This is a genomic window from Klebsiella sp. 2680 (genome assembly GCF_900198535.1).
Taxonomy (GTDB): domain Bacteria; phylum Pseudomonadota; class Gammaproteobacteria; order Enterobacterales; family Enterobacteriaceae; genus Klebsiella; species Klebsiella indica.
In genome coordinates this window covers 1-406,804 of record NZ_FZNJ01000004.1, presented here as the reverse complement: position 1 = coordinate 406,804, position 406,804 = coordinate 1, and the positions used below count along the sequence as shown (strand labels likewise).

359 protein-coding genes, 5 tRNA genes and 11 pseudogenes are annotated in these 406,804 nt (G+C 52.2%); 191 read left to right on the top strand and 184 right to left on the bottom strand.

All coding sequences use genetic code 11. From position 1 onward, the window contains the following. Positions 1 to 569 precede the first annotated feature (569 nt). Both FN037_RS19080 and FN037_RS19075 read left to right on the top strand, forming a co-directional pair. Positions 570 to 986 (top strand): secondary thiamine-phosphate synthase enzyme YjbQ, encoded by a 417-nt coding sequence (locus FN037_RS19080; RefSeq protein ID WP_138363128.1) that lies wholly within the window; start codon positions 570 to 572, stop codon positions 984 to 986. Positions 987 to 988: 2 nt separating this feature from the next. Further along, entirely contained in the window at positions 989 to 1,342 is a 354-nt protein-coding gene (locus FN037_RS19075) for an MmcQ/YjbR family DNA-binding protein (RefSeq protein ID WP_138363129.1), read from the top strand. Positions 1,343 to 1,474: 132 nt separating this feature from the next. Here FN037_RS19075 and uvrA read toward each other — a convergent pair whose 3' ends face one another. Beyond that, positions 1,475 to 4,300, bottom strand: a complete 2,826-nt coding sequence (gene uvrA, locus FN037_RS19070; RefSeq protein ID WP_142502964.1) for an excinuclease ABC subunit UvrA — start codon at positions 4,298 to 4,300, stop codon at positions 1,475 to 1,477. Positions 4,301 to 4,548: 248 nt separating this feature from the next. On the opposite strand from uvrA, the gene ssb1 reads away from it, so the two are divergent. The 7 genes from ssb1 to FN037_RS19035 all read left to right on the top strand — a co-directional run bounded on the left by ssb1 (position 4,549) and on the right by FN037_RS19035 (position 13,649). After that, entirely contained in the window at positions 4,549 to 5,076 is a 528-nt protein-coding gene (gene ssb1, locus FN037_RS19065) for a single-stranded DNA-binding protein SSB1 (RefSeq protein WP_138363131.1), read from the top strand. Between the two features lie 143 nt (positions 5,077 to 5,219). Beyond that, positions 5,220 to 6,467: a tyrosine-type recombinase/integrase gene (locus FN037_RS19060; RefSeq protein WP_057992044.1), complete on the top strand. Its 1,248-nt coding sequence runs from the start codon at positions 5,220 to 5,222 to the stop codon at positions 6,465 to 6,467. After that, complete coding sequence (locus tag FN037_RS19055) at positions 6,460 to 8,004, top strand: site-specific integrase (protein WP_142502963.1); 1,545 nt, start codon at positions 6,460 to 6,462, stop codon at positions 8,002 to 8,004. The genes FN037_RS19060 and FN037_RS19055 overlap by 8 nt, the downstream gene beginning before the upstream one ends. Continuing rightward, entirely contained in the window at positions 8,004 to 10,028 is a 2,025-nt protein-coding gene (locus tag FN037_RS19050) for an integrase (RefSeq protein ID WP_044650468.1), read from the top strand. The genes FN037_RS19055 and FN037_RS19050 overlap by 1 nt, the downstream gene beginning before the upstream one ends. Beyond that, on the top strand, positions 10,021 to 10,425 hold the full coding sequence (locus FN037_RS19045; protein ID WP_142502962.1) for a hypothetical protein: 405 nt from the start codon (positions 10,021 to 10,023) through the stop codon (positions 10,423 to 10,425). Before FN037_RS19050 ends, FN037_RS19045 begins: the two co-directional genes overlap by 8 nt. Before the next feature lie 186 nt (positions 10,426 to 10,611). Beyond that, positions 10,612 to 13,014 carry an AAA family ATPase gene (locus tag FN037_RS19040; RefSeq protein WP_064388572.1) on the top strand — a complete coding sequence of 801 codons (2,403 nt, stop codon included), beginning with the start codon at positions 10,612 to 10,614 and terminating at the stop codon, positions 13,012 to 13,014. Between the two features lie 452 nt (positions 13,015 to 13,466). Then, positions 13,467 to 13,649 carry a hypothetical protein gene (locus FN037_RS19035; protein ID WP_235897013.1) on the top strand — a complete coding sequence of 61 codons (183 nt, stop codon included), beginning with the start codon at positions 13,467 to 13,469 and terminating at the stop codon, positions 13,647 to 13,649. A gap of 281 nt (positions 13,650 to 13,930) precedes the next feature. On the opposite strand, the gene FN037_RS19030 is transcribed toward FN037_RS19035, so the two are convergent. Then, the gene (locus FN037_RS19030) at positions 13,931 to 14,536 is read right to left on the bottom strand and encodes a hypothetical protein (protein ID WP_142502961.1); all 606 of its coding nucleotides are present in this window, start codon (positions 14,534 to 14,536) and stop codon (positions 13,931 to 13,933) included. 360 nt (positions 14,537 to 14,896) lie between these two features. Here FN037_RS19030 and FN037_RS19025 point away from each other — a divergent pair, with 360 nt between their 5' ends. From FN037_RS19025 to FN037_RS19010, 4 genes are read left to right on the top strand one after another with little or no spacing between them, the layout of a single operon-like run. Beyond that, positions 14,897 to 15,229, top strand: coding sequence for a hypothetical protein (locus tag FN037_RS19025; RefSeq protein ID WP_044650496.1), 333 nt, complete (start codon positions 14,897 to 14,899; stop codon positions 15,227 to 15,229). Next, positions 15,226 to 16,467: a PfkB family carbohydrate kinase gene (locus tag FN037_RS19020; protein ID WP_077257501.1), complete on the top strand. Its 1,242-nt coding sequence runs from the start codon at positions 15,226 to 15,228 to the stop codon at positions 16,465 to 16,467. Before FN037_RS19025 ends, FN037_RS19020 begins: the two co-directional genes overlap by 4 nt. After that, positions 16,464 to 17,069, top strand: a complete 606-nt coding sequence (locus FN037_RS19015; RefSeq protein WP_046877730.1) for a 7-cyano-7-deazaguanine synthase — start codon at positions 16,464 to 16,466, stop codon at positions 17,067 to 17,069. The genes FN037_RS19020 and FN037_RS19015 overlap by 4 nt, the downstream gene beginning before the upstream one ends. Continuing rightward, the gene (locus tag FN037_RS19010) at positions 17,047 to 17,721 is read left to right on the top strand and encodes a dehydrogenase (RefSeq protein ID WP_223371151.1); all 675 of its coding nucleotides are present in this window, start codon (positions 17,047 to 17,049) and stop codon (positions 17,719 to 17,721) included. Before FN037_RS19015 ends, FN037_RS19010 begins: the two co-directional genes overlap by 23 nt. On the opposite strand, the gene FN037_RS19005 is transcribed toward FN037_RS19010, so the two are convergent. Continuing rightward, positions 17,665 to 18,510, bottom strand: coding sequence for an 8-oxoguanine DNA glycosylase (locus tag FN037_RS19005; RefSeq protein ID WP_044650562.1), 846 nt, complete (start codon positions 18,508 to 18,510; stop codon positions 17,665 to 17,667). The genes FN037_RS19010 and FN037_RS19005 overlap by 57 nt on opposite strands. Then, on the bottom strand, positions 18,507 to 19,073 hold the full coding sequence (locus FN037_RS19000; RefSeq protein ID WP_001514831.1) for a DNA adenine methylase: 567 nt from the start codon (positions 19,071 to 19,073) through the stop codon (positions 18,507 to 18,509). The genes FN037_RS19005 and FN037_RS19000 overlap by 4 nt, the downstream gene beginning before the upstream one ends. 526 nt (positions 19,074 to 19,599) lie before the next feature. On the opposite strand from FN037_RS19000, the gene FN037_RS18990 reads away from it, so the two are divergent. Further along, positions 19,600 to 20,964, top strand: a complete 1,365-nt coding sequence (locus tag FN037_RS18990) for an anti-phage deoxyguanosine triphosphatase (RefSeq protein WP_106939559.1) — start codon at positions 19,600 to 19,602, stop codon at positions 20,962 to 20,964. 650 nt (positions 20,965 to 21,614) lie between these two features. Next, complete coding sequence (locus FN037_RS18985) at positions 21,615 to 21,860, top strand: hypothetical protein (protein ID WP_001548021.1); 246 nt, start codon at positions 21,615 to 21,617, stop codon at positions 21,858 to 21,860. A 601-nt stretch (positions 21,861 to 22,461) separates the two neighbouring features. On the opposite strand, the gene FN037_RS18980 is transcribed toward FN037_RS18985, so the two are convergent. Genes FN037_RS18980 through FN037_RS18970 form a run of 3 tightly spaced genes read right to left on the bottom strand, consistent with a single transcriptional unit; the run spans position 22,462 to position 25,409 of the window. Beyond that, entirely contained in the window at positions 22,462 to 23,802 is a 1,341-nt protein-coding gene (locus tag FN037_RS18980) for an aspartate aminotransferase family protein (protein ID WP_138358338.1), read from the bottom strand. 33 nt (positions 23,803 to 23,835) lie between these two features. Further along, on the bottom strand, positions 23,836 to 25,200 hold the full coding sequence (eat, locus tag FN037_RS18975; protein ID WP_142502960.1) for an ethanolamine permease: 1,365 nt from the start codon (positions 25,198 to 25,200) through the stop codon (positions 23,836 to 23,838). Further along, positions 25,200 to 25,409: a hypothetical protein gene (locus tag FN037_RS18970; RefSeq protein ID WP_142502959.1), complete on the bottom strand. Its 210-nt coding sequence runs from the start codon at positions 25,407 to 25,409 to the stop codon at positions 25,200 to 25,202. Before FN037_RS18970 ends, eat begins: the two co-directional genes overlap by 1 nt. Positions 25,410 to 25,444: 35 nt before the next feature. On the opposite strand from FN037_RS18970, the gene FN037_RS18965 reads away from it, so the two are divergent. From FN037_RS18965 to FN037_RS18955, 3 genes are all read left to right on the top strand, one after another. Then, a complete protein-coding gene (locus tag FN037_RS18965; protein ID WP_138358342.1) occupies positions 25,445 to 26,449 on the top strand; it encodes a phosphotransferase enzyme family protein in 1,005 nt (334 codons plus the stop codon). Between the two features lie 140 nt (positions 26,450 to 26,589). Further along, a complete protein-coding gene (locus tag FN037_RS18960; RefSeq protein WP_138358344.1) occupies positions 26,590 to 27,642 on the top strand; it encodes an AraC family transcriptional regulator in 1,053 nt (350 codons plus the stop codon). A 715-nt stretch (positions 27,643 to 28,357) separates the two neighbouring features. Next, positions 28,358 to 30,622, top strand: coding sequence for a TonB-dependent siderophore receptor (locus FN037_RS18955; protein WP_138358346.1), 2,265 nt, complete (start codon positions 28,358 to 28,360; stop codon positions 30,620 to 30,622). 634 nt (positions 30,623 to 31,256) lie between these two features. Here FN037_RS18955 and FN037_RS18950 read toward each other — a convergent pair. Together FN037_RS18950 and FN037_RS18945 are read right to left on the bottom strand one after the other, a co-directional pair. Next, entirely contained in the window at positions 31,257 to 32,288 is a 1,032-nt protein-coding gene (locus FN037_RS18950; protein WP_142502958.1) for a LacI family DNA-binding transcriptional regulator, read from the bottom strand. Continuing rightward, positions 32,285 to 33,040, bottom strand: coding sequence for an MBL fold metallo-hydrolase (locus tag FN037_RS18945; RefSeq protein WP_142502957.1), 756 nt, complete (start codon positions 33,038 to 33,040; stop codon positions 32,285 to 32,287). The genes FN037_RS18950 and FN037_RS18945 overlap by 4 nt, the downstream gene beginning before the upstream one ends. Positions 33,041 to 33,204: 164 nt before the next feature. On the opposite strand from FN037_RS18945, the gene FN037_RS18940 reads away from it, so the two are divergent. The 4 genes from FN037_RS18940 (at position 33,205) to FN037_RS18925 (ending at position 37,183) form a co-directional block, all read left to right on the top strand. Further along, positions 33,205 to 34,254: an ABC transporter ATP-binding protein gene (locus tag FN037_RS18940; protein ID WP_142502956.1), complete on the top strand. Its 1,050-nt coding sequence runs from the start codon at positions 33,205 to 33,207 to the stop codon at positions 34,252 to 34,254. A gap of 30 nt (positions 34,255 to 34,284) precedes the next feature. After that, positions 34,285 to 35,424, top strand: a complete 1,140-nt coding sequence (locus FN037_RS18935; protein WP_142502955.1) for an extracellular solute-binding protein — start codon at positions 34,285 to 34,287, stop codon at positions 35,422 to 35,424. Positions 35,425 to 35,495: 71 nt separating this feature from the next. Continuing rightward, entirely contained in the window at positions 35,496 to 36,326 is an 831-nt protein-coding gene (locus tag FN037_RS18930) for an ABC transporter permease (protein ID WP_142502954.1), read from the top strand. Further along, positions 36,326 to 37,183 carry an ABC transporter permease gene (locus tag FN037_RS18925; protein WP_185929286.1) on the top strand — a complete coding sequence of 286 codons (858 nt, stop codon included), beginning with the start codon at positions 36,326 to 36,328 and terminating at the stop codon, positions 37,181 to 37,183. The genes FN037_RS18930 and FN037_RS18925 overlap by 1 nt, the downstream gene beginning before the upstream one ends. Before the next feature lie 211 nt (positions 37,184 to 37,394). Here FN037_RS18925 and FN037_RS18920 read toward each other — a convergent pair whose 3' ends face one another. Beyond that, positions 37,395 to 37,676 carry a YjcB family protein gene (locus FN037_RS18920; protein WP_138358348.1) on the bottom strand — a complete coding sequence of 94 codons (282 nt, stop codon included), beginning with the start codon at positions 37,674 to 37,676 and terminating at the stop codon, positions 37,395 to 37,397. 310 nt (positions 37,677 to 37,986) lie between these two features. Beyond that, on the bottom strand, positions 37,987 to 38,316 hold the full coding sequence (gene soxS, locus FN037_RS18915) for a superoxide response transcriptional regulator SoxS (RefSeq protein ID WP_138358350.1): 330 nt from the start codon (positions 38,314 to 38,316) through the stop codon (positions 37,987 to 37,989). 85 nt (positions 38,317 to 38,401) lie between these two features. Here soxS and soxR point away from each other — a divergent pair, with 85 nt between their 5' ends. The 3 genes from soxR to FN037_RS18895 all read left to right on the top strand — a co-directional run bounded on the left by soxR (position 38,402) and on the right by FN037_RS18895 (position 42,672). Beyond that, positions 38,402 to 38,884: a redox-sensitive transcriptional activator SoxR gene (gene soxR / locus FN037_RS18910; RefSeq protein ID WP_138358352.1), complete on the top strand. Its 483-nt coding sequence runs from the start codon at positions 38,402 to 38,404 to the stop codon at positions 38,882 to 38,884. Between the two features lie 643 nt (positions 38,885 to 39,527). Further along, positions 39,528 to 40,877, top strand: coding sequence for an NCS2 family permease (locus FN037_RS18900; protein WP_138358354.1), 1,350 nt, complete (start codon positions 39,528 to 39,530; stop codon positions 40,875 to 40,877). 148 nt (positions 40,878 to 41,025) lie between these two features. After that, positions 41,026 to 42,672 carry a Na+/H+ antiporter gene (locus tag FN037_RS18895; RefSeq protein ID WP_138358356.1) on the top strand — a complete coding sequence of 549 codons (1,647 nt, stop codon included), beginning with the start codon at positions 41,026 to 41,028 and terminating at the stop codon, positions 42,670 to 42,672. A 70-nt stretch (positions 42,673 to 42,742) separates the two neighbouring features. Here the strand turns inward: FN037_RS18895 and actP are convergent, their stop codons facing one another. The 3 genes from actP to acs all read right to left on the bottom strand — a co-directional run bounded on the left by actP (position 42,743) and on the right by acs (position 46,840). Then, positions 42,743 to 44,392 (bottom strand): cation/acetate symporter ActP, encoded by a 1,650-nt coding sequence (gene actP / locus FN037_RS18890; RefSeq protein WP_142502953.1) that lies wholly within the window; start codon positions 44,390 to 44,392, stop codon positions 42,743 to 42,745. Then, positions 44,389 to 44,703 carry a DUF485 domain-containing protein gene (locus FN037_RS18885; protein ID WP_142502974.1) on the bottom strand — a complete coding sequence of 105 codons (315 nt, stop codon included), beginning with the start codon at positions 44,701 to 44,703 and terminating at the stop codon, positions 44,389 to 44,391. The genes actP and FN037_RS18885 overlap by 4 nt, the downstream gene beginning before the upstream one ends. Before the next feature lie 178 nt (positions 44,704 to 44,881). Continuing rightward, positions 44,882 to 46,840, bottom strand: a complete 1,959-nt coding sequence (acs, locus tag FN037_RS18880; protein WP_142502952.1) for an acetate--CoA ligase — start codon at positions 46,838 to 46,840, stop codon at positions 44,882 to 44,884. A 411-nt stretch (positions 46,841 to 47,251) separates the two neighbouring features. Here acs and gltP point away from each other — a divergent pair, with 411 nt between their 5' ends. After that, the gene (gene gltP, locus FN037_RS18870) at positions 47,252 to 48,565 is read left to right on the top strand and encodes a glutamate/aspartate:proton symporter GltP (protein ID WP_138358362.1); all 1,314 of its coding nucleotides are present in this window, start codon (positions 47,252 to 47,254) and stop codon (positions 48,563 to 48,565) included. A 209-nt stretch (positions 48,566 to 48,774) separates the two neighbouring features. On the opposite strand, the gene fdhF is transcribed toward gltP, so the two are convergent. The 7 genes from fdhF to alsR all read right to left on the bottom strand — a co-directional run bounded on the left by fdhF (position 48,775) and on the right by alsR (position 57,305). Continuing rightward, positions 48,775 to 50,922 (bottom strand): formate dehydrogenase subunit alpha, encoded by a 2,148-nt coding sequence (gene fdhF / locus FN037_RS18865; RefSeq protein WP_138358364.1) that lies wholly within the window; start codon positions 50,920 to 50,922, stop codon positions 48,775 to 48,777. Positions 50,923 to 51,147: 225 nt separating this feature from the next. After that, the gene (gene alsK / locus FN037_RS18860) at positions 51,148 to 52,059 is read right to left on the bottom strand and encodes an allose kinase (RefSeq protein ID WP_138358366.1); all 912 of its coding nucleotides are present in this window, start codon (positions 52,057 to 52,059) and stop codon (positions 51,148 to 51,150) included. Next, complete coding sequence (gene alsE / locus FN037_RS18855) at positions 52,043 to 52,738, bottom strand: D-allulose 6-phosphate 3-epimerase (protein WP_142502951.1); 696 nt, start codon at positions 52,736 to 52,738, stop codon at positions 52,043 to 52,045. Before alsE ends, alsK begins: the two co-directional genes overlap by 17 nt. 10 nt (positions 52,739 to 52,748) lie before the next feature. Continuing rightward, entirely contained in the window at positions 52,749 to 53,729 is a 981-nt protein-coding gene (alsC, locus tag FN037_RS18850; protein WP_142502950.1) for a D-allose ABC transporter permease, read from the bottom strand. Then, complete coding sequence (gene alsA / locus FN037_RS18845; RefSeq protein WP_142502949.1) at positions 53,708 to 55,240, bottom strand: D-allose ABC transporter ATP-binding protein AlsA; 1,533 nt, start codon at positions 55,238 to 55,240, stop codon at positions 53,708 to 53,710. The genes alsC and alsA overlap by 22 nt, the downstream gene beginning before the upstream one ends. Before the next feature lie 65 nt (positions 55,241 to 55,305). Next, a complete protein-coding gene (gene alsB, locus FN037_RS18840; RefSeq protein ID WP_138358374.1) occupies positions 55,306 to 56,241 on the bottom strand; it encodes a D-allose transporter substrate-binding protein in 936 nt (311 codons plus the stop codon). A 176-nt stretch (positions 56,242 to 56,417) separates the two neighbouring features. Continuing rightward, on the bottom strand, positions 56,418 to 57,305 hold the full coding sequence (gene alsR, locus FN037_RS18835; RefSeq protein ID WP_138358376.1) for a D-allose utilization transcriptional regulator AlsR: 888 nt from the start codon (positions 57,303 to 57,305) through the stop codon (positions 56,418 to 56,420). A 362-nt stretch (positions 57,306 to 57,667) separates the two neighbouring features. Between alsR and rpiB the strand changes: the two genes are divergently transcribed. Beyond that, positions 57,668 to 58,117 (top strand): bifunctional allose-6-phosphate isomerase/ribose-5-phosphate isomerase RpiB, encoded by a 450-nt coding sequence (gene rpiB, locus FN037_RS18830; protein WP_138358378.1) that lies wholly within the window; start codon positions 57,668 to 57,670, stop codon positions 58,115 to 58,117. A gap of 127 nt (positions 58,118 to 58,244) precedes the next feature. Here rpiB and phnP read toward each other — a convergent pair whose 3' ends face one another. From phnP to FN037_RS18775, 11 genes are all read right to left on the bottom strand, one after another. Then, positions 58,245 to 59,003, bottom strand: a complete 759-nt coding sequence (phnP, locus tag FN037_RS18825; protein ID WP_142502948.1) for a phosphonate metabolism protein PhnP — start codon at positions 59,001 to 59,003, stop codon at positions 58,245 to 58,247. 28 nt (positions 59,004 to 59,031) lie between these two features. After that, positions 59,032 to 59,595: a ribose 1,5-bisphosphokinase gene (phnN, locus tag FN037_RS18820; RefSeq protein WP_138358382.1), complete on the bottom strand. Its 564-nt coding sequence runs from the start codon at positions 59,593 to 59,595 to the stop codon at positions 59,032 to 59,034. Next, complete coding sequence (phnM, locus tag FN037_RS18815; protein ID WP_142502947.1) at positions 59,595 to 60,731, bottom strand: alpha-D-ribose 1-methylphosphonate 5-triphosphate diphosphatase; 1,137 nt, start codon at positions 60,729 to 60,731, stop codon at positions 59,595 to 59,597. The genes phnN and phnM overlap by 1 nt, the downstream gene beginning before the upstream one ends. Continuing rightward, a complete protein-coding gene (gene phnL / locus FN037_RS18810) occupies positions 60,728 to 61,414 on the bottom strand; it encodes a phosphonate C-P lyase system protein PhnL (protein WP_142502946.1) in 687 nt (228 codons plus the stop codon). The genes phnM and phnL overlap by 4 nt, the downstream gene beginning before the upstream one ends. 42 nt (positions 61,415 to 61,456) lie before the next feature. After that, a complete protein-coding gene (phnK, locus tag FN037_RS18805; protein WP_138358388.1) occupies positions 61,457 to 62,215 on the bottom strand; it encodes a phosphonate C-P lyase system protein PhnK in 759 nt (252 codons plus the stop codon). Positions 62,216 to 62,220: 5 nt separating this feature from the next. Then, complete coding sequence (locus tag FN037_RS18800) at positions 62,221 to 63,060, bottom strand: alpha-D-ribose 1-methylphosphonate 5-phosphate C-P-lyase PhnJ (protein WP_142502945.1); 840 nt, start codon at positions 63,058 to 63,060, stop codon at positions 62,221 to 62,223. Beyond that, positions 63,053 to 64,117 (bottom strand): carbon-phosphorus lyase complex subunit PhnI, encoded by a 1,065-nt coding sequence (locus FN037_RS18795; protein WP_142502944.1) that lies wholly within the window; start codon positions 64,115 to 64,117, stop codon positions 63,053 to 63,055. The genes FN037_RS18800 and FN037_RS18795 overlap by 8 nt, the downstream gene beginning before the upstream one ends. After that, positions 64,117 to 64,701 carry a phosphonate C-P lyase system protein PhnH gene (phnH, locus tag FN037_RS18790; protein ID WP_138358394.1) on the bottom strand — a complete coding sequence of 195 codons (585 nt, stop codon included), beginning with the start codon at positions 64,699 to 64,701 and terminating at the stop codon, positions 64,117 to 64,119. The genes FN037_RS18795 and phnH overlap by 1 nt, the downstream gene beginning before the upstream one ends. Continuing rightward, a complete protein-coding gene (gene phnG, locus FN037_RS18785; RefSeq protein ID WP_138358396.1) occupies positions 64,698 to 65,150 on the bottom strand; it encodes a phosphonate C-P lyase system protein PhnG in 453 nt (150 codons plus the stop codon). The genes phnH and phnG overlap by 4 nt, the downstream gene beginning before the upstream one ends. Continuing rightward, complete coding sequence (gene phnF, locus FN037_RS18780; protein WP_142502943.1) at positions 65,151 to 65,876, bottom strand: phosphonate metabolism transcriptional regulator PhnF; 726 nt, start codon at positions 65,874 to 65,876, stop codon at positions 65,151 to 65,153. A 209-nt stretch (positions 65,877 to 66,085) separates the two neighbouring features. After that, complete coding sequence (locus FN037_RS18775; RefSeq protein WP_138358400.1) at positions 66,086 to 66,421, bottom strand: zinc ribbon domain-containing protein YjdM; 336 nt, start codon at positions 66,419 to 66,421, stop codon at positions 66,086 to 66,088. A 535-nt stretch (positions 66,422 to 66,956) separates the two neighbouring features. Between FN037_RS18775 and proP the strand changes: the two genes are divergently transcribed. Continuing rightward, positions 66,957 to 68,459 carry a glycine betaine/L-proline transporter ProP gene (gene proP / locus FN037_RS18770; protein WP_138358402.1) on the top strand — a complete coding sequence of 501 codons (1,503 nt, stop codon included), beginning with the start codon at positions 66,957 to 66,959 and terminating at the stop codon, positions 68,457 to 68,459. 50 nt (positions 68,460 to 68,509) lie between these two features. On the opposite strand, the gene melR is transcribed toward proP, so the two are convergent. Further along, complete coding sequence (gene melR / locus FN037_RS18765; RefSeq protein ID WP_171034803.1) at positions 68,510 to 69,448, bottom strand: transcriptional regulator MelR; 939 nt, start codon at positions 69,446 to 69,448, stop codon at positions 68,510 to 68,512. Positions 69,449 to 69,689: 241 nt separating this feature from the next. On the opposite strand from melR, the gene FN037_RS18760 reads away from it, so the two are divergent. Then, positions 69,690 to 71,042: an alpha-glucosidase/alpha-galactosidase gene (locus tag FN037_RS18760; RefSeq protein WP_142502942.1), complete on the top strand. Its 1,353-nt coding sequence runs from the start codon at positions 69,690 to 69,692 to the stop codon at positions 71,040 to 71,042. Between the two features lie 94 nt (positions 71,043 to 71,136). Beyond that, positions 71,137 to 72,570 (top strand): melibiose:sodium transporter MelB, encoded by a 1,434-nt coding sequence (melB, locus tag FN037_RS18755; protein ID WP_138358649.1) that lies wholly within the window; start codon positions 71,137 to 71,139, stop codon positions 72,568 to 72,570. Positions 72,571 to 72,771: 201 nt separating this feature from the next. Here the strand turns inward: melB and cbpM are convergent, their stop codons facing one another. From cbpM to FN037_RS18740, 3 genes are all read right to left on the bottom strand, one after another. Then, positions 72,772 to 73,077 carry a chaperone modulator CbpM gene (cbpM, locus tag FN037_RS18750; RefSeq protein ID WP_138358408.1) on the bottom strand — a complete coding sequence of 102 codons (306 nt, stop codon included), beginning with the start codon at positions 73,075 to 73,077 and terminating at the stop codon, positions 72,772 to 72,774. Continuing rightward, on the bottom strand, positions 73,077 to 73,997 hold the full coding sequence (cbpA, locus tag FN037_RS18745; RefSeq protein WP_138358410.1) for a curved DNA-binding protein: 921 nt from the start codon (positions 73,995 to 73,997) through the stop codon (positions 73,077 to 73,079). Before cbpA ends, cbpM begins: the two co-directional genes overlap by 1 nt. A 149-nt stretch (positions 73,998 to 74,146) precedes the next feature. Further along, complete coding sequence (locus FN037_RS18740; RefSeq protein ID WP_142502941.1) at positions 74,147 to 74,827, bottom strand: TerC family protein; 681 nt, start codon at positions 74,825 to 74,827, stop codon at positions 74,147 to 74,149. A gap of 222 nt (positions 74,828 to 75,049) precedes the next feature. Between FN037_RS18740 and FN037_RS18735 the strand changes: the two genes are divergently transcribed. After that, positions 75,050 to 75,838 (top strand): DsbA family protein, encoded by a 789-nt coding sequence (locus FN037_RS18735; RefSeq protein ID WP_142502940.1) that lies wholly within the window; start codon positions 75,050 to 75,052, stop codon positions 75,836 to 75,838. A 30-nt stretch (positions 75,839 to 75,868) separates the two neighbouring features. Here the strand turns inward: FN037_RS18735 and pgaD are convergent, their stop codons facing one another. From pgaD to pgaA, 4 genes are read right to left on the bottom strand one after another with little or no spacing between them, the layout of a single operon-like run. Further along, positions 75,869 to 76,303, bottom strand: a complete 435-nt coding sequence (pgaD, locus tag FN037_RS18730; RefSeq protein WP_138358416.1) for a poly-beta-1,6-N-acetyl-D-glucosamine biosynthesis protein PgaD — start codon at positions 76,301 to 76,303, stop codon at positions 75,869 to 75,871. Next, positions 76,303 to 77,631: a poly-beta-1,6-N-acetyl-D-glucosamine synthase gene (gene pgaC / locus FN037_RS18725; RefSeq protein WP_138358418.1), complete on the bottom strand. Its 1,329-nt coding sequence runs from the start codon at positions 77,629 to 77,631 to the stop codon at positions 76,303 to 76,305. Before pgaC ends, pgaD begins: the two co-directional genes overlap by 1 nt. Then, on the bottom strand, positions 77,624 to 79,639 hold the full coding sequence (gene pgaB, locus FN037_RS18720; protein WP_142502939.1) for a poly-beta-1,6-N-acetyl-D-glucosamine N-deacetylase PgaB: 2,016 nt from the start codon (positions 79,637 to 79,639) through the stop codon (positions 77,624 to 77,626). Before pgaB ends, pgaC begins: the two co-directional genes overlap by 8 nt. A gap of 8 nt (positions 79,640 to 79,647) precedes the next feature. Beyond that, on the bottom strand, positions 79,648 to 82,095 hold the full coding sequence (pgaA, locus tag FN037_RS18715) for a poly-beta-1,6 N-acetyl-D-glucosamine export porin PgaA (RefSeq protein WP_142502938.1): 2,448 nt from the start codon (positions 82,093 to 82,095) through the stop codon (positions 79,648 to 79,650). Between the two features lie 615 nt (positions 82,096 to 82,710). Between pgaA and FN037_RS18710 the strand changes: the two genes are divergently transcribed. Further along, entirely contained in the window at positions 82,711 to 83,295 is a 585-nt protein-coding gene (locus FN037_RS18710) for a LuxR C-terminal-related transcriptional regulator (RefSeq protein WP_138358651.1), read from the top strand. A 369-nt stretch (positions 83,296 to 83,664) separates the two neighbouring features. Here the strand turns inward: FN037_RS18710 and FN037_RS18705 are convergent, their stop codons facing one another. The 5 genes from FN037_RS18705 to FN037_RS18680 form a co-directional block, all read right to left on the bottom strand. Continuing rightward, entirely contained in the window at positions 83,665 to 84,642 is a 978-nt protein-coding gene (locus tag FN037_RS18705; RefSeq protein ID WP_185929288.1) for an iron ABC transporter permease, read from the bottom strand. A 32-nt stretch (positions 84,643 to 84,674) separates the two neighbouring features. After that, positions 84,675 to 85,424 carry a class I SAM-dependent methyltransferase gene (locus FN037_RS18700; protein ID WP_142502936.1) on the bottom strand — a complete coding sequence of 250 codons (750 nt, stop codon included), beginning with the start codon at positions 85,422 to 85,424 and terminating at the stop codon, positions 84,675 to 84,677. Next, a complete protein-coding gene (locus tag FN037_RS18695; RefSeq protein ID WP_142502935.1) occupies positions 85,354 to 86,367 on the bottom strand; it encodes an ABC transporter substrate-binding protein in 1,014 nt (337 codons plus the stop codon). Before FN037_RS18695 ends, FN037_RS18700 begins: the two co-directional genes overlap by 71 nt. Next, positions 86,367 to 88,436, bottom strand: a complete 2,070-nt coding sequence (locus FN037_RS18690; protein ID WP_260607924.1) for a TonB-dependent siderophore receptor — start codon at positions 88,434 to 88,436, stop codon at positions 86,367 to 86,369. Before FN037_RS18690 ends, FN037_RS18695 begins: the two co-directional genes overlap by 1 nt. A gap of 362 nt (positions 88,437 to 88,798) precedes the next feature. After that, on the bottom strand, positions 88,799 to 89,698 hold the full coding sequence (locus tag FN037_RS18680) for a LysR family transcriptional regulator (RefSeq protein ID WP_142502933.1): 900 nt from the start codon (positions 89,696 to 89,698) through the stop codon (positions 88,799 to 88,801). Positions 89,699 to 89,797: 99 nt separating this feature from the next. On the opposite strand from FN037_RS18680, the gene FN037_RS18675 reads away from it, so the two are divergent. Continuing rightward, positions 89,798 to 91,129: an aspartate aminotransferase family protein gene (locus FN037_RS18675; RefSeq protein WP_142502932.1), complete on the top strand. Its 1,332-nt coding sequence runs from the start codon at positions 89,798 to 89,800 to the stop codon at positions 91,127 to 91,129. On the opposite strand, the gene FN037_RS18670 is transcribed toward FN037_RS18675, so the two are convergent. Together FN037_RS18670 and FN037_RS18665 are read right to left on the bottom strand one after the other, a co-directional pair. Further along, entirely contained in the window at positions 91,126 to 91,431 is a 306-nt protein-coding gene (locus FN037_RS18670; RefSeq protein WP_185929285.1) for a hypothetical protein, read from the bottom strand. The genes FN037_RS18675 and FN037_RS18670 overlap by 4 nt on opposite strands. Positions 91,432 to 91,573: 142 nt before the next feature. Then, the gene (locus tag FN037_RS18665) at positions 91,574 to 92,416 is read right to left on the bottom strand and encodes a LysR family transcriptional regulator (protein ID WP_142502930.1); all 843 of its coding nucleotides are present in this window, start codon (positions 92,414 to 92,416) and stop codon (positions 91,574 to 91,576) included. A gap of 159 nt (positions 92,417 to 92,575) precedes the next feature. Here FN037_RS18665 and FN037_RS18660 point away from each other — a divergent pair, with 159 nt between their 5' ends. Genes FN037_RS18660 through FN037_RS18650 form a run of 3 tightly spaced genes read left to right on the top strand, consistent with a single transcriptional unit; the run spans position 92,576 to position 96,220 of the window. Continuing rightward, positions 92,576 to 93,769: a M20 family metallopeptidase gene (locus tag FN037_RS18660; protein ID WP_142502929.1), complete on the top strand. Its 1,194-nt coding sequence runs from the start codon at positions 92,576 to 92,578 to the stop codon at positions 93,767 to 93,769. A gap of 4 nt (positions 93,770 to 93,773) precedes the next feature. Next, positions 93,774 to 94,562, top strand: coding sequence for a transporter substrate-binding domain-containing protein (locus FN037_RS18655; RefSeq protein WP_138358440.1), 789 nt, complete (start codon positions 93,774 to 93,776; stop codon positions 94,560 to 94,562). Then, positions 94,559 to 96,220, top strand: coding sequence for a M28 family metallopeptidase (locus FN037_RS18650; protein ID WP_142502928.1), 1,662 nt, complete (start codon positions 94,559 to 94,561; stop codon positions 96,218 to 96,220). The genes FN037_RS18655 and FN037_RS18650 overlap by 4 nt, the downstream gene beginning before the upstream one ends. 329 nt (positions 96,221 to 96,549) lie before the next feature. Here the strand turns inward: FN037_RS18650 and FN037_RS18645 are convergent, their stop codons facing one another. After that, the gene (locus FN037_RS18645) at positions 96,550 to 97,434 is read right to left on the bottom strand and encodes a LysR family transcriptional regulator (RefSeq protein ID WP_142502927.1); all 885 of its coding nucleotides are present in this window, start codon (positions 97,432 to 97,434) and stop codon (positions 96,550 to 96,552) included. 107 nt (positions 97,435 to 97,541) lie between these two features. Between FN037_RS18645 and FN037_RS18640 the strand changes: the two genes are divergently transcribed. The 6 genes from FN037_RS18640 to FN037_RS18615 all read left to right on the top strand — a co-directional run bounded on the left by FN037_RS18640 (position 97,542) and on the right by FN037_RS18615 (position 102,155). Next, a complete protein-coding gene (locus tag FN037_RS18640) occupies positions 97,542 to 98,507 on the top strand; it encodes an agmatinase (protein WP_142502926.1) in 966 nt (321 codons plus the stop codon). A gap of 15 nt (positions 98,508 to 98,522) precedes the next feature. Continuing rightward, positions 98,523 to 99,263 carry a transporter substrate-binding domain-containing protein gene (locus tag FN037_RS18635; protein WP_142502925.1) on the top strand — a complete coding sequence of 247 codons (741 nt, stop codon included), beginning with the start codon at positions 98,523 to 98,525 and terminating at the stop codon, positions 99,261 to 99,263. 12 nt (positions 99,264 to 99,275) lie between these two features. Further along, positions 99,276 to 99,947 (top strand): amino acid ABC transporter permease, encoded by a 672-nt coding sequence (locus tag FN037_RS18630; protein WP_142502973.1) that lies wholly within the window; start codon positions 99,276 to 99,278, stop codon positions 99,945 to 99,947. Further along, positions 99,944 to 100,696, top strand: coding sequence for an amino acid ABC transporter ATP-binding protein (locus tag FN037_RS18625; protein ID WP_142502924.1), 753 nt, complete (start codon positions 99,944 to 99,946; stop codon positions 100,694 to 100,696). The genes FN037_RS18630 and FN037_RS18625 overlap by 4 nt, the downstream gene beginning before the upstream one ends. 11 nt (positions 100,697 to 100,707) lie before the next feature. Beyond that, positions 100,708 to 101,664: an agmatinase gene (locus FN037_RS18620; protein WP_142502923.1), complete on the top strand. Its 957-nt coding sequence runs from the start codon at positions 100,708 to 100,710 to the stop codon at positions 101,662 to 101,664. A 200-nt stretch (positions 101,665 to 101,864) separates the two neighbouring features. Then, positions 101,865 to 102,155, top strand: coding sequence for a hypothetical protein (locus FN037_RS18615; RefSeq protein ID WP_142502922.1), 291 nt, complete (start codon positions 101,865 to 101,867; stop codon positions 102,153 to 102,155). A gap of 52 nt (positions 102,156 to 102,207) precedes the next feature. Here FN037_RS18615 and FN037_RS18610 read toward each other — a convergent pair whose 3' ends face one another. The 4 genes from FN037_RS18610 to FN037_RS18595 form a co-directional block, all read right to left on the bottom strand. After that, on the bottom strand, positions 102,208 to 103,065 hold the full coding sequence (locus FN037_RS18610) for a sugar-binding transcriptional regulator (protein WP_142502921.1): 858 nt from the start codon (positions 103,063 to 103,065) through the stop codon (positions 102,208 to 102,210). A gap of 119 nt (positions 103,066 to 103,184) precedes the next feature. Continuing rightward, positions 103,185 to 104,198 carry a hypothetical protein gene (locus tag FN037_RS18605; RefSeq protein ID WP_221887632.1) on the bottom strand — a complete coding sequence of 338 codons (1,014 nt, stop codon included), beginning with the start codon at positions 104,196 to 104,198 and terminating at the stop codon, positions 103,185 to 103,187. 28 nt (positions 104,199 to 104,226) lie between these two features. After that, positions 104,227 to 105,711, bottom strand: coding sequence for an FGGY-family carbohydrate kinase (locus FN037_RS18600; RefSeq protein ID WP_142502920.1), 1,485 nt, complete (start codon positions 105,709 to 105,711; stop codon positions 104,227 to 104,229). 5 nt (positions 105,712 to 105,716) lie between these two features. Further along, a complete protein-coding gene (locus FN037_RS18595; protein ID WP_185929284.1) occupies positions 105,717 to 107,339 on the bottom strand; it encodes a glycerol-3-phosphate dehydrogenase/oxidase in 1,623 nt (540 codons plus the stop codon). A gap of 314 nt (positions 107,340 to 107,653) precedes the next feature. Between FN037_RS18595 and FN037_RS18590 the strand changes: the two genes are divergently transcribed. After that, positions 107,654 to 108,784, top strand: coding sequence for an MFS transporter (locus FN037_RS18590; protein WP_142502918.1), 1,131 nt, complete (start codon positions 107,654 to 107,656; stop codon positions 108,782 to 108,784). 600 nt (positions 108,785 to 109,384) lie between these two features. Further along, positions 109,385 to 110,431 carry a LacI family DNA-binding transcriptional regulator gene (locus FN037_RS18585; protein ID WP_185929283.1) on the top strand — a complete coding sequence of 349 codons (1,047 nt, stop codon included), beginning with the start codon at positions 109,385 to 109,387 and terminating at the stop codon, positions 110,429 to 110,431. Between the two features lie 32 nt (positions 110,432 to 110,463). Here FN037_RS18585 and FN037_RS18580 read toward each other — a convergent pair whose 3' ends face one another. The 7 genes from FN037_RS18580 to FN037_RS18550 all read right to left on the bottom strand — a co-directional run bounded on the left by FN037_RS18580 (position 110,464) and on the right by FN037_RS18550 (position 118,208). After that, positions 110,464 to 111,630 (bottom strand): AGE family epimerase/isomerase, encoded by a 1,167-nt coding sequence (locus FN037_RS18580; protein ID WP_142502916.1) that lies wholly within the window; start codon positions 111,628 to 111,630, stop codon positions 110,464 to 110,466. Positions 111,631 to 111,688: 58 nt separating this feature from the next. Further along, the gene (locus FN037_RS18575) at positions 111,689 to 112,969 is read right to left on the bottom strand and encodes an MFS transporter (protein ID WP_142502915.1); all 1,281 of its coding nucleotides are present in this window, start codon (positions 112,967 to 112,969) and stop codon (positions 111,689 to 111,691) included. 467 nt (positions 112,970 to 113,436) lie between these two features. Continuing rightward, a complete protein-coding gene (locus FN037_RS18570) occupies positions 113,437 to 114,249 on the bottom strand; it encodes a DeoR/GlpR family DNA-binding transcription regulator (RefSeq protein ID WP_142502914.1) in 813 nt (270 codons plus the stop codon). 149 nt (positions 114,250 to 114,398) lie between these two features. Next, positions 114,399 to 115,022: an HAD family phosphatase gene (locus FN037_RS18565; protein ID WP_142502913.1), complete on the bottom strand. Its 624-nt coding sequence runs from the start codon at positions 115,020 to 115,022 to the stop codon at positions 114,399 to 114,401. Beyond that, on the bottom strand, positions 115,019 to 116,530 hold the full coding sequence (locus FN037_RS18560; protein WP_142502912.1) for an FGGY-family carbohydrate kinase: 1,512 nt from the start codon (positions 116,528 to 116,530) through the stop codon (positions 115,019 to 115,021). The genes FN037_RS18565 and FN037_RS18560 overlap by 4 nt, the downstream gene beginning before the upstream one ends. Positions 116,531 to 116,557: 27 nt before the next feature. Further along, positions 116,558 to 117,358: a BtpA/SgcQ family protein gene (locus FN037_RS18555; RefSeq protein WP_142502911.1), complete on the bottom strand. Its 801-nt coding sequence runs from the start codon at positions 117,356 to 117,358 to the stop codon at positions 116,558 to 116,560. 43 nt (positions 117,359 to 117,401) lie between these two features. Continuing rightward, positions 117,402 to 118,208 (bottom strand): DeoR/GlpR family DNA-binding transcription regulator, encoded by an 807-nt coding sequence (locus FN037_RS18550; RefSeq protein ID WP_221887630.1) that lies wholly within the window; start codon positions 118,206 to 118,208, stop codon positions 117,402 to 117,404. A 195-nt stretch (positions 118,209 to 118,403) separates the two neighbouring features. Between FN037_RS18550 and FN037_RS18545 the strand changes: the two genes are divergently transcribed. From FN037_RS18545 to FN037_RS18525, 5 genes are all read left to right on the top strand, one after another. Beyond that, the gene (locus FN037_RS18545) at positions 118,404 to 119,204 is read left to right on the top strand and encodes an SDR family NAD(P)-dependent oxidoreductase (RefSeq protein ID WP_142502909.1); all 801 of its coding nucleotides are present in this window, start codon (positions 118,404 to 118,406) and stop codon (positions 119,202 to 119,204) included. A gap of 98 nt (positions 119,205 to 119,302) precedes the next feature. Continuing rightward, on the top strand, positions 119,303 to 120,439 hold the full coding sequence (locus tag FN037_RS18540) for an ABC transporter ATP-binding protein (RefSeq protein WP_142502908.1): 1,137 nt from the start codon (positions 119,303 to 119,305) through the stop codon (positions 120,437 to 120,439). A 9-nt stretch (positions 120,440 to 120,448) separates the two neighbouring features. After that, positions 120,449 to 121,249, top strand: a complete 801-nt coding sequence (locus tag FN037_RS18535; RefSeq protein WP_142502907.1) for a carbohydrate ABC transporter permease — start codon at positions 120,449 to 120,451, stop codon at positions 121,247 to 121,249. A gap of 65 nt (positions 121,250 to 121,314) precedes the next feature. Continuing rightward, entirely contained in the window at positions 121,315 to 122,589 is a 1,275-nt protein-coding gene (locus tag FN037_RS18530) for an extracellular solute-binding protein (RefSeq protein ID WP_142502906.1), read from the top strand. Between the two features lie 19 nt (positions 122,590 to 122,608). After that, positions 122,609 to 123,520 (top strand): carbohydrate ABC transporter permease, encoded by a 912-nt coding sequence (locus FN037_RS18525; protein WP_142502905.1) that lies wholly within the window; start codon positions 122,609 to 122,611, stop codon positions 123,518 to 123,520. A gap of 216 nt (positions 123,521 to 123,736) precedes the next feature. Here the strand turns inward: FN037_RS18525 and FN037_RS24670 are convergent. After that, a pseudogene (locus FN037_RS24670) lies at positions 123,737 to 123,847 on the bottom strand (Arm DNA-binding domain-containing protein); the annotation flags it as partial. A 65-nt stretch (positions 123,848 to 123,912) separates the two neighbouring features. On the opposite strand from FN037_RS24670, the pseudogene FN037_RS18515 reads away from it, so the two are divergent. Further along, positions 123,913 to 124,609 (top strand): annotated as a pseudogene (locus FN037_RS18515) (IS5 family transposase). Positions 124,610 to 124,877: 268 nt separating this feature from the next. Here FN037_RS18515 and FN037_RS18510 read toward each other — a convergent pair. The 7 genes from FN037_RS18510 to aspA form a co-directional block, all read right to left on the bottom strand. Beyond that, a tRNA-Phe gene (locus FN037_RS18510) sits at positions 124,878 to 124,953 on the bottom strand. A 115-nt stretch (positions 124,954 to 125,068) separates the two neighbouring features. Beyond that, positions 125,069 to 127,156 carry a DUF1176 domain-containing protein gene (locus FN037_RS18505; RefSeq protein WP_142502904.1) on the bottom strand — a complete coding sequence of 696 codons (2,088 nt, stop codon included), beginning with the start codon at positions 127,154 to 127,156 and terminating at the stop codon, positions 125,069 to 125,071. 68 nt (positions 127,157 to 127,224) lie between these two features. Next, the gene (locus tag FN037_RS18500) at positions 127,225 to 127,800 is read right to left on the bottom strand and encodes a transcriptional regulator (RefSeq protein ID WP_142502971.1); all 576 of its coding nucleotides are present in this window, start codon (positions 127,798 to 127,800) and stop codon (positions 127,225 to 127,227) included. Positions 127,801 to 127,835: 35 nt separating this feature from the next. After that, positions 127,836 to 129,605, bottom strand: a complete 1,770-nt coding sequence (locus tag FN037_RS18495; protein ID WP_142502903.1) for a protein-disulfide reductase DsbD — start codon at positions 129,603 to 129,605, stop codon at positions 127,836 to 127,838. Further along, positions 129,581 to 129,904, bottom strand: a complete 324-nt coding sequence (cutA, locus tag FN037_RS18490; RefSeq protein WP_138358464.1) for a divalent cation tolerance protein CutA — start codon at positions 129,902 to 129,904, stop codon at positions 129,581 to 129,583. Before cutA ends, FN037_RS18495 begins: the two co-directional genes overlap by 25 nt. 95 nt (positions 129,905 to 129,999) lie before the next feature. After that, positions 130,000 to 131,301 carry an anaerobic C4-dicarboxylate transporter gene (locus FN037_RS18485; protein ID WP_138358466.1) on the bottom strand — a complete coding sequence of 434 codons (1,302 nt, stop codon included), beginning with the start codon at positions 131,299 to 131,301 and terminating at the stop codon, positions 130,000 to 130,002. 117 nt (positions 131,302 to 131,418) lie between these two features. Further along, on the bottom strand, positions 131,419 to 132,855 hold the full coding sequence (aspA, locus tag FN037_RS18480; RefSeq protein WP_138358468.1) for an aspartate ammonia-lyase: 1,437 nt from the start codon (positions 132,853 to 132,855) through the stop codon (positions 131,419 to 131,421). 338 nt (positions 132,856 to 133,193) lie between these two features. Here aspA and FN037_RS18475 point away from each other — a divergent pair, with 338 nt between their 5' ends. Continuing rightward, positions 133,194 to 133,670, top strand: a complete 477-nt coding sequence (locus tag FN037_RS18475) for an FxsA family protein (protein ID WP_171034797.1) — start codon at positions 133,194 to 133,196, stop codon at positions 133,668 to 133,670. A gap of 36 nt (positions 133,671 to 133,706) precedes the next feature. On the opposite strand, the gene yjeH is transcribed toward FN037_RS18475, so the two are convergent. Further along, positions 133,707 to 134,957, bottom strand: a complete 1,251-nt coding sequence (gene yjeH / locus FN037_RS18470; protein ID WP_138358472.1) for an L-methionine/branched-chain amino acid transporter — start codon at positions 134,955 to 134,957, stop codon at positions 133,707 to 133,709. A 232-nt stretch (positions 134,958 to 135,189) separates the two neighbouring features. On the opposite strand from yjeH, the gene FN037_RS18465 reads away from it, so the two are divergent. The 3 genes from FN037_RS18465 to FN037_RS18455 all read left to right on the top strand — a co-directional run bounded on the left by FN037_RS18465 (position 135,190) and on the right by FN037_RS18455 (position 137,661). Next, positions 135,190 to 135,483 carry a co-chaperone GroES gene (locus tag FN037_RS18465; protein ID WP_138358474.1) on the top strand — a complete coding sequence of 98 codons (294 nt, stop codon included), beginning with the start codon at positions 135,190 to 135,192 and terminating at the stop codon, positions 135,481 to 135,483. A gap of 43 nt (positions 135,484 to 135,526) precedes the next feature. After that, the gene (gene groL / locus FN037_RS18460; protein ID WP_138358476.1) at positions 135,527 to 137,173 is read left to right on the top strand and encodes a chaperonin GroEL; all 1,647 of its coding nucleotides are present in this window, start codon (positions 135,527 to 135,529) and stop codon (positions 137,171 to 137,173) included. A 134-nt stretch (positions 137,174 to 137,307) separates the two neighbouring features. Next, positions 137,308 to 137,661: a DUF4156 domain-containing protein gene (locus tag FN037_RS18455; RefSeq protein ID WP_138358478.1), complete on the top strand. Its 354-nt coding sequence runs from the start codon at positions 137,308 to 137,310 to the stop codon at positions 137,659 to 137,661. A 97-nt stretch (positions 137,662 to 137,758) separates the two neighbouring features. Here the strand turns inward: FN037_RS18455 and epmB are convergent, their stop codons facing one another. After that, entirely contained in the window at positions 137,759 to 138,787 is a 1,029-nt protein-coding gene (gene epmB, locus FN037_RS18450) for an EF-P beta-lysylation protein EpmB (protein ID WP_138358480.1), read from the bottom strand. Positions 138,788 to 138,829: 42 nt separating this feature from the next. On the opposite strand from epmB, the gene efp reads away from it, so the two are divergent. From efp to sugE, 3 genes are all read left to right on the top strand, one after another. Then, positions 138,830 to 139,396, top strand: a complete 567-nt coding sequence (efp, locus tag FN037_RS18445) for an elongation factor P (protein WP_138358482.1) — start codon at positions 138,830 to 138,832, stop codon at positions 139,394 to 139,396. A 355-nt stretch (positions 139,397 to 139,751) separates the two neighbouring features. Further along, positions 139,752 to 139,898 (top strand): lipoprotein toxin entericidin B, encoded by a 147-nt coding sequence (gene ecnB / locus FN037_RS18440; protein ID WP_138358484.1) that lies wholly within the window; start codon positions 139,752 to 139,754, stop codon positions 139,896 to 139,898. 139 nt (positions 139,899 to 140,037) lie between these two features. Next, entirely contained in the window at positions 140,038 to 140,355 is a 318-nt protein-coding gene (sugE, locus tag FN037_RS18435; RefSeq protein ID WP_138358486.1) for a quaternary ammonium compound efflux SMR transporter SugE, read from the top strand. A 77-nt stretch (positions 140,356 to 140,432) separates the two neighbouring features. Here the strand turns inward: sugE and frdD are convergent, their stop codons facing one another. From frdD to frdA, 4 genes are read right to left on the bottom strand one after another with little or no spacing between them, the layout of a single operon-like run. Continuing rightward, positions 140,433 to 140,792: a fumarate reductase subunit FrdD gene (frdD, locus tag FN037_RS18430; protein ID WP_138358488.1), complete on the bottom strand. Its 360-nt coding sequence runs from the start codon at positions 140,790 to 140,792 to the stop codon at positions 140,433 to 140,435. Between the two features lie 10 nt (positions 140,793 to 140,802). Further along, complete coding sequence (gene frdC / locus FN037_RS18425) at positions 140,803 to 141,198, bottom strand: fumarate reductase subunit FrdC (RefSeq protein WP_138358490.1); 396 nt, start codon at positions 141,196 to 141,198, stop codon at positions 140,803 to 140,805. Positions 141,199 to 141,208: 10 nt separating this feature from the next. Then, positions 141,209 to 141,943 carry a succinate dehydrogenase/fumarate reductase iron-sulfur subunit gene (locus FN037_RS18420; RefSeq protein WP_138358492.1) on the bottom strand — a complete coding sequence of 245 codons (735 nt, stop codon included), beginning with the start codon at positions 141,941 to 141,943 and terminating at the stop codon, positions 141,209 to 141,211. Next, positions 141,936 to 143,726, bottom strand: a complete 1,791-nt coding sequence (gene frdA, locus FN037_RS18415) for a fumarate reductase (quinol) flavoprotein subunit (protein WP_138358494.1) — start codon at positions 143,724 to 143,726, stop codon at positions 141,936 to 141,938. The genes FN037_RS18420 and frdA overlap by 8 nt, the downstream gene beginning before the upstream one ends. Positions 143,727 to 144,002: 276 nt before the next feature. On the opposite strand from frdA, the gene epmA reads away from it, so the two are divergent. After that, on the top strand, positions 144,003 to 144,980 hold the full coding sequence (epmA, locus tag FN037_RS18410; protein ID WP_142502902.1) for an elongation factor P--(R)-beta-lysine ligase: 978 nt from the start codon (positions 144,003 to 144,005) through the stop codon (positions 144,978 to 144,980). 105 nt (positions 144,981 to 145,085) lie between these two features. On the opposite strand, the gene mscM is transcribed toward epmA, so the two are convergent. The 3 genes from mscM to rsgA form a co-directional block, all read right to left on the bottom strand. Further along, entirely contained in the window at positions 145,086 to 148,412 is a 3,327-nt protein-coding gene (mscM, locus tag FN037_RS18405) for a miniconductance mechanosensitive channel MscM (protein WP_142502901.1), read from the bottom strand. Between the two features lie 23 nt (positions 148,413 to 148,435). Then, positions 148,436 to 149,398 carry an archaetidylserine decarboxylase gene (asd, locus tag FN037_RS18400; protein ID WP_142502900.1) on the bottom strand — a complete coding sequence of 321 codons (963 nt, stop codon included), beginning with the start codon at positions 149,396 to 149,398 and terminating at the stop codon, positions 148,436 to 148,438. A 97-nt stretch (positions 149,399 to 149,495) separates the two neighbouring features. Next, the gene (rsgA, locus tag FN037_RS18395) at positions 149,496 to 150,557 is read right to left on the bottom strand and encodes a small ribosomal subunit biogenesis GTPase RsgA (RefSeq protein ID WP_138358502.1); all 1,062 of its coding nucleotides are present in this window, start codon (positions 150,555 to 150,557) and stop codon (positions 149,496 to 149,498) included. Positions 150,558 to 150,806: 249 nt separating this feature from the next. Between rsgA and orn the strand changes: the two genes are divergently transcribed. Further along, the gene (orn, locus tag FN037_RS18385) at positions 150,807 to 151,352 is read left to right on the top strand and encodes an oligoribonuclease (RefSeq protein WP_138358504.1); all 546 of its coding nucleotides are present in this window, start codon (positions 150,807 to 150,809) and stop codon (positions 151,350 to 151,352) included. A gap of 38 nt (positions 151,353 to 151,390) precedes the next feature. Here the strand turns inward: orn and FN037_RS18380 are convergent, their stop codons facing one another. Continuing rightward, positions 151,391 to 152,122, bottom strand: coding sequence for an arginine ABC transporter substrate-binding protein (locus tag FN037_RS18380; RefSeq protein ID WP_142502899.1), 732 nt, complete (start codon positions 152,120 to 152,122; stop codon positions 151,391 to 151,393). A gap of 273 nt (positions 152,123 to 152,395) precedes the next feature. Here FN037_RS18380 and FN037_RS18375 point away from each other — a divergent pair. From FN037_RS18375 to FN037_RS18365, 3 genes are all read left to right on the top strand, one after another. After that, positions 152,396 to 152,471, top strand: a tRNA-Gly gene (locus FN037_RS18375). 86 nt (positions 152,472 to 152,557) lie between these two features. Then, a tRNA-Gly gene (locus FN037_RS18370) sits at positions 152,558 to 152,633 on the top strand. A 627-nt stretch (positions 152,634 to 153,260) separates the two neighbouring features. Then, entirely contained in the window at positions 153,261 to 154,154 is an 894-nt protein-coding gene (locus tag FN037_RS18365; RefSeq protein WP_138358524.1) for a LysR substrate-binding domain-containing protein, read from the top strand. A gap of 149 nt (positions 154,155 to 154,303) precedes the next feature. Here the strand turns inward: FN037_RS18365 and FN037_RS18360 are convergent, their stop codons facing one another. Continuing rightward, on the bottom strand, positions 154,304 to 154,573 hold the full coding sequence (locus FN037_RS18360; protein ID WP_138358526.1) for a CBU_0592 family membrane protein: 270 nt from the start codon (positions 154,571 to 154,573) through the stop codon (positions 154,304 to 154,306). A 198-nt stretch (positions 154,574 to 154,771) separates the two neighbouring features. On the opposite strand from FN037_RS18360, the gene FN037_RS18355 reads away from it, so the two are divergent. From FN037_RS18355 to FN037_RS18335, 5 genes are read left to right on the top strand one after another with little or no spacing between them, the layout of a single operon-like run. Further along, positions 154,772 to 156,361, top strand: coding sequence for an ABC transporter substrate-binding protein (locus tag FN037_RS18355; RefSeq protein WP_142502898.1), 1,590 nt, complete (start codon positions 154,772 to 154,774; stop codon positions 156,359 to 156,361). Next, entirely contained in the window at positions 156,361 to 157,314 is a 954-nt protein-coding gene (locus FN037_RS18350) for an ABC transporter permease (RefSeq protein WP_138358530.1), read from the top strand. Before FN037_RS18355 ends, FN037_RS18350 begins: the two co-directional genes overlap by 1 nt. Further along, complete coding sequence (locus tag FN037_RS18345) at positions 157,311 to 158,141, top strand: ABC transporter permease (protein ID WP_138358532.1); 831 nt, start codon at positions 157,311 to 157,313, stop codon at positions 158,139 to 158,141. Before FN037_RS18350 ends, FN037_RS18345 begins: the two co-directional genes overlap by 4 nt. After that, the gene (locus tag FN037_RS18340) at positions 158,138 to 159,763 is read left to right on the top strand and encodes an ABC transporter ATP-binding protein (RefSeq protein WP_142502897.1); all 1,626 of its coding nucleotides are present in this window, start codon (positions 158,138 to 158,140) and stop codon (positions 159,761 to 159,763) included. The genes FN037_RS18345 and FN037_RS18340 overlap by 4 nt, the downstream gene beginning before the upstream one ends. Continuing rightward, positions 159,760 to 161,778 (top strand): CocE/NonD family hydrolase, encoded by a 2,019-nt coding sequence (locus tag FN037_RS18335; RefSeq protein ID WP_142502896.1) that lies wholly within the window; start codon positions 159,760 to 159,762, stop codon positions 161,776 to 161,778. Before FN037_RS18340 ends, FN037_RS18335 begins: the two co-directional genes overlap by 4 nt. Positions 161,779 to 162,039: 261 nt before the next feature. Here the strand turns inward: FN037_RS18335 and FN037_RS18330 are convergent, their stop codons facing one another. Beyond that, entirely contained in the window at positions 162,040 to 163,491 is a 1,452-nt protein-coding gene (locus tag FN037_RS18330) for a carotenoid oxygenase family protein (RefSeq protein WP_138358538.1), read from the bottom strand. Positions 163,492 to 163,534: 43 nt separating this feature from the next. Next, positions 163,535 to 165,001 (bottom strand): aldehyde dehydrogenase family protein, encoded by a 1,467-nt coding sequence (locus FN037_RS18325; RefSeq protein ID WP_142502895.1) that lies wholly within the window; start codon positions 164,999 to 165,001, stop codon positions 163,535 to 163,537. A 438-nt stretch (positions 165,002 to 165,439) separates the two neighbouring features. Here FN037_RS18325 and FN037_RS18320 point away from each other — a divergent pair, with 438 nt between their 5' ends. Then, positions 165,440 to 166,048 carry a TetR/AcrR family transcriptional regulator gene (locus FN037_RS18320; RefSeq protein ID WP_142502894.1) on the top strand — a complete coding sequence of 203 codons (609 nt, stop codon included), beginning with the start codon at positions 165,440 to 165,442 and terminating at the stop codon, positions 166,046 to 166,048. A gap of 140 nt (positions 166,049 to 166,188) precedes the next feature. Here FN037_RS18320 and FN037_RS18315 read toward each other — a convergent pair whose 3' ends face one another. Beyond that, complete coding sequence (locus FN037_RS18315) at positions 166,189 to 167,103, bottom strand: LysR family transcriptional regulator (protein ID WP_138358544.1); 915 nt, start codon at positions 167,101 to 167,103, stop codon at positions 166,189 to 166,191. A 3-nt stretch (positions 167,104 to 167,106) separates the two neighbouring features. After that, positions 167,107 to 168,171, bottom strand: a complete 1,065-nt coding sequence (locus FN037_RS18310; protein ID WP_142502893.1) for a dipeptidase — start codon at positions 168,169 to 168,171, stop codon at positions 167,107 to 167,109. A 198-nt stretch (positions 168,172 to 168,369) separates the two neighbouring features. Here FN037_RS18310 and FN037_RS18305 point away from each other — a divergent pair, with 198 nt between their 5' ends. From FN037_RS18305 to FN037_RS18280, 6 genes are all read left to right on the top strand, one after another. Beyond that, the gene (locus tag FN037_RS18305) at positions 168,370 to 169,965 is read left to right on the top strand and encodes an ABC transporter substrate-binding protein (RefSeq protein WP_142502892.1); all 1,596 of its coding nucleotides are present in this window, start codon (positions 168,370 to 168,372) and stop codon (positions 169,963 to 169,965) included. Beyond that, positions 169,965 to 170,975 (top strand): ABC transporter permease, encoded by a 1,011-nt coding sequence (locus FN037_RS18300; RefSeq protein WP_138358550.1) that lies wholly within the window; start codon positions 169,965 to 169,967, stop codon positions 170,973 to 170,975. The genes FN037_RS18305 and FN037_RS18300 overlap by 1 nt, the downstream gene beginning before the upstream one ends. Then, positions 170,972 to 171,871, top strand: coding sequence for an ABC transporter permease (locus tag FN037_RS18295; protein WP_138358552.1), 900 nt, complete (start codon positions 170,972 to 170,974; stop codon positions 171,869 to 171,871). Before FN037_RS18300 ends, FN037_RS18295 begins: the two co-directional genes overlap by 4 nt. Beyond that, positions 171,872 to 172,699: an ABC transporter ATP-binding protein gene (locus FN037_RS18290; protein WP_138358554.1), complete on the top strand. Its 828-nt coding sequence runs from the start codon at positions 171,872 to 171,874 to the stop codon at positions 172,697 to 172,699. It abuts the gene before it with no gap. 78 nt (positions 172,700 to 172,777) lie between these two features. Further along, on the top strand, positions 172,778 to 173,518 hold the full coding sequence (locus tag FN037_RS18285) for an ABC transporter ATP-binding protein (protein WP_138358556.1): 741 nt from the start codon (positions 172,778 to 172,780) through the stop codon (positions 173,516 to 173,518). Continuing rightward, the gene (locus tag FN037_RS18280; RefSeq protein ID WP_138358558.1) at positions 173,515 to 175,035 is read left to right on the top strand and encodes a serine hydrolase domain-containing protein; all 1,521 of its coding nucleotides are present in this window, start codon (positions 173,515 to 173,517) and stop codon (positions 175,033 to 175,035) included. Before FN037_RS18285 ends, FN037_RS18280 begins: the two co-directional genes overlap by 4 nt. A gap of 3 nt (positions 175,036 to 175,038) precedes the next feature. Here FN037_RS18280 and FN037_RS18275 read toward each other — a convergent pair whose 3' ends face one another. The 8 genes from FN037_RS18275 to dgcN all read right to left on the bottom strand — a co-directional run bounded on the left by FN037_RS18275 (position 175,039) and on the right by dgcN (position 184,329). Further along, entirely contained in the window at positions 175,039 to 175,860 is an 822-nt protein-coding gene (locus tag FN037_RS18275; RefSeq protein ID WP_138358560.1) for a M55 family metallopeptidase, read from the bottom strand. 117 nt (positions 175,861 to 175,977) lie between these two features. Next, a complete protein-coding gene (locus FN037_RS18270; protein ID WP_142502891.1) occupies positions 175,978 to 177,024 on the bottom strand; it encodes a P1 family peptidase in 1,047 nt (348 codons plus the stop codon). A gap of 2 nt (positions 177,025 to 177,026) precedes the next feature. Beyond that, positions 177,027 to 177,911, bottom strand: coding sequence for an ABC transporter permease subunit (locus tag FN037_RS18265; RefSeq protein WP_138358564.1), 885 nt, complete (start codon positions 177,909 to 177,911; stop codon positions 177,027 to 177,029). Further along, on the bottom strand, positions 177,911 to 178,840 hold the full coding sequence (locus tag FN037_RS18260; protein ID WP_138358566.1) for an ABC transporter permease: 930 nt from the start codon (positions 178,838 to 178,840) through the stop codon (positions 177,911 to 177,913). The genes FN037_RS18265 and FN037_RS18260 overlap by 1 nt, the downstream gene beginning before the upstream one ends. A 62-nt stretch (positions 178,841 to 178,902) precedes the next feature. Next, positions 178,903 to 180,444 carry a glutathione ABC transporter substrate-binding protein gene (locus tag FN037_RS18255; RefSeq protein ID WP_142502890.1) on the bottom strand — a complete coding sequence of 514 codons (1,542 nt, stop codon included), beginning with the start codon at positions 180,442 to 180,444 and terminating at the stop codon, positions 178,903 to 178,905. A 20-nt stretch (positions 180,445 to 180,464) separates the two neighbouring features. Beyond that, positions 180,465 to 182,336 carry an ABC transporter ATP-binding protein gene (locus FN037_RS18250; protein WP_142502889.1) on the bottom strand — a complete coding sequence of 624 codons (1,872 nt, stop codon included), beginning with the start codon at positions 182,334 to 182,336 and terminating at the stop codon, positions 180,465 to 180,467. Positions 182,337 to 182,354: 18 nt separating this feature from the next. Then, positions 182,355 to 183,320 (bottom strand): N-acetyl-D-Glu racemase DgcA, encoded by a 966-nt coding sequence (gene dgcA, locus FN037_RS18245; RefSeq protein WP_138358572.1) that lies wholly within the window; start codon positions 183,318 to 183,320, stop codon positions 182,355 to 182,357. 1 nt (position 183,321) lies between these two features. Then, a complete protein-coding gene (dgcN, locus tag FN037_RS18240) occupies positions 183,322 to 184,329 on the bottom strand; it encodes an N-acetyltransferase DgcN (protein ID WP_142502888.1) in 1,008 nt (335 codons plus the stop codon). A gap of 557 nt (positions 184,330 to 184,886) precedes the next feature. On the opposite strand from dgcN, the gene FN037_RS18235 reads away from it, so the two are divergent. Next, positions 184,887 to 184,962, top strand: a tRNA-Gly gene (locus tag FN037_RS18235). 272 nt (positions 184,963 to 185,234) lie between these two features. Here FN037_RS18235 and queG read toward each other — a convergent pair. Next, positions 185,235 to 186,374, bottom strand: coding sequence for a tRNA epoxyqueuosine(34) reductase QueG (gene queG, locus FN037_RS18230; RefSeq protein ID WP_142502887.1), 1,140 nt, complete (start codon positions 186,372 to 186,374; stop codon positions 185,235 to 185,237). A 13-nt stretch (positions 186,375 to 186,387) separates the two neighbouring features. On the opposite strand from queG, the gene nnr reads away from it, so the two are divergent. The 9 genes from nnr to hflC all read left to right on the top strand — a co-directional run bounded on the left by nnr (position 186,388) and on the right by hflC (position 196,619). After that, positions 186,388 to 187,899, top strand: a complete 1,512-nt coding sequence (gene nnr / locus FN037_RS18225) for a bifunctional ADP-dependent NAD(P)H-hydrate dehydratase/NAD(P)H-hydrate epimerase (RefSeq protein WP_185929281.1) — start codon at positions 186,388 to 186,390, stop codon at positions 187,897 to 187,899. Continuing rightward, the gene (gene tsaE / locus FN037_RS18220) at positions 187,892 to 188,353 is read left to right on the top strand and encodes a tRNA (adenosine(37)-N6)-threonylcarbamoyltransferase complex ATPase subunit type 1 TsaE (RefSeq protein WP_138358580.1); all 462 of its coding nucleotides are present in this window, start codon (positions 187,892 to 187,894) and stop codon (positions 188,351 to 188,353) included. Before nnr ends, tsaE begins: the two co-directional genes overlap by 8 nt. Before the next feature lie 16 nt (positions 188,354 to 188,369). Beyond that, entirely contained in the window at positions 188,370 to 189,689 is a 1,320-nt protein-coding gene (gene amiB / locus FN037_RS18215; RefSeq protein WP_142502885.1) for an N-acetylmuramoyl-L-alanine amidase AmiB, read from the top strand. A 10-nt stretch (positions 189,690 to 189,699) separates the two neighbouring features. Further along, on the top strand, positions 189,700 to 191,589 hold the full coding sequence (gene mutL, locus FN037_RS18210) for a DNA mismatch repair endonuclease MutL (RefSeq protein ID WP_142502884.1): 1,890 nt from the start codon (positions 189,700 to 189,702) through the stop codon (positions 191,587 to 191,589). Then, positions 191,582 to 192,532, top strand: coding sequence for a tRNA (adenosine(37)-N6)-dimethylallyltransferase MiaA (miaA, locus tag FN037_RS18205; RefSeq protein ID WP_138358586.1), 951 nt, complete (start codon positions 191,582 to 191,584; stop codon positions 192,530 to 192,532). Before mutL ends, miaA begins: the two co-directional genes overlap by 8 nt. Positions 192,533 to 192,622: 90 nt before the next feature. Continuing rightward, positions 192,623 to 192,931: an RNA chaperone Hfq gene (gene hfq / locus FN037_RS18200; protein ID WP_138358588.1), complete on the top strand. Its 309-nt coding sequence runs from the start codon at positions 192,623 to 192,625 to the stop codon at positions 192,929 to 192,931. Between the two features lie 75 nt (positions 192,932 to 193,006). Continuing rightward, positions 193,007 to 194,287, top strand: a complete 1,281-nt coding sequence (gene hflX, locus FN037_RS18195) for a ribosome rescue GTPase HflX (RefSeq protein WP_142502883.1) — start codon at positions 193,007 to 193,009, stop codon at positions 194,285 to 194,287. A gap of 65 nt (positions 194,288 to 194,352) precedes the next feature. Further along, entirely contained in the window at positions 194,353 to 195,609 is a 1,257-nt protein-coding gene (gene hflK / locus FN037_RS18190) for an FtsH protease activity modulator HflK (RefSeq protein WP_142502882.1), read from the top strand. A gap of 2 nt (positions 195,610 to 195,611) precedes the next feature. Then, positions 195,612 to 196,619 (top strand): protease modulator HflC, encoded by a 1,008-nt coding sequence (gene hflC, locus FN037_RS18185; RefSeq protein WP_138358594.1) that lies wholly within the window; start codon positions 195,612 to 195,614, stop codon positions 196,617 to 196,619. Between the two features lie 45 nt (positions 196,620 to 196,664). Here hflC and FN037_RS18180 read toward each other — a convergent pair whose 3' ends face one another. Further along, a complete protein-coding gene (locus tag FN037_RS18180) occupies positions 196,665 to 196,958 on the bottom strand; it encodes a hypothetical protein (RefSeq protein WP_142502881.1) in 294 nt (97 codons plus the stop codon). 209 nt (positions 196,959 to 197,167) lie between these two features. Between FN037_RS18180 and FN037_RS18175 the strand changes: the two genes are divergently transcribed. The 6 genes from FN037_RS18175 to FN037_RS18150 all read left to right on the top strand — a co-directional run bounded on the left by FN037_RS18175 (position 197,168) and on the right by FN037_RS18150 (position 204,406). After that, positions 197,168 to 197,365, top strand: a complete 198-nt coding sequence (locus FN037_RS18175; RefSeq protein ID WP_138358598.1) for a DUF2065 domain-containing protein — start codon at positions 197,168 to 197,170, stop codon at positions 197,363 to 197,365. Between the two features lie 102 nt (positions 197,366 to 197,467). Next, positions 197,468 to 198,766: an adenylosuccinate synthase gene (gene purA / locus FN037_RS18170; RefSeq protein WP_138358600.1), complete on the top strand. Its 1,299-nt coding sequence runs from the start codon at positions 197,468 to 197,470 to the stop codon at positions 198,764 to 198,766. 151 nt (positions 198,767 to 198,917) lie between these two features. Continuing rightward, complete coding sequence (gene nsrR, locus FN037_RS18165) at positions 198,918 to 199,343, top strand: nitric oxide-sensing transcriptional repressor NsrR (RefSeq protein WP_138358602.1); 426 nt, start codon at positions 198,918 to 198,920, stop codon at positions 199,341 to 199,343. Positions 199,344 to 199,380: 37 nt separating this feature from the next. Next, positions 199,381 to 201,828, top strand: a complete 2,448-nt coding sequence (gene rnr / locus FN037_RS18160) for a ribonuclease R (protein ID WP_142502880.1) — start codon at positions 199,381 to 199,383, stop codon at positions 201,826 to 201,828. Positions 201,829 to 201,907: 79 nt separating this feature from the next. Then, a complete protein-coding gene (rlmB, locus tag FN037_RS18155) occupies positions 201,908 to 202,639 on the top strand; it encodes a 23S rRNA (guanosine(2251)-2'-O)-methyltransferase RlmB (RefSeq protein WP_142502879.1) in 732 nt (243 codons plus the stop codon). Between the two features lie 129 nt (positions 202,640 to 202,768). Continuing rightward, entirely contained in the window at positions 202,769 to 204,406 is a 1,638-nt protein-coding gene (locus tag FN037_RS18150) for an isovaleryl-CoA dehydrogenase (protein ID WP_142502878.1), read from the top strand. Here the strand turns inward: FN037_RS18150 and FN037_RS18145 are convergent. Further along, a complete protein-coding gene (locus FN037_RS18145; RefSeq protein ID WP_171034802.1) occupies positions 204,397 to 204,672 on the bottom strand; it encodes a DUF1471 domain-containing protein in 276 nt (91 codons plus the stop codon). The two genes, FN037_RS18150 and FN037_RS18145, sit on opposite strands and share 10 nt — an antisense overlap. Positions 204,673 to 204,803: 131 nt before the next feature. Then, positions 204,804 to 205,139: a biofilm peroxide resistance protein BsmA gene (gene bsmA / locus FN037_RS18140; protein ID WP_138358612.1), complete on the bottom strand. Its 336-nt coding sequence runs from the start codon at positions 205,137 to 205,139 to the stop codon at positions 204,804 to 204,806. A 176-nt stretch (positions 205,140 to 205,315) separates the two neighbouring features. Between bsmA and yjfP the strand changes: the two genes are divergently transcribed. Beyond that, a complete protein-coding gene (gene yjfP, locus FN037_RS18135) occupies positions 205,316 to 206,032 on the top strand; it encodes an esterase (protein WP_142502877.1) in 717 nt (238 codons plus the stop codon). On the opposite strand, the gene ulaR is transcribed toward yjfP, so the two are convergent. Then, on the bottom strand, positions 206,029 to 206,784 hold the full coding sequence (ulaR, locus tag FN037_RS18130) for an HTH-type transcriptional regulator UlaR (RefSeq protein WP_138358616.1): 756 nt from the start codon (positions 206,782 to 206,784) through the stop codon (positions 206,029 to 206,031). The two genes, yjfP and ulaR, sit on opposite strands and share 4 nt — an antisense overlap. A 117-nt stretch (positions 206,785 to 206,901) precedes the next feature. Next, positions 206,902 to 207,966 (bottom strand): L-ascorbate 6-phosphate lactonase, encoded by a 1,065-nt coding sequence (gene ulaG, locus FN037_RS18125; protein WP_138358618.1) that lies wholly within the window; start codon positions 207,964 to 207,966, stop codon positions 206,902 to 206,904. Between the two features lie 365 nt (positions 207,967 to 208,331). Here ulaG and ulaA point away from each other — a divergent pair, with 365 nt between their 5' ends. From ulaA to FN037_RS18095, 6 genes are read left to right on the top strand one after another with little or no spacing between them, the layout of a single operon-like run. Continuing rightward, entirely contained in the window at positions 208,332 to 209,732 is a 1,401-nt protein-coding gene (gene ulaA, locus FN037_RS18120) for a PTS ascorbate transporter subunit IIC (RefSeq protein WP_142502876.1), read from the top strand. 12 nt (positions 209,733 to 209,744) lie between these two features. Beyond that, a complete protein-coding gene (gene ulaB, locus FN037_RS18115; RefSeq protein ID WP_138358622.1) occupies positions 209,745 to 210,050 on the top strand; it encodes a PTS ascorbate transporter subunit IIB in 306 nt (101 codons plus the stop codon). A 9-nt stretch (positions 210,051 to 210,059) separates the two neighbouring features. Continuing rightward, positions 210,060 to 210,527, top strand: a complete 468-nt coding sequence (ulaC, locus tag FN037_RS18110; protein WP_138358624.1) for a PTS ascorbate transporter subunit IIA — start codon at positions 210,060 to 210,062, stop codon at positions 210,525 to 210,527. A 12-nt stretch (positions 210,528 to 210,539) separates the two neighbouring features. Then, complete coding sequence (gene ulaD / locus FN037_RS18105) at positions 210,540 to 211,190, top strand: 3-keto-L-gulonate-6-phosphate decarboxylase UlaD (protein ID WP_142502875.1); 651 nt, start codon at positions 210,540 to 210,542, stop codon at positions 211,188 to 211,190. Between the two features lie 9 nt (positions 211,191 to 211,199). Further along, complete coding sequence (locus FN037_RS18100) at positions 211,200 to 212,054, top strand: L-ribulose-5-phosphate 3-epimerase (protein WP_142502874.1); 855 nt, start codon at positions 211,200 to 211,202, stop codon at positions 212,052 to 212,054. After that, positions 212,054 to 212,740 carry an L-ribulose-5-phosphate 4-epimerase gene (locus FN037_RS18095; protein WP_138358630.1) on the top strand — a complete coding sequence of 229 codons (687 nt, stop codon included), beginning with the start codon at positions 212,054 to 212,056 and terminating at the stop codon, positions 212,738 to 212,740. The genes FN037_RS18100 and FN037_RS18095 overlap by 1 nt, the downstream gene beginning before the upstream one ends. A gap of 73 nt (positions 212,741 to 212,813) precedes the next feature. Here the strand turns inward: FN037_RS18095 and FN037_RS18090 are convergent, their stop codons facing one another. Next, positions 212,814 to 213,089, bottom strand: coding sequence for a DUF1471 domain-containing protein (locus FN037_RS18090; RefSeq protein ID WP_138358657.1), 276 nt, complete (start codon positions 213,087 to 213,089; stop codon positions 212,814 to 212,816). A 338-nt stretch (positions 213,090 to 213,427) separates the two neighbouring features. Between FN037_RS18090 and rpsF the strand changes: the two genes are divergently transcribed. Genes rpsF through rplI form a run of 4 tightly spaced genes read left to right on the top strand, consistent with a single transcriptional unit; the run spans position 213,428 to position 214,866 of the window. After that, positions 213,428 to 213,823, top strand: coding sequence for a 30S ribosomal protein S6 (gene rpsF / locus FN037_RS18085; protein ID WP_138358632.1), 396 nt, complete (start codon positions 213,428 to 213,430; stop codon positions 213,821 to 213,823). Between the two features lie 5 nt (positions 213,824 to 213,828). Then, complete coding sequence (priB, locus tag FN037_RS18080; protein ID WP_138358634.1) at positions 213,829 to 214,143, top strand: primosomal replication protein N; 315 nt, start codon at positions 213,829 to 213,831, stop codon at positions 214,141 to 214,143. Between the two features lie 4 nt (positions 214,144 to 214,147). Continuing rightward, entirely contained in the window at positions 214,148 to 214,375 is a 228-nt protein-coding gene (gene rpsR / locus FN037_RS18075) for a 30S ribosomal protein S18 (protein WP_000135199.1), read from the top strand. 41 nt (positions 214,376 to 214,416) lie between these two features. Then, positions 214,417 to 214,866 (top strand): 50S ribosomal protein L9, encoded by a 450-nt coding sequence (gene rplI / locus FN037_RS18070; RefSeq protein WP_142502873.1) that lies wholly within the window; start codon positions 214,417 to 214,419, stop codon positions 214,864 to 214,866. A 172-nt stretch (positions 214,867 to 215,038) separates the two neighbouring features. Here the strand turns inward: rplI and FN037_RS18065 are convergent, their stop codons facing one another. After that, complete coding sequence (locus FN037_RS18065) at positions 215,039 to 215,701, bottom strand: LysM-like peptidoglycan-binding domain-containing protein (protein ID WP_142502872.1); 663 nt, start codon at positions 215,699 to 215,701, stop codon at positions 215,039 to 215,041. A 266-nt stretch (positions 215,702 to 215,967) separates the two neighbouring features. Between FN037_RS18065 and fklB the strand changes: the two genes are divergently transcribed. Next, the gene (gene fklB, locus FN037_RS18055; RefSeq protein ID WP_138358640.1) at positions 215,968 to 216,588 is read left to right on the top strand and encodes an FKBP-type peptidyl-prolyl cis-trans isomerase; all 621 of its coding nucleotides are present in this window, start codon (positions 215,968 to 215,970) and stop codon (positions 216,586 to 216,588) included. A 304-nt stretch (positions 216,589 to 216,892) separates the two neighbouring features. Continuing rightward, positions 216,893 to 218,296: a D-serine/D-alanine/glycine transporter gene (gene cycA / locus FN037_RS18050; RefSeq protein WP_138358642.1), complete on the top strand. Its 1,404-nt coding sequence runs from the start codon at positions 216,893 to 216,895 to the stop codon at positions 218,294 to 218,296. 658 nt (positions 218,297 to 218,954) lie between these two features. Here the strand turns inward: cycA and ytfE are convergent. From ytfE to FN037_RS18030, 4 genes are all read right to left on the bottom strand, one after another. After that, positions 218,955 to 219,617, bottom strand: coding sequence for an iron-sulfur cluster repair protein YtfE (gene ytfE, locus FN037_RS18045; protein WP_142502871.1), 663 nt, complete (start codon positions 219,615 to 219,617; stop codon positions 218,955 to 218,957). A gap of 82 nt (positions 219,618 to 219,699) precedes the next feature. Further along, positions 219,700 to 220,671, bottom strand: coding sequence for a DMT family transporter (locus FN037_RS18040; protein WP_171034895.1), 972 nt, complete (start codon positions 220,669 to 220,671; stop codon positions 219,700 to 219,702). Positions 220,672 to 220,746: 75 nt separating this feature from the next. Beyond that, on the bottom strand, positions 220,747 to 221,571 hold the full coding sequence (locus FN037_RS18035) for an AraC family transcriptional regulator (RefSeq protein WP_142502870.1): 825 nt from the start codon (positions 221,569 to 221,571) through the stop codon (positions 220,747 to 220,749). Between the two features lie 80 nt (positions 221,572 to 221,651). Further along, positions 221,652 to 222,500: an SDR family oxidoreductase gene (locus tag FN037_RS18030; RefSeq protein ID WP_142502869.1), complete on the bottom strand. Its 849-nt coding sequence runs from the start codon at positions 222,498 to 222,500 to the stop codon at positions 221,652 to 221,654. Between the two features lie 90 nt (positions 222,501 to 222,590). Here FN037_RS18030 and FN037_RS18025 point away from each other — a divergent pair, with 90 nt between their 5' ends. Then, the gene (locus FN037_RS18025; RefSeq protein ID WP_142502970.1) at positions 222,591 to 222,968 is read left to right on the top strand and encodes a winged helix-turn-helix transcriptional regulator; all 378 of its coding nucleotides are present in this window, start codon (positions 222,591 to 222,593) and stop codon (positions 222,966 to 222,968) included. Between the two features lie 79 nt (positions 222,969 to 223,047). On the opposite strand, the gene FN037_RS18020 is transcribed toward FN037_RS18025, so the two are convergent. After that, a complete protein-coding gene (locus FN037_RS18020; RefSeq protein ID WP_138361679.1) occupies positions 223,048 to 224,991 on the bottom strand; it encodes a bifunctional 2',3'-cyclic-nucleotide 2'-phosphodiesterase/3'-nucleotidase in 1,944 nt (647 codons plus the stop codon). 189 nt (positions 224,992 to 225,180) lie between these two features. Between FN037_RS18020 and cysQ the strand changes: the two genes are divergently transcribed. Continuing rightward, entirely contained in the window at positions 225,181 to 225,924 is a 744-nt protein-coding gene (gene cysQ / locus FN037_RS18015) for a 3'(2'),5'-bisphosphate nucleotidase CysQ (protein ID WP_142502868.1), read from the top strand. Positions 225,925 to 225,977: 53 nt separating this feature from the next. On the opposite strand, the gene FN037_RS18010 is transcribed toward cysQ, so the two are convergent. Together FN037_RS18010 and FN037_RS18005 are read right to left on the bottom strand one after the other, a co-directional pair. After that, positions 225,978 to 227,390: a sodium:solute symporter gene (locus tag FN037_RS18010; RefSeq protein ID WP_142502867.1), complete on the bottom strand. Its 1,413-nt coding sequence runs from the start codon at positions 227,388 to 227,390 to the stop codon at positions 225,978 to 225,980. A 235-nt stretch (positions 227,391 to 227,625) separates the two neighbouring features. After that, positions 227,626 to 228,183 carry a YtfJ family protein gene (locus FN037_RS18005; RefSeq protein WP_142502866.1) on the bottom strand — a complete coding sequence of 186 codons (558 nt, stop codon included), beginning with the start codon at positions 228,181 to 228,183 and terminating at the stop codon, positions 227,626 to 227,628. A 319-nt stretch (positions 228,184 to 228,502) separates the two neighbouring features. On the opposite strand from FN037_RS18005, the gene FN037_RS18000 reads away from it, so the two are divergent. Beyond that, the gene (locus FN037_RS18000) at positions 228,503 to 228,709 is read left to right on the top strand and encodes a DUF1107 domain-containing protein (protein ID WP_138361675.1); all 207 of its coding nucleotides are present in this window, start codon (positions 228,503 to 228,505) and stop codon (positions 228,707 to 228,709) included. A gap of 48 nt (positions 228,710 to 228,757) precedes the next feature. Here FN037_RS18000 and FN037_RS17995 read toward each other — a convergent pair whose 3' ends face one another. Both FN037_RS17995 and msrA read right to left on the bottom strand, forming a co-directional pair. Beyond that, entirely contained in the window at positions 228,758 to 230,101 is a 1,344-nt protein-coding gene (locus FN037_RS17995; protein ID WP_138361674.1) for a hemolysin family protein, read from the bottom strand. 169 nt (positions 230,102 to 230,270) lie between these two features. Next, positions 230,271 to 230,909 carry a peptide-methionine (S)-S-oxide reductase MsrA gene (msrA, locus tag FN037_RS17990; protein ID WP_138361673.1) on the bottom strand — a complete coding sequence of 213 codons (639 nt, stop codon included), beginning with the start codon at positions 230,907 to 230,909 and terminating at the stop codon, positions 230,271 to 230,273. Between the two features lie 209 nt (positions 230,910 to 231,118). Here msrA and tamA point away from each other — a divergent pair, with 209 nt between their 5' ends. Genes tamA through FN037_RS17975 form a run of 3 tightly spaced genes read left to right on the top strand, consistent with a single transcriptional unit; the run spans position 231,119 to position 236,975 of the window. Next, positions 231,119 to 232,852, top strand: a complete 1,734-nt coding sequence (gene tamA / locus FN037_RS17985; protein WP_138361672.1) for an autotransporter assembly complex protein TamA — start codon at positions 231,119 to 231,121, stop codon at positions 232,850 to 232,852. Next, positions 232,849 to 236,625 carry a translocation/assembly module TamB domain-containing protein gene (locus FN037_RS17980; RefSeq protein ID WP_142502865.1) on the top strand — a complete coding sequence of 1,259 codons (3,777 nt, stop codon included), beginning with the start codon at positions 232,849 to 232,851 and terminating at the stop codon, positions 236,623 to 236,625. The genes tamA and FN037_RS17980 overlap by 4 nt, the downstream gene beginning before the upstream one ends. Before the next feature lie 2 nt (positions 236,626 to 236,627). Next, positions 236,628 to 236,975, top strand: a complete 348-nt coding sequence (locus FN037_RS17975; protein ID WP_138361670.1) for a gamma-glutamylcyclotransferase — start codon at positions 236,628 to 236,630, stop codon at positions 236,973 to 236,975. Positions 236,976 to 237,061: 86 nt separating this feature from the next. Here the strand turns inward: FN037_RS17975 and ppa are convergent, their stop codons facing one another. Then, entirely contained in the window at positions 237,062 to 237,592 is a 531-nt protein-coding gene (gene ppa, locus FN037_RS17970; protein ID WP_138361669.1) for an inorganic diphosphatase, read from the bottom strand. Between the two features lie 403 nt (positions 237,593 to 237,995). Between ppa and ytfQ the strand changes: the two genes are divergently transcribed. From ytfQ to yjfF, 4 genes are all read left to right on the top strand, one after another. Then, positions 237,996 to 238,952 carry a galactofuranose ABC transporter, galactofuranose-binding protein YtfQ gene (ytfQ, locus tag FN037_RS17965; RefSeq protein WP_138361668.1) on the top strand — a complete coding sequence of 319 codons (957 nt, stop codon included), beginning with the start codon at positions 237,996 to 237,998 and terminating at the stop codon, positions 238,950 to 238,952. Between the two features lie 68 nt (positions 238,953 to 239,020). Then, positions 239,021 to 240,523 (top strand): galactofuranose ABC transporter, ATP-binding protein YtfR, encoded by a 1,503-nt coding sequence (gene ytfR, locus FN037_RS17960; RefSeq protein WP_142502864.1) that lies wholly within the window; start codon positions 239,021 to 239,023, stop codon positions 240,521 to 240,523. Between the two features lie 10 nt (positions 240,524 to 240,533). Further along, the gene (gene ytfT / locus FN037_RS17955) at positions 240,534 to 241,559 is read left to right on the top strand and encodes a galactofuranose ABC transporter, ATP-binding protein YtfT (RefSeq protein WP_142502863.1); all 1,026 of its coding nucleotides are present in this window, start codon (positions 240,534 to 240,536) and stop codon (positions 241,557 to 241,559) included. Next, positions 241,546 to 242,532, top strand: coding sequence for a galactofuranose ABC transporter, permease protein YjfF (yjfF, locus tag FN037_RS17950; protein WP_138361665.1), 987 nt, complete (start codon positions 241,546 to 241,548; stop codon positions 242,530 to 242,532). Before ytfT ends, yjfF begins: the two co-directional genes overlap by 14 nt. 40 nt (positions 242,533 to 242,572) lie before the next feature. On the opposite strand, the gene fbp is transcribed toward yjfF, so the two are convergent. Continuing rightward, positions 242,573 to 243,571 carry a class 1 fructose-bisphosphatase gene (gene fbp / locus FN037_RS17945; protein ID WP_138361664.1) on the bottom strand — a complete coding sequence of 333 codons (999 nt, stop codon included), beginning with the start codon at positions 243,569 to 243,571 and terminating at the stop codon, positions 242,573 to 242,575. A 175-nt stretch (positions 243,572 to 243,746) separates the two neighbouring features. Here fbp and mpl point away from each other — a divergent pair, with 175 nt between their 5' ends. Beyond that, on the top strand, positions 243,747 to 245,120 hold the full coding sequence (gene mpl, locus FN037_RS17940; RefSeq protein WP_138361663.1) for a UDP-N-acetylmuramate:L-alanyl-gamma-D-glutamyl-meso-diaminopimelate ligase: 1,374 nt from the start codon (positions 243,747 to 243,749) through the stop codon (positions 245,118 to 245,120). Positions 245,121 to 245,201: 81 nt separating this feature from the next. Here mpl and FN037_RS17935 read toward each other — a convergent pair whose 3' ends face one another. From FN037_RS17935 to yjgA, 5 genes are all read right to left on the bottom strand, one after another. Beyond that, positions 245,202 to 246,410 carry an aldose 1-epimerase family protein gene (locus FN037_RS17935; RefSeq protein WP_142502862.1) on the bottom strand — a complete coding sequence of 403 codons (1,209 nt, stop codon included), beginning with the start codon at positions 246,408 to 246,410 and terminating at the stop codon, positions 245,202 to 245,204. A gap of 318 nt (positions 246,411 to 246,728) precedes the next feature. Continuing rightward, positions 246,729 to 247,871, bottom strand: coding sequence for an iron-containing alcohol dehydrogenase (locus tag FN037_RS17930; RefSeq protein ID WP_138361661.1), 1,143 nt, complete (start codon positions 247,869 to 247,871; stop codon positions 246,729 to 246,731). Between the two features lie 225 nt (positions 247,872 to 248,096). Continuing rightward, entirely contained in the window at positions 248,097 to 249,608 is a 1,512-nt protein-coding gene (locus FN037_RS17925) for a CoA-acylating methylmalonate-semialdehyde dehydrogenase (protein ID WP_138361660.1), read from the bottom strand. Positions 249,609 to 249,739: 131 nt separating this feature from the next. Further along, positions 249,740 to 252,409, bottom strand: coding sequence for a bifunctional acetaldehyde-CoA/alcohol dehydrogenase (gene adhE, locus FN037_RS17920; protein ID WP_142502861.1), 2,670 nt, complete (start codon positions 252,407 to 252,409; stop codon positions 249,740 to 249,742). Between the two features lie 559 nt (positions 252,410 to 252,968). Then, entirely contained in the window at positions 252,969 to 253,520 is a 552-nt protein-coding gene (gene yjgA, locus FN037_RS17915; RefSeq protein WP_138361658.1) for a ribosome biogenesis factor YjgA, read from the bottom strand. Positions 253,521 to 253,614: 94 nt separating this feature from the next. Here yjgA and pmbA point away from each other — a divergent pair, with 94 nt between their 5' ends. The 12 genes from pmbA (at position 253,615) to FN037_RS17855 (ending at position 263,425) form a co-directional block, all read left to right on the top strand. Continuing rightward, positions 253,615 to 254,967 (top strand): metalloprotease PmbA, encoded by a 1,353-nt coding sequence (gene pmbA / locus FN037_RS17910; RefSeq protein WP_138361657.1) that lies wholly within the window; start codon positions 253,615 to 253,617, stop codon positions 254,965 to 254,967. A gap of 36 nt (positions 254,968 to 255,003) precedes the next feature. Beyond that, on the top strand, positions 255,004 to 255,390 hold the full coding sequence (cybC, locus tag FN037_RS17905; protein ID WP_138361656.1) for a cytochrome b562: 387 nt from the start codon (positions 255,004 to 255,006) through the stop codon (positions 255,388 to 255,390). 277 nt (positions 255,391 to 255,667) lie between these two features. Further along, positions 255,668 to 256,006: a glycine dehydrogenase gene (locus tag FN037_RS17900; RefSeq protein WP_142502860.1), complete on the top strand. Its 339-nt coding sequence runs from the start codon at positions 255,668 to 255,670 to the stop codon at positions 256,004 to 256,006. 9 nt (positions 256,007 to 256,015) lie between these two features. Then, positions 256,016 to 256,378 (top strand): SFCGS family glycine-rich protein, encoded by a 363-nt coding sequence (locus FN037_RS17895; protein WP_110276583.1) that lies wholly within the window; start codon positions 256,016 to 256,018, stop codon positions 256,376 to 256,378. 2 nt (positions 256,379 to 256,380) lie between these two features. Next, positions 256,381 to 256,680 carry a DUF4312 family protein gene (locus tag FN037_RS17890; protein WP_138361654.1) on the top strand — a complete coding sequence of 100 codons (300 nt, stop codon included), beginning with the start codon at positions 256,381 to 256,383 and terminating at the stop codon, positions 256,678 to 256,680. A 21-nt stretch (positions 256,681 to 256,701) separates the two neighbouring features. Next, the gene (locus FN037_RS17885) at positions 256,702 to 257,478 is read left to right on the top strand and encodes a DUF4311 domain-containing protein (RefSeq protein WP_138361653.1); all 777 of its coding nucleotides are present in this window, start codon (positions 256,702 to 256,704) and stop codon (positions 257,476 to 257,478) included. A 12-nt stretch (positions 257,479 to 257,490) separates the two neighbouring features. Beyond that, entirely contained in the window at positions 257,491 to 258,135 is a 645-nt protein-coding gene (locus tag FN037_RS17880) for a DUF4310 family protein (RefSeq protein WP_138361652.1), read from the top strand. A 115-nt stretch (positions 258,136 to 258,250) separates the two neighbouring features. Further along, complete coding sequence (locus FN037_RS17875) at positions 258,251 to 259,384, top strand: amidohydrolase/deacetylase family metallohydrolase (RefSeq protein ID WP_142502859.1); 1,134 nt, start codon at positions 258,251 to 258,253, stop codon at positions 259,382 to 259,384. After that, positions 259,368 to 260,486 carry a DgaE family pyridoxal phosphate-dependent ammonia lyase gene (locus tag FN037_RS17870; protein ID WP_142502858.1) on the top strand — a complete coding sequence of 373 codons (1,119 nt, stop codon included), beginning with the start codon at positions 259,368 to 259,370 and terminating at the stop codon, positions 260,484 to 260,486. Before FN037_RS17875 ends, FN037_RS17870 begins: the two co-directional genes overlap by 17 nt. Further along, positions 260,483 to 261,223 carry a 2-dehydro-3-deoxy-phosphogluconate aldolase gene (gene dagF, locus FN037_RS17865; RefSeq protein ID WP_142502857.1) on the top strand — a complete coding sequence of 247 codons (741 nt, stop codon included), beginning with the start codon at positions 260,483 to 260,485 and terminating at the stop codon, positions 261,221 to 261,223. The genes FN037_RS17870 and dagF overlap by 4 nt, the downstream gene beginning before the upstream one ends. Before the next feature lie 70 nt (positions 261,224 to 261,293). Next, positions 261,294 to 261,539 (top strand): hypothetical protein, encoded by a 246-nt coding sequence (locus FN037_RS24805; protein ID WP_138361648.1) that lies wholly within the window; start codon positions 261,294 to 261,296, stop codon positions 261,537 to 261,539. Then, a complete protein-coding gene (locus tag FN037_RS17855) occupies positions 261,515 to 263,425 on the top strand; it encodes a BglG family transcription antiterminator (protein ID WP_142502856.1) in 1,911 nt (636 codons plus the stop codon). The genes FN037_RS24805 and FN037_RS17855 overlap by 25 nt, the downstream gene beginning before the upstream one ends. Before the next feature lie 64 nt (positions 263,426 to 263,489). On the opposite strand, the gene nrdG is transcribed toward FN037_RS17855, so the two are convergent. The 5 genes from nrdG to treR all read right to left on the bottom strand — a co-directional run bounded on the left by nrdG (position 263,490) and on the right by treR (position 270,994). Continuing rightward, entirely contained in the window at positions 263,490 to 263,954 is a 465-nt protein-coding gene (gene nrdG / locus FN037_RS17850) for an anaerobic ribonucleoside-triphosphate reductase-activating protein (RefSeq protein WP_142502855.1), read from the bottom strand. 266 nt (positions 263,955 to 264,220) lie between these two features. Further along, complete coding sequence (gene nrdD, locus FN037_RS17845) at positions 264,221 to 266,359, bottom strand: anaerobic ribonucleoside-triphosphate reductase (RefSeq protein ID WP_138361645.1); 2,139 nt, start codon at positions 266,357 to 266,359, stop codon at positions 264,221 to 264,223. A gap of 432 nt (positions 266,360 to 266,791) precedes the next feature. Continuing rightward, positions 266,792 to 268,447, bottom strand: coding sequence for an alpha,alpha-phosphotrehalase (treC, locus tag FN037_RS17840; RefSeq protein WP_142502854.1), 1,656 nt, complete (start codon positions 268,445 to 268,447; stop codon positions 266,792 to 266,794). 51 nt (positions 268,448 to 268,498) lie between these two features. Further along, entirely contained in the window at positions 268,499 to 269,917 is a 1,419-nt protein-coding gene (treB, locus tag FN037_RS17835; RefSeq protein ID WP_138361643.1) for a PTS trehalose transporter subunit IIBC, read from the bottom strand. Positions 269,918 to 270,046: 129 nt separating this feature from the next. Further along, a complete protein-coding gene (gene treR / locus FN037_RS17830) occupies positions 270,047 to 270,994 on the bottom strand; it encodes a trehalose operon repressor TreR (RefSeq protein ID WP_142502853.1) in 948 nt (315 codons plus the stop codon). 327 nt (positions 270,995 to 271,321) lie between these two features. On the opposite strand from treR, the gene mgtL reads away from it, so the two are divergent. Together mgtL and mgtA are read left to right on the top strand one after the other, a co-directional pair. Further along, the gene (mgtL, locus tag FN037_RS24800) at positions 271,322 to 271,375 is read left to right on the top strand and encodes a mgtA regulatory leader peptide MgtL (protein WP_221887633.1); all 54 of its coding nucleotides are present in this window, start codon (positions 271,322 to 271,324) and stop codon (positions 271,373 to 271,375) included. 146 nt (positions 271,376 to 271,521) lie between these two features. Then, positions 271,522 to 274,230 (top strand): magnesium-translocating P-type ATPase, encoded by a 2,709-nt coding sequence (gene mgtA, locus FN037_RS17825; protein WP_142502852.1) that lies wholly within the window; start codon positions 271,522 to 271,524, stop codon positions 274,228 to 274,230. Positions 274,231 to 274,575: 345 nt separating this feature from the next. Here the strand turns inward: mgtA and ridA are convergent, their stop codons facing one another. The 4 genes from ridA to FN037_RS17805 all read right to left on the bottom strand — a co-directional run bounded on the left by ridA (position 274,576) and on the right by FN037_RS17805 (position 276,646). Then, the gene (gene ridA, locus FN037_RS17820; protein ID WP_138361640.1) at positions 274,576 to 274,962 is read right to left on the bottom strand and encodes a 2-iminobutanoate/2-iminopropanoate deaminase; all 387 of its coding nucleotides are present in this window, start codon (positions 274,960 to 274,962) and stop codon (positions 274,576 to 274,578) included. 133 nt (positions 274,963 to 275,095) lie between these two features. Further along, positions 275,096 to 275,557, bottom strand: coding sequence for an aspartate carbamoyltransferase regulatory subunit (gene pyrI / locus FN037_RS17815; RefSeq protein ID WP_138361639.1), 462 nt, complete (start codon positions 275,555 to 275,557; stop codon positions 275,096 to 275,098). Between the two features lie 13 nt (positions 275,558 to 275,570). Further along, complete coding sequence (gene pyrB, locus FN037_RS17810) at positions 275,571 to 276,506, bottom strand: aspartate carbamoyltransferase (protein WP_138361638.1); 936 nt, start codon at positions 276,504 to 276,506, stop codon at positions 275,571 to 275,573. 35 nt (positions 276,507 to 276,541) lie between these two features. Then, complete coding sequence (locus FN037_RS17805) at positions 276,542 to 276,646, bottom strand: pyrBI operon leader peptide (RefSeq protein WP_138361637.1); 105 nt, start codon at positions 276,644 to 276,646, stop codon at positions 276,542 to 276,544. On the opposite strand from FN037_RS17805, the pseudogene FN037_RS24660 reads away from it, so the two are divergent. Both FN037_RS24660 and FN037_RS17800 read left to right on the top strand, forming a co-directional pair. Next, a pseudogene (locus FN037_RS24660) lies at positions 276,626 to 276,700 on the top strand (hypothetical protein); the annotation flags it as partial. The gene FN037_RS17805 and the pseudogene FN037_RS24660 overlap by 21 nt on opposite strands. A gap of 141 nt (positions 276,701 to 276,841) precedes the next feature. Beyond that, entirely contained in the window at positions 276,842 to 277,294 is a 453-nt protein-coding gene (locus FN037_RS17800; RefSeq protein WP_138361636.1) for a YhcH/YjgK/YiaL family protein, read from the top strand. Positions 277,295 to 277,379: 85 nt separating this feature from the next. Here FN037_RS17800 and argF read toward each other — a convergent pair whose 3' ends face one another. Together argF and argL are read right to left on the bottom strand one after the other, a co-directional pair. Then, on the bottom strand, positions 277,380 to 278,384 hold the full coding sequence (gene argF, locus FN037_RS17795; protein ID WP_138361635.1) for an ornithine carbamoyltransferase: 1,005 nt from the start codon (positions 278,382 to 278,384) through the stop codon (positions 277,380 to 277,382). After that, the gene (gene argL, locus FN037_RS24795; RefSeq protein WP_374043487.1) at positions 278,354 to 278,449 is read right to left on the bottom strand and encodes a putative translational regulatory protein ArgL; all 96 of its coding nucleotides are present in this window, start codon (positions 278,447 to 278,449) and stop codon (positions 278,354 to 278,356) included. Before argL ends, argF begins: the two co-directional genes overlap by 31 nt. Positions 278,450 to 278,549: 100 nt before the next feature. Between argL and rraB the strand changes: the two genes are divergently transcribed. Together rraB and miaE are read left to right on the top strand one after the other, a co-directional pair. After that, complete coding sequence (gene rraB / locus FN037_RS17790; protein ID WP_138361634.1) at positions 278,550 to 278,972, top strand: ribonuclease E inhibitor RraB; 423 nt, start codon at positions 278,550 to 278,552, stop codon at positions 278,970 to 278,972. A 151-nt stretch (positions 278,973 to 279,123) separates the two neighbouring features. Next, positions 279,124 to 279,882 carry a tRNA isopentenyl-2-thiomethyl-A-37 hydroxylase MiaE gene (gene miaE, locus FN037_RS17785; RefSeq protein ID WP_138361633.1) on the top strand — a complete coding sequence of 253 codons (759 nt, stop codon included), beginning with the start codon at positions 279,124 to 279,126 and terminating at the stop codon, positions 279,880 to 279,882. 38 nt (positions 279,883 to 279,920) lie between these two features. On the opposite strand, the gene FN037_RS17780 is transcribed toward miaE, so the two are convergent. The 5 genes from FN037_RS17780 to pepA form a co-directional block, all read right to left on the bottom strand. Further along, positions 279,921 to 280,943 carry an alpha/beta hydrolase gene (locus FN037_RS17780; protein WP_138361632.1) on the bottom strand — a complete coding sequence of 341 codons (1,023 nt, stop codon included), beginning with the start codon at positions 280,941 to 280,943 and terminating at the stop codon, positions 279,921 to 279,923. 153 nt (positions 280,944 to 281,096) lie between these two features. Next, positions 281,097 to 281,600 carry a GNAT family N-acetyltransferase gene (locus FN037_RS17775; protein WP_138361631.1) on the bottom strand — a complete coding sequence of 168 codons (504 nt, stop codon included), beginning with the start codon at positions 281,598 to 281,600 and terminating at the stop codon, positions 281,097 to 281,099. A 200-nt stretch (positions 281,601 to 281,800) separates the two neighbouring features. Beyond that, a complete protein-coding gene (locus tag FN037_RS17770; protein WP_142502851.1) occupies positions 281,801 to 284,656 on the bottom strand; it encodes a valine--tRNA ligase in 2,856 nt (951 codons plus the stop codon). Further along, positions 284,656 to 285,099: a DNA polymerase III subunit chi gene (gene holC / locus FN037_RS17765; protein ID WP_142502850.1), complete on the bottom strand. Its 444-nt coding sequence runs from the start codon at positions 285,097 to 285,099 to the stop codon at positions 284,656 to 284,658. The genes FN037_RS17770 and holC overlap by 1 nt, the downstream gene beginning before the upstream one ends. Before the next feature lie 121 nt (positions 285,100 to 285,220). Next, positions 285,221 to 286,732 (bottom strand): leucyl aminopeptidase, encoded by a 1,512-nt coding sequence (pepA, locus tag FN037_RS17760; protein WP_142502849.1) that lies wholly within the window; start codon positions 286,730 to 286,732, stop codon positions 285,221 to 285,223. Positions 286,733 to 287,126: 394 nt separating this feature from the next. Between pepA and lptF the strand changes: the two genes are divergently transcribed. Then, the gene (lptF, locus tag FN037_RS17755) at positions 287,127 to 288,224 is read left to right on the top strand and encodes an LPS export ABC transporter permease LptF (protein WP_138361627.1); all 1,098 of its coding nucleotides are present in this window, start codon (positions 287,127 to 287,129) and stop codon (positions 288,222 to 288,224) included. Further along, the gene (gene lptG / locus FN037_RS17750; protein ID WP_138361626.1) at positions 288,224 to 289,306 is read left to right on the top strand and encodes an LPS export ABC transporter permease LptG; all 1,083 of its coding nucleotides are present in this window, start codon (positions 288,224 to 288,226) and stop codon (positions 289,304 to 289,306) included. The genes lptF and lptG overlap by 1 nt, the downstream gene beginning before the upstream one ends. A gap of 134 nt (positions 289,307 to 289,440) precedes the next feature. Here lptG and FN037_RS17745 read toward each other — a convergent pair whose 3' ends face one another. Beyond that, positions 289,441 to 290,262: a TIM barrel protein gene (locus FN037_RS17745; RefSeq protein WP_142502848.1), complete on the bottom strand. Its 822-nt coding sequence runs from the start codon at positions 290,260 to 290,262 to the stop codon at positions 289,441 to 289,443. Between the two features lie 361 nt (positions 290,263 to 290,623). Here FN037_RS17745 and FN037_RS17740 point away from each other — a divergent pair, with 361 nt between their 5' ends. Beyond that, positions 290,624 to 292,129: a CoA-acylating methylmalonate-semialdehyde dehydrogenase gene (locus FN037_RS17740; RefSeq protein WP_138361625.1), complete on the top strand. Its 1,506-nt coding sequence runs from the start codon at positions 290,624 to 290,626 to the stop codon at positions 292,127 to 292,129. An 18-nt stretch (positions 292,130 to 292,147) separates the two neighbouring features. Next, positions 292,148 to 292,960, top strand: a complete 813-nt coding sequence (iolB, locus tag FN037_RS17735; protein ID WP_138361624.1) for a 5-deoxy-glucuronate isomerase — start codon at positions 292,148 to 292,150, stop codon at positions 292,958 to 292,960. Between the two features lie 177 nt (positions 292,961 to 293,137). On the opposite strand, the gene FN037_RS17730 is transcribed toward iolB, so the two are convergent. Together FN037_RS17730 and iolC are read right to left on the bottom strand one after the other, a co-directional pair. Further along, positions 293,138 to 293,995: a MurR/RpiR family transcriptional regulator gene (locus FN037_RS17730; protein ID WP_138361623.1), complete on the bottom strand. Its 858-nt coding sequence runs from the start codon at positions 293,993 to 293,995 to the stop codon at positions 293,138 to 293,140. Positions 293,996 to 294,147: 152 nt separating this feature from the next. Then, positions 294,148 to 296,061: a bifunctional 5-dehydro-2-deoxygluconokinase/5-dehydro-2-deoxyphosphogluconate aldolase gene (gene iolC / locus FN037_RS17725; RefSeq protein WP_138361622.1), complete on the bottom strand. Its 1,914-nt coding sequence runs from the start codon at positions 296,059 to 296,061 to the stop codon at positions 294,148 to 294,150. A 954-nt stretch (positions 296,062 to 297,015) separates the two neighbouring features. Here iolC and iolD point away from each other — a divergent pair. The 8 genes from iolD (at position 297,016) to FN037_RS17685 (ending at position 308,452) form a co-directional block, all read left to right on the top strand. Next, positions 297,016 to 298,956, top strand: coding sequence for a 3D-(3,5/4)-trihydroxycyclohexane-1,2-dione acylhydrolase (decyclizing) (iolD, locus tag FN037_RS17720; protein ID WP_142502847.1), 1,941 nt, complete (start codon positions 297,016 to 297,018; stop codon positions 298,954 to 298,956). Positions 298,957 to 299,004: 48 nt separating this feature from the next. Next, positions 299,005 to 300,018, top strand: coding sequence for a Gfo/Idh/MocA family protein (locus FN037_RS17715; protein WP_142502846.1), 1,014 nt, complete (start codon positions 299,005 to 299,007; stop codon positions 300,016 to 300,018). A 40-nt stretch (positions 300,019 to 300,058) separates the two neighbouring features. Beyond that, on the top strand, positions 300,059 to 300,943 hold the full coding sequence (locus FN037_RS17710; protein WP_142502969.1) for a sugar phosphate isomerase/epimerase family protein: 885 nt from the start codon (positions 300,059 to 300,061) through the stop codon (positions 300,941 to 300,943). Between the two features lie 23 nt (positions 300,944 to 300,966). Beyond that, positions 300,967 to 301,866 (top strand): myo-inosose-2 dehydratase, encoded by a 900-nt coding sequence (gene iolE, locus FN037_RS17705; RefSeq protein WP_142502845.1) that lies wholly within the window; start codon positions 300,967 to 300,969, stop codon positions 301,864 to 301,866. Positions 301,867 to 302,196: 330 nt separating this feature from the next. Further along, entirely contained in the window at positions 302,197 to 303,105 is a 909-nt protein-coding gene (locus tag FN037_RS17700; protein ID WP_142502844.1) for a dihydrodipicolinate synthase family protein, read from the top strand. A 14-nt stretch (positions 303,106 to 303,119) separates the two neighbouring features. Continuing rightward, the gene (locus FN037_RS17695) at positions 303,120 to 305,087 is read left to right on the top strand and encodes a YjhG/YagF family D-xylonate dehydratase (RefSeq protein WP_138361617.1); all 1,968 of its coding nucleotides are present in this window, start codon (positions 303,120 to 303,122) and stop codon (positions 305,085 to 305,087) included. Between the two features lie 353 nt (positions 305,088 to 305,440). Then, a complete protein-coding gene (locus tag FN037_RS17690; RefSeq protein WP_138361616.1) occupies positions 305,441 to 306,820 on the top strand; it encodes a glycoside-pentoside-hexuronide (GPH):cation symporter in 1,380 nt (459 codons plus the stop codon). 12 nt (positions 306,821 to 306,832) lie between these two features. Then, positions 306,833 to 308,452, top strand: coding sequence for a glycoside hydrolase family 43 protein (locus FN037_RS17685; protein WP_138361615.1), 1,620 nt, complete (start codon positions 306,833 to 306,835; stop codon positions 308,450 to 308,452). A gap of 4 nt (positions 308,453 to 308,456) precedes the next feature. Here FN037_RS17685 and FN037_RS17680 read toward each other — a convergent pair whose 3' ends face one another. The 7 genes from FN037_RS17680 to FN037_RS17650 all read right to left on the bottom strand — a co-directional run bounded on the left by FN037_RS17680 (position 308,457) and on the right by FN037_RS17650 (position 315,659). Further along, a complete protein-coding gene (locus FN037_RS17680) occupies positions 308,457 to 309,215 on the bottom strand; it encodes an IclR family transcriptional regulator (protein ID WP_138361614.1) in 759 nt (252 codons plus the stop codon). A 233-nt stretch (positions 309,216 to 309,448) separates the two neighbouring features. Then, the gene (locus FN037_RS17675; RefSeq protein WP_142502843.1) at positions 309,449 to 310,759 is read right to left on the bottom strand and encodes an ABC transporter substrate-binding protein; all 1,311 of its coding nucleotides are present in this window, start codon (positions 310,757 to 310,759) and stop codon (positions 309,449 to 309,451) included. Positions 310,760 to 310,761: 2 nt separating this feature from the next. Beyond that, on the bottom strand, positions 310,762 to 311,847 hold the full coding sequence (locus FN037_RS17670) for an ABC transporter ATP-binding protein (protein ID WP_142502842.1): 1,086 nt from the start codon (positions 311,845 to 311,847) through the stop codon (positions 310,762 to 310,764). A gap of 5 nt (positions 311,848 to 311,852) precedes the next feature. Beyond that, positions 311,853 to 312,677, bottom strand: coding sequence for a phosphodiesterase (locus FN037_RS17665; RefSeq protein WP_138361611.1), 825 nt, complete (start codon positions 312,675 to 312,677; stop codon positions 311,853 to 311,855). A gap of 10 nt (positions 312,678 to 312,687) precedes the next feature. Further along, on the bottom strand, positions 312,688 to 313,575 hold the full coding sequence (locus tag FN037_RS17660; RefSeq protein WP_138361610.1) for a carbohydrate ABC transporter permease: 888 nt from the start codon (positions 313,573 to 313,575) through the stop codon (positions 312,688 to 312,690). Beyond that, complete coding sequence (locus FN037_RS17655; protein WP_142502841.1) at positions 313,565 to 314,437, bottom strand: carbohydrate ABC transporter permease; 873 nt, start codon at positions 314,435 to 314,437, stop codon at positions 313,565 to 313,567. Before FN037_RS17655 ends, FN037_RS17660 begins: the two co-directional genes overlap by 11 nt. Positions 314,438 to 314,639: 202 nt before the next feature. Beyond that, the gene (locus tag FN037_RS17650; protein ID WP_142502840.1) at positions 314,640 to 315,659 is read right to left on the bottom strand and encodes an NAD(P)-dependent alcohol dehydrogenase; all 1,020 of its coding nucleotides are present in this window, start codon (positions 315,657 to 315,659) and stop codon (positions 314,640 to 314,642) included. Positions 315,660 to 315,881: 222 nt separating this feature from the next. Here FN037_RS17650 and FN037_RS17645 point away from each other — a divergent pair. The 6 genes from FN037_RS17645 (at position 315,882) to FN037_RS17620 (ending at position 322,680) form a co-directional block, all read left to right on the top strand. After that, positions 315,882 to 315,966 (top strand) — tRNA-Leu (locus tag FN037_RS17645). 188 nt (positions 315,967 to 316,154) lie between these two features. Beyond that, complete coding sequence (locus FN037_RS17640; RefSeq protein WP_142502839.1) at positions 316,155 to 317,426, top strand: tyrosine-type recombinase/integrase; 1,272 nt, start codon at positions 316,155 to 316,157, stop codon at positions 317,424 to 317,426. A gap of 139 nt (positions 317,427 to 317,565) precedes the next feature. Further along, on the top strand, positions 317,566 to 318,864 hold the full coding sequence (locus FN037_RS17635; protein ID WP_000676850.1) for a DNA cytosine methyltransferase: 1,299 nt from the start codon (positions 317,566 to 317,568) through the stop codon (positions 318,862 to 318,864). Positions 318,865 to 318,894: 30 nt separating this feature from the next. Beyond that, a complete protein-coding gene (locus FN037_RS17630; protein ID WP_102351110.1) occupies positions 318,895 to 320,556 on the top strand; it encodes a DUF262 domain-containing protein in 1,662 nt (553 codons plus the stop codon). Continuing rightward, positions 320,553 to 321,707 (top strand): AAA family ATPase, encoded by a 1,155-nt coding sequence (locus FN037_RS17625; RefSeq protein WP_001760478.1) that lies wholly within the window; start codon positions 320,553 to 320,555, stop codon positions 321,705 to 321,707. The genes FN037_RS17630 and FN037_RS17625 overlap by 4 nt, the downstream gene beginning before the upstream one ends. A 16-nt stretch (positions 321,708 to 321,723) precedes the next feature. Continuing rightward, a complete protein-coding gene (locus FN037_RS17620; protein WP_242399258.1) occupies positions 321,724 to 322,680 on the top strand; it encodes a hypothetical protein in 957 nt (318 codons plus the stop codon). A gap of 129 nt (positions 322,681 to 322,809) precedes the next feature. Here the strand turns inward: FN037_RS17620 and FN037_RS17615 are convergent, their stop codons facing one another. Further along, the gene (locus tag FN037_RS17615) at positions 322,810 to 323,121 is read right to left on the bottom strand and encodes a conjugal transfer protein TraD (protein WP_086522801.1); all 312 of its coding nucleotides are present in this window, start codon (positions 323,119 to 323,121) and stop codon (positions 322,810 to 322,812) included. Between the two features lie 786 nt (positions 323,122 to 323,907). Between FN037_RS17615 and mobQ the strand changes: the two genes are divergently transcribed. Continuing rightward, a complete protein-coding gene (gene mobQ, locus FN037_RS17610) occupies positions 323,908 to 325,413 on the top strand; it encodes a MobQ family relaxase (protein ID WP_142502838.1) in 1,506 nt (501 codons plus the stop codon). A 386-nt stretch (positions 325,414 to 325,799) separates the two neighbouring features. Here mobQ and FN037_RS17605 read toward each other — a convergent pair whose 3' ends face one another. The 4 genes from FN037_RS17605 to FN037_RS17590 form a co-directional block, all read right to left on the bottom strand. After that, on the bottom strand, positions 325,800 to 326,405 hold the full coding sequence (locus FN037_RS17605; RefSeq protein WP_142502837.1) for a hypothetical protein: 606 nt from the start codon (positions 326,403 to 326,405) through the stop codon (positions 325,800 to 325,802). Positions 326,406 to 326,793: 388 nt separating this feature from the next. Continuing rightward, positions 326,794 to 327,069 (bottom strand): hypothetical protein, encoded by a 276-nt coding sequence (locus FN037_RS17600; RefSeq protein WP_142502836.1) that lies wholly within the window; start codon positions 327,067 to 327,069, stop codon positions 326,794 to 326,796. Between the two features lie 9 nt (positions 327,070 to 327,078). Continuing rightward, a complete protein-coding gene (locus FN037_RS17595; RefSeq protein WP_087638438.1) occupies positions 327,079 to 327,630 on the bottom strand; it encodes a DNA-directed RNA polymerase subunit beta in 552 nt (183 codons plus the stop codon). A gap of 5 nt (positions 327,631 to 327,635) precedes the next feature. After that, the gene (locus tag FN037_RS17590; protein WP_142502835.1) at positions 327,636 to 328,211 is read right to left on the bottom strand and encodes a hypothetical protein; all 576 of its coding nucleotides are present in this window, start codon (positions 328,209 to 328,211) and stop codon (positions 327,636 to 327,638) included. Between the two features lie 341 nt (positions 328,212 to 328,552). Between FN037_RS17590 and FN037_RS17585 the strand changes: the two genes are divergently transcribed. The 4 genes from FN037_RS17585 to FN037_RS17565 all read left to right on the top strand — a co-directional run bounded on the left by FN037_RS17585 (position 328,553) and on the right by FN037_RS17565 (position 331,192). Next, entirely contained in the window at positions 328,553 to 328,960 is a 408-nt protein-coding gene (locus FN037_RS17585; RefSeq protein WP_142502834.1) for a hypothetical protein, read from the top strand. Positions 328,961 to 329,085: 125 nt separating this feature from the next. After that, on the top strand, positions 329,086 to 329,556 hold the full coding sequence (locus FN037_RS17580) for a hypothetical protein (protein ID WP_115234144.1): 471 nt from the start codon (positions 329,086 to 329,088) through the stop codon (positions 329,554 to 329,556). Between the two features lie 107 nt (positions 329,557 to 329,663). Continuing rightward, positions 329,664 to 330,242 (top strand): hypothetical protein, encoded by a 579-nt coding sequence (locus FN037_RS17575; protein ID WP_142502833.1) that lies wholly within the window; start codon positions 329,664 to 329,666, stop codon positions 330,240 to 330,242. A gap of 542 nt (positions 330,243 to 330,784) precedes the next feature. Further along, on the top strand, positions 330,785 to 331,192 hold the full coding sequence (locus FN037_RS17565; protein WP_142502831.1) for an H-NS family nucleoid-associated regulatory protein: 408 nt from the start codon (positions 330,785 to 330,787) through the stop codon (positions 331,190 to 331,192). A gap of 62 nt (positions 331,193 to 331,254) precedes the next feature. Here the strand turns inward: FN037_RS17565 and FN037_RS17560 are convergent, their stop codons facing one another. From FN037_RS17560 to FN037_RS17545, 4 genes are all read right to left on the bottom strand, one after another. After that, positions 331,255 to 332,505: a hypothetical protein gene (locus tag FN037_RS17560; protein WP_142502830.1), complete on the bottom strand. Its 1,251-nt coding sequence runs from the start codon at positions 332,503 to 332,505 to the stop codon at positions 331,255 to 331,257. Positions 332,506 to 332,882: 377 nt separating this feature from the next. Beyond that, positions 332,883 to 335,534 (bottom strand): DotA/TraY family protein, encoded by a 2,652-nt coding sequence (locus FN037_RS17555; RefSeq protein ID WP_142502829.1) that lies wholly within the window; start codon positions 335,532 to 335,534, stop codon positions 332,883 to 332,885. 16 nt (positions 335,535 to 335,550) lie between these two features. Beyond that, positions 335,551 to 336,075, bottom strand: coding sequence for a hypothetical protein (locus FN037_RS17550; RefSeq protein ID WP_142502828.1), 525 nt, complete (start codon positions 336,073 to 336,075; stop codon positions 335,551 to 335,553). A 319-nt stretch (positions 336,076 to 336,394) separates the two neighbouring features. Next, a complete protein-coding gene (locus tag FN037_RS17545; RefSeq protein WP_142502827.1) occupies positions 336,395 to 337,159 on the bottom strand; it encodes a hypothetical protein in 765 nt (254 codons plus the stop codon). Between the two features lie 1,453 nt (positions 337,160 to 338,612). On the opposite strand from FN037_RS17545, the gene FN037_RS17535 reads away from it, so the two are divergent. Then, on the top strand, positions 338,613 to 339,278 hold the full coding sequence (locus FN037_RS17535; protein ID WP_021535609.1) for a hypothetical protein: 666 nt from the start codon (positions 338,613 to 338,615) through the stop codon (positions 339,276 to 339,278). Positions 339,279 to 339,490: 212 nt separating this feature from the next. Here the strand turns inward: FN037_RS17535 and FN037_RS17530 are convergent, their stop codons facing one another. The 9 genes and pseudogenes from FN037_RS17530 to FN037_RS24655 all read right to left on the bottom strand — a co-directional run bounded on the left by FN037_RS17530 (position 339,491) and on the right by FN037_RS24655 (position 342,894). After that, complete coding sequence (locus FN037_RS17530; RefSeq protein WP_260607921.1) at positions 339,491 to 339,781, bottom strand: hypothetical protein; 291 nt, start codon at positions 339,779 to 339,781, stop codon at positions 339,491 to 339,493. A gap of 46 nt (positions 339,782 to 339,827) precedes the next feature. Next, positions 339,828 to 340,178 carry a DUF6404 family protein gene (locus FN037_RS17525; protein ID WP_142502826.1) on the bottom strand — a complete coding sequence of 117 codons (351 nt, stop codon included), beginning with the start codon at positions 340,176 to 340,178 and terminating at the stop codon, positions 339,828 to 339,830. Between the two features lie 96 nt (positions 340,179 to 340,274). Beyond that, positions 340,275 to 340,517, bottom strand: a complete 243-nt coding sequence (locus FN037_RS17520) for a hypothetical protein (protein WP_001621683.1) — start codon at positions 340,515 to 340,517, stop codon at positions 340,275 to 340,277. Between the two features lie 69 nt (positions 340,518 to 340,586). Further along, a complete protein-coding gene (locus FN037_RS17515) occupies positions 340,587 to 340,937 on the bottom strand; it encodes a hypothetical protein (RefSeq protein ID WP_142502825.1) in 351 nt (116 codons plus the stop codon). A 39-nt stretch (positions 340,938 to 340,976) separates the two neighbouring features. Continuing rightward, positions 340,977 to 341,213, bottom strand: a complete 237-nt coding sequence (locus tag FN037_RS17510) for a hypothetical protein (RefSeq protein ID WP_142502824.1) — start codon at positions 341,211 to 341,213, stop codon at positions 340,977 to 340,979. A gap of 101 nt (positions 341,214 to 341,314) precedes the next feature. Beyond that, the gene (locus FN037_RS17505) at positions 341,315 to 341,563 is read right to left on the bottom strand and encodes a hypothetical protein (protein ID WP_142502823.1); all 249 of its coding nucleotides are present in this window, start codon (positions 341,561 to 341,563) and stop codon (positions 341,315 to 341,317) included. 77 nt (positions 341,564 to 341,640) lie between these two features. Further along, positions 341,641 to 341,955, bottom strand: coding sequence for a hypothetical protein (locus FN037_RS17500; protein WP_038435616.1), 315 nt, complete (start codon positions 341,953 to 341,955; stop codon positions 341,641 to 341,643). Between the two features lie 184 nt (positions 341,956 to 342,139). Next, positions 342,140 to 342,343 (bottom strand): helix-turn-helix transcriptional regulator, encoded by a 204-nt coding sequence (locus FN037_RS17495; protein ID WP_021535617.1) that lies wholly within the window; start codon positions 342,341 to 342,343, stop codon positions 342,140 to 342,142. 293 nt (positions 342,344 to 342,636) lie between these two features. After that, positions 342,637 to 342,894: pseudogene (locus FN037_RS24655) on the bottom strand (NIPSNAP family protein). A 421-nt stretch (positions 342,895 to 343,315) separates the two neighbouring features. Between FN037_RS24655 and FN037_RS17485 the strand changes: the two are divergent. Further along, positions 343,316 to 344,575, top strand: coding sequence for a tyrosine-type recombinase/integrase (locus tag FN037_RS17485; RefSeq protein WP_142502822.1), 1,260 nt, complete (start codon positions 343,316 to 343,318; stop codon positions 344,573 to 344,575). An 84-nt stretch (positions 344,576 to 344,659) separates the two neighbouring features. Here FN037_RS17485 and FN037_RS17480 read toward each other — a convergent pair whose 3' ends face one another. From FN037_RS17480 to FN037_RS17455, 5 genes are all read right to left on the bottom strand, one after another. Then, positions 344,660 to 345,940 (bottom strand): hypothetical protein, encoded by a 1,281-nt coding sequence (locus tag FN037_RS17480; protein WP_142502821.1) that lies wholly within the window; start codon positions 345,938 to 345,940, stop codon positions 344,660 to 344,662. A gap of 28 nt (positions 345,941 to 345,968) precedes the next feature. Beyond that, positions 345,969 to 346,673, bottom strand: coding sequence for a hypothetical protein (locus FN037_RS17475; protein WP_142502820.1), 705 nt, complete (start codon positions 346,671 to 346,673; stop codon positions 345,969 to 345,971). A gap of 659 nt (positions 346,674 to 347,332) precedes the next feature. Continuing rightward, positions 347,333 to 347,908 carry a phage polarity suppression protein gene (locus FN037_RS17465; RefSeq protein ID WP_142502818.1) on the bottom strand — a complete coding sequence of 192 codons (576 nt, stop codon included), beginning with the start codon at positions 347,906 to 347,908 and terminating at the stop codon, positions 347,333 to 347,335. Positions 347,909 to 347,951: 43 nt separating this feature from the next. After that, the gene (locus tag FN037_RS17460) at positions 347,952 to 348,152 is read right to left on the bottom strand and encodes an ogr/Delta-like zinc finger family protein (protein ID WP_096980945.1); all 201 of its coding nucleotides are present in this window, start codon (positions 348,150 to 348,152) and stop codon (positions 347,952 to 347,954) included. A 3-nt stretch (positions 348,153 to 348,155) separates the two neighbouring features. Then, entirely contained in the window at positions 348,156 to 348,905 is a 750-nt protein-coding gene (locus tag FN037_RS17455; RefSeq protein WP_185929287.1) for a capsid protein, read from the bottom strand. Positions 348,906 to 349,447: 542 nt separating this feature from the next. Between FN037_RS17455 and FN037_RS17445 the strand changes: the two genes are divergently transcribed. The 10 genes from FN037_RS17445 (at position 349,448) to FN037_RS17400 (ending at position 358,918) form a co-directional block, all read left to right on the top strand. Beyond that, positions 349,448 to 349,714: a helix-turn-helix transcriptional regulator gene (locus tag FN037_RS17445; protein ID WP_142502816.1), complete on the top strand. Its 267-nt coding sequence runs from the start codon at positions 349,448 to 349,450 to the stop codon at positions 349,712 to 349,714. After that, positions 349,711 to 349,929 (top strand): hypothetical protein, encoded by a 219-nt coding sequence (locus FN037_RS17440; protein WP_142502815.1) that lies wholly within the window; start codon positions 349,711 to 349,713, stop codon positions 349,927 to 349,929. The genes FN037_RS17445 and FN037_RS17440 overlap by 4 nt, the downstream gene beginning before the upstream one ends. Positions 349,930 to 349,938: 9 nt before the next feature. Then, positions 349,939 to 350,481: a host cell division inhibitor Icd-like protein gene (locus FN037_RS17435; protein WP_142502814.1), complete on the top strand. Its 543-nt coding sequence runs from the start codon at positions 349,939 to 349,941 to the stop codon at positions 350,479 to 350,481. Further along, positions 350,478 to 350,711, top strand: a complete 234-nt coding sequence (locus FN037_RS17430; protein ID WP_142502813.1) for a hypothetical protein — start codon at positions 350,478 to 350,480, stop codon at positions 350,709 to 350,711. The genes FN037_RS17435 and FN037_RS17430 overlap by 4 nt, the downstream gene beginning before the upstream one ends. Beyond that, entirely contained in the window at positions 350,708 to 351,028 is a 321-nt protein-coding gene (locus FN037_RS17425) for a DUF5375 domain-containing protein (RefSeq protein WP_110296021.1), read from the top strand. The genes FN037_RS17430 and FN037_RS17425 overlap by 4 nt, the downstream gene beginning before the upstream one ends. 10 nt (positions 351,029 to 351,038) lie before the next feature. Then, a complete protein-coding gene (locus FN037_RS17420; RefSeq protein ID WP_142502812.1) occupies positions 351,039 to 353,372 on the top strand; it encodes a primase-helicase zinc-binding domain-containing protein in 2,334 nt (777 codons plus the stop codon). A gap of 360 nt (positions 353,373 to 353,732) precedes the next feature. Then, on the top strand, positions 353,733 to 354,455 hold the full coding sequence (locus tag FN037_RS17415) for a hypothetical protein (protein WP_260607918.1): 723 nt from the start codon (positions 353,733 to 353,735) through the stop codon (positions 354,453 to 354,455). Positions 354,456 to 354,858: 403 nt separating this feature from the next. Continuing rightward, complete coding sequence (locus tag FN037_RS17410) at positions 354,859 to 356,118, top strand: tyrosine-type recombinase/integrase (RefSeq protein ID WP_142502811.1); 1,260 nt, start codon at positions 354,859 to 354,861, stop codon at positions 356,116 to 356,118. Positions 356,119 to 356,350: 232 nt separating this feature from the next. Beyond that, positions 356,351 to 357,283, top strand: coding sequence for a COG2958 family protein (locus FN037_RS17405; RefSeq protein WP_142502810.1), 933 nt, complete (start codon positions 356,351 to 356,353; stop codon positions 357,281 to 357,283). A 447-nt stretch (positions 357,284 to 357,730) separates the two neighbouring features. After that, positions 357,731 to 358,918 carry a triacylglycerol lipase gene (locus FN037_RS17400; RefSeq protein WP_142502809.1) on the top strand — a complete coding sequence of 396 codons (1,188 nt, stop codon included), beginning with the start codon at positions 357,731 to 357,733 and terminating at the stop codon, positions 358,916 to 358,918. Between the two features lie 486 nt (positions 358,919 to 359,404). On the opposite strand, the gene FN037_RS17395 is transcribed toward FN037_RS17400, so the two are convergent. The 4 genes from FN037_RS17395 to FN037_RS17380 are packed head-to-tail and all read right to left on the bottom strand — an operon-like array spanning position 359,405 to position 366,389. Continuing rightward, the gene (locus FN037_RS17395) at positions 359,405 to 362,524 is read right to left on the bottom strand and encodes an HsdR family type I site-specific deoxyribonuclease (RefSeq protein WP_142502808.1); all 3,120 of its coding nucleotides are present in this window, start codon (positions 362,522 to 362,524) and stop codon (positions 359,405 to 359,407) included. After that, positions 362,517 to 363,695, bottom strand: coding sequence for an AAA family ATPase (locus FN037_RS17390; RefSeq protein ID WP_004186760.1), 1,179 nt, complete (start codon positions 363,693 to 363,695; stop codon positions 362,517 to 362,519). Before FN037_RS17390 ends, FN037_RS17395 begins: the two co-directional genes overlap by 8 nt. Before the next feature lies 1 nt (position 363,696). Continuing rightward, positions 363,697 to 364,836 (bottom strand): restriction endonuclease subunit S, encoded by a 1,140-nt coding sequence (locus FN037_RS17385; RefSeq protein ID WP_142502807.1) that lies wholly within the window; start codon positions 364,834 to 364,836, stop codon positions 363,697 to 363,699. Continuing rightward, positions 364,833 to 366,389, bottom strand: a complete 1,557-nt coding sequence (locus tag FN037_RS17380) for a type I restriction-modification system subunit M (RefSeq protein ID WP_142502806.1) — start codon at positions 366,387 to 366,389, stop codon at positions 364,833 to 364,835. Before FN037_RS17380 ends, FN037_RS17385 begins: the two co-directional genes overlap by 4 nt. Before the next feature lie 214 nt (positions 366,390 to 366,603). On the opposite strand from FN037_RS17380, the pseudogene FN037_RS17375 reads away from it, so the two are divergent. From FN037_RS17375 to FN037_RS17355, 5 genes and pseudogenes are all read left to right on the top strand, one after another. Continuing rightward, positions 366,604 to 367,434: pseudogene (locus tag FN037_RS17375) on the top strand (tyrosine-type recombinase/integrase); the annotation flags it as partial. Between the two features lie 112 nt (positions 367,435 to 367,546). Continuing rightward, positions 367,547 to 367,774, top strand: a pseudogene (locus FN037_RS17370) (TA system toxin CbtA family protein); the annotation flags it as partial. A gap of 114 nt (positions 367,775 to 367,888) precedes the next feature. Next, positions 367,889 to 368,722: a DUF4942 domain-containing protein gene (locus tag FN037_RS17365; protein WP_142502805.1), complete on the top strand. Its 834-nt coding sequence runs from the start codon at positions 367,889 to 367,891 to the stop codon at positions 368,720 to 368,722. A gap of 70 nt (positions 368,723 to 368,792) precedes the next feature. Next, positions 368,793 to 369,188, top strand: a complete 396-nt coding sequence (locus FN037_RS17360) for a DUF6088 family protein (protein ID WP_142502804.1) — start codon at positions 368,793 to 368,795, stop codon at positions 369,186 to 369,188. Further along, entirely contained in the window at positions 369,181 to 370,131 is a 951-nt protein-coding gene (locus FN037_RS17355) for a nucleotidyl transferase AbiEii/AbiGii toxin family protein (RefSeq protein ID WP_142502803.1), read from the top strand. The genes FN037_RS17360 and FN037_RS17355 overlap by 8 nt, the downstream gene beginning before the upstream one ends. A 56-nt stretch (positions 370,132 to 370,187) precedes the next feature. On the opposite strand, the gene FN037_RS17350 is transcribed toward FN037_RS17355, so the two are convergent. Beyond that, on the bottom strand, positions 370,188 to 372,548 hold the full coding sequence (locus tag FN037_RS17350) for a TOTE conflict system archaeo-eukaryotic primase domain-containing protein (protein ID WP_142502802.1): 2,361 nt from the start codon (positions 372,546 to 372,548) through the stop codon (positions 370,188 to 370,190). 201 nt (positions 372,549 to 372,749) lie between these two features. On the opposite strand from FN037_RS17350, the pseudogene FN037_RS17345 reads away from it, so the two are divergent. The 3 genes and pseudogenes from FN037_RS17345 to tnpB form a co-directional block, all read left to right on the top strand. Continuing rightward, positions 372,750 to 372,980: pseudogene (locus FN037_RS17345) on the top strand (helix-turn-helix transcriptional regulator); the annotation flags it as partial. 78 nt (positions 372,981 to 373,058) lie between these two features. Then, on the top strand, positions 373,059 to 373,433 hold the full coding sequence (locus tag FN037_RS24790) for a transposase (protein WP_142502801.1): 375 nt from the start codon (positions 373,059 to 373,061) through the stop codon (positions 373,431 to 373,433). After that, complete coding sequence (tnpB, locus tag FN037_RS17335; RefSeq protein WP_142502800.1) at positions 373,430 to 373,756, top strand: IS66 family insertion sequence element accessory protein TnpB; 327 nt, start codon at positions 373,430 to 373,432, stop codon at positions 373,754 to 373,756. Before FN037_RS24790 ends, tnpB begins: the two co-directional genes overlap by 4 nt. A 594-nt stretch (positions 373,757 to 374,350) precedes the next feature. Here the strand turns inward: tnpB and FN037_RS17325 are convergent. The 4 genes and pseudogenes from FN037_RS17325 to FN037_RS17310 form a co-directional block, all read right to left on the bottom strand. Continuing rightward, positions 374,351 to 374,587 (bottom strand): annotated as a pseudogene (locus FN037_RS17325) (TraU family protein); the annotation flags it as partial. 98 nt (positions 374,588 to 374,685) lie between these two features. Next, the gene (locus FN037_RS17320) at positions 374,686 to 375,651 is read right to left on the bottom strand and encodes a nucleoside hydrolase (protein WP_142502798.1); all 966 of its coding nucleotides are present in this window, start codon (positions 375,649 to 375,651) and stop codon (positions 374,686 to 374,688) included. Then, positions 375,632 to 376,906, bottom strand: coding sequence for an MFS transporter (locus FN037_RS17315; RefSeq protein WP_142502797.1), 1,275 nt, complete (start codon positions 376,904 to 376,906; stop codon positions 375,632 to 375,634). Before FN037_RS17315 ends, FN037_RS17320 begins: the two co-directional genes overlap by 20 nt. 140 nt (positions 376,907 to 377,046) lie before the next feature. Beyond that, positions 377,047 to 377,343, bottom strand: a complete 297-nt coding sequence (locus tag FN037_RS17310) for a helix-turn-helix domain-containing protein (RefSeq protein ID WP_142502796.1) — start codon at positions 377,341 to 377,343, stop codon at positions 377,047 to 377,049. Positions 377,344 to 377,446: 103 nt separating this feature from the next. Between FN037_RS17310 and FN037_RS17305 the strand changes: the two genes are divergently transcribed. From FN037_RS17305 to FN037_RS17275, 7 genes and pseudogenes are all read left to right on the top strand, one after another. Then, positions 377,447 to 377,683, top strand: a complete 237-nt coding sequence (locus tag FN037_RS17305) for a helix-turn-helix domain-containing protein (protein WP_142502795.1) — start codon at positions 377,447 to 377,449, stop codon at positions 377,681 to 377,683. 107 nt (positions 377,684 to 377,790) lie between these two features. Beyond that, positions 377,791 to 377,985, top strand: coding sequence for a helix-turn-helix domain-containing protein (locus FN037_RS17300; RefSeq protein WP_142502794.1), 195 nt, complete (start codon positions 377,791 to 377,793; stop codon positions 377,983 to 377,985). A 24-nt stretch (positions 377,986 to 378,009) separates the two neighbouring features. Continuing rightward, positions 378,010 to 378,335: pseudogene (locus tag FN037_RS17295) on the top strand (transposase); the annotation flags it as partial. A 359-nt stretch (positions 378,336 to 378,694) separates the two neighbouring features. Further along, on the top strand, positions 378,695 to 379,720 hold the full coding sequence (locus FN037_RS17290) for an amino acid ABC transporter substrate-binding protein (RefSeq protein ID WP_138362959.1): 1,026 nt from the start codon (positions 378,695 to 378,697) through the stop codon (positions 379,718 to 379,720). A 65-nt stretch (positions 379,721 to 379,785) separates the two neighbouring features. Further along, positions 379,786 to 380,964 carry an amino acid ABC transporter permease gene (locus FN037_RS17285; protein WP_138362960.1) on the top strand — a complete coding sequence of 393 codons (1,179 nt, stop codon included), beginning with the start codon at positions 379,786 to 379,788 and terminating at the stop codon, positions 380,962 to 380,964. 15 nt (positions 380,965 to 380,979) lie between these two features. Continuing rightward, positions 380,980 to 382,080, top strand: a complete 1,101-nt coding sequence (locus tag FN037_RS17280; RefSeq protein WP_138362961.1) for an amino acid ABC transporter permease — start codon at positions 380,980 to 380,982, stop codon at positions 382,078 to 382,080. Between the two features lie 8 nt (positions 382,081 to 382,088). After that, entirely contained in the window at positions 382,089 to 382,850 is a 762-nt protein-coding gene (locus FN037_RS17275; protein WP_138362962.1) for an amino acid ABC transporter ATP-binding protein, read from the top strand. Between the two features lie 8 nt (positions 382,851 to 382,858). On the opposite strand, the gene FN037_RS17270 is transcribed toward FN037_RS17275, so the two are convergent. Continuing rightward, positions 382,859 to 383,119, bottom strand: a complete 261-nt coding sequence (locus FN037_RS17270) for a hypothetical protein (RefSeq protein WP_260607915.1) — start codon at positions 383,117 to 383,119, stop codon at positions 382,859 to 382,861. A gap of 130 nt (positions 383,120 to 383,249) precedes the next feature. On the opposite strand from FN037_RS17270, the gene FN037_RS17265 reads away from it, so the two are divergent. Further along, positions 383,250 to 384,461, top strand: a complete 1,212-nt coding sequence (locus tag FN037_RS17265; RefSeq protein ID WP_142502793.1) for an FAD-dependent oxidoreductase — start codon at positions 383,250 to 383,252, stop codon at positions 384,459 to 384,461. A gap of 201 nt (positions 384,462 to 384,662) precedes the next feature. Here the strand turns inward: FN037_RS17265 and FN037_RS17260 are convergent, their stop codons facing one another. From FN037_RS17260 to FN037_RS17235, 6 genes are all read right to left on the bottom strand, one after another. Next, positions 384,663 to 385,769: a M20 family metallopeptidase gene (locus FN037_RS17260; protein ID WP_142502792.1), complete on the bottom strand. Its 1,107-nt coding sequence runs from the start codon at positions 385,767 to 385,769 to the stop codon at positions 384,663 to 384,665. Next, entirely contained in the window at positions 385,766 to 386,524 is a 759-nt protein-coding gene (locus tag FN037_RS17255; RefSeq protein ID WP_138362974.1) for a glutamine amidotransferase, read from the bottom strand. Before FN037_RS17255 ends, FN037_RS17260 begins: the two co-directional genes overlap by 4 nt. Positions 386,525 to 386,535: 11 nt before the next feature. Further along, positions 386,536 to 387,615, bottom strand: coding sequence for a phosphotriesterase (locus FN037_RS17250; protein ID WP_142502967.1), 1,080 nt, complete (start codon positions 387,613 to 387,615; stop codon positions 386,536 to 386,538). An 8-nt stretch (positions 387,616 to 387,623) separates the two neighbouring features. Next, positions 387,624 to 388,625 (bottom strand): ABC transporter permease, encoded by a 1,002-nt coding sequence (locus tag FN037_RS17245; RefSeq protein WP_171034946.1) that lies wholly within the window; start codon positions 388,623 to 388,625, stop codon positions 387,624 to 387,626. 19 nt (positions 388,626 to 388,644) lie between these two features. Beyond that, positions 388,645 to 389,391, bottom strand: a complete 747-nt coding sequence (locus tag FN037_RS17240) for an ATP-binding cassette domain-containing protein (RefSeq protein WP_142502966.1) — start codon at positions 389,389 to 389,391, stop codon at positions 388,645 to 388,647. A 356-nt stretch (positions 389,392 to 389,747) separates the two neighbouring features. Then, positions 389,748 to 390,761: a LacI family DNA-binding transcriptional regulator gene (locus FN037_RS17235; RefSeq protein WP_142502791.1), complete on the bottom strand. Its 1,014-nt coding sequence runs from the start codon at positions 390,759 to 390,761 to the stop codon at positions 389,748 to 389,750. A 382-nt stretch (positions 390,762 to 391,143) separates the two neighbouring features. On the opposite strand from FN037_RS17235, the gene FN037_RS17230 reads away from it, so the two are divergent. Then, positions 391,144 to 392,088 carry a substrate-binding domain-containing protein gene (locus tag FN037_RS17230; RefSeq protein ID WP_142502965.1) on the top strand — a complete coding sequence of 315 codons (945 nt, stop codon included), beginning with the start codon at positions 391,144 to 391,146 and terminating at the stop codon, positions 392,086 to 392,088. A gap of 10 nt (positions 392,089 to 392,098) precedes the next feature. On the opposite strand, the gene FN037_RS17225 is transcribed toward FN037_RS17230, so the two are convergent. Further along, a complete protein-coding gene (locus tag FN037_RS17225) occupies positions 392,099 to 392,968 on the bottom strand; it encodes a PfkB family carbohydrate kinase (RefSeq protein WP_142502790.1) in 870 nt (289 codons plus the stop codon). A gap of 30 nt (positions 392,969 to 392,998) precedes the next feature. Here FN037_RS17225 and FN037_RS17220 point away from each other — a divergent pair, with 30 nt between their 5' ends. Both FN037_RS17220 and FN037_RS17215 read left to right on the top strand, forming a co-directional pair. Next, entirely contained in the window at positions 392,999 to 393,844 is an 846-nt protein-coding gene (locus tag FN037_RS17220) for a BtpA/SgcQ family protein (RefSeq protein WP_142502789.1), read from the top strand. Next, a complete protein-coding gene (locus FN037_RS17215) occupies positions 393,844 to 394,488 on the top strand; it encodes a TenA family protein (protein WP_142502788.1) in 645 nt (214 codons plus the stop codon). The genes FN037_RS17220 and FN037_RS17215 overlap by 1 nt, the downstream gene beginning before the upstream one ends. A gap of 50 nt (positions 394,489 to 394,538) precedes the next feature. Here FN037_RS17215 and FN037_RS17210 read toward each other — a convergent pair. Then, a pseudogene (locus tag FN037_RS17210) lies at positions 394,539 to 395,771 on the bottom strand (dipeptide ABC transporter ATP-binding protein); the annotation flags it as partial. 179 nt (positions 395,772 to 395,950) lie between these two features. Here FN037_RS17210 and FN037_RS17205 point away from each other — a divergent pair. The 4 genes and pseudogenes from FN037_RS17205 to FN037_RS17185 all read left to right on the top strand — a co-directional run bounded on the left by FN037_RS17205 (position 395,951) and on the right by FN037_RS17185 (position 401,322). After that, a pseudogene (locus FN037_RS17205) lies at positions 395,951 to 396,873 on the top strand (IS5 family transposase). 227 nt (positions 396,874 to 397,100) lie between these two features. Continuing rightward, positions 397,101 to 397,778 carry a molecular chaperone gene (locus FN037_RS17195; RefSeq protein WP_142502787.1) on the top strand — a complete coding sequence of 226 codons (678 nt, stop codon included), beginning with the start codon at positions 397,101 to 397,103 and terminating at the stop codon, positions 397,776 to 397,778. Positions 397,779 to 397,789: 11 nt separating this feature from the next. Next, a complete protein-coding gene (locus FN037_RS17190) occupies positions 397,790 to 400,291 on the top strand; it encodes a fimbria/pilus outer membrane usher protein (RefSeq protein WP_142502786.1) in 2,502 nt (833 codons plus the stop codon). Between the two features lie 17 nt (positions 400,292 to 400,308). Further along, entirely contained in the window at positions 400,309 to 401,322 is a 1,014-nt protein-coding gene (locus FN037_RS17185; protein WP_142502785.1) for a fimbrial protein, read from the top strand. Positions 401,323 to 401,445: 123 nt separating this feature from the next. On the opposite strand, the gene FN037_RS17180 is transcribed toward FN037_RS17185, so the two are convergent. After that, positions 401,446 to 402,789 (bottom strand): OprD family outer membrane porin, encoded by a 1,344-nt coding sequence (locus tag FN037_RS17180; RefSeq protein ID WP_142502784.1) that lies wholly within the window; start codon positions 402,787 to 402,789, stop codon positions 401,446 to 401,448. A gap of 84 nt (positions 402,790 to 402,873) precedes the next feature. Then, positions 402,874 to 403,653, bottom strand: coding sequence for a histidine phosphatase family protein (locus tag FN037_RS17175; protein ID WP_138362989.1), 780 nt, complete (start codon positions 403,651 to 403,653; stop codon positions 402,874 to 402,876). A gap of 494 nt (positions 403,654 to 404,147) precedes the next feature. Here FN037_RS17175 and surE point away from each other — a divergent pair, with 494 nt between their 5' ends. Further along, entirely contained in the window at positions 404,148 to 405,023 is an 876-nt protein-coding gene (gene surE / locus FN037_RS17170; RefSeq protein ID WP_138362990.1) for a 5'/3'-nucleotidase SurE, read from the top strand. A gap of 69 nt (positions 405,024 to 405,092) precedes the next feature. Here surE and FN037_RS17165 read toward each other — a convergent pair whose 3' ends face one another. Continuing rightward, complete coding sequence (locus tag FN037_RS17165) at positions 405,093 to 406,217, bottom strand: cupin domain-containing protein (protein ID WP_142502783.1); 1,125 nt, start codon at positions 406,215 to 406,217, stop codon at positions 405,093 to 405,095. Positions 406,218 to 406,804: the final 587 nt, after the last annotated feature.

The following is a 406,804-nucleotide window of genomic DNA, read 5'->3' as shown; positions in this document are numbered from 1 at the left end:
GTTCCGTTCACGATAAATACGCGGATATTCGTTATATCCACAGCGTGTGAACGGGCAGGGGGACGTTTCGCCCGTCCCCCTGCACCCCCGGCATTGCGCTGAAAACCTGCCGCTGCGCGGTCCGCTCCACTCCGGCTTCATCTGGCGGACCGGCTGAGACGCGGCATCCTTGCCGCGACTCAGCCTCTGGCCGCCGTCCTGGCGGCCAGTCCTGGATGTGCGCCTGCGTTCCCGCCAGGTTTCCTTGATGAGCCCAACCCCCATGCGGTGAGTCCGTTATTCGTCAGTGGCTTTTCAGAGGCTGAAAGTCATAAAGAAGTTATATCCTTTATATTTCAGCCCGTATCAGCTCAGTTAGTGAATCAACCGAATCAGATTTTCGTTTAAACCACCGATAATGCGTTTGCCACAGGCAAATAAAACAAAAGACAACACCGATGATTTGCTTAAGTGAACGGCATTGGTCACTTAAGCTGCCGTTTTTTTGTGCAAAATTAGCGTGCCAAAGGTTTTACCTTTTCACTTATTGCTGCACACTTAAGAAGATTTATTGCTAAAAGGAGTCGTTTATGTGGCATCAGCAAACCCTGATATTAGGCCCGAAAGCCAGGGGTTTTCACCTGGTAACTGATGAAATTGTGGGCCAAATTCGCCAACTGTCGCGGGTGAAAACGGGCCTGCTGCATTTGCTGCTCCAGCATACATCCGCTTCCCTGACGCTCAATGAAAACTGCGATCCGACCGTCCGCAACGATATGGAGCAACATTTTCTCCATGCCGTGCCGGATAACGCGCCGTATGAACACGATTATGAAGGTCCCGATGATATGCCCTCGCACATTAAGTCGTCGATGCTCGGCGTATCGCTGATGCTGCCTGTGCAGGATGGGCGCGTCAGTCTGGGAACCTGGCAGGGTATCTGGCTGGGGGAGCATCGTATTCACGGCGGATCGCGCCATATTATTGCGACGCTCATGGGGGAATAAAAATGACAATTTCGGAACTCTTGATGTACTGCATGGCAAAACCGGGCGCGGAGCAAAGCGTGCATAGCGACTGGAAAGCCACACAGATCAAAGTGGGGGATGTCCTGTTTGCAATGGTAAAAGAGGTTGAAGATAACCGGCCTGCGGTATCGTTAAAAGCCAGTCCGAAGCTGGCGGAACTTTTGCGGGAGCAGCATCGTGATGTCCGCCCCAGTAAACATCTGAATAAAGCTCACTGGAGTACGGTGTTTCTTGACGGTTCCCTGCCGGATTCGCAGATTTACTACCTGGTTGACGCTTCATACCAGCAGGCGCTCGATACGCTTCCCGAGAGTAAGCGCAGACTATTATCATAAAATTCCAGTCAGCAGCGCCATCTGGCGTATAGCCCTGATGCCGGATGTTGTCCGAGTGAAAATCACTCAATATCAGCGGCAAAAATAAGGTGAGATAACGCCTCTTCCCGAAGAGAGAAGAGGCTGGTGAAGTTACTTCAACATCGGCTTAAGGAAGCGAGCGGTATAGGAAGCTTCACACTCGGCAACCGTTTCTGGCGTACCGGCAACGAGGATTTCACCACCGCCGCTGCCGCCCTCCGGGCCGAGATCGACAATCCAGTCCGCCGTCTTAATGACATCCAGATTGTGCTCAATCACCACGATAGTGTTGCCCTGATCGCGCAACTGGTGCAGTACCTCCAGCAGTTGCTGAATATCGGCGAAGTGCAGCCCGGTAGTCGGCTCATCAAGAATATACAGCGTTTGCCCGGTACCGCGTTTCGACAATTCTCGCGCCAGCTTGACGCGCTGGGCCTCGCCGCCGGAGAGCGTGGTGGCCGACTGACCGAGACGAATATAGGTCAGCCCTACATCCATCAGCGTTTGCAGCTTACGCGCCAGCGCCGGAACCGCGTCGAAGAACTCACGTGCTTCTTCGATAGTCATATCCAGCACTTCATGGATCGTTTTGCCTTTGTACTTAATCTCCAGCGTTTCGCGGTTATAGCGTTTGCCTTTGCACTGATCGCAGGGCACGTAAATATCCGGCAGGAAGTGCATCTCGACTTTGATTACGCCATCGCCCTGGCAGGCTTCACAACGGCCGCCGCGCACGTTGAAGCTGAAACGGCCCGGCGTGTAGCCGCGTGAACGTGATTCCGGTACGCCTGCAAACAGTTCACGCACTGGCGTAAAGACGCCGGTGTAGGTGGCCGGATTGGAACGCGGCGTACGGCCGATAGGGCTCTGGTCAATGTCGATCACTTTGTCGAAATGTTCCAGCCCCTGAATATCACGATACGGCGCGGGTTCGGCAATGGTCGCGCCGTTAAGCTGGCGCTGGGCGATCGGGAACAGCGTATCGTTAATCAGCGTCGATTTACCTGAGCCGGATACGCCGGTAATGCAGGTAAAGAGGCCCACCGGCAGCGTCAGCGTGACGTCTTTCAGGTTGTTACCGCGTGCGCCGGTCAGCTTCAGCACTTTCTCCGGATTGGCGGGAACGCGCTGTTTTGGCACCTCAATTTTGCGTTTACCGCTCATGAACTGGCCGGTCAGGGATTCCGGCACAGCCATAATCTCTTCCAGTTTACCTTCAGCCACCACCTGACCGCCGTGGACACCTGCCCCAGGGCCGATGTCGATAACGTGGTCGGCGGCGCGAATCGCGTCTTCATCGTGCTCGACGACGATAACGGTGTTGCCGAGGTTACGCAGGTGGATCAACGTGCCGAGCAGGCGTTCGTTATCGCGCTGGTGCAGGCCGATAGAGGGCTCATCCAGCACGTACATCACGCCCACCAGGCCTGCGCCAATCTGGCTGGCGAGGCGGATACGCTGGGCCTCGCCGCCGGAGAGGGTTTCCGCCGAGCGGGAAAGGGTCAGATAGTTCAGGCCGACGTTGACGAGGAATTTCAGGCGATCGCCAATCTCTTTCAGCACTTTCTCGGCGATTTGCGCGCGCTGGCCGGAGAGCTTCAGATTGTTGAAAAACGCCATCGCGTGGCCAATGCTCATATCTGAGATGGTCGGCAACGGCGTATTTTCGACGAACACGTGCCGCGCTTCGCGACGCAGGCGAGTGCCGTCGCAGCTGGTGCATGGACGGTTGCTGATGAACTTCGCCAACTCTTCCCGTACCGCGCTGGATTCCGTCTCTTTATAGCGGCGCTCCATGTTGTGCAGCACGCCCTCGAACGGATGGCGGCGCACGGAGGTGTCGCCGCGATCGTTCATGTATTTGAATTCAATGTTTTCCTTACCTGAACCATACAGCACGACCTTCTGCACGCTGGCCTCCAGGGTTCCCCAGGGGGCTTCCACGTCGAACTTATAATGCTCCGCCAGCGATTTCAGCATCTGGAAATAGTAGAAATTCCGCCGATCCCAGCCGCGGATAGCCCCGCCAGCCAGCGAGAGTTCAGGATTTTGAATGACGCGTTCAGGGTCGAAATATTGCTGTACGCCCAGGCCATCGCAGGTCGGGCAAGCGCCAGCCGGGTTGTTGAAGGAGAACAGGCGCGGTTCCAGTTCACGCATGCTGTAGCCACAAATCGGGCAGGCGAAGTTGGCGGAGAACAGCAGCTCTTCCGCTTTTGGATCATCCATATTGGCGACGATCGCGGTGCCGCCGGAGAGCTCCAGCGCGGTTTCAAAAGACTCGGCCAGACGGGTGCTGAGATCTTCACGTACTTTAAAGCGGTCAATAACCACCTCGATCGTGTGTTTCTTCTGCAACTCCAGCTTTGGTGGATCGGAGAGATCGCACACTTCGCCGTCGATCCGCGCGCGGATGTAGCCCTGCCCGGCGAGGTTTTCCAGCGTTTTGCTGTGCTCGCCTTTGCGCTCTTTAATGATCGGCGCCAGCAGCATCAGACGCTGGCCTTCAGGCTGAGAAAGCACATTATCCACCATCTGGCTGACGGTCTGCGCCGCCAGCGGGACGTCGTGATCCGGGCAGCGGGGTTCGCCGACGCGTGCGTACAGCAGACGCAGGTAGTCGTGAATTTCGGTAATGGTACCTACCGTCGAACGCGGGTTGTGGGAGGTCGATTTCTGTTCAATGGAAATCGCCGGCGACAGCCCTTCGATATGGTCGACGTCCGGCTTTTCCATCAGCGACAGGAACTGCCGCGCGTAGGCGGAGAGCGATTCAACGTAACGACGCTGTCCTTCGGCGTACAACGTGTCGAAAGCCAGTGAGGATTTGCCTGAACCCGAAAGCCCGGTAACGACAATCAGTTTGTCGCGTGGGATGACGAGGTTGATATTTTTGAGATTGTGGGTGCGGGCGCCCCGAACTTCGATCTTATCCATTCACCTTTCCCGGTAGATACGCGGATTGCCTGGTTTGCTTGAAGGACAAACGGCGGAAACGGCTAATTATGACACAATTTAACCTGTTTGAATATACAGTGTTCGAATGCATTTTCCGGCAAGCTATGTAACAATGTCAGCCCGCGCGTGATATCCGGAACACACTTCCCAGCTATCAAATGACCCCCTGGAAATGATACACTCGCGCGTTTACACTTAATCAAGAATCGTATTCAGGAGACACAGACATGGCCAGCAGAGGCGTAAACAAGGTGATTCTCGTCGGTAATCTGGGCCAGGACCCGGAAGTTCGCTACATGCCGAGTGGTGGTGCGGTTGCCAACATTACGCTGGCTACTTCCGAATCCTGGCGTGATAAAGTGACCGGTGAGATGAAAGAGCAGACTGAATGGCACCGCGTTGTGCTGTTTGGCAAACTGGCGGAAGTAGCTGGTGAGTATCTGCGTAAAGGTTCTCAGGTTTATATTGAAGGCCAGTTGCGTACCCGCAAGTGGACAGACCAATCCGGGCAGGACAAATATACCACTGAGGTGGTGGTTAACGTTGGCGGCACGATGCAAATGCTCGGCGGTCGTCAGCAGGGCACCGGCGCGCCGGCAGGCGGTGGTCAGCAGCAGGGTGGTTGGGGCCAGCCTCAGCAGCCGCAGGGCGGCAACCAGTTTAGCGGTGGCGCGCAGTCTCGCCCGCAGCAACAGGCTCCGGCAGCACCATCCAACGAACCGCCAATGGACTTTGACGACGATATCCCATTCTAAAAAATACCATAGACCTTTTTGTAAAGTTTTAAACTGTAAGCCCCGTTAATCGGGGCTTTTCATTTTTTTTAGAAATGTAAAGTATGCTTGAGAACATTTTGGTTATCAGCTACGTTTAAAAAACGTAAAGAATGGTGGCCAATATGATTACATTAGTGACTAGGCATATTGTGAGTAAGACGGGAGAGAGGCTAAAGCTTCTTGTCGATGCTTCTTCAGGTATCCCGTTGTTTTACCCTAACTTATACTGCACGTCCCAAATACGTGGGGCCTCTAAATCTGTAGCTACCATTCAAAGTTACATAACTTCAATGAAAGTGCTTTATTCTTGGGCTGCTGAATATTCGGTCGATATTGAAGATCGATGGAAGAAAGCAGAATGGTTTAAGATTTGGGAAATTGATTCTTTAAGGGATTATTGTTCTTTGCCATTGAGACCTCCTTCGGAACGGAAAGAAAAAGTTGTAAATATAAGACAAGGTCGCCCAGTTATTTCTGCAGGTGTTAATTCATCAACCAAATACACTCGTATTACTTTCATTGCGGATTATCTGAGATGGCTTGCTAAAATTTTGAATAGAACTTCCAGCAAGAGCATAAATATTGAAATAGAGGCAATGTATCAAAATATTAAGTCTCATCGTCCCAAGATGAAAGGGAGATCAGTAACCCCTCGAGAAGATAAGGGGCTTGATTCTGACTTAATTAAGAAAGTAATTGAAGTATCTAAACCAGGGCATGATAGTAACCCTTATCAAGGTTATGCTTTACAAGTGCGCAATGCTGCAATCATAGCCCTGCTACATTATTTAGGCATTCGTAGAGGTGAGCTACTCAATCTGAGAGTTGATGATATAAACTTTGTCACCAATGAGCTGAGGATTGTTAGACGTGCTGATAACTCTATAGATTATCGTGTTTATCAGCCATTAGTAAAAACTGAAGAGCGAATCTTACCTATAAATAGCAGATTGGCTGAGATAATAAGTGAATACATTATAAAGTATCGTTCAACTTTTCCACACGCTCGTAAACATCCTTATTTATTTGTTACACATAAAAAAGGAGGCTATCAAGGTGAGCCTCTTTCAAATAGTGGATTTGGGAAGTTGATGTCAGCTTTACAGGGTATAGCTGAAAATTTTTCACCGATTCACGCGCATGCCTTTAGGCATAGTTGGAACTATAATTTTTCAAAAGTCTTAGATCAGGTGGAAAACAAGCATAGCCCTGAGAAAGAAGAACAAATGAGATCTTACCTTATGGGTTGGAAAGAAGCCTCGGGTACAGCGGCTACATATAATAGACGGCATATAAAAGAAAAAGCCAAAGAAGCAATTTTGGACTTTCAGCGTAGTATTAGAGGTTCAGGAGTAAGCTCTGATGATTAACTCTGAAAAAATTGATGTCAGCTACGGGGAAACAGCGTTTATTTCCTGGGATGGAAGAGCATTTAATATAAATGATGATTCGTGGAAATTAAATAAAAATGTCGTAGTTGTTGTTAAATGGATATCAAAGTTGAAGCCAATAGTAGCGTCTTCACTTAAAATTGTGCTGGCGCGCTTTGCTGAAGAATACGCAGCGGAAACAGTAAGAGGACTGAATGACCAGGCGAGACAGTATTTTAATCTCACAGGAGATTGTGAGTTTTTGGTTGACTCACTAATTTCGTATCGCTCATCTCTATCACGCGATGAGGAACAAAAACTATCTAAAATAAGAATGCTGGTGCGAAATTGGACTAAATGGGGATACCCAGGAGTATCACAAGAAGCTTTTGAATTTCTCGATAGTCTGCGTTTAAAAGGACTGGAAAAAGGAAAAGCAATAAAGAGGTTAGATCCTGAGGAAGGGCCATTAACTGAAATTGAAATGAGTGCTTTGATTGATGCAATGCTACAGGCGTATACTTCTAATAAGATAACTATTTCTGATTATACACTATCGGCAATTCTTGTTTATACCGGTAGGAGACCAATACAAATTACTAGTCTAAAGATAAAAGATATCTGCTCGCATAGGGTTGGTGAACTTGATGAATACTGGATAAATTTCCCAAGAGCTAAACAGAGATTTTCAAAATGGCGTACGGAGTTTAACTCTTACCCTATTACCCAAGATCTTTGGAGCCTCTTAAGTCAGCATATAACTAAAGTCTCAAACAAAATTCTTAAATTAATAAATTTCCAATTAACACCTGAAGTAATACAGGAATTTCCATTATTCCCAGACTTTTCCGAAATACGTAAATGCAGGGGTTATAAATCATTTATTGCTGCATTGGATAGCGATGCTCTACATATTGAACGGGATTTCTGTAATGAAGTAATGAAAAAGTTGAAGGGCGTTCTTAATGTTTATTCTGAGCGAACAGGAAAAAGGTTAAATCTTTCTACTCGGAGATTTAGATACACGCTCGGAAGTAATATTGCACGCGAGGGTAAAGGAGAGCTAATTATCGCTGAAGCTCTGGATCATTCTGATACACAGAATGTCGGTGTATATGTGAAGAATCTACCAGATGTAGTGGAGCGTATAGATAAGGCAGTTGCTTTACAGTTAGCACCACTCGCGCAGGCATTTCAGGGAACTTTGGTAGATTCAGAAGCTGATGCTGAACGTGGAGGGGATAAGAATAGTCGAATAGGGAATGCAGACGTAAATATAGGTAATTGTGGAAGCTACGGTTTCTGTGGGGCTATGGCACCAATAGCCTGTTATACATGTAAATATTTCCAGCCTTGGGTCGATGGGCCGCATGAAATAATTCTGGATGGATTGATCGAAAAACGTGACGAAGTATTGCGCAATACAAAAGATATAAAAATTGCCTCTTCTAATGACAGATTAATACTTGCCGTCGCACAAGTTATTCGAAGATGTAATGCTAAAAAACTTGAGCGTTCGCGTGTGGAGGGGGGCTAATGGGCGAGATATTTCATTTTGTGCCTAAGACTGGATGGGATGCTGAGGCGAATGTTAATGAATTTATAAGGCGATGCCGTGATGATTTAACTGTATTCGGGAAAAATATCAATTGGGATAGTTGGAACTGGAAAGGGGTTGTCAACTATACGAAAGTTGGTGCACCAAGTCGTGGTATAAGTTCTGAACACCTGCTGGATGATAAAATTCAGGATTTTGCGAAGGCTTATATTCGCTACCAGCAAGGACATAATCCGACAAAGAATATTCAAGAAATTAAAGCTATCCGCTGTATCGAACCTGCATTGCTCAAAGTTAAAGGTATTACAGATATTACCCAAATAGATGTGTTAGTGCTTGATGAGGCAGCAGTGGTCGCCAGAGAGCAGTATGGTAGTTCTGGTTATCATGCTGGAGCGCATTTGGAGAGGTTGGCGAAATTTATTTCTGACAAAGGAATGGTTGTATCTCCAATCAATTGGAAAAACCCAATCCAGAGGTATATGGACCGAAATCTAACTGGTGAAAAGGGTCAAGCTCTTAGGGAAAAGAAACTTCCGAAGGACCATCAGCTGGACTATATGGCTGAAATGTTTGCAAATGATTTTCTTGATCCGCGTGACCGTTTCACGACCTCTATGTTTGCATTAAGTATGTGCGCTCCTGGGAGAGTTTCAGAATTTCAGGACTTATCAATTGATTGTATTCATGAAGAAAATGATAGAAAAGGAGTGCCGAGGCTAGGGCTACGTTTCTACGCGGGGAAGGGTTATGGTGCGGATATAAAATGGGTCAGTACACCGTTTGTTTCGATTGCTAAAGAAGCAATTAGGCGACTTAAGGATCTTTCCATAGAAGGCCTGAAGATCGCCAAATGGTTGGAGACTAATCCTGATGAATTTTATCGACATCCGCAATGCCCAAATGTCGGTGAAGATGATCCATTAACGGCTGTTCAAATATGTCAGGCTATGGGATGGGTGGTCCAGGAAGGTAGGTCCGCTATGTCTGTAGCGTTCAATCCGAGTAAAAATGAAATATTATCAATTCGGCAGAGTAAGGGAGAAGTTACTCTTAGAGACCTTAACCAGATTGTGCATTCCAATCTACCTGCTGGTTGGCCTTGGAAAAATAAAGAACGTGGTGTGAAGTATTCTGAGGCATTGATTTGTTTAAGAAAGGATGAGCTTCATGGCAACAGAGGTGTTTCACCTGTAATGCTTTGGACACCAGACAATGCTACTTTTACTTATGACCTAGGCCCCAGAAAAGGCACAGATCAGAGAAGTATTTGGGAGCGTCATGGCTACAAAAATCCAGATAGTTCAGAGATAAAACTAACTTCGCATCAACTGAGGCATTTGTTAAACACAGTAGCCCAGCGTGGGGACCTCGGACAATTCGATATAGCGATGTGGTCTGGACGTACCAATATCCATCAGAACCGCACCTATAACCATATTTCTGAATATGAAGTATTGGATAAGGTGAAAGCTATTCCAAGTGTTGTGGCTATGATGGGCCCACTCGATAAGGTGAAAAGCCATATACCAGTGACCCTCAAGGATCTGGATGCTATTGGAGAGGGCATTGCCCATGTCACGGAATATGGGTTTTGTGTTCATGATTTTTCAATGATTCCTTGCCAGAAGCATCTTGACTGTATCAATTGCACTGAGCAAGTATGTGTAAAAGGCGATAGAGAAAAACTGAATCGTCTCATAATACAAAGAGATAAAACCATAACACAGTTAGCGAAAGCATCCACAGGAATGGCAAAAGGTTTTTATGGCGCTGGACGATGGTTTGAGCATCAAAAGCGAACTCTAGAACGAACGGTAGAATTGATTAGACTTCTTGAGTCAGATGATATCGAGGACGGTTCCGTGATTCGTTTACGCAATAAGAAAGAGTTTAGCTCGTTAAAGCGCGAGTTGGATGCACAAATTGCGCAGCAGAAATTAGAGTCTGAAGTGCAGATTAAAAATGAAATGAGAGCTCTTTTGGGAGGGGATTTTGGCTAAGCATTTAACCCAATTAGATATCGAGGCAATCCTTGGTGCCCTTGACGGTTGGCAAGGAAAACTGACATGGGACAGTCTTTGCGATGCTGTAGTTAAGCATATTGGCAAACGTCCAACGCGGCAGTCGCTCAATTCTAATAAACAGATTAAACTGGCATTTCAGAATAAGAAATCAAGGGTGAAAGGCGCCCCCGAGGACACAAAGATACCGCCTTCATTGGCTATCGCTGGTCAACGTATAAAGCGTCTTGAAGAAGAAAATTCTAGGTTGAGAACTGAGAATTTACGACTTCTTGAAAAATATATTATTTGGCAATATAACGCATATCGACATGGTTTACCTGAAGAAAAATTAAATATGCCCTTACCGGCGATAGATCGTGAGAGTTCCAAGTAATTTATCATCTTGTGATATTTATCATGGTTTGGCCGTCATCTTTAGATTCAAATATTACATGGCATAGTTAAAAAATTGATTCGAAAATGTTATTAATAATGGGAGTTGAGATAACAAGCAGGAGTTGGCGATATATCTTGAAATCCCAGTTAGGTCCTGAATAATAATATATAGTGAGGGAGTGAAATGCTAAAAAAATTCAACCACATTAAAAAAATGGGAGTGTTCGATAACTTCATTTGGGATACTCAGGTTTTAAGTAAAGGAGGTGCAGTTCAAAGCTTTGTTGATATTAATATAATATATGGTAGGAATTACTCGGGAAAAACAACACTTTCCCGCATTGTCCGTGCTTTAGAAAAGGGAGAGATTTCTAATAAATATGGCACGCCTTCATTTAATTTAAAATTTTCAGATAATGTTGAAGTTACTAATCTTAACTTATCCACACATGATAAAAAAATACGTGTTTTTAATGAGGACTTTATTCGAGATAACTTGCGATTCATCAGTAATCCTGAAGAGAGTATTGAGTCTTTCGCTATCCTTGGTGACGATAATAACAAAATAGAAATGGAAATATCGGAATTAAATTCTGAATTAGGAACAAATGAAGAAGGAAAAGAAACAGGTCTATATGCAAGAAAAAAAACGGCAACTGCAACCTATAATAATGCTTTCATGAAGCATAAAAGTGCTAGCGATAACTTGGATAAGCAGCTAACAAATAAGGCTACAGGAAAGGATATTGGAATAAAATACAAACCAGAGCGTTTTGGTGACCAGAATTACACTATAGTAAAGCTTAAAAATGAAATTGCGGAAGTTAATAAAAGTAGTTATAAGCCACTAACAGAAGAACAGTTGGGACAATACGATAAGTTGATTACAGAGCGAGTATTGCCAAATTTGCCTCAATTTAAACCTCCTACTCTTAATCTCAAATCATTTGAGATAGACGCTGAGAAACTAATTACAAAAATAATCAGTGCGTCTGATAAGATTGAGGAATTAGTTAAGGATGCAATCTTAAATAGATGGGTGAATGAAGGTAGAACACATCATAGAGATCACCATGATAAATGTGCATTTTGTGATAATATCATTTCGCAGGAACGATGGATAAAACTAGACAAACATTTTGATGAAGAGTCAGAACAACTGGAAAAAGATATTGATGTTCTGACCAAGAAAATTGCAGAAGAAAGAAAATCAATAAAAACGGTTTTGTCAGTCAATAAATCGTTCTTTTACTCTAGGTTTCATAATGAATTAGATGAATTAGTTTTAAATCTTGAAATTGCGGGTAAAAATTATGAGGTATCGCTGGATAGCCTTATTCAGCAACTTCATGATAGGAAGAAGGATACTTTAAATGCCAAAAAATTTGATACTCCTCTCGACTCTACACCTGAGTTGATCGATGCATGGGACAAGTATTTAGATATTTGCAGTAAGAATGATACATTTACTAGTTCCTTGAATTCTGAAAAAACTAAGGCGATGAAACTTCTTAGATATAGCGAGGTTTTTAATTATCTAATTACGATAGATTACCAAAATCTGACCAGTTCAATAGCTGAATTGAAAAATAAGTCCGATGAAGCAAGTAGTGAACTATCGCTCATTACCGGGATGATTTCCCAAAAGCAATCATTGATCATTGAAAAGAAACGTGAGTTAAATGATGAGGAAAAAGGAGCAAAAAAAGTCAATGAATATTTAAATAATTTTTTTGGTCATAAGTTTCTATCTCTTGAAGCCCAAAAAGGTCAGAACGATGATATGAACTCCACTAAAATTCGATTTGAAGTAATGAGAGATGGAAAGAAAGCTTACCATCTCAGTGAAGGTGAATGTAGTCTTCTGGCATTTTGTTATTTTCTTGCAAAATTGGACGATATTGAAACACGTGATTCCAAGCCAATTATTTGGATTGATGATCCAATTTCCTCACTTGATGGTAATCATATATTTTTTATTTATAGTTTGTTAAATGCTGGGATTGTATCTACTGGAATATTTAAACAGTTATTTATCTCGACCCATAATTTGGATTTTTTGAAATATTTGAAAAGGTTGAAAGATAGCTTTATTGATAATGTTGGCAGGAAAATTAGTTTCCAAAAATCTTACTTTGTTGTTATAAGGAGTGAAAAAACGTCTACCATTCAAGTTATGCCATCGTACTTGAAGGAATATGTTACAGAATTCAATTATCTTTTTCATCAAATATATAAATGCTCTACTATTGATGTCATTGATGATACTAATTACATTACGTTCTATAATTTTGCTAATAACGCTAGAAAGTTCTTTGAGATATATTTGTACTATAAGTACCCTGACCAGGGTATGAGCGAATCAACACTCAATTTATTTTTTGGGGAAGACAAAATTCCGGCCATTCTATCTGACAGAATTAATAACGAATACTCACATTTGTGTGGTGTATTTGAACGGGCTGCAACGCCTGTGGAAGTACCTGAGATGAAAACAGCAGCATGCCAAATAATCGAAAAGCTTAAGGAAGATGAAGGCCAGTACTCAGCACTGCTTAAAAGTGTTGGAGAGTATATAGAGCAATAGGAATAAATAAGTTCTATTTGATTATTTTAATATGACAATTTTATTTTTCGTTGCAGAGCCGAGAGGAAGAGAAATAGAGTGTCATTCCTATAATTTATTCTAAAAAGGAATGATACTCGTCTCAATTCTTTGATATCTATAATACACTGAAAACGCTACAGAAGCCGGTTATTCCTGATAGTGAATGGATCACATATGGGGAGTGGGTCATCCTCAGTTGACATAATCAGTATGCCGGAAGATCTCTAAAAGTGAATGGTTCGTTTTACCGGGATGCTTACATGCTCAAGAGGGATCCTATATGACTTTTAGTCCAGTGATTCAGCTCACTGCTACACTTGCAGAATTATCGAAACTCTGTATGCGGATACCCATGAGGGGGCTATAATGGTTCTTATTATTGAAAAATGGAGGAGCAGCCCGGTAGTTAGAGTCCCGGAGCGGAGTTTGGTATGAAAAAATTTGGCTTAGGTGCAAATGATGTTATTGATATTAAAGACCAATATGGTTTCATCATCATTGGCCATACGGAACTGAAAATATATTCCTTGGATACTCTCTTGAAGGGAATTTCCGCAGTTAATCTTCACCAAAAAATTAGCTTCGGTTTACCAACAGGTAAAGAGCAGCTCTGATTTTTTCACGCTGTTCCGAAAGATTTTTATGTTCTTCCAACTGCTGAAAATTTAGAAGGAAGGGCAGAGAATCCAGCGCTGAGTGTTGTCGGTAATTGTCATCATGCATTAATCATTTTATGTACAATAACATTGAACCGCGTTCATTCAGATGTTCGTATCGAAATCTTCGTTAAAGCTCTCAATATACATATTATGTGTTGGCTTACCGGTATGCTTACAATTTAATTAACTACTTTATCTGTAATGGTATTTTTATCTCAAGACTCAATATTTTCCTTCTAATCTACAGTGAAAGTTTCTTGAAATACCTTGGGGTACGCTGGTTCATTCGAGACCCATTCGCGCTCACCTCGCGTAATGAAATCTGCGATAGCAGATTCAATGATGTCATGGCTCAAAACATCAACATCAACGATAATCTGCAAACCAATACCATTTGCATAGCCGGGTAGGATACGATAACCACTGTGAACTATTGGTGGGTTTTCTCGGGCTATTTCCTGTTCTCGCTTCTCAAGATATTCCATCCATGTCAGCCCTGCGAATTGGGCGAGTGCTGGTTTATTGCACAAATCACAGAACCGTTCGCCATCATCCAGCATCGACCATGCTTCATTGAATGCGATTGATTCGACTCTATCACTAAATTCTACACTGGCCGTAATTATCTCCGCATTCCAGAAAATCGCAGAGTCTCTTCCCAAGAAAAGTATGTCGCTCCACTTCCAGTTTCCGCATGCAAATGCCTCATCTATATCGCACTCGTCATAGAATATACCACCACAGCGATGCCGTTCACGGTGGATAAGGTTTTTGATTTCTCGGGTTTTAGCGCGGCGTTTACGGCGCGAAAGGGAGGTGAATACCCTGTGTTTCCGCTTCATGTGTGCTAACTCCGCGTTTTTTCGCTGGAAAAAGCCCAGCCGGGTAGAATACATGTTTAATTAGGGTAACGGAAGTTTTATCCCGAAGAACGATTGTTTTATCTGTAATAGATAATTTATTCAATACGTTAATTGAGGTGGTGCCGTAATTATGGACACTTTCTGTCCTCACGACGAGGTCTGCTCGAAGGACCTTAGGCTGACGCTACCGAGATGACTATCAAGACAAATCATGACTAATGTTGTCTAAAAAAATAGCACCTGATACCTGCACATAAAGCAAACAATTTTTCTATACACCGACAAAATTTATTGATATACAAATATCAAATATATTAATAATTGTAACATGAGGTGTCTATGTCAGGCTCTGGTGGGGGTAGCTTTGGCGGCCAGTTCGGTCAGGATGATTTTGAAGTGACCTGTGAAAAACTTACGATTGATACTCAGTTAAGTTCGCCTGATCCGCATGTCGTAGCGCAGCTGTCAATCGGCGTGATTATGGGGATTATGCAAATCAATTCAAATGGGACTCTGCTAACGGTTGCTATGCACAACGGTATTCAGGCTGGGGGTATCGCTTCTCCCTACATCCAGCGCCTCCGTGACTGTATGAGTAATGGTACTACCTATGTTGCTAAAGTGACCGCCATTAACGGTGGTCAGGTCAGGGTCAGTGTGTACGCGATATGAGCAACAGCAAAACGGTCAGTACGGAGATCATCACTATTGCAGGCGGTACCTATCATGAAATTATCCTTTATCCAGGAAATCACCAGGTTTACGGTTCAGCGGGAAGGGCGGCATCAGCACTGGCAACGCTCGGTGTAAACGTTGATTTGTACACCTACGCTGATGAAGTAGTCGATTCGGTTCTTCGAGAACGCGCCTGTTTTGAAAACTTCACGCTTCATACGAATGAAGTACGTGAATCCGTCATATTCCATTATGAGCATGGGCTGGCGGAACCTCGAATTTTCAATTACCCGGACACCCCTTACCCGGCCATTACAGTGAAAGCGCCCTGTATTCTACGCTATGGAATGCTGGAGGGATCCGCTGTAATCGACGCGGAATACGCAGTATATGATCCCCAGAATGTGACCAATCCGGAGCCATTCACAGCAAACGGATCCAGAGCAAAGCACCTCGCATTGATCCTTAATCGCTATGAGGCGAAGACCCTTAGTGGCCAGAGTGAATTATCCGACAGAGAGCATGCAGAGTTTCTCTACGAAAGTGGTCATGCCGAAGTCATCATTATCAAGCAGGGCCCAGCCGGTGCACTCATCTGCGATAAAGGGAAAATATCCTATATCCCTGCCTATGAGACAAGTCGGGTCAACAAAATTGGATCTGGTGACGCATTCGTAGCCTATTTTTCCCGTGAGTGGATGCTGAACAAAAAAACAGCCCACGATGCTGCGAATTATGCCTCACTTGCCACCGCATGCTACTGCGAAAGCGGACTTTTTCCTTCAGCAGAAGGGCTGGCTGCTTTCAGTCCCAGCCCCATCAAGCTTTCTCAGGCGTTCATTGAGGGTGGCAACAGAAAAGTCTATCTGGCTGGCCCCTTCTTTACCTTGGCACAGCTCTGGCTTGTTGAGCAAGCGCGACGGAACCTGAGCGATCTTGGGCTGGACGTTTTTTCCCCCTACCACATGGTTGGACACGGACCCGCAGAAGAAGTAGTCGAAAAGGATCTTGATGCGATACGGCAGGCCGACATCGTTTTTGCAATAGGTGATGCACTCGACTCCGGCACCATCTATGAAGTCGGTTACGCACGGGCGCTAGGCACCCCGGTGGTGTTCTATGCCGAGAACGAATCGGAAGAGGATCAGAAAATGATGGAAGGATCAGGATGTATCTTGAGCAAAGATTACGTCACAGCAATTTATAAAACGCTCTGGGTGGCCGCTCAAAAATGAAAACCGCACTTTTACTTTCTGGCGGAATGGACTCCATTGCTATTGCCTGGTGGAAGCGCCCGGATATAGCACTGACACTCGACTACGGTCAGCAAGCCGCCAATGCCGAAATTAAAGCTGCCACTGCCACCTGTGAGGCCCTTGGAATTGAGCATCACATTATACGCATTGACTGCCGTTCGCTGGGATCAGGGGATATGGCTGGTACCACTATGGATCCGAATGCACCATCGAGCGATTGGTGGCCGTATCGTAACCAGATGCTCATCTCGCTGGCGGCCATGAAGGCAATAACGCTTGGCGTCACGCACCTGTGGATCGGCACAGTGAAGTCAGATGAAACGCATCTAGATGGTACCATAGGCTTTATCAGCAGAATCAGTGAGCTTATGTCGTTTCAGGAAGGAGGCATGGTTGTCGAAGCTCCGGCAATTACGTTATCAACCTCTGAGTTGATCAGAATTTCAGATGTTACGCCAGGTGGCCTCGCTTGGGCCCATAGCTGCCATAAGGCAAACATCCCATGCGGCAACTGCCGGGGGTGCAATAAGTATTTTCAGGTTCTGGATGATGTCGGATATGACTTGGACCGTTCCCGCTAGTCCTGTTCCTCGTGAACAGCCACTCAGCTATCAACCCGTTAACTGGCCCGCCGGAGATCCGTTTTTTCTGCCGCCTCCTTCGGAGAATGCAGTGCTTCCCGGATTGAATGATGTGATCGAAACCCGTAGAACACAGCGAAACTTCAGCCACGTCAGTCAGGCCCAGCTATCTCACTGGCTATGGCTAACCGGCAGAGTGATGGCTGTGGGACATTCAAGCTATGGCTTTCCACTAACTCAACGCCCCGTGCCCTCCGCTGGGGCCATACATCCTATTCACATTATTCTTTCCCTCCCTGAACGGGATGGGTGGCAGCTGTATCTGCCTGACATGCACGCGCTGGCACCGCTTCGGATCCCTGAGCAGACCCGATTCGAAATACGCGATGAGCTTTTGCCGGTAATTGATATCCAGAGCGGAATTATTGTCAGACTTATCGCTGAGCCGGGAAAAACGTCAGCAAAATATTCAGATGCTGATAGTCTTGTTTGGCGCGATTCTGGTGTTCTTGTTGGGCAGATGGCGCTTGTTGCCGAAGCGCTAGAATGCAATTTTTGCCCGCTGGGCATTACAGGCCATGACTGGTGCTCCGGATTAAAACTGGAAGGTCGTCTGGCTGGTACCGGACTGGCGGTTTTTGGCTCGCGATGAACGAGGGCGCAATTTCGCAAGAGGCTGGCCGCGCATGTTTTCGATGAGACTGAACACCGTACTGGAAGAGGCCTGCATTTCATACCAGATAAGCGCATCCAGCTCGGATGCTTTTACGCCCATAGCTTCACTGAACTCCAGAAATATTTGTTCCAGCTTCAGGTAGTCACGTTCAACAGTAAGGTCTCCCGGGAAAAAACCTGCAAGTAATCCCGCCCTAAGGATGTGAATGTCCAGAATAGCGACATCATCCGCACAGAGCCAGTTACGTGCTATCCATGATGCCGTTTTATGACCAATACCGGGAATGGAGGTCAGCCAGTCTCTGAGAGCACGGCCCGAATCCGTCGGCGGCATCTCTACATCCAGCCTGTTTAGTGCAACCGAGAGATAGCGCGATTTTTGCCGAGCAAAGCGGTAACGCACTGATTTGTTACCAGTTTTAATGGGCTCTGATAGCCATTCGTAAAGAGTGGCTTCAGATGGTGGCTGAGCATCAAACGCACCGCAATCCTTCAGCTTATTGAATGCGGCAAGGCCTATCGCAGCTGGTATGCCGTGTCCACCCAGCAGGCAGGCACCCACTTCCTCTTTGAGCGTTCGCCCAAGCTTGTAATTGACGGCATTGACTTCCAGACGACGGGCGAGTATTTGATAGGCCCAGTACGCTGGCGATGGGAACGCCTCAATTCTTCCCCACCGAACACCCGGCAGGATATCCTGTTCCGGAGCTGGAAAGTCAAGATTGATAATTGTCGGTCCAATGAAGACCGCTCCGCGCTGCGTCATACAGTCTCCAGACCATAAGTTGCGTTCAGCCAGTTGATCAGTTCGTTGCGCTCTGCAGGTTCCATTCGTTCTATGCGATCATAAAGCCGAGTGCGTCTGCGGGCCAGAGTCTGTCTTTCCCGATAACTGCTGCCCATGTATCGCGCGTCATGCAACCTGTCAGGAACATCAAAGTTCATCCATACGCATTCTTCACGCACGCTCGTATGAGTCTTGGCGTTAAATCGCTCGCAGCGCCATCCGCTGAGCATTTCGTCATAGATAGGATTTCCGTAACCGGATATCATGACCATGCAGGGCAACCTGGCAAGCACTTGCAGCAACCGGCGATGATCGTCATCTGAATATTCATGACGATAGATTTTGCTACGTTTACGCGTGCTATGAACATAGGGTGGGTCGGCGTAAACCAGTTCACTACCCTGATACGGAAACGTACTGAGATACGCTATAGCGTCATCCTGAATGAGTTCGCAGGGAATATCCCCGCCGCGCCATACATCAATAACCTGTTGGTCAATATCGATTCCAATATTACGGGCTGCTGGCCGTTTGTTGCGCATCACAGCTCCTCCACCAAGGTGGGTTTCAATATATGTCTCGTGCACTGGCATCAGGTTGATGAGTCTCTGATAGCACTTGCCTTTACCACCGGGATATCTCATGCGCTAATCATCGTCATTTCTGACGATGATGTCAATTACAATCGGTATTGGTGTACGCGCTCCTTTACTACAAAGTACATAATCAATAACTTGATAGTTCGTTTTTTGTAAACTCTATTGCATAGCTGTTCGCACTAACGCATAGCAACGTGATGATTTAAAAAATATATTGTCTCGTTACAGGAATAGATGCGATAGATAATTTATTCTGCTCAATGATGGATGCGACGGATGCATTTTCACTTCCAGGGTGCAGCACGGACGAGCACTCGCCCGGAACTCTTTAACGATGATAAAACCTGGGTAGTTTGCTGGCACAGAGGATTCATTCCGAATAACAGGGACGAATCTCAGCCCCGGGTTTACATTTCTCACGTCTGCGCTTAAGCAGGCTGATTGCTATATTCTGCCCACAGGAGCCTGTATGACACGCAGCAAAGAACAGCTCTGGTCTGAACGTCAGGGGAACAATACCCGTAGGCCAGATGAAATAAGGTCGGAATACGAACGTGATCTTTCCCGACTAATCCACTCTTCCGCCTTCAGGCGATTACAGTCGAAGACACAGGTGCTGGGGCTGGGCGAGAGCGACTTCTACCGCACACGGCTGACTCACTCTATGGAGGTAGCGCAGATTGGCAGCGGCATCCTGTCTCAGCTGAATATACGCTATCCCGTTGGGGTAGCGACTGAGGCGGAATTCCTGCCTCACCCAAGCCTTATGCAGGCTATCTGCCTTGCCCACGATATCGGCCATCCCCCCTTCGGTCATGGTGGTGAAGTTGCGCTTAACTACTGCATGAGAGCCTATGGAGGCTTTGAGGGTAACGGACAGACGCTGCGTATACTCACCCAATTGGATAAGTACACCGAGTCCAACGGGCTGGATCCGACGCGCAGGCTTATTCTAGGCGTGCTGAAATACCCGGCAAGCTACTCTGAGGTAGTCAACGAGAGCGCTTACGGCCAGCTACAGTCAGGAAGCCGTGAATGGCTGTTTAAATCCTCCGGCTTTAAGCCCCCGAAATGCTATCTGGACTCCGAAGCGGATACTGTCAGCTTCGCACTCCAACCTTTTGATCATGATGATGCGCTGTTATTCAGATCCGGAAGAAAGACCACCGAGCCGGTTGAGCACAGGAAAACGAAATATAAAGCGCTGGACACAACGATTATGGACTTAGCGGATGAGATATCCTACTCACTCCATGATCTTGAGGACGCGATCTCACTGAGAATGATCGACAAAAGCATGTGGATGGACTACTTCAGTGACAAGTCGCATCTGTTTGAAGCATGTCAACGTAGCTCGTTTGACCTGACCGCTGAAGACGTAGCCGATAAGCTGTTCGGCAGAAGCTACCTTCGCAAGGAATGCATCGGAACGCTGGTTCATCTGATGATCACAAGTGTCACGCTTCAGGTGCAGCATCCTGATTTCAAGTGCGGAATGCTTCGCTATAAAGTGGCACTACCTGCTGAAGTCGAAGCCTTACGTGAGGCCATTTTCAGTCTGGTTGAGGACAAGGTTATCCGGCACGAAAACGTGCAGCTACTGGAGTTCAAAGGCCAGAAGTTGATTGTAGAGCTGTTCAATGTGCTGGCAAGCGACCCCACACGTTTTCTCCCGGCAGAGACGTGCAAGAAGTATAGAGAAGCTGAAAAAGCTGACGATAAAAAAATGCGGGTCATTAGCGACTATGTTTCAGGTATGACGGACGAGTACGCGACCCGGATGTATGAGAAAATCTTTGTTCCGCGCAAAGGATCAATCTTTGACAGACTCTGATGTTCCCCCTGCACATGGCAAAACCGTGAGCATGATGAATTAGAAGTTGGCACTGGCCCTGTTTTCAGGGGGGCTCAATCCTTATCAGTATTGTCGGGTTCTATGGCTTTTTTTGGGATAGCATAAGCTCTATTGCTAACTCAGCATACTGCGCGTCACTGGGCCAGAAAGTCACGGTTACTGAATAAGTGTCAGTTACAAAAAAAGCGGGGGTAGCACCCCGCTTTGGTATTTTTGGTAAGTAGCAACCCGGAGGCGGGAAGCTTTGCTTATCCTAACCTCAACTGCGCTACGTATACAAATTTTTGAGCCTTTCTGTAAGTTTGTGTAAATTTTCATTTGTTAAATGGTGATCGAACAGGATGCAAGCCACTCCATTAAAAATCATTTTCCCACTACAGCACATCTGACTTTTTTCATCTTTTTTAACTTAAAATCATTTCTAATCAATTAGATACTATTTGATGCGGACGATGTGCTGTAGCGGGATGTATCAATTATCTATTAATAAAAGATAGTTGAATTATTTTTACTAATACTGATTAGTGCAATGATACTTACTAAATGGTTTGAAATAATGTAATGTAAGCTGTTGATATATAATCATAGTTATAGAAATGATGTATGATGGTACTAGCGGGGGAGCTCTAATGATCCAGATAATTATTGAAAAATGCGGAGATAGCCCGGTATTCAAAATACCAGAAGCAATTATGGAAAAAGTTGGCTTCAGTATCGGCGATGCTATTGATATTGAAGTCAAAAATGGCTGTATCATTATTGGCCCAGCGGAACTGGTTAAATATTCCCTTGAAAATCTTATTGAGGGCATTTCTGAGGTTAATCTTCACAACAGAGTTGACTTCAGGCTGCCAATAGGCAAAGAGTTGCTCTGATTCTCTTTTAGACTAATTCCAGAAAATTGGAATGATTGCGGTGAGCAACAACCAAGAGAGGAAAGTAAAGTTTTTAGTCGTAATAAAGGCTATTTTTTACTATAAACTTCACATAGTTAATAAAATATCATATAACAATATGAAATTATTATGTTTTTTGTTTTGTTTTCCACTATCAGGTAATTAGAACCATTCTGAGTTTGAAGTTTTTATATGTAAACAAAGTGTTAACTCATTTTTTTGAGTTAACGCTAGGTTGCTGAAGCGCCGGTTGCAAGCCTGACTTATCCTTACCCAGTAATGGGTTTGAACCTCGAAAGAGGGAGGGGGAGTGTAGCATGTCAGGAAAAGGCTGGTTGCGGGGAAATAACCTGCTTTGCGCCAGCCATTGCAGGTTTCATCGGGTTAAGCCTGATTGGTTGAATAATCGTTCATCGTGGGTTTCCGGATATCTATGGCTCAAGGTTATTCTGGAGCCTTACCAATATTTATACCCGCCATACTCCAGGTTGCAGGCGCGCCGTCTTCTGAGCGACGCGTCTCATCCATGAGACTCGTTCTTTCGGAAACGGCACAATCTGGTTCTATCACTCCCGGCAGATCAGGAACCTAATCTGGTCAGGCAACGGTCAAGCGCGCTCACCAGCCAGTCGATATCTTCGGCCTGGAAGCATAGCGGCGGGCGTAATTTAAGGACATTACCGTAAGGTCCGGCCACGGACGTCAGGACAAACTCTTCGCGCAGCGCTTCAATAAGATTAAGCGCCAGGGCCTTATTCGGCTGTTTACTTTCCCTGTCGGTGACCAGTTCGAAGCCAATAAATAGCCCGGCGCCGCGTACATCGCCGACGCATTCGTGCTTATCCTGCAAAGTGCGCAGCGCCGCCAGCAGTTGCTCGCCGATATGCAGGCTATGGGCCTGGAGCTCTTCCTGCTGGATAACGCTCAATACCGCCTGGGCCGCAGCCATAGCAACGGGGTTGCCGCCAAAGGTGTTAAAATAGGGAAGCGCGTCGCTGAAAGCCGCCAGCACTTCTCCTTTAGCCATCAGCCCTGAGACCGGGATGCCGTTGCCCATCGGTTTGCCGGTGGTCACGACATCAGGCACCACATCGTGGCGGGCAAATCCCCAGAATGCCTCGCCGGTACGGGCAAAACCGGGCTGTACTTCATCGGCGATAAAAATCCCGCCGTTTTTATGGACCACATCGATCGCCTGTTTCAGAAAACCGCGTGGGCCAGGTAAAACGCCGTCAGAAGAGAAAATGGAGTCAGCCAGGAAACCGGCGAATTTAATGCCGTGGGCCGCCATATCATCAATCTGCTTCTGAATTTCCGCTGCAAACCAGGCGCCTGGATCGGCGGTCTGGTTACGGTAAAAATCCGGTGGGGCCACCAGGCGCGTTTCAGGCGCCAGGGGCTGGCCGCTGCCCAGAGCAGGCGATACGCCAGAGGTTAACGCGCTGGTTCCGTGGTAGGCCTCGCGGGAGACAATAATGCCGGTGCCGCCGCTCCAGGCGCGGGCAATGCGAATCGCCAGGTCATTGGCCTCAGAGCCAGTACACATATACATCGCCCGATTAATTTCGCCGGGAAGCGTGGCGAGGAGTGACTCGCTGTAATCAAGAATATGTTCATGCAGATAGCGGGTATGGGTATTTAACTGCATCATCTGCTGGTGAACCGCTTCAATTACCGCCGGATGACAGTGGCCGATACTGGCAACATTGTTGTAAACATCCAGATATTTATTCCCCTGCTTATCCCACAAATACTGTCCCTGCCCGCGCACCAGATGAACTGGATTACGGTAAAACAGGCGGTAGGACTCGCCGAGGATCTTGCTGCGTTTATCGGTTAACTGGCGGATCTCCGGAGCCAGGCTGTCGGCATGTTCAGCGCGAAAGCTATTGGTGTCCATGATGGTTGATCGTACGGTCATAATCACTCCTTTTATTCAGGCTCTGAGGCAGACTTATTCGTTGGTCGCCGTGACCGGAGAGCTGGCAAGCGCGTTTCTCCGGGCGTGTGTTGTCAGAAAATAGAGGTAACCGGCTACCATAAAGGCCAGGAATAACGCGCCAATCTGCGGGTTAAACCACAGCATGGCAGCCAGGCAAACGACAGCGCAGAACAGGGCGATAGCGGGGATGAACGGGTAACCCGGCGCCTTGTAGCTGCGGAGTAACGTGGGTTCACTACGGCGCAGCTTAAACAGACTCAGCATGCTCATGATGTACATCACGATAGCGCCAAAAACGGCCATGGTGATCATCGCGGCGGTCAGGCTCATGCCCTGCAGGCTGATACCATCCGAGAAGATGGCGGCGATACCGATTACGCCGCCGGCAAGTATGGCCCGGTGCGGGGTCTGAAAGCGCGACAGTTTCGCCAGCGCAGGGGGCAGATAACCGGCGCGGGCAAGAGCATAGAACTGGCGGGAATAGCCCATAATAATGCCGTGGAAGCTGGCGATCAGGCCAAACAATCCGATCCAGACCAGCATGTGCATCCAGCGGGAATCGTTGCCGACCAGCATTTTCATCGCCTGAGGAAGCGGATCGTTAATATCAGAGAGAGTACGCCAGTCTCCGGCCCCACCAGCCAGTACCATCACGCCTACCGCGAGGACAACCAGCGTGATGATGCCGCCGATATAGGCCCTGGGGATTGTCCGGCGCGGGTCTTTGGCCTCTTCTGCCGCCATTGCCGCCCCCTCGATAGCGAGAAAAAACCAGATGGCGAAAGGGATAGCCGCAAAAATACCGGACACGGATGCCGCAGAGAAACTATCGCTGCCCGCCCAGCCGTGGGCGACAAAGTTAGCCAGACTGAAACCAGGTGCGACAACGCCCATAAAGACAAGTAATTCGATTACCGCCAGCAATGTGACCAGCAGTTCGAAGGTCGCGGCGATACTGACCCCGACAATATTCAGCCCCATAAAGATGAGATACGCGCAGACGGCGATCAGTTTTGGGTTAAGTTCCGGGAACTGGACATTAAGGTAAGCGCCAATCGCCATGGCAATGGCGGGCGGGGCGAAAACAAATTCAATCAACGTCGCGATACCGGCAATCAGGCCGCCGGTATCGCCAAATGCACGGCGACTATATGCGAATGGCCCACCGGCTTGCGGGATCGCGGTGGTCAGTTCGGTAAAACTAAAAATAAAGCAGGTATACATCAGGGCAATAAATAATGTGGTAACCAGAAAGCCCAGAGTGCCTGCCACTCCCCAGCCATAACTCCAGCCGAAATACTCTCCGGAAATCACCAGTCCGACAGCAATTCCCCACAACTGCAGGGCTCCGAGAGTAGGTTTAAGTTTGTTTTTCATCACTGCATTCCCCGTCTGTGCCATAGAAGAAATGTGACGCCGTTAACGCTGGCACATTGATAATGGCCCGCTAAACGGGGAAAAACTTGACCGTAAAAAACAGATGACTGCTGGCTAATGTCAACTCCAGGTGTGAACAGGGGGAAATGCAGGCTGCGGTCAACTTTCTCTGTCGCGTCGTCAAGCCAGTCAAAAAGGTTCAGCGCCATTCTGAAGTCACCTTCAGAGATAAATGGAGCAGGACATGAGCGCGAAACAGTACGACACCCTGAGTAACGAAATGATCCTCCGGTTGGCCCATCAGGCGCTGGCTAACTATCCGCAATACGCTGATGCCACGGTTCGGTTACTGTGCCGATCGGAAAATGCCACCCTGCAGGTGACGCATTCCGGTAACCGGTTCGCGCTGCGTATTCATCGCGGTGATTATCATGATCGTCAGGATATTGAAAGTGAACTGCTGTGGCTCGACGCCCTGCGCGATGCCGGTATTGCGGTGCCGGAAGCGATTGCGGATGACCGGGGCGAACGGATTCAGCGGTTGCCCCTGGCCGACGGAAGCCAACGCTATGGCGTATTATTTCACTGGATTGACGGGGAAATGCCGACAACCCAGGTCGATCCAACGGCCTTCCGTCAACTGGGACATATTACCGCGCGGTTGCATCAGCACAGCCGTAGCTGGCAAAAGCCCGCGAGTTTTCGCCGTATTATCTGGGATCACCAAACCATGGTGTCGGCGGCCAGTCACTGGGGAGACTGGCGGGATGCCCCCGGCCTCGATCCACGGGAACATCCTCTGGTAGAGGAGACGATCCGGCATGTCGGTCAGCAGATGACGGAATTTGGTCAGTCGCCGGCGCACTATGGCCTGATTCACGCGGATCTGCGATTAACCAATCTGCTGTTACATCATGGGGAGACTCGAGTAATTGATTTTGATGATTGCGGTATGGGCTGGTATCTGCATGATTTAGCGGCGGCCATCAGCTTTGTTGAGCATCATGCCAGCGCTCCCCAGTGGATCGAAAACTGGCTAAGTGGCTATGAGCAGGTCGCGCATATCAGCGATCGGGAACTGGCTGTCATCCCGGCGATGTTGATCCAGCGGCGTATTCAGCTTACCGCATGGGTCGCTTCACATCGGGAAACGGAAATGGCGCGTAGCCTGGGGGATGCCTGGACCAGCCATACCGTGCGTTTGTGTCAACGTTACCTGGCCGGCACAGCGTTACCCGTCGGCGTATGAGCGCACACTCCTGGCGCATTCTATGGCCGCGATGGTGCAAATAATCCGTAGGTATTTTAATAAATTGATGATTATAAATAAGATTATGGTTGGTATATTTTTTGCTGGAGAGCTGTCCATGTGTAGCCTCCAGTGGAATAATGACCATGATGCAATCAGATAGTGTGTTATCTGCGCTCTCCGGAGCGGTGGGTATGCACCGCGGCGTATTATCTGCGGCCGCGACGGGGCTCAGTGATTTCATCGGTTCCCAGGGAGGGGATGCTGACCGAATTTTCGGGATTAGCGGCATCAATCCAGAGAGTCTGTCTTGTCCGACCCTGAGCCTGGATCTGGTCAGTTATTGCCGGGTAATGGAGGAGGCGGCGCATCTGGCCGGTCGTGATAATTTCGGCCTTTATTACGGCCAGCAGTTCCGGCCGCAGTCATTGGGGCTTATCGGTTATATCGGCCTGTGCTCCGCCACCCTTGAGCAGGCGCTGCGCAACCTGGTCAGCGCCTTTCCGTTTCACCAGCACAACACGCTGATTCAACTGACCGAACGTCATGACAGCTGGCAACTGGACTATCAGGTCCGCCATGGGGCGATCCTCTCCCGGCGTCAGGACGCAGAGCTTACGCTGGGCATGTTTCTGAACCTTATCCGCCATGCGGCAGGCAAGCACTGGGCGCCCAGAGAAGTGCATTTTGAACACCCTCGTCCTGAACAGTGGCACGAGCACTGTAAGGTATTTGATGCCCCCGTTTATTTTGATCAGCCGTTTAATTCCATGATCATTAATAAAGCGGATGTCTCACGCAAAATGCCCGATCACGACCCGATGCTGCTGCTGGTTATGCAGGATGCGATTCGACGCCTGAGCGCGGTGCCGGTTAACCAGAGCTGCGTTGACCAGACCCGCACCGGCATTCAGCTGCAGCTGGTTAATGGCGAACCGTCTCTGGAGGCTGTTGCTGAAAAGCAGGGGCTTTCCGCCTGGTCTTTGCAGCGGCGCCTGCGTGAGGAAAACACCAGCTTTAGCGCGCAAGTTGATCATGTGCGTAAAGAGATGGCGACTCACTACCTGAAACAGCAGCATTTGTCGGTATCGGAAATGGCGTTGCTACTGGGGTATTCTGAGGTAAGCGCTTTTTCACGGGCGTTTCGTCGCTGGTTTGGTTATAGCCCCCGCCACTACCGTAAGTCGCGTTAATATCGGGATATGAGTTAATTCTCATTAATATGGCGCAGACGGCTATGATAGCCTGTCGTTTCACGCTGCCGGATGCGCCATGTATTTTCATATCACATCCGCTGACCTTCAGATTCAGTTTTCTGTTATTCAGGAAGAAATATTTCATCGACTGCCGCCCTCCCGCAACGCGAATTATGTAGAGTATAAGCTGCTGTATATCTGCGTGATACGCTATTTTTTTATAAAAAACACTGAGGCATATTCAAGTCATCATGCTATGTCGCCATAAACAATTGTGGAGACAATGTGTGTTAATTATGTTTTTTTAATGTGGATGTAATTCATTTATTTAAAATTTACATCAATAAAAGTAGCGCTAACCATATCTATCTTTATGTTTTTATTTCATTATTTAATTAAACTCTAAAATGAATAATTATCGACTTGATAATAAAACTCATTTCTAATAACGTTATGTGGCACAATAATCCTATTGGTGCTGTTCGGATAACGCTATCAAAGAATAGCGTGGCCCGTTTATATCTTCATTTTGCCAGGGTGATATATCCCTATTTTTGGTGATTAATTGCTTATTGCTATCCCGGTATTTTAGCGGGAGGGCTTTGCTATGCCAAAAGCAGAGATGATGCCCTGTGCATGGAAGTCATTACTGTTTATCGGACAGATAAAACAGGCGGCCCCGACAGCAATAAAAGAAAACAGGGCATATTCCATGAAACATTATTCACTGGCGGTTCTGATCCATATGGCTATCTGGGGAGTGACATTATCAGCGCAAGCCGCTGATGGCAGCACTTCAGAGGAAACAAAGAAATCCGAGACCGCGACCACAACCGCTGAGACAAATCACGACGAAACGATGGTGGTGACCGCGGCGACACAGAATCTGCAGGCCCCCGGCGTTTCCACGATTACGGCCGATGAAATCCGTAAGCATCCACCCGCTCGCGATGTCTCCGAACTGATTCGTACACAACCGGGCGTTAACCTTACAGGCAACTCCACCAGCGGCCAACGCGGCAATAACCGCCAGGTTGATATTCGCGGTATGGGGCCGGAGAACACGCTGATTCTGGTTGATGGTAAGCCAGTGACCAGTCGTAACTCCGTGCGCTATGGCTGGCGCGGCGACAGGGATACACGCGGCGACACCAGTTGGGTACCCGCGGAAATGATCGACCATATCGACGTCATTCGCGGTCCTGCGGCGGCCCGCTACGGCAACGGGGCGATGGGCGGGGTAGTCAATATCATCACCAAACCGGCCACCGGCGAGTGGCATGGTTCCTGGAATACCTATCTGAACGCTCCTCAGCACCGTAAAGAGGGCGCGACCAAGCGTACTAACTTTAGTCTCAATGGTCCGCTCTCGGATCAGGTCAGCTTTAATTTATGGGGAAATCTGAGCAAAACTCAGGCCGATGCCCAGGATATTAACTCTGGTCATGAAGCGGCACGAACCGGTAGCTACGCAGGCTCTTATCCGGCGGGGCGCGAAGGGGTCGTGAATAAAGATATCCACGGCAAGCTGCGCTGGGAGTTTGCGCCGATGCAGGCGCTGGAATTTGAAACCGGCTACAGCCGTCAGGGCAACCTGTATGCGGGCGACACGCAAAACACCAACACCAGCGCACTGGTGAAAAGTATGTATGGTAAAGAGACCAATCGTCTCTATCGTCAGACTTACGGGATTACGTGGACCGGCGGCTGGGACAATGGTGTGACCAGCAACACATTCGCTCAGTATGAACGTACCCGTAACTCACGCATGAACGAGGGGCTGGCCGGGGGATCGGAGGGAATTTTCTCCAGCAGCAAATTCTCGGATATCGATCTGTCGGATGTCCTGTTGCACAGTGAAGTGAACATTCCGTTTACTCTCGGCGTTGAGCAGAATCTGACGCTGGGTACCGAGTGGAACCAGCAACGGATGAAAGACGGCGTATCAACGACCCAGTCTCTCTCTTATGGTTCCATTGACGGTGTATCGGCTACCGGACGCAGTCCCTATTCCAGCGCCGAGATTTTCTCGCTATTTACCGAAGATAATATCGCGCTGACCGACAGCACCATGTTGACGCCGGCGTTACGCTTTGACCACCATACCCTTGTCGGCAATAACTGGAGTCCATCCCTGAACCTCTCCCAGGAACTGTCGGAGAGCTGGACGCTGAAGCTGGGGATTGCCCGCGCCTATAAAGCGCCGAACCTTTACCAGCTCAACCCGAACTATATTCTGTACAGCAATGGCCAGGGGTGCTATGCCAGCAACTCTGCCTGTTACCTGATGGGTAATAAAGATCTGAAAGCGGAAACCAGCGTCAATAAAGAGATTGGTCTTGAGTTCAAGCGTAACGGCTATCAGGCTGGCGTGACATACTTCCGTAACGATTACCGCAATAAGATTGAATCCGGCTATTCGGCAGTGGGCACGGCCAGCAACGGCACCACCAATATTTATCAGTGGGAAAACGTACCGAAGGCGCTGGTTGAAGGGCTGGAAGGCACGTTAAATCTGCCGGTAAGCGAAACGGTTAACTGGAGCAATAACCTGACGTGGATGCTGCAGAGTAAGAACAAGACCACCGGCGATCGCCTGTCGATAATCCCGCAGTTCACGCTCAACTCGACCGTCAGTTGGCAGGTGCGCGACGATCTCTCATTGCAGAGCACCTTCACCTGGTATGGCCGCCAGAAACCGAAGCGCTTTAACTATAAAGGTGAGGCGGTATCCGGCAGTGAGCTGAACGAAGTGAGTCCGTATAGCATTGTCGGGCTGAGCGCGACCTGGGATGTGAACAAAAATCTGAGCCTGACCAGCGGGGTGGATAACCTGTTCGACATTCGCCACTACCGTGCCGGTAATGCGCAGACCACGGGGAACTCGACGACCGGCGCTTATCTGTATGGCGCGGGCGCGGAAACCTATAATGAATCAGGCCGGACGTTTTATGTCAGCGTGAATACGCATTTCTGATAATCATTTAACGACAGGCCGGGATCTTTATTTATCCCGGCTTTTTATTGCCCGCTAAAAACCGTGCTCTGTGCAATGCTGGTCAGTTAAGGGCTGTCAGTTGTGTTTATGGCTGGCTGAGCGGTTCCGTCAATCGGTGGTTCTGGCGAACATGACGCATTTTTCGTTTTCACCCATTTTGGCTTAGTGGCCAGTTCTGGATGTGCGCCTGCGTTCTCGCCAGGCTTTCCTGATGCGCCCAACCCCCTCTGCGGTGAACCCGCACTCAGTCAGCGGCTACCCGGGTGCTGAATGTCATGAAAAAAACAGGCGATATGTTTTTTAAGATTTTGGTCCCCTTTCCCCGGAGGTAAACAACGGCAGGTGATGTTTTTACTTTTAGCATCAGCGAAATATGTCACGGATATAAATTATGACAAAATCTTCACTGACTCTACGCAATTCATTCAACTTAGCAGCTTACACTGGTTCCTGTTAATCGAATCCGCTTGATCCCGGAAACGATTAATAATGGCATCCTGCCATTTCCATTCTTAAAGTTGTCCCCTTTCCCCCTCCCAATTCCCAACCGTAGCGATACGGAGGAGGGGGAATCCTTGCCAGCGTACGCTCAGACTTTTACGGAACCGCTGATTCACGTCCTGTTATTATCGGTCGATGGCGCAGTGCGTCGGTGAATCAATTGCACGCCCACCCATGTGGTGCGCGAAGGTTGTAAAGGATCGCTGGCACGCTCCCGCAGGCGGCTTAAGGCCTGACGGGAAATCTCCGCGACGTTCTGATGTAATGTACTGAGCTGATAACTGTATTGTGCTGCTTGCCGCGTATTGTCAAAGCCGATGAGCTGAAAATCTTCGGGGGCCTGCCTGCCGCGCTGACGCATACCGTCGAGAAAACCGCAAGCCAACTGATCATTCGCGCAGAAAATCCCCTGCAGCCTGTCGTCGGTGCTGATGGCGGCCTGGAAACCGCCATCGTAGCCCTCAGCGGGGGCGAAAAGCGCGTGCAAATCGCGATGCGTATCGACGCCGAGTATCCGTAACGCCTGAGAAAATGCCTCGCCTCGCATTCGCCCGGCCCAGGTTGAATCCGGGTGATTGAGCCAGCCAAAGCGCCGACAGCCAGCGCCAACCAACTGTTCTGCGGCAAGCGTGGCACCGGCGACATTATCCGAACAGACATAGTCAACGCAGGGAATATCGGGCTGGCGGTTGATGCCGACCACAGGAATTTGTTGTTGAACGCACTCGTTAACCAGCGATTCCGGCGGCTGGCCGGAGGTGACGATAACGCCGGAAACGCGGAACTGGGCGAACTGGCGCAGGGTGCGCACCAGCTCCTGCTCGCTGCGGATTTCGCTCACCAGCGCCTGAAAACCACGGAGCTGGATCTCGTTGAGCAGTTTGTCGAGCAGACTGCTGCGAAAGGGATCGCTGATGCGGGAGACGATCACGCCGATCAAATGGCTGCGTCGTCGGTTCAGCCCCTGGGCAAGAAAATTGACCTGATACCCCAGCTCTTCAGCCGCGCGCAGCACCCGTTCTCTGGTATCGGGCGAGATGCTGCCGTTATTGCTCAGAGCACGAGAAACCACCGCCCGCGAGACGCCCGCCCGTCGGGCAACATCCTGGGCGGTGACGCTCTGTTTACGCGGCGATGAAGTCATGACGAGCGCTCCGGCTGCCGGAGCCTGTACTGCAAGCCGTCGTAACTCACGAACAAGCCTTCCCACGGCAGGCAGGCGGATTTCAGGGCGGGTAATATCGCATCGTCGCAGTGGTAGAGGCCCAGCGCGGGTAAATTTAGCTGCCGGAATAGCGCCAGGCAGGAGGGAAAATCGCCGTGCGAGGCGTTATCAGCGAGCGCGGTCAGCGACGCACACTCCTGGAATGCCAGACTGGCGCCCGCCATCAGCGCGATAGAACCCGGCGTTGGCCGCCCATCGCCACTGTAAAACAGCGTTTGCCCGCCGGTGGTGATGCGAATGGCGCGGTTGGTGAGCTCATGCTGCGTTTCTGCGGTCTGAATATGCCAGTCATGCCACGTCCAGGCGTCGACGCTGTCGCGCCAGTCGATAACGAAAGGCAAGGTCGTTTGCGGCCAGTTTGCCAGTGCCGTCAACTGCATCAGTACCGGGCGCTGTTGCGGCTGGCTGTAGATAATCAACGGCTTCTGACGCGAGAAGCTCTTCCAGTAGTTGAGCAGCGCCGTCAGGCCGGTACAGTGGTCCGGGTGAACGTGGGTGAAATAGATAACGTCAATATCGTTAATATCGCCGCCGCGCTGCCACAACGCCCGCGGGATCGTCGGGCCGCAATCAATCAACCACTGCCGGTTCACATCGTCGAGAATGCGCAGCGCAGACGTGTTGTACTCGCTGGAAAAGGCGCTACCGCAGCCAAGAACATCTATTTTCATTTTCCCTCGCCAAAATTTCAGGACGCTTAATTAAATTGTCACAAATAGCCGACAAAGTAGGCTCACATCATGTCGAGTCAAGGTTGCATTTTTTTGACATTCAAATGAACACGTGTTCATCAACGTGTTGAAAATGCAGGTACAGAGATTTTGGGTATCGAATAATGAGCTATTTACAGATTTCCCGGCTAAAGATTAGCTATGGCGATAAGGTCGTTTTGCATAATATCGATCTTGGCGTTGAGAAAGGGGAAATGATTGCCCTGCTGGGCCCTTCCGGCTGCGGGAAAACAACGCTGTTAAATGCGTTATGCGGATTTATTCCGGTGCAAACAGGGGATATTTCCGTTGCCGGACGCGCTATTACCCATAGCGCACCGGAGCAACGCAATATCACTATGGTCTTTCAGAGCTATGCTCTGTGGCCGCATCTGACGGTGGCGCGTAACATTGGCTACGGCCTGAAGCTGCGTAAATGGCGGCGCGACGATATTGACCGCCGGGTGGCGGAACTGCTGCATATCGTTAACCTCAACGGTCTGTCAGACGTGAAAGTGACCGAACTCTCCGGTGGCCAGCGCCAGCGGGTTGCTCTGGCACGCGCCCTGGCGATAGAGCCGGATGTGCTGGCGCTGGATGAACCGCTCTCTAATCTTGATGCGAAGGTGCGTCTTAACGTCCGCCATGAAATAAAAGCGCTGCAAAGAAGACTGGGTTTTACTTCACTCATTGTGACTCATGATCAGCAGGAAGCGCTGGTCATGGCCGATCGCATCGCGGTGTTAAATAATGGCTGTATTGAGCAGATTGGCTCTCCTGAGGATATTTATCAGCGCCCGGCCACGCCCTTTGTGGCCGATTTTATGGGCGCGGATAATAAAATTCCCGCCAGCGAACTCTTTGCCGCCAAAGATATTTATTTCCGTGCTGCCGGGCAATATTCCGCTGAGCATTTTCGCGACCGTATTATTTATTTTCGTAGCGCCGATGCCGCGCTCGGTGAATTATCCGATAGCGCCGCGCCAGAGGGATTAACGCTTAACGGCGTGGTTGAACAAAGCGCTTTTCTCGGCCACTTATACCGCCATAGCGTGCGCTGTCACGATCGGCTCCTGCTTGCAGATTCAATACACTGCTGGCCAGCCCACGCGTTGGTCAGGCTGCACGTTCCGGCGCCCGCGCTGCATATTTTTCCTTTATCACAAGCTCATTAACGTCATCGTGTTCATTCCGGGGAGAGAACCATGTTTACGAAAACGAAAGCTGCGGTAGTGACTGCATTATTCCTGAGCTATGGCGTGCAGGCCGACACCGTTCTCCATGTCGCCACCGCAGGCGATCAGAATATGGTGGATTACGTCAAAACCTGGCTGGGACCGAAGTTTGAAGCGGCACATCCGGGCGTCAAAGTGCAGGTGATCGGTACCGGTCCAGGAGACGCCGGGTCGAACAAAATCATTGAGAAGCTGACGGCGCAGAAGGAGAGCGGCGCGCAGACCTGGGATATTGATGTGGCGGTGGTGCATCAGAAAGCCGGCGGTGAACTGGTGGAAAAAGGGCTGCTGGCGACATATCGCCAGCAGATTAAGACCGGCTCAATGGCGACTGCCGACAACGCGAAAAACGCCCTTGGGGTGAACGTCGAGGGTTACGTGATGCCGATGTTTTTAAGCCAGACCGCCATTGCCTGGAATAGCGATGTCATTAAAACGCCTCCGGCTTCCTACGATGAGCTGGTGAGCTGGGCGCAAAAAAATCCGCGCTCCTTCGGCTACAACGGCATTAAAAACGGGATGTCCGGCGTCAGCTTTGTGGTGGGCTGGATATATGCCTATGGCACCGACGCCCAACGTTTATCCTCTCTGCCCTATGATAAAAGCGTTGAGAAAAACTGGGGGCAGGCTTACGAGAAGCTGAAAGCGTTTAATAAAAACGTGACCTTCACGCCGGGTAACGCCGGGACGCTCGATATGCTGAGTCGCGGTGAAATCGCGATGGGGCCGGTATGGGTGGATATGTTCTATAGCTGGAAAGATCAGGGCAAGCTACCGCCGTCAATTAAGCTGTCTCTGCTGGCGCCCGGCATGCCTGGTCAACCGATGTACTACGTCACCCCGGCGAAAGCGGCGAACCCGCAGCTGGCGCGCGAGTTTATCGAACTGGCTACCAGCCCTGAGGTACAGGCTCAGGGGATTGTGAAGCAGTTTAACTGGTATCCGGGCATTGACGCCGAATACGTGAAGCCCAAACTCGATGGCCAGACCTGGCAAAAATTGTTTGCTGAGATTTCGCCACAGGCGCTGGCCGAATATGGCAAGAGCTTCCCGATTACGCCCTATTTTGACGATATCAAAGAAGGCTACGAAAGCCAGGTCGCCAATTAATTACCGCTGATGCTCAGGTGCGGCGGGATGTTGCCCTGAGCGTTTTTCTTGTTGCTGACGCCAGGTTTGCTATGCGTACTTCGTTGAAATATCTGCTGCTGGTTACTCCGGCCGCCCTGATGATCGCCATACTCTTTTTATATCCGCTGGGCTTCTCATTGCTTGCCGCGTTTACTGACGATGCGCAGCGGCTCACGCTGGCTCACTTTGCTAAGGTGTATGCGCTCTATTCCAGCGATGTTCTGTTTACGCTGATTATTGTGATCGCCTCTGTGGCGCTGCTGGCGGTTCTCTCTATTACCCTTTCGGCTGTGATTACGCTTTCGCCCTGTCGACCGATTGTTCGCATGCTGGGGTTTTTGTATCGCCTGCCGCTGTTTATCCCTTTTATCGTCGCTGCGCAGATGATGCGCACCTTTCTGGCCAAAAACGGCTTGATGAACAATGCGCTGGTGACGACGGACCTGTTAACTCCACTGGAAACGGTCTCCTGGTTGGGCTGGAAGGGGATCATTATCACTTTTGTCTGGAAACAGTTGGCGTTTGCCACGCTGCTTATCTGCGGAGCGATGGCCGCGCTTGAGCAGTCGCAAATTCTGGCGGCGCGTAATCTTGGCGCGTCGCGCCCGCGTATCCTGTTCGACATTATTTTGCCGCAGGTGTTGTCCGCTATTGGCGTGGCACTGGTACTCTCCACCGTCACTATGATGTCGGTGCTGTCAGTCCCGTTGATGATTGGCGTCGGCACGCCGACGATGATAACCGTAGATATGGCTTTCCGCGTTAATTCCTATGGCGATTACGCCGTCGCCAACGCGCTTGGCGTGGTATCGCTGTTGATCTGCGGAGGGCTGTCGTGGTTTTACCTACGTCATAGTCTGCGGCAAAAAGGGGGAGAATAATGAAAGAGGCAACCATGACATTATCAGGAACGCAGCTGGTAAAGGGCCGCAGAAAGCTGAGCGCCAGCCTGCCGTTACAAACGCTATTGCTGCTCTTTATGCTACTGGCGATGTTTGGCCCGCTGCTGAACTTGCTAATCTGGACGGTCGCGGAAAGCTGGTTTTTCCCGCACTCACTGCCCAGCCAGTGGGGACTGAAATACTGGAATCAGGTATTCAGTCCGTACAGTGACGTCTCCGGCTCGCTGCTGACCAGCGTGTTGATTGCCGTGCTGGCGGTGCTGGTATGCCTGCTGATCTCCATTCCGGCGGGCTACGCCCTCTCAAGACGAAGGATGCCTCTGCGGGTGTTGTTTATGCTGCTGTTTCTGATCCCGCAGGCGTTTCCTAATCTGACGGTGTATATGAATATCGCCCGACTTTTCTATCAGTGGGGGCTTAACGGGACGGTGGCCGGCGTGGTGCTGGTACACAGCGTACACGGGCTGATGTATTCGGTGTGGATTTGCGTGGCGGCTTTTTCGGCGGTTGATCCGCTGCTGGCCAGGGCTTCGCGCAATCTGGGAGCCGGGCCGATATACACCTTCTGGCATATCGTCCTGCCGCAGGCTTCGCCGGGCATTATCGCCGCCAGTATTTTTGTATTTCTTGAGTCGCTGGACGAATTTACCGGTACCTTTTTTGTCGGCGCGCCGGATATCACCACGTTGCCGCTGCTGCTGTACAACGCCAGTATGTCGGGCAACTATCAGATGTCGTCAATTACAGCGCTGATTTTGCTGGTTCCGTCGCTGCTGTTTATGTTGGTTATTCATAAAGTGATGCGTCCGGAGATGTTGTCGAAACTGGGGAAATAGCGTTAAAAAAGTGTCCTTGTGGGTAATGCTGGTCAGTTAAGTTAATTGATGATTTTGGCGAAAAGGGGCGTTTTTTCGTCCATTTTAGTCAGATGTATGTTCCGTTGACGATAGGTGGTGTGGACAGGCGTGATATCCGCTGCCTGTGAACGACCAGGGGGATGTTTCGATCGTCCCCCGGCATTGCTTCCTTGTGGGACGCTTTTTTCGATCAGGTCATGACCATTGGCCATTCCGGCGGGGTCTGGCTCATGACGTCAATCATCACGTCCTTAATATTACCCCAGATTTTTGCTGCATCCAGTAGCGTAATGCCCAACAGACCAGTGGCAAACCAGCATGCTGCGGCCAGGCCCATACAGCTACAAATCACCGCTAAACCGGCATAATCGCTTTTACGTAGCTGAATGTTTAATGAGCTGGCCAGGAACATCAACACAGCGCTCACGAGTGGCCAGCGCAGAAGTACAACACTGGTAGTAATGGAAGCCATCAACCTATCCTCAACGAAATTTGGGCACCTTTGACAACCTGATGAGACTGACGGTGACGTGGTACTCTGGCTATCTACAGGCAACTAAGACAGCAATGAAACAGTGTTCTTGTTTCACCAACTAATGTGAACTATATCACATTAGCTCTTTTATTCACCAGTCAAAAGATGTGCTTTTTTTGCGCTCATTAACCCTATTTTTTATGGCTAATGATAAAGAGATGATGCTTTCTACGACAGGCTGTCGTGGCAGGCATTTATGCAGAGGCTGAGCAACGATCGGGTCAGCCTCTGGCCTGATAAGGTGTTATCAGGCGGAAATGTGGTGGCGATAGTCGGTGGGCGTACGGTCGAATTCGCGGCGGAACACGCGTGAAAAGGTTTGTTGCGATACGTAGCCGAGATCCATCGCAATATCAAAAATAGGGCGCTGGGTGGTTCTCAGTGCTTCCGCGGCGAGCAACAGGCGGCGCTGGCGAATGTAATCCCCCAGAGTTTGATGCATGACGGCGCGGAACATCCGCTGGAGATACCATTTTGAGTATCCCGATTTTCTGGCGACTACATCAATGTTAAGCGGTTGATCGATATGTTCATCAATCCATTCAATTAGCGTTTGGATAATATCCTGATGGGACATAAAGCGGCCTCTCTCAATTCTCGATTCGTCGTTTTGTCTGCGGGCGAGTATAATTCCTCAAGTTAACTTGAGGTAAAGCGCTTTTATGGAAAAAAAATCACCCCGTATCAAAATGCTGCTGACCCCTGGTGAAGTGGCGAAACGCACCGGTGTGGCCGTCTCCACGCTGCATTTTTATGAAAGCAAAGGGCTGATCCACAGCCAGCGCAACGCCGGCAATCAGCGTCGCTACCGGCGCGATGTCCTGCGGGCGGTGGCGATAATTAAAATTGCGCAACGTATTGGTATTCCGCTGGCGACTATCGGCGAGGCATTTGGCGTGCTGCCGGAAGGGCATAAGCTCAGCGCCAAAGAGTGGAAGATGCTGTCATCCCAGTGGCGGGAGGAACTGGATCGGCGCATTCATACTCTGACCGCGCTACGCGATCAGCTGGATGGCTGCATCGGCTGCGGCTGCCTGTCACGCCGCGACTGTCCGTTACGCAACCCCGGCGATAAGCTTGGCGCAGAGGGCACCGGCGCGCGGCTGCTGCTGGAGGAGGACTCAGAAATAAAAGGGTTCAGTTAATCGGTGGTTCTGGCGAAAGTCAGAAGTTACCCGTTCGCTTACCATCCTGATTCAGACTGAAAGATTTTATTTTTATGGCCTTCAGCATCCAGATCGCCGCAGAGGGAGGCGCATCAGGAAACCTGGCGAGCACGCAGGTGCGTATCCAGAACTGGCCACCTGGCCGTTCACTCGCAGCGGATATGGCTGAGTACCCGTCGGCCTGCGAACGGTATCGTTGCGTTAACCCCTGCCGCAAAGCTTCTGAGGAACGATCCATCACTAAAGCCGATGACCGGGAAAAATTGCTATCAGCCCAATACAAAAATGTTACCGGATTGCGCATGGACGATAACGTTTGCGCATCGGCTGGTTATTTCCTGAACGTCATAAGTGAAATTTAGCGAAATTCGACAAACTTCGGTTGAAAAGGCGTATCTAAAGGCCGGATAATCGTTTGCCTTTTTATTTTGCTCATCATTTTCCCTGATGACAGGGGGAGAGCAAGGTCATTCTTCATCGTATTGTATGCGCGGAGTTAAACGTTTGCTTTTCGCCGCCTCTGGCGCTGCGAGGTTAAGCACAAGGAGATCGCGTTTAACTGGCAGTGGACGGTTCGCCACGCATCCAGACGAACGATAAAAATTCTCAGGGGACGTTTTCTATGTCTACGCCTTCAGCGCGTACCGGCGGTTCATTAGACGCCTGGTTTAAAATTTCTGCTCGCGGCAGCTCCGTGCGTCAGGAGATCCTTGCCGGTCTTACCACCTTTCTGGCGATGGTGTACTCAGTCATTGTGGTGCCGGGGATGCTTGGCAAAGCGGGTTTTCCACCCGCTGCCGTCTTTGTCTCCACCTGTCTGGTGGCGGGGGTTGGCTCGCTGGTGATGGGATTGTGGGCGAATCTGCCGATGGCGATTGGCTGCGCCATCTCGCTCACCGCCTTTACCGCGTTTAGTCTGGTTCTTGGTCAGCAGATCAGTATTCCGGTGGCGCTGGGGGCGGTCTTCCTGATGGGGGTACTGTTTACCGTGATTTCCGCTACCGGCATTCGTAGCTGGATCCTGCGCAACTTGCCGCAGGGCGTTGCGCACGGCACCGGGATTGGTATCGGTCTGTTCCTGCTGCTGATCGCCGCCAACGGCGTGGGTCTGGTTATCAAAAATCCGCTGGATGGTCTGCCGGTGGCGCTGGGTAATTTTGACAGTTTCCCGGTAATTATGTCGCTGATCGGACTGGCGGTGATTATCGGGCTCGAAAAACTGAAAGTGCCGGGCGGCATCCTGTTGACGATTATCGGCGTGTCGATTATCGGCCTGATCTTCGATCCTCATGTTCATTTCTCCGGTATTTTCGCCATGCCGTCGCTGAGCGACGACAAAGGCAACTCGCTGATCGGCAGCCTGGATATCATGGGCGCGCTGCACCCGGTCGTGCTGCCAAGCGTGCTGGCGCTGGTGATGACCGCGGTGTTTGACGCCACAGGGACCATTCGTGCGGTAGCCGGTCAGGCGAACCTGCTGGATAAAGACGGACAGATTATCAACGGCGGCAAAGCGCTGACCACTGACTCCCTGAGCAGCGTCTTCTCCGGCCTGGTGGGCGCGGCTCCGGCGGCGGTGTATATTGAATCCGCGGCTGGTACGGCGGCTGGCGGGAAAACCGGTCTGACTGCGGTGACCGTCGGCGTGCTGTTCCTGCTGATCCTGTTCCTCTCTCCGCTCTCTTATCTGGTCCCGGCGTATGCGACCGCTCCGGCGCTGATGTACGTCGGCCTGCTGATGCTGAGCAACGTGGCGAAAATCGATTTTAACGATTTTGTGGACGCGATGGCGGGGCTGATTACGGCGGTCTTTATCGTACTGACGTGTAATATTGTGACCGGCATCATGATTGGCTTCGCGGCGCTGGTCATTGGTCGTCTGGTGTCCGGCGAGTGGCGTAAGCTGAATCTGGGTACGGTGATTATCGCTGCGGCGTTGGTTATCTTCTATGCCGGTGGCTGGGCGATTTAACTTTTTGTTTAACGATGGGCGGCGTTAGTGCTGCCCGTTTAATTTTTAAACCACATCCTGTTTCCTTTTGCGTTAATCTGAGTAGCGTATTATTTCGGGACATGACGTCTCAGATGTAAAAAAAGAAAACGCCGCAAACAGGGAACACATGGAAATATTCTTTACCATACTCATCATGACCCTCGTGGTCTCTCTCTCCGGGGTGGTTACACGCGTACTGCCCTTTCAGGTTCCACTACCTTTAATCCAGATCGGCATCGGTGCGCTGTTGGCCTGGCCAACCTTCGGGCTGCATGTCGAGTTCGATCCTGAGCTCTTTCTGGTGCTGTTCATTCCGCCGTTGCTGTTTGCCGATGGCTGGAAGACCCCAACCCGCGAGTTCATTGAGCACGGGCGAGAAATTTTTGGCCTGGCGTTGGCGCTGGTACTGGTGACGGTGGTCGGTATTGGTTACCTCATCTACTGGATCGTGCCGGGTATCCCGCTGATTCCGGCGTTCGCTCTGGCGGCGGTACTGTCGCCGACGGATGCCGTGGCGCTGTCCGGGATTGTTGGCGAAGGGCGTATTCCGAAAAAAATCATGGGGATTTTGCAGGGCGAAGCGCTGATGAACGACGCTTCCGGCCTGGTCTCCCTGAAGTTTGCCGTTGCGGTGGCGATGGGCACGATGGTTTTTACCGTCGGCGGTGCGACGATGGAGTTCCTCAAAGTGGCGGTCGGCGGTATTCTCGCGGGTTTCATCGTCAGCTGGCTCTACGGGCGCTCGATGCGCTTCCTCAGTCGCTGGGGCGGGGATGAACCGGCAACGCAGATTGTGCTGCTGTTCCTGCTGCCGTTTGCTTCTTACCTGATCGCTGAACATATCGGTTTTTCCGGGATCCTGGCGGCGGTGGCCGCGGGGATGACCATCACCCGTTCCGGCGTGATGCGCAGCGCCCCGCTGGCGATGCGCCTGCGCGCCAACAGCACCTGGGCGATGCTGGAGTTTGTGTTTAACGGCATGGTTTTCCTGCTGTTGGGCCTGCAGTTGCCGGATATTTTGTCCAGTTCGCTGGTGGCCGCAGAAGCGGATCCGAACGTCGAAACCTGGATGCTGTTTACCGATATCATCCTGATTTACGCCGCCCTGATGCTGGTGCGTTTTGGCTGGCTGTGGACGATGCGTAAACTGAGTCAGCGTTTTCTGAAAAAGAAACCGATGGAGTTTGGCTCCTGGACCGACCGCGAGCTGCTGATCTCTTCCGTCGCCGGAGTGCGCGGGGCGATTACGCTCGCCGGTGTGCTGTCGATTCCGCTTCTTCTGCCGGACGGCAACGTCTTCCCGGCGCGCTATGAACTGGTGTTTCTTGCCGCCGGGGTGATTCTGTTCTCTCTGTTTGTTGGGGTGATCGCGCTCCCGATTCTGCTGCGTCATATCGAATCGAGCGACCACGTACAGCAGCGCAAAGAGGAGCGTCTGGCGCGAGCGGCGACGGCGGATGTGGCGATTGTCGCGATTCAGAAAATGGAAGAACGGCTGGCTGCTGATACCAAAGAGAATATTGATAATCAGCTGCTGACCGAGGTCAGTTCGCGGGTGATTGGTAATTTGCGCCGCCGCGTCGACGGACGTAATGATGTTGAAACCTCCATGCTGGAAGAGAGCCTTGAGCGCCGGTTCCGTCTGGCGGCGCTGCGTTCAGAGCGCGGGGAACTGTATCATCTGCGTGCGACCCGGCAGATCAGCAACGAGACGCTGCAGAAGCTGCTGCATGACCTCGACCTGCTGGAAGCGCTGCTTATTGAAGATCAGTAACGCATAATCGCCGCGCCGCTGACGATGTGCTGATGAACCCCGGCCTGCGGGCCGGGGAAAGAGAGCGCATTTAATGTGCCTGACCGCGTTCGATGCCGATACCGGTCTGCGAACGGATAAACTGGGCGCGGAACAGTGCGCGCTCCCGCACGCCTTCTTCTGAGGCGTCGGTGGCTGAGAAAAACCAGATACCGATAAAGGCGATGGCGATGGAGAACAGCGCCGGATATTCATACGGGAATATCGCCTTCTCGTGACCAAGAATCTGTACCCAAATGGTCGGGCCGAGGATCATCAGAATCACCGCGGTCAACAGACCTAACCAGCCGCCAACCATCGCCCCGCGGGTCGTCAGCTTCGACCAGTACATCGACAGCATAATGATGGGGAAATTACAGCTGGCGGCAATGGAGAACGCCAGACCGACCATAAACGCGATGTTCTGTTTCTCGAACAGAATCCCCAGCAGGATCGCCACCACGCCGAGGATCAGCACGGTAATCTTCGAGACCTTCAGTTCCTGACGTTCCGTTGCGCCTTTGCGGAATACGTTAGCGTACAGGTCATGGGAAACCGCCGACGCCCCCGCCAGGGTTAAACCGGCAACCACCGCCAGAATGGTGGCGAAGGCGACCGCCGAGATAAAGCCGAGGAACAGGTTCCCGCCAACCGCATCCGCCAGATGCACCGCGGCCATATTACTGCCGCCGATAAGCTGCCCGGCGGCGTCTTTAAACGCCGGATTCGCACCTACCAGCATGATTGCGCCGAAGCCGATAATAAAGGTCAGAATGTAGAAATACCCCATAAATCCGGTGGCGTAGAATACGCTTTTACGCGCCTCACGCGCATCGCTTACGGTGAAGAAGCGCATCAGAATATGCGGCAGGCCCGCAGTGCCAAACATCAGGCCAAGTCCGAGCGACAGCGCCGATATCGGGTCTTTTACCAGTCCGCCGGGGCTCATAATCGCCGATCCTTTAGGATGGACGGCCATCGCTTCAGTAAACAGATTATTGAAGCTGAAGCCGACGTGTTTCATTACCATAAAGGCCATAAAGCTGGCGCCGAACAGTAGCAGAACGGCTTTGATGATCTGTACCCAGGTCGTCGCGAGCATGCCGCCGAACAGCACATACAGCACCATCAGCACGCCAACCAGCACCACCGCAACATGGTAGTTGAGGCCGAAAAGCAGTTGAATCAGTTTACCCGCGCCGACCATCTGGGCGATCAAATACAACGCGACCACCACCAGTGAACCGCAGGCGGAAAGGGTGCGAATCGGCCCCTGTTTGAGACGATAAGAGGCGACGTCAGCAAAGGTGTAGCGCCCGAGGTTACGCAGGCGTTCGGCGATCAGGAACAGAATAATCGGCCAGCCGACAAGGAAACCGAGGGAGTAGATCAGCCCGTCATAGCCAGAGGTGTAAACCAGTGCGGAAATACCGAGGAATGACGCCGCCGACATAAAGTCGCCGGCAATGGCCAGCCCGTTCTGGAGGCCGGTAATATTGCCGCCAGCTGTGTAGTAGTCGCTACGCGAACGCACGCGTTTTGACGCCCAGTAAGTGATATACAGCGTCAGGGCGACGAAAATCAGGAACATGATAATCGCCTGCCAGTTGGTCGGCTGACGCTGTACCGCGCCGGTGATGGCATCCGCTGCCTGAGCGGTAAAAGGGAGTGTGGCGGCAAGCGCCGTCAAAACTTTCTTCATGATGCTTTCACCTCGCTGAGAATGCTCTTCGTCAGTTGGTCAAATTCACCGTTTGCCCGCCAGACGTAAATTCCGGTGAGTACGAAAGAGATAACGATCACGCCGATGCCAATCGGAATACCGCGGGTGACGCTGGTTCCCGCATGCAGCGGCGTGCCCAGCCAGCCGGGTGCGAAAGCAATAAGCAGAATAAAGCCGACATAAATCACTAACATAATCAGTGACAGAATGGTGGCAAATCTTTGTCGGGTGGCGACAAGCTCCCTGAAATGCGCACTATTCTCTATTCGCTGACACATTTGATCGTTCATCATCGCGTCTCCAGAGGTTCCCTTTTGTCATCCACGCGCCAGAAATCGGCAACACGCATCCACCCGGCAGTGACATGTCGGGGAGCCGCCTGTTTACCGCTTTCCTGCTACCTGAAATCCTTAGGGGTGTTATTTATATTCTCTCCCCGAAGGGAGAGGTTGTAGGGGATCGGTTGGTTTATGATGGCATCGCGATGGCCTGCTTCTCTTCGAGCAGTTTATCCACCACCCCAGGATCGGCCAGCGTTGAGGTATCGCCGAAGTTACTGGTATCGCCTGCGGCAATTTTGCGCAAAATGCGGCGCATAATTTTGCCGGAGCGGGTTTTCGGTAAGGAGTCGGTCCAGTGCAGCACATCCGGCGTCGCCAGCGGGCCGATCTCTTTACGCACCCAGTTACGTACTTCGGCGTACAGCTCCGGGGTCGGTTCTTCACCGTGGTTTAGCGTCACGTAAGCGTAGATGGCCTGGCCTTTAATGTTATGCGGAATGCCCACCACCGCCGCTTCGGCGATTTTGGGATGCGACACCAGTGCGGATTCGATTTCAGCAGTGCCCAGACGGTGGCCGGAAACGTTGAGTACGTCATCCACGCGGCCGGTAATCCAGTAGTAGCCGTCTTCGTCACGGCGCGCGCCGTCGCCGCTGAAGTACATATTTTTAAAGGTGGAAAAGTAGGTCTGCTCGAAGCGCGCATGGTCGCCAAACAGGGTGCGCGCCTGACCCGGCCAGGAGTCGGCGATCGCCAGGTTGCCCTCTGTCGCGCCTTCCAGCGGTATCCCTTCGTTATCTACCAGTAGAGGCTGGACGCCGAAGAAGGGGCGCGTGGCGGAACCCGCTTTGAGCTCAATGGCGCCCGGCAGGGGGGTGATCATAAAGCCACCGGTTTCGGTCTGCCACCAGGTATCCATTACCGGGCACCTCTCGTTGCCAATCTTCTTCCAGTACCACTCCCAGGCCTCCGGGTTAATGGGTTCGCCCACGGAACCGAGAATGCGCAGCGAAGAGCGGTCAGTACCCTCGATAGCCTTATCGCCTTCGGCCATTAATGCGCGAATTGCTGTTGGCGCGGTATAGAGGATGTTGACCTGATGTTTATCCACTACCTGACACATGCGCGCCGGGGTCGGCCAGTTCGGTACGCCTTCGAACATCAGCGTCGTTGCGCCGCAGGCCAGCGGGCCGTAAAGCAAGTAGCTATGGCCGGTGACCCAGCCGACATCGGCGGTACACCAGTAGATATCGCCAGGATGGTAATCGAAAACGTATTTAAAGGTTGTCGCCGCATAGACCAGGTAGCCGCCGGTGGTGTGCAGTACACCTTTAGGTTTACCGGTCGAGCCGGAGGTATACAGAATAAACAGCGGATCTTCGGCGTTCATCGCTTCCGGCTGATGTTCGGCGCTGGCTTTCTCGATCAGATCGGCCCACCACAGATCGCGACCTTCCTGCCAGTCGATTTTTCCGCCGGTCCGTTTGAGCACAACCACATGCTCAATGCTTTTCACGTTGGGATTTTTCAATGCATCGTCGACATTCTTTTTCAGCGGAATGGCACGACCGGCGCGAAGTCCTTCATCAGACGTAATGACCAGACGGGAATTGGAATCGATGATGCGACCGGCGACCGCTTCCGGCGAGAAACCGCCGAAAATCACCGAGTGGATAGCGCCAATGCGGGCGCAGGCCAGCATAGCCACCGCCGCTTCGGGCACCATCGGCATATAGATCGCCACGACATCGCCTTTTTTGATCCCGAGATCGAGCAGGACGTTGGCAAAGCGGCAGACATCACGGTGTAGCTCGCGATAAGTGATGTTTTTGCTTTCGCGGGCATCGTCACCTTCCCAGATGATGGCGGTCTGGTCGCCGGATTCCGCCAGATGGCGATCGAGACAGTTAGCGGCCAGGTTCAGGGTACCGTCTTCATACCATTTGATGGAAATATTGCCCGGGGCGAACGAGGTGTTTTTAACACGAGTGTAGGGGGTGATCCAGTCAAGGATTTTACCCTGTTCACCCCAGAAGACATCAGGGTCGGTGACGGACAACTGGTACTGCGTCTGATACTGTTCCGGGTTAATCAGGCAGCGTTCTGCAATATTAGTGGGAATAGAGTGTTTATGTATTTGGCTCATGGCTTTTTTTCTCCTCTGAATTGTTAAATATATGTCAAGTAAACGTTAAGGCCAGGGGCTTTGACGGCTTTGTTTGCTATTTGGGGGGCAGATCACGCATTGATTAAACTGAATGAAAAGCAATCAAATGAAACATTGACATGAAATAATTTCTTGAGGGAATTTATAGAAATTGAGTTGAGTAAATATTTTTTATAACAAATAGTTATGCATACTAATCCGGCAATATAAGCGGATTTATGCAGAAAACCAGTGTAATCCCCGGTTCTTAAAGACTTGCGCAGCATACCGTGCAAATGATACTGATATTGCGCGTTAAATAACCCTATAAAACAACGCAACACAATTCATACCCTTTTCAGTGGGTACCGTTATCTTCTGGAATGGTGCCTTTCATTGAGGAAGTCTGTAGTGAAGAAAAAAACGAAAGTCAGCCTGGCCTGGCAAATTTTGCTGGCTCTGGTGCTGGGCATACTGCTGGGAAGTTACCTGCATTATCACGCCGACAGTCGTGAGTGGTTAACCTCGAACCTGCTGACCCCGGCGGGTGATATCTTTATCCATCTGATTAAAATGATCGTCGTACCGATTGTGATTTCGACCCTGGTGGTCGGCATTGCTGGCGTGGGCGATGCAAAGCAACTGGGTCGTATCGGCGCGAAAACCATTATCTATTTTGAAGTGATCACCACGGTGGCGATTGTGCTGGGGATCACCCTCGCGAACGTTTTCCAGCCCGGTGCCGGGATTGATATGTCGCAGCTGGCGGCAGTGGATATTTCAAAATATCAAAACACCACCGCGGAAGTGCAGAGCCACGCGCATGGTCTGATGGGCACGATCCTCTCACTGGTGCCGACGAATATCGTCGCCTCCATGGCGAAAGGCGACATGCTGCCGATCATCTTCTTCTCGGTGCTGTTTGGCCTCGGCCTTTCCTCGCTGCCCGCTACCCATCGTGAACCGCTGGTCACCGTGTTCCGCTCAATCTCTGAAACCATGTTCAAAGTGACGCATATGGTGATGCGCTATGCGCCGGTCGGTGTGTTCGCGTTGATCTCGGTGACCGTGGCGACTTTCGGTTTCGCCTCCCTGTGGCCGCTGGCAAAGCTGGTGATTCTGGTTTATTTCGCGATCCTGTTCTTCGCGCTGGTGGTGCTCGGTATGGTGGCGCGGGTATGCGGACTGAGCATCTGGATCCTGATCCGTATTCTGAAGGATGAGCTGATTCTGGCGTACTCTACCGCCAGCTCTGAAAGCGTGCTGCCGCGTATTATCGAGAAGATGGAAGCCTATGGCGCACCGGCGTCGATCACCAGCTTTGTGGTGCCGACCGGCTACTCGTTTAATCTTGATGGTTCGACGCTGTATCAGAGCATCGCGGCGATCTTTATTGCCCAGTTGTACGGTATCGACCTGTCTATCTGGCATGAGATTACCCTTGTGCTGACGCTGATGGTGACCTCGAAAGGGATTGCGGGCGTTCCGGGGGTTTCCTTTGTGGTGCTGCTGGCGACGCTGGGCAGCGTGGGGATACCGCTGGAAGGTCTGGCCTTTATTGCCGGTGTGGACCGTATCCTTGATATGGCGCGTACTGCGCTGAACGTGGTGGGTAATGCGCTGGCGGTGCTGGTGATCGCTAAGTGGGAACACAAATTTGACCGCAAAAAAGCGCTGGCGTATGAGCGTGAAGTGCTGGGTAAATTTGAGAAGACCGCCCAATAGCCCCCTGGCCCGGTTAATGCGCCGGGCGTTATGTGAGGCCCGTTAAGCGAATGACCGGGATTTTTATGCAGCGACGCTTGCTGGCGTGAATGTCTCGTGTCAACAAATTCAGGCGGAATTTTACGCAAGCGGCGCCAGCCCTTTGCCCGGACGACGAGAAATTTGCCGTCCGGGCAGGCGCGAAGCGCCGCCCCGTAAAGGTCAACTGATTAACCGATCGCGCTCTCGCGCAGGCGGGTTTTCAGCTTGTTGTACTCATCAATCACATACTGCTCGGCGGCACGCTGATCGGCAATCGGCGTAACGTTGACGGCGCAGTATTTGTACTCTGGCGTTTTGGTTATCGGGCTCAGGTTCTCGGTAACCAGTTCGTTACAGGCGCCAATCCACCACTGGTAGGTCATATAAACCGCCCCTTTATTCGGACGATCGCTGACCTGCGCACGGGTGATAATACGGCCTTTGCGTGAGTTAACCCACACCAGTGACTCATCCTCAATACCCAGACGCTCAGCGTCGGCGGTATTGATTTGCGCATAACCGGGTTCATCCGCCAGCGCGGACAGCGCCGCGCAGTTGCCGGTCATCGAACGACAGGAGTAGTGACCGACTTCGCGCACCGTCGATAGCACCATCGGATACTCGTCGGTGAGCTTGTCAATCGGGGCCACCCAGTCGCAGGTGAAGAACTGCGCCAGACCGTTCGGGGTATCGAACTTCTCTTTAAACAGATAAGAGGTTCCCTGATCGGCATCGGACTCATCGCGGCACGGCCACATGATGTAGCCCAGTTCGCCCATTTTCTCGTAGGTGGCGCCGTAGAAATCCGGGCACAGATGACGCAACTCATCCCAGATCTCCTGGGTGTTGTTGTAGTGCATCGGGTAGCCCATCCGGGTCGCGATCTCGCTGATAATCTGCCAGTCGGTTTTCAGGTCCCACTTCGGCTCAACGGCTTTAAAGAAGCGCTGGAAGCCGCGGTCCGCTGCGGTATAGACGCCTTCATGCTCGCCCCAGGAGGTGGACGGCAGAATGACATCGGCCGCGGAGGCGGTTTTGGTCATGAAAATATCCTGGACGATAACCAGATCCAGCTGTTCAAACGCTTTACGCACGGCGGACAGCTCGGCGTCGGTCTGGAGCGGATCTTCTCCCATAATGTACGCCGCCCGTACTTCGCCGTGCTCCACGCGGTGCGGCAGTTCGCTGATGCGATAGCCAGTATGCGCCGGCAGGCTCTCGACTCCCCAGGCTTTGGCGAACTTCTCGCGATTTTCCGGGAACTTAACATACTGATAGCCCGGATAGGTATCCGGCAGCGCCCCCATATCACAGGCACCCTGAACGTTGTTCTGGCCGCGCACCGGGTTGACGCCGACGCTTGGCTTACCGAGGTTGCCGGTCAGAATGGCCAGACTGGTCAGGGAACGTACGGTCTCCACGCCCTGATAGAACTGGGTGACGCCCATGCCCCACAGTATTGCGGCGGATTTTGCGTTAGCGTACATGCGGGCGCAGGCGCGAATATCCTGGGCGCTGACGCCGGTAATCTCTTCCACCGACTCCGGCGTATAGCCTTCGACGATTTTGCGATACTCCTCGAAGCCTTCGGAACGGTTGGCGACGAAAGATTTATCGTAGAGATCCTCTTCAATAATGACATGCCCGATGGCGTTGAGCAGGGCGATGTTCGAGCCATTTTTCAACGCAATGTGCATATCCGCGATGCGCGCGGTTTCGATTTTACGCGGATCGCAAACGATGATTTTCGCCCCGTTGCGTTTGGCGTTAATCACATGATTCGCCACAATAGGGTGCGAATCTGCCGGGTTATACCCGAAGATAAATACGAGATCGGTGTTATCAATCTCGGTGATGGCATTACTCATGGCGCCGTTACCGACCGACTGGTGCAGACCTGCAACCGAAGGGCCGTGTCAGACGCGAGCGCAGCAGTCAACGTTATTGGTTCCAATAACGGCGCGCGCGAATTTTTGCATCACATAGTTTGTTTCATTACCCGTCCCGCGGGACGAACCGGTAGTCTGAATCGCGTCCGGACCATACTTCTCTTTAATGGCGCTGAGACGGGTGGCAACATAATCAAGCGCCTCGTCCCAGGAGACGGATTCCAGTTTGCCGCCACGCTGGCGACGGATCATGGGGGTTTTCAGGCGCGGGGTCAGGATCTGGGTGTCGTTAATAAAATCCCAGCCATAATAGCCTTTCAGACACAGGGTTCCCTGATTGGTTTTCCCCTGAGCCGCCTCTGCCCGAACGATTTTGCCGTTATCGACCACCAGATTGATTTTGCAACCTGATGCACAATACGGACACACCGTGACGACTTTTTTCATCGGTCTTGCTCCAGTTAATCAATTGGCGCATTTGCGCTATCACGAAATCACTATGCATCTTTTATGCCATGCTTTCATTGTGGGTATTGACTGATGATACGCTGTTTTTTTAGTCAAAATGCTGACGAAAAACAGGCAATCGTCAGTTTTGACGTGTCGAAGTGAGGGAGGTGACGCGGATGTGCAAAGCCCGGGTAAAGCGCTCAGGACGCTTCCCGGGGCGGTTTATGCCAGATAACGGCTGCGCGCCAGCGCTGCCGCGCCCCGGGCGCCGTTAAACGCCGAAGATGAGGCGGCGATAAAGCGGACGGCCTGATACGGTAGCGGGCGACGAACGTAGGTTTTGATCATCGCGATTAATGCATCACGCGGAAAAGCGGGCATATCCATGACGCCGCCGCCGAGGATCACCGCATCCGGGTCAAAAAGATTGATGCTGGTGGCGATCGCGCGGGCGGCGTGGTTTAACAGCGTCTGGACAAACGGCGCTTGCCCGGCGTGAACAAACAGTTCGCCCAATGCCCAGTCGCGTGTTTGTTGCTCGTACCAGCGCTTTAGCGCGATGCCGGAGCATACGGTTTCCAGACAGGCAGGGTTGCCGCAGGCGCAGGTGAGGGCGTCATCACCCAGCGGAATGTGCCCCAGTTCGCCCGCGACGCCGTGGGCGCCGATCCAGGGTCCGCCGTTCAGCCAGACGGCGAAGCCCATGCCGGTGCCGAGATAAGCCGCCAGCACCTCCTGTTCCTGCAGGTGATTCTCCTGCACGTCAAAAGACAACTGCAGATTCACATCGCGGGAAAACTCGACCGGGCAGCCCAGCGCCGCTTCCAGCCTGTCAGCCAGGTTGTACAGATCGTCAGCGGCCAGAGGCAGATTGGGCGTTGAAATAATCGTCCGTTTGTCCCTGGCTACCAGCGCCGGGAATCCCATCACCAGCCCACGGCATCTGGCATCATGGTGGGCCAGTTGCTGTTGCAGCAGGTTTTTAATGCCGTCAACCAGGCCGTCGGAGGTAATCACATCCGCCGTTCGACGCTTTTCACCGTGCAGCGTTACGCCCTGTGCTGTCTGCAGGCAAAAGCGGATATGCGTCGCGCCCATATCCACGCCAGCAACGACGTTACGCTGTTTTTGCATGAGGCAGTACCTCGTTTTTTGCCGCAAGGATTTGTTCTGCCATTATTTGCCATGCATCATCAATCTTGTCGGCATGGTTAAAGAGGCCGGAGGTGCCGACGATAAAGACGTCCGCGCCCGCCGCGATCAGTTTTTGGTAAGAGGCCTGGTTGCAGGAGCCGTCGATTTCAATTTCGTAGCCCAGCCCTTCGCGTTCGCGCCAGGCTTTCAGCTCAGCGATTTTATCCAGCATCTCCGGGATAAACGGTTGCCCTGCGAAGCCGGGATCGACGGTCATCACCGTGATTTTGTCGGCTTTATGAATGTAATATTTCATCGCCTCGACCGGGGTTTCCGGATTGAGGATGAGGCCAACTTTCATACCGTGACGACGAATGGCATCAATCAGTCGGAAGGCCTGGCCGTTAATGGTTTCCGGGTGCAAGGTGATAATATCCGCGCCCGCCTGCGCCAGCTGGCTAATGTAATCCTGTGGACGGGTGACCATCAGATGGCAGTCCAGCGGCTTACTGGCCAGCCGTTTCACCTGGCTGACGAAAAAAGGCGACAGGGTCAGATTTGGCACAAAATGGCCGTCCATAATGTCGATGTGAAAATAATCTGCGTGCTGGTCGATAAACTCGATCTGTTCTTTGAATTTCAGCAGATCCATACACATTAAAGAGGGTGCAATTTTCATTATAAATTCCTTACTTACTGATAAGACGGTCGAGGGCGACAGCCGCGATGATTAATCCGCCCATCACCACCAGTTGGTAGTAGGTTTGTACTTGCAGAATATTCAGCCCATTATTGATGGTGCCGATGATCAGGCCGCCGATAACCACGGAGAAGATGCGCCCCTTACCGCCGAAGAAGCTGGTCCCGCCGATGATGGCGCTGGCGATGGCGTAGGTTTCAAAGCCCATTCCCGCCAGGGGTTCAGCCGCGCCGAGTCGTGCAGTGGAGACTACCCCCGCCAGTCCGGCGCAAATACCAGAAATAATAAACACCAGCAGCATGTGAAATTTGACGTCGATACCGGAGTAAAAGGCTGAGTTTTTGTTACCGCCCAGCGCGTAGATATTGCGGCCCACGCGCAGACGCGTGGTGAGAAACCACAGGATCACCGCGACAATCAACGAGAAGATGACCGGGACGGGGATCCCTAACGGCGTGGCGGCGAAGAAGTTGACGAAATCAAATGAGAAGCCGTATACCGAGTTGGCATCAGAGATGACCAGCGTGATACCGCGGAAAATGGCGTTGGTGCCCAGGGTAATGATAAATGGATGCAAACCGGTCCAGTTGACCAGACAACCGTTGATTGCGCCAAGCAGGCCGCCCACCAGTACGCCGCCAATCAGCGCCGCGAGGAACGGATCGACGCCCGCCAGCATCAGTTTCGCGGTAACCATCCCGGAGAGCGCGAGGATCGCCCCGACCGACAGATCGATCCCGGCGACAAGGATCGCGAAGAATTCGCCCATGCCGATCAGCACGGTGACCGAGCTCTGAACGAAGATCTGCGTAATGTTGTTGGTCGTCAGGAAGTACTCCGACGACAGGCTACCGAAAATCGCGACGATAATGGCAAGGATAAAAAAGGTGCCGTATTTATCCCAGAACAGCGCGAAGTTAAACGGTTTTTTCTCGCCCATGTCGCTTTTCACTCTTGTGGTAGTGCCCATGCCATAATCTCCTCTTCGCTCATATCGTCGCGATTGCTCAGGATCTGTGTCAGTCGCCCTTCGCAGAACACGGCAATGCGGTCGCAGACGGCGATAATTTCAGGTAATTCAGACGACACCATCAGGATGACTTTTCCGTCATCGGCCAGCTGGCGCATCACTTTATAAATTTCGGCTTTTGCGCCAACGTCGATGCCGCGCGTCGGCTCATCAAAAATAATGACGTCCGGGTTGCAGCATAACCATTTGGAAATCAGCACTTTCTGCTGATTGCCGCCGGAAAGCTCGGTAATGTTCTGATCGACGGAATGGCACTTCAGCGCCAGCAGCTTACGTTGCGCTTCCGCCGTTTTGCGCTCGTCCCCTTCGTTGAACAGCCCCATCGCCCCTTTGTAACCGCCGCGCTTCAGACTCTGGCTGACCGCTATGTTCTGGGCGATCGAGAAGTTAGCGAAAAAGCCGTTTTCCCGGCGGTTTTCGGTGATATAGGCCATACCTTTTTTTAAGGCGTCCAGCGGTGAACGGGGGGAGATCGCTTTACCGTTGAGATGGATTTCGCCGTGCGCGCGCTTATCGACGCCGAACAGGCAGTTCATCAGTTCGGTACGTCCGGAGCCGACCAGCCCGGCAAAGCCAAGAATTTCGCCGCGATTAACGCTGAAGGAGATGTCGCGCACCTTTTTCTTGTCGTGACTGGTGACATTTTTCACCTCGAACACCGTCTCGCGGGCAATATTGCCGGTGCTCTCTTTCATGGCATTGAAGCGGTTTTGCAGCTCGCGGCCCACCATCAGGCGCACGATGTCGTCGTTATTGACTTCGCTGACCATCCCGCTGCAGACGCTGCTACCGTCTTTCATCACCGTGTAGCGATCGCAGATGCGGCGAATTTCCGCCAGCTTATGCGAGATATACACGATGGCGGTGCCCTCTTTGCGCAGTTGGTTCATGATCAGGAACAGATAATCCACTTCTTTATTGGTCAGCGAGGAAGTGGGTTCATCCATAATCAGCACTTTGGCGTCGAGCATCAGCGTCTTGGCGATTTCCAGCATCTGTTTGTGGCTGATGGAGAGGTTTGCCACCTTTTCGTCTAAAGCAACCTTTAGCCCGACGCGCAGCAGCATCATTGCCGCCCGTATGCGCATTTCTTTCCAGTCGATAATATTGATGCCGCAGACTTTTTTCGTCAGATGACGACCAATATATAAATTCTCCAGCACCGTTAATTCATCAATCACGCTGAGTTCCTGATAAATAATACCGATGCCGAGTTCAGCCGCTAATTTATGGTCGAGCTTGTCATAGTTGACATTATTAATTGTGATGGTGCCTTTGGTCGGCTCATGTATTCCCGACAGCACTTTCATTAACGTTGATTTACCGGCACCATTTTCCCCTAATAACGCATGTATTTCATAAGGGTAAACTGTTAAATCAACTGATTTTAATGCGTGAACCGGACCAAAGGATTTGCCGATCCCCGCCATTGAAATATATGGCGTGAGCATAGTGATTCCTTATATTTTCACCCTCTCCCGGAACGGGAGAGGGGCGGGGTGACGCAACCTTTGAATTATTTCGTCACCAGAATAGAGTCCACCATTTTAAATTTCGGGGTTTTATCCAACGGAATAACCTTGCCGCTTTTTTCTGCATCGACCAGCATCTTGAGGCCGGTCGCGCCAATATCCGCCGGGTTCTGCGCGACAGTGGCGGTCATCTGCCCGTTTTCTACCATCTTGCGGGCTTCCGGAATGCCATCGGTGCCAACGACCAGCACTTTGCCGGTTTTACCGGCATTCGCGACGGCCTGAGCGACCCCCATCGCCATGGTGTCGTTAGCGCAGTAAATCGCTTTGATATTCGGATTACGCTGTAACACGTTGGTGGCGACGTCCAGCGCCTTGATACGGTCCCAGTCGGCAGGCTGGCTGGCCACCAGCTTGATCTGGCTCGCCTTCTTAAACGCCTCAGTCGCGCCGTTACGACGAGCTTCACCGGAGGCGTTACCGGCTTTGCCTTCGATAATGGCGACTTCTCCACCCTCCGCGCCCAGCTTATTGATGATAAATTCCGCGCCTTTTGCGCCGACCGCCACGTTATCGGTAGTGACAAACCCTTCCACATTGCCGCCGGCTTTCTTCAGGTTGTCCATATCGATTTTTTCATCGAGGTTGACCAGATAGATGCCCTTTTTCCAGGCTTTAGCCACCGGCATCACCAGGTTAACGGAGGAGAGCGGCGCAAAAGCGATACCTTTGTAATTTTTGTTGCTGAGATCTTCAAATAACTGCAGTTGCGACTGGAAATCGCCTTCCGAGGGCGAGGCAAAAATATCGACGCTAACGCCTAATGTTTTGGCTTCGTCTTCAATACCCTTTTTCATATCGACCCAAAATGGGTTGGATAATGTCTTCAATACCACGGCGTAATCGGCAGCGGCCATTGCGCTGGTGGATAACATTATGCCCATAGCCGCGCCGCTGAAAAGTTTCAGATATTTATTCATAGCAGTATTCTCAGTGTAGGGGACGCTCCTGTGGCAGGAGCTAATTATTAATACTCTAACTCATTCAAATCACGGTAAAGAGGGTAAGCGAGTTAATCCCCGGCGCCATAGAAAATCATGTGACCGGGGAGAACGTGCGTTGCCAACTCATCTGTGACCTGAAACATGACGAGTATTTACTTCAGCGCGCCTGGTGAAAAGAAATCAACAATCGCGCCCGTTTTCTGCATATTTATATTCGCTTGTTCAATGTCGAGCTGTGCGACGGAAACAAAGAACGCATCTAATAATGTCAGTTGTAATATACGTGCCGAGGCATTCCGGCCCAATAACGGCGTCTCTGGTGCTGGCGAGCAAATAATAAAGTCAGCTAATTTTGCAATCGGCGAATGATAGCTATGGGTGATACAAATAATTTTTGCACCATTTTTTTTCGCGAGTTCCACCGCCGATTTAATATCGCTGGTGCGCCCTGAGTGCGAGACCACCAGTACCACATCCCCCTCCTTCAGCAGCGATGCGGACATCATCATGATATGGGCGTCCGGGTAAGCCTGACAGCGCACGCCGATGCGTAAAAATTTATGCTGCACATCGGCGCAAATGGCGTTGGACCCTCCGGCGCCGTACAGGTCCCGCTGCCTGGCGCGGGCAAAGAATCGTGCCGCACGATGAATCTCGTCGACATTGACGATTGACTGGCCTTCCATAATGGTGCGCAGGGTGATGTTAAACACCTTATTCACGACATCCTGCGGCGCTTCATCAAAGGAGAGCTCAGCCGGGAGCACCTGCTCGGATTGCGAAAAGTAGGCTTCCAGCGCGCTGCGCAGGTTGCGAAAACCGCTAAAGCCAAGCAGTTTCGACACCTTAACGATCATGGCTTCGGATACTGACAGCGCCTCCGCGACATCTTTGATTGCCGGCGCATCGCTGAGATTGCCGGGGGTGAGCAACCATTCAACGATACGACGTTCGTTTTCGGTCATCCCTTCCTGCTTCATGCGAAGCCAGGGGGCAAGGCCGATACCGTTGGGGAGCGCACTGGATTCTGACTGACTCATCGCTTTCTCTTCGTCCATAAAATGAAGACAACACTATATCACCACAGGTGAAACAGAAAAGATACAATCAACTTCACAAAAATTATATTTTTATAAAGTAATATGTTTCGTGAAGTTTGGTGGTGTCGACATGCGTTGTTATTTTAGTAAATTATTTTTATATCAAATTGTTATGTGTTATTTGCGGGATGTCTTATGCGCGAGGTAGTATCGGTTTAAATGCTTTCAGCGCTTGATTTGTGAAATTTTGCCGTGTAGAAAGGCCCTTTCAGCAGTGTGATTGCGGTTTGTTTCGCCAGTTTTCGCCGTTTAAATCACAATGCAAACACTATCTGTAAAGTTGATAACAGGCGAGGCTGAGTATGAAACGGATTGCATTTGGCTGCGATCATGTGGGTTTTATCCTGAAAGAGGCGATCCTGGCGCATCTGCGCCAGCGCGGCATTGACGTCGTGGATAAAGGAGCATGGTCAACGGCGCGCACCGATTATCCACGTTACGCCAGCGCTGTGGCTCAGGCTGTTGCCGCGGGTGAAGTCGATGGCGGGATCCTGATTTGCGGCACCGGCGTCGGTATCTCAATCGCTGCTAATAAACATTCAGGCATTCGGGCGGTGGTTTGCAGCGAGCCTTACTCGGCGCAGCTTTCACGGCAGCATAATGATACTAATGTTCTGGCTTTTGGCGCGCGGGTGATCGGTCTGGATCTGGCAAAAATGATCGTCGATGCCTGGCTGGACGCCGAATTTGAAGGCGGACGCCATCAGGGGCGGGTCGACGCAATCGGCGCGATTGAGCAGCAACGGCACTGAGATCCCTCCGCGATGAGGTTGATTAATATGGGGCCAGTCGCGAGGGCTGGTCCTGTGCCGTATTTCTGTACCGGTTTGTTTTTCCACGTCAGCGTGGACCCGTGTTGTTGATGGGGTGCGCGGCGGGTTAATCCAGCACAATCTCCATCCCATCAAACCCCGCTTCAAACCCGGCAGGCAGCACATTGTCCATCATCCATACGTCGAACTGGTGGCTGATATGGGTGAGGATCACGCGCGGGCAGCCAATTACCTGGTTAATGGCCCGAACCGTGTTCAGGTCGCAGTGATTGCGCGACGGCTGCGGACGCGGTTCATGGCTACAGTCGATAATGATGATCTGCGGCTGGTTGTTAAGCAGGAATTTCAGCGTTTTTTCCGGCAGGCCCGCGGTGTCGGACAGCCAGGCAACCCGGCTGTGGGCCGACTCCAGCAGATAACCGAAAGTGAGCTTTGAGTGGTTTAGCGGTAGCGGCGTGACGCGCAGCCCCTGTAGCGTAAACGTCACAAACGGTTCGACGGTGTGGCTGAAATCCAGCAGGCCCGGATGTCTGAACAGATCGTCGCAGCCCTGTTCATCGGGCGGGCCGTATACCGCAATGGGGTCGCCTGCGCCCCAGCGCAGCGGGAACAGCCCCTGAACATGATCCATATGATAATGCGTGAGCAGAAACTGCTGAAAGCTGCCGGCGGGCCAGTGCTCCATCAGATCCGGCAGTCCGGCATCCAGCAGCGTCACCGCGCTGTTGAATGTGACCACCGCGCTACAGGGGCGGCGACGGTGCGCCTCAGTGGCGCGCGCCCGGCGACAGGCGGGGCAGTCGCAGCCGAAAACCGGTACCTGCTGCGCACCGCCGGTGCCGGTTAAGCGGAGAGTCAGGCTCATACTACCTCCTCACTTCAGGACATTTTTGTCAGGCGAGCCGCTGTTCACGCCGGTTGCCGTGAACGCGAATCAAGGATACCAGCGCATCCACCGAGTGGCTCAGAGGGCCATCATTGTTGAGGATCTGGCACGCGCCCGGCGTATAACGCGCCGCCCGCGCCAGCCGCTGAGCAATCTCCGTTTGGTTCTCCCGTCCGCGCTGCTCCAGACGTTGACGCAGTATCTCCGGGGAGACCTGCAGACAGACGGGCAGCAGGACATCGGCATAGCGTGCCTGCGCCTGTGGAAGGTGCGCGCGGGAGCCGTTGGCCACCACGTCAAACCCGGCGTGCAGCCACAGGTCAATTTCCACGCCGATGCCGTAGTACGTGTTGTTGGCATGCCAGCTAAGGGCAAACAGGTGCTGTTCGGCGCGGGTGAAAAATTCATGTTCGCTAAGCGCGATATGATTTTCGTAGCCCGCATTGTGAGGACGGGTAATGTAGCGGTGCGCCACCAGCAGCTGCGGATGTTCCCGCTGGCGCAGCGCCGTCAGCAGGCTATCTTTACCGGAGCCGGATGGGCCGACCAGCCAAATCAGTCTCCCCGTCATCAGAAGACCCTCTTACCCTGACGCCAGACGTTATCAATATGGATATGCTCGCCGCGACGGCGCGCCAGCACCAGATCCGCGCGTTTACCTTCGGCAATTGTCCCCCGGTCGTGCAGACCTACCGCCTGCGCCGGGTTACTACTCACCAGACGAATAGCCTGCGCCAGGGTAAAGGCGTTAGCGTCGTCATCGGCAACGCGAAAAGCGGCGTCCAGCAGGCTGGCGGGGTAATAATCGGAGGAGAGGATATCCAGCAGGCCGCGGGTTGCCAGATGGTGGGCGGCGACGTTCCCGGAATGCGAGCCGCCGCGCACGATATTCGGCGCCCCCATCAGAACGCACATTCCATGCTGACGTGACGCCTCCGCGGCAGCGAGCGTGGTAGGAAATTCGGCGATGACGCTGCCAAGCTGGTGCGATTCGGCTACATGCTCAGGGGTGGCGTCGTCGTGGCTGGCCAGAGCGATATGACGCTCGCGGCAGATCGCGGCAATACTCTGCCGGTTGGGTTGCGACCAGGTTGCCGCCAGCGCCATCTGCTCCTCTTCGAATTGGTCCATTTCGGCGTGGCTCAGGTGGTATTTTCCCTGATAGTAGTCGCGGTATTTGCTGCGATCGGCGTACTGGCGCTGGCCTGGCGAGTGATCCATCAGGGAGACCAGGCTGACCGGCTCGCGGCCCACCAGTTTTTCAAACAGCGGCAGAGTGGTGTGGTGCGGCAGTTCACAACGCAGATGCAGACGGTGTTCAGCACGGTTGAGGCCGCGCTTTTGCGTCTCTTCCACGGCGTTAATCATTTTTTCCAGATTCTCCAGGCGATCGCCGCCGTCACGAACATCGCCAATAGCGACGGCATCCAGCACGGTGGTGATGCCGCTGGCAATCATCAGCGCGTCGTGGCTGCTCATCGCCGAATGGGCGGGCCAGTCCACTTTTGGTCGGGGGGAGAAAAACTTGTCCAGATTGTCGGTATGCAGCTCGATAAGCCCCGGCAGCAGCCAGCCGCCTTCGCCATCAATGGCCGCCGCCAGCCGACTCTGGCTTGCGGCGAAGGCATAAATGTTGCCGTCCCGCACTTCCAGCGAGCCATTAACCACCTCATTTTCGAGGACCAGCTTTACATTATTGATAATCATGCTGATATTCCCATCGGATGCAGGCGGTCAGCGACCTGATTGCGTACCGCTTCGTCATGAAAAATACCGACGATAGCCGCGCCGCGCGCTTTGGCTTCGTGAATCAGTTCCACCACCGCAGCGCTGTTTTTCGCGTCCAGCGAGGCGGTAGGTTCGTCGAGGAGCAAAATGGGGTAATCAACCGCAAAGCCGCGGGCGATATTGACGCGCTGCTGCTCGCCGCCGGAAAAGGTGGAAGGCGCCAGGCGCCACAGGCGCTCAGGGACGTTCAGGCGCGCCAGTAGACGGGCGGCTTTTGCGGCGCTCTCGTCGCGGGAAATGCCCAGTTCGAGCAGCGGCTGCATCACCACGTTGAGGGCGGAAATGCGCGGGATCACCCGCAGGAACTGGCTGACCCAGCCGATAGTGGTTTTACGTACTTCCAGTACCTTACGCGCCGAAGCGCTGACCAGGTCCACCCATTCGTCGCCGTGGCGGATATGGATGTGGCCGCTATCGGGCAGGTAGTTGGCGTAAAGCGATCGCAGCAGGGTTGATTTTCCGCTGCCGGAGTGGCCGTGCAGCACCACGCATTCCCCGGCGTTAACGGTTAACGAGGCGTCGGTGAGGACCGGCAGACGCACGCCGTGCTGCTGGTGCAGAACAAAGGTTTTATGGATGTTTTCAACGCGGATGGCGTTCATTTTTTGCCTCTTCGATATTCGTGTGGCCGATTGCCCCGGGGGTTAATTCTGCAATACCGACGACACCAGCAGTTGGGTGTAAGGGTGGTGCGGATCATCCAGCACCCGGTCAGTTAAACCACTTTCCACCACCTCGCCCTGCTTCATCACCAGCAGACGGTTAGCCAGCAGGCGGGCGACGCCGAGATCGTGGGTCACGATCACCACCGCCAGGTTCAGCTCCACCACCAGGCCGCGCAGCAGGTCGAGCAGGCGCGCCTGCACCGAAACGTCCAGCCCGCCGGTCGGCTCATCCATAAATATCAGCTTTGGCCGGGTCACCAGATTGCGGGCGATTTGCAGGCGCTGCTGCATTCCGCCGGAAAAGGTGGTGGGCAGGTCGTCAATGCGTGAAGGCGGGATCTCCACCTCCTGCAGCCACTGCGCCGCCGTGGCGCGAATATTGCCGTAGTGCCGGGCGCCGGTGGCCATCAGGCGTTCGCCGATATTGCCTCCCGCCGACACCTGGCGACGCAGGCCGTCCAGCGGATGCTGATGCACCACGCCCCATTCGGTGCGCAACAGGCGACGGCGATCCGCTTCGCTCATCGCGTACAGTGAGCGGTTCTGATACAGAACTTCGCCCCGTTGCGGCGTCAGGCGGGCGGAAATGGCCTGCAGCAGAGTGGTTTTCCCGGAGCCGGATTCGCCGACGATACCGAGGACTTCGCCTGGCCACAGTTCAAACGACACATCGCTGAAGCCTTTTCCCGGCGCATAGAGGTGGGTCAGGCGATTGACCGCCAGTAACGGATGACTCATTTTTTCTACGCCTCGCTCTGTTGACGGCAATAATCGGTATCGGAGCAGACAAACATTCGCTTGCCGCTGTCGTCGAGCACCACTTCATCAAGATAGCTGTGGCGCGATCCGCAGATGGCGCAGGGCTCGTCCCACTTCTGAACGGTAAACGGATGATCGTCGAAATCAAGGCTCTCTACCGGTGTATAGGGCGGCACCGCGTAGATACGCTTTTCGCGTCCGGCGCCAAACAGCTGTAGCGCGGGCATCATATGCATCTTCGGATTATCGAATTTTGGAATCGGCGACGGGTCCATCACGTAGCGGCCGTTCACCTTCACCGGGTAGGCGTAAGTTGTCGCGATATGGCCGAAACGGGCGATATCTTCGTACAGCTTAACCTGCATCACGCCATACTCCTCCAGCGCGTGCATGGTGCGGGTTTCGGTTTCGCGCGGCTCGATAAAGCGCAGCGGCTCCGGGATCGGCACCTGGAAGATCAGGATCTGATCTTCGCTCAGCGGCGTTTCCGGGATCCGGTGGCGGGTCTGGATCAGCGTCGCCTCTTCGGTGCGCTCGGTGGTGGCGACACCGGTAACACGCCGGAAGAACTGGCGAATCGACACCGCGTTGGTGGTGTCGTCCGCGCCCTGGTCGATCACTTTCAGCACATCGTCCTCGCCAATCACGCTGGCGGTGAGCTGAATGCCGCCGGTGCCCCAGCCGTAGGGCATCGGCATCTCGCGACCGCCGAACGGTACCTGATAGCCGGGGATTGCCACCGCTTTCAGAAGGGCGCGGCGGATCATGCGTTTGGTTTGCTCATCAAGATAAGCAAAGTTATAGCCGGTCAGCGCGTTAGCCACGTTGATTCTCCCGTTGCAGACGTTTGAGCAGCGCCAGTTCGGCCTGGAAATCGACATAGTGAGGGAGTTTGAGATGCGAAACGAAACCGGCCGCCTCGACGTTATCGGCATGAGCCAGCACAAACTCTTCATCCTGCGCGGGCCCCGCCGCTTCTTCACCGTAATCCGGCGCCTGTAGCGCGCGGTCTACCAGCGCCATTGCCATTGCTTTGCGCTCGCTCATGCCGAACGTCAGGCCGTAACCGCGGGTAAAGTGCGGCGGCTCATCCGGAGGGGCGACAAAGCCGTTGACCATTTCGCATTCGGTCATCAGCAGTTCGCCGATATTGACGGTGAATCTCAGCTCTTCGGGGGTAATTTGCACCGTGATGTAGCCGCTGCGAATTTCACCGGCAAACGGGTGATTACGCCCGTAGCCGCGCTGGGTGGAGTAGGCCAGCGCCAGCAGATAACCTTCGTCGCCGCGCACCAGTTGCTGTAAACGCGAAGAGCGTGAACAGGGGTAGACCGGCGGATGACGGGTAATGTCGTCGGGGCGGGCAGCGGTATCCTGCTCCGCTTTCGCCAGTTCCTGTCGGGTCAGCAGATGAAAAACATGTGGGGTGGCTTGTTGCGGCGCGTCGTCGGTGGCCAGCACGGGCGATTCACCGTTGGCCAGCAGGGTAAAATCGAGCAGGCGATGGGTATAGTCGTAGGTCGGGCCGAGCATCTGGCCACCGGGAATATCTTTGTAGACCGCTGAGATACGACGTTCAAGGCGCATACTGGCGGTGTCGATCGGTTCGCTCACCGCCAGCCTTTGCAGGGTGGTGCGGTAAGCGCGCAGCAGAAAAATGGCTTCGACGTTATCGCCGCTGGCCTGTTTCAGCGCCAGCGCCGCCAGCTCCCGGTCGGCGATACCGCCTTCAGTCATTACCCGGTCGACCGCCAGATTTAGCTGCTGGCTAATCTGTTCAACGCTGATTTCGGCAAGCCGCCTGTCACCACGGCGTTTATGTTCTTGCAGGGCGTGAGCGGCGGCGATCGCCTTCTCGCCGCCTTTGACGGCTACGTACATTAGCAGACCTCCACATGGGTGGTGCGCGGGATAGCCAGCAGGCGTTCTCCGCAGGTCAGGATCAGGTCGATGCCCAGCGGAAACGGGTGCGGGCGTTCGGTTAATTCCTCAATAATGCATTCCGGCAGATGCGGGGCGATCATCCGTTCTTCGGCGATCCCGGCCCCGGTCAGGCGCAGCATGCGGCCGCCGCTGAGGCTGGTGAGCTGAACAATCAGCGTGACGCTGGTTTCCGGGGCGACGACAGTACCGGCAGAAAGTACGTTCAGTTGTTCGCTGCTGATACTGTCATCGGCGATGGCGAATGTTGCCCGTTGCGGCTGCTCAACCAGCGGCGCGCCGGTATGAAAGCGCAGATTCTGAGCGACGAGATCGTTATGTAGCGCCGGGGCGAGCCAGAGCGGCGTATCGTGATCCGCCAGGGTCAGCAGCAGGCTGGTGGAAGCGATGTTCAGCGGCTGCCAGCCGTGCTGGAGCTGCTGCAGGGAGACGATCACGCCCGGTTCACTCATCGCTTTCAGCAGACGGCGAAAACTGTGTTGGGCATCCTGCACCGGCAGGGCAAAGGCGGTTTGTAATGTCATGCGTTATCTCCGCGAACCAGAGTAAAGAAGTCGACCCGACTGGCGTTGACTTCGGCGCGTCGGGCTTCAATGCGCGCGCTACGTTGTGCTTCCAGCGGGGTTATCAGGGTTTCCATCAGGGTGTGAAAATGGTGTGGCGACTGCATCAGGGCATCAATGACCGCGCAGCGCTCGGCGTGCGGGCGGTCACGGCCCAGAACCCAGCTATAGCCGGTGGTTCCGTCGGCCAGGCGAATGGCCGCGCGGGTTAAGGTGGCATCACCGGCAAAGAAGCGGTCGCCGGTGCCGCCCATGCGCGCCTGTAGCTGGACCAGGCCGGTTTCCGGGGCGCGAAGTACCTCATACTGCGGCGCGAGATTCAGGGTCTGCATCCGCGCCTCAAGTTCTGGTGGTTCACTGTGGGCCAGCACGGACATCCAGCGCTGGCGAGTGGCGGTATCAAAGTGCATTCAGTGCTCCATGGTGAATTCGATCATGTCGGCGCGGGTCAGGCTGACGGAGTATTCCGTCGCGTTCTGTGCACCCTGGCGATGATTCAGCGTGCGCACGCACAGCAGCGGCGCCAGATTGGGTATGCCGAGAATGTTGCTCTCTTTGGCCTGCGCGCGGCGGGCGCTGATTTTGGTGCGTACGCGGGTCAGTTCGATATCAAGCTTGTCGCGCAGCAGGTCATGGAGAGAACCGTGGGTAAAGGTTTGCAGCACCGGCCATAAATTCAGGTCGGCAAAGTAGTGGTCTATCAGGCACAGCGCGACGCCGTTCACACGGCGCAGGGTGCGCAGGTGAATAACGTCATCGCCTTCGTTAATGGCAAAGGCTTCGGCAACATGGCTGCTGGCCGGGCGCAGGACCGACAGCAGTTTCTCGCTGGTAGGATGGCTTCCCTGTTCGAGCAGATTCTGGCTGAAGCGCGCCTGGGCATTGAGCGGGTAATCAATCGGCCGCATCAGCACCAGTACGCCGACGCCGTGACGGCGCTGGACCCAGCCGCGCTCGACGAGCTGGTCGATAGCCCGGCGCAGAGTATGGCGGTTAACCGCAAAGCGGGTCGCCAGCTGCTGTTCGGCGGGAAGATAGTCGCCGCAGCGGTAGTGGTGGCGAAGCTCTTGCTCAAGTTTGGCGGCAATTTCCTGGTATCGGGTTGGATAGCTGGTCGGATGTCTGGATAAGTACATGTCAGTCAAGCCTCCACGAAGGGCAAACGCATATTGACTTCGGAACATGGGGCGATCCTGACGGTTTTTTGTGACGTTTCAGTTAAGAGACGATGACCGGGGGATGAAGAGTTGGTGCCAGCGGGATGACAGGGGAGAAATGTGCGTGCGGCTGCTTTCAACCCTGACCCGCTCCCGTTTGAGGAGCGAGTCAGGATAAGGGGGATTAATCAGTTCTTTTTGACAAATTCAGATTTTAGTTTCATTGGACCAAAACCATCAATTTTACAGTCAATATTATGATCGCCTTCGACCAGGCGGATATTTTTCACTTTAGTACCGATTTTTAGCATTGAAGAGCTGCCTTTAACCTTCAGATCTTTTATCACAGTAACGCTATCACCGTCGGCCAGTAAATTGCCGTTGGCATCTTTGACGATCAGCACATCATGATCGTCCGCAGGCTCGGCATTATTCCATTCATGGGCGCATTCCGGGCAGATAAACATGCCGCTATCTTCATAAGTGTATTCAGAATGGCATTTGGGGCAGTGTGGCAGTTGCATGACGATCCTCGCGGTTACTGGATAAAACAGGACGTTGGTCCATTAAATGGCGGCTGATAGCCGAAAGTAACATTGATTATAACGTAATCACGCACTTTTGTCGGGACTTTTTTACCATGAATTACGGCGGCGAGAGCGAATATATCTCACCGGTCATTGCAGAATAATCTCCATAAATAATCCAGATATTTCCGGAAATATATCGCTCGTCTCCAGTATTCATTGAACTTATTCTTCTCGGACGACGCTGCTTAAGGGGAATAACCTGTGAGGTTGATCACAAATTTAAACGCTGTTAGGGTAAAAAAGCGCGATCGACAATTTACGCGACGTATTAGCGATTCCGCGTAGTTAATTATGGCCAGAGCAGGCGTCAACAGGTTCGGTTGTACGGACTGTCCGCAGACAGTGCAGGCAAACCTGCTACGCTTGAAATGTGGAGCACAGCAATTCGCCGCTCCCAACGCATGACGCGAATGACGTTGTCATTTGGCGCAGATTCGTGCGCTCAAGGCGAGAGCAAAAGAGGAAAATTATGCTTAAAAGGAAAAAAGTAAAGCCAATCACGCTTCGGGATGTGACCATCATTGATGATAGCAAACTAAAGAAAGCGATTACCGCAGCGTCGCTGGGCAATGCGATGGAATGGTTTGATTTTGGGGTTTATGGTTTTGTTGCGTATGCGCTGGGTAAAGTCTTTTTCCCCGACGCGAATCCCAGCGTGCAGATGATTGCCGCACTCGGTACTTTTTCCGTTCCTTTCTTAATTCGTCCACTGGGTGGCCTGTTTTTCGGGATGCTGGGCGATAAATATGGCCGACAAAAGATTCTGGCGATAACCATCGTTATTATGTCGATAAGTACATTCTGTATCGGCCTTATTCCGTCGTATGCCACAATTGGTATCTGGGCGCCGATTCTGCTGCTGCTGTGTAAAATGGCGCAAGGGTTCTCGGTCGGCGGCGAATATACCGGCGCGTCGATCTTTGTGGCGGAATATTCGCCGGACAGAAAACGTGGTTTTATGGGGAGCTGGCTGGATTTCGGGTCGATTGCCGGCTTCGTGATGGGCGCGGGCGTGGTGGTACTGATTTCCAGCGTGGTGGGGGAAGCGAACTTCCTCGACTGGGGCTGGCGTATCCCGTTCTTCCTGGCGTTGCCGCTAGGGATCATCGGTTTGTACCTGCGTCATGCGCTGGAAGAGACCCCGGCGTTCCAGCAGCATGTGGATACCCTTGAACAGGGCGACCGCGAAGGTTTGCAGGAAGGCCCGAAAGTCTCCTTTAAAGAGATTGCGACGAAACACTGGCGCAGCTTATTGACCTGTATTGGTCTGGTGATTTCCACCAACGTGACCTACTACATGCTGCTGACCTATATGCCGAGCTATCTGTCGCATAACCTGCACTATTCGGAAGACCATGGCGTACTGATTATTATTGCCATCATGGTCGGGATGCTGTTCGTGCAGCCGGTTATCGGGATGCTCAGCGATCGCTTTGGTCGCCGCCCGTTCGTGCTGATTGGTAGCGTTGCGCTGTTCGTGCTGTCGATCCCGGCGTTTATTATGATTAACAGCAACGTTCTCGGCCTGATTTTCGCCGGTCTGTTGCTGCTGGCGGTTGTACTGAACTGTTTTATCGGGGTGATGGCCTCGTCGCTGCCGGCGATGTTCCCGACGCATATCCGTTTTAGCGCGCTGGCCAGCGCCTTTAATATCTCGGTGCTGATTGCCGGTCTGACGCCAACCCTGGCGGCGTGGCTGGTGGAGAGTACGCAGAACCTGATGATGCCGGCTTACTACCTGATGGTGATTGCGGCTATCGGCCTCATTACCGGCCTGTCGATGAAAGAGACGGCGAATCGTCCGCTAAAAGGGGCGACGCCTGCGGCCTCCGATATCCAGGAAGCAAAAGAAATTCTCGGCGAACACTACGATAACATCGAACAGAAAATCGAAGATATCGATCAGGAAATCGCTGATCTACAGGAAAAACGGACCCGTCTGGTGCAGCAGCATCCACGCATTAACGACTAATTCGTTTTTATGGTGATACATGCCGCCGTGGGAAACCCCGGCGGCATTTTTTACGCCTGTATCGGCGTGAGGCTCTGACGGCGCTGGCGACTCAATTTGCGGTACTGCTGCGGCGGCATACCGACATAGCGGGTAAAGGTGCTGTAGAAACGGCTGCTGGAACGGAAACCGGCGGTCAGGGCGATATCAAGGATGGTTTTGTCGGTATCGCTAAGCAGCGCGCGTACATGATTAATACGCATGGCGGTAATGTACTGCTTCATGGTTTGCTGCATCACTCGCTGAAACACGCCCATCGCGTAGTTTGAGTTGAGCTTAACGTGTTCGGCGACGGCATCGACGGTCAGGGCCTGGTCATAATGGGCGGCGATAAACTCCAGCATCTGGCTGACATAAAACTGGGCGTGGCGCGAGACGCTGTTTTTATGCGTGCGTGAGGTTTTATTGACCAGCAGCGGCTGCCAGCCGGAGAGACTCAGACGCTTGAGCATCAGGGCGATTTCATCGATCGCCAGTTGACGGATCTGTTCATTGTCGTTGCTCAGCTCCTGCTGCCAGCGGCGTACTTCAAACGCGCTTAGCTGCTGGGCGGCGAGGGATTTAATCACCATGCCGTGGGTGACGTGATTAATCAGTTCACGGTCCAGCGGCCACGAAAGAAACAGATGCATTGGTAGATTGAATATCGCCATCTGCTGGCAATTTCCGGGGCGGGTAAGCCGATGGGGCGTACAGGCCCAGAACAGGGTGATGTAGCCCTTCTCAATGCGCACCACTTCGTTGTTAATCACATATTCCACATCGCCGTCGAACGGCACATTCACCTCAACCTGGCCGTGCCAGTGGCTGGTGGGCATGGCATGCGGCGGGCGCAGTTCGATATCCATGCGCTGATATTCGGAATAGAGCGCCAGCGGGCTGCGGCTCTGTTTTTCGTCGCTGCTGCACATGTGCGGATCGGGGGGCAGAGAGGTGAAGCGGTGTTCCATCATGTCAGTGATTCCTGGCGCGTCGGAGTGGTTGCGCGGTGGTCCTGGGTTGCCTACAGCTTAGCGGAATACATGGCCCGTTTTCTCTCCTTTTCGGACGATCTGTTCCCGAAAACTCATATTTTGTGGCGTTCAATGGTCGATCTGAGTTTCCGGGAATCCTCCGGTGGGAACAGGGCAGCGTAACGAGGCGGCGGCGTGCCACTCTGCAATGGTTCAATAACCTGATGGAGAGAGCGCGATGTCCGCCCCTAAAATTACTTTTATCGGCGCCGGTTCAACGGTGTTCGTCAAAAATATTCTCGGTGATGTCTTCCAGCGTCCGGCGCTGAAATCGGCGCATATCGCGCTGATGGATATTGATGAAACCCGCCTGGAAGAGTCGCATATCGTGGTGCGTAAGCTGATGGATTCCATCGGCGCGAACGGTGAGATCAGCTGCCACCGCGATCGCAAAACCGCATTGCAGGACGCCGATTTTGTCGTCGTCGCCTTCCAGATTGGCGGCTATGAACCCTGCACCGTGACCGATTTCGAGGTCTGTAAACGCCACGGTCTGGAGCAGACCATTGCCGATACGCTGGGGCCTGGCGGCATTATGCGCGCGCTGCGCACCATTCCGCATTTATGGGTGATCTGCGAGGACATGGCCGAAGTGTGCCCGGACGCCACGATGCTCAACTACGTCAACCCGATGGCGATGAATACCTGGGCGATGTACGCCCGCTACCCGCATATCAAGCAGGTTGGCCTGTGCCACTCGGTACAGGGAACCTCGGAAGAGCTGGCACGCGATCTCGATCTTGATCCGGCGGATTTACGCTACCGCTGCGCGGGGATCAACCATATGGCATTTTATCTGTCGCTGGAGAAAAAGCTGGCCGACGGCAGCTACGTCAGTATTTACCCGGATCTGTTGCAGGCCTACGCCGACGGGCGGGCGCCGAAGCCGAATCTGCACGGCAACCCACGCTGCGAAAACATCGTGCGCTATGAAATGTTCAAAAAACTGGGTTACTTCGTGACTGAATCTTCAGAACATTTCGCCGAATACACGCCGTGGTTTATCAAGCCGGGGCGGGAAGACCTTATTGCGCGCTACAAGGTGCCGCTGGATGAATATCCGAAACGCTGCGTGGAACAACTGGCTAACTGGCATAAGGAGCTGGGGAGCTATAAGAGCGGCGAACGCATCGACGTTAAACCTTCGCGCGAATATGCCAGCACCATCATGAACGCTATCTGGACCGGCGAACCCAGCGTGATATATGGCAATGTGCGCAACGACGGTCTCATTGATAACCTGCCCCAGGGCTGCTGCGTGGAGGTGGCCTGTCTGGTGGACGCCAACGGCATTCAGCCCACCAAAGTCGGCACGCTGCCGGCACATCTGGCAGCGCTGATGCAGACCAACATCAACGTGCAGACCTTGCTCACCGAGGCGATCCTCACGGAAAACCGTGATTACGTCTATTACGCCACGATGATGGATCCGCACACTTCCGCCGTGCTGGGGATCGAAGAGATCTACGCCCTGGTGGACGATCTGATCGCCAGCCACGGCGACTGGCTGCCGGAATGGGTGCGCCGCTAATCTTCACATTCCGCTGGCCGCGATGGGCCAGGCGGCACCCGTAATGCTCTATCAAACACCTGAAGGAGGCGCTGGTGACAGCGATCTGTGCCCTATGAGTATTTCAATGACAACAAAGCTCAGCTACGGATTTGGTGCCTTTGGTAAAGATTTCGCTATCGGTATCGTTTATATGTATCTGATGTATTACTACACCGATATCGTTGGACTGTCGGTCGGGGTGGTCGGCACACTGTTTCTGGTGGCAAGGATCCTTGATGCGATAGCCGATCCAATCATGGGATGGATAGTAAATTGTACGCGATCGCGATGGGGAAAATTCAAACCATGGATACTGATTGGAACTCTTACCAACTCGATCGTGCTGTACATGTTGTTCAGTGCGCATCACTTTTCCGGTGGTGCGCTATTAGCGTGGGTATGGGTGACTTATCTGCTATGGGGATTCACCTATACCATCATGGATGTACCGTTCTGGTCGCTGGTGCCGACAATTACTCTTGATAAACGCGAACGTGAGTTATTGGTACCCTATCCGCGCTTTTTTGCCAGCCTGGCGGGGTTTGTCACCGCAGGGATAACGCTGCCGTTTGTCAGCGCCGTCGGTGGCGCCGATCGCGGTTTTGGTTTCCAGATGTTCACACTGGTGTTGATTGCGTTTTTTATCGTTTCAACCATCGTGACTTTGCGTAATGTACATGAAGTTTATTCCTCTGATAGCGGTGTTAGCGAGGATTCCAGCCATCTTTCGCTGCGGCAGATGGTGGGGCTTATCTATCGGAACGATCAACTTGCTTGCCTGCTGGGGATGGCATTGGCCTATAACACGGCAGCGAATATTATCTCTGGCTTCGCCATTTACTACTTCACTTACGTTATTGGTAGCGCCGAGATGTTCCCTTATTACATGTCCTACGCTGGGGCGGCGAACCTGTTGACGTTACTGTTTTTTCCAAAGCTGGTGAAAGGATTGTCACGGCGCATTCTTTGGGCAGGCGCATCAATAATGCCGGTACTGGGTTGCGGCGTGCTGCTTCTGATGGCAATAGGGGGGATATATAACATCGCGCTGATTTCGCTGGCTGGCGTGTTGCTGAATATTGGCACTGCACTGTTCTGGGTGCTGCAAGTCATTATGGTGGCTGATACCGTTGACTACGGCGAATATACGATGAATATCCGCTGTGAGAGTATCGCTTACTCAGTTCAGACCCTGGTGGTGAAAGCGGGGGCGGCGTTTGCGGCCTGGTTTATCGCTATCGTCCTGGGCGTCATTGGTTATGTACCGAATGTCGCTCAATCGGCACAAACGCTGTTGGGGATGCAGGCGATTATGATTGCGCTGCCAACGCTCTTTTTTGCCCTGACGCTATTCCTCTATTTTCGCTACTACAAACTGAATGGCGATATGCTGAGACGTATTCAGATTCACCTGTTGGATAAATATCGCCGGGTACCGGAAGCGGGAGGCGAAACGGAACAGTCAATAGTGGTGACTAATCAGGTCGCCATAAGCATTCGAAAATAGGTTAAGGAGGGGAGAACGGCATTCTGTTTCCAGTTCAGAATAGCGTAAGACGGGGTAAAAAGACGGTTTGCTGGGATTGTTACTGGCTGAATGTTTATGTAACCCGGCCTGGCATAGCACAAGCCGGGAAATAAGAAAGGCGTCTGGTTGACAGAATACCGGGAACGTCGCCTGGTCCCTCTCTCCGCGGGAGAGAGGGACTTAACTGTGCGTCAGAAAACGCGCCAGTCGATGTTGCAGGATGCGGTTTTCGCGGCTAAGGCGCGCGTTCTCGTCCATTAGCGTCAGGGCCACGGCGATACCCGGCCAGTCCAGCTCCAGCTCTTTGCGTAAGCGCAAGGCACGGTGAACGATAGCGATCGCGCTATCATCAAACAGCCAGTTTTCCCGCTGCGGCTGGCGGGGCTCAATCATACCAAGACCGACGATTTCGTTAAGATCCTCTTCGGAAACGCCGGTATGGAGACAAAATTCGGTAATGGTGAACGTCACTGTTATCTTAGCCATCAGGCTTTCCCCCATGTCTTACGTGGCTCGAAGCTGGCGTGTTCATCCGCCAGTTGTTGCCAGAGCGCGCGGCTCTTTTCATTCGGTTTTGGCGGCATCACGATTTTAATGACCGCATACAGATCGCCGGTGGTGGTTTTGCTTGCCAGTCCTTTACCCTTCACTCGCAGGCGCTGCCCGGCCTGGCTGCCAGGCGGAATGGTCAGCAGGATGCTCTCTTTCAGCGTCGGAATGGTGACTTTGGCCCCCAGCGCGGCTTCCCATGGGGCCAGCGGCAGGACGATTTCAAGGTTATGGCCGACGATATCAAACAGCGGATGCGGGGCGATGTGAATCACCAGCCACAGGTCGCCGTTCGGGCCGCCATTCTGCCCGGGAGTGCCCTGGCCTTTCAGGCGGATGCGCTGACCATCAACGACCCCGGCAGGTATTTTGACGTTCAGCGTTTTCGGCGTTTCGCTTTCTACCATGCCAAAGACGTTATAAACCGGCAGGTTATAGCTGATAGTGCGCGTCTGTTCGGTTAGCGTCTCTTCAAGGAAGACCGCAACTTCAATCTCTAAATCATGTCCCCGCGCGCTGTGCTGGCGGCGGCTGCGGTGTTCCTGTTGACCGAACATGGAGGAGAAGATGTCGTCGAAATCCTGCTGGCTGTAGCTCTGCTCGTGGGCATGCTGCTGCTGACGACCAAATTGCGGATCGTTACGATGCTGCCAGAGCTGGTCGTATTCAGCGCGCCGCTGATCGTCTTTGAGGACTTCCCAGGCTTCGGCGAGATCTTTGAATTTGGTTTCGGCATCGGTTTCTTTGCTGACATCGGGGTGATATTTACGTGCCAGACGGCGATAGGCGGTCTTGATGGTTTTCAGATCGTCCGTTGGCTTAACCCCTAAAATGGCATAATAATCCTTTAATTCCATGATGTTATCTCATTTATGCGCAAGGTTACGGTTACAGATCCCTGGATCAGGTGTCTGTAATAAGCGTAGGGCAAATGAGGACGGATGTGGGGGAAAAGTGGGGGAAACTTGACGCCGTCGGGATTGACGGCGACAGAGTACTGACAACGCTATTTGACAGATGCGCTGCGGTTTTTGCGCATGCTCTCCAGCAACACCAGCGCTGCACCGACGGCCCCACCTTGCAGCGGCAGGCTGTCGGGGGCGTGGGGAAACAGATGGACGATGGTGACATCGGTCATCATCATTGAACCGGCAATCCAGCCGATCAACGTTCCTCCCAGCATCACCAGAGAGGGAAAGCGGTTGAGACTTGCCAGCACCAGTTTACTGCCCGCGACGATAATGGGAATGCTGATTAATACGCCCAATGCGACCAGCACCAGATGGCCTTTTCCGGCAGCCGCAACCGCCAGTACGTTATCCAGCGACATAATAACATCGGCGACGGTGATGGTAAGCACCGTGCGCCACAGGTTACTGGAACTGTTGATTTCGCTCTCTTCTTCCTGCCTGGTGGCCAGCTTGATACCGATCCATAACAACATCAGCGCGCCGACCACTTTTAGCCACGGCAATGAGAGCAAATAGATTGCGATGGCCAGCAGCAGTACGCGGGCCACTATGGCGCCGACGGTGCCGAGAAGAATGGCTTTGGTTCGTTGGTGCGCGGGAAGTTTACGACAGGCCATTGCGATCACGACGGCGTTATCGCCGCCCAATAACAGATCAATAGCGATAATTTGCAGCAAAATAATGGTTACGTCCCACTGACTGAAAAACGCGTTCATACTCAACTCATGCAGCTAAAAAAGAGACCCTACAGGGAAAAACAGGGGACGAAGCGTACTCCCGTTTACCTCTGTTGACTACCAGACCAAGAGAGAACGTCTTCAGTTATTGAAAAATATCGTTACGAATCATTGTGCCGTCCGGCAATGATCCGCGGGCAAAGGATGATATTTTGTTGGCAGAGGCCCACCTGCCGTTCACCTATCGCAAGGATTTCCTACATGCCCGGCTATAAGCATTTACTGACACTCACCTTGATTGGCGCCACGCTGTTTCCCGCGCTGGCAAACGCCGCTGATGCTCCTGCCCCGACCTTTACGCCCGAGCAGGAAGCCCGTATTGGCAAAATCGCGGCGGACTATTTAGTCGCGCATCCGGAGGTGCTGCTGCAGGCCAGCCAGAAGCTGCAACAAATTCAGGAAGAGCAGCAGGCCAGTGCAGCCACTCAGGCCGTACTAAAGAACGCCGCTGAGCTGACCCAGGATAAAAATACACCGACCTATGGCCCTGAAGACGGCAAAGTGACGGTAATCGAATTTTTTGATTATCAATGTGTTTACTGTAGCCGCCTGGCGCCGGTAATGGCGCAGGTGATTAAAGAGAATCCACACGTCCGTTTTGCCTTTAAAGAGTGGCCTATTTTTGGCAGCCGCTGGGCCACTTCGCTGGACGCAGCGAAAATGGGGCTGCAGATTTATCAGCAGAAGGGGGCTGAAGCCTATCTGACGTTCCATAACGGGATTTACGCGACCGGGCATAATGAAGGCAAGCTGACGGCTGCCGATATTCAGCAGCAGGCTAAGAAAGTGAATTTCGATGCGAAGAAAGCCACGGATGTCGAGCCCGCGCTGGAGGAGATTAACCATCTGGCGCAGGATATCGGCTTAAGCGGTACGCCTGGGGTTATCGTGATGCCGACCACCGATGCGACGGAAGCGACGATTACCGTTTTCCCGGGCCTGGCGGATAAAGCCTCGCTGGATGCGGCGATTAAGAAAGCGGGCGGTTGATAACGCCCTCGCAGGTTATACCGCCTGGCGTCAATACGCCTTTTCCGCTGACTGGCTAATTTTCAGATCGATAATTCTGCCAATCTGATCATGATAAACCGTCAGTAAATTATATTGGCTCATCTCCGAGATGATTTGTGGTGCAACATCAAAGCTTTCGGCAAGCTCGTCGTGGCGCAGCGATGACAGACGACCATGTCGCCATGCGTTAATGCGCCGACGGTTATACTGGTACCACAGAATAAGCAGCCAGGCGTTGATTGCCGCAATCAGCAGATATACCAGCACGGTATTAAAAGAGGCAACGATGATTTCCCAGCGATGACTGCTGTGTGCTGTTATCTGCATGAGCACATTCGCATACAGGAAGAACAGGAAACCGGCCCAGGCGAGAAGGGTTAACGCGCCATCGAAAAGCCGGGGTAATAAGCGGTCTTCAGTTAAGATTAGCGTTTTTTCGTTCATCAGGTTCTTCCTTTTCCTCGATCCGGGCTGACCCAGCGAGCCCGGGAACGTTTATGTTTCAGCATGACTTTGGGGAAGGCGACCAGCGTGGTGAACAGACCAATCATCCAGTACACCATCGGGAACCAGATAACCCAAAACAGCGAGCTGGCGACCTTTTTTTCATAGCGCCGCTCAATATAGAGGCTGGCGATAAACTGCAGCAGACACATTACGCCCAGCAACAGGCCGGTAAATTCCGGCGGAAACAGGCTGCGCACGGTGAGATTGGCCGGGAGAGGGATAATATGGCTGGCGATAAACAGAACAATCGTGATCCCATAGGCGAACGCCCACAGCGTCGAGAACGCGTACTCCAGCAGCAGCGGCCACATACGGTGGTGCTCCCAGTGAAATAGCCGACGAAGATTGACCAGAAAGACCTCGGCACCTCCTTGCGCCCAGCGCAGACGTTGCTTCCATAGCCCCTTTAGCGTCTCCGGCATCAGTATCCAACACAGCGCCCTGGGCTCAAAAAAGATCGCCCAGTGCCCGAGTTGTAGCTTCCAGCTGATATCAATATCTTCGGTTATCATGTCCGGGCTCCAGTAGCCCACATCCGCCAGCGCCTGACGGCGAAATGCGGCGATAACCCCGGAGACCGTAAAGACCCGACCGTAGATGCGCTGAGTGCGTTTAATCAGCCCGATAATGGATGAAAACTCGCCGACCTGAATACGGCCAATTAGCGTTGATCGCGTGCGGATTCGCGGGTTGCCGGTTACCGCGCCCACATGTGGATACTGAATAAGCGGCGCGACCAGATAAGCCGCCGTATCGCGATCGAGCAGGGCATCGCCGTCGATGCAAACCAGCAGATCGCCGCGCGCGGCGGCAGCGCCCGCTTTAAGGGCAACCGCTTTACCCTGATTTTCGGCCAGATGAATAATCCGCAACTGAGCGGATTCTTTTGCCATCTGGTTAAGAACCTGAGCGGTATTGTCTGAAGAGCCGTCGTTGATAGCGATAACTTCAATATTTGAATAACGCTGGGCCAGCGCCGCGCTGATGGTCTCTCTGGCGTTTTTTTCCTCATTGAAGCAGGGGATTAAAATAGAGATCAATGGGTTGCCATCAAGTACCGGCGGCGGCGTCTCTTTTCCCCATGGCCAGTGTCGTTCCAGTTGGAACCAAAAATAGAGCCCGCCGGTTATCCACAGGATCGACATAAACAGCGGCCAGAAGAAAACGAAATCCAGAATCAGTTCGCCGGTAAAGATGGCGGCCATGCTTAACGGCAGCCCGAATACCAGGCATAAAAGAGAGAATGCGATAATTCGATCAGTCATTTGCAGGATACCAGTACGATGAGAATTCAGGCCTGATGCGCGAAATATCAGGTTGGTTGTTAATGAAGTCATCCGGGTAGTAGCCGTAATTTTTTACGCCGTTAAGCTGAAGCTGGCGCATCCATTCTCCTAACTGCTTATCGGATATGCCGTTTTGTTGCTGGCGGTTCCAGTCTCTGGCCTGTAGCTCAAAAATTGTTTTATCCAGCGCCGCAGGCCGACTTGCTACGGCGTGAACCAGTCTGCTCAACCAGGCGTCGCTCTCGCTTGACGGGACTGACTCCATCAACGGCATGGCCATGGGAACCGTCCAGTCGTAGGTCGCGAGGAAATCATCAAGATTTTGCGCAAACCAGGTTTCGCTCTCCGGTTCGAGGATTGGCATGGCAAAAATATTGCGCGCTGTTTTAACCTGCGGGCCGCGTACGCTTTTAACCGCTGAACTTAGCGTTTGGGTAAATTGAATTAACGCCTGACTTTTAAAACGGCTCCAGGCATGAAGCTGGCTTGCATTGTTGCGAATGGTGTCGATATCCCCCGTGAAACCCGCTTCATGCCATGCGGTCATGGCAGCCGGGCCGGCATCTTCGAAGTCCGTGATGACGGCGTCATCATGAAATAATATGCCGTCGAAGCTGGCGTAACGGGCAAGATCCTCGTAGATATCAACGATCTGTTTGCGTACCCGCGCATCCCAGGGCGATAGCCGGATATAGGGGCTGACGGATTTCTGTGAACGGCCGGTTTGCGGTTCCTGGCGCTGTACCCGGGGAAGGGACGGGTCTAAATCGAAAGAGAGAACCGGCATCCAGGCATAGACTTTTACCCCGGCGCGGCTTCGAAGCTGCCAGGCGACAAAGTTAAACAGATCGGCCCTCATCGGTAACCAGCGGTTCGGAAAGTAGAGCGATTTTATGTTGCCGTCACCCAGGGGATCGGAAAACGCCTGCAAAAAAACATAATTTATTTTCATATCGAAAATACGCTGAATCAGCCGGTCGATATTTTTTGTTTGCTGAACAGGGTTCTTGTCATACACATAATCGAGATCGACATGGACAACCCGCACCGGGCTTGATTCCTGAATCTGCGTAACGGAGTTAGAAAAGGCTTTGATCGAGGGATTTCCCGAAATAAGCAAACGTGGAATATCCTCCAGATCCCGAACGTCAGCCAGCCCATCATTAAGGGTAAAGGCCAACTGATAACCCTGGCTTTTGGCGATAGCGAGCGTGGTGCCGCTGGCTGCGCCATAGGGCCAGACCCAGGCTCGCGGCGTTTTACCGGTGACCTGTTTTATTTTTTCGGTTATTTTGCTCACGTCCTGGCTAACGCGCCGGGAAAACTGCCGATCGCTTTCGTAGCGGCCAGAGTCCTTGTCATACCGGCGATTAGCGATAGCGGGTTCATGGCTGCCCTGTGGATTAGCCAGAATTCCGTAATGGGATGCCCAGGTATGAACGCCTATTTCAACCAGCGGAGAACGGCTGAGCTCTTGCACCATGTCCCAGGTAGCAAAGCGTTCTCGTGGCGTCATCAGGCCGCCAAAATCAACCTGCTGCTGGAGCGGCGTATCCACCCAACTGCCTACCGGCGCCCAGAGTGCGGGTACGTTCCATGCTTTGAGTAGCGGCCAGACGCGCGTGTAAAAACTGCTATAGCCGTCATCGAAGCTGAGTAAAAAAGCTTTTTCTGGCAGAGTGTTAAGGCCATTGTGGGCATCCAGAATATCCTGGACGCTGACCGCATGATAGCCGTTATGCAGTAGCCAGCTTATTTGGTCGTTAAGCGCGCTAGTGCGCACTGCCAGATAGCGCTGGTCGGCGGGGCCATCTTCAACATCATGGTAAGCCAGAACCAGAAACTTATTCTTAGGCCACGGCTTGTTCATCTCCAGCTGCGGTCTCTCTTTTGGCGCGAGGAACGTGATGCTTTGCGCATACGGACCGGAGATAACCCATAGCCAGCCGATAACTATCAGGCTGATGTGGATACTTTTGCTCAGCATGTTTATCCTTAAAACCGTAAATTCGTATCAAAGGAAACGGAGAGATTACTTTCACGTTTACCGTCGTAGGGGCGTTTATCCCAGTTCAACATCACGCCGGCATCGATGACGCTGTTTAAACGAATGCGTTGTCCATAGCCGAGCAAAGCAATCGCGCCTGGAGCGTGGTTTTTCTGCCAGTAGCTGCCGCCGCCAACGGCCATTTGTTGGCTCCAGACGGTCTCGTAGCGCTGATATATCACATGGTTAGCCGTCAGCGCGGCGGCGGCGGAAAGATCCCGTTTCGGGTTGTAGTACATGGTGTCAGAGCGGCTGTTGGCGCTGAAGGAGAGCCCGGGCTCAAGATCGAGCGTCAGCGTTGGGGTTTGCCACAATTGCTCTTTACCAGAGAGGAGATATTCCTGACGGCGGTTGTTATCTGAAAAGTCGCTTGCGGCGGCGCTCAGACGATATTCGCGCTGCTCATTCTGATACCAGCGCACCCATACTTCGCCACGGTTTGAATGCACTCCATTGCGTAATGCGCGTAGCGGAGTTGTGCCGGAAAGCCGTTCGATTTCACCGCCTGTCTGCCAGTTGTCGTTCAGGCGATGCCAGGCTGAGAGACGTAAGCCCGGTTTATTGGTGCCGTGAAAATGGTTATTCGACACTTCCAGTTCGCCCCGGTAGTCACGCCGGCGCCATTCGATACCGCCGAACAGGTTGCGGCTGCTGCCTTTACCCTCGGTAAAATTGCTTTGCGCAAAGCGAGTACCTGCGAATAACCGCCAGTTGTCGGCCAGCGGCGGGCCATAAATAGCGGTATCCCAGTTGAGATCGCGGCTGCCGCTCACCGGGCTATTGGCGTGTATCCCCTTCGTCGCGTTGATCCGCAGTTCTGACATATGGTGTACCTGGCGCACTCTGGCCAGACGTTGCGAACTGAGGTCTCCTGGGGTACGGGCCATAACATCGTCGGTTAACAAATCCATTTGCCGCCACTGCTGAAGATCCATCGCAACGTATGCTTGCTGGCGTTCAAGATCGATATTCGACGGTTCCAGCGCTTCAGCCGTTTTGAGTTCTTGCTCGGCGGCCCCTGGCAATCCACGCGCTTGCAGCAGCATGGCGTAATCGATCCGCAACTTCTGATTTCCCGGAGCCGTTGCCGCCAGACGCTGCGCCAATGTCTGCGCTTGCGGTAACGCATTGGTCGCCAACAAATACTGAAAATTGAGCGACTGCGCCTCCAGCCAGCGATCGTTTGGTTCGGGCACCGTGGAGCCGAGGGCATAGATGTGATAGGGCGAGCTTTTGCTCAATCGTTCGACATATTGATGAGCGGCTTTATAACGGCCGCTATCCAGCAGAGCGAAGAAAATTTCATGCCCCTCGTCCTGCGGCAACGCCAGCGTTTCAGGGTGCTGCCGGGCGACAGATAGCGCGACATCGACTTTTTTTTCCGCGAGGTAAGAGGAGATAACCCAACCGATTGCCCAGTCGGGAATGCGGACTTGTTCCGCTGTCAGGGATTCATATTCCGCGATCGCTTGCGTGTAGTCGCTGTGGGCGTAGAGCGCGCCAAGTCGATCAATACGCGCTCGGGTGAGATCGGCGGCGGCCTGTGGATCGTTACGCCAGCGGCTAAAAATACGGTCATAGTTTTCAAGCGCCTGGCGGGCGAGGGAAAATCGTTCCTTTTCCCCGCGAGAACGGGTATCGGCAAGGCGCACCCGTTCTGCCGCCGCGTTAATTTCCAGAGCCCGACGGGCGGCGGGCGAGAGGTCACTTTGTTTTGATAATGCCAAAGCGGGGCTATCAATTCTGTTGAGAGTGAGGGAGTTAATCAGGTTATTCAGCGCCTCTTTGTTCTCCGGCGCGGTATTGAGCGCGCGGGTATCGCTAAGTAGCCGATCCCAGCTTTTTCCCTGGCGCAGGTAAACATAAGAGAGCGTTTGCAGGTGTGCGACGGTGGGCTGTGCGGCAACCAGCTGGCGAGCCTCATCCAGCGCTTGCGTATCCTTGCGTGCGTCGGCCAGCGTCTTTATTCGGCCAATGCGGTAGTCGTCAGTACCGGGAGCGAGGCTAATGGCCCGGTCCCACAGATCCAGAGAGAGAGGCCAGTGATGCAGGTTGCGATACGCTTGCGCTGCCGCGGCGATACCACGAGCGGGCAGGGGCATATAAACCTGATATCGTTGCCAGACACGAATGACCTCGTCATCACGCCCGGCCCACAGGGCGACCTGCAGCCAGTCTGCGACTTGCTGCGGGTTTAACGCGTGCAGTCGTTGATATTGTCGAAGAGAATCCAGAAAAGGGGCATAGTTGCCGTTGCGCGCTTGCTGAATCTGCAGGTCGTATACCGATTGAGTGGCATGGACCACACCAGGTAATAGCAATAATAGACTCATTGCCAGCGATAATTGATTGCTGTGATGAAAGAATTGCTTATTGAAAACAGGAAATCGCTCCATAACTATTTTCCATATCTCTATCAAGAATCCATTCGCAGTACATTAAGCTTTTAACCCGAAGATTAAGTATGAGTGTGAGATTTTTCAACTTGCCTATTGCGTTGCGTTTGATGCTTTATTCCAAAGTAATAAAGTCAAGGTGGCTGAAGATTAATGTACACCTGATATCTTTGCTGAAAAATAATCAAGAATATGTTTTAAGATAAATCTGGTGTTTAGCAGTTGTTAGCAGGAATAAGTTTTATCTGATGTCCTTAACCCACTGAAATAAAAAAGATAAAATTGGCTGAAATTTTTTTTCAGTGTTTTCTATAGGTCATTACTGTAGTTAAGTGAGGCGTTTTCTCTCAATGTTTAAGAGAATTTTTGACAAAAATTCTTAATGGCTAAAAAGCTTCTTTTTTGTGAGTGATTTTTTATTTATAATTGTTATTGATTCGGTAATTGAAAATTCTGAAGTCTGGCAAGGCTTGACGCGTTATCGACGAGAAATAGATAAATTATGATAACAGGGGACTGTTTATCGTTATAGTCAATGCTCCATAAGGCGGAGATACCCTTCACCTGGAGGAATTTTGTTGCTTTAATGTTAAAGGATGGTTTGTGGCAACGAAGATGTTGTTGATTACTCAGGACTACTATCTTTTTCAAGGTGTTAAGGTCTTTTATCCTGATATCATCCAGTTATATTCGATTAACACAACGCTATTTTTCGGCGATGCTGACGAGTATTCTGCTCTTATCGATAGCCGCGCGCCGCTACATTTTTATGAACATCTTATACTGGATGCCGCTTTGACCAGAAAACGCATTAGCTGCATCGTCCTTGATATGCGTCACCGGGAAGAAAATCTACTCAGCCTGAGTTTTTTATTGAACATGTCATCGATGTCTACTGATACCGATATAGCGGCCCTTTTTACGCTCTTTCTTAAGTTAAGAAGTAAACGCCTGACCAAAGAGGGGCTACAGAGTCTGCGCCTGAATGTGCAGGAGAAAATTATTTTGCAGCGACTCAATGCAGGAATGACCATGGGTGAAATTGCGGCTGAACTCAATACTTCGGTGAAAAGTCTTTATCGAAAACGGATTGAGCTTTATGAACGTCTGGGACTGACTAATTTTAACGAAGCTTGTTTGTTTATCTTTAAAAATAAACTGTTGGAATCCCCTTGTGAGAATGTTAAATGGAGGGATTAATACCATTGAGTTAGATCTGCAAGATGAAAATGTGTGGAATTTTATTAATTTAATCCGATATTGATAGGCACAATCATTGTTACGGGAAACGCTACTAATAATGCGTTATATATAATAAAGAAGCGGTTTGTTCTTTGTTGCTATGTCCTGAATAACTTGAGTCGCAGAATGAAACGGTTAACCGTTTTGAGGCCGATGACAAATCTGGCTTAGATATGGTGTTCGTATTTCTACGGGGTCGCGGCTAACGCCTGGCCCGGCCTGCAATATGAACAATATTACCGCGTTATAGATTTTGCGTAGCCCCGTCGCGCAATTTCAGAATACACACTCTGTCAGCAATCGGTCAGTACCATCCGGAGCCGCCTTTTATCGGGAAGTCCGTGAAATCAGGAACAGAAATACCGGAACCCCGAGCATCGCCGTCAGGATGCCGACGGGTAATTCACGGGGCGCAAACAGCGTTCGGGCAAGCGTATCCGCCAGAACGGTAAAAGTCGCGCCGCACAGCATGGATGCCGGCAGCAGCGATCGATGGCGATGACCAATGAATATGCGGGCGATATGAGGCACGGTCAGCCCAATAAAACCTATTGCTCCGCAACATGCCACAATGACCGCAGTCAATAAGGTCAACAAACAATACAGGGCGAGCCTGATTGCGCCAACGTCCACACCAAGCGACGCTGCCGTCACATTGCCGAATGTGAGCACATCCAGCTCTATTGCCCGCCACCAGCAGAGCAGAAATATCGGCAACAGCACCAGTGCGCAAAGCAGTACCTGAAGCCAGGATGCCTGTGCAAAGCTTCCCAGCAGCCAGAACATCACCCCTCGCGTGGTGTCTGCATCCGTTTTCCAGAGCGTGGTTAATGATGTGGCGGCGGAGAGAAGCTGTGTCACGGCGACGCCGGTCAGGATAAAACGGCTGGACTGGCCGGATAGCGATTTCCGCGCCATGAAAAGCACCAGTGCGAAAGCCAGCATCGCGCCGCAGAACGCCCCGGCAGGTACAGCGGCCCAGCCCGCACTGAGACCAAGCGCAATGACCAGTACCGCGCCAAACCCTGCGCCGGATGAGATCCCCAACACCCAGGGGTCGGCAAGAGGATTACGTGTCAACGACTGGAGCACCGTTCCGGCCAGCGCTAATGCGGCGCCCGCCAGCGCAGCAAGCAGGGTGCGCGGCATACGCAGAGACCATACGATCCGCTGATGAAGCGTTCCCGCTGTATCGCTATGCCAGTAGCCTGCCAGTATGGCATTTGCTACGTCCTTTATGGAAAAGGTCACCGGGCCATACATAATGGCAATGCAAAACGTCAGCATCAGGGCCGGAAACAGCATGGAGAGGCGAAAAACAGGCGAACGCAGCATGATTATTTCCAGCCAGCGATCACATAATCATCCAGGAATTGCCAGAGAGTACCCGTTTCGCTAAAACCCGCCTGGCGCAGAGCAGCGAGCTGGAATTCGACCGTGGTGGGCAGCGGTGTCGGGCGGTCTTTAAAGATAGCGGTGCGCGCGTCCATCAAATCAGCCAGCTCATGATGACGGGTGGCCGATGCAAACCAGCTATCCCAGTCCTGCACGCCCGCTGTCCAGGCTTTTTTCTGCGTGTCTTCGTCATGAAGCCGGGCAATCCGTTTCTGGCATGGATTGCGATTATCAAATCGCTGATGATCGGCATTCATAAATAAGCCACGTTCATCCAGCAGGTTAAAGATGTTGCGATAAAGCGCGACCTGCTGTTCCGGCAGCAGCCAGTGGATGGCCGTGCTGGAAACAACGGCCTGCGGTTTGTCGGTAATAGCGGCAAAGCAATCCGCTGTTGCAATATCGCCGCTGAAGAACTGAATACGGTCACTGTATTCAGATAAGGCTTCTTTGGCCAGTGTAAGCAGAAGCGGGTCGAGGTCAATAGCCGTTACTCTTATCGCCGGGAAGCGATTCAGAAGACGCATGCTGAATGAGCCTGGACCACAGGCCAGATCCACCACATGGAATTCTTCGCCATATAGCATTGCCAGAACATCCAGCGCGGCGTTATAGCGTTCTTCACGGTGAGCGATGTAGGCGCTTTGTTGTTCGTCCCAGTTTTTCAGTAATTCGCGGGCTGGAAAGGTCATGTTGTTCCTTAGCGTGTATTTGTGTGACTAGTCGGTGAAGGGCCAGAACTGAACGCGCAGATGCGTCCATGTCATAGCCAGGTAAAATGATGTAACGTTTTGCTTTAACCGCCTTCATGCCTGCGGTGAAGGGATTACGTTCAAGAAAATCGATTTTGCTCCGGGCGCTGTCGCCATCTCCCCCCCTTTGCAGATCGCCCAGGATCAGGTAGTCAGGGTCCCGTTCGGCAATGACCTCCCAGCTCATGGCAGGCCACAGTTCAGCACTGTTATCAAAGATGTTTTTACTGCCGATGGTTTTGGTTAACAGCTCAGAAGCGCCATAACCGCCCGCCACATAAGGTGTTGCCGTACCGGAATACCACCACATGAGCGTTCTGCGTGGCAGTTTTATGCGGCTGTCAGCAGCGACCTGTTGCTTCAGTTCATTGATAAGCGCCTCTGCGCGCGGCTCCACGCCATATATGCGCGCAATATTACGCAACTCGTCGTAGATGCTGTCGAAGGTTACAGGCGCAGGAGGGCCACTTTGCAGGCCATTGCACATCCCTTCAATGAGCCAACTTCCAATTCCCCATTCAGCCATCCTTTCACGACCGGCGGTCTCCGGGCTGTTAAACCAGTAGTAGCTGCCGGAATAGATAAAATCTGGCCGTGAACTCAGCAAAGCCTCTCCCGACCAGGGCGAACTGTCGAGACGTGCTTTTAGCGGTTTGTACCAGGGGGAGGGCGCGGTATCTTCATCTGGCCGATAACCGACAGCACCGATCACGGAATCTCCCAGACGTAATGCGAGCATGTTTTCCATTGCGGTCGGCATATAGACGATTGCCCGCTGTGGTACATGCTCAAACGTCCAGGAGCTTCCGCAATTCTGTAACGTAACGGGATGCGCAAAGCTGGCGAAGGTTGCCAGCAATGCGAGGGAGGCCAGACGTTTCATCAGAAGCGCATGTTGACATAGGCTTCGTAAGTTCGACCTGGCGCAATTATTTCCTGCCCTGTATAAGTACGCTGCCAGGTGTAGAAGCGATCCGTCAGGTTACGCACGCGGGTGCCTACGGTAACGTCCTTAATCACTTCATAATCGGCGTTCAGGTCGACAGTCGTGTAATCGCCCATTTTGTTTTTGTTGGCATCATCGTTATAGCTACTGCCAACATAGTGGAGCTGCGCGCCCAGCCCCAGTTTGCTAATCGGCATATAACGGCCAGAAAGGTTAGCCGTCCACTCCGGGATATAGCGCGGCTGATTGCCGGAAAGGTCCTGCGTACCTTGTTTGAAATTGTCAAAGCGCGCATGGGTATAAGCCACATTTCCCGCCAGCACGACGTTATCCAGCGGTTTAATCAATCCGCTGAACTCAATGCCGCGCGAAGTCTGCTTGCCAACCGCATTCCATACACCGGCCTGGACAGCCGATTGCTGATAAAGATTTTTTTTCTGGAGATCGTAAACGGCCAGCTTCATTTCGCCGTGGTCGAATGTCCCTTTTACACCGGCTTCATATTGCTGAACTTCTGTAAGTGGCAGGGACGTTTGTTCAGGGCTGATAAAGAAGATATCGCTGCCGGGCTCTTTACCTGTGGAATAGTTGGCATACACCGTCCAGTTTTCGTTAATGGCCCAGCTCGGCCCAATACCAACGCTCATAAAGCTATAGCTATGATTGATGGTTTTATTGTCCTGCTGGTAATTCCAGTGCATATCCAGGTTGGTATAGCGCAACTGGCTTAACAGGGCGACAGCATCAGTGATATTCAGATTGTCTTCCAGCAGCAAGGCATACTGGTTCTGAGTGATGTGACGAACAGGTGAGCGCATCTTGCCACCCGCACCAGTGCGAAAGTCATTGGAGGTGGGGTTGGTCAGCAGAACATCTTCGCCCCCCGGGAAGCCGTTAGAATAGTACTGGAATTCGCGTTTTGAAAAATCGACACCCGCAGTCACGCGGTTGGCGAATGATGCAATCGGGTGATCCCAGGTGACCATAGTACGGTTGCCAGTCAGCTTGTCATCATGAGCAAGATCGCCATAAGAATCACGGGTCACATAGCCCGCTTTGTTTGACGGGTAATAGCGTTCAACGTTCTGCCATTCGCGGAAACCTTTGTAATAGTAGAACTGGTTATCAAAGGTTACATCAGGCGTTGCATACCAGGACTGGGTTGACTGGAATGAGGTTGCCTGGCTGCGGATATGCGCATCCTGAATGTTGTTGTAGTTTACATGGCGCAAGTCGCGATCAACGTTGCCGTTGATGACAGGCGTCCCGAAATAGGGATTGCGCATATCCGTTAAGCTACGATCGATGTCAAAAGTGACCTGTGTGTTATCGGTCGGCGTCAGCAGGAGCTGTGCGCTGATGCGCTTCGGGCGACTGCGATCTTTATCAACCTGAGTGCCGGTATTTGATGCGCTGACATCCACGCGGCCAGCAGCGATACCCTCAATAAGCGTACCGCCCGCGCCGATGTGGGCGCGATGGCTGTTATAGCTTGACCAGCTATAGTCAGCTTCTACTGGCTGTCGACCAAAGGTTGCTTTACGTGATATCAGGTTGACGCTGCCACCGGCAGAACTCAGACCGTTTAAAACGGAGCCTGTGCCATACAGGATGTCCACGTTTTCATAATGAACCGGGTCGGCGATTTGAATGGTGCTACCGGGTACGGCCACGCCGTTTAGCAGCCAGGAAACGCCGGAGAAGCCGCGCAGTGAAACGCTGTTTGAGAGCGTAGGTGAGCTGGTGCCGGACATGCCCGGGGCGGTCTCAACGACTTCGGTGAGCGTGCGTTTGCCCTTAGCCGTAATGGTTCTGGCGCTGATGGTTTCAGTATGGCGTGGCGTTTGCTTATCGGTCAGACCGAGACGTGAGGCTGAACCGGATGAAAGACGTGCCGAGTCGGATTCGGCGGAATAGTCGGATACGTCACTGCCGGTGACGACGATGGTTTCATCTGCTGCACAGGCCAGAGGCGAAGTATTTACTGCTACTGCGAGAGCTATCAAAGAAGGCTTAAGTTTCATACACCAATATTAAATTATAAATTGCAATGTTATAACGTAACATAATTTATCAGTAAAAAAACTGGACAAATGTGATCGTGTGAGAAGAGGAATGGTGACATTGTTTATGCAGCCAGTATGAGCCGCGGTGGTAGCGGTGTCGGCGGAGTATACTCCAGCAAGCTGACTGAAACTCTCTGTTTTCAGTACCGCCAGATGGGCTGAGCTTCTCGTCCTACAGGGCGCGCGATCCGCACTCCCGGATGACGATGTGGTGCAGGTTTGCCCGGTTTTATTATCGATACGATGGCGCAACATCATATAGACGATGTCATTGATCTGCTTAAACAAGGGGGAGTTTGTGCTCAGGAAAGGGAATTAAGAAACAGTTCAAGAATGGAATTTGGTCTTGACCCCTTACGCGTCGCGAGGGCGATTTTGGTCGAAAAACTCAGTCTGTCGGGTTCAATGGCGCGCATTATTCCCTTTTCTACCCAGTGTGCTGCATAGTGATCCGGCAGAAAGCCCACAAAGCGACCCGTCAGGATCAAAAACGCGACGCCTTCGCGATCGGAAGCCGTCGCCGAGCATGACAACAACTGGTGAATGCCAATGCTTTCTGCCGTCATCCGGTAGCTCGGTACTACCGCGTCAAGACGGCTGAGTTGCGCAGTGTCGGATACCTTTCCACAGTGGAACAGAGGGTGTTTATCGCTACAGTAAAGGTTTGATTTTTCATCATAAAGATGCTTGTAATCCAGGGCGGATATCGGCGACGTTAACGGCAGTGCCCCCACATGCAATCGCCCGTCCATCAGGCCGCGTTCGATATCCGCCGCCGTGCACATGCTCAGGTTGATGCGCACGTCCGGCCCCTTCGCGCGTAGCATATCCAGCGCATTGGTTATGCGCATCATCGGCTGGGTCACCAGATTGTTGATGATGCCGATGTTAAACTCGCCACGCAGGTGCCGGTGCATCTGGTTCACCTGCTGACGGAACGCCTCAATAGCGGCCATCATGGTGTCGCTGATACGCAGTATCTCGCGCCCTTCGTCAGTAAGGGAAAAGCCTGCCCGGCCGCGCTGACATAGCCGCATACCCAGCCGTTTTTCTAAATCGCTCATGTGCATACTGATGGCTGAACGGGTAATACCCAGCAGGCTTTCGGCGCCGGAAAAACTCCCGCATTCCACCACCGTTTTAAAAATCCGCAGCAGCTTCAGATCGAAATCGGTCACCTGTCCGAGCGATTTTGTTTTCATAGGTAAAAAAAACCTTAACTAAATGTCTCGTAATTTGGATTTAACTTATCTTTTGCTTGATTGCAAACTCTTCTAACACTTTGCAGGAAGAGATCCGTTATGTCCGAAGCCATCAACATCGCATCGCTGAATCTGAAATCACACTGGATGCCGTTTAGCGCCAACCGTAACTTTCACCGTGATCCACGTTTTATCGTGGCCGCGAAGGGACGCTGGCTGCAAGACGCTAACGGGCGCCAGATTTATGACAGTCTGTCGGGGCTCTGGACCTGCGGCGCTGGTCATACTCGCAGTGAAATCCAGCAAGCTGTGGCCAAACAGCTGGGTACGCTCGACTATTCCCCGGGCTTCCAGTATGGCCACCCGCTGTCGTTTCAACTGGCGGATAAAATCGCCAGCCTGATGCCAGGCAACCTGAACCACGTTTTTTTTACCGGCTCTGGCTCCGAATCCGCCGATACTGCCATCAAAATGGCTCGAGCCTACTGGCGCGCTAAAGGGCAACCCGCCAGGACAAAACTGATCGGCCGCGCCAGGGGCTATCACGGCGTTAACATGGCGGGGACCAGTCTTGGTGGCATCGGCGGCAATCGCAAGGTGTTCGGCCCTCTGCTGGACGTCGATCACCTGCCGCATACGCTGCAATCGGGTATGGCATTCACCAAAGGGATGGCGGCCACCGGCGGCCCGGCGCTGGCGGATGAGCTTCTGAAGCTGATTGAACTGCACGATGCCAGCAACATCGCCGCCGTGATCGTTGAGCCGCTGTCAGGTTCCGCCGGCGCGATTATTCCGCCGCAGGGCTACCTGCAACGACTGCGGGAAATTTGCACCCGGCACGATATTTTGCTGATTTTCGACGAAGTCATTACCGGGTTCGGGCGTATGGGACGTTGGAGCGGGGCGGAGTATTTTGGCGTTACGCCAGATATCCTCAACTTCGCCAAGCAGATAACCAATGGTGCCATTCCGCTGGGCGGCGTGGTGGCCAGCAGCGAAATCTATGATGCTTTCATGTCACAGCCGTTGCCGGAACACGCGGTGGAGTTCGGCCACGGCTACACCTACTCCGCTCATCCGGTGGCGTGCGCGGCGGGCCTTGCCACTCTTGACCTGCTGGAAAAAGAGCAACTGATCGCCCGCTCCGCCGAACTGGCGCAGCATTTTGAAACCGCTCTGCACGCACTACGTAACTGCCCGAATGTGGTTGATATTCGCAACTGTGGTCTGGTGGGCGCCATTCAGCTTGCCAGTCGCGATGGCGACGCGACTGTTCGCCCCTTTGATGCGGGCATGGCGCTGTGGAAAGCAGGCTTCTACGTCCGTTTTGGCGGTGACACTTTGCAATTTGGGCCAATGTTCAACAGCGAACCCGCTGAACTGGATCGTCTATTTGACGCGGTGGGCGACGCCTTGCATCAGATTAGTTAAGAGTGTGCCTGATGGAGACCGTTACTTATTTGATTAACGGTGGAATGCGTCAGGCTGCCGCTGGCAGTGTCCCCTCCATTGACGAGGCGATTCGTCAGATTGAGAGATGTTATTGCTGCAGCCAAAGCGGCTCTGCCAGCCTGACGTAATCTGCCGCCGGCCAGACGCGCACCGATTTTTATCGTTTCAAGCCGTTGCGGACAGCCAATGAAAAGAAAACCGTCGCGCTTATCAGCGACGAGCATGGCAAGATGCGTGAAGATACGGCTGGCGAACTGAAACGCGGTATTGAGTACGTCCACTGGACGGTGGGCCCACAGGTCCAGTACCAACACTCAGCAAAATCAGTATCACATGCGTTCTGTAACAGCTGCGGATAATTTTGCCCAGGCGCTCTGTTCTGGGTCTCGAACGTGTTCCTGTTGTTTCTTTGATGTTTTCACTTCATCCGAATAATCCCACGAACGGCAGAATCACCGAGGCGTCGGTGCTGGTGTGGCGGTACAGCAGCCAGGTGCGGTTTTTCACCGGCTGGCCGTCGATGGCGATGGGGACCCGGAACAGACGTTCATCGAAGGCCAGATAGCTGGAAACGATGGCATAGCCCAGTCCGCGTGTCACCATCGCCAGGCACACTTCCAGCTTGTCCACTGTCATCGCCACGTTGGGCAGCCGGGTGTAGTTGGCGTTCCACCAGCGCTCGATCAGTTGGGATATGTGCGGGCCGTGGTTGATGCGGATTTGCGGCAGGTGCGGCAGCCGCGTCAGATCCAGTGGCTGATGGCTGACGAGGTAATAGTCGTCTTCTTCGACCAATTGCTTGCCTTCGCGCCAGCCGAAATGGTCTTTCACTAACGCCAGATGGATGGTCTCGCGCTGGAGCTGCTGGAACATCTCTTCGCTGTAACCGCTAATCAGGTGGATGTTGATGTCCGGGTAGCGCTGGTTGAACTGCGCCAGCTTGTCCGGCAGGCGGTAGGCAGCATAGTTGCTGGATACGCCGATCCGCAATTCCCCCTGCTGCGGTTTGTCCAGATTGAGTAACGTCTGCTTGAGCTGCTGGTAGTCGTTGAGCATGCTCTCCGCCCGTTGTGCCAGATAGCGGCCCTGGGCGCTGAACGTCAGCCCACGCGCACCGTCTGCAAACAGCCGAATGCCGAGCTTGCGTTCGATCTGCCGCAGTCGGTAGCTGAGTGCCGGCTGAGAGGTGTATAGCTGCTCCGCCGCCCGGGTGATGTTCTTGTGCTGCCACACGGTGTGCACAATCAGCCAGTCTTTTTCGTTCATCGCGCTTAACCTCATGTTTTCCTTTAACTATAAAATAATTTTTTGTCTCAGTTGACAATCAATAAAAAAGCTTAACTTTTCATCATAGTGGAAAAGTTTTATATCTAACTAACATATTAATTTAAAAAAGATTACCTGCATTGATTTGAGGAGACGGGCATGGCGTCCTGCACTATAACTGAGCACAAGGATAAAATTATTTTTGCCGTTGAGGCGTTACGCGAACCGATGGGGCAGTTGGCGCGCCGCATCCATGCCCAGCCGGAACTGAGCTTTGGCGAGCAGCGTTCAGCGGCGGCGCTGATGGCGCCGTTGCGTGAGGCTGACTTTGATATCACCGCCGGTGTAGCAGGGCTGCCGACGGCCTTCCGCGCCACCTGGAACAGCGGCAAACCTGGCCCGCGCATCGCCCTGTTGGCGGAATACGATGCTCTGCCGGAGCTGGGACATGCCTGCGGACATAACCTGATCGGCACCGCATCGGTTGCCGCCGCGCTGGCGCTAAAAAGTGCTTATCCGGAGATGCCGGGGCGGCTGGAGGTGATCGGCACCCCGGCGGAAGAAGAGGGTGGCGGCAAGATAACCATGGTTGACCACGGCGTGTTCGACGACGTGGACGCAGCGATGATGTTCCATCCGCGTGAGAAAAATATGGTCACGCGCGGGGCGTTGGCCTGTGTGGATGCGGTGTTCAAATTTTACGGCAAGGCGTCCCACGCAGCGTCGGCGCCGGAAAAAGGCATCAGCGCGCTGGATGCGGTAATTCATACTTTTGTCGGCGTTAACGCGCTACGCCAGTTTTTCACCGATGACATTCGGGTGCATGGCATCATCACCAACGGCGGCAGTGCCACCAATATTGTGCCGGCCTACGCCGAAGCCAAATTCCTGATGCGCGCCGCCACGGTGAAAGGACTGCAAACCGTGCGCCAGAAGGTGTTTGCCGCCGCGCAGGCCGCCGCCGACATGAGCGGCGCCCGGCTGGAGATCGAAGAAGGGCTGACCTACGCCGAGCGCAACACCAACCAAACGCTGGCGGCGGGCTTCCGCCGTAATCTGGAACAACTGGGACTGGACGTGAATGAGCCGCCGCAGAAAGGCGGGGTAGGGTCGTCGGATATCGGTAACGTCAGCCAGGTGACCGCCACCATCCATCCTTATTTACGCATCGGCGACGTTACGCCTCACACGCCGGAATTCGCCGTCGCCGCCGCTGCGCCAGCGGGCATTGACGCCATGCTAAATGCGGCTAAGGCGCTGGCATTGACCGCTTACGATCTGTGCATCGATCAAGACTTTTTCCAGGCAATGCGTAGTGAATTTACTCAATGGCAAACCAACACCGGGAAATAACTCAATGAATATAATCAAAACTGTTTTGGCGGCGTCTGTCGTGCTGGTCTGTACCCAATCTCTCGCCGCGGCGGATACGCTGCGCGTCGCCGCCGATCTGGGCTATCCGCCGTTCCAGTACCGCGACAACCACGGTGTGCCGTCGGGTTTTGAAATCGACATCACCAACGCGGTGTGCGCCGCCATTCAGGCGAAATGTGAGTACGTCGCTGGCAGTTTCGATTCGGAAATCCCGGCACTGTTGGCGAAAAAGGTGGACTTTATCTCTCCCCAGGGTGCCACTGAGAAGCGGCGCAAGGCGATTGATTTCACCGACTTTGTTTACCACATTCCCACCCAACTGGTTGCGCGCAAAGGCAGCGGCCTGCTGCCGGATGTAGATAAATTGAGGGGGAAACGTATCGCTGTGCAGCAGGGCACCATTCAGGAAATGTACGCTAATCAGTATTGGGCGTCGCACGGCGTGGATGTGGTGGCTTACGCCGATCAAGATTCTATTTATCAGGATCTAACCGCCGGACGTCTGGACGGTGCGCTCAGCCCGGCGGTGGCGGTGACCTTCGGTTTTCTCAGCAAGCCGGAAGGCAAAGATTTTGAACTGGTGGGGGGCGAAGTGCGGGACAATAAATTGTTCAGCATCGGTTCGGCGTATGGCCTTCGTAAAGGCGATGAGGCGTTGAAACAGCGGCTGAATCAAGGGTTGGCGAAAATTATGGCCGACGGCACCTGGGAAAAACTCAAGCAGCACTATTTCGGTAACATTGAAATGAAAGTTCAGCGAGGCGCGCAATGACTCCCGACGTTCCGCAGCTCAAGGCGTTGATGACTGCACTGCTGGACGAGTTCCAGCGGTTGCACCGCCTTTCCGGCACACTGGATGCGGAGCGAAGTGTTGATGTGTTAATCGGCTTGTTGGAGCGTCATGGCCTGACGGCAAAGCGCGAGCGCTGCCGGTTGTGGCTAAGCGATCCGCTGGCCGGCGCGTTGTCGTTACCCACGCATCCGAATTGGCGCTGCGCGGCCAAAACCCGCTCTTTCTCCGCTCACTGCCCGCAGGGGGTGGAGGCCGAGTTGTACTTCGATGTTCGTTCCCAGGAATACGTGCCGGACGACGAACTGCCGGCGTGGGAAGCCGCGGTGAAAGGCCGCATTGTAGTGGCTTTTCAGGGCTTCGAAGATTACGTGCAGCGGCTGATGCAGGCAGGAGCCGCTGGGCTGATTCATATCTGGGACTCGGACGAAGATGCGCTGCACGAAGAGACGGTCGGCCCGGTGTGGGGTTCACCGGTGCCGGATGATGCGGTGCTTTACCCGACGCTGCCGGTGATCAGTATCAATAAACGTAGCGGGGCCGAACTGCAGTCGCTGTTGGTGCAGGGGCCGCTGACGGCGCGCATCGCCACGAGGCTGAATCTGCACGTGGCGGAGTGCAGCCTGCCGGTGGTAGAAATTGGCGGCGAGCATGACGAGTTCGTGCTGTTATCGTCCCACTACGATTCCTGGCACGAAGGCGTGACCGACAACGCCACCGGCAACGCGCTATGTCTGGCAATGGCGGCACATTTTGCCGCGCATCGTCAGGTGCTGAAACGCGGCCTGCGTATCGCCTGGTGGCCGGGGCACTCCAACGCCCGCTATGGCGGTTCCACATGGTACGCCGATCGGTATCGCTTTGAGCTGCAACAACGCTGCGTGGCGCATATCAACGTCGATTCTCCCGGCTGCCGGGACGCCACGCAGGTGGTGGTCAACGCCAGCGGCGCGGAGAGCGTTGCGTTTCTCAACCGGGCGGTACGTGACGTCACTGGCGGCCCGGCCCGGCGCATCACTCCGCTCGGCAAAGGAGGCGATCAATCCTTCTGGGGCTGCGGTATCCCGCTGCATTTCGCCTTCCGCGAGGAGCCGGAAACCCGCACCACTCAGTCCCCCGGTAGCGGCGGTGGCTGGTGGTGGCATACCGAGTGCGACACCCGCGACAAGGTGGACGATGATATCCAGTGGCGCGACTGCGAGATTCATTTCCGCTGGCTGGAAGAATTGCTGACTGCGCCTGAGTTGCCGTTTGACGCGCCGCATTATCTGGCGCAATTGCAGCAAGAGCTGGTACAACTGCAACAAGAACTGGATCCGCACTTTGATCTGTCGCGCCTTACTGGGGAGCTGACGGCGTTGCAGGATGAGTACGCGCGTGCTGCGCCGAGCCGGAAGGCCATACGCCAACTATTGGGGCTACTGCACAGGGTACGCTACGTCTCTACCGATGATTTTCATCAGGACAAAAGCTACCACGGCGGTGCGTTTCCTGGGCTGCGATTGCTGCGTCATCATCGGGAGTCCAGTTGCCGGTCGTATACCTGGCTGATGCTGGAAACCCAGTACCGTCGCCAGCACGACCGTATCCTCAGTCTGTTGCGGGAGGGTGGGGCGCTGGTGCGTAATGGCGCGGCATAAAGTCACCATAAAAGAGTCATCGTGTGCCAGTAAGCGATACGGTAGGGTAAGTGCCAGTAGATTTTAATGGACAGTAGTAGACAACCGGAAGGGGATAACTTGTTGACTTTATAAAGTAAAATGGACGTCAGTAGACGTCCGTTTCTAAATACATGGTTCGTTTTACCGGGATGCTTACACTTGCATCGGGGAGGTGTCGATATAGCTATTTAGTAGGATAGGCACGTCTGCACCTACCAGTAAGAGAGTAAAATATAATGAAGGAGAGGCGGTAGACTACCTTATAATAAGTCCTGCTTATTTCACTTCTTTGTCACGATTAAAATCACTTACAGAGTAAACTGCTGCACTCGCCGCAATTCTTCGATCATAAATTCCGCCGCTGGCGAGACCGGGTAAGCGGCATGGGTAACGACATAATGTTGCACCGTCCAGACTGGTGAATGCGGAATACGCACCAGCGGGAAATGCGCCTGCATCAGCTCGGCATAATGATTGGGTAAAATGCCCACCACATCACCTGAGGCAACCAGCATTGCCACGGCTTCAATGCCTACTGCTTCTGGGCCTCTGCCAAAGTGAAACAGGGCGAGCGCCTGCTCCACAAAAGGCTGCTGTGCCCGCCATACCAGCGGAAGTTGGCGGAAACGCACTTCGTTGCCTGCCAGGGTGTAAATACTGTGGCTCTCTTCGTAAAGCTCGACATAGCGCAACGATGGGCTTTTCTGGTACTCCATAACGCCTTTCACCGCCATATCCAGTCTGCGATCCAGCAGCGCCTGAATCAGTTGCGTTCCTGCCATAACACTCAGGGTAAGGCGGACATTAGGCGCCAACTGCTGCATGGCGCGCAGCGCCTGCGGCAGGTGTGACTGCGGATGGCTAATCACATTATCGGTAATCCCCATCACCAGCGAGCCAGAGATTACTCCGCGACTGGCGTCCAGCGCCGGGAAAATGCGATCCAGCGCATTGAGCGCCTCTCTGGCGTAGAGTAGCGCTGACTGCCCGGCATTGGTGAGTTCAAACCCCTTCGGCCCGCGCGTACACAGGGGGGTTCCAAGCGTCTCCTCAATCGCTTTGATCTGTCGACTAATGGTGGACTTGGTCATATTGAGCATCTTTTCGGCAGCAGAAAACCCTCCTGACTGGGCTACTGCACAGAATATTCTCAGGGCACGCAAATCCTTTTCATTTAAGGTTCGTGTTTTCATTGTTGTTATTTCCGTAACCGTGATTGCAAAGATGATCGGTTTTTTCCTCTGCGGAGGGCCAATAGACTGCTATCAGTACCACACATTACCAACATCGGGAAACTACCATGTCTTTGCCACTGACCGTTGCGCCGAAAACTAATCATAAATCTTTGTTGTTCTCGGAACTTGCGCTCGATCTTGATAACCTCAGCGCCCATTTTGCCGTACTTGGCATGCCTTACGGCGCAGCCTATACCCCGCAAGATTACAACAATGACCAGGCGCGGGCGCCGACGGCGATCCGCCAGGCTTCCGATCGGGTGATCCGCGGTCCTGAACGTTTTGATTTTGATATTGATGGCCCTCTGCTCCAGGGGCGCGACGACATTCGCTTCGTCGACTGCGGCGATGTGCCTGCCGATCTGACTGAGCCGCGCGGCCATTTTGTCAGGGCTGAACAGGCGGTGCGTAAGATTCTGGCGGCAGGCGCGATTCCCATCGTGCTCGGCGGCGATCATGGCATTACCAATCCAATTCTGCGGGCGTTTGATGAGCAGGGGCCGATCACCATCGTTCATCTTGATGCGCACCTGGACTGGCGTGATGACGTCAACGGCGTGAAAGACGGTCTGTCCAGCCCGATGCGTCGCGCTTCAGAGCTTCCCTTTGTGAAAGACATTATCCAGATTGGTATGCGTGCTTCAGGCAGTGCCCGTCAGGAAGAGGCCGATTATGCGCGCGCCTGGGGCGCACGCATTATTACCGCCTATGAATTGCACGATCGCGGAATGGATGCCGTGCTAGAGCAAATTCCTGCGGGCGGCCGCTACTACCTGACTATCGATGCCGATGGTTTCGATCCGTCAGTGATGCCCGCCGTAGCTGGGCCAGCACCGGGCGGAGTGACATTTGTTCAGGCCCGGAAACTGATCCATGGGTTAGTGAAAAAAGGACGGGTTGTCGGCATGGATATCGTTGAGATCCAGCCGGAGAAAGATGTTCACCAGATCTCCTGTATGACTGCGGGCCGCCTGGTACTGAATTTCATCGGTGCGGCCATTCGCGCCGGTTACTGTGACAGCAATGGCTAACTTTTCGGAGGATGTATGACATTTCGTTTGCTACTGTTAGGTACGTCTCTCACCCTGGCGCTGATTTCCGGTGTTGCTCAGGCTGCCGATCCCATTCGCGTGGCGATCGATCCCACATTTCCTCCTATGGAATATATGAATAACAATCAGCGCACCGGTTTTGATATCGACCTGGCCGAGGCGCTGGCGAAAAAAATTGGCCGCCCGCTGGTTTATACCGATATGGATTTCAAAGCGATGATCCCGTCGGTACTGTCGGGGCGCCAGGACATCGTTTTGTCCGCCATTTATATCACCGATGACCGCAAAAAAGTGGTGGACTTCACCGATCCCTACTTCACTGCCGGGCTAGTGGTGATGGTGAAAAAAGGGGATAAGCGGATTAAATCGCCGAAAGATATAGCCGGCAAGCGGGTAGCGGTACAGGTTGGCACAAAATCGGTGAATCTGCTCACTGAGCAGTACCCTACCGTGCAACGGGTTGAGGTCGAGAAGAATGAAGAGATGTTTAACTCGCTTGAAGCGGGACGTGCCGATGCCGTGGTCTCTGGCAAGCCAGCGGCACTGCTCTACAGCAAAACGCGCGGCACGACTGAAGTGCTATCCGAACCGCTGACGCAGGAAGATTACGGTATTGCGGTCAGTAAAAAGGAGCCTGAGTTGCGACAGCAACTGAATGCGGCCCTGAAGGCGATTCGCGCAGACGGCACTTATGATGCGTTGATAAAAAAATGGTTCGGCGCTGGCGTTAAATGATCAGAGGTGACGATGCTTTCGCTTGATTTCACCCCGGCGTTGGCCAGCCTGCCTGAACTGCTCTCCGGCGCTTGGGTGACCATTGAAGTAACCCTCTGCGCCCTGGCGATCAGTTGCTGCCTCGGTACGTTAATTGGTCTGGGAAGGATCTCTTCCCGCCATAGAGCAGCGCGGTGGTTCTGCAACGCCTATGTAGTTCTGGTGCGCGGAACGCCGCTGCTGGTTCAGTTGTTTATCCTCTATTTCGGGCTGCCCTATTTCAATATCGTCATTCCGGCTTTTGTCTGCGGCATTATTGGCCTCGGCTGTTATTCCGCAGCTTATGTCTCGGAGCTGGTACGTGGTGCGATCCTCTCAATCGATCGTGGGCAAAGCGAGGCGGCGCGTTCTATGGGGATGTCATCAGGGCAGGCGATGCGGCTGATTATTTTACCGCAGGCGCTGGTGCGCATGGTGCCGCCGCTGGCCAATGAGTTTATCGCCCTGACGAAAAATTCGGCGCTGGTTTCCCTGGTGACCATTCACGATTTGATGCACGAAGGGCAGAAAGTGATCAGCGTTTCATACCGATCGCTGGAGGTCTATCTCGTGATTGCCTTTATTTATCTGCTGATGACCAGCAGCACCATGTTGTTGCTGCGCGCGGTAGAGAAAAAACTTCGGGCGGGAGGCATGGTGCAATGAGTACAGCAATTGTTGAGGCCGTGGCGCTGGAAAAACGCTTCGGCGACCATCAGGTGTTGCACGGTGTTTCACTTTCGGTACGGCGCGGCGAAGTGGTGGTGATCATCGGACCAAGCGGCTCGGGGAAAAGCACCTTCTTGCGCTGCTGTAATGGGCTGGAGCTGGCGGAAAAAGGTAGCCTCCGCCTGTGCGGTCAGATGCTGATGCAGCAGGGAGAACTGCTGGAAGAAAATGCCCTGAATCTCTTACGCCGTCAGGTTGGGATGGTTTTTCAATCATTTAACCTGTTTCCCCACCTGCGAATTCTCGACAACGTCGCAATTGGGCCACACAAAATTCTTAAGCAGAGTCGTCAGTACGCCGAAATGCGCGCGCGCGAACTGTTAGAGAAAGTCGGCCTGCTGCACAAGGCGGATTCAATGCCGAACAGTCTGTCTGGCGGACAGAAACAGCGTATTGCCATTGCGCGCGCGCTGGCCTTGCAGCCGGAAGTGATGCTGTTTGATGAGCCGACTTCTGCGCTAGATCCTGAACTGACCGGCGAAGTACTGCAGGTGATGAAACAGCTGGCGCAGGAAGGCATGACGATGATTATCGTCACGCATGAAATGAGCTTCGCTCGTGAGGTTGCCGATCGGCTGATCGTGATGGAGGAGGGAAAGATTGTTGAACAAGGGGCGACCGCCGATATTTTCCACTATCCCAGCCATCCGCGGACCCGGGCGCTGTTAGCAGCCCGTTCTGAATAATGAGGCTTTTTATGAGCAGTAATATGCGCGGTAGTGAGCGCCTGAACCGCGCTTTTAGCGGTATTCCCACCTTTTTACGCGCAGATTATTGCGATGTTCTCAGTGAACTGCGGGCCGATGTGGCGGTTTTTGGTGTGCCTTTTGATGAGGGATCGCCCTGGCAGCCGGGTACGCGTTTTGCGCCGCGCTCGCTGCGCGAGCACTCTATGCGTTTTTCCAGTACCGGTTTTTACGACATCCAGCGTGACCAGCATTTTCTGACGGATGTGATCTCGCAAGGCCGCCTGGTGGATGTCGGCGATGTTGATGTGCTGCCCACCAATGTGATCGGCACCCATGACAATATCAGTACCCTCGTGCAGATGATTCGACAGCGCGGTGCTATTCCTCTGGCGCTGGGCGGCGATCACTCCGTCTCCTATCCGCTAATCCGTGGGGTTCAGGAGCCAGTACATGTGGTGCAGTTCGATGCCCATCTCGATTTTGCGCCTTCAACCCACGACGTGCATTTCAGTAATGGTCAGCCCTTTCGCCATGTCGTGGCGCTAGAACACGTCCAGAGTCTGACTCAGGTAGGCATTCGCAGCCTGCGCGTACGGCCCTCGGAGGTCAATGACGCCAGTCAGCAGGGGAGTCACATCATTCCCATGGAGGCGTTCCGGCGTCAGCTGTTTATCGAACAGCTGAAACATTTACCCGCCGGGGAAAAGTGCTACATCAGCATTGATATTGACGTGCTGGATTTTTCGCTGGTGCCGGGATGCGCCTCAGCTGAACCCAACGGCATGCGCTATGACGAACTGCGCGATGCCCTGCAAGTATTGCTACAGCGCATGGACATTATTGGTCTCGATCTGGTGGAGGTTAATCCGCAGTTGGATGTGCCGACCGGCGCCACATCCTATCTGGCGGCACATCTGCTGGTTGAAACGCTGGGAATGCTTTTTGCGCAGCGTCAGTCGGTCTGAGAACGCTGAAGACCCACTTGCTATAAGGCGACGAAAACAGAAAATGGCATCACCAATAAGCATCATCGGTGGTGGCGTGATTGGCTTAACCACTGCCTGGGCCCTGGTGAAAAAAGCATGATGTACGGCTGATCGAGGACAGCGGTAAACCTGTCCCGGAAGCCAGCTTCGCCAACGGCGGCCAGATCTCCTATCATTACGTGTCGCCGCTGGCCGATGCCGGCATCCCGATCCAGACGCTCGGCTGGCTGATGCAGAACGATGTGCCTCTGCGGCTAAGGTTGCGGATGGAACCGCGTCAGTGGCGTTGGCTGTATGCCTTTCTGAGTGCCAGCTGCGCTTCGGTTAATCAGCAAAATACCCAATGGTTGCTGGGGCTGGCAATGCACAGCCGGGAAGTGCTGACAGGCTGGCATGAGCAGGAGAGTCTGGCAAAAAAAGAGCTGATGCTGGCACGGCTGCCGAGTAGGTCAGAGACTTACAGACCGTGAAAGACCGGTCTGTTTTGCGCTATGGCTCAGCCACAACTCGTTCAGGGAGCCATTATGCATTTTGTTGCGCGAGGATAGCCTCAGCCAACAGTGAATCCAGCACCAGATGGTTAGCAAATCCGCCTTTTAATGTGGCTATAACCGCCGAGAGCTTTTCTTGTCCTGACGCCACCAGCAATCCGCTCATCTGGCGTAAATGCGTTAACTCAATTCCCATCAAACGCGCATCAACATCCCCGGTCATTGGCTCGCCTTCCGCGTTGATAAAACGACCAGCAATAATACCGACAGCACCGTCGGTAATATAACGTTCGGCCTCCTGCTCGGTGACAATATTGAACTGAGTGACATGGCCGTCGCGGGTCGCGGGGCTGACGGTGAAAATGGCCTTATTGCAGTTTTTTAACTGGGAGAGTTGATCAGCAATAATCGGCTCCGCCCTCAGCATGGCCGCAAGCTGCAATGAACTGCATACCGCCGGAACATTCAGGTTGATACATTGCGCATTCAGGCGATGAGCTATCTCAATCGAACAGCGTTCCGCCGTTGGCAGCAGCGGGTTTGACATAGCGCCGATAAGCTGACGTATAGTGAGATTTTCCACCGACCAGAACGGGACGCTGTCGGAGATAAGGCTCAACGTTGAGCCCCAACTCACGCCAAGCTGATCGCCAGGCTGGACAAAATTTAACAGAATATGGGCGGCGGCTTCACAGACTTCATGAAGACGGCTCTCATCTGAGAGTCCCTCCCCAGGGATAATGTTGACTTCATCCAGATTGAAATGCTGAGTCAGGCGATCGGCCAGATCGTTAAGGCGAAAATGATCGCCGCTTAGACGGACAGAAACAATTTCACGGGCTTTCGCCAGGCGTAAATAGTTAATGACCGTGGGGCGGGAAAGCTTCATTTTCGCGGCAATCTCGCTTTGCGTCAGATTCTTGACATAATAAAGCCACGCCGCCTCCGCAATGACTTTGTCCGAAGGCGTTGCGCCCCTGGTTTGGATCTTAATAGCCCTACTCCTGATTATTTTGCGTCTGACCGGAGGACATCTTCTGTTATCTGGCTATCTGTTTCAAGTGAACGATCCGCACGCAGGCCCTGCCGTTGAAGATCGGCATGATAGCCGCGAACCGCCTCCAGCGGGCTGACCTCCAGGTCGACAACGCGCCGCATCCACTGCACTATCGTCGGCTGATGTTCTGCAGCGTTAATTTTGCGACCAAACAGGGCAAGGCGACCGCCGTGGCGTTCAGTCTGCGCAAGAAGCTCAAAGGTATCGCGATGCGTCCCTTGCCCACCGCCAAGAACCCCTACCACCACACCTGGATCGTGAGTGACCAGTTCTTCCAGCGCGTCAGGCCCGTTATAGGCCACCTTGAGGAAAGCTGGGCGCTCGGCGCGGGTTAGCGATGCCAGCGTGCGAATAATGCAGTCGTTGATAAATGCCGGGATCGCCTCCGCCGAGAGACCTGTGTCGATACCCGGATTAAACACTTCGAGAAAGTGTGTAATGCCGTGTGCTCGCGTGTCGGCCCGAAACCGCGCATAGGCCTCCAGCGAGGCCACATCATGCTGTGCATTATTAACATAGGTCAGGGAGTAGAGAGTCAGCGACGCGCGGGCAAGCTCCAGCGAGGCGCCGCGATAAGGCAGCGGCGCAAAATCGCGATAGCGACCGCCGCGAATACCTACCCAGGCGTCAGTGGCTTCGTTGCCGCGAAAAGCTGGCGCTATCTGGCTACCGTCAAAGGTATGCTGCTCAATCAGCATTTCCAGGGTGGAGATGGACGTCAGCATAATATCTAAAACGTTCTGCTCAATTAATGCGCGAATCTGTTGATGAAATTGCGCTCTCGTGCGGTGACCGGTGGGTTGACCGTCCGCCGCCCGGCGTGGCCCCATAGCGGGAACGCCACCAGCCACATCCACATCTTTTGCGTCGGCAAGGATAAAATCGCCAACGCGATAACGTCCCTCGCGTATCCGCGAGATTTTTTCTGCAAAGCGCGTCTGCGCCATATCAACTAATGCGCTCAAGGTGTGTTCCCTCTGTTATCGTCACAAATTAAACATCGAGTAATGCCTGTATTCCCTGATCGAGGCGCACAAATTCATGGTATCTCTCGTCAAGTATCGCGACATTGTCAGCAACCGGCGTGTGATAGCGGGAAATACGGCTCATTGCCCCTGCCGCTTCTTCCAGGCTGCTATACAGCCCGCCGGCAACCGCTGCGCAGATAGCTGCGCCCAGCGCGCCGATTTCCGGCGCATCTACCACTTCAACCGGACAGTTAGTGGCATCCGCAAAGATCTGCGCCCAGAATGGTGAACGTGCGGCACCGCCAGTAAGGCGAATGGTTTCAGGCCAGCGTTTCTCACTATATTCCATCAAGGTTTCCGCATGGCGACGATGCTCAAAGGCGACCCCTTCGCAGATGGCGCGAATCATTGAGGCATGATTATCTGATGCGCTAAGCCGCACAAAGCTTCCCTGATTAGGTTTGGGGCCGTGAATATAGGGCATGAAGTAGCAGCGCTGGCTGTCAATGGCACAACTTTCAGCCAGCGTCAGCGCCTCTTCAACGCTCAGATGATCGCCCATGGCATTTTTCAGATACCAGCCAAGGTTGGCGGCTGAAGAGGGGCTGCCTTCCGCTACCAGACGGGCCGCACCATCGCGATACAGCATATTCAACAGCGGGTAGCGATCCTGAATCGGTCGGGTGACTTCCAGCGCGTTAATCGCCCAAGTGCCGGCGATGAAAACCATGTGTTCATCAGAAACCACGCCTGCGCCGAGCGCGCAGGCTGCAACATCCATCATGCTGCCCGCCACCGGAATGCCTTCTGGCAAGCCTGTTGCCTGCGCCGCCCTGGTGCTGATGCGTCCTGCCGGCGATGAGCTGTTCGCCACCAGCGGCAGTTTATCCCTCAGGCTCGCCTGCCCTAGCATCGCCAGCGCTTCGGTAGAATAATCTTGTCTTTCCAGATTCATTAGACCACCACCGCTGGCATCCGACGGATCGGTCATGGCTTCCTGCGTCAGGCAGAAGCGAATAAAATCTTTGCAGGCCAACCCCCAGCGGGTTTTCGCCATCACCTCCGGCTCGTTTTGCGCCAACCCGACCAGTTGAAATAGCGTTTGTCCTCCCCACGGGCGGTGCCCATTTTCATGACTGAGTGCCTGATCCTGATGTTGAGCAATCAGCTGGTCGGCAAGGGGCTGGGCGCGATGATCAACAGAGACAATGCCGGGACGGGTTGGCTGACCGGCTTCATCAACTAAAAAAATCCCGTTGCCAAAACCGGTACACCCAACGGCGACCACGCGTTGGGCGATATCGTCCTGAAGGATTTCACGGATGGTCGATCGTGTGGCTTGCCAGAACGCATTACCATCGCGTTCCACCCGGCCATCCGGGTAGTGCAGCGTTGTGACTTCAGCATTGCGATGACGAACGATACGGCCTGTCGCGTCGAACAGCGCAACTTTTACTGTCGTACCACCAGCGTCAATCGCCAGAACCAGGGGGGTGTAGGGGGTTGGCATAATAATTATCTTCCATTCCAGATAATACGGGGATCGGCCGCGCAGTTTGTCGTCTGCGTCTCAGCCCAGGTTTCGTCGTAACCCAGCGTCTGCGCCATCACGCGTGCAATGTCTGCCAGCGTGGTTTTCGTCAGTTGCCCGGTCATCACGATATTGGTACGGCGCAGGATCATATCTTCCAGCGATAGTGCCATGCGCCGTTGCGTTAACCAGATTATTTCGCGTTGTGAATAGCTTTCCGCCTGCGTCAGCGGCCGGTCTGTCTGCAAACCGCAGAAGTCGGCCACCTCTTTAGCCAGGGTGCCATAGCGTGTATAAAGTTGCCGGACGCGAGCTAACGGTAGCCCGCAGCTGTCAGCCAGTTCGGTCAGATTCAGTTCTCCGGCGCCAGGATAGCTCAGCCCCAGAGTGCTCGTCTGGCGGGGGCGCTTTAACTGTTGCAGCACGGTGTTGGCCGCCAGTTCGGCAAACGCGCGGAAAGTTGTCCATTTCCCGCCGACCAGGGAAAGCACCGGCGTTTCGCCTGCCCGGTTTTGTTGCAGAGCATGGTCACGCGCTGCCTGCGTGGCGCTACCTTCGCTGGCCTGCAAAGGGCGGATACCGCTGGTGACCGCCACAATATGTTCCGGCTGAACGCGAATGTCGTCAAACAGGCTATTCAGGGCATTGAGCAAATAATCGACCTCACAGGATGAAACCTGACGATCGCCCGGGTCCTCAGTTTCAACTTCGGTCGTCCCGATTAAAATGACCTCTTCCACCGGCAATGACACCACCATGCGACCGTGCCCGTCATCGAAATAAAACGAACGTCCGGCCATACGCTGCTGCAACGCAGGATGGCGTAATACCAGGTGCGCGCCTTTCACGCCACGGACGTAGTGCGTCTCCAGGCCCAACTGTTGATTAACCTTATCAATGGCGGAACCGGCTGCGTTAACAATAATCTTTGGCGTCAGCACGACGCTGTCGTTGCACTGCGTGTTGGTAATTTCAACCTTGTCGGGCGCGCTATAGCGCCAGCTGATATGGTTGATGGCCGCGACGTTTTCCTGCTGTACTGCGCTGCTCAACATCTCAAACATTAGTGCTTCTGGGCCGACAATCTGACCGTCGTAGTAACTGATGACGGAACGCACCAGACGAGGCAGACCGACAGGAAACTGCGACCGTCTGATGGCGACATTATGATGAGGGAGTGCCCGACGTATCGCGCCAAAGCGCTCATAAGCCAGTAAGCCGCTTTTCAGGGCGACAAAACTCAGCGGCCCCGATTTGCCGGATAAGCCAAAGAAACGTAATGCAGTCCGTGGCAGCCCTTTTATCCAGTGCCTGACTGGCACGACGACTTCCAGTGGTTTCACGAGGTGAGCGGCGTCATGCAATAACATATTGCGTTCACGCGCTGATTCACGAACCAGATCAAACTCACGGCCTTCGAGATAACGTAAACCGCCATGCGCCATGCGACTGGAAGCGCTACTGGCACCTGAGCAAAAATCTCCGCTGTCTATCAGCGTCGCTGACACATTGTTCAGCGCCAAATCTCTTAACAGACCGATACCATTTACCCCACCGCCAATAATCAAAACTTCTGGCGCAAGTGTGGTGCGCAGCTTTTCCCACATTTCCTTTCTCTGCGCATTTTGGGAATTTCCTTCTGTGCTGAACATGCGATCTGCCTCACGAAACGATCAAATTAAATGTTGCCCGTCTTTTACATATGTCATGCATGATATACATATGTCAACAATGATGTTGCAAAAAGGTATGGATATGTAACGAAAATGGGAACGAAAGATATCGAGGCGAAGTTTTTAATTTGTTGTTTCTTAAAAAAGATAAAACAGCTTCCTTCGTTGGGTGTTACTGCGAAGTGAAGGAGTTTTCATTCACGATTATCACTATGGGTGACCCTGCGATCAGGGGAGAGGAGTAAGAGATGAATAACGGAAACAGGAAAAATGGCCTGCTGCTGGCAGGAAGCATCATTGCATTCATACTGATGGGGGCCGGGCAGTCATTGATGGGGCCTTCACTGCCAGAGTTTCGTACCGTGTTTAAACTCTCGGTGGCCTCTGCCAGTATGGCGGTGACAGCGCAATGGGTCGGGGCGCTGACTGGCGTCGTGGCGTTGTTTTTAGCCGGTAAGCGCGACTGGACGCGCGTGGCATTTGGCCTGTTAATCATTGGCGCTGGCTTGATGGCACTACAATTGAGCTGGAGTTTAACGCTTATCGGCTCACTGACATTCGGTGCCGGTTACGGTGCTAGCCTGGCGCTGGTTAACTCACGTCTGATGCTGTCGTTTGAAAAAGCAGGGCCGTCGCTGGTTAGCCTGGTGAATGCGCTGTTTGGCGGCGGAGCGATTGTTGCGCCGTTAGTGTTTGTCGCGCTGGCGCGCAACCCCGAGCTTTGTTTTGGTATCCTGGCCGCAGGACTGGTGCTCCCATTTCTGTTCTCTTTCTTCTTTCCCCGGACGCATAGCGAACAAACCACCATGCAAGAAACTCACCCGGGGAAAATTTCCTTCCCCACGCTGTTTATCGGAGCTTCCGGAACGGCGATAGAAGCCTGTCTGATTGGCCTTGGGCCGGTGATATTGTTGGGTGGTGGATATTCCGATAACGCGGCGGCGAGTGCCTTATCGCTATTTTTTGTCTTTTTCCTTTCCGGGCGGATTACATTAAGTCTGGTCGGCCAGCGGCTACAAGCTGCGCCGATGCTGATAGCCGGGTTTACCGGAGGAGCACTGCTACTGGTCTGCGCTGGTTTTAACATTGCTCCTACCCTTACTTATCCGCTGGCGGGGTTCTTCATCGGCAGTCTCTTCCCCAACTTTTTTGTTTTTGGCTCTTATCGGATGGGGAAAGATGCCAGAACCGGCTCGATTATTGTGATGGCCGCGCTGGCTGGCGGGGTTACCGGTCCGTTGATCGTTGGACAACTGGTGACGGCCATGCCGCCGCTGATGCCCTTCTGGCTGCTGGCTGCCTACAGCGGATTGATTGCGCTGTGTGGGCTGTATGTTTTACGCGAGTCCGCGCCATCAAGAGCATCATCGGTTTCATAATCACGTGACCAGTTGAACGCCCGGCAGATGCGCTGGTGAGCCAGCGCATTTGGCCTTCCGGTAATTGTTTCCGCTTGTTCGTGATCTCCTCCCTGCAATCGAGAAGTCCATTTCCTCTCCTCGTCTTCGGACCTATCAGATCCTGACAGGATCTGCTCGCCTGGAACAGAATATAGAGGCGTATATTTGTAAAAAAAGTAGTATCAGCACTTTGTCCTCTAATGCAATGCCTTGAAGCTACATTAAGGAATGCTGTGCATAGTGCTGCATCCGCTATTTTTCTGCACTAGACTGGATTGAGTCCATCACTAAGCTGGCGGGATATGATTACTTCAACGCTGAACAGAACAAAAATCAGCAGATGGTCTCTAAATTTTACCTGAATGGGTTCGCACACGACGTCTTAGACCACATTTCTTGGACTGCATTGTTAATCTTCTGATTGCAGATAATTTTTTCGATACCGATCACAGTGTCAAGGCAAGCATTGAGTCTGATCGCCACAGTGTTATCATGAGATACATTACTGGGAGGAAAAGGTTCGTTCAGTCTTGTTTCTGTTGGGCTGGCGTTGAGTAACGAATAAAATGAGTGGTCATTTTGTCTAAAGTAACGATTCAGGATGTTGCCAGATTAGCGAAGGTTTCGCCTTCAACAATCTCAAACTATTTTAACGAAAGACGTGGCCAAATGCGTGTTGATACACAACAACGCATCTCGGAAGCCGTTAAAGCATTAGGGTATGTTCCTAATGTAGCGGCGAGGCATCTCAAAACCGGGCATTCATTCATTCTTGGGTTACTGATACCGACAGTGGTTAACCCCTTTTTCGGTGAATTGTCGCTTGCCGTTGAACAAGCAGCAAAACGGCATGGTTATCGTCTGATTTTATGTAATACATTACGTGATGCTGAAACAGAACAACGCTGTATTCAAGATCTTATCGCCCATGGTGTTCGTGGCATTCTGACCGTTTCTGGTCAGTTGAATACAAAAGTCATGGCGCAGTTTATTCAGAATGGCATCGCTTTCTTGGCTTTTGATGCTGCTGAGAAAGGTAGGTTAACGGATGTTGTTACCATTGATAACTATCAATGTGCCGCCATGTTGGCGAAATACCTGATTTCTGTAGGACACAATTCCGTCGTCTATGTCTGTTCTGACACGCAAACATTAAGCCGTAAAGAGCGTATTAGCGGTTATTGCGACACCATGAAAGCACATAATTTGCCTCAACAAGTGATGAAAATCAGCACGGAGCATTTGCAACATTCACACTTTGGTGATGCGGATCTGATTGAACTCGGCGCACTCGCCGCTGAGCAAATTTTAGCGCAAGAGGTGCTGCCAACGGCAGTCATTGGTATGAATGACATGGTTGCTATTGGCGTCATGACACGCTTGCGGGAGAAAGGGATCACCGTTCCACAACAAATCTCCGTCATTGGCATTGATGATATCCATTTTTCCAGCCTTATCACGCCGTCGCTGACGACGATGCGTCAACCCTTTGATGCCTTAGCCGAAACGGCCGTTAACTTGTTATTACAGCGCATTACGACGCCAGTCTCACCCCTGCAGCATGTCAAAATTCCTCCGACATTGGTGATACGAGAGTCCAGTCACGAAATAGTGCCCAATCCGTAAAAATAACGCCGCCCGAAGGTGGCGTTAGCCAACTACAGAATGTGTAAGACCTCTACACAGGCACCCAATGTGTGGTAATCCACTTTGTTATTATAAGACTTCCTCTGGTCATAGTGGCTGTTGTCAGCCTGAAGAATACGGAACCATGCGCCGTACTGGTGATCGACAAAGTGCTGCCAGGCATAGCGCCATAGCGTATCATACCACTGCCAATAGTGTGACTTTTGAGTCCGTTTTGCCAGTAATGCGGCGGACGCCAGGCTTTCAGCCTGAACCCAGAAATACTTGTCTGTATCATAGGGCTCACCGTCAGGCTTGTAACCATATATCAGTCCACCAAACTCAGTATCCCACCCTTTTGCCACTGCAGTATTAAACAGCGCTTCGGCCGTAGGCAAAAACCAATCACGCTCGGTATGATGCGATAGGATCATCAATAATTTCGCCCACTCTGTCTGGTGTCCGGTTTGGATCCCCCAGGGGCGAATATTATTCTCCTTCTCACCTTTAGCGTATTCCATATCTAACGACCAGTCACTATGGTAATGCTCCCATATTTGTCCCCCGAGAGGGCGGGCCAGATGTACAGTAAAATTTTCTGCCAGTTGTACGGCTCTATCAAGATAGTGCTGTTCATTACTCGCCTCATAACAGGCGATCAACGCTTCACAGGCGTGCATATTATCGTTTTGCCCACGATAGTTGCTCAGTTGCCACTGATCGTCAGCTTCGCTGGCATATTTTCCTTCTGAGTCCAACCAAAAATGTGCCTCCATGAGCGCCCAGGTATCTTCCATCCACTGTTTAGCCATCGGAATATGGCATTGTGCCGCTCGAGCGTACGCTAACAACACAAATGCCAAACCGTAACAATGATTGGTATTATCCACTCTCTGATGACCGACCAAACGCCAAGTATATCCTTTATTGACCGGATTCAGATGCCGTTTCCGTAAAAATGCCAATCCATGCAATATGCGATCACGATCGTGTTCTTCATTAAATAATCGATACATGTGACAGTAATTGATAATAAAACGACAGGATGCAACAAGCGTTCTTGTTTCTGTATCAAAAACATCGCCATTATTCATATAACAATGATAAAAGCCGCCTGTTGGATCCACACATCTGGGATCGTAAAACCCCATAATATCTTTTATTTGTGAAATAAGAAATTCACTACTTATAAAATTCATAATATATCAAGGCCTACTATTAATAAACATGTCATAACAGTACAGAGAGAAAATAATATTATTTTTGTTGTAACTTCTTCAAGCCTAAATTTGCAGTCTCATTTTTCAGGAAAGTCCAAAGAATGATTGCAGCCAGGACATCAAAGCAGGCGATTGCAATAAACATCGGATTATAACCCCAGGTATTTACCAGGGCACCAATAAGTAGTGTAAATATTGTGGTCCCCATCCAACCGAAACCACCATTTAATCCACTTGCTGTTGCCACTTCTTTGTGACCAAAGATATCTGCATTAAGGGGAAGTATACCGCCGACCACTAGCATTTGATGGGCGAACCCCACCATTCCGAGTAACATCACCACCAGGAAGATATTGCTAACCAGCCCAATAAATGCTGGCGCTATCATCAGTAGCGCTGCGGTACAAACCACCAGTTTGCGTGATGCTATCAACGAAACATTGAATACTCTCTGGTAAAACGGTGCCAGATAGCCGCCGACGATACACCCCAAATCTGCACAGACAAAAGGCACCCAGGCAGCCATAGCCACTTCTTTTATATCAAAATGTCTCATGGTGACTAAATAGAGTGGGATCCAGAAATTATAGGTTCCTTGTGCTGGTTCGGCAAGAAAACGCGGAATAGCTAATGCCCACCACTGACGACAGGTCAAAATATCTTTCCATGTCGGTTTTGGGTAATCCATACGTTTATCAGGTTCCTGCCCTTGATAGATATACTGTTTCTCTTCTTCAGTTAATGCACTGGCATCTTGGGGTTTGCGATAAAGAAAAAAGAACGCAATAGCCCACACTATACCGATGGCACCAATAATGAAAAATGCAACGCGCCAATTATATGACAGAATCAAAAACACCATAATCGGTGGTGCAAGTGCGCCTCCCAGGGATGTCCCGACATTAAACCACCCTGTTGCTACCGAGCGTTCTTTTGCAGGAAACCATTCCTGTACTGCTTTGACGCCGGAAGGAATAACTGCAGACTCACTGATACCAAGCAAACCACGTAAAAATGCAAGGGACAACCAACTGCCTGTAAAGGCATGAGCCAAACTAACAACTGACCAGGCAATGGCAAAAAAGGTCAGCCCTATTTTGACGCCCAGTGAATCAATAATCAGGCCAGCAATAGGTTGCATTATGGCGTAACAAGCTTGGAACGTAGCAATAATATAGGAATATTGTTGCATTGTAATATGCAGATCCTCTTTGATTGTTGAGGCCGCGACAGAAAGTGCGTTTCGGTCAATATAATTAATGATGATACCGAATGCCATGAGTAAAACAATAAACCATCTCAGATTTCTTATTTTCATATTTTACTTTTTCCCCGAATGTTGGCACGCCTTTCGCTTTTTAGTATAAAGCGAAATAAGGGTTTCTGGTTCACAAACCGTTTTTTTTAGCTAGTATTTGTCCATTTATTTCAAAGTTACTGTATCGATTTAGTGTAACGATACAGTATTGTTTTGTGGTTTTATTTGATCGGGATCTTAGTTTTAACAGCAGGGGATAAATCGATATAACAAAGAAAATGATGTCATAACAATCGGGCAGCAGCATAGCTGAAGCAAGAGAGCCAGCGGTCTATGACACAATCGCGATGAAGCACTTTTGACCACCGACTCAGGAAACCTCTGTGAAATGAAAAGTGGTTTCTTAGGCCGTGTCCCTTAATTGTCTGAGCTAGAGTAGCCGCCTGTTTCCTCGACATATTGAGCTATGGCTCGCTACGATCTTTCCTATGAAGCATGGGCTATCTGATCTTACCTAGCATTAATGATCAGGCGGCAATCATCACCTGCACATTTGCCAGCTCAAGGGCTGTTGCCAGCACCGTAGGTGGCGCGCTGTCGGTGATCAGCAGATCGATGTCCTGCCACTGCGCCACCTGTACCAGCGACATATGCTGGAATTTCGCAGCATCACAGAGCAGCACTTTAAAGCCGGAACGACGAATCAGCACCCGCTTCATCTCCGTTTCATCCAGCGCGCTATCGTAAATCCCCTGGCTGGTAATGCCTGACGCGCTGATAAACGCAATATCAAACCAGAACTGTTGGAACTGCTCAATGGCGGACGGCCCAACAATCGCCATCTCATCATCACGCATCATTCCACCAGCCAGATAGACTTCCGGTGCCTGTGCATAACGACCCAGCGCATGGGCGATACGCACGCTGTTGGTGAAGATTTTCAGGCGCTCATGTTTCACCAGTTCTTCTGCCATAAACAGCGTGGTCGTACCGATATCGAGCGCAACGCTCTGGTAGCGTCCTGCAACCTCGGCGGCCATTCTGGCAATGCGCATCTTACTTTCACGGTGCAGTGAAAGGCGCGCATCAAAATGCGCCGGCAATGGGTCCATGATCGGTTGGCTAACCGTTTCCGTCAGTACTGCGCCGCCATGTACCCGACTGAGTTTACCTTCAGTTTCCAGTTCAGCCAGATCGCGGCGAACCGTCATTTCGGAGACCGCCATCTCCGCTGAGATATCAACCACCGTTGCACGCCCATGTTCGACCAGCATGTTTAGAATCCGTTTTTTGCGCTCCCGGGGAAGATAGCGGGCATGAGTCTCTGGTTTAGCTGACATGGTGATGGACACTCTATTTCGGGTTGAAGGTAGCTTAAACGATATAGCTCACAATATTAAGGGGAAGTGGTGCGATTTAAAACCGAATTTGTTCGAGTTTGTTCATTTCATTACACGGAACATTCTTGCCCAGCGCAAAATTGTGTGAATCAGAACCAGTCCAGGATCCGCGTGAGCGATCTTATCTCCGTGACTCCCCACTCAGAGGGTGGTGATGCGCCATAAAAAGCCACGTGCATCCCGGCAGCCTGCGCCGAGAGTACCCCGGTCGGGCTATCCTCAACCGCCAGGACGGCCGCGGCAGGCAGCCCGAATTTGCCGATGGCCTGTTGGTAAGGCTCAGGAGACGGTTTGCCACACTGCACATCGTCCAGCGTTACCACCACGTTAATGAATTCACGTACACCTAAAGCCTCAAGATTCGATTCGACGATGCGTCGGCATGAGTTCGACACACAGGCCTGTCTGATACCTTTCGCTGCCAGACGACGGATAGTTTCCCGGCTCCCGGGGATGGCGACCAGTTCACTGCTGTGGTCGTGGTAATAGTCCTCAATCGCCTGCAGCCACACGTTCTGGGCTAAATCTTCGGGCAGCTCTGCGCGTAAGGTCAGCCAGACATCGTTGATGTGCACGCCGTAAAAGCGTGTTTCGGGAATATGGCTCAGATCCAGTCCGAAACGATGGCAGCCAGCCAGCAGCGCCCGGTGGTGCAACGGCTCACTGTCCACCAGAGTACCGTCAACATCCCAGGCAATGGCGTTAAATTTCATGGCGTCTCCTGGCGTGTCAGTGGACGGCAGGCTTCATACAACTGATGAAAACGCTGATATCCCTGGTGATAGACATCCGCATGTGCGGACTGTGGTGTAATCACATCTTTCAGGTTGACCCATGCGCTGGCCCCCTTCCAGTCCGTCGATACTCCAACACCAATCGCTGCCGTCCAGGCCGCGCCCAGACAAGAGCCTGGGTGACCCTCCAGGCGACTGAGTGGTTCGCTCAGCACATCGGCGACAATTTGCATCCACAGTTTGCTTGCTGAACCGCCGTCGGACACGATGTAGCGTTTTACCGGATAACCGATATTCACCAGCGTGTCGATATGGTGTTTGATGGCATACGCGTAAGCTTCGAGCAGCGCGCGCCAGATATGCCCCGTGTCGTGGGTGAGCGTCAGTCCGAAGAGAATGCCACGGGCATCCGGGTCGTGCAGCGGGGTTTTCTCCCCCAGAAAATAGGGGAGGAAAATCAGGCCATCACTGCCTGCCGGGCGATTTTCCGCCAATGAGTCCAGATACTGGTGAATACTCATCCCTTTCTCACGTGCCGCTGCGTCATGCTGCGCGGCGAAGTTTTGCACGAACCAGTTCAGCCCCGAACCGCCGGTCGACATACAGCCATTCGGCATGTAGCACCCCGGTACAAGATGATAATCCAGATACAGGCGTGGGTCCGGATTGGCAGTTTCCGTCACGGTAAGAATGTCCACTGAGCCACCGAACTTGAGTAGTACCTCGCCCGGCGAGGTCACGCCTGCACCGAGAGCGGAGGCAATTAAGTCCGCCGCCCCACCAATTACCGGTGTGCCTTCGCTGAGTCCCGTCCAGGCTGCCGCTTGCGCGGTGACGGAACCAATGACTTCATGGGAAAGCGCCAGCCGGGGAACGGCATGCCTGGGAAGATGGGCAAAGGCAATCAGTTCGTCATCCAGTGTATTGCTGTTGATATTTACAAACCCGGCCTCCAGTGCCCAGTTCTGTTCGATGATTTTCTCGCCCGTGAGCTTCCAGTTGATAAAATCATAGGAACCAAACACTGTCGCAATACGTCTAAATACCGCAGGTTCATGATGCTCAATCCAGCGGATTTTGGCTCCCACCAGTTGCTGATTGATGCCGTTTCCGGCGCGCTGTAAAAAGTGCTGACCGTCCATTTCGCTGCACATTTGCTGTACTTGTGCACCGCTGCGGCCGTCGCTTTGCTGAATGCTCGGGCGCAGCAGTCGCTCTTCGTTATCCAGCAGTACCACGGCAGGCAGCATCCCTGTCACGCCAATGCCACAGATGTCGCTAGCCGCAATGCCGCTTTGTGCCAGCAGTTGCTGGCAAATTTCGCCGACATTCGCCCACCACTGCTCTGGCGATTCCTCCGTCCAGCCGCTGTGCGGGGCAGAGAGCGTGACCGGCCGGGAGGCCGTACCGAGTACCTTGTCGGGCAAACCGATCAGAATGCCGATGGTTGAGGTCGTACCAATATCAATACCTAACAGATACTGCATTTTATCCTCCCGTCCCGACAGCGGTGTTTAGCGCAGTTTTTCAACCACGTCCATAAAGCGTTTTACCCGATCCCCATCAACCTGATTCCATGTGTGCCCTTCAACTTTAAAGTGCGTACCGATGATCACGCCGCTGGCTACGCTCAGGATATCGGTGACGTTGTCGATATTGGTGCCGGTGTTAGCGAAAACCGGAACGCCTTCCACTGCTTCGCAGACTTTGCGCAGGTTGGAATGTTCTGCCGGTTCACCGGTAATTGGTCCGGAAACCAGGATAGCATCTGCCAGCGAAGAGAAAATTGCGCTGCGCGCACGCAGTTCAATAGGGCGCGCATCCAGAGAATGGGCGAATTCGGCGTTGATGTTAAAGAGCAATTTCATATCTTCACGGCCAAGGTTGCGGCGCAGGCGAGACGCACTGGCGCAATCTGGCTCCCAGACTCCCATATCAGAGGCAAACACGCCGGTGAAAATTTCACGGACGAAGCTTGCTCCGGTGGCGGCGCCAATGGCGACGCTGGCATTGGGATCCCACAGGTAGTTCACACCGAACGGGACTTTCAGCACGGATTTCGCCGCTTGCACTACGGCTGACATGGCTGAGACACCTTCCAGTGAGGCTTTGAACACGTAAGGACGGTCATTTTCGTTGCCGAACATGATCGCATCCACACCACCTGCCTGCAGCTTTTCAACATCGCTGAGTACATCGTCAATCAGCTTGTTGAGGCCGCCTTTGGCGTCGTACAGCGGCGCGCCAGGTAGCGCGCCAATATGGGCCATTGCGATAACCGCTTTTTTCTTATTACCCAAAAAATCAAAGATCATAACTTTCTCCGGTGTTGGCTGGTATGTCATGGTGAAAAAGCGATCACGCGTCTTTCAACACCTCAGGCGCGATGAACACGTCAATATTTGCCACATCGAGCATTGCTGACAGGGCAGGCGGTGGTGCCTGCTCGGTTATCAGGATGTCGAATTGATTCAGTGTGGCGAGGTGAACCAGAGACATCCGTTGAAACTTACTGGAGTCACACAGCACCACTTTCAGGCTGGAGCGGTTGAGATAAAGGCGTTTGAGTTCCGCATCTTCGAAGGCGTAGTCATAGATCCCCTCTGCCGTCAGGCCTGAAACGCCCACAAAGGTGATGTCGAACCAGAGGCTGGAAAACTGGCGCAGCGCCGCAGAGCCACCGGTTGACATTTCATCCGGGCGCATCCGTCCACCCGCGAGATAGATTTCTGCCTTCGCGGGGGCAATGTCATGCGCCACGCGGATGCTGTTGGTGAAAATTTTCAAATGTGGGCACTGGCTGAGGTAACGAGCAGCAAGGAAGGTCGTGCTGCCGACATCCAGCGCCAGTGTGCGAAATTTCTTGCCTAAATCTGCTGCTGCAGCAGCAATGCGCAGCTTGGCATCGTGGTTTTGTAGCAGCCGGGATGCAAAACTCGGCTCCACCTGGTCAATCACCACCATGCCCCCACTTTGCGGCAGTACGGCACCGCCATGGGTACGACAGATGATGCCTTTCTGCTCCATCTCCAGCAGATCGCGGCGGATGGTCATTTCAGAGACCGACAGCTTAACGGCCAGCTCTGGCACAGAAACCGCCCCTTGCTTGACCAACAACTGCAGAACCTCAGTCTGACGCGACGCAGCCAAACGACGTAAACGCACACCGGATCCGTGTGTACCAGACTGAACAGGCGGTGCGTCGTTGTGTGTCATCGGTTGACTCCGAACATTGAAATTAACAAAAACAAACATACAAAACAAAATTTGTGATCGCAATTGTTTTTATCATAAGAAATTTGTTTTGTTGTGTTCGTTATATTGGTGTAAAAAATAATCATCAACACAGGGGAAGAAAACATGCACACATCACATTCGACGTCCGGGCATTACCCGGACCTACAAGGCAAAATGGCGATTGTCACCGGCGGTGCAACGGGTATTGGCTATGCCATCGCCCGTAATTTGATTCGCCAGGGCATGCGCGTCGCGATCGGGGACGTAAATGAAGAAGCCGCGCGGAGAGCCGCAACTGAACTGGGCGCAGACACAGTGGCGTTTCACCTGGATGTTCGTTTACGTGAATCCGTTGAAGAAGGGTTTAGCTGGGTAGATAAAACTCTGGGTGATTATCACCTGCTGATCGCCAACGCAGGTGTATCAACCATGCAAAAGGCCCTGGCGCTGACGGACAATGAGTGGGATTTCAACTTTGACGTCAACACTCGTGGGATCTTCCTGACTAACCAGATTGCCGCGCGCAAGTTCGTGGCACGTAAATCCGGCACTATCGTCAACACCGCATCCCTTGCCGCCAAAGTTGGCGCACCGTTACTGGCCCACTATTCCGCCAGTAAATTTGCCGTACTCGGCTGGACCCAGGCACTGGCGCGCGAACTGGCCGCCGACGGGATCCGCGTGAATGCTGTCTGTCCGGGGTTCGTTAAAACCGGGATGCAGAGCCGGGAAGTGCAGTGGGAAGCGCAACTGCGCGGTATGACGCCTGAGCAGGTGATTGATGATTACATACGTCAGACCCCGCTTGGACGTCTGGAAACGCCAGAAGATGTTGCCGAAGTAGTGGCCTTTTTGAGTTCCGATGCGGCTCGTTTTATGACCGGCCAGGGCGTCAATGTGACGGGCGGAGTTTATACAGGTTGATAACATTCACTGTGAACAAGCCTGGTTTATTTCGAACAAAATCGAACATGGACGTTACCAGTCCCAGGATGGGCAATACGCAACAGAGGTAATCCAATATGGCCTCCATTGAATTACGGAACGTGTCGAAATCCTACAACGGTAATCAGCATAGCGTCCGTAATGTGAATTTGCATATCCAGGATGGTGAATTTGTTATCTTCCTTGGCCCTTCGGGATGCGGAAAGTCCACCACCCTACGCATGATTGCCGGACTGGAAAGTATCACCGAAGGCTCATTGTTAATTGACGGGCGTGATGTGAGCCATGTGGCGCCGCGCGATCGTAATATCGCCGTGGTGTTTCAGAGCTACGCTCTCTATCCGCACATGACCGTTGCTGAAAACATGGCTTTCGGCCTGAAAATGCGCGGCGTTCCGGGCAACGTAATCAACAGTAAAGTGGCAGAGAGTGCCGCTATGCTGGGGCTGGATAAACTACTACACCGCAAACCGGCGGCACTATCCGGCGGCCAGCGCCAGCGCGTTGCCCTGGGGCGTGCCATTGTGCGTGAACCACAGGCTTTTTTGTTAGATGAACCGTTGTCGAACCTTGATGCCCAGTTGCGCGGTGAGATGCGCAGTGAACTGATCAAGCTCCACCGTCGCCTCGGCAAAACCATGGTCTACGTTACCCATGATCAGGTTGAAGCCATGACGATGGCGGATCGCATTTGTATCATGCGTGATGGCCATTTGATTCAATGCGGGACACCGCTGGAAGTCTACAACTACCCGGTGAATACTTTTGTTGCCCGTTTCCTTTCCTCCCCGTCCATCAATCTTCTCTCTTGTATTGTGCAACGGACAGGCGCGGATGTCAGCCTGCAACTGTTCGACGGCCCGCAGCTTCCGGTGCCGGACTGGATGGCCGCCGACTATCAAAACCTGGCGGGAAAACAGATGACCCTCGGCGTGCGGCCGGAAGATTTCCACGCCCACCCGCGCAGACCGGACTGGATCCCTTTGGAAATTGCGGTCAGCGGGGTGGAAGCGCTGGGCGCGGAAAACATTGTCAGCGGCACCCTCGGTAAGGTGCCTGTGGTGATTCGTCTTGATCACCATACGCATCCGAAGGCGGGCCAAACGCTCAGCATTTGGCTGGATCCGAACTCGCTGCATCTATTCCACACCGATAGCGGAGACGTGGTTGATCGCCGCAAAACACCGGATAACGCTGACATAGTCAGAGCGTGAGGAGCGAACATGCTACGAAGAATCGGACTTCATACCGGGCTGGTGCTGGCCTGTCTCTCCATTTTACTGCCGGTATTGTGGATTGTGAGAACCAGCCTGGTGCCGGAATCCATGGCTTACAGCAGTGATATCTTCCCGCAGTTTTCCGGGGAAAACTTTCGTTCGCTGATTGAGAACAACGGTTTTTTGCGTCATTACGCCAATAGCCTGATTGTCGCCACCGGATCGGTGATCCTCGCCCTGCCGTTCGCGGCCGCTACCGGTTATGCGTTTGCCCGCTTTAAAACGGGTGGCAAAGCGGCGCGCTTTATTATGCTGGCAACTCAGATGCTACCAGCGGTGGCGCTTGTGTTACCGGCCTTCGCCATGCTGCGTACCGTGGGGCTGACCAATTCGCTGTTCGGGCTGACGCTGGTCTATGCCGCGTTAAACCTGCCGTTTTTGACGTGGATCCTGATGGGCTTTTTCGAAGGGATCCCGGTGGATCTGGAGTGGGCGGCGATGACCGACGGCGCCACCGCCTGGGGCGCGTTCTGGCATGTGGTTCTACCAGTGTCACTGCCGGGCCTCGCGGCTTCTGCCGTACTGGGGTTCATCCTGTCATGGAATGAGTTTCTTTTTGCTCTGGTGCTCAGCGGGCCAGATACCGCCACGGTTCCGGTGTCGCTTGCCGCACTGCAGACCTCAAATGGCGTGCAAATTGGCAAGGTCTCGGCAGGCATTGTGCTGGCTGTGCTGCCACTGATGTTCGCCTCACATTTTATTCAGCGTTACATCGTCAAAGGGCTGACCTTTGGCGGTGTTAAGTAAAGTCATGCCAACCAGACAGAAAATCGTCGCCGTTAACACTCCGGCACCTTCACCAGGAGTTAATTATGTTGAATCGTAAGAAAGTCACATTGTTATCGGGTCTGATAGTCCTTAGTCTTTCGGCGTCCGTTCGGGCGGAAGATGTTGTGCTTCGCGCGTTGATGGAAGATGTACCAGAAACGCAAATCATTGAAAAAATGCTGCCTGATTTCGAGAAGCAGTACCACATTAAAGTACAGTTCGAAAAAATCGGTTACGGCGATATGCATGACAAGCTGGTTTCGCAACTGATTCAGTCGCAAAGTTATTACAACCTTCTGGAAGTGGATTTTCTGTGGGCGGGGGAATTCAGCAAAGCTGGCTGGCTGACGGACCTCACGCCAGATGTGAAAAAATCTAACTTTGATATGTCGGCTTTTATTCCGGCCACCGTGTCGCTGATTAATGTTGCGGCCAATAAAATTACCCTGATCCCGATGTACAACTATTCCATGGGGCTAATCTACCGTACGGATGTGTTGCAGGATGAGAAGTTAAAGAGCGCGTATCAGACTGAATTTAAGAAACCGCTCGGGCAGCCGAAAACGCTGGAAGCGTACGTTACGCTGGCCAAATTTATTAAAAAGAACAGCGATATGTCCGGGGCGGCGATGCAGGGGCAGCGCGGTGATCCGAACAGCATGGAGTTCTCGAACTACCTCTTCGCCAGCGGCGGCGCTTATGTTGATGGTAAAGGCAAATCTGCGCTAAACAGCCCTGCGGGGAATAAAGCGATGACGTTGTATGCAGATGCCATCAAGAATGCCGCGCAAACCGGCGCGCTCTCCGCTACGCTCGACGATACCGTGCGCCTGATGTGTAGCGGCAAAGCGTTCAGTATGTTGACTTACTGGTGGATGCTTCCGCAGTTGGATAACGCCACTGCCTGCCCGGCGGTGGCCGGTAAACTCGCCCTGACAACCGTTCCAGGTGGACACGGAGAGAGCGGTGGCTGGGGTTGGGGTATTCCGAAAAACGTTTCAGATAAAGAAAAACAGGCCGCATGGACCTTTATTCAGTGGGTGCAAAGTAAAAATATCGCTACCGCGCGGGCGTTGCAGGGACATGCACCAGTTCGCGCTGATGTATATGAAAACGCGGAGGTACTGAAAAAGTATCCTTACTATAAAGACGCGCTGAATATCGTGGCGTCCGGCAAATCCTTCCCGGTTTTCTCTTATTCCGCACAGTATGAAGATGTTCTGGGGACACAGTTGTCCCTGTTGGCGAGTGGTGAAAATACTGTCGACAAGTCTCTGAAAAGTGCATCCGACCAACTTGATAAGTTATTGGTGAAATAGGGCAAAGGGGGCCGGGCAGATGGCTTTAGCTGAGGAATTTATCGTGAAACCGAAGTACCATTTAACAATAGACCGATTCCGTGTAACAGGCTGGGCGTTCGCCCTGCCTGGGTTGCTGGCTCTGGCGATTGTTCTCGGTTTCCCCGTTATTTATTCCGTCGTACTGGCTTTTTCGTCGTATACGCTACTGCATGCGGAGATCTTCCCTTTTGCGGGGCTGGATAATTTTATCAGCGTGCTGAGCAGTGACACCTTCTGGCACTCTGTCTGGCTGACTATCCGTTATTCGTTACTGACGGTGAGCGGCGAATTTATTGTCGGGCTGGGGATCGCCCTGATGCTCAACCGGGTGGTGAAAACCCGCCCGGTCTATTTCGCCTTACTCACAATACCCATGGCGATGTCGCCGGTGAGCGTGGCACTGATCTGGCGTATGTTGCTACAGCCGAACCTTGGCATTATCAACCATATGCTGCAAAGCATCGGCCTGCCTGGCGTCGACTGGCTGGGCAACCCCACGCTGGCGTTCTGGAGTATGGTGTTTATAGATGTCTGGCAGCAGATGTCATTTGTCGTGCTGATCCTCGCCGCAGGGTTGGCGTCGCTACCCAGAGACCCGTACGAAGCCGCCGAAATTGATGGAGCCAACAGCTTGCAGCAGTTCTGGTATATCACCCTGCCGATGCTGCGCCCGGTTTCGGCGATTGCGATTGTAATTCAACTGATTAACGAACTGCGTACCTACGACCTGCCGTATATCCTGACTCGTGGCGGGCCGGGGAATGCCACCGAAGTGCTGAGTTTCTTTGCTTATCGCCGGGCGTTTCTGGGCTTGTCGCTCAATGAAGGGGCCGCGGCCGCGCTGATTTTGTTGTTGATCGTGTTGGTGATGACCATTGTCTATTTTGTGTTGCTGGAACGCAGAAAATAGTCGCTTCGCTGGGGCCGCGCGGCAGTCGGAAAAGTCAAAGCCGCATAGGCTGTCTTACGTGGGTTTACTTAATTCGGCTCTTTGATGTGGGGTGTCTCGCCTGACCAGGTACTTCAGTTTAGACTGATTCCGTTTCCAGGAAGGTGATCGGTCCTCTTCATGATGACATTTGCCGTTTAGCATAGTGGAATGATGTTTTTTAACCGTTCTGTTATGTGGGACGGGGCCAAAGGCCAGACGGCTTTCTTTACCGCCGAGGCGATAGCGGAAATACCATAATTTAGCGCTGTTGGTGGATACCGTCAGGTATAGGCCGGCTTTATTGAATAAATCGAACTTTTGCTCACTCTCAGAATCAGATCACGTATTATCCTGATAACACAGCCAATTCCGTGGAAAAACAGAAGTTCAGAATCACCAACTGGAAGACCTACAACAAAGCCCTTATCAACCGTGGCTCCATGACCTTCTGGCTGGAGGATGAAGCTCAAAGTGCCCACCGGGGATGAGATAGCTCATCTGGTGATTGACTGCACCGGACTGAAGGTTTTCGGTGAAAGTGAGTAGTAAGTCAAAAAACACAGCAAAGAACGCTGTCGCATCTGGCGAAAACTGCATCTGGCCATTGATGCGAACACGCATGAAATTGTCTGCGCCGGCCTGTCATCGAACAACGTCACAGACGCAGATGCCTTCCCCGGACTCCTCTGGCAGATTCACCGAAAAATCTGGTCCGCGGCAGAGGATGGAGCTTATGATTCGCGGTTATGTCACGATGAACTCCGGCGTAAGAAAATCAGTGCCCTCATCCCCCCTCGAAAGGGGAGGGACTGGCCGGGGAGTATGCGGACCATAATCGTGCGGTTGAAAATCAGCGGCTGAGCGGGAGTAACGCCCGGTGGAAATGGACAACAGATTATAACCGTCGGTCGATAGCGGAAACGGCGATGTACTGAGTAAAACAACTGTACGGAGGAGGCGCAGACACTGCGTGACTACGATAGTCAGGTTGCAGAGGTTCTGGCCATGGTGCGTGCGTTAAACAAAATGACGAAGGCAGAAATGCCAGAAAGTGTGCGTATTGCCTGACAGCAATAACCAATTACGGGAATGCTTACCCAAAATCTGATTTATTCAACAAAGCCGTTTTTTACAGCAATATCAGTTAAACGCATAGCAAGCCTCCTGTGCAAATGTTGGTAAAAATCCCATCGAACTGAGATGACCAACTTTTTTACCAACAAATAGGGGGCACTCCCAGTCGATTTTAACGGACAGTAGTAGACAACTGGAAGAGGATAACTTGTTGACTTTATAAAGCAAAACGGACGTCAGTAGACGTCCGTTTCTGAATGAGTGGTGCCCGGACTCGGAATCGAACCAAGGACACGGGGATTTTCAATCCCCTGCTCTACCGACTGAGCTATCCGGGCAACGGGGCGCATTAAACCGTAATCCGTACGCTCCGTCAATCAAATTTCTCGATTTATCTCCCGGTTGCTTAACTTTGCGGCAATTCTGCATCTGAATGCGCTTTTTTGCCCGAAATTACATCATACCGTTATCACCTTCGCGGATTTTCCAGCTGTGGGTTACTGAAATTGCGCGGCGTAGCCCGGAGATGATGTAGTCGCCAACGACGTCCTCATCATCTCGCGGCGAGCTGATCGTGATTTCCGCATCAACGCCGTGACGGTATGCGCCGTGGTGGCTAAATATGGTACCGATAAAACATTTATCGTTTAGCCAGACCGGGATATATGCCACGGTTTCGTAAATATAGTTAGAGGCTACGCCGCTGTAATAGTTATTCGCATCGTCGGATGAGGTTCCGGGAGGAATAGGGCAAATGGGGGCATCACTGTCGCTCTGCGGTTTATCCTTTAACAGACTGCCCTGCATGACTTCCAGCGACTTCAGTAAATCCGATTTTTCCCTGCGATTTAGCGCGGGCGTCAGGGGCTGGTCTTTTTCCGGCGATCTGATGTCATTGAGGGTATAGCGGTAGCGAATAGTCACTGCAGGCGTGCCGCTGGAGGAACTAAACGGACGCAACAGATAGAGATTATCTTCGCCAAACTGACCGTTATACCAGAGCGCATACACCTGGCCATTAATTCGTACCCAGTGGCTCCACTGGTTCGCGCCGCGTTCGTTAAGAGAATAGATCGCACCGGGGACGCCCGCGTCAAAGTCATCGCCGTTCCCGCTGTCGTCGCTATTCATCGCATCAAACGTATCGTCATCGCGTTTTAATACGCCGGTATAGCTAAAGAGCCCGCTACCGCCGACGTAGCTGTCGATGATTAAATCACGTTTGCCGTCACCGTCGAGGTCGACAAGCGTGAAACTGACTTTGCCGTTTTCAGAGTCGGCGCTGATGTCGGACCGGAGAAATGCCTGCCACTCGTCATCGCTGATATCGGCGGAGGGTTTGCTCGTCGAGACCAAAGAGTCATCTACATAGGCGAGCGTAAAATGGCTGATATGGCCACTTAGCGGAAACTGTTCGGCGATTTTATTCAGATCCATCTCCGGATTGATTTTTTGCTCTTTTAACACGGCGTCGTATAGCGCCTTCAGCGCGTTGTTATCGGCATCTTTCTGCTGCTTTGGGATCACCTGACTGACAAACGTAGGCAGCATCCACGCTCCGCCGGGAGCGATTTCCCGGCAAGCGCCGGTGGTGTATTTCAGGCTCTGCACAAATGTTTTACCATCCCATACGCGCTCTTCACCGCTGATGCAGTCGGCGATACCGCGGCCTTTGTGGAAGAAGGTGATAACACCGTCGGCATAGCTGGAGGCGTCAGTGGCCACGAGCTGAGGTTGGGTCAGACGCGCTTTGTCGACGACCCACATGGCGTAGCCGTCGTTATAGGCTGCGCGCCAGCAGAGGGCCTGAATCAATGTGTGGTTTTTATCCAGCGGGGTTGCAGTGAGCTGGCGTTCCTGAGTTGGAATTTCCTCATTTTTCCAGTCGTCACAATGACTGTTTAGCTGAGGAACCAGCAACGGCAGGAGTTTCTTCCTTTGTTTTGTCGTCAACGCTATCGCTGTTGCGTTGTGGATGACCGGCGCGGCGATGATTTCGGGAGCGGGCGCCGCCGCCAGAGTGTTGTCATCATCGGCGTCGCCTTTACGTAGCAGCGCATCGGCGGTACCCAGACGCTGCTGGAATTCATCCATTTTCAGGAATACCGCACTGCTGCCTGCGCTGGAGAGAAACTTATGTTCGTCGTTAAGCGCAAGCTCAATTTTACCGTTGTGCTCCAGGGCCTGAATCAAGGCCGCTGTCTGCGTATCATCAAAGCGGAAATGGCTGTCGTCGGTGGCGTCAAGCGTACCGTTATCCTGATCATCGATGAAGAGATTCACCGTGGCATCCGGCGGAATATCATGCTCGGTTTGAGCGAAGGTGGCGACGGCGCTGACGTGCTGTGCCGCGCCTGCGTTACGGGTGAGCAGGACGCTGACTTCACCAGGTGTCGTGCCATAACCTGCGGCGCGGCAGGTGCCTGTGTTGTCGCAGGCAAGTTCCCAGTCTTTATACGCGAAAGAAAAACCTTGCGGAGGGGCGGCCAGAAGCGGTGCGGAACACAGCCCCATGATGGCGACCCAAAGAAAAGAGCGCATATAAAACCCTGTCAGCATATCGGTAAAAGGCAAATTATATGCGCGACGAAACCGTTAAGATATCGGAATCAGGTTAAAGCTCCACCCGTTCGGCACTGCGCAAAACGTAAAATGTCTTCCGCCAGGCGTCGTGCGGTATCGACATCGGTCTGGCTGCGCTTGATCAGCAGGCGGCCCAGGCAGCCTTCGATGATAAGCTCCATTTGCCTGGCGACCATCTCTGGATCGTCAACTTCCATCTGGCTGAGGAGTTCATGGGTATAGGCCAGTGAAGCCTGCTTTTGCTGCTCCGCCAACTGATGAATGGGATGTCCGGCATCCGGATAGAAAGTGCAGGCGGCAATAAACAGGCAGCCTGGATAGCGATGGTTGCTTACGCATGTGGTCAGCGCGCTATAACGGGCTAACAGTTTCTGTTCTGCGCTTAGCGACGTGTCCAGTAAGAGCTGGCGACGCCAGGCGTCGACTTGCTGGCTGAGGTAGCGCAGCGCGTCATACAGCAGCGCTTCGCGGTCTGGCCAGAAACGTTTGAGATCATCAAGCGGGTAAGCCACACGTTCGGCGACCATTTCCAGCGTGGTGTTAGCAATACCGTCGATTTCGAGGATTCGGATGGCTTCACCCAGGACATCTTCACGTTGCACGGTCTTCTCCTCCATTTTCTCTCCTCAAGTGTTGCTCACGGTTGCCGATCGCGCAAATGGGCGATGAATGCCGCGGCGTCCATAAACCCGGTGACACGTCGTGCGGGCTGTTCCTCGCCCTGTTCATTGAAGAACAGAATTGTGGGTAGGCCGAGCACCTGCAGGTGCTTCAGCAGCGCCGCTTCTTCCGCGCTGTTTTTTGTGACATCCGCTTGCAGCAGCACCGTCTCATGTAGCGCCTGTTGGACATCAGGCGAACTAAACGTGTATTTCTCAAACTCTTTGCAGGCCACGCACCAGTCAGCGTAGAGATCGAGCATCACCGGTTTACCTTTAGCCTGGCCCAGCGCAATGTTGAGCTCATCGACGTTGCTGACGCGGGTAAATTGCAGATGAGCCTGTCGCTGGGCGACCGGCTCGCCGAAAGCCCAGTCCTGCAATGGACGCGCGCTAACCAGCGCGGCGCCAAGCATCGCTATCTGCACGATACGCAGCCATGAGCGAGGGGCGCTCAGTGAGGTAATAAACGCCCAGCTAAAGAAGGCAATGCCGAGCAGAGACCAAAGCCGTAGACCCCATAGGTCACCGACGATACGCTCCAGCAAAAATACCGGTAGGGCGAGGATCACAAAGCCAAAGGCTGTTTTGACGTGAGCCATCCACGGGCCGCTTTTGGGTAGCAGGCGATTGCCAAAGACGGTCACCAGAATCAACGGCAGCCCCATACCCAGCGCGTAGAGATAGAGTGTTCCTCCGCCCAGCCACAGATTACCGCTCTGGGCGATATACAGCAGAATAGCGCTCAGTGGTGCGGTAGTGCAGGGCGAGCAGATGAGCCCGGCAATCGCTCCCATCGTGAATACGCCGCCCGGCGAACCGCCCTGACGTTGATTGCTCATCAGCGTCAGACGCGTCTGCAGAGACGAAGGTAGCTGGAGAGTAAACAGCCCAAACATCGACAGCGCCAGTATAATAAATACCACAGACAAGGCGATCAGCACATAAGGGTGCTGCAATGCCGCCTGGAACTGCAGACCGGCAGCGGCGACCACCAGACCCAGCGCGGTATACGTTAACGCCATCCCCTGGACGTAGATAAATGCCAGCAGCAGCGCACGGGGCGTCGTGAGTCGCTGTTTACTGCCCAGGACGATGCCGGAAATCAGCGGATACATTGGCAGAACGCAGGGAGTAAAGGCGATGCCGATACCGATTAATAGCGCCCAGAGCGCGCTAAAGGGCAGATGGGAACCAGGGGTATCCGCTGCGGGACGCGGAAGTACGGGCGGAGACTCTACCGGTAACGCAGGGCGCGTTTCCAGCGGCAGCGGTGGATTCAGCTTCGGCTGTACGGCGGATGTTGCGCGATCGGTGAGCGGGAGCGCTTTGCCAAGCGGCACGATTTTGCTTTCCGGCGGATAGCAAAAACCCGCATCCGCACATCCCTGATACGTCACGGTGAGGGTCGCGCCAGCGGCAGCCTCTGTCAGGGTGACAGGTATTGTCAGGCGATGACGGTAAATTTCGCTCTTGCCGTAGAACTCATCCTCATGCCATTCCCCTGAGGGCATGGCGGGGGCGCCAAAGGTGGCATTGGCCGAGGTCAGTTTGATCTGTTTGCGATAAAGGTAGTACCCCTCCTTAATTTGCCAGCTCAGATTGATATCATGTTGATTTTGCTGAAAATCAAAAGCGAAAGCCTGATCGGCAGGAACAAAGTTCGAATGGCCAGGGGCGTCGAACAGCCCGGCAAGGGCCGATGTGCTGCACAGCAGCAGGATCAGCGTAATGATGCGTTGAGCCATGAGAGGTAATCGTTGTCTCCGTGAATAACGGGCAGAACCAAAAGTTCAGGGGTTTGATACGGGTGATGGGACTTCAGGCAGTCCAGCAGCGCCTGCTGATGGGAGAGGTCGGTTTTTAGCAGCATTTGTACTTCATACTCCTGCTCCAGTTTCCCTTCCCAATAGTAAAGCGAAGTCGCTCCCGGCAAGAGCGTCGCGCAGGCGGCGAGTTTTTCCGCCAGCACTTTGGCCGCCAGTTCCTGGGCGGTTGCTTCATCCGGTGCAGTACAGAGTACAACAACAGCATCAGGCGTCGTCATCGTGAACCTCGTATCAGCGAAAAGAGGCACTATAGCACGCAAAATAAGGGGAGATTAGCGAAACGGGCCAGGATCTGGCCCGAATTTGTTGAGATTTATAACATGATGCCGCCAAAAATAAACCCGAGGATCACACACAGCGCAATGGCGATCACGCCAGGGATCAGGAAAGCATGGTTAAAGACATATTTGCCAATGCGGGTTGAGCCGGTGTCATCCATTTCGACTGCCGCCAGCAGGGTTGGGTAGGTCGGCAGGACGAACAGCGCAGAAACGGCGGCGAACGAGGCGATGGCGGTCAGCGGCGTGACGCCCAGCAGGAGCGCGGCGGGCATCAACGCCTTGGTGGTGGCTGCCTGGGAATAAAGCAGTGTCGCGGCGAAAAACAGCACCACCGCCAGCAGCCACGGATAGTTGTGCAGCAGGTCGCCCGCGACGGCCTGAATATCGCTAATATGGGCTTTGACAAACGTATCGCCCAGCCAGGCAACGCCGAGAACGCAGACGCAGGCGCTCATCCCGGACTTAAAGGTACTGGCGTTGAGCACCTCTCCGGTATCAATTTTACAGGTGATGCTAATCAGCGCCGCAATGGTCAGCATAAATACCACGATCGCTTCATTACGCGGCAGGACCGGATTCTTGATCAGGCCGACAGTATCGCTGATGGCGGTGGCGTAGAACATTACCGCCACGATACCAACCAGAAACAGCAAGACTGAGCGTCTGGCGTGTGGCTTAAGTTCAAAAACCTGGCTGCCGCGTAGTTTGACTTCCCCTTTGGCCAGTCTCTCCTGATAGACCGGGTCATCTTTCAGTTCGCTGCCGAGGAAGTTACACACGATGGCGGTGAGCATGACGGCGACGAGGGTGACCGGAATGCAGATTGCCAGTAGCGTCAGGTAGCTGACGCCCAGTGGTTCGAGGATGCCGGCAAAAAAGACCACCGCCGCAGAAATCGGCGAGGCGGTAATCGCAATCTGTGAGGCGACCACGGCAATGGAGAGCGGGCGTGAGGGACGGATCCCCTGTTCTTTCGCCACTTCGGTGATAACCGGCAACGTAGAAAAAGCGGTATGCCCGGTTCCGGCCAGCACGGTCATAAACCAGGTGACCAGCGGGGCGAGAAAGGTAATGTATTTAGGATGACGCCGCAGCATGCGTTCGGCAAGGCTGACCAGATAGTCCATTCCTCCGGCGACCTGCATCGCGGCGATAGCAGCGATAACCGCCATAATGATTTCAATGACGTCGAAGGGGATCGCTCCGGGTTTGATTTGAAAAACAAGGGTAAGGACGAGGACGCCGAGTCCTCCGGCAAAACCGATGCCGATACCCCCGAGTCTGGCTCCCAGATAAATGGCCAGCAGGACAATAATGAGTTCTGCACCAAACATAGATGTCTTCCTTGTTTGTTAGCAAGTTGATATTAATTTGTTGTAATTTAATGACCTAATAAGAACAAAAAAGGCATGTCAGTGCTGACATGCCCGTTGTACGTTTAATCTGGAAATTTACTGTTCACTTTCATCGGTATAACGCTTCGCTTTATAGGCCGGATGCATCAGGTTCTGCGCGGAGAAGATGTCATCCAGCTCCGCAGTGGTCAGCAGCCCGCGCTCAAGCACAACATCCCTGACGCTCTTGCCCGTTTCGGCGCAAATTTTGCCGACGATGTCGCCATTGTGGTGGCCAATATAGGGGTTGAGATAGGTAACGATGCCAATGGAGTTGTAGACATAGCTTTCGCATACCGCTTTGTTGGCGGTGATGCCGTTGACGCATTTTTCCAGCAGGTTGTAGCAGGCGTTGGTCAGAATATGGATAGATTCGAACATCGCCTGGCCAATGACCGGTTCCATGACGTTCAGTTGCAACTGACCGGCTTCGGCGGCCATCGTGACGGTGGTGTCATTCCCGATAACCTTGAAGCACACCTGGTTGACAACTTCCGGGACCACCGGATTGACTTTAGCCGGCATGATGGAAGAACCCGCCTGCAGCTCTGGCAGATTGATTTCGTTCAGACCAGCGCGCGGGCCGGAAGAGAGCAGGCGCAGGTCGTTACAGATTTTGGAGAGTTTTACCGCCAGACGTTTCAGGGCGCTGTGTACCATGACGTAGGCGCCGCAGTCGGAGGTGGCTTCAATCAGATCTTCCGCGGGGATGACCGGCAGGTTGCTGACTTCCGCCAGTTTTTGTACCGCTAACTGCTGGTAACCCTCCGGCGTGTTCAGACGGGTACCGATCGCGGTCGCGCCGAGGTTGACTTCCAGCAGCAGTTCTGCGGTACGCAGGATGCATTTGGTCTCTTCATTGAGCAGAACGTTGAATGCATGGAACTCCTGACCGAGGGTCATGGGCACCGCATCCTGTAACTGAGTACGGCCCATTTTCAGAATATCCTGGAACTCAACGGCCTTCTGCCGGAAGCCTTCGCCAAGCTGATTAATTGCATCAATCAGTTTGAGGATAGAGGCGTAGACCGCGATACGAAAACCCGTCGGGTAGGCATCGTTGGTGGACTGGCATTTGTTAACATGGTCGTTCGGGTTGAGATACTGATATTCACCTTTTTGGTGGCCCATCAGCTCAAGGCCGATGTTTGCCAGCACTTCGTTGGTGTTCATATTCACGGAAGTGCCTGCCCCGCCCTGGAATACATCAACCGGGAACTGGTCCATGCATTTTCCGTTATTCAGCACCTCATCGCATGCGGCGATAATGGCATTCGCAACGCTTTTAGGAATGGTTTTCAGCTCTTTGTTGGCCAACGCCGCGGCTTTTTTCACCATCACCATACCCCGGACAAATTCAGGTATGTCGCTGATCTTGTTGTTGCTGATATAGAAGTTTTCAATCGCTCTCAGAGTGTGAACGCCATAGTAGGCGTCAGCTGGAACTTCCCTGGTACCCAACAAATCTTCTTCGATACGAATGTGGTTTAACATGTGAACCTTCTCTCTCAAGCTGCCTATGAATTCACCAAATACGCAGGATTTATGGAATCTGACGCATTTTCTGGCCGCAGATTATTTCATCAACAAGCCTGGTGCCCACGATTATATTCTGATGATGGCGAATATCCGTCGTCCCGATCACTTATTATGTAGCGGATCTGATAAGAATTATTAATCTGTGAAATGTATCACCGCTTTTCTATTCTTGAAAAAAATAAGCTTTTTTGATGATTGAAAAACCGCGTTTTGACCCAAGATCTTTGCTATGCGAATAGCACATTTATGACTACGGGGGCCAACACTGGCGTCCGTTAATGAAGGAGACGCCGGTGCGTTGGATTCCGTTAATTGCCGTTTTTTTATACGTTTATATTGAGATATCGATCTTTATCCAGGTCGCCCATGTGCTCGGTGTATTGCTGACCCTGATTCTGGTGATCTTTAGCTCGGTCGTCGGGATATCGCTGGTGAAAAACCAGGGCTTTAAAAACCTGATGCTGATGCAGCAAAAAATAGAGGCCGGGGAGAGTCCGGCCGCGGAGATGATCAAAAGTGTGTCATTGATTATTGCGGGTTTGCTGCTGTTACTGCCGGGGTTTTTTACCGACTTCCTGGGTTTACTGCTGCTGTTGCCACCGGTGCAGAAGCATCTGACGATGAAGCTGATGCCATATCTGCGTTTTAGCCGGATGCCCGGGGGAGGATTTAGCGCGGGAACGGGGAGTGGCGATACCTTTGAAGGTGAGTTTCAGCGTAAAGACGAGGAGCGCGATCGCCTGGATCACAAAGACGATCGTCGGGACTAACATTGGCCGGGCCGGGTAGCGCCATGCGCATCCGGCCTACAGTTGTTTGACGGCTAACTTGCGCTGGGGCAAGAACAGCCATAGCACGACCAGCATCACTAATGCATACAGGCTCTTCCAGCCAACCATCGCCAGCAGCAGAAGACACAGCGCGCTGCCAACCGCCGCCAGCATGCGATAACGCCCCTGCAGTAACTGACATCCTGCCAGCATGCACAACAGATAAATCATGATAAAGATGCCGTTGGCATAGATGATCAGGGCATCAAGATTGATATTGAGCTCATAAATGCACAGGGAACTTACTACACAGCAACCCAGCACCGCGTTCAGGGCATTGCGCGGAATTTGCCGCGGCGATAGTCGGGCCAGATAGCTGTCTGGCTTGTATTGCGCCTGCGACCAGACCAGGCGGGCAAAGCTCTGAATATAAATATTGAGGCTGGCGAAACAGGCGAGGTAGCCGATAACGCAGGCAATCCACAGCGCCTTAACGCCGAACAGGCGCACCACGATATTGGGCAGCGACGCGGCGGCGGCCATCTCTTCGCCGAAAGCATGAAAATGCAGCACCAGCACGGTACAGGCCCAGTAAACGGAGCCCGCCAGCAATAAGCCAATCATTAGCGCACGAGGAAAGTCACGCTCTGGCTGCTTAAATTCCGCGGCCAGATGCGCAAAAGCTTCCAGACCAACAAAACACCAGAACATCACCGAGAGCGCAGAAAAAAGCTGCGAATGACTGATATCAGAAGGGGCCGGGAAGGGGATTTGCGTTGGGTTTATATCGCCGCGCCACCAGATGGCAACGATTAAAGCCACAATCAATACGGCAATCAGCGTTTGCAGATTGGCGCTGGAGCTGGCGCCGCGCGAGCCAACCCACCAGATAATCGCCAGCGTTCCCAGTTCGGCCAGCAATAACTGGCTATCGTGCCAGCCAAAAAGCGCCTGGCCAAAGCCAGTGGCGATATGCAGGGCGGCGGGCAGCCCGACGGGGATCACCGATAAAAATAGCCAGCCGGTGACGCGCGCCAGCCGTGGGCCAAAGGCCATGGCGACAAAATGTGCGACGCCGCCCGCGCTGGGAAAGTGGCGGCCCAGCGTTGCAAAAACGATTGCGATTGGAAAAACCAGCAGAATCAGCGCCGGCCATGCCCACAGGCTGTTATCGCCGGCAACCAGGGCAGCCAGCGCCGGGACGGCAAAGACGCCGGTTCCCAGTAATGATGTGGACAGTAATCCCACGCCTTGAGCAAGCCCCAACTCCTGTTTTAAACCACCCATGATTCAACCTTGTGCTCGGTAAAAACAGGATGGTATCACAATCACTTTTACTTATGGCGCCAGGGGAGAGCGCGCGAATTTGCGTATTTCGCCACACGGAGACAAATTTTTTTTTGTTTTCCCCTTGAAGCGGTGAAACCCCATCCCCATCTCTCAGTGCACTAGCCGGAAAACCGTGTGCGGACCGGCGTCATCCATAACTGATAATGACTTTCTCAAAGGAGAGCTATCAATGAGTATTCGTCCGTTACATGATCGTGTGATCGTCAAACGTAAAGAAGTTGAAACCAAATCTGCAGGTGGCATCGTTCTGACCGGCTCTGCGGCAACAAAATCAACTCGTGGCGAAATCATCGCTGTCGGTAAGGGCCGCATTCTGGAAAACGGAACCGTGCAGCCTCTGGACGTTAAAGTTGGTGACATCGTGATTTTTAACGATGGTTACGGGGTGAAATCCGAGAAGATCGACAATGAAGAAGTGTTGATCATGTCCGAAAACGACATTCTGGCAATTGTTGAAGCGTAATCCGCGAACGACACTGAACATACGAATTTAAGGGAAAAGTAAAATGGCAGCTAAAGACGTAAAATTCGGTAACGACGCTCGTGTGAAAATGCTGCGCGGCGTAAACGTACTGGCAGACGCAGTTAAAGTGACTCTGGGCCCGAAAGGCCGTAACGTTGTTCTCGACAAATCCTTCGGCGCACCGACCATCACCAAAGATGGCGTATCCGTTGCACGTGAAATCGAACTGGAAGACAAGTTCGAAAACATGGGTGCGCAGATGGTGAAAGAAGTGGCCTCTAAAGCGAATGACGCGGCAGGCGACGGTACCACCACCGCGACCGTACTGGCTCAGTCTATCATCGCTGAAGGCCTGAAAGCCGTTGCGGCGGGCATGAACCCGATGGATCTGAAACGTGGTATCGATAAAGCCGTTCAGGCCGCGGTTGAAGAGCTGAAAGTGCTGTCTGTACCGTGCTCTGACTCTAAAGCTATCGCTCAGGTTGGTACGATCTCCGCTAACTCCGATGAAACCGTTGGTAAACTGATCGCGGAAGCGATGGACAAAGTCGGTAAAGAAGGCGTGATTACCGTTGAAGATGGTACCGGTCTGGAAGACGAGCTGGATGTCGTTGAAGGTATGCAGTTTGACCGCGGTTACCTCTCTCCGTACTTCATCAACAAACCGGACACCGGTGCTGTTGAGCTGGAAAGCCCGTATATCTTGCTGGCTGACAAAAAAGTCTCCAACATCCGCGAATTGCTGCCGGTTCTGGAAGCCGTAGCAAAAGCGGGTAAACCGCTGGTTATCATCGCTGAAGACGTTGAAGGCGAAGCGCTGGCGACCCTGGTGGTTAACACCATGCGTGGTATTGTTAAAGTGGCTGCGGTTAAAGCGCCGGGCTTCGGTGACCGTCGTAAAGCAATGCTGCAGGACATCGCAACCCTGACTGGCGGTACCGTTATCTCTGAAGAGATCGGTATGGAGCTGGAAAAAGCGACGCTGGAAGACCTGGGTCAGGCAAAACGCATTGTTATCAACAAAGATACCACCACTATTATTGATGGTGTGGGTGAAGAAGCGGCGATTCAGGGCCGCGTTTCTCAGATCCGTAAGCAGATCGAAGAAGCGACTTCTGACTACGACCGCGAAAAACTGCAGGAACGCGTTGCTAAACTGGCAGGCGGTGTGGCAGTAATCAAAGTTGGTGCTGCGACCGAAGTTGAAATGAAAGAGAAGAAAGCCCGCGTTGATGATGCCCTGCACGCGACCCGTGCTGCGGTAGAAGAAGGCGTGGTTGCTGGTGGTGGTGTTGCGCTGGTTCGCGTCGCCGCTAAACTGTCTGGCCTGACTGCGCAGAACGAAGACCAGAACGTGGGTATCAAAGTTGCGCTGCGCGCGATGGAAGCTCCGCTGCGTCAGATCGTTTCCAACGCCGGTGAAGAGCCGTCTGTTGTGGCTAACAACGTGAAAGGCGGTGAAGGTAACTACGGTTATAACGCCGCGACCGAAGAATACGGCAACATGATCGACTTCGGTATCCTGGACCCAACCAAAGTGACCCGTTCTGCTCTGCAGTATGCGGCATCCGTTGCTGGTCTGATGATCACCACCGAGTGCATGGTAACCGACCTGCCGAAAGCCGATGCGCCTGACTTAGGTGCTGCTGGCGGCATGGGCGGCATGGGTGGTATGGGCGGCATGATGTAATCGTGCGCTATACCGCTTAGTAATAAGGAAACCCCCGGGCAGAAATGCTCGGGGGTTTTTCTTTTTGCTACCTTTTTAGTATAAGGTTGTACATCCGGGCCAGCGCGTCCGGCTCATTGATCGTGGGGAATAACATGCAGATAAAATATGTAGCAGGGATCGTCGGCGCAGCATTATTGTTAGCAGGTTGCAGCACCAGCAACGAACTGACCTCTGGTGGCCAGAATGTGCGCTTTGTTGAAGATAAACCGGGTTCGGAATGCCAGTTATTAGGAACCGCGACCGGTAAGCAAAGTAACTGGCTGTCAGGGCAGAATGGCGATGAAGGCGGTTCTATGCGCGGTGCGGCAAACGCGCTGCGTAACCATGCGGCGGAAATGGGCGGCAATGTGATTTACGGCGTCAGCAGCCCGACTCAGAATCTGCTGTCGAGCTTTATCCCGACAGACAGCCAGATGAATGGCCAGGTCTATAAGTGCCCGAATTGACGGCATTCGGTGCCCCGATCATAAGGCGTGGCACCTGACCTTCATTTGTCCACCGGTCATCGTTCCTCTGCCGGATAAAACCGGCAGATCCACTTGATTAGCGCTGTTTTAATCCGAGATCCAGCGGTGTTTTACTGGGTTCTCCCCCAATCTCCCGCGCGAGTTTTGGCACCATATAGCCGGAAACCAGCGTCAGTAGTTCTCGCATAATTGCGCGAGCCTCTTCGTCGTCGACCATAAAATGGGATGCGCCCTGAACTTTGTCCAGGACATGCAAGTAATAAGGCATTACCCCGGCATCGAACAGCGCGTTACTCAAGTCAGCAAGGGTTTTTGCACTATTGTTGACGCCACGTAGCAGCACACTTTGGTTAAGCAGGGTGACGCCGGCCATACGAAGCCGCATCATCGCGCGACGAAATTCACCGTCAATTTCATTGGCATGGTTGATATGATTGACAAGCAATATCTGTAACGATGATGCGGCGACCCGGTCAACGAGTGTATCGGTAATACGCGCCGGGATGACGATTGGTAACCGGCTGTGGATACGCACACGTTTTATATGTGCAATCGCTTCCAGCTGTGTAAATAGCCAGTCAAGTTCGTGATCTTTTGCCATTAGCGGATCGCCTCCGGAAAAGATAATCTCGTCAAGCTGAGGATGGGTCGCAATATACTCCAGCGCCATCTGCCAGTTGCGTTTATTACCCTGATTTTCGGCGTAGGGGAAGTGGCGACGGAAGCAGTAGCGGCAGTTTACGGCACAGCCGCCTTTGACCAGCAACAGCGCACGATTCTTGTATTTGTGCAGCAAACCGGGAACCACGCTGTGCTGTTCTTGCAGGGGATCGGTTGAGAATCCTGGCGCGGTGATGAATTCATCTTGTGATGTAAGTACCTGACGAAGCAGGGGATCATCAGGATTGCCAGGTTCCATTCTGGCGATAAACGCCCGCGGAACGCGTAGGGCGAACAGGCGCCGGGCATCGTATCCGGCCAACAGCTTTGCATCAGCAGTTATACTTAAAAGCTGTAGCAGTTCATCGGGACTGGTCACGACATCGGAAAGTTGCGTTAACCAATCTTCTCTGGATGGGGTATTTAGGGTTACAATATGCGCCATTTTGTGGCTTAGCTACCAATTAACAAAATTTTAGAGGGCCTTATGGCGACTTACTATAGCAACGATTTTCGTGCCGGTCTTAAAATCATGCTGGACGGCGAACCTTATGCAGTTGAAGCAAGCGAATTTGTGAAACCCGGTAAAGGCCAGGCCTTTGCGCGCGTTAAGCTGCGTCGCCTGCTGACAGGAACGCGTGTTGAGAAAACCTTCAAGTCCACCGATTCCGCGGAAGGCGCCGATGTTGTTGATATGAACCTGACTTACCTCTATAGCGATGGTGAGTTTTGGCACTTTATGAATAACTCAACTTTCGAACAGCTTGCTGCTGACGAGAAAGCGGTTGGCGATAACGCCAAATGGCTGCTGGATCAGGCTGAATGCATCGTAACGCTGTGGAACGGCCAGCCTATCTCCGTCACCCCGCCAAACTTCGTTGAACTGGAAATCGTCGACACTGACCCAGGTCTGAAAGGCGATACCGCAGGTACTGGCGGCAAACCGGCGACGCTGTCTACCGGCGCAGTGGTTAAAGTTCCGCTGTTCGTGCAGATTGGCGAAGTCATCAAAGTGGATACCCGCTCTGGCGAATATGTATCCCGCGTGAAGTAATTTACGCGATGAGCGGGTTGGCGCAGCGCGATGCTGCGCCTTTTGCCTGGCGAAATCGTCGCCAGGAAGATGAAGCGCACCATAAAACGTCTGGTCGTGTTGTTCCTGAGCGGCGCCCTGTTAATGCAATATGGTTTGTGGCGCTGGCGACGATATCCAGAATCCGGGGCGCGTTTCCCTTAGCTGCCAGCGCATTTTCCGCATCAGGCAATTCAGATTTATAAACGATTCCTCCTCCCTGACGCTTGTCGTTAATCTCTTTTTTCTTAAAAAACGTAGCGCTGCCTTCATTCCAGAGCCGATTGTCTATGCTTATAGAGCACGATAACTAAAACGGGTAAATAAGGATGATATTATGGTGAAAAAAACAATTGCAGCGTTCTTTACGGTTTTGGTTCTTTCCTCTGTATTGACCGCATGCAATACAACGCGCGGTATTGGTCAGGATATTTCCGAAGGTGGTAGCGCAATTTCTGGCGCGGCAACCAAAGCTCAGCAATAGACCATGGCGGTACGGCCATTGGTCGTACCGTTCTTTCTTCCCTCAGTGCATTGTGTATAATCTCCGCGGACGATCATCTGCCTTACGGGACGACCCGTGAGCGCTTCACATTCGGGGACGACTCCAGCAAAGGAGCCATATGTCCTGGTTAGCGTTATTTATTGCGGGTCTTCTCGAAGTTGTCTGGGCGGTTGGCCTGAAATATACCCACGGTTTTAGCCGTCTGTTACCCAGCGCGATCACGATTGTCGCGATGGTTGTGAGTCTGACATTGCTGTCGTGGGCGATGAAAACATTACCTGTGGGGACGGCTTACGCGATATGGACCGGGATTGGCGCGGTTGGTGCCGCGGTCACGGGGATTATTTTATTGGGAGAGTCTGCCAGTCTGCTGCGTATTACCAGCCTCGTCTGTATTGTGATTGGCATTATCGGGCTGAAGTTGAGTGCCCATTAAACGTATTGATTCGCGCATAACGATTTGATCGCTGTGAAGGCCGGAGTCTGCATAAATGCGTCATCCGGCAATCGGATTTATATAAATAAAATGCCGACCAGCGTCACAATCGTCAGAATTGCTGCCAGCCCGTAGAAAATCCACTTCCCGTTGGGAATGTGAATTTTCAAATCATGCATCGCGTGATGAATACGGTGGAGTCCGCACCACAGGGGCAGAACAATCATCAGGAAAATGAATGCGCGGCCAATGAAACTGTGGGCAAAAGCCAGTACGCGTTGGTAACTAAACGCATCATCGGGGGCGAGGCCGAGCGGCATAATAATGCCAACCAGCAGTACTATCACGGGGGCGATAATTGCCCCCCACATACCACCGGCGCCAAACAGCCCCCAGAATACGGGTTCATCAGAACGTTTTGGGTTGGGATTGATCATTCCAGCCTCCTTACCAGAACAGGGCGACAAACAGAATCACCACGGTAACGACCGCAGTGACGACCCAAAGCCCTTTAATGATTGGCTCTGGCCCCATTTTCTCGCCTTTGACGATAATATTGGCGGCTTTCGGCGCCAGTTCGAACCAGGTTTTGCTATGCAGCAGCGCGGCAGCAAGCGTGATCAGGTTCAGAATCACGACAATCGGGTTTTGTAGAAAACCGATATAGCCCGCCCAGCTTTCCGCACCCTGCTTCAGGGCGAAGAGTCCGTAAATCAGCACAATGCTGAACCACACCGTTGGCACCGCTGTCCCCTCGCGCAGCATATAGAAGCGATAAAACGGCAGCTTTTTCCACCAGGTGGACGGCATTGGCCGTACGTAGGGTTTGCGTTTAGTCGTCATACTGCACTCCTTAGCGTGGTTTCAGGGTGGCGATAAGAAAGTCTTTCGAACTTTCGACCTTGCCCTGCTGGATCGCGGCCGCCGGATCGACGTGTTTAGGACAGACTTCAGAGCAGTAGCCCACGAAAGTACAGGTCCAGACGCCATTCTTGCCATTAAGCTGCGCCATACGTTCCTTTTTACCGTGGTCACGGCTGTCTTCGTTGTAACGATGGGCGAGAGTGATCGCCGCCGGGCCGATAAACTCAGGATTAAGGCCAAACTGTGGGCAGGCCGCATAGCACAAGCCGCAGTTGATACAGCCAGAAAACTGGTGATACTTCGCCATTTGCGCCGGCGTTTGCTTGTTTGGCCCCTGGTCAGTCGTACGTGAGTTGCCGATGATGTATGGCTTAATCGCTTCCAGACTTTCAATAAAGTGGGTCATATCGACGACCAGGTCGCGCTCAATCGGGAAGTTGGCCAGCGCTTCAACCTTAATCCCCTTACTGTACTCGCGCAGGAAGGTTTTACAGGCCAGTTTTGGCACGTTGTTCACCATCATGCCGCAGGAGCCGCAAATCGCCATACGGCATGACCAGCGGTAGCTGAGATCGGGCGCAAGGTTATCTTTGATATAGCCGAGGGCATCAAGCAGTGAAGTTTGCTCATCGTAGGGAACGTCATAGAAAGCGCTGTGGGGTGCGCTGTCCACTTCCGGATTGTAGCGCACCACTTCGACCTTCATATTTTTCATCTCAGCCATTCGTCGTCTCCTTCTTCTCGGCTGCTTCCGCTTCAGCGCCATACACGCGTTTTGCTGGCGGCAGAGTGGTGATTTTTACATCACTGTACGCCAGGCTGGTATTACCGTCGGCATCACGGAAAGCGAGCGTATGCTTGAGGAAATTGACATCGTCGCGTTCAGTGCACCCCTCATCCAGACGCTGATGCGCGCCGCGGGATTCTTTACGCGCCATCGCTGAGTGCGCCATACATTCAGCGACGTTCAGGCCGTGTCCTAACTCAATGGTGTAAAGCAGGTCAGTATTGAACACGCTGGAGGTGTCGGTGATACGCACACGCCGGAAGCGCTCCTGCAGCTCGGCCAGTTTATCAATGGTTTTCTGCATCAGCTCCGGCGTACGGTAGATGCCGCAACCTTCCTCCATCGACAGGCCCATTTCATCGCGGATTTTCGCCCAGTTCTCGTTACCTTCCTGGTTAACCAGGGCGTGCAAACGTTTCTCGACATCGGCGGCCTGTGCATCCAGCGCCGCGCCGTTAGCGTCGCCGGCATCTGCTGCGCGCAGCATCGCTTGCTCGCCGGCCAGACGACCAAAGACCACCAGTTCCGCCAGCGAATTGGAACCAAGACGGTTAGCGCCGTGCAGGCCAACGGATGAGCATTCGCCCACGGCAAAGAGGCCTTTAATGCGGGTTTCACACTGCTGGTCGGTTTCGATACCGCCCATGGTGTAGTGGGCGGTTGGCCGTACCGGAATCGGGTCTTTCACCGGATCGACGCCGACGTAGGCCTTCGAGAGTTCACAAATGAACGGCAGACGTTCGAGCAGTTTTTTCTCGCCGAGATGGCGCAGATCGAGATAAACCACATCGCCTCGCGGCGTTGGGATCGTATTGCCTTTGCGCCATTCGTGCCAGAATGCCTGGGAGACTTTGTCCCGAGGGCCAAGCTCCATGTATTTGTTTTTCGGTTCGCCGAGGGGTGTTTCCGGACCCATGCCGTAATCCTGGAGATAGCGGTAGCCGTTTTTGTTGACCAGAATGCCACCTTCGCCGCGACAGCCTTCGGTCATCAGGATACCGGACCCCGGCAGACCCGTTGGGTGATATTGTACGAACTCCATGTCCCGCAGCGGTACGCCGTGACTTAGCGCCATGCCCATCCCGTCGCCAGTGACGATGCCGCCGTTGGTATTATAACGATAAACGCGCCCCGCGCCGCCGGTCGCCAGCACCACCGCGTTAGCACGGATCTGCACCAGCGTACCTTCCATCATGTTCATCGCGACCAGGCCACGCGCCTGGCCATCATCGACCAGAATGTCGAGGACGAAATGCTCATCGAAGCGTTGAATTTGCGGAAACTGGAGGGAGGTCTGGAACAGGGTGTGTAGCATATGAAAGCCGGTTTTATCGGCGGCGAACCAGGTGCGTTCGATTTTCATGCCGCCGAAGCGTCGGACGTTGACGCTGCCGTCAGGGCGACGACTCCATGGACATCCCCACTGTTCAAGCTGGGTCATCTCTTGCGGGCAGTGATGGACGAAGTAGTCGACCACATCCTGCTCGCACAACCAGTCTCCACCGGCAACGGTGTCGTGAAAATGGTACTCAAAACTATCATGATCCTGGGCGACGGCAGCGGACCCTCCTTCAGCCGCCACGGTATGGCTACGCATAGGATAGACTTTGGAAATTAGAGCGATTTTGGCATTTGGATTCGCATGTGCGGCGGCAATTGCGGTGCGAAGACCTGCTCCGCCTGCGCCAATTACGGCAAGATCGGCTTGAAAAGTTTGCACGACATTCCTCCAGTTTTTGTTTATTCCGCCGGCGGATTGGCGAAAATGTATTACTTCTCCTTTATAGGTAGGGAGTATAGCCGTACGATCATCAGGGAAAATTGACGTGTTCGATTTTTTTATCGTTCCGTGCGGTTTTTTCGCTGTTCTCTGCCGTTTTTACTGATTATCAATAAATTAAACGTATGTAATATGTTCGCGGCGTTGCACATAATTTGTTTCACTCGCCAGTTACGAGTAGACTTCGAGCCCTTGTTTCAAATCGGAGAAAGTACCATGAGCGAAACGGCAAGCTGGCAGCCGAGCGCATCCATTCCTAATCTGTTAAAACGTGCCGCGGTGATGGCGGAAATTCGCCGTTTCTTTACCGATCGCGGCGTGCTGGAGGTGGAGACGCCTTGCATGAGTCAGGCGACGGTGACGGATATCCATATGGTCCCGTTTGAAACCCGTTTCGTTGGCCCCGGCCATTCCCAGGGGTTGAATTTGTATCTGATGACCAGTCCTGAATACCATATGAAGCGCCTGCTGGCAGCCGGTTGCGGCCCGGTGTTTCAGCTATGTCGCAGCTTCCGCAATGAAGAGATGGGGCGTCATCATAACCCGGAATTCACCATGCTGGAGTGGTATCGCCCCTGCTATGACATGTATCGACTGATGAATGAAGTCGACGATCTGCTGCAGCAGGTTCTGGAATGCCAGCCTGCGGAAAGCCTCTCCTACCAGCAGGCATTCCAGCGGTACCTGGAAGTAGACCCGTTGTCAGCAGATAAAGCGCAGTTGCGGGAGGTGGCGGCGAAACTGGATTTGAGCAATATCGCCGATACGGAAGACGACAGGGATACGCTGCTACAGTTGCTCTTTACAATGGGCGTTGAGCCGCATATTGGCAAAGATCGTCCGACATTTGTCTATCACTTTCCGGCAAGCCAGGCGTCGTTGGCGCAAATCAGCACTGAAGATCACCGTGTGGCAGAGCGTTTTGAGGTCTATTACAAGGGCATTGAGCTGGCGAATGGCTTCCACGAACTGACTGATGCGGGCGAGCAACGGCAGCGTTTTGAGCAGGATAACCGTAAGCGGGCGGCTCGTGGCCTGCCTCAGCAGCCGATTGATTATAACCTGCTGGCGGCGCTGGAAGCCGGTCTGCCGGATTGCTCCGGTGTGGCATTGGGGGTGGATCGCGTGGTGATGCTGGCGCTGGGCGCGGAAAGTATCGGCGAGGTAATGTCTTTTACCGTTGACCGGGCCTGATATTTAGCCCATTTCCCTTTTCTTATCCCATTTCCCTTTTCGCCGCGGACAGGCGGTTTTGCGAGAGAGACCGGCGGTCTCTCTGTTCAATTAGCCGATTCACACTTACAGGCTGCCGGCGGTGCGACTGGTTTTCCCCGCTGATGTCAGCGTTCTGCTGCTTTTCCTGCCATCAATGCTTTCCAGACGCATCTGAAACGGCGGGAATGGCATATCGATCCCGTGCTCACGGAAGCCGGCCAGAATCAACTGGTGCATCTCGTGACGCAACGGCATACGGTGTCCCATCTCCGCGGCGAAAATACGCAGCTCGAAAATCTGTATCCCCTGCTGCAGGTCAACGAGGAAAGCTTCCGGCGCTGGCGTATCAATAACTAACGAACAGCGATGCGCGGCGGTTAACAGGATCTGCGATACCTCTTCCGTATTGGCATCTACCGGCGCAGGCACCGTTAATACCACGCGGGTGACGGAATCCGACAACGACCAGTTGATGAACTGCTCGGTGATGAACGCCTTGTTCGGCACAATAATCTCTTTGCGGTCCCAGTCGCTGATGGTGGTGGCGCGCGTATTAATACGCGTGACGCTGCCGGTGAGATCGCGGATGGTGACCGTATCGCCAATGCGTATCGGTTTCTCAAACAGAATAATCAGGCCGGAGATAAAGTTGGCGAAGATCTCCTGTAAACCAAAACCCAGTCCGACGCCGAGAGCGGCGATGAGCCACTGGAGCTTCGACCATTCGATGCCAATCATCGAAAAACCGACCAGGCCGCCGATCAGCATCAACAGATATTTGGTAATGGTGGTAATGGCATAGCCGGTGCCCGGCGTCAGATCCAGGTGCTGAAGGATTGCCAGCTCCAGCAGCGCGGGCAAGTTACGCACCAGTTGTGTCGTGATAATCAGCACCAGGATGGCAATAAGCACCGCGCCGAGGGTAATCGGCTCCAGACTTTCTACCCCCTGGGCGGTTGAGGTGACGTCCCACAGCGAGATGTTTTCCAGGAAAGCAAACGCAGAGTGGATTTCCGACCACAGTACAATGACCGACACCAGCGCGATCAGCATCAGCAGAGAGCGCACCAGACGTAATGACTGAGTGCTAATGGCATCAAGATCGATTTCGCTGACCTCAGCCTCCATTGAACCTTCCAAACTGCTGGCGTGCTGAACCTCTTCTTCGCCGCGGGCGCGTTGGGCGAGGATCTCTGCCCGCCGGTGCTTTGCGCGATCGAACGCCAGGCGACGGCGCTGAATTAACATCCAGCGGCGAATGATGTGATAAACCACCAGCAGCAGGAACCAGATGGCGACCGAGGTTTCCAGCCTGGCCAGCAGCGCCTGAGACGTGGCGAGGTAACCGACCGCCGCCGCCAGCATTGCTACCAGCGGCGCGCCGAGCAGCATATTCCACAGCAGCCGGTTAACCATATTGTCGCCGCTACCTTCTTTGTCGAGGTACAGCGGTATCCCGGCGCGCTTCAGGCTCAGGGTGACCACCGCCAGCGCGCCGCAAATCAGCATAAAGCAGAGGCGGCCCAGCGAGGCGGAAAACTCGCGATCGTTAAGGTTATCGAAGGTGATCAGCGCCATGATCAGCGGCACAATCAGCCCGATACTCATCAGGTAGTAGCGCATCGCTCTGCTGACGCGATTGCGCGGCCAGCCAAAGTGAGCGATGAACAGGCCGTCAGGACGGGCGAAGGTGGCGCAAATCATCACCACCCACAGCAGCGGCACGGTGGCGGTGACGCTATCGCCAATGGCGACGGCCAACGGATACGGCCAGGCGGCCTGCAGGCCGTAACCCAGCGTCATCCACAGGACCGGTAGCGGCGAAGCCACCAGTATCGACCAGAAAACGGTGCGTAAGGTGAGCCAGAAGTGATCCTGAGTAACCTTACCGACGCGGGCGCTGGAGCGCTCAAGAAAGCGCGTGAAGTGGCGACGAGAGCTGATACTGAACCCGACCAGGATCAGCGCGCCGAAGAGCGGCAGGAGCGTCTCTTTGCTGGTCAGCATCATGATGCTGGCTTTACCGAGCTGGCTCATGGTATCGAGCGAAATCAGCCGACGTAAATCCTGAACGATTTCCAGCGGCCATGAAAAACCGACAGGGCTGACGTCTGAGGTCCAGAACAGATACCGGTGGGTGGCTTCGTTGATCTCTTTAAGCGCGTCCTCCAGTTGGCCGTTGGCAACCTTCAGCTTGGTCAGTTCAAGCATCAATGTATCGCCGCCGCGCAGCAGCGAGTTAAGCAACTCGGTTTGCGTGCGCATCTGGGCCTGCAGAATACGGTTCTGCTCGCGGGTAAGCGGTTGACCATCGGCCTGACGAATTTGCCTTAACTGTGATTGCTTGTTGAGCTGATCTTCATAGCGCAGGCGCTGTACGCGAAGCTGCGCCATTTCGGTGTCCAGTTGCTGCGGGCGCGGTGTATCTGGCAGTCGGGCGACCTGAGCCCGTAAGGCTTCGCCAAGCAGATTGGAAGAGCCCAGCCACTGCGCCTGCTCGCGTAAGGTGTTTAGCGCCTGACGCACCTGCAGGGTCTGGTTGCTGGCCTGGCGCTGCTGAGAGGCGATCAGATCCATGCGTTGAGCCTGTTGATTCAGCGCCTGTGAAAGCTCCCGGTTGACTTTGAACTGGTTCACGATGTCGGGCGGCAGATTTTCGCTGTTTTCCGCCAGAAGCTCAGTACTTTCCAGCGCTTTTTCCGCTTCGCGCTGTCGCTGGCTGTTAAGCTGATTACGCAGCGCCTGCAGCCGGGCGTCAAGCTGTTCGCTCTCTTTCTGCGCCAGCTCTGCGCGCAGCCGTGACAGCTCCTGACGGTTATTGGCGGAAAGCTGCGCCAGATCCAGTTCATCGACCAGGGCTTTGAGCCGCGCGGACTCCGCCTGCAGGCCGAGGTTTTGCGCCTGTGCCAGCGGCGTATTGCTGTTTTGCGCGCCGATTCGGCGTTCTACCTCGTTCAACTGACGACGGGCATCGCTCTGCTGCTGCGGTAGCTGATTGAGCGAGTCGGCGATGTCACGCGCGCGATCCTGCTCCTGCTGGGCCGTGCGGCTGACTTCCAGTAGCTGGCTGCTGACCTGAAGAATCTCCTGGTTCAGCGCCTCTGAGGAGAGGGTGGTGGCGATCTGAGGCGGCTCATCGCTCAGATTATTGAGCTGCGTGCGTAAGGTTTGCGAGAGTTTCGGAAAGTTATCGATAACCTGCTGATACTGGCGAGCGCGTTCAAGGGAAGCATTACGCTCGTCAAGCGCATTCAGGGCGGATTGCAGAACCTCAACGGTTTCAGGCTGGGCGGGCTTCGCCGCCTTTGCCTGTTCCAGTTCCTGAGCGATATGTTTAGCATCCGGGGCGGTCGCAGCGTACGCCCCAAAACTGAGGCTCAAGGCCAACAGGAAAGTGTATATCAGGCGCACGGCGTAACCTTTTTTCTCAGGAATTAACCTTCGTCTTGTTTATCGTCAACCAACGGGCTGGCCGCGTGTTCGGCGCGGACTTCCTCTTCCGACAGCGGAGCCGGTTGGTCCTGGGGAGCGGCTTCAGGGGCGATTGCCAGCGGCTGGCCAATTTTGGTGACTGACAGGCTTTGTAATTGCTCAACCCATTTAACCTGACCCGGCGCAAACAGGTTAATCACGGTTGAACCGAGCTTGAAGCGGCCCATCTCCTGGCCTTTAAGCAGGGCGACGGAACCTTCATTATCGCCAGCAGGCCAGGTCCAGCGTTTAATAATCCCTTCACGCGGCGGCGTGACGGTGCCGGACCATACGGTTTCAATGCTGCCGACGATGGTTGCGCCCACCAGGATCTGTGCCATGGGGCCAAATTCAGTATCAAACAGGCAGATGACGCGTTCGTTGCGGGCAAAAAGATTTGGCACGTTTTGCGCGGTCAGGTGGTTTACAGAGAACAGATCGCCCGGCACGTAGATCATTTCGCGCAGAATGCCGTTACACGGCATATGTACGCGGTGGTAGTCGCGCGGTGAAAGATAGGTTGTGACGAAGCGTCCATGACGGAACAGATCGGCCATCTGGTAATTACCGGCCAGTAGCGCTTCCAGGCTGTAGTTGTGGCCTTTGGCCTGCAGAATTTTGTCGTCTTCGATGGTGCCAAGCTGACTGATCACACCGTCGGCTGGCATCACCAGAACGCCAGGATCGGTGTTTAGCGGGCGGACGTCGTCGCGCAGCGGACGGACGAAGAAATCGTTAAAGGTGCGGTAGCTGGCGGTATCAGGCTTCTGCGCCTCCTTCATATCGACCTTGTAGTATTTCACGAACAGGTCGATGACCAGTTTTGTCAGCCAGCCTGCTCGCTTGCGCGCTCCCCAGCCTGCGAGGCGGGTGAGCCATAGTTTCGGCAGAATGTATTGCAGTGAAAGTTTAAGATCGTTTAACAAGGTAGCCTCCAGGCCATGATTTATCGTTCCTGACCTCACCTGTTAGCGAGAGGTCTGAAAAAAAGGGGGACGATTCTAACGGTGCCCAGCTTAAATGTCAGTCATCGGTTGATGAAAAGCTTTTACGCGTTTTTACCTGCACCTGCGCCATGCTTTCCAGAATACGGTGGTAGTTTTCAAACCGGCTCTCGGCGATTTCGCCGTTTTCTACCGCCTGGCGAATGGCACAGCCTGGGTCCGTGTCATGTTTGCAGTCGCGATATTTGCAACGGCCTAAATAATCATGGAATTCGACAAAACCGTGGGTGATTTGTTCCGCGTCGAGGTGCCACAAGCCAAACTCGCGCACGCCAGGAGAGTCAATCACATCGCCGCCGTGCGGGAAGTGATACAGGCGGGCGGCGGTGGTGGTGTGCTGGCCAAGACCGGACACATCAGAAACGTCATTAGTGAGAATTTGATCGTCCCGCAGACCCAACAGCGCATTCAGCAGGCTGGATTTACCGACCCCGGACTGCCCGGCAAAAATACTGATACGCTCGGTGAGCGCCTCTTCAAGCGGCTTCAGGCCATCCTGAGTACGGCTGGAGACCATCAATACGCGATAGCCAATATCGCGATAAATGTCCATTTGCGCGTTGACAAAGTCCATACCTTCCTGATCCAGCAAATCGATCTTATTGAGCACGATCAGCGGCTCAACGTTCAACGTTTCGCAGGCGACGAGATAGCGATCGATAATATTCGGCGATAGTTCAGGCAAAATCGCCGAAACAATAACAATCTGATCGATATTGGCGGCAATGGGTTTAACGCCGTCATAGAAATCCGGACGCGTCAGGACGGAAGTCCGCTCATGCACGGCTTCGACGATACCTTTCACATTCACGCCTTCCGCCGCGCTTTTGCCTGGCCGCCAGACGACGCGATCGCCGGTAACCAGCGAACGAATGGTGCGACGAATATTGCAACGGTGGACGCTGCCGTCGGCGGATTCAACATCGGCATGCATACCAAAGCGGCTAATGACGATACCTTCGGCTTTCTCACCGAACAGATTGTCATCAAAATCGGCCTTCTCCGAAGTCGTTTTCAGGCGGCGCTGGTGATTGGCCTTTACGCGGCGCTGCTGGCCTTTGGAGAGTTTATTTTTACTCAATCGGACTGGCTCCTGGTCGCCCTGTAGGGGCAAAACATCTATGATACACGCTATTTTAGATGAATATATACCCGTCATCCTTCAAGTTGCCTCGGTATTGGCTGCGGATTACTCGGCTCATCCATGCTCTCACCGGAGGCCGACTTTTGGCTGGTCAAGTTCGTTTCTGACGAATGTGTCGCTCGCTTGCCGCTTTGATGCGACTTGAATTATTTAGGGTATAGTCACGTGAGAAGGGTGGAAAATAACATGAGTGCAGATGAAAACAACCTGATTTGGATCGATCTTGAAATGACGGGGCTGGATCCGGAACGCGATCGCATCATTGAGATCGCCACCCTGGTGACTGATGCAAACCTGAATATTCTGGCGGAAGGGCCGACAATTGCGGTACATCAGTCGGAGGCGCAGCTGGCGCTGATGGATGAGTGGAACGTGCGTACCCATACCGGTAGTGGACTGGTGGCGCGGGTGAAAGCGAGTACGCAGGGCGAGCGTGAAGCGGAGCTGGAGACAATCGCATTTCTCAAACAGTGGGTGCCGGCGGGTAAGTCGCCGATTTGCGGTAACAGCATCGGCCAGGACCGGCGCTTTTTGTTTAAATATATGCCAGAGCTGGAAGCCTACTTCCACTATCGGTATCTGGACGTCAGCACGCTGAAAGAGCTGGCCCGTCGCTGGAAGCCGGAAATCCTCGACGGTTTTAAGAAACAGGGAACACACCAGGCGATGGACGATATTCGCGAGTCGGTCGCGGAACTGGCCTACTACCGCGAGCACTTTATTAAGCTTTAATGGCCTGGCCGGGGGCACAAACGCTGAGGTATCCCCGGCTATTTAAACCATTTCTGTTCCATTTGCTGGAATTCCGCTGAGGCTTTGACCGTCTCCAGAGCGGCATTAAGGTTATTCAGCAGTTCAGGATCGTCTTTACGCACCGCGATGGCGATCTGCTTTCCGTAGTAGCCCGGGTCCGTCGCGCGTTGATCCATCATGGCGTAGCTTGGGTTATCCTCAAGCCATTTGCTCAGGGTTTCCTGATCGCCTATGACCCCGCTGATCGCACCTTCTTTCAGCGCGTTTAAGGCACTTTCGTCGCTCTCGTAAGGCACCGCATGAATGGCTTTTTGTTTATCCCGCAGATAGCGCTGATGAATCGTCCCTTTCACTACACCGAGCGTTTTATTTTGCAGATCGGCAAAGGTGTGGGCGGCATCCTTTGCGGTCACCACTACGCCGGATAGCGCCTGACGATAGGGGTGGCTAAAGGCAACCTGTTTTTCTCGCATCGGAAGCACTTCAATGCCGGCAATAATGGCGTCGAACTTCTTAAAGCGCAGCGCCGGTATCAGCGTATCGAACCGCTGGGCGGTAAATTTACATGTGGCCTGCAGCTGTCTGCACAGGGCATTGGCCAGGTCGATATCGAAACCTGTGGGCTGATTTTTACTGTTGACGGTTTCATACGGCGGATTGGCCGTTGTGGTCCCGAAATGTAGCGTTGTCGCCGCTGCTGTTCCTGCGGCAAATGTGGACAGTAGCAGGACGGTAAGCGCTTTGTTCATTTTATTTCCCGGATTGCCATCGTTGTTGACCGTTAGCGGGCGATATCCGCCTGTAAACCTGAGCGATTTTGCCCCTTTAGCGGAGCAGGAAAAAGTGATTTTGCTGAATGTGCTGATTATTCAGACAATTTAAACGCATATTTGATGATAAAGTGGGCACTTAAACTAAAAACGAAAAAAATTGCTCTCAGGGGGTTGCAGGTAAATCCAATTCTCGTATAATGCGCCTCCCGTGACGAAGCAGAAATGCGCATCACGGCACCATAGAAATATGCGGGAATAGCTCAGTTGGTAGAGCACGACCTTGCCAAGGTCGGGGTCGCGAGTTCGAGTCTCGTTTCCCGCTCCAAAAATTTGAAAGCACCATCCTGATGACAGGATTTCAGGTTGCGGTAAAGTAGTTAACGCAGAAGCAGCTTGAAAGACGAAGATTAAGCGGGAATAGCTCAGTTGGTAGAGCACGACCTTGCCAAGGTCGGGGTCGCGAGTTCGAGTCTCGTTTCCCGCTCCAGATTTTGATTTACAGATAGCCGCAGTTATCTGTAAGTCTATGAAAAAGGACCTTCGGGTCCTTTTTTCGTTCCAGCGCATCCCACAAAAATTTCCCCACTCCCGGACTTTTTCGTCTGTTTTTAGTCCATCGTCTGCACGCAGTACCTCCCAAACCGGCCGAGCTTCCTGGCGTTGATGTTGTCTCTGATTTGCAACGTAAGAGAATGCGGATGATTGAGGTCTTTGAGGCGCCCTACAACTAACCGGTTGTGCCGTTTTCCCGGTTGGCGGGCAAGTACAGGGATAAAATCAATCGTGGTCAACCAATCCTTAACTGAACGGCATTACAGGCGGGATTTCCCGGCTGGCGCCGCCCGCCGCCCTGAGAAGTGAGCTTTTTACCCCAGAAGGGGATTAGCATCTGTTGCGGAAAACATCTTGCCCGCCTGGTGAAACTGAATGCGGGTCGCATGGTAATAAGTGTTATCGGTTATGTCCTGTCTCCGCGTATGATTGGCACCACGAAAAGCAACTTGTTATTCGAGACCCTTTCTCAGCTACGCAAGATGGGGATAGATATCTCTGTGCCGCAGACGGCCATTATCAGAAATACCTGGCCTGAGAAGGTGTCACCTGGAATATCACTATGCAAATTGAACCATTACCGCCGCTTAATACCTTGATTGCTTTTGAGTGTGTCGCGCGCTACGGGAATATCTCACGGGCGTGCCTTGAATTGAATCTGACGCAAAGCGCCATTAGCCGACAGATAATCCAGCTCGAAGAGATGCTTGGCTGCAAATTGTTCCTGCGCACGCAGCGTCGGGTGTTGCTGACGCCGCGTGGCGAGGCTTACGTCGCCCAGGTGCGGACACAACTGGCGGCGCTTTCCCAGGCGACGGCGGAAGTGATGGGCTGGAATGGTCAGCCCCTGGTGACTATCGCCTGTACCAGCGCGATGAGCTCTCTGTGGTTATCTCCCCGGTTAGCGGCGCTACATCGCCAGTTGCCGGACCTGCAAGTGCGGATGCGCATTTCCGATAGTTTTGCCGATTTGCGTACTTCCGAGTTTGACCTTGCGATTTTTTATCTCCGTGAACCCCCGCCAGGGCTGGAGTCGACCGTATTATTTGACGAAATCTGTTACCCCATGTGTGCGCCGGACTATCTGGCGAAAATGGGGCCGCTCGACTCCGCCGCAGATTTATTGCGATTTACGCTGCTGGTTCAGGACGACCCGCAACGGGAATGGACTGGCTGGCGCGAATGGTTCGAGTCCCAGCAAGTGCCTGGTTTTTTCCCCCGCCAGTGCTGGCGGGCCAATAACTACCCTTTTCTGGTGCAGGCGGCGGTTCAGGGGGATGGCATTCTGCTGGGATGGGAAGGATTAGTACAAGACCAGATTACCCGCGGGGAACTGGTCCCCGCCTGGCCTGGCAAACTGGGCGCGGCGGGGAAATGTTTCCTGATGACTCCGAAAGAGCGTTATCTCAAGCCGGTTATTCGCCAGGTGATTAACGCGTTATATCAGTCGCGTTAAACCCCTTGTTTTATCTGTCAGGAATCATTCCGCTGAGATAAATAAACCCCTGATAGCGTAGTGGAAATATCATTACTTTCTTATATGTCCACGCGGGCAGTAAAAGCATTTAATTATAATGATAGACTTTTGTTTATTAAGGTTATTCATTATCCGGTAGTTTTTTTATCCTTGACTATGCTGCGTCTTCTGCGTGAAGTATGCATACCAATAAGGGTGAAAATTAACCACATGCTTTGTGAAATTGCCGCGGCAAGATTAAAATCATGGCTGAGGGAATAAAGTCCGCATACCCCGCCAATAATATTCAGAATGGCATAAATGTCAGAATCTATCTGTAGATTACGCATTTGTACTAATGCATAGGCTAACAGGTAGCAGAATACCCCAATTAACCCGACGACCGTATGTAATTCCACCGGACCTAATTCCTTTTGTATAAATCATTACGATGAAAATAACGTTTTCAGGGGTGTTCTGCCGCCTGTTTTTTGCATAGTCTGATACGAAAAATTCATGCATTAGTCATAAAACATTTTGATATAAATCATAATTGCGACACTCCACGATGCAGAGGAGATGCGTAAAGCAGACTGATAACTCACGGAGAAAAATAAATGAAAGAGAGTCACTCCCATTGGCAGGAATTATTTCAACAGGGGCGTCTGAGCCGCCGGTCTTTTATCACCGGCGCCGCAGCACTGGGGATTGGTAGTTCGTTTTCTCTTTCTCCTCTGAATGTTTTTGCCGCCGATGCCGTTCCAAAAAAAGGCGGCACGCTGAAACTGGGGATGTCCGGCGGGAATACCAGCGATACGCTGGACCCACGTCTGTTTACCGACTGGGTGCCTTTAAACCAGGCTTATATGCTGATGAATGGCCTGGTGGAAATTGATGAACATAACCAGGCGGTGCCGGAACTGCTGGAAAGCTGGGAAGCCAAACCGGGCGCGAAAGAGTGGGTGTTTAAAGTACGTAAAGATGTGACATTCCATAATGGTAAAACACTCGATGCGGATGACATTCTCTGGTCTATCAATTTACACCGTGGCGACCAGTCGCGCAGCGCCATTAAAACGCAACTGGACAGCATTGTTAACCTGGTGAAATCCGCACCGGACGAAATTACGCTCACCCTGGATAGCGGCAATGCCGACTTGCCTTATCTGCTGGCGGATTACCACCTGCTGGTGGTGCCCAATGGTTTTAATGATTGGTCGCACCCGATTGGCACCGGCCCGTTTGTGTTCGGCCAGTACCAGCCAGGGGTACGTTCGTTATTCCAGCGCAACCCCCATTACTGGAAGCCGAACCGCGCGTTTGTCGACGCGGTGGAAGTGCTGGTCATCAACGACGCCACCGCGCGAACCAATGCGTTGATCTCAGGCCAGGTGCACGCCATCAACCGTGTGGACTTCAAAACAGTCGATTTCCTCAAACGTAGCCCTGCGTTGAATATCGTGCGCTCGTCCGGCGGGCAGCATTTCACCTTCCTGATGGATTGCCGCACCCCGACATTCAGCAACAATGATGTGCGTCTGGCGATTAAGTACGGCATCGATCGCGAAAAAATTCTGTCAACCATCCTGCGCGGCTACGGCCAGTTGGGCAACGATCACCCCATTCCGAAAACCGATCGTTTCTTTAATCACGCGCTGGAACAACGGGTGTACGACCCGGACAAAGCACGTTTCCACCTGAAAAAAGCCGGAATGGATAGTCTGGCCGTGGAGCTGTCTTCATCGGATGCGGCATTTGCCGGGGCGCTGGATGCGGCGGCTCTGTTCCAGGATCAGGCGAAAAAAGGAGGGATTCAGGTCAGCATCAAACGCCAGCCCGCGGACAGCTACTGGGACGATGTCTGGATGAAAGCGCCATTCTGTATGGGGTACTGGGGTGGGCGGCCTACCGCCGACCAGATGTTCTCCACCGCCTGGCAATCCACGGCGAAGTGGAACGACACCCACTGGAAAAATGAAAAATTCGACGCATTGCTGCTCCAGGCGCGCTCGTTGCTGGATGACCGCAAACGCGCGGAAATTTATGGTGAGCTACAAAGCATTGCCCGTGACGACGGAGGGGCGATGATCCCCCTGTTTGGTGATTATCTGGATGCCGCCAGCAAGAAGGTCGGCGGTATCGCACCGCATCCATTGTTTAACTTTATGGGTGGCCGCCTTGCGGAACGGGTCTGGCTGGAGGCGTGATGAAAAAGCTGATAATCCAGCGTTTGTTGCTGGGGATCGTAACCTTGTGGCTGGTATCAATGCTGATTTTCCTCGGCACCGAATTATTGCCGGGAGATATCGCCAGCGCGTTGTTGGGGCAAAACGGTACTCCGGAAACCATCGCGGCGCTCCGCAGCCAGTTAGGGCTGGATCAACCCGCCGCATGGCGTTACCTCCAGTGGCTGGGCGGGGTGTTGCACGGCGATTTGGGGGTGTCACTGGCGAATAATGAGCCTGTCAGCGCAGTGTTACTGCCGCGTCTGGAGAATACCCTGTTCCTGGCCGGGTATGCGGCGGTGGTGGCTATCCCGTTAGCTATGGTGCTGGGGATAGCCTCGGCTATCTGGCGCGATTCCTGGTTTGATCGTCTGGCTAATAATCTGACGTTGCTGAGTATTTCGGTACCGGAGTTTTTTGTCGGCTACCTGCTGGTGATGTTCTTTGCTATCCATTTCGCGTGGTTTCCCAGCCTGGCGACAGTCGCCCCAGGAGTGAGCTTCGGCCAGCGTTTGTACACCTGCACATTGCCGATGCTCACGCTGGTACTGGTGGTGCTGGCGCATATGCTGCGCATGACGCGAGCGTCGGTCGGGGCGGTCATGTCCAGCAGCTATATCGAAACCGCGTTGCTCAAAGGGCTGCCCAAATGGCGCATTGTTCTCAGCCATGCCTTGCCCAATGCGCTGGCGCCCATTATTAACGTTATCGCGTTTAACCTGGCTTATTTGATAGTAGGGGTCATTTTGGTGGAAGTGGTGTTTGTCTACCCGGGGGTGGGTCAGTACATGGTGGATGCCGTTACCCGGCGCGACCTGCCGGTAGTGCAGGCGTGTGGACTGATTTTCGGCGGCACCTATATTATCCTGAATATGCTGGCGGATTTGTTGGCTATCTGGTGTAACCCTCGTTTACGTCACGCGAGGTCTTCATGAACAGAGTGAGACAATGGCGTATACCGCTGTCGGCTATGCTGGGGTTGGCGATTATTGGCGTGAACCTGGTCGCCGCGTTGTTCGCGCCCTGGATCGCGCCGCACAGTGAAACCGCGCAGGTGGGTGATGTCTGGATGCAGTCGGCGGCGGGTTTGCCGTTTGGCACGGACAGCCTGGGGCGCGATATGCTTTCCCGCCTGTTGTTTGGCGCGCGCACCACTATTTCTATCGCGCTGATCATCACATTTTGCTCGTTTCTGCTGGGGATTATCACCGGTTTTACGGCCGCGATTTATGGCCGTTGGGTGGATGTCTTGCTGACGCGTATCGTCGATACCCTGATGTCTATTCCGGTGCTTATCCTGGCGTTGATTGTGTTGTCGGTGCTCGGCACCTCCATTCCGGTCCTGGTGGCGACCATCGCCTTGCTGGACGCGACCCGTGTGTTCCGCCTGGCGCGCCTGGTTGCCCAGGACATTGTGTGCCAGGAATATGTCGAAGTCGCTCGCCTGCGCGGGGAGGGGATTGGCTGGGTACTGCGTAAAGAGATCCTGCCCAACGCGATTCCCCCGTTACTGGCGGAATTCGGCATGCGTTTTTGCTTTACGTTTTTGTTTATCGCGGGCTTGAGCTTCCTGGGGCTGGGCATTCAACCGCCTTATGCCGACTGGGGCAGTATGGTGCGCGACAACGCGCAGGCGATTAACTTCGGCCTGTTGGCGCCCCTTTATCCGGCGGCGGCTATCGCGTTGCTGACCATTGGCGTAAATCTGGTCGTGGACTGGCTGTTAACCCGCCAGCACCTTTCTGTCGGGGGGGAATTATGACGCAACCTGTTCTTGAGATGCGCCAGTTGCGTATCGAAACGTACGAAGGCTTACCGCTGGTGCAGGACATTTCCCTGACGCTGCTTCCTGGCGAGGTTCTGGGGCTAATTGGCGAATCTGGCGCGGGGAAATCCACCATCGGCCTCGCGGCGTTGGGATACGCGCGCCCCGGTTGCCGGTTCGGCGGTGGGGAAGTCTGCATCAATGGCACCGATCTGCTGGGGCTGTCTTCCGCGCAAAAACGCGATTTTCGCGGCAAACGCGTGGCTTATGTAGCGCAGAGCGCGGCGGCGGCATTTAATCCCTCGCTTACCATTGGCCAGCAGGTATGCGAAGGACCGGTACGCCATAAGCTGATGAGCAAAGAGGCGGCCCGGCAATGGGCGGTGACCTTGTTCCGGGCGCTGGATCTCCCGGACCCGGAAAATATTGGCAAACGTTATCCGCACCAGCTTTCCGGCGGGCAGCTCCAGCGCGCGATGGCGGCGATGGCGATGTCCTGCAAGCCCGATCTGTTGGTGATGGATGAACCGACCACCGCGCTGGACGTGACCACCCAGATTGAGGTACTGGTGATGCTGCGCAAACTGGTGCGTGAATTCCACACGGCGGCGCTGTATATCACCCATGACCTGGCGGTGGTGGCGCAAATCGCCGACCGCATTATGGTGTTGCGTCAGGGGCGGGAGGTGGAGTGTGGCACGGCCGGGCAAATCCTCCAGCAACCCCAGGAAGCCTACACACGCCAGTTGGTGAGTGAACGCACCCACCCGCTGGCGCCAGCCCAGGCGCAAACATCAGACCCGCAACCACTGCTGGCGCTGGAGCGGCTCAGTACCAGCTACAGCGGTAAAACCGTGGTGCATGACGTTTCCCTGAGCCTGACTCGGGGCGCGACGCTGGCGGTTATTGGCGAATCCGGTAGCGGCAAAAGCACCCTGGCCCGCGCATTGTGCGGCTTAAATAATGAAACTCAGGGCACGGTGCGCTTTCAGGGGGCCACGCTGGCGAATCACTACAAACAGCGCGATAAAGAAACGCTGCGCCGTATCCAGATGATTTATCAGTTGCCGGATATCGCGCTGAACCCGCGCCAGACGGTGCTGGAGATAATCGGCCGCCCGCTGGTGTTTTATTTCGGGTTCGACAAAAAACAGGTGCGCGCCAGGGTCGGGGAACTGCTGCGCCTGACGGAGTTGCCGGAAACCTTACTGGAACGCACGCCAGGCGCGTTATCCGGTGGCCAGAAACAACGCGTCTGTATTGCCCGTGCGCTGGCCGCCAACCCGGATCTGATCATTTGTGATGAAGTGACCTCGGCGCTGGACCCGCTGGTGGCGGAAGAGGTGCTGAATCTGTTGCGCCGCTTACAGGAGCAACTGGGGCTGTCCTATCTGTTTATCACCCACGACCTGAGCACCGTAAAACGCATCGCTCACCAGGTTGCCGTGATGTATCAGGGCAACATCGTCGCGCAGGGCGCGACCAGCGATGTCTTTAGCGCGCCGATGCACACTTACACTGAAAAACTGCTGACCTCGGTGCCTGAAATGCGTACCACCTGGCTGGATGATGTGCTGGGGAAGCGGGGCGGCAATAATTTACTGGCAGGCGCGTCATGAAAAAAATCCTTACCCACTTCCCTTATTCGGTCACAGTCAGTGAACACGTGTGGATCCCGCTGGCCGATGGCACCCGGCTGGCCGCGCGGATGTGGCTCCCCGACAGCCCACAACCCGTGGCGGCGATTCTGGAATATATCCCGTACCGCAAACGGGATGGTACCCGTACCCGCGATGAACCCATGCACGGGTATTTCGCGGGCCATGGGTACGCCGTGTTGCGCGTGGATATGCGCGGTAGCGGCGAATCCGATGGTTTACTGGCTGATGAATATCTGCTTCAGGAGCAGGAAGACGCACTGGAAGTTATCGACTGGATAAGCCGCCAGTCCTGGTGCAGCGGGGCGGTGGGCATGATGGGCAAATCCTGGGGCGGGTTTAATTGCCTGCAACTGGCGGCACGTCGCCCGCCGGCGCTGAAAGCGATCATTACGGTGTGCTCCACGGATGACCGTTATAACGACGATATCCACTACAAAGGCGGTTGCCTGCTGAACGACAACCTGTGGTGGGGCGGGATCATGCTGGCCTACCAGAGCCGCCCCCAGGACCCGGCGCTGGTGGGCGATAGCTGGTTCGATGCCTGGCGTGAGCGCCTGGAGAACATGCCTTTTTTCCCGGCGTTGTGGATGGAACACCCGCACAAAGACGCCTACTGGCGACATGGTTCCGTCGGGGAGGACTGGGCGGCGATTCAGTGCCCGGTCCTGGCGGTCGGTGGCTGGGCGGATTCCTACAGCAATGCGGTGTTTCGTCTGATGGATAATCTGACGGTGCCGCGTCGGGCGATAATCGGTCCCTGGGCCCATATCTATCCGCAGGACGGTACGCCCGCGCCAGCAATAGGTTTCCTTCAGGAAGCGGTGCGCTGGTGGAATCACTGGTTGAAGGGGGAAGACAACGACGCACTGGCAGGGCCGCGCCTCCAGGTCTGGCTGAATGACAGCCAGCCGCCTGCCGCCAGTCGCCCGACGGCGAGTGGCACATGGGTCGCCGTGGATTGCGACACCGCCGATGCCGCGCGTCAGATGGCCTGGTATCCCGCACATGGCCGCCTCGCGCTTCAGCCCGACGCACAGGCAGGCTGGCAGGCGATATGTTCCCCGCAAAGCCACGGACTGATGGGCGGCGAGTGGATGGGGGCGGGCGTTCTGGGGGAAAGTCCGCCGGACCAGCGTATCGACGACGGCCAGGCGACCTGTTTTGAGAGCGCACCGCTGGATGCTCCCCTGACTATTTATGGCTTCCCGCGTTTTCGGGTGGCGCTGCAGAGCGATAAACCGGCGGCCATGTTGTATGTCCGGTTGTCGGATGTCGCCCCGGACGGGGCGGTGACACGCATCACTCATGGTTGGGTCAATCTCTGTCATCATCAGGGGCAACACCAGGCGCAGGCATTAACGCCCGGGGAAACCATTGATGTTGAGGTGCAGTTAGATGGCATCGCCTGGCGGTTTGCCCCCGGACACCGGGTGCGTATCGCGCTGGCGACCACCTTCTGGCCTATGGTCTGGCCCATGCCGGAGGCGGCGACGCTGACGCTGGATCTCGCGCGGGCGGTGTTGCATCTGCCGGTGTGCGATAGTCTGGCTACGATCCCTGGCCCCAACCCGCATCCGGAAACGGCGCCGGATACTCCGCTGACGGTGTTAAGTCCAGGCCGGGTGGATCGCGAGTTGCATTATGATGTGGTGACGGATAGCTGGATCTGCGTCACGCAGGGCGTAGGTGGGGTATTCGGGGAAGGGGTGTATCGCTTTGATGATATCGACACCACGGTAGATCACAGCCTGCGCCGCGAGCTGACTATCTGCAACCAGGATCCATTGTCGGCCTGCTACCAGCTTACCCAGACGATGAAGATTGGCCGGGAAGGCTGGTGGACGCAGGCGGATGTCGCGTTGACGCTACGCGGCGACAAAGACGATTACCTGATTAGCGGGGAAATGACGGTCACGCACAACGATCAATCTGTCTGGCATCGTTGCTGGGAACAGCGCATTCCTCGTCAGTAATTAGCCGCTCTCCCGGTGGGATTTCCCGCGGGGAGAGCGGAAAATTTTTTTAACTCAACGAGTTAATGTGTGGATTTTCGTTTTGTTTCCCACTCCCGGCGTTTTTCGCTGATCCGCCAACGGATACCTGCCAGCACCTTTGACCGGGTTTACCGGATGATTCTCCGACAAACCCGGAAGGTACGGACGGTCAATCCCCCGTATCATTAAACGACGGGGTCAGGCCCGTTTGTTTATCATGGCTGCGTATTCCGCCAGGGGTTAGTCTCCGGACCAGTTACCATGTAGCGACATGCGTAAACGGAAGGGAATTTTGACTCTGGCCAGCGGACCCTGTACCCAGTGCGCAGTATCCATAATAAGTAGCTCAGAGGTGTGCGCCCGAAGGTCGTTCATGACGCACACAACCCATCCATCACCTTCTGGCGCATCTTTGCTGCGCGGGATAAAGGCTGGCTCCTGGAAACACTGCGCATCGCCTGGATACCACATTTCACTTTTCCCGGTGACAACATCAATACGCGCTAACTGGTTGAAAAACTGGAACGGAAGGGCGCCCAGCGTTGCCGAATCAAAGGGCAACTGCGGATCGTAGGCGAGCGTAAAACCATAACGATAAGGTTTGCCGTTATAGCGTTCGTCACAGCGTGGGAATTCGCAGGGGAAGGGCGTGGCCGTCAACAGTTGCGGCACAACATCATGGTCTTCGGCGTCCAGGTCGAATGTCCAGCGCATCAAGGCGGCTTTCAGGGATTCCGGCGGTGGGACGGCGCCATCGGCCTGAGGGAAAAAATAGAAGACGTTGCCGTTTGTGACCGGCATATCGACAAAAATTTTATTGCCCTCTTCATAAGCATTGAGCGTATGCCCCTGAAAGCCATTCACCGGCCCATAAAACCAGCGTATATCTTGCGCCGAGCCGTTACGCGGCAGGACACCGAAAAGCTGCGGCAGGTCAGGTTGCCACTGGAAGTGTTGCCCGCCTTTGCGCATACGTTCAAGATCTGCTGTCAACGGGATAATCGGGAAAATGACGTAATTTTGCGTGACGGCAAAGTCGTGGATCATGGCGGCATAGGGGGCCTGGAACCAGATTTCCCTGGTCAGCTCCCCGGTATCGCTGATTTCGAAATAGGCGATGTCCGGCGTGGCGTCGCCTTTGGCTTCATACGCAAAGCAGAGAAGCGCATCGTTATCCGGGTCCCGTTTGGGGTGTGCGGTAAAGGTCGCGGATTTAATCTGCCCGTTGAAATCCCATTCACCGATTGTTTCCAGTGTATCGGGGTTCAACGCCCAGGGCAGCGAGTCTTCCTTCATGGACAGCAGAATACCATTGTGTGTAATCACTGTGGTATTCGCCGTTGTATTATTCGAGGCCGCCAGGGGATCGTTGGTGTAGACGTTGCGATAAACCCCATTCAGGGAACGATGTTCGCGGCGTTGTGCTTTCAGGCGCTCGGTTTCGACATAGCGTCGTTTCAGGCTGACTTTCCCGCCTGTAAAGCGAAATGCGCTGACAATACCATCGCCGTTAAAGAAGATATCGTTGCCGAGCATGGGAGGATATTGCGGATCGGGAGCTACCTGATAGAAGGTGCCGTTGATGGCCTCCGGGATAGTGCCCTCCACCTCAAGGTCGACAATGCTGGCTTCCACGCGACTGGGTTTGTAAAGACCGGTGAATTCGGGTGTATCTGGAAATTGCAGGCTCATATATTACGCTCCATTAATCATGGTTATGGGTTTCGCGTCATGTTCAGAATGGGTAAGAAAGGCGCGAGTTTTGTACGCTTATCCAGTGTTCTGTCGTAAATTCGGCGATCATCCAGTCACCGTTAAAGCGGCCCAGACCGCTGTTTTTTTCTCCGCCGAACATGCAGTAGGGATCGTCGTTAGGCGAAATGTCGTTTATGTGCGTCATTCCCGCTTCTATCTGCCGGGCAAAGCGCATGCCGCGCCCTTCATCCCGGGTGAACACCGCACTGGACAGGCCAAATTCAGTTTCGTTGGCTAATGTCAGCGCATGTGCTTCGTTGTCGGCCTTAATGAGCGGGGCTATCGGGGCGAATTGCTCGGATTGCGCCAGATCGGCGTGGTTTGGCACATCAATGAAAACGTGCGGCGGCAGAAGACAGCCATCGGCCTCGCCGCCCAGCGCCAGCGCGATCCCAGCCTGACGGGCGGACTGAATACGCGATAACGCGGCGTTTAGTTGTTTGTGGTTGATCAACGGGCCGATCACGGTGTCCGGCTCGTTTGGATCGCCGACTTTAAGCTGGCGCGCCCGTTCCACAAAAGCTTCCGTGAATCGTGGGTAGATGCTGGCATCGATAATGATGCGATTGCTGCTCATACAAATTTGCCCCTGGTGCAAAAAACGTCCGACGATGGCACCGTCTACCGCCAGAGCGATATCCGCATCGTCCAGCACGACGCAGGGCGCATTGCCGCCCAGTTCCAGTCCGACATGCTTGAGCGTCGGCCCCGTCGCCGCCAGTTTGCCAATATGCCTGCCGACCCGCGTGGACCCCGTAAAGGAAATCAGACGAGGGACGGGATGGAGCGTGAAGGCGTCGCCAATCTCCTGCACATCGCCAATGACGACATTCAGTACACCCGGAGGCAAACCCGCCTGTTCGTAAATGCTGGCCAGCAACAGGCCGCCCGTTACCGGGGTATCTTCGGCAGGTTTGAGCACAACGGCGTTCCCCAGGGCCAGCGCTGGTGCGACGGAACGGTTTGACAGGTGCAACGGAAAATTCCATGGGCTAATGACGCCGATAACACCCAGTGGGGAACGGTAGATTCGATTTTCCCTGCCAGGCACATCGCTGGGCGGTATGATGCCTTGTACACGCCCCGGCAACATCGCGGCGGCGAAGGTGCAGTCGCGCGCGGATGCATATTCGATTTCGGCTTTGATTCGGGTACTGCCGGATTCCGCGATTAGCCAGTCGACGATTTCGTCATGACGCTGCTCCATGATGTGCACGACGTTAAGCAGCACGGCGCTACGGTGGGCGACACTCGTCCCGGCCCAGGCTTTTTGTGCGATGGCGGCACTGCGATAGGCCTCGTCAAGATCGGCCTGGCTGGCCTGGGCTATTTCGGTCAGCACTGATTGATTAAAAGGATTGATGTCAATGAGTGGGGTGCCCGATGCGCCGGGACGCCAGTTTCCATTAATGTATTGGCCAGTGTAAGCATGTTGGTGTGTGTTCATGATGAACTCCGGTTGCAGGTGAGATAGCGATGAACCAGCCGTGCTGCCAGCATTGTGTGCAGGCCGTTGTCAGTTTTCTGGCGGTTAAACGCGCGTTTGTTATTGTGAGTGTGAAACTGGAGAGCAGTGCGCTGCCCCGGACGTAGATAGCAAGCCCTGACCTGATGAACTGCGCATCCTGGCTAAGTTGTGGCGCAATCCATCGCAGCAACAGGCAATCCACCAACGTGTTGGCCGATGGCTTGAAGGGTTGATTTTTTCTCACAGCACTCCTCCGTCGCGTGGTGGTGTAGTGGACAGGTACCGGGGCCCGGTCTGGCAATGCACAGGCCGTCTCCAAAAGATAAATGAACGACTACGTTTACTTTATTCACAGTATAGATAAAAGATCAACATTTCTGTACCATGTCGTTCACAAATGAGGGAGCAGAAAACACAATGCGTAAAAAAACAGAAGCTCGCCGCCTGCAATTTGTCATGGCTGCCGGGAAATTATTTGTCACTCAGGGATTTGCCTCGGTCACCATGGAAGCGATCGCTGCGGAGGCATCCAGTTCCAAAGTGACGCTGTACAACTACTTCTCATCCAGGGAAGCGCTGTTCGAGGCCTATATCATCGAGGCGGGTAAAGGCTGGGTGGAGCGTTTGCTGGATGCGCCAAAGACAAGCCAGAGTCTGTCTGACACCTTGCATCATCTGGGGATGGCTTATCTGGATTTGGTCACTAAAGCAGATATCGTGGCGCTCAACCGGCTGATCATCGGCGAGGCGGGGCGTTTTCCGGAGCTGGCAAATTTGTTTTATCAATTAGGGCCGAAAAAAACGTTGTTGCATATTGGCGAGGTCATCAGCGGGCTTATGGAGAAAAAGTTGCTGCGTCAGGGAGACACGCGGGCATTATCTCTGCATTTTAAAGCGCTATGTGAGGCGGGGATTGTCGAACGGATTATGTGGGGTCTGGATCCTGTTCCCGCCGATACGGTCCAACTGGAATCAGCAGTCAGCACCGCGACCGCGGCGTTTATTCAACTTTATGCGCAGCCTTAGGGCCGTTGCGTCAGGTATTGCGTATTGGTAATGAAAACAGGAAGCTAAATCTCCCGTTATGGCGGAATTCTCTGTCGTCACGCGGATAATGAAGTGCAATAGCCTGTGGCTAACGGCACACATTCGATACCCGTAAACCCCTACGGTTTAACCGTAAAAAACTGGGATTCACATTGCCGCGCAATCTCCCACAACTTATTACGGATCACCTGCTTCAGCTGCAGGGTCGATTGTGACTGAGGTCGGTCGCGTCGGCTGAGCAGCATCACCTCGAACGGCAGCGGCTGTGCTACGGGTAACAGCTTCAGTTGATCGGCATAGCGACAGGCGGTGAACAGATCGACAATCCCCACGCCACCGCCCGCCAGTACCATGTCGGCAATCACCGAGTAGGTTTTTATCGATAGCGAAACCCCAGGATTTAACCCTTTATCGCGCAACGCGCGATGCAGCACGCGTCCCAGCGGGTCCTGGTTTTGCATCATCAGCAGGTTATTAGCGCACAGCCATTCGAGGGTGACCGGTTCGTTGTGCGGGTGAGCCAGCGGTAACAACGCCACCATCGAAGATTGGAATAAAGGTTCCGCCAGCAGGTTTGCATCCGCCTGCTGACCAAACACCAGCGCGAAATCGAGCTGGTTGTCGAGAATGCCGCGGCACAGGGTGCTGAAGTGTTCGGTGACCAGTTCTACGCTGACCGACGCAGCCTGCTGACGCCAGGTCACCAGCGCCGGGGCCAGCACCATCTGGCCAAAAGCGTGCGCGGCGCCGACGCGTACCGTCTGCCCTTCGCCGTGCCGCAGTTGCTCCGTTAACTGGGTAATGGCTTGTAAACGTTGATACAGATCTTCCACTTCCGGCAGCAGACGCCGCCCTTCCGCGGTGACAATCATCCCCTGGGTACGCCGTTCAAACAGCGCAAAACCAAGCTGCTGCTCGGCATGATTCAACACCCGGCTGACATTTGGCTGCGACACATTCAGCAGGCGTGCCGCACCGCTGATGCTACCGGTCTGCACTATGGCCTGAAACACTTCAATATGCCGCAATCGCATGGTTTATTCGCCCCAGGTGGCGTCGAGCACACGCAACCAGTTACCGTAACAAATCTTCTCCAGCAGGTTTTGCGTATAACCGCGTGCTGCCAGTGCCTCCACTACCTTCGGGAAACCGGCTACGTCTTTTATATCGCCGGGCATTGTCGCGCCATCGAGGTCGGAGCCAAAGCCGACGCCATCTTCACCGACTTTCTCCAGCAGGTATTCGACATGACGTACGATAGCCTCCACGGTGGTAGGGGCGTGGCGATCGCCATCTTCACGCAGGAACGGTACGGCAAAGTTCACGCCAACAAAACCCCGGGTTTCGGCAATCGCCGCCAGTTGACGGTCGGTAAGGTTACGCGACTGGGCGCTCAATGCATGCGCATTGGAGTGGCTTGCCACCAGCGGCGCATTGCTGATGTCCGCCGTCTGCCAGAAGCCTTTTTCATCCATATGCGACAGATCCACCATGATGCGGCGTTGGTTACAGTCGCGTACCAGCTGCTTACCCGCTGGGGTCAGACCATTGCCGATATCCGGCGAGGAGGGATAACGAAACGGCACACCTTCGCCAAACTGGTTCGGGCGGCTCCACAGCGGCCCAAGGGTGCGCAACCCGCTGGCGTAGAGAATGTCCAGCAGCTCGCCGTGCGTATCCAGCGCTTCCGCCCCTTCAATGTGCATTACCGTCGCCAGCACCCCTTTCGCCATGCACTCACGAATCTCCCGCACGCTGCGGCAAATCTTTACCTGACCGTTTGACGCCTGCTCAATACGCAGCAATAACGCAAGCATAGAGAAGGTCGCATCGCGTGCACTGCTGATAATTTCCTGAGGAAAATCTGAGAGATCTGGCGTACTTCTTGCAACTGATGGATGTGACGGCACCCAGGTGGCAAAAATTCCACCGGTCATATTCCCCTGGCGGATGCGGGGAAAGTCCATCTGGCCTGATGCGCTGCCGTTGAAAAAGACCTTCACCGCATCGGGTTGATGGTGTTGCCACAGTTTGTTCAGGACATCGTTGTGACCATCAAAAACCGGAATGGCAATCTGCTTGGCGTTAGGTGAGTCAGACATGTTGTATCCGTTGCTTATTCAGGGGAAAGCGTAAAGCTGCCAGTTAGTGGGGCAGGATGCACCAAAACAGGGCGAACGGCCGCACATGAAACAAAAGGTTAATGCCTGTTATTAATCCCCCCGCACGGCGGGAATGTCAAGACAAAAAAACAGCAAATGATATTTTTTTATCATAATAATCAATGAATTGGAGTTGGCATGGTAACCAGAAGACGTTTTCTTGTAGGATGCACAGCCGTACCTTTTCTTTCGTATCTCAGCCTCAATTCCGCCTTTGGCGCCACTCCGCCCAGTATGCTGGTGATGGCGATGCAATTGGATAATATGACCAGCCTCGATCCTCACGAGAGTTTCGAAGCCACTGGCGGGCAGATTTGCGGCAACCTGTATCAGAAGCTGGTGATGCCTGACCCGCAACAGCCGGATAAGGTGATTGGCGCCCTGGCAAAAAGCTGGGAGGTCAATGCCGACAACAGCGTGTATACCTTCCATATCGACCCGACGGCCAAATTCGCCGATGGTACCCCCGTCACCGCCGAAGATGCGGCGTTCTCCATCGAACGTATCGTAAAACTGGATAAAAGCCCGGCGTTTATCATCAACCAGTTTGGCTTCACTAAAGATAACGTCACCCAACTGGTGACCGCGAAAGACACCCATACGCTGGAGATGAAGCTGGGTGCTCCGGCGGCTGAAACCTTCCTGCTGTATTGTCTGTCGGCCACCGTCGGCAGCATTGTGTCGAAGAAAGCCTGCCTGGCAAATCAGCAGAATAACGACTTCGGCAACGCCTGGCTGAAACAGCACAGCGCGGGTTCTGGCGCTTTTACCCTGCGTACCTGGAAAGCCAGTGAAACCGTGATTCTGCAACTCAGCCCGCAGTTCGCGGACCAGAGCAAAATCAAACGCGTGATCCTCAAACACATCACTGACCCGGCAGCACAGGCGTTAATGCTGAAAAAAGGCGACGTGGATGCGGCTTACGACCTGACCACCGAACAACTGTTACAGGTGAAAAACGACCCTGCGATCTCGCTGGTGACGCAGCCGCTTTCGGCTATCATGCTGATGTCGTGCAACACCAGTAATGAGTACCTGAAAAAACCGCAGGTGTGGCAGGCGCTAAAATGGGCGCTGGATTATGACAGCATCCAGAAGAACATTCTGTCAATGAGTTTCACCACTCATCAGAGCTTCCTGCCGAGCGGTTTCCCGGCGGCGCTGGATGATACCCCTTTCCATAAAGACGTTGCCAAAGCCAAAGCGTTGCTGGCCGAGGCGGGCTATCCGGACGGTTTTGCCATCACCCTCGATCACTACTCGATGCAGCCGTACCCGGATATTGCACAGGCGATTCAGACCCAACTGGGTGCGATTGGCATCAAGGTATCGCTGATTGCCGCTGAGAACCGCCAGGTGTTGACCAAAATGCGCGCTCGTCAGCATCAGCTGGCGCTCACCGCGTGGGGAGCGGATTACTTCGACCCGAACTCCAATACTGAAGCCTTCTGCGTTAACACCGACAACAGCGATAACGCGCGCGACCGCACGCTGGCGTGGCGTTGTAGCTGGTCTGACGATGAGTTCAACAAACTCACCGCACAGGCGCTGCACGAAGCCGACCCGGCCAAACGTATCGCGCTGTATCACCAGCTTCAGCAGATGGGGCGTGAGAAGAGTCCGTTTATCTACATGATGCAGAAAACCAAAAACGTCGCCGTTGGCAAAAATATCAGCGATGTCCACATGACCGTTCTGGAGCAGTGGCCGTATCAGCAGGTGAAAAAAGCCTGATGCAGTTACTGAAAAAGATCGTCAGCACCCTGAGCAGCCTGGTGCTGACGTTGTTCGGCTTGTCGGTTTTGACCTTTTTTATTGGTCGCGTGATGCCCACCGATCCGGTGCTGGCGGCGGTCGGTGATAACGCCCCGCAATCGGTAGTGGAACGCGTGCGTGCGGAAATGGGGCTGGATCAACCGCTTTACATCCAGTTTGGTCATTACCTCAATCAGCTGTTACATGGCGATCTCGGTAAATCGATTTTGACCTCCAATCCGGTCACTACCGATATCGCGCGTTTCTTTCCAGCGACCATGGAGCTGGCGACGGCGGCGATTATTATCGCCGCGTTGATCGGCATCCCACTCGGCGTGTGGGCGGCGGTGCGACAAAGTAGCTGGGTGGATCAGACCATTCGTGTGGTGTGTCTCGCCGGCCATTCGCTGCCGGTATTCGTGCTGGCGTTACTTAGCCTGCTGGTGTTCTACGCCGTGCTGGGCATTGCGCCGGGACCCGGCCGTCAGGACATTATCTGGCAGGATATGGTGCCGCAGGTCACCGGCTTTCTTACCATCGACTCTTTGCTGGCGGGTGAGTATGACGCCTTTCGCGATGCGCTGGCGCATATGGCCCAGCCGGTGTTGATCCTCGCCTATTTCAGCATGGCTTACATCACGCGGATGACGCGCACCTTTATGCTCAATGCCCTTAGCGGCGAGTTTGTGATCACCGCGCGCGCCAAAGGATTGTCTGCGGCGCGGGTGATCTGGCGCCACGCTTTTCCCACCGTAGCGGTACAACTGGTGACGGTACTGGCGCTGACTTACGCCGGGCTGCTGGAGGGCGCGGTAGTGACGGAAAACGTTTTTTCCTGGCCGGGGCTCGGACAGTATCTGACCACTTCGTTGATGAACGCTGATATGAACCCGGTAGTTGGCGCCACTCTGCTGGTCGGCACCGTGTATGTCGTGCTTAATCAACTGGCCGATCTTCTCTATCGACTTTGGGATCCGCGCGTAAAATGATCTTCTTTTCTCGTGACTGGCTACTTGATGACACGCCAGCGAACCGCCGCCAGGCGGTATGGGGCCGTCGCTATCGCCTGTGGCTCAGCCTGCGTAACAACCCGCTGGCGATGGCGGGGCTGCTGGTCATTTTCCTGATGTTACTTCTGGCGGTGTTTGCGCCGCTGCTGACGCCGTTTGATCCAGGAACGCAGCATCTGGCTAATCGCCTTGCGGCGCCGTCATGGGCGCACTGGCTCGGCACCGATGAACTGGGCCGCGATGTCTGGACGCGAATCATCTATGGCGGACGCACCACGCTTGGTATGGTGATCGCGGTCGTGGTGCTGACCGCGCCGCTCGGCCTGCTGATTGGCTGTATCGCCGGTTATGCAGGCGGGATTGTGGACAAGGCGTTGATGCGACTGACGGATATTTTCCTCGCTTTCCCGCGCCTGATTCTGGCGCTGGCGTTTGTTGCTGCGCTGAAACCGGGCGTCGAGAGTGCGGTTCTGGCCATCGCGCTGACTGCCTGGCCGCCCTATGCGCGTCTGGCACGGGCGGAGACCTTACAGTTCCGCAACAGTGATTTTATCGCCGCCAGCCGTCTGACCGGCGCAGCGCCGTTGCGTATTATTCTGCGCCATATCATGCCATTGTGCGTGCCGAGCCTGATTGTGCGCGTCACTCTTGACATGAGTTCTATCATTATCACCGCCGCCAGCCTCGGCTTTCTCGGCATGGGCGCTCAGCCGCCTTCACCGGAATGGGGCACGATGATTGCCACTGCGCGTCGTTTCCTGTTTAGCGAGTGGTGGGTGCCGCTGATGCCGTGCATCGCCATTTTCCTGACCTCGCTGGCGTTCAACTTTCTGGGCGACGGTCTGCGCGACGTGCTTGATCCGAAGGAGCGCTAAATGCTGGTAGAAATTGAAAATTTGCGCATTGCCTTTCGCAACCGCGCCGACACCTTTGAAGCGGTGCGCGGCGTCAGTTTTAGCGTTGGCCGGGAAAAGTTTGCCCTTGTCGGCGAGAGCGGTTCCGGCAAATCGCTGACGGCACGCAGCCTGATGCAACTGCTGCCAGGCAACGCGGCGGTGACGGCGGACGTCCTGCGTTTTGATGGCATCGACCTGCGCGGCGCCAGCGAAAAAGTGCTACGTCAGATCCGCGGCAAGCGCGTTGGTTTTATTTTGCAGGACCCGAAATATTCGCTCAATCCGGTGATGACGATTGGTCAGCAGATTTCCGAAGCCTGGCGCGAACATAAGGGGGGGAGCAAAAAGGCGGCGCTGCAGGCCGCGATTGGCTTGCTGGAACAGGTAAAAATCCGCGATCCCGAATCGGTGGCGAAACGCTATCCACATGAAGTTTCTGGTGGGATGGGCCAGCGGGTGATGATTGCCATGATGCTGGCGCCGGACCCGGAGTTGCTGATTGCGGATGAACCTACCAGTGCGCTGGATGCCACGGTACAGGCGGAGATCCTCAAACTGATTGACGACCTGGTGTCTGCTCGTGGCATGGGACTGATCCTGATCAGTCACGATCTGCCGCTGGTGTCGCATTTTTGCGATCGCGTGGCGGTGATGTATGCCGGGCGTATCGTCGAACAGTTAGCGGCCGGACAACTGCAACAGGCGCAGCATCCCTATACCCGCGGGTTGCTGGCCTGCCTGCCGTCGCTGCGCCATCCGCGCGATCGATTACCGGTGCTGCAGCGTGATGCGGCGTGGCGGGATTAATGCCGCATCCAGGTATTGCGCGATTTATCGCGCGGGTTGCAATGCAGGGGGCGGATTTTAGCTCAACAGGCAAAATACATGATTCAAATTGATAATCTGCGTATCTCTTTTGGTTCGCTTACGGTGGTAAAAGACGTCAGCTTTTTTGTTGCTAATGGCGAGAGTTTCGGCCTGGTTGGCGAAAGCGGTTCCGGTAAATCCACCATTCTGCGAGCGCTGGCCGGGCTGAATGAACACTGGCAGGGCAATATGATCTTTGGCGGTCAGGCATTGGGCGCCAAACGCAGCCGCGCTTTTTTTCGCCAGGTTCAAATGGTCTTCCAGGACCCGTTTGGCTCGCTGCATCCGCGGCAGACCATTGACCGCATTCTGCACGAGCCGTTGCTGGTGCATCAGTTCGATCGTGCTGAACAACGCATCAGCCGGGCGCTGAGTGAAGTTGGTCTACCTGCGGCGGTGCGTTTTCGCTATCCCCACCAGCTTTCCGGCGGGCAGCGTCAGCGTGTGGCGATCGCCCGGGCGCTGATTGCGGAGCCGGAGGTCCTGCTGCTGGATGAACCCACCTCGGCGCTCGATGTATCGGTACAGGCGGAAATCCTTAATCTACTGAGCGATCTTCGCAGCGAGCGTGAACTGACCTACATTATGGTGACACATAATCTCGCGGTGGTGACGCATTTGTGTCAGCGCATTGGCGTGATGCAGCATGGCGAGATGGTCGAGCAACTGAGCGCTGACGATCTGCGCGCCCGCCGCATCCAGCATCCGCACACCGCGCAACTGTTTGATCTCAGCATGACGCTGGAGGAACCGGTATGACAACAGCCCGCTGGCAGCAGGCCGCAGATGTGGCAGATTCGATCGTGCAAAGCTGGCGACAACCCGGTGCGCCAGGCGGTGCGATCGTGTTGTTTGATGCCGACCATATTCACTCAACGCATTACGCCGGGCTGGCCGATCTGTCCCGGCAAACGCCGTTTACGGTGGACAGCGTGGTGCGTTTTGCCTCAATAACCAAACATCTGTTTGCCGCCCTGGTCACCGGCCCGGGAAGCCGATTTATGCAGCTGGATGACACGCTGGCGCAACATCTGCCGCAGCTGACCGGCGCCAACGGCGCGGTGACGATAGGGCAGGCGCTGGATATGAGCAGCGGCCTGCCGGACGTGCGTGAAACCCTGTCGCTGCTGGGTTTATCGGTGTATAACGCCACTACTGCCGCCGATTTGCTCGATTTTGTCGCTCGCGAAGGCGATCTGAACTACCCGCCGGGCAGCGAGATCTCCTATACCAACACCGGCTACCGTCTGGTGGAGGAGGCGCTGAAAGCCAAAGGCGTGCTGTTTAACGAGCTGTTACAGCAATACGTGTGCAACCCCCTGGATATTAATCTGTTCGCGGCGGAAAGCTGGTTTGATATTGTCCCTGGCCTGGTGCCGGGTTACTGGCACAACGGGCAGCAGTGGCAACTTTCCAGCGCCGGTTTGCATCTGTCGGCATCCGGCAGCGTGACCGGCAGTCTGCGGGATCTGACTCGCTGGCTGCAAAGTCTGCTGGCGGATACCGGTCCGGGTGCCGGTGTGCTGCAACGGCTGAGCGCGCCGCGCAGGCTGAATGACGGGCGCGCCAGCGGTTATGGGCTGGGGATAACGCGTTCGACGATCGACGGCCAGACGCTGTTTGGTCACGGCGGTTCCCACGCCGGTTATAAAAGCTATTTCCTGTTGCATCCGGCGTTGAAGATCGGCGTGGCGCTGGTGGCAAACCGTGAAGATGTCGCCACTTCCGAAAGCGCTCTGCGCATTCTGGCCGCCGCGTTGGGCCGCGCATTACCGGAAAAAGGCCACGATCTGACGCCCGGGCTGTATGTGGCGCCGGATGCCGCCGACTGGCTGGAGATCAGCGGCGTGACCGCCACCTGGCTGGGAGCGGGTGAAACGCTATGGCGCGATGAACACGCTGGTGATGCCATCTCACTTTCCAGCACTTTCCCGATGCGATTACATCACGAGGGCGCCGCGATTGCCGGTGAAATCGGCCATGCGGCGCGCCGCTTTGTACCGGTGCAGCCGGATTGCGCCAGCCTCGACAATATGCAGGGCTGCTGGTTCGCGTCGCAGTGGCGTAGTGAGATGGTGGTTGCGGCGGATACCCTGACGATGGGAATTGGCCCGGCGGCGATTCGCGCCACGCTGCAATCGCTGGGTGGCGATCGTGTGCTGGCAACGGCGCAGGATGGCCCGTGGGAGAAACGTTTTGTGCTGGCGCGAGCGGGCGATAGCGTGCGGCTGCTGCTCAACCGCAGCCGCGTTGTGACCTTCAGACGCCAGCGATGAGCCTTAGTTTTGCGTACTCGCCAGATAGGAGAAGGCGCTCAACAGGCTGATTAGCGTGCCCATCTTCTCCGCGCGATAGCCCACGGTGACCGCATCAATGCGCGTTACGCCCGGGATCAGGCTGAAGAGATCGGCCAGCACCGGTTTACTCGCCTGAAGCTGCATCTCATAAGGGGAACTGATGCGGGTGGTTTCAACCTGACCTGCACGCTGTACGACTGCCGTGGCGGCGACGCGGATAGCATCCTGCGCCGCCCGCGGGCTGATGGATTCTGCACAGGTATGGGAGATGGCGCGTTTGACGCAGACGTAATCAACCGACGGGTAATGTTCGCCAATCCAGCCCTGGAGCCGATCGTCGCCGCTCACCAGCCACAACGGCGTGCCCTGTTCGGCCGCCGCCGCCGCATAGATATCGCTTTCGCCCATCACTTTGCCGTTGATATGGATGCGCCAGAACGCGCGCCCGTTAATGGTATGCGCCAGCACGCCGGGCTCGCCTGCCGCGCTGTGATAGCCGATAAAAAACAGACCATCGAAGGGCTGCTGTTCCAGCCCTTCCACCATTGACAGACCGCGAGGTTTGCCCTGGACCAGTCGGGCGCGGGGATCGATATTTTCCGCACGCAGATTGGTCATTTGCGCGTGGCTGTCAGCCACTACCACTTCGGTTGCGCCACCGGCAAACGCCCCATCGATGGCGGCATTAACTTCCTGTTCCATCAATCCGCGTGCCAGCTGGTATTCCGCATGGCCTGGCGAACATTGTTCCGGGCGCATGACGCCCGCGATGCCTTCGATATCGGCGGAGATAAAGATTTTCATTGTCTGATGTTTTCCGTTAATCGCGATATACCCGTTGTATTTCAGGTCGCTTGTACATTGGCTACGCCCGTTTCTGTGTCGGGTATAAACCCCAATATGATGTGATCAATCGCGCCGTTACGGTAGCGATAACCTGTTCAGCACCTCGGTCAACGCCGGACGGTGGTGGCCGCGAAAACCGGTGACCGCTTCCGCGCTCAGCAACGCATCCAGCACCGCGTGTTCGGTGGCATCGGCAGCGGCGGCGAGCAATGGCTCCAGCGCCGCATCTTCCGGTGGCTGAGGCTGAACGCAGGTAGAAAATGCCACCGCAATATCACCGGAACCGTGTCCCCAGTAACTGCCCAGTCGTCCGAGGCCTGCCCCGGCGCGTTTTGCCACACGCTTCAACTGGCGCGCGTCAAGCGGCGCATCGGTGGCCATAATGATGATGATCGAGCCCGCATCGCGCTGGGGCGCCAGTTCCGGCAACAGCGGGGCGATCATCTCGCCAAGACGCACGCCATCCAGCGTTAACGCTGTCAGCGCGCCAAAGTTCGCCAGCACCAGTACGCCAAGCGTGGCATTCAGAGCGGGGATCAGGCGCGAGGCGCTGCCAATGCCGCCTTTCAGGCTAAAACAACTCATACCGCGCCCGGCGCCAACGCTACCACGGGCGAAATCGCTCTGCGCATTCTGTAGGGCCTGTTGCGCCAGCGTTTCTGTCACCGCCAGCGCCTGGATGTCATTGAGCCAGCCATCGTTACACTCCAGCGCCAACGGATTGACCGTGGGCATACTGCGGCCCAGCTCCGGGTTGCGGCTGATGGCATCGCGCACCAGGGTGGTAAACAGCGTGCCGACCGCCAGAGTGTTGCTAAGCAGGATCGGCGTCTGCAATACCCCCAGTTCTTCCAGTTGTACCAGCCCGACCGGTTTGGCAAAGCCGTTAAATACCGCCGCCGCGCAGGGCAGTGGTTGTCGGAAAAGGTTATCACCCGGCGGCACAATCGCCGTGACACCGGTCTGGATCTCGCCTTCTGCCAGAGTGGCGTGGCCGACGCGCACGCCAGGTACATCGCTGATCAGGTTGGTCGGCCCGCAGTGGCTGCGCGGCTGACCGAGCTGACGATCTTCACGCCAGCGTTGCAGCAGCAGGTCACGCTGCCTCTGTTGAAAATCCATGTTTAACTCTTCAGTTTGGGATCGAGCGTATCGCGCAGGGCATCGCCCAGCAGGTTAAACGCCAGTACCGTAATAAAAATCGCCAGGCCGGGGAAGACGCTGATGTGCCACATGCCAGCCATCATCATATTGCGACTCATCGCCAGGATGTTGCCCCACTCAGGAACGTCCGGCTCCGGACCAAGGCCGATAAAACTCAGTCCGGCTGCGGTGAGAATACTGGTGCCGATACGCATGGTGAAGTAAACAATCACGTTCGACAGGGTACCCGGCAGAATATGGCGCAACAGAATGACGCGGTTTGGCGCGCCAGCACAGCGTACCGCTTCAACATAAGCGGCCTGTTTCAGCGACAGCGTCGAGGCGCGTACGATACGGGCAAACACCGGCACGCTGAACACCGCGACCGCGATAATCACGTTATTCAGACCCGGACCGAGAATCGCCACCACCGCAATCGCCAGCAACATGCCTGGAAAAGCGAAGAGGACATCGGAACCCCGCATAATCAGCATGTCGATCCAGCGGCCATAATAGCCGGCCAGCAGCCCAAGCAGTACTCCCACCACCATGCCAAGCGTTACCGAGACGACGCCAATATACAACGAGATACGCGCGCCATAGATGATACGGCTCAGCAGGTCGCGACCGAGATCATCGGTGCCCATCCAGTGCGCGGCAGAGGGCGGTGAGGAGAGCGCCATCCAGTCCGGCGCCATCGGATCCCAGGGCGCCAGCCACGGAGCGAAAATCGCCACCAGCACCAGCAACAGCACAAACCCGCCCGAGACCAGCGCCAGTGGATTGCGCACAAAGGCATGCAGAAAATCGCGCCACGGCGAACGGATCGCCTCCTGCGCATTGGCAGGCAGAGATTGTAGGCTCATCATGGCTCCTGTCGCAGGCGAATCGCCGGGTTCACTACTGCATACAGCAGGTCGACCAGCAGGTTAATCACAATAAATTCAAACACGAACAGCATCACCAGCGCCTGGATCACCGGCTGGTCTTGCGCTTTGATCGATTCGATCAGCAGCCAGCCTAATCCCGGCCAGTTGAACACGCTTTCCACCACGATCGAGCCGCCCAGTAGAAAACCAAACTGCAAACCGAGCATGGTGATGACCGGGATCAGCGCATTGCGCATTACATGCTTCCAGGTCACCAGACGATTGCGCAGGCCTTTTGCTTTGGCGGTACGGACATAATCTTCCTGCGCCACCTCAAGGAAGGCTGAGCGGGTAAAACGCGCCATCACCGCAGCCACCGAGGAACCCAGCGTGATGGCGGGGAGGATGATATCCGTGGGCTTATTGAAGCCGCTGACCGAAAACAGGCCAAATGGCATAGCAACAAACTGGATCAGCAACAGGCCCAGCCAGAATGTCGGCATGGAAATACCGCCCACGGCAACGCTCATTAGCGTCCAGTCCTGCCATTTTCCGCGTTTCAGGGCTGCCAGCACGCCAAGAAACAGGCCGAGGATCACTGACCAGGCAAAACCGGCGAGCGCCAGCCACATGGTAGGCATAAAGCTTTTTTCGATCACTTCCAGCACCGGCTGCTGTGTGCGGTAGGTTACGCCGAGATCGCCACGGAACAGGCCGCCCAGCCAGTGCAGATATTGTTGCGGCAGCGGGTCGTTAAGACCGAGATGCTGGCGCGCGGCTTCCACTGCTTCCAGCGGCGCATCCGGCCCGGCATAGATGCGTGCCGGATCGCCCGGAAGCAGTTTGATAAAGCCGAATACCAGCAGTGAGACCACCAGCAGAACCGGGATCATCTCCAGCAGACGACGAATAATGTATGCGAACATGCGTTTCCTTTAATTCGGTACGGACATCCCCCTCGCCATTAATGGCGAGGGGGATGCAGGGCTTACTTAAACGCCGCCTGGGTATACAGCAAGTTACCATCCGGCAACATCGAGACGCCGCTCAGATCGCGACGTTTGCCCACCAGGTTATCCGGCGTGCCGAGGAAGGCAACCGGCGCATCTTTCCACAGCAGCTTCTGCGCTTCGGCATACGCCACGGCGCGCTTCGCCGGATCTGCGGTAGCCAGACCCTCGGCAATCGCTTTATCTACCGCCGGGTTGCTGAAGTAGGAGACGTTGTAGGAAGTTGGCACCCAGGATTCGGTGGCGTACAGCGGACGCAGCGCCCAGTCAGCATCGCCTGTAGAGGTAGACCAGCCGCCATAGTAGAGGTCAAATTGCGCCTGCTTCGGATCTTTCACCCCCCACAGTTTGGCGTCGCGCATACCGGAATCCATTGGCGTTACGGTGACGCGGATCCCCACAGTAGCGAGCTGTGCTTTCAGGAACTGCGCCGCGCGCACGCTGGCGGTGGCATTGGTGGTCCACAGCTTCAGATCGAGACCGTTCGGGTATCCCGCCGCTTTCAGCAGCGCTTTGGCTTCATCCGGTGCATAGCGATAGTTGGGGTCGCTCTGCTTTTGGTAGAACTGTACTCCTTCCGGAATGGCTGAACTGGCGGGTTTGCCCATACCGGCAAACGCCACTTTTAGCCACAGATTACGGTCGATGGCGTAGTTAATCGCCTGACGTACGCGCACATCCGCCAGCGGTTTATGCTGGTTATTGATCGCCATGTAGTAGAGGTAAATGCTCGGATCGCGCTGGATTGCCAGTTTGCTGTCGTTTTGTACGGTGCTGATCAGATCGGACGGCAACGGCCAGATCGCATCAGCCTGACCTGACTTCAGCGCTGCCACGCGGGTGGCATCTTCCGGGCTGGGGGAGAAAACCACCTTATCCACCTTCGGCCAGCCTTTCTGCCAGTAACCGTCGTATTTGGTCAGAGTGACGGCTTTCCCCGGCTGCCAGTTGACAAATTTAAACGGACCCGTGCCCACCGGATGCAGGCGCAACTGCGCTTCGTCCGGATACTGCTTGAGGATCGCCGGGCTCCACATCACCGCTGACGGGTGGGCCAGGGTATTGATGAATGCGCCAAATGACTGGTTCAGATCAATTTTCACTTTGTCTGGCGCCAGTACCGTAACGCTCTCAATCATCTTATACAGACTGTTGCGCTTCAGTCCTTTGGTCTGATCGGCGAGACGATCGAGGTTGGCTTTCACCGCCTCTGCATCGAAGGGCGTGCCGTCCTGGAAGGTAACGCCTTTGCGCAGCGTCAGGGTGAATTCAGTGGCGCTGTCATTACTGGTGTACCCGGTTGCCAGCCAGGGTTGCAGCTTCATCCGGGCATCGAACTGGAACAGGCGCTCGAAGATGCCGCTTTGCACTGAATAACTGACGTTGTCTGAGGTATCGTGTGGATCGAGGCCGGTGATATCCGCATACATCGAGATATGCAGATCCTGCGCCTGCACAGCAGCCGCCAGGGAGAGGGTAAGTCCGAGAGCGAGCGAGGTGCGACGGAAGAACGGGTTCATAAAATCTCCTGGTATTGGGGTTAGCACGGAACAATGCCATCAGCGACCCAGTGCTGCGGGGCAACCTGGCGATAACGGGGTTTAATGACCGTTTCTCCTGCTTTGCGTAACGGCGAGGGGATCTCGCTGTCCTCGAAAGCGCGTTGTGGACGGTTCAGTGGATCAGCGACCGGCACCGAGGCCAGCAGCCGTTGGGTATAGGGATGTTGCGGATTATTGAATACCGACTGGCGCGGCCCCAGTTCAACAATCTGGCCGAGGTACATTACCGCCACGCGGTTAGCAATACGCTCCACCACCGCCATGTCATGGGAGATAAAAATCCACGCCACACCGGTTTGCTGTTGCAGATCCATCATCAGATTCACCACCTGCGCCTGAATCGACACATCCAGCGCAGAAACCGCTTCGTCCGCAATGATCACTTTGGGTTTCAGCGCCATAGCGCGGGCAATGGCGATACGCTGACGCTGGCCGCCGGAAAACTCATGCGGATAACGGCGCGCATGTTCCGGTTGCAGGCCAACGCTTTTCAGCAGTTCCGCCACCTGCGGCGTCGCCTCTTCCAGCGACTGCACCACGCCATGCAGCAGCAGCGGCTCGGCGATGGTGAATCCCACGGTTAAACGCGGATTAAGCGAGGCATAGGGATCCTGAAATACCATCTGGATTTCACGCCGTAGCGGCTGAAACTGGGCCTCTTTCAGGTTGGCGATTTCGTTACCCTGGAAATGGATGCTGTCGGCATCGCTGTTGATTAAACGCATCAGCGCGCGACCGGTGGTGGATTTACCGCAACCACTCTCGCCAACAATCGCCAGCGTCTCCCCCGGCCACAGGGTGAAGTCGATCTGCTCTACCGCATGAACTTCATGGGTCAGTGCCGAGAAAATACCGCTGCGAATGGGGTAATAGACTTTCAGGCCGCGTACATCAAGCAGGGGGTTATCATCGTAACGAGCGGTGCGTTGTTCATCCTTCTCCGTTTCTTCTGCGCCGAGTAACGGAAAGCGCTGTGGCCATGCGTGTTCGCGCATGTCCCCCAGTTTTGGCACCGCTGCCAGTAACGCTTTGGTGTAGGGATGCTGCGGCGCGTTAAAAATCGCTTCCACCGTTCCCTGTTCCACCACATTGCCGCGATACATCACCACCACACGGTCAGCGATTTCTGCCACGACGCCCATATCGTGGGTGATAAACAGCACCGCCATCTGCCTGGCGCGTTGCAAATCACGCAGAATTTGCAGAATGCGCGCCTGTACCGTGACGTCGAGCGCGGTGGTTGGTTCATCTGCAATCAACAGTTGCGGATCGCAGGCCAGCGCCTGGGCAATCATCACTCGCTGACGCATCCCGCCCGACAGCGAGTGCGGATAGCTTTTCATGACCCGATCGACATCGGCAATACGGACCTGGCGCAGCAGTTTGCGGGCGCGTGCATTCGCCTCGGCTTTACCACAAATTTTTTGGTCGAGCAGGGCTTCTGTCAGCTGATCGCCGACACGCAGTACCGGGTTCAGCGACGTCATTGGCTCCTGAAAAATCATTGACATCTCACGACCACGCAAAGCATTGCGCTGCGTTTCGTCGAGTTTTTCCAGGTGATATAATTGACCATGACGATCGCGGAACTGAATGCTGCCGTGATCGATATGACCTGAGGCAGCCAGTAGCCCCATTACCGACAGCGAGGTGACTGATTTTCCCGATCCGCTTTCGCCCACTACGGCGACGATTTCGCCCTGGTGTATCTCAAAGTTGATGCCTTTCAGCGCCTGGTTAACGCCGCTACGGCCGCGAAAGCTGACGCTGAGATCCTGAATAGCGAGTACCGGCGCAGAGGCGGAACCGGCAACGCTGGCGGCGTTCTGCATGGGTAAAGTGTCCGTCATCGTTGCTCCGTGTGCGGGTTATAGCCAGATTTGGCCTCTGGAATAGGAGAGGAACGGCGAACTGTCTGCCGCCAGCCAGATCGGGCCATCGAGATCGATATGTTCGGCGGCAATCGCCACCGGCAGCGCGGCTTCCATTGCCAGCGATGAACCCAGCATACAGCCCACCATCAGACGCATATCCCGCTTTTTCGCCTCTGCCACCATCGCCAGCGCTTCGGTTAATCCGCCACATTTATCCAGTTTGATGTTGATCATCTCGTAGCGATTACGCAGTTGGGCGATATCTTCCCGCGTGTGGCAACTCTCGTCGGCACAGACCGGGATTGGATGAGTGAAACGCTGTAAATCCTGGTCCTGACCGGCCGGTAACGGTTGTTCGATCATCGCGATGTTATAGGGCAACAGCGCGTTGAACAGGCTGTGCAGATCGACACCGGACCAGGCTTCGTTGGCATCAATAATCAGCGTGGCGTGGGGCGCGGCGGCACGGATCGCGGCCACTTTTTCCAGAATATCGTCACGGTTGAGTTTAATTTTCAGCAGGATGGCGCCACGTGACACCGCGTCAGCGGCGGCCCGCGCCATATTGTCCACGCTATCCAGACTGAGTGTTTCGGCGGTGATGACCGAGACGGGGGGAGTCCGGCCGCTCATCTGCCACAGCGTCTGTTTCGCCAGTGCGGCATCCAGTCTCCACAGCGCGCAGTCCAGCGCATTACGCGCTGAACCCGCATGCAGACGGGTTTGCAGATCGACTCGGCTGAGACCGGCTTCGATGTCGCCGCGCATCGTTTCCAGTTCGGCGTTGACGCTTTCCGGCGTTTCGTCGTAACGCGGGGTAGGCGTGCATTCACCGCGACCAATAAAGCCATTCTGCTCCAGGGTGACGCGAATCACCGTCACCGCGGTGCGTGTGCCGCGTGAGATGGCAAACGGGCGCGCCAGCGGCAGTTCCAGCACCTCTATCTGCATACGTCGCATCTTATCCGCGCTCCTTCAGGAAGGCTGCGATTTCCGTGATGCCAAAGCGCACCGGATCGGTGGCGGGCACGCCAAATTCGGCGCTGACTTCGGCGCAGTAAGCGCGCGCTTCTTCTTCACTGTAGTTTGAGGTGTTGATGGCAAAACCCGCCAACTGCACGGTGTCGCTGGTGACAGCGGCGGCGCGCAGGTTGGCGTCGACGCAATCCTTCAGGCTGACCATCGGCTGATGCGGCAGATGGCGCATTTTTTGGCGGCCCATTTCGTGACACATCACCAGCCATTGTGGCTGGGTGCCGTGGATCAGCCCCATTGATACGCCTGCATAGGAAGGATGGAACAGTGAACCCTGACCTTCGACGATATCCCAATGGTCGTCTTCGTTGGCGGGGGACAGCGCTTCCGCCGCGCCGGCGATAAAGTCTGCAATGACCGCGTCGATGGCGATACCGGCTCCGGCAACCAGGATACCGGTCTGGCCGGTGGCCCGGAAATCGGCCTTCAGACCGACGTCGCGCATTGCCGCTTCCAGCGCCAGTGAGGTGTACATCTTGCCGACTGAGCAGTCGGTGCCGACAGTAAGCACACGCTTACCGGCACGTTTTTTACCGCTGCCAACACTCAGCTTCGGACGCATGTGGCGGATATCAAACAGTTCCACGCCAAATTCCTGCGCTAACGCTACGAGCTCCGGTTCATCTGCCAGACGATGGTGCAGGCCGCTGGCGACATTCATTCCGGCTTTGATAGCGTTGCGTACAGTATCCAGCCAGTGCGGCGGCAGATATCCTCCGGCGTTGGCGGTACCGAGTACCAGGGTTTTTGCCCCGCGCGCTTTGGCGGTGGCAATGTCGATCTCTTCCAGACCGAGGCTGACGGTGCAACCCGCCAGTTTGATTTCACCAACGCACTGTTCCGGCCGCCAGACGTGAATACCGCGCGCCGTTTTTGCCGCCAGGGGATCGGTGACATCACCAAGAAAGAGTAAATAAGGTTGAGGGATCAGCATGATGTTTCTCGTATCAGACAGGTGAAAAGGATCTGTACTGACTATTCCATGCTGCGGGCTGAGGGAGGAATGCTTGTTTAGTGGCAGGATATAACTTCAGGCTATATCCAGAAGAAAAACTGATGTTTTACGGGGAAAAATGGTGATTTTAAGGGCGTGTGGGGAAAATCATCCGTGTGAGAGATAAGAAAATCATTGATATTTACCGCTCGACGCGCATAGCGAGCTGTGTCCTTCGCGATGAAAAACCCATCGGCGCTCCTGTCTGATACAGGGACGTGACGGTCGGGCGTATGGGGGCGTTGTTGTTTTTTCTGTATGGAAATTGTTCAGTTGTGCATAAAATTAAGAACAGGGCTTGCCATTGCCTCATGGTTAGTCCATAATGCCGTCCATCCTGTTGCAGGATAGGTGTAAAGGTTATTAAAATCAATAAGTTAAGCTCATGATTTTAAATTATCTTTCCACGTTCAGAATTTGAATGTCTCCATTCTAATCACTGAATTTCAGGTTGCGGCAAAGCCGTTAGTGCTCAGGCAGCTTGAAACGACAATTAAGCGGGAATAGCTCAGTTGGTAGAGCACGACCTTGCCAAGGTCGGGGTCGCGAGTTCGAGTCTCGTTTCCCGCTCCAAAATTTCTTCCGGTACTTATTTTATCCACAGCGCAAGATCGCGTCAGAGATGATTTCCGTCAGGCCATGCAAAATACTGTGAACAGAGTTATCCACAGATTGTTTTTGGCGGCTTTTCACGAGGAAATTGTCTGCGGTGTAAACGGTGTGTTTTTATGTTATTGAAACATAAGTATTAAATTTCAATGAAAATTGTTAATTCGATCACTTGACGAATGACTGCTCATTGAAACGCAATGCATTTTTATTTTTATCCACAGCCTGTGAATCACTCAGGCATCTCGCGGCAATCCTTTCTCCACCACTCTTACCAGCCGTAGTTTCTTCGGCAATTGCACTTCAATCACGTTGGCATTTCGCTTGTCAATTTGCTGCGTAACCGCCCATTCTATGTGCTCATCGAGAAGTGGGTGCTCACCTCGGCGACTTTCCAGAGCCGTAAGATTCGCTTCATCCCAGGGCGCATTTCCCAATGCGACGGCAATATTACGCAGCCAGCGCAGATGACCGATACGCCGAATGGCTGACCCTTCAGTCACTTTCAAGAAATAAGGCTCACTCCAGGTGAACAGCTCCTGGAGTGCAGGTGCGTGTAATGCCTTACGCGGGCTAAAGTCCTCTTCATCAGTGAGTTGCGCGAAGCGGTTCCACGGACAAATGAGCTGGCAGTCATCGCAGCCGTAAATGCGGTTACCGATCAGCGAGCGAAATTCTTCCGGGATCGCCCCTTCCAGTTCGATGGTCAGATAGGAGATGCAGCGCCGGGCGTCAACGGTATAGGGCTCGACGATAGCGCCGGTTGGGCAGATAGTCATGCAGGCGACGCAGCGTCCGCACGCTTCTTCGACGGGATGATCGACGGGCAGCGGGAGGTCGATAAGCAGTTCACCGAGAAAAAAGAACGAGCCGGCATCGCGACTGAGGATGAGTGAGTGCTTACCTGTCCAGCCAAGCCCTGCTTTTTCGGCTAAAGGACGTTCAAGAATCGGCGCGGAATCGACAAAAGGTCTAAAATTGAGCGAAGCACACTGTTCCTGAATCTTCTCACCTAATTTTTTCAGGCGATTACGTAACAGCTTATGATAGTCCCGACCGAGGGCATAGCGGCTAACGTAACCCCGCGCGGGATCCTTCAGGGTGCGGGCGAAAGCGGCGTTAGCGGGCAGGTAGTTCATCCGCACGCTAATCACGCGTAATGTACCGGGCTGGAGTTCATGAGGGCGCGCGCGCATCATTCCGTGGCGCGCCATCCACTCCATTTCGCCATGGTATTGTTTATCCAGCCATGCCTGCAGTTTAGGCTCACTGGCGCTGAGATCGGTATCGGTAATACCGACCTGCTGGAACCCCAACTCTGTGCCCCATTGTTTGATTTGCTGCGCTAACTGATTGAGATCGAGGGGCTGTGACATGATGGACCATACGATGACAAAAAACTCTGACAGTATACCACACATCATCTGGCCGGCAGATGCGCTACGGCAGGCGGAAAAAGAGGCGGCGGATAGCCTCGGGCTTACCCTATTTGAACTGATGCGCCGCGCGGGTGAAGCGGCCTTCCAGCTCGCCCACGCGCAATATCCGGCCAGCCAGCACTGGCTGATTCTCTGCGGCCATGGTAATAACGGCGGCGACGGTTATGTGGTGGCCCGTCTGGCGCAGGCGCAGGGGATTAAGGTTACCCTGCAGGCACTGGAGAGCGAGAAACCGTTGCCGGAAGAGGCCAGTGCCGCGCGTGAAGCGTGGTTGAGCGCTGGCGGTACGATCCATGCTGCAAACATTGTCTGGCCGGAAGATATCACGCTGATTATTGACGGCCTGCTGGGAACCGGGCTGCACAGCGCCCCGCGGCAAGAAATAGCCGAGATTATCGCCCATGCGAACTCGCATCCTGCCCCGGTCGTGGCGCTGGATATTCCTTCGGGGCTGAACGCGCAGACCGGGACGACGCCGGGGGCGGCGATCAATGCCGCGCATACCATTACCTTTATCGCGCTCAAACCCGGCCTGCTGACCGGTAAAGCCCGCGATGTCGTGGGCCATCTGCATCATCATGCTTTGGGGCTTGAGGGCTGGCTGGCAGGGCAATCTACGCGATTAAACCGTTTTGATGCTTCACAGCTCGCGGAGTGGCTGCCGCCGCGACGTCCCACATCGCATAAAGGCGACCACGGTAAACTGGTGATTATCGGCGGCGAACCGGGAACGGCGGGGGCTATCCGCATGACCGGCGAAGCCGCGTTGCGCGCAGGCGCGGGACTGGTGCGGGTTCTGACCCATAAAGACAATATTGGGCCGATTCTGACCGCCAGGCCGGAACTGATGGTCCATGAATTGACAGCGCGCTCGCTGGCACAAAGCCTGCAATGGGCTGATATCGTCGCGATTGGCCCGGGGCTGGGGCAGAGTGAGTGGGGCAAAAATGCGCTGCGCCAGACGGAGAATTTTCGTAAACCGATGGTCTGGGATGCGGATGCGCTTAACCTGCTGGCAATCAATCCCGATAAACGTCACAATCGCGTGCTGACACCGCATCCCGGCGAGGCCGCCCGTCTGCTGAACGTGAGTGTGGCAGAAATTGAAAGCGATCGCTTACATTCTGCACAACGTCTGGTAAAACGGTATGGCGGCGTTGTTGTGCTTAAGGGGGCGGGCACGATTGTCAGTAACGACGCTGGCGCAACAGGCATTATTGATGCCGGTAACGCAGGAATGGCCAGCGGTGGGATGGGCGATGTACTGACTGGTATCATTGCCGCATTGTTAGGGCAAGGTCTGACGCCATATGATGCTGCCTGCGCCGGATGCGTTGCTCATGGCGAAGCCGCCGACCAGCTTGCGGCCAGAAATGGTACGCGCGGCATGCTGGCGACCGATCTTTTTTCCACGCTCAGGCGTGTTGTTAACCCGGATGTGATTGACGTAGACCATGATTAACCGAGTGATTCCTTTACCTGATGAACAGGCCACTTTACACCTTGGCGACCGCGTAGCACAGGCGTGCACTGGCGCCACGGTTATCTATTTGTATGGCGATTTAGGTGCGGGGAAAACGACCTTTAGCCGCGGTTTTCTGCATGCGCTCGGTCACCGCGGCAATGTCAAAAGCCCGACGTATACCCTGGTCGAGCCTTATCACCTTGATCGTTTCGTGGTCTACCACTTTGATCTGTATCGCCTTGCGGATCCTGAGGAGCTCGAATTTATGGGGATCCGCGATTATTTTTCTGACGATGCCATCTGCCTGGTGGAGTGGCCGCAACAGGGCACGGGTGTCCTGCCTGAACCGGATGTCGAAATTCACCTTGAGTATCAGGCGCAAGGGCGTGAGGCGCGCGTAACGGCGGTCTCCGCATTGGGTGAGTCTTTATTGGCGCGTTTGGCGAATTAGCCTGAAGGACGACGGGATGATATATCGCATAATCAGTTGGCTGGCCGCCGCACTGATACTGTTCAGTATTCAGGTCTCTGCGGCAAGTTTATCCGATATTCAGGTCTCAAACGGAGATAAGCAGGCCCGCATTACCCTTAACTTTATCGGCGATCCTGAATATTCGTTTAGCCCTCAGGGCAAACGTACGGTGGCGCTGGATATCAAGCAAACAGGTGTGCTTCAGGGTCTACCGCTGCAGTTTAGCGGCAATAATCTGGTGAAAAGCATTCGTTCCGGGGCACCGCAGAACCTCCAGTCGTTACGCCTGCTGGTTGATTTAACCGCCGATGGGAAAACGCGGGCGGTGAAACAACAACACGGCTCTAACTATACCGTGGTGTTCACCATTAATGCCGACGCACCACCACCGCCGGTGGTGGTGAAACAGGTCGAGAAGCCCGTTCTGCAACCTGCTCGTCCGAGTGAACCGCCGCGTAATCCGTTTAAAGCCGATAATGACCGGCTCACTGCGGTGACCAGTACGCGTACCGCAACGGGCTCTGCGGCCCGCACCGTATCGACCAACGATAAAGTGATTATCGCTATTGATGCTGGTCACGGCGGTCAGGATCCGGGGGCTATCGGCCAGAACGGCACAAAAGAGAAGAATGTCACCATCGCGATTGCCCGTAAGCTTCGCACGTTACTGAATGCCGACCCGCAGTTTAAAGCGGTGATGACCCGTGACGGCGACTATTTTATTTCGGTAATGGGCCGTTCCGAGGTCGCGCGTAAGCAAAACGCTAACTTCCTGGTCTCCATTCACGCCGATGCGGCACCGAACCGCGATGCGACAGGCGCCTCGGTTTGGGTGCTCTCCAATCGCCGGGCAAACAGTGAAATGGCCGGTTGGCTCGAACAGCATGAGAAACAGTCCGAGCTACTTGGCGGTGCGGGCGATGTGCTGGCCAATAGCCAGTCGGATCCCTATCTGAGTCAGGCGGTGCTGGATTTACAGTTCGGTCATTCCCAGCGCGTCGGGTATGATGTGGCGACTTATGTGTTAAGTCAGCTACAACGTATCGGCGATTTACATAAGCGCCGTCCAGAGCATGCAAGTCTCGGCGTGCTGCGCTCGCCGGATATCCCGTCAATCCTTGTTGAAACGGGGTTTATCAGCAATACCGGTGAAGAGCGCTTGCTGGCCAGTGACGCTTACCAGCAGCAGATCGCGGAAGCAATTTATCACGGTCTGCGTAACTACTTTATGCAACATCCGCTGCAATCGGCGCCGCGTGGAGCGGCGGCGCAGACGGCCAGTGCAGGTGCGTCGGACGGTATGTTGTTAAATTAAGGAGACGTCCATGCCGATTCAGGTTCTGCCGCCGCAGCTCGCCAACCAGATTGCCGCCGGTGAAGTCGTGGAACGTCCGGCGTCGGTGGTTAAAGAGCTGGTGGAAAATAGCCTCGACGCCGGGGCGACACGCGTCGATATTGATATTGAGCGCGGTGGCGCGAAGCTGATCCGTATTCGTGATAACGGCTGCGGTATTAAAAAAGACGAACTGGCTCTGGCGCTGGCGCGTCATGCAACCAGCAAAATCGCGTCGCTTGACGACCTGGAGGCGATAATCAGCCTCGGTTTTCGCGGAGAAGCGTTAGCCAGTATCAGTTCAGTGGCCAGACTGACGCTGACGTCGCGCACTGAGGAACAGCAGGAGGCCTGGCAGGCCTATGCTGAAGGGCGCGATCAGGCGGTGACCGTCAAACCGGCGGCCCACCCGGTGGGGACGACGCTGGAAGTGCTGGATTTATTCTATAACACTCCCGCGCGCCGCAAATTCATGCGTACCGAAAAAACCGAGTTTGGTCATATTGATGAAATTGTGCGGCGTATCGCATTGGCGCGTTTTGACGTCACTATCAACCTGAGTCATAACGGTAAAGCGGTACGTCAGTATCGCGCCGTGTCGCAGGACAGCCAGCGTGAGCGGCGGCTTGGCGCCATATGCGGTACGCCTTTTCTTGAGCATGCGCTGGCTATTGAGTGGCAGCACGGCGATCTCATGCTCAGCGGCTGGGTGGCCGATCCCCTGCACACCAACCCGTCGCTGGCGGAAATTCAGTATTGCTACGTCAACGGACGGATGATGCGCGATCGCCTGATTAATCACGCGATTCGCCAGGCCTGCGAAGATAAACTGGGCGCCGATCAGCAGCCTGCCTTTGTGCTGTATCTAAAGATCGATCCGCATCAGGTGGATGTGAACGTTCATCCGGCGAAGCATGAAGTGCGCTTTCATCAGTCGCGGCTGGTGCATGATTTTATCTATCAGGGCGTGCTGAGCGTGCTTCAGCAGCAACTGGAGGCGCCATTGTCGGCAGAAGGCAGTGAACCCGCGCCGCGGATGGTGCCGGAAAACCGTATCGCGGCAGGCGGCAACCATTTCGCTCAGCCGGCAGTCGCGCGTGAAACGGAGGCTCCCCGCTATCGCGACGAGCCCGCTACGCCGCGTTTTAATGCCGGAGGTTCACGAGAGCCCTCGGCTTCCGGTTCCTCTGGTGGCGCTAACTGGCCGCATGCTCAGCCCGGCTATCAAAAACAGCAGGGAGCGCTGTATCGCCAGTTGCTGGATACCTCGGCAGCGGAGCGAAAAGCGAAATCACCTGCTCCGGCAGAGGAAGGTCTGGCGGGGCACAGCCAAAGCTTTGGCCGCGTATTGACGATTGTCGATGGCGATTGTGCGCTGCTGGAGCGCGACGGGCAGTTAGCACTACTGGCGTTGCCGGTTGCTGAACGCTGGCTGCGTCAGGCGCAGCTGACGCCTGGCGCGGAGGCGGTTTGCGCTCAGCCGCTGCTTATTCCACTGCGGATAAAGGTGTCCGAAAAGGAAAAAGAAGCGCTGAACCACGCGCGGTCGACGCTGGCCCAGGTCGGTATTGAGCTGCAGTCCGATGCGCAGCACGTGACTATTCGTGCGGTGCCTTTACCCTTACGACAACAAAATTTACAAATCTTGATTCCTGAACTGATAGGCTACCTGGCGCAGCAGCAAAAATTCGATGTTGGCAATATCGCTCAGTGGATGGCGCGTAATCTGGCGAGCGAGCATGCGCAGTGGAATATGGCGCAGGCGGTTGCTGTACTGGCGGACGTTGAACGTTTATGTCCGCAACTGGTTAAGGCGCCGCCGGGTGGTCTGTTGCAACCTGTTGATTTACATTCGGCGATGAATGCCCTGAAAGATGAGTGATGTAACCGAGGCGAGCCTGCCTAAGGCAATATTTTTAATGGGCCCGACGGCCTCCGGGAAAACCGCGCTGGCGATCGCCTTACGTAAAGTTTTGCCAGTGGAGTTGATTAGCGTTGATTCCGCCCTCATTTATCGAGGAATGGATATTGGGACGGCCAAGCCTGATGCCGCAGAGCTGCGCGCTGCGCCGCATCGTTTGCTGGATATTCTCGATCCGGCTGAGGCTTATTCCGCCGCGGATTTTCGGCGCGATGCGCTGGCCGGGATGGCGGAAATTGTCGCTGCCGGGCGTATCCCGCTGCTGGTCGGCGGAACGATGTTGTATTTTAAAGCGTTACTGGAGGGGTTGTCGCCTTTACCTTCCGCTGATCCAGCGGTCAGGGCCAGAATTGAGCGACAAGCCGCAGAGCAGGGGTGGAACGCGTTACATCAGCAGTTACAGGCGATCGATCCGGTTGCCGCCGCGCGTATTCATCCAAATGATCCGCAAAGACTTTCCCGAGCACTGGAAGTTTTTTTCATTTCGGGTAAAACTTTAACGGAACTGACGCAAACGTCAGGTGATGCTCTGCCGTATAAGGTGCATCAGTTCGCCATCGCCCCGGCGAGCCGTGAACTGCTCCATCAACGCATAGAACAGCGTTTTCATCAGATGTTGGCTTCAGGTTTTGAAGCTGAAGTACGGGCGCTATTTGCCCGGGAAGATTTGCATACGGATATGCCTTCCATTCGTTGTGTCGGATATCGCCAGATGTGGTCATACCTCAATGGCGAGATCCCGTATGATGAAATGGTTTATCGAGGTGTTTGCGCTACGAGACAGTTGGCGAAACGTCAGGTGACCTGGTTGCGCGGTTGGGAAGGGGTTCACTGGTTAGACAGTGAACAACCTGAACAGGCGTTCAACAAAGTATTACAGGTTGTTGGTGCTAGCCTGGACTGAACGTGTACAATTGAACGGGTATCGTGCGTAATTTTTAAGAATCGTAAGGTTCTGAGTACAAAACAAGCATACATATAAGGAAAAGAGAGAATGGCTAAGGGGCAATCTTTACAAGATCCGTTCCTGAACGCTTTGCGTCGGGAACGTGTTCCGGTTTCTATTTATTTGGTGAATGGTATTAAGCTGCAGGGGCAAATTGAGTCTTTCGATCAGTTCGTGATTCTGTTGAAAAACACGGTCAGCCAGATGGTCTATAAGCACGCAATTTCTACCGTTGTCCCGTCTCGTCCGGTGTCACACCACAGCAATAACGCGAGTGGCGGTACAAACAACTATCACCACGGTGGTGGTGCGCAGGGGTCGTCTGCGTCGCAGCAAGACAGCGAAGACACCGAATAAGGTCAGTGCTGTTTTTCCACGTCGGGGAGCCAGGTTTTCTGTGTTCCCCGCTGGTATTTTATAAGGGGTTTACGCTTGTTTGACCGTTATGATGCCGGTGAGCAGGCGGTACTGGTACACATCTATTTTTCGCAAGACAAAGATATGGAAGATCTCCAGGAGTTTGAAACTCTGGCCTCTTCCGCCGGTGTCGAAGCAATGCAGGTGATTACCGGTAGCCGTAAAGCACCGCACCCGAAGTATTTTGTTGGTGAAGGTAAAGCTGTCGAAATTGCGGAAGCCGTAAAAGCGACCGGTGCGTCGGTCGTGCTCTTCGATCATGCCCTGAGTCCGGCGCAGGAACGAAACCTTGAGCGCTTATGCAAATGCCGGGTTATTGATAGAACCGGTCTGATTTTAGATATTTTTGCCCAGCGAGCGCGTACCCACGAAGGGAAACTACAGGTTGAGCTGGCGCAGTTGCGTCATATGGCAACACGTCTGGTTCGTGGCTGGACCCACCTTGAAAGACAAAAAGGCGGGATTGGTTTACGCGGTCCGGGGGAAACCCAGCTCGAAACTGACCGTCGATTGTTGCGTAATCGTATTATGCAGATCCTGTCACGACTGGAAAAAGTTGAAAAACAGCGTGAGCAGGGACGGCGGTCACGTGCCAAAGCCGATATTCCCACCGTGTCGCTGGTCGGTTATACCAACGCCGGGAAATCAACGCTGTTCAACCAGATCACTGAAGCTGAGGTCTATGCCGCGAACCAACTGTTCGCCACGCTTGACCCAACGCTGCGCCGGATTGATGTCCCTGATGTGGGAGAAACCGTTCTGGCCGACACCGTGGGCTTTATCCGCCACTTACCGCACGATTTGGTCGCGGCATTTAAAGCGACCCTGCAGGAGACACGTCAGGCGGCGCTGCTGCTGCATGTGATTGACGCGGCGGATGTTCGCGTGCAGGAGAATATTGATGCTGTGAATACAGTCCTCGCCGAAATCGAGGCCGATGAGATCCCCGCGCTGCTGATCATGAACAAAATCGACATGCTGGATGATTTTGCGCCGCGTATCGATCGGGATGAAGAAAATAAACCGATTCGGGTCTGGCTTTCCGCTCAGACCGGGGTCGGTGTGCCACTTCTTTTTCAGGCTTTAGCGGAGCGACTTTCGGGTGAGGTGGCCCAGCATACGCTGCATCTGCCGCCCCAGGAAGGGCGTCTGCGGAGCCGGTTTTATCAGCTTCAGGCGATAGAAAAGGAGTGGATGGAGGATGACGGTAGCGTTGGTCTGCAGGTGCGCATGCCGATCGTTGACTGGCGTCGCCTCTGTAAACAAGAGCCAGCGCTGGTTGAATACGTGATTTGACCTTGCAGCTTGCCTGAAGATATTAACCCCTGTGGGGATATCAAAAACAAATATGGAGCATATACATGGCGTGGAATCAGCCCGGTAATAACGGACAGGACCGCGACCCGTGGGGAAGCAGCAATAACCAAGGCGGCAACTCTGGGGGAAATGGCAACAAAGGTGGTCGCGAACAAGGGCCGCCCGATCTGGATGATATCTTCCGTAAGCTAAGTAAAAAACTTAGCGGCCTGGGCGGCGGAAAAGGTGGACTGGGCGGCGGTAGCGGCTCCCAGGGATCGCGTGGCCCAATGGGGGGACGTATTGTCGGTATCGTTTCTGCTGCTGCGGTTATTATCTGGGCCGCCAGCGGTTTTTATACCATTAAGGAAGCTGAACGCGGTGTTGTCACCCGTTTTGGCAAATTCAGCCATCTGGTTGAGCCCGGTCTTAACTGGAAACCCACCTTTATTGATAATGTCCAGGCGGTTAACGTTGAATCCGTACGCGAGCTGGCGGCCTCCGGTGTCATGCTGACGTCTGATGAAAACGTGGTGCGCGTTGAGATGAACGTGCAATACCGCGTGACCGATCCGGAGCGTTACCTGTTTAGCGTAACCAATGCCGACGACAGCCTGCGTCAGGCGACCGACAGCGCGTTGCGCGGGGTTATCGGTAAATACACCATGGATCGTATCCTGACGGAAGGTCGTACCGTGATTCGTAGCGATACCCAGCGTGAGCTGGAAGAGACGATTCGTCCATATAACATGGGGATTACCCTGCTGGACGTTAACTTCCAGACCGCGCGTCCGCCGGAGGAAGTGAAAGCCGCGTTTGACGATGCGATTGCCGCGCGTGAGAACGAACAGCAGTACATTCGTGAGGCTGAAGCTTACGCTAACGAAGTTCAGCCGCGGGCGAACGGTCAGGCGCAGCGTATCCTTGAAGAGGCGCGGGCGTACAAGACGCAGACTGTTCTCGAAGCACAGGGTGAGGTGGCGCGTTTTGCCAAGATCCTGCCTGAGTATAAAGCAGCGCCGGAAATCACTCGCGAGCGTCTGTATATCGAAACCATGGAAAAAGTGCTGAGCCATACTCGCAAAGTACTGGTGAACGATAAAGGGAATAACCTGATGGTTCTGCCTCTGGATCAGATGCTGAAAGGCGCGGGTGCGCCAGCGGTAAAGAGCAATAGCAGTAGTGCAAGCGATCTGTTGCGTCTTCCGCCTGCGTCCAGCTCAAGCAGCGCCAGTAATGTTCAGACCTCAACGGGAGGCACCATTATGGACCAACGCCGCGCCAACGCGCAGCGTAACGACTACCAGCGTCAGGGGGAATAACGATGCGTAAATCTGTTATCGCGATAATTGTCATCGTGCTGGTGGTGCTCTACATGTCCATCTTTGTGGTTAAAGAAGGCGAGCGCGGCATTACTCTGCGTTTTGGTAAAGTGCTGCGCGATGATGAAAACAAACCACTGGTATACGCACCGGGTCTGCACTTCAAGATCCCTTTCATTGAATCAGTGAAGACCCTGGACGCGCGTATCCAGACGATGGATAACCAGGCCGATCGCTTTGTCACCAAAGAGAAAAAAGACCTGATCGTTGACTCCTATATCAAATGGCGTATCAGTGACTTTAGCCGCTACTACCTGGCGACCGGCGGCGGCGACGTCTCCCAGGCCGAGGTGCTGCTGAAGCGTAAATTCTCTGACCGTCTGCGTTCTGAAATTGGTCGTCTGGATGTGAAAGACATCGTAACCGACTCCCGTGGTCGTCTGACTCTGGAAGTGCGCGATGCGCTGAACTCCGGCTCCGCCGGGACCGAAGATGAAGTCAGCACGCCGGCTGCCGATGATGCGATTGCCAAAGCGGCGGAGCGTATCGAAGCAGAAACTAACGGTAAAGTGCAGGTGATTAATCCGAACAGTATGGCCGCGCTGGGTATTGAAGTGGTTGATGTGCGGATCAAGCAGATTAACCTGCCTGCCGAAGTTTCTGAAGCGATCTACAACCGTATGCGCGCCGAGCGTGAAGCGGTTGCTCGTCGTCATCGTTCGCAAGGTCAGGAAGAAGCTGAAAAATTGCGCGCGGCAGCGGACTATGAAGTGACGAAAACGCTGGCAGAAGCTGAACGTCAGGGGCGTATCCTGCGCGGTGAAGGCGATGCTGAATCGGCGAAGCTGTTTGCTGATGCATTCAGTCAGGATCCGGGTTTTTATGCCTTTATCCGTAGCCTGCGCGCCTATGAGAACAGCTTCCAGAGCAATCAGGATGTGATGGTGCTCAGCCCGGACAGCGATTTCTTCCGCTATATGAAATCGCCTGAGGCGGCGGCAACTCGCTGATAAGTGATGATGTAAGTAAAAAAGGCGCCGTAATCAGGCGCCTTTTTACATTGCGCAGAGTGAGTGACGAGGGCGCCCATTCAGCAGTTCATCGACAACAGGGACCCGTGCTGGCGTTTCTACGATAGCGCCGCTGATCATTGCGCCAGTATTTTCAACAATATCGGGAATATTCACCGGACCAAATATGGGCAGATCAACATTCAGATTGTCGCCGGGAAAGAATATTGCAGAACTTGCTTTGTTGGCTTGGCCCTGAGCGGCAAAACCACTTTGTCGCCCGCAGGCGCCGCTTACCACATTGATTTCAACAGCGATCAATTCTCCGATAATCATCATCCTGATTATCTTATTGCCCGCATCTGAATCTGGTATGCGACATTATAATTGACGCTTTAAAAAGAACATTTAATACAACAGGTTATAAATTTTATTTTATAAAATTGATTCATAATAGCAGTGAAATAGCGGACAATATGCTGCGAAAGCAAACATAACGTGGGCAACCCGTCGTCCGTACGGCGCGGCGTTTATATATAAGGTGAAAAATGAACTCAACTATCTGGCTGGCACTGGCGCTGGTTTTAATACTTGAAGGGCTTGGGCCACTGCTTTATCCACGCGCGTGGCGTCGGATGGTCGCTACCATGAGCCAACTGCCAGATAATTTATTACGCCGGTTTGGCGGGGGGCTTGTGGTTGCCGGAGTCGTCATCTACTACATGTTGAGGAAAACGATTGGCTGATCAAAAAGTGGTCGGATTTGCCGGTTTTAGCGTGCAAAAAGTGCTGTAACTCTGAAAAAGCGATGGTAGAATCCATTTTTAAGCAAACGGTGATTTTGAAAAATGGGTAACAACGTCGTCGTACTGGGCACCCAATGGGGTGACGAAGGTAAAGGAAAGATCGTCGATCTTCTGACTGAACGGGCTAAATATGTTGTGCGCTACCAGGGCGGTCACAACGCAGGCCATACTCTCGTAATCAACGGTGAAAAAACCGTCCTCCATCTTATTCCGTCAGGTATTCTTCGCGAGAATGTCACCAGCATCATCGGTAACGGTGTGGTGCTGTCTCCGTCTGCGCTGATGAAAGAGATGAAAGAACTGGAAGACCGTGGGATCCCCGTCCGCGAGCGCCTGCTGCTTTCTGAAGCTTGCCCGCTTATCCTTGAATATCATGTGGCGCTGGATGTTGCGCGTGAGAAAGCGCGTGGCGCGAAAGCCATTGGTACCACCGGCCGCGGTATCGGCCCGGCTTACGAAGATAAAGTGGCTCGTCGCGGTCTGCGCGTTGGCGATCTGTTTGATAAAGCCACCTTCGCTGAAAAGCTGAAAGAAGTGATGGAATATCACAACTTCCAGTTGGTGAATTACTATAAAGCGGAAGCGGTTGATTACCAGAAAGTGCTGGATGATGTGATGGCGATTGCCGACATTCTGACAGCGATGGTGGTTGATGTTTCCGACCTGCTCGCTCAGGCGCGTCAGCGCGGCGACTTCGTGATGTTCGAGGGCGCGCAAGGTACGCTGCTGGATATCGATCACGGTACCTATCCGTACGTGACGTCGTCCAACACCACCGCCGGTGGCGTGGCGACGGGTTCCGGTCTGGGGCCGCGTTATGTCGACTACGTTCTGGGCATCATCAAAGCTTACTCTACTCGCGTCGGCGCGGGTCCGTTCCCGACTGAGCTGTTTGATGAAACCGGCGAGTTCCTGTGCAAGCAGGGTAATGAATTTGGCGCAACGACTGGCCGCCGTCGTCGTACCGGCTGGCTGGATGCTGTCGCGGTGCGCCGCGCGGTGCAGATTAACTCCCTGTCTGGCTTCTGCCTGACCAAACTGGACGTGCTGGACGGCCTGAAAGAGGTGAAAATCTGTGTCGCTTACCGTATGCCGGATGGCCGAGAAGTGACCACCACTCCGCTGGCCGCCGACAACTGGGAAGGTATTGAGCCGGTTTATGAAATCATGCCCGGCTGGTCTGAAAGCACCTTTGGCGTGAAAGATCGCAGCGGGTTGCCGCAGGCAGCGCTGAACTACATCGCGCGCATTGAAGAACTCACCGGCGTACCGATCGATATTATTTCCACCGGTCCTGACCGTACCGAGACGATGATTCTGCGCGATCCGTTCGACGCATAATGATCTTCCAGAGGCGCCGTTCAGGCGCCTCTTGTTTTGCTGTTAGCCCGCCCATTTTAAATAAATTAGCGGCCTGAGCGCTGGCTGGTTTATCATCAATAGAAATGACGTCTACCGACACATCCTGTATTTCTTTTCCCTGAGGTTGATTGTGCAGTTAACGAGTTTCACTGATTACGGGTTACGCGCGCTGATTTATATGGCGTCGCTACCGGAAGGAAGAATGACCAGCATCACTGAGGTGACGGAGGTTTACGGCGTTTCACGTAATCATATGGTTAAAATAATCAATCAGTTAAGTCGGATAGGCTATGTCATGGCCGTTCGGGGAAAGAACGGAGGTATTCGCCTCGGTAAACCCGCAAATATGATTCGTGTGGGGGATGTCGTTCGCGATCTGGAACCGCTCACTTTGGTTAATTGCAGCAGCGAATTTTGCCATATTACGCCTGCCTGTCGTCTGAAACAGGCGCTTGCAGAAGCCGCGCAAAGTTTTCTCAAGGAACTGGACAACTACACGCTGGCCGATTTGGTTGAAAAGAATCAACCGCTTTATAAATTATTGCTGGTGGAGTGACGTAAACTTCACCAGAGATGACAACGGAGGAACCGACATGTCACAAGACCCTTTCCTTGAGCGCGAATCTGAAAAGTACGCCAATCCCATCCCGAGTCGGGAATTCATCCTCGATCATTTAGCAAAACGCGAAAAACCCGCCAGCCGGGATGAGCTGGCTACAGAACTGAATATTGAGGGTGAAGAACAGCAAGAAGCATTGCGTCGTCGGCTGCGAGCCATGGAACGCGATGGTCAACTGGTCTTCACGCGCCGCCAGTGTTATGCGCTGCCGGAACGTCTTGATCTATTGAAAGGTACTGTTATCGGTCATCGCGATGGTTATGGCTTCCTGCGCGTGGAGGGCCGTAAAGATGACCTTTATTTGTCCTCTGAGCAGATGAAGACCTGCATTCACGGCGACCAGGTGCTGGCGCAACCGCTGGGCGCTGACCGTAAAGGCCGTCGGGAAGCGCGTATCGTCCGCGTGCTGGTGCCCAAAACCGGGCAGATCGTCGGCCGCTACTTTACCGATGCGGGCGTGGGCTTTGTGGTACCGGATGACAGCCGCTTAAGCTTTGACATCCTGATCCCTCCGGAAGAGGTGATGGGCGCGAGAATGGGGTTCGTGGTGGTGGTTGAACTCACCCAACGCCCAACCCGCCGCACTAAAGCGGTCGGCAAAATTGTTGAAGTGCTGGGCGACAACATGGGAACCGGCATGGCGGTCGATATGGCCCTGCGCACCCACGAAATCCCCTACGTCTGGCCGCCTGCGGTAGAAAAACAGGTCGCCGGACTGAAAGAGCAGGTGCCGGAAGAGGCGAAAGCAGGGCGCGTTGATCTACGCAGCCTGCCGCTGGTCACCATTGATGGCGAAGATGCCCGCGACTTTGATGACGCGGTGTATTGCGAGAAGAAACGCGGCGGCGGCTGGCGCTTGTGGGTTGCGATTGCTGACGTCAGCTACTATGTGCGCCCGGGCACGCCGCTGGATGACGAAGCGCGTAGCCGCGGTACGTCAGTCTATTTTCCGTCGCAAGTGGTCCCGATGCTGCCGGAGGTGCTGTCTAATGGTCTGTGCTCCCTGAATCCGCAGGTCGACCGGTTGTGTATGGTGTGCGAGATGACGATTTCGGCAAAAGGTCGGCTGACCGGCTTCAAATTCTATGAAGCGGTAATGAGCTCCCATGCCCGCCTGACTTATACCAAGGTCTGGCATATGCTGCAGGGCGACCAGGATCTGCGTGAACAGTATGCGCCGCTGGTGAAGCATATCGAAGAGCTGCACAACCTTTACAAAGTGCTGGACAGCGCACGTGAGGAGCGAGGCGGTATCTCATTTGAGAGTGAAGAAGCGAAATTTATCTTCAATGCTGAACGCCGTATTGAACGCATTGAGCAAACTCAGCGTAATGACGCGCATAAACTGATTGAAGAGTGCATGATTCTGGCGAACATTTCCGCCGCGCGTTTTGTTGAGAAGGCTGAAGAGCCAGCGCTGTTCCGTATTCATGATAAACCCAGTACGGAAGCGATTACCGCGTTCCGTTCCGTTCTGGCGGAACTGGGGCTGGAGCTGCCCGGCGGCAATAAGCCGGAACCGCGCGACTATGCGGAATTGCTGGAATCTATTGCCGACAGGCCGGATGCGGAAATGTTGCAAACCATGCTGCTACGCTCGATGAAACAGGCGGTGTATGATCCGGAAAACCGCGGCCACTTTGGCCTTGCGCTCCAGTCTTATGCCCATTTCACTTCGCCGATTCGTCGCTATCCCGATTTGTCACTGCATCGCGCTATCAAGTATTTGCTGGCGAAGCAGCAGGGGCATAAAGGCAATAGCACCGAGACAGGCGGCTGGCACTACAGCATGGAAGAGATGCTGCAACTGGGCGTCCACTGCTCGATGACCGAGCGTCGCGCGGATGAAGCTACTCGTGATGTGTCGGATTGGCTGAAGTGTGATTTTATGTTGGATCAGGTGGGTAACGTCTTTAAAGGCGTGATCGCCAGCGTCACCGGCTTCGGCTTCTTTGTGCGTCTCAATGAACTGTTTATTGACGGTCTGGTGCACGTTTCTTCGCTCGACAACGATTACTACCGTTTCGATCAGGTGGGGCAACGTCTGATTGGCGAATCCGGTGGTCAGACGTACCGTCTGGGAGATCGGGTAGAAGTGCGCGTTGAAGCGGTTAATATGGACGAGCGTAAGATCGATTTCTCGCTTATCTCCAGCGAACGGGCGCCGCGCAACGTCGGTAAGACCGAGCGTGAAAAGGCAAAAAAAGGTGCTGCGGGTAAATCATCCGGGCGTCGTCGTCAGGCTGGGAAGCAGGTAAACTTCGAGCCGGATAGCGCATTCCGCAAACCGAAAGGCAAATCTCAGTCGAAGGCCGCTCAGCCAAAAGGCGAGAAGAAAGCGAAGAAGCCGTCGGCGAAAACGCAAAAAATCGCCGCCGCGACCAAAGCTAAGCGCGCGGCGAAAAAGAAAATCGCTGAGTAAATTGGATTCCCTTAACTCCCTGTATCGCGGGAAGAGCGGAGAAAGGGAACTGATAACAGAAATTAAAACGAGTAGATAAATGAGTGAAATGATTTACGGCATCCACGCGGTGCAGGCACTGCTGGAACGCGCTCCTGAGCGCTTTCAGGAGGTTTTTATTCTGAAAGGCCGCGAGGATAAGCGCCTTCTGCCGCTGATCCATGTCCTGGAAGCACAGGGGGTGGTGATTCAGGTCGCCAGCCGTCAGTTCCTTGATGAGAAAAGCGAGGGTGCCGTTCATCAGGGAATTATTGCCCGCGTGAAGCCCGGGCGTCAGTACCAGGAGAACGATCTGCCGGATCTGATCGCCTCTCTCGATCAGCCGTTCTTTTTGATCCTCGACGGCGTGACCGATCCGCACAATCTCGGCGCCTGTTTGCGGAGCGCCGATGCCGCTGGCGTGCATGCGGTGATTGTGCCGAAAGATCGCTCCGCGCAGCTGAATGCTACGGCGAAAAAAGTGGCCTGCGGGGCGGCGGAAAATGTTCCGTTGATCCGCGTTACCAACCTGGCGCGCACCATGCGCCTGCTGCAGGAAGAGAACGTCTGGATCGTCGGCACCGCCGGCGAGGCCGACCATACGCTGTTCCAGAGCAAAATGACCGGCTCGCTGGCGCTGGTGATGGGGGCGGAAGGCGAAGGTATGCGTCGCCTGACCCGCGAGCACTGCGATGAATTAATCAGTATTCCCATGGCCGGTAGCGTTTCGTCGCTGAATGTATCTGTCGCCACCGGGATTTGCCTGTTTGAAGCGGTACGCCAGCGCAGCTAATTAAAGCCGCTATAAAACCAAAAGCCCCAAACCATCCTTCGGGATGGTTTTTTTGTGACTGCTTTCGCGGGCGTGGTTTGTTCCCGGTGACCATACTTAATGGCGACGCCATTGAAGGAGGGAAACACCATGCACTGGCAAACTCACACGGTATTCAACCAACCTACGCCGCTGTGTAACAGTAACTTATTCTTGTCCGATAGCGCTCTGCGTGAAGCCGTAGTGCGTGAAGGCGCGGGCTGGGATGGCGATCTTCTGACGAGCATTGGCCAACAGCTGGGGACGGCAGAATCACTGGAACTGGGTCGCCTGGCCAACAGCAACCCGCCGGAACTGCTGCGCTACGATGCGACGGGCTCGCGCCTTGACGATGTGCGTTTTCATCCTGCGTGGCACCTGCTGATGCAGGGATTGTGCTCAAACCGGGTACATAATCTCGCCTGGCAGGAAGAGGTGCGTGAAGGCGCTTTTGTCGCTCGGGCCGCCCGCTTTATGCTGCATGCCCAGGTAGAGGCGGGGACCTTATGCCCCATCACGATGACTTTTGCCGCGATCCCGCTGCTACAACGTTCATTACCCAGGCTATTTAGCGACTGGTTATCCCCCTTGTTAAGCGATCGCTATGATTCCCATCTGGTGCCGGGCAGCCAGAAGCGCGGGCTACTTATTGGCATGGGCATGACCGAAAAGCAGGGGGGGTCTGATGTTCTGAGCAATACCACGCGAGCGGAGAAAACCGCCGAAGGTTTTTATCATCTTGTCGGGCATAAGTGGTTTTTTTCGGTCCCGCAAAGTGATGCCCATCTGGTGCTGGCGCAGACGTCGGCCGGGTTATCCTGCTTTTTTGTCCCGCGCCTGCTGCCGGACGGCCAGCGCAACGGTGTTCGCCTGGAAAGGCTGAAAGAGAAGCTGGGTAACCGGTCAAACGCCAGTAGCGAAGTTGAATTCTTCGACGCCTGCGGTTGGCTGGTAGGCGAAGAGGGCGATGGCGTTCGGCAAATCCTCAAAATGGGGGGGCTGACTCGCTTTGATTGTGCCCTGGGTAGCCACGCGCTGATGCGCCGGGCCTATTCGGTGGCGCTCTATCACGCTATGCGCCGTCAGGCGTTTGGTAAAAATCTGGCCGATCAGCCGATGATGCGTCAGGTACTAGGCCAGATGGCATTGCAACTCGAAGGGCAAACGGCCTTTTTGTTCCGTCTTGCGCGCGCCTGGGACAGGCGTACCGATGTGCAGGAGGCACTGTGGGCAAGGCTGTTCACGCCAGCGGCGAAGTTTGCTATCTGCAAATCCGGGATGTCGTTTGTCGCCGAGGCGATGGAGGTTGTGGGGGGCGCAGGCTACTGCGAAGAGAGCGAATTACCGCGTTTATATCGTGAAATGCCGGTAAACAGTATCTGGGAAGGGTCGGGCAATATTATGTGTCTTGATGTGATGCGCGTTCTCATCAAGCAACCCCAGGCGCTGGAGCTTCTGGCGGCGGAATGTGCGGAGGTGAAAGGACAGAATCGCCATTTCGATCGCACCTGGCGGCAGTTGCAACAAAGGCTGCGGCGGCCTCCGGAAGAGCAGGGGCGAGAGATTACCCGGCTGGTTTATCTGCTTGGGGTTGGCGCGCAGGTATTGCGCTTCGCTTCGCCACCGTTGGCTGAGTCATGGTGCCGTATGATGCTCGACACGCGCGGTGGTATGCGCCTGGATGCGCAGACGCTGGACGATTTATTATTACGGGCAATGGGACGTGGTCGCCAGGCGCCTCAGGCGTAGAGAATGGCCTGTACCCGCCAGTTATCTGGTTGCTGATCTTCGTACATCTGAACAATACGATACCAGGATGCGCCATGCTCATCGGCCTGCACAGCGATAGCGTGTTCCACATCCTGTTGACTACCGGAGATGTTGTTAACGCAAATCAGACCAATTTCATTCAGGCCCGTTACGCAATCGGCGCTGGCCAATTCTGCTGGCTGGGCAGAAGTATTGGCGGTGACGGGGGCCAGCATCATGCCGGGTAGAGTAAAGGTTCTTTTCATCGTCAGCTCCATTTCACATCGTCCTGAGGGCATCCCGTTACTGGCGTCCCGCCAGAATTACCGCTGGCTGAACAGTATTATGCACAGGAGAATGTGAATGGATGCAAAGCAAAGTAAAGCTGGCTTAAAGATTACCGCGATTTTCGGTATAAAATTGCCTGCGAATACCACTGACCGGGAACCTGGGTGTCATCAATCATGATGATGACATAGTATTCCGCTTTAGCGGCCTCTGCTTTGGCCTTTAGCGCAGCTTCTACATCCATCGGCGAGCCGTACAGTAATACGCTCACCGTCCCCATCTTCTGCAGACCCTTCGTCTGGTTACGCGGGATCTCTTGCGGATGGTCGGTTGCTGGCGGCGGCGCTTCTGGCGTCCCTTGTAGGGCGCTACAGCCAGTTAAGGCGATAGCCAGTAACCACGGTGTAAACCTACGCATAACCCTATCTCGTTTCCTGATAGTCATAGTGTAGTGGTAGCCTTAATGTCATTTTCGGGGAATGTTCCCGAAGTGTTATCCGGTACGCGATTTTCGAATGAAAATATCGTGAAAGCGTAATCTGCTTCTCAAGATTATGCGCTATGTGCGAACAAGTTACTTGAGTAATAACAAAACATCACTATAGAGAAGGGAGACGGTAAATGATTGCACTAGAAATGCGTGACCTTGCGGGTGGGGATGTTCTCCACGCATACCCGCAGAACGCAGCGGATACACCATTGCCGTGTATCGTATTTTATCACGGCTTTACCTCTTCTAAGCTGGTCTATAGCTATTTTGCCGTTGCGCTGGCGGAGGCCGGGTTTCGGGTTATTATACCTGATGCGGCGGAACACGGTGCGCGCTATCAAGGGGACGCACAAGGGCGAATGCAGCGCTTCTGGCCGATCCTGATGCAGAATTTTGTCGAATTCCCGGCATTGCAGGAGGCGATTCGCGCTCAGGGATGGCTTGCCGACGACAGGCTGGCAGTTGCCGGAGCGTCAATGGGCGGCATGACGGCCCTGGGCGTGATGACGCATCATCCGGAGCTGAAATGCGTGGCCTGCCTGATGGGGTCTGGCTATTTCAGCTCACTCTCACAGGCGCTTTTCCCTTCACCTTCACTGCGTGCAGAACAACTGGCGGAGTGGGACGTCAGCCAGCAACTGGCGACGCTTGCCAGTCGGCCGCTGCTGCTCTGGCACGGCGATGAAGATGATGTTGTGCCGCCGGACGAGACGCTCCGTCTTCAGCAGGCGTTGCAGCAAAACGATCTGGCCGACAATTTGACCTGCATCTGGCAGAAAGGCGTCCGTCACCGCATTACGCCTGAAGCGTTAGCGGCGACGGTGGCATTTTTCCAGCGTCATCTTTAAACGCGAATGACCTTGACGCCCTGATCCTCAAGCTGTCTGAGGATCGCTTCATTGGCCTGTTTTCCCGTAATCACCAGGTCGATTTGCCCGGCCTGGCTGAACAGCATTCCGGCGCGTTCCCCGACTTTACTGCTATCGACCAGCACCGCGAGTTTACCGACGACGTTAAGCATCTTCTGCTCCGCCATCGCCGTGAGCATATCGGTTTTATAGAGCCCTTCGGCAGTCAGTCCTTTGCCGCTGGTGAACATCCAGTGCCCGGCATACAGGCTGTTTTCACTGCCCTGTGGGCTCAGGGTGATGGAGTGGCTGCGGTTATACTGACCGCCCATAATGATAACGCTGTCGTGTTCCTGATCGATCAGATAATTAGCCAGCGGCAGATAGTTAGTGATGATCTGCACCGGTTTACCGCACAGTTCCTGACCAAGCAGAAAGGCGGTCGACCCGCAGTTGATGACGATGCTTTCACCAGGGTTAACCAGTTGCGAAGCCGCGTGGGCGATGCGTACTTTTTCGTCATGGTTTTGCGCCTGATGAATATTCATTGGCGACCAGCGCGGACGCTGTTCGCTAATTGCTTCCGCGCCATTGCGGACTTTTTTCAGTTTGCCGCTGTCATCGAGTTTATTGATATCGCGACGCGCCGTCGCCGGAGAAATTCCCAGCCGGGAAATCACCTGCTCCACGGTGACAAATCCCGTTTGTGCCAGCAAATCCAGTAAAATTTGATGTCTTTGCGCTTCCGTCATGAGCAAATCCGATTAAAAGTGATAAGCAAAGATGATATTTGAAATCAGGTGAAAATACTAATGCCGACGGAATAATTTCCGGCGAGCGCTAATCGTTAATCGCTCGCCGAAGAAGGCTTACAGGAAGGACTTGAAGGGCAGGTCCGGTTCCATGGTGAAGCAGTCGTCGAATCCCCGTGGATAGTGGTATTCGAAGTTGTCTTTATCCAGCGGCCAGGTGAACTTCCCGCCAACCTGCCAGATGAAAGGCTTAAAGCCGTACTTCAGCCGATCTTTCTTCATCTCCCACAACACGCGGATTTCCTGCGGGTCCGCCTGGAAGTTTGACCAGATATCGTGATGGAACGGGATCACGACTTTGGTATTCAGCGACTCCGCCATACGCAGAATATCAGCGCTGGTCATTTTGTCGGTAATACCACGCGGGTTCTCGCCATAAGAACCTAACGCCACATCGATCTGGTGCTCATTACCGTGCTTCGCATAGTAGTTGGAGTAGTGGGAATCACCGCTGTGATACAGGTTGCCGCCCGATGTTTTAAACAGATAGTTCACCGCGCGCCGATCCATGCCATCCGGCAGTATGCCCGCCGCTTTTTGATCGACCGGTAAAGTAATCAACGCAGTACGGTCAAAAGCATCAAGGGCATGGATCGCCACGTCTTTCACTTTCACTACATCGCCCGGTTTCACTACGATGCAGCGCGCTTCCGGTACGCCCCAGCCAATCCACAGATCGACGCAGGTTTGCGGCCCGATAAACGGTACGTTATCGGCGCAGTTCTGCATCACGGCGGCCGCAACGTTTACATCGATATGATCGTTATGATCGTGGGTGGCCAGTACGGCATCAATCTGGCGAATGGCGAATGGATCCAGAACAAACGGCGTGGTACGCAGGTTGGGCTGGAGCTTCTTGACACCCGCCATGCGCTGCATCTGATGGCCCGTTTTCATCAGCGGATTACCGTGGCTTTGCTTGCCGGTACCGCACCAGAAATCGACGCAGATATTGGCTCCGCCCGCCGATTTCAGCCAGATGCCCGTACAACCCAGCCACCACATGGCAAAAGTACCCGGTGCAACCTGCTCTTGTTCAATCTCTTCATTTAGCCAGCTACCCCATTCCGGAAACGTGTTCAGAATCCATGATTCGCGGGTGATGGTTTGTACTTTACTCATTGATTTTTCCCTCAATGGTTATCACAAGTAATCATTTAATGATTTGCTTTGACAAATACTGTCATCATTTATTCAGGAATGCAATCCTGAGTTTTGTCCTTTACAGGACAGTGATGGAGGGTTAGACGGTGGAACAGGCTTACTTTATGATACGCATTAAATTTTATTTAATTGATTTTAATTGATTATTTTTTATTTTTGTTAAATGAGAATTACTACAACAACAGATTAAATGATTATTTGCGGTGTGCGTCACATTTAATCAAATATAATCTTGTTGTGATTATTTTTGATTATTAGAGTGTTTGCAACAACAAATCCTGGGCGTAGCCTGAGTTCAGCGCGTCCACCTTCTGGAGTGTGTTATGGAGATTCTCTACAACATCTTTACCGTTTTCTTTAATCAGGTCATGACTAACGCCCCGCTGCTGTTGGGGATTGTGACCTGCCTGGGCTATATCCTGTTGCGTAAAAACGCAGGCGTTATTGTTAAAGGCACGATTAAAACCATCATCGGCTTCATGTTGTTGCAGGCGGGGTCCGGCATTCTGACCAGCACCTTTAAACCCGTGGTGGCGAAAATGTCCGAGGTCTACGGTATTAACGGCGCTATCTCTGATACTTACGCTTCGATGATGGCGACGATTGAGCGGATGGGGAATGCATACAGTTGGGTCGGCTATGCGGTGCTTTTGGCGCTGGCGCTGAACATCTGCTATGTCCTGCTGCGGCGTATTACTGGTATCCGTACCATCATGCTGACCGGGCACATCATGTTCCAGCAGGCCGGGCTGATTGCCGTTTTTTTCTATATCTTCGGTTACCCAATGTGGACCACCATTATCTGCACCGCGGTGCTGGTGTCGCTCTACTGGGGGATCACTTCCAATATGATGTATAAGCCAACCCAGGATGTGACCGACGGCTGCGGTTTCTCCATTGGTCACCAGCAACAGTTCGCGTCATGGATTGCTTATAAGGTTGCGCCGTATCTGGGGAAAAAAGAAGAGAGCGTTGAAGATCTTAAACTGCCGGGCTGGCTGCATATCTTCCATGACAATATCGTCTCAACGGCGATTGTGATGACCGTTTTCTTCGGCGCGATTCTCCTCTCTTTCGGTATCAATACCGTACAGGCGATGGCGGGGAAAACCCACTGGACGGTCTATATCCTGCAAACCGGTTTTTCATTTGCTGTGGCTATTTTCATCATCACCCAGGGCGTTCGTATGTTCGTTGCTGAACTCTCCGAAGCGTTTAATGGCATCTCCCAGCGCTTGATCCCAGGCGCCGTTCTGGCGATTGACTGCGCGGCGATTTATAGCTTCGCGCCAAACGCCGTCGTCTGGGGTTTTATGTGGGGAACCATCGGCCAGCTGATCGCTGTCGGTATTCTGGTGGGCTGTGGCTCTTCCATTCTGATTATCCCGGGCTTTATCCCGATGTTCTTCTCTAACGCGACCATCGGTGTCTTCGCTAATCACTTCGGCGGCTGGCGTGCGGCGCTGAAGATTTGTCTGGTGATGGGGATGATTGAAATCTTTGGCTGCGTCTGGGCGGTCAAGCTTACCGGCATGAGCGCCTGGATGGGGATGGCGGACTGGTCGATTCTGGCGCCGCCGATGATGCAGGGTTTTGCCTCTGTCGGCATCGCGTTTATGGTCGTCATGATCATTATTGCGCTGGCTTATATGTTCTTTGCAGGGCGCTCGCTGCGTGCTGAAGAGGACGCGGAAAAACAACTGGCAGATTCTTCTGCCCAATAAGGAGTTCTGACGATGACCGTACGTATTCTGGCTGTATGTGGCAACGGGCAAGGGAGTTCCATGATCATGAAGATGAAAGTGGACCAGTTTTTGACCCAGTCAAATATCGATCACACGGTGAACAGTTGCGCGGTGGGTGAATATAAAAGCGAATTAAGCGGCGCGGATATCATCATCGCCTCCACCCATATCGCCGGTGAGATTAGCGTTTCCGGCAATAAATATGTGGTTGGCGTACGCAATATGCTGTCGCCTGCGGATTTTGGCCCGAAACTGCTGGAAGTGATCAAAGCGCATTTTCCGCAGGATATGAAGTAAGGATGGCAAATGAAATTACGTGATTCTCTTGTGGAGAATAATTCCATCCTTTTACAGGCCGATGCCAGCACATGGCAGGAAGCGGTAAAGCTGGGCGTTGATTTACTGGTTAAAGCCGATGTGGTCGAGCCGCGCTACTACCAGGCCATTCTGGATGGCGTTGCTCAACATGGCCCTTATTTTGTGATTGCACCCGGTCTGGCGATGCCCCACGGGCGTCCGGAAGAGGGCGTCAAGAAAACCGGCTTTGCGCTGGTGACCTTAAAAACGCCGCTGATTTTCAATCATGAGGATAACGATCCGGTCGATATTCTGATCACCATGGCGGCCGTCGATGCCACTACCCACCAGGAAGTGGGCATCATGCAGATCGTTAACCTGTTTGAAGACGAAGCGAATTTCGACCGTTTACGCGCCTGCCGCACTGAGCAGGACGTTCTTGATTTAATCGATAACGCCAATGCGGCGGCTGTTTAAAAGGAACATCACATGTCATTACCTATGTTACAGGTTGCGCTGGATAACCAAACCATGTCTTCTGCGTATGAAACGACGCGTCTGATTGCCGAAGAAGTCGATATTATCGAAGTCGGAACCATCCTTTGCGTCGCCGAGGGTGTGCGCGCCGTGCGCGACCTGAAGGCGCTGTATCCGCATAAAATCGTGCTGGCGGACGCCAAAATTGCCGATGCCGGTAAAATCCTCTCCCGTATGTGCTTCGAAGCCAACGCCGACTGGGTGACGGTGATCTGCTGTGCCGATATCAACACTGCTAAAGGTGCGCTGGATGTGGCGAAAGCGTTTGACGGCGATGTCCAGATCGAACTGACCGGCTACTGGACCTGGGAGCAGGCGCAGGCGTGGCGTGAAGCAGGTATTCAGCAGGTGGTTTATCACCGTAGCCGCGATGCGCAGGCCGCAGGCGTAGCGTGGGGCGAAGCGGATATCAGCGCGATCAAACGCCTGTCTGAGATGGGATTTAAAGTCACCGTAACCGGTGGTCTGGCACTGGACGATTTGCCGCTGTTCCAGGGGATTCCGATTCACGTCTTTATCGCCGGCCGCAGTATTCGCGACGCGGCTTCTCCGGTCGAAGCTGCACGGCAGTTTAAACGTTCCATTGCCCAGATTTGGGGCTAAGGAGCGGATATGCTGTCGAAAAAAGTTCCGCTCGGCATTTATGAAAAAGCGCTCCCCGCCGGGGAGTGCTGGCTGGAGCGCCTGCGGCTGGCGAAAGAATTAGGTTTTGACTTCGTCGAAATGTCGGTAGATGAAACCGACGCTCGCCTGGCGCGGCTCGACTGGAACCGGGAACAACGCCTGGCGCTGGTCAGCGCGATTGCGGAAACCGGGATTCGCGTCCCTTCTATGTGCCTGAGCGCTCATCGACGTTTTCCGCTCGGTAGCGAAGATGACGTAGTGCGGGCACAGGGGCTGGACATTATGCGTAAAGCCATCCAGCTGGCCCAGGATGTGGGTATCCGCGTCATCCAGCTTGCGGGTTATGACGTTTACTATCAGGAAGCCAACAACGAGACGCGCTGTCGTTTCCGTGATGGATTGCAAGAGAGTGTCAGGATGGCGAGCCGCGCGCAGGTGACGCTGGCGATGGAGATTATGGATTATCCGCTGATGAATTCCATCAGCAAGGCGCTGGGCTACGCCCACTATCTGAATAATCCATGGTTCCAGATCTACCCGGATATCGGCAATCTCTCTGCGTGGGATAACGACGTGCAGATGGAGCTTCAGGCCGGGATGGGGCATATCGTGGCGGTGCATGTTAAAGACACGAAACCCGGCGTGTTTAAAAACGTGCCGTTCGGCGAAGGGATAGTGGATTTTGAGCGCTGTTTTACGACGCTCAAGCAGTGCGGCTACTGTGGCCCCTGGCTGATCGAAATGTGGAGTGAAACCACTGACGATCCGGCGGCGGAGGTGGTGAAAGCGCGCGATTGGGTGAAAGCGCGGATGGTCAGCGCAGGCCTGCTGGAGGTAGCATAATGCAGACGCTCAAACAGCAGGTCTTTGACGCCAATATGGATTTACCGCGCTACGGACTGGTGACTTTTACATGGGGTAACGTCAGCGCCATTGATCGTGAACGCGGGCTGGTGGCGATTAAGCCCAGCGGCGTGGCCTACGAGAGCATGAAAGTGAATGATATGGTCATTGTGGATATGGATGGCAATGTGGTTGAAGGAGAATATCGCCCTTCTTCCGATACCGCGACGCATCTGGCGTTATATCGTCGCTATCCGGGCCTCGGCGGCGTGGTGCATACTCACTCGACCCATGCGACGGCCTGGGCGCAGGCGGGCCTGGCCATTCCCGCGCTGGGAACGACCCATGCGGACTACTTCTTTGGCGATATTCCCTGCACCAGAGCACTATGCGCCAGCGAAGTTGAAGAGGCTTACGAACTGAACACCGGCAGGGTGATTATCGAAACCCTGGGCGAGGCAGAACCGCTACATACGCCGGGCATTGTGGTGTACCAGCACGGGCCTTTTGCCTGGGGTAAGGATGCGCACGAGGCAGTGCACAACGCGGTAGTAATGGAAGAGGTGGCGCGGATGGCGTGGATTGCTTGCGGTATTAATCCGCAACTGAAGCCTATTGATAGCTGGCTGATGAACAAACATTTTATGCGTAAACACGGGCCAAACGCCTATTATGGACAGAAGTGAAAGACGCGGAAAAATCGTTCGTCATCGTCTTACGGCTTCGCCCTTATACAGAGCGAAGTCGAGAGGCGAAGCATTAGCGGTAAATGACCGCGCTTGCGTGAATCAGGCCGTGGCTTCCGGGCTCATGAATCAGGATCGGCTGAAAATACTTCGCGCCCTGAGCGTCGCTCTGTTGATTAAGCGCCTGCTCCGCTTCCTGTTCAGTAGCGATATTGTGATTGATATAAATAACGCCGAGGCTTTGCACATCGTCCATGTTACGGGCCTGGCGGGCGTCGATTTTAATAGCAGCCTGCGCGTTGGCGCTTAACAAAAGCGCTGCCATTAGGGTTATGAGGATGGATTTCATCATCTGCTCTCCTTACGACAGTCCTGACGTTAACCTGGGTTCCTTTGGGTTATGGATATTTCTGATCTAAGTGTAATCGCTGCCTGTCTGGCGTATCGCGACCATTTTTGATGCAGTTGTTCAAAAAAATGTCGTTTCTGTCGTTGGTTAATTTTAAATCACTGGCGGCGGTGAGTTTGGCGCTAAGTGCGAATTGTTTGCACAATTCACTTGTCTTAATCCACGCTCGCACGTATTATGACGCGTCAATTTTTCAGCCGCCCTTTAACACGTTCCTTGCCTCCATGGGCCGCGGCTGACCCAGACAGGAGGCTGAATAATCCGTAAGGAGCAATTCGATGCGTCATTACGAAATCGTTTTTATGGTCCATCCTGACCAGAGCGAACAGGTTCCGGGTATGATCGAACGTTACACTGGTGCAATCACTGCAGCAGAAGGTACGATCCACCGTCTGGAAGACTGGGGCCGCCGTCAGCTGGCTTATCCGATCAACAAACTGCACAAAGCCCACTACGTTCTGCTGAACGTTGAAGCGCCGCAGGAAGTGATCGATGAGCTGGAAACTAACTTCCGCTTCAACGACGCCGTTATCCGCAGCATGGTAATGCGTACTAAGCACGCCGTTACCGAAGCATCTCCGATGGTTAAAGCGAAAGACGAGCGCCGTGAGCGTCGCGAAGATTTCGCTAACGAAACCACAGATGATTCTGAAGCTGGGGATTCTGAAGAGTAATCCTGATGACCAATCGTCTGGAGCTGTCCGGCATGGTATGCAGGACTCCACTTCGTAAGGTCAGCCCGTCAGGAATTCCACACTGCCAGTTCGTGCTTGAGCATCGTTCAGTGCAGGAGGAAGCCGGTTTTCACCGGCAGGCGTGGTGCCAGATGCCCGTGATTGTTAGCGGACACGAGAACCAGGCCATTACTCACAGTATAACGGTCGGCAGCCGCATAACCGTTCGAGGGTTCATCTCTTGCCACAAGGCAAAGAACGGCCTGAGTAAAATGGTTCTGCATGCCGAGCAGATTGAATTGATAGATTCTGGAGACTAGCCATATGGCACGTTATTTCCGTCGTCGCAAGTTCTGCCGTTTCACCGCGGAAGGCGTTCAAGAGATCGACTATAAAGATATCGCTACGCTGAAAAACTACATCACCGAAAGCGGTAAGATTGTCCCGAGCCGTATCACCGGTACCCGTGCAAAATATCAGCGTCAGCTGGCACGCGCCATCAAACGCGCTCGCTACCTGTCCCTGCTGCCGTACACTGATCGTCATCAGTAATCGGTCACGGTCCATTAATACGACTTTGAGAGGATAAGGTAATGCAAGTTATTCTGCTTGATAAAGTAGCAAACCTGGGTAGCCTGGGTGATCAGGTTAACGTTAAAGCGGGCTATGCTCGTAACTTCCTGGTACCGCAGGGTAAAGCTGTTCCAGCTACCAAGAAAAACGTTGAGTTCTTCGAAGCACGCCGTGCTGAACTGGAAGCCAAACTGGCAGAAGTTCTGGGCGCTGCTAACGCTCGCGCTGAAGCAATCAACGCGCTGGGCAGCGTTACTATCGCGTCTAAATCTGGCGACGAAGGTAAACTGTTCGGTTCTATCGGTACCCGCGACATCGCTGATGCTGTTACTGCAGCTGGCGTTGCTGTTGCGAAGAGCGAAGTTCGTCTGCCGAACGGCGTTCTGCGCACCACCGGTGAGCATGAAGTCGACTTCCAGGTTCACAGCGAAGTTTTCGCTAAACTGGTTGTTAACGTTGTAGCTGAATAATTTATTTTTCAGTTCGCGTCGAGACGCCGGCCTTGTGCCGGCGTTTTGCTTTTCTGCGTTTGCCCGGTTTTTTTATCTGAACGTGCGTAGCGGCTATTTCCCGGGGCGCGTTGATAAGGGTTAACGGCAGGCCCGGTCACTGACCCGGCGGCGAAAATGCATTAATACGGCGTTAGCGCGCACGAATAAAGCTGCCGTTTGACTGGCGGGTAAACAGCACCTGTTGACCGTTGTCGGTATCGATCGCCAGCCCGGTGACCACGCCATTTGCGTTCTGGCGAATCTGTACCGACTGCCCGGTTTGCAGGGAACTTAGCGGTTTGTCCGGGCCTTCTACCTGCGCCATCGCGTAAACGTCAGTCGGCGGCAGGTTATGATCGCGGAACAGTTGTGCGAGGGTTTTGCCTGACTCAATGCGGTAAGTCCGCCACTGCTGCTCTATGCCGGGGGCCGATTGAGGTTGATGATGGGGCTGAGACGCGGTCTGTCGTGGCGCTTGCTCTGTCGGCTCTTCCTGAATCGGCTCCGGAGAGACAGGTGCAACCTGATTGGCATCGTTGACCGATGGCGTATTGGTGATTGGCGGCAGGGGGACAGCCCGATGGCTTGCAGATTGCGGCTGCGACTGGGATTGTAGATCGAGACTCGCCTCGTGGCTCGCCTGAACCGAGGGAGCGTTATCCTCAGAAGGGAGCAGAATACCGATGATCACCAGCAGGGCGCCGACAATGATGCCCCGACGGTGCATGGGCGGTAACGGATCCATAATGCGAATGTGATCCGGGGCGTGCCAGATCTTCGCCAGGGTAGATGTCAGTTCAAAGCGCCCGGGCATGGCTTTCCTCCTGCTCCGCATATTTTATCCTGCTTTCTAGAGTATAGATGGCTAACGTCCTGAAGAACGAGACAAAGATATGTTTCGTGAGGTTAACCTGATATCTCTATTGTTTCTGTTTCCCTTAGATTTGTCATCATCCTGGTGACAAAGTTTTACCCGCCGTGCTATGGCTGATATGCTTCCCACCTCTTTTCTCTGCTCACGGCTTTTTCGTGGTTTGAAATCCGTAGAGCATGAGTTCCCCCTCGTAAAAAGGAACAAAGATGGCAACCCCGACTTTTGACACGATCGAAGCACAGGCAAGTTACGGTATCGGCTTGCAGGTTGGACAACAGCTGAACGAATCTGGCCTGCAGGGGCTGCTGCCGGAAGCGCTGGTCGCTGGTATCGCTGATGCGCTGGAAGGTAAACAGCCGCAGGTGCCGGTGGAAGCCGTTCATCGTGCGCTGCGTGAGATCCACGAACGCGCTGACGCAGTGCGTCGCGAACGCTTCCAGGAAATGGCGGCAGATGGCGAGAAATACCTGCAGGAAAACCGCGAGCGTGAAGGCGTGAACAGCACCGAATCCGGTCTGCAGTTCCGCGTTTTGACCCAGGGTGAAGGGCCGATCCCGGCGCGTACTGACCGCGTTCGTGTCCATTATACCGGTAAACTGATCGACGGTACCGTCTTCGACAGTTCTGTCGCCCGCGGCGAACCGGCTGAATTCCCGGTTACCGGGGTTATTGGCGGTTGGGTTGAAGCGCTGACCCTGATGCCGGTAGGTTCCAAATGGGAGCTGACCATTCCGCATAACCTGGCCTATGGCGAGCGCGGGGCGGGTGCATCCATTCCTCCGTTCAGCACGCTGATTTTTGAAGTGGAACTGCTGGATATTATCTAAATGGCAGTGGTCTTCTCTCCTTGAGGGGAGAGAAGACGTGTTAAATAGCGCAAAACCCTTTAGTTGGAAATATATTGGAGTTTTATATTGCATATCCGCGTAATGGGTGTATTTTTATGAGCTATTTTTCATGGCCAGGGTGATATAACACTCACTTTCAACATAAAATTAACATTATCTCTGAATCACAGTATTCATCCCCCCGATTCTTACCTAATATCGATAAACCTCGTTCCGGGGTTATGACGAATGAAGGGCCAAGAGAGCCCGCACAACACAGACAGGTACAACAGGAAAAAATCACATGGTAGATCAGGTCAAAGTCGTTGCCGACGAGCAGGCCCCGACTGAACAGGCGTTGCGGCGAAATCTTACGAACCGGCATATTCAGCTTATTGCTATCGGTGGCGCGATAGGCACCGGACTGTTTATGGGCTCCGGCAAAACCATTAGCCTCGCCGGGCCGTCAATTATTTTTGTTTATATGATAATCGGCTTCATGCTGTTTTTCGTTATGCGCGCCATGGGCGAATTGCTGCTGTCGAATCTTGAATATAAGTCATTCAGCGATTTTGCCGCCGATTTGCTGGGGCCGTGGGCGGGCTACTTCACCGGCTGGACTTACTGGTTCTGCTGGGTTGTGACCGGAATGGCGGACGTGGTGGCGATCACCGCCTACGCCCAGTTCTGGTTCCCCGGACTTTCCGATTGGGTTGCGTCGCTGGCGGTCATTCTGCTGCTGCTTGTGCTTAACCTCGCTACGGTGAAGATGTTCGGCGAGATGGAGTTCTGGTTCGCGATGATCAAAATCGTCGCCATTGTGGCGTTGATTGTTGTTGGCCTGGTGATGGTACTGATGCACTTCCAGTCGCCGACCGGCGTGGAAGCCTCTTTCGCGCATCTGTGGAATGACGGCGGCTGGTTCCCGAAAGGCATTAGCGGGTTCTTTGCTGGCTTCCAGATAGCGGTTTTCGCTTTCGTCGGTATCGAACTGGTGGGAACCACGGCGGCGGAAACCAAAGATCCCGAGAAATCCCTGCCGCGGGCGATTAACTCGATTCCGCTGCGGATTATTATGTTCTACGTCTTCGCGCTGATCGTTATTATGTCAGTGACGCCGTGGAGTTCGGTGGTACCGTCAAAGAGCCCGTTTGTTGAGCTGTTTGTGCTGGTGGGGCTGCCTGCGGCGGCGAGCCTGATTAACTTCGTGGTGCTGACCTCGGCCGCTTCTTCCGCCAACAGCGGCGTGTTCTCTACCAGCCGGATGCTGTTCGGTCTGGCGCAGGATGGGCAGGCGCCGAAAATGTTCGCAAAACTGTCGAAGCGCGCGGTACCAGCGAAAGGCCTGACGTTCTCCTGTATGTGTCTGCTGGGCGGTGTGGTGATGCTGATAGTCAATCCAAGCGTGATTGCCGCGTTCACCATGATTACCACGGTTTCAGCGATCCTGTTTATGTTTGTCTGGACGATTATCCTGTGTTCATATCTGGCTTATCGCAGAAAGCGTCCGCAGTTGCATGAGCAATCCAAATATAAGATGCCGCTTGGCAAACTGATGTGCTGGGTATGTATGGCTTTCTTTGCCTTTGTGCTGGTGCTGCTGACACTGGAGGCGGATACGCGTGAAGCGCTGATGGTGACCCCGCTGTGGTTTGTGCTGCTGGGCGCGGGATGGCTGTTTGCCGGTAAGAAGCGTCTGGCGAAATAAAAAATGGCCACCTGAAGTGGCCAATAAGACTGACAATATTGGGCGCCTGAGGGCGTAATGCTGGTCAGTTAAGGGGTGTCAGTTGTATTTATGGCTGGCTGAGCGGTTCTGTCAATCGGTGGTTTAAACGAAAATCTGATTCGGTTGGTTCGCTTACTGAGCTGATACGGGCTGAAATATAAAGGATATAACTTTTTTTATGATTTTCAGCTTCTGAAAAGCCCCTGACGAATAACGGACTCACCGCATGGGGGTTGGGCGCATCAAGGAAACCTGGCGGGAACGCAGGCGCGCATCCAGGACTGGCCGCCAGGACGGCGGCCAGAGGGCGGGTCGAGACAGGGACGTCGAGTCCCGCCCGGTCCGCCAGATGAAGCCGGAGTGGAGCGGACCGCGCAGCGGCAGGTTTTCAGCGCCATGCCGGGGGTGCAGGGGGACGGGCGAAACGTCCCCCTGCCCGTTCACACGCTGTGGATATAACGAATATCCGCGTATTTATAGTGAACGGAACAGGCCACTAAGCCAAACCTGGTGAAAACGAAAAATGCCATTTTCGCCAGAACCACCGATAATGCGATTGCCACAGGCAAATAAAACAAAAGACAACACCGATGATTTGCTTAAGTGAACGATATTGCGCCTGAGGGCGCCTTTTTATTTAGTTTCCTGCGAGGGCACGCGGGAACAGCACGTTATTTTCCAGGCTGATGTGCTCCATCAGGTCATCAATCAGTTCGTTGATACCGTTGTACATCGCCTTCCAGGTGGTACAGGCCTCCGGCGGCGGCGTCACGTTATTAGTGATATGCTTAATCACTTCCAGCAGCTCGCCCGCTTCATCATGTTCGCTTTCCATTACGCTGATAGGGCCGCCAGCCTGAGTCCCTATCCCCTGTTTGATCATCGGAAACAGAATCTGCTCCTCTTTCAGCATATGGCTGGAAAGTTCGTCGTACAGCATCGTCAGGTATTTGGTTAAGCCTTTCGGGACGTTCGGTTTGTCGGCGTGAACGCGTTCAACTTTGGTAGCCTGTAAAATCAGTTCCGGCAACTGTTCGCGATGCCTGTTGTGGTAGCGAACGATAATGTGATCGATGATGTCTGCATAGGTTGCAACACGCCAGTCGCGCTCTACTGGATCTTCCGCCAGTCTTGCCAGTTCGGCTTCAATCATCGCGACGTTCAGCGCTTTGCGCGATGCCGCGCGTTCCAGCGTCTGTTTGCCGCCGCAGCAGTAGTCCATATCGTATTTACGAAACAGCGCGGAGGCGCGCGGAATGGTCAGCGCCAGCTCGCCTAAGGGTTGGTCACGGAAAGCCATAGCAGTTACCTCGTCATCAATAATATAAGTTGTATTTTAAATGCGACTTATATTTAAAGAAATACCCCTTTAGGATAGCTGGCTATTTTTTCTCACAGACTAACTCTTGCAGGAGAGGTTTATCCAGGCGAGTACGCACTGCCGACACCACGCCAAGCACCAGCAGCACAATACCGCTGAACGTTAAAAGCGGCGGCAGGCTGTGGCGCAAAATAAAGGTATACAGCAACCCGGCAAGCGTTTCGAAGACAATCAGCGGCCCAAGAATCACCGTCGGCAGGTGCTGGCTGGCGATATTCCAGCACCATGCGCCAACCCACGAACAGAATACGGCGATCGCCAGCATCAGGGGAATAAATACCACCGGACGCGGGCCGAAGGGCAGAGGAAAGTCAGGGTGCTGATCCTGTAGCCACCAGCAAGCGATGAGGTATCCGGCCAGCGATACCGGCAGGGTGACCAGCGCCTGTGCGGTGGCCCACATCATCGGGGGGTTATCCGGGTTTTCCCGCAGCCAGCGGGCGTTGCGTAGCGCATACCAGGCCCAGCAGGCCACGGATATCAGTGCCAGCATAATCCCGGCGCCGTAGCGCAAAGGACTGAAATCAGGCAGGCCCCGATGCAGTTCGGCAGTATTAACGCAGACCAGGCCGATGGCAATACAGATAAGCGCCGGGAACAGGCGTCGCCACGGTAGCTTACCGTCGCGCTGGCTATAGAGCAGGTTGGCAAAAACCGGCAGCACCACCGGCAGTGTACCGATAATCATCGTTGAGACCGGTGCGCCGGTACGCTGAATAGCGCTGGCCAGGCAGACGTAGTAGATGAGGTTGCCGATCATGGTCAGCCCCAGCGCCGTCCACCAGTCTTTGCCGGAGAGCAGACGCAGTTTCGCGCGGCCCAGCCAGGCCAGCGGTAGCGCGATCAGCCCCAGCGCCAGATAACGCCCCATCGACTGCAGTACCGCCGGATATTCCGGGACCAACAGCGGCCCCACGAAAATCAGTCCCCACATCAGCCCTGCCAGCAGGGCGTACAGCACACCACTAATCATCATGCCTTCCACGACTCTTTCTGTTGACGAGAGTGTAGATGAGGCGTATGCGGGAATATTGTATAAGGTTGCGCATTAGCGCTTAAGAACCTGTTTTTGATAACGCACAGGCGTAATGCCGTAGTGGCGAGTGAACGCGCGGGTCAGGTGCGACTGGTCGGTTAATCCGCAGGCGGCGGCGACATCGGCGGCGGCCATGCCGCGGGTGAGAAAAGCTTTAGCGCGCCACAGACGGATCGCCATTAACATCTGCTGCGGCGTAACGTGAAAGTGCGCTTTAAACTGACGCTGAAAATGGTACGGGCTGAGCGCCGCGACCTTAGCCAGTTCATCAAGGGTTATCGTCTTCATATAGTTGTCGTGCAGATATTCACGTACTCGATCGAAGCGGTGACGGGCTTCAGGCAAGACTGGCGCGTGGCGCGCGAACGGGCGGAAAGTATCGATTAAATCCTGTAGCAGACCCTGCTGCGCCAGCGGGTCGTCAGTATGCCACAGACCGTAGATAAGATTGCCGATTTGCCGGGAGCGCAGCGGATCCTGGCGTACCACTTCACTGAACCACCAGTGGTCTGCGCCGGTCACTTCCTCCAGCATATCCGGGTCGAGATAAATCATGCGATAGCGCCAGCCATCAGCGGTTTCCGCTTCGCCGGTGTGCAGTTCATCGGGATTCATAGTGACGACAGTGTTGACCGAAGCGACATACTGGCTGCCTCGATAGCGAAAGCGTTCGGCGCCGAGTTCTATCGTACCGATACCAAAGGCTTCATGGGTGTGCGGGGCAAAAGCGTAGCGGGAGATATGGGCATGGTATAGCTCAACGCCCGGCACCTGCGCCAGATGGCGAAAGCGCGCGCTGTCTCTTTCATCATGGAACTGTTCTGGTACGCCTTGCATGCAATCACTCCCGACGGACATCGTTGCATTATTGGGGATGCGCCGTCGGGATGCTACAAGAATTAACCAGCCTGTAACCGTTACAGGATGCCTTTGACGCTTTCGGCAAGCGGGGTGGTCGGGCGGCCGATCAGCGTGCTCAGGGTCCGGCTGTCGTCGAACAGACCGCCTTTCGACGCGCCGATATCAGAGTCAGCCAGCATATCCGCCAGCCCGGCTGGCAGACCGACGCCTTTCAGTGCGGCGGCGAAGTCGGCTTCGCTGAGGTTTTGATATACCACGTTTTTACCGCTTTGTTTGCTCAGTTCCGCGGCAAGTTCACTCAGCGTCCACGCGTTATCCCCTGCCAGTTCGTACACTTTCCCGGCATGCCCCTCTTCACTGATAACGCGGGCCGCAGCGGCGGCGTAATCCGCGCGCGTGGCGGAAGCAATTTTGCCGTCACCGGCGGCGCCGATAAATACGCCATGTTCAATCGACGGCGGCGCGCTGGCGAGGTAGTTTTCGGTGTACCAGCCGTTGCGCAGCAGTGCGTAAGCAATACCGGCGTCGGCAAGCATTTTCTCGGTGGCGATATGTTCATTCGCCAGCCCCAGCGGGGACTTATCGGCGTGTAGCAGGCTGGTATAAGCGATGAATTTCACGCCAGCGGTTTTTGCGGCGTTAATAACGTTGCGGTGCTGCGCGGCGCGCTGGCCCACTTCGCTGGATGAGATCAACAGCAGTTTGTCGACGCCCAGCAGGGCGGCAGTCAGCGCGGCTTCATCGCCGTAGTCGGCCTGACGAACCACAATGCCTTGCTGGCTAAGGGTTTCAGCTTTTGCCGGATTACGCACAATAGCGACAATCTGGCTGGCAGGGACGCTATTTAACAGGTTTTTCAGAACGAGCTGGCCAAGCTGGCCGGTTGCACCGGTAATCGCGATCATGGGTCTTCTCCTTCGTATTTATAGATAGTGGTGGTAAGCTAGCACTGTTACTAACTTTTAGTAAGTACGCACAAAAAGGTAAGTATGAATATGGCAAATCTGACGCTGAGCGAGCAGCTACGCAATGGCAACCTGTTTGCAGAACAGTGCCCCTCACGGGAAGTGCTCAAGCATGTTACCAGTCGCTGGGGTGTACTGATTTTGCTGGCCCTGCGTGACGGTACTCACCGTTTTAGCGATCTGCGCCGTAAGATTGGCGGCGTCAGCGAAAAGATGCTGGCCCAGTCGCTGCAGGCGCTGGAGCAGGATGGTTTTCTCGATCGCGTGTCCTACCCGGTGGTACCGCCGCATGTTGAATATAGTCTGACTCCACTCGGTGAGCAGGTGAGTGAGAAGGTGGCGGAGCTGGCTGACTGGATAGAGCTGAATCTGCCCGCGGTTCTGGCGAACCACGGGCAGGTGGCGTGAGCCGGGAAAATTCCCCGGTTGTCGCTGGCGCCTGTGTATCCCCGGTAAGCGGAGTGGGGCGCGACCGGGGGACAGGAAGTTACTTACTCAAATCCAACTGATAAATGGCAAAGCCGATATCGTCAGTGGCGACCTGGCGCATCGGATATTGCGCTTTCTCTTTGATGAACGCCGCGGCTTTATCACCCGGAGAGGTTTCAAAACGGATATCCAGCGGGACGTTGCTGTGGATCGGCGCCAGACGCCAGTTATTATCCGCAGCCGGATGGATCTCGCCGTGTTTCTTCGACTCCGCGCCAATCCACGCCGCCAGTACCGAGCGGTTCTCATCCGGTGAGGCAAAAGCAATATGGTTCTCACCGGTTCCCGGGAATTTACCGCCGTAGGCACGGTAGTTATTGGTGGCAACGAGGAAAGTGGCCTTCGGGTCTATGGGTTTGCCGTTAAACGTCAGTTGCTTGATCCGCTCGGCCTGCGGGTTAACGCTGTTACATTCGCCGTCATAGCGCGCCGGTTGCGTGATATCAATCTGATAGTTCACGCCGTCGATAACATCAAAGTTATAGGTGCGGAAGCCGTCCCAGTTAATTAAAGACTGCGGCTTGTTGCTGGTGGGGTCAATCTGGTTGAACTGGCCGGCGGAGCACTCCAGCCACTCTTTGACCTCTTTACCGCTCACTTTCATCACCACCAGCGTGTTCGGGTACAGGTACAGATCGGCGGCGTTACGGAAGGTTAGCTGGCCTTTTTCCACCTCAACAAAGCTGGCCGGATCATTTTTACGCCCACCGGCTTTAAACGGCGCGGCGGCGGAGAGCACCGGCAGTTTCGCCAGATCCGGGTCGCCCTGGATATAGTGCTCCACGTAGGCCTTCTGCGCCATATTCACCACCTGCACGGTCGGATCGTCCTGCACCAGCGCCAGGTAGCTGTACATATTATCGGAGGATTGACCGATCGGCTTACCGACAAACTCGCGAGTGGCGTCATGGTCGGCTTTTAAGACCGCCACCATGTGGCTGTCTTCCGCCGCGAGGGATTTTTTTGCGACCGAATCATAGATGGGGCGCGCCTCGGCTTTTGCGTCAGTGACCTGCCATTTGCCGCTGTCGTTATTCAATACCAGGTCGACCACCCCAAGATGGTCGCCCCACATACCCGGCATTACCGCCGGGACGCCATTCAGTGTGCCTTTGGTGATATCTACGCCTTTAATCGTGGCGAAGTCTTTGCCCGGGAAGACGGCATGGGCGTGACCAAACATAATGGCATCCACGCCAGGGACCTGACTTAAATAGTAAACGGAGTTCTCCGCCATCGCCCGGTACGGGTCGGCAGAGAGACCTGAGTGGGCAATAACCACCACGACATCCGCTCCTTTCTCACGCATTTCGGGAACGAATTTGCGCGCGGTTTCGGTAATGTCGTTGACGGTGACCTTACCGCTAAGATTGACTTTATCCCAGGTCATAATCTGCGGCGGGACGAAGCCGATATAGCCGATGCGCAGCGTCTGCGTGTTACCTTCGCTATCCTGAACCTGAGTATCCTGAATCAGATAAGGCGTAAACATCGGTTTGCCGGTTTTAGCGTCGATAATGTTGGCGTTGACGTAGGGGAATTTCGCGCCAGCCAGCGCCTTGTGCAGGAAATCGAGGCCGTAGTTAAATTCGTGGTTGCCGAGATTTCCGACCACATAATCGAGGGTATTCATCGCTTTATAGACCGGGTGAATATCGCCCTCTTTAAGCCCTTTTGCGGCCATATAGTCACCCAGCGGGCTGCCCTGAATGACGTCGCCGTTATCGACCAGTAGGCTGTTTTTACTTTCCTGACGAGCTTTCTCAATCAGCGATGCGGTTCGCACCAGGCCAAATTTTTCCGTCGGCGTATCTTTGTAATAGTCGAAGTCCATCATATTACTGTGTAGATCGGTGGTTTCCATGATCCGTAAATCGACTGTCGCCGCATTTAGGCTGGCAGCGATCAACGTTGCCAGCAGCGTTGCGCTAAACTTAATCATCGTGGCGTCCTTTTTATGAGCAATGGCACAGTAGAAAATGTATTTACATTCTGTTGCTTACAGAAGTGTGAATCATGCCATAAAAGCGCGGGTGGAAACCGTCAGCGTTATCACAGATAGCGGAACTCACTATGATGCGATATAAATAAAACAACGAGTTAACGCCACTGTAATCAGACGAGGTGGAGAATGTTAGAACAAGTATGTCAACTGGCACGGAACGCTGGCGATGCCATCATGGAGGTTTACGATGGAAAACAGCCGATGGACGTTGCCAGTAAAAAGGATGATTCTCCGGTCACGGCAGCGGATATTGCGGCGCATAAAGTGATTATCAGCGGCCTGCTGGCCATGACTCCCGACATCCCGATTCTGTCGGAAGAGGACCCGCCCGCCTGGGATGTCCGCCAGCACTGGCAGCGTTACTGGTTGGTGGATCCGCTGGACGGCACCAAAGAATTTATCAAGCGCAACGGCGAATTTACCGTCAATATCGCCTTGATCGAAAACGGCAAACCCATACTTGGCGTGGTCTATGCGCCGGTGATGAAGATGATGTACAGCGCAGAAAAGGGAAAAGCATGGAAAGAAGAGTGCGGCGTGCGTAAGCAGATTCATGTCCAGGATACGCGTCCGCCGCGCGTAGTCATCAGTCGCTCCCACGGCAATGACCCGGAGCTGGAGGAGTACCTGGAGCAGCTTGGAGAACATCAGACCACGTCCATTGGTTCCTCGCTGAAGTTCTGCCTCGTCGCCGACGGGCAGGCCCAGCTTTATCCGCGCTTCGGGCCGACTTGTACCTGGGACACCGCGGCAGGTCATGCGGTCGCCAGCGCCGCCGGGGCGCAGGTTCACGACTGGCAGGGGCGCACTCTGGACTATACGCCGCGTGAATCGTTCCTCAACCCCGGTTTCCGGGTTTCTATTTATTAAATCCCCTGCGCTTCCTCGCTTTGCCTCTCTGGCAATAATGAAGAAGCGCAGCGTCAGTTCTCTTCATTACTCAGATAAGCGGAAGGTGCGGGCGCGATCCCCATTCTGCGCTCAACCCAGGCCACGAGAAGAAAGGTTACGGCGCTCACCAGTGAACCCGCAATAATTGCCATGATTCCGTAAGGTTCGCCGGCCAACTGCCAGCCCAGCCCGGCAAGTGAACCAAAAATAATTGACCATAGACCGGCATTGGGTGTCGCCCCCTTCCACAGTAGGCCAAATAAATAGGCGGCGAAGGGTCCGGTCGCGCGTAGCGTAAAGGCAAACATTAATAAGCTGATTATTTCCCCGCTCCATAAAGCAATCAGAATGGCGAGGATGCCGACCACCAGCACCACCCAGCGGCTCATTGTCAGCGTATTGGTCGCTTCTTTATGAAAATATTGTTCGTGAATATCTTTTACCCAGATACTGGCGGCACCCAGCAGATCGCCGGATGCGCTGGATAAGGTGGCGGAAATCACCGCCGATAGCAGCAGCCCGGCGATCCCCGGAGGCAATAACTGTACCGATACGGTTGCCAGCGCATTATTCGGATCAATATCAGGGAAGGCGGCGAGGGCGATTAATCCCAGCACCGCAGGGATAAAGGCGTATATAGCCATAAACAGGCTGCATAGCAGGGAGCCGACGATTGCCACCCTTTCGTTTTTGGCGGAGTAGTAACGCTGGACGGCTTCTTGCCCGGTGGAGAAGGTCATAAAGTACATGACCGTCAGGCCGATAATGGTTTTCCAGCCCAGACGCGTCATCTCAAACTGGCTTTCGGGAACATGGGAAACGACATAGCCCCAGCCGCCGTCCAGCATGGATAACGACACCGGAATAGCGACAGCAAAGCCTAAAATAATTAAAAAGAACTGCACAAAGTCCGTTAATGTTACGCTCCACATGCCGCCAATCCATGTATAAAAAACGACGACAATGCCGGAAATAATAATAGCGTATTGCGTATTAAAACCGGTAAGAACATGCACAATTGTGGCCGTTGCGGTTATTTGTGCGGCACCCAGTGCGACCAGCGCTAATAATGAAAGAACGGTGGTAATAAGGTAGCTGCCTTTACCGTAGCGACGGCCAATGATTTCCGGTACGGTTGTCGCCATTGCCCGGCGCATATAAGGCGCAATAAACGAAACCAGAAAAATACCCAGGCCAGTAGCGACCACGTACCATCCGGCCGACAGTCCCCATGCGCCGTAGGCTTTTGAGGCAACGCCTACCGAGCTGCCGCCGCCGATTTCCGTCGCGGCCAGCGTTCCTGCCAGCATAATAGGTCCAAGACGACGCCCGGCGAGGTGATAATCTTCGGTATTTTTAATTTTTGTTCTGGCATATAGTCCGATGCCAATCATTGACATCATATATAATATGATAATGATGTATATTGTGGTTTTGTGATCCATCCCTTTCTCCTGTTACGGTGAAAGGGATATGTATTCAATTACCATGCCAGTGTGAATGGGTAATAGGGAAAAACAAATGCGAAACCGGTCACTATTATTTACTCATAATGATAAATCCGCTTCACATTGATAACGATATTATCAATTCACCTCATCTGGCCTGTATTTTGTGTGGCTAGAGCCGAATTGTGCTTATGGATCGCGTCCCTCCCGCGATGACGGGAGAGATTCAAGATTATTCAGCCAGCAGCTTGTGCAGCAGGGCGATAACCTGCTGCACTTCATCCTGGGTGAGTGCGCCGTCTTTGGCCCATTGTACGCGGCCATTTTTATCCAACACCACAATCGCTGAGCTCTCTTTGTTAAGCTGCCACGCTTTGCGTACCTGGCCGTTGCTGTCGACGATAAACTGCGACCAGGGATAGCGCTGTTTGTTGCTCTCGATACTGCTGCGGACAAAGATTCCTGAGCCAGGGATCGCATCATCGGTATTGATGATGGTGGTGGTCTGATAGCGATCGTGTGGGAACTTCGCGTTTTTAATGGCCTCAATTAACATGGCGTTTTTTTCTTTCGCCGAAGAGCGTCCGGCGATGTGCTGTACGACGCGTACTTTTCCTGTCAGTTGTGCGCTATTCCAGTTTTTATAGCTAAATTTATCATTATCCAGCACTAACTCTCCGCGGTCTGCTACACCGACTGGCGCGACACGTTGTCCGTCGACAAAGTTATGCGCTGACGCCATCAGTGGCAACAAAAGCGATGAAACGGCCAGCAATTTACGTAGGGTCATGATGTTTCCTTATTATCGTTGCAGGTGATCCGACCACTTGGTCTGCTTTAAGCATAAGTGCGATTGCCGGTCTTACCCGCAATGATGGTGCCAGTTTGCGCGTTAACGCACAAATTCGTCTAATATCGGGGACTTATACTCTGATTGCCGGATGTCTGAAACGAAAACTCTGAATTAATGTCATTAAACGGTAAATAAACTTATACAAACTGGGTATCACTGAGATTCTGGACTATAGTTTCAGGGCACTAAAATTTGCGCTCCCGATACGTGGGCTAACTGTGGCACCACAAGAGCGTAACCCTGGCAGGAGACAACAATGAAAATTTTCCAACGCTACAACCCGCTACAAGTAGCGAAGTACGTGAAGATCCTGTTTCGTGGACGTTTGTATATCAAGGACGTTGGCGCTTTTGAATTTGATAAGGGTAAAATCCTTATCCCGAAGATCAAGGACAAGCTGCATTTGTCAGTGATGTCTGAGGTCAACCGTCAGGTTATGCGTCTGCAGACAGAGATGGCCTGAGGGTAAAAGATGGCTCCCGACGGGAGCCATATTTCGTTTTAAAAGGGCTTACGCCGATGCTTTTTCGTTATCCGCGGCATCCGGTATTTTGGGGGACAGCACCGTCGGCTTATTGTCGATACGGGTCACCAGCAACTGGTCGATGCGGTAGTTGTCGATATCCACCACTTCAAACTTATAGCCAGAGAATTTTACGGCGTCGGTGCGTTTGGGAATTTTACGCAGCATAAACATCATAAAGCCGCCAATCGTTTCGTAATTACCCGACTGTGGGAATTCATCGATATCCAGCACGCGCATCACGTCATCAATCGGTGTACCGCCGTCAATCAACCATGAATTTTCATCGCGTGCGACGATCTGCTCTTCCAGCCCCTGACCGACCAGGTCGCCCATCAGCGTGGTCATCACGTCGTTAAGGGTGATAATCCCCACCACCAGCGCATACTCGTTCATGATTACAGCAAAGTCTTCACCGGCGGTTTTGAAGCTTTCCAGCGCTTCGGACAGCGTCAGAGTGTCCGGGACAATCAGCGTATTGCGGATTTGCACACCCCCGGTTAACACTAGGCTTTGATTCGCCAGCACGCGGTTAAGCAGATCTTTGGAATCAACGTAGCCGATGATGTGATCGATATCTTCGTTACAGACCAGAAATTTGGAGTGCGGATGCTCTGCGACTTTATTTTTCAGGCTCTGTTCATCTTCATGGAGATCGAACCAGATGACGTTTTCCCGGGAGGTCATGGATGAAGGAACGGTGCGCGACTCCAGCTCGAACACATTTTCAATTAGCTCATGTTCCTGTTTACGCAGCACTCCGGCCAGCGCGCCGGCTTCCACCACGGCGTAAATATCATCAGAGGTAATGTCGTCTTTACGCACCATTGGAATTTTGAACAAGCGGAAGATGTTGTTAGCCATGCCATTGAACAACCATACCAGCGGGCGAAAGGCAAACAGGCAGAAGCGCATCGGGTTGATGATGCGTAAAGCGACGGCTTCAGGCGCAATCATACCGATGCGTTTCGGAGTCAGGTCAGCAAACAGGATGAACAGGCTGGTGACCAGGGTAAAGGAGATGATAAAGCTTAGCTGTTCGGCCAGCGCGGGGGACATATAGCGGCTTAGCAGACCATCGAAAGCCGGTGAGAATGCGGCATCGCCGACGATACCGCCGAGAATCGCCACCGCATTGAGGCCGATTTGCACCACGGTAAAGAAGGTGCCGGGGTTCTCCTGCATTTTGAGAACGCGTTGGGCGTTCACATTGCCGTCATCGGCCAGCAGTTTGAGTTTGATTTTACGTGACGCGGCCAGCGAGATCTCCGATATCGCAAAGAATGCACTGACGGCAATCAGACAAAGTATGACTAAAATACTGTTTAACATATCTTATCTGATCGTTGAGATCAGATCCTCGGAAGGGAAGTGAATAATACTCATGTGGAACACACAAAAAACCGGTCCGAAGGCATAGGACCGGCTTGTAACACGGGGTAGTATAGCGTAAGGCACCGTATAGCCGCCAGCGCGTAAATTATTCAGCCAGGCAGTAACATCAGGCCTGTGGCGGCAGACACACGCCGATCCCCCCGATACCGCAGTACCCGTATGGGTTTTTGTGCAGATACTGCTGATGATCGTCTTCCGCATAATAGAATGGCTTCGCCGTCGCTATCTCAGTGGTGATCGTGCGCGAGTCGTTCGCTTCGTGCATTGCCGCCTGGAAACGCGCCAGGCTGGCTTGCGCCGCTTTGCTTTGCTCCTGCGTCAGCGGGTAAATCGCTGAACGATACTGGGTGCCATGATCGTTGCCCTGCTGCATGCCCTGCGCCGGGTCGTGATTTTCCCAGAATACCTGTAATAACTGTTCATAACTGATGACCTGGGGATCGTAGACCACACGGACGGCTTCCGCATGACCGGTCTGACCGCTGCAGACTTCGCGGTAGGTCGGATTTGGCGTATAGCCTCCGGTATAGCCCGCGGCGGTGCTGTAAACGCCAGGAAGCTGCCAGAACAGGCGTTCGACGCCCCAGAAACAGCCCATAGCAAACAGGGCGATCTCCATTCCTGCCGGAATGTTGGTCATTGAGTGGCCATTGACGGCGTGGAGCGTAGCCACCGGCATCGGCGTATTGCGTCCCGGCAGCGCGTCCGCCTGGGCGACAAGATGCGTTTTATCAAATAGACTCACGGTGGGCCTCATAAAAACAGAAAAGGGGGTTTAGGTTGTAACCAGGCGTGTCTTTTAACACAATACACACGCTCAATACGTCTAAATTTAAACATAAGAACTATTTGGGCTATTGTCACTTTTTCAACCCCTGGCTGTTAGTGGGTTGTTAAGCCGTGGAGCGGCGATTTCGTTTCCTTCGGGGCAAACAAGGATATTCAGGAGAAAACGTGCTACAAATCCGCCAGTTATGTATCACCAGCCTTTTACTGGTCAGCGGGGTCGCCAGCGCAGCGAGCGTGCGTTTGCAAGTGGAGGGGTTATCCGGGGAGCTGGAAAAAAACGTCCGCGCCCAATTGTCTACGATCCAGAGCGATGAGGTGACGCCGGATCGGCGCTTCCGCGCGCGCGTGGACGATGCTATTCGTGAAGGGCTCAAAGCGCTGGGTTACTACGAACCGACGATCGATTTTGATTTGCGTCCGCCGCCAAAGAAGGGGCGCCAGGTCCTGATTGCTAAAGTCACGCCCGGCGAACCGGTGCGTATTGGCGGTACCGAGGTTATTTTGCGCGGCGGAGCGCGGACCGATCGCGACTATCTGGATCTGTTAAAAACGCGCCCGGCCATCGGCACTGTGCTCAATCATAGCGATTATGATGGCTTCAAAAGTTCACTGACCCGCATTGCGCTGCGCAAGGGATATTTCGATAGCGAATTTAATAAAAGCCAGCTTGGCGTCTCTCTCGACAGACATCAGGCCTTCTGGGATATCGACTACAACAGCGGCGAGCGCTATCGCTTTGGCCCGGTCACTTTCGAAGGCTCGCAGATTCGCGACGAATACCTGCAAAACCTGGTGCCGTTTAAACAGGGCGACTACTACACTTCGCAGGATTTAGCCGAACTCAACCGCCGTCTGTCGGCTACCGGCTGGTTTAGCTCTGTGGTCGTGGCGCCGCAGTTTGCAAAGTCCCGCCAGACCAAAATTCTGCCTTTGCAGGGCGTTGTCTCCCCGCGTAAAGAGAATACCGTTGAAACCGGCGTCGGTTACTCAACTGACGTCGGCCCGCGGGTCAAAGGGACGTGGAAAAAGCCGTGGATGAACTCGTACGGCCATAGCCTGACTTCCAGTCTTAGCGTTTCCGCTCCTGAGCAGCAGCTTGATTTCAGCTATAAAATTCCGCTGTTAAAAAGCCCCCTTGAGCAGTACTACCTGATGCAGGGCGGATTCAAACGTACGGACCTCAACGATACGAAAGCGGACTCAACGACCCTGGCCGTTTCGCGCTACTGGGAGATGTCGAGCGGCTGGCAGCGCGCGCTGAATCTGCGCTGGAGCCTTGACCACTTTACCCAGGCTAACGTGACGAATACCACGATGCTGATCTATCCGGGCGTGTCGGTGAACCGGACCCGCTCGCGGGGCGGTCTGATGCCAACCTGGGGCGATTCGCAGCGCTACTCGGTAGACTATTCCAACACCCTGTGGGGCTCGGATATTAACTTTATCGTCATGCAGGCGCAGGATGTGTGGATCCGAACGCTCTACGACCGTCACCGTTTCGTGGTGCGCGGCAATCTCGGCTGGATTGAAGCCGATAACTTCAGCAAAGTTCCGCCGGACCTGCGTTTCTTCGCCGGGGGGGACCGGAGTATTCGTGGTTATAAATACAAATCTATCTCGCCTAAAGATGATGATGGCAAGCTGATAGGGGCTTCGAAGCTGGCTACCGGCTCGCTGGAATATCAGTATAACGTGAGCGGCAAGTGGTGGGGCGCGGTGTTTGTCGACAGTGGTGAAGCCGTGAGCGATATCCGTGAAAGTGATTTCAAAACCGGCGCGGGCTTTGGCGTGCGCTGGCAGTCGCCGGTCGGGCCGATCAAACTGGATATCGCCAGGCCGATAGGCGACAAAGATGAGCACGGTTTACAGTTTTACATTGGTCTGGGGCCTGAATTATGAGTTTATGGAAGAAAATAAGCCTCGGCGTACTGATTTTTCTGGTGTTGTTACTGGGAACAGCAGGGTTTCTGGTGGGCACCACTACGGGCCTGCATCTGGTGATAAACGCCGCCAATCGTTGGGTTCCGGGGCTGGAAATCGGCAAAACCACCGGCGGCTGGCGTGACCTGACGCTCAATAATATACGTTATGAACAGCCTGGGGTGGCGATAAGCGCAGGTCAGTTCCACCTTGGCGTCAAGCTGCGCTGCCTGTGGGACAGCAGCCTGTGCGTCAACGATATCTCTCTGCGCGATATTTATGTGACGATCGATACCCGTAAAATGCCGCCAGCTGAGCCGGTGGAGGAAGAAGAGAGCGGCCCGCTAAATCTTTCCACTCCCTATCCGATTACCCTGAACCGGGTGGCGCTGCATAACGTCAATGTGAAAATTGACGATACCGCCGTTTCGCTGCGTGATTTTTCCAGCGGCCTGAACTGGCAGGAGAAAAACCTGACCCTGACGCCGACTTCGTTGCAAGGGTTGCTTATTGCGCTGCCGAAAGCAGCAAAAGTGGCGCAAGAGCAGGTGGTCGAACCGAAAATCGCCAACCCGCAGCCGGAAGAGAAACCGATTGGCGAGATGATGAAAGATCTCTTCTCGAAGCCGGTGCTGCTGGAAATGGCAGACGTTCATTTGCCGCTGAATCTCAATATTCAGGCGTTCCGCGGCGAACAGCTGCGCCTGACCGGCGATACCGATATGACCATCTATACGCTGTTGCTGAAAGTCAGCAGCACTGACGGGCAGATGAAACTGGATGCGCTGGATGTGGACTCCGACCAGGGCAACGTGAAGGCTTCCGGTCGCGCGCAATTGCAGGGAAACTGGCCGGTTGATATCACCCTTAACAGCACGCTGAATATCGATCCGCTGAAGGGCGAGAAGGTGCAACTGAACGTCGGGGGCGAGGTGCGTAAAAAGCTGACGGTTGGCGTGGATTTAACTGGCCCAGTGGCAATGACGCTGCGTGCCGAAGCGCAGCTGGCTGAAGCGGGCTTACCGCTGGATATGGAGGTTAAAAGCAACCAGCTCTACTGGCCGTTTACCGGCGAGAAAGCGTTCCAGGCCGATGATCTGCTGCTGAAATTTAACGGCAAAATGACCGACTACACCATGGCTTTCAGCACCGCGGTGAAAGGACAATCGCTGCCGCCGGCAAAAATTAGCCTGAACGCGAAGGGCAACGAACAACAGGTCAATATCGATAAGCTGACCGTCGCCGCCCTGGAGGGGAAAACCGAGCTGAAAGCGCTGCTTGACTGGCAGCAGGCGATCAGCTGGCGTGGCGAACTGACGCTCAACGGCATTAACACCGCGAAAGAGGTGCCTGAGTGGCCCTCGAAGCTCAACGGTCTGATTAAAACTCAGGGTAGCCTGTACGGCGGAAGCTGGCAGATGTCGGTGCCGGAGCTAAAAATCACCGGTAATGTGAAACAGAATAAGGTCGATGTGAACGGTTCGCTGCAGGGCAATAGCTATATGCAGTGGAAAATCCCCGGCCTGCATCTGGCGTTAGGCCCTAATCGCGCCGACGTGAAAGGCGAACTGGGGGTGAAAGATCTGAACCTCGACGCCACGATTGATGCGCCGCGGCTTGATAATGCGCTGCCGGGACTGGGCGGCACGGCGAAGGGACTGGTGAAAGTCCGCGGTACCGTCGATGCGCCGCAGCTACTGGCGGATATCACCGCCCGGGCGCTGCGCTGGCAGGAGCTGTCCATTGCGCAAGTGAACGTGAAGGGGGATGTCAAATCTGCAGAGCAGATTGGCGGAAACCTTGATGTACGCATCGATCGTATTCGTCAGCCGGGTGTCAATATCAGCCTGGTACAGCTCAATGCGAAGGGCGACGAGAAGCAGCACGACCTGCAACTGCGGGTGCAGGGCGAGCCGGTTGCCGGGCATCTGTCGCTGGCAGGGAGCTTTGATCGTAAAGCAGAGCGCTGGAAAGGGACGCTCAGCAATACGCGTTTCCAGACGCCGGTGGGGCCGGTTGCCCTGACGCGGGATATTGCGCTGGATTACCGTCATCTTGAGCAAAAAATCAGTATCGGGCCACATTGCTGGACTAACTCTGATGCCGAGCTATGCGTGCCGCAAACCATCGACGCGGGGGCGAGCGGGCACGCGCGGGTGGATCTCAGGCGTTTCGACCTGGCGATGCTGAAGCCGTTTATGCCGGAAGAGACGCGCGCCAGCGGCGTATTTAGCGGTAACGCTGATGTGAGCTGGGACACGACCAAAGAGGGATTACCGCAGGGCAAGGTCACGCTAAACGGGCGTAACGTGAAAGTGACCCAGATGGTCAATGACGCGCCGCTACCGGTGTCTTTCGATACCCTGAACCTCACGGCCGATTTGCACAATAACCGCGCGCAGCTGGGCTGGTTGATTCGTTTGACCAACAACGGTCAACTGGACGGGCAGGTTCAGGTCACCGATCCGCAGGGACGCCGCAATCTGGGGGGCAATGTTAATATCAACAACTTCTCGCTGGCGATGATAAATCCTGTTTTCGCGCGCGGTGAGAAGGCTGAGGGGATACTTAACGCGCATCTTACGCTTGGCGGTAATGTGCAGAACCCGCAGTTGCATGGTCAGATGCGGCTCAATGGCGTGGATATTGAAGGCAACTTTATGCCGTTCGATATGCAGCCGAGCCAGCTGGCAATGAATTTTACCGGCACCCGTTCAACATTGCAGGGAACGGTGAATACCAGCCAGGGGCAAATTGCTTTAAGCGGTAGCGCCGACTGGACGCAGATTGATAACTGGCGCGCGCAAATCGCGGCGAAAGGCAGCCGGGTGCGGATAACCGTGCCGCCGATGGTGCGCCTTGATGTATCGCCGGATGTGGTCTTTACTGCCACACCAAGCCTGTTTAGCCTTGATGGCAGCGTCGATGTGCCGTGGGCACGTATTGTCGTCAATGAAGTGCCGGAAAGCGCCGTTGGCGTCTCTTCTGATGAAGTGATGCTGGATAAAAATCTGCAACCGATTAAGCAGCAGAGCGCCAGTATCCCCATCAACAGTAACCTGATGATCCACGTCGGCAATAATGTTCGTCTGAGCGCCTTCGGCCTGAAAGCCCGTTTGACCGGTGATTTGAAAGTCGCTCAGGATAAACAGGGGCTGGGCCTGAACGGGCAGATCAGTATCCCGGAAGGCCGTTTTCACGCCTATGGTCAGGATCTGATTGTGCGTAAAGGTGAGCTGATGTTCTCCGGCCCACCGGATCAGCCGTTGTTGAATATTGAAGCTATTCGTAATCCGGATGCCACTGAAGATGATGTGGTTGCTGGCGTTCGAGTGACCGGTTCGGCCGATCAGCCGAAAGCGGAAATATTCTCTGACCCGGTAATGTCGCAACAAGAGGCGCTCTCTTATCTGCTGCGAGGGCAGGGGTTAAGCAGCGGACAGAGCGATAGTGCGGCTATGACCTCGATGCTTATTGGCATGGGGGTTGCACAAAGTGGTCAGGTTGTGGGTAAAATCGGCGAGACGTTTGGCGTAAGCAATCTGGCGCTGGATACCGAGGGGGTGGGTGACTCCTCCCAGGTGGTGGTCAGCGGCTATGTACTGCCGGGTCTGCAGGTAAAATATGGGGTAGGGATCTTTGATTCCCTGGCGACGTTGACGTTGCGTTATCGCCTGATGCCTAAGCTATATATGGAAGCGGTGTCTGGCGTAGACCAGGCTCTCGATTTGCTCTATCAGTTTGAGTTTTAGCAATGCGAATATTTGTTTACGGCAGTTTACGACGCAAACAAGGCAACAGCCACTGGATGACTAATGCTCAGTGGCTGGGCGATCATAGTGTCACTGATTATCAACTGTACAACCTGGGCCACTATCCAGGTGCAGTGCCGGGTAAGGGCACAGTACATGGTGAAGTTTATCGTATTGACGCTTCGACGCTGGCTGAATTGGATGCGTTGCGTACCAAAGGGGGCGAGTATGCTCGTCACTTAATCCAGACGCCCTACGGTAGTGCCTGGATGTATGTCTATCAGCGCCCCGTTGAGGGGTTTGTGCTGATAGAAAATGGCAACTGGTTGGACAGAGACCAGTATCAATAACGGCAACGCCACCTTCGGGTGGCGTTGTTTTCTTTAGACAAAAAACACCGCCGAAGGCGGTGTTCGTTGGTCAGAACGCTGCGGGATTACTTCTGTTTCGCGCGCTCAAAGGAAGCAACGATTTCAGCTTTCGCCGCTTCGGCGTTGTCCCAGCCATCAACCTTAACCCATTTGCCGGCTTCGAGGTCTTTATAGTGTTCGAAGAAGTGGGTGATCTGCGCTTTCAGCAGTTCCGGCAGGTCGCTCACATCTTTGATGTGATCGTACTCTTTGCTCAGCTTGGTGTGCGGTACCGCAACCAGTTTGGCATCTTCACCGGATTCGTCGGTCATTTTCAGCACGCCAACCGGACGGCAGCGGATCACTGAACCCGGCTCCAGCGGGTACGGCGTCGGGACCAGAACGTCCACCGGGTCACCGTCCAGAGACAGAGTGTGGTTGATGTAACCGTAGTTGCACGGATAGAACATCGCTGTGGACATAAAACGGTCAACGAACAGTGCGCCGCTCTCTTTGTCGACTTCGTATTTGATTGGATCTGCGTTCGCCGGGATTTCGATCACGACGTAGATGTCTTCCGGCAGATCTTTGCCTGCAGGTACGTTGAGTAAGCTCATGTCTGTTTCCTTTAAAATGTATGGCAAACAAGTGCCAGGTATTATAGCCAACTCACATCGAATGTCTTCGCTTCTTTTTCCGCGAAATGCATGGCAAGCGTCTGAATTTTTCCCCGTTAAACAATCGAAAAATCCATAAACATAGCCGCATACTGAATAAATTTATGTAACCGTTTTCATTGCATGTGCTTGATATCTCAATACGTGCAAAATTTCATCATAAACAGCCATCATCACACAGGGCGCGAAGCCTTATGGGCTCTCTGCTGGCGTAAGTTGTGTCGATTAACATCTAATTAACTTTTTTGAAGTGTGATGTAACGCATCCAGTTACATCTCCGATTGTCTATAGTTTGTCCGCAGGTGAGGTTTTAACCAACAATAACCCTACGAGGATCTTCTTATGTGGAAGCGCTTACTTCTTGTCACAGCAGTTTCCGCAGCTATGTCGTCTATGGCTATGGCTGCCCCTCTTACCGTAGGTTTTTCTCAGGTCGGTTCAGAATCCGGCTGGCGTGCGGCTGAAACCAACGTCGCCAGGGCGGAAGCGAAAGAACGCGGTATCACCCTGAAAATTGCCGATGCGCAGCAAAAGCAGGAAAACCAGATTAAGGCAGTACGTTCTTTCATCGCGCAGGGGGTTGATGCCATCTTTATCGCTCCGGTGGTGGCGACCGGCTGGGAGCCGGTACTGAAGGAAGCCAAAGAGGCAAAAATTCCCGTTTTCCTGCTCGATCGCTCGATTGATGTAAAAGATAAAGATCTCTATATGACGACCGTCACCGCGAACAACGTGCTGGAAGGTAAGCTGATTGGCGAATGGCTGATTAAAACCGTTGATGGTAAGCCGTGCAACGTGGTTGAACTGCAGGGCACCGTCGGAGCAAGCGTGGCGATTGATCGTAAGAAAGGCTTTGCCGAAGCCATTGCTAACGCGCCGAATATCAAAATTATCCGCTCCCAATCCGGCGACTTTACCCGTAGTAAGGGTAAAGAAGTGATGGAGAGCTTTATTAAAGCGGAAAACAACGGCAAGAACATTTGCATGGTTTACGCCCATAACGACGATATGGTCATTGGCGCAATTCAGGCGATTAAAGAGGCCGGGCTGAAGCCGGGCAAAGATATCCTCACCGGCTCCGTTGACGGTGTACCGGATATCTATAGAGCAATGATTGCCGGTGAAGCGAATGCCAGCGTCGAGTTGACGCCGGACATGGCCGGGCCGGCATTCGATGCGCTGGAGAAATACAAAAAAGACGGCACCGTACCTGAGAAAGTGATCATCACTAAATCAACGCTCTACTTACCGGATACCGCGAAAGAAGAGCTGGAGAAGAAGAAAAATATGGGCTACTGAGTGGTTGTCTGACGACTGCACGGCTGAGAACCCTCTCCTCCCGGAGAGGGTTAAGGTGAGGGGAGAGCATGAACGACGAATCACATCAGGAAATTCTTCGTACCGAAGGGTTAAGCAAATTTTTCCCCGGCGTGAAAGCGCTGGATAACGTTAATTTCAGCCTGCGGCGGGGCGAAATCATGGCCCTGTTAGGTGAAAATGGCGCGGGCAAATCAACCCTGATTAAAGCGCTGACCGGGGTCTATCATGCGGATCGTGGGGCTATCTGGCTGGAAGGGCAGGAGATCGCGCCAAAAAATACCGCTCATGCCCAGCAGTTGGGGATTGGCACCGTCTATCAGGAAGTAAACCTGCTGCCCAATATGTCGGTGGCGGATAACCTGTTTATTGGCCGTGAACCGAGACGCTTTGGCCTGCTGCGGCGTAAAGAGATGGAAAAGCGCGCGACGGATCTGATGGCGTCCTACGGTTTTTCCCTTGATGTGCGCGAACCGCTCAATCGCTTTTCGGTTGCGATGCAGCAGATTGTGGCGATCTGTCGGGCGATTGATCTGTCCGCAAAAGTGTTAATTCTTGATGAACCCACCGCCAGTCTGGATACCCAGGAAGTGGAGATGCTCTTCACCCTGATGCGCCAGTTGCGCGATAGCGGGGTCAGTCTGATTTTCGTTACCCATTTTCTTGACCAGGTGTATGCGGTGAGCGATCGCATCACCGTCCTGCGCAACGGTTGCTTTGTTGGCTGCCGGGAAACCCGCGAACTGCCGCAAATCGAACTGGTGAAAATGATGCTGGGTCGTGAGCTGGAGCATAACGCTCTGCAACGTGCAGGCCGTACTCTGCTGAGTGAGAAACCGGTCGCCGCCTTCGAAGATTTTGGCAAAAAAGGCACCATCGCGCCGTTTAATCTCCAGGTTCGTCCTGGAGAGATCGTGGGTCTGGCGGGCCTGCTCGGTTCGGGAAGGACGGAAACGGCGGAAGTGATCTTCGGCATCAAACCCGCGGATTGCGGCAAAGCATGGATCAAAGGCAAACCGCAGACTCTGCGTTCGCCACATCAGGCATCCTGCCTCGGGATCGGTTTTTGTCCCGAAGATCGCAAAACAGACGGTATTATCGCCGCTGCGTCGGTACGGGAAAATATCGTTCTCGCGTTGCAGGCGCAGCGCGGCTGGCTGCGGCCGATTGGCCGACGTGAACAAAATGAGATTGCCCAGCGCTTTATCCGCCAGTTGGGGATTCGTACCCCTAACGCTGAGCAACCGATAGAGTTCCTCTCCGGGGGGAATCAGCAGAAAGTTTTACTCTCTCGCTGGCTACTGACCAAACCACAGTTCCTGATCCTCGACGAACCGACGCGCGGTATTGATGTCGGTGCCCATGCGGAGATCATCCGTCTGATCGAATCCCTGTGTGCCGATGGCCTGGCGCTGCTGGTGATTTCTTCAGAGCTGGAAGAGCTGGTGGGCTATGCCGATCGGGTGATTATCATGCGCGATCGCCAGCAGGTGGCGGAACTGGCGCTGAGCGAGCTCTCCGTTCCGGCGATCATGAATGCTATTGCGGCATAAGGAGTAACCGATGATGCCTCAATCAGTTCCGAAAACCGGACAGCCGAAACGGCGCTTTACCTGGCCAAAGGGGATGCCGCAAATTATTGCCTTACTGCTGGTGCTGGTGATCGACAGCATGGTTTCCCCGCATTTCTACCAGATAGTGCTCCAGGAAGGGCGGCTGTTCGGAAGCCCCATTGATATTTTGAACCGCGCAGCGCCGGTTGCCCTGCTGGCGATCGGCATGACGCTGGTTATCGCCACCGGCGGGATTGACCTCTCTGTCGGAGCGGTGATGGCGATTGCCGGCGCGACGGCGGCGTCGATGACCGTGGCGGGACACAGTCTGCCGGTGGTGCTGCTGGCCTCGCTGGCCGCTGGCGCGCTGGCCGGTCTGTGGAACGGGATCCTGGTGGCGATGCTGAAGATCCAGCCTTTTGTCGCCACGTTAATCCTGATGGTTGCCGGTCGCGGCGTGGCGCAGTTAATCACTTCCGGGCAGATTGTGACCTTTGATTCCCCACACCTTGCATGGCTTGGCAGCGGTTCGCTGCTGCTTTTCCCGACGCCGGTGATTATCGCTGTCCTCACGCTGCTGCTGTTCTGGCTGTTTACCCGCAAGACCGCGCTGGGGATGTTTATCGAAGCGGTGGGCATTAACATTCGCGCGGCGAAAAACGCCGGGGTGAATACCCGCATTGTGGTGATGCTGGCCTATGTATTAAGCGGCGTTTGTGCGGCGATTGCCGGGATTATTGTCGCGGCGGATATTCGCGGGGCCGATGCCAATAATGCCGGTTTATGGCTGGAGATGGACGCTATTCTGGCGGTGGTGATCGGCGGCGGTTCGCTGCTGGGGGGGCGTTTTAACCTGCTGCTTTCGGTGGTTGGGGCGCTGATTATCCAGGGGATGAATACCGGGATCCTGCTGTCGGGATTCCAGCCGGAACTTAACCAGGTCGTCAAAGCGGTGGTGGTGCTGTGCGTGCTGGTTGTCCAGTCGCCGCGCTTTATCAGTTTACTGAAGGGGATGCGCAGCCATGATAAAACGTAATTTACCGTTAATGATCACCCTGGCGGTATTTCTGCTGGGGTACCTCTACTGCCTGGTTCAGTTTCCGGGATTTGCTTCGACGCGGGTAATCTGCAATATCCTGACCGATAATGCTTTTCTTGGGATTATCGCCGTCGGCATGACTTTCGTGATCCTCTCCGGCGGGATCGATCTGTCGGTGGGATCGGTTATCGCCTTTACTGGCGTATTTCTCGCCAAAGCGATCGGCTTCTGGGGATTTTCGCCGCTGGTGGCGTTTCCGCTGGTGCTGGTGATGGGGTGTGCTTTTGGCGCATTTATGGGCTTGCTGATCGATGCGCTGAAGATCCCGGCGTTCATCATCACGCTCGCCGGGATGTTTTTCTTGCGCGGTGTCAGCTATCTGGTTTCCGAAGAGTCAATCCCCATCAATCATCCGCTGTATGACACCCTCTCCGGACTGGCATGGATGATACCCGGCGGCGGTCGTCTGAGCGCGATGGGGCTGCTGATGCTGCTGGTGGTGGTGGTAGGGATTTTTCTGGCTCACCGTACTCGTTTTGGCAATCAGGTTTATGCTATTGGCGGCAATGCAACATCGGCAAATCTGATGGGGATCTCTACGCGCAGCACGACGATCCGCATCTATATGCTTTCCACCGGGCTGGCGACGCTGGCGGGGATCGTTTTTTCCATTTATACCCAGGCGGGCTATGCGCTGGCGGGCGTGGGGGTCGAGCTGGATGCGATCGCTTCGGTGGTGATTGGCGGCACGCTGTTAAGCGGCGGTGTCGGGACGGTGCTGGGCACCTTGTTTGGCGTTGCGATTCAGGGGCTGATTCAAACCTATATCAACTTCGACGGTACGCTGAGTTCATGGTGGACCAAGATCGCCATTGGCATTCTGCTGTTTATCTTTATCGCGTTTCAGCGAGGTCTGACGGTATTATGGGAAAATCGGCAGAGCTCGCCGGTATCAAGAGTGGAGCGCTGAGGGGAGATGCCCCCTCCCGTCATCAGGAGGGGGAAGGGCTTTACGCGTCCGGGAACGCTTTAATAAAGTTCTCGACGTCTTCCACCATATGATTATTGCCGACGAAGAAAGAGCGACGCTGGTGCAGGCTTTCCGGGATAATATCCAGAATGCGCTCTTTGCCATCACTGGCTTTGCCGCCCGCCTGTTCAGCGAGGAACGCCATCGGGTTGCATTCATACAGCAGGCGCAGCTTACCTTCCGGGTGGCTGGCGGTGCTCGGGTAGAGATAGATGCCGCCTTTTAGCAGGTTACGGTGGAAATCCGCCACCAGAGAACCGATATAGCGCGAGGTGTAGGGGCGCTGGGTCTCTTTATCTTCTTCCTGGCAGTACTTGATGTACTTCTTCACGCCCATCGGGAATTTGATGTAGTTGCCTTCGTTGATGGAATAGGTGTTGCCTTTTTCCGGGAAGCGCATGCGCTCCTGACACAGGCAGAAGACGCCAAGGGACGGGTCGTAGGTAAAAGCGTGGACGCCGCAGCCGGTGGTATAGACCAGCATCGTCGAGGAGCCGTAAACCACATAGCCTGCGGCGACCTGCCGGTTACCCGGTTGCAGAAAATCTTCTTCGGTAACGGGCGTGCCCACCGGTGTGACGCGACGATAGATAGAGAAAATCGTGCCGACCGAGACATTAACGTCAATGTTAGAGGAGCCATCCAGAGGGTCCATCAGCACCACGTATTTGGCGTGTTCGCACCCTTCAAAGACGACGATTTCATCTTCTTCTTCAGAGGCGATCCCGGCAACAATATCACGTGCTCGCAGTGCAGCTTTTAATTTTTCATTGGCGAACAGGTCGAGTTTTTGTTGTACCTCGCCCTGAACGTTTTCCGCACCGCTGGCACCCAGGATATCGACCAGACCGGCCTTATTGATATCGCGGTGGATGATCTTGGCGCCTAACTTTATCGCCGACAACAAAGCAGTAAGCTCGCCAGTAGCGTGAGAGAACTCATGCTGCTTTTCGACAATAAATTCACCTAACGTTTTCATAACCCGTTCCCTGCATGTTTATGTGAAGTAAAACGAACATCACAATCTTAACAAAGAATAAAAAAAGTTCGCACAGGTGAATCGCGCCAGCAAAATGCGGATTCGCCCTAAATGCATTTCTTTCCCCCCCAACATCCCGGTAAACTGTGCTTCAGATAAGAGAAGGAAATGACGAATGCGCATTCATATTTTAGGAATCTGTGGCACGTTTATGGGGGGGCTGGCGGTGCTGGCGCGCTCCCTTGGTCATGAGGTAACGGGGTCGGATGCGAACGTTTATCCGCCGATGAGTACCTTGCTGGAAACTCAGGGAATTGAATTAATCCAGGGGTATGATGCCAGCCAGCTGGATCCGCAGCCGGATCTGGTGATCATCGGTAACGCGATGACGCGCGGCAACCCGTGCGTGGAAGCGGTGCTGGAAAATAACATCCCGTATATGTCCGGGCCGCAGTGGCTGCACGACTTTGTCCTGCGCGATCGCTGGGTGCTGGCGGTTGCCGGGACGCATGGTAAAACCACCACCGCCGGGATGGCGACCTGGATCCTTGAAGCCTGTGGCTACAAGCCGGGCTTTGTCATCGGCGGCGTACCGGGCAACTTTGATGTGTCCGCGCGCCTTGGCGACAGCCCGTTCTTCGTGATTGAAGCCGATGAATATGACTGTGCTTTCTTCGATAAGCGCTCTAAGTTCGTTCACTACTGCCCGCGTACGTTGATTCTCAATAACCTTGAGTTTGATCATGCGGATATCTTTGACGATCTGAAGGCCATCCAGAAACAGTTCCATCATCTGGTGCGCATTGTGCCGGGCAAGGGCAAAATCATTCTGCCTGAGAACGACATCAATCTGAAACAGACGATGGCGATGGGCTGCTGGAGCGAGCAGGAACTGGTCGGCGAACAGGGCCACTGGCAGGCGAAAAAGCTGACCACCGATGCTTCCTCATGGGAAGTGTGGCTGGACGGAGAGAAAGTTGGCGAGGTGAAGTGGGCGCTGGTCGGTGAACATAATATGCATAACGGCCTGATGGCCATTGCCGCCGCCCGGCATGTCGGCGTACAGCCTGCCGATGCGGCCAATGCGCTGGGCAGCTTTATCAACGCCCGCCGCCGTCTGGAACTTCGCGGCGAAGCCAACGGCGTCACCGTATACGACGATTTTGCCCACCACCCGACGGCGATTCTGGCGACTTTGCAGGCGCTGCGCGGCAAAGTTGGCGGTACCGCGCGAATTCTTGCCGTGCTTGAACCGCGTTCCAACACTATGAAAATGGGCATTTGCAAAGACGACCTGGCGCCATCGCTTGGTCGCGCGGATGAAGTCTTCCTGCTGCAGCCTCAGCATATTCCGTGGCAGGTCGCTGAAGTGGCTGACGCCTGCGTACAGCCTGCGCACTGGAGCGCCGATGTCGATAATCTGGTGGATATGATTGTCAAAACCGCGCATCCGGGCGACCACATTCTGGTGATGAGTAACGGCGGGTTTGGCGGCATTCATCAGAAGCTGCTCGATAAGCTGGCGAAAAAAGCGCAGGCTGCCGGGTAAGCGAGACGCTTTGTTTATCTGCCCTCTGTGTGAGGGCAGATGCTTTTCGTTACCGGGTTACGCTATCCTCTGTGCGTGACATTACTCTTTCGCGATCGGCGTTTCGTTTTCCGCGACTGGGGTATTTCCTTGAATAGCGGCAATTTTCTTCTCAATGTCGGCCACTTGTTTGCTGTTATGCAGCAATGTATAGGTCAGATCGAATTGCGTGCTGGCCCCAGGCTGAAGCTGCTTAACGCGTTTCTGTTCACGCTCGATGGTTACCGGATAGGCGTAGCTGGTGCCGGGTTCAATACCGGTCACATAGCCTTGTTTCTCGGTATCAGTATTTTTCCATAGCGTCAGCACCGGTAGCTGCCGGGTATCGAACTGAATGGACGCGCCTTTATCTCCCGCTTTGTTGACCACCGCAGCCAGGCTCTGATGATTAGCATCCGCCAGCGGCTGGATATTAAAGACCATCTCATCGAAATTTTTGGTCGGACCGGCGTAGGTTTGCCAGGTTTTTAAACCGGCTTTAGCATAGTCATTGAACGGGCTGATACTGGATATTGGCGCGATAAATCGGGCGCCTTCTTCGAGGATCGGTTTACCGAAGTTGCTGTGATAGATGATTTGATAATCATGAGGATAGTCGGCGTGGTTGGTTAAGACATCATGCAGGCTGAAGCTATTGCTGCCAGGCACATAGCGCAGCTCAGTCATGGTTTGTAAATTCACTTTCTTGAAGGCGCTCTCTTTTATTAGCCCGCGCACGCGAATTTCATAAGGCGCGCTATCCGCCACCTCAACTTCTACCTGAGAGGCTGGCGTGTTGCCGGCTCTGCCATGCAGGGTATAAATTTGCCCGTCGGCGGTCACCGGATGGCCGGTCCATTCATAACCGCAGCGCACCATCATCTCATTGAACCCTTCCAGCCAACCCAGACCATTACGACTTTCCAGGTTAATAAAGGCCGGGTTGACCACCTCTTTTACCGGTGAGTCCCAGCCCATTCGCGAGCCGAAACCTTCAATTTTCAGCAGATCCATGCCACGGGTCGGGCTCAGGGTAATAGTCAGGCCATCTTTGCTGCGGATTATGAGGATTTTACTGCCCTCCTGTTTACCGCCGTGCAGCACTTTTTGCTCAATGCTGAAGGTATGATCTTTTATCTTCAGCTGATCGCTGGTTATTTGCCAGTTTCCTTTATCCATGCCGCTTTCAGCGTTTGTCAGCACCCATGTTTTTGCCATGACCGGCCCAGAGATAAGCATGGTGATTGCTGTTAAAGCTAATGTCTTTTTCATTTTTCATCCCTTTTGCTGAATCGATTGTGTTTCTGGTTCGGGAAATTTAGTGGTAACTGGATTTTTGAAATGTGAGATGTTTCACCTGGTGAGGAAATATGCGATTTTATATCTATAAATGAGATTTAAATCTCATTTTTATTTGTAATTAACCATTCATATATATGAAATATGTGAACTTAATCGTTTTTAGCTTTAACGATTCATCTTTGATTTATCCTGCGACGGGAACAGAAAAAAGAAGGCGGTAGAGGTGTGGATAACCCCTACCGCCTGATGCAACGTATTTTGCGGTTTAAAAAGCCGACGGGATGGCGATTATGCGCCGTAGAATGCTTTAGTATATAACCCCTTCACATCCTGAACCGACGGATAGTTGGGGTTTGTTAATGTGCAGGGATCGTCGACGGCATTGGCGCTCATTCTGTCGAGAACATTCACGAAAGTCACTTCATTAATATCAACTTCATTACACTGACTTAATGTTGGTGGGATTTCCAGACGTGTATTCAGATCTTTAATCTTCTCAATCAGATTAGTTATCCCTAACGCGGCTTCAAGCTGGTGATATTTTTTCGTGAATTTCGCATTATACTGGATGATATAAGGCAACATAATGGCGTTTGCCAGGCCATGTGTAATGCCGAACTCGCCGCCAATTTTATGCGCCATTGAATGCACTAATCCTAACGATGCATTGGTAAAGGCGATTCCCGCCAGCGCAGAGGCATTATGCATATGCATGCGAGCGTTTAAATCATCAGGCGAGCGGTATGCTGTTTCCAGATATGTAAACACCAGGCGAATAGCTTCTACTGCATAGGGGTCGGTAAACGAGTTGGATGCGGTGGATACATAGGCTTCAATCGCGTGGGTCAGGACATCCATACCGGTGTGGACGGTGACGTGCGGCGGCATTTTAGCCGGGATCGTGGGATCGAGAATGGCGATATCTGGTACCAGATCGGCGGCGACAATGGGGTACTTAATATGATTCGCCGTATCGGTAATCACCGAGAATGCGGTGATTTCTGATGCGCTGCCGCTGGTGGACGGGATCGCAACAAACCGGGCTTTGTTGCGCAGCGGCGGCATGGCGCCGACCGGGATGATCTCTTCGAACGTCAATTGCGGGTGCTCATAGAAACACCACATGACTTTGGCGGCATCAAGCGCGGAACCGCCGCCGATTGCCACTATCCAGTCAGGCTCAAAGGCCAGCATCTCTTTTGCGCCGCGCCAGACAGTTTTAATTGACGGATTAGGTTCAACATTATCGATAATAATGCATTCGATACCCGCTTTGTTAAGTTCAGTGATGGCTTTATCCAGAAAACCAAAGCGCTTCATTGAACTGCCGCCGGTGACTAATGCCGCTTTTTTACCGCTTAGCGTCGACAGATGTTCTAAAGCATTTTCGCCATAAATAATACTGCGTGGAATTGAGAAGGCCTGGATCATAGGGAACTCCATTTTAATATTAAGGATTTTTTTAGTGTGCATTGGCCATGTGAGATGCAATGACAGGTGCAGAGTAAAAAAATCCCATTAATACCCCAGATATTGCTGTCGCAATATCTGGAGGGAGTGATTTCCGTTATGCTTCAAGTTGCAGGCACTGTTAAAAACGGTTGACCATTTTTCCCTGCAACTCGAATTATTTAGGGTAAAGATTTTATTTGCCGATTAAATCGTACCGTCCCAGGAGTCGACTTTTTCACGCTTCGCTTCTTCTTCATCAAACCAGCGCGTAGTGACGCATTTTGATTCGGTATAGAAACGTACGCCATCTTTACCCAGACAGTGCAGATCGCCGAAGAAAGAGTGTTTATGGCCTGAGAACGGGAACACGCCAACCGGTACCGGGATGCCGACGTTAATCCCTACCATGCCGCCGTGGGTACGTTTCTGGAACTCACGGGCGTAGTAGCCGCTCTGGGTGAAAATAACCGAGCCATTGGCGAAAGGGTTATTGTTCATGACCTGCAGACCTTCCTCGAAGGTTTTCACCCGTTTAAAGCACAGGACCGGCCCGAAGATTTCTGTTGTGCCGACGCTCATTTTCTCGGTGACGTGATCCAGCACGGTTGGCCCGACGTAGAAACCGTTCTCCTGGCCCGGCACTTTAATGTCACGCCCATCGAGAACCAGCCTGGCGCCTTCTTCGAGCCCTTTATTAATCCAGTTGATGACCGACTGTTTGTGGCTTTTGGAAATCACCGGACCCATATCGGTATCGCGCAAATAGCCCGGGCCGACTTTGAGCTGTTTGGCTTTTTCGACGACCGCGGCAATCAATTTATCGGCGATCTCTTCCTGTACAACGACCACCGGCAGCGCCATGCAGCGTTCGCCTGCGCAGCCGAACGCGGCGTTGATAATCCCGGCAGCGGTGCGGTTAATCGGTGCGTCGGCCAGCACCAGCGCATGGTTTTTCGCTTCGCACAGCGCCTGGACGCGTTTACCGTGGGCGGCAGCTTTGGAATAAACGTGGAGACCCACGGAGGTGGAGCCGACAAAGGAGACGCCGTTAACATCGGGATGAGTCAGCAGAATATCGGCCTCATTACGTGAGCAGGTCACAATGTTAATCACGCCATCCGGCACGCCTGCTTCCTGATAAAGTTTGGCGATCTCCATGCAGGTCATCGGGGTCATACTGGCGGCTTTGATCACTATTGTATTACCGGAAGCGACGCATAACGGCGTCATCCAGCCCATCGGGATCATCGCGGGGAAGTTAAAAGGCACGATACCGGCGAATACGCCAATGGGTTCGCGATAAAGGTTGGTGTCGATCCCGGATGACGCGTCCATCAGGTTTTCACCCGCGATCAATGTCGGGATGCCGCAGGCAAGCTCGGTGCCTTCTTTTGCTTTTAATACATCACCTTCGGCATCGCCCCAGGCCTTACCGTTCTCTTTTGCCACTAGCTCGGTTAAGCGTTCCTGGTTCTGAATTAATAATTCGCGAACGCGGTACATAATTTGTGAGCGTTTAATTGCCGGAGTATTTGACCACGCCGGAAAGGCTTTACGGGCTGCGGCAATCGCATCCAGCACTTCTTGCTCGGTACAGCAGGGAGCCTGAGCCATGACCTCCCCGGTACTTGGGTTATAGACGTCCATATAGCGTTCGGTCTGCGAAACGCGCCATTGACCATCAACGAAATATTTCAATCTTGGGACGGTAGTCATATTTTTCTCCATGATGATATCGTTCTACGTGCTCTAAAAATCAGGTTCTGACCTGGCGGCGAAAATAACCCATGGTTAATTTTCTGCTGCCGGGTCAGGGACTCGTGTGAATCTGTCAGGCGACACAGTTGTTATTTCTCAGTGATGGCCTCCGGTTTGGTGGATTTTTCGGTGGCCGCAACCCGTGGTTTTTCCGTATATTTATTGCCGTAGAAGCTGTCTAACAGCAGTTGTTTTAATTCGGCAATAAGCGGATAGCGTGGGTTCGCTCCGGTACACTGATCGTCGAACGCATCTTCAGACAGCTTGTCTACCTGAGCCAGGAAATCCGCTTCCTGCACGCCCGCTTCGCGGATGGATTTTGGAATACCCAGATCGGCTTTGAGGATCTCCAGCCATGCCAGCAGCTTCTCGATTTTCGCCGCGGTGCGATCGCCCGGCGCGCTCAGGCCGAGGTGGTCGGCAATTTCCGCATAACGACGGCGGGCTTGCGGACGGTCATACTGGCTGAATGCCGTCTGCTTGGTCGGGTTGTCGTTAGCGTTATAACGGATGACGTTGCAGATCATCAGGGCGTTCGCCAGACCGTGAGGAATGTGGAACTGGGAACCCAGTTTATGCGCCATAGAGTGGCACACGCCGAGGAAGGCATTGGCAAAGGCGATCCCGGCGATGGTTGCCGCATTATGGACACGTTCACGGGCCACCGGGTTTTTCGATCCTTCATGATAGGAGGCTGGCAAGTACGCTTTCAGCAGTTTCAGCGCCTGCAGCGCCTGGCCATCGGAATACTCGGACGCCAGTACGGAAACGTAAGCTTCCAGCGCGTGCGTGACCGCATCCAGACCGCCGAAAGCACACAGGGATTTCGGCATGTCCATTACCAGATTTGCATCGACAATCGCCATATCCGGGGTCAGCGCGTAGTCTGCCAGCGGATATTTCTGTCCGGTGGCATCATCGGTCACCACCGCAAATGGCGTCACTTCAGAGCCGGTGCCCGACGTTGTGGTGATGGCGACCATCCGGGCTTTGACGCCCATTTTCGGAAAGGTGTAGATACGTTTACGGATATCCATAAAGCGCAGCGCCAGCTCTTCAAAGTGAGTTTCCGGATGTTCATACATGACCCACATGATTTTTGCCGCATCCATCGGGGAGCCGCCGCCCAGCGCGATGATCACGTCTGGTTTGAAGGAGTTTGCCAGCTCCGCGCCTTTACGCACGATAGTCAGCGTCGGGTCTGCTTCAACTTCAAAGAAAACTTCAGTTTCAACGCCAGCCGCTTTCAGCACGGAGGTGATCTGGTCAGCATAGCCATTGTTAAACAGGAAGCGGTCAGTCACGAGCAGTGCGCGCTTATGGCCATCGCCGATCACTTCCGCCAGGGCGATGGGCAGGGAACCGCGGCGAAAATAGATAGATTTGGGAAGTTTATGCCACAGCATATTTTCAGCTCGCTTAGCCACGGTTTTCTTGTTGATCAAGTGCTTAGGCCCGACGTTTTCCGAGATGGAGTTCCCCCCCCAGGAGCCGCAGCCCAGCGTCAGGGAAGGGGCGAGACTGAAGTTATAGAGATCGCCGATCCCGCCATGGGAGGTCGGGGTATTAATCAGAATGCGTGCGGTTTTCATTTTTTCGCCAAAAGCCATTACCCGGTCTGACTGGTTATCCTGATCGGTATAGAGACAAGAGGTGTGGCCGATACCGCCCATATCCACCAGCTTCACCGCTTTTTCCACGGCGTCGGCAAAATCTTTTGCCCGGTACATCGCCAGCGTCGGCGAAAGCTTCTCATGGGCAAAAGGCTCGCTGTCATCGATAACGTTGACTTCGCCAATTAAAATTTTGGTCTCCACAGGAACGCTGATCCCGGCCATTTCGGCGATTTTAACCGCCGACTGGCCGACAATCGCCGCATTGAGCGCGCCATTTTTTAGCAGAATTCCCTGAACCGCTTTCAGTTCTTTGCCCTGCAGCAGATAGCCGCCGTGGCTGGCAAAGCGCTCGCGAACCGCGTCATAGACGGCATCCACCACCACGACCGACTGTTCGGAGGCGCAGATAACGCCGTTATCGAAGGTTTTTGACATCAGAATAGAGGCCACCGCGCGCTTCACATCGGCAGTTTCATCAATTACCACCGGCGTGTTGCCTGCACCGACGCCAATTGCTGGTTTACCGGAACTGTAAGCGGCTTTCACCATGCCCGGCCCACCGGTCGCGAGGATCAGATTGATATTCGGGTGGTGCATCAGTCGGTTAGATAATTCAACGGTTGGCTCGTTAATCCAGCCAATGATATCCGGCGGCGCACCGGCTTCGACTGCTGCGCGCAGTACGATTTCCGCTGCACGATTAGTGGCATTTTTCGCCCGCGGATGCGGAGAAAAGATGATCCCATTACGGGTTTTTAAGCTAATCAGCGATTTAAAAATGGCGGTGGAGGTCGGGTTGGTGGTGGGAACAATGCCGCAGATCAGCCCGATGGGTTCGGCGATAGTGATCGTGCCGAAGGCTTCATCCTCGCTAAGCACCCCGCAGGTTTTTTCATCTTTATAGGCGTTGTAGATATATTCGGAAGCGAAGTGATTTTTAATGACTTTATCTTCAACGATGCCCATGCCGGACTCGGCGACCGCCATTTTTGCCAGCGGAATACGAGCATCGGCAGCGGCCAGCGCCGCGGCGCGGAATATTTTGTCGACTTTCTCCTGAGGAAAGGTCGCATACGCCTGCTGCGCTTTTCGTACCCGTGCGACCAGGGCGTCGAGATCGTCATTACTGGTTATGAGTGACATAAGTTTTCTCCATAAGGGATTCAATTCTCTTAAGTAAAACGCGTGCCTTAACTGTAATGACGCCAAACCGTCCGCCACTGCAGATGCCTGGTTTTAATTAACAGAACTGACCGATCGGAATGTGCCAACGTGTGATTCGGTTTTTATTCACGCCATAATGAAATTTATTTTTCAATTACAATAATGAATGAAATACAAAAACCGTTTTGAGAGATGGATCAAAGATAAGCAAACTGCTGAAAAGAGCAGCGCTTTAACAAGCGGACTTTTATATCGAGATTAATAAAAACAAACAGATATGTTTATTCTGGATTCGCTGATGAACCTGAAAATGAGGCGATAGTGAGAAAAATATAAATGATTATGTAAAATAAAAGTTAAATATAAAAGTCATTCAAGATAAAAATGAAACATTTAAACCTTTAAGTGAATAGAATATTCAATTTGCCCTCGACTTCACCGCTGCCAGGGAACATGACTGCGGTTTTACGAGCAGTCACGAATATTCACATCGGCGCCCGGATCGGGCATCGGCCATAATCCGGGAGATCGGGAAAACTTAGCCTTCGCTCTCGGCCAGTTCACGCAGATACTGGAAGATAAGACGCGCGGACTTCGGCGGCTTGTTGCCTTCTTTCTCTTTTTTGGCGTTACGGATAAGCGAACGTAGCTGCTGACGGTCGGCGTCAGGCCACAGATTCAGTACTTCCGCAACGGCATCGTCACCATTATCAAGCAGACGATCGCGGATCTGTTCAAGTTTATGGAACAGCGCAACTTGCTGATTGTGGCGGTTCTTCAGCTTGTCCAGCGCCTGACGAATCGGTTCCACATCACGATTGCGCAGCAACTTCCCAATTAACTGTAGCTGGCGGCGACGGCCTTCTTTCTTGATTCGCTGGGCGAGTTCAATGGCGTCACGCAAGTCAGTATCCAGCGGGATTTTATCCAGCGCGTTTTTTCCCAGCTCGACCATTTCCGCGCCAAGACGCTTGAGCTCTTCCGCGTCGCGCTTAATTTCACTTTTACTGACCCAGATAATTTCATCGTCTTCATCTTCGACGTCATCACCGGGAACGTCGTCGAGCCAGTCTTTGGGCTGCTTTGTCATTTCAGGTTCCTTAAAAAAGAGGCTAATGTTACCAGTTAAGGCGCGCACTGAAAAACGGTTCTCTGTTAGACTTCAGTTAACTCCTTCTTACATTATGGCATTAGCGATGAAAGTCATCTCTCAAGTTGCACAACAGCGTAAGACGCTGGAAGAGGCCGTGACCACGGCGCTGGAACTGGCGGCAGGCAAATCCGACGGTGCGGAAGTCTCCGTCAGCAAAACGACCGGCATCGGCGTCAGCACCCGCTACGGCGAAGTGGAGAACGTAGAATTTAATAGCGATGGCGCATTAGGCATCACCGTTTATCACCAGAACCGTAAAGGCAGCGCCTCCTCGACGGACCTTAGCCCACAGGCGATTGCCCGCACGGTGCAGGCGGCATTAGATATTGCCCGTTACACCTCGCCCGATCCGTGCGCGGGCGTGGCGGATAAAGCGCTGCTGGCCTTTGAGGCGCCGGATCTCGACCTGTTCCACCCGGCGGACGTTTCCCCGGATGAAGCCATTGAACTGGCATCCCGGGCAGAGCAGGCGGCGCTGAAAGCGGATAAACGCATCAATAATACCGAAGGCGGCAGCTTTAATAGCCACTACGGTATCAAAGTATTCGGCAACAGCCACGGTATGCTGCAAAGCTACTGCTCTACCCGCCATTCACTCTCCAGTTGCGTGATTGCCGAAGAGCAGGGCGATATGGAACGCGATTACGCCTACACACTTGGTCGGGCGATTGACGATCTGCAATCGCCGGAGTGGGTTGGCGAGGAGTGCGCTCGCCGCACGCTGTCACGTCTGTCGCCACGCAAGCTGTCGACGATGAAAGCGCCGGTGATTTTCGCCAGTGAAGTGGCCACCGGGTTGTTTGGTCATCTGGTCGGGGCGATTGCCGGCAGTGCTGTTTATCGTAAATCCACCTTCCTGCTTGATGCTTTGGGTAGCCAGATCCTGCCGGACTGGCTGACCATTGAAGAGCATCCGCATCTGCTGAAAGGGTTGGCTTCCACCCCGTTTGATAGCGAAGGCGTGCGTACCGAACGTCGTGATATCGTTAAAGACGGCGTGCTAACCCAGTGGCTACTGACTAACTATTCTGCCCGTAAGCTGGGGTTAAAAAGTACCGGCCACGCGGGCGGTATCCACAACTGGCGCATCAGCGGCCGCGGTTTGAGTTTTGCAAAGTTGCTTAAAGAGATGGGTACCGGTCTTGTCGTGACGGAACTGATGGGGCAGGGTGTAAGCGGCATCACCGGCGACTACTCACGCGGCGCATCTGGCTTCTGGGTAGAAAACGGCGAAATTCAGTATCCGGTCAGTGAAATCACCATTGCAGGAAATCTGAAAGAAATGTGGCGTAATATCGTGACCATCGGCGACGATATCGAAACGCGCAGCAACATTCAGTGCGGTTCAGTACTGCTGCCGGAGATGAAAATCGCCGGGCAATAATACCTGTTTGCTTAATAATAAAAAAGGAAGTGAGCAATGCGTAAAAAACTGTTAGCGATGCTGGCTGTCTCTGCTTTCGCCCTCGGTTCGGCTTCGGCTTTTGCCGATCTGGGCGAAGATATGGATACCCTCGCCGAGAATCTGCAAGTGGTGCAGAAAACGTCGGATGCCGGCGAACTGAAAGCGGCGCTGAATAAGATGCGTACTGCGGCGGTCGACGCCCAGAAAGAGACGCCGCCCCGGCTGGAAGGTAAAGCCGCCGATAGCGCGGAAATGAAAGATTATCGTCATGGTCTGGATGTGCTGATTGGTCAGATAGACGGAGCGTTGAAGTTCGCTGACGAAGGTAAAATCAAAGAGGCCCGGGCTGCAGCGGAAGAGTTTAAAACCACCCGTAATACTTATCACAAGAAGTACCGCTAATTTCTTTTTTCAGGAGGGTGTGTGCCCTCCTGCAATGAAAAAGCGTCGTCCCGTCACATTTTTCCGCTTTTCTGTTCCGCTATACCCGCCTTGTTGATGTCTCTATATTGTGATATGCGTCACAATAATATGTAAAAAAGAACATTCTACTCATGTTTATGTGATCAAGATCGCATCAGCCGTCCATCTTTCCACTTCGAAGTGGAAAACAACTCGCTACAAACTCTTTCTCCTCAGTATTAGTTTTATCCCCAGAGATATCAACGGGGAAACGTAAGTGAATAACGGAGCGGTAACAAACGTCTCAGAGGAACAGGCCATGCTCACTGAACAACTGGCCGACAAGATGCTGCAGCAGGTTTTTGTACTATTAAGCCATCGCAACATCGTTCCCAATGACGTGCAGGAGCAAATGCTGACTTCCCACGTGCGGGCGATGGCCCATCGGTCAATCAGCGGCGAGCCGCTGCCGGAAGTGGATGCCAGCCTGTTCGAAGAGATTTCAGACGATTCAATGATATTGGCTCGCGAAGTCGTCGCGCAATTCGGCAATCTGCCAGATGAAGAAGCCTGGCTGCTGTCGGTTCACTTTGAAGTCGCGAAAGACAATTTATAAGGAGAAAAAATGGAACAGATTACCGTCGTTATTGGCGACCGCCTGGGTAAAGGGCAAAAAGTGGCTGCTGGTGCGGAAAAAGCCGGTGCTCGCGCAGTGGTGGTACCTGGCGTTGCTGCGGATATGAAACTGGGCGACATGATGAAGGCCGAGAACGCCACCTTTGGCATCTCTTTCTGCGGCAGCGGCGGAGCGGGAGCGATCACCGCGCAGAATAAACATGGCTACAAAGCAAAATATGGTATGCGCTCCGTTGATGAAGGCGTCACCGCGATCAATGAAGGCTACAACGTGCTGGGTTTCGGCTTTATGGATAAAGAAGAGCTGGGGGAGCGCCTGGTCGAAGCCTGGAAGAAGAAGTATGGCGTGTGAGTATGAAAGAGCAATTCACCGTTACGGTGAGCGTTACCGGCAAAGGCGAGAGCAAAGCGCGGGCCTTTGCCGATGCTCTGAACCATGTACAGGCGATGGTCATGAAAACGTCGCCGCATATCTTACTGCGTATTGAGCCACAGGATGTGGAGGTTGTTTATGCGCGTGAAGCGATACGAAAAGAGGCGTTCTTGTTCATCTTTTTGCGCCGTGAGCGACGGACTTACAGCGTTGAGCTGAATGTTACCGTCACCGTGACGGCCATTAATCTCGATAAAGTGGATTTCGTCACGCAAACCTGATTTTCACCAAAGGGTCAGACTATGTTCCTGATAATTTTAATAAAATCGCTCATTATCGGCGGCCTGGTTGGCGTCGGTGTGGGCGCCGGAGCGGCACGCATGTTTCATGCGCCCACCACGCAAGGGATGGGCGCATTTCGTACATTAGGCGAGCTGAATTCATGTGAAGGCGATCCGGCTTCTCACTTCTCTTTTGGCCTCGGTTTTTTCTTCAACGCCTGGGCTTCTTCTGTCGCAGCAGGCTCCTTCACCCAGGATGTTGACCACCGCATTATTCCGAACTGGGGGGCGGCGGCGCTGATGATCAAAAACCGCAATGTCGGCGAGACGTTGCATGACCCGAAGAGGATGGCGATCGCCTGCGGCATTATTGGCATGATCGTCGTCACCTTCCTGAACCTGACCGCGTCTTCAGTACCTGAAGCGCTACAGGTGACGGCGGTTAAAGTGCTGGTACCCGCGGCAAACTTGCTGGTGAATACCGTGATGCCGGTTATCTTCTGGCTGGCGGCGATTGAGGCCGGGAAAAAATCCGGTTTCTGGGCCACGATTTTTGGCGGCGCGGCGCAGTTGATTATGGGGAATGCGGTTCCAGGTCTGGTGTTGGGGATCTTGATTGGTAAAGGCGTGGAAGAGAGCGGCTGGCACCGCGTCACTAAAGTCATGATGGCGGCGATTATCGCGTTGTTCGTTCTGAGTGGTTTCTTCCGTGGTTTCGATATGAAGATGATTGAATCCTTCCATCTGACCGTGCCGAACTGGCTGGAACTGATCCACAACTCGCTCAGCGGTAAATAACTGGAGCCTCTCATGGAACAAAATAAAGGTTTTTGGTATGCCGACTGGTCGTTCCCGATCTTTGTTGGCTTGCTCTCATCCGGCGTTTTTGCCGGAACGCATATGTACTATCTCTATGGCATTGGCGCGTTTAACGAAGTGGCCTTCGTCGCCATGTTGAAAGCGGGAATTGATACGGGCGCCTACGGCGCGGTAGCGGCTTTCGGTGCCAGTTTTCTGTTCGCCCGAATTATTGAGGGCTCACTGGTAGGGATTCTGGATATCGGTGGGGCGATTCAGACCGGGGTTGGTTTAGGTGTTCCGGCGCTGCTGTTGGGGGCGGGTATTATGTTCCCGGTGACCAACTTTATCGCCTCCCTGGTTACCGGTCTGGTGCTTGGCCTGGTGATTGGCTACATCATCATCCTGGCGCGTAAATTCACCATCAACCAGAGTGACTCCACCTATGGCGCGGATGTAATGATGGGCGCAGGGAACGCCTCCGGCCGCTTTCTTGGGCCGTTGATCATTCTCAGCGCAATGGCTGCCTCTATTCCCATCGGTATCGGTTCTCTTGTTGGCGCGCTGCTGTTCTACATCTGGCAGAAGCCAATCACTGGCGGCGCAATTCTTGGCGCGATGCTACTTGGTTCTATCTTCCCGGTGGCAATTAGCTGATTGACTGATGGTGCTGTGCCGATCAGGCCTACGGATAAGTGATTTTTCGTAGGCCTGATAAGGCATTTAGTCGCTATCCAGGTAAAAGGTTTACCTGGTTTTACAGGAGATGGATATGTTTGATTTACTTCTTCGTCGCGCGCGCCTCGTCGACGATACCCTGACCGATATCGCCATCCGTGACGGGAAAATTGCCGATCTGGGCGATATTAGCGCCCCTGCGCGCAAAACCGTCGAGCTGGGGGGGCGCTATTACGTCAGCGCTGGCTGGATTGATTCCCACGTCCACTGCTATCCGAATTCACCGATTTACCATGATGAACCGGATAGCGTTGGTATTGCCACTGGTGTGACTACGGTGATTGACGCGGGCAGTACCGGTGCGGACGATGTGGATGATTTCTATCAGCTGACCCGTAAAGTATCGACTGACGTTTATGCGCTGCTCAATATTTCCCGCGTCGGGCTGATTGCCCAGAACGAACTGGCCAATATGACCAATATTGATACCGATGCGGTGAAGCAGGCGGTCAACCGCTACCCGAACTTTATCGTCGGGCTAAAGGCGCGGATGAGCAGCAGCGTGGTAGGGCAAAACGGTATCACGCCGCTGGAACGCGCGAAGGCTCTCCAGCAGGAAAATGGCGGCTTGCCGCTGATGGTGCATATTGGCAACAATCCGCCGGATCTTGAGGAAATCGCCGATCTGCTGACGTCTGGTGACATCATTACCCACTGCTATAACGGCAAGCCCAACCGCATTCTGACGCCATCCGGTGAGCTGAAGAGCTCGATTACCCGCGCCTTACAGCGCGGCGTGCGCCTTGATATCGGTCACGGCACTGCCAGCTTCAGCTTTAAAGTGGCGCGCCGGGCGATTGCTATGGGCATTTTGCCGCATACCATCAGCTCCGATATTTACTGCCGCAATCGTATTGATGGCCCGGTGCGTTCGCTGGCGCTGGTGATGTCGAAATTTCTCGCCATCGGCATGTCCCTGTCGCAGGTCATTGACTGCGTAACGGCCAATGCCGCTGACGGCCTGCATCTGACGCACAAGGGACGGCTGGACGTAGGCTATGACGCGGACCTCACGCTATTTACCCTCGCGCACAGGCCAACGGTGTTGGTAGATGCTGAAAACGACAGCCTTCAGGCTGATAAGATTCTGCTGCCGCTTGCCGCCATTCGTGCGGGCAAGGGCTTTCTGACCGAACAAGGGAGTGCGGAAAATGCCTTCGATTTTTGAGAAATACGGTTTAAAACAGGTGATTAACACCTCCGGTCGTATGACCATTCTCGGCGTCTCCACGCCGCGTCCGGAAGTGGTGGAAGCCGCGATGGCGGGAATGACCCAATATTTCGAGATGAAAGATCTGGTCAATAAAACCGGCGCCTATATTGCGGGATTGCTGGATGTTGAAGGAGCGACCATTGTCTCTTGCGCCTCGGCGGGTATCGCGCAGTCGGTGGCGGCGGTTCTGGTGAAGGACAACGACTGGCTGCTGGAAAACCTGCATGTGACGCCGATTGCAAACAATGAAATCGTGTTGCCAAAGGGCCATAACGTCAATTTTGGCGCGCCGGTGGGCACCATGGTGGCGCTGGGCGGCGGCAAACTGGTCGAAGCGGGCTACGCCAACGAATGTTCCGCCGAGCAACTGACGGCAGCGATCACGCCACGTACTGCGGCTATTTTGTATATCAAATCCCACCACTGCGTACAGAAAAGCATGCTTAGCGTGGCGCAGGCGGCCGCGGTTGCGCGCATTCATAATCTGCCGCTGATCGTCGACGCCGCGGCGGAAGAGGATCTACAGACCTACTATTACGCCGGTGCGGATCTGGTTATTTACAGCGGCGCGAAGGCTATCGAAGGGCCAACCAGCGGGCTGGTGATCGGTAAAACGAAATATGTCGAGTGGGTAAAACGCCAGGCTAATGGTATTGGTCGGGCGATGAAAGTGGGCAAAGAGGGGATTTTGGGCCTGACCTGCGCTATCGAACACTTCCTGACATCAACCAAAGAGAGCGGGAAAGAGATGGTGGCGAAGATGACGCCGTTTATTAACCAGATTAATACGCTTGATGGCGTGAGCGCGCGGGTGGTCTGGGACAGCGCGGGTCGCGATATCGCGCGCGCTGAAATTAAGTTTGATGAAGCGGTAACCGGGGTGAGCACCGGCGATCTGGTGAATTCGCTGAAGCAAGGCGAATACGCCATCTATTTCCGTGGTTATAAAGCCAATGAAGGCATTATTGAGGCCGATGTGCGCAGCGTAAATTCCCGACAGTTGGAGATTGTCTTCCGTCGCATCGCAGAAGTTCTGAATAAGGAGAAAAAGGCATGAAGTTGACCCCTAATTTTTACCGTGACCGCGTCTGTCTGAACGTGCTGGCCGGCAGCAAAGAGAACGCCAGTGAGATTTACGTCGCGGCGGAAGGCCATGTGCTGGTGGGCGTGCTCTCCAAAAATTATCCGGATGTCGCCAGCGCGGTAGCCGATATGCGCGAATACGCGAAGCGAATTGATAACGCGCTTTCGGTGGGGCTGGGGGCGGGCGATCCTAATCAATCGGCGATGGTCAGCGAGATCTCTCGTCAGGTACAGCCGCAGCACGTCAACCAGGTGTTTACCGGTGTGGCGACCAGTCGCGCGCTGTTGGGGCAGAATCAGACCGTGGTTAATGGCCTGGTGTCGCCCACCGGCACGCCAGGGATGGTGAAGATCTCCACCGGTCCGCTCAGCAGCGGCGCGCCAGATGGCGTCGTTCCGCTGGAAACCGCCATTGCCTTACTGAAGGATATGGGGGGAAGCTCGATCAAATACTTCCCGATGGGCGGTCTGAAGCATCGTGACGAGTTTATTGCGGTAGCTGAAGCGTGCGCCCGCTATGATTTCTGGCTGGAACCGACCGGCGGGATCGATCTGGAAAACTATGGCGAGATCCTGCAGATCGCTCTGGAAGCGGGAGTGAGCAAAATTATCCCTCATATCTATAGTTCTATTATTGATAAAGCCAGCGGTAATACCCGTCCGGCGGACGTGCGTCAGCTGCTGGAGATCACCAAACAATTCGTTAAATAGCGTCGATTAACCCTCTCCTTCAGGGGAGAGGGTGAGGGGATACGCTCCGCCAGGCCATCAGGGAGTCACCATGCTAACCGCTCATTATCTGCTTGTTGCTTTACTGTCTCTGCCTGGAGCCGGCGCTGCCGCACAAACCCTTGACGCTTACAATCCTGACAAAGAAGGTCTGTACCGCTTTATCGTTACGCCAAAGAATGGCAGGCTAATCTTCCCCCTGGACTCCGGCCAGCAGTCCGTTGCAGATGGTGATATCCGCTCAACCTTGAGTCGTAAGAAAAAGGAACTGACATGCGATTTCCCAATCAACGTTTAGCGCAGCTGTTTACTCTGTTGCAAAACGAAACGCTGCCGCAGGAGGAACTGGCGCAGCGGCTGTCGGTTTCTACGCGCACTGTGCGCGCGGATATCACCGCGTTAAACGCGCTGTTGTTGCGTTACGGCGCACAGTTTATTCTTACTCGCGGTAGCGGTTATCAGCTGGTGATTAACGATCCATTGCGCTATCAGGCCCTGAAAGAGAGCGCGCCGAAAACGCAGCACATCCCGCGTACCGCGGCAGATCGTATCCATTTTTTGCTGGTGCGCTTTTTGACATCCGCCTTTTCTATCAAACTGGAGGATTTGGCCGATGTGTGGTTCGTCAGCCGTGCTACCTTGCAGGGGGATATGGCTGATGTCCGCGAGCGTTTTCAGCGTTATCAGCTCACCCTGGAAACCCGTCCGCGCCATGGCATGAAGCTTTCCGGTAGTGAAGTCTCTGTTCGCGCCTGTCTGACCGATTTGCTGTGGGAATTAAGTCAGCAGGGACCGCTGAACCCACAGATCTGCGAGGAAGCGTTTGATGTCAGTGTACCGACCTTGCTGGAAGGCGTGTTGCAGGAAACGTTAACCCGCCATCATGTGCGCCTGACGGATGCGGGGGAACGCTTTATCTGCCTGTATGGCGCGGTTGCCGTGCGCCGGGTGAGAGAGGGATATCCGCTGGCGGATTTTTGTGCTGAAGATGTGGAACAAAATGTGCGCGATGCCGCCAGTGAACTGGCCAGTGTGATGCAAAAGTTAGCGGGGAAACCATTTGCACCAGCGGAAGAGGAGTGGCTCTGCGTACACTTTGCCGCTCGTCAGGTGCAGGACGTCGATCCGGGGACAATCAGCGCTGACGACGACGAAGCGTTGGTGAATTACATCCTGCGTTATATCAATCAGCAATATAATTATAATCTGCTGGACGATGCTCAGCTACGCGCGGATTTATTGACCCATATTAAGACCATGATCACCCGCGTACGCTACCAGATAATGATCCCCAACCCATTGCTCGACAACATCAAACAGCACTACCCGATGGCCTGGGATATGACTCTGGCGGCGGTATCCAGTTGGGGAAAATATACTCCCTACGCCATCAGTGAAAATGAGATTGGTTTTCTGGTACTGCATATCGGCGTCGGGCTGGAGCGTCACTATAATATTGGCTACCAGCGTCAGCCGCAGGTGCTGCTGGTATGCGATACCAGCAACGCAATGGTGCGGATGATTGAAGCTATTTTGCAGCGAAAATATCCGCAGTTGCAAATTGCCGCCACGATCTCGCAGCGTGAATATGAACAGCGAAAGGAGGTGACGGAGGATTTCGTTATTTCCACCGTGCGTATCAGCGAAAAAGAGAAACCGGTGGTGACTATCGCCCCATTCCCTACCGATTATCAGCTTGAGCAAATCGGCAAACTGGTGCTGGTGGATCGCACCCGTCCGTGGATGCTGAATAAGTATTTTGATGAAGCCCACTTTCAGGTGGTTTATACCCCATTGGATCAGCAGACGCTGTTTGCCACGCTGTGTCAGCAGTTACAGCAGGAGGGATTTGTTGATGCGGAGTTTCATGATTCGGTAGTGGAGAGAGAGGCTATCGTCAGCACGATGCTCGGCGATGGTATCGCGCTGCCGCACGCCCTCGGCCTGCTGGCGAAAAAGACCGTCGTCTACACGGTGATCGCGCCGCACGGCATTGCCTGGGGCGATGAAACTGCGCATATCATTTTCCTGCTTGCCATCAGTAAAAGCGAGTATGAAGAAGCGATGGCGATCTACGATATTTTTGTCACTTTTCTGCGTGAACGCGCGATGGCCCGCCTTGCCGTCACCCGCAGCTTTGATGAGTTTAAAACGGTGGCGATGGAATGCGTCAGCCGATTTTGAGTATCGTTTGCAAGATCCGCACGTCACGTCCACTGAAAAGCAAATAAACGGTTGTGGCCAGCGGCTATCTCAGGTGGTGCACAACCTGGTTGCTACTGCCGCGCCAGATGAGCGCCGGGTCTTTGAGATCCTGCACAAATTTACCATCAACCAGCACGTTGATTAAATCCACCACCTGCATCTGGGCGGCGTTCAGTTCCGCCAGCTTATAGCCGGTCCACACCCAGATATCTTTGCCAGGGCACTCGGCGCGAACGCGCTGAACCAGTTTGAGGATCTCCGGTACGTTCTGCGGATGTAGCGGATCGCCGCCTGAGAGGCTAATTCCCTGGCGTTTGATCCGCGTATCGTTGAGATCGGCAATGATTCGGTCTGCCAGCTCGGTGGTGAACGGCAGGCCGGAGTTCAGCCGCCAGGTACTTTTGTTATAGCAGCCGGGGCACTCGTGCACGCAGCCGGAGACAAATAGCGTGCAGCGGGTGCCGGGGCCGTTCACGATATCTACTGGGTAGTACTGATGGTAATTCATTGTTTCCTCTTCTCATTTGACGCTGTAGCGGCGTTGGCTGCGCTCGTGCGCCCAGGTCACTTACTTCAAGTAAGCCCCCCAGGACTTGCTCGCTTGCCGCCTTGCTACAATGCCAACTGATTTGAGGAAACCCATATAGTGGCGGTAGCCCTGGAAAAAAAAGCGCTTTGCGGCGCGATGCGGGAGCGGCTCTTGAATGGTCAAACGGCTACTAATTGATCCCCTCTCCCCCTTGGGGAGAGGGTGAGGGGCTAAACCACCTGGAATTAACCGATCTGCCCGTTGCCCAGATGCTTCACGCGGCGCTTCACTTCTTCCTGCTTACCGGCATTGAACGGACGGGCGTCCGGGCTGCCGAGATAACCGCATACCCGGCGGGTTACCGATACGCGAGTCGCGTCGTGATTACCGCATTTCGGGCAGGTGAAACCTTTGCTGGTACACTCGAACTCGCCGGTAAAACCGCACTCGTAACACTCGTCGATTGGCGTATTGGTACCGTAATAGGGAACGTGCTGGTAGCTGTAATCCCAGACGTCTTCCAGCGCTCTCAGGTTGTGCTGGATATTCGGGTATTCGCCGTAGCAGATAAAGCCCCCGTTAGCCAGCGGCGGGTAGGGCGCTTCAAAATCGATTTTGTCGTACGGATTAACCTTTTTCTCCACGTCGAGGTGGAAACTGTTGGTGTAATAGCCTTTATCCGTCACCCCTTCAATCACGCCGAACTCAGCGGTGTCCAGACGGCAGAAACGATCGCAGAGGTTTTCGCTTGGCGTACTGTACAGGCTAAAACCGTAGCCGGTTTCTTCCTTCCACTGATCTACCGCTTCGCGCAGACGGCGAACGATGGCGACGCCTTTCTCGCGCAACACTTCGCTATCGTAGATATGCTTGTTGCCGGACAGCGCATTGATGGTTTCATGGATGCCGATATAGCCCAGAGAAATCGACGCTCTGCCGTTTTTAAATATTTCGGCAACATCGTCGTCCGCTTTCAGACGCACGCCGCAGGCGCCTTCCATATACAGAATCGGTGCGACGCGGGCTTTCACCCCTTCCAGACGGGCGATACGGGTCATCAGCGCCTTACGCGCCAGCTGCAGACGTTCATCCAGCAGTTTCCAGAATGCCGTCTCGTCGCCTTTGGCTTCCAGCGCGATGCGCGGCAGGTTTAGGCTGATCACGCCGAGGTTATTGCGACCATCGTGCACCTGTTCGCCATTTTCGTTTTCCCACACGCCGAGAAAGCTGCGGCAGCCCATCGGGGTTTTGAACGAGCCGGTGACTTTCACTACCTGATCGTAGTTGAGGATATCCGGATACATGCGTTTGCTGGCGCACTCCAGCGCCAGCTGTTTGATATCGTAGTTAGCATCGCCAAACTTATGGTTCAGGCCGTCGCGAATCGCGAACACCAGTTTCGGGAATACCGCCGTTTTGCGGTTTTTGCCCAGACCGGCAATGCGGTTACGCAGAATGGATTGCTGAATCAGACGCGATTCCCAACGGGTGCCGAGGCCGAAACCAAAGGTAACGAACGGCGTCTGACCGTTGGCGGTATGCAGGGTATTCACTTCATATTCCAGCGACTGAAAGGCGTCGTAACACTCTTTTTCCGTACGCGAACGGGCATAACCTTCCGCATCGGGGATCTGCCACTCTTCAGCAATTTGACGATGCTTATTGAAGCTTGCGGTAACGAACGGCGCCAGCACTTCATCGATACGGTTAATGGTCGTACCGCCATAAATATGGCTGGCGACCTGAGCGATAATCTGCGCCGTTACCGCCGTCGCGGTAGAGATGGATTTCGGCGGTTCAATCTCAGCGTTCCCCATCTTAAAGCCGTTGGTCAGCATGCCTTTCAGATCGATCAGCATACAGTTGAACATCGGGAAGAACGGAGAATAGTCGAGGTCATGATAGTGGATAACGCCGCGTTCATGCGCCATAACCACGTCATGCGGTAGCAGGTGTTGACGGGCGTAATGTTTGGCGACGATGCCCGCCAGCAGGTCGCGCTGGGTCGGGATGACTTTACTGTCTTTATTGGCGTTTTCATTGAGTAATGCCGAATTGGTCTGCTCAACCAGGCCGCGAATTTCCTGGTTCAGACGGCCGCGCTTTTCACGTTGGCTATCACGGTCATGGCGATATTCAATGTAGGCGCGCGCCAGCTGCTTGTACGGACCGGACATCAGCTGATTCTCAACGGCGGTCTGGATCTCGTTGATATCAACCTGGGCGCGGCCCTGCATTTGTTGGCTAACGACTTCTGCGACGGTGGCGCAATAGTCTGCGTCATCGACTCCCGCTGCTTTAGCTGCACGTAGAATTGCATCATTAATGCGCTCTGACTTAAACGGTACTTTACAGCCATCGCGTTTCATCACATGCGGTGTCATGATCACTCCATACTTTTATAGAACAGGTTATCCACAGAGGCGGAAGGTCAACCAGCGTCCCGAGGCGCTATAGCTACTGCTGTTTTCCTCCGATCCTGGCCCTTTTTATCCACATCCCACCACCACCAACGAACGACGGGTTGTGGTGACATAATAGACTATTAATACAATATGTGGGGCCGGGTGGCATTTTAAGTTCTATATATAGTGCTTTGCATCAAAGATGTTTGCAATTTTATTGATGCAGGACAAAGTAAAAAGATGAGAGTACAGATGATGGGCGCTAGCGCTAAATGTAAATTTATCTGCTTATAAATTAAGCATAATTTGCGTCCGCTCGGGGAGCATGTAGATTGCAGGTAAAGGAATGGTCAAATTCAGGCGGGGCGGAGGGATCAGCATCCCCGGTAACATCGCTACCGGGGGCGCCACTTACTCCTGTAACCACCATACTGCTTCAAATGGACGCAGGAGCATGTCCGAGGGGCGATTGGCTGCTTCGGCATAGTTGCTCATTAGCACCTGCCATTCACCTGCTACGCCTTCCGCTCGCCAGGACTGGAATTCACGACTCAGGTTAGCGGCGACAACCAGCGTTTGCCCTTGCCATTGACGGCGATAGCACCATAGCGAAGGATGTGCTGGCAGCAAATCCTGGTAATCACCCCAGGTCAGTACCGGCGTGCTTTTACGCAACGTAATCAGCTGTTGATAGGTATAAAAGACCGATTCCGGGTCAGCCAGCGCCGCGTCGACGTTGATCTCACGATAATTATCGCACAGCGCAATCCACGGTTTGCCCGCGCTGAAGCCGCCGTTTTCGCCGCTGTTCCACTGCATTGGCGTACGGCTGTTATCGCGGGATTTGCTGGCCAGAATCGCCAGCAGTTGATCGGCGCTCTGCCCCTGGGCCGCACGTTCAATAAACATATTGCGGCTCTCTACGTCGCGATAATCGGTAATGCGCGTAAAGTGCGGGTTAGTCATGCCTATCTCTTCACCCTGGTAGATATAGGGGGTGCCCTGCATGCCGTGCAGCACCATCGCCAGCATTTTCGCCGCCGGGACGCGGTATTCGCCTTCGTCGCCAAAGCGGGAAACAATGCGCGGCTGATCGTGGTTACACCAGAACAACGCGTTCCATGCGCGATTGTGCATCCCCTGCTGCCAGTGGCTGAACAACGATTTCAGCGCCACATAATCCGGGCGCGCCAGCGTCCACTTCTCACCGCCGGGATAGTCCACCTTCAGATGGTGAAAGTTAAAGGTCATCGACAATTCGCCGCCATCCAGCGCCGCATACCGCTGGCAATGCTCCAGCGAGGTGGAGGACATTTCCCCTACCGTCATCAGATTCCGCGGTCCGAAAACATCGCGACTCATCTCCTGTAAAAATTCGTGCGCTCGCGGGCCGTCGGTATAAAAACGGCGGCCATCGCCATCCGTATCAGACGGGAAAGTCTGATCTTTGGAGATCAAATTGACCACATCCAGACGCAGACCGTCGACGCCGCGATCGGCCCAGAATTCGCAGACTTTTTTCAGCTCTGTGCGTAGCGCCGGGTTTTCCCAGTTCAGATCCGCCTGCTCCACGGCAAACAGATGCAGATAATACTGCTCGCTTGCAGCGTGCCACTGCCAGGCGTTGCCGCCAAATTTAGAGCGCCAGTTATTTGGTGGAGTGGTTGGTTCGCCGTCGCGCCAGATATAGAACTGGCGATACGGACTCTCTTTGTTAAGCGCTTCCCGGAACCAGGCATGCTCAGTAGAGGTGTGGTTAAACACCATATCCAGCACGATACGGATCCCGCGATTGTGCGCCTGCGCAACCAGTTCGTCGAAGTCGTCCAGCGTGCCATAGGCCGGGTCGATAGCGGTATAGTTGGCGACATCGTAGCCATTATCGACCTGCGGCGAGACGTAGAATGGCGTCAGCCAGATCGCGTCAATGCCCAGCTTTTGCAGATAATCAAGACGTGAGATAACGCCGCGTAGATCGCCGGTTCCTGTACCGGTGGTATCCTGGAAACTCTTCGGATAGATTTGATAAATAACGCCGTTTTGCCACCAGAGGGGAAGGGTATTCATTTCGCGTTCCTGCTACGACAAGGGGCGACAGCGCGCCCCGAAAATAAGAAGTCAGACAATCTGTAAGGTGCCCTGGCGGAATTTACGCTGATAGACGACCGTCGTCAGGATAATCGGCACCACCACCGCAATGGCCATCGCCAGAGCGTAGACCTGCCAGTAGCTCGGCTGAATGGAGAGAATACCCGGCAGGCCGCCGACGCCAATACCGTTGGCCATCACGCCGTTCAGTCCGCACAGCAGTCCGGCAAGACCGGAGCCGATCATCGCGCACAGCATCGGAAAGCGGTATTTCAGGTTGATACCGTACATCGCCGGCTCCGTCACGCCGAGGTAGGCGGAAATGGCCGCCGGGACGGAGATTTCACGCTCGTTTTGTTTGCGGCTGGCGATGATGATTCCGACGACCGCTGACGCCTGGGCGATGTTAGACAGCGCAATCAGCGGCCAGACCGGCGTACCGCCCATGCTCTGAATCATCTGCATGTCGATGGCCAGGGTGGTCTGATGGACGCCGGTAATCACCAGCGGGGCATACAGGAAGCCGAACAGCGCGGCGCCAATCGGCGCGAAGCTACCGGTCATCAGATGACGCACGGCCCAGGCCACGCCGTCGCCAATCATGCGGCCAAATGGACCAATAAAGGCGTGGGCGAGGAATACCGCGAGGATCAGGGAACATACCGGCACCACCACCAGGTAGAGATAGTCAGGAACGATGCGTTTCAGGCGAATTTCGATAAAGCCGAGCGCCAGTCCCGCCAGCAGCGCCGGAATAACCTGGGCCTGATAGCCCACTTTGGCGATAGTAAACAGACCGAAGTTCCACACCTCCGGCACCTGTTGGCCCAGCAGATAGGCGTTCATCAGCTGCGGGGAGACGAGGGTGACGCCCAGCACAATGCCGAGGATCGGCGTGCCGCCCATTTTCTTCACCGCTGACCAGCAGATACCTACCGGCAGGTAGAAGAAGATCGCTTCGCCAATCAGCCACAGGAAGTCATAAATGGTTTTCAGCGACGGGTGCATCTGCGCCAGCGTCTGGCCGTTGCTCATCGGCAGATCGCCGATGACGTTACGGAAGCCCAGGATCAGGCCGCCGCTGATCAGTGCGGGCAGCAGCGGGAAGAAGATTTCCGCGAAGTGTGAGATGAGCTGTTCGTGCCACTTCATGTTTTGTCGGGCGGCTTTTTTGGCCTGCTCTTTATCTGCGCTGGCTTGCCCGGTGGTGGCCAGCAGCGCTTGATAGTAATCGCCGACATCGGTGCCAATCACCACCTGGAACTGCCCGGCGTTGGTAAAGCAGCCTTTCACCATGCGTAGCTGTTCAATCTCTTTTGGTCTGGCGATGGCGGGATTATTCAGCACAAAACGCAGACGGGTAATACAGTGGCTGACGGTGGCGATATTGTCGCGTCCGCCCACCAGTTCGATAAGTTTATCTATATCCTGCTGGTTAACTTTACTCATGATGAGGCCTCATGACCGGGAGGAGAGGTTGGGTATTTACTTGGGGCGGATCCTAACCGGTTCGCTTTAATTACAAAATGGGAACGTTCCCGAAACGCTGCGAAGATCACATAAATCGTGCAGACGGGCCTAATTCAAGATGGCGGGAATCACGATTTGACGAGGCGCTCTGCTCCCGGCGATCTGCTCGATCAACTGCCGGGCTGCCCGGCGTCCGGACTCGGCGTAGCCGGGATCGACGGTGATGATCTCTGGATGAAGAAATGTCATCAGCGGTGTACTGCCGACGCTGGCAAGCTGGAGATGGTCAATTCCCTGCTGCTGAAGATATTTGCAGGCCCCAAGGGCGAGCATATCGGTGGCGCAGACCAGCGCGCTGGTCTCAGTCGTCAGCACACTGGCGACGTTTTCATAGCCTTGTTTCATCCCTAGCCCCGGCAGGGCAGCAAGGGGGGAGAGATGCTTTTTCTCGCAGAAATGGATATAGGCCTGATGGCGGCGTTGCCCGGTTGTCACATCGCTATGCGGCACGCCGAGGAAACTGATATGGCGATGGCCGCGATCGTACAGACGCTGCATCAGCATGTTGATGGCCCCTTCGTCGTCATAGCAAACGGAGGCGATCCCCGGTGCATCGCGGGCCAGCAGCACCAGCGTCTCTCGCCAGGGAGTAAGCATCTCTTCATGAATACCGGTAAAGCCAAACAGCACTACGCCGTCAATATTGCGCCGGGCGAGTATGCCGAGATGCTCTTCAACCAGCGTTGGAGAGAACTGGCTCTCCATCATAATCGGATCGTAGCCCTGCTCGTAAAAGGCGGGCAGCATGGTTTGCACGGCGAGGTTTTCCGAATGTGAATCCAGACGGGTGACGATTATCGCCACCACCTTATCGCTCTGGCCGCGCATCGCTCTTGCAGAGCGCGAGGGGGAGAATCCGTGCTGCTGCATCACCGCTTCCACCCGTTCGCGGGTGCGCTCGCTAACGCCGCTTTCATTATTCAGCACTCGCGATACCGTCGATTTCCCGACGCCGCTTAAGCGCGCAATATCTTTGATGGTCAGCCGGTTTTGCATGCTGGGTTCCCGTTGTGATCCGCTTAAAGTGAGCCTAATGCTACTCAACGAAGCCACGTTGAGCAAAGCCTGGTTTACGTCTGGTTTAATGACACGAGGGTATTATCGCCATAATAGCCCTGACTCGGTTATTGGTAGTTTTAGAGCCTATCCCACCAGGCGTTATTGGCGCAGACAGTTTGAACACGGCCAGCGCGGAAGAACCGGGCGTACACGTAGTACGTGAGGATTCTGAGCACTGCCCAGGTTCAAAATGACAAGCAAAATAGCCCTAATGGGATAGGCTCTTAGCATTCGTGTCGTTTGTATTCATTTACCGGAGATTTTATGGACCCTGATCCCACTCCTCATCCTCGATGGAGCCCCCTTTCTTTCCGGTAAACCTGTTTTGCGCCGCTTTACCGGAAAACGTAAAGCAGCGATGTCTTTGATGTCCTTGCCATAAAAATAACATGCCTGACAGGTAAGGTTTATGCGCGTCTGTCGGTGATGCTGCGTTCGTTCGCGCGAGCGCGGAGGGACTGTTTATGTTGAAAAATTTTACCCGGCAACTGTTTGCTCAGCTTAGCCGCCATTTACCGCGTCGTCTGGTACAACGCGATCCGCTACCTGATGCCCGTCATCTGGCGAGCGCGCCAATCCCGGATTCTCTCGGCAAGCAGTGCCTGAGTGTAGCAGTCATGGATGAAAATGCGCTCTGGCACGCTTTTGCCAGCCATCCGGAAGGGCTCAATGAAGGTGAAGTGGCGCAGAAAATCGCGCAGTATGGCGCAAACCACATCCCGGCGCAGAAGCCATCGCCGTGGTGGGTGCACCTGTGGAGCTGTTATCGCAATCCCTTCAACCTGCTGCTGACCGTTCTGGGTATTGTCTCCTACTCGACGGAAGATCTGTTTGCCGCAGCGGTGATCGCGCTAATGGTAGGGATATCCACGCTGCTCAATTTTATTCAGGAAGCCCGCTCGACCAAAGCGGCGGACGCCCTGAAAGCGATGGTCAGTAATACCGCGACGGTGCTGCGGGTGGTGAATGAGCAGGGCGAAAGCCGCTGGTGTGAGCTGCCCATAGACCAGGTGGTACCGGGAGATATCGTGAAACTCTCGGCGGGAGATATGATCCCGGCTGACCTGCGCGTCATTCAGGCGCGCGATCTGTTTGTTGCGCAGGCCTCGCTGACCGGGGAATCGTTGCCGATCGAGAAAGTGGCGCACACCCGTGACCCGCAACAAACAAATCCGCTGGAGTGCGACACGTTGTGCTTTATGGGCACGAACGTGGTGAGCGGTTCGGCGCAGGCCATGGTTTTCGCCACCGGCGGCAGCACCTGGTTTGGTCAACTGGCGGGGCGCGTCAGCGAGCAGGAAAGCGAGCCTAACGCTTTCCAGAAAGGCATCAGCCGGGTCAGTATGTTGTTAATCCGTTTTATGCTGGTGATGACGCCAGTCGTGCTGTTGATTAACGGCTATACCAAAGGCGACTGGTGGGAAGCGGCGCTGTTCGCGCTTTCGGTGGCGGTTGGCCTGACCCCGGAGATGCTGCCGATGATCGTCACCTCGACGCTGGCGCGCGGGGCGGTGAAACTGTCGAAACAGAAGGTTATCGTTAAACACCTTGACGCGATTCAGAACTTTGGCGCGATGGATATTCTGTGCACCGATAAAACCGGCACACTGACTCAGGATAAAATTGTGCTGGAGAATCACACGGATGTGTCGGGTAAGGTGAGTGAACGCGTATTGCACGCAGCCTGGCTGAACAGCCACTACCAGACCGGGCTGAAGAACCTGCTGGATACCGCAGTGCTGGAGGGGGTAGAGCTGGAGTCGGCGCGGAGTCTGGCGGCACGCTGGCAAAAAGTGGATGAGATCCCGTTCGATTTTGAACGCCGCCGCATGTCGGTGGTGGTGCAGGAGCAGGATAACGTCCATCAATTGATCTGCAAAGGGGCGTTACAGGAGATCCTCAACGTTTCTACCCAGGTGCGCTATAACGGCGAAATCGTACCGCTGGACGAAACCATGCTGCGACGTATTCGTCGGGTTACTGATACGCTGAACCGTCAGGGGCTGCGGGTAGTGGCGGTGGCGAGCAAATACCTCCCCGTCCGCGAAGGCGACTACCGGCGTGCGGATGAATCAGATTTAATCCTCGAAGGCTATATTGCTTTCCTCGATCCGCCGAAGGAGACCACCGCCCCGGCGCTTAAGGCGCTGAAGGCCAGCGGCATTACGGTGAAAATCCTCACCGGCGATAGCGAGCTGGTAGCGGCAAAAGTGTGCCATGAAGTGGGACTGGAAGCGGGCAACGTGGTGATCGGCAGCCAGATTGACGCGCTAAGCGATGATCAACTTGCCGGGCTGGCAAAGCGTACCACGCTGTTTGCCCGCCTTACTCCGCTGCATAAAGAGCGCATTGTGACGCTGCTGAAACGCGAAGGGCACGTGGTGGGGTTTATGGGCGATGGCATTAATGATGCTCCGGCGCTGCGGGCGGCAGATATCGGTATTTCTGTTGATGGCGCGGTGGATATCGCGCGCGAGGCGGCGGATATCATTTTGCTGGAGAAAAGCCTGATGGTGCTGGAAGAGGGGGTTATCGAAGGCCGCCGGACTTTCGCCAACATGCTCAAGTACATCAAAATGACCGCCAGTTCTAATTTCGGCAACGTCTTCAGTGTATTGGTGGCCAGCGCCTTTCTGCCGTTCTTGCCGATGCTGCCGTTGCACTTATTGATTCAGAACCTGCTGTACGATGTTTCCCAGGTGGCGATTCCGTTCGATAACGTTGACGATGAGCAAATTCAACAGCCGCAGCGCTGGAATCCGGCGGACCTCGGGCGCTTTATGATCTTCTTTGGACCGATCAGTTCGATATTCGATATTCTGACGTTCTGCCTGATGTGGTGGGTGTTCCATGCCAATACGCCGGAACATCAGACGCTGTTCCAGTCCGGCTGGTTTGTGGTGGGTCTACTGTCGCAAACGCTGATTGTGCACATGATCCGCACGCGACGGATCCCGTTTATCCAGAGTCGTGCGGCCTGGCCGCTGATCGTAATGACGCTATTGGTGATGGTGGTGGGGATGACGCTACCGTTCTCGCCGCTGGCGAGCTATTTGCAACTGCAGGCGCTACCGCTGAGCTACTTCCCGTGGCTGATTGCCATTCTGGCAGGTTATATGACTCTGACTCAGATGGTGAAAGGCTTCTATAGCCGCCGTTACGGCTGGCAGTGAGCAGCGGGGAGTTGGGGACGAGCGTGAACCTGGCGAAAATAGCAAATGCCGCCGTTGATTTACGGCACATCCACCGAAAGGGGGCTTAACGGGTCTGTATTACAGCCGGAGGCTGTAATACAGATTGCTGACAAAGCGGGTTCTTCAGCAATTGCCGGCGGCGCTTCGTTTGCGCGAGCCGACAAAAAAATCGACGAAAAACCGTAACATAGTGATATTGTTGCTCTCCCGAACCGGGTAAGACGCCAGTCGCCACCCGGTCGAAATTCCAGCACAATATTTAAATCCGGTTTGTCATCAGCCTTTTTTACAGCCAGAGGCTCTATTTTTTCACACTGTCGCCAATCAGCGGCGAATGGCGATTGCTTCGATCTCAATCTTCACGTCTTTCGGCAGGCGAGCGACTTCCACGCAGGAACGCGCCGGGAAAGTGGCGTTATGCTCGGTGAAGAACGCTTCATATGTGGCGTTAACGGTGGCGAAATCGTTGAGATCTTTTACGAAAACGGTAGTTTTAACAATATCGCCTACTTTCAGACCGGCTGCTTCAACGATAGCTTTCACGTTGTCCAGAGACTGACGCGCCTGAGCGGCAACATCTTCCGCTACGCTGCCGGTTTTCGGGTCTACCGGGATCTGGCCGGACGTGATGATCATGTTACCCAGATCGACACCCTGAACGTATGGGCCGATGGCTGCTGGTGCATTTTCCGTCGCAATAGTTTTAGACATGAGTTCTCCTGAATAACAGCATAATGAAGTCGTTATACAAACTTTTCTCGTTGCCGACAGCGCAACATGCAAAAAGATAAGATGCGGTAAACCCGACCATTATAGGCAGCCGGGTACGCAATACCAACCGCAATTAGTTAGCCAGGACCACATTATGTGAGAACTCTTTCTCACAATATTTGCACTTCAGCGCAATATCATTTTCACGTTTTTTTACCGCAAAGCTGGAAGCGACCGGCTCGGCATGGCTGATGCAGTTACTGTTCGGGCACACCAGTACATTGTTGATGCGTTCCGGCAGATTCGGGCGAGATTTGCCTACGACTTCATAATTATCGATACGGTTTACCGTTGCCTGCGGCGCATACAGGGATAGCTGGTTGACCTGTTCATCGGTCAGGAAGGTATTCTCGATTTTGATTAAATCTTTACGGCCCATTTCACCGGAAGGCAGGTTCAGGCCGATGGTGATGCGCTGATCCGTTTCGGTCAGTTTGAACAGGGTCAGTAGCTTAAAGCCGACCTGCGCCGGGATATGGTCGATAACAGTGCCGCGTTTGATGGCTTCAACCTGCAATTTATTGTCGTGTGTCATCTCTTTTTCCCCCTTACAGTGCCAGATCGCTATTCAGTACCAGTGCCAGTAACGCCTGGCGGGCGAAGATGCCGTTCCCTGCCTGCTGGAAGTACCAGGCGTGCGGCGTTTTATCGACATCGGTGGTGATCTCATCCACACGCGGCAGCGGGTGCAGCACTTTCATATTGGCTCGTGCCCCTTCCAGGTCGGCTGCGCGCAGAACAAACTGTGCTTTAACGTTGGCATATTCTGACGGGTCAAGGCGCTCTTTCTGCACACGGGTCATGTAAAGAATATCGACCTCTTCTATCACTTCTTCAATGGCGCTATGCAGGCTCCAGCCAATGCCTTTTTCGTCGAGCATATCGAGAATGTACTGCGGCATCGCCAGCGCGTCCGGCGCAATAAAGTAGAAGCGGTTGCCGTTAAATTTGGCCAACGCCTGGGTCAGCGAGTGGACGGTGCGACCATATTTCAGGTCGCCAACCATCGCGACGTTGAGGTTTTCCAGACGGCCCTGGGTCTCCTGAATGGTGAACAGATCCAGCAGTGTCTGCGTCGGATGCTGGTTAGCGCCATCACCGGCGTTAAGCACCGGAATACCGCCGGAGAACTCTGTCGCCAGGCGCGCCGCGCCTTCCTGCGGGTGGCGCATGACGATGGCATCGACGTAGGTACTGATCACCGAGATGGTGTCGGCCAGGGTTTCGCCTTTTTTGCCCAGCGAGGTATTGCTGCTGTCTGAGAAACCCACCACGCTGGCGCCCAGCCGGTGCATTGAAGTTTCAAACGACAGACGGGTGCGGGTAGAGGCTTCAAAAAAGCAGCTGGCAATCACCTTATGCTTCAGCAACTCTGGCTGCGGATTGGCTTTCAGTTTGGCTGCGGTCGCCAGTACCCGTTCAAGGTCTTCGCGGCTGAGATCGTTTATGGAAATGATATGTTTTTGAAATAGCGGGTTAGCCATGTTTATCTCCTGACGCCTGGGCAAAAAAAAGCCCCTTAAATAAGGGGCTTAGAGACTTTATTGAGCAACGGAAAGAAAAACGCTACGCCAGCGCCTGTTTTCAGACGCGGTAAGACAGAATGTCGTACACAGTAGGTCATGCTTCCTCCCGGCAAATTGTCCGCGATTATACGCAGCTCAAATTTCGGATCAAGTGATTAATCCACAAACAAGTAAACGTTTGCCTGGATATTCCTGCGCTAACGCAAAAAACCCTTAAATAGGGGTGGCAGGGTAGCAGGAAGGGCGGTATAAAAGCGTAAAATGAAAAGCTGTTTTATATTTTAGGAGGCATTATGATCGCCGGAAACATCCACAATCTGCAACCCTGGCTACCGGAACAGCTGCGTCAGGCTATTGACTATATTAAAGCCCATGTTACCGATGCGACCCCGCTCGGTAAGCATGATATCGATGGTAATCGCCTGTTCTATCTGGTTTCCGAAGACATGACCGAGCCGTTCGAAAAGCGTCGTGCGGAGTATCACGGGCGCTATCTCGATATTCAGATCGTATTAAAGGGGCAGGAAGGCATGACCTTTAGCACCCAGCCTGCGGGCGCGCCGGAAACCGACTGGCTGGCGGATAAAGACATCGCGTTTTTGCCTGAAGGGGCAGAGGAAAAAACGGTGATCCTGAATGAAGGCGATTTTGTGGTCTTTTACCCCGGGGAAGTCCATAAGCCGCTGTGCGCCGTGGGGGCGCCAGCTCAGGTACGCAAAGCGGTCGTGAAGCTGCTGGTTGAATAAGACGTATTGCCGGGGGCGCGATGCAAAACGCCTCATCCGGCCTGCGGGAGTATATTCTGCAGGCCGGATAAATAAGGCATTATCGTTATTTCGCCAGCGTTGCCACCATCACCGCTTTGATGGTGTGCATGCGGTTTTCCGCCTGGTCAAATACGATGCTGGCCGGAGATTCAAAGACCTCATCGGTTACTTCCATTCCGCCGTGCAGGCCATAATCCGCCGCCATCTGTTTGCCGAGCGTGGTCTGATCGTCATGGAATGCGGGCAGGCAGTGGAGGAATTTCACCTGCGGATTGCCGGTCAGCGCCATCATCGCGCTATTTACCTGATAACCGCGCAACAGCGCGATGCGCTCTGCCCATTTCTCTTTGGCTTCGCCCATCGATACCCAGACATCGGTATAGATAAAGTCCGCGCCTTTTACACCCGCTGCAATATCTTCAGTCAGCGTAATATTGCCGCCGTTCTTTTGCGCCAGCGCTTTGCACTCTGCGACCAGGCTTGCATCCGGCCAGCATGCCTGTGGAGCCACCAGGCGTAAATCCAGCCCCGTCAGCGCGGCGGCTTCCAGCATGGAATTGCCCATGTTATTACGCGCATCGCCAGCGTAAACCAGCGTCATCTCATTGAAGGCTTTGCCCGGCAGGTGTTCCTGCATGGTCAGCAAATCCGCCAGCAGCTGCGTGGGGTGAAATTCATTGGTCAATCCATTCCACACGGGAACGCCCGCATATTCCGCCAGCGTTTCTACGATTTCCTGGCCGTGGCCGCGGTACTGAATACCGTCATACATGCGTCCCAGCACGCGGGCGGTGTCTTTAATGGACTCTTTATGCCCAATCTGGCTGCCGCTTGGCCCAAGATAGGTTACGCGAGCGCCCTGATCGTATGCGGCAACTTCGAAAGAGCATCGGGTACGGGTCGAGTCTTTTTCGAAGATGAGCGCGATGTTTTTGCCGATGAGATGCTGGACTTCAATATTGTTTTTTTTATCTGCTTTGAGTCTGGCTGCCAGCTCAAGCAGGGAGGTAATTTCGGCAGAGGTAAAATCGAGTAACTTTAAAAAGTGCTTCTGATAAAACGCTGACATGGTTTCCTCACATGGCTTAGGCCACTTACTGAATTAAAATTCACTTTATATGTATTAATATTCATTTGCAACCCCGTGCGATAAATCTTTCTCTCAGAAGGTGGAGGCAATCACGGCGGTATGTGACAATATGCAGTATCCGCGACATATTATGAGGAACAAGCCATGGCAAACCCGGAACTACTGGAAGAGCAGCGTGAAGAAACGCGTCTGATTATCGAAGAGCTGCTCGAAGATGGCAGCGATCCGGATGCGCTGTACACCATCGAACATCATCTTTCCGCCGATGATTTCGACACGCTGGAGAAAGTGGCAGTTGAAGCCTTCAAACTGGGTTACGAAGTGACCGAGCCAGAAGAGCTGGAAGTTGAAGAGGGGGAGATGGTTATTTGTTGCGATATCCTCAGTGAATCTGCGCTGAATGCTGAGCTGATCGATGCCCAGGTCGAGCAACTGATGACGCTGGCTGAAAAATACGACGTTGAGTACGACGGCTGGGGCACCTACTACGAAGATCCCGACGGGGAAGACGAAGAAGGTGATGACGACGAAGATCTTATGGACGACGACAACGGCATTCGCCACTAAGCATTTCTGCGTTGAAGTAAACGACGGCAAGGTATGCCGTCGTTTATATCCATCATCATTCACGTTGGCAACAGCACGCTGTTCATCCCGGAGCCGTGTTCTTTGCTGTCGCGATGTATCTGAATGATTGTGTGTGTAGCAAGGAACGTCAATGGATTATCCGCAAATACTCTCCCCGATCTTAGAATTTTTACATTGTCCGACGCCGCAGGCGTGGATCGATGAAGCCCGTAAACCGGAAAATCTCCCGCTGCTGCTGACGGACCATATGGTATGCGAGCTAAAGGCGGCGCAAAACGCCATGCTGCTGGTGCGTCGATATGTGGCGGATAAAGAAGAGTCGGATGAGCTTTTGGCCTGCCTGAAGCCCTATGAGGATTTCACCTGGCGACGCGGGTCAGAGCCTGATTTTGTCGCGCTGCATAAACAGATTAATAAAAGCGTCATGCCGCAGACCGACGATCCCTGGGGGCGTCAGCTACTCGACAGCATGATTTTGCTGATCAAAGAAGAGCTGCATCACTTTTGGCAGGTTCGCGAAATCATGCTTTCCCGTGATATCCCCTACGTCAAAATTACCGCCAGCAGCTATGCGCGCGGGCTGCGTCGGGAAGTGCGTTCTCATGAACCTGCGATGCTTATTGATAAACTGATTTGCGGCGCTTACATCGAAGCCCGCTCCTGCGAGCGTTTTGCCGCGCTGGCGCCATGGCTGGATGATGATCTGCAGACGTTTTATTTGTCGCTGCTGCGCTCGGAAGCACGCCATTATCAGGACTATCTGGATCTGGCGCAGCGGATTGCCGAAGATGATATTCGCGAACGCGTGCGCCAGCTTGGCGAGGCGGAAGCCGTGTTGATTAACACGCCGGAAACGGAATTCCGTTTCCATAGCGGTGTCCCGGCCTGAACGCTGACCGCCGTTTAGCCACGGCGGTCTGGTGTTCGCTACAGATTGGCGTTTTTATCTTTTTTCCCCGCAGTGGCGGCTTTCGGCGCGCCGAGAGTCGCTTTAAACCATTTCACCACGCGTTCAATAACCGGCTTCTGATACCAGTTATCATCCCCATGGTTTGCGCCTTCCAGCAACACGTAATCCGCCTGATTACCCTCCTTTTTCAGCGCTTCATAGAGTTGCTTACTTTGTACCGGCGAGACCAGCGTGTCAGCGCTGCCGTGCATAATCAAAAACGGCGGTTTCTTACCGTGAATATGGCCCATTGGGCTGGCGGCCAGCGCTTTCTGTTTATCGCTGTCGATGGTGGCTCCCGGCCAGTCGCGGAAGGCGCTACCGTTTACCAGTAGCGCCTCTGTGACAGCCGGCGACTGGTGCACTTTTTGTATCGCTTCCGGGAAGCCCTCGCCAATGTTCAGTAAATTCGAAATCCCGTACAGCGTCGCGGCGGCCTGGACATCGGAAGATTGTGCGAGATTGTCGCCACGGTCGAATGATTTATCGCCATTGGTCAGCGCCAGCATCTGCGCCAGATAGCCGCCGGCGGAGTCGCCCAGTACGCCAATGCGGGACGGGTCGATACCGTATTCAGCGGCATGCTCGCGCAGGTAACGAATCGCGGCTTTACCATCGACTACCGGAGCCGGAAAGGTGTCGGGAATCGTGCGGTATTCCGCCGCTGCAACAACGAATCCGGCCTCCGCCAGCGCCATGCGCATTTGGATAAACTTATGCCATGCTGAACCGGTGAATCCGCCGCCGGGGAAATAAACAATTGCCGGTTTCAGGTCGTCGTTGTATGGCACCAGCAATGACATATGCAACTGACGAACGGCTACGGTGCTTTTAACCTGGCTGTAAACAATATCGTTTAGCGCATCGATACGGCCCTGTGTTTTTTCCACGTGCATGATCTGGGCACCTTCGGTATTACCCGGAAGCGCGTTGGCATAGACGCTGGACACCATGCCGCCAAAAATCAGGCTGCTGGTCAGCAGGAATGGGAGTTTTTTCATTATGTTCGATCCTGAGTAATGCCTGCCACGGTGGCAGGCTAAAAAATAGCGAATACTCAGACAGTGTATTAGCGAAAATTTACCGTGAATAATGCTCTTTTTGTATTAGATTGATGCAATTTTTCGATGAACCGGCGCGGTTGTTTCGGCGTGCTACAGCGTTTTTAACATTCTGACTTCGCAGTCAACATGTCCGGTGCAGCCCAGCGGGCCGTCGATATGCTTAAAGCCAAGGTGTTCATATAAACCAACCGCTTCTTTAAGGAAGGCGGTGGTTTCCAGATAGCAGCGTTTGAATCCCTGTTCGCGGGCGTGATCCAATGCCATCAGCGCCAGCTTCTTTGCCAGCCCGTGGCCGCGTGCAGAGGCCATAAAATACATTTTTTGTAGCTCGCAAATATCGGGCTCGCTACAGGTCAGAGGCGCAATTCCGCCACCGCCAACGACCAGGCCATTTTGTTCGGCTACCCAATAGGCAGAGCCCGGCTGGCTGTACAACTGGAAAAGCTCATCCAGATTCGGGTCGGCCACCGTATAGCCTTTATCGGGGGTTAAGCCATATTCAGCGGAAACCTGGCGGATAACGCTGGCAATGGCGGGGTTATCGTCAGCGGTGATTCGACGCAATGTCGCCGCAACCGGTGAAATCACACTCATAGCGAAACTCATGACATAAATGGCTGAACATATGCAGTTAATAACACTGCCGGGAGGGGGAGTGCAAGCGACGATAATTCAGGCGGTTGGAAGCGTAACGCGGATAACCCGGAGTCGGCGCTGCTGCGTCTTGTCCGGGCTACCCGAAACCGTAGGCCGGATAAGCGTAGCGCCATCCGGCAAACAGTCTGGTACGATCTTTACAGCGCGGCGATAACCGCCTGCTGCTCAATCAGCTTCGCTTTCGCTTCCGCGTAGCCTTCCAGTTTCTCACGCTCTTTGGCGATCACCGCTTCCGGCGCGCGGGCGACAAAACCTTCGTTCGCCAGTTTGCCCGAAATACGGCCAATTTCCGCTTCGACCTTCGCCACTTCTTTCGCCAGACGCGCCAGCTCGGCTTCTTTGTCGATAAGACCGGCCATCGGGATCAGCAGTTCGGCTCCGTCGATGATTTTGGTCACGGAAACCGGCCCTTTGTCATCGGCTGGCAGCACGGTGATGCTTTCCAGACGCGCCAGGTTCAGCAGGAAGCTGCGGTTGTCGTTGACGCGACGAATCGCCGCCTCGCTGCAACCACGCAGCAGCAGCGCCAGCGGTTTACCCGGCGCGATGTTCATTTCCGCACGGATGTTACGCACCGCAACGATCGCCTGCTTCAGCCATTCGGTATCGGCCAGTGCGGCTTCATCCACCTGGGAGGCATCGTACTGCGGGAACGGCTGTAGCATGATGGTGTCGGCGGTAATGCCGGAAATCACTTTCACACGCTGCCAGATGGTTTCGGTGATGAACGGGATGATCGGGTGCGCCAGGCGCAGCAGACCTTCCAGCACGGTGACCAGCGTGTTGCGGGTGCCGCGCAGTTCTGCTTCAGAGCCGCCGTTCATGACCGGCTTGGTCAGCTCCAGATACCAGTCGCAGAACTGGTTCCAGGTGAACTCGTACAGAATGCCCGCTGCGATATCGAAGCGGAAGCTGTCCAGCGCTTCGCGGTACGCTTTGATGGTCTGATTGAATTCCGCCAGGATCCAGCGATCCGCCAGCGACAGAGTCATCTCGCCGCCGTTGAAGCCGCAATCCTGATCTTCGGTATTCATCAGCACAAAGCGGCTGGCGTTCCACAGCTTATTACAGAAGTTACGGTAGCCTTCCAGACGCTTCATATCCCAGTTGATGTCGCGGCCGGTAGAGGCCAGCGCCGCCAGGGTGAAGCGCAGAGCGTCGGTGCCGTGCGGCTCAATACCGTTCGGGAACTGCTTCTCAGTACGTTTGGCGATTTTTTCCGCCAGCTGCGGCTGCATCATATTGCCGGTACGTTTTTCCAGCAGCTCCGGCAGGGAAATACCGTCAACCATATCCAGCGGGTCGATAACGTTACCCTTGGATTTGGACATTTTCTGCCCTTCGTCATCGCGAATCAGACCGGTCATATAGACGGTCTTGAACGGCACCTGCGGCTTGCCGTTTTCATCTTTGATGAAGTGCATGGTCATCATGATCATGCGGGCAATCCAGAAGAAGATAATGTCGAAACCGGAGACCATCACGCTGGTGGGGTGGAACTGACGCAGCGCGTCGGTGTTTTCCGGCCAGCCGAGCGTCGAGAAGGTCCACAGCGCGGAGGAGAACCAGGTGTCCAGTACGTCGTCGTCCTGGCGCAGGGCAACGTCGGCGCTCAGGTTGTTTTCCTGACGCACTTCGTCTTCGCTGCGGCCAACGTAGACGTTGCCGTCGTTGTCATACCATGCCGGGATGCGATGGCCCCACCACAGCTGACGGGAGATACACCAGTCCTGAATATCGCGCATCCAGGAGAAGTACATGTTTTCGTACTGTTTTGGCACGAACTGGATGTCGCCGTTCTCAACCGCTTCCACCGCCGGTTTTGCCAGCACGTCGGCACGCACGTACCACTGGTCGGTCAGCATCGGTTCGATAACCACGCCGCCGCGGTCGCCGTACGGTACGGTCAGATCGTGCGGTTTAATCTCTTCCAGCAGGCCGAGGGCATCGATAGCGGCAACCACCGCTTTACGTGCGGCAAAGCGCTCCAGCTTCTGGAATTCCGCCGGAATGTCGCTGGAGTAGACGTCGGACTCTTCGCCTTTGGTGTCATACACTTCCGCAGTTTCGCGGATATCGCCATCAAAGGTGAAGATGTTGATCATTGGCAGGGCATGACGACGGCCCACTTCATAGTCGTTAAAGTCGTGCGCCGGGGTGATCTTCACACAGCCGGTGCCTTTTTCCATATCGGCATGTTCATCACCGACGATCGGAATGCGGCGGTCAACCAGCGGCAGAATGACGTATTTGCCGATCAGGTCTTTATAGCGCGGATCTTCCGGGTTGACGGCCACACCGGTATCGCCCAGCAGGGTTTCCGGACGGGTGGTGGCGACCACCAGGTAATCTTTACCGTCTGCGGTTTTCGCACCGTCAGCCAGCGGGTAGCGGATGTGCCACATGGAGCCTTTGGACTCGCGGTTTTCCACTTCCAGGTCAGAGATAGCGGTGCGCAGTTTCGGGTCCCAGTTGACCAGACGCTTGCCGCGGTAGATCAGATCTTCTTTGTACAGGCGGACAAACACTTCTTTCACCGCGTTGGACAGGCCTTCGTCCATGGTGAAGCGCTCGCGCGCCCAGTCTACGGAGTTACCCAGACGGCGCATCTGACGGGTAATGGTGCCGCCGGATTCCGCTTTCCACTGCCAGATTTTGTCGATGAAGGCATTACGCCCGTAATCATGGCGGGTTTTACCCTCTTCGGCGGCAATTTTGCGCTCAACCACCATCTGGGTTGCGATCCCCGCGTGGTCGGTACCGACCTGCCACAGGGTGTTTTTACCCTGCATGCGCTGGTAGCGGATCAGGGTATCCATAATGGTTTGCTGAAAGGCATGACCCATATGCAAACTGCCGGTGACGTTCGGCGGCGGGATCATGATGCAGAAGCTTTCCTGGCTTTCGTCGCCATTGGGTTTGAAATAGCCCTGCTTTTCCCAGTGCTCGTAAAGCGGCTGTTCGATATCTTGGGGGTTGTATGTCTTTTCCATTATTTCCAGGTTGCCGTGTTCAGGTTGAAACCAGCCATGCGGTACGCTTTATAGCGTTCGCGCGCCAGTTGCTTCAAAGAATCTTCATAGGGGACGAAGTCTATCACTTCTGTGAAAGCGGTGGCAAAATCTGCAAAGTTTAGCCGCAGGCTGATCAGAATATCCCGCGGGCTGCTGTTGCGTTTCTGCGGCCAGGCGATCTCCACTGGCGCACCGCCTGCAGGGCCTTCTCCCGACAGATTATGTGGGACAAAACTCTCCGGCGGTCTTGCCCACAGCGCTTCATCCAGGCGGATAGCCTGTTGGTCGTCTTCACAGGCAATCAGCACGCGTTTACCACTGCGCCAACGTTCTGCGGCAATGTCGCACACCAGTTGTTCAACGGCGCTCAGGCCATCAACGATGGTGTCATTGTCCAGAATATAGAACGTTGCATTCTTCATATATGGGGCTTCTTGTTGTGGATTTAAATGCAAAGCCGGGTGGCGCTACGCTTACCCGGCCTACAAACGGCATTTTTCCGTAGGCCCGGTAAGCGTAGCGCCACCGGGCATCAGACGGCAATCACTCTTCGCCGTTAAAACCCGCACGACTGAGCAGGAACTGCGACAGCAACGCCACCGGACGGCCGGTGGCGCCTTTGGCTTTGCCGGAACGCCATGCGGTGCCGGCGATATCCAGGTGCGCCCAGTTGTACTTACGGGTAAAGCGCGACAGGAAGCAGCCCGCGGTAATTGCCCCGCCAGGACGGCCGCCGATGTTCGCCATATCTGCAAAGTTAGACTCTAGCTGTTCCTGGAACTCATCGCCCAGCGGCAAGCGCCATGCGCGATCGCCCGCCAGTTCGGATGCGCCAATGAGCTCATGGGCCAGCGGATTATGATTCGACATCAGGCCGGTGATATGGTGGCCAAGCGCAATCACGCACGCGCCGGTCAGCGTCGCCACGTCGATAACCGTTTCCGGCTCGAAACGCTCAACGTAGGTCAGCACATCGCATAGCACCAGGCGCCCTTCGGCATCGGTGTTCAGCACTTCAACCGTCTGGCCGGACATGGTGGTCAGCACGTCGCCCGGACGATACGCTCGCCCGCCCGGCATGTTTTCACACCCGGCCAGTACGCCGACGACGTTCAACGGCAACTGGAGCTCGGCGACCATACGCATCACGCCGTACACCGCCGCCGCGCCGCACATATCGTACTTCATCTCATCCATACCTTCGGCAGGCTTGATGGAGATGCCGCCGGAGTCAAAGGTCAGCCCTTTGCCCACCAGCACGATCGGCCGTGCGTCTTCCGACGGGTTGCCTTTGTATTCGATCACCGACATCAGCGATTCGTTCTGCGAACCGTGACCGACCGCCAGGTAAGCGTGCATCCCCAGCTCTTTCATCTGCTGTTCGCCGATGACGCGGGTGATGACGTTCTTGCTGTAGCTGTCGGCCAGCTGGCGCGCCTGGGAGGCCAGGTAGGCTGCATTGCAGATATTCGGCGGCATATTGCCGAGATCTTTCGCCGCTTTAATCCCGGCGGCAATCGCCAGACCGTGCTGGATCGCACGCTCGCCGCTGGTCAGTTCCCGACGGGTCGGCACGTTAAAGACCATTTTACGCAGCGGGCGGCGCGGCTCGCTCTTGTTGGTCTTCAGTTGATCAAAGCTGTACAGCGTCTCTTTGGCCGTTTCGACAGCCTGGCGCACTTTCCAGTAGTTGTTGCGGCCTTTGACGTGCAGTTCGGTCAGGAAGCAGACCGCTTCCATTGAGCCGGTGTCATTCAGCGTATTGATGGTTTTCTGAATGACCTGTTTGTACTGTCGCTCGTCCAGCTCACGCTCTTTACCGCAGCCGATGAGCAGAATGCGCTCCGACAAAATATTCGGCACATGGTGCAGCAATAATGTCTGGCCAGGCTTGCCTTCCAGTTCGCCGCGACGCAGCAGGGCACTGATATAACCATCGCTAATTTTGTCGAGTTGTTCGGCGATGGGGGAGAGCCGACGCGGTTCAAAGACGCCAACTACGATGCAGGCGCTCCGCTGCTTCTCCGGGCTACCGCTTTTTACACTGAACTCCATGCACTATGCTCCTGAATCTTAAAGACAACAGTGGTCGCTACAGATATACTCGTCGTCTTTCACGTTGCAGATGCGTTGGCTGCGCCTGCTCACCTCAGTCACTTACCTGATGTAAGCGCCGGAGCTTCACAGTCTTTGCCGCCTGCCTGCAACTCGAAATCCATAGAGTACAGAAATTGAAAGCTTTCGTAACTCATGTCCGCTGTTGTGGTGACTTCATGTTAATCTTAACGTTATTACGGCTTTGGTTCGTCAGAAAAGATCCTGATACGCGGAACCAGCGAGTCATTTAATCTTAGCGATGTTTTCGACGACCAAAGAGAATAAATGACGTTTAAGCCATGAAACAAGCAATTTTCCTGCAATAAAACGGGTTTTTACGGGCGTATTTATAGTGTTAATCATAAGATATCTGGTTCGTGAGACGCTGAAAAGCCAGTTGGCGATCTTGTTCATCCTGCTACTCATTTTCTTCTGTCAGAAACTGGTCAGGATCCTTGGCGCCGCTGTTGATGGCGATATCCCGACGAATCTGGTGCTCTCACTGTTGGGGCTGGGCGTACCTGAAATGGCGCAGCTCATTCTGCCCCTGAGTTTGTTTCTCGGGCTGCTAATGACGCTGGGTAAACTGTATACCGAAAGTGAAATTACGGTGATGCACGCCTGCGGCTTGAGTAAAGCCGTGCTGGTGAAAGCCGCGATGATCCTTGCACTATTTACCGGCATCATCGCGGCGGTTAACGTCATGTGGGCCGGGCCCTGGTCGTCCCGCCATCAGGATGAAGTGCTGGCGGAAGCGAAAGCGAATCCCGGTATGGCTGCGCTGGCCCAGGGGCAGTTCCAGCAGGCCAGCGACGGCAGCGCGGTACTGTTTATCGAAAATGTCAAAGGCAACCATTTCAGCGATGTCTTCCTGGCACAACTCCGTCCCAAAGGTAACGCCCGTCCTTCGGTGGTGGTCGCGGACACCGGCGAACTGACATTGCGTAAAGACGGCTCGCAGGTGGTCACCATGAATCAGGGCACGCGCTTTGAAGGGACCGCGATGCTGAGAGATTTCCGCATCACCGACTTTAAAAATTATCAGGCGATTATCGGCCATCAGGCGGTGGCATCCGATCCTAACGATACTGAACAGATGGACATGCGTACGTTATGGCGTACTGATACCGATCGTGCCCGGGCGGAGCTGCACTGGCGTTTCACGCTGGTGGCGACGGTGTTCATCATGGCGCTGATGGTTGTGCCGCTCAGCGTGGTGAATCCGCGTCAGGGCCGCGTGCTATCGATGTTGCCCGCGATGCTGCTGTATCTGGTGTTCTTCCTGCTGCAGACGTCGATTAAATCGAACGGCGGTAAAGGAAAAATGGATCCGATGATCTGGATGTGGGGAGTCAATCTGCTCTATTTCGCATTGGCCGTGCTGTTGAACCTGTGGGATACGGTGCCGATGCGCCGCTTCCGTGCCCGTTTTAATAAAGGAGCGGTGTAATGCAGGCGTTTGGCGTACTTGACCGTTATATCGGTAAGACGATCTTCAATACCATCATGATGACGCTGTTCATGCTGGTCTCCCTCTCGGGCATCATCAAATTTGTCGATCAGTTGAAAAAAGCGGGGCAGGGTAACTACGATGCGCTGGGCGCGGGGATTTACACGATCCTTAGCGTGCCGAAAGATATCCAGATATTCTTTCCGATGGCGGCGCTGCTTGGCGCGCTGCTGGGGTTGGGGATGCTGGCCCAGCGCAGCGAACTGGTGGTGATGCAGGCTTCCGGTTTTACCCGTTTTCAGGTTGCGCTGTCGGTAATGAAAACCGCGATCCCGCTGGTATTGCTGACTATGGCTATGGGTGAATGGGTTGCGCCGCAGGGTGAGCAGATGGCGCGTAACTACCGTGCTCAACAGATGTATGGCGGTTCCCTGCTTTCCACTCAGCAGGGGCTGTGGGCGAAAGACGGCAATAACTTTGTTTATATTGAACGGGTAAAAGGTGCCGATGAGCTCGGCGGCGTGAGTATTTACGCTTTTAACGACCAGCGTCGTTTACAGTCGGTTCGCTATGCCGCTTCAGCGAAATTTGATACCGAGAACAAGCTCTGGCACTTGTCGCAGGTGGATGAATCCGATCTTACCAACCCGAAACAGGTGACCGGTACCCAGAGGGTCAGCGGGACCTGGAAAACCAATCTGACGCCGGATAAACTGGGCGTGGTGGCGCTGGACCCGGATGCGCTGTCGATCAGCGGTCTGTATAACTATGTCAACTATCTGCGGTCCAGCGGTCAGGATCCGGGGCGTTATCAGCTCAATATGTGGAGCAAAATCTTCCAGCCGCTGTCGGTGGCGGTGATGATGCTGATGGCCCTGTCATTTATCTTTGGCCCGCTGCGTAGCGTGCCGATGGGGATCAGGGTGGTTACCGGGATCAGCTTCGGTTTTATCTTCTATGTGCTGGACCAGATTTTTGGCCCGTTAACCCTGGTATACGGTATTCCGCCGATTATCGGCGCGTTGTTGCCGAGCGCCAGCTTCTTTTTGCTGAGCCTCTGGTTGATGATGCGTAAATCCTGATGTAATACACCCTCTTTCTGATGTCGAAAGGGGCGTTTTATCGCCCCTTCCTGTCTGACACGTTTCCTTGTATTTCCCGGTTTGCCGCACGACCGCGCCAGGGGCCAGCAAATCACCTACGCGGTGTGTTCGCTTCAGGCACAGTGATGTTGAAGTAACGCTATGCTCTGCTCGATTTCACGACGAATATCATCCTCACTCCAGGTCATCAATGCCGGTGAGAAGGGCTCGAACGCATACACGCCCTGATAGCCGCGCGCTTCCAGATTTTTGACCTGTTCGCAGCTGTGCAATTTGTCTTTCGTTGTCAACATGATCCGTTCGTTATCGGTAAGCGTTTCGCGAGGACGAGTATCCTCAACGCCAGAAAGATGTACCAGGCCGATTTCGCTGACATTGACCTGCGCGAACTCCTCTTCTGCCTGCGGATAAAGATGATGGTGGAAGGTATCGATCAGTAACTTGAACGGTACGCGTGCGTCGTGGATGAGTGTCTGCGCTTGCGCGGAGGAGCGCAGAGAACTTTGCGGAAAGCCGAGCGGTTCGACCAACCCCTGAATATCGTAAGAAGCGAATAATGGTGCCAGATCGCGTAGTGCGTTGAGCGTTTCGCTTTCCGGAACCGCGGTACCATCGTTTAGCGGACACAGTACCAATGATTTTGCACCGACGGCTTTCGCCTCTTTTAGTAACGACGCCGTCAGGCTGCGAACCTCTTCGGTACGACAGTTGAACGGGTAGACCGCGTTGATGGTAACTATTTCAATATGGTAGTGCTCAGCGAGCTTGCGAACCTCTTGAGCACTGAGATCATCAGTCACCTTTCCGCTGGGAAGGTCATTACGTAGCTCAACCTTATTTAACCCCAGGCTGTTCACCAGACGGAAGAAGGCTTCAATGCTGAGTGAGGGGGCAATCTTACGATTGACGCAGAAACGTTGCGATGCGATAGCCATTTTGATTCTCCTGAAACAGTAGGGTCCGGGTTCGTTCGATTACCGCATAATCAAAACATTTATTCCAAAAATGGCAACGTGTGAAATGATGGGTTTTTGAACCGGATCGCAATATGAGTGTCTGTTGCGTTTTTGTTACTACCGTTCGCCGATTCCTGTCATATCTCATCTCTTTTCGTGACTGTTTAGCCTGCGAAGTGACATTTTCTTACAGGAAAATGCGACTCTCATCACCAAAATAGAATTTCATTATAGATGAATATTGAAATATTAATTTCATTTTACTACGGTTATAGCATAGCAGATCCAGCAATGGGCCGTACTGCGTTGGCCCCGATACTCCATACTATGAGGCGAAAGCATGACTATCACAGGAAACTTTATTGGCGGGCAGACCGTTACCAGCAGCAGCAATAAAACGATACCGGTTTTTGACCCCGCGACGGGCAAAGTGGTCCGCGAAGTCACGTTATCGACCGCCCAGGAAGTGTCTGACGCCATTCAGGTTGCTCGGGATGCTTTTGAGGGCTGGTCGCGTACCACGCCGCTGCGCCGCGCTCGCGTGATGTTCAATTTTAAAATGTTGCTTGAACAGCATGCCGAAGAGCTGGCAGGGATTATTGTCAGCGAGCACGGTAAAGTCTTTTCAGACGCAATGGGTGAGCTGACCCGTGGCATGGAAGTTGTTGAATTTGCCTGCGGTATTCCGCACCTCATCAAGGGGGAATTCTCCTCGGATGTGGGGACCAGTGTTGACAGCTATTCCCTGATGCAGCCGCTGGGTGTGGTGGCGGGCATTACGCCATTTAACTTCCCTGCGATGGTGCCGATGTGGATGTTCCCGCTGGCGCTGGCTTGTGGAAATAGCTTTGTTCTTAAGCCGCCTGCGCTGGCGCCGACCGCCGCTGTACGTCTGGCGGAACTGCTGAAAGAAGCGGGCCTGCCGGATGGCGTCTTTAACGTGGTGCACTGCAGCAATGAAGACGCTGAACAGCTGTATAAGGACCCGCGTATTGCGGCGGTAAGCTTTGTAGGATCTTCCGGCGTGGCGGAGCATATTTATAAAACCGCCAGCGCGTATGGTAAGCGGGTTCAGGCATTCGGCGCGGCGAAAAACCACGCGATTGTTATGCCGGACGCGGATCTTGATGCCACCGTTAACGCCATTATGGGCGGCGCATTCGGCTCAGCAGGCGAACGCTGCATGGCGCTGCCGGTCGTGGTGGCTGTGGGTGATGAAACGGCTGACAAGCTGATCGCACGTCTGAAACCGTTGGTGGAAGCCCTGAAAGTCGGCCCGGGATGTATGCGCGGCAAAGAAGAGAACGAGATGGGACCGGTTGTTTCCGATACTCATCAGAAGAAAGTGCTAGGGTATATTGATAAAGGGGCCAGCGAAGGGGCGACGCTGGTTGTTGACGGACGTAAGCTGCGGGTAGCCGGGTTTGAAGAGGGGTACTACGTCGGCGGAACGCTGTTTGATAACGTTACCCCAGAGATGACTATCTGGCGCGAAGAGATTTTTGGCCCGGTGCTGGGGATTGTCCGCGTGGCGGATTACCACAGCGCGCTGGAGCTGGTGAATAGCCATGAGTTTGGCAACGGCAGCGCCGTCTTTACCAGCAACGGGCACACCGCACGCGAATTTGTACATGATGTTCAGGCCGGAATGGTTGGGGTCAACGTCCCTGTTCCTGTTCCAATGGCCTTCCATAGCTTTGGCGGTTGGAAACGCTCCGTATTTGGCGCACTGAACGTGCATGGGCCGGATGGGGTACGTTTCTACACGCGTATGAAAACCGCCACCGTCCGCTGGCCGCAAGGGCAGCAAACTGTATCTGAGTTCAGTATGCCGACGTTAGGCTAATCGGCGAAGGAGAACGCCATGTCTTTACTGGCTAAAGCGAAACAAGAAGGGCAAATCCAGCACATCACCCCGCAAAGCGCGGGGTGGAAATATATCGGTTTTGATGTCTGGATGTTAAAGAAAGGGCAAACCATTACGCTGGATAGCGGCGATCGCGAACTGTGCCTGGTGCTGGTTGCCGGGCTGGCTTCGGTAAAAACCACGAAAGCTGACTTTCCGAATCTTGGTCAGCGGATGTCGCCGTTTGAGCGCACGCCGCCATGGTCAGTCTACGTGCCGCCGCAGGATAAAGTCGAAGTGACGGCGGATTCTGACCTTGAGCTGGCCGTATGCAGCGCGCCGGGCAAAGGTACGCTTCCTGCGCGAGTCATCTCCCCGCAGGATGTGGGCGTGGAGCATCGCGGTAAAGGCCGCAATCAGCGTCTGGTGCATAATATTCTGCCGGATAACGTGCAGGCGGATTGCCTGCTGGTGGTGGAAGTGTACACCGATGAGGGCGCGACCAGCTCATGGCCATCGCATAAGCATGATACGGCGCTGCCGGGTCAGGAAACCCAACTGGAAGAAACCTATTATCATCGTTTCGATCCGCCGCAGGGTTTTGCGTTTCAGCGTGTTTACACTGATGACCGCAGTCTGGATGCCTGCATGGCCCCTTATAACCACGATGTGGTCATGGTGCCGCGCGGTTATCATCCGGTGGCAGCGATTGCGGGTTATGACAGTTATTATCTGAACGTTATGGCGGGCCCGGATCGTAAATGGCTGTTTACCTGGGAAGACGATCACGCGTGGATCAACAGCCCTGAATATCCCCGTCACGGCGAATAGTTGTTGATGATGAATTACTGATATTACTGATATTACTGATATTACTGATATTACTGATGACGAAAAGGCCGATTAGCGATGCTAACCGGCCTTAAATTTTGCAATAGTGCCCGTATTCTGTGCCGGATGGCGGCTGGACGGGCAGACACAACGCGCAGCCCAGGGAAAACCAAAAAATTAAGCCTGCTGCTTCGCTTCTGCCTCCTGGCTGCTATTCAGCGCCAGAGAGACCGCCAGCGTCTGAGCCAGACACAGGGAGGCCACCTGAGAACGGAAACCATCAACCTGCGCCTCGCGTACCACAAAACAGACATCGCTGAAGGCCGCCAGCGGGCTGACCTGACTGTCGGTAATCGCTATCTGTCGGGCTTTGCGTTGTGCCCCCAGTTCCACCAGTTCGACGACTTCACGCGCATAGGGGGAGAAGCTTACCGCGATGACAACGTCCTTCTGGCTCACAAGGCTGAGCTGTTCGGTGAACATCCCGCCGAGGCCGTCAATCAGGAACGCTTTGCGGTCCAGATGGCGCAGGGCGTAGGTCAGATAGGAGGCGACGCTAAAGGAGCGACGCAGGCCAATCACGTAAATGTTTTCCGCCTCTGCCAGCAGCGCCACCGCGCGCTGTAGCTCATCGCCGGAAGTCTGCATTGCCAGCTGCTGTAACGCCTGTGTGTTGACCATCGTAAACATATTCAGGATTTCGGTCGGCGTTTCCGGCGGGCTGGAGTCATCTGTGGTGGTCTGGCGGAACAGACGCGCACGTTCAGTATAGTTAGCGGTCTCCTCCATCAGATGCTGTTTAAACATCTGCTTCATTTCATTAAAGCCGCTAAAACCAAAGGCATTAGCGAAACGAATCAGTGTTGAAGGCGGGACATCTGCCTGCTGCGCGATAGAGGCCACGGTGTCGAAAGCGACGCTATTACTGTTATCCAGAATATAACGGGCTACCTGCTTCAGGCGTTTACTTAATGTGTCGTAGCGACGCCTGATTTCATCCTGCAAGATGGTAAGTTGAGTCGGATTATTGGCCATAGATTGCGCTCTGAAAAAAGAAAAGGAATATAATTTCCAGTGTATCAAATGAAGCGAATTTTTCATTCACTTCGCTGAAATTCTCGGCTTATTTCGTGAAGATCCAGAAAAAAAGCCCGCATCTTCAGGAGAGGATGCGGGCCGGTTCAGAATCAGCCGCGGGCTTCGCGCCAGTAGCCGATGAGCGTGAGGTAGTTGTGTTTCACTTCTTCAATCAGTGCCTCGTCGGTCAGTTCTCCTTGCATCCAGCGGCGTGAAGGCTGGCCAAAGATGGTGCGACCAACGGCAAAGCCTTTGATCATTGGATGCTTCGCGGCTTCGGCAAAACCGGCGCGCAGGCGATCCGATGGCGCATCCAGGCCGAGGATCAGTATCCCACGACACCAGCTATCTTCACGTTCAATCAGCTTGCTGATCCTCTCCCATTCAGCGCTCGACAGCGGCGGCAGCTTCCACCAGTCCGGCTGAATACCCAACTGATAGAAGTGTTCCAGCATATCGTGGTAATGGCGTTCATCGTTATCCGGGCCGTTCTCCGGCAGGATAATTTCCAGCAGTAGTTCATGACCCGACTTGTTGCACGCCTGCCAGACCTCCAGCAGCAGCGCGTCCTGCTCGGCGCGCAGTTCTGCGGGATCGGCCGGATGGTAGAAGACCAGACATTTCACCACATGCTCCAGCGGCCAGTCGATCAGTTGGGAACCGATGTTGCCATGCTCCAGACGTAGCGGACGTGAGCTCGGCATTTCGATCGGACGACCAATCCACCAGCCTTTACCGGTGATGGCATTGAGTGAACTCTGACCGTAGGTGCCATCGGCGAGGATACCGCTGCGTCCATCAAGTCCGGCTTCTTTCGCGGCGGCTTCCGCGGCGGCCAGCAGCAACAGCTTCAGAGGTGGAATGCAGGATTCATCGCGCCCGGTTTCCAGTGCCAGATCCGCCAGTTGTTTACGGTGGTCAAAGGCGAAGATACACAGCTCAGGCCATGCCTGACGGCGGCTGGTGACACGATGGAGATGGTTGAGGCGCGCGTCGACATCCGGACGCGGGACCGATTCTGCGCGCGACAGGTAGTCGTCAAGCTCGACTTTGGTTGGCATTGCCGGTGCGCAACCGTGGCGCGAGACCACCAGCGCGCCGCAGGCGTTAGCGTAACGGCAAGCCTGCTCCCAGCCTTCATCGTTAAGCCAGCCCCGCAGGAGGCCTGACATAAAGGCGTCGCCAGCGCCCAGAACGTTAAGCACCTCTACGCGCACGCCCTGGTGCAGCGGTACGCTATCCCAGCTGTCCGGAATGGCACCTTCCAGCACCACACAACCCATCGGACCGCGTTTACAAACCAGCGTCGCTTTAGTGGCATTACGCACGTTTTTCAGCGCGGTTAGCGTATCAGTGCTGCCGCCGGCAATATGGAACTCCTCTTCAGTGCCGACCACTAAATCGAACAGATGCAGCACTTCCTGGAGCTGGCTGGTTACCGGGCCGGATTCAATGAAACGCGTTTCACCATCGCCCAGCGAAGTTAAGCCCCAGAGTACCGGGCGATAATCGATGTCCAGCGCGGTACGCAGGCCGTGACGACGGGCATACTCCAGCGCTTTCAACACCGCTTCACGGGTATTGGCGTGCGAAAGGTGAGTACCGGTTACCGCCAGCGCCCGGGAAGAGGCAATATACTCTTCCTTAATATCTTCTGGCGAAAGTGCCATATCGGCGCAGTTATCGCGGTAAAAAATGAGCGGGAACGTCTCCTGATCTTTGATTCCCAGCATCACTAATGCCGTCAGGCGCTGCTTATCCGTGATCAAGTATTCCGTATCGACGCCGGCGCGGCTAAGCGTTTCACGTAAAAAACGGCCATTATGTTCGTCGCCTACGCGCGCGAGCATGGCCGATTTTAATCCCTGAATGGCGGTACCGAAGGCGACGTTGCCGGAAGAGCCTCCAAGGTATTTAGAAAAACTGGCAACATCTTCCAGCCTTGAGCCAATTTGCTGGGCGTAGAGATCGACTGCCACCCGGCCAATACAGATGACATCGAGTCGCTTTACTGCTGCATTCATAGCTAGGGTTTCCTTTTGCATTTCTGCTGTACGGAAGAGTCGGGATGCCGACAGCGTCTCCGAAAACAGCCTGAGGGTTATTGGTTCCCCTTAGTTTGAGAAATAAATATTTCATTTGCAAACTAGTTCGAAATTAAAAAACCAAAAATGTGAGGGATCTACCACTATGCCGCGCTGAGCCTCATTCCGGGATGGATCTTGCGAGGCGGCGAAAAGGCGTCCCGGACGGCGTGTGTTATTTTCTTTATCTATGATTTTTAAGGAAATATAAACGATATGGCCTCATAAACCGCGCGTCCAGCCAAATGCGGGCTGTTAATGAAACGTGTGAAATGCACGGGTAAGCATTTTATCCATAAAACTGCCGCCTTTTGTCGGCCGCTAATCTGTTGGGGTAAAATGATCCGGCGCACTCTTGCCTCTCATCCTGGCCAACCATAACATCACCGCGCCCCCGCCTGTTTCTGATGGATTTCAGACTGCTGACAAACTGCGCCGCGAGGGCATGAATCGTGGGTAGCGTGCCGTAATGGACTGGGGGTATCTATATAACTTTTTGATATTACATGTTTTTAAAGATAGGGTAAGGCGTTAGCCATCATTCGGAAAAAATGTGCGTACCTTATCGAGGGCCGGTTTTTTCATGATGCTCAGATCTGTTTCTGACAGATTTGCTTTTCATTCCAGCCACCTGGCTTGCGCATGCTCATGGGGATGCTGTTTGTTGCCGCCTGAATACCGACTGAATGATTTTATGTATAGTTTGATCCCTCTCGCAAAATGAAATATTTCTTCTGTATTTCTATTTAATGAAAAAAATGTTTGCCTATAATCCAACAGTATTCCTGTGACGTTAACGATTTCCCTGAGTCATTAATCGTATCACTGTACAGGCTGTACAGGGCAAACGCGCTAACCCACACAACAAATACTGAAATATAAGGATTAGGCAACATGGGCAGACTGAGACTGACAACGGCGCAGGCGCTGGTTAAGTTCCTGGATAATCAGTACCTGGACGTCGATGGTGAAGAGCATAAATTCGTGCAAGGTATCTTTGCTATCTTTGGCCACGGCAACGTTCTGGGGCTGGGACAGGCCCTGGAGCAAGATAGCGGTGAAATGCGGGTCTATCAGGGGCGTAACGAGCAAGGGATGGCGCATGCTGCGACGGGTTTTGCCAGACAGTCTTTACGCCGTCAGATTATTGCCTGCACCTCCTCCATCGGCCCCGGTGCGGCGAACATGATTACCGCCGCCGGCACCGCGACCGCCAACCGTATTCCTCTGTTATTGCTGCCCGGCGATGTGTTTGCCACTCGCCAGCCCGATCCGGTTTTACAGCAAATTGAACAGAGCCATGATCTGAGTATCAGCACCAACGACGCGTTTCGTGCGGTGAGCAAATACTGGGATCGCATTACCCGCCCGGAACAATTGATGAGCGCCTGCATCAACGCCATGCGCGTGCTGACCGACCCGGCGGAAACGGGCGCGGTGACCCTGTGCCTGCCGCAGGATGTTCAGGGTGAAGCCTGGGATTATCCCGCGTCTTTCTTTACCCGTCGTGTACACCGTCTCGACCGTCGCCCGGTTAGCGCCGTGCAGCTGGCGGACGCGGTTGCCGCAATTAAATCCAGCCGTAAACCGCTGATTGTTTGCGGTGGCGGGGTGAAATATTCCGGCGCAGGCGAGGCATTGACCCGTTTTGCCGAACGCTACGGTATCCCGTTTGCCGAAACCCAGGCCGGTAAAGGCACCGTGGTCTCTTCGCATCCGTTTAATGTGGGCGGCGTTGGTGAAACCGGGTGTCTGGCAGCCAACCTGCTGGCGAAAGAAGCGGATTTAGTTATCGGCCTCGGTACGCGGTTCAGCGACTTCACTACGTCGTCGAAATGGATTTTCCAGCATCCGGAAGTGCGTTTTCTCAATATTAACGTCAGCAATTTCGATGCCTGGAAACTGGACGGTATTCCAATGCTGGCCGATGCGCGTGAAGCCCTTACTGCCCTGGATGACGCCCTGTCCGGCGAAACCTGGCAGGCCGGGTGGGGCGAGCAGATTGAAAGCGTGCAGAGCCGTCAATTGAAAGAGACGCAGCGCGTTTATCAGGCGGTGTGGCAGGAAAAGTCTTTCGTACCGGAAATTGATGATCATCTGGATCGTGAGTCGGTGTATCGCGAATTCCGCCAGATAACCGATTCCACCCTGACACAAAGCAGCGTCCTCGGCGTGCTGAACGAAACCTTACCGTCCGACGCGGTGATTGTCGCGGCGGCGGGAAGTTTGCCGGGAGACCTGCAGCGCGTCTGGCGCAACCGGGCAACCAACACCTATCACGTGGAATACGGCTACTCCTGCATGGGTTATGAAGTCAGCGCTGCGCTGGGCGTCAAACTGGCTCAGCCCCAGAGTGAGGTTTACTCCCTGGTGGGCGACGGTTCGTTCATGATGCTGCACTCCGAGCTGGTGACCTCGCTGCAGGAGCGTACGAAGATCAACGTGATACTGCTCGACAATATGGCTAATGGCTGCATTAACAACCTGCAAATGGAACACGGTATGGACAGCTTCGGCACCGAGTTCCGTTTCCGTTGCCCGGAGTCTGGTAATTTGCAGGGTGGCCTGGTGCCGGTAGATTTCGCCACCGTCGCTGCTGGCTATGGCTGCAAAACCTGGCGCGTCACAACATTGGATGAACTGCGCCATGCGCTGGATGCCGCTCGCCGCGAAACCGTCAGCACCCTGATAGATATAAAAGTGCTGCCGAAAACCATGGTGCATAAATACGGCAGCTGGTGGAACGTGGGCGTCGCGCAGTCTGCACTGTCCGAGCGAATCCGCAATGTAGCCAAAATGATTAACGAAAAACGCGCTCAGGCGCGGGATTACTAAAACTGAGCACTAACCCTGAACCCTACAAATCTCGGGAGAAAGCCAACTATGCCACTTAAATTAGGTGTCATCGGCGCAGGCGCCATCGGTAAAGAACATATCCGTCGCTGCACTCAGGTACTACAGGGCGCCACCGTCGTGGCGGTTTCGGATATCAACGAAGCAAATGCACGCGCGGCGGTGGCGTTGCCGGGCGTCACGGCGGAAATTTATGCGGACGGTCACGACGTCATTAAGGCCAGCGATGTCGACGCTATCCTGGTCACCTCATGGGACCCGACCCACGAAGAGTATACGCTGGCCGCCATCGAGGCCGGTAAACCCGTGTTCTGTGAAAAGCCGCTGGCGATGACGGCGGAAGGCTGTCGCCGTATTGTCGATGCGGAAATGAAAGCGGGGCGCCGTCTGGTGCAGGTCGGTTTCATGCGGCCTTATGACGAAGGCTATCGGGCGCTGAAAAAAGTGATTGATGAGGGGGATATTGGTACGCCGCTGATGCTGCACTGCGCGCACCGTAACCAGTCAGTGGGGGAAAACTACACCACCGATATGGCGATCACCAATACCCTGATCCACGAGCTGGACGTTTTGCGCTGGTTGTTGAATGATGACTATCGTTCGGTACAGGTACGCTTCCCGCGTTCCACTTCATACGCCCATGAGGGGCTGAAGGATCCGCAGATCGTGTCGTTTGAAACCCGGAAAGGCACGCTGATTGATGTTGAAGTGTTCGTGAATTGCCAGTACGGCTACGACATCCAGTGCGAGGTTATTGGTGAAACCGGCATTGCCCGTCTGCCTGAGCCATCAGCCATACAGATGCGCAAAGCCGCAAACCTGTCAACCGCGATCCTGACCGACTGGAAAGACCGCTTTATCAAAGCGTATGACGTAGAGCTACAAGCTTTCATTAACGATGTTAAGGCTGGTCAACTGCAAGGCCCATCGGCCTGGGATGGCTATGCGGCATCGGTTGCTGCCGACGCCTGTATCAAAGCGCAGGGAACCTGCGAGCCGGTAGACGTCACGCTGCCTGAGTGCCCGGTATTCTACAAGCGCTAAGCGCGTTTTGCAGACAGATCTTTTTGCATAGGTAACGATGATGAAAATTGCTTTTGATGTTGATGTGATTAAAGACCTGGGGATTACTCAGATGGTTCACCAGGTAGCGGAGTGGGGATACAAGTACATTGAGCAATCTCCGCATCCCCAGATCAACCCTTTCTACAAGCACCCGCGTGCCAGCCGGGAAATCATGGCTGAGTATAAGCAGGCGCTGCGTGATACGGGTCTGGAACTCTCTTCCTTTATCTGCGTATATCGCTGGTCCGGTCCGGATGAAATGCGCCGTCAGGCGGCAGTCAAAAACTGGAAACGGCTGATCGAGATCGCGGTTGAAATGGGCGTGCAGGTAATCAACACCGAGCTTTCCGGCGATCCTAACCAGCCCGAGATCTGCGACGAGATGTTCTATCGCTCAATGGAAGAGTTGCTGCCAATTTTTGAACGCGAAGGCATCCGCGTTGAGATTCAGGCGCATCCGTGGGACTTCTGCGAGGAGAACGACGGAACGGTCGATCTCGTCAAGTCGTTCCGTAGCGATAACGTTAAATACGTGTACAGCGTTCCGCACACCTTCTTCTATGACAAAGGCGTCGGCGACGTTGAAAGAATGTTGCGCTATTGCGGGGACGACCTCTCCCACGTGCTGATCGCGGATACCCGCAACCATACAAAACATTGCCGCTATATCGTTAACCCGCCGGGCGTTGATGCCGTTGTGCACCAGCACGTGGGCGTAGGTGAAGGGGATGTTGATTTCGACACGTTGTTCCGCACTTTGCGCGATATGAAATTTGCCGAGCAGACCTTTAAGGTCGGCGGGGAGCCGATTGTCGCCACCTCGCTGTTCGGCTACCCGGAAAAAATGAAATTCCAGGCAGTGGAAACCCGTGAGCTTATCGAACGCGAATTACTGCGCAGATAAGGTGTTGAGGCAGGAGCCTTACTATGAACAAAGACAACGTGAAACTGGCTATCGCCCCGATTGGTTGGACCAACGACGATATGCCAGAGTTGGGTAATGAAAACACTTTCCAGCAAATCGTCAGCGAAATGGCGCTGGCGGGTTTTACCGGGAGTGAAGTCGGCAGTAAATATCCACGTGACCCGGCGGTATTGAAGCCGATGCTGGATATCCGCGGCATTCAGATTTGCAACGCCTGGTTTAGTACCTTTTTTGCCAACGGGCAGCGGGAAAAAACCATTGATGAATTTGTGAATCATATGAATTTTCTTCATGCCATGGGCGCGAAAGTAATCGGTTGTTCTGAGCAGAGTGGCAGCATCCAGGGGCTGGAAAAACCGATTCTTGGCAATGTGAAACCGTGTTTTAGCGAAGAAGAGTGGCAGCGGGTTGCGGAAGGTTACAACACCATCGGCCGTCTGGCGGCGGAAAAGGGTATGCAGGTTTGTCTCCATCATCATATGGGAACCGGTATCCAGACCACCGAAGAGATCGACAAGTTTATGTCGCTGGTAGATGACAAGGTCTTCCTGCTGTTCGATACCGGCCATGCCTGGTATTCCGAAGGCGGTGAGGAGCCGATGCTGGCGATTCTGAAAAAATATTTGTCGCGGATTAATCATGTGCACCTGAAAGACGTGCGTCCGCCGGTGATTGAACAGGTGCGTCGTGAAGGGCTCTCTTTCCTTGATGGGGTGAAGAAAGGGACCTTTACGGTTCCGGGCGATGGGGTGATTGATTTCCGCCCGGTGTTCAAATTATTGGACGATCATGGTTATAAAGGCTGGATGGTGGTCGAGGCCGAGCAGGATCCGGCGCTGGCCAACCCATTCGAATATGCGGTAAAAGCACGTAAATACATCCGTGAAACGGCAGGAATCTAATCGTTGTTTCATTTCAGGCCACAGCGTGCTGTGGCCTGCTTTTTCCACTTTCCTCTCAGTGGAATAAAACTCCTGGGCACTCGCTATCTCTCCAGTCATCAATATCGTACAGTTTTTCTTCTCGCAGCCAGTCTGAACGGCGGTATATGTCTCGCACCGAGCTCACCACAACCTTTAGAACAGAACGGTTATTTTGTGATCGAGATTAAAAAATACGCACTTCCGGCTTCCTTACCATTTACCTTTTCTTTGCTGGCGGCATAGTATGATCGTTAAATAAAAGAACATGGTTCTATAATATAGAACAAAATGATTCAGCAAGGGGATCTCATGCAGCAAACCATGCAGTTCTCAGGGATTATTCCGCCTGTTTCGACTATTTTTACCGCCGATGGTCAGTTCGATGAAGTGGGTACCGCCGCGTTGATTGATGACATGATTTTCGCTGGCGTTGACGGCCTGTTCATCCTCGGCAGCGGCGGGGAGTTCTCTCAGCTTAATGTCGATGAGCGTAAAACCATTGCCACCTTTGTCATTGGTTATGTGGATCGGCGGGTGCCGGTGTTGGTTGGCACCGGTGGCACTAACGCCCGGGAAGTCATCGAACTTAGTCATCACGCACAGGAAGTGGGAGCCGACGGGATTGTGGTCATCAACCCCTATTACTGGAAAGTTTCTGAACACAATCTGATTCGTTATTTTCAGCAGGTGGCTGATTGCGTGACTCTGCCGGTGGTGCTGTATAACTTTCCGGCGTTAACAGGCCAGGATCTGCCTCCTGAGTTGGTAAAAACGCTGGTGGATTCGCGACGTAATATTGTTGGCATCAAAGACACTATCGATTCGGTAGCTCACCTGCGCAGCATGATCAAAACGGTCAAATCGGCGCACCCACACTTCTCGGTACTTTGTGGTTACGATGACCACCTGTTTAACACTCTGCTGCTTGGCGGTGATGGGGCGATCTCTGCCAGCGTCAATTTTGCGCCGCAGATATCAGTGAAGCTGTTGCAGGCTTTCCGCGATGGCGATCTGGCGCAAGCGGTACACTATCATCAGACGCTGTTGCAAATCCCGCGAATCTATCAACTGGATACACCGTTCGTTAACGTGATTAAAGAGGCGATCGTCATGTGCGGTCGCCCGATTTCGACACACGTACTCCCCCCGGCCTCTCCGCTGGATGAAGTGCAAAAGATGCAGCTTAAAGCGCTGTTGCAACAGCTTAGACTCTGCTAAACCGGAATAATAAGATGGCGATAGAGAAGATATTCATTTCCCAGGATGATGCCTTTTATGCGGTCATCACTCATGCATCCGGACCACAGGGCGTGCTGCCACTGACGCCGCAAATGCTGATGGAATCGCCGAGCGGTAATCTGTTTGGCATGACGCAAAACGCCGGCATGGGCTGGGATACCAACAAGCTTACGGGGAAGGAGGTGTTGATTATTGGTACCCAAGGGGGAATTCGCGCCGGTGATGGTCGCCCGGTGGCGTTAGGTTATCATACCGGGCACTGGGAAATCGGCCTACAGATGCAGGCGGCGGCAAAAGAGATAACGCGCAATGGCGGCATTCCGTTCGCCGCTTTTGTCAGCGATCCGTGCGATGGACGATCTCAGGGTACCCATGGGATGTTCGACTCCTTGCCGTACCGCAACGACGCGGCGATTGTGTTTCGTCGTTTGATCCGTTCGTTGCCGACGCGTCGGGCGGTGATTGGTGTCGCCACCTGTGACAAAGGCCTACCGGCGACGATGATCGCGCTGGCGGCGATGCACGATCTACCGACCATTTTGGTACCCGGTGGGGCAACGCTGCCGCCAACCTTTGGCGAAGACGCTGGAAAGGTACAGACTATTGGCGCACGCTACGCCAACCATGAATTGTCGTTGCAGGAAGCCGCTGAACTCGGCTGTCGTGCCTGTGCCTCGCCGGGCGGCGGCTGCCAGTTCTTAGGCACAGCGGGTACCTCGCAGGTTGTGGCGGAAGCGCTCGGGCTGGCGCTGCCGCACTCGGCGTTGGCGCCATCAGGGCAGGAAGTGTGGCTGGAAATCTCGCGCCAGTCGGCACGAGCGGTAAGCGAACTGGATAATCTCGGCATCACCACTCGCGATATTTTGAGCGATAAAGCGATCGCAAACGCGATGGTAATCCATGCGGCGTTTGGCGGTTCGACCAATCTCCTGTTGCACATTCCCGCTATTGCTCATGCTGCAGGCTGCACGATTCCTGACGTTGAACAGTGGACACGTATAAATCGAAAAGTTCCGCGTCTGGTCAGCGTGCTACCGAATGGACCGGACTACCACCCGACGGTACGCGCTTTTCTCGCCGGTGGAGTGCCGGAAGTGATGCTGCATTTGCGAGGTCTGGGCCTACTGCATCTGGATGCGATGACAGTGACTGGTCAGACGGTGGGTGAAAATCTTGACTGGTGGCAAGCTTCCGAACGACGTGTGAAATTTCGCCAGTGTCTGCGCGATCAGGATGGAGTCGATCCGAATGATGTGATCCTCCCCCCGACCCGTGCAAGGGCTAAAGGACTTACCTCGACGGTTGCCTTCCCTGTTGGCAATATTGCTCCGGAAGGAGCGGTGATCAAAGCCACGGCGATCGATCCGACTGTGGTGGATGAGGATGGTGTGTATCGTCATACCGGGCCTGCGAGGATATTTGTTTCTGAAGCGCTGGCGATCAAAGCGATCAAAAACGGCGAGATCGAACAGGGAGACATTATGGTAGTGATTGGTGGTGGGCCGTCCGGCACTGGCATGGAAGAGACCTACCAGCTTACCTCGGCGTTGAAGCACATCTCATGGGGAAAAACGGTATCCTTGATTACCGATGCCCGTTTCTCCGGGGTTTCGACCGGTGCCTGTTTTGGTCATGTCGCTCCGGAGGCGCTGGCGGGCGGGCCGATCGGTAAACTGCGCGATGACGACATTATTGAGATTGTAGTCGATCGTTTTGCTTTAACCGGCAGCGTTAATTTCATCGGCACAGTGGAAAAGCGATTGACGGTGGAAGAGGGGGGGATGGAATTAGCGGCGAGACCTCTCCATCCTGACCTGCATGCTCATGACTGTTTACCCGACGATACTCGCCTGTGGGCGGCTTTGCAGTCGATTAGCGGTGGTACATGGAAAGGCTGCATATATGATACTGATAAAATTATTGAGGTGATTAACGCCGGTAAAAAAGCCCTTGGACTTTAAATAAATTTAAGTTTTTCTCGCTTGTGTGAAATATTTCGCGGGCCGTTTTTTTATGTCTTAAATAAGCCAAATTCCATTTTCTTATATGTTTGTAATTAGCTAAAAATAAAAGATAAAAATATTTTTTATTTGTGTTTAATGTCGATGGAAATCACAAAAACTAAATAACATAATTCATAAGTAAAAAATGACCATTGCCGTAAAAAGGAACAACTCCGTACACTGAAATAACACGAAAACGTGAATTAAGCACACGTATCATGGGTGTATTCCTGATTCTTCAGCGGCTATTTATTGCTTTTTTCAGGTCCCTGACGTTTGCACGATATCCACTCTCTGGATCGGGGATAAATATGCAATTAACTATGAAAGATAAAATCGGGTACGGGCTGGGCGATACTGCCTGCGGGTTTGTCTGGCAGGCAACGATGTTTCTGCTGGCTTATTTTTACACCGACGTATTCGGCCTGTCCGCCGGCATTATGGGTACGCTGTTTTTAATTTCCCGCGTTCTGGATGCCGTCACCGATCCGCTGATGGGACTGCTGGTGGACCGTACCCGTACTCGCCACGGTCAGTTTCGTCCGTTTCTGCTGTGGGGGGCGATTCCATTTGGGGTCGTCTGTATGCTCACCTTCTACACGCCGGATTTTTCTGCGCAGGGGAAAATTATTTATGCCTGCGTGACCTATATTCTGCTGACGCTGGTTTATACCTTCGTCAACGTGCCCTACTGCGCGATGCCGGGAGTAATTACCGCCGATCCAAAAGAGCGCCATGCGTTACAGTCGTGGCGTTTTTTCCTTGCGGCGGCAGGTTCGCTGGCGATCAGCGGCATAGCGCTGCCGTTGGTGAATATTATCGGTAAAGGTAACGAACAGGTCGGTTATTTTGGCGCGATGTGTGTGCTGGGACTGGTCGGCGTGGTACTGCTTTACGTCTGCTTTTTTACCACCAAAGAGCGTTACACCTTTGAGGTACAGCCAGGGTCGTCGGTGGCGAAAGATCTCAAGTTGCTGTTCGGTAACACCCAATGGCGAATTATGTGTACCTTCAAAATGATGGCGACTTGCTCCAACGTTGTGCGCGGTGGGGCAACGTTATACTTCGTGAAATATGTGATGGATCATCCAGAAATGGCGATGCAGTTCCTGCTTTATGGCAGCATCGCTACTATGTTCGGTTCGCTGGCCTCGTCACGCCTGTTGGGCCGCTTTGACCGGGTAAAGGCTTTTAAAGCGATTATCGTCGTCTATTCGCTGATAAGCCTGCTTATTTTCGTTACTCCTGCTGAGTACATTGCGCTGATTTTCGCTCTCAATATTGTTTTCCTGTTCATCTTTAACACCACTACGCCACTGCAGTGGCTGATGGCTTCCGATGTGGTCGACTATGAAGAGAGTCGTAGCGGGCGGCGTCTCGATGGTCTGGTGTTCTCTACTTACCTGTTCAGTCTGAAAATTGGCCTGGCTATTGGCGGCGCGGTGGTGGGCTGGATTCTGGCATATGTGAACTACTCCGCGAGCAGCAGCGTACAGCCGGTGGAGGTTTTAACCACCATTAAAATCCTGTTCTGCGTGGTGCCTGTGGTGCTCTACGTTGGCATGTTCATCATGCTTTCATTTTATAAATTGACCAATGCCCGCGTTGAAGCCATCAGCCAGCAATTACGTAAGCATCGTGAGGAGCCGAAAGAGGCTATTTCTGCCGCGACCACTGCGACGTCAAATTAATGAGGAGGCAATATGTACACCATTACTAACCCTATTCTGACCGGGTTTAACCCGGACCCATCGCTGTGTCGCCAGAATGAGGATTATTACATCGCAACCTCCACCTTCGAGTGGTTTCCGGGGGTACGCATTTATCACTCGCGGGATTTGAAAAACTGGTCGCTGGTGAGCGCACCGCTGGATCGCGTGTCGATGCTGGATATGAAAGGCAACCCTGATTCCGGCGGCATTTGGGCACCATGCCTGAGCTATGCCGACGGGTTGTTCTGGCTACTGTATACTGATGTGAAAATCGTCGATTCGCCATGGAAAAATGGTCGTAACTATCTGGTGACCGCACCATCGATTGAAGGGCCGTGGAGCGAGCCCGTTGCGATGGGCAACGGCGGCTTCGACCCATCGCTGTTTCATGATAGCGATGGTCGAAAATACTATATTTACCGACCATGGGGGCCGCGTCACCACAGCGATCCGCACTGTACCATCGTGCTACAGGAGTATTTTCCGCAAACCAGGACCCTGTCTAAAACGCGCAAAACTTTGTTTACCGGTACGGCGCTGCGTTATACCGAAGGGGCGCACCTTTATCGCAAGGATGGCTGGTATTATCTGCTGGTCGCTGAGGGAGGTACCAGTTACGAACACGCGGTGGTTGTGCTCAGGGCGAAAAATATTGACGGGCCGTACGAACTGCACCCGGACGGGACAATGATGACCAGTTGGCATCTGCCGGAGAACCCGTTACAGAAAAGCGGCCACGGATCGCTGCTGGAGACGCATACTGGCGAGTGGTATATGGCCTATCTTACTAGTCGTCCGAAGCGTTTACCCGGCGTGCCGCTGCTGGCCTCCGGCGGTCGTGGTTACTGTTCACTGGGACGAGAAACCGGAATTGTGCGCATCGCCTGGCATGACGGTTGGCCGTCCGTGGAAGGAGGAAAACACGCCCAATTGACCGTGCCGGGGCCGCAAATGGTTGAAAGTCGTGCGGCTGCGGTGGTGAACTGGCGAGATGACTTCAATGGCCCGACACTCAATCCAGAGTTGCAAACTCTGCGTATTCCGTTTGATGACACGCTGGGCTCCCTCAGCGTGCGGCCGGGATTTTTACGTCTGTACGGTAATGACTCGCTCAACTCTACCTTTATCCAGTCCACGGTGGCGCGGCGCTGGCAGCATTTCGCCTTTCGCGCCGAAACACGGATGGAGTTCGCCCCGGAAAACTTCCAGCAGAGCGCCGGATTAACCTGTTATTACAACAGCAAAAACTGGAGCTACTGTTTTGTTGACTATGAAGAAGGGAAGGGGAGAACTATTAAAGTATTGCAACTTGACCATAACGTACCGTCGTGGCCGCTGCACGAACAACCCATTGCAGTGCCGGACGAGACGCGGAGCGTGTGGCTGAGGGTTGACGTTGACCATCTTATCTATCGCTACAGCTACTCGTTTGACGGTGAGCAATGGCAAACTGTGCCGGTGGAATATGCAGCCTGGAAGTTGTCGGATGATTACATCGGCGGACGCGGATTCTTTACCGGTGCTTTTGTTGGCTTGCACTGCGAGGATATTAGCGGTGATGGTTGCTACGCTGATTTTGACTACTTCAGTTACCAACCGGTCATCGAGTAAATCCTCAGGCCGGGTAGCCCAGCGCTTTCGACAACTGGCGCCCGGCCTCTTCCAGCAATCCGCGGTAGCGGGCCAGCTCGTCGTCATCGACACGGGAGGTTAACGTTGACAGGCTCAGCGCTGCAATAACGCGAGATTCATGGTTCCACACCGGCACTGCTACGCAGCGTACGTCTTGTTCATTCTCTTCGCAATCCAGCGCATAACCCTGGACGCGGGTTTGTGCCAGCGTCGCCAACAGATCTTCGCGGCAGGTAATTGTTGCTGGAGTGAACGATGTGTACTGATAGCCTTCCAGCAGAGTATTCAGCTCTGTCTCGCTTAGCCAGGCAATCAATATCTTGCCGATAGCCGTCGCATGGATCGGTAAACGACGACCGATACGTGAGTAGGCAATGGCGGCAAGCCTGCCTTCAATTTTCTCGATATAAACGCCTTCGCGTCCGTCAAGAATACCAAGATGGGTGGTCTGTCCGGTGCGTTGCGAGAGTTCCGTCAGCCAGCGTTTCGCCTTCTGACGAATGTCTATGCTGCTTACCACAAAGTTGCCGCGCTCTACTAGCTTCATGCCCAGGCGGTATTTGTCGTTTTCCGGGTTCTGGTCGATATAGCCGTATAACTGTAAAGTTTTGAGTAGCGAATGGAGGGTGCTTTTACTCAGGCCCATCTGTTTGCTGATGTCGGTGATTTTGAGTTCCGTAGCCTGTTCATTAAACAGATCGAGGATCGTCAGTGCACGTTCAACAGACTGAATAATAGGCATAATGCATGACCGCTCACGCTGGGGGGGAGGGAAGATGAAAAAGTACCTTTTTTACGTTGAAAAATCAAACGGCTGGGGCAGAAAGGACGAGTGATATCATCTTGTACTGGCCTGTAGCACCAGTCAGCGAGGTACGATCGGGGAGATTCACGGCGGCGAGTAACCTCCCAATTCACGCCGTGACTGAACGCGCTCCCCACCTCATCGCGGTGTACCGTCTGAGGAGAAAATGCTTACTTCACTTCCGCCAGGGCAGTCTTATCCACGTAGGGTTTCATCAGCGCGTCGGCCTCTTTCTGTGCCGCCTGTGCCGCCGCTTCCGGAGTGACTTTAGCATCGTTCATCACCGCGGCCAGCTGGTTTTCCATCGCTTTACGCACGGCGACAGTCTCCCAGGTGGCGTACCACGGATGCGCATACTTCAACTGCTCAAGAGCGATCGCCGCGCGCGGATCCTGCTGCAAATAGGCCTTCATTTCGGGCGTATCGTAGGCGGCTTTACGCGGTGAGAAATAGCCAGTAAAGCGGCTCCAGGCCCCGTTAACCTGCGGGCTGACCAGATACATCAGGAACTGATACGCGGCTTTTTTCTGCGCGTCGTCGATCCCCTTAAAGCTCACAAGGCTGGCGCCGCCGATCGGCACCGCGCGCTGTTCTTTGGCCGGCAGCATCGCCACGCCGAGTTCAAAATCTTTGCTGTTCTCGCGCATAAAACCCAGCGCGCCGGTGCTGAGCATCGCCATTCCGACTTTACCGGAGAAGAAACTGGCGCTGATCTGTTTCGAGTTCAGCACGCCGGAGGGCATCACTTTGTCTTTATAAATCAGGTTCTGCCAGAAGCGCAGGGCACCGATAGTGGTCGGCGTGTTGTAATACACTTCGCCCGGATAATCCTCGTTAAAGTATTGCCCGCCGTTGGCCCGCACCAGCGCTGAGAAGATCCAGCCGCCGTAATCATCGTTAGTTGACGGCAGCATGATCCCCCATTGCCCTTTACTCGCGTCGGTCAGCTTTTTGGCGTCCGCCAGCAGCTCGGCCCAGGTCTGGGGCGGCTGTTTGATCCCGGCCTGATCGAACATGGTTTTGTTGTAGTAAAGGATTGGCGTCGAATTATGGAACGGGATCGCATAGGTGGTGCCCATCACCTGGGCATTTTTACGCATTGCCGGCCAGAACGCCTGCTGCAAAAAATCCCCCGCTTTTTGATTGCCATAACGGAACAGCTCGTCCATCGGCAGGATCTCATCTTTTAGCGCCAGATCGGTGGTGAAGTTAGCGGACATAATTACCAGCGCGGGCGGTTGTCCGGCCTTTTGCGCCGATTCGGCTTTGATTTTGGTGGTATCGTAGTTGCCGGTAAAGATTCCGCGCACTTCGACATCCTGCTGCGACTCGTTGAAGGCCTTAATGATGCGGGTCATCTCCATGGTCAGCTTGCCATCCACCGGCGCCGGAAACATGAAGTCAATTTTCTCTTTTGCCAGCGCCACGCCGCTGAGAGCGAGGCTTAGCCCAACCGCAAGAGCCGTGAGAGGTTTAAACATGATTAATCTCCTGGAGTAAGCGCCTGATGCACAGGCGTTAAATTATGCTGTTTCTCAGCATGAAAAAGATGAATATCGTCGGGCGAAAAGCCGAGAAGCAGGGCGTCGCCTTTCTCCGGCACCGCTCCGCGATGGCGACGGCTAAAGCGTAAGGTGCCGATAGGGGTGCTGACGTGGAGCAGATAATCGGCTCCCATCAGTTCTCGTTGCAGCACGGTGGCGGGCAGGCGCAGATGGCTCTCTTCCACGCGATCGCTGATATGTTCCGGACGAATACCTAACCAGACGCGGGATTCTTCCCGGTAGCCCGGCGGTAGCGGGTGACGTTGTTCGCCAAGGAGTACCTGACCGTCGGCGCAGGGCAGCGACAGCAGATTCATCGCCGGGGAGCCGATAAAACCGGCGACAAACAAATTGGCCGGATTCGCGTAGAGATACTCCGGGCGTCCGACCTGCTGTACGTGACCGCCGTTCATCACCACAATACGGTCAGCCATCGACATCGCTTCCGTCTGGTCATGGGTGACGTAGATGGTGCTGATGTTGAGCTGCTGGTGGAGGTCCATAATGCTGTCGCGTACTTCGCTGCGCAGGCGGGCATCAAGGTTGGAGAGCGGCTCATCCATCAGGAACAGGCGCGGGTTGCGCACAATTGCCCGTGCCATCGCCACCCGCTGCCGCTGACCGCCGGAAAGCTTCGCCGGTTTGCGGTCCAGCAGGTTTTCCAGTTGCAGCATCTGCGCCACTTTCTCCACCCGCGGCTGCCAGCTGGTTTTATCCTCTTTTCTCACCTTCATGCCGAAGGTGATGTTGTCGCGCACCGACAGATGTGGAAACAGAGCATAGTTCTGGAAAATCATCGCAAAATTACGCTCTCTGGGCGACATTTCGCTGATGTTCTCATCATATAGCCAGATTTCCCCCGCGCTGACCGGCTCCAGCCCGGCGATCAGGCGCAGCAGGGTGCTTTTGCCGCAGCCGGACGGGCCGACCAGCACCACGAATTCACCGTCGTGAATATCCAGCGACAGGGCGCTGAGGGCCGGTTTACCGTCAAATTGTTTACTGATGTTTTGCAGACTAAGCATGGTGATTAGCGATCTTCCGTTGGGCAACTGATATGTTCGTCGTACATCCACGGCCCGGCGTAATGAGTCAGCGGATGTTGATAGCTCACCCACCGATCGCCCACCTGGCGATGCATCAGGCATGACGCGGGGGAGAGGTCGTAATACGGGCGCGTATCTTCGTGAAAATAGGGGACCTGGTGGACGGTTCCCGGAATGGTGGAGATGATGGCCTGGCGATATTGAGTCATGGTCAGACTGTGGTTATGGCCGCAAAAAATGCGCGTCAGCGACGGGAAACGTTCAACCAGCGCCAGCAGACGGTGGCCGTTCTCGCAGGCGATGGGGTCCATCTGCGCGTTGCCCAGCGGCAGCGGCGGATGATGCATAAACACCGTCGCCGGTTTGTCGCCGCCATCAAATAGCTGCGCTTCCAGCCATTTGATGGTGTCGTCCGTTAGCCAGCCTTTCGACGTCCCCGTCCGGCTGGAGTCGATAAACAGCAGGCGAGTGGCAAAATCGTCTACCGCATAATGCATATTTTGCGCATCGTTACCGAGCAGCGGACACAGGGGATGCAGATATTCCAGAAACAGTTCTTTATCGTCGTGGTTGCCGGGAATGAGATAGCGTGGATAGTTGAGGTTGCCGAGGATCTGCCGGGCGACCTGATACTCTTCCGGGCGACCGCAGTTGACGATATCTCCGCTTACCACCACCGCGTCCGGGCGCTCCTGCAGGGCATTAAGCTGGGAGACCACATCGGCGTTGGCGGCGTTGACATCAATAAAACCGTATAGCTTCCGGCCGTGGCTGCGGAAATGGGTATCGGAAATTTGCGCGAGCAGCATGAATAACTCCTTATTTGATCCCGGCGAAACCGAAGCTTCGCAGGAACTGTTTCTGGAAAAGAATGAACGCCAGCATCAGCGGCAGGCAGACCATTAGCGTTCCGGCGCCGATGGTGCCCCACTGGCCGCCGGATTCCGCGCCCATGGCGAAGGAGACCAGCCCCACGGTCAGTACCTGTTTATCCGGGTCGTTAAGCATCATCAGCGGCCACAGATACTCGTTCCAGTGGTAGGTAATGCTGACGGTGGCGAAGGCCAGCACCGAAGGCCATGACATCGGCAGCAGCACGCGGAACAGCACCTGCCACCAGCGACAACCCTCCATCAGCGCCGCCTCTTCCAGCTCTTTGGGAATGGCGAGAAACGCCTGACGCATCAGGAACACGCCGAACGCCGAGGTGAAATAGGGCATCATCACCCCGGTGAGAGTATTGAGCAGGCCGAAGGTTTTCAGGGTCAGCATGTTCGGCACCATCATCACTACCGGCATGATCATCAACTGCACGAGGAACAGCAGAAACAGCGTCTTTTTGCCGCGGAACTCGTGGCAGGCGAAGACGTATCCGGCGGTGGTGATGGTCAACAGCTGTACGCAAAAGGTGCCGAAGGCGAAGATAATGGTGTTGGCATAGAGGTTCAGCCAGTCGGCGCTGGCCCAGGCATCGCGAAAGTTATCCAGCGTCAGCGGCAGCCTGGGCAGCAGGGATGCCATATCTTCGCCGAAGGTTGTGGCGCTGAATGAGGTCGCCAGCATCCACAAAAACGGGCTTATCCACAGCAGCGCCAGGCAGCACATTAATACCGTCACGGTAAAGGGCTGCGAGCGGCGCAGGCGCAGCCACAGCGGGCGCGATGCGCGCTGCGAACGTAGTACCAGCGGTGAGATTTCAGCGCTCATAATGCGCTCCTTTCTCCAGCAGTTTGAGGTTAATCAGCGAGAAGGCGAACAGCCCGGCCAGGGTCAGGAAAGTGGCGGCGGAGGCTTTACCTAAATCGTGGGTGTCCCAGGCGAGGTTCTGAATGTAGTAAAGCAGTACGGTAGTGGCGTTATCCGGACCGCCACGGGTCATCACCGCTACGTGGTCAATCTGGGTAATGGAGTAAATCAGCGCCGTGGTGATCACGAAGCTGAGCGTCGGGCGCAACAGCGGCAGAGTGACGTTAAAAAAGACCTGCGTGCGGGTGGCCCCTTCCATGATCGCCGCCTCGCGGGTTGACGCCGGGATGCTTTGCAGCCCGGCAAGGAAAAACAGCATGTAGTAACCGGCGAACTTCCACACGCCAATGAGCGCCAGCGCCAGTAGCGCACTGTTGCTGCGTCCCAGCCAGTTGTTGTTCATCGGGCCGAACAGCTTCGCGAGGTAATGGTCCAGCAGTCCGAGACCGGGCATAAAGATAAACAGCCACAGCGCGGCGGCGCTGACCATCGGGATAATCATCGGGAAAAAGAACGCGGTGCGCAGCCAGCGATTCACGCGGTGATTTTCGGCCAGAGCGACCGCCAGCAGCAGGGCGAGAGTGACGCCCGGCACCACCGTCAGCAGGATATAGAGCAGATTATTAACCAGCGACTGCCAGAAGACGTCATCGGCAAACAGGCGGGCGAAGTTTTCCAGTCCGACATACTGGCCGCCATCGCTGGCCATTCGGGTATCGAACAGGCTGTCATACACCGAACGCCCCAGCGGCAACCAGGTAAACAGTAATAAAAACAGCAGGGAAGGCGACAGTATCATCCAGGGGAGCCAGTATTTTCTCATGGCGGCAGATGTCTCGTACAGGCGTTTGTAGAAGCCCGGATTGTGAAAAGGAATGACTGCAAAGGTATGGCAGAGAGATGACGGTTTAATGAACGAATCAGATATGCCGGGCAGAGGGGCAGCCCGGCATGGGGATGAGCGTATCGCCTAAATTATTTGCCTCCAGGCAACCTGCGCATTGCCTGAAGCATAGACGGGAGCGTCAGAAATCGGCTTTTAGCACCACACGATAGCGGGCCTTGCCCTCGCGAACGTGCTTCAGCGCGTCGTTGATTTGCGACATCGGGAACAGCTCAGTGGTCGGCGCGACTTTGCTACGCCCGGCAAATTTCATCAGCTTGCGCAGCTCAGACGGGTTGCCGGTGGCTGAGCCGGAGATGCTGCGGTCGCCGCCAATCAGGGTAAAGGCGGAGACCGGGAACGGCTTCATCACCACGCCGACGGTATGGAAGTTGCCGCCGTAAGCCAGCGCGGCAAAGTACGGTTGCCAGTCGAGGTCGACGGCGACGGTGTTGATGATCAGGTCGAACTGACCGGCGAGCGCTTTTAAGGCGTCAGGATCGCGGCTGTTCACCACTTTATCGGCGCCCATCGCTAGCACTTCTTTCTCTTTTGCCGGGTTAGAGCTGAACGCGGTAACTTCACATCCCATCGCATGCAACAGCTTGATGGCGATATGACCCAGCCCGCCAATGCCAATCACCCCGACGCGGCTGGTGGCGGTGACATGGTGCATCAGCAGCGGTTTAAACACCGTGATACCGCCGCACAGCAGCGGGCCGGCGGATTCAATATCGATACTTTCCGGAAGCGGGATCACCCACTGCCAGTCGGCGCGTAGCTTATCGGCAAAGCCGCCGCGGTTAGTGATGGTTGGTACCGTTCCTTCCAGGCAGTTAATCTGATTGCCGCTGATACAGGCATCACAGTGCCCGCAACTGCGCGCCGTCCAGCCGATGCCCACCTTCTGGCCGATTTTCAGTCCTTTATTCTGCGCCGCATTGCCCAACGCAGCCACGCGACCAATCACCTCGTGACCGGCTACCAGCGGATAGCTCGACATACCCCATTCGTTGTCGATCATCGACAGGTCGGAGTGGCAGATGCCGCAGTATTCCACCTGTACTTCGACATCTTCCGGCTTGAGATCGCCGGCATCGTACTCCCACAGCGACAGATCGGCCCCCGCTTCTTTGGCGGCGTAACTTTTAATTTTGCTCATCACAGTTTCCTTGGGTTTGGCGTGGTTAAGAAGGAAGTGTAGAGCATACGGCGGGCGGGTGCTGAAAGAAGGTGGAGCAGGAGAATGGGAAAACGGGCGCTTAAAGAAGCTAAGGCACTGAACAGATGAAAAATTCATCACTTGATGGCTGGAGGACGTAACGTTGCTTGCATGGCAGCGTATGACAGGTATAATCCACAACGTTTCCGCATCCCCTTCAGTGCCGAAGTGGCGAAATCGGTAGACGCAGTTGATTCAAAATCAACCGTAGAAATACGTGCCGGTTCGAGTCCGGCCTTCGGCACCAATCAAGTCTTTTTTTTCGTCTACTAAAGTCTATTTACGTACACAAAATCAATAAGTTAGATATCCTGCCTCTTGTTTCAGGTCTATTAAAGTCTACTGTCGTATATCAACATCTACCAACAAATGATGGTATAACTGTTGGTAGCTTCGGTTCGATTGAAATTGATACCAACAAGGGGAGGGGGATCTATGGCTCTTACTGATATCAAAGTCAGAACAGTTAAGCCTGCAGACAAACCTTTCAAACTTACCGATGGTGAGGGGATGCACCTGTTGGTTAACCCCAATGGCTCAAAATACTGGCGTCTTCAATATCGTTTTAGTGGCAAACAGAAGATGCTGGCGTTAGGGGTTTATCCAATGGTTTCATTGGCAGAGGCTCGTAAGAGGCGCGATGCCGCAAAGAAACTGGTATCTGATGGTATCGATCCCTCTCAAAAGAAAAAAGAGGACAAGATTGAAGAAAGCGGAGCACTAACCTTTGAGGCTGTAGCAAGAGATTGGCATGCATCCTGTAGCAAAAAATGGTCTGAGTCCCATAGTGAGCGGGTGCTTAAAAGCTTAGTGGATAATCTTTTCTCTGCGTTAGGTAAACGTAAGATTTCGGAACTGAAGACTCGGGATCTACTCGCTCCAATTAAGGTAGTAGAGGCGAGTGGGCGATATGAAGTAGCTTCGCGTCTTCAACAGCGAACGACCGCAATCCTACGTTTTGCCGTACAAAATGGTCTACTTGATTATAATCCAGCTCAAGATATGGCTGGCGCAATAGCTGTAGCTAAACGAGTACACCGCCCAGCGCTTGATTTCGAACGCCTTCCCGAATTGCTTGATCGTATCGAATGCTTTAAAGGTCGAAAGTTGACTAAATTAGCAGTGAAACTAACACTGTTGGTATTCATACGTTCAAGTGAACTGCGTTTTGCAAGATGGGAAGAAATCGATTTTAAAAATGCGCTTTGGACGATACCTGCACAACGAGAACCTCTGAAGGGCGTAAAGCACTCGCATCGTGGTTCTAAAATGCGTAGCCCTCATCTTGTACCTCTAAGCCGTCAGGCACTGAAAATATTAGAAGAGATAAAACAAATCAGTGGGGATTACGAGTTGGTCTTCATTGGTGATCACCAGCCGGATAGGCCGATGAGTGAGAACACTGTTAACAAGGCCCTGCGCTCAATGGGTTACGACACTAAAACGGAAGTTTGCGGACACGGGTTTAGGGCGATGGCTTGTAGTGCGTTGATCGAATCAGGTTTATGGTCAAGGGATGCTGTTGAGCGACAAATGAGCCATCAGGAGCGTAACAACGTCCGCGCCGCTTACATCCATCTTGCTGAGCATCTTGATGAGCGGAGGCTAATGCTTCAGTGGTGGGCTGATTTCTTAGAGCAAAACATCATTAAAAGCATCAAACCATTTGAATATAAAAAATGGGCAGTGAAGTTGAATGCCTCCTAACAGACCATCGATTTCACATCTTCTAAATGATACCGATACTGTTTTTATATACAGTTTGTAGCTACGCAATCGTAACGATGGTATCATCTAAAACATTTGACTAGTTTAAAGTAGGCATCAGTAAGCAATGGCACTGAAAATGAAAGGTAAAAACAAAAAGTTTACAATGAACTCCTTCTTTGCAGGGATTGGAGGATTTGATTTAGCGTTTGAAAATGCCGGTTTTACTACCAATTTTCAGTGTGAGTTGAATAAATTCTGTGTGCGCATACTCGAAGAGCATTGGCCAGATGTTCCTCGCTACGGTGATATCCAGTCACTTGATGCAAAGGATATACCAGATGCCTCAGTTTGGTGTGGTGGTTTTCCATGCCAAGATGTATCCGTCGCAAGAGGCTCAAAGGGGCGATTGGGTCTCAAGGGGAAAAACTCTGGACTGTTTTTCCCATTTATCAATCTGATTGAAGCTAAAAGGCCACAAGTTGTTCTGCTAGAAAATGTTACGGGGTTGTTGTCGTCGCATAATGGGCAAGATTTTCGTGTTATTTTGGAGCGACTAACATCATTAGGCTATGTAGTCAGTTGGCGGGTGATGAATAGTCGATTTTTTGGTGCACCACAATCTCGTCCAAGGGTTTTTATTTGTGCGGCATTGAACAATAGTTCAGTCGCGATTAGTTCTTTATATGAAAAAGATAAAGGCAAACACTTAAAAAATATTAGAGAAGGTTTCCTGAATATAAGTGCCTGTGAAGTAAGCGGTGCCAGAGTCGCTGATGTAGCATATTGCCTTGCTGCTACATCTGGTAGACATACAGGAACTGACTGGAGTAGAACTTATATATCCTATGAATCCTCTGTGAGAAGGATGACTCCAAAGGAGTGTGAAGGCGTCCAAGGTTTCCCTATTAACTGGACTCTACCTTTATATTCTACAAGCAAGTCTGAAGATATTGATAGCGAAAGATATCACGCATTAGGTAATGCAGTAGCAGTTCCCGTTGTTGAGTGGATAGCTAAAAGGCTATTCACTGCATTGAAGAATAACGATATTGTCGAAAATGAAGTGGCTAGATCCGAAAGCATTGAAAATGTAATGAATAATCATCCTGATATAAAAGTAGAGAATGGAAGAAAGCAAGCGCTATCAGAATTACATTTTGACACTTTGGACAAAAACAAAAAACTTCGCTGGCTTTCAGGTGGAATTGCTTTCGGAAATATTTGTTATGATTTCAAAGTGCCTGATGCACCCTCTAAGCCTAAGCTGGAAAAATTGATTTCAGTAATTGAGAAGGTGAGCGTGGATGATAAATATTTTATTAGCGCAAACGCCGCTGAGGGTATATTGCGTAGAGTAGACAGTCAGAATCGTAAGTTATTCCCTCCATTACATGAAGCTCTTTTGAAACTAAGTAAAAAGAAAAGTGTTGCTTAAGAGTGGATCAAATATTAACTGGAGTTAGAGATGGAATTTTTAGTTATCAGACTTGGAAAAGATAGTGTTTCTGATATAAAAAAATTGGATAGCATAAAAAATGGGTTAGAACAACCATTTTCTTTTTTCTTCAAATGCAAACAAGTTGAAGAGAAGATCTTTACCTCATTCAAGAATAATATCAGTTTATATTGTTTTATTTATCTTGGCTCTGATAACAACAAAGGCATTGCGACAACTTGGGTTAAGGGAATTAGGGCAATCGCAAAACTTGAAGCGCTGGATGGCTGGTATGATTTTCAGTCGGAATGTATCTTAACGCTCAGGGTTTTATCTGTATTTCCGGAGAGCTATGATAAATTTAAATTTTTAGAAGATAGCCCGGAACAATATAAAAAATTTAGTAATTATCCAGTTATTGGACTTAATAGCTCAAGAAATAACTCAGTCCAACTTGTTCATGAAGGGTACAGGGAAAATACAGGTGCCTTAATTAATGCGATTTTAGAGTTATATCCCAATTTTAGGCTAGATGTAGTCAGAAATGCTCCTGAATTGCTTTATCTCTTTGATCAGGAATCACATGATGTTGTGGAGGGATATGACGATGAAAGCAGAGATAACTCTAAAAGCGTTGGCTGGGGTGAAGACTACCCTTTAAATACAGTTTTGGTTAGGAACGAAATAAGAACAATTGCAGAAGTCATTAAACGTATTGAAAATAATAGATATAAATTAGATCCTGATTTTCAAAGGGATTTTATATGGTCAGAGGAAAAACAGTCCAAACTGATTGAGTCATGCTTGATGCGGATTCCTCTGCCTGTTTTTTATGTTGCTGAGGATAAAGATGGGAAAATCATCGTCGTTGATGGTTTGCAGAGGCTCACAACTTTCAAAAACTATTTAAGTGATAAGTTTTCTTTAAGCTATTCAAACTCAAATGGGCTTAATGAACATGCAACATTTTTAGGTAAAAAATTCAGTGAATTACCTATTAAATTGCAAGAGCGAATTGAAGATACTCAGCTAATTTTTTATATCCTAGATGAGAAAGCCCCTGAACGGGCAAAACTAGATATTTTTGAACGGGTTAATGGCGGCGAGCCTATAAGTCGTCAGCAAATGAGAAATTGTCTTTTTAGTGGGCCCGGAACGATTCTGCTGAAAAAAATTGCTGCTAGTGAGGATTTTATCCGAGTAACAGGGAAGGGTCTAGATTCGAAAACAATGCGTGATCGAGAAGTTATTAACAGATTTTATGCTTTTTATCTTCTGGGATATGAGTCGTATAATGGTGATATGGATGATTTCCTAGCTAAAGCATTGTTAATAATGAATAAAATGGATGTTGTTGAATTAAATGAACTGAAAGAAGTGTTTTTTAAAACATTAAAAAATAACTATACATTGTTCCAACAACACGCCTTTCGAAAATCGTTAGCAAATAAAGGCCTAGCGGTAAACCGATCGGTAATTAATATATCTTTATTTGACGTTTTTTCTGTGATTTTGGCAGGCTTAGATGAGCAATTTGTTGTTGAAAATAAAAATATTTTGGTAAATAAATTTACAGAGTTATTATCTGATTCTTCCTTTGATGATGCTGTTACTATTGGTACGAATAGTAGAAGTAAAGTTAATACGCGCTTTCAATTAGCGAATGAAATTTTATGGGGGGTGGAAAAATGAATTATATAAAAATAAATGGCTTCAAATGTTTTGATGAAGTATTTTTGTCCCTATCCAACTTAACGTTATTGACGGGGTTTAATGCTGCAGGTAAGTCATCTCTTATCCAATCTATTTTATTAATGGCGCAGGCAATAAAATATGGGAATAATGCCCCTGAAATATTATTGAATGGTCCTCTTGTTAATTTAGGATTGCCATCTGATGTATTTCATCAATCAAAAAATGACAAAGAAGAAGATGCTAAAATATCTTTTTCTTTTGAGTTTGATGATTTTAAAGTTGCATGGGATTTCAAATATCCAAAAAAAAAGAATTATCCGGTTCTGGCATTATCTGAAATATCATATAATGATATAGAGAATAAAATAATAAATATTAGTGATGCAAAAAAACTACTTCCGGAAGAGATAAAAGAGAAAGTAAAAGAGTTTGATAGTCTTGTCTACATTAGTGCTTGCCGATTAGGTGCAGTTGAAATTTATCCAATACCTTCAGATTTCAAATATTCTGATACTAACGTAGGAGTACAAGGTGAGTATGCTGCATGGCTAATGGAGCAGAATAAGGACGAAGATATTTTAGTATCTCGATGCCATGACTCTGATTCTGCATTAACACTAAGACGACAAGTAAATGCATGGTTAAAATATATCTTACCTAATGCAGAAGCAGATACTAGAAATATAGATAAAGCTTCATTAGTGCAGTTATTTTTTAGGAATGACGGCATCAGCGAGTGGAGAAGACCTGCAAATATTGGTTATGGGCTTACTTATGTATTTCCTATAATAATAGCGGGACTATTGGCTAAAGAAGGTCAAATATTAGTCATCGATAGCCCAGAAGCTCATTTGCATCCATTGGGACAGTCAAGGATTGGTGAGTTTTTATCTAAAATGGCAAACTCGGGAGTGAAAGTAATCATTGAAACTCACAGTGATCATATATTAAATGGTGTTAGGTTATCTGTAAATAATCGCGTGATTAGCTCTGACAAAGTAGGGATACATTTCTTCGAAAAGAATAACAGTGATAATAAAACAAGAATTGTTTCACCGCAAATTGACAGCCACGGTAATTTAAGTGAATGGCCTGACGGATTTTTTGATCAATCCGATAAAGATTTAGGTAAGTTAATTGGATGGTAATATGATGAAATGTTATTTGAATGAATTATCACTATCAGGACAATTCAATTCACCTGAGCTATTCATTGAGCATTTAAAAAAAATACTTTCAATCAAAGATAAATATTCAAATTTCTTTAAGAATTTCTATTGTCCAAGAGGGCTTCCTGAAGCAAAAGTATCTGGTGAATCATCATTCCGAGATGCAGTTGTAGCTACTCGGGATAAAAATTTTGTTCGTAAAGTGATTCTCTGGCTCGATCGCCATGGGCCATTTGTCGATTCGGAAAATATAGATCCCGAACATCCATTTATTCATGAAATGAATGGTATGGACATAACTGGAACTTCATTAGCTACGGTCACTGAGTTAACACATTTCAGAGATACTGTTAGTGTGTATAGTTTTGATGCTTCAGAACCAGATTTCTCATATTCACCACTTATAATGCAATATTATTATAATGATATAATAAATAGTGTGGAAGTTGAAAATATCTGGGATGTAAATGATTTAGAAAAAATAGCAGAAAAGTATGAGCAGGAATCATTTGTTTATCCAGATTCTTGGGATGGTTTCCTGAAATATGTCACAGAGAAATTTCCATTCGTTAGATTTTCAACTAATGCAATAGAGGTTTTGAATAAACAGCAATTTAATAATGTCGCTTGTGAAAGAGGGATATTTTTGACATCTATACTTAACGAATATGTAGAAAGTAGAAATGCTGATGGAACATACTCGGAAAGGACAAATGTTATATTAAAGGATTACTTTTCTGGGAGTAGGGCATTGTTCACTGATGAATCATCAACAAATAAAGATGTTTTCAAAAGTGATATGACGTTTACTATCGATGGAGCTAAGGTTCTATGTTCATGGCATGGTAAAATTAGTTTTAGAGTATTTAGAATGCATTTTAATTACCCGATAAAAAATAGTGATAAAGTTATCGATGTTGTTTATTTTGGTCCTAAATTAACAAAGCATTAAAATGCCACAGGGCTTTAATTAAAGCCCTGTGTTTGTTGATGATTGGCTCTTTTTTTTATTTGGTCTTTTATTTCTTTCGTTAATGCATTCATTTTTATAATTAGTAATTAAAGTGACGTGATATAGGGACTATTGTTGCCTACCCACTATATCAGCCAGAAACCTTTTGCCACGAAGTTTAAGTCTTGCTTTATCACCCGCATTAATATTTGAAGATTGTAATACCAGTCCTAATATAAATTCTTTATCAACATCTTCTACTCTACAGCCAATTGCTTTAGCCACTTCTGCCCCAAGAATAATCTTCAGGCGTGTTTCAGCGCTTTTGGATAAATATTTCTCTTTGGTCTTGAGACTATTCAAACGCATCTGTGCCGAAGCTATTTTTTGCTTAATTGTTTTTTCTGTTCGTGGTTTTCTACTGTTATCAGCATCGCTCATAATTACACCTCCTTTTAGTTCTTAAAAACATGAAATACAATTAAAAAAGGAAAAGGTCAAATCATAGGCAGAAGGTTGATCAGCGCTAGATGATTGTTCCAGACAATCATTTGCTGAAGAGGCTTGCCCTGTTAATGATGAGAATTATTCCGAAAATGCTTTTTTGTTTTAAAAATGAGATAGCAGCAAGGTTAAAATAAAAATGTGCAATACATACGAGTGCAATCAATAAGTTAAAATATCTAATACTCTCCGCGTTACTTATTTTATCAAATCAATGAAAACAATTTCATCTGTTATCTTTTGATTCTGATTTCTGTTCTTAACCTGTAAATTGTGCAACACGTGAAAGTAATTTTTATTTTCACTATTTTATCTTAATTCAGTATTCCCGCCTTACGGCGGGAGGAAAAAGCTCATTTTGCCCTTCCGGGCGTTATCTAAAACACAAAAATGCAATATTATTATCCTACCTCAGCCGTTCATCGGATTCCTGCCCTGTTAAGTTAACAGATACTAAAACTAGTGTTATTAATTAAGAGTAAGAAAACTTTTTACATTGTCGTTATTTTTAGCTCCTTTTGGAGATATAAAAATAAAGCAATGCCCACCTATACACTGCTACGCAGCGTGTGGGGTCTACCGACGGTTGCCTGCCGCAGGCTAAAAGCAAGGTCAACGTCAACACCAAAGTTTTTCTTACGAAAAACTAAAACCAGCATAGTCACATTGGAGATTTATATTTTGGTTTGATATTTAAATTTATATTGAGGTTGTTTTTATTGTATGGCTATTTTTCATCTTGATTTTAAAATTGTGAAACGAAGTGAGGGCAAATCTTCCGTTGCGAAAGCTGCTTATCATGCTCGTACAAGGATAACAGATGAAAGAACAGGCGATACGTATGATTATAGCCGCCGTACCGATTTATACGGACATTTCATATTAGCACCCGTTAATGCTCCTCAACATATTGTAAAAGACTCTACAGCATTGTGGAATGAAGTTGAAAGAGTTGAGCGTCAGAGTAACGGACAAACAGCTCGTTATTTCGATGTTTCCATTCCTACCGAGTTAAATAATGATGAAAAGAAAAAACTTGTCCTTGAGTATTGTCAGAAAAATTTCGTTGATAAAGGTATGATTGCTGATATCGCTTTCCATGATCTCGATAGCGACAACCCACATGCTCACGTTATGTTGACGTTAAAAACCATTGGCCCGGAAGGGTTTGGTAAAAAAGAAAGAAGCTGGAATGACAGAAAAATGTCTGTGTTGTGGCGTGAATCATGGGCATCTATGGCGAACAGCTACCTTGCTGCTGCTGGTTCGTCAGAACGTATTGATCATCGTTCCCTTCAGGCCCAGCATGAAGAAGCATTAGAAAAAGCGGCGGTTGCTCTGGATAATGAAGAAAAAGCACTATGGCTTGCCAAAGCCGCTGAAACAAACCGTCCTCCAATGAAGCGTATCCACAGTGCCAAATGGCGTAGTAAAGCAGCTCAGGAGCAAAGAGCCACAGAACAGGCTGTTCGTGATGCTGCCAAGCAAGAAGCCGTTGAAGTCTACAAAACATTCAGTGAGCTTGATCTTGAAATCGTCGTTGATGTCAGAAGCTTTACGATTACACATCTTGCTGAACCAGAAGAAATTGTATTACCAAAAACAAGCTCCAGTTCTTCTGCTAATGAAACGCAAAGACCTGTACTTGTAGCACCACCTCCTCATACTCGTATGCGAGGTGTTAAATCCTATCGTGATAAATCCAAAGTCAGTAAGGTTGTTGCTGGTAAGAAACCATTGGTCAATATTTCTGATTCTGGAACAAATACTATTCTGAAAACATCCTCCTCTCAACCCCTAAACAGGGCATCCAGAAGCGCCCCTGAACGTGTTAAGAGGGCACAGGCTATTCCACGTCAGAATAATATTTTTAAACGCTTCACAACTCTTGTCATAGATTTTTTAAAGCAGAAGTTTGTATGGGCAAAATCAAACAAATCCCAAATTGATCTTATCAGTGAAGAACATGATAAACGTATTGCTGAAAACTATGTCTTTGACGAGGTATTAGGCCATCGTGTTCCACGTGCTGAATATGAGAAAAAAGCCAAGTTTAACCAAGATGACTATAAACCAACACCGGATGAGATCAACCGTTTCTCGAGTCGCCCAAAAACTGGACTACCAGAACGTGATCATAGTATGGATCTCACGCCACCCACCCTACCTGAACAGGCAAAAAGGAGTCGCTATCCGCAGTTGAAGCCGCTGAGGAATCGAGATAGGTAACAGCTCTCATAACTCATAACTCATAACTCATAACAACATTTACCCAAATGCTTTCATCGCATACGTTAAAGTAGTTCAAATTTTCAGCATTACGTGATGAAACGTGAGGATAGAAAATCAGTCTTATGTAACGTAGATATTGTATATTTTCCCGCTGATAATTATGTTACTAAATTCTAGACGAATGACACTTCCTTTTAATTATTGTGTATCCTATAGTGAACAATAAGAGCGATTCAAAGTATTAACTTAATACCAAGACAATACGGCTTCTTAAAAAGAATTTGAATAATTACCTTTGTATTATAATAGACAACATAAAATAGCATGACATTAATTCAGTATCGGGATGGTCCGAAAGTTTGCACAATCCCGACATAACGAAATTATAAACCATTATCTAAAGAATCATACTCTTTCAGTAAACTCCCTTGTAATATCTTGTAGCCCAGAATTCCAGCCACAGAAAATGTAAATGCTATCAGGTTGATTTCAGGTTTTACAAAATATATCAGTTTTAATTTGTCGAGTGCACATATATAATAGAAGAGTATACTGATAAATGAATTTAATACGTTTTGAAAAAGCAAGATTATTACCAAAGACATTCCTAGCATACATATATATTTCTTTTTTAATCGTTTATTTTTAGGCGAACCTTCGATTGTAAGAACATTAATCGTCTCTTTGGCGGAACTATTTCCTAAACCGAACGGCAAAATAACCCATCCTAAAATAATAGACATGTATAATAAAAAATTAATTGATATAGTATTGTAACTGTTGAATAACTCCGAGACTCCTTTCATATAAAATTCTCTTACATCTAGAAATCTCAAGCAAAATACAGAGGCGATAATTAAAAATAAAGTCAGAAATTTTAAAGCACAACTCACTTTGATGGCTAGTAATCTTTGTTGAGTGCTAATTGCATTACCAAGTGAGAAATAGAAGAAAACTATATATATAAAAATGTTAAACCACTCTTTCATCTTACCTCCTATGTAGCAAATATATTCCAGTTCATTATTTTATCACATTTATCACTCCCATCAAACAGTTCTTTTTCTTCCTCTCAAAAACGACATTTTAGTTAGTATAGGGTTGATGTGAAGATCTTACACCTTTTCCTTATATGCATTATGGATAATATAATATTAATTCTAAAATCGCCCACATTAAATATACTCTAAGTCATTTAAAGATCTTCTCATATTGTCTTCATCCGTATTCTCTTTGAAAATAAAACGATTCGTATTTTTATAAGGCAATATAAATTCTTTACTATTTCCGATAGTGTATCATATACTTTTGTTTTGAAAATGGCAGTACAAGTAGCCACATCTTATGTTAACGATGCGGCTCTAAGATTAACGTACGTTAAATCCTTCGCCTAAACACAACATTGTCAGAGAAAATTGCCTTACCAGCTATAAACCCAACAGCCGCAATGATTGGTAGGCTGATAGTCGCACCCGCCATGCCTGTAGACATTCCGATCAGTATAGACAGGCCGAAGGCCAATACTATAACAACGAAAGCATACCAACCGGGGTAGGTTCCATATAAAACAGTTGCCATGCAGCCGGTGCAAACATGAACCCCACGTTGGCTCTCTTTCAGGCAAAATGGACACTTGATGGTATTGTTTTCCATGATAGCCCCTTAGATCGCTTTCCAGCCATTGCTGGTTTTAACAAGATTAATCATGCTCTCTTCAGGTTCATTCATACCCTTGACGCTGGAGAACGCTTTTTTGTCCACCCATGCAGGAACATCCGCCAACTTCCATGTATAAGACACGCGAACAATTTTCTGATTACCGTTTCCCGGTTCAGTCCATTCCTTTATCTCAGCAACCGCACGATGACCAACACAGGCACCATCTTTACGATCCCAAAACTCAACCGCTTGGCCTTTGTCTGTTACTTCCAGAACATCGACACTACTGAAACCATTAGCTTGTTGAGAAACATCAAGCAGCCCCTGATTAGCCAGACCTTTCAATATTTCATCACTGGCACTATACCCCGCTGAACGGTAGCCATGGTTGACCCGGATGGGGAAGCCCTTATTGAACACAATGTCATTATCCTGCAAGGAGTAGCACAGCTTTGAATGTGAAATCTTCGCATTGATAGCTTTCTCAAAATCACCTTTTTCACCGCAGCCTGATAACAACACGGTAAGGCCCGCAATGGCTAAAAATTTACGCATGGTTCTTATCCCTTTTTGTGACTGATAGTGCCGTTTTTCAGAACAACCAGACGAACTGGCATATCGGCATTGTTGACGGTAGCGAATCCACGGACTTCGAAATTGTTTACAGTTCCGGTGACGCTGACTTTCTGGCCTTTCTTATAAGTAAGAACTGCATTATCAATACCGGAGTAGTAATCCAGCCAGACCATCCCGCCGCAGTAGCTGGTATCGGTTGTTTTAAAGAGCAGATAATAGTTAGGTGCTGATTTGGGCATTCCTGTCATCATGTCGCTGGCACTTCTGCCCTTCGTAACTTCAAGAACAGTGGCATTGGTGATAGAGATCCTTTTGCCAGTCCAGTTTTTCACCGCTGCCATTGCGTTTTCTTCATAGTCTTTGCAGACAGCACCAAGGCCAGATACAGACGATACCGGGCCAAGGCTTTGAGTGGTAGCAGTTCCCCCCAGCGCTTTACCTACTGAAGACAACGAAGAACTGATTGCTCCATTAACTGTATTCACGCCATCGTTGAGCTGCTGGCAGCCAGAAAGAAACACCAGAGAGACCGCCAGTGGTAAGAAGTTATGTCCTTTCATTTATTCCTCAAGGATTTAGTCAGATTCGTATACCCCAATCCCGGCGCACTGACCTATAGATCAGGAGTTATCGTCTAATCAATTGATAGAATTGAATTATTTTTAGTGTTCGTCACATCGTTTAAATCGATCGATACAAAACAAATGATAGTCACAAGCTATCATAAATAACATATCGATCGATTAAATCAATTAAAAAACCGATCGATAAATCTTTTTTAATCGTTAAAATCTATCAATATAAACTTATCGATCGATTTTACAGATCATTTTGCTTGAGTATGCTGGCACTGGCGACTATGCTGGGCTGAGATAAAGCAGTAAAACAGCGAGGGACGAGCATGGAAAACAACAACGAGCAAAGCTCTATGGAAATCTTCGAAAAAGATCAAAAAATCGCTTTTGTTGACTCGTTCAGCGATGCTGCTTTGTCTTACGAATACGAACAGGCGGGCTTCACCATTAATTTAATGCAACGCTCGGTCCTTCTCTTTAACCATAATATAAAGAAATACGTAATGTCTTCGACATTGCGTAAAAACATGAACAGCACATTTATATATCCATATAGCAACATCAGGGAAATCAACTACTCGCTGCCTGATTGCAGAGCCGATGATGGCGAGATCTGTATTATGACTGATGATGTATTAAATCCAGTCTGGACGTTCAGGGTTCCATCTCATGCACATTATATTTGCGAGCAATGGGTGGAAGTATTTAATAACCATATTTTCTTTGGCCCATAAACGAAGTATTAAACAAAAGGAAATTAAATATCTGACTAATGATATTAATTAATAGAATTATTTGCTTTTTAGTGAATTAATGTTTAATTATATACACATATAATATTTAATATCGAGGTACATTTATGTCTGGAAAAAATCCATTTTGGAATTATGATTACAATGCGGCACAACGTAATAGAGAAATTGTAGATTCTTACCAACAAGCAAATGAGGCAAGGCTGGATTCTCAGCAGGCTCAGTTTGAAGCATCTATGGCTAATGACAGGGTTAGCAGAATACAGATGCAGTTGAATAACACAATCAACAGCCATAAGAAGGTTGTGGCTGATTATGAGCAACGTCTGGAAGGATTTAAGCATAATCTCTATAAAATAGCTATTCAGCGAAATGTTTTTAAGACCACATTAGATCGACTTCAAGAACAATGGCCTGAACGTAAAGAGGATATCCTTGATGAAATCCAACGACAGAGAGACCGCTGTAATATGCCTGAATATCGTGAAACATGGTGGAATGCTGTATCCCATAATAATATAGGTGATAGTGTTTTAGAGTTCCCTTATTCTAAACGTGAGTTAAAAAACAAACCATAATAGAAAATGCGATCTTTTTAAAGCATCATTTTTTTATAAGACACTTTCCCAATGTGTCTCCTACAAACACATCTAAAACAAATCAATCACTTTGTGGAGCTACGCGCATGCCCCATGAGAAAAAGCAGTATAAAAAATCATACAAGCATACACTTGTTGAGTATAGTGAATCCACCGAAGAGTTAAGCGAGCAAGATATAGAAAATAGTGATAGTGCTATACAAAATCATAGTAATGTTCTCAAAAATCGGCAAGCAAAAGCTATTTTGTTGGATTTTTCACTTGTCTTTATTTTAGTGCCTTTTATTGGTTTCGTGCTTTATATAATTATTAAATTTATGAACTCAACACAGCCACGTATGATTTCGCCACCGGACAACTATGTTGACGTAGGGATCTTTTTATTTATGGGAACTGCCATCTGGTTACTTTATAAAATTAGAGGTAAATCATTTAAAAATTTGAATGATACAATCTTATTTATTGGAACAGCTATTGGCTTTGTATTATTTTTTCACAAAGATGTTCCAATTATAGATCATAACAACGCCACATGGATTTTTGGTCAAATAGTTTTAGCGGGTTGTTCTGTTGGCAAAGCTCTTATTGCATTTACAGAATTTATTGTAGAACGAGTTGATGAAACAAAAAAATCAGTAGAAAAGAAAACTTATCCTCATCCCTAATCTTACATACATCAGATGTATTAACTCAAATTTAATCTGATAGTTGCCGGTTATTTATATAGGTGGCTGTCAGATTACATCTGGTTTAAATTTCGCTCAAAGTATTCTCTATAATTCCGTCTTGTTCACCTTTTCATTATCACACATTGACAAGGGAATTCCGCATTTAAAAAATGAATATAAACTTAATAACATTAACACTGTCAGCCACATGAAGTTCAACGACTTAAAAGAAAATCTCAGAAAATATTTTAAGAATGTCATCACCGCTCCATATTTTTTAGACATGGTTTTATCCTTTTACTATGCACTTATATACATCAATATCAAATAGCTGCAATCTGTTATTGATCCCTGTACGTATAGTTAATATATAAATAAATGGCTGTCAAACATGATCTTTATTCAGCGTAATTTTATAAAAGTCATGACCATTACTAACATTAACCCATAAAAATTAATGAATTGATTTTACGGACAAGAACGATTAAAACTATAATGTTATTGCTTGTATTCTTTACCACAAACATTAGGGAAATCGCATGTCTGATGCTTTAAAGGTTATCAACAATATTCGCACTCTCCGTGCTCAGGCTCGTGAACTGACACTTGATACTTTGGAAGAGATGTTAGAAAAACTCACTATCGTTGTAGAAGAACGTCGTGAAGAAGAAGCCTCATTTCTAAAACAGCAGGAAGAGAAACAGGCCAAGCTGGAAGCATTCCGTCAGAAGTTGCTGGAAGATGGCATAGACCCTGCAGAGTTGCTTTCAACTGTTAACTCATCTTCTTCCAAGACCGGAACGAAACGCGCCCCACGTCCAGCTAAATATAAGTATATCGATGCTGATGGCTCTGAAAAGACGTGGACAGGTCAGGGCCGAACTCCTCGTGCTATCGCTGCTGCGCTCGAAGCCGGTAAGACGCTGGAAGATTTCGAGATCAAATAATCTTCATACCAAGTCTACCAAATCCGCTGGCCCAGCGCTGGCGGTTTTTTTAATGACTTCAATTATTTTGTTGCCTGAGTCGCTCTTGTCGCATTTGTTTTTAAATTATTCAGCATTTGCTTATCAACTGGTTGTAGTTGTTGTCCTAACAGAGCCGCAAGCAAAATATTTGTGTCTTCTGTTCTTTCGATTTGAAGCATTTGTAATCTTAAATCAAGTGCCTGCATTCTTGCCTGCTCATGCGCAGTTTCTTTTTCATCAGCACTACTGATTTTTACCTGCCAAGCGTCAGCGCCTGTTGTATCTGCATAGCGTGAATAGATCTCATATCTTAACATTTCCCACTCTGAAGGATTATCCGGGAATGTTGTGCCGGGAAATAAGGTCGCATACTTGTTTTTTACGGAAGCATCTGACCAAGCAAGGTTTGCTCCCTGCGTAGAACCTAATGTGGATCCTATTTTGGCTCCTCTTGAGTTCACTGATACATTACTTGCTTTTTTCATTGCCAGTACGGAATCAATGGCGTTTGTTCCAGCAGTGCTTCTGGAGACAAAGCTCGAAAAGGCGGATAAATATTCTCGACCTTCATTTGTGTCTTCTAATCCTTTATTTTTCAATGGTTCAACGGGCAAGTTCCCTATAAGATTTCTTTTTGCAGCTTCAGCAACTTCAATTTGCTCAACAGAATAGGACTGATTCGAAACCTTATTAGACAATGCATCGGATTTAGATAATGGTGGTGTAATTAGGCTTGATGCCGATTTATCTTTATCAGGATACTGACCTATAGTATTGCACCCACCTCTGTTATATTTCACATCATCTTCAGAGCAAACATTTATTGATACTCTGCCCATGATGTTTTTCTTGGCCTCATTTATTCCGGTATTTGCTTGTGTAAACATCTTAACGCTGTTTTCAGATAAAGCCTCTTTCGCTGAGCTTGTATTCGATCCTGCTGCACCACGACCACCTGCGCTCGTGACTTCTTCACAGGCGTTGGTATCAGGTATTCTGTTTAAGATATTTTTCATATGCTGTTCTTGGATTGCCTGACTGGCATTACTGACGACAGCATTCTTCTGATTCTCATTGGCTGTTATGGTTGCTTGTGCCAGCTTGTCGTTCATTGAAACTAATGTTTCAATTATTCCATTGCCCATAGATTGGGGTGAAGCCCCCATAAGATACGGCGTCAAAACCTCTTCTGTGACGGGCCAGACAGCAAAAGCTGTATTTGTATATAACACTGAAAAACACAAAGCCGAAACCACTGTTATTCTCTTTAATTTAAATTTATTGTTCCTCATCACAATACTCCTGTTAACTTATTACTTTCTTTATTATTTAACCAATTAAATATGAACTGTCAATTTTAACAAAAATATTAATTTGGCTTCCAACTTAAAAATAAGCACAACAGGAAGCGTATAAATTCAACGAAGTAGATCCCATGAAAGAGCAAGGTGCTTTTATAGCTTTATCGATAAAAATAGATAGCATGAAGAAACTTGTTTTTTACGAGAGCATAAATCTCTATAAGAGTATATTCTCACTCAAAAAAGGCCGTAGCGATATTTTATTTTCGGCGCAGCTATTTCAACTTTATTTATAAGGGAAAAATATAAAGTGCGTTTCATTACATATAACAATCAGTTAGAAAGAGGACCGTAGCCCTCTTTATATATTACTCTTTATCGGCACCAACGGATGAAGATTGGTCACTTCCACCACCATCATTTTTACCCGGAGCCTTAAAACTCTCTATAGGCGACGCTTTACCCTGAAGGTTTACCGGCAACAATGGCCTGTTATGCTCACCAAATGAGACTGCTCTGTCAGCAGCCTTTTGAGCTACATTCATATAACCCGCTGCGCCAGCTGTATCACCAACAGCATCTGCTGCCTCAGCCGCATTATAAGCAGAGTTAGCACTTTCAAGAGACTGATATTCATCCTGCTGATCCAGTGGGCCAGCATTACTCATATGAGTTCTGAATGCAGATCCCGTATCATTGGCTTTATTAGCTGCCTGTGCTTTCCCCTGTTGAGCTTGTTGATGCTGCTGAAGCTCACGTTGCTGTTCACGGTCTTTGTTGATTTGCGCATTCCTGATCTGATTACCCATCGCATTTGAGGTATGAGAAACCTGATCCAACACGGTTTTGGTAAACATAGCACCTTCAACACCTTTTGATGCCGACTGTGCGTAACCCGACATGCTCTGACCACCATGAACACCAAGCCACTTCATAATTTCATCAGGGATGATGTGAATCAGTGAAAGTGATTTCTTCACTACCGTGAACATCATCGCAATATAAACAGCAATGAGAGCCAGTGACTCGATGATACCTATCCCGGCATTGGCTGACATCATGCCAAACGCGCCGGAGAATGTTTCATTGACGATCCCACCAAGGATAGGGAGCATCGTATAGGCTGCAATTAATCCTGTTATCATTAGCGCTGGTCGCATGGTTAACGATAAAACCAGACCATAACCAGCGCCACCACGACCCACTACGCCATCACCGTCTGGATGTAAATGTGTTATTACCCATAATGGTGCTGCGACCATTGCTTCAAGGCACAGGATCATCCAGCCGACACAAACACCAAACCACATGACGTAAGGCAACATAGGAATAACGACGGCTAAAGTATCGCCAGCTATCCATAATGGGATAACCAGTGGCATAACAATCCCCATAGCGCCAAATGCACCCGATACCCAGCTTGCAGTCCATGAAGTCCATGCACCAAGACCTGCGCCAACAACAGCAGAACTCCCTAATAACGTCCAGCCAGCGGCACTGATCGTATCACCAAGCCCTTTGACAGCTAATAACGGGTTTATCGCCTGTAAATTGGCAGCGGTTGTGTCGGTTGAAAACGAGACAATCTTCCCTTGCTTTCTGCCATTAATAACGCTGGAACTGAGAAAGCCAGCCATCGCACCAGAAATGCTCTTATTGGCTTCACTTTGAAGAGAAGAAACTATTTTCCCGGCATCATCTGTTTTAGGGCCTGCACCACTTTTACCACTGGTATTGGCTTCCGTTCGGTTTTGCGCATCAATACCATTCGCATATCTTGAAGCTGTCGTTGATTTCGCCATATCCTGAGCTACTTTTGCCATAATCGCGTTCAGACTGTTATCGAATATATCGCCGTATTCCATTGTTGCTTGTCCAGCTACAGGAAGATTATGAGCTGCTCCATTAATCGCATCCTGCACACGGATCAGTTTCATACTCCATGCGCCAGCCATAAACCATCCGTCTTTCTGGACATTCTCTTTGAAATCATCCCACTGGTCGCCAGTGGAGAAAACTGTTCGTACTGCAGTATCAATAATGGATACATATGAGGCCGTTGCGCTGTTTATTCCGGTCTGAATATCAATATTATTATCGGCCACATACTGTTCAGCCAGCGTTTTCATACTATTATCAAGACCGATGAATGCGGCATTGTGTGCCTCAATAACATCGGAAATATTCGTCTTTATATCCTGTGGCATATAAGCCATATACATGCCGCCAGCAGCAATGGTAGCCTGAGCTTTAGCCTGTTCGTCATAAGAAGCTTTGGCCTTCGGGTCTGTAAGCGTGATGCTTCCACATGCAGCCTTGGATACCAGTAAATTTTTATTCATATCATTACCGGCATTGCTGGCTCCATAACTGTATGTGTATAAATAGGCACCTTTCTCCGGTGTCATTTCAAACGCAGGCGTGACGTGTGGGAAGGGATCGGCTGCTGCTGATTTCTTCCATAATTCTCCCGCCTTTAACATACAGACGTTATTGATAAAGGCAGTTTTCGCTATACGGTCAAGTTCCTGATAAGACGCTGATGTTGTGATAACAGCTCCATCTGAGGGGTTGGATGCATAGGTATTCCAGACGGTATCTGCCAGACCGACTCCCTGATTAATCATCCACAGCACCATAACCTGAGCGGCACAGAAACCACCTGCTGCCGGGAGTATCATTGCCGTGCCTAATGCAGTTCTTACGGGCAACCACATGGAAGACCATTTCTTACCCAGCATTTCTCCGTCATGTGCCGTTGACATGGTTCCGGCAATCAGCGTGTAGGCAGCTAAAATGCCACCAACCAGTAAAACAGCGCTGTTGAGGATCGTCATTGTGCTGGCTAAGGGGCTTTCCGCTAAATTCTCCGGGAATAAGATATCCAGAAACCACAGCTTTGATTTGTCTGTCTCCGGGACGGTAAATAAATCTGCGGCATAAGCTGACTGAGTTAATAACAGGCAAGCTAATATTGCTAATAATATCGACACTTCTTTTTTCTTTATATTTATCATCATTACATTCCTTTGCCTCTTACTTCATTGAATTACTGATGCTGCTCCAGACATCGGTTCCATTGACGGTTGCTCCCGATCCTGATGAAGAGCCAGTTCCTGTAGAAACACTTCCATTTGCGATATTCCCAATCACGGGCATATCAATAGAAATACTTTCGGATATACTTCCGGTCAGTTGACTGACTTTTTCTCTCGCAATCGAACAGGCTTTACTTATTGCCGCTTCCTTCGTTTTTTTAATTATTGAATCCACAGATGGCAGGCTGATGCCGAGGTTTCCCACAGGCCAAGCGTCCGTACAACCAATCGTCTCAAGTGACTGATTGATGTTATCCATGAAATTCTTCGCTACCAGCTCTAACTGAGCCGCATCCTGCTTCATTACGTTATATTGCGCTTGTTTTAATGATGAGCTGACATCCGGGCTACAGACTGCTGCGTTAGTTGTGGTTGCTGAAATTAATATTGTTGCGGGAAGGATTATTTTGAAAATGCGGACACATACATTTGTTCGCCATTTATTTTTACTAAGTTTATTCATTTGATACTCCTTTGATTTATTACATTTTATTCACCATATTTTCTTCTTCTGATTAAATAAAAATACAATGCCTTATTAATATATATTAAATAAAATAGAATTAATCAAGAGAATGATAATTTAATTTGACAATGACTTTATTTTTGATTATTGTTTAAAAGTAAATAAATGACTACTCCAAAAATTTATTACAATACTCTGAAGAGGCCAGTTTATCTGGCTTCTTTTAATTTAATAAGGATTTCATCTTCCACATCCCAACGTTTAAAATATGAATATATGTGTATAAAAAGTTCAGAGAAGTCGCGTTAATGGATCACTAAATATTATCCCAATCTAACGGTTCTTCTGGTGGCACAAGACTTGTGTTCTCTACAGAAGGAATTTTATTTATACTTTCACTCTTCACTAACCCTTGAGACTTTTTAGCCTGCAATCTTGCGATTAACAAATCTATGTCATCTTGGTTATTAACTTCTTGTATAACTGCTTCAATTGACCTGTTTTTATCTTTAAGTGTGCTATTGCCGCCGCCATTGACGACTATGCTTTCGGGTTGTTCTTCCATTGCTTCTTTCTTTTTTATAATCTCTGAAACAAAGCGAGCACGATCACCATTGAAGACAATAGCAGGGTTTATGAAATACCAGTTTTTCTCATTGGTTTTAGCAATAATACGTTTTTCGATGAGTTCTTTGATCCCTCTGTAAAAGATAGATTCAGACAAGACAAAGTGATCTATCTTTTCCGCAAGAGACATTGCCTTTTTACAGCTCAGGTAGAAATGATCTTTGCCTATCGCATCCTGATATATTCGTAAAAATATGAAAAAAACTTTGTATGCTGTTTTCGTAAGATCAAAGTATGCTTTTATCTGAGAGGTATAGAGTTTAATGAACTCTTCTTTATCGACCTCTTGCGTATGCACAATATTGGCGAAGTAGCTTTTACCTGTATCTTTCTTTTCGATAAGTTCTGTGCCTCTTGAAACAGTTAGATTTTTCTTTCTTGTTTCAATCTTTATCTCTGTCTCAAAGCAAAAAGGGTTTAAGCCTAAATCTAAATCAACTTCTATTTCATTCATCACGTTATTACCTCTTATCATTTTATCTTTAATTAAATACCATGCACAAAATAGATATCAAGTTTTTTGCATATTTTTTTGCGAAAATATTTTAGAAATCGCAAGTATTCCAGTGACTAGAATTTAAAACACAGTCATTTTTAGTTTATAAAATGACATAGAAACTGACTACAGAGTCAGGAAAGCTCACTGTACAGTCAGGAATACTGACCACAGAGTCAGGAACACTGACCGTACAGTCAGTCACGTATTTTCGTCATAAATCTTATACCGCAAGGGCTACAGGCCGATTTTTTCTTAATTTAATTTTGCAAGAAGTAAGAGGTAATACTTAAGAGGATTAAAAGAAACCGGGCGATTTTTATGATCGCCACATGGGGTTTCAACATTAAAAATGATTAGGTACTTATGAATGAAATTTATATTTTTATTGTAAAGCGTTCCTCTCTGTTTGATTAAAATCCTTTTTTGATAATATCCACCATCTATGAGCTGAAGCTCATGTGCTGACGCACGGCTACGCCCTGACTCTGACATTAATATATTTTTTCTTGATAAAGTAGTTCAATATTTCTAGTAAAGGCGTAAAAGATCGGTTTTAGATCGTTTTATCATTCAGTTATAAAAAAATGATCCTATGTTTGAACATAGCATTACTGTAATAAAATATAACATTCTCTCTTGATCGTATAGGAAAACTATATTCATAAAAGCAGCACTTAGTGATTGTTCAAGACAATCACATTGCTGGAGCAGGGTTCATCCCTGTTAGTGATGGATTTATCCAAAAAAGATCGCGTCGAAGACGCACACAAAGTAAAAGGCAAATTAATTAATCTCTCACAATAAAAGCAGCGATTCGTGATTGTAGAAAACAATCACTCCGCTGTAATAACAGAATAAGAAAAATAAACAGATTACATCATTGGTGCCATTTTCATAAGGCACAAATAAACTTCATCGCAAAACGTTTCTGGACAGATCAATTAAGAAATATTTCAATACAATTCATCCTTCATTGCTGAAAACCTCCAACGCCATTCATAAAACAGCAGGTGCCATTCAACAGGCACACATTCCCTTTTACTATATTAAACTTATTACTATATTACAGCTGTTATTTCTCATATAAAACAATATATTACAGAAAAAAGGTTATAGGTTCCTATAACTATGGTTATCGATATCTATAACTCGGATTATAGTTTACTATAACCATAGTTAGCAAAAACTATAACTATAGTTCCGCACTAAAACTATTATTCAATAACTGGCGGACACTCCACTCTAAGTAAACTTATTCCAGCCAGAAAGTAATAAGCTTTTTATCCATCATACTCAATGGATAGCTTTCCACTATTTTATAACTTTTTCCACTGATTTTTGACTTTGTTATTGACGATAGTGTTTAATCTGTTATGTATTAATAAAAAACAATAAAAGGAAATATACAATGACACAGATAGATTTTAAATCCCTTAGCAGTCTATCACCCTTTCAGCTAACACAGTATATTGATGACCATCATTTTACTACTGAACAGAAAGTGCAGATATTCGAGCATTACCACAGCACACATAAAGATATTACCAATATCTATTCAAGAAAAGAAAACATCAAATCCATCAAGAAAGATGTTGATTATGTTCATATGTTCACGAAAAACTTCCAGCAGCTCGCAGAACTTGATATCTCAAAGAATGAGTTAAAAGTTATCGCAAGGATCTTAAATATCATGGAGTTTGGAAACTGCTTTCATATCTCACAGGCAAAGCTATGCCGAGAGTTAGATATTAAAAAGTCAAATATGTCCCTTGTCTTTAAAAAGCTCAAAAAGAAAGGGATCATTATTGATAAAGAAGGAGATCTCTTTATGAACTCCAACATATTCCTTAAAGGACAAGCTCATTCTATTAACGCAAAACAGCGACCTAATGTCAAAAAGGCACAGGGATTTGTTGTTGATGAAAAGGAAAGATTTGAGAACGTTTATACTTTTAGAACAGATACGGATGAAAATAATGACGTAGACAGCAATAGCCAGCTATCTACGGATGATGAAGTCTTGTCTCTACAACGCCCTAAGATACCCGAATGTCTATTTAATGAAGTAGAATAATAGATATTTTATCAAGGGTATTATATTGAGCGCTTCACTGTAATTTTACACTTAATCTTCAACTCGTAATATATAATATAACAATCATTTTATAATGAGATTTTATATGAGAAAAATAAAAACAGATAACAGTGAGTTAATCTAATATTTAGATATAGCCAATGAACTAAAAATCAATTCCCGAAAGAAGAACACACAAATAATATGTTAAACTACGTTCTGATGCCGAGACCATCATCATACATCTTCCCAAGCAGAAATTGCGCGTCAACATCATTTTGGGCAGCTGCTTTTTCATACCATGATTTTGATTGCTGATAGTCAATATCCAGTATTTCTCCATATAAATACATGAGACCCAAAGCATACTGAGCTTCTACATCTCCGTTTTCACCTGCTGATTTCAGTCTTGAAAGCGTAGAATCCCTGTCACTGATAGCTGTGTAAACAATCGCAAGAAGTATAATAAGTCCTGCTATTAGCCAATATTTCATTTTTCCCATGTCATACCCAGTCCATTTAAAGGCTATAGCGCCTCTACAGAGATCTTTACTCCAGACTGTCCCAGTCTGGAAGATTGTTAACTACCTTTCGCCACCAATGATACGCAGCCATAAGAACACCAAAGCAAATACCTGCGACTATGCTTGAGACAAATGCAACGCCCGGTTGCATACCACTGTCCTTCCATGAAGAAAACCACATACAAATCCCCCATGCCGGACCAAACCATACCCCCATCAGCAAGGTTATTTGCAAGAATGAGGCAAAAGGTAGCGGTGGTATCTTGAATCCAGCTTTCCATGCGAGGCGTAGCAAGGGAGGGGCATAATTACTACGCCACATCTTCTTGCTTTCCATAATGGCAATAGCGTGTTCCTTTTTAGCTTCAAAGCTCATACAGTTCCCTCCAGATTCACCTAACTATCGATAAAAACCATTATAAATGATAATGATTATCGTTTCTACGTTTGTGTTCTAATAAAACTCAAATAGTCATTCCTTGAGATCCTCTGGTGAAACACGATCACATGTCATTTTCTCAAGTAATCTTTGTGCTCTTTTCATTCTCAACTTACGTGCTTTTTTCTCACCAATCTCCCGATAGTATTCTTCCCGGCGCTCCGCAACAACTTGGCGGAACTTCTTCAAAAACTGTTCCAGTGTTTTGATGTCGGTAGTAGCCGCTTCAGCTTGAATTTTTTTGTACATATACATAACATGGAATTCATCAATCATGTTGGTTATCTCCGATTCTTTACAGGATTATTTCCCTCTGTACGAGGGAATATTCATCATATTTTAATATCAGATCACAGTGAACTTTAGCTTCCAATAAATAGGATCTTGATTTTTATCCTGCTTTAGACTTCTCATAACAAGTTCTATGATGTGTTCTTTATGCCAGTATGATATTGTGGCTTTTAAATCTCTTCTATCTATATCAGATACATCATTTTTGATAGAGTATTTCTTCATCTCACGAGTTATCAAAACATCATATATGACGCCTGAAAGGAACCCTCCATTCAATATATCGATTGCTGTTTCAGGATGTTTTTCATAAATGGCATATATCTCATCACAGTATCTTTGTAAGATGTTAGCAATAAGTTCGTTTTTTTCTTCTTCACTTTTATTAAATATAATCTCTTTCATGTTTAATCCTTTTATTATGTTGATAGTTAGTAAAAATAATCAGCTGTTATGAACAATGTTGATGATGACGCAACCATATTCCAGTCCTAAATCATCAACCTGCTCGTTATTAATAAATCGATTTAATTCATCAAGTAAGTTGCTATCATCCATGATTTCTTCTACTGAATATCCAGTAATGGCAACATACACTTCAAAACGTTCTTGAATAGTATTCATTACTTCAGGGGTTTCTTCGCACAACATACTTACTGTGACAGATATTTTATTTGTCATTTATATTTTCCTCTTATATTTTTGGTTAGCCCCTTGCGGGGCAAGATTGAACATCACTTTCTAAAGCTTTCTGAATATCCTGCTAACATGGCAGCGACTTGTTAAAAGTTAACCTCATGAATATCGCCACTGTTTCCTTCTTGGGCTGTGAATCTCTCAAAGTTATTCTGAATATGGTCAATAACATAAATAATAAATAGATTCTTGAAATCTGGGTCATCCAGATAATCATTTGCGTCCCCATCACCATTGACTTCCATGAACATCTCCCAACTTGCTGTAAACGACCTACAAGCAAGGTCATAGAACAGTTCAGTTGATTTATTACTAGCAATACTTTCTTTAGACATATTTATACCCTCATAGTTAAATGCTTATTTAATTCATTGTTTTTTATTAGCCCCTTTCAGGGCCGAACATGCTATTATTAACTCATACTAAAAAGTAATGCTTTAGTATGCACATATCTCATTTCAAACATAACTTTATCCATATCAACATAGATAAGTCTTTCTCTTTTACCAGCTTCTTCCATATGTTCATCAAAGCGTTTTGCCAGATATTCTTTAACATGCAAAATATATGACTCCGTTCTGTTGCTATCTAACATTATGGCTGCCAATATCTCATGCTCTTCTTGTTCTTTATATATACGTATTCCTGTGATATAAAGATTCTTCGCCATAGCAGTAAAAGCTTTAGTCGATGAGTCCTTAATGTTATTTAGTTCTTCAGTATTCATATGGTTACTCCTTACTTTTTTGAATGTATAGCCCCCTACATTTTCATGCATTATTTGAGAGCAGATTATATTTTTTGTTTTATGCTGATGCTAAGTTCGATTGTGTTTACATATGACCTCCTGCGTTTATATTTTTTGGTTAATAGACTAACTGGCTGTACCGAAACCATTGTGATTTTGATTTTTATGCTACTTTATTACGTGATAAAGAAATCTTTTCATCAATCCACTTATCAATATCACTCTCTAAGAATGCTATTGCTCTTTCACCAAGTTTTACTTGGGCCGGAAATTCATTACGACTAATCAGGCGATAAATCCAAGCCTTACAAAGGCCAGTTCTATTTAATACTTCAGGTAAACGGATAAATCTTTTTCTTTCGTTCATATATTTCCTCGTCGTTGTTTTGATGAGGTTATTATTCGAATATCGCTTATGACAATCAACACCTGTTTTTTCGGAATTATTGCGTAAATGAGTGTTTTTTGTACAAATCAGAAAGGAATAGATTGAATGCTGTTACAAGACGGGGCTTAGAGGGCTTTAGCAAAAAGTGCTATTTTTAGAAGCGGGAAAGGGATTTTAAAAATACACTTATTTATCAACGAATTATGATGATTCAGTTTAAATTCTGTACTGCGGAGGATACCCCTTGAACAGCGCATCCCCCTTTGCTCGCTTTATCTCAATCCATCAATACCGCTTTGTGGTAGTGATAGAACTGATTTTAAACTGAGTTCAATTCGACTGATGATTGCTTCTCATGGGCCACTGCGCCAACCCGCACTCGCATAGAAATCATCAAGAATGCTTTTCATCTGTTGTTCACTTTCAAAAGCCCGTATGAGGTAGTAGCTGTCAGCATCGTGCAGAGAGTTTCCGTACGCAACCACATCGATACGGTTCCGGGTATGAAGTGGAACACTGACTTCGCGCATGACCTAGGGGACAATAACTGACACGCCATTTCTATCTAATATTACTTTAGCTTCCTTATACGGAATGTCAGAGTTGTTCTTGCCAACAGCTCGTTAAGAGATTTAAGCTGTAGGTATACTAATGAGTTATCACGCTGTTCGATAATCACTGAATGGGACTGTTGGTATATTTGTTGGTACTGAAAATTGTCTTTTAAATTTTATTGCTTCTTAACATAGGGTTAAATGCGATGTTCGAGTCCGGCCTTCGGGCACCAAGACCTTTTCCAAGACCATCCGAGAAAGTCCACTAAACCCTTTAAAATCAAGGCTTGCAGAGATTTTTGTATCCGTCATTGTCCGAGCCCGTCCATTGAAATCCGGGGGGCACTGGGGGCATAATTGGGGGCATCTTAACTTCGATTAGAAATGTGCCCCCAAAATGAAGCTCAACGCCAGACAGGTAGAGACCGCAAAGCCTAAAGATAAAACCTACAAAATGGCCGATGGTGGTGGTTTGTATCTTGAGGTTTCGGCAAAGGGTTCTAAATACTGGCGCATGAAATACAGACGCCCCTCTGACAAAAAAGAGGATCGTCTCGCTTTTGGTGTCTGGCCTACTGTTACGCTTGCTCAGGCTAGAACAAAGCGCGATGAAGCTAAAAAGCTGTTAGTGCAGGGTATCGACCCGAAAGCTGAACAGAAGGAAGCTCAGGCCGAAAACGCAGGGGCATATAATTTTCAAACCATCGCCCTCGAATGGCATGCGAGCAATAAGCGCTGGAGTGAAGATCATCGATCGCGCGTTCTTCGTTACCTTGAGCTATATATCTTTCCTTATATCGGCTCGTCTGATATCCGCCAGCTCAAAACCAGCCATCTTCTAGCCCCGATCAAGAAAGTTGATGCCAGCGGTAAGCATGACGTCGCGCAGCGTCTGCAACAGCGTGTCACGGCCATCATGCGTTATGCAGTACAGAACGATTACATCGACTCAAATCCAGCCACTGATATGGCCGGTGCGCTATCTACAACCAAAGCGCGACATTACCCCGCTTTACCCTCTAGCCGATTCCCTGAGTTCCTTGCACGTCTTGCTGCATACCGTGGCCGAATGATGACCCGGATTGCTGTAGAACTTTCTTTACTCACTTTTGTTCGTTCCAGTGAGTTACGCTTTGCGCGGTGGGAAGAGTTTGACTTTGAAAAAGCAATATGGCGCATACCAGCAAAGCGGGAAGAAATTAAAGGCGTGCGTTACTCTCATCGTGGCATGAAGATGAAAGAGGAACATATTGTTCCTCTCAGTCGGCAGGCGATGGGGTTGTTAGCGCAACTCAAGCAAATCAGCGGTGATAAAGAACTTCTATTTCCGGGAGATCATGATGCTGCGAAAGTCATGAGTGAGAATACGGTTAACAGCGCCTTGCGTACAATGGGTTATGACACTAAAACCGAAGTCTGCGGGCATGGGTTTAGGACGATGGCGCGCGGTGCGCTGGGGGAGTCGGGGCTATGGAGCGATGATGCGATTGAGCGCCAGTTGAGCCATTCTGAGAGAAATAATGTACGTGCTGCGTATATTCATACTTCTGAGCATTTGGATGAACGTCGTATGATGGTACAATGGTGGTCAGATTACCTTGACGCAAATAAAGCGAGCGAAGTTAGTCCATATGATTATGCTAAAATTCAGAAGTAGTAATTTATTAAAAATTATTTTTAATTGTTAATGTGAATATTGAGGAATCAATGATTAAATGATGCCTCAATATAATGATTGATGTTATTTTCCAGTTATTTCATCTTCTAGGTTTTTGAGTATTTCGTCTAAGGCATCATGTGGTAAAGTACTTGCATCTGATATATATTTTATTTCAACCTGTTGAAATCTACTACACCAATTATCAATTGTCTTAGGTGTTTTTTCTTTCCAGTTGATGTCGTTGGTGAAGTATTTAATATCATTATCATCTAAATATGCTACCCAAATCCCTCCTTCTGGAGAGATCATTATTATTCCCTCCATATAAGTATACATTCCTCTAACTCCACCATGAAAAACTTTGGCCTCAAAAGTATCTAGATTTTCGTATTTACCAATACCCTCCATTCTCTTTTTGAAATCAAAATAATATGATCCCATGACATTGTATATTCTTTGTAAGTCAAGCTCGTTAAGAAAACCTAGTTCAAAAAGGTTATCGCTGGACCATTGGAATTCACCACTGAATATTACTCCCATACCTCTATGACTTGAGCAACTGGCAGTTTCTTCTATCGACAAAAATTTCTTTCCATCAACTATGTTGCGTCTGAAGCTGATTTCACCGTATTCATCATTGTAATTTGGTATTTTTGCATAAGCCATATCTCTTGAAACGAAAATAGCTTGTGATGTGATCTTTCCAGAATGAGAACCACTATAAACTGAAAGGTCAAATAAAAAACCTGCTGCGGAAGTTTCTCTTATGAATAAATGACCTCCATAGCTTCTTCCATGATTGTAATTAATCCATTCGCCCCACCATACAGGAGCACCTGAGCCACTTTGTAGCGAACCGATGCTTGAGTCTTTCAGTGCATATTTTAAAGCATTTTCAAGTCTGCCTTGTAATACACCTCTGACCTCAGACTTAGTGTCGTCTTGTGGACCATAACTATAAGTGACAACCCTGCGTCCACGTAAATCAAATGGTAGTTCTTCAGGTCCACCAAACAATGTGTTTTGTATAAGGATTATTCTATCCCACCCTAATTGAGAAATAGCGAATCCTAGCTCAATTAAAACATTTGGGTTTGAAGTTTTTTTGCTACTTTCAGAAGCGTTAATAATCGAAACATCTGCTATAAAAACATCTGAGGTCGATATTTTTTTAAAAATTGTATCGCTAATTGATGGCGAACCAGGGGTTCCCGCAGTATCTCGATCTAGCACAGGCTCAACGGTTTCATTTTCATCTCTTTTTAACGCTGATAAAGATCTTTTTAATGCCTCCTCAATAATATTTCTATTTGACTTTGACGGTAAGTCAGATTGCCAAGAGTAAAATATTGTTCTTTTCATCTTTGCTCCTTAAATATTGATTTTTTGATTACCAATTAACCATCCATTCTGTTTTTTTCATTTCATCGAGTTCTGTTTGGCATCTAAGAAGGAGAACATTTCGGGTGTCTATTTTAAATTTCTCAAATTTATTATTGCTAATTTCACTTATGTAAAAAAAAGCCTTGCCGTTGTTGCATTGCCTCAAAATAAACTTGTCTTGGTATCGCCCTACTACAACTTTTTCATCGTCAGTTTGCCAAATCCCACCAGGAAAAAAACTATGATAATTAAGTCCGAAAAAATAGGAGAAACTAAGGAAGGCTAAAACTGCAAACATGCAGGGTTTAGCATTCAATGTATAATATCCAGTTTCTTGCTTAATTGCGTTTGGAATTAAATATAACAAGCATATTAAAATAACGAAGCTAGTTCCAACATTTATTACGGCCATGCTATTTAAAGGCTGCTGATGGCTTAATGCGGCTATTTTTATAAGTTTTGTGATAAGTGCTATAGCAATAAATAAAATAAAAAGCTTGGTGGGTATGCGTATAAATAAAGATAACGTAATGATGATTATTATGACAAATGATAGTTTAAGTAAGGTATTTATAACTTCATTTGTATCTAAGTAAATATAATATGACGGATAGCCAAAAAACATAGCTTCGCCACTTTTGAAAGCATAGACTGAAATGAACATCATTATTGAAAGGATTGTGGCTGCTGAGATCTCATTCTTAATTTTCATGATTGACCTATAGATTAATAATCGACCACCCTAATGATGAGATTTTATGATTCATCACTTTGTTGCTGAGTTTTCGAATCAGCTCAATGTATCTGTATAACATGTGTTATAAGGCTACATCATTTATGATTGTAAGTTCATCAATTTCTAATGATGATTCCAATGTTGGCGGGCAGTGCTTTCCCGCCTTGTGGGGCGGTTTTCATGCAGGTGCATGGCGATTCAGATTGCCACAGGCCCGAATACGTCATGGAAATGGGAGCTTTAGAAGCGATACAATGAATGCCGAAAAGACAGATTTCTGTCGCCGCCGGACGGCTTTCACTTACCCCTCGACTGGCCTTCTCAGAAGCCCGTTACACTCTTGAACAAAATCGCACTAACCATCAATACCCTCGAGAGTCTGTACAGCGCAGTGACGCGCTCATGCCGCGGAAGTAAACAGAATTAAATAAATGCTTTACCGCTGGCGCGCAGTGCTTTCCCCGCCTCGCCTGCCCGCTTAACGGGGCGGTTTTAATGCAGGTGCATGAGACGGCTCAGACCGCGCCGGGACTGGTGCGTGAAGGGGTAAAAAAGGTGAATAAACACATGCAAAACCATGCACCCTGGGGATGCATGGCGTAATTCAGGAAAAATAGCGGGATTTTCGGTGATTTTCAGGCGGGGTGCTGCGCGGCCATGTCTGCACACCGGCGCGCATAAATCTGGTTCTGTGCAGGCGTATATTTTTCCTGATTATCTGCCCGTGAAGCCGCGTCAGGCCTGTGTCCGGCGGCGGTTAAAATGTCATTATCCTGCGCACAATAATGAATTTCCTGACCGGTATTCAGCCACGCGGCCAGCGCATCACGCAGATACGTGGTCGCACGGTCGAGGGCGCGACGTTTAATAAAGTCCGGCTGGCCGTTCAGCGCTTTTAATTCCGGGGCCAGCACGGCGGCCAGTGTGGCCCCGTGCTGTTGCATAAATCCCTCAAGGCCGTTTTGTATGCTGACGTGCTGTAAGGTTTCATGCGAGCGGATATAGCGACCGGCTGCCCGGTTAATCTGCCATTTATTCACCTCAATGCGCCCGCGCAGTGCCGCCACCCTGACCGGGCAGTTTTCACTGTCACCGGAAAGATGCGCGTTGAGCGCCTGCTCTGCCTTTTCCCGTTCCGTTTTCAGGTTAAGCCAGGCGGTTTTGTCGGCCTGACAGATGTCAAAGGCCTGCTGTGGTGTGAGTGTGGTCAACGGTGTTCTCTCCGTGGTCTTTAACAGTGTATGAGAGGGGTATTTACGGTGCCGGTGGACTGTCCGGCTCCGGGGACGGCACAAGCACCCCGGCACGTATCACCCCGTCAACCGATTCGGTGGTACGGAACGTGGCTGAGCATTCAATATTCCGGCACTGGTGATAGCGGCGTTTGACGTTTTCCGACAGGTAGCTGCTTGTGCGCGAATGGGCGGCGTGCTTGCAGAACGGGCAGTGAAACATGATTTATACCCCCGTCCCGTTAGCGGCTTTTTTTGCCGCCAGTGCCTGCGCGAGTTGCGTACGTCTGGCCGGGCTGTTATAGAGCTTCATATCCAACCCCGTCAGTGCCGGGCGGTACAGACCGGTGACGGACAATACCGGCTCCTGTGCCATATCAAACTCGTGAACAGCCTTCATTGTCCCCAGGCTGTTCGCAAGCTCACGGGCCGCAGTGGCACAGGCCGATTCGCTGCCGCTTAACTCCAGCGAACGGATGCGCAGCACAAAAGCGCGTATCAGTGCCGGGTCAATGGCCGTAAGGGCACAGGCCCATTCACCGTCGGCATACGTGGTGAATGCGGTGTTGTGGGCGGTTGTGTACTGACGTGCTGACCTGCATGCGCCGAGCATCGCACTGTCTTTATCGTCTTCCAGTTCGGCAATCAGGGCGGTGAACTCTTCCGCCAGTTCGCGGTTCGCAATGCGCTGTGAGTGTTCGGCTTTCATTTCCGGGGTGAGGTTACCGCGCAGACTGCGGAACCGGCTGCGCCAGCTCTGTTCCGCTTCTGCGCTTTCATCCAGCGCGGCCTGCCGTTCCTGTTCACTGCGACGAATGGCCGCTTCGGTGTCATACAGTTTTTTCATGCTGGCCGTGTGGGCGTCACGGGCCTGCGTGAACGCCTCCAGTGCAATGGCCACGCTCTGTTCGTTCTCTTTCCTCTGCTTCTCTGTTGTCGCTTTCATGGCGGCGGCAATAATGTCTGCGGGCTTCATCATTTCAGGCTCTCCGTGTGTGTTGGCTGAGGTCATTCTGCCGTGCACCACACAACGGGGCGATTCATTAGGGTTGTGGCAGGGATGGCACAAAAGGGACGTAACCCCGGCTTGCCAGAAAGAGGTCGCAGGAAAACCTTACTCACCGTTTATTTTTTTACTGATAACTGTTCACTACTGTTCACCGTAAATAAAAAGATAAGTAATACAGTAAGTTAAAGGGTGAACAGTTGAGGGGGTAACTGTTCACCGACTGTTCACCACTGTTCACCGTCCTGATTTTTCACTCAGCCTACTCATTAGACCTTTTTATCGATTAAAAAAGGAAAATATATAAATAAAAGTAATCAAAAACGGGCCATCAGTTTGCCAACATTTACCAAAAGATTGCCAACGTTTGCCACTGCTTAAAAATCACTCTGTTGTGTGGTGGGTCAGTACAAAATGACTTGTTGCCCCGTGTTAAAATATTCACAAAATAGGGAGCTACCCGAAGCCGGACAGACATGCCCGGCGCTGTATAAACCCAATGAGGTAGCCCGATGCACACTGCTTTTTCTTCTCCATCCTCCGCACCGCTTACCCCGGTGATGCCCGTCCCTGAAAGGACTCAGGAGCGCTTTTTACGCCTGCCCGAAGTGATGCATCTTTGTGGCCTGTCCCGTTCGACCATTTATGACCTCATCAGCCGCAGCGAATTTCCGCAACAGGTCTCTCTCGGTGGAAAAAATGTCGCCTGGGTACATTCCGAGGTCAGCGCCTGGATGGCGGACTGTATCGCCCGTCGTAACGGAGGGATGTGCGCATGATTATCCTGACCCTTGGCGGACAGAAACACACCCTTTCCCCCGAAGATGCCCATCTGCTGAGTCTTGCCCTGACCTCTGTCACGGAAGGGAAAAGCGCCAGCCGGGGCTACAGAGTGCGTTCACCGGCATTCAGTGTGGAGCGTGCCGCCCCACAGAGTGAGCAGAAGCATCACCGTTCCCGCCCCGCCGGGAAAGACACGCTCACTGACTGCTGAGGTGCCGTTGTGTTAATTATTCTTTTCCCTGGCTTGCCTGCCGGGGTTTTTTACGGGTATAGTTTCCGCGCTGTCGCAAAATCGGCAGCCGGGCGTAGGAACCCGTGTTACTTCAAGGCGACAACAGACGCGCCATGCGTCTTTTTTTATGTCGTGGCTCAGGCACACCCGTTTTCAGGGCTGTGGTGTATTCACTCACACCGTGGCTCTATAGTGATAATGGTGGTCCGGGCGGGGCAGCCTTCGGGCTGGCCGGTTCCCTTGAAGGCCGGTATTCCTACCCCCGTCCGGGTCACCACCCATGAGCGTAGGAACTCCGGTGGTGGCAATAACCGCTACTTCAAGGAGGTTGCCGCTATGGCTACGACCCTCACCCCGTCACACCCGCAGTTTGTCTTTGTATTTGCCGCCGTTCGTCGTGCAGACCGTAAACCCCGTATCTGTATGCTCCGCACCGTGGCCGGTGATGAACAGGCCGCCCGCCTTGCCCTTGTCCGTGATTACATCCTTTCGTTTGCCGGCCGCCTGCCGGTTGCGGAGGTGCGCGCATGAACGAACTGACCCTGACCATCACCCGTGCTGACCTCCTGCACCTTGAGCACCTGCGCAATGTCGGCCAGCTTGTCGGCGAACTCATGCAGGTACAGGACTGCATGTCTTCCCGTCGTGACCCGGAGCAACAGGTACAGCTTGCCTCCGTCATTCACCTGATGACCGCCCGGCTTGATGATGTGGTTGAACGCTGCAATGCACGCTGGCTCACTGAGGAGGTACGCGCATGAAACAGCCCTTACCGCCTGTATTACGTGCAGCACTGTACCGCCGCGCCGTCGCCTGTGCCTGGCTGACCCTGTGCGAACGTCAGCACCGCTATCCGTATCTCACCCTCGATGCACTGGAAAGCGCCATCGCCGCCGAGCTGGAGGGCTTCTATCTGCGCCAGCACGGCGAGGAAAAAGGCCGCCAGATTGCCTGCGCGTTGCTGGAAGACCTGATGGAAGCCGGGCCGCTTAAGGCCGCCCCGTCACTGTCCTTTCTGGGACTCGCCGTCATGGATGAGCTTTGCGCCCGCCATATCAAAACGCCTGTGCTGCACTGAGGGAAAAACAATGAACATGAACGTAACGGAAACCGTCAATCAGGCATGCGGCCACTGGCCGCGCATTCTCCCGGCGCTGGGGGTGAAGGTCATTAAAAACCGGCATCAGGCCTGCCCGGTCTGTGGCGGCTCTGACCGCTTTCGCTTCGATGACAAAGAGGGGCGCGGCACCTGGTTCTGTAACCAGTGCGGTGCAGGCGACGGCCTGAAACTGGTCGAAAAGGTGTTCGGTATTAAACCGGCTGAGGCTGCCCGCAGGGTGAACGCCGTCACCTGCAGCCTGCCGCCGGTTTCCCCGGCGGTGATTGCGGCCGCAGAAGATGAAATCGGTGCTGACCGTAAAGCGGCGGCTGCGCTGGCCGTCAGACTGATGGAGAAGACCCGCACGGTCACCGGCAATGCGTACCTGACCCGCAAGGGCTTTCCCGCGCATGAATGCCTGACCCTGACAGCCACGCACAAAACCGGCGGCGTGACGTTCAGTGCCGGTGATGTGGTGGTGCCACTGCATGACGGGACCGGCGCGCTGGTTAACCTCCAGCTTATCGATGCTGACGGCCTCAAACGCACCCTGAAAGGCGGGGCAGTCAAAGGGTGCTGCCATACCCTTGAAGGGAAAAAACAGGCCGGGAAACGCCTGTGGATAGCGGAGGGGTATGCGACGGCTCTCACCGTGCATCACCTGACCGGGGAAACCGTCATGGTGGCGCTGTCGTCCGTTAACCTCCTTTCTCTGGCGAGCCTGGCCCGTCAGAAGCACCCGGCCTGCCAGATTGTTCTCGCCGCCGACCGTGACCTCAACGGTAACGGCCAGAGCAAAGCCGCAGCGGCCGCAGACGCCTGTAACGGCACGGTTGCCCTGCCGCCGGTGTTCGGTGACTGGAATGATGCGTTTATGCAGAAAGGCGAAGAAGACACGCGTAACGCCATTTATGACGCCATCCGGCCACCGGCACAAAGCCCGTTTGACACCATGAGTGAAGCAGAATTTACCGCCATGAGCGCCAGTGAAAAGGCCATGCGGGTGCATGAACACTATGGCGAGGCGCTGGCGGTGGATGCGAACGGCCAGCACCTGTCCCGCTATGAAAACGGCATCTGGAAAATCATTCCGCCGTCTGATTTTGCCCGCGATGTGGCCGGGCTGTTCCGGCGTCTGCGCGCCCCGTTCTCGTCGGGAAAAATTGCCTCCGTCGTGGAGACGCTGAAACTGATTATTCCGCAGCAGGACACCCCGGCGCGGCGTCTGATTGGTTTTCGTAACGGCGTGCTCGACACGAAAAGCGGGACATTCAGCCCGCACCACAAAGCGTACTGGCTGCGCACCCTGTGCGATGTCGATTTCACCCCGCCGGTGGCGGGGGAAACGCTGGAGACCCACGCCCCGCATTTCTGGCGCTGGCTCGACCGGGCGGCCGGTAAAAATCCGCAAAAACGCGATGTGATTCTGGCGGCGCTGTTTATGGTGCTGGCGAACCGCTACGACTGGCAGCTCTTTCTCGAAGTGACCGGGCCGGGGGGCAGCGGGAAAAGTATTCTGGCCGAAATCGCCACAATGCTCGCCGGGGAGGATAACGCCACCTCCGCCACCATCGAAACGCTGGAATCGCCCCGCGAGCGCGCAGCCCTGATTGGTTTCTCACTGATTCGTCTGCCTGACCAGGAGAAATGGAGCGGTGACGGGGCGGGACTCAAGGCCATCACCGGCGGCGATGCGGTCTCCGTTGACCCGAAGTACCAGAACGCCTATTCCACCCACATTCCGGCGGTGATTCTGGCCGTGAACAACAACCCGATGCGTTTCACCGACCGCAGCGGCGGCGTCTCCCGTCGCCGGGTGATTATTCACTTCCCGGAACAGATTGCCCCGGAAGAACGCGACCCGCAGCTTAAGGACAAAATCGCCCGCGAGCTGGCCGTGATTGTGCGCCAGTTGATGCAGCAGTTCAGCGACCCGATGAGCGCCCGCACACTGTTGCAGTCTCAGCAGAACTCGGACGAGGCACTCAGTATCAAACGCGACGCTGACCCGGCCTTTGATTTTTGCGGTTATCTGGAAACGCTGCCACAGACCAACGGGATGTTCATGGGGAACGCCAGTATCATCCCGCGTAATTACCGTAAATATCTCTATCATGCGTATCTGGCCTATATGGAGGCCAACGGGTACAGGAACGTGCTCAGCCTGAAAATGTTCGGGCTGGGGCTGCCCATGATGCTGAAAGAATACGGGCTGAATTATGACAAGCGGCACACAAAACAGGGGATCCAGACAAACCTGTCGCTGAAAGATGAAAGCTATGACGACTGGTTACCTAAGTGCGACGAACCCGCAGCAACATAACCTACCTCAGACCGGCAACAGCCGGTCTTTTCCTTTCTGACTATCAGCAAGAGGTGAACAATCCACTGTTCACCCGTCACCGTATGTTCACCCTTTATCTCTATGAAATTATTGATAAAAAATCAAAGGTGAACAGTGTGAACAGTAAAACCAAAAAAAACTATTTATACCCCCTCGTCACCATCGTATTTCGCTGATGTTCGACCGGAACAGATCAGAGACGTGCTGAGGTGAATAGTTAACTGTTCACTCTTCACCGACTCGTCACCATCTATCTATCTGATATTAAACATGAAAATTAAGAGGTGAACAGTGTGAACAGTTAAATGCAAAAAAACTTTTTTTGCGTATGATGTCGCTATGCAATTTCATGGGAATATCTTAGCAGTGGAAAAGACCAGAGATTTCATTCTAGAAGGACTATCCCGCTTCCACTTGGCTGATTTGCCTGGTCGACCTTATGACTGCGCTTTTGACCTCTTGGCTGCAACACCATCGAGAAAGCGGTTGATCATGATGGGCTTTAATGGCTCGTTAGCTGATTCAGGCATGACAAACCGCCAGTCTATTCTTCAAGATTATGCTCATCCTTTGCTTTCCGGTATTCAACAAGGGATACAAGGGAAATGGGGTATCACTCATCTTGCTAAAAGACTACAGCAAATACCTTGTTCTCTCGGTTATAGCTGGGAAGATGTTGTTTATACCAACGCATTCATGATGTGTTCTCAGAATGCTGCAACCCTGAAAAAAGAAGCAGCTTGTCGCAACATGACAATGAATGAAATCGAAGCAAACTCAATGGCATTTTTTGAGCATGTAACAGCCCGTTTGAGCGAACCAGATCTCATCGTTGCATATAGCAACAGCCTCCAGTCAATCTCCGCTGCTAGTTTGTTGCTAAAGCACTTTGGCGATGCATCTACTCTCAAATTTTCTCACCCGAAAGGCTACCACACCACTTTCGCTTTTATGGCCAATCTTAATAGCAGAAATATCCCGGTTATTTGTGTGCGACACATGTCACGATTCAAACCTGAAGAAAGTTATATCAAGGCGGCTTTCGAATTAATGAGTTGTTAATTTTTGTTCCGATAAGGATCCGTATAGCGGAACCTTACCGGCTAAGAACAACTAAACCTAAAAGGTATATGCTTCAATCTGTTATCAATACGGTGGCGACAAAACGACTGGGGGCACAAAAAGGGGCATATTTTTGAGTGTTATAATTAAATCTTTTTAATATCAGTGTGTTGTGTTGGGTTTTGAGTCCGGCCTTCGCACCAAAAGTATATAAATAGACGTCAATCGACGTCTTTTTTTATGCCCAAAATCCGCGCTACACAAGGCTTTACCCGCTTTTCCCCTCAACTGAAGTCAACCTAACTCAACCCACATCAACAAGCCTGTGAGTATACTAATGAGTATATTTGTCGATTCGATATTGCTTGTATACTCACGACATACCAATGGAAGGAGGACCATTATGGCCTTAACGGATACTAAAGTTCGTTCTGCGAAACCTGAGGAGAAAGAGTATTCACTTGTTGACGGCGACGGTATGTCCTTACTTGTAAAACCTAACGGCTCAAAGTATTGGCGATTTCGTTTCCGTTTTGGCGGTAAACAACATTTGATGGCGTTCGGTGTCTATCCTGAAATCTCGTTAGCTAATGCCAGACAAAAGAGAGAAGAGGCTAGAAAGCTGGTTGCTGCTGGCATTGATCCTCGTGAGCATAAGCGTGCTTTAAAAGAAGAGCAGGCGAAAGAGATTATTACTTTCGAGAAGGTTGCCAGAGAATGGCTTGCGACTAACCAAAAATGGTCGGAAGATCATGCTAATCGCGTAAAAAAGAGCCTGGAGGACAATATCTTCCTGGCAATTGGTACTTGCAACATTGCTGAACTGGGTACTCGTGATTTACTGGCACCAATTAAAGCAGTGGAAGTGTCTGGACGTCTTGAGGTGGCTTCTCGTCTCCAACAGCGCACCACGGCCATCATGCGTTATGCAGTACAAAGCGGGCTGATTGATTACAACCCAGCGCAGGAGATGGCTGGAGCCGTCGCCTCTGGCAATCGACAACATCGTCCGGCGCTGGAATTAAAGCGTATCCCTGAGTTACTCGAGAAAATAGACGGTTATACCGGCAGGCCGCTAACCCGCTGGGCAACGGAACTTACTCTGCTTATCTTTATTCGCTCCAGTGAGCTGCGTTTTGCTCGCTGGTCAGAGATCGATTTTGAAACGTCAATGTGGACCATCCCGCCTGAGCGAGAGCCTATTCCCGGCGTGAAACATTCTCAGCGAGGATCAAAGATGCGTACACCTCATCTGGTTCCACTTTCCCGTCAAGCTCTGGCGATTCTCGAGGAGATAAAGACGTTCAGTGGGGATCATGAACTGATCTTTATTGGCGATCATAACCCTCGCAAACCGATGAGTGAAAACACGGTGAACAAATCTTTGCGAGTGATGGGATATGACACACAGGTTGAAGTCTGCGGTCACGGTTTCAGGACAATGGCGTGTAGTTCGTTGATTGAGTCAGGGTTGTGGTCGAGAGATGCAGTGGAACGGCAGATGAGCCATATGGAGCGTAACTCTGTGCGAGCGGCTTACATTCACAAAGCCGAGCATCTTGATGAGCGCAAATTGATGCTGCAATGGTGGGCTGATTTTCTGGATGCGAATAGGGATAAGGCGGTGAGTCCGTTTGATTTTGCCAAATTAAGCATGGAATGATTAGATGTATTTAAGGTATGTATCTGACATACCTTATTTTTTTCTTTAACATGGCTTCTGATGCGGTGTTCGTTTTTGTAATGAAATCTGTTGTTCAATGCCAAAAACTCATATTGTAAGCTTGGTTCAAGTGAAAGGTAGTTTTACACTGTTTCATCAGAAAAGCAGCATCTGAGATTTAGCCATTCATTCAGATAGAAGCGTTCTTACTGTTACATTAAAGGCAGGAGCCATGACTAGTCGCCCACAGATGATTATTAATGTTCTTCAGGCTAATCCTGATGAGCAATTTACAGCCCGTCAGCTTGCCCAAAAAATCATTGATCACTATGGCGCAGAGCTTGCTGTAAAGCGTCAAAATCCTCGATTCGCCAGTGATGAAGATTTCTTGAGTCAAATAGCTGCTGAAGTCGGTGGGAGCAGAACCGTTCAGGCAAAAGCGATGTGTCCTCAGGTTATAACGCGTGACAAACCTCGGCCCAGACTTTATTACTGGGGTAAGGAAATCGATAATGGCGTGCAACAAGAGTCATCTTTTGATATTGCTCCGACTCCGTCTGCTGAGACGGTAGCTTTTTCTGAGCATGCTCTTTACCCGCTTTTGATTGAGTACCTTTCTGAAGAAGAAGAACTGCTTTGCCGTCGTATCGATGAAAAGCGTTCAAGCAACAACAAAGGTCTTGGGGCAAACCATTGGCTTTATCCGGATATTGTTGCTTTGCAGCCTCTCGATAAAGGTTGGGATAGCGTTGTGCAAAACTGCGTACGGTATAGCGAAGGGCGTTTAACCCGTCTGTGGTCTTTTGAGGTAAAACGTCAGCTTAACCGTAGCAATGTTCGAGAATGTTTCTTCCAGGCAGTGAGCAATTCAAGCTGGGCCCATTTTGGTTATCTTATTGCGACCGAAATAAATGAAGATAAGCAGCGTGGTGTAGAAAAAGAGCTGCAGATGTTGTGTGCATTGCATGGTATTGGCGTGATCCTTCTTAATCCGCAAGATCCCGGTAATAGCCAAACGCTGATTCCTGCACGAGAGCGAACAAGTATTGATTGGCAATCCGTCAACCGCCTGGTGGTAGAAAACAAGGATTTTAAAGAGTTTATCGATCTGGTTTCCGATTATCACCAGACAGGAAAAATACACAAAGCGCTCTGGAATAGATAATCTACTCTAATGCTTCTTAATAAAATATTAGAGTAGATTAAAAATATAGATTAATGAACAGTGAGCTATTTAGAATTAGTGATATTTAAAAACTCTGTCTGCAAATCGATGGAGTAGTGAATATAATAAAAGTTAGGAAATTCAGTAAGCCACTTCAATGTAGATCTAAATTGTATTGGCTAAGATTTTACCTGACACAGCTATGGTACAGATCTAAACCTATTCTGACAGGCAGCTTCTGTGCCAGAAGCAGACATTTTGTGGACAGTTTTTTAGAGCGGTACTGATAATACTATTAATAATTAATTTTTATCTGTATATGTTGTACTGAAACCAGCCAATCAGATATTGCAATCACCAAAAAAACAGACTAATATCACTAAAATTCATAGTGTTTATACGTATATGTTCATTCCTCGCACCAAATAAATAAGGAAGTGAAATGTTATGAATGTTATTCCTGCCTTTACTCAGCGTGGTGAGTTACCCGAAGGAGTTCACCGTTGTAATGGATACGAATTTATTGAGAGATTCTGTCAGGATGAATTTCGCAAACCCTATACTAAAACAATCACAGACATTCTAGATTTTGCAAAAAGCCGTTATGCTAGATTCGTGTTTATAGGTGGATCATTTGTAACCAACCATAGAAACCCATCTGACATTGACGTTGTCATTGTCCTCCAAAAGAAAGAAGATATCCCGAGCAAAGGTGAAAGACTAATTTTAAGTGGAAAAAAAGCTGATATCATGTTTTGCTCTGAAGATGACCCTAAGCTCGTTAATGCATTTATCAACCTTTTTTCAAGAGGAAGGTTTGGTCAGAAATATGGAGTAATACAAATTTTGTTAGATGAAAGGAGTTCTGAATGGGAAATACATCACGAACCAGATGATGACACACTGGAAATAGTTAAAAGAGCATACTGCCACCGCGAAGTAATTGATTTAAACGAACCTGTAGGTGTTTTAGTTACAATCCATGGCTTGCTAAGCAATGCTTCGTGGAATAGTGAATTGGTCCCAATTTTTAGCAATGATGGTTGGACTGTCGCTCCTTACTATTACGGATATACAACGCCTGATATTCTATTAAGAAAAGGTGAGAGACGCAAAGCTGTTGATGACTTTCGTGAGTGGATACAATCTATTAAAGACCAATATTGCCAATCACCAGATACAAAAATTTCAGTTATTGCTCATTCATTCGGTACATATATCATTGGAGCCTATCTTGCGGGGTTTGAAGGTGATCCACCAGTTCAATTCGAGTCAATCATTCTGACTGGAAGTATTCTCTCGGAAGATTATGATTGGGGGAAAATGGAAAAAACCTATTCAGTAGGAAACGTTAGAAATGAGATCGCACCTAACGATCAATGGGTGAAATGGATGCCTGATAGCTCATGGATTAAACTTGACGAACTTTTCGGTAAAGCCGGAACAAATGGATTTAGCAGCACATCCTCGATCCTTGAACAAATAAAAACATCAATATTTGACCATAATAATGTAATAAAGCGAGATGTGATACTTAAAAAATGGCTGCCGTATTTAAAAACGAATAAGGGAGTGTTAGATGAAAGAGGATATAATTTGATGATGCAAAAAATAAAAGAGCAGCATAATATCTAACCTCTTATTTTTAATTAAACTCAAGTGAAAAAACAATATTTGCCTGAGTTTAAATTTTATATTTAACATGCTATTCAAAACTATATTAATGATATCCATCTCACATGAGAATAAATGCATTAAATTAATACATGAACGCTCCGTCAGGTTTGTTCAAGAACGTTTTAACAAAAAAAGTTTTTTCTTGGTATTTTCCATATCCATTATGTTTAGTCGAGTTGAGGTACAGCGCAATTTTCGCTCCTCGCTCAAAGCAGACTGTCAGATTTGATTATGTGCCACCAGCGAAAATATTCAGATCAAGTCTGAGTGAATACATCTAAATATATCAATTTAAAAATAGACCGCGTCTATTAGCGATGGTTTTATCGATCGTTATCTAATAACCCGGAATATGCACTTCAGTCAATAAGAATATATTTATCACTGACAGTTGTATCGAACACTGGCATAGGGGGACCACTTTGTCCCCCTATGCGCCCACGGCTAAATTTGTCCACCCACCCCTTTAAACTTCTCAATAAATTCACCAATTTTCTGGAAAACGGTCTGTTTTTTCGTTTTGTACTGCGGGTTTAACGGACTAAGCTTCGGTAGAGTCTCGTTTAACTCAGTACCATTTTCGGTGGCATATTCGCGTTTTAGCGATGTACGGATATAGCGCTTTGCAGCCTCTTCATTCAGGTTTTCTTCTTTTATCAATGCGTCAGCTTCACGCTGCTGCTCACGCTGAGCAAAAATGAAGAACGCATCAATGATGCTGGCTTTGTCCGGCATGTCATCAAGGTTAGTCTGCTGAATAAAGTCAACAATCAGACCTTCTTTTGCCCTGTTACCTAGACTTGAGCGAATTAACCGTCTAACCTCTTCAGTCAGTGCCTCTTTACCTTTCTTCTGCCTGTTGTGTTCAAAAATTAGACCAAGAATGTAGTCCAGGTTAATTTCCTGAGATTTCAGTAGGTCAATTTCAAACACGACATCATCCCAGTCAGTGGTTGAATTATCCTTGTCATTAGTCACTTTCTCGCGACGCTGCCAGTCACGGATATCATTGTAGGCTGAACGATAGTCCTGAATCTTACGTTCTGTGGGGAGACGAATGGTCTGTAATTCGGCAAACTTTTCATCGTCAAGATAATGCGCTGTCTTGAAGGTTTCCACGGCATCGGAATCGCTGATATCGACTTTTTGCAGATCTTTCAGCATGGCAAATTCGTCGTAGTTTTGCAGGATATTTTCAGCCCGCAGGTATTCACCAAACAGTTTAACGAAGGCTTTTTTCCCCTTCTCGCTATCAATGCTAGCCGGATCAGGGAACTGGTGTTCCAAGGTCGTCACAATATCCATAAAGCCGCGCTTGGCCTCACCTGTCACGATATCAGTAAAGCCCTCCATGTACTCTTTGTAGCTTTTCTCCAGCACCACATTTTTGGTGTTCTTATCACCAAACAGCGTAATAGCATCAATGGTTGCGCGTTCAAGATCCCTGAACGTCACTATATTGCCGAAGGTCTTGGTGGCATCAAAGATACGGTTGGTACGGGAGAATGCCTGCATCAAGCCGTGATAACGCAGGTTTTTATCGACGAACAGGGTGTTCAGCGTCGGAGCGTCAAAACCGGTTAAAAACATTCCCACCACAATGAGCAGGTCGATGTCCTGATTTTTAACTCGCAGGGCCAAATCACGGTAATAGTTTTGAAAGCCGTTGCTGTCAGTGCTGAAATTCGTCTTAAAGTGAGCGTTATAATCATCAATGGCTGCATCCAGAAACTCTTTGGCGCTGCTATTCATTGCACTGGTATCAAAGCTTTCATCAGTAATGTCACCGATAGCACTTTGTTCTTCATTAGCCGCAAAAGAGAAGATAGTTGCCACCCGCAACGGTTTATAGCTGGCTGATTTATTAGCCACCTCTTTCTGTAGCTCTTTAAACGTCGCGTAATACGCTTTTGCCGCATCCACGCTACTTACTGCCAGCATGGCATTAAAACCTCTGGCACCAGGGAAAGTGCGATGTGTTTTCTGGCGGAAGTTGTTCAGTATGTACTGTGTGATTTCCTGGATGCGCAGCGGGTGAAGAAAAGCCTGCTGATTTTCCGCGGCACTGAGTTTTTTCTCGTCGGTTTCGGTTTCCAGCGCCTTAAACTGGGGGCGGACATCGTTATAGTCCACCTTAAACTTCAGCACCTTTTCATCACGAATGGCATCGGTAATTACGTAAGAATGCAACTCACGGCCAAACACGCTGGCGGTAGTTTCCGACCCTAATGCGTTTTGCGGGAAAATGGGCGTGCCGGTAAAACCGAACTGGTAAAAACGTTTGAATTTCTTTTTTAAGTTCTTCTGCGCTTCACCAAACTGACTGCGGTGACATTCATCAAAAATGAAGACGACTTGCTGCTGGTAGACGGGCAGGTCCGCTTCCGCCTTCATTAGGTTATTCAGTTTCTGGATAGTGGTGACGATAATTTTGTTATCGTCTTTATCCAGATTCCTTTTAAGGCCTGCAGTATTGTCAGAACCATTGACACTGTCCGGCGAGAAACGCTGGTACTCCTTAATGGTCTGGTAATCGAGGTCTTTCCTGTCGACCACAAAGAAAACTTTATCAATAAAGCCCAGTTCCGTTGCCAGACGTGCGGCCTTAAAACTGGTCAGGGTTTTACCTGATCCGGTGGTGTGCCAGATAAACCCTCCGCTTTCTGGCTTTGACCAGTTCTTCGCGGTAAAGGAACTGTTAATTTTCCATAAGATTCGCTCGGTGGCAGCAATCTGATAGGGGCGCATCACCAGCAGTGTCTGGCTACTGTCAAACACGCTGTAGTTAAACAGCACATTGAGCAGGGTATGCTTCTGGAAAAACGTGGCGGTAAAGTCTTTCATGTCTTTAATCAACGTGTTATCGGACTTCGCCCAGTTCATGGAGAAATCAAAACTGTTTTTATCCCGCTTGGTGGTGTTGGCAAAGTAACGGGTATCGGTACCGTTGGAAATGACAAACAGTTGCAGGTATTTAAACAGAGAATTATCGCTGTTAAAGCTTTCCTTGCTGTAACGGTGAATCTGGTTAAAAGCTTCACGAATCGCTACACCGCGTTTTTTCAACTCGATTTGTACCAGCGGCAGGCCATTGACCAGAATGGTGACATCGTAGCGATTGGCGTGAGTGCCGGTTTGCTCGAACTGCTTGATCACCTGCACTTTATTGCGAAGGATGTTTTTTCTATCCAGCAGATAGATATTCTGAATACGGCCATCGTCGAAGACGAAATCATGAACATAATCATCATGAATTTTGCGGGCCTTTTCGACAACACCATCGCTGGGCTTGTCCATCCAGGTTTCCACAAAACGACGCCATTCAGCCTCCAGGAACTCCACATTGTTAAGGGTTTGCAACTGTTCCCTGACATTAGCGAGCATAGCCTTGGTATTGTTCAGCGTTGGCAGGTATTCATAGCCCTGGTTAACTAAATCCTGAATCAGCTCACGCTCCAGATCACCTTCGCTCTGGTAGCTCTCGGTAATCTTCCAGTCCGGGTTGTATTTGTCCAAAATGATAAAATTATTGGACTCAGCAATTGGCTTGGTGCAATCAACCATTTTTTTGTTCCTGCTGCCAGAAGCCACAGTTGTTCTTCAAGTGATCGAGCAACAGTTTGACAGTCGCTTTCTCCGCTGGCGTTGGCTCCGCAACGGCTTCATTCGATAGCGTGCTGTGGCTGGTGAAATTGATGATTCTGCTCAGATAAAGCTGCTTGTCGTCAGGCAAGAGTTCAGACCATTTAGGGTAGCCCAGAAAGCTGGCCGTTTTCTCATAAAGATTGCGCAGTAACGTGAAGTGATATCTTTCAACGTTGTTGTCAGCAATTGCCTGTTCGATTGTTTGCTTTAGGTGGAGATGGTAGGAAAAACTCTTGTTAGAGTCGCCATATTTTTCCGTGAGGGCAAATGTACCATCCTCAAAACTCTCCAACATGTAACAAGCTTTCCCGTTCAACTCATTGAAAAGCACGTTATAAAATATTGCACTATGTGTCGTGATAATGAACTTCAAATCGGATTCGCTGGATTTGATCAGCCCCGCAAGATTAACCGCCAGTTCAATCAAATGGTTATCATCTAGAGAGCTGACGGGATCATCAATGAATACATACTCCAGTTGATCAAATGCGGGGGTTTCGCGCGCATCTGGGTCGGCGACATTGAGAATTGTGACCACTTGATCCAGTAGGGTGTAAAACACACTCCAGATGAAGTTGCTTTCTTCACCTTTGGATAACTTGATATGGGCGGAACGCTCATCATTGCCGCGTTCCATAGAAAAAGCGACTTCGGTAAAATCTGGATTGAAGTGTGGCGTTAGCTTGTCGTTCGCATAGCGCTGGAAATAACGGACGATATTGCCATCCTGTCCCAAATCTTTTAGCAAGGTCAGCAACCAGTTTGTATAGGAATTCGGCTGCACCTTCAGCTTCGGTTCTGCGTCTTCTTGCAGATCGTTATCCCAATAGAACAAGTCCTCGGTGAAGGCATTGTAATAGAGGATCTTTTTATGCGACAACTCGGACTCTTCACCTTCTCCGTCAATGACTTTGGGCGCAATCAATTGCTTGAAATCACGGGAAAGACGTGTCTTCCCCGTGCTATTGAAAGCGTAGATTAACTGCACCTTTGGCACGGCCCTGGTCGCTTCAACTTCTTTATGAACTGTCTTCTTGACTTTCTGAGGCGTACTAAGCTGTTGAGCTATTTCCGGGAGTGTTTTGCCCATGTCACGCCTCTGCCACTTCCTGTTTCGGGAAGCTAAATAACATGTCCCGATAATATGCGTACTGCTTCTGGCGTAGCTCGATTTCGCGAGGAAGGCCTTCAGTGATGGAGTTTGTTAATGCATCAAACTTATCGAGGATTGAAACGATCCTCTCTTTTTCTTCTGGCGACGGATTTGGGATACGGATGCTCTCTAAGTTTTTCTTATTCAGCTTAGGTTGTGCAGCACCTGAAATATAGGTTGTTAAGTCAATACTATTCAGATAGTACTCAACGTATCTTCTTTCTGCATAGGTATCGAATTTAAGCACATGAGCATGATTGTTCACCCAAGTCTTACCGCTGATACTGAACGCTATCGGAGTATTGCGAGCCAACAGGTTTGCGCCATCTTCAGATACTAATAGAAAGTCGCCATCGAAAATATAATCTTTTACATAATCGACAATCCCTGATGCTCCGTAATAAGGTATTTTCCCTGCTTCCCTCAAACCACTAGTGATTGGCTTTCTTTTGGAGTCAAGATTCTCTGCCAACTCTCCTAGCGTCTTCCACTCAACCTCATCATCGTCAAAACTCAGCAACTGGTCGCGATAGTAGTTGTACTGCTTTTTACGCATGCTAAGCTCAGCGGTAAGCTCAGCGGTAAGCTCAGCGGTAAGTGCAGTAAATGTATCCAGAATCCGGATGATTTCAGACTGGATGGCAAGGGATTTTTCTGAAGTGTCCGGGCAGGGGATAGGGATTTTCAGCTTATTTAAAACTGATTGTGTCTGGCTTGGCACGCCACCTGCTTGGTTCATTTCGCCAAGACCTACCGTCGTCAAGAAGTAGTAAAGATACTTTGGGCGAATTTGTGCTTCATCAATTTCCGTATAAAAAATGGTGTCAACGGTCCAGAACGGAACATCAACGAAAAATAGATTACCAAGCGAGCCCTTTCTCGGAATTAAAACAGAAGGTTTGTTGTAGGCGTAGGTGTCTGCGTATCGCATAATTCCACCTGAACCGTAAACCGGAAATTCGCCTTCGCCAAGCGCCTTGTGATCCTTGCCGTTTTTGATGCGAGCCACATCACCTAAACGCTTCCACTCAACATCAACCCCATCTAGCAGTTTTTCAAGATAACTCAGTTCGCTCATTTCTGCTCCTCGCCACCTTCAATCTCAGCCACAATCGCATCAATGTCTTTGCGTAACTGGTCGATTTTGCTGACGGTAGTTTTCAACTCAGCATTCAGTTCCGTAATATCGACGATTTCACGGGTGTCTTTCGCTTTCACGTAGCTGCTGACAGAAAGGTTGTATTCATTCCCGGCCACTCTTTCAAAGGGCACTGATTTTGCCAGATGGTCAACATCTGATTTGCTGCTGAACACCTGCATGATCTGAGCGATATGGGCATCGGTGAGAATGTTGTTATTGGTTTCTTTCTTAAATAGCCCACTGGCATCAATAAATTGCACTCTGGTATCGGTTTTGTGCTTTGAAAGCACAAGAATATTGACGGCAATGGTGGTGCCGAAGAACAAGTTCGGTGCGAGAGAAATCACCGTCTCAACATAGTTGTTATCAACCAGATACTGACGGATTTTCTGCTCTGCGCCGCCACGGTAGAAGATCCCCGGGAAGCAGACAATCGCCGCTCGGCCTTTGGCGGAAAGATAGTTCAGCGCATGAAGCACAAACGCAAAGTCAGCTTTTGATTTTGGAGCCAGCACACCTGCCGGAGCAAAACGCTCATCGTTTATCAACGTCGGGTCGTCACTGCCAATCCATTTCACCGAATACGGCGGGTTAGAAACAATTGCATCAAACGGCTTTTCATCGCCAAAGTGTGGTTCAGTCAGGGTATTACCCAACCTGATATCAAATTTGTCGTAGTTGATGTTGTGCAGAAACATGTTCATACGCGCCAGGTTGAACGTCGTATGGTTTATTTCCTGACCAAAGAAACCTTCTTCGATGATGTGGTTATCAAAATGTTTCTTCGCCTGCAGCAGCAGTGAGCCCGAGCCTGCTGCCGGGTCGTAGATTTTGTTAACGTGGGTCTGACCGTGCATTGCTAGTTGTGCAATCAGTTTTGAAACGTGCTGTGGTGTGAAGAACTCTCCGCCTGATTTACCTGCATTTGCCGCATAGTTAGAAATCAGGAACTCGTACGCATCACCGAACAGGTCAATCTGGTGGTCATTAAAGTTACCCAGTTTTAAACCTTCTACACCTTTCAGCACGGCGGCCAGACGGCTATTTTTGTCTTTTACCGTGTTACCCAGACGATTACTGGTGGTGTCAAAATCAGCAAACAGGCCTTTGATATCGGCTTCAGATGGATAGCCATAAGCTGAACTTTCAATGGCGACAAAAATGCTGTTTAAATCAGCATTCAGCCTGTCGTTGGTATTCGCTTTAGCTGCAACGTTGCAGAATAGCTGGCTCGGGTAAATGAAATAGCCTTTGGTTTTGATGGCATCATCTTTGATCTCATCGGTAATGATACTGTCATCCAGCGCAGCATAGTTGATGCTGTCATCACCGGCTTCGATGTAACTGGAGAAGTTTTCACTAATAAAGCGGTAGAAAAGTGCACCAAGGACATACTGCTTAAAGTCCCATCCATCTACCGAGCCTCTGACATCGTTGGCGATAGCCCAGATTTGGCGATGTAGTTCTGCACGCTGTTGAAAGCTGGCCATTTTTTATCCTGTTTTCGATTCTTAGCAACTGCTGTTGACGGGATTTTACCGCAATTTGTTCACAAGGACTGTATCTATATCAGATCCAGTTATGACTCTTCCGATAAGTGGTTTCACGACGACAGAAAGGCTATGCCAGTTACCTGTATCTGTGTGCATTAGTAAAATTTGATTATTTGCTGTGCTGCAGTAATCGTTTTCTGGTCTGCCGCATTGGCCTACTGTGACGCTTGCTCAGGCAAGGGCCAAGCGCGACGAAGCTAAAAAGCTGTTAGTACAGGGCATTGACCCAAAAGCCGAACAGAAAGAAGCTCAGGCCGAAAACGCGGGAGCATATACTTTTGAAACCATTGCTCGCGAATGGCATGCCAGTAACAAGCGATGGAGTGAAGACCATCGATCGCGCGTTCTTCGCTATCTTGAGCTTTATATCTTCCCTCATATCGGTTCGTCCGACATTCGCTAGCTCAAAACCAGCCACCTGTTAGCCCCGATTAAAAAAGTTGATGCCAGTGGCAAACATGACGTCGCGCAGCGTCTTCAGCAGCGTATCACGGCCATTATGCGTTATGCCGTACAGAACGATTACATCGACTCTAACCCGGCCAGTGATATGGCTGGTGCTTTATCAACAACCAAAGCACGACACTATCCAGCTTTACCCTCTAGCCGGTTCCCTGAGTTTCTTGCTCGTCTTGGAGCATATCGTGGTCGTGTAATGACCCGGATCGCGGTCGAGCTTTCTCTGCTAACTTTTGTGCGTTCCAGCGAGTTACACTTTGCTCGTTGGGAAGAGTTTGATTTCGATAAATCTCTTTGGCGTGTACCTGCAAAGCGAGAAGAAATTAAAGGCGTGCGTTACTCATACCGTGGGATGAAGATGAAAGAGGAGCATATTGTTCCGCTTAGTCGGCAGGCGATGATTTTGTTAGACCAGTTAAAGCAGATTAGCGGTGATAAAGAGCTGCTTTTTCCGGGTGATCATGACGCAACTAAGGTTATGAGTGAAAACACGGTAAACAGCGCATTGCGTGCGATGGGGTATGGGGTGATGTAACCCGCTGACAACGGGGATTGAGGCGAGATCACTAAGCCGAGATGATCCTCAAGGTTGAGTGCTGAAAGGCTGAAGAACATGAACCCGTTAATCCGCCTCTAGCGATACTCCATTCAATGATGAAAGTATTATTCAGGAACATATCAACGCCGGTATCACACTAGCCGATGCCGTTAACTTTCTGGTGGAAAAGTACGAACTCGTGCGTATCGATCGCAGGGGATTTAGCTGGCAGGAACAATCGCCTTATCTTCGGGCTGTAGATATTTTGCGGGCGCGACAGGCAACTGGTCTGTTACGACAAAGCCATAATCTTTTGACACGCTGAATCTTGCGAGCCTCCTTCCCAAATTACATTCCCGATCTGTCTTCCTTATTTACTCATTGCATAATGCGCCTGCCACTCCCGGCGGGCGTGTTTGCTTTTTACGGACAAAATATCATGCAAACAGAAGCTGAAGTTTTAACCGATCATAATGAGCTAATTTGCTCGACCAGCATTGAGCGTATCGTCACAGGACGTGATGCTGCGCTGAGCTTGATAGAAATCCTGATCCATAAGCTTGATGATATCTCGCGGCTAACCTCCAGCATCGGTGGTGATATAGCGGAGCATTGGGCGATGCGACAGGGCCATTCCTTTGACTGTTGGCTGATGCAATCAGTAGATAAAGCGATGCCGGTGATTACCCGCAATATCGACCGCAGTATCTGGCGCGATCTCATGCTGAAGTCCGGGATGTTGACCCTGATGGATGCCGAAGCCCGCAGTCAGTGGGCGAAGAACCTGGAGGAGGGCGATCTTCCGGCGATTAGCGAAGCCAACATCCTGAGTACCTTTGAACAACTCCACCACAACAAGCAAGAGGTCTTTGAGCGTGGCATCATCAATGTATTTAAAGGGTTAAGCTGGGACTACAAAACCAATAATCCCTGTTATTTCGGTAAGAAGATTATCGTCAACAATCTGGTGAAGCATGACAGATGGGGCTTCAGTCTGAATTGGGGCTGGCGGCGCGACCAGTTAGCCGATCTGGAGCGCATGTTGTTCCTGCTGGATGGTAAAACCATTCCCGATAACCGGCACGATGTGACTATCCGACTGATGGATTTCATTCGCGATGATCCGTATCAGCAGGTCTTTGAGGATGAGCTATTCACTATTCGTTATTTTCAGAAGGGGAGCGGACATATCATATTTAAGCGTCTGGATCTGGTGGAGAAGATGAACGATATCGTGGCGAAACACTATCCGGGGATGTTGCCTGTGAAATGAAATGTCGTATGTTTGCTATCAAAAATGTCGTATGTTTGCTAATCTATATGCAGTGACTCAGGAGGCGAATATGACGATAAAAGCACGCATTCAGTCACGACTGAAACGCTCAAAACGCTATGTATTCACTCGTGACGATTTCAAAGATATTGCAGGCTATGATCAGGTCGGCAGGGTATTGCGCGATCTCATTAAAGAAGGGCAACTGCTGAAGGTGGGCTATGGCGTATACACCAAAGCACGCCGGAACAGCATCACCGGTAAGGTCATGCCTGCAGCTCCAGGAGGATCTGCAGCGGTGATCGTTGAGACGCTGGATCGTCTGAAGGTACGCTATCGTTTTGCCGGAGCAACGCAGGCATATAACAGCGGTGAGTCCACGCAAATCCCGGCATCACCAGATATCAGAATATCTCCGCGTTTTAAGCGCGCATTGTCCGTAGGGAACAGCAAATTAAATGGATGATCTAACATTACTTTTTTCTGATGTGGCAGACGCCCTTGGTATCGAATCCGTCGCTATTGTGGAAAAGGATCACTATATTGTTGAGCTTCTGAGTTTGCTTAAACCGCTGGCGTTCGATACTCATCAACTGGTGTTTGCCGGAGGAACTGCACTTGCTAAATCAGGCGTTGCACTTAACCGGATGTCGGAAGATGTAGATATAAAACTGGTTCCGACAGCTGATTTTCAGGCGCTTTCGCGCTCCCGACGCAAAAGTATTCGCAAAGAAATCGTTCAGACAATCTCTAGTGCAATAACCGCAACGGGCGTATTTAGCTTCGACGATACTCACCCAAAGGTGACGCGGGATGAGTATCGGTATAGCGACATTCCTGTCCGCTACCCGCAGCGAGTGGCACAAGCGCCCTGCCTTCGACCTTTTATTCGACTGGAACTGATGGAGGCCGAGCTGCTGGAAGTGCCGGAGTCGCGGGATATCCACTCACTGGTGACATCGCTTACGGGAAAAGCGTCTGTAGTTTCGGCTTTCCCCTGCGCAACCATTACTAGCACGCAGGCTGAAAAGCTGGTGGCGATGCTGCGTCGCACGGCAGCAGTGGTAAGAAATGTTGAGCGCCTGGACGATGCTTCGCTGGTGCGCCATATCTACGATACGTATTGTATTGTTGAAGCAGGTAATGTCGATATGTCTCTGCTTACTGATTTTGTTCAGCGAACGATTGAGCAGGATATTCAGCGCTACGGCAACCAATACCCGCAGTTTTGCGTATCACCTGTTGATGAGCTAAAAATGGGGTTGGATGAGCTGTCGAATAACCCGCTTTATCAGATGCGGTACCAGCAATTTGTCGCACCGATGGTGTATGGTACACGCAGAATTTTGTGGGATGATGCATACGCCAGTTTTCGACAGATAGCGTTAATCATCCTGAATGCTTATTAAGCGGTACGGAGATTGGGGTTCGGTTATAGCACTGCAAAACATATCAATGGGGCCTGTCACTTGACAAATAGTTCCTCTGTTTCTTTAACAATCCGATACCCCATCGCTTTATACCCTCGTTGCCGCTTATCCCACATTCTTAACAATACCGGATGACCGGTATCGACGAAATCAATAATCCTTACGTTTGTTTTTCCTGCCTGTTCCCGATGGAGCCGCCCTGCATATTGTTGTAGCGTCCCTTTCCAGGATACAGGCATCGCCAGAATAAGCATATCCAGCGGAGGGTGATCGAAACCTTCGCCAACCAGTTTTCCTGTCGCCAGCAAAATCCTGGGGGAGTCTGGTGACATAGCGTTCAGGTTAGTCATAAGTAATGAACGCTGTTTTTTTGACAGCCGCCCATGGAGGACAAACGCTACTGAAGCAAGATCGCCCAGTGATTCCACTATAGCGGTCAAATGATCTGTACGCTCAGTTAATACCAGAACTTTATGTCCCTGCTCATAAGCGATTTTGATCTCTCTGGCAATTGCTGAGGTTCGCTCCTGATCCTGGGAAATATGCCGAAATATATCCTGAACGCCAGTAGCAATGGGAAGAGTAATCGTAGAAAAACGGGAATGGGGGAAAACCTCCAGATTCTGGGGGCTGCCGACTGGTTTGCTTGCTGTATGTCGAATGGGGCCGCACTGCATAAAGATAATGGGTTGCTGGCCATCGCGTCGAATTGGCGTGGCTGTTAATCCCAGTACATAGCGTGCTTTTGTTCGCCGGAGTATTGCATCAAAAGATGACGCACCAACATGATGGCATTCGTCAACAATAACGTGACTATAACTTTCAATAAGGGGATCGACTTCGCCCTGTCGGGACAGGGACTGCATCACTGCAATATCAATTTTTCCGCCAGGCTTACGTTTTCCTCCGCCAATAATGCCTGGGTTACAGTCGGCGTTTAAAAATACCGATAATCGCTCCTGCCATTGTTTTAATAGTTCAGAGCGATGTACCAGAATAAGCGTATTAACACTTCTGCGGGCGATAATCGCCGCTGCAACTACGGTTTTACCAAACGCTGTTGGTGCACAAAGTACTCCGGTGTCGTGGCGTAGTACGTCATCTATAGCCGCTTCTTGATCGACGCGTAATGTACCAGAAAACTCAACCTCTATCGCCTCTCCAGGAAAGCGTTCATCTTTTAGCTGGTAAGTAACGTTGTTGTCCTGGAGTAAGGATAATGCTGCCTCTAAACAGCCGCGAGGTAATGCAATATGCAACGGAAAATTCTCTGCGCAGCTAATGACTCGCGGTTTATTCCATACTGACATCCGCATCGCCTGGGTTTTATAAAACTCAGGGTTCTGAAATGCGGCCAGGCGGATAAGTCGATTGGCTAATGCTTGTGGCAATTGCGATTTTTCAAAATAAATCAGGTTAGCCAGCGTGATATTCAGCGATTCTGGCATTGACACTAACAATTTTTGTGATGAATGGGTTTGTCGCCATGGCGTGGCAAGATCTTCATCATCAATAAATGTAATATCCAGAGGATGGGCACCGCCAGATGCGCGTAATATCGTTGCTTCAACATCACCAACAGGTAGTGTTTTTATCGTGGATAGAAGTGCCCATTGATCAACATATGGCTGGAATCGGGTATCAACAAAAACACTCCTGTTTTTCTCTCGCGGCTCTTTTTGCAAAGGTAATACGATCAGGTTACCAAACCCTCCTTTAGGCATGATGTCCTGATTGGGAAATAGCCGGTCGTAGGAATTGAGCTGAAGTTGTCGGGTTCTGGCGCAGGTGTGGCTGATAATAGCTGTACCTAATCGGCGGGCATCGCGGGCTGGAACCCGATCGCTGAAGAATACCCAGATGTGTGCACCCTGGCCCGAACGGGATATTTCCAGCGCGGCTGGTATACCGAGTTCTTCGCAAGACTGTATAAATGCTTTGGCATCGTCACACCATTCCGCTTCATCAAAATCAACAGCCAGAAAATAGCAGGTATCGTCTTCCATTAATGGATATACGCCCACAGTCTGTTTTCCTGTCAGATGGCGATAGATTGTGGTATCGGAGACAGGTATTAACTGGCGGTTAGAACAATCGCTACATTTGATTCGTGGTTTTGCACAAATCCCCGGATGCCATTCATTAGCGCAGGCGGGAGAATAACCCGATTTACCCGTACTCTGACTTTCCCATCTGACTGGGTAAACGTCCGTCCGACCTTGAAATAATCGGCGAAATAGCGCAATTTTGTCTTCAGGGGAGAGTTGCGATGTTGCTGATTCTGGAATTTGTCCTGCTGGATGCCATTCGATACCGTTAGATTCGAGTAATGCAATCAATCGCGCATTTTCTTTTCGTAGCGCGTTCAGTTCATCATGTTTCGGCCCGGTATGCATAATCGTTCAGCCTCTGGTTAGGAGGAGCTTTGTTGGAACTATACCTTTTCGTTGGGGAATGGTCTTTTCAAATCGTATCTTAATACTTTAGTACCTGTGACAACTTTTCATTCAAAAAAACACAATCCTGTGTCTTTACTCATTTATGTGTTTTAATGGCACCTTCTGCCTCCTTCTGCCTCCTTCTGAAGGATGGATCCCATGTTACAGAACAATATCAAACAGCTTCGTACCCAGCTATCTATCACCCAACGCGAACTGGCATTTATGGTCGGCACCAGCCAGCAGCAAATTCAGCGTATCGAAACCGGAAAAGTCGCCGCAAAGTTGAGTCTCGCGCAGGCAATATGCAATGCCCTGGATAAGCCTCTAAATGTTGTGTTCCCGGAAAGCGATCGGTTGATAAACGACTTCCGCAAGAAGCGTCGTAAGCGTCGTCTGAGTACCGTCTGGTCCAGAATCCAGGATCCTGTAACTTAAGCACCCACTTATTTTGAAGGTGGACACCTCATGCGCGCCAAAGAACGACTTCCCCGGAAACGCTATTCTCCTGAATTTAAATTGGAACTGGTCAGGCTGGCCCTTGAACAAGAAGGCAGTATCGCCGCTCTGGCCCGTCAACATGACGTCAACGACAATCTGCTCTTTAAATGGATAAGGCTCTGGCAGCGTGAAGGGCGGGTCTGTCGACCCCGAAAAAATGCATCGCCGCTTCCTGCCCTGATCCCCGTGCAACTTCAGGCGGAGTCTTCTCTCTCAACATTCGAACCACCATCCTGTTCACCTCCCACTGCCTGCCACATAAAATGTCGGATAACACTGACGCATCCCTCTGCTGAGCTCATGAGCACACTCCTGCGCGAGCTGATACGGGGGCCTGTATGATAAATCTTCCCGCAGGCACAAAAATCTGGCTGGTTGCCGGTATCACCGATATGAGAAATGGCTTTAACGGCCTGGCCGCTAAGGTGCAGACAGTGCTGAAAGATGATCCAATGTCAGGCCACGTCTTCATCTTCCGGGGGCGCAGTGGCAGCCAGGTTAAACTGCTGTGGTCCACCGGCGACGGACTGTGCCTGCTGACAAAACGGCTGGAGCGTGGGCGCTTCGCCTGGCCGTCGGCCCGTGATGGCAAAGTGTTCCTCATGCCCGCCCGGCTGGCCATGTTGCTGGAGGGCATCGACTGGGTGCGACAAGAAGTCGCTTAATATATTGTTTTAACACGATTTATGTATAGAACCCGTTATCCCATTAGCGGTAACCTACTGAGGCAGGCGACACCGGTAACAGTGTGGTCTGAAGCCCTCAGGACAACGTAACTCTGGAAATATCCGATCTGAATCCGTGAGGATAGAGGGGCATCTGCAAGCATCGTGCGGATGGAGAGCCAGGCTGAGCGGTTATGTGAACTGCTGATAAACGTCGTTATACCTGACAAGCCAAAGATGCTGACAGGCTTGAACCAAAAGGTGTGTGATCGGTTATTTCCTTCCAGTCTGGAAATACATGGGCTAGAGATCACCGGTGGAGAGGCGGAACCTAACCCGTTCATTTGTATATTAAGTGGAACCTGGTAAGCCCGTATAAAGGCTTGAGCGGTGTACCGAGAAACTGGTACGCACCGTTCTGAGGGGGCGGCGGCACAGCAATGTGTTGCTGCTACCCGACCGCCAGCCAAAGCGCCTGCTGTCGCCCCTCACGCTGCTGTAATTCTGGTCACACGGCGGGCAACCTGGTAGCATGCCCGCCATGAACGAACCTCTTCCCGACGACATCGCCCTTCTTAAACAACGTCTGACCGGCCACGGGTTTTGTCCGGTCACGCTGTAGGCTGATACCACCAGGTCCGGGCGAAAATGGCGTACCTTCATTGACGTGCGCACGGAATAACCAAACGGTGTGCATTATAACCAGTAGCAAACGCCAACTACCTGATACTGCAAGCATTCCGGCGATAGGGCAGAGACGCTGATTTCCGGTGTAGTAATAGCAAAGGCCGGGAGAGAAACCGCTGTTGGCAACATAAATCGCTTGATCATAAAAACACCTGCAGCAGTGAATATGATGCAGATGTAACGGTTTCAAATCGAACCGGCCTTATAAAATTAAATATCCAGTATGTATAATTTCAGTATCGTCAGTTTCTCGCTGTACCCTTCGCGCACAGCGTATCCAGTACCAGTCTGATAAAGCGCCGATAATCAGCCTCCACGCTGATCTGGATTTCCGGCAGGTGATACCAGTTGTGTGAGTGACGGAAATCAGCCACGGTTTGGCCCAGCGTGGCCTGTCCTTGTGTTTCCACCGCTACTCGGGCGGGCACGGTTTTCAGCAGATCCGGAACTAACACTACCGCGACGGCCATGGCATCAATCATCACGCAATAGGACTGGTAGCCTCGACCAAGGACGAAGCGCATCATTTTAGCGGCGTGGTTCGCCTCCGGCTGTGGGGAGTGTTCGAGCCGCAGGATATCGTCTTCGCTGACGTTTACGTTAAAGTGCGTTGCCACATCGAGCCCGACCGCCTGAAATGCCACGCCGGACTCCAGTACAATTTTCGCCGCTTCCGGGTCAACAAACACGTTCCATTCCGATTGCGGGTTATCCCCCGTCGCATTCTCGAACGATGCGCGGTTTGTCCCCCATGCTCCGGCTATCGCCACCACGCGCTTAATCAGCGGCGCGATATCCGGGGCTTTTAACAACGCCATGGCGAGATTGGTCAAAGGGGCAAGTGTGATAACGGTGATTTCATGAGGGTGTTGGCGCGCGCTGTCGATGATGAAATCTACGGCGTGCCTGGGCTGGGCCGCGAGCTCTGGAGCTGGATGATGGTTGTTGCCAAGGCCATCATCACCATGGCTGAAAGGATCTGATGGTAGCGGGCGGATCAGCGGTTTGCTCATCCCTCGATATACCGGAATATCCGGGCGTTTGAGCAGTTCCAGTACGGTAAGCGCGTTGTGGGTGGTTTTTGCCACCGGCAGGTTGCCGCAGACAGTGGTGATACCAAGAATGTCCAGTGCGGGCGATTTTGCCGCCAGAATCAGGGCGATGGAATCGTCCATACCGGGATCGCAGTCAATAATCACTTTTTGCATGAGTTTCCTCCACAGGGGATGTTGAACAGACGACAGGGTTTTTAAAGCCGAAGATAAAAATCAGCAGCGTGATGACGCCAGCCACCACCGGGATCAGCCAGACAATGCGCCACTGCGCCAGGTTATTGACATCATTAACAAAAACGTTGAGGACATTGCCCATTACCAACGAACCGAGTAGGGAGCCTGCCCCCATCGAGATAAACATCATCAGTGACTGTGCCTGAGCGCGGATGGAAGGCGGGGCCATCATGTCCGTTACCATCTGTGAAACGATGATGTAAAAACCCATAATGAAGCCGTGCAAGGCAATCGCGATGATCGCCAGCGTCAGACCGGGATAGGTAGTGCTGGTTAGCAACAGTGAATAGCGCAGCACAATCGCCAGAAGCCCCATTACCATAATGGTTTTCAGGCTGAAACGTAGCGCAAACAGCGGGATCAGCGCGGTGACCAGAACTTCACTCACCTGGCCTACAGACATAAAAGCAGCAGTTCGCTCCAGTCCCGCAACATTGAAATAGAGGGGAGCATACTGATCGTAAAGCGTGGACAACATAGTGGCGAAGCAGCAGCACAGCACGAAAACCCTGAACCCACTTCCAGGGCGGTCCAGAGTGCGAAAAGCGTCTGCACCAGTGATATCACGCAGGCGAAACACGCTATTCCCAGCGGCTGGTGGCGTATGCGGCAGAATAAACAGATAAATCAGTCCGGTGACGATCGCCACACCGCCGCTAATGATAAACGGTGTAGCGGTTTTTTCGGCCTGTAGCAGGCTGATCAGCGCTGCAGCGGCAATCCATCCCACCGTTCCGCCGATACGGATAAGCGGAAAGAACTTGTTCCGGTCGGTGACGTGGGTCATCGCCACGCTGTTTGCCAGCCCGACTGTGGGGGCATACAGCAGCTTATAAAGAAAAAACAGCACGACAAATAACAGCGGGCGGTGTGAAAAGTACACCACCAGTAACAAAATGCAGCCACAGAGTATAAACAATGTTGCAATCATTTTGTTCGCCGGGAAATAGCGGTCGGCAATGGCTCCTGACAGTAACGGAGATATCATCATCGACAACGGGAAGCCGGAAACGGCATAAACAATATATTCCCGCATTCCTGCTTCATTCATATAGATGGTCAGGGTGATCATCGATGTTCCCATCAGGAAATAGACGGTGAACATCATTGAAAAAAGCAGGATGTGGATACGGTGGGGATGATGGGCACGGAGAAGCGAGATGGCGTTTATCATGATGGCTCTCCTTCAGTAGCGGCTGTAACAACCTGCTGGTGCAGTACAGACAGGATGGTAGTTTGCATAAACAACTCTCCTTATCGACGCAATGTGAATGCCCTGCCTGACGATGAGAAAAAGCGTTCCGGGGCAAGGCGTTAATGTTTCTCCGGAACCGGAAAATTGGAGGCTGCCAGGGGCGGTTTTGTGTCCGGCAATGGATGTTTCGGCAGGCGGGAATCTTCCTGACAGTGGTAGCGAGTGGGCCAGATAGTGGCCGGATAAACGTTCAGTGAGGTGGCAATCAGCCACTCGCCTTTCGGCCAGGGACGTGAAAGCGCATTCGCCAGCGTGGAGGAGGCCAGCTCCGCTTCCCGCGATACCACTGCCATACTGGTGCCGCATTTGTGCAGGGCGGCGATGATGTCGGCTGGATGCCAGTCTTGTTTAGTCACTCCTTTTACCTCACAAACTTGCATGTTTAACAAATTATCCTGTTTTGGGATTATTTTGTAAATCACTGATATTCGATTTTGGGATAAAAATCGAGTATCACAAATGTCATCTATTTATACTGAACAGTATCAGCAGGTTATAAGACTGTTGCGTTCGGCGAGACAGGAGCGAGGTCTGACGCAAGCGCAACTTGCAAAAGCATTGGGTCGTCCACAGTCATTTGTTGCCAAAGTTGAAAATGGTGAGCGTCGTCTGGACATCATCGAATTTGCCCATATTGCTTATTTGCTATCTTTGGATCCTGCTGCCGTACTGAAAACAGTTTTGCCTCAGAAGTGACGTTTTATAAGCTCATCGTTGTTGGATTTGATAGTAAATATCCTATTTTTGGATATTTAGCCGGTGCCATGATAGTCGGGCCTTAATTTATTGTTGAGGCTGACGAAATGACTTCTGTCTACTCCATTGAATACCTGATGGTTATAAAGGCATTACGTGAAGTGCGGGTTGCTGGCCATATCACCCAGGAAGAGCCAGGTAAGGCGCTGGGAAGACAACAATCTTTCATCGCAAAAGTAGAAAACGGAGAGCGGCGGTTAGATATCGTTGAGAGTGTTAGAAATTCTGTGTCATTCCAGTAATATACAATCAAGAAGGAATGACACATGTCCCAGCCCTTCGATTTCGACAAAGCCCTCAAGGCACTTCAGTCCGCTCAGGCATTAACCGGTAAAGATGGTATCTTAACACCTTTAATCAAACAGTTAACCGAAGCTGCACGGGTTGCCTAACTGGATTCTCATCTGTCTCAGGATGTTGAAGCTAACCGGAAAACGGCTCTGGTAAAAAGACCATCAAAGCACCGACCGGTAGTTTTGAACTGGCAACACCGCGTGATCGAAACGGCACGTTTGAACCGCAACTGGTGAAAAAGCATCAGACCACACTGTCCGACGAAATAGAGCGCAAGATCATTCGGCTGTTTGCGCTGGAAGCAACTGAGCTGATGTATCTCCACAAATAAAGACAGGCGTAATGGCATGTCCTTCTGTCCGCCAGTCCTCATATCCAACCTAACATCCCTGACATTTCCCCTGCCTTCATCTGGTGAAACGCTTGCACCGTTTGTGATCGACGCGGTGCCATATTGCCCCCTTTTGGTATTCCGTTGTCATCGCTGTTTTCAGGGTGCGTGAGATTATAAATATTTACTACCAGTGATTTCAGTGGATTACAAAATTTGGCACCAGAATTGCTTATTCATTAATGGCTGATGGCCGCACACAGAAAAAGCGCACTTAAAATGCGCAATGCAACCACATAACAACATTTCTCCACACAGGATGCTTTATGAAAAAGATTATGTTCTCTACTTTATTCGCAGCAGCTTCTCTGCTTGCCGTCGCGCAGCAAGCGCATGCGGGCGCCACGTTGGATGCAATTAAGAAGAAAGGGTTTGTTCAGTGCGGTATCAGTGATGGTCTGCCGGGGTTCTCTTATGCCGATGCCAGCGGCAAATTCACCGGTATTGATGTGGATGTCTGTCGTGCCACTGCGGCTGCGGTGTTTGGCGATGCCAGCAAAGTCAAATACACGCCACTGACGGCAAAAGAGCGTTTTACCGCGCTGCAATCCGGTGAAGTGGACATTCTGTCCCGTAACACGACCTGGACCTCTTCGCGCGATGGCGGCATGGGCTTCCTGTTTGCCGGCGTGAACTATTATGACGGCATCGGTTTTCTGACCCATAAAAAAGCCGGTCTCAAAAGCGCGAAAGAACTGGATGGCGCCACCGTCTGTATCCAGGCCGGTACCGATACCGAGCTGAACGTAGCGGATTACTTCAAAGCTAACAATATGCAATACACGCCGGTGACCTTCGACCGCTCTGACGAATCCGCCAAAGCGCTTGACAGCGGCCGCTGCGATACCCTGGCGTCCGATCAGTCTCAACTGTACGCGCTGCGTATTAAGCTGGGCAAACCGGATGAGTTCATTGTTTTACCGGAAGTGATTTCGAAAGAGCCGCTGGGCCCGGTGGTTCGTCGCGGGGATGACGACTGGTTCACCATCGTTAAATGGTCGCTGTTCGCCATGCTCAACGCTGAAGAAATGGGGATTAACTCGAAAAACGTCGATCAGCTGGCGGCAAAACCCTCCAACCCGGACGTGGCTCACCTGCTGGGTGCTGAAGGCGACTTTGGCAAGGATCTGAAGCTCGACAACAAATGGGCGTTCAACATTATTAAACAGGTCGGTAACTACCAGGAAAGCTTTGACCGTAACGTCGGTAAAGACAGTGCTCTGAAAATCTCGCGTGGCCTGAATGCGCTCTGGAATCAGGGTGGCATTCAGTACGCACCGCCGGTGCGTTAATTCTGCCTTCCCGTCGGGCACTGCGCCATGCGGTGCCCAATGCGTTTTTTCACTGAGGTTTCAATATGTCTCAACGCCCAACCGTAAAAAGGGATTTTTCCATCGGTAACCCTACGGTTCGCGCCTGGTTTTACCAGATAGTCGCCATTGTGGCTGTGTTTACCGTTGCGGGATATCTCATCCACAACACGGTAATAAACCTGGCCAATCGCGGCATTACCTCCGGTTTTGGTTTTCTTGAACGTAACGCTGGCTTCGGCATTGTCCAGCATCTGATTGATTATACGGAAGGCGATACCTACGCGCGCGTGTTCCTGGTGGGATTAACCAATACCCTGCTGGTTTCCGCGCTCTGTATCGTTTTCGCTTCTATTCTCGGCTTCTTTATCGGCCTCGCGCGTCTGTCGGATAACTGGCTGCTGCGTAAGCTATCAACCATTTACATCGAAACGTTCCGTAATATTCCACCGTTGTTACAGATTTTCTTCTGGTATTTCGCGGTGCTGCGTAATCTGCCCGGTCCACGCCAGGCATTGAGTGCGTTCGATCTGATATTTGTCAGCAATCGTGGCCTGTACATCCCATGGCCTACCTCAGCGCCGGGCTCCTGGCCCTTTGTCATCGCACTGGCGCTGGCGATTGCCGGTAGCGTTGGCTTGCTGAAGTTTAATCGCAAACATCAGTTAAAGACCGGTCAGTTGCGCCGTACCTGGCCGTTTGCCGTGGCCATGTTCATCGTCTTCCCGCTGATCGCTCATCTGCTATTTGGGGTCGCCGCCCACTGGGATATCCCGCAACTTCGTGGATTTAATTTCCGCGGTGGGTTCGTCATGATCCCAGAGCTGGCTTCCCTGACCCTGGCGCTGTCGATCTACACATCGTCGTTTATTGCTGAAGTGATTCGCTCCGGTATTCAGTCGGTCCCGTCCGGGCAGAATGAAGCCGCCCGTTCGCTGGGATTGCCGAATCCGGTCACTATGCGCCAGGTGATCATCCCGCAGGCAATGCGGGTGATCATTCCGCCGCTGACCAGCCAGTACCTCAACATCGTGAAAAACTCCTCACTGGCGGCGGCGATCGGCTACCCGGATATGGTATCTCTGTTCGCCGGTACGGTGCTGAATCAGACGGGTCAGGCTATTGAGACCATTGCCATTACTATGGCGGTGTACCTGAGCATCAGTCTGATTATTTCGCTGCTGATGAACCTTTACAACCGCAAGATCGCGCTGGTTGAGCGTTAAGAGAACGGAATAACTATGTCTGTTACCACACATGAAACACCGCCTGTGCCGACGAATCCGGTCAGTAAAGCCTGGGCCTGGGCACGTAAAAACCTGTTCTCCAGCTGGTTCAATACCCTGCTGACGCTGCTATGCCTGTGGATTATCTGGAACGTGATCCCCCCGGCGCTGAACTGGCTGATCTTCCAGGCGAACTGGGTCGGATCAACCCGTGCCGACTGCACCAGAGAAGGTGCCTGCTGGGTGTTTATCCATGCGCGTTTTGGTCAGTTTATGTATGGCCTTTATCCCCATGAGCTGCGCTGGCGTATCAATCTGGCGCTGGTGATTGGGCTACTGTCCATCATTCCGATGTTTATCAAATCGATGCCGCGCCGTGGCCGTTACATCGTCTGCTGGGTGGTGGCCTATCCCATTATCGTCTGGCTGCTGATGTACGGTGGCTACTTTGGCCTTGGCCGCGTGGAAACCCGCCAGTGGGGCGGCCTGACGCTGACGCTGATTATCGCATCGGTGGGGATCGCCGGCGCGATACCGCTAGGTATTTTACTGGCGTTGGCGCGTCGTTCAAAGATGCCGGTCGTACGAACCCTGTCGGTAATTTTTATCGAATTCTGGCGTGGGGTACCGCTGATTACCGTGTTGTTTATGTCATCGGTGATGCTGCCGCTATTTATGGCCGAAGGGACCACCATCGATAAGCTGGTGCGCGCCCTGGTCGGGGTCGTTCTGTTCCAGTCGGCCTATATCGCGGAGGTCGTGCGCGGTGGCTTGCAGGCGCTGCCCAAAGGGCAGTATGAAGCGGCGGAATCGCTGGCGCTGGGTTACTGGAAAACGCAGATTCTGGTTATTCTGCCCCAGGCGCTCAAGGTCACGATCCCCGGTCTGGTCAACACCATCATCGCGTTATTTAAAGATACCAGTCTGGTGATCATCATCGGCCTGTTCGATCTTTTCAGTAGCGTGCAGCAGGCAACGGTTGACCCTACATGGCTGGGAATGTCGACGGAGGGCTATGTTTTTGCCGCTCTCGTCTATTGGATTTTTTGTTTTAGCATGTCTCGCTTTAGCCAGCATCTGGAACAGCGTTTTTACACCGGGCGTAAATCGCACTGAGGTTTTATATGACACAATCTATGATTAATTCTGCTGACGCAATGATGATTTCGCTCGAAAATGTGAATAAATGGTACGGACAATTCCATGTGCTGAAAGATATTAACCTGCAGGTGAAACCGCGCGAACGTATTGTGCTCTGCGGGCCTTCAGGGTCGGGCAAATCGACCACGATTCGCTGCATCAACCACCTCGAAGAACATCAGAAAGGGCGTATCGTGGTGGATGGTATTCATCTCAACGATGATGTTCGCAATATAGAACGCGTGCGAACGGAAGTCGGTATGGTATTTCAACACTTTAATCTTTTCCCGCACCTGACTGTTATACAGAACTGTACGCTGGCGCCGACCTGGGTACGTAAGATACCGAAAAAAGAGGCGGAAGAGCTGGCAATGCACTATCTGCAGCGGGTACGTATTGCTGAGCATGCGCATAAATTTCCGGGACAACTGTCCGGCGGCCAGCAGCAGCGCGTCGCGATTGCCCGTTCGCTGTGTATGAAGCCCAAAATCATGTTATTTGATGAACCGACTTCCGCCCTTGACCCGGAGATGGTTAAAGAGGTGCTCGATACCATGATTGGTCTGGCAGAAGACGGTATGACGATGCTGTGCGTTACCCATGAAATGGGCTTTGCCCGCACGGTGGCTGACCGGGTGATCTTTATGGATCGCGGGGAGATTGTGGAGCAGGCGCCCCCGCAGGAGTTCTTCTCTCAGCCGAAGTCAGAGCGTACCCGCGCATTTCTGTCGCAGGTTATTCACTAGACGCTCGATCATCCCCCTCGCTTAGGCCGAGGGGGAAAAGGAAGAGGCCGGCCAGAGACGTCCAACACGCGCAGCGTCCCCGCCAGCAACTGCGTATTGCGTTTTATCCGGCCCTTTAACAAATGCCGTGCGCAGCCGGCACCGAAGCATTTCGCTACCCCGCTGAGATACCAGGTCAGTTCGGGAATCAGTTCGCTGAAAGTGGCGATATGCTGCGTTGCCAGCGCGGCGTATGCCTCATTCTCGATCACCGGTATGCTGTAGCGCAACGCTTAGCGCCTCTTCACAAAGACATTGGGTTGACAGCCTTTGTGATATTGATAATCATTATCAATAGTGCATTTCTTCCACGACGCGTCGGTTTACTGCAGCCGCGTCGTTCCACGGGGACTTAAGAGCATGTCATCATCCTCGATTGCGTCTTACACTACCGATTGCTGCATCGTAGGCGGCGGCCCTGCCGGGTTAATGCTCGGTTATCTGTTAGCCCGGTCGGGCATTGACGTGACGGTACTGGAGAAGCACGCAGATTTTCTGCGTGATTTTCGCGGCGACACCATTCACCCTTCCACGCTGGAGCTTATGCACCAGCTTGGTCTGCTCGACGATCTCCTGATGTTGCCGCACCAGCGCGCGGAAAGCCTGTGGGCGGAGATCGGCGGGCGCAACGTGATGCTGGCCGACTTCTCCCACCTGCCGACGCGCTGCAAATTTATCGCCTTCATGCCGCAGTGGGAATTCCTCAGTTTCCTCGCCGGACAGGCCGCCGCTTTTTCCCATTTCACCCTGATACAGTCGGCGCAGGTGATCGCGCTGCGCTATAAGCAGGGCCAGGTGTGCGGCGTACTGGCGGACAGCCAGGAAGGGCCGATCGACGTTGCCTGCCAGTTGGTGGTCGGCGCCGACGGCAGGCACTCCGTGGTGCGGGAAAAAGCAGCGCTCAGCAGCCGATCATTTGGCATGCCGCGGGATCTGCTGTGGATGAAACTCAGTAAACAAGTGGGCGATCCGTCATGGTCGATGGGTCATTCCGGGCCAAAGCGTAACTTTATCATGATCGATCGCGGCGATTACTGGCAGTGCGGCTATGCGATCGAGAAGGGGAGTTTCACGACGATCCGACAGAACGGACTGGAGAAATTCTTGCTGCAGGTGGCGAGGGTGGCTCCGTTCCAGGACGATCGCTTTCAGGAGATTGTCAGTTGGGAGCAGGTCAGATTGTTGAGCATCCGTATCGACAGGTTGAAGCAGTGGGCGAAGCCGGGCGTGCTGTGCATCGGCGACGCGGCGCACGCGATGTCGCCGATCGGCGGAGTGGGCGTCAATCTGGCGATTCAGGATGCGGTGGCGGCCGCTAACGCTATTATCCTGCCGCTGCGCCAGCGGCGTTTGCAGCTAAAACATCTGCGGCGGGTGCAGCGGCGGCGTGATTTTCCCACTAAAGCCACGCAATTTTTACAAATCAAAATGAGCCGGCGCAGGACGAAAAAACGCCGTCCGGCGGGCCGCTCCCGTTTGATGACCTGGCTCAGCAACAGCCGCTGGCTGCCGCGGTTAGTCGGCCGCATCATCGGCCTTGGGTTCCGCCGCGAAACGCCACGGATGTCTTAGCGGCATGGGGATGCCGCCTTCGCCATCTGCTGAGGCCCGTTTACCAAAGCTCACACTGTTGTCGCTGACGACATCTCAGGCCATGATGCTGAGCGTCTGTGCTTCCCTGATTCTGATTGCTGAACGTGATGGTCGTTGTCTCATCTCGCATCATCAGGGAAGAGAGGGGCCTTAATACCGATATCCGACCATGCAGGTCGTTCAGTAGGCCGCGATAATCTGTTGATAGAGCGCCTCGGCGGCGGCGAGTTTGCCCAGCTCGCAGTATTCATCGGTCTGATGCGCCATCGAGGGTTCGCCGGGGCCGAGAATAATACACGGTGGCGTATTAAGCGCAGGCAGCAGCAGCGAGGCATCGGTGAAATAGGGAACGATGCGCGGAACCAGCGGTTGCGGGTGTAAAGGCTGGCACAGGCGGAACAGATCGCGGATCCACGGCGTATCCGTATCGCTGAGTACGGCGGGCAGATCCACTAATGTTTCAAGGCGCACGTCTTCCCCCAGATGCTGATGCAGGCGCGTGCAAATATCAGCGTGCCGGAGATTTGGCGCGGTACGGATATCTACATCGAACGCGGCGCTGTCCGGGACGGAGTTGATATTCAGCCCGCCGCTTATCCTCCCGACGTTCAGCGTCGGCTGGCGCATCAGCGGATGCGGCGGGCCAGGCGAGAAATGACGGATCGTTTGCAAGGCGTCTGCTGCCCGATAAATCGCGTTAATCCCCAGTTCCGGCATCGCGCCGTGGGCGGTTTTTCCCCTGGTACGGCAGCGTAGCCAGAGTGCCCCTTTATGTCCGATGACAGGATAGTTCGCCGTCGGTTCGCCGACGATCAGCGCCCCGACGCCGGGTAACTGCCCCTGTGACAGCATCGCCTGCGCGCCATCGCAGCCTGTCTCTTCCCCGCCGGTCAACAACAGCACTACGCCACTCCCCGCGCGGATTTCTTCCAACCGCGCGACGCAGGCGCAAAGAAAAGCGGCGATCGCCGCTTTCATGTCGCTGGCACCACGGCCATATAACCGGTCGCCATCCACTTCGCCAAACGGATCGCGAGTCCACGAGGCGTCGCCGAGAGGAACGGTATCCAGATGTCCGGTGAAGGCCAGCGGTAAACCGTTTTGCTGGCCGGGTAAACGGGCCAGCAGATTGCAGCGCCCTTCGCCAAAGGTCGACAACGAGACCTGAAATCCTCGTTCCCGCAGCCAGTCGGCCAGGAACGCCATGCACTCCGCTTCATGGCCTGGAGGGTTGATCGTATCGAAGCTCAGCAACTGACGGGCGAGGGCGAGCGAGGGAGTATTCATTGGCGCGCCCCGGTTAGCCAGTCGAGCGCGTTAATCCACAGGCGGCGATAGCCATCCCAGGCGCTGAACGCCTCCGGTAGCCAGTGGGCCGACATATCGCTGGTCCAGACCAGGGAGCGTCCGCGCTGATACTGACGTACCGCCAGCAGCGGATGGCCGGTTCCGGCGATGGTCGCCAGCAGTTCGCCCTGCGGATGCATTTCCACCTCGTTATAACCCAGCAGCCATGGCCATTCACCGTCCAGCCCGTCCAGCACCGGATGACGGGCGACCGTTTCGGCGTAGCAGCCTTCTGGCGTTTCTACCCGGTCGTCCCACGCCAGGCAGCGTACCGGCAGCACTTTTTCGACAGCGGTGTTACGGAAACGGGCCGCGCCGTTAATCCCCTGGAAACTAAAGTAGCCGCCGATCATCATCAGGTTGCCGCCTGCCGCCACGTAATCGTGCAGCAGCGTCAGGCGGTTGGCGGTCCGTTTGCTCTTCAGCCAGGTATCCGGATGCAGCAGCAGCGTATTGGCGCCGATATCGGAAAGAATAATCACATCCCACTGCTGCAGCGCTTCAAGAGTCAGCGGAAAGTGGTTTTGCGCTTCATGGGCCGGCATGTGGGTGACGGCATAGTCGCTGTCCGCCAGCGCCTGCATAAACGCGTCCGCCCCGCTGTGAAAAGTGGCGGTAAAGAACTGATCAAAACCCTTTACGTGCGTGGCGCTGCTGGTCCATGATTCGCCGACCAGTAAAACTGATTTTTTCATTGATTTCTCCATTAGCCGCCGAAGACGCGCTGCGGGTTAGCGATCATCAGCGTTTCCAGTTGTTCGTCGCTGACGCCGTGACGGCGCAGACGCGGAACAAAATGTTTGAGGATGTAGCCATAACCATGGCCGCCGTAGCGAGTCAGCATGGTTTTCAAAAAGACGTCCTGCGAGAGCAGAATTTGCTGAATAAAGCCGTCGTCGATCAGCTCGCGGATGGCGCGGGCGTTCTCCTCATCGGAGGGGGACTGTGCCGATTCGTCGGCGTAGTAGTAGCTCATCCCGATCATGTCATATTCGAGAAACGCGCCGCGTCGGGCGAGATCGCGCTGATAGGTCTTATCCGCAAAGCTGGGGTTCATATGACACAGTACGGTGTGGCGCAGGTCGGCGCCTTCCTCTTCAAGGATATCCAGCACCTTGTGTCCCAGCCGCTCCCATCCCGGAAGATGTACTTCAATCGGCACGCCGGTGGCGGCGTTGGCGCGTCCCGCCGCACGCAGCGATTTCTCTTCCAGCGGCGTAAAACGGCTGGAGACGCCAATTTCGCCAATCAGCCCGGCAATCACCGCGGGCTTCTCTTCTTTGCCGCCGACGTCGTAGATCAGTTTGTCGGCGAGCGTGGCGACGTCCAGCGCTTTTGACCACTCCGGATGCGATGGCTCAAGGTAGAGCCCGGTGCCCATCACGATATTGAGTCCGGTCAGGCGTGAAATGCGCTGCAATGCCCGTGGGTCGCGGCCAATCCCGAGGTTGGTAGGGTCGACCACGGTGTCGCCCCCCAGAGCACGAAATTTGAGCAGTTCGGCTATCGCTGTATCGACATCGAACAACTGGCAATTATCGCGGCTCATCAGCGGATTCATCGCCAGCTCGCCAAGATTTTCAATGCTCACCGGCGCTTCGGCAATATGCCGATCGCTACAGCAGCAGGGAGCAACCCATTTCCCGGCGGCATCAAGCAGAATATGCTCGTGCATCAGGGTAACCCCCATTTTCGCCAGCGGCATCGGGCCGAGAACGGTCATTACGTGGCCACCGTTCACGCCAACCGGCAATGGCTGTGGATGACGAAAAATGGATCCTTTCACGTTCATGGTTACTCCTTAGCCGGGCGGCGAACCGGATTGAGAATGCGGGTGTTCAGCCAGATCGCCAGAAGGATGATGGCGCCGGTGGCAATCTGGGTATAGAACGGGGAGATATGCGAGAGAATCAGCCCGTTCTGGATCACTGCGATGGAAAGCGCCCCCAACAGACTGCCAATAATGGTGCCGAATCCGCCGAACAGACTGGTACTGCCGAGTACGACCGCAGCAATCACTTGTAACTCAAAGCCTTCCCCCTGGTTGGAGGATCCACTACCAAGACGCGCGGTGATGATCATCCCCGCCAGCGCGGCGGCCATACCGCTGAGCATGTATACGCGTATCGTCACAGACTGGGTATTGATCCCGCCGCGTCGCGCGCCCTCCGCGTTGGCGCCAATTGCGGTAACGTAGCGGCCAAAACGCATATGATTCAACGTGATATGTGCGACAATCAGTACCGCGATGCCAATGAGCGCTGGCATAGGTACGCCGAACACCCAGGCCCGTCCCATCTGGATAAACGGGTTGTCTTCCGGCACCGGAATTGAATAACCCTGCGTGATCAGCAGCGCGATGCCACGCACGATCGCCAGCGTCGCCAGCGTGACGATAAACGCCGGGATCCCTTCACGGGCGATAAAGAATCCATTGATCGCGCCGATCAGCGCCCCCACCAGCAGACCGCCGATCAATACGACCGGCCACGGCACTCCCCATTGATTAAGGGCGATCGCCGACAGCGCGCCCACCAGCGCCAGGGTTGAACCAACGGAAAGGTCGATCCCCCCGGTGGTGATCACAAAGGTCATTGCGCTGGCGACGATCAACAGTGGCGCGGTCTGGCGGATGATATTCAGCCAGTTGCTGCCGGTGAGAAAGTTGCCGGTGATCAGCGAAAAGACCACGCAACAGAAGACAAAAAACAGCGCAATGCTGACCACCCCGGAGTGGCTGTGCATAATGCGCTTCGGTAGCGAGTGTTGCATGACGCGCGGGCTGGATAGATTAATCATACTCATCGATATCCCCTTAATGGGCGCGAGCGGAGTGAGCGGTAAATTTCTCTCCGACGATCAGGTTAACGATATCCGCCAGGCTGGTATCACGGACCTGCCGTTCGGCGACGCTGGTGCCTTCATACATCACCATAATGCGGTCACAGACGAGAAAGAGATCCTGTAGACGGTGGGTGATCAGAATGACGCTGACGCCGCGGGCGCTTACCCGCTTGATCAACGTCAGCACCGCCTCCACTTCGGCCACCGCCAGCGCGGCGGTGGGTTCATCCATGATCAGCACTTTAGGATTGAACGCGGCTGCGCGGGCAATGGCGATAGCCTGACGCTGACCGCCGGATAAATTACGCACCATCACTTTGGTATCGGGGATCGAGATCCCTAAACCTTTTAGCATGTTGCGCGCGTCGGCATGCATTTTGGCTTCGTCAAGAAAGGGGAGGCCGAGGATTTTTTTAATCGGTTCTCGGCCCATAAACAGATTACCGGCGACGTTGACGGTATCGCACAGCGACAGATCCTGATACACCATTTCGATCTGGCAGCGACGGGCGTCGGATGGCGTCAGAAATCGCTGCTCGACACCATCGATACGAATTGTACCGCTGGTGGGAACAACCGCGCCGGAGAGGATCTTGGTTAGCGTGGATTTACCGGCGCCGTTGTCTCCCACCAGTCCCAGCACTTCGCCGGGAGCGAGCTGAAGATTAACGCCGCGCAATGAGCGTATCGAACCGTATGTCTTGGTGATGTCCACCATTTCGACGCGGGCCGGTGCTGCCTGTTGATGCATGCCATTACTCCCAAAAATGTATAGATGGTCGATGACGTTGCGGTCGGGCGGCGTATCATCCGGCGGTTCACTTCTTGTAAACCGGTTTACTTCATGATGACACGACGCCCTTTGGTTTCTGCTGCTGTATTCGGTACTCGTTCGCCATGGTGATTAAAGCAGCAAACGTGCCAGTTGCAGGAAAGGTGGCGAGTAAGTCTGCTAACTGTATGAGTAAACAGTGATTATTAATGATGTGTTAAGTAAACCGGTTTACTTCGAGCGGAAGGTAAAAGGGGATGTGGCGATAAAATGTGCTAAGAGTGTGCAAAAGATGCTCTGATTTAGTGCATCAACGTGCGAATAGAGTCTCTGGCGATCCATTCAACGGGCAAACGGGTTTGATCCGCAACGCTTTCGCCGCGCAGCAGACGTAACATCAGATTGACAGCGGTGTGCCCCATTTGATGGGCCGGCTGGCGGATTGTCGAAATCCGTGGCTGGGTGAATTCGGCGTAGCTGGCGTCATCGAAACCCACGACCGATAACGCTTCCGGCGCCTGCAGATGCCGGGCGCGTAGACCGTCAAGTATCCCCAGCACCAGAAAGTCGCTGGCGGCGAAAATTGCGGTTGGCGGTTCATCATAAGAGAGCAGATGGTCGAGCGCACGGGCGCCATATTCACGCTCATATTGACCATACATCGCCCATTCTGGCGGGCAGTTAAGCCCCGCCAGCGCCAGCGCCTCGCAAAACCCCTGATAACGCTCGCGTACGCTCATTAACGCGTCCGGGCCACCGATAAAAGCGATGCGGCGGTGTCCGGCGGCGATCAGTTGCTCGGTGGCTAACCGCCCGCCCTGTAGATTGTCGGCGAAGACTTTGGGGGCGCTGCTGCCGGGAATATCTTCATCCAGCAGCACGATGCGCTGGTGGCGCTGAATTTCACGGCGGAGCAGGCCATCATCGGGGCGGTTGGTGGTGAAGAGCAGACCATCGACCTGGCAGGTATCCAGCCAGCGAATAAACTGGCGCTCCTTTTCTGGATTGTTGCGAGTAATGCACAGCACCAGGCTATAACCCTGTGCGGACGCCGCTTCTTCCGCGGCATCCGCCAGTTCGGCGAAAAAGGGGTTGGTGATATCAGGCAGCACCAGCCCCAGGGTTTCACTACCGCCTTTGCTGAGGCGGCGTGCAAGGCTGTTGCCGCGATAATCCAGCTCACGAATCGCGGCCTCTATCCGGTCTGCGGTGTCTTGAGGTAGCGCCAGGCTGCGGTTGAGATAGCGCGAAACCGTGGCTTTGGAAACGCCTGCTCGCTGGGCGACATCGGAAAGAACGACTCGTTTTTTTATCATGGCGGCATTGCTGATAGTGTCGGAACCTTATAAGTAACATAGAGTGTGGTTAAGTTATACTTTTCTGTTGAACCGTTGTTCAGGTTGTCATGATCGATAAGAGACGCTCGCTGACTCAGAAAATATAGTTTTTTCTTATGTCTTCCTGAAATAACACTTTTGCCACTTGACAAGTCGGCACAAAACGCGAATTTTAATAACCGTTCCCGACGTTGCTTCTGCTTTTATGTTTTCCCTGAGATAAATGGATGGCAGGGAAGGCCTGCTGCTCGATCATTACCAGAACGCTATTCCGGCGTCTGTATTTCGTTATTCGTCCCGCCTGAACATTCCCCGTTTTCCGGGGTTAACCATCCTTTATCTTTTGTCGAGGGCGTTATCTATGTTACTCAACACCAGCAAAAAAATGGCATTAATGGTCGCATTCAGTCTGTCTGCCCTGTTTTGGGGAAGAGCGTTTGCCGCCGCACCAACTTATGCGTTAGTACAAATTAACCAGCAGGCGTTGTTCTTTAATGAAATGAATAAAGGCGCACAGGAAGAAGCCAAAAAAAGCGGTAAGGATTTAGTTATCTTTAATGCTAATAATAATCCGGTGGCGCAGAATGATGCGATTGAAAACTATATTCAGCAAGGTGTAAAAGGCATTATGGTTGATGCCATTGATGTTAATGGTATCATGCCTGCGATAAAAGAGGCGGCGGCGAAACATATTCCGGTCATTGCTATTGATGCCGTACTTCCTTCCGGGCCGCAGGCTTCACAGGTCGGCGTGGATAACGTCGAAGGCGGTAAAATCATTGGTCACTACTTCGTGGATTACGTCACTAAAAATAGCGGTGGGAAAGCGCGAATCGGTATTGTTGGCGCGCTAAACTCGGCTATCCAGAATGCGCGCCAGAAGGGGTTTGAAGACACGCTAAAAGGCCATGATGGCATCTCTGTCGCCAGCGTTGTCGACGGGCGCAACGTTCAGGATGACGCGATGACCGCCGCGGAAAACCTGATCACCGGTAACCCGGATCTCACCACCATTTATGCCACTGGCGAACCGGCTTTGCTGGGCGCAATCGCGGCGGTGGAAAACCAGGGTAAACAAAAAGAGATCAAAATATTCGGTTGGGACCTCACCGCTCGCGCCATTACCGGTATTGATGGCGGTTATGTCACGGCGGTATTGCAACAGGATCCGCGCAAAATGGGGGAGGAAGCGGTGAAAGCGCTGAATGCGATTGCCAGCGGTAAGACCGTTGAAAAAAGCATTTACGTACCGGCGACGGTAGTCACGAAAGCGAACGTCGACAGCTACCGTCCGCTTTTTAAATAATCCGCGGGCCTCACGCGTTGTTTTGCAACAGTGAGGCCAGTATGTTGGCATCGGGAAAGGCTTGCAGGGTGCCGCTACGGCTGATGGTTAATGCCGCTGCACGGCTGGCGTGACGCAGAGCCAGTTCATCAGGGCGCGTTTCCCTGCGCAGGGCGGAGGCCAGCATCACCGCCAGGAACGTATCGCCTGCGCCGGTGGTATCGACGACCGTTGTCGGTTCGGCGGCGACGTCGATAATCCCCTGATGGTGATAGAGTCGGGCGCCCAGCGCGCCGCGGGTTTCCACAATCAGCGTGGTGGCGGGGTCAGGATGTAGCAGTCGGGCTTCGTGTTCGTTAAGTACGGCGATATCGACCAGCGGCCAGAGAGCGGCAAACGCCGGGTGTACCGGAGAAGGGTTAAAGACCGTGACCATCTGTTTACGGCGGGCAAGCGCGAAGAGCGAGCCGGTTTTTGCGGCAGAAAAATTTCCCTGTTGCAGCAAGATATCGCCGGGGCACGCATTGGCTAACAGCGGTTCGATTATATCGAGCGTGAGGGCTTCCGCGGCGGCAGTGGTGGTCATAATGGCATTATCATCATCTTCGGTGGTGAAAATAATTGAGGTGTCGCTATGTGTTGATATTGCGTGCTGGGGATAAAATAATAATGACTCCTGGCGAAGGGTATTATGTATCCATTGGCCATAATAATCATTGCCGCTACCAGCGATTAATGTCACTGGTAGTCCACAGCGGGATAAAACAATGGCCTGATTAGCACCCTTTCCGCCAATATCCTGGGCTGTTTTTTCGCCGTGCAAAGATTCTCCTTTTTGTGGTAACAAGGCACAGCGCCAGATTTCATCGACAGTGATATTACCGACAACATAAATATGCATAACCGATTCCTTTAAATATGAGGTTGATTTATGAGTGTTATATCAGCAGGAAAAAGTAGCGCAATTCAAGATGTTTTTTCACGAAGTAAAGCGGTTATTGGTGTTATTCATTGTGCACCTTTTCCTGGTGCGCCAAAATATCATGGGGAAACGGTGGGTTATATTATTGAGCGTGCCTTGAAGGATGCGGAAAATTATCTTGAAGGCGGCGTTCACGGCTTAATTGTCGAAAATCATGGCGATATTCCTTTCTCAAAACCGGAGGATATCGGCCCGGAAACCGCAGCGTTAATGGCGGTAATCACCGACAATATTCGTCGTCGTTTCCCGGTTCCGCTGGGAATTAACGTGCTGGCGAATGCGGCCATTCCCGCGCTGGCGACAGCGCTGGCGGGCGGGGCTGATTTTGTGCGCGTTAACCAATGGGCCAATGCTTATATCGCCAATGAAGGTTTTATCGAAGGCGCTGCGGCAAAGGCGTTGCGTTACCGTAACCAGCTGCAGGCCAATCACATCCGCGTCTTTGCCGATAGTCATGTTAAACATGGCAGCCACGCTATAGTTGCCGATCGTTCGATTCCTGAACTGACCCGCGATGTTGAGTTTTTTGAGGCCGATGCGGTGATTGCCACCGGGCAACGTACCGGCGATAGCGCCACGTTGTCGGAAATTGATGAGATCCGCAGTGCTACCTCGCTCCCTTTACTGGTCGGTTCCGGCGTTACGCCGGATAACGTGGTGGAGATCCTTAGCCGTACTCAGGGGGTTATCGTCGCCAGCACCCTGAAAGAGGAGGGGGTGTGGTGGAACCCGGTTGAACGGGCGCGCGTGAAGCACTTTATGGCCGTGGCTCAGGCGGCGCTGGAGGAGGAGTAATGGAAACGTTCAGCGACCGTTTATTGCGAGAACATCAGGCGCTGTGGCAGGCGATGCAGCGGCATCCATTTGTGGAAGCGATAGTGGAAAATCGGCTGGCCGAAGAGGATTTCCATCGTTATCTGGTCTATGAAGGTGACTTTGTGGCGACGGCGGTAAAAATCGTGGCGCTTGGTGTGAGCCATGCGCCATCTCTCTCCCGGCAACGCTGGCTGATCGGCGGCCTGAATGCGTTGGTGGACACTCAGCTTGGTTGGTTTGACGCGGTGCTGGCACGACGTGGCGTGCAGAAGGAAAAATACCAGCCGATCCCGCCGGGGATCGCGCGTTTTCATCATGGCATGCTGCTGGCTGCGCAGCGCGGCGGCTATGCCGACATCATTACTCTGATGTTCGGCGCCGAGTGGATGTACTATCACTGGTGCGCCCGCGCCGCCGCCTGCCCGCAGGCGGACAGCGACCTGAGCGCTTGGCTGGAGATGCATGTTGACGACGCCTTTTATGGTCAGGCCTGCTGGCTGAAAGAGGAGCTCGATTGCTGCGCTCAGGGGATGGATGACGCGCAAAAGCAGCGTCTGTCGGCCCTGTACGCCGATGTTCTGCGCTGGGAAATTGATTTTCACTCCGCCATGCTGGCGACCTAAATAAATAAGCGGGCGCGCCGTTGCGCCCGCCGGTTCAACGTATTCGCCGTTCAGCAAGCCGCAAGATGCCCGCCGCCAAAATCGATAAAGCGCTGTTGTTCCCCCCGCCAGCCGAGGGGTTTGATGGGATCGGGACGTTCCGGCGCTGGACTGGCGATACGCGCTTCCCGTTTGCGCTGGACGTCAGGCATGGGAACGGCGCTGAGCAGGTGCCGGGTATAAGGATGCTGTGGATGGTGCAGCACCCTATCGCGCGGGCCGATCTCAACGATCTGGCCGCCAAACATCACCGCCACGCGATGGCAGATGCGTTCCACTACCGCCATGTCATGGGAAATAAACAGATAGCTGAGCTGGTAGCGCTGGCGCAAATCCTCCAGCAGCGTCAGCACCTGCGCCTGTACTGACACATCCAGCGCAGAGACCGATTCATCGGCGATAATCACTTTGGGGTTTAGCGCCAGGGCGCGCGCGATACAGATACGCTGGCGCTGGCCGCCGGAAAACTGGTGCGGATACCGCCGCATCGCGTCTGTCGGCAGGCCGACCTGCTGCAACAATTGCGCCACCCGCTCTGCGCGCCGTGCTGTTGGCGTCTGCTCATGAATCAATAGCGGTTCGCCTACCAGATCGAAAATGGTTTTGCGAGGGTTGAGTGCTGCCCAGGGATCCTGGAACACCATCTGCAAATCACGCCGTATGGCTCTTAACGCCTCACCCTGAAGGCCGTGTAGCTCCTGCCCGTTAAGCTGTGCGCTGCCGCTAAACGGCACCATATTCATCAACGCCTTTGCCGTTGTGGATTTCCCGCAACCGCTTTCACCGACGAGGCCCAGCGTTTCGCCGGGGAAAAGATCGAAGCTGACGCCTGCTACGGCATGGACTTCGCGGCGTACGCGCAGGCCGTCGCCGCGCACTGGGAAGCGTACACTGAGGTCGCGGATACTGAGCAGAGGCTGGATTTGTTTAACCGGCGCCAGCGCGGGGGCCTGGCCCAGCACCGGTACCGCCTGCAACAGTTGGCGGGTATAGGGCGTCTTTGGTGAGGTAAACAGCGTCTTTACCGGGGCTTGCTCCATGATGTTGCCGTGATTCATGACCAGCACATCATCGGCCATTTCTGCCACAACGCCCATATCGTGAGTGATCAGTAGCAGGCTGGTAGAAAATGTCTGCTGCAGCTCGCGCATCAGATCGAGGATTTGTGCCTGGATAGTGACATCAAGGGCTGTTGTCGGCTCATCGGCAATAAGTACCTGAGGCTGGCACAGCATCGCCATGGCGCTGACCCAACCGCGTCGTTCACGGCGGTCCAGCGCTAGGTATGGCGAGTGCCACCGCGGACATCAACAGGATGTCGGGAGCGCGCAGGTTCATTTAGCGGGGGCTTTGTTGAATAAATCGAACTTTTGCCAAGCGGCAGGATCAGATCACGCATTATCCTGATAATGCAGACAACATCGTGGCAAAGCAGAAGTACAAAATTACCAACTGGAAGGCCTATAACAAGGCCCTCATTCATCGCGGCTCCGTCACTTTCTGGCTGGACGACGAAGCCATTCAGGCGTGGTACGAATCAGCAACGCCCTCATCACGAGGCAGACCTCTGCGTTATTCAGACCTTGCCATCACTACCGTTCTGGTCGTTAAGCGCGTTTTCCGGTTGACCCTGCGGGCTGCACAGGGCTTTATTGATTCCATTTTTGCCCTGATGGGCATTCCTTTGCGCTGCCCGGATTACACCAGTGTCAGCAAACGAGCGAAGTCGGTTGATGTCAGCTTTAAGACACCCAGCCGGGGGAAATAGCGCATCTGGTGATTGATTCCACAGGACTGAAAGTCTTCGGTGAAGGCGAGTGGAAAGTGAAAAAGCACGGCAAGGAGCTGCGTCGTATCTGGCGAAAACTGCATCTGGCCGTTGATGCAAAAACACATGAAATCATCTGTGCAGACCTGTCGCTGAACAATGTGACCGATGCTGAAGCTTTCCCGGCTCTTATCCGACAGACACACCGGAAAATAAAGTCTGCGGCGGCAGACGGGGCTTACGATACACGGTTATGCCACGACGAACTGCGTCGGAAGAAAATCAGTGCACTTATCCCTCCCCGGAAAGGCGCGGGTTACTGGCCGGGTGAATATGCGGACCGAAACCGTGCAGTGGCAAATCAACGGCTGAGCGGGAGCAATGCCCGGTGGAAATGGACGACAGATTATAATCGTCGCTCAATAGCCGAAACGGCAATGTACAGGGTAAAGCAGTTGTTAGGCGGTTCGCTGGCGCTACGGGACTACGACGGTCAGGTTGCAGAGGCTTTGGCGATGGTGCGTGCACTGAACAAAATGACGAAGGCGGGTATGCCAGAAAGCGTGCGCATTGCCTGAACAGTGAGCTGTTACAGGAAGACTCGCCTCAAATCTGATTTATTCAACAAAGCCCCTCAGCAAGCGTGACTCTGCAGGAAGATGTTAATAACACGCTGACTTACTTCGCTAAATATATGGCAACGGGCACCGTTGGCGCAGGAACGGCAAATTCTTCTACGTCATTTACCGTGACTTACCAGTAAAAGCAGGGCCCCTTGTGGCCCTGACTCTCTCAGGATCTCTTCATGTTTCAGAAAGTATTAAAAAAAGTCGTGGTGAGTCTGTTACTTGTCTCAGCAACGGCGATCAGTGGCGTGGAAATAGGCGGTACCCGACTTGTTTATAACGGTAGTGGCCAACAGGCGGCTATCAGTGTGAGTAACCCGGATAATACACCGTATTTAATTCAGTCATGGGTCAGTAACAGTGAAAACAGTGACGATGGTGATAGTGTTTTTATTACCACGCCGCCGTTATTTAAATTAAACCCACATGCACAGAATTCGGTTCGCGTAATGTTAACTGACAACACCGTACCTCAGGACAGGGAAAGTGTATATTGGCTGAATATTAAATCAATACCTTCATCATCGGCGGATGCGAAAAACGCATTGCTGATTGCAGTGAAAAGTAAAATGAAGATTTTTTATCGCCCGGCGGGATTAAAAGGCGACCCTTCATTAGCTTATCAGCAATTAACTTTTTCAACGGCTGGTGGAAAGCTGAATGTGCATAATCCGTCACCTTATAGCGTGTCGCTCTATGATGTGAAAGTTAATGGCAAAGAATTAGAAAAACCTCCAATGGTTTTACCATTTCAAACAGTATCGCTATCTCAGGCAGCGGTAACTGGTGGTGAAGTATCGTGGCGTGCGATCAATGATTTTGGAGGTATTACGGCTGAACATAAATTTAAAATTTAGGTTAATCATTCATGCTCCATGTCAATGCTGTGTCAGGTTATGTGAAATTAACTCAGTTATCTGTGCTTATTTATTTATGCATGCACGCTCCTGTGCTACTGGCTGAGGATTATTTTGCCCCGGATTTTATTGAAACCCGTGGAAATGTTCCACGTGATATCGATATCTCCCGTTTTAGCAAAGCCGACGGGCAGATTCCCGGTGTTTATCATGTCGATGTTTATCTCAACGGGAGCTATGTCGACTCACGCGATATCACTTTCATCGGTAATGAAAGTGATTTGGTGCCGGTTCTGACACGTGCAGATTTTACCCAATGGGGCGTGAAACCGAATGCGCAGCCTGGCTGGATGGATGTGCAGGAGTCGGCATCGGTCGAAAATATCAGCGCTCTCCTGCCCGGCAGCCAGCTTCATTTCCAGTTTAATGGCATGCGGCTTGAGCTCTCCATGCCGCAGGAGTATCTGCGACGGGATCCTCAGGGATCTGTATCGCCAGTGCAGTGGGATGATGGGCTGAATATGCTGTTTTTGAATTACAACTTTTCTGCTGCTAATAACCATAGCAACGGCAACTCACGGAACGACAGCTATTTAAATCTGCGCAGTGGTTTCAATGTGGGATCCTGGCGGCTACGTAATTATTCAACCTATAACAACAGTGATGGAGTGAGTCGCTGGAATACTATCGGTACGTCCCTTGAGCGGGATATCAAAAGGCTGAAAAGCCAATTTAGCGTAGGCGACGGTTATACCCAGGCTGGCGTATTCGACAGCGTTAATTTTCGTGGCGCCCAGCTTTATTCCGATGATTCGATGTTGCCGGAAAGCGTGCGTGGGTTTGCCCCGGTGGTACGCGGTATCGCACAGAGCAATGCTCAGGTCACCATACGTCAGGGCGGGAATATTATCTGGCAGTCTTATGTTCCCCCGGGACCTTTCGTGATTGACGATCTTTATCCTACCGCTGCCAGCGGCGATCTCGACGTCTCAGTACGCGAAGCGGATGGTTCGGTGCATCAGTTTATCCAACCGTTTTCTGCGGTACCGGTGATGCAACGGGAAGGTCAGTTCAAATATGCGCTGGCGGCGGGGAAATATCGGGCGGCAAACGACCAGGATAAGGAACCGACATTTCTGCAGACCACGCTGAGCTATGGTTTGCCGTGGGATACGACGGTTTATGGCGGGACGCTGCTTTCCGGAAATTACCGGGCTGGCGCATTGGGTATGGGTAAGGGGTTTGGCGATTTGGGCTCACTCTCTTTTGACACCACGTTTGCCCGTTCGCAATTACCCGAGAAGACACAGGAAGGGGTTTCGCTACGCGCGCAGTATGCTAAAGATTTTGCGACAACGGGGACGTCCCTGAGTCTGACGGGGTATCGCTATTCCTCATCGGGCTTTCGCGATTTTCAGGAAGCAAACGGCGATGTAAATCCGTTTCGCATCGCGGACGATGAAACTCGTCTTGATGACAACTGGCGCTATCAGCGTAATAAACGCAGTAAGGCGCAAATCACGCTGAATCAACGGCTCGGCGACTGGGGCAACATAAATCTCTCAGCCTGGCAGCAGGATTACTGGGGTGGCGATAGCGAGAGTAGCGTTAACCTGGGATACAACACCAGCGTTAACAACATCAATTATGGCCTGAACTACAGCTACTCGAAAGGCCCATGGCGTCATGACAACGATCATATTGTCGCTTTTACCGTGCAGATCCCACTCTCACGTTTTCTGCCGGACAGCTGGATGACCTTATCTGCTAACAGCAATAAGAAAGGAGATACCGTTTCACAGATGGGATTATCTGGTGCAGCGCTGGAAGACAAAAACCTGAGCTGGAACGTACAGCAGGGCTATAACAGCAAAGGCTCCGATACGATGGGGAGCGCCTCGGTTAATTATAAAGGTCGTCATGGTGAGTATCAGCTTGGCTATAGCTACTCTCGTGATAACAGTCAGTTTTCCGTTGGGGCAATGGGCGGGCTGGTGGTTCACCCGTATGGTATTGCCGCGACTCAGCCTCTCGGTGAGACCCTGGCACTGGTAAAAGCGGATAACGCCGCCGGGGTGAAGGTGGCAAATAACAGCGGTATCTACACCGACAATAAAGGTTTTGCCGTGGTGCCATACGTCACGCCGTATCGGCAGAACAATCTATCGCTGGATACCGCGACATTGAATAAAAATACCGATGTGCTCAATGACACTCGTACGGTAGTCCCAACTAAAGGCGCTTTGGTCCTGGCTGATTACCCCACCGTAACGGGTTACAGAATCATGTTGCAACTGACCGGGAAAGCGATCCCTTTCGGGGCAACGGCCGAAATTAAAAACCGCGACAACATGACGGATGGAATTGTTGATGAGCGTATGCGGGTCTGGCTAAACGGCGCGCCGGAAAAGGGAACCGTAGAGGTTCGCTGGGGAGGCGAGAGCTGTCATGCAACATATCAGATAACGCAGATTTCAGACAAAACGCACAACGTTACTGCGCAATGCCATTGAGCAGGAGAGAAAGAAACATGAAACATATTTTAGTCACCCTGATTTTTGCTGTACTGGGGATGTTTTCCCATGCAGTCCAGGCCTGGAATTGCACAACATTAACGTCGTCAACCACCGTATCGCCGCAAAGTATTACAATATCGCGAGATTTGCCTGTTGGCGCGGTTATCGGCACGCAGCTCGTGACCCCGACAATTAATGCGTTTAGTTGCTACGATTCTGCGGAGGGCGTTATCTCTAATCAGGTTTTAGGTGTGAAGGCGAACGGTACCTTCGATTCGATGGTGAACGGTTTGCGCGTTTATAAAACCAACATCGACGGTATTGGCTATGCGATATCGGGTTCAACGACAAAATGTGCGGGCGGTAGCGCGGCGGTCACCGGCAGTAATACGCTCCGGGGAGATGTTAATACCGCCAGACTCTGTGAGAACACCACCGGAATGGTGAGCTCCACGTTGAATGGCACTGTCACGGTGACGTTTTATAAAACTGCAACAGAAACTGGCTCCGGAACGATAACCGCCAAAACGGTAGGTGCGCTGGTCCTGTTGAATAACTCATTGCTTTGGCAATCCCCGGATGCCGCCGTCAATATCAATGCGTTTACGGTTACCACACCAGCCTGTAAGCTGACGACGGCATCAATACCTGTTGATATGCGTGAGGTGGATAAAAATGAATTTAATGGCAAAGGATCCACGCCCGGGGATGCATACACTCAGTCGTTTAATCTGCCGATGACCTGCAATGCCGGAACGAAGGTTAGCGTGAAGATGGAAGGGAATATTTTTGATGCGACTAAAGGGGTGATTAATACCACCGGAGGAACAGACGCTGCCACTGGGGTTGGGATCCAATTGCTTTATAACAATCAGCCGATGGCGTTGGGTTCCGATGTCGCCGTTGGCGCGTCCTCTGCTGGTGGATCATTCAGCGTGCCGCTCAAAGCGCGCTATTATCAGACCGGCGATCGCGTGACTACCGGTAGCGCGAACGGTGTGCTGTCATTCACGATGACGTATCAATAGTGATATTGTCAGCGCCCAATGGTATTTTATTCAGCCGTTTGTCGCGGTGGAATATCTGAGAACGCTGAATTCAGGTGACGCGTGTTGCCAGATTTCCCCGCCGATGGCGGCGGGGCCGATTTATCAGAACACGTTAAACTTATATTCGATAATCACTTCCGAAGAGAGCGAGTTAGCGCGACGGTAATCACCATCGGTAAGCACCGGGGTTTTGCCACTCATCTTATACGACCAGCCCGGTCCAAACATCGCCCAGACGGTGAGATTTTTCAGCCTTGGGTGCGACGGCACCCAGCGGCTGAAAGCGTTGATTTCCCCCGTGCGAACATGATTGCCGCGGTAGTTGAACTGGGCAATATTGCCTGCCAGGCCGATAGCCAGTTCTGGTGTCAGGTTGTAGTCCGACATATTCGAGAGCACCAGTTCGCCATCGCGCATATAGTCATTACCGGCATAGGCCATGGAGGTAAAGGTTCCCCGCGAGTTTTTGCTCATATGACGCGGATAGAAGCCCACCGCATTGGTCTTGTTGGCATCGGTATAGCCCAGACCCCATTTGGTACTCCATTTATCGTCCTGCCATTTAACATCCATGGCGATATGCCAGGCATCGTCGTCAAAATCACGCTTGTTTGCCGGCATGGCTTTGTACGCATCCAACGCGTGAGTAGCGTACACCTGGGTACCAATGTTCAGCGCTTTTATCGGCTTGAGATTGGCAAACAGAATATGGCGGCGCAGATAGTCATCGCTTTCGCCATAGCTGTATTGCATGTTCAGCCGTTCGCTTTTCCACTGAATATCGCCGCTGGCGATATGGTTAATATAGCGCCCACTGTTGGTCTGGAAGCGCTTCTTATCCGGTGAGTTACGATCCATTGCGCTTTCAATGTAAGCGCCGCGCAGGGTGAATGGGCCGTAGTTCACGGCGCCGGTCCAGCCAAAGTAGGTGGTCGGAGAGAGCCGGGTTGAATTGGATATTACGCCAAAATTTTTCATCGTTTGCCAGCCCCAGCGGCCATTCAGCCCGACGCCTTCCAGTTGGTATCGCAGCTTAACGTTGCGTTGACCGAATTTTGAAAAGCCTTCAGCATTACTTTTTTTATTACCGCTGCCGTTGTTGTAGAGCACGCCGCGGGAGTTAAAGTAATCGCTGGCACCAAGCTTTACCGCGCTATACCAGGTCGCGTCAAAGCCAATAATATCGGCAAAATAGCCGGACTGATAATCAATGGCGACCCCCTGACCCCAGGCATTGTGGACTCTTTTCGGCCCGCTTTCTTCTTCCTTCAGATATTTCCAGTAGTTTTTAAAAGATACGTTCATATGTGACTGGCTAAATAATGGATCCTCGAGCACGGTGTCGACCATATCGCGTTCTTTAACGTTGCTTTGTTGGGGGGCGGACCAGACACTGGCGGGAATTACCAGCATCATAATGGCGATTGTAATAGTATTGAATTTCATAATAAACCCCAGAGTCGGGAAGTAGTGATTCAGGCGAGGTCATTTCGCCTGAAGCCTGCCGTAATGAATAATTAAATGCGAATATTATTGTTTGTCGAGAGCACGTTTCCCGGCTTCAACATACTTCATCGTGCCGATTTCAGGAATGATATATTTACCGTCGTTATAAATTATTTTTACCACGGCAGCATTGGCGAGCGGTTTATTTTTTGCGTTATCGTCCGTTAAATCTGAAATCATAATTTGCATTGCGGTACCGGATGAAATCGCCAGCACATTTTTTTCCCCACGCGCCTGCGCATTCTCAACGATAGTGCGCAGGGCTGCCTGGGTGCGGGTTTTTACCTGCTGATAATTTTCCGCCATTCCTTTTGGATCGGCAGCAGCCAGCGCATTTTGGTTGGTATCGACGGATAGTTTTCCTGCTTTCATTTGGCTGAAAAGCGCCGCGCCATCTTTAAGACCTAACTGCCTGGCACCTGCCGCAGCCATCTCTTTGTTATAGCCACCTTCGAAACCGCCGAAGAACGCTTCACGCAAACCGCTTAGCTCAGTGAGTTGGTAATTACTTACTCCGGCTTGTTTGAGGATAACATGCATGGTTTCACGCTGACGTCCGGCATCGCTGGAATAAAAACTATCAAATGGAATGCCTTTTAACCCCTCGCCAAGATAGCGGGCAACGCGAATGCCGTCTTCGGTGAGCGGTGAATCGGCCCAGCCTTGAACACGGTCAAACGTATTCAGCAGTGTTTTTCCATGGCGAGCGAAATAGATATTCACGCCATCGTCATGTTTAACTTCAGTCGCAGAGCAGGTTGCTGCGCCTGCCGCCATCATTAATACGACTATCCATTTCTTCATATTATTCTCCATCTGAATGGTCTTTTTATATGCAAAAAAAAACCTACGTCAGATACCCGATGTGGAACATAAATAACATTATGTTCGCCGGTGCTATCCGATGTAGGTTTCGCCTGCTCTTAACAGTAACAATCCAACACCGGAGACGTTATCACTAAAGATGAGAAAAGGCATCTTCTGCGTATTATGAATATCAATAAATGTGATCATCTTCATGACGGTAATTCTGATGGTAGGGTTTTATTCTGAATTTAATTTTCGGACTAATAGGTGATTTTGAATTGGGATTATTATCAGGGATTGAGCTTTGTCACAAAATTCAGTGATTGCGACTGGACTCTTCCACGCTCTGACGTTATTTTCCTCTCTCTATCTGGGATTGTTACTGACCGCAGGCAAAACCTAAGATTCTTGTACGTCAATTTGGCTGACGACAGGCGTCTTAGGTTTTTTTTTGTCGAAGAAATAGCTCTGCTACCCAATAAGGAGTGAAGATGAGAACGAAAATCCTGACCGCCGCCATTTTGGCGCTATCTTCCGCCAGCGTACAGGCTGCTGAAAAACCGCTGAAAATACTGCTGGTTAATGATGATGGTTGCCAGTCTGTGGGCACGACCTCGTTGCAGGAAAAACTGGCCGCCAAAGGGTATGACGTCTGGATGGTGGCGCCGACAACCAACCAGAGCGGTATTGGTTCGGCAATTACCTTTAAGACGGGTAAAATTTTTGACGTTAAAAAAGTTGCTGACAAGCGCTACTGCTTTCCGGGAACGCCCGCGGATGCGCTGGATTTTGGCCTGTGGGGCGTTCTGAAAGATACGCCGCCGGATCTGGTTATTTCGGGTGTCAACGATGGCCCCAATACCGGTATGGCGCAGGTTAACTCCGGTACCGTGAGTGCCGCGGCCCGTGCTTTACGCTATGGTTTCCCGGCGATAGCGGCCAGCATTGGTTATCGCTTCACGGAAGAAGAGATGAAAAACAAGTGGCCGAGCACGCATAAATATTGGCCCGATTCAGTGGATTATGTTGTCTCATTGGTGGATAAACTGAATGCCGCCCATAAACCGGGTAACCCAATTTTGCCGCAGGGATCGGGACTGAGCATTAACTATCCGCCGCTGCCGTCGGCTGAAATTAAAGGCATTCATTATGTTGGGAATGAACAATTTCCTGCGCCGCAGATTGGTTATGAACTACTCCCTGATGGCACGGCAAAACAGACGATGAATCCGGAAGCGATAAAACCAGCGGAAGGAGATAATGATTCAGGCTGGTTGAACAAAGGATATGTTACTTACACTCTGTTTGATGGTTCATGGAATGCGCCGCAATACCAGGCGCAATATGAGACTCTGCTCGGAAAATGACGATATAGCGATATGCAATATAAAGAAGACGCGTCAATCCGCGTCTTCTCCATAAATTGATGATGAATATTATTCGTTGAAGAACCAGTATCCCTGATTAATTAAACGAGTCAATTCGGTAATAAAGGCCGGGTTGCGTAGCGCCGTCTCACCCAATTCATGTTTACTCAGGAGCGTATAGCGGCAAAGCGCGTCCAGGGCCTGAGGGTCCGTAGGCTCCAGTTGTTCACTATTCACAAAGAAACAATCGCCGATATGTAGTACGCGCAGGCCGCTCAGGCGAGTCAGCATTTCGCCGCCCAGTAGCGCATCGACAATTTCTTCTTCTTCATAGGGCGGTTCAGCAGGTGCAATATCCAGTTCGTGACGTGAAGTGGTGGCGAAGCTGCCAAACCACTGCGTGAAATCTTGCGGCTGGCTAATCATTTCGATCATCATGCCGCGCAGACGTTCGAGTTCATACTCTTCCACCCTGCCCGGATGTTGGCGGCAGGTTAAATCCGGATCGCTGTAGTGCTCGCTGCCGAGATCATTCTCCAGCACGTAATCAGCAAAACTGCTGATTAAATCGCGACCATTTGGTCCCCGGAAGCCGACAGAGTAGTTCAGCGCCGTTTCGTGGGTAATCCCGTCATGTGGGAATCCCGGTGGGATGTACAGAATATCGCCGGCGCACAGATCCTCATCAATAATCGGCGGGAACGGTTCGACATGTAACAGCGCTGGATGTGGGCAGAACTGACGCATCGGCAGTTTATCGCCCACTCGCCAGCGACGGCTGCCCATACCCTGAATAATGAAGACGTCATACTGGTCGATATGCGGGCCGACTCCGCCTCCAGGCACCGAAAAGGAGATCATTAGATCGTCCAGACGCCAGTCTGGCAACACGCGGAAGGGGCGCACCAGTTCTGCTGCGGGCATATGCCAGTGGTTTACGGCCTGTGCCAGTAATGACCAGCCGGTTTCGCCGAGATCATCAAAATGTTCAAATGGACCGTTGCTGGCCTGCCATTGGCCGTGCTTCAGGCTTACCAGCCGACTGTCGACTTCTGGCTCCATAGCTAACCCTGCCAGCTCATCTGGCGTAATCGGATCGACGAAGTTCGGGAAAGCGTTCTTTAATACTACCGGCTGCTTTTGCCAGTATTTTTCTAAAAACTCGGGCCTGTTAATGTTGAGTTGATAAGCCATAGGTTTACACCAGATAAGAAGAAACGGCCCTGATTATAGAAACATGCAACCACACGCCGCTTTGTCATGGGTCAAGGCTGTTGCTTAAGTCGTCAACCGGGCGTAAAGATGCAGAAAAAAGAAGAGTCGATGAGGACAGTGCTAATTTTCACAAAGTGTTATTTTTGACCGAAAGTCGCGACAGACCATGCAATATCTGGCTTTGTTCTGTTTCGTGTACATAGACAGTTGTGGCTAGAAGATTAAATTATGAGCGGTTGATAAGTTTTTTGTATTTTAAGGGTTGCTATATCCCGGGAGCTCCCTATAATGCGCCTCCACTGACACGGCAGACGTGAATCACTTCACAAACAATCCGGTCGGTTGCAGAGAAAAATCCTTAAATAACGGGTTGACTCTGTAAGAGGAAAGCGTATTATACGCCACCTCGCGACAGGCGCTGAAGCGCGTCGCAACTGCTCTTTAACAATTTATCAGACAATCTGTGTGGGCACTCAAAGTGACATGGATTCTTAATGTCTTCGGACAATAAATGAATACCAAGTCTCTGAGTGAACACGTAATTCATTACGAAGTTTAATTCACGA

What these genes read in the sequence shown, in the direction of transcription:
- FN037_RS19000 (WP_001514831.1), bottom strand. Translation starts at nt 19,073, where the DNA reads ATGCGCAACAAACGGCCAGCAGCCCGTAATATTGGAATCGATATTGAC.
- FN037_RS17275 (WP_138362962.1), top strand. Translation starts at nt 382,089, where the DNA reads ATGACACAATCTATGATTAATTCTGCTGACGCAATGATGATTTCGCTC.
- queG (WP_142502887.1), bottom strand. Translation starts at nt 186,374, where the DNA reads ATGTCACAGCCCCTCGATCTCAATCAGTTAGCGCAGCAAATCAAACAA.
- FN037_RS18665 (WP_142502930.1), bottom strand. Translation starts at nt 92,416, where the DNA reads ATGAACGAAAAAGACTGGCTGATTGTGCACACCGTGTGGCAGCACAAG.
- FN037_RS17515 (WP_142502825.1), bottom strand. Translation starts at nt 340,937, where the DNA reads ATGAAAGAGATTATATTTAATAAAAGTGAAGAAGAAAAAAACGAACTT.
- rpsR (WP_000135199.1), top strand. Translation starts at nt 214,148, where the DNA reads ATGGCACGTTATTTCCGTCGTCGCAAGTTCTGCCGTTTCACCGCGGAA.
- FN037_RS18330 (WP_138358538.1), bottom strand. Translation starts at nt 163,491, where the DNA reads ATGAGCCTGCAATTTCCAGATACACCCGAATTCACCGGTCTTTACAAA.
- FN037_RS17360 (WP_142502804.1), top strand. Translation starts at nt 368,793, where the DNA reads ATGACGATAAAAGCACGCATTCAGTCACGACTGAAACGCTCAAAACGC.
- FN037_RS18380 (WP_142502899.1), bottom strand. Translation starts at nt 152,122, where the DNA reads ATGAACAAAGCGCTTACCGTCCTGCTACTGTCCACATTTGCCGCAGGA.
- pyrB (WP_138361638.1), bottom strand. Translation starts at nt 276,506, where the DNA reads ATGGCTAACCCGCTATTTCAAAAACATATCATTTCCATAAACGATCTC.
- FN037_RS17320 (WP_142502798.1), bottom strand. Translation starts at nt 375,651, where the DNA reads ATGCAAAAAGTGATTATTGACTGCGATCCCGGTATGGACGATTCCATC.
- FN037_RS18990 (WP_106939559.1), top strand. Translation starts at nt 19,600, where the DNA reads ATGACACGCAGCAAAGAACAGCTCTGGTCTGAACGTCAGGGGAACAAT.
- FN037_RS18635 (WP_142502925.1), top strand. Translation starts at nt 98,523, where the DNA reads ATGACATTTCGTTTGCTACTGTTAGGTACGTCTCTCACCCTGGCGCTG.
- FN037_RS17780 (WP_138361632.1), bottom strand. Translation starts at nt 280,943, where the DNA reads ATGAAAAAACTCCCATTCCTGCTGACCAGCAGCCTGATTTTTGGCGGC.
- FN037_RS17875 (WP_142502859.1), top strand. Translation starts at nt 258,251, where the DNA reads ATGTTTGATTTACTTCTTCGTCGCGCGCGCCTCGTCGACGATACCCTG.
- proP (WP_138358402.1), top strand. Translation starts at nt 66,957, where the DNA reads ATGCTTAAAAGGAAAAAAGTAAAGCCAATCACGCTTCGGGATGTGACC.
- ppa (WP_138361669.1), bottom strand. Translation starts at nt 237,592, where the DNA reads ATGAGCTTACTCAACGTACCTGCAGGCAAAGATCTGCCGGAAGACATC.
- FN037_RS18940 (WP_142502956.1), top strand. Translation starts at nt 33,205, where the DNA reads ATGAGCTATTTACAGATTTCCCGGCTAAAGATTAGCTATGGCGATAAG.
- FN037_RS18645 (WP_142502927.1), bottom strand. Translation starts at nt 97,434, where the DNA reads ATGAAAACACGAACCTTAAATGAAAAGGATTTGCGTGCCCTGAGAATA.
- cycA (WP_138358642.1), top strand. Translation starts at nt 216,893, where the DNA reads ATGGTAGATCAGGTCAAAGTCGTTGCCGACGAGCAGGCCCCGACTGAA.
- FN037_RS18325 (WP_142502895.1), bottom strand. Translation starts at nt 165,001, where the DNA reads ATGAACACACACCAACATGCTTACACTGGCCAATACATTAATGGAAAC.
- melR (WP_171034803.1), bottom strand. Translation starts at nt 69,448, where the DNA reads ATGGAACACCGCTTCACCTCTCTGCCCCCCGATCCGCACATGTGCAGC.
- FN037_RS17975 (WP_138361670.1), top strand. Translation starts at nt 236,628, where the DNA reads ATGCGAATATTTGTTTACGGCAGTTTACGACGCAAACAAGGCAACAGC.
- FN037_RS17430 (WP_142502813.1), top strand. Translation starts at nt 350,478, where the DNA reads ATGAACGAACTGACCCTGACCATCACCCGTGCTGACCTCCTGCACCTT.
- FN037_RS17715 (WP_142502846.1), top strand. Translation starts at nt 299,005, where the DNA reads ATGCCACTTAAATTAGGTGTCATCGGCGCAGGCGCCATCGGTAAAGAA.
- pyrI (WP_138361639.1), bottom strand. Translation starts at nt 275,557, where the DNA reads ATGACACACGACAATAAATTGCAGGTTGAAGCCATCAAACGCGGCACT.
- FN037_RS18575 (WP_142502915.1), bottom strand. Translation starts at nt 112,969, where the DNA reads ATGAAAATAAGAAATCTGAGATGGTTTATTGTTTTACTCATGGCATTC.
- FN037_RS24790 (WP_142502801.1), top strand. Translation starts at nt 373,059, where the DNA reads ATGCGCGCCAAAGAACGACTTCCCCGGAAACGCTATTCTCCTGAATTT.
- alsR (WP_138358376.1), bottom strand. Translation starts at nt 57,305, where the DNA reads ATGAGTCAGTCAGAATCCAGTGCGCTCCCCAACGGTATCGGCCTTGCC.
- FN037_RS17505 (WP_142502823.1), bottom strand. Translation starts at nt 341,563, where the DNA reads ATGTCTAAAGAAAGTATTGCTAGTAATAAATCAACTGAACTGTTCTAT.
- FN037_RS18025 (WP_142502970.1), top strand. Translation starts at nt 222,591, where the DNA reads ATGGCAAATCTGACGCTGAGCGAGCAGCTACGCAATGGCAACCTGTTT.
- tsaE (WP_138358580.1), top strand. Translation starts at nt 187,892, where the DNA reads ATGATTAACCGAGTGATTCCTTTACCTGATGAACAGGCCACTTTACAC.
- FN037_RS17805 (WP_138361637.1), bottom strand. Translation starts at nt 276,646, where the DNA reads ATGACCTACTGTGTACGACATTCTGTCTTACCGCGTCTGAAAACAGGC.
- FN037_RS17395 (WP_142502808.1), bottom strand. Translation starts at nt 362,524, where the DNA reads ATGGTTGATTGCACCAAGCCAATTGCTGAGTCCAATAATTTTATCATT.
- FN037_RS18270 (WP_142502891.1), bottom strand. Translation starts at nt 177,024, where the DNA reads ATGGATTTTCAACAGAGGCAGCGTGACCTGCTGCTGCAACGCTGGCGT.
- hflC (WP_138358594.1), top strand. Translation starts at nt 195,612, where the DNA reads ATGCGTAAATCTGTTATCGCGATAATTGTCATCGTGCTGGTGGTGCTC.
- ulaC (WP_138358624.1), top strand. Translation starts at nt 210,060, where the DNA reads ATGAAATTACGTGATTCTCTTGTGGAGAATAATTCCATCCTTTTACAG.
- nnr (WP_185929281.1), top strand. Translation starts at nt 186,388, where the DNA reads ATGACAAAAAACTCTGACAGTATACCACACATCATCTGGCCGGCAGAT.
- FN037_RS18885 (WP_142502974.1), bottom strand. Translation starts at nt 44,703, where the DNA reads ATGAACGATCAAATGTGTCAGCGAATAGAGAATAGTGCGCATTTCAGG.
- FN037_RS17215 (WP_142502788.1), top strand. Translation starts at nt 393,844, where the DNA reads ATGGAAACGTTCAGCGACCGTTTATTGCGAGAACATCAGGCGCTGTGG.
- FN037_RS18335 (WP_142502896.1), top strand. Translation starts at nt 159,760, where the DNA reads ATGAAAAAAATCCTTACCCACTTCCCTTATTCGGTCACAGTCAGTGAA.
- FN037_RS17770 (WP_142502851.1), bottom strand. Translation starts at nt 284,656, where the DNA reads ATGGAAAAGACATACAACCCCCAAGATATCGAACAGCCGCTTTACGAG.
- adhE (WP_142502861.1), bottom strand. Translation starts at nt 252,409, where the DNA reads ATGTCACTCATAACCAGTAATGACGATCTCGACGCCCTGGTCGCACGG.
- FN037_RS17280 (WP_138362961.1), top strand. Translation starts at nt 380,980, where the DNA reads ATGTCTGTTACCACACATGAAACACCGCCTGTGCCGACGAATCCGGTC.
- FN037_RS18980 (WP_138358338.1), bottom strand. Translation starts at nt 23,802, where the DNA reads ATGACCGTACGATCAACCATCATGGACACCAATAGCTTTCGCGCTGAA.
- phnK (WP_138358388.1), bottom strand. Translation starts at nt 62,215, where the DNA reads ATGAGTCATCCGTTACTGGCGGTCAATCGCCTGACCCACCTCTATGCG.
- FN037_RS18540 (WP_142502908.1), top strand. Translation starts at nt 119,303, where the DNA reads ATGGCCTCCATTGAATTACGGAACGTGTCGAAATCCTACAACGGTAAT.
- frdD (WP_138358488.1), bottom strand. Translation starts at nt 140,792, where the DNA reads ATGATCAATCCCAACCCAAAACGTTCTGATGAACCCGTATTCTGGGGG.
- FN037_RS17520 (WP_001621683.1), bottom strand. Translation starts at nt 340,517, where the DNA reads ATGATTGATGAATTCCATGTTATGTATATGTACAAAAAAATTCAAGCT.
- phnM (WP_142502947.1), bottom strand. Translation starts at nt 60,731, where the DNA reads ATGATTATCAATAATGTAAAGCTGGTCCTCGAAAATGAGGTGGTTAAT.
- ytfQ (WP_138361668.1), top strand. Translation starts at nt 237,996, where the DNA reads ATGTGGAAGCGCTTACTTCTTGTCACAGCAGTTTCCGCAGCTATGTCG.
- FN037_RS17670 (WP_142502842.1), bottom strand. Translation starts at nt 311,847, where the DNA reads ATGCTTAGTCTGCAAAACATCAGTAAACAATTTGACGGTAAACCGGCC.
- FN037_RS17400 (WP_142502809.1), top strand. Translation starts at nt 357,731, where the DNA reads ATGAATGTTATTCCTGCCTTTACTCAGCGTGGTGAGTTACCCGAAGGA.
- FN037_RS18530 (WP_142502906.1), top strand. Translation starts at nt 121,315, where the DNA reads ATGTTGAATCGTAAGAAAGTCACATTGTTATCGGGTCTGATAGTCCTT.
- ulaA (WP_142502876.1), top strand. Translation starts at nt 208,332, where the DNA reads ATGGAGATTCTCTACAACATCTTTACCGTTTTCTTTAATCAGGTCATG.
- FN037_RS18420 (WP_138358492.1), bottom strand. Translation starts at nt 141,943, where the DNA reads ATGGCTGAGATGAAAAATATGAAGGTCGAAGTGGTGCGCTACAATCCG.
- FN037_RS17315 (WP_142502797.1), bottom strand. Translation starts at nt 376,906, where the DNA reads ATGATAAACGCCATCTCGCTTCTCCGTGCCCATCATCCCCACCGTATC.
- FN037_RS17300 (WP_142502794.1), top strand. Translation starts at nt 377,791, where the DNA reads ATGACTTCTGTCTACTCCATTGAATACCTGATGGTTATAAAGGCATTA.
- tnpB (WP_142502800.1), top strand. Translation starts at nt 373,430, where the DNA reads ATGATAAATCTTCCCGCAGGCACAAAAATCTGGCTGGTTGCCGGTATC.
- FN037_RS18040 (WP_171034895.1), bottom strand. Translation starts at nt 220,671, where the DNA reads ATGATTAGTGGTGTGCTGTACGCCCTGCTGGCAGGGCTGATGTGGGGA.
- FN037_RS18275 (WP_138358560.1), bottom strand. Translation starts at nt 175,860, where the DNA reads ATGAAAATCTTTATCTCCGCCGATATCGAAGGCATCGCGGGCGTCATG.
- FN037_RS17290 (WP_138362959.1), top strand. Translation starts at nt 378,695, where the DNA reads ATGAAAAAGATTATGTTCTCTACTTTATTCGCAGCAGCTTCTCTGCTT.
- FN037_RS17630 (WP_102351110.1), top strand. Translation starts at nt 318,895, where the DNA reads ATGGAATTTTTAGTTATCAGACTTGGAAAAGATAGTGTTTCTGATATA.
- FN037_RS17665 (WP_138361611.1), bottom strand. Translation starts at nt 312,677, where the DNA reads ATGCTGCTCGCGCAAATTTCCGATACCCATTTCCGCAGCCACGGCCGG.
- FN037_RS17405 (WP_142502810.1), top strand. Translation starts at nt 356,351, where the DNA reads ATGACTAGTCGCCCACAGATGATTATTAATGTTCTTCAGGCTAATCCT.
- FN037_RS17475 (WP_142502820.1), bottom strand. Translation starts at nt 346,673, where the DNA reads ATGAAAATTAAGAATGAGATCTCAGCAGCCACAATCCTTTCAATAATG.
- FN037_RS17895 (WP_110276583.1), top strand. Translation starts at nt 256,016, where the DNA reads ATGGAACAGATTACCGTCGTTATTGGCGACCGCCTGGGTAAAGGGCAA.
- FN037_RS17390 (WP_004186760.1), bottom strand. Translation starts at nt 363,695, where the DNA reads ATGGGCAAAACACTCCCGGAAATAGCTCAACAGCTTAGTACGCCTCAG.
- FN037_RS18340 (WP_142502897.1), top strand. Translation starts at nt 158,138, where the DNA reads ATGACGCAACCTGTTCTTGAGATGCGCCAGTTGCGTATCGAAACGTAC.
- FN037_RS18660 (WP_142502929.1), top strand. Translation starts at nt 92,576, where the DNA reads ATGGCGTCCTGCACTATAACTGAGCACAAGGATAAAATTATTTTTGCC.
- FN037_RS17420 (WP_142502812.1), top strand. Translation starts at nt 351,039, where the DNA reads ATGAACATGAACGTAACGGAAACCGTCAATCAGGCATGCGGCCACTGG.
- FN037_RS17680 (WP_138361614.1), bottom strand. Translation starts at nt 309,215, where the DNA reads ATGCCTATTATTCAGTCTGTTGAACGTGCACTGACGATCCTCGATCTG.
- FN037_RS18580 (WP_142502916.1), bottom strand. Translation starts at nt 111,630, where the DNA reads ATGAATTTTATAAGTAGTGAATTTCTTATTTCACAAATAAAAGATATT.
- FN037_RS17165 (WP_142502783.1), bottom strand. Translation starts at nt 406,217, where the DNA reads ATGGCTTATCAACTCAACATTAACAGGCCCGAGTTTTTAGAAAAATAC.
- dagF (WP_142502857.1), top strand. Translation starts at nt 260,483, where the DNA reads ATGAAGTTGACCCCTAATTTTTACCGTGACCGCGTCTGTCTGAACGTG.
- rpsF (WP_138358632.1), top strand. Translation starts at nt 213,428, where the DNA reads ATGCGTCATTACGAAATCGTTTTTATGGTCCATCCTGACCAGAGCGAA.
- fbp (WP_138361664.1), bottom strand. Translation starts at nt 243,571, where the DNA reads ATGAAAACGTTAGGTGAATTTATTGTCGAAAAGCAGCATGAGTTCTCT.
- FN037_RS17690 (WP_138361616.1), top strand. Translation starts at nt 305,441, where the DNA reads ATGCAATTAACTATGAAAGATAAAATCGGGTACGGGCTGGGCGATACT.
- alsB (WP_138358374.1), bottom strand. Translation starts at nt 56,241, where the DNA reads ATGAATAAATATCTGAAACTTTTCAGCGGCGCGGCTATGGGCATAATG.
- FN037_RS17255 (WP_138362974.1), bottom strand. Translation starts at nt 386,524, where the DNA reads ATGAAAAAATCAGTTTTACTGGTCGGCGAATCATGGACCAGCAGCGCC.
- melB (WP_138358649.1), top strand. Translation starts at nt 71,137, where the DNA reads ATGAGTATTTCAATGACAACAAAGCTCAGCTACGGATTTGGTGCCTTT.
- FN037_RS18705 (WP_185929288.1), bottom strand. Translation starts at nt 84,642, where the DNA reads ATGCTGTTTCCGGCCCTGATGCTGACGTTTTGCATTGCCATTATGTAT.
- FN037_RS17575 (WP_142502833.1), top strand. Translation starts at nt 329,664, where the DNA reads ATGCCCCATGAGAAAAAGCAGTATAAAAAATCATACAAGCATACACTT.
- FN037_RS18100 (WP_142502874.1), top strand. Translation starts at nt 211,200, where the DNA reads ATGCTGTCGAAAAAAGTTCCGCTCGGCATTTATGAAAAAGCGCTCCCC.
- nrdD (WP_138361645.1), bottom strand. Translation starts at nt 266,359, where the DNA reads ATGACACCGCATGTGATGAAACGCGATGGCTGTAAAGTACCGTTTAAG.
- phnG (WP_138358396.1), bottom strand. Translation starts at nt 65,150, where the DNA reads ATGCACTTTGATACCGCCACTCGCCAGCGCTGGATGTCCGTGCTGGCC.
- cysQ (WP_142502868.1), top strand. Translation starts at nt 225,181, where the DNA reads ATGTTAGAACAAGTATGTCAACTGGCACGGAACGCTGGCGATGCCATC.
- mpl (WP_138361663.1), top strand. Translation starts at nt 243,747, where the DNA reads ATGCGCATTCATATTTTAGGAATCTGTGGCACGTTTATGGGGGGGCTG.
- FN037_RS18035 (WP_142502870.1), bottom strand. Translation starts at nt 221,571, where the DNA reads ATGCAAGGCGTACCAGAACAGTTCCATGATGAAAGAGACAGCGCGCGC.
- eat (WP_142502960.1), bottom strand. Translation starts at nt 25,200, where the DNA reads ATGAAAAACAAACTTAAACCTACTCTCGGAGCCCTGCAGTTGTGGGGA.
- FN037_RS17225 (WP_142502790.1), bottom strand. Translation starts at nt 392,968, where the DNA reads ATGCATATTTATGTTGTCGGTAATATCACTGTCGATGAAATCTGGCGC.
- FN037_RS17460 (WP_096980945.1), bottom strand. Translation starts at nt 348,152, where the DNA reads ATGTTTCACTGCCCGTTCTGCAAGCACGCCGCCCATTCGCGCACAAGC.
- mutL (WP_142502884.1), top strand. Translation starts at nt 189,700, where the DNA reads ATGCCGATTCAGGTTCTGCCGCCGCAGCTCGCCAACCAGATTGCCGCC.
- FN037_RS18250 (WP_142502889.1), bottom strand. Translation starts at nt 182,336, where the DNA reads ATGACGGACACTTTACCCATGCAGAACGCCGCCAGCGTTGCCGGTTCC.
- FN037_RS17890 (WP_138361654.1), top strand. Translation starts at nt 256,381, where the DNA reads ATGAAAGAGCAATTCACCGTTACGGTGAGCGTTACCGGCAAAGGCGAG.
- alsC (WP_142502950.1), bottom strand. Translation starts at nt 53,729, where the DNA reads ATGGGCACTACCACAAGAGTGAAAAGCGACATGGGCGAGAAAAAACCG.
- FN037_RS17995 (WP_138361674.1), bottom strand. Translation starts at nt 230,101, where the DNA reads ATGTTAAACAGTATTTTAGTCATACTTTGTCTGATTGCCGTCAGTGCA.
- yjfP (WP_142502877.1), top strand. Translation starts at nt 205,316, where the DNA reads ATGATTGCACTAGAAATGCGTGACCTTGCGGGTGGGGATGTTCTCCAC.
- yjeH (WP_138358472.1), bottom strand. Translation starts at nt 134,957, where the DNA reads ATGGGTGGTTTAAAACAGGAGTTGGGGCTTGCTCAAGGCGTGGGATTA.
- FN037_RS17685 (WP_138361615.1), top strand. Translation starts at nt 306,833, where the DNA reads ATGTACACCATTACTAACCCTATTCTGACCGGGTTTAACCCGGACCCA.
- FN037_RS18700 (WP_142502936.1), bottom strand. Translation starts at nt 85,424, where the DNA reads ATGACCTTTCCAGCCCGCGAATTACTGAAAAACTGGGACGAACAACAA.
- treC (WP_142502854.1), bottom strand. Translation starts at nt 268,447, where the DNA reads ATGAATACCCTTCCCCTCTGGTGGCAAAACGGCGTTATTTATCAAATC.
- sugE (WP_138358486.1), top strand. Translation starts at nt 140,038, where the DNA reads ATGTCCTGGTTAGCGTTATTTATTGCGGGTCTTCTCGAAGTTGTCTGG.
- FN037_RS24805 (WP_138361648.1), top strand. Translation starts at nt 261,294, where the DNA reads ATGCTAACCGCTCATTATCTGCTTGTTGCTTTACTGTCTCTGCCTGGA.
- ecnB (WP_138358484.1), top strand. Translation starts at nt 139,752, where the DNA reads ATGGTGAAAAAAACAATTGCAGCGTTCTTTACGGTTTTGGTTCTTTCC.
- FN037_RS18095 (WP_138358630.1), top strand. Translation starts at nt 212,054, where the DNA reads ATGCAGACGCTCAAACAGCAGGTCTTTGACGCCAATATGGATTTACCG.
- FN037_RS19075 (WP_138363129.1), top strand. Translation starts at nt 989, where the DNA reads ATGACAATTTCGGAACTCTTGATGTACTGCATGGCAAAACCGGGCGCG.
- FN037_RS17495 (WP_021535617.1), bottom strand. Translation starts at nt 342,343, where the DNA reads ATGAACGAAAGAAAAAGATTTATCCGTTTACCTGAAGTATTAAATAGA.
- FN037_RS17510 (WP_142502824.1), bottom strand. Translation starts at nt 341,213, where the DNA reads ATGACAAATAAAATATCTGTCACAGTAAGTATGTTGTGCGAAGAAACC.
- FN037_RS18005 (WP_142502866.1), bottom strand. Translation starts at nt 228,183, where the DNA reads ATGACCCTACGTAAATTGCTGGCCGTTTCATCGCTTTTGTTGCCACTG.
- FN037_RS17695 (WP_138361617.1), top strand. Translation starts at nt 303,120, where the DNA reads ATGGCGATAGAGAAGATATTCATTTCCCAGGATGATGCCTTTTATGCG.
- pgaA (WP_142502938.1), bottom strand. Translation starts at nt 82,095, where the DNA reads ATGGAGCGATTTCCTGTTTTCAATAAGCAATTCTTTCATCACAGCAAT.
- dgcN (WP_142502888.1), bottom strand. Translation starts at nt 184,329, where the DNA reads ATGCTGATCCCTCAACCTTATTTACTCTTTCTTGGTGATGTCACCGAT.
- FN037_RS17385 (WP_142502807.1), bottom strand. Translation starts at nt 364,836, where the DNA reads ATGAGCGAACTGAGTTATCTTGAAAAACTGCTAGATGGGGTTGATGTT.
- FN037_RS17885 (WP_138361653.1), top strand. Translation starts at nt 256,702, where the DNA reads ATGTTCCTGATAATTTTAATAAAATCGCTCATTATCGGCGGCCTGGTT.
- yjfF (WP_138361665.1), top strand. Translation starts at nt 241,546, where the DNA reads ATGATAAAACGTAATTTACCGTTAATGATCACCCTGGCGGTATTTCTG.
- FN037_RS18740 (WP_142502941.1), bottom strand. Translation starts at nt 74,827, where the DNA reads ATGAACGCGTTTTTCAGTCAGTGGGACGTAACCATTATTTTGCTGCAA.
- FN037_RS18300 (WP_138358550.1), top strand. Translation starts at nt 169,965, where the DNA reads ATGCAGTTACTGAAAAAGATCGTCAGCACCCTGAGCAGCCTGGTGCTG.
- FN037_RS19010 (WP_223371151.1), top strand. Translation starts at nt 17,047, where the DNA reads ATGACTTGGACCGTTCCCGCTAGTCCTGTTCCTCGTGAACAGCCACTC.
- aspA (WP_138358468.1), bottom strand. Translation starts at nt 132,855, where the DNA reads ATGTTAAACCACATTCGTATCGAAGAAGATTTGTTGGGTACCAGGGAA.
- FN037_RS18970 (WP_142502959.1), bottom strand. Translation starts at nt 25,409, where the DNA reads ATGGCGCTGAACCTTTTTGACTGGCTTGACGACGCGACAGAGAAAGTT.
- FN037_RS18255 (WP_142502890.1), bottom strand. Translation starts at nt 180,444, where the DNA reads ATGAACCCGTTCTTCCGTCGCACCTCGCTCGCTCTCGGACTTACCCTC.
- FN037_RS18020 (WP_138361679.1), bottom strand. Translation starts at nt 224,991, where the DNA reads ATGATTAAGTTTAGCGCAACGCTGCTGGCAACGTTGATCGCTGCCAGC.
- alsK (WP_138358366.1), bottom strand. Translation starts at nt 52,059, where the DNA reads ATGCAAAAACAGCGTAACGTCGTTGCTGGCGTGGATATGGGCGCGACG.
- FN037_RS18350 (WP_138358530.1), top strand. Translation starts at nt 156,361, where the DNA reads ATGAAAAAGCTGATAATCCAGCGTTTGTTGCTGGGGATCGTAACCTTG.
- phnF (WP_142502943.1), bottom strand. Translation starts at nt 65,876, where the DNA reads ATGTACTTATCCAGACATCCGACCAGCTATCCAACCCGATACCAGGAA.
- FN037_RS17350 (WP_142502802.1), bottom strand. Translation starts at nt 372,548, where the DNA reads ATGCATACCGGGCCGAAACATGATGAACTGAACGCGCTACGAAAAGAA.
- dgcA (WP_138358572.1), bottom strand. Translation starts at nt 183,320, where the DNA reads ATGCGACGTATGCAGATAGAGGTGCTGGAACTGCCGCTGGCGCGCCCG.
- FN037_RS18595 (WP_185929284.1), bottom strand. Translation starts at nt 107,339, where the DNA reads ATGTGGGAAAAGCTGCGCACCACACTTGCGCCAGAAGTTTTGATTATT.
- FN037_RS19005 (WP_044650562.1), bottom strand. Translation starts at nt 18,510, where the DNA reads ATGACGCAGCGCGGAGCGGTCTTCATTGGACCGACAATTATCAATCTT.
- FN037_RS18600 (WP_142502920.1), bottom strand. Translation starts at nt 105,711, where the DNA reads ATGCCAACCCCCTACACCCCCCTGGTTCTGGCGATTGACGCTGGTGGT.
- FN037_RS17590 (WP_142502835.1), bottom strand. Translation starts at nt 328,211, where the DNA reads ATGAAAGGACATAACTTCTTACCACTGGCGGTCTCTCTGGTGTTTCTT.
- acs (WP_142502952.1), bottom strand. Translation starts at nt 46,840, where the DNA reads ATGAGCCAAATACATAAACACTCTATTCCCACTAATATTGCAGAACGC.
- FN037_RS17580 (WP_115234144.1), top strand. Translation starts at nt 329,086, where the DNA reads ATGTCTGGAAAAAATCCATTTTGGAATTATGATTACAATGCGGCACAA.
- alsA (WP_142502949.1), bottom strand. Translation starts at nt 55,240, where the DNA reads ATGCTCACGCCATATATTTCAATGGCGGGGATCGGCAAATCCTTTGGT.
- FN037_RS18760 (WP_142502942.1), top strand. Translation starts at nt 69,690, where the DNA reads ATGTCCGCCCCTAAAATTACTTTTATCGGCGCCGGTTCAACGGTGTTC.
- soxS (WP_138358350.1), bottom strand. Translation starts at nt 38,316, where the DNA reads ATGTCCCATCAGGATATTATCCAAACGCTAATTGAATGGATTGATGAA.
- FN037_RS17265 (WP_142502793.1), top strand. Translation starts at nt 383,250, where the DNA reads ATGTCATCATCCTCGATTGCGTCTTACACTACCGATTGCTGCATCGTA.
- FN037_RS18065 (WP_142502872.1), bottom strand. Translation starts at nt 215,701, where the DNA reads ATGCCCGGGCGCTTTGAACTGACATCTACCCTGGCGAAGATCTGGCAC.
- FN037_RS17560 (WP_142502830.1), bottom strand. Translation starts at nt 332,505, where the DNA reads ATGAGGAACAATAAATTTAAATTAAAGAGAATAACAGTGGTTTCGGCT.
- FN037_RS18965 (WP_138358342.1), top strand. Translation starts at nt 25,445, where the DNA reads ATGAGCGCGAAACAGTACGACACCCTGAGTAACGAAATGATCCTCCGG.
- FN037_RS18505 (WP_142502904.1), bottom strand. Translation starts at nt 127,156, where the DNA reads ATGCGCTCTTTTCTTTGGGTCGCCATCATGGGGCTGTGTTCCGCACCG.
- FN037_RS17980 (WP_142502865.1), top strand. Translation starts at nt 232,849, where the DNA reads ATGAGTTTATGGAAGAAAATAAGCCTCGGCGTACTGATTTTTCTGGTG.
- FN037_RS17595 (WP_087638438.1), bottom strand. Translation starts at nt 327,630, where the DNA reads ATGCGTAAATTTTTAGCCATTGCGGGCCTTACCGTGTTGTTATCAGGC.
- FN037_RS17535 (WP_021535609.1), top strand. Translation starts at nt 338,613, where the DNA reads ATGACACAGATAGATTTTAAATCCCTTAGCAGTCTATCACCCTTTCAG.
- FN037_RS17175 (WP_138362989.1), bottom strand. Translation starts at nt 403,653, where the DNA reads ATGAAGAAATGGATAGTCGTATTAATGATGGCGGCAGGCGCAGCAACC.
- FN037_RS19020 (WP_077257501.1), top strand. Translation starts at nt 15,226, where the DNA reads ATGAGCAACAGCAAAACGGTCAGTACGGAGATCATCACTATTGCAGGC.
- FN037_RS17260 (WP_142502792.1), bottom strand. Translation starts at nt 385,769, where the DNA reads ATGAATACTCCCTCGCTCGCCCTCGCCCGTCAGTTGCTGAGCTTCGAT.
- lptG (WP_138361626.1), top strand. Translation starts at nt 288,224, where the DNA reads ATGCAGGCGTTTGGCGTACTTGACCGTTATATCGGTAAGACGATCTTC.
- FN037_RS17600 (WP_142502836.1), bottom strand. Translation starts at nt 327,069, where the DNA reads ATGGAAAACAATACCATCAAGTGTCCATTTTGCCTGAAAGAGAGCCAA.
- FN037_RS18555 (WP_142502911.1), bottom strand. Translation starts at nt 117,358, where the DNA reads ATGATCTTTGATTTTTTGGGTAATAAGAAAAAAGCGGTTATCGCAATG.
- pgaD (WP_138358416.1), bottom strand. Translation starts at nt 76,303, where the DNA reads ATGAACGAAAAAACGCTAATCTTAACTGAAGACCGCTTATTACCCCGG.
- FN037_RS17745 (WP_142502848.1), bottom strand. Translation starts at nt 290,262, where the DNA reads ATGGCTATCGCATCGCAACGTTTCTGCGTCAATCGTAAGATTGCCCCC.
- FN037_RS18735 (WP_142502940.1), top strand. Translation starts at nt 75,050, where the DNA reads ATGCCCGGCTATAAGCATTTACTGACACTCACCTTGATTGGCGCCACG.
- FN037_RS18320 (WP_142502894.1), top strand. Translation starts at nt 165,440, where the DNA reads ATGCGTAAAAAAACAGAAGCTCGCCGCCTGCAATTTGTCATGGCTGCC.
- nrdG (WP_142502855.1), bottom strand. Translation starts at nt 263,954, where the DNA reads ATGAATTACCATCAGTACTACCCAGTAGATATCGTGAACGGCCCCGGC.
- FN037_RS17440 (WP_142502815.1), top strand. Translation starts at nt 349,711, where the DNA reads ATGATTATCCTGACCCTTGGCGGACAGAAACACACCCTTTCCCCCGAA.
- efp (WP_138358482.1), top strand. Translation starts at nt 138,830, where the DNA reads ATGGCGACTTACTATAGCAACGATTTTCGTGCCGGTCTTAAAATCATG.
- FN037_RS18795 (WP_142502944.1), bottom strand. Translation starts at nt 64,117, where the DNA reads ATGTACGTAGCCGTCAAAGGCGGCGAGAAGGCGATCGCCGCCGCTCAC.
- FN037_RS18950 (WP_142502958.1), bottom strand. Translation starts at nt 32,288, where the DNA reads ATGACTTCATCGCCGCGTAAACAGAGCGTCACCGCCCAGGATGTTGCC.
- cbpM (WP_138358408.1), bottom strand. Translation starts at nt 73,077, where the DNA reads ATGGCTAAGATAACAGTGACGTTCACCATTACCGAATTTTGTCTCCAT.
- FN037_RS17550 (WP_142502828.1), bottom strand. Translation starts at nt 336,075, where the DNA reads ATGAATAAACTTAGTAAAAATAAATGGCGAACAAATGTATGTGTCCGC.
- FN037_RS19055 (WP_142502963.1), top strand. Translation starts at nt 6,460, where the DNA reads ATGATTAACTCTGAAAAAATTGATGTCAGCTACGGGGAAACAGCGTTT.
- FN037_RS18535 (WP_142502907.1), top strand. Translation starts at nt 120,449, where the DNA reads ATGCTACGAAGAATCGGACTTCATACCGGGCTGGTGCTGGCCTGTCTC.
- FN037_RS18985 (WP_001548021.1), top strand. Translation starts at nt 21,615, where the DNA reads ATGATCCAGATAATTATTGAAAAATGCGGAGATAGCCCGGTATTCAAA.
- pgaC (WP_138358418.1), bottom strand. Translation starts at nt 77,631, where the DNA reads ATGACTGATCGAATTATCGCATTCTCTCTTTTATGCCTGGTATTCGGG.
- FN037_RS17230 (WP_142502965.1), top strand. Translation starts at nt 391,144, where the DNA reads ATGTTACTCAACACCAGCAAAAAAATGGCATTAATGGTCGCATTCAGT.
- FN037_RS19080 (WP_138363128.1), top strand. Translation starts at nt 570, where the DNA reads ATGTGGCATCAGCAAACCCTGATATTAGGCCCGAAAGCCAGGGGTTTT.
- ulaG (WP_138358618.1), bottom strand. Translation starts at nt 207,966, where the DNA reads ATGAGTAAAGTACAAACCATCACCCGCGAATCATGGATTCTGAACACG.
- FN037_RS18710 (WP_138358651.1), top strand. Translation starts at nt 82,711, where the DNA reads ATGTTGTTGATTACTCAGGACTACTATCTTTTTCAAGGTGTTAAGGTC.
- FN037_RS17700 (WP_142502844.1), top strand. Translation starts at nt 302,197, where the DNA reads ATGCAGCAAACCATGCAGTTCTCAGGGATTATTCCGCCTGTTTCGACT.
- argF (WP_138361635.1), bottom strand. Translation starts at nt 278,384, where the DNA reads ATGTCAGCGTTTTATCAGAAGCACTTTTTAAAGTTACTCGATTTTACC.
- ytfR (WP_142502864.1), top strand. Translation starts at nt 239,021, where the DNA reads ATGAACGACGAATCACATCAGGAAATTCTTCGTACCGAAGGGTTAAGC.
- FN037_RS17730 (WP_138361623.1), bottom strand. Translation starts at nt 293,995, where the DNA reads ATGGCCAATAATCCGACTCAACTTACCATCTTGCAGGATGAAATCAGG.
- FN037_RS17185 (WP_142502785.1), top strand. Translation starts at nt 400,309, where the DNA reads ATGAAACATATTTTAGTCACCCTGATTTTTGCTGTACTGGGGATGTTT.
- FN037_RS17935 (WP_142502862.1), bottom strand. Translation starts at nt 246,410, where the DNA reads ATGAAAAAGACATTAGCTTTAACAGCAATCACCATGCTTATCTCTGGG.
- ulaD (WP_142502875.1), top strand. Translation starts at nt 210,540, where the DNA reads ATGTCATTACCTATGTTACAGGTTGCGCTGGATAACCAAACCATGTCT.
- cybC (WP_138361656.1), top strand. Translation starts at nt 255,004, where the DNA reads ATGCGTAAAAAACTGTTAGCGATGCTGGCTGTCTCTGCTTTCGCCCTC.
- purA (WP_138358600.1), top strand. Translation starts at nt 197,468, where the DNA reads ATGGGTAACAACGTCGTCGTACTGGGCACCCAATGGGGTGACGAAGGT.
- epmA (WP_142502902.1), top strand. Translation starts at nt 144,003, where the DNA reads ATGAGCGAAACGGCAAGCTGGCAGCCGAGCGCATCCATTCCTAATCTG.
- FN037_RS19025 (WP_044650496.1), top strand. Translation starts at nt 14,897, where the DNA reads ATGTCAGGCTCTGGTGGGGGTAGCTTTGGCGGCCAGTTCGGTCAGGAT.
- FN037_RS18775 (WP_138358400.1), bottom strand. Translation starts at nt 66,421, where the DNA reads ATGCAACTGCCACACTGCCCCAAATGCCATTCTGAATACACTTATGAA.
- FN037_RS18030 (WP_142502869.1), bottom strand. Translation starts at nt 222,500, where the DNA reads ATGATCGCGATTACCGGTGCAACCGGCCAGCTTGGCCAGCTCGTTCTG.
- FN037_RS17740 (WP_138361625.1), top strand. Translation starts at nt 290,624, where the DNA reads ATGACTATCACAGGAAACTTTATTGGCGGGCAGACCGTTACCAGCAGC.
- miaE (WP_138361633.1), top strand. Translation starts at nt 279,124, where the DNA reads ATGGATTATCCGCAAATACTCTCCCCGATCTTAGAATTTTTACATTGT.
- FN037_RS18260 (WP_138358566.1), bottom strand. Translation starts at nt 178,840, where the DNA reads ATGTTCGCATACATTATTCGTCGTCTGCTGGAGATGATCCCGGTTCTG.
- FN037_RS17240 (WP_142502966.1), bottom strand. Translation starts at nt 389,391, where the DNA reads ATGGTGGACATCACCAAGACATACGGTTCGATACGCTCATTGCGCGGC.
- FN037_RS18620 (WP_142502923.1), top strand. Translation starts at nt 100,708, where the DNA reads ATGAGCAGTAATATGCGCGGTAGTGAGCGCCTGAACCGCGCTTTTAGC.
- pepA (WP_142502849.1), bottom strand. Translation starts at nt 286,732, where the DNA reads ATGGAGTTCAGTGTAAAAAGCGGTAGCCCGGAGAAGCAGCGGAGCGCC.
- soxR (WP_138358352.1), top strand. Translation starts at nt 38,402, where the DNA reads ATGGAAAAAAAATCACCCCGTATCAAAATGCTGCTGACCCCTGGTGAA.
- FN037_RS18345 (WP_138358532.1), top strand. Translation starts at nt 157,311, where the DNA reads ATGAACAGAGTGAGACAATGGCGTATACCGCTGTCGGCTATGCTGGGG.
- amiB (WP_142502885.1), top strand. Translation starts at nt 188,370, where the DNA reads ATGATATATCGCATAATCAGTTGGCTGGCCGCCGCACTGATACTGTTC.
- FN037_RS18290 (WP_138358554.1), top strand. Translation starts at nt 171,872, where the DNA reads ATGCTGGTAGAAATTGAAAATTTGCGCATTGCCTTTCGCAACCGCGCC.
- FN037_RS18010 (WP_142502867.1), bottom strand. Translation starts at nt 227,390, where the DNA reads ATGGATCACAAAACCACAATATACATCATTATCATATTATATATGATG.
- ytfT (WP_142502863.1), top strand. Translation starts at nt 240,534, where the DNA reads ATGATGCCTCAATCAGTTCCGAAAACCGGACAGCCGAAACGGCGCTTT.
- FN037_RS17625 (WP_001760478.1), top strand. Translation starts at nt 320,553, where the DNA reads ATGAATTATATAAAAATAAATGGCTTCAAATGTTTTGATGAAGTATTT.
- FN037_RS18455 (WP_138358478.1), top strand. Translation starts at nt 137,308, where the DNA reads ATGCAGATAAAATATGTAGCAGGGATCGTCGGCGCAGCATTATTGTTA.
- ytfE (WP_142502871.1), bottom strand. Translation starts at nt 219,617, where the DNA reads ATGGCTTTCCGTGACCAACCCTTAGGCGAGCTGGCGCTGACCATTCCG.
- FN037_RS17710 (WP_142502969.1), top strand. Translation starts at nt 300,059, where the DNA reads ATGAAAATTGCTTTTGATGTTGATGTGATTAAAGACCTGGGGATTACT.
- FN037_RS17870 (WP_142502858.1), top strand. Translation starts at nt 259,368, where the DNA reads ATGCCTTCGATTTTTGAGAAATACGGTTTAAAACAGGTGATTAACACC.
- FN037_RS18590 (WP_142502918.1), top strand. Translation starts at nt 107,654, where the DNA reads ATGAATAACGGAAACAGGAAAAATGGCCTGCTGCTGGCAGGAAGCATC.
- surE (WP_138362990.1), top strand. Translation starts at nt 404,148, where the DNA reads ATGAGAACGAAAATCCTGACCGCCGCCATTTTGGCGCTATCTTCCGCC.
- FN037_RS17660 (WP_138361610.1), bottom strand. Translation starts at nt 313,575, where the DNA reads ATGAGCGCTGAAATCTCACCGCTGGTACTACGTTCGCAGCGCGCATCG.
- FN037_RS18935 (WP_142502955.1), top strand. Translation starts at nt 34,285, where the DNA reads ATGTTTACGAAAACGAAAGCTGCGGTAGTGACTGCATTATTCCTGAGC.
- FN037_RS18485 (WP_138358466.1), bottom strand. Translation starts at nt 131,301, where the DNA reads ATGTTTGGTGCAGAACTCATTATTGTCCTGCTGGCCATTTATCTGGGA.
- FN037_RS17365 (WP_142502805.1), top strand. Translation starts at nt 367,889, where the DNA reads ATGCAAACAGAAGCTGAAGTTTTAACCGATCATAATGAGCTAATTTGC.
- phnN (WP_138358382.1), bottom strand. Translation starts at nt 59,595, where the DNA reads ATGACGGGGAGACTGATTTGGCTGGTCGGCCCATCCGGCTCCGGTAAA.
- cbpA (WP_138358410.1), bottom strand. Translation starts at nt 73,997, where the DNA reads ATGGAATTAAAGGATTATTATGCCATTTTAGGGGTTAAGCCAACGGAC.
- FN037_RS17855 (WP_142502856.1), top strand. Translation starts at nt 261,515, where the DNA reads ATGCGATTTCCCAATCAACGTTTAGCGCAGCTGTTTACTCTGTTGCAA.
- FN037_RS17195 (WP_142502787.1), top strand. Translation starts at nt 397,101, where the DNA reads ATGTTTCAGAAAGTATTAAAAAAAGTCGTGGTGAGTCTGTTACTTGTC.
- FN037_RS17190 (WP_142502786.1), top strand. Translation starts at nt 397,790, where the DNA reads ATGCTCCATGTCAATGCTGTGTCAGGTTATGTGAAATTAACTCAGTTA.
- FN037_RS17615 (WP_086522801.1), bottom strand. Translation starts at nt 323,121, where the DNA reads ATGAGCGATGCTGATAACAGTAGAAAACCACGAACAGAAAAAACAATT.
- FN037_RS17525 (WP_142502826.1), bottom strand. Translation starts at nt 340,178, where the DNA reads ATGAGCTTTGAAGCTAAAAAGGAACACGCTATTGCCATTATGGAAAGC.
- FN037_RS18295 (WP_138358552.1), top strand. Translation starts at nt 170,972, where the DNA reads ATGATCTTCTTTTCTCGTGACTGGCTACTTGATGACACGCCAGCGAAC.
- yjgA (WP_138361658.1), bottom strand. Translation starts at nt 253,520, where the DNA reads ATGACAAAGCAGCCCAAAGACTGGCTCGACGACGTTCCCGGTGATGAC.
- FN037_RS17355 (WP_142502803.1), top strand. Translation starts at nt 369,181, where the DNA reads ATGGATGATCTAACATTACTTTTTTCTGATGTGGCAGACGCCCTTGGT.
- ssb1 (WP_138363131.1), top strand. Translation starts at nt 4,549, where the DNA reads ATGGCCAGCAGAGGCGTAAACAAGGTGATTCTCGTCGGTAATCTGGGC.
- FN037_RS17565 (WP_142502831.1), top strand. Translation starts at nt 330,785, where the DNA reads ATGTCTGATGCTTTAAAGGTTATCAACAATATTCGCACTCTCCGTGCT.
- FN037_RS17500 (WP_038435616.1), bottom strand. Translation starts at nt 341,955, where the DNA reads ATGAATACTGAAGAACTAAATAACATTAAGGACTCATCGACTAAAGCT.
- priB (WP_138358634.1), top strand. Translation starts at nt 213,829, where the DNA reads ATGACCAATCGTCTGGAGCTGTCCGGCATGGTATGCAGGACTCCACTT.
- FN037_RS18675 (WP_142502932.1), top strand. Translation starts at nt 89,798, where the DNA reads ATGTCCGAAGCCATCAACATCGCATCGCTGAATCTGAAATCACACTGG.
- FN037_RS18175 (WP_138358598.1), top strand. Translation starts at nt 197,168, where the DNA reads ATGAACTCAACTATCTGGCTGGCACTGGCGCTGGTTTTAATACTTGAA.
- FN037_RS17585 (WP_142502834.1), top strand. Translation starts at nt 328,553, where the DNA reads ATGGAAAACAACAACGAGCAAAGCTCTATGGAAATCTTCGAAAAAGAT.
- FN037_RS18285 (WP_138358556.1), top strand. Translation starts at nt 172,778, where the DNA reads ATGATTCAAATTGATAATCTGCGTATCTCTTTTGGTTCGCTTACGGTG.
- FN037_RS17425 (WP_110296021.1), top strand. Translation starts at nt 350,708, where the DNA reads ATGAAACAGCCCTTACCGCCTGTATTACGTGCAGCACTGTACCGCCGC.
- FN037_RS18180 (WP_142502881.1), bottom strand. Translation starts at nt 196,958, where the DNA reads ATGATGATTATCGGAGAATTGATCGCTGTTGAAATCAATGTGGTAAGC.
- FN037_RS17445 (WP_142502816.1), top strand. Translation starts at nt 349,448, where the DNA reads ATGCACACTGCTTTTTCTTCTCCATCCTCCGCACCGCTTACCCCGGTG.
- FN037_RS18495 (WP_142502903.1), bottom strand. Translation starts at nt 129,605, where the DNA reads ATGGCTCAACGCATCATTACGCTGATCCTGCTGCTGTGCAGCACATCG.
- FN037_RS17880 (WP_138361652.1), top strand. Translation starts at nt 257,491, where the DNA reads ATGGAACAAAATAAAGGTTTTTGGTATGCCGACTGGTCGTTCCCGATC.
- epmB (WP_138358480.1), bottom strand. Translation starts at nt 138,787, where the DNA reads ATGGCGCATATTGTAACCCTAAATACCCCATCCAGAGAAGATTGGTTA.
- FN037_RS17675 (WP_142502843.1), bottom strand. Translation starts at nt 310,759, where the DNA reads ATGTTTAAACCTCTCACGGCTCTTGCGGTTGGGCTAAGCCTCGCTCTC.
- pmbA (WP_138361657.1), top strand. Translation starts at nt 253,615, where the DNA reads ATGGCATTAGCGATGAAAGTCATCTCTCAAGTTGCACAACAGCGTAAG.
- FN037_RS17235 (WP_142502791.1), bottom strand. Translation starts at nt 390,761, where the DNA reads ATGATAAAAAAACGAGTCGTTCTTTCCGATGTCGCCCAGCGAGCAGGC.
- rnr (WP_142502880.1), top strand. Translation starts at nt 199,381, where the DNA reads ATGTCACAAGACCCTTTCCTTGAGCGCGAATCTGAAAAGTACGCCAAT.
- FN037_RS17775 (WP_138361631.1), bottom strand. Translation starts at nt 281,600, where the DNA reads ATGAGTGTGATTTCACCGGTTGCGGCGACATTGCGTCGAATCACCGCT.
- FN037_RS18355 (WP_142502898.1), top strand. Translation starts at nt 154,772, where the DNA reads ATGAAAGAGAGTCACTCCCATTGGCAGGAATTATTTCAACAGGGGCGT.
- FN037_RS19015 (WP_046877730.1), top strand. Translation starts at nt 16,464, where the DNA reads ATGAAAACCGCACTTTTACTTTCTGGCGGAATGGACTCCATTGCTATT.
- FN037_RS18955 (WP_138358346.1), top strand. Translation starts at nt 28,358, where the DNA reads ATGAAACATTATTCACTGGCGGTTCTGATCCATATGGCTATCTGGGGA.
- FN037_RS18310 (WP_142502893.1), bottom strand. Translation starts at nt 168,171, where the DNA reads ATGTCTGACTCACCTAACGCCAAGCAGATTGCCATTCCGGTTTTTGAT.
- FN037_RS17455 (WP_185929287.1), bottom strand. Translation starts at nt 348,905, where the DNA reads ATGAAGCCCGCAGACATTATTGCCGCCGCCATGAAAGCGACAACAGAG.
- rpiB (WP_138358378.1), top strand. Translation starts at nt 57,668, where the DNA reads ATGAAACGGATTGCATTTGGCTGCGATCATGTGGGTTTTATCCTGAAA.
- argL (WP_374043487.1), bottom strand. Translation starts at nt 278,449, where the DNA reads ATGAATATTAATACATATAAAGTGAATTTTAATTCAGTAAGTGGCCTA.
- cutA (WP_138358464.1), bottom strand. Translation starts at nt 129,904, where the DNA reads ATGACGACGCCTGATGCTGTTGTTGTACTCTGTACTGCACCGGATGAA.
- FN037_RS18150 (WP_142502878.1), top strand. Translation starts at nt 202,769, where the DNA reads ATGCACTGGCAAACTCACACGGTATTCAACCAACCTACGCCGCTGTGT.
- FN037_RS18630 (WP_142502973.1), top strand. Translation starts at nt 99,276, where the DNA reads ATGCTTTCGCTTGATTTCACCCCGGCGTTGGCCAGCCTGCCTGAACTG.
- mgtA (WP_142502852.1), top strand. Translation starts at nt 271,522, where the DNA reads ATGTTGAAAAATTTTACCCGGCAACTGTTTGCTCAGCTTAGCCGCCAT.
- FN037_RS18365 (WP_138358524.1), top strand. Translation starts at nt 153,261, where the DNA reads ATGCAAATTGAACCATTACCGCCGCTTAATACCTTGATTGCTTTTGAG.
- rlmB (WP_142502879.1), top strand. Translation starts at nt 201,908, where the DNA reads ATGAGTGAAATGATTTACGGCATCCACGCGGTGCAGGCACTGCTGGAA.
- phnH (WP_138358394.1), bottom strand. Translation starts at nt 64,701, where the DNA reads ATGACATTACAAACCGCCTTTGCCCTGCCGGTGCAGGATGCCCAACAC.
- actP (WP_142502953.1), bottom strand. Translation starts at nt 44,392, where the DNA reads ATGAAGAAAGTTTTGACGGCGCTTGCCGCCACACTCCCTTTTACCGCT.
- FN037_RS19050 (WP_044650468.1), top strand. Translation starts at nt 8,004, where the DNA reads ATGGGCGAGATATTTCATTTTGTGCCTAAGACTGGATGGGATGCTGAG.
- frdC (WP_138358490.1), bottom strand. Translation starts at nt 141,198, where the DNA reads ATGACGACTAAACGCAAACCCTACGTACGGCCAATGCCGTCCACCTGG.
- iolE (WP_142502845.1), top strand. Translation starts at nt 300,967, where the DNA reads ATGAACAAAGACAACGTGAAACTGGCTATCGCCCCGATTGGTTGGACC.
- FN037_RS17285 (WP_138362960.1), top strand. Translation starts at nt 379,786, where the DNA reads ATGTCTCAACGCCCAACCGTAAAAAGGGATTTTTCCATCGGTAACCCT.
- FN037_RS18930 (WP_142502954.1), top strand. Translation starts at nt 35,496, where the DNA reads ATGCGTACTTCGTTGAAATATCTGCTGCTGGTTACTCCGGCCGCCCTG.
- holC (WP_142502850.1), bottom strand. Translation starts at nt 285,099, where the DNA reads ATGAAGAATGCAACGTTCTATATTCTGGACAATGACACCATCGTTGAT.
- uvrA (WP_142502964.1), bottom strand. Translation starts at nt 4,300, where the DNA reads ATGGATAAGATCGAAGTTCGGGGCGCCCGCACCCACAATCTCAAAAAT.
- rplI (WP_142502873.1), top strand. Translation starts at nt 214,417, where the DNA reads ATGCAAGTTATTCTGCTTGATAAAGTAGCAAACCTGGGTAGCCTGGGT.
- mobQ (WP_142502838.1), top strand. Translation starts at nt 323,908, where the DNA reads ATGGCTATTTTTCATCTTGATTTTAAAATTGTGAAACGAAGTGAGGGC.
- FN037_RS18960 (WP_138358344.1), top strand. Translation starts at nt 26,590, where the DNA reads ATGACCATGATGCAATCAGATAGTGTGTTATCTGCGCTCTCCGGAGCG.
- FN037_RS18090 (WP_138358657.1), bottom strand. Translation starts at nt 213,089, where the DNA reads ATGAAATCCATCCTCATAACCCTAATGGCAGCGCTTTTGTTAAGCGCC.
- treB (WP_138361643.1), bottom strand. Translation starts at nt 269,917, where the DNA reads ATGAGTAAAGTTAACCAGCAGGATATAGATAAACTTATCGAACTGGTG.
- ulaR (WP_138358616.1), bottom strand. Translation starts at nt 206,784, where the DNA reads ATGACGGAAGCGCAAAGACATCAAATTTTACTGGATTTGCTGGCACAA.
- FN037_RS18650 (WP_142502928.1), top strand. Translation starts at nt 94,559, where the DNA reads ATGACTCCCGACGTTCCGCAGCTCAAGGCGTTGATGACTGCACTGCTG.
- FN037_RS17480 (WP_142502821.1), bottom strand. Translation starts at nt 345,940, where the DNA reads ATGAAAAGAACAATATTTTACTCTTGGCAATCTGACTTACCGTCAAAG.
- FN037_RS18305 (WP_142502892.1), top strand. Translation starts at nt 168,370, where the DNA reads ATGGTAACCAGAAGACGTTTTCTTGTAGGATGCACAGCCGTACCTTTT.
- FN037_RS18640 (WP_142502926.1), top strand. Translation starts at nt 97,542, where the DNA reads ATGTCTTTGCCACTGACCGTTGCGCCGAAAACTAATCATAAATCTTTG.
- FN037_RS19060 (WP_057992044.1), top strand. Translation starts at nt 5,220, where the DNA reads ATGATTACATTAGTGACTAGGCATATTGTGAGTAAGACGGGAGAGAGG.
- FN037_RS18525 (WP_142502905.1), top strand. Translation starts at nt 122,609, where the DNA reads ATGGCTTTAGCTGAGGAATTTATCGTGAAACCGAAGTACCATTTAACA.
- iolB (WP_138361624.1), top strand. Translation starts at nt 292,148, where the DNA reads ATGTCTTTACTGGCTAAAGCGAAACAAGAAGGGCAAATCCAGCACATC.
- FN037_RS18280 (WP_138358558.1), top strand. Translation starts at nt 173,515, where the DNA reads ATGACAACAGCCCGCTGGCAGCAGGCCGCAGATGTGGCAGATTCGATC.
- iolD (WP_142502847.1), top strand. Translation starts at nt 297,016, where the DNA reads ATGGGCAGACTGAGACTGACAACGGCGCAGGCGCTGGTTAAGTTCCTG.
- FN037_RS17410 (WP_142502811.1), top strand. Translation starts at nt 354,859, where the DNA reads ATGGCCTTAACGGATACTAAAGTTCGTTCTGCGAAACCTGAGGAGAAA.
- phnP (WP_142502948.1), bottom strand. Translation starts at nt 59,003, where the DNA reads ATGAGCCTGACTCTCCGCTTAACCGGCACCGGCGGTGCGCAGCAGGTA.
- FN037_RS18560 (WP_142502912.1), bottom strand. Translation starts at nt 116,530, where the DNA reads ATGCAGTATCTGTTAGGTATTGATATTGGTACGACCTCAACCATCGGC.
- FN037_RS18545 (WP_142502909.1), top strand. Translation starts at nt 118,404, where the DNA reads ATGCACACATCACATTCGACGTCCGGGCATTACCCGGACCTACAAGGC.
- FN037_RS17220 (WP_142502789.1), top strand. Translation starts at nt 392,999, where the DNA reads ATGAGTGTTATATCAGCAGGAAAAAGTAGCGCAATTCAAGATGTTTTT.
- FN037_RS17555 (WP_142502829.1), bottom strand. Translation starts at nt 335,534, where the DNA reads ATGATGATAAATATAAAGAAAAAAGAAGTGTCGATATTATTAGCAATA.
- phnL (WP_142502946.1), bottom strand. Translation starts at nt 61,414, where the DNA reads ATGAACGCCATCCGCGTTGAAAACATCCATAAAACCTTTGTTCTGCAC.
- FN037_RS17650 (WP_142502840.1), bottom strand. Translation starts at nt 315,659, where the DNA reads ATGAGCAAAATTAAAAGTTACGCCGCCAAAGAAGCGGGGGCCGATCTG.
- FN037_RS18145 (WP_171034802.1), bottom strand. Translation starts at nt 204,672, where the DNA reads ATGAAAAGAACCTTTACTCTACCCGGCATGATGCTGGCCCCCGTCACC.
- FN037_RS17655 (WP_142502841.1), bottom strand. Translation starts at nt 314,437, where the DNA reads ATGAGAAAATACTGGCTCCCCTGGATGATACTGTCGCCTTCCCTGCTG.
- treR (WP_142502853.1), bottom strand. Translation starts at nt 270,994, where the DNA reads ATGCAAAACCGGCTGACCATCAAAGATATTGCGCGCTTAAGCGGCGTC.
- iolC (WP_138361622.1), bottom strand. Translation starts at nt 296,061, where the DNA reads ATGAATGCAGCAGTAAAGCGACTCGATGTCATCTGTATTGGCCGGGTG.
- FN037_RS17605 (WP_142502837.1), bottom strand. Translation starts at nt 326,405, where the DNA reads ATGAAAGAGTGGTTTAACATTTTTATATATATAGTTTTCTTCTATTTC.
- FN037_RS17635 (WP_000676850.1), top strand. Translation starts at nt 317,566, where the DNA reads ATGAAAGGTAAAAACAAAAAGTTTACAATGAACTCCTTCTTTGCAGGG.
- FN037_RS17930 (WP_138361661.1), bottom strand. Translation starts at nt 247,871, where the DNA reads ATGATCCAGGCCTTCTCAATTCCACGCAGTATTATTTATGGCGAAAAT.
- FN037_RS18565 (WP_142502913.1), bottom strand. Translation starts at nt 115,022, where the DNA reads ATGAAATTTAACGCCATTGCCTGGGATGTTGACGGTACTCTGGTGGAC.
- FN037_RS18695 (WP_142502935.1), bottom strand. Translation starts at nt 86,367, where the DNA reads ATGAAACGTCTGGCCTCCCTCGCATTGCTGGCAACCTTCGCCAGCTTT.
- FN037_RS18465 (WP_138358474.1), top strand. Translation starts at nt 135,190, where the DNA reads ATGAGTATTCGTCCGTTACATGATCGTGTGATCGTCAAACGTAAAGAA.
- FN037_RS17925 (WP_138361660.1), bottom strand. Translation starts at nt 249,608, where the DNA reads ATGACTACCGTCCCAAGATTGAAATATTTCGTTGATGGTCAATGGCGC.
- FN037_RS17305 (WP_142502795.1), top strand. Translation starts at nt 377,447, where the DNA reads ATGTCATCTATTTATACTGAACAGTATCAGCAGGTTATAAGACTGTTG.
- FN037_RS17380 (WP_142502806.1), bottom strand. Translation starts at nt 366,389, where the DNA reads ATGGCCAGCTTTCAACAGCGTGCAGAACTACATCGCCAAATCTGGGCT.
- rraB (WP_138361634.1), top strand. Translation starts at nt 278,550, where the DNA reads ATGGCAAACCCGGAACTACTGGAAGAGCAGCGTGAAGAAACGCGTCTG.
- FN037_RS17180 (WP_142502784.1), bottom strand. Translation starts at nt 402,789, where the DNA reads ATGAAATTCAATACTATTACAATCGCCATTATGATGCTGGTAATTCCC.
- groL (WP_138358476.1), top strand. Translation starts at nt 135,527, where the DNA reads ATGGCAGCTAAAGACGTAAAATTCGGTAACGACGCTCGTGTGAAAATG.
- hflK (WP_142502882.1), top strand. Translation starts at nt 194,353, where the DNA reads ATGGCGTGGAATCAGCCCGGTAATAACGGACAGGACCGCGACCCGTGG.
- FN037_RS18315 (WP_138358544.1), bottom strand. Translation starts at nt 167,103, where the DNA reads ATGCGATTGCGGCATATTGAAGTGTTTCAGGCCATAGTGCAGACCGGT.
- bsmA (WP_138358612.1), bottom strand. Translation starts at nt 205,139, where the DNA reads ATGACTATCAGGAAACGAGATAGGGTTATGCGTAGGTTTACACCGTGG.
- FN037_RS19040 (WP_064388572.1), top strand. Translation starts at nt 10,612, where the DNA reads ATGCTAAAAAAATTCAACCACATTAAAAAAATGGGAGTGTTCGATAAC.
- FN037_RS18000 (WP_138361675.1), top strand. Translation starts at nt 228,503, where the DNA reads ATGAAAATTTTCCAACGCTACAACCCGCTACAAGTAGCGAAGTACGTG.
- FN037_RS18680 (WP_142502933.1), bottom strand. Translation starts at nt 89,698, where the DNA reads ATGAAAACAAAATCGCTCGGACAGGTGACCGATTTCGATCTGAAGCTG.
- FN037_RS18895 (WP_138358356.1), top strand. Translation starts at nt 41,026, where the DNA reads ATGGAAATATTCTTTACCATACTCATCATGACCCTCGTGGTCTCTCTC.
- FN037_RS18625 (WP_142502924.1), top strand. Translation starts at nt 99,944, where the DNA reads ATGAGTACAGCAATTGTTGAGGCCGTGGCGCTGGAAAAACGCTTCGGC.
- FN037_RS19030 (WP_142502961.1), bottom strand. Translation starts at nt 14,536, where the DNA reads ATGAAGCGGAAACACAGGGTATTCACCTCCCTTTCGCGCCGTAAACGC.
- FN037_RS18900 (WP_138358354.1), top strand. Translation starts at nt 39,528, where the DNA reads ATGTCTACGCCTTCAGCGCGTACCGGCGGTTCATTAGACGCCTGGTTT.
- FN037_RS18925 (WP_185929286.1), top strand. Translation starts at nt 36,326, where the DNA reads ATGAAAGAGGCAACCATGACATTATCAGGAACGCAGCTGGTAAAGGGC.
- FN037_RS18570 (WP_142502914.1), bottom strand. Translation starts at nt 114,249, where the DNA reads ATGTCAGCTAAACCAGAGACTCATGCCCGCTATCTTCCCCGGGAGCGC.
- fklB (WP_138358640.1), top strand. Translation starts at nt 215,968, where the DNA reads ATGGCAACCCCGACTTTTGACACGATCGAAGCACAGGCAAGTTACGGT.
- FN037_RS17640 (WP_142502839.1), top strand. Translation starts at nt 316,155, where the DNA reads ATGGCTCTTACTGATATCAAAGTCAGAACAGTTAAGCCTGCAGACAAA.
- alsE (WP_142502951.1), bottom strand. Translation starts at nt 52,738, where the DNA reads ATGAAAATTGCACCCTCTTTAATGTGTATGGATCTGCTGAAATTCAAA.
- FN037_RS18920 (WP_138358348.1), bottom strand. Translation starts at nt 37,676, where the DNA reads ATGGCTTCCATTACTACCAGTGTTGTACTTCTGCGCTGGCCACTCGTG.
- FN037_RS18655 (WP_138358440.1), top strand. Translation starts at nt 93,774, where the DNA reads ATGAATATAATCAAAACTGTTTTGGCGGCGTCTGTCGTGCTGGTCTGT.
- FN037_RS17485 (WP_142502822.1), top strand. Translation starts at nt 343,316, where the DNA reads ATGAAGCTCAACGCCAGACAGGTAGAGACCGCAAAGCCTAAAGATAAA.
- FN037_RS17530 (WP_260607921.1), bottom strand. Translation starts at nt 339,781, where the DNA reads ATGGGAAAAATGAAATATTGGCTAATAGCAGGACTTATTATACTTCTT.
- pgaB (WP_142502939.1), bottom strand. Translation starts at nt 79,639, where the DNA reads ATGCTGAGCAAAAGTATCCACATCAGCCTGATAGTTATCGGCTGGCTA.
- ridA (WP_138361640.1), bottom strand. Translation starts at nt 274,962, where the DNA reads ATGTCTAAAACTATTGCGACGGAAAATGCACCAGCAGCCATCGGCCCA.
- hfq (WP_138358588.1), top strand. Translation starts at nt 192,623, where the DNA reads ATGGCTAAGGGGCAATCTTTACAAGATCCGTTCCTGAACGCTTTGCGT.
- miaA (WP_138358586.1), top strand. Translation starts at nt 191,582, where the DNA reads ATGAGTGATGTAACCGAGGCGAGCCTGCCTAAGGCAATATTTTTAATG.
- FN037_RS19035 (WP_235897013.1), top strand. Translation starts at nt 13,467, where the DNA reads ATGAAAAAATTTGGCTTAGGTGCAAATGATGTTATTGATATTAAAGAC.
- FN037_RS17800 (WP_138361636.1), top strand. Translation starts at nt 276,842, where the DNA reads ATGATCGCCGGAAACATCCACAATCTGCAACCCTGGCTACCGGAACAG.
- FN037_RS17545 (WP_142502827.1), bottom strand. Translation starts at nt 337,159, where the DNA reads ATGAATGAAATAGAAGTTGATTTAGATTTAGGCTTAAACCCTTTTTGC.
- FN037_RS18610 (WP_142502921.1), bottom strand. Translation starts at nt 103,065, where the DNA reads ATGAAGCTTTCCCGCCCCACGGTCATTAACTATTTACGCCTGGCGAAA.
- FN037_RS18945 (WP_142502957.1), bottom strand. Translation starts at nt 33,040, where the DNA reads ATGAAAATAGATGTTCTTGGCTGCGGTAGCGCCTTTTCCAGCGAGTAC.
- FN037_RS17415 (WP_260607918.1), top strand. Translation starts at nt 353,733, where the DNA reads ATGCAATTTCATGGGAATATCTTAGCAGTGGAAAAGACCAGAGATTTC.
- ulaB (WP_138358622.1), top strand. Translation starts at nt 209,745, where the DNA reads ATGACCGTACGTATTCTGGCTGTATGTGGCAACGGGCAAGGGAGTTCC.
- orn (WP_138358504.1), top strand. Translation starts at nt 150,807, where the DNA reads ATGAGTGCAGATGAAAACAACCTGATTTGGATCGATCTTGAAATGACG.
- FN037_RS18265 (WP_138358564.1), bottom strand. Translation starts at nt 177,911, where the DNA reads ATGAGCCTACAATCTCTGCCTGCCAATGCGCAGGAGGCGATCCGTTCG.